The organism is Nocardia salmonicida (assembly GCF_036142455.1).
Classification (GTDB): Bacteria; Actinomycetota; Actinomycetes; order Mycobacteriales; family Mycobacteriaceae; genus Nocardia; species Nocardia salmonicida.
In genome coordinates, this window is record NZ_CP108014.1 from 4075381 (window position 1) to 4536753 (window position 461373).

The 461373-nt window shown below is 67.3% G+C and carries 419 protein-coding genes, 4 tRNA genes, 1 other RNA gene, 4 pseudogenes and 2 riboswitches (1 of these 430 only partly in view); of the genes and pseudogenes, 155 read left to right on the plus strand and 273 right to left on the minus strand.

What is annotated here, in order from left to right; translation table 11 throughout:
- Positions 1–111: 111 nt before the first annotated feature.
- The 7 genes from OHS03_RS19190 to OHS03_RS19220 form a co-directional block, all read right to left on the minus strand.
- Entirely contained in the window at positions 112–1749 is a 1638-nt protein-coding gene (locus OHS03_RS19190; protein WP_328655949.1) for an AMP-binding protein, read from the minus strand.
- Between the two features lie 206 nt (positions 1750–1955).
- On the minus strand, positions 1956–3581 hold the full coding sequence (locus OHS03_RS19195; RefSeq protein ID WP_328655952.1) for a cobyric acid synthase: 1626 nt from the start codon (positions 3579–3581) through the stop codon (positions 1956–1958).
- Positions 3578–4441 carry a type I methionyl aminopeptidase gene (map, locus tag OHS03_RS19200; RefSeq protein WP_056811628.1) on the minus strand — a complete coding sequence of 288 codons (864 nt, stop codon included), beginning with the start codon at positions 4439–4441 and terminating at the stop codon, positions 3578–3580. The genes OHS03_RS19195 and map overlap by 4 nt, the downstream gene beginning before the upstream one ends.
- An 89-nt stretch (positions 4442–4530) precedes the next feature.
- Positions 4531–6807, minus strand: coding sequence for an FdhF/YdeP family oxidoreductase (locus OHS03_RS19205; protein ID WP_328655953.1), 2277 nt, complete (start codon positions 6805–6807; stop codon positions 4531–4533).
- A gap of 142 nt (positions 6808–6949) precedes the next feature.
- On the minus strand, positions 6950–7927 hold the full coding sequence (locus OHS03_RS19210) for an AAA family ATPase (RefSeq protein ID WP_062990057.1): 978 nt from the start codon (positions 7925–7927) through the stop codon (positions 6950–6952).
- A gap of 4 nt (positions 7928–7931) precedes the next feature.
- Positions 7932–8357 (minus strand): ribulose bisphosphate carboxylase small subunit, encoded by a 426-nt coding sequence (locus tag OHS03_RS19215; RefSeq protein WP_063004317.1) that lies wholly within the window; start codon positions 8355–8357, stop codon positions 7932–7934.
- A 13-nt stretch (positions 8358–8370) separates the two neighbouring features.
- Positions 8371–9834 carry a form I ribulose bisphosphate carboxylase large subunit gene (locus tag OHS03_RS19220; RefSeq protein WP_328655955.1) on the minus strand — a complete coding sequence of 488 codons (1464 nt, stop codon included), beginning with the start codon at positions 9832–9834 and terminating at the stop codon, positions 8371–8373.
- Positions 9835–9939: 105 nt separating this feature from the next.
- On the opposite strand from OHS03_RS19220, the gene OHS03_RS19225 reads away from it, so the two are divergent.
- Together OHS03_RS19225 and OHS03_RS19230 are read left to right on the plus strand one after the other, a co-directional pair.
- Positions 9940–10851, plus strand: a complete 912-nt coding sequence (locus OHS03_RS19225; RefSeq protein ID WP_063915455.1) for a LysR family transcriptional regulator — start codon at positions 9940–9942, stop codon at positions 10849–10851.
- A gap of 36 nt (positions 10852–10887) precedes the next feature.
- Entirely contained in the window at positions 10888–11883 is a 996-nt protein-coding gene (locus tag OHS03_RS19230) for a class I fructose-bisphosphate aldolase (protein WP_328655957.1), read from the plus strand.
- An 84-nt stretch (positions 11884–11967) separates the two neighbouring features.
- Here the strand turns inward: OHS03_RS19230 and OHS03_RS19235 are convergent, their stop codons facing one another.
- Together OHS03_RS19235 and OHS03_RS19240 are read right to left on the minus strand one after the other, a co-directional pair.
- On the minus strand, positions 11968–13140 hold the full coding sequence (locus OHS03_RS19235) for a GAF domain-containing sensor histidine kinase (RefSeq protein WP_328655959.1): 1173 nt from the start codon (positions 13138–13140) through the stop codon (positions 11968–11970).
- Entirely contained in the window at positions 13137–13805 is a 669-nt protein-coding gene (locus tag OHS03_RS19240) for a response regulator (RefSeq protein WP_056811641.1), read from the minus strand. Before OHS03_RS19240 ends, OHS03_RS19235 begins: the two co-directional genes overlap by 4 nt.
- 134 nt (positions 13806–13939) lie before the next feature.
- Between OHS03_RS19240 and rpe the strand changes: the two genes are divergently transcribed.
- The 3 genes from rpe to OHS03_RS19255 are packed head-to-tail and all read left to right on the plus strand — an operon-like array spanning position 13940 to position 17300.
- The gene (gene rpe / locus OHS03_RS19245; protein WP_328655961.1) at positions 13940–14638 is read left to right on the plus strand and encodes a ribulose-phosphate 3-epimerase; all 699 of its coding nucleotides are present in this window, start codon (positions 13940–13942) and stop codon (positions 14636–14638) included.
- Complete coding sequence (tkt, locus tag OHS03_RS19250; protein ID WP_328655964.1) at positions 14635–16614, plus strand: transketolase; 1980 nt, start codon at positions 14635–14637, stop codon at positions 16612–16614. The genes rpe and tkt overlap by 4 nt, the downstream gene beginning before the upstream one ends.
- Positions 16611–17300: an HAD-IA family hydrolase gene (locus OHS03_RS19255; RefSeq protein ID WP_328655971.1), complete on the plus strand. Its 690-nt coding sequence runs from the start codon at positions 16611–16613 to the stop codon at positions 17298–17300. The genes tkt and OHS03_RS19255 overlap by 4 nt, the downstream gene beginning before the upstream one ends.
- Before the next feature lie 19 nt (positions 17301–17319).
- Here the strand turns inward: OHS03_RS19255 and OHS03_RS19260 are convergent, their stop codons facing one another.
- From OHS03_RS19260 to OHS03_RS19275, 4 genes are all read right to left on the minus strand, one after another.
- Complete coding sequence (locus OHS03_RS19260) at positions 17320–18195, minus strand: phosphoribulokinase (protein ID WP_328655976.1); 876 nt, start codon at positions 18193–18195, stop codon at positions 17320–17322.
- Between the two features lie 11 nt (positions 18196–18206).
- On the minus strand, positions 18207–19283 hold the full coding sequence (locus OHS03_RS19265; protein ID WP_328655978.1) for a class 1 fructose-bisphosphatase: 1077 nt from the start codon (positions 19281–19283) through the stop codon (positions 18207–18209).
- A gap of 83 nt (positions 19284–19366) precedes the next feature.
- Positions 19367–20797 (minus strand): DHA2 family efflux MFS transporter permease subunit, encoded by a 1431-nt coding sequence (locus tag OHS03_RS19270; protein ID WP_328655981.1) that lies wholly within the window; start codon positions 20795–20797, stop codon positions 19367–19369.
- A gap of 72 nt (positions 20798–20869) precedes the next feature.
- Positions 20870–21346, minus strand: coding sequence for a MarR family winged helix-turn-helix transcriptional regulator (locus OHS03_RS19275; protein WP_328655983.1), 477 nt, complete (start codon positions 21344–21346; stop codon positions 20870–20872).
- Between the two features lie 114 nt (positions 21347–21460).
- Between OHS03_RS19275 and OHS03_RS19280 the strand changes: the two genes are divergently transcribed.
- Positions 21461–22471 (plus strand): LLM class flavin-dependent oxidoreductase, encoded by a 1011-nt coding sequence (locus tag OHS03_RS19280; protein WP_328655984.1) that lies wholly within the window; start codon positions 21461–21463, stop codon positions 22469–22471.
- Between the two features lie 11 nt (positions 22472–22482).
- On the opposite strand, the gene OHS03_RS19285 is transcribed toward OHS03_RS19280, so the two are convergent.
- Together OHS03_RS19285 and OHS03_RS19290 are read right to left on the minus strand one after the other, a co-directional pair.
- Positions 22483–23091, minus strand: coding sequence for a DUF4126 domain-containing protein (locus OHS03_RS19285; protein WP_328655987.1), 609 nt, complete (start codon positions 23089–23091; stop codon positions 22483–22485).
- Positions 23092–23167: 76 nt separating this feature from the next.
- Complete coding sequence (locus OHS03_RS19290) at positions 23168–24097, minus strand: SDR family NAD(P)-dependent oxidoreductase (RefSeq protein WP_328655989.1); 930 nt, start codon at positions 24095–24097, stop codon at positions 23168–23170.
- A gap of 252 nt (positions 24098–24349) precedes the next feature.
- Between OHS03_RS19290 and OHS03_RS19295 the strand changes: the two genes are divergently transcribed.
- Positions 24350–25435 (plus strand): protein kinase family protein, encoded by a 1086-nt coding sequence (locus OHS03_RS19295; RefSeq protein ID WP_328655991.1) that lies wholly within the window; start codon positions 24350–24352, stop codon positions 25433–25435.
- A 132-nt stretch (positions 25436–25567) separates the two neighbouring features.
- On the opposite strand, the gene OHS03_RS19300 is transcribed toward OHS03_RS19295, so the two are convergent.
- The 3 genes from OHS03_RS19300 to OHS03_RS19310 all read right to left on the minus strand — a co-directional run bounded on the left by OHS03_RS19300 (position 25568) and on the right by OHS03_RS19310 (position 28286).
- Positions 25568–26623, minus strand: a complete 1056-nt coding sequence (locus OHS03_RS19300) for a hypothetical protein (RefSeq protein WP_328655993.1) — start codon at positions 26621–26623, stop codon at positions 25568–25570.
- Between the two features lie 364 nt (positions 26624–26987).
- Entirely contained in the window at positions 26988–27668 is a 681-nt protein-coding gene (locus tag OHS03_RS19305) for an AIM24 family protein (RefSeq protein WP_328655995.1), read from the minus strand.
- Positions 27669–27959: 291 nt separating this feature from the next.
- Positions 27960–28286 (minus strand): VOC family protein, encoded by a 327-nt coding sequence (locus OHS03_RS19310; protein WP_328655997.1) that lies wholly within the window; start codon positions 28284–28286, stop codon positions 27960–27962.
- Between the two features lie 150 nt (positions 28287–28436).
- On the opposite strand from OHS03_RS19310, the gene OHS03_RS19315 reads away from it, so the two are divergent.
- Entirely contained in the window at positions 28437–28787 is a 351-nt protein-coding gene (locus tag OHS03_RS19315) for an HNH endonuclease (RefSeq protein ID WP_063055902.1), read from the plus strand.
- Positions 28788–29153: 366 nt separating this feature from the next.
- On the opposite strand, the gene OHS03_RS19320 is transcribed toward OHS03_RS19315, so the two are convergent.
- Positions 29154–29738, minus strand: coding sequence for a pyridoxamine 5'-phosphate oxidase family protein (locus OHS03_RS19320; RefSeq protein ID WP_328655999.1), 585 nt, complete (start codon positions 29736–29738; stop codon positions 29154–29156).
- Between the two features lie 540 nt (positions 29739–30278).
- Here OHS03_RS19320 and OHS03_RS19325 point away from each other — a divergent pair.
- The gene (locus OHS03_RS19325; protein ID WP_328656001.1) at positions 30279–31340 is read left to right on the plus strand and encodes an NAD(P)H-dependent amine dehydrogenase family protein; all 1062 of its coding nucleotides are present in this window, start codon (positions 30279–30281) and stop codon (positions 31338–31340) included.
- Between the two features lie 29 nt (positions 31341–31369).
- Here OHS03_RS19325 and OHS03_RS19330 read toward each other — a convergent pair whose 3' ends face one another.
- Positions 31370–32056 (minus strand): TetR/AcrR family transcriptional regulator, encoded by a 687-nt coding sequence (locus OHS03_RS19330; RefSeq protein WP_328656003.1) that lies wholly within the window; start codon positions 32054–32056, stop codon positions 31370–31372.
- A 104-nt stretch (positions 32057–32160) separates the two neighbouring features.
- On the opposite strand from OHS03_RS19330, the gene OHS03_RS19335 reads away from it, so the two are divergent.
- Positions 32161–33021 (plus strand): helix-turn-helix transcriptional regulator, encoded by an 861-nt coding sequence (locus tag OHS03_RS19335; protein WP_328656005.1) that lies wholly within the window; start codon positions 32161–32163, stop codon positions 33019–33021.
- Between the two features lie 116 nt (positions 33022–33137).
- Entirely contained in the window at positions 33138–33902 is a 765-nt protein-coding gene (locus tag OHS03_RS19340; RefSeq protein ID WP_328656007.1) for a glucose 1-dehydrogenase, read from the plus strand.
- Between the two features lie 44 nt (positions 33903–33946).
- On the opposite strand, the gene OHS03_RS19345 is transcribed toward OHS03_RS19340, so the two are convergent.
- The 6 genes from OHS03_RS19345 to OHS03_RS19370 all read right to left on the minus strand — a co-directional run bounded on the left by OHS03_RS19345 (position 33947) and on the right by OHS03_RS19370 (position 39885).
- On the minus strand, positions 33947–34744 hold the full coding sequence (locus tag OHS03_RS19345) for an ABC transporter permease (protein WP_328656008.1): 798 nt from the start codon (positions 34742–34744) through the stop codon (positions 33947–33949).
- Between the two features lie 2 nt (positions 34745–34746).
- Positions 34747–35643 carry a 2-aminoethylphosphonate ABC transporter permease subunit gene (locus OHS03_RS19350; protein WP_405147716.1) on the minus strand — a complete coding sequence of 299 codons (897 nt, stop codon included), beginning with the start codon at positions 35641–35643 and terminating at the stop codon, positions 34747–34749.
- 52 nt (positions 35644–35695) lie between these two features.
- Positions 35696–36895, minus strand: a complete 1200-nt coding sequence (locus tag OHS03_RS19355; protein ID WP_328656010.1) for an ABC transporter ATP-binding protein — start codon at positions 36893–36895, stop codon at positions 35696–35698.
- 28 nt (positions 36896–36923) lie between these two features.
- Positions 36924–37970, minus strand: coding sequence for a 2-aminoethylphosphonate ABC transporter substrate-binding protein (locus OHS03_RS19360; RefSeq protein ID WP_405147718.1), 1047 nt, complete (start codon positions 37968–37970; stop codon positions 36924–36926).
- Positions 37971–38061: 91 nt separating this feature from the next.
- A complete protein-coding gene (locus tag OHS03_RS19365) occupies positions 38062–38748 on the minus strand; it encodes a phosphonatase-like hydrolase (RefSeq protein ID WP_328656012.1) in 687 nt (228 codons plus the stop codon).
- Between the two features lie 9 nt (positions 38749–38757).
- A complete protein-coding gene (locus tag OHS03_RS19370) occupies positions 38758–39885 on the minus strand; it encodes a TIGR03364 family FAD-dependent oxidoreductase (protein ID WP_328656014.1) in 1128 nt (375 codons plus the stop codon).
- Between the two features lie 96 nt (positions 39886–39981).
- Here OHS03_RS19370 and OHS03_RS19375 point away from each other — a divergent pair, with 96 nt between their 5' ends.
- Complete coding sequence (locus tag OHS03_RS19375; protein ID WP_056811724.1) at positions 39982–40704, plus strand: GntR family transcriptional regulator; 723 nt, start codon at positions 39982–39984, stop codon at positions 40702–40704.
- Positions 40705–40708: 4 nt separating this feature from the next.
- Here OHS03_RS19375 and OHS03_RS19380 read toward each other — a convergent pair whose 3' ends face one another.
- Positions 40709–41068 (minus strand): DUF4254 domain-containing protein, encoded by a 360-nt coding sequence (locus OHS03_RS19380; RefSeq protein WP_056811727.1) that lies wholly within the window; start codon positions 41066–41068, stop codon positions 40709–40711.
- Between the two features lie 398 nt (positions 41069–41466).
- Here OHS03_RS19380 and OHS03_RS19385 point away from each other — a divergent pair, with 398 nt between their 5' ends.
- Positions 41467–42345 carry a helix-turn-helix domain-containing protein gene (locus OHS03_RS19385; protein WP_063004345.1) on the plus strand — a complete coding sequence of 293 codons (879 nt, stop codon included), beginning with the start codon at positions 41467–41469 and terminating at the stop codon, positions 42343–42345.
- Here the strand turns inward: OHS03_RS19385 and OHS03_RS19390 are convergent.
- The 5 genes from OHS03_RS19390 to OHS03_RS19410 form a co-directional block, all read right to left on the minus strand.
- Positions 42339–43148 (minus strand): ABC transporter permease, encoded by an 810-nt coding sequence (locus OHS03_RS19390; protein ID WP_328656016.1) that lies wholly within the window; start codon positions 43146–43148, stop codon positions 42339–42341. The genes OHS03_RS19385 and OHS03_RS19390 overlap by 7 nt on opposite strands.
- The gene (locus tag OHS03_RS19395; protein WP_328656018.1) at positions 43145–44017 is read right to left on the minus strand and encodes an ABC transporter permease; all 873 of its coding nucleotides are present in this window, start codon (positions 44015–44017) and stop codon (positions 43145–43147) included. The genes OHS03_RS19390 and OHS03_RS19395 overlap by 4 nt, the downstream gene beginning before the upstream one ends.
- The gene (locus tag OHS03_RS19400) at positions 44011–44880 is read right to left on the minus strand and encodes a thioesterase domain-containing protein (protein WP_328656020.1); all 870 of its coding nucleotides are present in this window, start codon (positions 44878–44880) and stop codon (positions 44011–44013) included. Before OHS03_RS19400 ends, OHS03_RS19395 begins: the two co-directional genes overlap by 7 nt.
- Before the next feature lie 268 nt (positions 44881–45148).
- Positions 45149–45592: a hypothetical protein gene (locus OHS03_RS19405; protein WP_056811738.1), complete on the minus strand. Its 444-nt coding sequence runs from the start codon at positions 45590–45592 to the stop codon at positions 45149–45151.
- A 281-nt stretch (positions 45593–45873) separates the two neighbouring features.
- Entirely contained in the window at positions 45874–47220 is a 1347-nt protein-coding gene (locus tag OHS03_RS19410; protein ID WP_328656022.1) for a TIGR03118 family protein, read from the minus strand.
- A 116-nt stretch (positions 47221–47336) separates the two neighbouring features.
- On the opposite strand from OHS03_RS19410, the gene OHS03_RS19415 reads away from it, so the two are divergent.
- Positions 47337–47834: a peroxynitrite isomerase gene (locus OHS03_RS19415; RefSeq protein ID WP_328656023.1), complete on the plus strand. Its 498-nt coding sequence runs from the start codon at positions 47337–47339 to the stop codon at positions 47832–47834.
- Positions 47835–48099: 265 nt separating this feature from the next.
- Positions 48100–48294, plus strand: coding sequence for a hypothetical protein (locus OHS03_RS19420; RefSeq protein ID WP_328656025.1), 195 nt, complete (start codon positions 48100–48102; stop codon positions 48292–48294).
- On the opposite strand, the gene OHS03_RS19425 is transcribed toward OHS03_RS19420, so the two are convergent.
- From OHS03_RS19425 to dxr, 5 genes are all read right to left on the minus strand, one after another.
- Positions 48288–50078, minus strand: a complete 1791-nt coding sequence (locus tag OHS03_RS19425; RefSeq protein WP_328656027.1) for a penicillin-binding transpeptidase domain-containing protein — start codon at positions 50076–50078, stop codon at positions 48288–48290. The genes OHS03_RS19420 and OHS03_RS19425 overlap by 7 nt on opposite strands.
- A gap of 56 nt (positions 50079–50134) precedes the next feature.
- Positions 50135–50989: a GNAT family N-acetyltransferase gene (locus tag OHS03_RS19430; RefSeq protein ID WP_371852087.1), complete on the minus strand. Its 855-nt coding sequence runs from the start codon at positions 50987–50989 to the stop codon at positions 50135–50137.
- 87 nt (positions 50990–51076) lie between these two features.
- Entirely contained in the window at positions 51077–52231 is a 1155-nt protein-coding gene (ispG, locus tag OHS03_RS19435) for a flavodoxin-dependent (E)-4-hydroxy-3-methylbut-2-enyl-diphosphate synthase (RefSeq protein ID WP_056811752.1), read from the minus strand.
- A gap of 108 nt (positions 52232–52339) precedes the next feature.
- Entirely contained in the window at positions 52340–53536 is a 1197-nt protein-coding gene (locus OHS03_RS19440; RefSeq protein WP_328656029.1) for a M50 family metallopeptidase, read from the minus strand.
- A gap of 148 nt (positions 53537–53684) precedes the next feature.
- The gene (gene dxr / locus OHS03_RS19445; RefSeq protein WP_328656031.1) at positions 53685–54875 is read right to left on the minus strand and encodes a 1-deoxy-D-xylulose-5-phosphate reductoisomerase; all 1191 of its coding nucleotides are present in this window, start codon (positions 54873–54875) and stop codon (positions 53685–53687) included.
- Between the two features lie 95 nt (positions 54876–54970).
- Here dxr and OHS03_RS19450 point away from each other — a divergent pair, with 95 nt between their 5' ends.
- Positions 54971–55240 carry a DUF2631 domain-containing protein gene (locus tag OHS03_RS19450; protein WP_056811759.1) on the plus strand — a complete coding sequence of 90 codons (270 nt, stop codon included), beginning with the start codon at positions 54971–54973 and terminating at the stop codon, positions 55238–55240.
- A 62-nt stretch (positions 55241–55302) separates the two neighbouring features.
- On the opposite strand, the gene OHS03_RS19455 is transcribed toward OHS03_RS19450, so the two are convergent.
- The 4 genes from OHS03_RS19455 to OHS03_RS19470 form a co-directional block, all read right to left on the minus strand.
- Positions 55303–56265 carry a LysR family transcriptional regulator gene (locus OHS03_RS19455; RefSeq protein ID WP_328656033.1) on the minus strand — a complete coding sequence of 321 codons (963 nt, stop codon included), beginning with the start codon at positions 56263–56265 and terminating at the stop codon, positions 55303–55305.
- 43 nt (positions 56266–56308) lie between these two features.
- A complete protein-coding gene (locus OHS03_RS19460) occupies positions 56309–57448 on the minus strand; it encodes a serine/threonine-protein kinase (RefSeq protein WP_407942396.1) in 1140 nt (379 codons plus the stop codon).
- A gap of 98 nt (positions 57449–57546) precedes the next feature.
- Entirely contained in the window at positions 57547–59163 is a 1617-nt protein-coding gene (locus OHS03_RS19465; protein ID WP_328656035.1) for a serine/threonine-protein kinase, read from the minus strand.
- A gap of 113 nt (positions 59164–59276) precedes the next feature.
- Entirely contained in the window at positions 59277–59699 is a 423-nt protein-coding gene (locus OHS03_RS19470; protein ID WP_056811765.1) for an uL11 family ribosomal protein, read from the minus strand.
- 115 nt (positions 59700–59814) lie between these two features.
- Between OHS03_RS19470 and OHS03_RS19475 the strand changes: the two genes are divergently transcribed.
- Positions 59815–60618 carry a transglutaminase-like domain-containing protein gene (locus OHS03_RS19475; protein ID WP_328656037.1) on the plus strand — a complete coding sequence of 268 codons (804 nt, stop codon included), beginning with the start codon at positions 59815–59817 and terminating at the stop codon, positions 60616–60618.
- A 12-nt stretch (positions 60619–60630) separates the two neighbouring features.
- On the opposite strand, the gene rlmN is transcribed toward OHS03_RS19475, so the two are convergent.
- Entirely contained in the window at positions 60631–61740 is a 1110-nt protein-coding gene (gene rlmN / locus OHS03_RS19480; protein ID WP_062989979.1) for a dual-specificity RNA methyltransferase RlmN, read from the minus strand.
- Between the two features lie 101 nt (positions 61741–61841).
- On the opposite strand from rlmN, the gene OHS03_RS19485 reads away from it, so the two are divergent.
- On the plus strand, positions 61842–62213 hold the full coding sequence (locus OHS03_RS19485) for a LapA family protein (RefSeq protein ID WP_328656039.1): 372 nt from the start codon (positions 61842–61844) through the stop codon (positions 62211–62213).
- Between the two features lie 3 nt (positions 62214–62216).
- Here the strand turns inward: OHS03_RS19485 and OHS03_RS19490 are convergent, their stop codons facing one another.
- The 5 genes from OHS03_RS19490 to rpsB all read right to left on the minus strand — a co-directional run bounded on the left by OHS03_RS19490 (position 62217) and on the right by rpsB (position 66681).
- A complete protein-coding gene (locus OHS03_RS19490) occupies positions 62217–63101 on the minus strand; it encodes a phosphatidate cytidylyltransferase (protein WP_328664317.1) in 885 nt (294 codons plus the stop codon).
- A 111-nt stretch (positions 63102–63212) separates the two neighbouring features.
- Complete coding sequence (gene frr / locus OHS03_RS19495) at positions 63213–63770, minus strand: ribosome recycling factor (protein WP_056815675.1); 558 nt, start codon at positions 63768–63770, stop codon at positions 63213–63215.
- Positions 63771–63819: 49 nt separating this feature from the next.
- Positions 63820–64548 (minus strand): UMP kinase, encoded by a 729-nt coding sequence (gene pyrH / locus OHS03_RS19500; RefSeq protein ID WP_056811778.1) that lies wholly within the window; start codon positions 64546–64548, stop codon positions 63820–63822.
- Positions 64549–64716: 168 nt separating this feature from the next.
- The gene (gene tsf / locus OHS03_RS19505) at positions 64717–65541 is read right to left on the minus strand and encodes a translation elongation factor Ts (protein ID WP_056811781.1); all 825 of its coding nucleotides are present in this window, start codon (positions 65539–65541) and stop codon (positions 64717–64719) included.
- Between the two features lie 249 nt (positions 65542–65790).
- The gene (gene rpsB, locus OHS03_RS19510; RefSeq protein WP_062989975.1) at positions 65791–66681 is read right to left on the minus strand and encodes a 30S ribosomal protein S2; all 891 of its coding nucleotides are present in this window, start codon (positions 66679–66681) and stop codon (positions 65791–65793) included.
- A gap of 832 nt (positions 66682–67513) precedes the next feature.
- Here rpsB and OHS03_RS19515 point away from each other — a divergent pair.
- The 3 genes from OHS03_RS19515 to OHS03_RS19525 all read left to right on the plus strand — a co-directional run bounded on the left by OHS03_RS19515 (position 67514) and on the right by OHS03_RS19525 (position 69066).
- Complete coding sequence (locus OHS03_RS19515) at positions 67514–67714, plus strand: hypothetical protein (protein ID WP_328656042.1); 201 nt, start codon at positions 67514–67516, stop codon at positions 67712–67714.
- 253 nt (positions 67715–67967) lie between these two features.
- Positions 67968–68492, plus strand: a complete 525-nt coding sequence (locus OHS03_RS19520; protein WP_407942517.1) for a M23 family metallopeptidase — start codon at positions 67968–67970, stop codon at positions 68490–68492.
- 61 nt (positions 68493–68553) lie between these two features.
- Positions 68554–69066, plus strand: coding sequence for a DUF1990 domain-containing protein (locus OHS03_RS19525; protein ID WP_328656046.1), 513 nt, complete (start codon positions 68554–68556; stop codon positions 69064–69066).
- 527 nt (positions 69067–69593) lie between these two features.
- Here OHS03_RS19525 and OHS03_RS19530 read toward each other — a convergent pair.
- The 14 genes from OHS03_RS19530 to OHS03_RS19595 form a co-directional block, all read right to left on the minus strand.
- Entirely contained in the window at positions 69594–69893 is a 300-nt protein-coding gene (locus OHS03_RS19530) for a DUF202 domain-containing protein (protein WP_328656048.1), read from the minus strand.
- Entirely contained in the window at positions 69890–70255 is a 366-nt protein-coding gene (locus OHS03_RS19535) for a YidH family protein (RefSeq protein WP_328656050.1), read from the minus strand. Before OHS03_RS19535 ends, OHS03_RS19530 begins: the two co-directional genes overlap by 4 nt.
- Positions 70256–70611: 356 nt before the next feature.
- Positions 70612–71535 (minus strand): tyrosine recombinase XerC, encoded by a 924-nt coding sequence (locus OHS03_RS19540; RefSeq protein ID WP_328656051.1) that lies wholly within the window; start codon positions 71533–71535, stop codon positions 70612–70614.
- A 64-nt stretch (positions 71536–71599) separates the two neighbouring features.
- Positions 71600–72781 carry a DNA-processing protein DprA gene (gene dprA, locus OHS03_RS19545; protein ID WP_082843973.1) on the minus strand — a complete coding sequence of 394 codons (1182 nt, stop codon included), beginning with the start codon at positions 72779–72781 and terminating at the stop codon, positions 71600–71602.
- Complete coding sequence (locus OHS03_RS19550) at positions 72778–74286, minus strand: YifB family Mg chelatase-like AAA ATPase (protein ID WP_328656052.1); 1509 nt, start codon at positions 74284–74286, stop codon at positions 72778–72780. Before OHS03_RS19550 ends, dprA begins: the two co-directional genes overlap by 4 nt.
- Positions 74286–74642, minus strand: a complete 357-nt coding sequence (locus tag OHS03_RS19555) for a YraN family protein (protein WP_062986945.1) — start codon at positions 74640–74642, stop codon at positions 74286–74288. Before OHS03_RS19555 ends, OHS03_RS19550 begins: the two co-directional genes overlap by 1 nt.
- Before the next feature lie 91 nt (positions 74643–74733).
- Positions 74734–75039 carry a DUF2469 domain-containing protein gene (locus tag OHS03_RS19560; protein ID WP_011210678.1) on the minus strand — a complete coding sequence of 102 codons (306 nt, stop codon included), beginning with the start codon at positions 75037–75039 and terminating at the stop codon, positions 74734–74736.
- 46 nt (positions 75040–75085) lie between these two features.
- Positions 75086–75790 carry a ribonuclease HII gene (locus tag OHS03_RS19565; protein WP_084465464.1) on the minus strand — a complete coding sequence of 235 codons (705 nt, stop codon included), beginning with the start codon at positions 75788–75790 and terminating at the stop codon, positions 75086–75088.
- 78 nt (positions 75791–75868) lie between these two features.
- Positions 75869–76633, minus strand: coding sequence for a signal peptidase I (gene lepB / locus OHS03_RS19570; RefSeq protein WP_405147747.1), 765 nt, complete (start codon positions 76631–76633; stop codon positions 75869–75871).
- A gap of 86 nt (positions 76634–76719) precedes the next feature.
- Positions 76720–77061: a 50S ribosomal protein L19 gene (gene rplS / locus OHS03_RS19575; protein ID WP_062986944.1), complete on the minus strand. Its 342-nt coding sequence runs from the start codon at positions 77059–77061 to the stop codon at positions 76720–76722.
- Between the two features lie 157 nt (positions 77062–77218).
- Complete coding sequence (locus OHS03_RS19580; protein WP_328656054.1) at positions 77219–78097, minus strand: hypothetical protein; 879 nt, start codon at positions 78095–78097, stop codon at positions 77219–77221.
- Between the two features lie 28 nt (positions 78098–78125).
- Entirely contained in the window at positions 78126–80507 is a 2382-nt protein-coding gene (locus OHS03_RS19585; protein ID WP_328656056.1) for a Tex family protein, read from the minus strand.
- A gap of 205 nt (positions 80508–80712) precedes the next feature.
- Complete coding sequence (locus OHS03_RS19590; RefSeq protein WP_328656058.1) at positions 80713–82326, minus strand: AMP-binding protein; 1614 nt, start codon at positions 82324–82326, stop codon at positions 80713–80715.
- On the minus strand, positions 82326–83939 hold the full coding sequence (locus OHS03_RS19595; RefSeq protein WP_328656060.1) for an AMP-binding protein: 1614 nt from the start codon (positions 83937–83939) through the stop codon (positions 82326–82328). Before OHS03_RS19595 ends, OHS03_RS19590 begins: the two co-directional genes overlap by 1 nt.
- 97 nt (positions 83940–84036) lie before the next feature.
- Between OHS03_RS19595 and OHS03_RS19600 the strand changes: the two genes are divergently transcribed.
- Positions 84037–84882 carry a helix-turn-helix transcriptional regulator gene (locus tag OHS03_RS19600; protein ID WP_328656062.1) on the plus strand — a complete coding sequence of 282 codons (846 nt, stop codon included), beginning with the start codon at positions 84037–84039 and terminating at the stop codon, positions 84880–84882.
- 402 nt (positions 84883–85284) lie between these two features.
- Entirely contained in the window at positions 85285–85653 is a 369-nt protein-coding gene (locus OHS03_RS19605; RefSeq protein ID WP_056811825.1) for a VOC family protein, read from the plus strand.
- A 1-nt stretch (position 85654) separates the two neighbouring features.
- Here OHS03_RS19605 and trmD read toward each other — a convergent pair whose 3' ends face one another.
- The 6 genes from trmD to OHS03_RS19635 form a co-directional block, all read right to left on the minus strand.
- Complete coding sequence (gene trmD / locus OHS03_RS19610) at positions 85655–86332, minus strand: tRNA (guanosine(37)-N1)-methyltransferase TrmD (protein WP_056811827.1); 678 nt, start codon at positions 86330–86332, stop codon at positions 85655–85657.
- Between the two features lie 3 nt (positions 86333–86335).
- Positions 86336–86860, minus strand: coding sequence for a ribosome maturation factor RimM (gene rimM / locus OHS03_RS19615; protein ID WP_328656064.1), 525 nt, complete (start codon positions 86858–86860; stop codon positions 86336–86338).
- Positions 86861–87103, minus strand: a complete 243-nt coding sequence (locus OHS03_RS19620; protein ID WP_056811833.1) for an RNA-binding protein — start codon at positions 87101–87103, stop codon at positions 86861–86863. It abuts the gene before it with no gap.
- Entirely contained in the window at positions 87103–87540 is a 438-nt protein-coding gene (rpsP, locus tag OHS03_RS19625) for a 30S ribosomal protein S16 (protein ID WP_063004279.1), read from the minus strand. The genes OHS03_RS19620 and rpsP overlap by 1 nt, the downstream gene beginning before the upstream one ends.
- A gap of 207 nt (positions 87541–87747) precedes the next feature.
- Positions 87748–88842, minus strand: a complete 1095-nt coding sequence (locus tag OHS03_RS19630; protein ID WP_328656066.1) for an amidohydrolase family protein — start codon at positions 88840–88842, stop codon at positions 87748–87750.
- Between the two features lie 94 nt (positions 88843–88936).
- Positions 88937–89755: a nuclear transport factor 2 family protein gene (locus OHS03_RS19635; RefSeq protein WP_328656069.1), complete on the minus strand. Its 819-nt coding sequence runs from the start codon at positions 89753–89755 to the stop codon at positions 88937–88939.
- 104 nt (positions 89756–89859) lie between these two features.
- On the opposite strand from OHS03_RS19635, the gene OHS03_RS19640 reads away from it, so the two are divergent.
- A complete protein-coding gene (locus OHS03_RS19640) occupies positions 89860–90651 on the plus strand; it encodes a phosphatidylethanolamine N-methyltransferase family domain-containing protein (protein WP_056815689.1) in 792 nt (263 codons plus the stop codon).
- Between the two features lie 61 nt (positions 90652–90712).
- Here OHS03_RS19640 and ffh read toward each other — a convergent pair whose 3' ends face one another.
- The 6 genes from ffh to ftsY all read right to left on the minus strand — a co-directional run bounded on the left by ffh (position 90713) and on the right by ftsY (position 98804).
- Entirely contained in the window at positions 90713–92278 is a 1566-nt protein-coding gene (gene ffh / locus OHS03_RS19645; RefSeq protein WP_056811842.1) for a signal recognition particle protein, read from the minus strand.
- Positions 92279–92358: 80 nt separating this feature from the next.
- Positions 92359–92673 (minus strand): hypothetical protein, encoded by a 315-nt coding sequence (locus OHS03_RS19650; RefSeq protein WP_328656071.1) that lies wholly within the window; start codon positions 92671–92673, stop codon positions 92359–92361.
- A gap of 132 nt (positions 92674–92805) precedes the next feature.
- Positions 92806–95250, minus strand: a complete 2445-nt coding sequence (locus tag OHS03_RS19655) for a [protein-PII] uridylyltransferase (protein WP_328656073.1) — start codon at positions 95248–95250, stop codon at positions 92806–92808.
- 91 nt (positions 95251–95341) lie between these two features.
- Positions 95342–95680 (minus strand): P-II family nitrogen regulator, encoded by a 339-nt coding sequence (locus tag OHS03_RS19660; protein WP_056815692.1) that lies wholly within the window; start codon positions 95678–95680, stop codon positions 95342–95344.
- 5 nt (positions 95681–95685) lie between these two features.
- Positions 95686–97032, minus strand: coding sequence for an ammonium transporter (locus OHS03_RS19665; protein WP_328656075.1), 1347 nt, complete (start codon positions 97030–97032; stop codon positions 95686–95688).
- Positions 97033–97346: 314 nt separating this feature from the next.
- Entirely contained in the window at positions 97347–98804 is a 1458-nt protein-coding gene (gene ftsY / locus OHS03_RS19670; protein ID WP_328656077.1) for a signal recognition particle-docking protein FtsY, read from the minus strand.
- A gap of 154 nt (positions 98805–98958) precedes the next feature.
- Here ftsY and OHS03_RS19675 point away from each other — a divergent pair, with 154 nt between their 5' ends.
- Positions 98959–99348 carry a DUF2237 family protein gene (locus OHS03_RS19675; RefSeq protein WP_014987060.1) on the plus strand — a complete coding sequence of 130 codons (390 nt, stop codon included), beginning with the start codon at positions 98959–98961 and terminating at the stop codon, positions 99346–99348.
- Here the strand turns inward: OHS03_RS19675 and OHS03_RS19680 are convergent.
- On the minus strand, positions 99332–100120 hold the full coding sequence (locus tag OHS03_RS19680) for a TetR family transcriptional regulator (protein ID WP_328656079.1): 789 nt from the start codon (positions 100118–100120) through the stop codon (positions 99332–99334). The two genes, OHS03_RS19675 and OHS03_RS19680, sit on opposite strands and share 17 nt — an antisense overlap.
- A 123-nt stretch (positions 100121–100243) precedes the next feature.
- On the opposite strand from OHS03_RS19680, the gene OHS03_RS19685 reads away from it, so the two are divergent.
- Positions 100244–101164 (plus strand): NmrA/HSCARG family protein, encoded by a 921-nt coding sequence (locus OHS03_RS19685; RefSeq protein ID WP_328656081.1) that lies wholly within the window; start codon positions 100244–100246, stop codon positions 101162–101164.
- A gap of 22 nt (positions 101165–101186) precedes the next feature.
- Here the strand turns inward: OHS03_RS19685 and smc are convergent, their stop codons facing one another.
- The 10 genes from smc to OHS03_RS19735 form a co-directional block, all read right to left on the minus strand.
- Positions 101187–104813: a chromosome segregation protein SMC gene (gene smc / locus OHS03_RS19690; RefSeq protein ID WP_328656083.1), complete on the minus strand. Its 3627-nt coding sequence runs from the start codon at positions 104811–104813 to the stop codon at positions 101187–101189.
- Positions 104814–104968: 155 nt separating this feature from the next.
- The gene (locus tag OHS03_RS19695) at positions 104969–105445 is read right to left on the minus strand and encodes a DUF1707 SHOCT-like domain-containing protein (RefSeq protein ID WP_328656085.1); all 477 of its coding nucleotides are present in this window, start codon (positions 105443–105445) and stop codon (positions 104969–104971) included.
- A gap of 87 nt (positions 105446–105532) precedes the next feature.
- A complete protein-coding gene (locus OHS03_RS19700; protein ID WP_062986928.1) occupies positions 105533–105988 on the minus strand; it encodes a DUF350 domain-containing protein in 456 nt (151 codons plus the stop codon).
- Positions 105989–106025: 37 nt separating this feature from the next.
- Positions 106026–107189: a glutathionylspermidine synthase family protein gene (locus tag OHS03_RS19705; protein WP_328656087.1), complete on the minus strand. Its 1164-nt coding sequence runs from the start codon at positions 107187–107189 to the stop codon at positions 106026–106028.
- Positions 107190–107933, minus strand: a complete 744-nt coding sequence (locus OHS03_RS19710; protein ID WP_062986926.1) for a hypothetical protein — start codon at positions 107931–107933, stop codon at positions 107190–107192.
- A 31-nt stretch (positions 107934–107964) separates the two neighbouring features.
- Positions 107965–108300 (minus strand): acylphosphatase, encoded by a 336-nt coding sequence (locus OHS03_RS19715; RefSeq protein ID WP_328656089.1) that lies wholly within the window; start codon positions 108298–108300, stop codon positions 107965–107967.
- On the minus strand, positions 108297–108740 hold the full coding sequence (locus OHS03_RS19720) for an OsmC family protein (protein WP_328656091.1): 444 nt from the start codon (positions 108738–108740) through the stop codon (positions 108297–108299). The genes OHS03_RS19715 and OHS03_RS19720 overlap by 4 nt, the downstream gene beginning before the upstream one ends.
- Positions 108741–108830: 90 nt before the next feature.
- Positions 108831–109502: a response regulator gene (locus tag OHS03_RS19725; RefSeq protein WP_328664320.1), complete on the minus strand. Its 672-nt coding sequence runs from the start codon at positions 109500–109502 to the stop codon at positions 108831–108833.
- Positions 109503–109632: 130 nt separating this feature from the next.
- Complete coding sequence (locus tag OHS03_RS19730; protein ID WP_328656093.1) at positions 109633–112155, minus strand: sensor histidine kinase; 2523 nt, start codon at positions 112153–112155, stop codon at positions 109633–109635.
- Positions 112152–112316 carry a hypothetical protein gene (locus tag OHS03_RS19735; protein ID WP_157125321.1) on the minus strand — a complete coding sequence of 55 codons (165 nt, stop codon included), beginning with the start codon at positions 112314–112316 and terminating at the stop codon, positions 112152–112154. Before OHS03_RS19735 ends, OHS03_RS19730 begins: the two co-directional genes overlap by 4 nt.
- 281 nt (positions 112317–112597) lie before the next feature.
- Between OHS03_RS19735 and OHS03_RS19740 the strand changes: the two genes are divergently transcribed.
- The 5 genes from OHS03_RS19740 to OHS03_RS19760 are packed head-to-tail and all read left to right on the plus strand — an operon-like array spanning position 112598 to position 117443.
- A complete protein-coding gene (locus tag OHS03_RS19740) occupies positions 112598–112681 on the plus strand; it encodes a potassium-transporting ATPase (protein WP_067449012.1) in 84 nt (27 codons plus the stop codon).
- A complete protein-coding gene (locus tag OHS03_RS19745) occupies positions 112678–112764 on the plus strand; it encodes a potassium-transporting ATPase subunit F (protein ID WP_218719288.1) in 87 nt (28 codons plus the stop codon). The genes OHS03_RS19740 and OHS03_RS19745 overlap by 4 nt, the downstream gene beginning before the upstream one ends.
- The gene (gene kdpA, locus OHS03_RS19750) at positions 112765–114435 is read left to right on the plus strand and encodes a potassium-transporting ATPase subunit KdpA (protein ID WP_328656095.1); all 1671 of its coding nucleotides are present in this window, start codon (positions 112765–112767) and stop codon (positions 114433–114435) included.
- 1 nt (position 114436) lies between these two features.
- The gene (kdpB, locus tag OHS03_RS19755; protein ID WP_328656097.1) at positions 114437–116572 is read left to right on the plus strand and encodes a potassium-transporting ATPase subunit KdpB; all 2136 of its coding nucleotides are present in this window, start codon (positions 114437–114439) and stop codon (positions 116570–116572) included.
- 1 nt (position 116573) lies between these two features.
- Positions 116574–117443, plus strand: coding sequence for a potassium-transporting ATPase subunit C (locus OHS03_RS19760; protein ID WP_328656099.1), 870 nt, complete (start codon positions 116574–116576; stop codon positions 117441–117443).
- A 54-nt stretch (positions 117444–117497) separates the two neighbouring features.
- On the opposite strand, the gene OHS03_RS19765 is transcribed toward OHS03_RS19760, so the two are convergent.
- The 10 genes from OHS03_RS19765 to OHS03_RS19810 form a co-directional block, all read right to left on the minus strand.
- Positions 117498–119642 carry an amylo-alpha-1,6-glucosidase gene (locus OHS03_RS19765; protein ID WP_056811896.1) on the minus strand — a complete coding sequence of 715 codons (2145 nt, stop codon included), beginning with the start codon at positions 119640–119642 and terminating at the stop codon, positions 117498–117500.
- Positions 119639–120808 carry a glycosyltransferase family 4 protein gene (locus OHS03_RS19770; protein WP_328664322.1) on the minus strand — a complete coding sequence of 390 codons (1170 nt, stop codon included), beginning with the start codon at positions 120806–120808 and terminating at the stop codon, positions 119639–119641. The genes OHS03_RS19765 and OHS03_RS19770 overlap by 4 nt, the downstream gene beginning before the upstream one ends.
- A 286-nt stretch (positions 120809–121094) precedes the next feature.
- Entirely contained in the window at positions 121095–122558 is a 1464-nt protein-coding gene (locus OHS03_RS19775; RefSeq protein WP_328656101.1) for a PstS family phosphate ABC transporter substrate-binding protein, read from the minus strand.
- A gap of 92 nt (positions 122559–122650) precedes the next feature.
- Positions 122651–123688 carry a PHP domain-containing protein gene (locus OHS03_RS19780; RefSeq protein WP_328656103.1) on the minus strand — a complete coding sequence of 346 codons (1038 nt, stop codon included), beginning with the start codon at positions 123686–123688 and terminating at the stop codon, positions 122651–122653.
- Positions 123689–123693: 5 nt separating this feature from the next.
- Positions 123694–124275, minus strand: a complete 582-nt coding sequence (locus OHS03_RS19785) for a dihydrofolate reductase family protein (RefSeq protein ID WP_056811908.1) — start codon at positions 124273–124275, stop codon at positions 123694–123696.
- 64 nt (positions 124276–124339) lie between these two features.
- A complete protein-coding gene (gene mutM / locus OHS03_RS19790; RefSeq protein WP_328656105.1) occupies positions 124340–125200 on the minus strand; it encodes a bifunctional DNA-formamidopyrimidine glycosylase/DNA-(apurinic or apyrimidinic site) lyase in 861 nt (286 codons plus the stop codon).
- 3 nt (positions 125201–125203) lie between these two features.
- Positions 125204–125935 (minus strand): ribonuclease III, encoded by a 732-nt coding sequence (gene rnc, locus OHS03_RS19795; RefSeq protein ID WP_062986917.1) that lies wholly within the window; start codon positions 125933–125935, stop codon positions 125204–125206.
- Between the two features lie 24 nt (positions 125936–125959).
- Positions 125960–126142, minus strand: a complete 183-nt coding sequence (rpmF, locus tag OHS03_RS19800; protein WP_040708879.1) for a 50S ribosomal protein L32 — start codon at positions 126140–126142, stop codon at positions 125960–125962.
- A gap of 80 nt (positions 126143–126222) precedes the next feature.
- Entirely contained in the window at positions 126223–126828 is a 606-nt protein-coding gene (locus tag OHS03_RS19805; RefSeq protein ID WP_328656107.1) for a YceD family protein, read from the minus strand.
- Between the two features lie 87 nt (positions 126829–126915).
- Complete coding sequence (locus OHS03_RS19810; protein ID WP_062986915.1) at positions 126916–127689, minus strand: DivIVA domain-containing protein; 774 nt, start codon at positions 127687–127689, stop codon at positions 126916–126918.
- Positions 127690–127941: 252 nt separating this feature from the next.
- Between OHS03_RS19810 and OHS03_RS19815 the strand changes: the two genes are divergently transcribed.
- The gene (locus OHS03_RS19815) at positions 127942–128490 is read left to right on the plus strand and encodes a GtrA family protein (protein WP_328656109.1); all 549 of its coding nucleotides are present in this window, start codon (positions 127942–127944) and stop codon (positions 128488–128490) included.
- Here the strand turns inward: OHS03_RS19815 and coaD are convergent.
- From coaD to OHS03_RS19830, 3 genes are read right to left on the minus strand one after another with little or no spacing between them, the layout of a single operon-like run.
- Positions 128487–128972, minus strand: a complete 486-nt coding sequence (coaD, locus tag OHS03_RS19820; RefSeq protein WP_063055873.1) for a pantetheine-phosphate adenylyltransferase — start codon at positions 128970–128972, stop codon at positions 128487–128489. The genes OHS03_RS19815 and coaD overlap by 4 nt on opposite strands.
- Positions 128973–128975: 3 nt before the next feature.
- Positions 128976–129539: a 16S rRNA (guanine(966)-N(2))-methyltransferase RsmD gene (gene rsmD / locus OHS03_RS19825; protein WP_328656111.1), complete on the minus strand. Its 564-nt coding sequence runs from the start codon at positions 129537–129539 to the stop codon at positions 128976–128978.
- A complete protein-coding gene (locus OHS03_RS19830) occupies positions 129536–132934 on the minus strand; it encodes a pyruvate carboxylase (RefSeq protein ID WP_328656112.1) in 3399 nt (1132 codons plus the stop codon). The genes rsmD and OHS03_RS19830 overlap by 4 nt, the downstream gene beginning before the upstream one ends.
- Positions 132935–133236: 302 nt before the next feature.
- Positions 133237–133422, plus strand: a riboswitch (cobalamin riboswitch).
- Positions 133423–133564: 142 nt separating this feature from the next.
- Between OHS03_RS19830 and metE the strand changes: the two genes are divergently transcribed.
- Entirely contained in the window at positions 133565–135829 is a 2265-nt protein-coding gene (gene metE / locus OHS03_RS19835) for a 5-methyltetrahydropteroyltriglutamate--homocysteine S-methyltransferase (protein WP_328656114.1), read from the plus strand.
- Between the two features lie 71 nt (positions 135830–135900).
- Here the strand turns inward: metE and OHS03_RS19840 are convergent, their stop codons facing one another.
- The 3 genes from OHS03_RS19840 to OHS03_RS19850 are packed head-to-tail and all read right to left on the minus strand — an operon-like array spanning position 135901 to position 139483.
- Complete coding sequence (locus tag OHS03_RS19840) at positions 135901–137043, minus strand: bifunctional 2-methylcitrate synthase/citrate synthase (protein WP_328656116.1); 1143 nt, start codon at positions 137041–137043, stop codon at positions 135901–135903.
- A 2-nt stretch (positions 137044–137045) separates the two neighbouring features.
- The gene (gene prpB, locus OHS03_RS19845) at positions 137046–137960 is read right to left on the minus strand and encodes a methylisocitrate lyase (protein WP_328656118.1); all 915 of its coding nucleotides are present in this window, start codon (positions 137958–137960) and stop codon (positions 137046–137048) included.
- Positions 137960–139483: an MmgE/PrpD family protein gene (locus OHS03_RS19850; protein ID WP_328656120.1), complete on the minus strand. Its 1524-nt coding sequence runs from the start codon at positions 139481–139483 to the stop codon at positions 137960–137962. The genes prpB and OHS03_RS19850 overlap by 1 nt, the downstream gene beginning before the upstream one ends.
- Positions 139484–139865: 382 nt before the next feature.
- Here OHS03_RS19850 and OHS03_RS19855 point away from each other — a divergent pair, with 382 nt between their 5' ends.
- The gene (locus OHS03_RS19855; protein ID WP_174551967.1) at positions 139866–141290 is read left to right on the plus strand and encodes a short-chain fatty acyl-CoA regulator family protein; all 1425 of its coding nucleotides are present in this window, start codon (positions 139866–139868) and stop codon (positions 141288–141290) included.
- Between the two features lie 6 nt (positions 141291–141296).
- Here OHS03_RS19855 and recG read toward each other — a convergent pair whose 3' ends face one another.
- Positions 141297–143555 (minus strand): ATP-dependent DNA helicase RecG, encoded by a 2259-nt coding sequence (gene recG, locus OHS03_RS19860; protein WP_328656121.1) that lies wholly within the window; start codon positions 143553–143555, stop codon positions 141297–141299.
- Entirely contained in the window at positions 143556–145400 is a 1845-nt protein-coding gene (locus tag OHS03_RS19865; RefSeq protein WP_328656123.1) for a DAK2 domain-containing protein, read from the minus strand. It lies immediately after the preceding gene.
- A gap of 315 nt (positions 145401–145715) precedes the next feature.
- Between OHS03_RS19865 and rpmB the strand changes: the two genes are divergently transcribed.
- The 3 genes from rpmB to OHS03_RS19880 all read left to right on the plus strand — a co-directional run bounded on the left by rpmB (position 145716) and on the right by OHS03_RS19880 (position 147389).
- Positions 145716–145907 (plus strand): 50S ribosomal protein L28, encoded by a 192-nt coding sequence (gene rpmB, locus OHS03_RS19870; RefSeq protein ID WP_039799620.1) that lies wholly within the window; start codon positions 145716–145718, stop codon positions 145905–145907.
- 96 nt (positions 145908–146003) lie between these two features.
- Positions 146004–146507, plus strand: coding sequence for a GNAT family N-acetyltransferase (locus tag OHS03_RS19875; RefSeq protein ID WP_328656125.1), 504 nt, complete (start codon positions 146004–146006; stop codon positions 146505–146507).
- Positions 146508–146600: 93 nt separating this feature from the next.
- On the plus strand, positions 146601–147389 hold the full coding sequence (locus tag OHS03_RS19880) for an enoyl-CoA hydratase/isomerase family protein (protein ID WP_328656127.1): 789 nt from the start codon (positions 146601–146603) through the stop codon (positions 147387–147389).
- A gap of 188 nt (positions 147390–147577) precedes the next feature.
- Here OHS03_RS19880 and OHS03_RS19885 read toward each other — a convergent pair whose 3' ends face one another.
- From OHS03_RS19885 to OHS03_RS19895, 3 genes are read right to left on the minus strand one after another with little or no spacing between them, the layout of a single operon-like run.
- Positions 147578–147829: a hypothetical protein gene (locus OHS03_RS19885; RefSeq protein WP_062986963.1), complete on the minus strand. Its 252-nt coding sequence runs from the start codon at positions 147827–147829 to the stop codon at positions 147578–147580.
- 49 nt (positions 147830–147878) lie between these two features.
- Positions 147879–148562: a uracil-DNA glycosylase gene (locus tag OHS03_RS19890; RefSeq protein WP_056811958.1), complete on the minus strand. Its 684-nt coding sequence runs from the start codon at positions 148560–148562 to the stop codon at positions 147879–147881.
- Between the two features lie 11 nt (positions 148563–148573).
- Positions 148574–149578, minus strand: a complete 1005-nt coding sequence (locus OHS03_RS19895) for a thiamine-phosphate kinase (RefSeq protein ID WP_328664324.1) — start codon at positions 149576–149578, stop codon at positions 148574–148576.
- A 119-nt stretch (positions 149579–149697) separates the two neighbouring features.
- Here OHS03_RS19895 and OHS03_RS19900 point away from each other — a divergent pair, with 119 nt between their 5' ends.
- Positions 149698–150456, plus strand: coding sequence for a DUF3515 domain-containing protein (locus tag OHS03_RS19900; protein ID WP_328656129.1), 759 nt, complete (start codon positions 149698–149700; stop codon positions 150454–150456).
- Between the two features lie 69 nt (positions 150457–150525).
- Here OHS03_RS19900 and OHS03_RS19905 read toward each other — a convergent pair whose 3' ends face one another.
- Both OHS03_RS19905 and OHS03_RS19910 read right to left on the minus strand, forming a co-directional pair.
- Positions 150526–151617 (minus strand): D-alanine--D-alanine ligase family protein, encoded by a 1092-nt coding sequence (locus OHS03_RS19905; RefSeq protein WP_328656131.1) that lies wholly within the window; start codon positions 151615–151617, stop codon positions 150526–150528.
- Positions 151618–151661: 44 nt separating this feature from the next.
- Entirely contained in the window at positions 151662–152657 is a 996-nt protein-coding gene (locus OHS03_RS19910; RefSeq protein ID WP_056811965.1) for an NAD(P)H-dependent glycerol-3-phosphate dehydrogenase, read from the minus strand.
- Positions 152658–152688: 31 nt separating this feature from the next.
- Here OHS03_RS19910 and cofC point away from each other — a divergent pair, with 31 nt between their 5' ends.
- The 3 genes from cofC (at position 152689) to OHS03_RS19925 (ending at position 156545) form a co-directional block, all read left to right on the plus strand.
- On the plus strand, positions 152689–153360 hold the full coding sequence (gene cofC, locus OHS03_RS19915) for a 2-phospho-L-lactate guanylyltransferase (RefSeq protein WP_328656133.1): 672 nt from the start codon (positions 152689–152691) through the stop codon (positions 153358–153360).
- Between the two features lie 72 nt (positions 153361–153432).
- Positions 153433–155601, plus strand: a complete 2169-nt coding sequence (locus tag OHS03_RS19920) for an RNA degradosome polyphosphate kinase (RefSeq protein ID WP_056811970.1) — start codon at positions 153433–153435, stop codon at positions 155599–155601.
- Positions 155598–156545: an NUDIX hydrolase gene (locus OHS03_RS19925; RefSeq protein WP_328656136.1), complete on the plus strand. Its 948-nt coding sequence runs from the start codon at positions 155598–155600 to the stop codon at positions 156543–156545. The genes OHS03_RS19920 and OHS03_RS19925 overlap by 4 nt, the downstream gene beginning before the upstream one ends.
- Positions 156546–156666: 121 nt before the next feature.
- Here OHS03_RS19925 and OHS03_RS19930 read toward each other — a convergent pair whose 3' ends face one another.
- The 3 genes from OHS03_RS19930 to leuC all read right to left on the minus strand — a co-directional run bounded on the left by OHS03_RS19930 (position 156667) and on the right by leuC (position 159538).
- Entirely contained in the window at positions 156667–157314 is a 648-nt protein-coding gene (locus tag OHS03_RS19930) for an HU family DNA-binding protein (RefSeq protein WP_056811975.1), read from the minus strand.
- A 156-nt stretch (positions 157315–157470) separates the two neighbouring features.
- Positions 157471–158079, minus strand: coding sequence for a 3-isopropylmalate dehydratase small subunit (gene leuD, locus OHS03_RS19935; protein WP_056811976.1), 609 nt, complete (start codon positions 158077–158079; stop codon positions 157471–157473).
- Between the two features lie 34 nt (positions 158080–158113).
- A complete protein-coding gene (leuC, locus tag OHS03_RS19940) occupies positions 158114–159538 on the minus strand; it encodes a 3-isopropylmalate dehydratase large subunit (protein WP_056811977.1) in 1425 nt (474 codons plus the stop codon).
- 63 nt (positions 159539–159601) lie between these two features.
- On the opposite strand from leuC, the gene OHS03_RS19945 reads away from it, so the two are divergent.
- Positions 159602–160303, plus strand: coding sequence for an IclR family transcriptional regulator (locus OHS03_RS19945; protein ID WP_056811980.1), 702 nt, complete (start codon positions 159602–159604; stop codon positions 160301–160303).
- Positions 160304–160354: 51 nt separating this feature from the next.
- Here the strand turns inward: OHS03_RS19945 and OHS03_RS19950 are convergent.
- From OHS03_RS19950 to OHS03_RS19965, 4 genes are all read right to left on the minus strand, one after another.
- A tRNA-Glu gene (locus OHS03_RS19950) sits at positions 160355–160427 on the minus strand.
- Between the two features lie 27 nt (positions 160428–160454).
- Positions 160455–160526: transfer RNA gene (locus OHS03_RS19955), tRNA-Gln, on the minus strand.
- Between the two features lie 192 nt (positions 160527–160718).
- The gene (gltX, locus tag OHS03_RS19960; protein ID WP_328656137.1) at positions 160719–162194 is read right to left on the minus strand and encodes a glutamate--tRNA ligase; all 1476 of its coding nucleotides are present in this window, start codon (positions 162192–162194) and stop codon (positions 160719–160721) included.
- 19 nt (positions 162195–162213) lie between these two features.
- A complete protein-coding gene (locus OHS03_RS19965; protein ID WP_056811986.1) occupies positions 162214–162987 on the minus strand; it encodes a fumarylacetoacetate hydrolase family protein in 774 nt (257 codons plus the stop codon).
- Between the two features lie 344 nt (positions 162988–163331).
- On the opposite strand from OHS03_RS19965, the gene OHS03_RS19970 reads away from it, so the two are divergent.
- Positions 163332–164465 (plus strand): MFS transporter, encoded by a 1134-nt coding sequence (locus OHS03_RS19970; protein ID WP_328664326.1) that lies wholly within the window; start codon positions 163332–163334, stop codon positions 164463–164465.
- A 185-nt stretch (positions 164466–164650) separates the two neighbouring features.
- On the opposite strand, the gene OHS03_RS19975 is transcribed toward OHS03_RS19970, so the two are convergent.
- The 3 genes from OHS03_RS19975 to serA all read right to left on the minus strand — a co-directional run bounded on the left by OHS03_RS19975 (position 164651) and on the right by serA (position 168329).
- Positions 164651–165259 (minus strand): Uma2 family endonuclease, encoded by a 609-nt coding sequence (locus OHS03_RS19975; RefSeq protein WP_328656140.1) that lies wholly within the window; start codon positions 165257–165259, stop codon positions 164651–164653.
- A 227-nt stretch (positions 165260–165486) separates the two neighbouring features.
- A complete protein-coding gene (locus tag OHS03_RS19980) occupies positions 165487–166494 on the minus strand; it encodes a 3-isopropylmalate dehydrogenase (RefSeq protein WP_194824112.1) in 1008 nt (335 codons plus the stop codon).
- 236 nt (positions 166495–166730) lie between these two features.
- Positions 166731–168329 carry a phosphoglycerate dehydrogenase gene (gene serA / locus OHS03_RS19985; protein ID WP_301902282.1) on the minus strand — a complete coding sequence of 533 codons (1599 nt, stop codon included), beginning with the start codon at positions 168327–168329 and terminating at the stop codon, positions 166731–166733.
- A 135-nt stretch (positions 168330–168464) separates the two neighbouring features.
- On the opposite strand from serA, the gene OHS03_RS19990 reads away from it, so the two are divergent.
- Positions 168465–169268 (plus strand): nucleotidyltransferase domain-containing protein, encoded by an 804-nt coding sequence (locus OHS03_RS19990; protein ID WP_328656142.1) that lies wholly within the window; start codon positions 168465–168467, stop codon positions 169266–169268.
- Positions 169269–169341: 73 nt separating this feature from the next.
- Here the strand turns inward: OHS03_RS19990 and OHS03_RS19995 are convergent, their stop codons facing one another.
- Positions 169342–169545, minus strand: coding sequence for a cold-shock protein (locus tag OHS03_RS19995; protein ID WP_056812000.1), 204 nt, complete (start codon positions 169543–169545; stop codon positions 169342–169344).
- Between the two features lie 421 nt (positions 169546–169966).
- On the opposite strand from OHS03_RS19995, the gene OHS03_RS20000 reads away from it, so the two are divergent.
- Positions 169967–170749, plus strand: coding sequence for an MHYT domain-containing protein (locus OHS03_RS20000; RefSeq protein ID WP_328656145.1), 783 nt, complete (start codon positions 169967–169969; stop codon positions 170747–170749).
- A gap of 13 nt (positions 170750–170762) precedes the next feature.
- On the opposite strand, the gene OHS03_RS20005 is transcribed toward OHS03_RS20000, so the two are convergent.
- Complete coding sequence (locus OHS03_RS20005) at positions 170763–170966, minus strand: cold-shock protein (RefSeq protein WP_056815711.1); 204 nt, start codon at positions 170964–170966, stop codon at positions 170763–170765.
- A gap of 168 nt (positions 170967–171134) precedes the next feature.
- On the opposite strand from OHS03_RS20005, the gene OHS03_RS20010 reads away from it, so the two are divergent.
- Entirely contained in the window at positions 171135–172427 is a 1293-nt protein-coding gene (locus OHS03_RS20010) for a hypothetical protein (protein WP_328656147.1), read from the plus strand.
- Here OHS03_RS20010 and OHS03_RS20015 read toward each other — a convergent pair.
- Positions 172417–172860 (minus strand): NUDIX hydrolase, encoded by a 444-nt coding sequence (locus OHS03_RS20015; protein ID WP_328656150.1) that lies wholly within the window; start codon positions 172858–172860, stop codon positions 172417–172419. The genes OHS03_RS20010 and OHS03_RS20015 overlap by 11 nt on opposite strands.
- Before the next feature lie 76 nt (positions 172861–172936).
- Between OHS03_RS20015 and OHS03_RS20020 the strand changes: the two genes are divergently transcribed.
- Positions 172937–173584: an ABC transporter permease family protein gene (locus OHS03_RS20020; protein ID WP_328656152.1), complete on the plus strand. Its 648-nt coding sequence runs from the start codon at positions 172937–172939 to the stop codon at positions 173582–173584.
- Between the two features lie 105 nt (positions 173585–173689).
- Here the strand turns inward: OHS03_RS20020 and OHS03_RS20025 are convergent, their stop codons facing one another.
- A complete protein-coding gene (locus OHS03_RS20025) occupies positions 173690–174265 on the minus strand; it encodes a hypothetical protein (protein ID WP_328656154.1) in 576 nt (191 codons plus the stop codon).
- 133 nt (positions 174266–174398) lie between these two features.
- On the opposite strand from OHS03_RS20025, the gene OHS03_RS20030 reads away from it, so the two are divergent.
- The gene (locus OHS03_RS20030) at positions 174399–174917 is read left to right on the plus strand and encodes a hemerythrin domain-containing protein (protein ID WP_328656155.1); all 519 of its coding nucleotides are present in this window, start codon (positions 174399–174401) and stop codon (positions 174915–174917) included.
- 146 nt (positions 174918–175063) lie between these two features.
- On the opposite strand, the gene OHS03_RS20035 is transcribed toward OHS03_RS20030, so the two are convergent.
- Positions 175064–175435: an MFS transporter gene (locus OHS03_RS20035; RefSeq protein ID WP_328656157.1), complete on the minus strand. Its 372-nt coding sequence runs from the start codon at positions 175433–175435 to the stop codon at positions 175064–175066.
- 136 nt (positions 175436–175571) lie between these two features.
- On the opposite strand from OHS03_RS20035, the gene OHS03_RS20040 reads away from it, so the two are divergent.
- Both OHS03_RS20040 and OHS03_RS20045 read left to right on the plus strand, forming a co-directional pair.
- Positions 175572–175796, plus strand: a complete 225-nt coding sequence (locus OHS03_RS20040) for a hypothetical protein (RefSeq protein WP_174551966.1) — start codon at positions 175572–175574, stop codon at positions 175794–175796.
- A 54-nt stretch (positions 175797–175850) separates the two neighbouring features.
- Positions 175851–176828, plus strand: coding sequence for an HNH endonuclease (locus OHS03_RS20045; protein WP_328656159.1), 978 nt, complete (start codon positions 175851–175853; stop codon positions 176826–176828).
- Between the two features lie 39 nt (positions 176829–176867).
- On the opposite strand, the gene OHS03_RS20050 is transcribed toward OHS03_RS20045, so the two are convergent.
- Positions 176868–179834, minus strand: a complete 2967-nt coding sequence (locus OHS03_RS20050) for a Z1 domain-containing protein (RefSeq protein WP_328656161.1) — start codon at positions 179832–179834, stop codon at positions 176868–176870.
- A 36-nt stretch (positions 179835–179870) separates the two neighbouring features.
- Complete coding sequence (locus OHS03_RS20055; protein ID WP_328656163.1) at positions 179871–181328, minus strand: ATP-binding protein; 1458 nt, start codon at positions 181326–181328, stop codon at positions 179871–179873.
- 393 nt (positions 181329–181721) lie between these two features.
- Here OHS03_RS20055 and OHS03_RS20060 point away from each other — a divergent pair, with 393 nt between their 5' ends.
- Positions 181722–181937 (plus strand): hypothetical protein, encoded by a 216-nt coding sequence (locus tag OHS03_RS20060; protein ID WP_056812051.1) that lies wholly within the window; start codon positions 181722–181724, stop codon positions 181935–181937.
- Entirely contained in the window at positions 181934–183205 is a 1272-nt protein-coding gene (locus OHS03_RS20065) for a hypothetical protein (protein WP_328656164.1), read from the plus strand. The genes OHS03_RS20060 and OHS03_RS20065 overlap by 4 nt, the downstream gene beginning before the upstream one ends.
- 6 nt (positions 183206–183211) lie before the next feature.
- Here OHS03_RS20065 and OHS03_RS20070 read toward each other — a convergent pair whose 3' ends face one another.
- Entirely contained in the window at positions 183212–183589 is a 378-nt protein-coding gene (locus OHS03_RS20070) for a hypothetical protein (protein WP_056812055.1), read from the minus strand.
- Between the two features lie 37 nt (positions 183590–183626).
- Positions 183627–184586: a helix-turn-helix transcriptional regulator gene (locus tag OHS03_RS20075; protein ID WP_328656166.1), complete on the minus strand. Its 960-nt coding sequence runs from the start codon at positions 184584–184586 to the stop codon at positions 183627–183629.
- An 89-nt stretch (positions 184587–184675) separates the two neighbouring features.
- On the opposite strand from OHS03_RS20075, the gene OHS03_RS20080 reads away from it, so the two are divergent.
- The gene (locus OHS03_RS20080; protein ID WP_063004239.1) at positions 184676–185203 is read left to right on the plus strand and encodes a DinB family protein; all 528 of its coding nucleotides are present in this window, start codon (positions 184676–184678) and stop codon (positions 185201–185203) included.
- Here OHS03_RS20080 and OHS03_RS20085 read toward each other — a convergent pair.
- Positions 185163–187652, minus strand: coding sequence for a tetratricopeptide repeat protein (locus tag OHS03_RS20085; protein ID WP_328656167.1), 2490 nt, complete (start codon positions 187650–187652; stop codon positions 185163–185165). The genes OHS03_RS20080 and OHS03_RS20085 overlap by 41 nt on opposite strands.
- A gap of 176 nt (positions 187653–187828) precedes the next feature.
- On the opposite strand from OHS03_RS20085, the gene OHS03_RS20090 reads away from it, so the two are divergent.
- Positions 187829–188284 carry a carboxymuconolactone decarboxylase family protein gene (locus tag OHS03_RS20090; protein WP_328656169.1) on the plus strand — a complete coding sequence of 152 codons (456 nt, stop codon included), beginning with the start codon at positions 187829–187831 and terminating at the stop codon, positions 188282–188284.
- Between the two features lie 89 nt (positions 188285–188373).
- Positions 188374–188790, plus strand: a complete 417-nt coding sequence (locus OHS03_RS20095; protein WP_328656171.1) for a nitroreductase family deazaflavin-dependent oxidoreductase — start codon at positions 188374–188376, stop codon at positions 188788–188790.
- A gap of 1 nt (position 188791) precedes the next feature.
- Here the strand turns inward: OHS03_RS20095 and OHS03_RS20100 are convergent, their stop codons facing one another.
- The 5 genes and pseudogenes from OHS03_RS20100 to OHS03_RS20120 all read right to left on the minus strand — a co-directional run.
- Positions 188792–190165 (minus strand): vWA domain-containing protein, encoded by a 1374-nt coding sequence (locus OHS03_RS20100; RefSeq protein WP_328656174.1) that lies wholly within the window; start codon positions 190163–190165, stop codon positions 188792–188794.
- Positions 190165–191049: an AAA family ATPase gene (locus OHS03_RS20105; RefSeq protein WP_062986878.1), complete on the minus strand. Its 885-nt coding sequence runs from the start codon at positions 191047–191049 to the stop codon at positions 190165–190167. Before OHS03_RS20105 ends, OHS03_RS20100 begins: the two co-directional genes overlap by 1 nt.
- Before the next feature lie 238 nt (positions 191050–191287).
- On the minus strand, positions 191288–192646 hold the full coding sequence (locus OHS03_RS20110; protein ID WP_328656176.1) for a DUF2252 domain-containing protein: 1359 nt from the start codon (positions 192644–192646) through the stop codon (positions 191288–191290).
- 109 nt (positions 192647–192755) lie between these two features.
- Positions 192756–193853, minus strand: a complete 1098-nt coding sequence (locus OHS03_RS20115; RefSeq protein WP_328656178.1) for a DUF4185 domain-containing protein — start codon at positions 193851–193853, stop codon at positions 192756–192758.
- A 158-nt stretch (positions 193854–194011) separates the two neighbouring features.
- Positions 194012–194521: pseudogene (locus OHS03_RS20120) on the minus strand (ketol-acid reductoisomerase); the annotation flags it as partial.
- An 84-nt stretch (positions 194522–194605) separates the two neighbouring features.
- Here OHS03_RS20120 and OHS03_RS20125 point away from each other — a divergent pair.
- Both OHS03_RS20125 and OHS03_RS20130 read left to right on the plus strand, forming a co-directional pair.
- The gene (locus OHS03_RS20125; RefSeq protein WP_328656179.1) at positions 194606–196849 is read left to right on the plus strand and encodes an AAA family ATPase; all 2244 of its coding nucleotides are present in this window, start codon (positions 194606–194608) and stop codon (positions 196847–196849) included.
- An 85-nt stretch (positions 196850–196934) separates the two neighbouring features.
- Positions 196935–198079, plus strand: a protein-coding gene (locus OHS03_RS20130; RefSeq protein WP_328656181.1) for an IS3 family transposase whose coding sequence is annotated in 2 segments (ribosomal slippage) — positions 196935–197202 and positions 197202–198079 — 1146 coding nt in all. Because the reading frame shifts where the segments join, the coding sequence is not laid out codon by codon here.
- A 257-nt stretch (positions 198080–198336) separates the two neighbouring features.
- Here OHS03_RS20130 and OHS03_RS20135 read toward each other — a convergent pair.
- The 5 genes from OHS03_RS20135 to OHS03_RS20155 form a co-directional block, all read right to left on the minus strand.
- On the minus strand, positions 198337–198921 hold the full coding sequence (locus OHS03_RS20135) for a nucleotidyl transferase AbiEii/AbiGii toxin family protein (RefSeq protein ID WP_328656183.1): 585 nt from the start codon (positions 198919–198921) through the stop codon (positions 198337–198339).
- Entirely contained in the window at positions 198918–199118 is a 201-nt protein-coding gene (locus OHS03_RS20140; RefSeq protein ID WP_255284618.1) for a hypothetical protein, read from the minus strand. Before OHS03_RS20140 ends, OHS03_RS20135 begins: the two co-directional genes overlap by 4 nt.
- A gap of 75 nt (positions 199119–199193) precedes the next feature.
- Complete coding sequence (ilvC, locus tag OHS03_RS20145) at positions 199194–200195, minus strand: ketol-acid reductoisomerase (protein WP_174551969.1); 1002 nt, start codon at positions 200193–200195, stop codon at positions 199194–199196.
- 74 nt (positions 200196–200269) lie between these two features.
- The gene (gene ilvN, locus OHS03_RS20150) at positions 200270–200773 is read right to left on the minus strand and encodes an acetolactate synthase small subunit (protein ID WP_019048314.1); all 504 of its coding nucleotides are present in this window, start codon (positions 200771–200773) and stop codon (positions 200270–200272) included.
- The gene (locus tag OHS03_RS20155) at positions 200770–202698 is read right to left on the minus strand and encodes an acetolactate synthase large subunit (RefSeq protein ID WP_062986873.1); all 1929 of its coding nucleotides are present in this window, start codon (positions 202696–202698) and stop codon (positions 200770–200772) included. The genes ilvN and OHS03_RS20155 overlap by 4 nt, the downstream gene beginning before the upstream one ends.
- A 315-nt stretch (positions 202699–203013) precedes the next feature.
- Between OHS03_RS20155 and OHS03_RS20160 the strand changes: the two genes are divergently transcribed.
- Positions 203014–203763 (plus strand): PH domain-containing protein, encoded by a 750-nt coding sequence (locus OHS03_RS20160; protein ID WP_328656185.1) that lies wholly within the window; start codon positions 203014–203016, stop codon positions 203761–203763.
- 291 nt (positions 203764–204054) lie between these two features.
- Complete coding sequence (ilvD, locus tag OHS03_RS20165) at positions 204055–205896, plus strand: dihydroxy-acid dehydratase (protein WP_328656187.1); 1842 nt, start codon at positions 204055–204057, stop codon at positions 205894–205896.
- A 482-nt stretch (positions 205897–206378) separates the two neighbouring features.
- On the opposite strand, the gene OHS03_RS20170 is transcribed toward ilvD, so the two are convergent.
- The 3 genes and pseudogenes from OHS03_RS20170 to OHS03_RS20180 all read right to left on the minus strand — a co-directional run bounded on the left by OHS03_RS20170 (position 206379) and on the right by OHS03_RS20180 (position 209135).
- Entirely contained in the window at positions 206379–207689 is a 1311-nt protein-coding gene (locus tag OHS03_RS20170) for an FAD-binding oxidoreductase (RefSeq protein ID WP_328656189.1), read from the minus strand.
- A 147-nt stretch (positions 207690–207836) separates the two neighbouring features.
- Positions 207837–208055, minus strand: a pseudogene (locus tag OHS03_RS20175) (IS1380 family transposase); the annotation flags it as partial.
- A gap of 60 nt (positions 208056–208115) precedes the next feature.
- Positions 208116–209135: an alpha/beta fold hydrolase gene (locus OHS03_RS20180; RefSeq protein WP_328656191.1), complete on the minus strand. Its 1020-nt coding sequence runs from the start codon at positions 209133–209135 to the stop codon at positions 208116–208118.
- A gap of 95 nt (positions 209136–209230) precedes the next feature.
- Between OHS03_RS20180 and OHS03_RS20185 the strand changes: the two genes are divergently transcribed.
- Positions 209231–209965, plus strand: coding sequence for a TetR/AcrR family transcriptional regulator (locus OHS03_RS20185; protein ID WP_328656193.1), 735 nt, complete (start codon positions 209231–209233; stop codon positions 209963–209965).
- A gap of 202 nt (positions 209966–210167) precedes the next feature.
- Here OHS03_RS20185 and OHS03_RS20190 read toward each other — a convergent pair whose 3' ends face one another.
- A complete protein-coding gene (locus tag OHS03_RS20190) occupies positions 210168–211787 on the minus strand; it encodes a DHA2 family efflux MFS transporter permease subunit (protein WP_328656194.1) in 1620 nt (539 codons plus the stop codon).
- Between the two features lie 86 nt (positions 211788–211873).
- Here OHS03_RS20190 and OHS03_RS20195 point away from each other — a divergent pair, with 86 nt between their 5' ends.
- Positions 211874–212365 carry a MarR family winged helix-turn-helix transcriptional regulator gene (locus OHS03_RS20195; RefSeq protein ID WP_328656197.1) on the plus strand — a complete coding sequence of 164 codons (492 nt, stop codon included), beginning with the start codon at positions 211874–211876 and terminating at the stop codon, positions 212363–212365.
- Here the strand turns inward: OHS03_RS20195 and OHS03_RS20200 are convergent.
- Entirely contained in the window at positions 212358–213209 is an 852-nt protein-coding gene (locus tag OHS03_RS20200; protein WP_328656199.1) for a DoxX family protein, read from the minus strand. The two genes, OHS03_RS20195 and OHS03_RS20200, sit on opposite strands and share 8 nt — an antisense overlap.
- Before the next feature lie 141 nt (positions 213210–213350).
- Here OHS03_RS20200 and OHS03_RS20205 point away from each other — a divergent pair, with 141 nt between their 5' ends.
- A complete protein-coding gene (locus OHS03_RS20205) occupies positions 213351–214472 on the plus strand; it encodes a PQQ-dependent sugar dehydrogenase (RefSeq protein ID WP_328656201.1) in 1122 nt (373 codons plus the stop codon).
- Positions 214473–214526: 54 nt separating this feature from the next.
- On the opposite strand, the gene gatB is transcribed toward OHS03_RS20205, so the two are convergent.
- The 6 genes from gatB to OHS03_RS20235 form a co-directional block, all read right to left on the minus strand.
- A complete protein-coding gene (gatB, locus tag OHS03_RS20210; protein ID WP_328656203.1) occupies positions 214527–216032 on the minus strand; it encodes an Asp-tRNA(Asn)/Glu-tRNA(Gln) amidotransferase subunit GatB in 1506 nt (501 codons plus the stop codon).
- Between the two features lie 44 nt (positions 216033–216076).
- Positions 216077–217456, minus strand: coding sequence for an alpha/beta hydrolase family protein (locus tag OHS03_RS20215; protein ID WP_328656205.1), 1380 nt, complete (start codon positions 217454–217456; stop codon positions 216077–216079).
- A gap of 38 nt (positions 217457–217494) precedes the next feature.
- Positions 217495–218529, minus strand: coding sequence for an ATP-dependent 6-phosphofructokinase (locus OHS03_RS20220; RefSeq protein WP_056815734.1), 1035 nt, complete (start codon positions 218527–218529; stop codon positions 217495–217497).
- A gap of 28 nt (positions 218530–218557) precedes the next feature.
- A complete protein-coding gene (locus OHS03_RS20225) occupies positions 218558–219442 on the minus strand; it encodes a hypothetical protein (RefSeq protein ID WP_328656207.1) in 885 nt (294 codons plus the stop codon).
- Between the two features lie 108 nt (positions 219443–219550).
- The gene (gene fdhD / locus OHS03_RS20230) at positions 219551–220360 is read right to left on the minus strand and encodes a formate dehydrogenase accessory sulfurtransferase FdhD (RefSeq protein ID WP_328656208.1); all 810 of its coding nucleotides are present in this window, start codon (positions 220358–220360) and stop codon (positions 219551–219553) included.
- A 25-nt stretch (positions 220361–220385) separates the two neighbouring features.
- A complete protein-coding gene (locus tag OHS03_RS20235) occupies positions 220386–220556 on the minus strand; it encodes a hypothetical protein (protein ID WP_165610217.1) in 171 nt (56 codons plus the stop codon).
- 146 nt (positions 220557–220702) lie between these two features.
- Here OHS03_RS20235 and OHS03_RS20240 point away from each other — a divergent pair, with 146 nt between their 5' ends.
- Together OHS03_RS20240 and OHS03_RS20245 are read left to right on the plus strand one after the other, a co-directional pair.
- Positions 220703–223030 carry an FdhF/YdeP family oxidoreductase gene (locus OHS03_RS20240; protein WP_328656210.1) on the plus strand — a complete coding sequence of 776 codons (2328 nt, stop codon included), beginning with the start codon at positions 220703–220705 and terminating at the stop codon, positions 223028–223030.
- The gene (locus OHS03_RS20245; RefSeq protein WP_328656212.1) at positions 223030–223530 is read left to right on the plus strand and encodes an NADPH-dependent FMN reductase; all 501 of its coding nucleotides are present in this window, start codon (positions 223030–223032) and stop codon (positions 223528–223530) included. Before OHS03_RS20240 ends, OHS03_RS20245 begins: the two co-directional genes overlap by 1 nt.
- 47 nt (positions 223531–223577) lie before the next feature.
- Here OHS03_RS20245 and OHS03_RS34720 read toward each other — a convergent pair whose 3' ends face one another.
- The 3 genes from OHS03_RS34720 to OHS03_RS20260 all read right to left on the minus strand — a co-directional run bounded on the left by OHS03_RS34720 (position 223578) and on the right by OHS03_RS20260 (position 228468).
- On the minus strand, positions 223578–226361 hold the full coding sequence (locus OHS03_RS34720; protein ID WP_407942518.1) for a serine/threonine-protein kinase: 2784 nt from the start codon (positions 226359–226361) through the stop codon (positions 223578–223580).
- Between the two features lie 101 nt (positions 226362–226462).
- Positions 226463–227152, minus strand: a complete 690-nt coding sequence (locus OHS03_RS20255) for a response regulator (protein WP_131816592.1) — start codon at positions 227150–227152, stop codon at positions 226463–226465.
- Positions 227149–228468 carry a sensor histidine kinase gene (locus OHS03_RS20260; protein ID WP_328656213.1) on the minus strand — a complete coding sequence of 440 codons (1320 nt, stop codon included), beginning with the start codon at positions 228466–228468 and terminating at the stop codon, positions 227149–227151. Before OHS03_RS20260 ends, OHS03_RS20255 begins: the two co-directional genes overlap by 4 nt.
- A 157-nt stretch (positions 228469–228625) precedes the next feature.
- On the opposite strand from OHS03_RS20260, the gene OHS03_RS20265 reads away from it, so the two are divergent.
- Genes OHS03_RS20265 through OHS03_RS20275 form a run of 3 tightly spaced genes read left to right on the plus strand, consistent with a single transcriptional unit; the run spans position 228626 to position 232188 of the window.
- Complete coding sequence (locus tag OHS03_RS20265) at positions 228626–228949, plus strand: hypothetical protein (RefSeq protein ID WP_328656215.1); 324 nt, start codon at positions 228626–228628, stop codon at positions 228947–228949.
- A gap of 27 nt (positions 228950–228976) precedes the next feature.
- Positions 228977–229699, plus strand: coding sequence for an ABC transporter ATP-binding protein (locus OHS03_RS20270; RefSeq protein WP_328656217.1), 723 nt, complete (start codon positions 228977–228979; stop codon positions 229697–229699).
- A complete protein-coding gene (locus OHS03_RS20275; RefSeq protein WP_328656219.1) occupies positions 229696–232188 on the plus strand; it encodes an ABC transporter permease in 2493 nt (830 codons plus the stop codon). Before OHS03_RS20270 ends, OHS03_RS20275 begins: the two co-directional genes overlap by 4 nt.
- 59 nt (positions 232189–232247) lie before the next feature.
- Here OHS03_RS20275 and OHS03_RS20280 read toward each other — a convergent pair whose 3' ends face one another.
- Positions 232248–234659: a serine/threonine-protein kinase gene (locus OHS03_RS20280; RefSeq protein WP_328656220.1), complete on the minus strand. Its 2412-nt coding sequence runs from the start codon at positions 234657–234659 to the stop codon at positions 232248–232250.
- 153 nt (positions 234660–234812) lie between these two features.
- Here OHS03_RS20280 and OHS03_RS20285 point away from each other — a divergent pair, with 153 nt between their 5' ends.
- A complete protein-coding gene (locus OHS03_RS20285) occupies positions 234813–235709 on the plus strand; it encodes a serine hydrolase (protein WP_328656222.1) in 897 nt (298 codons plus the stop codon).
- Positions 235710–235719: 10 nt separating this feature from the next.
- On the opposite strand, the gene OHS03_RS20290 is transcribed toward OHS03_RS20285, so the two are convergent.
- A complete protein-coding gene (locus OHS03_RS20290; RefSeq protein ID WP_056812133.1) occupies positions 235720–236385 on the minus strand; it encodes a response regulator in 666 nt (221 codons plus the stop codon).
- A 9-nt stretch (positions 236386–236394) separates the two neighbouring features.
- Entirely contained in the window at positions 236395–237558 is a 1164-nt protein-coding gene (locus tag OHS03_RS20295) for a sensor histidine kinase (protein WP_328656224.1), read from the minus strand.
- A 167-nt stretch (positions 237559–237725) separates the two neighbouring features.
- Between OHS03_RS20295 and OHS03_RS20300 the strand changes: the two genes are divergently transcribed.
- The gene (locus OHS03_RS20300; protein WP_328656225.1) at positions 237726–238484 is read left to right on the plus strand and encodes a hypothetical protein; all 759 of its coding nucleotides are present in this window, start codon (positions 237726–237728) and stop codon (positions 238482–238484) included.
- A 40-nt stretch (positions 238485–238524) separates the two neighbouring features.
- A complete protein-coding gene (locus OHS03_RS20305; protein ID WP_328656227.1) occupies positions 238525–238956 on the plus strand; it encodes an SRPBCC family protein in 432 nt (143 codons plus the stop codon).
- Between the two features lie 85 nt (positions 238957–239041).
- On the opposite strand, the gene gatA is transcribed toward OHS03_RS20305, so the two are convergent.
- Together gatA and gatC are read right to left on the minus strand one after the other, a co-directional pair.
- Positions 239042–240529, minus strand: coding sequence for an Asp-tRNA(Asn)/Glu-tRNA(Gln) amidotransferase subunit GatA (gene gatA, locus OHS03_RS20310; RefSeq protein ID WP_328656229.1), 1488 nt, complete (start codon positions 240527–240529; stop codon positions 239042–239044).
- On the minus strand, positions 240526–240822 hold the full coding sequence (gatC, locus tag OHS03_RS20315) for an Asp-tRNA(Asn)/Glu-tRNA(Gln) amidotransferase subunit GatC (RefSeq protein WP_328656230.1): 297 nt from the start codon (positions 240820–240822) through the stop codon (positions 240526–240528). The genes gatA and gatC overlap by 4 nt, the downstream gene beginning before the upstream one ends.
- Positions 240823–241120: 298 nt before the next feature.
- Here gatC and OHS03_RS20320 point away from each other — a divergent pair, with 298 nt between their 5' ends.
- Positions 241121–241771, plus strand: coding sequence for an ACT domain-containing protein (locus OHS03_RS20320; RefSeq protein WP_056812152.1), 651 nt, complete (start codon positions 241121–241123; stop codon positions 241769–241771).
- Positions 241772–241775: 4 nt separating this feature from the next.
- Here the strand turns inward: OHS03_RS20320 and OHS03_RS20325 are convergent, their stop codons facing one another.
- The 3 genes from OHS03_RS20325 to OHS03_RS20335 form a co-directional block, all read right to left on the minus strand.
- Positions 241776–242291 carry a GNAT family N-acetyltransferase gene (locus OHS03_RS20325; RefSeq protein WP_328656232.1) on the minus strand — a complete coding sequence of 172 codons (516 nt, stop codon included), beginning with the start codon at positions 242289–242291 and terminating at the stop codon, positions 241776–241778.
- Between the two features lie 70 nt (positions 242292–242361).
- Positions 242362–242706 (minus strand): hypothetical protein, encoded by a 345-nt coding sequence (locus OHS03_RS20330; protein WP_056812158.1) that lies wholly within the window; start codon positions 242704–242706, stop codon positions 242362–242364.
- 23 nt (positions 242707–242729) lie between these two features.
- A complete protein-coding gene (locus tag OHS03_RS20335) occupies positions 242730–243908 on the minus strand; it encodes an AAA family ATPase (protein ID WP_328656234.1) in 1179 nt (392 codons plus the stop codon).
- A gap of 211 nt (positions 243909–244119) precedes the next feature.
- Between OHS03_RS20335 and OHS03_RS20340 the strand changes: the two genes are divergently transcribed.
- The gene (locus OHS03_RS20340; RefSeq protein ID WP_062986851.1) at positions 244120–244431 is read left to right on the plus strand and encodes a hypothetical protein; all 312 of its coding nucleotides are present in this window, start codon (positions 244120–244122) and stop codon (positions 244429–244431) included.
- Positions 244432–244454: 23 nt separating this feature from the next.
- Here the strand turns inward: OHS03_RS20340 and ligA are convergent, their stop codons facing one another.
- From ligA to OHS03_RS20360, 4 genes are all read right to left on the minus strand, one after another.
- Positions 244455–246578, minus strand: coding sequence for an NAD-dependent DNA ligase LigA (gene ligA / locus OHS03_RS20345; protein ID WP_407942397.1), 2124 nt, complete (start codon positions 246576–246578; stop codon positions 244455–244457).
- A gap of 100 nt (positions 246579–246678) precedes the next feature.
- Positions 246679–247731: a methionine synthase gene (locus tag OHS03_RS20350; protein WP_328664329.1), complete on the minus strand. Its 1053-nt coding sequence runs from the start codon at positions 247729–247731 to the stop codon at positions 246679–246681.
- A 142-nt stretch (positions 247732–247873) separates the two neighbouring features.
- A complete protein-coding gene (mnmA, locus tag OHS03_RS20355; protein ID WP_328656236.1) occupies positions 247874–248992 on the minus strand; it encodes a tRNA 2-thiouridine(34) synthase MnmA in 1119 nt (372 codons plus the stop codon).
- Positions 248989–250212 carry a cysteine desulfurase family protein gene (locus tag OHS03_RS20360; RefSeq protein ID WP_328656238.1) on the minus strand — a complete coding sequence of 408 codons (1224 nt, stop codon included), beginning with the start codon at positions 250210–250212 and terminating at the stop codon, positions 248989–248991. Before OHS03_RS20360 ends, mnmA begins: the two co-directional genes overlap by 4 nt.
- A gap of 534 nt (positions 250213–250746) precedes the next feature.
- On the opposite strand from OHS03_RS20360, the gene OHS03_RS20365 reads away from it, so the two are divergent.
- Positions 250747–251082: a hypothetical protein gene (locus tag OHS03_RS20365; RefSeq protein ID WP_328656239.1), complete on the plus strand. Its 336-nt coding sequence runs from the start codon at positions 250747–250749 to the stop codon at positions 251080–251082.
- A 569-nt stretch (positions 251083–251651) separates the two neighbouring features.
- Positions 251652–252161 (plus strand): hypothetical protein, encoded by a 510-nt coding sequence (locus OHS03_RS20370; RefSeq protein WP_328656241.1) that lies wholly within the window; start codon positions 251652–251654, stop codon positions 252159–252161.
- A gap of 57 nt (positions 252162–252218) precedes the next feature.
- Here OHS03_RS20370 and OHS03_RS20375 read toward each other — a convergent pair whose 3' ends face one another.
- Both OHS03_RS20375 and OHS03_RS20380 read right to left on the minus strand, forming a co-directional pair.
- Positions 252219–253649: an alpha/beta fold hydrolase gene (locus tag OHS03_RS20375; RefSeq protein ID WP_328656243.1), complete on the minus strand. Its 1431-nt coding sequence runs from the start codon at positions 253647–253649 to the stop codon at positions 252219–252221.
- Between the two features lie 160 nt (positions 253650–253809).
- Positions 253810–254340 (minus strand): hypothetical protein, encoded by a 531-nt coding sequence (locus tag OHS03_RS20380; protein WP_328656245.1) that lies wholly within the window; start codon positions 254338–254340, stop codon positions 253810–253812.
- A 148-nt stretch (positions 254341–254488) separates the two neighbouring features.
- Between OHS03_RS20380 and OHS03_RS20385 the strand changes: the two genes are divergently transcribed.
- Complete coding sequence (locus OHS03_RS20385; RefSeq protein WP_328656247.1) at positions 254489–254815, plus strand: hypothetical protein; 327 nt, start codon at positions 254489–254491, stop codon at positions 254813–254815.
- Between the two features lie 169 nt (positions 254816–254984).
- Here OHS03_RS20385 and OHS03_RS20390 read toward each other — a convergent pair whose 3' ends face one another.
- Complete coding sequence (locus OHS03_RS20390) at positions 254985–255380, minus strand: VOC family protein (protein ID WP_328656249.1); 396 nt, start codon at positions 255378–255380, stop codon at positions 254985–254987.
- A gap of 169 nt (positions 255381–255549) precedes the next feature.
- Entirely contained in the window at positions 255550–256032 is a 483-nt protein-coding gene (locus OHS03_RS20395) for a DUF4279 domain-containing protein (RefSeq protein WP_328664330.1), read from the minus strand.
- A 345-nt stretch (positions 256033–256377) separates the two neighbouring features.
- On the opposite strand from OHS03_RS20395, the gene OHS03_RS20400 reads away from it, so the two are divergent.
- Positions 256378–256824, plus strand: coding sequence for a hypothetical protein (locus OHS03_RS20400; protein ID WP_328656251.1), 447 nt, complete (start codon positions 256378–256380; stop codon positions 256822–256824).
- A gap of 145 nt (positions 256825–256969) precedes the next feature.
- On the opposite strand, the gene OHS03_RS20405 is transcribed toward OHS03_RS20400, so the two are convergent.
- Positions 256970–257266 (minus strand): hypothetical protein, encoded by a 297-nt coding sequence (locus OHS03_RS20405; protein WP_328656253.1) that lies wholly within the window; start codon positions 257264–257266, stop codon positions 256970–256972.
- Between the two features lie 314 nt (positions 257267–257580).
- A riboswitch (guanidine-III (ykkC-III) riboswitch) is annotated at positions 257581–257645 on the plus strand.
- A gap of 10 nt (positions 257646–257655) precedes the next feature.
- On the opposite strand from OHS03_RS20405, the gene OHS03_RS20410 reads away from it, so the two are divergent.
- On the plus strand, positions 257656–257970 hold the full coding sequence (locus tag OHS03_RS20410; protein WP_056812172.1) for a DMT family transporter: 315 nt from the start codon (positions 257656–257658) through the stop codon (positions 257968–257970).
- A gap of 154 nt (positions 257971–258124) precedes the next feature.
- Positions 258125–258883: an alpha/beta fold hydrolase gene (locus OHS03_RS20415; RefSeq protein ID WP_328664331.1), complete on the plus strand. Its 759-nt coding sequence runs from the start codon at positions 258125–258127 to the stop codon at positions 258881–258883.
- A gap of 83 nt (positions 258884–258966) precedes the next feature.
- Here OHS03_RS20415 and OHS03_RS20420 read toward each other — a convergent pair whose 3' ends face one another.
- Together OHS03_RS20420 and OHS03_RS20425 are read right to left on the minus strand one after the other, a co-directional pair.
- On the minus strand, positions 258967–259401 hold the full coding sequence (locus OHS03_RS20420) for an ester cyclase (RefSeq protein WP_062986846.1): 435 nt from the start codon (positions 259399–259401) through the stop codon (positions 258967–258969).
- A 209-nt stretch (positions 259402–259610) separates the two neighbouring features.
- Positions 259611–260594 (minus strand): helix-turn-helix transcriptional regulator, encoded by a 984-nt coding sequence (locus OHS03_RS20425; RefSeq protein WP_328664333.1) that lies wholly within the window; start codon positions 260592–260594, stop codon positions 259611–259613.
- 63 nt (positions 260595–260657) lie between these two features.
- On the opposite strand from OHS03_RS20425, the gene OHS03_RS20430 reads away from it, so the two are divergent.
- A complete protein-coding gene (locus OHS03_RS20430; protein WP_328656255.1) occupies positions 260658–261830 on the plus strand; it encodes an epoxide hydrolase family protein in 1173 nt (390 codons plus the stop codon).
- On the opposite strand, the gene OHS03_RS20435 is transcribed toward OHS03_RS20430, so the two are convergent.
- The 6 genes from OHS03_RS20435 to OHS03_RS20460 form a co-directional block, all read right to left on the minus strand.
- Positions 261813–262004 carry a hypothetical protein gene (locus OHS03_RS20435; RefSeq protein WP_328656257.1) on the minus strand — a complete coding sequence of 64 codons (192 nt, stop codon included), beginning with the start codon at positions 262002–262004 and terminating at the stop codon, positions 261813–261815. The genes OHS03_RS20430 and OHS03_RS20435 overlap by 18 nt on opposite strands.
- 89 nt (positions 262005–262093) lie before the next feature.
- Positions 262094–262420: an oxygenase MpaB family protein gene (locus OHS03_RS20440; RefSeq protein ID WP_328656258.1), complete on the minus strand. Its 327-nt coding sequence runs from the start codon at positions 262418–262420 to the stop codon at positions 262094–262096.
- 14 nt (positions 262421–262434) lie between these two features.
- Positions 262435–263055, minus strand: coding sequence for a TetR/AcrR family transcriptional regulator (locus tag OHS03_RS20445; protein WP_328656261.1), 621 nt, complete (start codon positions 263053–263055; stop codon positions 262435–262437).
- Positions 263056–263090: 35 nt separating this feature from the next.
- Positions 263091–263912: an alpha/beta fold hydrolase gene (locus tag OHS03_RS20450; protein ID WP_328656263.1), complete on the minus strand. Its 822-nt coding sequence runs from the start codon at positions 263910–263912 to the stop codon at positions 263091–263093.
- 65 nt (positions 263913–263977) lie between these two features.
- Positions 263978–265651, minus strand: coding sequence for an FAD-binding dehydrogenase (locus OHS03_RS20455; protein WP_328656266.1), 1674 nt, complete (start codon positions 265649–265651; stop codon positions 263978–263980).
- Positions 265648–266271, minus strand: a complete 624-nt coding sequence (locus OHS03_RS20460; protein ID WP_063004197.1) for a TetR/AcrR family transcriptional regulator — start codon at positions 266269–266271, stop codon at positions 265648–265650. Before OHS03_RS20460 ends, OHS03_RS20455 begins: the two co-directional genes overlap by 4 nt.
- An 82-nt stretch (positions 266272–266353) precedes the next feature.
- Between OHS03_RS20460 and OHS03_RS20465 the strand changes: the two genes are divergently transcribed.
- A complete protein-coding gene (locus OHS03_RS20465) occupies positions 266354–267451 on the plus strand; it encodes an MBL fold metallo-hydrolase (protein WP_328656267.1) in 1098 nt (365 codons plus the stop codon).
- 12 nt (positions 267452–267463) lie between these two features.
- Here OHS03_RS20465 and OHS03_RS20470 read toward each other — a convergent pair whose 3' ends face one another.
- Both OHS03_RS20470 and OHS03_RS20475 read right to left on the minus strand, forming a co-directional pair.
- Positions 267464–269038 (minus strand): GMC family oxidoreductase, encoded by a 1575-nt coding sequence (locus tag OHS03_RS20470; RefSeq protein WP_328656269.1) that lies wholly within the window; start codon positions 269036–269038, stop codon positions 267464–267466.
- A 23-nt stretch (positions 269039–269061) separates the two neighbouring features.
- Entirely contained in the window at positions 269062–270777 is a 1716-nt protein-coding gene (locus OHS03_RS20475) for an aldehyde dehydrogenase family protein (RefSeq protein ID WP_328656272.1), read from the minus strand.
- Between the two features lie 288 nt (positions 270778–271065).
- Between OHS03_RS20475 and OHS03_RS20480 the strand changes: the two genes are divergently transcribed.
- The 6 genes from OHS03_RS20480 (at position 271066) to OHS03_RS20505 (ending at position 279777) form a co-directional block, all read left to right on the plus strand.
- Positions 271066–272256 (plus strand): PucR family transcriptional regulator, encoded by a 1191-nt coding sequence (locus OHS03_RS20480; protein WP_328656274.1) that lies wholly within the window; start codon positions 271066–271068, stop codon positions 272254–272256.
- Positions 272257–272349: 93 nt separating this feature from the next.
- Positions 272350–272931, plus strand: coding sequence for a dihydrofolate reductase family protein (locus OHS03_RS20485; protein WP_328656275.1), 582 nt, complete (start codon positions 272350–272352; stop codon positions 272929–272931).
- Between the two features lie 45 nt (positions 272932–272976).
- The gene (locus OHS03_RS20490) at positions 272977–273462 is read left to right on the plus strand and encodes an Lrp/AsnC family transcriptional regulator (RefSeq protein ID WP_056812198.1); all 486 of its coding nucleotides are present in this window, start codon (positions 272977–272979) and stop codon (positions 273460–273462) included.
- A gap of 156 nt (positions 273463–273618) precedes the next feature.
- Positions 273619–277092: an indolepyruvate ferredoxin oxidoreductase family protein gene (locus OHS03_RS20495; RefSeq protein ID WP_328656277.1), complete on the plus strand. Its 3474-nt coding sequence runs from the start codon at positions 273619–273621 to the stop codon at positions 277090–277092.
- Between the two features lie 112 nt (positions 277093–277204).
- Positions 277205–278284 (plus strand): Glu/Leu/Phe/Val dehydrogenase dimerization domain-containing protein, encoded by a 1080-nt coding sequence (locus OHS03_RS20500; protein ID WP_328656280.1) that lies wholly within the window; start codon positions 277205–277207, stop codon positions 278282–278284.
- On the plus strand, positions 278284–279777 hold the full coding sequence (locus OHS03_RS20505) for an APC family permease (protein ID WP_328656282.1): 1494 nt from the start codon (positions 278284–278286) through the stop codon (positions 279775–279777). Before OHS03_RS20500 ends, OHS03_RS20505 begins: the two co-directional genes overlap by 1 nt.
- A 77-nt stretch (positions 279778–279854) precedes the next feature.
- On the opposite strand, the gene OHS03_RS20510 is transcribed toward OHS03_RS20505, so the two are convergent.
- Positions 279855–280526 carry a TetR/AcrR family transcriptional regulator gene (locus tag OHS03_RS20510; RefSeq protein ID WP_328656284.1) on the minus strand — a complete coding sequence of 224 codons (672 nt, stop codon included), beginning with the start codon at positions 280524–280526 and terminating at the stop codon, positions 279855–279857.
- Between the two features lie 85 nt (positions 280527–280611).
- On the opposite strand from OHS03_RS20510, the gene OHS03_RS20515 reads away from it, so the two are divergent.
- A complete protein-coding gene (locus tag OHS03_RS20515; protein ID WP_328656286.1) occupies positions 280612–281424 on the plus strand; it encodes a thioesterase family protein in 813 nt (270 codons plus the stop codon).
- Positions 281425–281432: 8 nt separating this feature from the next.
- On the opposite strand, the gene OHS03_RS20520 is transcribed toward OHS03_RS20515, so the two are convergent.
- Positions 281433–282173: an IclR family transcriptional regulator gene (locus OHS03_RS20520; RefSeq protein WP_328656288.1), complete on the minus strand. Its 741-nt coding sequence runs from the start codon at positions 282171–282173 to the stop codon at positions 281433–281435.
- Positions 282170–283663, minus strand: a complete 1494-nt coding sequence (locus tag OHS03_RS20525; RefSeq protein ID WP_328656290.1) for an APC family permease — start codon at positions 283661–283663, stop codon at positions 282170–282172. Before OHS03_RS20525 ends, OHS03_RS20520 begins: the two co-directional genes overlap by 4 nt.
- 235 nt (positions 283664–283898) lie before the next feature.
- Between OHS03_RS20525 and OHS03_RS20530 the strand changes: the two genes are divergently transcribed.
- The 3 genes from OHS03_RS20530 (at position 283899) to OHS03_RS20540 (ending at position 287135) form a co-directional block, all read left to right on the plus strand.
- Entirely contained in the window at positions 283899–285464 is a 1566-nt protein-coding gene (locus OHS03_RS20530) for a flavin monoamine oxidase family protein (protein ID WP_328664336.1), read from the plus strand.
- Between the two features lie 29 nt (positions 285465–285493).
- On the plus strand, positions 285494–286138 hold the full coding sequence (locus OHS03_RS20535) for a Rid family hydrolase (RefSeq protein WP_328656293.1): 645 nt from the start codon (positions 285494–285496) through the stop codon (positions 286136–286138).
- A 145-nt stretch (positions 286139–286283) separates the two neighbouring features.
- Positions 286284–287135, plus strand: a complete 852-nt coding sequence (locus tag OHS03_RS20540) for a 3-hydroxybutyryl-CoA dehydrogenase (protein WP_328656295.1) — start codon at positions 286284–286286, stop codon at positions 287133–287135.
- A 63-nt stretch (positions 287136–287198) separates the two neighbouring features.
- Here OHS03_RS20540 and OHS03_RS20545 read toward each other — a convergent pair whose 3' ends face one another.
- The 4 genes from OHS03_RS20545 to OHS03_RS20560 all read right to left on the minus strand — a co-directional run bounded on the left by OHS03_RS20545 (position 287199) and on the right by OHS03_RS20560 (position 297097).
- Positions 287199–293351, minus strand: a complete 6153-nt coding sequence (locus OHS03_RS20545; protein WP_328656297.1) for a non-ribosomal peptide synthetase — start codon at positions 293349–293351, stop codon at positions 287199–287201.
- A 379-nt stretch (positions 293352–293730) separates the two neighbouring features.
- Positions 293731–294645 (minus strand): lysophospholipid acyltransferase family protein, encoded by a 915-nt coding sequence (locus OHS03_RS20550; protein ID WP_328656298.1) that lies wholly within the window; start codon positions 294643–294645, stop codon positions 293731–293733.
- 46 nt (positions 294646–294691) lie between these two features.
- Positions 294692–295510: a GNAT family N-acetyltransferase gene (locus OHS03_RS20555; RefSeq protein ID WP_328656300.1), complete on the minus strand. Its 819-nt coding sequence runs from the start codon at positions 295508–295510 to the stop codon at positions 294692–294694.
- 249 nt (positions 295511–295759) lie between these two features.
- Positions 295760–297097: an NAD(P)/FAD-dependent oxidoreductase gene (locus tag OHS03_RS20560; RefSeq protein ID WP_328656302.1), complete on the minus strand. Its 1338-nt coding sequence runs from the start codon at positions 297095–297097 to the stop codon at positions 295760–295762.
- 145 nt (positions 297098–297242) lie between these two features.
- On the opposite strand from OHS03_RS20560, the gene OHS03_RS20565 reads away from it, so the two are divergent.
- Positions 297243–298097, plus strand: a complete 855-nt coding sequence (locus OHS03_RS20565) for a LysR family transcriptional regulator (protein ID WP_056812236.1) — start codon at positions 297243–297245, stop codon at positions 298095–298097.
- A 156-nt stretch (positions 298098–298253) separates the two neighbouring features.
- Here the strand turns inward: OHS03_RS20565 and OHS03_RS20570 are convergent.
- The 5 genes and pseudogenes from OHS03_RS20570 to OHS03_RS20590 form a co-directional block, all read right to left on the minus strand.
- Positions 298254–299099: pseudogene (locus tag OHS03_RS20570) on the minus strand (aminoglycoside phosphotransferase family protein); the annotation flags it as partial.
- Between the two features lie 38 nt (positions 299100–299137).
- Entirely contained in the window at positions 299138–300712 is a 1575-nt protein-coding gene (locus OHS03_RS20575; RefSeq protein ID WP_328656304.1) for a protein kinase domain-containing protein, read from the minus strand.
- A 113-nt stretch (positions 300713–300825) separates the two neighbouring features.
- Positions 300826–301476: a Uma2 family endonuclease gene (locus OHS03_RS20580; protein WP_328656305.1), complete on the minus strand. Its 651-nt coding sequence runs from the start codon at positions 301474–301476 to the stop codon at positions 300826–300828.
- Between the two features lie 103 nt (positions 301477–301579).
- A complete protein-coding gene (locus OHS03_RS20585) occupies positions 301580–302536 on the minus strand; it encodes an electron transfer flavoprotein subunit alpha/FixB family protein (RefSeq protein WP_328656306.1) in 957 nt (318 codons plus the stop codon).
- A gap of 37 nt (positions 302537–302573) precedes the next feature.
- Positions 302574–303359 (minus strand): electron transfer flavoprotein subunit beta/FixA family protein, encoded by a 786-nt coding sequence (locus OHS03_RS20590; protein ID WP_328656308.1) that lies wholly within the window; start codon positions 303357–303359, stop codon positions 302574–302576.
- Positions 303360–303546: 187 nt separating this feature from the next.
- On the opposite strand from OHS03_RS20590, the gene OHS03_RS20595 reads away from it, so the two are divergent.
- The 4 genes from OHS03_RS20595 (at position 303547) to OHS03_RS20610 (ending at position 309265) form a co-directional block, all read left to right on the plus strand.
- The gene (locus OHS03_RS20595) at positions 303547–304350 is read left to right on the plus strand and encodes a class I SAM-dependent methyltransferase (RefSeq protein WP_328656310.1); all 804 of its coding nucleotides are present in this window, start codon (positions 303547–303549) and stop codon (positions 304348–304350) included.
- Positions 304347–305891 carry a 1,4-alpha-glucan branching protein domain-containing protein gene (locus tag OHS03_RS20600; protein WP_328656312.1) on the plus strand — a complete coding sequence of 515 codons (1545 nt, stop codon included), beginning with the start codon at positions 304347–304349 and terminating at the stop codon, positions 305889–305891. Before OHS03_RS20595 ends, OHS03_RS20600 begins: the two co-directional genes overlap by 4 nt.
- Positions 305888–307141, plus strand: a complete 1254-nt coding sequence (locus OHS03_RS20605; RefSeq protein WP_063055524.1) for a glycosyltransferase family 4 protein — start codon at positions 305888–305890, stop codon at positions 307139–307141. Before OHS03_RS20600 ends, OHS03_RS20605 begins: the two co-directional genes overlap by 4 nt.
- A 174-nt stretch (positions 307142–307315) precedes the next feature.
- Positions 307316–309265: a TerD family protein gene (locus OHS03_RS20610; RefSeq protein WP_328656313.1), complete on the plus strand. Its 1950-nt coding sequence runs from the start codon at positions 307316–307318 to the stop codon at positions 309263–309265.
- Positions 309266–309321: 56 nt separating this feature from the next.
- Here the strand turns inward: OHS03_RS20610 and OHS03_RS20615 are convergent, their stop codons facing one another.
- Positions 309322–310617: a putative glycoside hydrolase gene (locus OHS03_RS20615; RefSeq protein ID WP_328656314.1), complete on the minus strand. Its 1296-nt coding sequence runs from the start codon at positions 310615–310617 to the stop codon at positions 309322–309324.
- Positions 310618–310801: 184 nt separating this feature from the next.
- On the opposite strand from OHS03_RS20615, the gene OHS03_RS20620 reads away from it, so the two are divergent.
- Entirely contained in the window at positions 310802–311794 is a 993-nt protein-coding gene (locus OHS03_RS20620) for a polysaccharide deacetylase family protein (RefSeq protein WP_328656316.1), read from the plus strand.
- Between the two features lie 11 nt (positions 311795–311805).
- Here OHS03_RS20620 and OHS03_RS20625 read toward each other — a convergent pair whose 3' ends face one another.
- Both OHS03_RS20625 and OHS03_RS20630 read right to left on the minus strand, forming a co-directional pair.
- A complete protein-coding gene (locus OHS03_RS20625; RefSeq protein WP_328656319.1) occupies positions 311806–313098 on the minus strand; it encodes an outer membrane protein assembly factor BamB family protein in 1293 nt (430 codons plus the stop codon).
- Between the two features lie 61 nt (positions 313099–313159).
- Positions 313160–314458, minus strand: coding sequence for an RNA-guided endonuclease InsQ/TnpB family protein (locus tag OHS03_RS20630; protein WP_328656321.1), 1299 nt, complete (start codon positions 314456–314458; stop codon positions 313160–313162).
- 87 nt (positions 314459–314545) lie between these two features.
- Between OHS03_RS20630 and OHS03_RS20635 the strand changes: the two genes are divergently transcribed.
- Complete coding sequence (locus OHS03_RS20635) at positions 314546–315292, plus strand: acyltransferase (protein ID WP_328656323.1); 747 nt, start codon at positions 314546–314548, stop codon at positions 315290–315292.
- Positions 315293–315356: 64 nt separating this feature from the next.
- Positions 315357–315896 (plus strand): DUF1697 domain-containing protein, encoded by a 540-nt coding sequence (locus OHS03_RS20640; protein ID WP_328656325.1) that lies wholly within the window; start codon positions 315357–315359, stop codon positions 315894–315896.
- A gap of 8 nt (positions 315897–315904) precedes the next feature.
- Here the strand turns inward: OHS03_RS20640 and OHS03_RS20645 are convergent, their stop codons facing one another.
- The 11 genes from OHS03_RS20645 to ctaD form a co-directional block, all read right to left on the minus strand.
- Positions 315905–316111: a helix-hairpin-helix domain-containing protein gene (locus OHS03_RS20645; RefSeq protein WP_328656327.1), complete on the minus strand. Its 207-nt coding sequence runs from the start codon at positions 316109–316111 to the stop codon at positions 315905–315907.
- 67 nt (positions 316112–316178) lie between these two features.
- Entirely contained in the window at positions 316179–317357 is a 1179-nt protein-coding gene (locus OHS03_RS20650) for a THUMP-like domain-containing protein (protein ID WP_328656329.1), read from the minus strand.
- Entirely contained in the window at positions 317358–318335 is a 978-nt protein-coding gene (locus OHS03_RS20655) for a class I SAM-dependent methyltransferase (RefSeq protein WP_056812277.1), read from the minus strand.
- A gap of 107 nt (positions 318336–318442) precedes the next feature.
- Positions 318443–319219 carry an enoyl-CoA hydratase-related protein gene (locus OHS03_RS20660; RefSeq protein ID WP_056815776.1) on the minus strand — a complete coding sequence of 259 codons (777 nt, stop codon included), beginning with the start codon at positions 319217–319219 and terminating at the stop codon, positions 318443–318445.
- Positions 319220–319229: 10 nt separating this feature from the next.
- The gene (locus OHS03_RS20665) at positions 319230–320036 is read right to left on the minus strand and encodes an NUDIX hydrolase (RefSeq protein ID WP_062983988.1); all 807 of its coding nucleotides are present in this window, start codon (positions 320034–320036) and stop codon (positions 319230–319232) included.
- Between the two features lie 147 nt (positions 320037–320183).
- Complete coding sequence (locus OHS03_RS20670) at positions 320184–321020, minus strand: ABC transporter ATP-binding protein (RefSeq protein WP_056812283.1); 837 nt, start codon at positions 321018–321020, stop codon at positions 320184–320186.
- 18 nt (positions 321021–321038) lie between these two features.
- Positions 321039–321197, minus strand: coding sequence for a hypothetical protein (locus tag OHS03_RS20675; RefSeq protein WP_328656331.1), 159 nt, complete (start codon positions 321195–321197; stop codon positions 321039–321041).
- A 138-nt stretch (positions 321198–321335) separates the two neighbouring features.
- A complete protein-coding gene (locus tag OHS03_RS20680) occupies positions 321336–322118 on the minus strand; it encodes an aminoacyl-tRNA hydrolase (protein WP_328656332.1) in 783 nt (260 codons plus the stop codon).
- A 72-nt stretch (positions 322119–322190) separates the two neighbouring features.
- Entirely contained in the window at positions 322191–322616 is a 426-nt protein-coding gene (locus OHS03_RS20685; protein ID WP_328656335.1) for a hypothetical protein, read from the minus strand.
- Positions 322617–322695: 79 nt separating this feature from the next.
- Complete coding sequence (gene serB / locus OHS03_RS20690) at positions 322696–323925, minus strand: phosphoserine phosphatase SerB (protein ID WP_131816594.1); 1230 nt, start codon at positions 323923–323925, stop codon at positions 322696–322698.
- Positions 323926–324006: 81 nt separating this feature from the next.
- Positions 324007–325749, minus strand: coding sequence for an aa3-type cytochrome oxidase subunit I (gene ctaD / locus OHS03_RS20695; protein ID WP_056812289.1), 1743 nt, complete (start codon positions 325747–325749; stop codon positions 324007–324009).
- A 298-nt stretch (positions 325750–326047) separates the two neighbouring features.
- Here ctaD and OHS03_RS20700 point away from each other — a divergent pair, with 298 nt between their 5' ends.
- The 9 genes from OHS03_RS20700 to OHS03_RS20740 all read left to right on the plus strand — a co-directional run bounded on the left by OHS03_RS20700 (position 326048) and on the right by OHS03_RS20740 (position 347334).
- Positions 326048–326851 carry a VOC family protein gene (locus OHS03_RS20700; protein ID WP_328656337.1) on the plus strand — a complete coding sequence of 268 codons (804 nt, stop codon included), beginning with the start codon at positions 326048–326050 and terminating at the stop codon, positions 326849–326851.
- A 145-nt stretch (positions 326852–326996) separates the two neighbouring features.
- Positions 326997–327407 carry an AMP-binding protein gene (locus OHS03_RS20705; RefSeq protein ID WP_328656339.1) on the plus strand — a complete coding sequence of 137 codons (411 nt, stop codon included), beginning with the start codon at positions 326997–326999 and terminating at the stop codon, positions 327405–327407.
- 143 nt (positions 327408–327550) lie between these two features.
- Positions 327551–340768: a non-ribosomal peptide synthetase gene (locus tag OHS03_RS20710; protein WP_328656341.1), complete on the plus strand. Its 13218-nt coding sequence runs from the start codon at positions 327551–327553 to the stop codon at positions 340766–340768.
- A complete protein-coding gene (locus OHS03_RS20715; RefSeq protein ID WP_328656343.1) occupies positions 340765–341775 on the plus strand; it encodes an ATP-binding cassette domain-containing protein in 1011 nt (336 codons plus the stop codon). The genes OHS03_RS20710 and OHS03_RS20715 overlap by 4 nt, the downstream gene beginning before the upstream one ends.
- The gene (locus OHS03_RS20720; RefSeq protein WP_056812303.1) at positions 341772–342590 is read left to right on the plus strand and encodes an ABC transporter permease; all 819 of its coding nucleotides are present in this window, start codon (positions 341772–341774) and stop codon (positions 342588–342590) included. Before OHS03_RS20715 ends, OHS03_RS20720 begins: the two co-directional genes overlap by 4 nt.
- Positions 342590–343378, plus strand: a complete 789-nt coding sequence (locus OHS03_RS20725) for an ABC transporter permease (RefSeq protein WP_328656345.1) — start codon at positions 342590–342592, stop codon at positions 343376–343378. Before OHS03_RS20720 ends, OHS03_RS20725 begins: the two co-directional genes overlap by 1 nt.
- 56 nt (positions 343379–343434) lie before the next feature.
- Positions 343435–344520 carry an ABC transporter substrate-binding protein gene (locus tag OHS03_RS20730; protein ID WP_328656347.1) on the plus strand — a complete coding sequence of 362 codons (1086 nt, stop codon included), beginning with the start codon at positions 343435–343437 and terminating at the stop codon, positions 344518–344520.
- A gap of 89 nt (positions 344521–344609) precedes the next feature.
- The gene (locus OHS03_RS20735) at positions 344610–345512 is read left to right on the plus strand and encodes a dioxygenase family protein (RefSeq protein ID WP_328656349.1); all 903 of its coding nucleotides are present in this window, start codon (positions 344610–344612) and stop codon (positions 345510–345512) included.
- Between the two features lie 94 nt (positions 345513–345606).
- Positions 345607–347334: an outer membrane protein assembly factor BamB family protein gene (locus OHS03_RS20740; protein WP_328656350.1), complete on the plus strand. Its 1728-nt coding sequence runs from the start codon at positions 345607–345609 to the stop codon at positions 347332–347334.
- Between the two features lie 11 nt (positions 347335–347345).
- Here the strand turns inward: OHS03_RS20740 and OHS03_RS20745 are convergent, their stop codons facing one another.
- Positions 347346–348023 (minus strand): TetR/AcrR family transcriptional regulator, encoded by a 678-nt coding sequence (locus tag OHS03_RS20745; protein WP_328656353.1) that lies wholly within the window; start codon positions 348021–348023, stop codon positions 347346–347348.
- 95 nt (positions 348024–348118) lie between these two features.
- On the opposite strand from OHS03_RS20745, the gene OHS03_RS20750 reads away from it, so the two are divergent.
- Together OHS03_RS20750 and OHS03_RS20755 are read left to right on the plus strand one after the other, a co-directional pair.
- The gene (locus tag OHS03_RS20750) at positions 348119–349411 is read left to right on the plus strand and encodes a lipase family protein (RefSeq protein ID WP_328656354.1); all 1293 of its coding nucleotides are present in this window, start codon (positions 348119–348121) and stop codon (positions 349409–349411) included.
- Complete coding sequence (locus OHS03_RS20755) at positions 349405–350958, plus strand: AMP-binding protein (RefSeq protein WP_328656356.1); 1554 nt, start codon at positions 349405–349407, stop codon at positions 350956–350958. The genes OHS03_RS20750 and OHS03_RS20755 overlap by 7 nt, the downstream gene beginning before the upstream one ends.
- A 92-nt stretch (positions 350959–351050) precedes the next feature.
- Here the strand turns inward: OHS03_RS20755 and OHS03_RS20760 are convergent, their stop codons facing one another.
- A complete protein-coding gene (locus tag OHS03_RS20760) occupies positions 351051–352208 on the minus strand; it encodes an epoxide hydrolase family protein (protein ID WP_328656358.1) in 1158 nt (385 codons plus the stop codon).
- Between the two features lie 63 nt (positions 352209–352271).
- On the opposite strand from OHS03_RS20760, the gene OHS03_RS20765 reads away from it, so the two are divergent.
- Positions 352272–353246 (plus strand): helix-turn-helix transcriptional regulator, encoded by a 975-nt coding sequence (locus OHS03_RS20765; RefSeq protein ID WP_328656359.1) that lies wholly within the window; start codon positions 352272–352274, stop codon positions 353244–353246.
- Positions 353247–353275: 29 nt separating this feature from the next.
- Here the strand turns inward: OHS03_RS20765 and nrdF are convergent, their stop codons facing one another.
- Positions 353276–354238 (minus strand): class 1b ribonucleoside-diphosphate reductase subunit beta, encoded by a 963-nt coding sequence (nrdF, locus tag OHS03_RS20770; protein WP_056812336.1) that lies wholly within the window; start codon positions 354236–354238, stop codon positions 353276–353278.
- A 420-nt stretch (positions 354239–354658) separates the two neighbouring features.
- Here nrdF and OHS03_RS20775 point away from each other — a divergent pair, with 420 nt between their 5' ends.
- Together OHS03_RS20775 and OHS03_RS20780 are read left to right on the plus strand one after the other, a co-directional pair.
- Complete coding sequence (locus tag OHS03_RS20775) at positions 354659–355603, plus strand: hypothetical protein (RefSeq protein ID WP_328656362.1); 945 nt, start codon at positions 354659–354661, stop codon at positions 355601–355603.
- Between the two features lie 114 nt (positions 355604–355717).
- Positions 355718–356698, plus strand: a complete 981-nt coding sequence (locus OHS03_RS20780; RefSeq protein ID WP_328656364.1) for a peptidase — start codon at positions 355718–355720, stop codon at positions 356696–356698.
- On the opposite strand, the gene mgtE is transcribed toward OHS03_RS20780, so the two are convergent.
- The gene (gene mgtE / locus OHS03_RS20785; protein WP_328656366.1) at positions 356695–358143 is read right to left on the minus strand and encodes a magnesium transporter; all 1449 of its coding nucleotides are present in this window, start codon (positions 358141–358143) and stop codon (positions 356695–356697) included. The genes OHS03_RS20780 and mgtE overlap by 4 nt on opposite strands.
- 358 nt (positions 358144–358501) lie before the next feature.
- Positions 358502–359077, minus strand: a complete 576-nt coding sequence (locus OHS03_RS20790; RefSeq protein WP_328656368.1) for a TetR/AcrR family transcriptional regulator — start codon at positions 359075–359077, stop codon at positions 358502–358504.
- Between the two features lie 80 nt (positions 359078–359157).
- Between OHS03_RS20790 and OHS03_RS20795 the strand changes: the two genes are divergently transcribed.
- The gene (locus tag OHS03_RS20795) at positions 359158–359844 is read left to right on the plus strand and encodes a DUF899 family protein (protein WP_328656371.1); all 687 of its coding nucleotides are present in this window, start codon (positions 359158–359160) and stop codon (positions 359842–359844) included.
- On the opposite strand, the gene OHS03_RS20800 is transcribed toward OHS03_RS20795, so the two are convergent.
- Positions 359823–360350: a hypothetical protein gene (locus OHS03_RS20800; protein ID WP_328656372.1), complete on the minus strand. Its 528-nt coding sequence runs from the start codon at positions 360348–360350 to the stop codon at positions 359823–359825. The two genes, OHS03_RS20795 and OHS03_RS20800, sit on opposite strands and share 22 nt — an antisense overlap.
- 183 nt (positions 360351–360533) lie before the next feature.
- Here OHS03_RS20800 and OHS03_RS20805 point away from each other — a divergent pair, with 183 nt between their 5' ends.
- On the plus strand, positions 360534–361526 hold the full coding sequence (locus OHS03_RS20805) for an LLM class F420-dependent oxidoreductase (RefSeq protein ID WP_301902488.1): 993 nt from the start codon (positions 360534–360536) through the stop codon (positions 361524–361526).
- A 32-nt stretch (positions 361527–361558) separates the two neighbouring features.
- Here OHS03_RS20805 and OHS03_RS20810 read toward each other — a convergent pair whose 3' ends face one another.
- The 3 genes from OHS03_RS20810 to pnuC all read right to left on the minus strand — a co-directional run bounded on the left by OHS03_RS20810 (position 361559) and on the right by pnuC (position 363906).
- Positions 361559–362053, minus strand: a complete 495-nt coding sequence (locus OHS03_RS20810; protein WP_328656374.1) for a DUF3558 family protein — start codon at positions 362051–362053, stop codon at positions 361559–361561.
- Positions 362054–362203: 150 nt separating this feature from the next.
- Positions 362204–363268 carry an AAA family ATPase gene (locus OHS03_RS20815; RefSeq protein ID WP_328656375.1) on the minus strand — a complete coding sequence of 355 codons (1065 nt, stop codon included), beginning with the start codon at positions 363266–363268 and terminating at the stop codon, positions 362204–362206.
- Complete coding sequence (gene pnuC, locus OHS03_RS20820; protein WP_328656377.1) at positions 363265–363906, minus strand: nicotinamide riboside transporter PnuC; 642 nt, start codon at positions 363904–363906, stop codon at positions 363265–363267. The genes OHS03_RS20815 and pnuC overlap by 4 nt, the downstream gene beginning before the upstream one ends.
- Before the next feature lie 127 nt (positions 363907–364033).
- On the opposite strand from pnuC, the gene OHS03_RS20825 reads away from it, so the two are divergent.
- Positions 364034–364480 carry an RDD family protein gene (locus OHS03_RS20825; protein WP_328656379.1) on the plus strand — a complete coding sequence of 149 codons (447 nt, stop codon included), beginning with the start codon at positions 364034–364036 and terminating at the stop codon, positions 364478–364480.
- Positions 364481–364495: 15 nt separating this feature from the next.
- Here the strand turns inward: OHS03_RS20825 and OHS03_RS20830 are convergent, their stop codons facing one another.
- The 5 genes from OHS03_RS20830 to OHS03_RS20850 form a co-directional block, all read right to left on the minus strand.
- Positions 364496–365278 (minus strand): NUMOD3 domain-containing DNA-binding protein, encoded by a 783-nt coding sequence (locus OHS03_RS20830; RefSeq protein ID WP_328656380.1) that lies wholly within the window; start codon positions 365276–365278, stop codon positions 364496–364498.
- A 32-nt stretch (positions 365279–365310) separates the two neighbouring features.
- Positions 365311–367440 (minus strand): class 1b ribonucleoside-diphosphate reductase subunit alpha, encoded by a 2130-nt coding sequence (nrdE, locus tag OHS03_RS20835; RefSeq protein ID WP_328664338.1) that lies wholly within the window; start codon positions 367438–367440, stop codon positions 365311–365313.
- An 11-nt stretch (positions 367441–367451) separates the two neighbouring features.
- On the minus strand, positions 367452–367925 hold the full coding sequence (gene nrdI / locus OHS03_RS20840; RefSeq protein WP_082843882.1) for a class Ib ribonucleoside-diphosphate reductase assembly flavoprotein NrdI: 474 nt from the start codon (positions 367923–367925) through the stop codon (positions 367452–367454).
- 30 nt (positions 367926–367955) lie between these two features.
- Positions 367956–368189: a glutaredoxin-like protein NrdH gene (gene nrdH, locus OHS03_RS20845; protein WP_056812365.1), complete on the minus strand. Its 234-nt coding sequence runs from the start codon at positions 368187–368189 to the stop codon at positions 367956–367958.
- 387 nt (positions 368190–368576) lie between these two features.
- Positions 368577–369146: an NAD(P)H-dependent oxidoreductase gene (locus OHS03_RS20850; protein ID WP_056812368.1), complete on the minus strand. Its 570-nt coding sequence runs from the start codon at positions 369144–369146 to the stop codon at positions 368577–368579.
- Between the two features lie 96 nt (positions 369147–369242).
- Here OHS03_RS20850 and OHS03_RS20855 point away from each other — a divergent pair, with 96 nt between their 5' ends.
- Together OHS03_RS20855 and nadE are read left to right on the plus strand one after the other, a co-directional pair.
- Positions 369243–369890 carry a TetR/AcrR family transcriptional regulator gene (locus tag OHS03_RS20855; RefSeq protein WP_371852075.1) on the plus strand — a complete coding sequence of 216 codons (648 nt, stop codon included), beginning with the start codon at positions 369243–369245 and terminating at the stop codon, positions 369888–369890.
- Positions 369891–369896: 6 nt separating this feature from the next.
- Positions 369897–370721 (plus strand): NAD(+) synthase, encoded by an 825-nt coding sequence (nadE, locus tag OHS03_RS20860; RefSeq protein ID WP_328656383.1) that lies wholly within the window; start codon positions 369897–369899, stop codon positions 370719–370721.
- Here nadE and OHS03_RS20865 read toward each other — a convergent pair.
- Complete coding sequence (locus OHS03_RS20865) at positions 370718–370960, minus strand: MoaD/ThiS family protein (RefSeq protein WP_062983935.1); 243 nt, start codon at positions 370958–370960, stop codon at positions 370718–370720. The genes nadE and OHS03_RS20865 overlap by 4 nt on opposite strands.
- Positions 370953–372011 carry a GTP 3',8-cyclase MoaA gene (moaA, locus tag OHS03_RS20870; protein WP_056812380.1) on the minus strand — a complete coding sequence of 353 codons (1059 nt, stop codon included), beginning with the start codon at positions 372009–372011 and terminating at the stop codon, positions 370953–370955. Before moaA ends, OHS03_RS20865 begins: the two co-directional genes overlap by 8 nt.
- A 142-nt stretch (positions 372012–372153) precedes the next feature.
- On the opposite strand from moaA, the gene OHS03_RS20875 reads away from it, so the two are divergent.
- From OHS03_RS20875 to OHS03_RS20885, 3 genes are read left to right on the plus strand one after another with little or no spacing between them, the layout of a single operon-like run.
- Positions 372154–373359 carry a molybdopterin molybdotransferase MoeA gene (locus OHS03_RS20875; RefSeq protein WP_328656386.1) on the plus strand — a complete coding sequence of 402 codons (1206 nt, stop codon included), beginning with the start codon at positions 372154–372156 and terminating at the stop codon, positions 373357–373359.
- Entirely contained in the window at positions 373356–374420 is a 1065-nt protein-coding gene (moaCB, locus tag OHS03_RS20880) for a bifunctional molybdenum cofactor biosynthesis protein MoaC/MoaB (protein WP_328656388.1), read from the plus strand. The genes OHS03_RS20875 and moaCB overlap by 4 nt, the downstream gene beginning before the upstream one ends.
- A complete protein-coding gene (locus OHS03_RS20885; protein WP_062983926.1) occupies positions 374413–374844 on the plus strand; it encodes a molybdenum cofactor biosynthesis protein MoaE in 432 nt (143 codons plus the stop codon). The genes moaCB and OHS03_RS20885 overlap by 8 nt, the downstream gene beginning before the upstream one ends.
- Positions 374845–374847: 3 nt before the next feature.
- On the opposite strand, the gene OHS03_RS20890 is transcribed toward OHS03_RS20885, so the two are convergent.
- From OHS03_RS20890 to OHS03_RS20900, 3 genes are all read right to left on the minus strand, one after another.
- Positions 374848–375879: a CobW family GTP-binding protein gene (locus OHS03_RS20890; RefSeq protein ID WP_328656389.1), complete on the minus strand. Its 1032-nt coding sequence runs from the start codon at positions 375877–375879 to the stop codon at positions 374848–374850.
- Between the two features lie 77 nt (positions 375880–375956).
- A complete protein-coding gene (locus OHS03_RS34725; RefSeq protein ID WP_407942398.1) occupies positions 375957–377534 on the minus strand; it encodes an N-acetylmuramoyl-L-alanine amidase in 1578 nt (525 codons plus the stop codon).
- 187 nt (positions 377535–377721) lie between these two features.
- Positions 377722–378258, minus strand: coding sequence for a sigma-70 family RNA polymerase sigma factor (locus OHS03_RS20900; protein ID WP_056812397.1), 537 nt, complete (start codon positions 378256–378258; stop codon positions 377722–377724).
- Positions 378259–378486: 228 nt separating this feature from the next.
- On the opposite strand from OHS03_RS20900, the gene OHS03_RS20905 reads away from it, so the two are divergent.
- Positions 378487–378822, plus strand: coding sequence for an SUKH-4 family immunity protein (locus OHS03_RS20905; protein WP_328656391.1), 336 nt, complete (start codon positions 378487–378489; stop codon positions 378820–378822).
- 8 nt (positions 378823–378830) lie between these two features.
- On the opposite strand, the gene OHS03_RS20910 is transcribed toward OHS03_RS20905, so the two are convergent.
- From OHS03_RS20910 to OHS03_RS20920, 3 genes are all read right to left on the minus strand, one after another.
- Complete coding sequence (locus OHS03_RS20910; RefSeq protein WP_328656393.1) at positions 378831–380312, minus strand: nitrilase-related carbon-nitrogen hydrolase; 1482 nt, start codon at positions 380310–380312, stop codon at positions 378831–378833.
- Positions 380313–380388: 76 nt separating this feature from the next.
- Entirely contained in the window at positions 380389–381069 is a 681-nt protein-coding gene (locus OHS03_RS20915) for a response regulator (protein ID WP_328656395.1), read from the minus strand.
- Positions 381066–382163: a sensor histidine kinase gene (locus OHS03_RS20920; protein WP_328656397.1), complete on the minus strand. Its 1098-nt coding sequence runs from the start codon at positions 382161–382163 to the stop codon at positions 381066–381068. Before OHS03_RS20920 ends, OHS03_RS20915 begins: the two co-directional genes overlap by 4 nt.
- Before the next feature lie 214 nt (positions 382164–382377).
- On the opposite strand from OHS03_RS20920, the gene OHS03_RS20925 reads away from it, so the two are divergent.
- A complete protein-coding gene (locus tag OHS03_RS20925) occupies positions 382378–383346 on the plus strand; it encodes a cation diffusion facilitator family transporter (protein ID WP_328656399.1) in 969 nt (322 codons plus the stop codon).
- 510 nt (positions 383347–383856) lie between these two features.
- Here the strand turns inward: OHS03_RS20925 and OHS03_RS20930 are convergent.
- Entirely contained in the window at positions 383857–387216 is a 3360-nt protein-coding gene (locus OHS03_RS20930; protein WP_328656401.1) for a WD40 repeat domain-containing protein, read from the minus strand.
- Between the two features lie 98 nt (positions 387217–387314).
- Between OHS03_RS20930 and OHS03_RS20935 the strand changes: the two genes are divergently transcribed.
- From OHS03_RS20935 to OHS03_RS20950, 4 genes are all read left to right on the plus strand, one after another.
- Complete coding sequence (locus tag OHS03_RS20935) at positions 387315–387812, plus strand: MTB12 C-terminal domain-containing protein (protein WP_328656403.1); 498 nt, start codon at positions 387315–387317, stop codon at positions 387810–387812.
- Positions 387813–388031: 219 nt separating this feature from the next.
- The gene (locus OHS03_RS20940; protein WP_328656404.1) at positions 388032–388682 is read left to right on the plus strand and encodes a hypothetical protein; all 651 of its coding nucleotides are present in this window, start codon (positions 388032–388034) and stop codon (positions 388680–388682) included.
- Positions 388682–389347 (plus strand): hypothetical protein, encoded by a 666-nt coding sequence (locus OHS03_RS20945; RefSeq protein ID WP_328656406.1) that lies wholly within the window; start codon positions 388682–388684, stop codon positions 389345–389347. Before OHS03_RS20940 ends, OHS03_RS20945 begins: the two co-directional genes overlap by 1 nt.
- A gap of 314 nt (positions 389348–389661) precedes the next feature.
- Positions 389662–390225, plus strand: coding sequence for a hypothetical protein (locus OHS03_RS20950; RefSeq protein WP_328656408.1), 564 nt, complete (start codon positions 389662–389664; stop codon positions 390223–390225).
- Between the two features lie 83 nt (positions 390226–390308).
- On the opposite strand, the gene OHS03_RS20955 is transcribed toward OHS03_RS20950, so the two are convergent.
- Both OHS03_RS20955 and OHS03_RS20960 read right to left on the minus strand, forming a co-directional pair.
- Positions 390309–391679, minus strand: coding sequence for a lipase family protein (locus OHS03_RS20955; protein WP_328656410.1), 1371 nt, complete (start codon positions 391677–391679; stop codon positions 390309–390311).
- Positions 391676–392824, minus strand: a complete 1149-nt coding sequence (locus OHS03_RS20960) for an esterase/lipase family protein (RefSeq protein ID WP_328656411.1) — start codon at positions 392822–392824, stop codon at positions 391676–391678. Before OHS03_RS20960 ends, OHS03_RS20955 begins: the two co-directional genes overlap by 4 nt.
- Positions 392825–393016: 192 nt before the next feature.
- Here OHS03_RS20960 and OHS03_RS20965 point away from each other — a divergent pair, with 192 nt between their 5' ends.
- Positions 393017–394291 (plus strand): PucR family transcriptional regulator, encoded by a 1275-nt coding sequence (locus tag OHS03_RS20965; protein ID WP_056812433.1) that lies wholly within the window; start codon positions 393017–393019, stop codon positions 394289–394291.
- 43 nt (positions 394292–394334) lie between these two features.
- On the opposite strand, the pseudogene OHS03_RS20970 reads toward OHS03_RS20965, so the two are convergent.
- A pseudogene (locus OHS03_RS20970) lies at positions 394335–394661 on the minus strand (transglycosylase family protein); the annotation flags it as partial.
- A gap of 396 nt (positions 394662–395057) precedes the next feature.
- Here OHS03_RS20970 and OHS03_RS20975 point away from each other — a divergent pair.
- Positions 395058–395552: a DM13 domain-containing protein gene (locus OHS03_RS20975; protein ID WP_328656415.1), complete on the plus strand. Its 495-nt coding sequence runs from the start codon at positions 395058–395060 to the stop codon at positions 395550–395552.
- 14 nt (positions 395553–395566) lie between these two features.
- On the opposite strand, the gene OHS03_RS20980 is transcribed toward OHS03_RS20975, so the two are convergent.
- A complete protein-coding gene (locus OHS03_RS20980) occupies positions 395567–396199 on the minus strand; it encodes a response regulator (RefSeq protein ID WP_328656417.1) in 633 nt (210 codons plus the stop codon).
- Between the two features lie 20 nt (positions 396200–396219).
- Positions 396220–397395, minus strand: coding sequence for a sensor histidine kinase (locus OHS03_RS20985; RefSeq protein WP_328656419.1), 1176 nt, complete (start codon positions 397393–397395; stop codon positions 396220–396222).
- Positions 397396–397711: 316 nt separating this feature from the next.
- On the opposite strand from OHS03_RS20985, the gene OHS03_RS20990 reads away from it, so the two are divergent.
- On the plus strand, positions 397712–398272 hold the full coding sequence (locus OHS03_RS20990; protein WP_328656421.1) for a GlcG/HbpS family heme-binding protein: 561 nt from the start codon (positions 397712–397714) through the stop codon (positions 398270–398272).
- Between the two features lie 17 nt (positions 398273–398289).
- On the opposite strand, the gene OHS03_RS20995 is transcribed toward OHS03_RS20990, so the two are convergent.
- Complete coding sequence (locus OHS03_RS20995; protein WP_062983891.1) at positions 398290–399243, minus strand: DNA polymerase domain-containing protein; 954 nt, start codon at positions 399241–399243, stop codon at positions 398290–398292.
- 120 nt (positions 399244–399363) lie between these two features.
- Between OHS03_RS20995 and OHS03_RS21000 the strand changes: the two genes are divergently transcribed.
- From OHS03_RS21000 to OHS03_RS21010, 3 genes are all read left to right on the plus strand, one after another.
- Positions 399364–399436: transfer RNA gene (locus OHS03_RS21000), tRNA-Glu, on the plus strand.
- 125 nt (positions 399437–399561) lie between these two features.
- Positions 399562–400167 (plus strand): QsdR family transcriptional regulator, encoded by a 606-nt coding sequence (locus OHS03_RS21005; RefSeq protein ID WP_328656423.1) that lies wholly within the window; start codon positions 399562–399564, stop codon positions 400165–400167.
- 17 nt (positions 400168–400184) lie between these two features.
- Positions 400185–401330 (plus strand): acyl-CoA dehydrogenase family protein, encoded by a 1146-nt coding sequence (locus tag OHS03_RS21010; RefSeq protein WP_328656426.1) that lies wholly within the window; start codon positions 400185–400187, stop codon positions 401328–401330.
- Positions 401331–401385: 55 nt separating this feature from the next.
- Here the strand turns inward: OHS03_RS21010 and OHS03_RS21015 are convergent, their stop codons facing one another.
- The 8 genes from OHS03_RS21015 to OHS03_RS21050 form a co-directional block, all read right to left on the minus strand.
- Positions 401386–402606, minus strand: coding sequence for a cytochrome P450 family protein (locus OHS03_RS21015; RefSeq protein ID WP_328656427.1), 1221 nt, complete (start codon positions 402604–402606; stop codon positions 401386–401388).
- Positions 402603–403856: a cytochrome P450 family protein gene (locus tag OHS03_RS21020; RefSeq protein ID WP_056812454.1), complete on the minus strand. Its 1254-nt coding sequence runs from the start codon at positions 403854–403856 to the stop codon at positions 402603–402605. The genes OHS03_RS21015 and OHS03_RS21020 overlap by 4 nt, the downstream gene beginning before the upstream one ends.
- Positions 403853–404404 carry a GTP-binding protein gene (locus OHS03_RS21025; protein WP_056815801.1) on the minus strand — a complete coding sequence of 184 codons (552 nt, stop codon included), beginning with the start codon at positions 404402–404404 and terminating at the stop codon, positions 403853–403855. The genes OHS03_RS21020 and OHS03_RS21025 overlap by 4 nt, the downstream gene beginning before the upstream one ends.
- 43 nt (positions 404405–404447) lie before the next feature.
- Positions 404448–404792, minus strand: a complete 345-nt coding sequence (locus OHS03_RS21030) for a DUF742 domain-containing protein (protein ID WP_056812456.1) — start codon at positions 404790–404792, stop codon at positions 404448–404450.
- Positions 404789–405199: a roadblock/LC7 domain-containing protein gene (locus OHS03_RS21035; RefSeq protein WP_056812459.1), complete on the minus strand. Its 411-nt coding sequence runs from the start codon at positions 405197–405199 to the stop codon at positions 404789–404791. The genes OHS03_RS21030 and OHS03_RS21035 overlap by 4 nt, the downstream gene beginning before the upstream one ends.
- A complete protein-coding gene (locus OHS03_RS21040; RefSeq protein WP_328656429.1) occupies positions 405196–406581 on the minus strand; it encodes a sensor histidine kinase in 1386 nt (461 codons plus the stop codon). Before OHS03_RS21040 ends, OHS03_RS21035 begins: the two co-directional genes overlap by 4 nt.
- Before the next feature lie 198 nt (positions 406582–406779).
- The gene (locus OHS03_RS21045) at positions 406780–407985 is read right to left on the minus strand and encodes an SGNH/GDSL hydrolase family protein (protein ID WP_328664339.1); all 1206 of its coding nucleotides are present in this window, start codon (positions 407983–407985) and stop codon (positions 406780–406782) included.
- Positions 407986–407987: 2 nt separating this feature from the next.
- Positions 407988–408986 carry a saccharopine dehydrogenase NADP-binding domain-containing protein gene (locus tag OHS03_RS21050; RefSeq protein ID WP_328656431.1) on the minus strand — a complete coding sequence of 333 codons (999 nt, stop codon included), beginning with the start codon at positions 408984–408986 and terminating at the stop codon, positions 407988–407990.
- A 118-nt stretch (positions 408987–409104) separates the two neighbouring features.
- Between OHS03_RS21050 and OHS03_RS21055 the strand changes: the two genes are divergently transcribed.
- Positions 409105–410019, plus strand: coding sequence for an AraC family transcriptional regulator (locus OHS03_RS21055; protein WP_328656432.1), 915 nt, complete (start codon positions 409105–409107; stop codon positions 410017–410019).
- Between the two features lie 3 nt (positions 410020–410022).
- Here OHS03_RS21055 and OHS03_RS21060 read toward each other — a convergent pair whose 3' ends face one another.
- Entirely contained in the window at positions 410023–410430 is a 408-nt protein-coding gene (locus tag OHS03_RS21060) for a RidA family protein (RefSeq protein ID WP_056812467.1), read from the minus strand.
- A gap of 78 nt (positions 410431–410508) precedes the next feature.
- On the opposite strand from OHS03_RS21060, the gene OHS03_RS21065 reads away from it, so the two are divergent.
- Both OHS03_RS21065 and OHS03_RS21070 read left to right on the plus strand, forming a co-directional pair.
- On the plus strand, positions 410509–410841 hold the full coding sequence (locus tag OHS03_RS21065) for a type II toxin-antitoxin system RelE/ParE family toxin (protein ID WP_063055550.1): 333 nt from the start codon (positions 410509–410511) through the stop codon (positions 410839–410841).
- Between the two features lie 6 nt (positions 410842–410847).
- Entirely contained in the window at positions 410848–411129 is a 282-nt protein-coding gene (locus OHS03_RS21070; RefSeq protein ID WP_063816115.1) for a helix-turn-helix domain-containing protein, read from the plus strand.
- 25 nt (positions 411130–411154) lie between these two features.
- Here OHS03_RS21070 and bla read toward each other — a convergent pair whose 3' ends face one another.
- A complete protein-coding gene (gene bla, locus OHS03_RS21075; RefSeq protein WP_407942399.1) occupies positions 411155–412072 on the minus strand; it encodes a class A beta-lactamase in 918 nt (305 codons plus the stop codon).
- 168 nt (positions 412073–412240) lie between these two features.
- On the opposite strand from bla, the gene OHS03_RS21080 reads away from it, so the two are divergent.
- The 3 genes from OHS03_RS21080 to OHS03_RS21090 are packed head-to-tail and all read left to right on the plus strand — an operon-like array spanning position 412241 to position 417950.
- Positions 412241–413116, plus strand: a complete 876-nt coding sequence (locus OHS03_RS21080; RefSeq protein ID WP_328656434.1) for a LysR family transcriptional regulator — start codon at positions 412241–412243, stop codon at positions 413114–413116.
- Positions 413113–414084 (plus strand): serine hydrolase, encoded by a 972-nt coding sequence (locus OHS03_RS21085; protein WP_328656436.1) that lies wholly within the window; start codon positions 413113–413115, stop codon positions 414082–414084. Before OHS03_RS21080 ends, OHS03_RS21085 begins: the two co-directional genes overlap by 4 nt.
- 11 nt (positions 414085–414095) lie before the next feature.
- Positions 414096–417950, plus strand: coding sequence for an arabinosyltransferase domain-containing protein (locus tag OHS03_RS21090; RefSeq protein ID WP_328656437.1), 3855 nt, complete (start codon positions 414096–414098; stop codon positions 417948–417950).
- Between the two features lie 88 nt (positions 417951–418038).
- Here the strand turns inward: OHS03_RS21090 and OHS03_RS21095 are convergent, their stop codons facing one another.
- Positions 418039–419127, minus strand: coding sequence for an alpha/beta hydrolase (locus tag OHS03_RS21095; protein WP_328656439.1), 1089 nt, complete (start codon positions 419125–419127; stop codon positions 418039–418041).
- Between the two features lie 319 nt (positions 419128–419446).
- Between OHS03_RS21095 and OHS03_RS21100 the strand changes: the two genes are divergently transcribed.
- Positions 419447–420550 carry a metallophosphoesterase gene (locus OHS03_RS21100; RefSeq protein WP_328664342.1) on the plus strand — a complete coding sequence of 368 codons (1104 nt, stop codon included), beginning with the start codon at positions 419447–419449 and terminating at the stop codon, positions 420548–420550.
- Positions 420551–420589: 39 nt separating this feature from the next.
- Here OHS03_RS21100 and OHS03_RS21105 read toward each other — a convergent pair whose 3' ends face one another.
- Complete coding sequence (locus OHS03_RS21105) at positions 420590–421297, minus strand: LppP/LprE family lipoprotein (RefSeq protein ID WP_328656441.1); 708 nt, start codon at positions 421295–421297, stop codon at positions 420590–420592.
- A gap of 175 nt (positions 421298–421472) precedes the next feature.
- On the opposite strand from OHS03_RS21105, the gene OHS03_RS21110 reads away from it, so the two are divergent.
- The 5 genes from OHS03_RS21110 to OHS03_RS21130 all read left to right on the plus strand — a co-directional run bounded on the left by OHS03_RS21110 (position 421473) and on the right by OHS03_RS21130 (position 428690).
- Positions 421473–421829, plus strand: a complete 357-nt coding sequence (locus OHS03_RS21110) for a PadR family transcriptional regulator (protein WP_194823939.1) — start codon at positions 421473–421475, stop codon at positions 421827–421829.
- Positions 421820–423163 carry a permease prefix domain 1-containing protein gene (locus tag OHS03_RS21115; RefSeq protein WP_328656443.1) on the plus strand — a complete coding sequence of 448 codons (1344 nt, stop codon included), beginning with the start codon at positions 421820–421822 and terminating at the stop codon, positions 423161–423163. The genes OHS03_RS21110 and OHS03_RS21115 overlap by 10 nt, the downstream gene beginning before the upstream one ends.
- 48 nt (positions 423164–423211) lie before the next feature.
- Positions 423212–424609 carry a 3' terminal RNA ribose 2'-O-methyltransferase Hen1 gene (locus OHS03_RS21120; RefSeq protein ID WP_328656445.1) on the plus strand — a complete coding sequence of 466 codons (1398 nt, stop codon included), beginning with the start codon at positions 423212–423214 and terminating at the stop codon, positions 424607–424609.
- Positions 424610–427123: a polynucleotide kinase-phosphatase gene (locus OHS03_RS21125; RefSeq protein WP_328656447.1), complete on the plus strand. Its 2514-nt coding sequence runs from the start codon at positions 424610–424612 to the stop codon at positions 427121–427123.
- A gap of 76 nt (positions 427124–427199) precedes the next feature.
- On the plus strand, positions 427200–428690 hold the full coding sequence (locus tag OHS03_RS21130; protein WP_328656449.1) for a DUF4246 domain-containing protein: 1491 nt from the start codon (positions 427200–427202) through the stop codon (positions 428688–428690).
- A 17-nt stretch (positions 428691–428707) separates the two neighbouring features.
- Here OHS03_RS21130 and OHS03_RS21135 read toward each other — a convergent pair whose 3' ends face one another.
- The gene (locus OHS03_RS21135) at positions 428708–429397 is read right to left on the minus strand and encodes a class I SAM-dependent methyltransferase (RefSeq protein WP_328656451.1); all 690 of its coding nucleotides are present in this window, start codon (positions 429395–429397) and stop codon (positions 428708–428710) included.
- 36 nt (positions 429398–429433) lie between these two features.
- The gene (locus tag OHS03_RS21140; RefSeq protein ID WP_328656453.1) at positions 429434–430078 is read right to left on the minus strand and encodes a dihydrofolate reductase family protein; all 645 of its coding nucleotides are present in this window, start codon (positions 430076–430078) and stop codon (positions 429434–429436) included.
- Positions 430079–430138: 60 nt separating this feature from the next.
- On the opposite strand from OHS03_RS21140, the gene OHS03_RS21145 reads away from it, so the two are divergent.
- A complete protein-coding gene (locus OHS03_RS21145; protein WP_328656455.1) occupies positions 430139–430657 on the plus strand; it encodes a winged helix-turn-helix transcriptional regulator in 519 nt (172 codons plus the stop codon).
- A gap of 3 nt (positions 430658–430660) precedes the next feature.
- Here the strand turns inward: OHS03_RS21145 and OHS03_RS21150 are convergent, their stop codons facing one another.
- On the minus strand, positions 430661–431677 hold the full coding sequence (locus tag OHS03_RS21150) for a fatty acid desaturase family protein (RefSeq protein ID WP_328656457.1): 1017 nt from the start codon (positions 431675–431677) through the stop codon (positions 430661–430663).
- A 482-nt stretch (positions 431678–432159) separates the two neighbouring features.
- Here OHS03_RS21150 and OHS03_RS21155 point away from each other — a divergent pair, with 482 nt between their 5' ends.
- Complete coding sequence (locus tag OHS03_RS21155) at positions 432160–433944, plus strand: lipase family protein (protein WP_328656459.1); 1785 nt, start codon at positions 432160–432162, stop codon at positions 433942–433944.
- A gap of 169 nt (positions 433945–434113) precedes the next feature.
- Complete coding sequence (locus OHS03_RS21160; RefSeq protein WP_328656461.1) at positions 434114–434536, plus strand: hypothetical protein; 423 nt, start codon at positions 434114–434116, stop codon at positions 434534–434536.
- Between the two features lie 49 nt (positions 434537–434585).
- On the opposite strand, the gene OHS03_RS21165 is transcribed toward OHS03_RS21160, so the two are convergent.
- Positions 434586–435290: a winged helix-turn-helix transcriptional regulator gene (locus tag OHS03_RS21165; protein ID WP_328664343.1), complete on the minus strand. Its 705-nt coding sequence runs from the start codon at positions 435288–435290 to the stop codon at positions 434586–434588.
- Between the two features lie 126 nt (positions 435291–435416).
- Between OHS03_RS21165 and OHS03_RS21170 the strand changes: the two genes are divergently transcribed.
- Entirely contained in the window at positions 435417–435899 is a 483-nt protein-coding gene (locus OHS03_RS21170) for a hypothetical protein (protein WP_328656464.1), read from the plus strand.
- A 35-nt stretch (positions 435900–435934) separates the two neighbouring features.
- Here OHS03_RS21170 and OHS03_RS21175 read toward each other — a convergent pair whose 3' ends face one another.
- The 10 genes from OHS03_RS21175 to OHS03_RS21220 form a co-directional block, all read right to left on the minus strand.
- The gene (locus OHS03_RS21175; RefSeq protein ID WP_328656465.1) at positions 435935–436378 is read right to left on the minus strand and encodes a hypothetical protein; all 444 of its coding nucleotides are present in this window, start codon (positions 436376–436378) and stop codon (positions 435935–435937) included.
- Positions 436360–437010, minus strand: coding sequence for a hypothetical protein (locus OHS03_RS21180; protein ID WP_328656466.1), 651 nt, complete (start codon positions 437008–437010; stop codon positions 436360–436362). The genes OHS03_RS21175 and OHS03_RS21180 overlap by 19 nt, the downstream gene beginning before the upstream one ends.
- The gene (locus tag OHS03_RS21185; RefSeq protein WP_328656468.1) at positions 436994–438109 is read right to left on the minus strand and encodes a hypothetical protein; all 1116 of its coding nucleotides are present in this window, start codon (positions 438107–438109) and stop codon (positions 436994–436996) included. Before OHS03_RS21185 ends, OHS03_RS21180 begins: the two co-directional genes overlap by 17 nt.
- 1042 nt (positions 438110–439151) lie before the next feature.
- Positions 439152–439224: transfer RNA gene (locus OHS03_RS21190), tRNA-Ala, on the minus strand.
- Positions 439225–439405: 181 nt separating this feature from the next.
- Complete coding sequence (locus tag OHS03_RS21195) at positions 439406–440146, minus strand: DsbA family protein (RefSeq protein WP_328656470.1); 741 nt, start codon at positions 440144–440146, stop codon at positions 439406–439408.
- A 65-nt stretch (positions 440147–440211) separates the two neighbouring features.
- Positions 440212–441543 (minus strand): MFS transporter, encoded by a 1332-nt coding sequence (locus OHS03_RS21200; protein WP_328656472.1) that lies wholly within the window; start codon positions 441541–441543, stop codon positions 440212–440214.
- Positions 441540–443177 (minus strand): phosphoglucomutase (alpha-D-glucose-1,6-bisphosphate-dependent), encoded by a 1638-nt coding sequence (gene pgm / locus OHS03_RS21205; protein WP_328656475.1) that lies wholly within the window; start codon positions 443175–443177, stop codon positions 441540–441542. The genes OHS03_RS21200 and pgm overlap by 4 nt, the downstream gene beginning before the upstream one ends.
- Before the next feature lie 47 nt (positions 443178–443224).
- Positions 443225–443587: a fluoride efflux transporter CrcB gene (gene crcB / locus OHS03_RS21210; RefSeq protein ID WP_328656478.1), complete on the minus strand. Its 363-nt coding sequence runs from the start codon at positions 443585–443587 to the stop codon at positions 443225–443227.
- A 64-nt stretch (positions 443588–443651) separates the two neighbouring features.
- Complete coding sequence (gene crcB / locus OHS03_RS21215; RefSeq protein ID WP_328656480.1) at positions 443652–444068, minus strand: fluoride efflux transporter CrcB; 417 nt, start codon at positions 444066–444068, stop codon at positions 443652–443654.
- Positions 444069–444242: 174 nt separating this feature from the next.
- Positions 444243–445736 carry an MFS transporter gene (locus tag OHS03_RS21220; protein WP_328656482.1) on the minus strand — a complete coding sequence of 498 codons (1494 nt, stop codon included), beginning with the start codon at positions 445734–445736 and terminating at the stop codon, positions 444243–444245.
- Between the two features lie 129 nt (positions 445737–445865).
- On the opposite strand from OHS03_RS21220, the gene OHS03_RS21225 reads away from it, so the two are divergent.
- The 4 genes from OHS03_RS21225 to OHS03_RS21240 all read left to right on the plus strand — a co-directional run bounded on the left by OHS03_RS21225 (position 445866) and on the right by OHS03_RS21240 (position 448904).
- On the plus strand, positions 445866–446543 hold the full coding sequence (locus OHS03_RS21225; RefSeq protein ID WP_062983846.1) for a TetR/AcrR family transcriptional regulator: 678 nt from the start codon (positions 445866–445868) through the stop codon (positions 446541–446543).
- 57 nt (positions 446544–446600) lie between these two features.
- A complete protein-coding gene (locus tag OHS03_RS21230; protein WP_328656484.1) occupies positions 446601–447902 on the plus strand; it encodes a D-arabinono-1,4-lactone oxidase in 1302 nt (433 codons plus the stop codon).
- A gap of 139 nt (positions 447903–448041) precedes the next feature.
- Positions 448042–448455 carry an arsenate reductase ArsC gene (locus OHS03_RS21235; RefSeq protein WP_062983842.1) on the plus strand — a complete coding sequence of 138 codons (414 nt, stop codon included), beginning with the start codon at positions 448042–448044 and terminating at the stop codon, positions 448453–448455.
- Positions 448456–448505: 50 nt separating this feature from the next.
- Complete coding sequence (locus tag OHS03_RS21240) at positions 448506–448904, plus strand: VOC family protein (RefSeq protein WP_328656485.1); 399 nt, start codon at positions 448506–448508, stop codon at positions 448902–448904.
- Here the strand turns inward: OHS03_RS21240 and OHS03_RS21245 are convergent.
- Positions 448880–449368, minus strand: a complete 489-nt coding sequence (locus tag OHS03_RS21245; RefSeq protein WP_328656487.1) for an NUDIX hydrolase — start codon at positions 449366–449368, stop codon at positions 448880–448882. The genes OHS03_RS21240 and OHS03_RS21245 overlap by 25 nt on opposite strands.
- Before the next feature lie 119 nt (positions 449369–449487).
- A complete protein-coding gene (locus OHS03_RS21250; RefSeq protein WP_328656488.1) occupies positions 449488–450183 on the minus strand; it encodes a DUF6597 domain-containing transcriptional factor in 696 nt (231 codons plus the stop codon).
- A 103-nt stretch (positions 450184–450286) separates the two neighbouring features.
- Here OHS03_RS21250 and OHS03_RS21255 point away from each other — a divergent pair, with 103 nt between their 5' ends.
- The gene (locus OHS03_RS21255; protein WP_063816114.1) at positions 450287–451150 is read left to right on the plus strand and encodes a DUF1266 domain-containing protein; all 864 of its coding nucleotides are present in this window, start codon (positions 450287–450289) and stop codon (positions 451148–451150) included.
- Here the strand turns inward: OHS03_RS21255 and OHS03_RS21260 are convergent.
- Positions 451128–452015, minus strand: coding sequence for a hypothetical protein (locus OHS03_RS21260; protein WP_328656490.1), 888 nt, complete (start codon positions 452013–452015; stop codon positions 451128–451130). The two genes, OHS03_RS21255 and OHS03_RS21260, sit on opposite strands and share 23 nt — an antisense overlap.
- Positions 452016–452126: 111 nt before the next feature.
- On the opposite strand from OHS03_RS21260, the gene OHS03_RS21265 reads away from it, so the two are divergent.
- Positions 452127–452336: a DUF5302 domain-containing protein gene (locus tag OHS03_RS21265; RefSeq protein WP_063816119.1), complete on the plus strand. Its 210-nt coding sequence runs from the start codon at positions 452127–452129 to the stop codon at positions 452334–452336.
- Between the two features lie 89 nt (positions 452337–452425).
- Here OHS03_RS21265 and OHS03_RS21270 read toward each other — a convergent pair whose 3' ends face one another.
- The 5 genes from OHS03_RS21270 to ssrA all read right to left on the minus strand — a co-directional run bounded on the left by OHS03_RS21270 (position 452426) and on the right by ssrA (position 455641).
- Positions 452426–453484: a hypothetical protein gene (locus OHS03_RS21270; RefSeq protein WP_056812575.1), complete on the minus strand. Its 1059-nt coding sequence runs from the start codon at positions 453482–453484 to the stop codon at positions 452426–452428.
- A gap of 53 nt (positions 453485–453537) precedes the next feature.
- Positions 453538–454146, minus strand: a complete 609-nt coding sequence (locus OHS03_RS21275; protein ID WP_328656492.1) for a methyltransferase family protein — start codon at positions 454144–454146, stop codon at positions 453538–453540.
- A complete protein-coding gene (locus OHS03_RS21280) occupies positions 454146–454838 on the minus strand; it encodes a cation efflux transmembrane domain-containing protein (RefSeq protein ID WP_405151772.1) in 693 nt (230 codons plus the stop codon). Before OHS03_RS21280 ends, OHS03_RS21275 begins: the two co-directional genes overlap by 1 nt.
- The gene (locus tag OHS03_RS21285) at positions 454835–455164 is read right to left on the minus strand and encodes an ArsR/SmtB family transcription factor (RefSeq protein ID WP_063005584.1); all 330 of its coding nucleotides are present in this window, start codon (positions 455162–455164) and stop codon (positions 454835–454837) included. Before OHS03_RS21285 ends, OHS03_RS21280 begins: the two co-directional genes overlap by 4 nt.
- 104 nt (positions 455165–455268) lie before the next feature.
- Positions 455269–455641: a transfer-messenger RNA gene (gene ssrA, locus OHS03_RS21290) on the minus strand.
- A gap of 225 nt (positions 455642–455866) precedes the next feature.
- Here ssrA and OHS03_RS21295 point away from each other — a divergent pair.
- Positions 455867–457165 (plus strand): ABC transporter substrate-binding protein, encoded by a 1299-nt coding sequence (locus OHS03_RS21295; protein ID WP_328656496.1) that lies wholly within the window; start codon positions 455867–455869, stop codon positions 457163–457165.
- Positions 457166–457169: 4 nt separating this feature from the next.
- Here OHS03_RS21295 and OHS03_RS21300 read toward each other — a convergent pair whose 3' ends face one another.
- From OHS03_RS21300 to recQ, 6 genes are all read right to left on the minus strand, one after another.
- Positions 457170–458033 carry an EamA family transporter gene (locus OHS03_RS21300; RefSeq protein WP_494516187.1) on the minus strand — a complete coding sequence of 288 codons (864 nt, stop codon included), beginning with the start codon at positions 458031–458033 and terminating at the stop codon, positions 457170–457172.
- Entirely contained in the window at positions 458033–458506 is a 474-nt protein-coding gene (gene smpB / locus OHS03_RS21305; RefSeq protein ID WP_056812582.1) for an SsrA-binding protein SmpB, read from the minus strand. The genes OHS03_RS21300 and smpB overlap by 1 nt, the downstream gene beginning before the upstream one ends.
- A gap of 48 nt (positions 458507–458554) precedes the next feature.
- Positions 458555–459493: an acyl-ACP desaturase gene (locus tag OHS03_RS21310; protein ID WP_328656500.1), complete on the minus strand. Its 939-nt coding sequence runs from the start codon at positions 459491–459493 to the stop codon at positions 458555–458557.
- A 95-nt stretch (positions 459494–459588) separates the two neighbouring features.
- A complete protein-coding gene (locus OHS03_RS21315; protein ID WP_328656501.1) occupies positions 459589–460203 on the minus strand; it encodes a YdcF family protein in 615 nt (204 codons plus the stop codon).
- Between the two features lie 310 nt (positions 460204–460513).
- Positions 460514–460747 (minus strand): WLR motif membrane protein, encoded by a 234-nt coding sequence (locus OHS03_RS21320; RefSeq protein WP_062983787.1) that lies wholly within the window; start codon positions 460745–460747, stop codon positions 460514–460516.
- 100 nt (positions 460748–460847) lie between these two features.
- Positions 460848–461373: the 3' end of a DNA helicase RecQ gene (gene recQ / locus OHS03_RS21325; RefSeq protein ID WP_328656503.1), read on the minus strand. Its footprint extends 1466 nt past the window's final position; 526 of the gene's 1992 nt are visible here — the last part of the coding sequence; its start codon lies beyond the right edge, outside the window; the stop codon is at positions 460848–460850.

Consider the following 461373-nt stretch of genomic DNA (forward strand, 5'->3'; position numbering starts at 1 on the left):
TGTACTGGGCTTTCACTGTCCGCGATGCCGAAATTGCCAAACCTGTCACAACGCCGACCCCACCGCTGTGAGGAGACCGGCCGCACAGCGGGTGATCCGCGCGAGCACGCGTCACCCGGACGCCTCGCTTCCGATGTGCGCCTGACCACGCGCGACCTCGGTGGCCCACCGGTAGTCGGCTTTGCCGGCAGGGGTTCGCTTGATCTCGACGACGGTCTTCATCGCGCGCGGCAGTTTGTATCCCGCCAACGACGTTCGGCAGTGCTGCTGGACGTCGTCCAGCGTCAGTGTCGGCGCGTCCGGGTAGGTGGCGATGACAGCGGCCACCTTCTGCCCCATGCGCTCGTCGGGTACCGGGACGACGAGCGCGTCAGCGATCGACGGGTGGGCGTGTAGCACCGCCTCGACCTCTTCGGCGAATACCTTCTCGCCGCCGGTATTGATGCATTGCGAACCACGCCCGAGGAACACGATGGTGCCGTCGGCTTCGACGCGCCCCATGTCACCGAGGATCGACATCCGCGTGCCGTCGACGCGGGTGCGGAAGGTGCGGGCGGACTTGTCCTCGTCCTTGTAGTAGCCGAGCGGAACGTTGCCGACGCGGGCGATGTACCCGATCTGGTCGCTGCCCGGCGCGATGTCGGCGAGGTCCTCGTCGACGAGCAGCATCGTCGATGACGACGGCATGCGCAGGTTGCCCTGCTCGTCGACGGTGAAGGCGCCGTCGTTGCCGGATTCGGAGGCACCGAAGTTGTCCCGCAGCAGCAGATCCGGCTTGACCGCCAACATCCGTTCGCGCACCCCGACCGACCAGATCGCGCCACCGGAGGTGATCGAGAACAGCGAGCTCAGGTCGATCTGGCCCTGACGGCGTTCCATCTCGTCGACCAGCGGTAGCCCCATGCCATCGCCGACGATGAGGATCACTTGGATCCGCTCCCGCTCGATCGCCTCGACAACGCGTTGCGAGTCGAAGTCGCGCATGAGCACCACGCGGGCGCCGAGAGTGAAGAACGTGAACAGCGAATACAGGGCCGCTCCGTGCATGAGCGGCGCGGCTACCAAGAAGGACAGCTCCGGAAACTCCTTCGCGGCGGCGGCGATCTCGGCGAGGTCGGCGCGCGGGTCGGTGCCGTAGGGATTTCCGCCGGAGAGCGGCTTGCGGAAGAAGTCGTCGTGGCGCCACATCACGCCCTTCGGGTATCCGGTGGTGCCACCGGTGTAGAGCACGTACAGCTCGTCTCCCGTACGAGGCGTGAACTCCACTGCGGCAGAGAGCGTTTCGTGCTCAGCGAAGGAAAACACGGCGACGGATCGAGCGGCCGCCGCGGCGCGCAGCTCGTCGTCGAGCTCACCGATCACGATCACCGTGCGGACCAGCGGGCATGCCGCGAGGAGCTCCGCCAGCGTTCGCTGGTGCTCCGGCAGTTCGACGAGGACGGCGACCGAGTCCGAATTCGTGAAGATGTACTCGAGTTCGGCGGGCGTGTAGCGGTAGTTGACGTTGATCGGCACCGCGCGGATCTTGATCAGGCCGAGGAGGGAATGGACGTGCTCGACGCTGTTCTTGAGGAACAACGAGACATGGTCGCCCTCCCCGATGCCCGCCTGCGACAGCATCGCCGCCACCTTGTTCGCCTCGCCGTCGAGCTGGGCGTAGGTGACGTTCTCACCCTCATAGGTCAGCGCGACACGGTCGGGAACGGCCGCGGCCACCGTTTCGAAGACATCCGCCAGATTGAACTGCACAATCACTCCCGTAGACCATCGGCATCGACTACACCACCGTGAACACGTTCTACTTCCTGGCCGAAGCTGACATAATCAGTCCTGCATGAGCTCGTCCTGGACTCCAGCAATCGGTGCCGCCAATGGTAGAACAGGTTACAAAACAGTGGTGCCGTATCGGCATACCCGGCACGACGGCGCCGCGTCCGCAGCTACCGGCGCCAGGATCACCGGGAGGTTCGGATGACCGGGATGCCGGCCGGGGCGCCGTCGCGGATCAGCCGATCCAGCGCCGCGAGGTCGACGTGTTGCTCGACGAGGTCGGCGAGAAGGTCGAGTTGCGCGGACCTGACGGCCGCCACCGAGGTGTCGGGGGCGACGGTGAAGCCGGTGCGTCCGGCTCGGGCGGCGACTTCGGTGAGCCAGGTGCGACGGAACCCGTCGGATTCGAGGAGTCCGTGGACGTGGGTGCCCCAGATCGCTGCTCGCGCGCTGCCTTCATCGTCGCCCTCGATGGTCAGCCAGGCGGGGTCGGCGGTGTGGGTCACCCTGCCGTGATGGATCTCGTAGCCGTGCACGGGAATCGAGCCCGCCGCGCCGGTCACCTGACGGGCGATCTTGGGGTCCGCGAATTCGATGTCGAGTTCGAGAAGGCCGAGGCCGTCCGCGACCGTTGGCCGCCTGGTCGCCAGGGATTCAATACCGATGTGATCGGGTGTCGCCGTGGGCGCCGGTGATTGCGCGGCCCTGTGCTCGACGCCGTCGACGATGCGTCGGCCGAGCATCTGGTAGCCGCCGCAGATGCCGAGGATGGGACGACCCGCCGCGGCGCGGGACCGGAGGGCTTCACCTATCCCGTTGGCGCGCAACCACTCCAGATCCGAGATGGTCGCCTTCGAACCCGGCACGACGACAAGGTCGGCGGTGGCCAGTTGGTGGGGACTGTCAGCCCAGCGAACAGCTACGCCGGGTTCACAGGCGAGGGCTTCGATGTCGGTGGAGTTGGAGATGCGAGGCAGGCGGATGGCGGCCACGGTGAGCCAATCGGCGCCGTGGGGCGGGCCGGGTCGGCCCACCGGGGCACCGGAGATGGTGCCGAGGGAGTCTTCGGCGTCGAGCCAGAGGTCCTCGGCGAACGGGAGGACGCCGAGGGTGGGGCGGCCGGTCAGGGTGGCGAGCTGGTCCAAGCCGGGTTGCAGCAGGGACACGTCGCCGCGGAACTTGTTGATGATGAAGCCCGAGATCAGTTGCTGGTCTTCGGGTTCCAGGACCGCGACGGTGCCGAACAGGTGAGCGAGGACGCCGCCGCGATCGATATCGCCGACCACCAGGACCGGGATCTCGGCGGCGCGCGCCAATCCCATGTTCGCGAGATCGGTGGCCCGGAGATTGATTTCGGCCGGTGAGCCCGCCCCCTCACAGATCACCACGTCGAATTCGTCACGTAACGAGGCCAATTCGGCCGCGACGACTTCGCGCAACTCCTGCCGTCGAGTGAAGTAGTCACGCGCGCCGACAGTGCCGACAGCCTTGCCGCGAACCACCAACTGCGAACGGCGATCACTACCGGGCTTCAACAGCACCGGATTGAACCGCACGCTCGGCTCCAGCCCACACGCCCGCGCCTGCAACGCCTGCGCACGCCCGATCTCTCCGCCGTCGAGCGTGACGACCGAGTTGTTCGACATGTTCTGCGCCTTGAACGGCGCCACCCGCACCCCACGCCGGGCCAGCATGCGGCAGATACCCGCCACCACAACGCTTTTCCCGGCGTCGGAGGTGGTACCCGCGATGAGCAGCGCCCCGCGCGGCGCTACGCCGGCCTCGTCAGCGCGAGCGCCCGCCGGAGTCACGGCAGGGTCAGGATTTCCGCGCCTGTCTCGGTGACGACCAGTGTGTGCTCGAACTGAGCGGTCCACTTGCGGTCCTGGGTGACCACGGTCCAGCCGTCGTCCCAGATGTCGTAGTCGATGCCGCCGAGGTTGATCATCGGCTCGATCGTGAAGGTCATGCCGGGCTCGATCACCGACTCGATGTTGGGCTGGTCGTAGTGCAGCACCACCAGGCCGCTGTGGAAGGTGGGGCCGACGCCGTGGCCGGTGAAGTCGCGCACCACGCCGTAGCCGAAGCGGTTGGCGTAGGCCTCGATGACGCGGCCGACCACATTCAGGGCGCGACCCGGCTTGACCGCCTTGATCGCCCGGTTGGTGGCCTCTTCGGTGCGCTCCACGAGCAGGCGCACCTCCTCGTCGACATCGCCGGCCAGGAAGGTCTTGTTGGTGTCGCCGTGCACGCCGTGGATGAAGGCGGTGACGTCGATATTGACGATGTCACCGTCTTCGACCACCGTGGAATCGGGGATGCCGTGGCAGATGACCTCGTTGAGCGAGGTGCAGCAGGACTTGGGAAAACCCTTGTAGCCCAGCGTGGAGGGGTAGGCGCCGTGGTCGCACATGTACTCGTGGGCGATCCGGTCGAGCTCGTCGGTGGTGACGCCGGGCACCACGGCCTTGCCCGCCTCTTCGAGCGCCTGCGCCGCGATCTTGCCCGCGATCCGCATCTTCTCGATGGTCTCGGCGGTCTGCACCCAGGGCTCGTTGCCCTCGTTCGCGGTCTTCTTCCAGACGTATTCGGGCCGCTCGATGGAGCGGGGAACTTCCCGGATCGGCGACTGGGTGCCGGGAACTAGTGGCTGGCGGGTACGCACGGACATAAGGGCAGTGTATCTATGCCCGCAGATCTCCGTGCGTCACCGCCCGTGCACTCGGCGGGCATTCCGCGACGCCGGGGATGCGCTGTGCGTCAGGCCACAGGCTCCAACCGGACGATGATGCCCTTCGACGTCGGCGTGTTGCTGACGTCGGCCACGCTGTCGAGCGGAACCAGCACATTGGTCTCCGGGTAGTAGGCGGCCGCCGAACCACGACTGGCCGGATATCCCACGGCGACGAATTTCTCCGCCCGCCGCTCGGTGCCGTCGTGCCAGATGCTCACGATGTCGACCAGCGCACCGTCGGCGATCCCCCGCTCGGCGAGGTCGTCGGGGTTGACCATCACCACCCGTCGGGCGTTGTGGATGCCCCGGTAGCGATCGTTGCCCGCGTACGGAATGGTGTTCCACTGATCGTGGGACCGCAGTGATTGCAGCACAAGGTATCCCGGCGGCGCGTCGATCATGTCGAAGTCGTTGCGGGTGAACTCGGCCTTACCGCTCGCGGTGCGGTAGATGCCCTTGTTGACCGGATTGACCAGCAGCATCCCGCCCGGCGCGGTGACCCGTTCGTCGAAGTTCTCGAAGCCGGGCACGACCCGCGAGATTCGGTCGCGCACGGTGCTGTAGTCGGCGACGAATTCCTCCCACGGAATCGTGGACTCCGCCCCCAGCGTGCTGCGCGCCAGCCGGGAGATGATCGCGACCTCGCTCAGCAGGTCCGGTGCGGCCGGGTCGAGCCGCCCCCGCGACGTGCGCACCTGGCTCATCGAATCCTCGACCGTGCAGAACTGCTCGCCGGTGGCCTGGATATCGCGATCGCTGCGGCCCAGCGTGGGCAGGATCAGTGCGGTCTCGCCGCAGACCGTGTGGGAGCGGTTGAGTTTGGTGGAGATCTGCACGGTCAGCGAGCACTGCCGAAGGGCCGCCTCGGTGACCGTGCTGTCGGGCGTAGCCCGCACGAAATTGCCTGCGACACCGACGAATACCTTCGCTTTGCCGTCGCGCATGGCACGGATGGAACCGACCGCGTCCAGCCCGTGGGCCGTGGTCGGGGTGAAGTCGAACTCCTTGCCGAGCGCGTCCAGGAACGACTGCGGCATCCGCTCCCAGATGCCCATGGTGCGGTCGCCCTGAACATTGCTGTGCCCACGGACCGGACACACCCCCGCCCCCGGACGCCCGAGGTTGCCCCGCAGCAGCTGGAAGTCGACGATCTCGCGGATGGTCGGCACGCCGTGCTTGTGCTGGGTCAGACCCATCGCCCAGCACACGATGATCTTCTTGCTGGCGAGCACCTGCTGGTGGACGGCTTCGATCTCCGCGCGCGCCAGTCCGGTCGCGGTGAGCGCGTGCTCCCAGCTCAGCGTCCTCGCGTGCTCGGCGAAGGCGTCGAAGCCGGTGGTGTGCGCGGCGATGAACTCGTGGTCGAGCACCGTGCCCGGCGCCGCGTCCTCGGCATCGAGGAGCAGTTTGTTCAGCATCTGGAACAGGGCGAGGTCGCCGCCGGGGCGGATCTTGAGGAAGATGTCGGCGATCTCGGTGCCGCGTCCGATCACCCCGCGCGCCTTCTGCGGGTTCTTGAACCGGATAAGCCCGGCCTCGGGCAGCGGGTTCACCGCCACGATCTTGCCGCCGTTGCGCTTGGTCTGTTCCAACGCCGTCAGCATGCGCGGATGGTTCGTGCCGGGGTTCTGGCCGACGACGAAGATCAGGTCGGCTTCGTAGATGTCGTCGAGCGACACAGTGCCCTTGCCGACGCCGATGGTCTGGTTCAGCGCGGAACCGCTCGACTCGTGGCACAGGTTCGAGCAGTCGGGCAGGTTGTTGGTGCCGTAGGAGCGGGCGAACAGTTGCAGCAGGAACGCGGCCTCGTTGTTGAGTCGCCCCGAGGTGTAGAACAGGGCCTCGTCGGGGGTGGTGAGGCCGCGCAGCTCGCGTGCCATCAGGTCGAAGGCGTCGTCCCAGTCGATGGGCTCGTAGTGGGTGGCGCCGGGACGCTTCACCATCGGCTCGGTGAGCCTGCCCTGCTGGTTGAGCCAGTAATCGGACATGGTGTCGAGCTCGGCGACGGGATGCTCGGCGAAGAACTGCCTGGTGACCCGGCGCGTGGTGGCCTCGTCGTTGATGTGCTTGGCACCGTTTTCGCAGTACTCGTTGCGGTGCCGGTGTTTCGGCTCGGGCCACGCACAACCGGGACAGTCGAAGCCGTCGGTCTGATTGATGTTCAGCAAGGTGAGCGCGGTGCGAACCGGGGAGTTCTGCGACAGCGAGTACTCGATCGCGTGCGCCACCGCCGGAACGCCGACCGCCCAGGTCTTGGGCGGGGTCACGCTCAGATCATCTTCCGGGTCCTCGATCGAGGTCATGTGTCAGCTTCTTTTCAGGTCTGCGGCACCGCGCGTTCGGCATATCCGACAAAAGGCTTCTCACATTGTCCACCCTTGTCAAAGCGGAAAGCCCGATCACCTGATAGACCTCGGTGATCGGGCTTTCCGCCGCGCGTGTGACTCAGTCCTGTGCCGGCTCGAAGACGCTGCTGCCGTAGACGTCCTCGGCGGTGAGCGTGATGAGGTCGGACTTGCCCAGTGGCCGGTCGAGCGCGACCAGCCTGCGAGCCTGCCGCAGCCGGCAGCGTTCGATCGCGTTGCGCACGCTGCGCGCGTTGGAGAACCGGGGCTGCTCCATGCGCAGCGTGAGGTACTCGGCGAACGCCTTGTGCGCGTCGTCGTCGAAGGCGAATCCTTCCGACTCCACCATCAGGCCCGCGATCTGGGTCAGCTCCGCGTGGTCGTAGTCGGCGAACGTGAGATGGTGCGGCACCCGGGAACTCAGGCCCGGATTGGCGGCGAAGAACGTCGCCATCCGGTCGGGGTAGCCGGCGAAGATCACCACCAGATCGCCGCGCTCGTTCTCCATCTCGGTGAGCAGGATCTCGATGACCTCCTGCCCGTAGTCGCGCTCGTTCTCCGGCCGGAACAGGTAGTAGGCCTCGTCGATGAACAGCACTCCCCCGGCCGCGCGGGCGATGGCCTCCTTGGTCTTGGGCGCGGTGTGGCCGATGAACTGGCCGACCAGGTCGTCGCGGGTGACGGTGTGCACGCGCGGCGCCCTGATGTAGTCGAGCGCGTGCAGGATCGCCGCCATCCGCAGCGCGACCGTGGTCTTGCCGGTGCCGGGACCGCCGGTGAAGCTCATGTGCAACGTGGGTCGCGTGGTGGTGAGCCCGAACCGGCGGCGCGCCCGGTCGACCTGGAGCAGCGAGGCGATCTCGCGGACCCGGCGCTTGACCGCGGCCAAGCCGACCAGCTCGGCGTCGAGTGCGGCCAGGGTATCGCTCACCCTGGCCGCGGCCTCGTCGGCCGAGAGATCGAGCACCTCGTCGTCGCCCAGAATCGCAGGCTCGTGCGTCTGGTCCTCGACTGCCGTGGTCTGCGCCGAACCGCCTGCCGACGGCCGGTGGAACCCGAATCCCTTTGGTGTGTCCATCAGTTCACTCGCCCGCGTACCGATCGCCGGACGGACGGGCGGTGGCGTAGGACTTCACCGAATACCGCTGGGTGCGGTCGGGGCCCTCGACGCGTTCGAGCAGGAAGCCGGGCTCGTGCGCCGGTCGCTGGACGAGGAACGACATCGCGGTGGACTGCCTGCCCAGGGCCGCGTCGTAGGCCAGCAGCCGGATGTAGTGCTGCGGGAAGGTGGCCCGGCAATCCGCGAGCTGGGCGAGCACGCCGTCGGGTTCGGCCAGGTCGAACATCGGCAGCCCCCACATCTCCCAGTACACATTGCGGGGGTGCGGGTCGTCGGTGTACTCCAGCGAGACCGGCCAGCCGTGATCGAGGGCGTACTTCACCTGGGCCGCGATCTCGTCGTCGGTGAGGTCGGGCAGGTAGGAGAAGGTTCCGTAGCGCAGTTTCATCAGGTGCTCCTTGTCAGATCGAGGGCACCGGAGTCGCCGCCACATCGGGCGCGTCGGTGCTGGTGTAGTCGAAGGTGATGTCGCCCCAGGTATCGAGCGCGGCCTGCAGCGGCGCACAGTGCTTGGCGGCGTTGCGCAGCACGCCGGGCCCCTCGAGCAGCAGATCGCGACCTTCGTTGCGCGCCTTGACCATGGCCTCGAGCGCGACCCGGTTGGCCTCGGCGCCCGCGGCGATGCCGTAGGGGTGTCCGATGGTGCCGCCACCGAACTGCAGGATCACGTCGTCGCCGAACAGGTCGAGGAGCTGGTGCATCTGGCCGGCGTGGATGCCGCCGGAGGCAACCGGCATGACGCCGGGCATCGAGATCCAGTCCTGATCGAAGAAGATCCCGTTGCCGAGATTGCGGGGAACATCGTTGTCGCGCAACGTGTCGTAGAAGCCACGGGTGGTGGCCGGGTCGCCCTCGAGCTTGCCGACGACAGTGCCCGCGTGGACGTGGTCCACGCCCATCAGCCGCGACCACTTCGCGATCACCCGGAAACTCACGCCGTGGGTCTTCTGCCGCGTGTAGGTGGAGTGCCCGGCCCGGTGCAGGTGCAGCAGCAGCCCGTTCTCGCGGGCCCAGTGCGCCATGGACTGGATGGCGGTATAGCCGATGGTGAGGTCGATCATCACCACCACGCTGCCGATCTCTTTGGCGAAGTTGGCCCGCCGGTACATCTCCTCCATGGTTCCGGCGGTGACATTGAGGTAATGGCCCTTGATCTCGCCGGTTTCGGCCATCGCCCGGTTCACCCCCTCCATCGCGTAGAGGAAGCGGTCACGCCAGCGCATGAAGGGCTGGGAGTTGATGTTCTCGTCGTCCTTGGTGAAGTCGAGGCCGCCGCGACAGGCCTCGTAGACCACGCGCCCGTAGTTGCGGGCCGACAGGCCCAGCTTGGGCTTGATGGTGGCGCCGAGCAGCGGACGACCGTACTTGTTGAGCATCTCCCGTTCCATGACGATGCCATGGGCAGGGCCCTGGAAGGTCTTGGTGTAGGCGACAGGGATGCGCATGTCTTCCAGGCGCAGGGCCTTGAGCGGCTTGAATCCGAAGACGTTGCCGATGATCGAGGAGGTCAGGTTCGCGATGGAGCCTTCCTCGAAAAGGTCGATGTCGTAGGCGATGTAGGCGAAGTACTCGCCGGGCCTGCCGGGAACTTCGTCGACCTGGTACGCCTTGGCCTGGTAGTGGCTGTTGGCCGTGAGACGGTCGGTCCACACGACAGTCCAGGTGGCGGTGGACGATTCGCCCGCGACGGCGGCCGCGGCCTCGATGGGGTCGACGCCGTCCTGCGGGGTGACGCGGAAGACGGCGAGAACGTCGGTGTCCTTGGGAACGTAATCGGGGTTCCAGTAACCCATTCCGGCGTAACTCTGTACACCCGGATCCCAACGCTCTTTCGTCGCCGGGCCCTCGTTCTCGATCATCGTCATCGCCGGTCCTCTCGGGTCACGCCTACGAAGCTCTCTCAGTGTGTGGCGAGGACTGTTCAACGACAATGGAATCTTTGCTGACCATTGTTAAGACATAATTGAACGATGTTCGCCAGCCCCGACCTGCCCGCCGCCGCCACCTGGGGTCGGCTGCGCACCTTTCTGGCCGTGTACGAGACCGGCAGCGTGCGCGCCGCGGCCGAGACGTTGCACGTGACGCCACCGGCGGTGTCGGCCGCGATCGCCGCGCTGGAAGACGCGTTGGGCACCAGGCTGTTCGGGAAGTCCGGCCGTGGCATCGTGGCGACGGATTCGGGCGAGATCTTCGCCGGATATGTGCGCAGATTGCTCGGGCTGCTCGCCGAAGCGGCGGGGGCGGTGCACGATGCCGACCGTGGGCGGGTGCGCATCGGTGCCGTCGCGACGGCCAGTGAGTACGTGCTCCCGGTGCTGATGGCCACGTTCGCCCGAGCCCATCCGCATGTCGAGCTGTCGCTGTCGGTGCTCACGCGCGGCGAGCTGTTCGCCCGCGCCGCCGACCACGTCTTCGATATCGCCCTGGCCGGTCGGCCGCCGCGTGGGTCCGGGCTGGTCACCGCCGCCCAGCGTTCGAACCGACTGCTCGTGGTCGGACGGCCCGGCCTGGTCGGCGACCCGCTCACCACGCCCTGGTTGCTCACCGGGATCGGCTCGGGCACCCGCGATACCGCACTGTCGTTGCTGAGCCGGTTGCAGGCCGCGCCGCCGCTGCTCACCCTCGGCACCTCGGGCGCCGCGGTAGCCGCCGCGAGGGAAGGGCTCGGGGTCACGCTGGTGCACGAGGAAGCGGCGCGCGAGCAACTGGCGTCGGGGGAACTGGTCTCCTACGGCGTGGCGGGAACACCTCTCGATCGGCCGTGGCACGTTTGCACGACCCCGGAACCGACCTCGGCGACCCGGTTGTTCGTGGCCCATCTGTGCGATCCGGAGCAGGTGGGCGCGGCCGCATTTCACACCCGGTCTCGCCCGAAGGGGTGAGGACGGCGGGTGCGGGGCGCCCCCATGCTGTTGGTCATGACGACACTCCCCGCCACCGCCCTCGCCGACGTCGCCCAGCAGCTCATCAGCGGCGGCCGTGGCATTCTCGCCGCCGACGAGTCGATCAAAACCATGTCATCGCGCCTGGAACAGGAGGGTGTTCCCGCGAGCGCGACCGCCCGTCGCGACTATCGTGAACTGCTGCTCACCACCGAGGGCCTGTCGGAGTCGATCAGCGGAATCATTTTGTGCGACGAGACATTCGGCCAGGATCTCGCCGACGGGCGCCCGTTCCCGATCGCGGCGCGCGAACTCGGCGTCCTGCCCGGCATCAAAGTCGACACCGGCCCCACCGCACTGCCCGGTCACGGTGGTGCGCTGATCACCGAAGGGCTCGACGGACTCGGCGCGCGGCTGGCCTCCTACGCCGATCGCGGGGCCGCGTTCGCCAAGTGGCGGGCAGTGTTCGACGTGTACACGATCACCCCCTACTCCGCCGGCGCCAACGGGCACGCGCTGGCCCGCTACGCCGCGCTGTGTCAGCAGCACGGCATCGTCCCGATCGTCGAGCCCGAGGTGCTGTGCACCGGTGACCACGACCTCGCAGCCGCGGAGAAGGCGACTCGCCTCGCCCTGAGCGCGGTGTTCACCGAACTCGTCGACGCCGGGGTGGATCTGACCGGCATCGTGCTCAAGCCGAACTTCGTCACCCCCGGCCTGGACGCCGCACCCGTCCCGCCCGCCGAGGTCGCAGCCGCCACCTGCGCGGTGTTGCGCGAGCTGGTGCCCGCCGACGTGGCGGGAATCGCCTTCCTGTCCGGTGGGCATCCGACCGCGCGAGTGTGTGAGTTCCTGAGCGAACTCGCCGCCCTCGACGAACGGGCGTGGCCTGTGACATTCTCCTTCGGACGCGCGCTCGTGAGCGCGGCCCTGCACACTTGGGGTGGATCAGTGACCGAAGTTGGCGCAGCACAACAGGTTCTGCTCGAAAACTGCCGCGACGCCGCCGAGGCCACTGGGCACGCCAGGTAGGTGGGCTTGCCGAGCACTCGGTGCGCGCGGCCGCAACGCGCAGCGGCGGCGCCGCCCCTCGGGCACCGCTGCTGCGTCCGTTGACTACTTCAGCGGTAGTTCCACCAGCAAGGTGGTTCCGCGCCCCTGCATCGACTCCACGCGCAGCGAAGCTTCGATGATGGCGCAGCGCTCGGCGATCGAGGTCAGGCCGAAGTGCTGTTCACCGTCGGTGTCGGCGGCGCGGTTGGCGCGGCGCTGCGCCGGGTCGAAACCCTCACCGTCATCGGAACATCCGAGGATGACAGAGTCGCCCACCCGGCGAAGCGAGAGCACGATCCGCTGCGCCCCGGCATGTTTCACGGCGTTGGCGAGGGATTCCTGCGCGATCCGGTACAGCGTGGCGGCGGCGTAGTCGGGGATGTCGTCGATCGCGGCGGCGTGGTCGACGAGGAACTCGATCGTCGGGGGCCCGTCGCTGCTCGCCGCGCGCACCAGCGATTCGATCGCGGCGACCAAGCCGAGGTCGTCGAGGACGAGGCTGTGCAGGCCCGAGATCGCCGCCCTGGTCTCGTTGTAGGCGAAATCGGCCAGCTCACGAGCGCTGACGAGTTCGGCGCGGGCTCTGGCGAGGTCGCGCAGGCTGGCCTCGTCGGCGACATCGACATGGCCGAGGAGTTCGGAGACGGTGAGGTCGGCGGCCGACAGGTGGAACGACATCGAGGCCAGGGCGGTGGTGACGCCGTCGTGCAGGTCGAAGGCGATACGCCGACGCTCGGCTTCCTGAGCGGTGATCGCCTGCTCGACCAGGCGATCCCGCTCGCTACGTTGCCGATTGACGGTGCGGAAAAGCCGCTGCGCGTGCAACCACAGGCCGAGCACGGCGGCGTACTGTTGCGCGGCGTCGAGGTCTTGCTGCCCGAACGGGTTACGCGGCCCACGGTGCACGGCCAGCACGCCGACCACATCACCTTCCAGACCCGGCAGCGGCAGGCACATCCGCGCCACCGTTTGCTGAGGTTCCAGGCGTAACAGCCTGCGGTGCAGGGCATTACGTGGCGAGTCGCTGTCGAGCAGCACCGGTTTGCGGGTGCGGGCTACCAACCCGGTCACCCCGAATCCCACCTGCAGTCGCAAAGAACTCGCCGAGGGATGAGCGGGCCACATATCGACGATGCTCAGGTCCTGGCCGTCGACGGCGTAGAGCAGCACACCTTCGGCGCCGAGCCGTGGGGCCAGCTCCGCCGCCGTGGGGACCGCGCCGCCCGCATTGCTCACCGGAACAGCCCCTCCCGCAACGCGACCGCGATCGCGCCGCTGCGATCGGACACGCCCAGCTTGCGATACAGACCCCGAATATGGGTCTTCACGGTGTCCTCGCTGACCACCAGCTTGCTCGCTACCGCCCGATTGGAATGACCGGATACCAACAGCCCCAACACTTCTGATTCACGCTGGGTCAGCCCGAGGTGCGCGCCGGACCAGAACTGGCCCGCACTGAGCCTGGCCGCGGCCAGCGCCACCCGCCCGGCCAGTGCGGCGTCGACCACCGTCTCGCCCTCACGGACCCGGCACAACTGGGCGACGAGTTCGCGCCCGTCGACGCGCTTGAGAATGTAACCGGAAGCCCCCACCCGCAGGGCCTGATACAGGTAGTGCTCGTCGTCGTAGACGGTGAGCAGCACGACCTTGGTGTCGGGGTATTGCAGGGTGATCTGGCGGCACAGGTCGAGGCCGCTGGCCTTGCCGATGCGCACATCGCACAGGACGATATCGGGCCGATGCTCGGCCACCATCCCCAAAGCGGCGGTGTCGGTGGTGGTTTGGCCGACGATCACGACCTCGTCGGGAAAGTGGCCGAGCATGGCGTCGAGCCCGTGCAGCACCATCTCGTGATCGTCGACGAGCACAAGCTTCAACGGGGTCGGAGGTAACTCCGGCATTCCCCCACCCTACGGCGACCGACATCGCGGTTACCGGCATTGACGAGATCTCACCCGGGTGCCCACCCCCGAGGGGGAGTGCCCGACCGCGCCGATGCGGTCCGATGAACTGACCCGATCAGAAAGGCCGCGCCATGCCGGAGTCCTCAGTTCGTCGGCCACTCATAGTGCCGTCGGTATTGCCCGCCGATTTCGCCTGTCTCGGCGAGGAAGTGGGTGATCTGTGCGCGGCGGGCGTCGACCGGATCCAGTGGGACGTGATGGACGGGGTGTTCGTCCCCAATCTCACCTTCGGTCCCGATGTCATCGCGTCGGCGCGTTCGCACAGCACCGTCGCCTTCGAAGCGCACCTCATGGTGGTGAATCCCGATGAGCTGCTCACCGAATACATCGACGCGGGGTGCGAGCTGATCATCGTGCACGCCGAAGCCTGTACGCACCTGCATCGGACCCTCGCCCGAATCCGCGATCTCGGGGTGCGCAGCGGTGTCGCACTCAATCCGCACACCCCCGCCGAGGTCGTCGCGCACGTGCTGGCCGAGACCGACCTGATCCTCGCCATGACGGTGAATCCGGGCTTCGGGGGGCAGGCGTACATCCCGGCCGTCGAACCGAAGATCGCGCGGTTGCGGCGGATGATCGAGGAGTCCGGTCGGCCCATCGAGCTCGAAGTGGACGGCGGGATCACGGCCGACACGATCGGGGGCGCTGCCGCGGCGGGCGCCGATGTCTTCATCTCCGGCTCGTGGATGTACGGCTATCCCGAAGGCAAAGCGGCCGCGGTCAAGCGGCTCCGCGAAGCGGCGACCTGCGCGAGCGAGGCAGTTCGATGACCGACATCGCACCACCGACCTTCGCGCCTTCGGTGCGCACCGATCTGCTCGCCGTCGATACCCTGCGATTCCTCGCGGCCGACATGGTGGAGGCCGCCCAGTCGGGCCATCCCGGCATGCCGATGGGGGCGGCGCCGATGGCGTGGACGCTGTGGAGCCGACATCTTCGCCATGACCCGGCCGACCCCGAGTGGGCTGATCGGGACCGGTTCGTACTCTCGGCTGGGCACGGCTCCGCGCTGTTGTACGGGCTGTTGCACCTGTTCGGGTACGACCTGCCCGTCGAGGAACTGCGGCGGTTCCGCCAGTTGGGGTCGCGGACTCCGGGTCATCCCGAGTTCGGTGATACCCCTGGTGTGGAGTGCACCACCGGGCCGTTGGGTCAGGGGCTGGCGATGGCGGTGGGGATGGCCCTCGCCGAGCGGATGACCGCCGCCAGGTATCCGGAGATCACTGGACATCGCACGTACGCGATCGTTGGCGACGGGTGCTTGATGGAGGGTGTCAGTCACGAAGTCTCCTCGTTCGCAGGGCATGTGGGGCTCGGCGGGTTGATCGTGCTCTGGGACGACAACGAGATCACCATCGACGGTGCGGTCGGGCGTTCGTGCAGCGACGATCAGGTGGCACGGTTCACGGCCTACGGGTGGCATACCGAGGTGGTGGCCGATGGGACCGATATCGAGGCGATAGACGCCGCTCTGCACCGCGCGAAGAGCGATCCGCGGCCGAGCTTCCTCGCGGTGCGCACGGTGATCGGCCATGGTGCGCCCGGTGTCGCAGGCACCTCCAAGGCACATGGTTCCCCACTGGGAGCGCGGCGATTGGCACAGGCCAAAGAGCTTGCGGGATGGACTCTTCCGCCGTTCGCGGTGCCGGAGCAAGTGGGCGCGATGTGTGCCGTGCTCGCGGCGATCGGCGGCGAGGAACATGCGACCTGGCTCGAGGAATTCGCGGCGTTCGACGCTGCCGCGCCGGAGCGTGCGGCCGAGTTCCGACGTGCCCTTGCGCGTCTGCTGCCCGCGGGGTTGCCGGCTGCGCTGGAAGCCGTGGCGGCGGACGCGCCGCGCGCCACCAGGCAGTCCTCGCAGGCGTGTTTGCACGCGGCGCTGTCGACGATGCCGGAATTGGTGGGCGGTTCGGCCGACCTGGCCGGGTCGACCGGCACGGAGTGCGGCGACGTGGTCAGTCGCGGCGACTTCACCGCCGGTGCCATCGCTTTCGGCATTCGCGAGTTCGGGATGGCGGCCGTGCTGAACGGGATGAGCCTGCACGGTGGGTTCCGGGTCTTCGGCAGTACCTTCCTGGTGTTCGCCGACTACCTGCGGCCCGCGCTGCGGTTGTCGGCGTTGATGGGCCAGCCGGTGATCTATGTGCTGACCCACGATTCGATCGCGGTCGGTGAGGACGGGCCGACGCACCAGCCCGTCGAGCACATCGAGTCGCTGCGGCTGATTCCCGGGGTGCAGGTGTTGCGGCCTGCGAACGATGCGGAGACCGCTCTAGCCTGGGAACTCGCGCTCTCGCGCGTCGACGGACCTACCGCGCTGATCCTTTCCCGCCAGTCCTTGCCCCAGCTCGACACCGCTGGGGCCGTGCCACGAATTGTCGACGGTGCCGAAGTCATCGGCGAGGCAGCCGAACCGGAGGTCGCCACCGCGCGCGGGATCGAAATCGTCGCTACCGGTTCGGAAGTCGCACTGGCTGCGGCGGTCGCCGATCGGCTACGGACCGACGGACACGACGTGCGGGTGGTGTCTGCGCTGGATCGGTCCCGCTTCACCCCTGATGCCTCAGCGCACACGATCAGTATCGAGGCAGGCAGTACCGCGGGCTGGGCGGGGCTGGTGGACCTGACGATCGGCATCGACGAGTTCGGACACAGCGGACCCGGAGACGAGGTGCTGGCCCACCACGGGTTCACCGTGGAGTCCGTCCTCGACCGAGTCCGCGAATACCTCGACGGCGCACCATGACTCAGCTGCGCGCGGTGATCTTCGATGTCGACGGCACCCTGGTCGACAGCGAACGAGACGGCCACCGGGTGGCCTTCAACACGGCATTCGCCGAGGCGGGGCTTCCCGACCGCTGGGATGTCGAGGAGTACGGGAAGCTGCTGAAGGTCGCCGGTGGCGCGCAGCGGCTGGCGTTCTGGTTCGAACAGCACGCCATGCCGACCGAGCAGGCGCGCGAGCTCGCGCACAAGGTGCACCGCACCAAGACCCGCGTCATGCGGCAGATGGCCTCGGACGGGCAGATTCGGGCCCGGTCGGGAGCGCGGGAGCTGATCGAGCGGCTCCGGTCGCGTGGCGTTCGGTTGCATGTGGCGACCACCGGCACCCGCGCGTGGGTCGAGCCCCTGCTGAAACACGCTTTCGGTGAGCCGTTCGACACCGTGACCACCGGAACCGAAGTGCCCGTGCTGAAACCGAGCCCCGCGGTGTATCTGGATGTGCTGATCCAGACCGGCCTGTCCGCCGAGCACGTAGTGGCCGTGGAAGATTCGGCGAACGGCGTGCGGTCCGCGGTGGCGGCGGGGCTGCGGTGCGTGGCCGCGCAGAACGCGTACACGCGCACCGACGACCTCTCGGCAGCGGTGCTCGTCGCCGATGGGCTCGACGACCCGGAGCTGGTGACCTGGTTCGACGACCACCTCGCGTGAGGTGGTCGTCGACTGCGGCTCAGCGGGTGCGGCCGCGACGTTCCATGAGCCGCAACAGCATCGGTGTGAAGATCAGCTGCATCGCCAGGTCCATCTTCCCGCCCGGACACACGATCGTGTTCGAGCGGGACATGAACGAGTCGTGCAGCATCGAGAGCAGATACGGGAAGTCGATGCCGTGCGGATCGGCGAACCGGATCACCAACATCGATTCATCGGGAGTCGGAATCGTGCGGGCGACAAACGGATTCGAGGTATCCACCACGGGAACCCGCTGGAAGTTCACGTGGGTGCGGGAGAACTGCGGGCACATGAAGTTCACGTAGTCGTGCATGCGGCGCAGGATCGTCTCGGTCACCGCCTCGGTGGAGTAGCCGCGCTTGTCCTTGTCTCGGTGCAACTTCTGAGTCCACTCGAGGTTGATCACGGGTACCACCCCGATGAGCAGGTCGGCGTACTGCGCGACATCGACCTGCTCGTCGGCCACCGCACCGTGCAGGCCCTCGTAGAACAGCAAGTCGGTGTCGGGGCGGATCTCCTCCCACGGGGTGAACGTGCCCGGCTCCTGGTTGTAAGGCGCGGCTTCTTCCTTGTCGTGCAGGTACTTTCGCACCCGACCAGTGCCGGACTCACTGTAGCCACGGAACAACTTCTCCAGTTCTTCGAACAGGTTCGCCTCGGGACCGAAGTGACTGAAGGTGTGGTCGCCGTCGGACAATGCCCGCGCCAGTTCCTCCTTCATGCCTACCCGGTCGAACTTGTGGAAGCTGTCGCCCTCGACGTACGCGGCATCGATGCCCTCCCTGCGGAAGATCTGATCGAATGTGCGCATCACCGACGTTGTTCCGGCTCCGGATGATCCGGTGATGGCGACGACGGGGTGCTTGGCGGACATGAATCTCCTCCTCAGGTGGTGGAACGGTAGAGACCGCGTAGACCGAACAGCGGGCTCCACTGGCCGTCGGGCTCCTCGGCCGCTTCGGCGTGGTAACTCACGATGCGGGCTACCTCGTCGCGGGAACCGAAAATGAACGCGATCCGCTGGTGCAGCTCGGTGGGGACGACCTCGAGGATCCGGTCACGGCCGGTCGAGGCGAGACCGCCGGCCTGCTCGATCAGGAAAGCGATGGGAGCGGCCTCGTAGAGCAGGCGCAACCTGCCCTCCTTGGACGGGTCCTTCGAGTCGCGCGGGTACAGGAACACCCCGCCCCGGGTCAGGATGCGGTGCGTTTCGACCACCAGCGACGCCACCCAGCGCATGTTGAAGTCCTTCTCGCGCGGGCCGGTCGCGCCCGCCAGGCACTCATCGATGTAGCGGCGCACGGCCGGTTCCCAGAAGCGGCGATTGGAACTGTTGACCGCGTACTCCGACGTGGACTCCGACAGGCGCAGATTCTGTCCGGTCAGGAAGAACTCGCCGAGCTCGGGATCGAGGGTGAAGGCATGCACGCCGGTTCCGACGGTGAGCACGAGTTGCGTCGCGGGACCGTAGATCGCATAGCCCGCGGCGACCTGCTCGGTGCCGGGCTGCAGGAAGTCCTGCCTCGTCGCGTCCACGCCGGGGGTCGGTGCGCGCAGAATCGAAAAGATGCTGCCCACCGCGACATTCACGTCGATATTGGACGATCCGTCGAGTGGATCGAAGGCGAGGAGGTATTTGCCGCGCGGATAGTCGGGTGGGATCGGGTACGGGTCGTCGAGTTCCTCCGACACCATGCCGGCCAGGTGGCCGCCCCACTCGCACGCGTGCAGCAAGAGGTCGTTGGCGACCACGTCGAGCTTCTGCTGCTGCTCACCCTGCACGTTCACCACCCCGGCGCCGCCGAGGACACCGGTGAGCGCACCCGAGGCGATGCGCTTGGAGATCGCCTTGCAGGCCAGTGCGACGTCGAGGATCAGGGAATTGAGTTCACCGCTGGAACCGGGATGGCGGCGGCGCTCTTCGATGAGGAATTGGGTCAACGTCGTGCGATCGGTCAGCATCCTTCGAGGACACCACCGATCCCCTCGGGTGGACATCCACCCGGGGGGTGAACCACAGGGGTGGTTCCCGGCGATCCGTCACCTCAGAAGGCAGGAACAGCCTCGGCGACCGGCTTCACTTCGGCGCTGTCCCGCTTGCGCAGGACGGTGGCGCTGATGACGAGCGCGGCGGCGAGCAGACCGGCCGCGACCGTGAACCCCAGCCGGTAACCGCTGGTCAGGGCTGCGGCGTCGGAGGCGCCGGCCACCAGTTCGGTGCCGGTCCGCGCGGCGGCCAGGGTGGACAGCACCGCGACGCCGATCGCCATGCCGACCTGCTGTGTGGTGTTGAACAACCCCGAGGCCAGGCCCGCGTCGTCGGCTTCGGCGCCCGACATCCCCAGCGCGGTGAGTGCGGGCAGCACCAGTCCGCCACCGGCGACGGCCACCATCACCGGCAGCACGTCGGTGAGGTAACCGGCGTCGACGGGCAGCCGTGTCAGCCACGACATCCCGGCCAGCAGCAGCACCAGACCGGCGATGAGCACAGTCCGTTCCCCGAAGCGGGTGATCAGGCGGGCAGAGGCGAACAGCGACACCCCGCCGATGGCGACGGCGGCAGGCAGCATGGCAAGGCCGGTCTGCAATGCGTTGTAGCCCAACACCTTCTGCAGGTAGAGCGCCACGATGATCTGGAAGGCGAACATGGCTGCCAGGGTCAGCATCTGGACAACATTGGCGCCGGAGACCCTGCGGGAACGGAAGATTCGCAGCGGCAGCAGCGGGTTGACCGCGGTGGCCTGACGGACGACGAAAGCGGCGAGCAGTGCGGCGGCCAGCGCGCCGAGGCCGAGGGTGTGGGCCGAGATCCAGCCGTAGCGTTCGACCTCGACGACGGTGTAGATGCCGAGCATCAGACCGGCGGTGACCAGGGCGGCGCCGAGCACATCGGCACCGGCGGACCAGCCGAGACCACGGTCGGCGGGCAGTGCCTTCACTGCCACCAGCACCGTCAGCGCGCCGATCGGCACATTGATCAGGAAGATCCAGTGCCAGTTCAGCGCATCGGTGAGCACGCCGCCCAGCACCTGACCGATCGAGGCGCCCGCCGCGCCGGTGAAGCTGAAAACACCGATGGCCGTTGCCCGTTGGCGCGGCTCGGTGAAAATCGTCACCAGGATGCCGAGCACCACCGACGCGGCGATCGCGCTGCCGACGCCCTGCAGGAATCGGGCCGCGATCAGCACGGCGGGAGTGGTCGCCACGCCCGCCAGCACCGACGCAGCGGTGAAGACGACAGTGCCGGTGACGAACATCGTCTTGCGGCCGATCAGGTCACCGAGGCGCCCGGCCAGCAGGAGCAGACCACCGAAGGCGATCAGGTAGGCGTTCACGGTCCAGCTCAGACCCGCGGGCGAGAAGCCGAGGTCCTCCTGGATCGCCGGCATGGCGACGGTGACGATGCTGCCGTCGAGGATGGTCATCAGCATCGCGGCCGACAGCACCGCGAGGGCGGTGCGCTGGGACTTTGTCATGGGTCATCTCCTGCTGGAAGCCAACAAGAGAGACCGTACTAGATAGTTTCGTAATAGACAATCTATAACGGACTATTGCCTGGCTCGGCGCGCGGGAGCAGCCTCGACCACCGCCGACAAATGCCCCTCCACCAGGTGATTCAGTGCCCGCACCAGGGATTCACGCTCAGCCTTCGGCAGCGAACCGAGCGCGCCCTGGTGGACGCCGTCGACGATTTCGGTGCTGCGCGCGGCGAGCTCCGCACCCGCGGGCGTCACGGAGATGATGCGAGCGCGGCGGTCGGTGCTCGACGGTTTACGTTCGGCCAGACCGGCCTTTTCCAGCGCGTCGACGGTGACCACCATGGTCGTCTTGTCCATGTCGCCGAGCTCGGCCAGCTGAGCCTGCGTGCGTTCGGCCTCCAGCGCGTGGACCAGCACGCAGTGCATGCGGGCCGTGAGCCCGATTTCAGCCAGCGCCGCCGCCATCTGCGTGCGCAGGACGTGACTGGTGCGGTCGAGCAGGAAGGACAGGTCGGGTTCGGTGCGCGCGGTCGCCAGGGCGGTCATACCGCCCACTATAGTTTCGTCATAGATAATCCGCATTCATCCATAATTCGGCGAGGAATGTTATCGGACTACGGTCCGTTTACAAGAGGACCGCATCCCGAAGAGAGGGTTCACATGGAACTGGGGCTCACCACCTTCGCCGAGCTGTACCCCACCGCCGACCGGCCCGCGCCGACCGCCGCCGAGCGGCTGCGTCAGGTGGTCGACGAGGCTGTGGCGACCGAGGCCGCAGGACTCGATGTGTACGGCGTGGGCGAGCATCATCGCCGGGATTTCGCCGCGTCCTCCCCCGCCGTAGTCTTGGCCGCCGCTGCCGCCCGGACCGAGCGCATCCAGTTGACCAGCGCCGTCACCGTGCTCAGCTCCGATGATCCGGTGCGCGTGTACCAGGACTTCGCGACGCTGGACGGACTGTCGAACGGGCGCGCCGAGCTGATGGCGGGGCGCGGATCTTTCACGGAGTCGTTCCCGTTGTTCGGGTACGACCTGGCCGACTACGACGCACTGTTCGAGGAGAAGCTGGCCCTGCTGCTGCGCGTGCGCGAGGAAGGCCCCGTCACCTGGACGGGCCGATTCCGGGCGCCGCTGCACGACGCGACGGTGTATCCGCGCACCGACGATCGTCCCCTGCCGGTATGGATCGCGGTCGGCGGCAGTCCCGAGTCGGTGATTCGCGCCGGACTGCTCGGACTGCCTCTCGCCATCGCGATCATCGGCGGTGAGCCCGCACGGTTCAAGCCGCTGGTCGAGCTGTATCACCGCGCGCTCGCCGAGGGCGGACACGAGAAGCAACCGGTGGCGGTACACGCGCACGGCTATGTCGCCGATACCGACGCGCAGGCCCTTGCGCAGTTCTACGAGCCCTACGCATTGGCCATGTCGACCATCGGCCGCGAGCGCGGCTGGGGTCCGATGACGCGTGCGCAGTTCGACGTCCTGCGCTCGCAGAACGGTTCGCTGTTCGTCGGCACCCCCGACTATGTGGCGAGCAAGATCGCCGAGGTCCGCGACACCCTCGGCCTCGATCGCTTCATGCTGCACACCAGCGTGGGGACCCTGCCGCCCGAGCAGGTGCTGCACAGCATCGACCTGCTCGGCACGAAAGTGGCGCCGCAGGTGCGGTGAGTGTCGCCGCGCTATTCGAGGGCCGAGTCGACGCCGCTGTTCCGCGCGGCTCGGCGTTCTCGTCTGCGTCGGAGATAGCGGCTGATTCGGCTGGCGCACAAGTAGACCACCGATAGGCCGATCACCAGCAGGACAGCCGCGATCACCGCGGCCAGCACCGGGAAGAACACCGCCAGGGTGAGGACACCGCCGACCGTGAAGTCCTCGGCGGTGCTCATCACGACATTGGTCACCGGTTCCGGGGAGGTATTGATCGCCATCCGGGTGCCCGCTTTGACGATATGACTGAGCAAGGCAGTGGTACCACCGACTGCCGCCGCGAACATAGTGGGTAGCGAATCGTCCTGCCCCGCAATCAGGGCCGAGACGACCGCGCCCGAAGCGGGCCGAACCACGGTATGCACCGCGTCCCAGAACGAATCGAGGTACGGAATCTTGTCCGCCACCGCCTCGATCACGAACAGCACAGCGGCGGCAACGAGCACATCGGTGCGCTGCAACCCCGGCGGCACGTCACCGGCCCACCCGATCCGCCCGAACAACCCCAGCAGAAACACCACCGCGTACGCGTTGATCCCGCTGGCCCAGCCCGCGGTGAAGATCAGAGGGAGTACCGACACAAGGCCAGCGTAAGCCCGTCCACCGACACAACCCGTCAACCGCCGCCTCACCGCGGCGGGCAGGACGCAGGGCGGATCAGTGTAGGGACGGACGTACGAGCGGGTCGACGGCTGCGAGTGCGGAACCAGCGGTCCACAGTTCGGCGGCGGTATCGAGGTCGGCCATATGCGCATGCGGCGTTTCCCGATGGGGTCGGCCACGGAGACCGAAGACCCTTGGCCCCCAGAGTTGCCCGCCGGATATCCCGTCGTCCAGAACGGTTCGGACAACGGTCGTGGCGGCCGCGTGTTTGCCGTGCAGCGCGATGCCTGCGGGGAGTCCGCGCAGGCGCTGGGCGGTGGTGCGGACGAACAGCGGTGGCCGCGACGGGGTCAGTGAGTCCAAGGCACCGCCGGGATGGACGACAATGCTGGCGGTGTCGGCACCGTGCGCGCGCAGACGGCGATCCAGTTCGAACCCGAACAGCATCTGGGCCAGCTTCGATCGTCCGTAGCTGCGCTTGGGCCGATAGTCCCGCTCGGATTGCAGATCACTGAGATCGAGTCGCTCCGACCGTGCGGCGAAGCTGCCCACCGTGATCACCCGACTGTTCGATGTCGCGGTCAGTATCGGCATCAGATATGCGACCAGCGCGAAGTGCCCGAGATGGTTTGTGGCGAACATCAATTCGTGCCCCTGAGCGCTGGTGCGGCGTTCGGGACCAGACAGATAGGCCCCGGCATTGAGTACGACCGCGTCCAGGCTGTCGACGTCGAGGGCGTCCACTGTCGCAGGCAGTGCGGACAGATCCGCCAGATCCATACGCACGCAACGCAATCGAGCATCAGGAACCCGTGCACGGATCGCCCGCACTGCGAGCTCGCCCTTGGCGGTGTCACGGCAGCCCAGCACCACGGTGGCACCGGTGGCCGCGAGTTGCTCGGCGGTGAAGTACCCGATGCCCGCGTTGGCGCCGGTAACCAGCATGGTCTTTCTCTCGGCCTGTCGGCCGTTGTGCCACGTCATGTCATCGACTCTTACCGCGGCTTCTTGCACCGCCCTTACACGCCACTGGCGCGCAGCTCGGACACCGACTCGGAGTACCTGCTCAGCCCCACCGCGCCGGATCTACGGATCCCCGAACAGCGGCTTTCCGGACGTTCGACAGGTCGATGATCGCGATAGGCTGACTGTTTATCGCGACTGCGACGGGGAGGGTTGATCGTGGTGATGCGCGGCAGCGAGGTGATATCCCGCGACGCGACGGCGACCCGTGACATGTCGCTCCCGAAGCGCCTGCGCGTCCACGGCGCCGTCTCCACCGCCCTGGCACTGCACAGCGATCATGCGTTGCGCGAACTCGTGGATGCGGCCGAGCCGATCGGTGCCGGTATCGGCGGGAAGTCAGCGCTAGTGGAGATCGCCGGCACTCCGGTTTTCGTGAAGCGAGTTCCCCTCTCCGACCTGGAACGGCAGCCGGAACACGTCCGGTCCACGGCGAACCTGTTCGATGTGCCGCTGTTCTACCACTACGACGTCGGCCTCATCGGCGGAGCGGGCTTCGGAGCCTGGCGTGAGCTCGCCGTGCACACCATGACGACGAATTGGGTGCTCGCCGCCGAACACGAGGGCTTCCCGCTGATGTACCACTGGCGGGTGCTCCCGGATACGACGCCGCTGCCTGCCGAGCTCGCCGACATCGATCGCACCGTCGCCTACTGGGACGACCGACCCCAGATACGCCACCGGATCGAGGCCCTGCGTGACTCTTCGGCGAGCATCGCGCTGTTCCTGGAGTACATCCCGAACACCCTCCACGACTGGCTGAACACCCAGATCGAGGCGGGCGACGAGACCACCGACCGGGCCTGCGCCATGGTAGAGCGGGAACTGACCGCGGGCACCGCGTTCATGAACAGCCGTGGGCTCCTGCACCTGGACGCGCACTTCCAGAACATCCTGACCGACGGTCGACGCCTCTACTTCGCCGACTACGGCCTCGCACTCTCCTCCGGGTTCGACCTCTCGCCGCAGGAAGCTGCGTTCTTCGACCAGCACCAGAGCTATGACCGCGGTTTCACCGCCACCTACCTGTCGAACTGGCTGCTCACCGCCCTGTACGGGCTCCGACGGGAAGACCGGGAGACGCGCGCCGCGATGGTGCGCGCCATCGCCGAGGGCAAGCCTCCCCATGGCATCCCCGAGGGAGCCGCCGCGCTCCTCACTCGGCATGCGCCGGTCGCGACGGCAATGTCCGGATTCATGCGTGCGTTCCAGCAGGCGAGCCGAAGCACCCCGTATCCGGACGAGGAGATCCGCCGCCTGCTGGACGACCAGGCCTCGGTGTTCGTTCAGCCGAGGTGACGAACCCGGAAGCGGGCGGGCTCGGCGAGATACCCGGCCGACGACCTGGACGGGCTGCGGTCTGCGGGCGGCATGGGTGGATATTCGGTGTGACTGCAATGCAGCGATGGGACATTGGCGATGCTGGTGCGGTCAGATCAGCTCTGGCGGAAGTGCCAACGACGGGACGAGTGTTGCCAAGTCGACCAGCTCGATATGTCGGCCGTGCACACGAGCGAAATCCGCGACGGTGAAATCGGTTGCAGGTCCGAAGCGTTGCTCGAACCGGGCTCTGGTGTGCGGAGACGATCGGCCGAGCGCCCATGCGATCGTCGACTTGGATGCCGTAAGAAACCTGACAGGCAGCGCACCGACCACGAAAAGCTGGGCACGCCGACCGCTTTCATCGAGCGCCAAATGAACCAAGTCGGAGACGACACCTCGCTTGCGCATGGTGTCGGCACCCTTCCACTGTGCGACTTTGAACTCGGCGATCCGACGATCTGTTTCCAGATCGAACGGTCGCGACGGATCATTTCCCGCTCCTAGAGAGGGCCGTCGGCTGACAACCTCTCCTTCTTCCAAGATGGCGGGTAGCACACGCGCGATGACGGTCGCATGAATGACGTCGTTGAGGCGCCCGACGCGTGCGCGCACAGCCAGCGCGGCGTCGAGGAGGTCGTCGCTGAATCCGTACCTGGCGATCACCTCACGACTCGCTGCAGATCCAGCATGCTGGAAATCAGCCTCCGCGGCGGCGAGGTGCGCTGTCAGATCGTGCTCGGTGAGAAACCGCGACAACGTCGCGAATGACTCAGCCAATCCATCGACGCCACCGGATCCGCCGGAGGCTTCGGCCCTGTCAGCATCTGCCCGCGGCGGCGTGTAGACGCTGGTGGACAGCCCCAATCGACGCAACTCGGCGAGGGCACGATGCGATGTAAACGCCGAGCGCGGCAATCCGGTGATCAGCTGATACACCTGCTTAGGTGGATAGCGCTTGTTCGCGACAACCACCCAATGCTCGCGGATCGGCTCAGGTTCAACGCTTCTGATCGCTTCGAACACCAAAGGCTCGATCGCTTCTACCATTCCCGAGAGGTTCCACCACCACAGGCGGGCACGGCAACCATTGACGTTGGATTGCTCGCGCCAGACGCACAACCAGAGCCGGGCGTGCGCGCCGAACAGGGTCTCACTCGGTCCCAACTGGGGAAGGTTTCCGCGTGCGCATCGTCCTTCGTTCAACGGACGAGATAACGCACACGCTGTGCTGCGGCTCAGTGTTGTGAACGTAAGGATCAAGAACGTGCCTCCGCCCCCTCGTAGTCGCCGTCTGCCCACGCAGGATCGAGCCGAGGCGACGCGGAACCAGATCTTCGACGCTGCGGCGGACCTGTTCGGAGAGCGCGGGATCACCGAGACCTCGACCGATCGGATCGCTGCGCCTCGGCTCTCGATGTCGACGGCCGCGAGCGCCGTGAACTTATCGCGGCCACCGCTGAGATGGTCGCGATCTGGTTCGGGGAGCACCGGGTCCCCGACCGTGATCTCACCTGGTAGCGCGGTGTGGCTACTTCGAGCTTGTCGGCCCGAAGGTGAATTCCGAGGGTTGGAGAATGACGAACCCCTCGCCGACGAATCGCACCTGCGCTACCTCGCCCGACCCGCCGCGCAGCATCGATCCGAAACTCTGGGTGCGCACGATGGAGGTCTGTAGGCCCGAGGACCAGCCGATCAGGGCATCGGAATCGGCGAACACCGGTTGCTGGTGGCTGACGGGCACGACGATCGGCTGACCGTGGCTCGTGATCGCCAGCCGACCCTGCCCCTGGAACACACAGTTGAACAGACCGCCGCCGACGAAAGCACCGGCGCCGGACACCATCTGGATGTCGTAGCCGAGGGTGGGCTCGTAGACGAGGATGTGTTTGCCGTTGATCGACAGTGAATCCCCGGGATCGAGGTCGATCAGAAAGCAATCCGAGGCATGGTGGGCGAACCAGACCTCGCCCTGCCCACGGCAGCTCATCAACGGCACCCCCTCCCCCGTTGCGAACCGCTTGACCAGGTTGCCCAGACCCTGACTCTTGACCTCGAACGCGAACTGCCCGCGATAGCCGATCATGGCGCCCTGGCGGGCATACACCTCGCCGTTGACACACGCCTTCACACACTTCGAGTGCTGCAGCGTGAGGCCGAGCTGAGTGGCCTGCTGGGCCATATTGTTCGCGTGGAAGATATCGCTACGCATACGGGTCGGTGCTCCTGAAAGATTGCGGGCGAAGCCTGTTCGGACCCGGGACTTGTGCTCAGTCCTCTACTGCCGAGCGCCAACCCACGATACCGACCCTCCGGATCGATGACCACGGGTGGACAATCGGCCTCGCCAACAAGCGATCAAGTCGCGCCGTTGATTTCGGACCTGCCAGATGGCCGGTTCGGCCAGTGCGTTCCCACCGCAGACCGCTCGTCCGGCACACCATGGTGACTGCGAGGTTCGGTAATGCGGCGTCGGATTTGTCGTCTGGCGCCGCAGCTCGACTCAGGGGGCGGCAATTTCGATGACAAAGATCGAATTGCCGTCCGGATCGGTGAACGGTACTTTTCTGCCCGCCGCGCCGCCGGGCCCGACGAGGATGAACGGTCCGGGATCGAGATCTCGCGAGGCGATTTCGGCAACGGCGTCGTTCAGGTCGGACACGGCGATGTTCACCAGAGCCTGACCGGCGTGCTCGGGATCGACCACGATGTAAAGGAAGGCGGTGTCGTTCAGTTGCCACATCGCCTCGGCTCCCGGTACCACCACGAAGTCGGCCGCACGCCCGAACAAGCGGCTGTACCAGCTGTCTGCCGCCGCGAAATCGGTCACGGCCAGACCGAAGAACAAGGAGTTGATATCCATACCAGTATGGACTACTCGATATCGGCACATTCATCGCTGACCTCGGCTCGAGAATCCAGACGTTTCGTTTGCCCAGGGTGATCACGTCGACCATCGCGACGCGTATTGTCTGCTTTCGTGCCGACTGGCGGTAGCAAACAGGTTCGTGCCGCGCGCAAGCGCAAGAAGCGGATGGCGCAGGTCATCCACGACCTCACCGATGCGCAGTGGGACGCACTCAAGGCGTCGTGGGGCGGGTGTGCGTACTGTCGCTCCCCCGCTACCTCGCTACAGAAGGACTGCGTGCAGGCCATCTCGCGTGGCGGTCGCTACACGCTCGGCAACGTCGTGCCCGCGTGTGGGTCGTGCAACGCCAGCAAGTGCAACGCGGAAGTGACCAGCTGGCTGCGACGCAAGAAGCTCGACGAACGCTCGTTCCTCGTGCGCCACTACGAGATCGCGACCGAGCTCACTACGCGGTTCGCCTAGAGGCGTGAGTACGAGTTCGCGGCAGGCGTTTAGACCGCACACCGAGGTGGTCTCGGATCCCAACTCTCGCCATCCGTCGTCCAGACGGACACCTATGACGGACGAGGTCCCGCGGGCGGGGAGTACGCGGAGGGTGACAGTCGCATTGCCCTTACCCAGGCCGATACGTAGCACCGAATCGCCACCTTCTGTTGGCGTCTGGTGCCAGGCCGACAGTTGCGGAATCTGGATTGTGAACGGCACATCAACCCGATCATGATGTCCGCCCAGACCCCGGCCGCCGATCGGGACACGTACCGACCCGATTTCGACACGTTCGTCAACGGGCTGGAAGTTGTGGTGCGAGGCAGGTCCTGAGACGGCGTCTCACGTCGTAGTGATTCGTTTGTAGCGTGTCGGAGGTGGTTGTGTCGCAGACCCTGGTGCGTCGCCGCGATCAGTGAATGACACTGACTCCTCTTGGCACAGGTGCGACATCATCAACGGGTAGCGCACGAGGCGCGCACTGCTGAAGTCGATGTCACGGACGTGGGTGAAGTCCGACCACAGGAGCCTGCCGCCCCTCAGCAGCCGCATCGGGCGAACCCGGCGTCGGACTTGTTCCAGCTCTGCCTCGGACGCGAGACGGCGAGCCCCTGCTGTTCCGTACAGCCGGACCCCAGGCGCGCCGATGAAGCGGCCGCGTAGTAGCGAACGGAACCAGAACAACGATCCGCGATCGACCGATATCAGACACAGGTGCGGGTTGGTATCGAGATTTCGGGCCAGGGCCGACGTGTACTGGTCGAAGTAGAAACCGGTGCAATCATCGCGGAAGAAGACCGTACCCACCGGCGTGATATTCGGAATGCCAGCGCTGTCCACCGAGGCGATCCCGAAGTGCCCGGTTGATTTGCGCCCGCGGTCCAAGATCTCGCGAACGTAGCGCCAGCGCGCATCATTGCCATTCATCGCACACGCCCTGAGCTGCTGAAAGCTACGTTGGCGCACCATAGATAGACACTCCACCCCGTCATGATTTGAGGCTAACAGCCGCCCTGCTGTCGGTGCGGAATCACCGGACGTCGGCTCCCCGGTGCGCTGAGATCGGCAGGCAGTAGCGGACATCCGAGTCGAGACGACCGTGCGGCAATCTGGGATCGTGTACGGCCCAGTTCGGTGTCGCGAGCGTCTTCGAATCGGATAGACCCGGCACACCGGAAGGGAGCGGTAGCCGACACCCCAGTTGTTGCCGTGGGGGCACCGCTTGATCGACAGTTGGCTGCCGCACCGTGCTGTGGGCCCAGGTGTGGCGACCCCACCCGTATTATTCTCTGATCGGGAAAAAAGTTTGTCGAAAGCGTGCGTGACGGGTGCGGGGAGTGCGAGTATGGGCCCCACAAGCAGCGACACATGAAGGGGTAGAACGGCATTCGTCCTACCTCGCGGTTCGGTGCGCGGCAATCGGCCGGGCCCGGACAATGCGCGCGCTGAACACTGAATGAGGTTCCGATGTCATCGACCAAGTATCGGGTTGTCCAGTGGACGACCGGCAACGTCGGGAAGAGTTCCGCCCGGGCGCTTGCCGCGCATCCCGAGTTCGAACTGGTGGGTTGTTTCGCCTGGGCGGGAAGCAAGATCGGCAGCGACGTCGGCGAGCTGCTCGGTGGTGACCCGATCGGCATCCTGGCCACCGATGACGCCGACGCGCTACTGGCGCTGAAACCTGATTGCGTGGTCTACAACCCGATGTGGTTCGACGTCGACGAGGTGGTCCGCATCCTGTCCGCGGGCGTGAACGTCGTGACCACGGCATCGTTCATCACCGGCCACAATCTCGGCGTTGATCGGGCGGAAATCGACGAGGCTTGCCGCCAGGGCGGATCGAGCATCTTCGGTTCCGGGGTGAGCCCCGGCTTCGCCGAGTTGCTCGCCATCGTGGCGGGCAGTGCCTGCGACCGCATCGACAAGGTCACCATCGCCGAGTCCGCCGACACCACCTTCTACGACTCCCCGGCCACCGAGCGACCGGTGGGCTTCGGCACGCCGATCGATGACCCGAAGCTGGCGGGCATGGCCGCGCGGGGCACGGCCATCTTCGCCGAGGCCGTCCGTTTGGTCGCCGATGCCCTCGGGCTCGAACTCGACGACGTCCGGTGCGTGGCCGAATATGCCCAGACCACAGCGGATCTGGACCTCGGGTCATGGACGATCCGGAAGGGCTGCGTCGCCGGTGTGCACGCGAGCTGGCAGGGCCGGATCGGGGACCGGACGGTCATCGACATCAATGTCCGCTGGCGTAAGGGGCAGACCCTGGATCCGGATTGGAAGCTGGACGGGGACGGCTGGAAGATCACGGTCGACGGACGACCCACGGTGAACATGACCGTCGGTTTCCACCCGCCGCCGGACTTCCAGGCCGAAACCATCGCGGACTTCATGGTGCTCGGACACATCATGACCGCCATGCCCCCCGTGCACGCGATCCCGGCGGTGGTCGCTGCCGCACCGGGCATTCTCACCTATACCGATCTGCCGCTGATCGTGCCGCGCGGCGTCGTCCGGCCGGTCTGAAGCCCTCGATCACACTCGGAAGCCGGGGCTCACCGAGTTCGCAGCTGTTCCAGGCCGACCAGGAGCACGGTCAACGCGAACTCGAGCTGATCACCGGCCGGTCCACCCGCGACCACTTCGCGCAGCAGAGGGAGTTCCTCCTCGCCTGCGGCCTGCAAGGCGCTGATCACCCCTGGCACGTCGGGATGCACCGGGTTCTTCGCCGACCGCACGGCGCTCAGACCTGCGGAGAAGGCCGTGTCGGTGATCAGGGTGAGTCCGCGACCCGCATCATCGGTCGAGAAGCCCGCACCGACAAGCGCACGGAGTACACACTCCACTGGCCGTAGCGTGCCGAGTCCGTTGTCGCCCGGCAGCCGGATGGAGGTTGCCAGGGGGCCGAGCCGGACGACCGCGTCACGCAGCGCCATCGCATACGAGCGGACCACCGCTTGCCAGTCGCGGCCGACCGGCAGCGTGACCCGGGCCAATTCGGTCTCGAAGACGTCCAACGCCACCAACTCGCGCAAGCCCTCTCGATCTCCCACGTGGTAGTTCAGGGCTTTGGGATCGACGCCGAGCACATCCGCGACGGCCTGCATCGTCAACGCTTCCGGGGCGAGTTCCCTGGCGGCACACATGATCAGTTCCCTGCTGATCCGGGCCGGACGGCCGCGCCGCCGCCGTTTGCCCGCACCGTCGACCGCCTCGGGCGTCCCGGACGTTTCCCCACTCACCATCCCAGCCTATTGCCCGACAGATGCTCGGCGGTTGCCGGGATCGTGCCGCGAGCGATCGGTACCACCTGGATACCGGGATCGCCATCGGCGACGATGGGGGGATGAGCGAAGTGGTCGACACGCGCTCGGTGCGGACCGAGCGCCGAGCCCAACTCAGTGCGTTCCTGAAATCGCGTCGCGCCAGGATCACCCCGGGCGATGTGGGCCTACTGCCGGGCTTACGTCGGCGCACGCCCGGTCTGCGCCGCGAAGAAGTGGCGCAGCTGTCGGGGGTCGGGGTCTCTTGGTACACGTGGCTCGAGCAGGGGCGGGAGATCACTGTGTCGGGTGAGGTGCTCGACGCGGTGGCGGGGGTGTTGCGGTTGAGTGAGCCGGAGCGGCGGCATCTGTATCTGCTCGCGGGGCTCAATCCGCCGCCTGCGGGCGGGTCGGCGACCGAGGTGAGTGTGGAGATGCGGGCGGTGGTCGACGGGTGGGAGCGGGGGCCTGCCATCGTGCGTGATCGGTACTGGAACATCTTGGCGTTCAACGTGCTCGCGGGGCGCGTGTTCGGCTGTGTGGACGGCGAACCGCACAATTGTCTGGTCACGTTCTTCACCAGTCCCCGGTACCGGGGACTGCCCGAACCGTGGGCCGAAGCCGCTCCCGGCGTGGTCGCCGCCTATCGCGCGGATGCGGCGCTGGTTCCCCACGACAGCGAATTCCAGCGTGTCGCAGACGAACTCGCTGCTGCCGTGCCCGAGTTCGCCGAACTCTGGGAACACCACGAGGTCGGCGCGCCGATCCAAGCGGTGAACGCGCTGCATCACCCCGACGTCGGTGATCTCTACTTCGATGCCACCACGCTCACCGTCGCCGACCACCCGAACTGGTCATTGGTGCTCTACAACCCGAAACCGAATACCGATACGGCAGAACGTTTGGCCGGACTCCCGCGACTGCGCCTCTCCGAATCGGCGTGACCGTCTGCCACGCGCGAGCCTGCGGTTCACTTAGGGGTCGGGGCGGATCCTGGTGGTGATACACCCCTGATAACTGCGCACTGTCTATTCGCTCGACCACCGCCCACGCTGAATCCATGACGCACAACGGTTCTCGATTCGATGGCAAGACCGCGCTGATCACCGGCGGAAGTAGTGGGATGGGGTTGGCTACCGCGCATCGGCTGATCGAGGAGGGGGCCCGCGTCGTGGTTACCGGGCGGGACGAGAAACGCCTCGATGCGGCCGTCGCCGAGCTCGGTGGTCAGGCGCACGGAATCGCCGGTGACGCGACCGATCTCGGCGATCTCGACACTCTCGCGGCGGCGGTGTCCGACCGTTTCGGACACGTGGATCTGCTGTTCGCCAACGCGGGCATCGGCTCGTTCCAGCCGATCGACCAGGTCACCGGCGCGCTCTTCGATGAGGTGATCGGCAGCAACCTCAAAGGGGCCTTCTTCACCATCCAGAAGGTCTTGCCGCTGCTTTCCGACCATGCCGCGATCGTCATCAACGCGTCCTTCGCGCTCCATCGGGGCGTCCCCGGGGCTGCCCTCTACTCGGCGAGCAAGGCCGCTGTCCACAACCTGACCCGCACTCTCGCAGCCGAATTGGCGCCCCGTCGCATCCGAGTGAACTCGGTCAGCCCCGGTTACATCGACACCCCGGCCTTCCGTGCCGAGCTCTCCGAAGCCGCCAAGGCCGGGGTTGCCGCGCTGTCACCTGCGGGCCGAGTGGGCACCTCCGAGGATGTGGCGGCCGCCGTCGCCTTCCTGGCGTCAGCGGATGCCGCGTTCGTCAACGGGCACGATCTCCGAGTCGACGGCGGACTCACCGCGGTCGATGCCGCGGCACTGCTGTGAACGAATCCGAGGCTGGTCCGGACCGGAGGGCCCGCCTGGCCCGATCAGCGCAGGGCCGCGCGACCGCGTACTCGACCGAGGACGACCAGCACTACCAAGGTGACCACGACGAGGACGGTGGTGCCTGCCGCGGCGTCGAACACTTCACCGCGATCGGTCTGGGCGAAGATGCTGACCGGCAACGTCTTCCAGGTGGCGGGGTAGACCATGATCGTGGCGCCGAGTTCGCCCATCGACAGTGCGACGGCCAAGCCCGCAGCGGCGCCGAGCGCGGGCAACAGCAGCGGCAAGGTGATCTGGCACAGAACTCGGACCGGTCCGGCGCCGAGGGATTCGGCGGCCTGGCGGTAAGCCGGATCGAGGCGGTCGAGGGCGGCGGAGACCGCGCTGAAGGCGTAGGCCAGGACCAGCACCGTGTGGGCGACGATGACGATCCACTTGGTGCCCCCGAGCAGGAGCGGGCGTTCGTTGAAAGCGATGAGGACGCCGAGACCGACCGCCACCGAGGGAACAGCGACGGGGAGGTGGAAAACAGCGTCGGTCAGGCGGCGCAACCAGGAGGGCGCTTCGCGCGAAGCGAGCGCTGCCCAGGTGCCGAGGACGAGGGAGATCGCGCCGGCGAGCAGGGCGGTTTGCAGGCTCACAGAGAGGCTGGCCGCCTGCTCGCCGCTGAGCGCGTTGCCGATATTGGTGAAGCCGAGGTCGGAGGGAAGCGGGCCGGTCCAGCTGCCCGCCAACGCCGCGGCGATCACCGTGGCGATCGGGGCGACGAAGACCACCGCCACGACCAGCGCGAAAGCACCTAGTACCAGCGTTTTTCCGCGCGGAGTCCAGACGAGCACGATCAGTCCCCCTTCGGGCGGGCGATGAAACGGGCGAATACGAACCGGTAGACGAGGTAGAGGCTCAGCGAGAGCACCACCTGCACCGCGGCCAGTACCGCCGCACCGGGCAGGTCGAAGGTGACGATGCCGCGGGTGTAGATCAGCGCGGGCAGGGTGATGACGCCCTTCGCACCGGTGAACAACACGATGCCGAACTCGTTGAGCGTGAGCAGCAGCACCAGGCTGCCGCCCGCCGCGAGCGCGGGCCACGCTTCTGGCAGCACCACCTGACGCAGCACCCGCCACGGTGAAGCTCCGAGACTCGCCGCCACATCGAGCTGTTCGCGTGGCATCTGCGCGAACGCGGCCAGAACGGGACGCACCACGAAGGGGGTGAAGTAGGTGATCTCGGCCAGGATCACGCCCAGCGGGGTGGTGAGGAAGTCGATGACCGGTGTGGTGGCGCCGGTCAATTCGGAGATCAGGGCATTCACCGCGCCCGCTGTGCCGTAGAGGAAGGTGAAGGCGAGGGTGATCAGGAACGACGGCAGCGTCAGGATCGTGTCGATCAGTCGGCCGACCAGTCCGGAGCCGGGAAATGGCACGAACGCGAGCACAACCGCCAGGAACGTACCCAGCACCAAGCAGCCCGCGGTGGCACAGACCGCGATGGAGACGGTGCGCCACAACGCTTCCCGGAACGCCTCCGATCCGAGCACCGAAGTCCATACCTCGGTGCCACGCCCGGTCGGGGTCTGCGTCGATTCGGTGAGTACCCGCAGAATCGGATAACCCGCGATTCCGAGCACCACCAGCACGGGCGGCAGCGTCCACAGAATCGGCAACCACAACCTGCGTGGTGTGGAGTCCTTCACTGGCGCAGATACTTCCGGATGATCGAGAAGGGCGGCGCTCACCGCAGCGCTCCCCTGGTGTCGAGCGAGCCGCTGAGGGCTGGAACCCGCGCGTTCACCGTGCGCTCTCCTTGTCCGAACCGATTACCTCAGTGGAACTCTCACCGATCGCGCGCGGAATCAGAACGCCCGCCGGGTCCGGCAACCGCACACCGACAACGGATCCGACTTCGGTGGTGAAGTGGCCCGACACGTCGGCGGCGATGTCGCCGGGAAGTCCGTCGACGGACAGTTCCACGCGGGTCGACGCCCCACGCCAGACCGCGGTGAGCACGGTGGCGCGCAGGGTGTCCCGCTCGCCGGGCTTACCGAGGGTGATCGTGTGCGGGCGGACGCAGAGCAGAGCGTCGTCGCCGGGGGCCCAATCCGTTAGTGCCACAACGGGTTGCGGCGCCTGTGCCCGCAGCGTCCTAGCGCCCGCGGTGACCAGGGCGGCGGTGCCGCTGACGTGGTCGACCGTGCAGGGCACCAGGTTCGCGCCGCCGAGGAAAGCGGCGGTGAAATCGGTGGGTGGGCGCTGCCAGAGGTTTTCGGCGGTGTCGATGTCGACGAGCCGGGAATCGCGCATCACCGCGATCCGGTCCGCCAGCGCCAGCGCCTCGGCTTGATCGTGGGTCACGTAGAGCATCGCGGTGTCGGGCAATGCTTTTCGCAGTGCCTGCAGTTCACCGAGCATCGAATGGCGCAGTTGCGCGTCGAGCGCGGCGAGTGGCTCGTCGAGCAGCAGCACGCTGGGCTTGATGGCCAGCGCGCGGGCGATCGCCACCCGTTGCTGCTGACCGCCGGACAATTCGCGCGGGAGTCGCTGCGCGTAGCCGGCCATGCCGACCATGTCGAGCGCCTCGGCGACGCGTGTGGAGATCTCCGCACGCGGCACCCGATGCGATTTCAAGCCGAACGCCACGTTGCTGTGCACGTTCATATGCGGGAACAGCGCGTAAGACTGCACGACGACACCGATCCCCCGCTTGGCGGGCGAGAGATCGGTGACGTCGCGGCCCGCCAGGCGGACCGCGCCCGAGGTGGGCCGGACGAAACCGGCCAGCGCCTTGAGCGCGGTCGACTTGCCCGACCCACTCGGGCCGAGGAGCGCGACGGTCTCGCCGACGGCGACGCGCAGGGTGAAATCGGCCAGCGCGACGGCGGCCTTGCGGCCCCTGCCATAGCTGACCCCGACCCGGTCGAACACGATCGCGGGTTCGTTGGTTGCCGCCACCGAGATGGCGGATTTCATCTGGAGGTCACCGTCGGACATTGTCAACTCCCTTGGATCACAGCCGCATTCAGCTGCCGGTTGCCTTCTGGTACGCCGCGACATCGGCGTCCAGCTCGGTGAGCACCTTGTTCCAGTCGACCGGAACCACCTCGACACCCTTCAACGCGGCGGCGGGACCACCATCGGCCGGGGCGGGCACATCGGTGCGGGGCGACACGGCGAAAGCCTCGGGACCGAGCTTCGCCTGCGCGGCCGGGGCCATCAGGAAGCTCATCAGCTTGGTGGCATCGTCCTTGTGCGGCGCACCCTTGGCCAGACCCATCATGTACGGGACAGCCACGGTGGACCGCTTGCCGCCTGCGGCCGGGAAGAAGACGTTGAACTTGGAGCCCTTCTCCTTCACAGTGGTCAGGTTCATCTGCACGTCGCCGTTGGCGATGAGCAGCTCACCCTTGTCGACCTTGGCCTGCAGCTTGCCGGTCGAGGACGACGGGCCGACGTTGTTGGCCTGCAGCGCGGCCAGATAGTCGAGGGCGCCCTGCTTGCCGCGCAGCTGCTGCAACAGCACCAGTACCGCGGTGCCGTCACCGGCTTGGCCGGGGGTGGAGTACTGCAGCTTGCCCTTGTACTCCGGCTTCAGCAGGTCTTCCCAGGTGAGCGCCGAGGCGTCGACCGCGGGGTTGGCGATGAAACACAGGAAGTTGTCGGCCAGGGTCACGTAGCTGCCCTCGGCGTCCTTGGCCGCGGCCGGAACAGCGGCGGTGTCGATGCCGCTGGGCTGCAGCAGTCCCGACTGCTTGGCCTTCTGGATGAACGGCGGCAGGGTGACGACGATGTCGGCCTGCGGGTTGGACTGCTCCTTGTCGACCCGGTTCACCACCTCGCCGGAACCCGCCTCCACCAGGTTGACCGCGATGCCGGTCTCCTTGGTGAACGCGTCGAACTGGGACTTGTACCAGCCACCGACACCGTCGGCGGAGTACACAGTGACGGTCTTGCCGTCCGCGGATTCGGTACCGGTGCCACCGCAGGCGCCGGTGAACGCGACGGCGGTGACGCCGACCAGCAGCAGCGCGGCCTTGGACAGGCGGCGCGCGGTGAGTGGAGTACGCACGATTACAGCAACTTTCGTTCAGATGTCGGGGGAATCGCAGGGACGGGTTGATCGGAGGGCGACGCCGCGGCGATTACCGCGACGGCAAGCTTCAGTGGGCGAGCACCAGCGCCGGGAACGCGGCGACGGAGTCGATGACGTAGGTGGCGCCTGCGGCACGCAACTGATCGGCGGTGTGCGCGCCGGTGAGGGTGCCCGCGACGATGCCCGCGCCTGCGGCGAGACCGGTGGCGATATCGCTGGTGGTGTCACCGAGAACGGCGATCCGGTCGACGGCGTCGACACCGAGGCGCAGCGCGGCGGCCAGCACCATGTCGGGGTACGGGCGTCCGCGTCCGGCATCGGACGGCGCGAGGGTGAGGTCGACCAGGTCGGCCCAGCCCAGCGCGGCGAGGAGCTTGTCCTGTGTGCCGCGGCTGAATCCGGTGGTCAGCGCAACCCGGACACCGGCGTCACGCAGCGCGGTGATCGCTTCCACCGCACCGGGTATGGGCGCGATATCGACTTCGTCGACCAGGGCGTCGTAGGCGGCCTCGAACGCACGGTTGGCATGGTGGGCAGCGACCTCGTCGCCGTCGAGCAGCGCACGGAAGACCTCGATCTTGGACTGACCCATGGTGTCGAGCACGTAGCGGCGAGCCTGTTCACGACGCGGGCCCTCGGTCTCGATCCCGGCGGTGGTGGCGGCGCTCTCGAAGGCGCGCAGCACCAGTCCGCCGTCGGCGACGGTAGTACCTGCCATGTCGAGGGCGGCGAGCTGAATCTTGTTGTTCGACATAGGTGTTCCTCACAGTCCGATCTGGTCGGCGGTTTGTTCGCCGATGGCGGGGCCGAGCGTCATACCACGACCACCGGGGCCGGTGACGACCCAGACGTTGGTATCGGCTCGCACCCGGGTGACGACGGCGCCGGGGTCGACGCTCTGGCTGTAGACGCCCGCCCAGCGCCGCACGATCGGCGGCAGCGTGCGGCCGAGCAATTCCTCGGTCACCTCGGTGAGGTGGTCGTAGGGCGCTTCGTCGACGTCGAAGGCGAACGGTTCGGCGTACTCGTGGGTGTCGCCGATGGTCAGGCCGCCGTGCAGGCGCTGCACGCACAGCAGCTGCATCTTGTGCTCGGCGGCGGTGGCGGTCTGGGACTGCTCGGCGGCCAGCGAATCCACTTGCGGGCCCGCGAAACCCGGGTAGTAGCGGAAGCTGTCACCGTCGGCGATCGCGGTGGTGAGGGTTTCGCCCAGCGGGGCGGTCTGCATCATCTGCAGCCGCACGCGGCGAACCGGCAGTTCGCCCGCCAACTCGCGAGTGAGTCCCGAGTGGGCGGCGCCGGGGCAGTGGATGACGAGGTCGGCCTCGTGGCGGCGACCGTGATCGTCGATCACCACCGCGCCGGAACCGGTGTCGAGCACCGAGCGTGCCTCGGTGCCCTCGTAGAAGGTATAGCGACCGGTCGCGGCCATGTGGGCGCGCAGCGCGGGCAGCGCTTGGCGCGACTCCACCGCGGCATCGGTCGAGCAGTGCAGGCCCGCCAGGTATTTACCGCGCACGACCGGGTTGATCGCGCGCACCTGGTCGGGGTCGAGCAGGGCGAACCCGCGGGCATCGGCGGTGTCACCGGCGGCCGCGGCCTCGGCGACGGCGAGTTCGGCGGGAGTGCGCACGAGCGTGATCGAGCCAGCGGGCCGGAAGCCGACGCCGGCGACCCGGCCGCCGATCTCCTCCCACAGCTCGCGCGAACGCAACGTCAGCTCGAGCTCGTTCGCCGACCGGCCCGATACCCAGACCAGGCCGAAGTTGCGGACCGTCGCGCCACGGGCCTCGCGTTCACGTTCGAGGTGGCTGACCTCGTGTCCGCGGGCTGTCGCCGCCCAGGCATGTGCGGTGCCGAGGATCCCTCCACCGATGATGACCAATCGCATGGCACCGATAGTGGCAAATGGTCTAGACCGATAGGTGTGGGCCGTGAGAACGGCAAGTTAATTTTTGGTATAGACCAATCCGGGTAGGCTTGGTGCATGGATTCGCCGCAGACGACCCGAGTTCCGAAGGTGTTCCTGGTTCGCACCGAAATCGATCTGCTCCTGGCCGATCTCACCGAGGGCGACCCGGTGCCCTCCGAACGCGACCTAGCCACCCGCTTCGGCGTCGCCCGCGAGACCGTGCGACAGGCACTGCGAGAGCTGTTGGTGGAGGGCAGGATTCGGCGCCAGGGCCGTGGAACGGTGATCTCCCGGCCCAAGCTCACGCAGCCGCTGTCGCTGCGCTCCTATACCGAGGGCGCGATCAGCCTCGGCCGCACCCCCGGCCGCATCCTGGTCGCATGGGAAGACGTCGCCGCCGACGCGGCGACAGCCACCGACCTCGAGGTGGAGCTGGGCACCGAAGTGATGCACCTGGAGCGGGTACTACTCGCCGACGGTGAACGCGTCGGACTGGAGAGCACCTACCTACCGCTGCACCGCTTCGCCGCCCTGCGCGGCACCTATGACCCCACCACTTCGCTGTACGCCGCGATCCGCGCCACCGGCGTCGAACTCGCCGGTGCGCGCGAACGCATCGAAACCGTACTCGCCGCCCCGCGCGAGGCGGGTCTGCTCGAATGCACCACCGCACTACCCATGTTGCTGCTGCACCGGCGCAGTGTCGACGCCGACGGCGCACCCATCGAACGGGTGCGCTCGCTCTACCGTGGTGACCGCATCGCCTTCGAGGCGAGGTTGTCACCGGAGCCTGCGTAGCCCCTTACTGCTCGGGCAGCCGCCGCCGTCCGCCTGCCACATCGGTGACCAGATCCGTGTAGCCATCCACAAGCTCGGCGAGGTGGTACCAGTGCTTGTGGGTGTTGTCGCTTCGCGCGCCATCGATGTCGATGGCCTGGTTGGCATCCACCCAGCTACGTGCCATCCGGTCGACGACCGCACCGAGACTTTCGGTGTGCAGCGAGGCGCCGTGGCGATGCAACGGGATCTCCTGGACACACCAGTCATTGATGTCGTCGACGAGTTCACTTCGACGGCAATCTATCTCGGCGATCAATGCCGTGTCACGCACCTGCCCCCGCCGTTCGTGCAGTTCGGCGAGCGCGTGCGCTGATCTCAACAATTCGCGATCTTGAAATCGCCGCCCCTGAAATGCACACAACAATTGCGGAGCGGTCGGAAGTATCCCCATCACCGGCGCGCTCATCGCAAGGCCCCGAATTCACCCGACACCCAAGATTTGTCTACCAACATGATTGGCTCTCGATTCGGTTGTCCCGGTCATCTGTTCGGATTGTTCGCAACCAGGCTAACTGGATCATGCTCGTTCAGAAGACGAAACGCAAGATTGCGTTATCACTCCTGCAGTAAAGCCACCCTGACAGAACCGGGGGTCACATCGGCAGTGCGGCACGGGCTTCCGGCGTGCCTCGCGGACTCGCCGAACACTATGACAGTACCTACGTCGCTGTCTTCGCCGAACGCGTGACATCGCGACCGCACAGCGCAATAATGCGATTCATGGCAGGCAAGCGAACGACACTGACCGTCCGGCTTCGCCGACTCGCGGCCATGTTGCGCGAGTTAAGGGAAAGCGCTCAGCTGAGCAAGGAAGACGTCAGCGCGCGAACCGGTATCAACGTCACCACGCTGTACCGGATCGAAATGGCTCAGGCGCGCCCGCAACGCCGCACTCTCGGCGCCATGCTCGACCTGTATCAGGTCGACGACAAAATGCGCGAGGAAGCACTCAGCCTGCTGACCGACGCGTTGAAACCCGGCATGTCGCGCCCTTACGAAGGCGCGGTGTCGGAGGTGTATGCGAATTACATCAACTTCGAGGCGGAAGCATTGTCGGCCAGGCAGTACCAGACTTCGACGGTGCCCGGCCTGCTGCAGACCTTCGAGTACGCGGCCGCGGTCATCGACACCTCCATGCCGCGCCTCGACGCCTCGGTGATGGAGAGCAGGGCGCAGGCGCGCATGGATCGCGCCACCAACCTGACCAAGGACGACCCGCTGGAATTGTGGGTGGTGATGGACGAGGCGGCGATCCGCAGGGTGGTCGGCGGGCCCGCGACCATGGCAGGCCAGCTCGACCGGCTGCTCGACGAGACCAAGCGCAAGAACGTGATCCTGCAGGTCCTTCCGTTCGACGCGGGCGCGCATCCCGGCATGGCAGGCTCGTTCACCCTGCTCGACTTCCGCAATCCGGTCGACCCCGAACTGGTGTACGTGGAGAGCATGTCGGTGCACGACCTGGTCGAGGGACACTCCGAGATCCGCCGGTTCGGCGTGATCTTCGATCAGCTGCGGGCGATGGCGCTGAGCCCTCGCGACTCGGCGAAGCTGATCACCGAAGCGCGCGACGCGATCACCCAGTCCCCGACCGCTCAGTGACGACTGGCCCTGCGGAACCCGATCGCGGCCGGTAGGGCGAAAACCACGATCGCGCCGAGCGACCAGGCCAGGGTTGCCAGCAGTGGGCCGCGCACCGGACCGCCGAGCGAGAGTCCACGCATGGTGTCGATGGCGTGGGTGAGTGGGTTGTGCTCCACGATCGGGCGCGCCCAGCCGGGGTAGGCGGCGAGCGGGACGAACCCGGTACTGAAGAACATCAGCATCGACGAACCCAGCGAGACGACCTCCACCAGCGCGGCTTTCGCGGTGTACACGGCCAGTGCGGTGACCATGGTCGCGAAACCGAGGCCGTACAGCACCGGAATGGTGAACAGCGCGATCGCCGCGAGCGGACCCTGGGTGAAGCGAAATCCGAGTGCGACGCCGACGGCGAAGATCACCACGGTGCACAGCAGGATGCGCACGCTTTCGGCGACGATTCGCGACAGCAGGCCCGAGGCGCGGTGGACCGGCAGGACCCAGAATCGCGACAGCAGTCCGACATCGCGTTCGCGGCCGAGGGTGACGGCTCCGGCCAGGGAGCCCGACATCACCCCGACCAACGAGACCATCGGAACCGAGCCATAGAGGGCGTCGGCACCGGCGAAGGACGAGACCTGCTTGCCCAGCACGGCATTGAGCATCACCAGCAGCAGCGCGGGGAAGAACAGGGCCTGCATCATGGTCAACGGGTCCCTGGCCCAGCGTGTCAGCAGTCGCTTGGTCTGGATCATGCTCTGCGGCAGCAGCATCCGCAGCGACTCGGTGCGACGGGTGACCGTGGGCAGCGCGATGACCGTCATGCCACCCGCCGTGCGGCGTGTCGCCAGGCCAGGCCGCCGCAGACCACCAGGATGCCGATCGCCCACGCCAGGCCGGGGCCGAGCGTCGCGATGTCGACCGCGCCCGCGTTGCCGGTCGAATCACCGGCCAGCGCGCGCAGGCCGTCGACGAACTGGGAGACGGGCTGGTTGCGAACGAAACCCTGGAGCCAGCTGGGAAACTGACTGGCAGGGGCGAATCCGGTGGACACCATGCCGAAGATCAGCTGGGGCAGTACCAGGATCTGGGTGGTGGCCTCGGGGCTGGCGGACATGCTGCCGAGCAGGTCGGCGCCGCAGCACAGGGCGGTCGCGATCAGCAGGGAGAAGGCGATGAACCCCGCGGTGTGCCACCAGCTTCCGTAGAAGCGGAAGCCTATGACGGCGCCGCAGACGAGCGCGGCGCCGACCGCGATCACCGCGCGATGGGCGGCCGCGGTGATCCTGGCGGCGAAGGGGACCCCGCGCGGCATCGGCATGGTGGCGAAACGGATGTCGAGGCCCTCGCGGGCATCGGTGGCGGAACGGAACGCGGCGGCGATGGCGCAGAACGAGACCGCCTGCATGATGATCATCGGCATCAGGAACTGGGCGTAGCTGCTCAGTCCGTGCCCGTAGACGGTCATCACGAGGTTGAGCGGGACGTAGAAGCCGATGGTGAACACCGCGGGAGCGAGCAGGGCGGTGAAGATCTCGCCGGTCCGCCAGGCCGGGCGGATCAACCGTCGCGCGAGCACCCACCACTGGGTGAGCGCCGCCGTCGGCGATCGGTCGGCAACAGGCTCGTCGGTGGTCCGCACGTCCCCATCGTGGTCGATGTGGCCTGTGGTGCCGGGGAACTCGGTCAGCATGTCGTGCGCGCCGAGGTGGGGGTAGTCGCCAGTATCCGGGCGATCTCGGGAAGAAGGTCGGGTGCGGCGAGTTCGTCAGGGGTCGAGTCGAGGACGTAGCCGGTGATCGCGCCCTCCACGTAGGGGCGCCAATGGCGAACCGTGGCACCGGGGTCGAGGCGGTCGGCGCCGTCGGGTCCGCGGCCCGCCACGCATACGGTGAGGTCACCGGGCAGCCACGAGGGTCGGTGGCCGGTCACCATGGCCGTGGCCGCGAGGCTCACGTCGGTGATGTGGTCGAGGTCGGTACCGGTGAGGTCGAGCGTTCCCGCCGTGGCGGCATTGATCGCCGCGGCGGCTGCGTCAGGGGTCGAGGTTCTCGCGCCCGAGGCGGCAGATAGGTCGAAGGCTGGGATGTCGATATCGGCGCCGAACTGTGCCGCGAATCGGTCGGCGGACAGCGGCGCCGGCGCGGGGGCCGCGGGGTCGGTGGCCAGCAGGACTACGCGGACGTGTTCGCCCGCCGCACGGAGTCGGACAGCGACTTCGTGGGCTACGAAACCGCCTGCGGACCAACCGAGAAGCTGGTACGGGCCGTGCGGAGCGAGGCGGCGAATCTCGGCGAGGTAGCGGGTGGCGTAGTCGCGGATGGTGCGCGGTTCGGTGCACGCCTGCAGGCCGTAGATCGGGACGCGGGCGTCGAGGTGGGCGACGAGGTCCACATAGTTCCAGGCCAGGACTGCTTCACCGGCAAGACAGAACAGTGGCGCGCCGTCGACGGAGGCGGTGCGCGGGCGGATCGGCAGTACGAGGGCCGTCGCCGCCGACTCGGCGCGCCCGTCGACGGCGGGTTCCGCCGAACAGGAATCGGGGCGATCGGCCATCGACCGGCAGGGCGTAACAGCCGGATCATCGCGAGGGCTCACAACAAATGATATGTCGTGCGAAAACCCCAGCGGCCCAATACTTTCAGGGGCATTCACACCTGACCGAACGCGCATCCGAACCTCCTTCACCGACCCGACGACAGATGGTGTGCGTTCCACTGTCGCGCAGGATGGCCCCGACCCCAACCAACCCAGGGGCCCGGTCACGCCCACCCAGGTGGCGGTGAAACCACCCAAGGGTGTCGAGCTGCGGAGGCCGCGGGGATCAGTAGGTAGTCACAGGCAGGCTGCGGACACCGGACCACAGGTCCTCGATCAGTCGTTCGTAGCTGTCGGCTAGGTCGTCGAGACGGACCCACTCGTCGTAGAAGACCGATTCGGGGGCACCTGCCAAGGCGACGAAAGTCAGGAAGCAGTGTTTGGCGAGGCGATCGACCAGATAGCCGAGGGTTTCGGGGTGCTCGTCGGCCGCGGCGGGCGGCACGGGAGCGGCCAGGATGACCCAGCGGTCGATCGCCCGCATCAACTGGGCGCGGCGGCGGTCGATGCGCTCGGACTCGCTCAGCGGGGTTCGCTCGCGCAACTGGTGCAGCAGCGCGAGCTCACCCGCGGCGTCGAGGATGGGGTGGTCATCATGTGGCAAACCGCGGAAGGCCGCCAGGAGGACGTCCCGGCCCGGCAGCATCGCCCCTCGTCCCGAATGGCGCATTTCACCGCTCCCCCGCCGAGCCGACGACGTCAACGCGTGAAACATTCATCTGGCACACCTCCGACTCGGGCACGACACCCCGGCGGGGATGCCATAGCGTGCGGGTGGAGCACGGCGAGCCCGCGCGAATCGCGCACACCCGGCAACTATTCCGCCACAACTGTCCCCGACAACGTCGTCGGCGCGAGACGTTTTCCGCCGGACACTCACATTGTCCGGTGCGCCTCCCTTGTCCGTCCGCACTGATCTCGCAGCCACATGGGCGACGCGCCGGGTACCAGCTACTGCAGGCGGAGGCTGCCGAAGAGGCCGTCCTTCTCGTCTCTGGGGCCTGCGGTGAAGTACAGGGCGTTCGCGTCGCCCAGGCTTTCACCGTTGCCGAACTTCAGCGCCCACAGGCCCGCGATCTCCACCGGCTTCGCCTCACCGTCGCGCAGGTAGTCGACGAAGGTGCCGGTGGTGTCGTCGTAGGCGAGGACGCGGCCGAGGCCACCGGAGTTGCCGATCAGCAGCTTGCCCGAGAGTGCCCCGAAGTTCGACGGCGCGATCGCCACGCCCCACGGCGCGTTGAGCCTGCCGCCGTCGTCGATGATGCGCACCAACTTGCCCGTGCTGTCGAACTCGGCGACCTTGCCCTTGTCGGGCTTGCCGTGGGAGTCCTTGTCCTTGTCGGCGTCGAGCGAGGCTTCTTCGGCCTTGTCGAAGACCTTCGGGTCGTCCCCGTCGGGCCGAGTCATGGCGTAGGAGACGAACACTCGACTACCGAGGGTGGTGATGTTGAACGGCGCCGGGTCACCGGGCGCGGCCTTCTTGCCCTTCTCGGGCGAGGAGGCGTCGATCACCTCACCGGTGGCGAACGGGTTGGCGAAACCGGTGGCCGCGACCGGCTGCCAGTTCTTGTCGAAGGTGCGGACCTGCGGGTCGGCGCCGAAATCGGCGGCCAGCAGCTTGTCACCCGAGGGCGAAAGCGCGATACCGAAGAAGGCCATGCCCTGCGTGGAACCGTCGAACACCTGATTCGCGCCGCCGTCACGCCGCACGATCGCGCCGTCGGGGGCCTGCTCGGTCCACGCCGAGATCTTGCCCGAGTCGGTGGCGGAGATGAAGCGCGCGGAACCGCCGAGCGGGATCGGCATACCGTCAACATCGACCCACTGGTCGCGCACCACGAACAGATCCGAGGTGATCGGCGCCGGATTGAACACGACGCCGGTGGCCTTGCCGATGCTCTTGTCGGAGGTGTCGGCATCGGCGCCGGGGATGCCGACGAGCTTGAGCTGGTCCTGGGTCAGCTTCTGCAACTTGGGATCCGAGGAGGACTGCACATCGCCGAGGAACTGGAACGACTTGCCGCCCGCGCCGACCCAGAAATGCCCGCCCGCGCCCTTGGGCCGATCGGCCAGGCCCCAGGCATTGACCATGCCGGGCAGCGTGAACTGGGCGTGATAGGAGTCCTTGTCGGCGGCCAGGTTGGTCTGGCTGTAGCGGTTGCCGTCCACTGCGGCCACGTCGTCGGTCGAGGGCTCGGTGTTCGAGCACGCCGCGGCGAGCAACACTGCCGCACCGAGTACCGCGCCGCGCACCAGCCCGGACCGCACCCCGCGGGCGCCCCTCACATGTCCGTTCACGATCTTTTTCCTTTCGACCTTCCGCCGGACGGCGTTCAGGCGAGGCTGACCTTATCGTGGGTGATCCGGTGGTGTGCCGTGACCGTGGCAGGAAGCGCAGGGCTACGCTGTCGGCCGTGGTCGAACCTTCCCCCAACATCGCCCCGCATCCCGACATCGCCGCCCTGGCACCACTACTCGGTACCTGGCGCGGTCGGGGCAGAGGCGAATACCCGACCATCGAATCCTTCGACTATGTCGAGGAGATCACCTTCGGGCACCAGGGCAAACCGTTCCTCACCTACCAGCAGCGGACCAAGGCCGGCTCCGACGGCAGGCCGCTGCACGCCGAGACCGGCTACCTGCGCAGTCCGGCGCCCGGCCGGGTCGAGCTCATACTCGCCCATCCGACCGGAATCACCGAGATCTGCGAAGGCACGATCACCGAAACGGTTGACGGAATTCGCCTGGAATTGAACTCCACGAATATCGGCCTGAGCGAATCGGCGAAACCGGTTACCGCGGTGGGCCGCTCATTCCATGTCACCGGCGACACCATCGAGTACACGGTGCGGATGGCGGCGGTCGGCGAATCTTTGCAGCATCACTTAGCGGCAACTCTGCAACGCGGCTGAGTCGCGTGCAATTCGGGAAGTCACCCGTACACAACCTCTGAACAGTGCCTTTGCGCAATCGAAACCGATAATTCACCTTTTCATCACGGCTCGGTAGCGGTTGTGTTCGAACACGCCCGCACATAGGGCAACAATTGTGTGTCGCTTGCTGACGTCGCCTGTTGCCGAAGTAACGGCCGTTCTACGGTGGTCTATCAGCTAATCCTCAGACAATCGAACTGCTGCCCCGCGAACACGTCGAAACCCTGAATGTGGGAGACGAATTATGAGGCGTTCTACTCTGATCTTGACCACTGCGGGGATGATCCTCGGCGGCGCGGCCGCCATCGATATCCTCGACAGCGCGGCCATGGGGGCCGCACCCGAGCCCGTTGTCAGCTACAACGTGCTGCACGACACGGCGTTATCGCACGCCGACAGCACGTCGCTCGCAGTAGTGCGGGGCCTGACGACTCAGTAGCCGGCGGGCAGTGCGGCGAACATATCCCGGGTGACGGCGACCGCGTTGTCGGAACTGCCGCCCTTGACCAACAGTGTCGCGAAGGCGATATCCCCGCGATAGCCGATGAACCACGAGTGCGATCCACCGTCGACTTCGGCTTCGCCGGTTTTGCCGTAGACCTCGCCCTGATCCCTGATGCGTTCGGCCGTGCCGCCGGTGACCACCATGCGCATCATCGAACGCAGCCCCTCGACCACCTCCGGCGCGATCGCGGGCCGATCACCGGTGACCTCGGTCGGCCTGCCCGTGATCAGATACGGCACCGGTGCGGCCCCGTGAGCGACAGTCGCGGCCATCACCGCCATCCCGAAGGGGCTCACCACCACTCGCCCCTGCCCGATGCCGTCCTCGGCGCGCTGCACGAGCCCGTCGGCTTTCGGTACCGAACCGGACATGGTCGGCAGTCCTTCGACCCGATAGTCCTGGCCGACGCCGAGGCGTGCCGCCGCCTGCGTGAGCGCGTCGGGTTCGAGTTTGCTGGCCAGCCTGGCGAAAGTCGTGTTGCACGACCGCTCGTAGGCCGTCGCCATCGGCACGTCACCGACGGAGAACATGTTGTAGTTGGGGATGGTGCGTTCGCCGATGATGGTGCTGCTCGGACAGGGCAGCACGGTCTCGGGCGTGGCCAGCCCGGAAGCCATCGCCGCCGAGGCAGTGACCGTCTTGAAGATCGACCCCGGTGGATACTGTCCGCTGGTGGCCACCGGACCGTCACGGTCGGCGGCCTTGTTCTGGGCCACCGCGAGGATCGCCCCCGTCGACGGTCGGAGCACCACCATCATGGTCTGCTCGGTGCGCAGGTCCACGGCGTGCTGGGCGGAGTTCTGCACGAACCGGTCGATGCTCAGCGCGAACGACGGTGCGGGTTCGGCCGCTTCCTCGTGCAGCACATCGAGATCGGCGCCGTCGGCATTGCGGGTGACCACGCTCCAGCCCGCCTTCCCGTCGACCTCGGCGATCACCGTCTTGCGGACCTGGGTGAGCAGGTCGGGCGCGAATTTGCGGTCGGTGGGCACCATGTCCCACTCCTGGGTCAGGGTGACGCCGGGCAGGCCGATCAGTTCGCCGCCGATGGTCTCGGCCTCGTATTCGTTGAGCAGCACCACAGTGTGCGCACCGTCGGTCTTGCGCGCCGAGGTGAGGATGGTCTGCGGGGTGTAGGCGACCGGGTCGATGCGGCTCAGCGCCGCGGCGAGCGCACCGGCGACACGGCTGGGGTCGGGGGCGTCGGCCACGGTGAACTTCACGCGGGAGACCTTGCCGGGAACCAGCACGTCGCTGCCTGCCGCCTCGTTGACCCTGGCACGCGGCGCGGGGCGGGTGCGCAATTCCATGCTCTGGGTGTCACCGAGTTTGGGGTGGATGTCGGCGGAACTCCAGCGGACCAGCCAACGTCCGTCGCTGCGGCCCATCTGTAGTTCGCCGGAATAGGTCCACTGGCGACCTTTGGGCAGAGTCCACTCGTAGGTGTAGTCGACCGTCGCGGTGTCACCGTTGACGCGCGCGTCGCCGGTGCGGATCGACAACTTCTCCGCCTGCAACGCCTGCCATGTCGAAGTCAGTGCCGCCGTGGCCTTCTCGGGCGCGGTGGTGAACGCCGCCGCCGCGGCGAGATCGTGTTCGGCGAACGCCGCGGCGAAGGCGTCGGCAGCGGGCACCGGCCCCTGGGCGCCGGAAGAACAGGCGGTCGCCGCAACGGCGAGGGCGGCCACCGCGCACGTGGTGAGCATCCGTGTCCTCATCGGCACCGATGGTAGCGGCGAAGAGCCCGCTGACCTCGACGCCACGCGCCGAAGTTTCAGTCCACCAATACAGTTGCGAAGGTAGCGATCTGGCGGAAGCCCACTCGGCTGTAGGCGCGGCGGGCGATCCGGTTGTAGTCGTTGACGTAGAGGCTGGCCGTACGGCCTGTCGCCACAACGGCATTGGCGACAGAAGCGGTGCCCGCGGTGCCCACCCCCGCGCCCCGGTAGTCGGGATGTACCCACACGCCCTGGATCTGGCCGGTGCGTCGCGACAGTGCGCCGATCTCGGCCTTGTAGACGACCTCGCCGTCTTCGAAACGTGCCCAGGCCCTGCCGGATTCGATGAGACTCTTGATCCGACGCCGGTAGCCGCGACCGCCGTCACCGGCGCGCGGGTCGATGCCGACCTCCTCGATGAACATCGCGATCGCGGCGGTCAGGTAGCGGTCGATCTCGTCGGGTCGCACGCGGCGCACTCCCCCGTCGGCGCGCGCGGCGGCGGGCCTGGCCATCGCCAACAGGGGTTGATCGGCACGCAACTCCCTCGCCGGCCCCCAGGACGGGAGCAGCATTTCCCACAGCGGCAGGGCGAGCTCCTGCCTGCCGACCACGGAGGAACACACTCGTGGCCAGCGGCCTGCCCGATCGGCGAACGCACGTAGGGCCTGCTGGTCACCGCGCAGCGGAACCAGATTGGCGCCGGAGAAACACAGGGAGTCGGCCGGTCCGCCGCGGCTCCACAGCTCACCGGCGCCGGTTCGAGAGTCGAGACCGAATTCCTGCACGCGGGCGGCGATCATGCACGAGGCCACCGGATCGGTATCGAGGACACGCAGCACTTCAGCCAGGTCTCGCACGGCCACCGGACGCGCGGGAGCGGTTTTGGACCGTCGCGTCGGCTCCAGCAGACTCCGCACGGCACCAGCCTGCCACGAAAGCACGCCGAGCGGTACGGGTCCGCCGAATCCGTCGTAGGACTGTGAGAGGAGCGGGATTCAGCTGACGGAGACAACGGGCTCGGCGCCCGGCTGCTCGCCCATCTCCTCGGCGATGCGCATCGCCTCTTCGATCAGGGTCTCCACGATCAGATGCTCGGGCACGGTCTTGATGACCTCGCCCTTGACGAAGATCTGACCCTTGCCGTTACCGGAGGCCACGCCGAGGTCGGCCTCGCGCGCCTCGCCCGGTCCGTTCACGACACAGCCCATCACCGCGACGCGCAACGGCACTTCCAGGCCGTCCAGACCGGCGGCGACCGCGTCGGCCAGGGTGTACACGTCCACCTGTGCGCGACCGCACGACGGGCAGGACACGATCTCGAGCTTGCGCGGGCGCAGGTTCAGCGACTGAAGGATCTGGCTGCCGACCTTGATCTCCTCGGCGGGCGGCGCCGAGAGCGAGACGCGGATCGTGTCGCCGATGCCCTCGCTGAGCAGCGCGCCGAAGGCCACCGCCGACTTGATCGTGCCTTGGAACGCCGGCCCCGCCTCCGTGACGCCGAGGTGCAGCGGGTAATCGCTCTGCGCGGCGAGCTGGCGGTAGGCCTCCACCATGATCACCGGGTCGTTGTGCTTGACCGAGATCTTGATGTCGCCGAAGCCGTGTTCCTCGAACAGGCTCGCCTCCCACAGCGCCGACTCCACCAGCGCCTCGGGCGTCGCCTTGCCGTACTTCTCCAGCATCCGCTTGTCCAGTGAACCCGCGTTGACGCCGATGCGGATCGGGATGCCCGCGGCGCCCGCGGCTTTGGCGACCTCGCCGACGCGGCCGTCGAATTCCTTGATGTTGCCCGGGTTGACACGGACGGCGGCGCAGCCCGCGTCGATCGCGGCGAAGATGTAGCGCGGCTGGAAGTGGATGTCGGCGATCACCGGGATCTGCGACTTTCTCGCGATCGTGGCGAGCGCGTCGGCGTCTTCCTGACGCGGACAGGCCACCCGCACGATGTCGCAGCCCGAGGCGGTGAGCTCGGCGATCTGCTGCAGGGTGGCGTTGATGTCGTGGGTCTTGGTGGTGGTCATCGACTGCACCGAGATCGGCGAATCGCTACCGACGCCGACATTGCCGACCATCAGCTGGCGGGTCTTGCGCCGGGGTGCGAGAACAGCAGCGGGGGCGGCGGGCATCCCCAATCCGATTGTGCTGGTCACGTTCGGCTGCCTTCTTTCGTACGGATCGACCTGGGTTGTTGTTGCCGAGCTTAGTCGCGCAGGGTAACCGGGCGCCCTGTGAGGGGCACGACACCGGTCATCTCGCTGTTACGGCAGTCGGATCGGGTTGACGATGTCGGCGGCCAGGGTCAGCAGCATGAACGCACCACCGATCACTACCGCCACGTAGGTCACCGGGAGCAGCTTGAGGTAATCGACGGGACCGCCGGGGGCCTTACCGAGCCAGCCACGGATCGTGTTGCGGATCTTCTCGTAGAGCACCACCGCGATATGCCCACCGTCCAGCGGCAGCAAGGGCAGCAGGTTGAACGCGCCGAGGAAGAAGTTCAGGCTGGCCAGGACCAGGATGAACATGCCCCACAGGCCACGCTCCGCGGTCTCGCCACCGATGCGGCTGGCACCGTAGACGCTGACCGGGGTCTCCGGGTCGCGCTCGCCGCCGGTGACCGCTTCCCACAGCGCCGACACCTTCTGCGGCATCTTCGCCAGCGACTTCACCGTCTCGACGAAGAAATCACCGGTGAACGAGACAGTGGCCGGGATCGCGGCGATCGGGCCGTACTGCTTGGGCTCGGCGTAGTCGGGGCCGACACCGACCGCGCTCACCTCTCGGCTCGGGCCGTCCTTGGGCGAGCGCACGACCCGCTCCGGGGTGACCGACACCGTCAGTGTGTTGCCGCCGCGTTCGACCTTGTAGGTGAACGTGCCGGTCTGCTTCTGGGTTTCGGCCTGGAACTGTGCCCACGTGGTCACCTCGACGCCGTTCACGGCCTTCACCACATCACCACGCTGCAATCCGGCGCGCTGAGCGGGTCCGTCGCCGGTGCAGGGGGCCAGGGTCTTCTCCGGGGTCTCCTGCGCGACGCAGCTCATGGTCCCCAGCGCCGTGGCCGGTGGCTGCGCGAGCTGCGGTAGACCCCAGCCGATCGCCAGGACCACCAGCAGGATGAACCCGAGCAGGAAGTTCATGCCGATGCCGCCGAACATCACGACCAGGCGCTTCCAGGTCGACTGGCGATACATCGCCCGGTCGACTTCCTCCGGCTCCAGCTCGTCGAGTGCGGTCATGCCCGCGATATCGCAGAAGCCGCCCAGCGGCAGCGCCTTGAGCCCGTATTCGGTCTCACCGCGACGGAACGAGAACACCTTCGGCCCGAAACCGATGAAGTACCGGCGCACCTTCATGCCGGTGGCCTGCGCGGCCCACATGTGCCCGCACTCGTGCAGCGCGATCGAAATCGTGATGCCGAGAGCGAACAGTGCGAACCCGAGCGCGAAAACCATGTGACTCCTGTGTTCCTGGCGGCTGGCGCCGCGGGTTTTCGGCCTCGTAACCCCGGATCCGAGGGGCGGATCTCCGCCTTCGGCGTTCCGTCTCGCCCCTCGGATCCGGGGCGGCCGAAAACGTGGTGGTGTCGTTGTAGTCGTTAGGTCAGGTCGTTTCGCCGTCGATGGTCTTCGCGGCGTACTCCCTTGCCCAGCGGTCGGCCGCGAGGACGTCGTCCAGGGTATCGGGTTCGGCGTGCCAACGGTCGGCGGCCTCTACCGCGCGAGTGACGGTGCGCACGATAGCGGGGAAGGTGATCTTGCCGTCGAGGAATGCTTGGACGGCGACCTCGTTGGCGGCGTTGTAGACCGCGGTCACGCTGCCGCCCGCTTCACCCGCCTGCCGGGCCAGGCGGACCGCGGGAAAGACCTCGTCGTCGACCGGCTCGAAGGTCCAGGTGGAGGCGGTGCCGAAATCGCAGGCCGCGGCCGCGCCGGGGATGCGGTCGGGCCAGCCGAGCGCCAGGGCGATGGGCAGTTTCATGTCAGGGGGGCTGGCCTGGGCGAGGGTCGAACCGTCGACGAAGGTGACCATCGAGTGGATGATCGACTGGGGGTGGACGGTGACGTCGATGCGGTCGTAGGGCACGCCGAAGAGCAGGTGCGTCTCGATGAGCTCCAGGCCCTTGTTGACCAGTGAGGCGGAGTTCAGGGTGTTCATCGGGCCCATCGACCAGGTCGGGTGGGTTTTCGCCTCGGCGGGGTTCACCGATTCGAGCATCTCGGTGGTCCAGCCACGAAACGGTCCGCCCGATGCGGTGAGAACGAGGCGGTCGACCTCTTCGGCGCGACCGCCGCGCAAGCACTGGGCCAGCGCCGAGTGCTCGGAGTCGACGGGCACGATCTGGCCGGGTGCGGCCGCGCGCGTCACCAGCGAGCCGCCCGCCACCAGGGATTCCTTGTTCGCCAAAGCGAGACGGGTCCCCGCCTGCAGCGTGGCCAGGGTCGGTTCGAGCCCCAGCGAACCGACCAGGGCGTTGAGCACGACGTCGGCGTCGGTGCGGCGGACCAGTTCGGTCACCGCGTCCGGGCCGCCGAGCTCGAGATCGAGCGCCTGAGCGGCGGCGGGATCGGCGACGGCGACATTGCGGGTGCCGGTGGCCGCCATCTGCTCGGCGAGCAGGGCGGGATTACCGCCGCGCGCCGCCAGACCGACCACCTCGAAGCGGTCGGGATTGGCGGCGATCACCTCGAGCGCCTGAGTACCGATCGACCCGGTACTGCCGAGAAGCAGCACCTTCACCCGATCGGTGGACGGGGAACTGTCGTGCGCGGCACGTGTTGTGGGGTGGGACACGGGCCCATTGTGGCAGGGCTGCTGGCTACGACGGACGGTCGTATGCCACGATATGCTCACTCGCCCAACCAGAACTCGAGCCCTTAGGAGCGATCGTGGCAGCCACGGACCTCGATAAAGCCAGCACCGAGCGTGCCGTCGCCACCAGCGTCGACCCCGCCGAGGTGCCCTCGGCAGCATGGGGCTGGAGCGGTGAGTCGCGCAAGACCTTCCGCATCGCGGCGTGGGTGGTCATCGTGGCCCTGCTCGGCATGACCATCGGTAACCACCAGGGCCACGTCGAGGACATCTTCCTCGTCGGCCTGGCCGCGCTGATGGCGCTCATCCTGGTCGCCGACTCGCTCACCCGGCGTATGCCGAGGTAGCTCCTCGCCCGACAACGTCCACGCCTGCGGCAAGCACTCTGCGCCGCAGGCGTTTTCGTGTGTCAGCGGCCGCGGCGGGCAGGCTTGCGACCGCGCGCGACAGGCTTCTTCGGTGCCGGTTTCTTGGCGGCGGGTTTCTTCGCCGCCGGTGTGCGAGCGGGAGCCGCGCCGCGCTGCTCCGGTTCCGCCACGCCGCCGCGCGAGCTGTTGGCCGACCGACCGCGCACGATGCCGACGAACTCCTCGAGCAGATCGCTGTCGGTCCCGGCGGGCCAGGCCAGGGCGATCTCGGTGAACTCGGTGTCGCTGATCGGGCGGTACACGAGGTCGCGACGATTGTGCAGGCGAGCGATCGACTGCGGCATGATCGCCGCGCCACCGACGGCGGCGACCATGGCGAGGGTGTCGACGGCCTGATCGAGATCGGCGCTGTCCTGAATCGTCTCGTCGACCAGATCTGCCGGGCTGATCGACTCGAGCAGCGACAGCGCGTCCTCCTTCCGCACGACCGCGACCGGCGTCTCCTGCCACAGCGGAATCGCGTTCGTGACGGTCCGGTCGATGGGCAACCGGACGAAGCACAGATCGATGCGGCCCTCGCGCAGCGCCGATTCCTGCTCACCCTGCGCGACGCCGACGACCTCGAGCGGATGGTCCGGCAGGCGTTCACCCCAGATCCGCGCCCACTTCGACACCGTCACCCCCGGCACGAACCCCACCCGCAGGCTCACGGGCGCGTCGGGCTTCTGCTCCCGATCGGCCTGCTCCTGCACGCGGATCAGGTCTCTGGCGCGGGCGAGCAGAGCGTTGCCGTCGTCGGTGAGCTGAGTGGGCGAGGCGCCGGGCACGAACACGCGGGTACCGAGTTCTTCCTCCAGCTCGATCACGGTGGCGCTCAGTGCCTGCCGCGGGATCCGCAGGGCTTTGGCCGCACGCGCGAAGTGCAACTCCTCGGCGACGGCGACGAAACGACGCAACCGGTCGAGGTCGATGGAGTCGGCGGCGGTGACGTCGAAGTCGCTCATTCTGACCAGAATATGGCACCCGCCGATCCGCCCGGCGGGCCGATCAGAGGTTTGCCAGCAGCGCGATCACTCCGGCGACCACGATGATCACGACCAGGATGAGCGCATAGGTGCCAAGGGCCGATCCCCAGCCACCTCGTTGCGGCGGCGGATTCGGAATCCGGGCCGGTTGCTGCTGCCAATACTGCGGCGCGGGCGCGTACTGCGGCTGCGGCGCCCGCGCGGGCATCGGCGCGGGGTTGTACTGCGGGATGGGCGTGCCCGTCGAACTCACCGGGCGCATGGGCTGCATGCCGACGAACGGCTGAGCGTGCGAACCCGAGGTCGGGCGGGCGAGCGGGCGGGCACCGGTGGTTCCGGTGCGCACTGCCCGCTGAGCGGCCTCGACGAACTCCTCGCAGGAGGTGAACCGGTCGGCGGGTCGCTTGGCCAGCGCGCGAGCCATCACCGCGTCGAGCACCTGCGGCAGACCCGCGCGACGTGGACTCACCGGGGGTGGAGGCGCTTGCAGGTGACCGGTGATCACCGCGGCCGGACTGGTCGATTCGTAGGGTGCGCTGCCGGTCAGCAGTGTGTACAGCGTGCAGGCGAGGGAGTACTGGTCGGCGCGGTGATCGAGGGCGGCGCCGGTGAGCTGCTCGGGCGCGGCGTAGGCCAGCGTGGCGGTGAACGAGCCGGTCTCGGTCAGGTGACCCGAATCGTCGCGTAGACGCGCGATGCCGAAGTCGGTGAGATACACCCGCTCCTGGCTGCTCGAACGCGCCAGCAGGATATTGGCGGGCTTCACGTCGCGGTGCAGTACACCCGCGCGGTGCGCGTAGTCGAGCGCGGCGGCGGTCTCACCGATGATCTGGAGCGCCCGGTCCGGCGGCAGCGTGTGCGGATCCAGCGAGGAGGCGTCGATCCCGTCGATGTACTGCATGCTGATCCACAGCTGGTCACCCTCGACCCCGCGATCGAACACGGTCACGATATTGGGATGATCGAGCTGGGCGACCAGATCGGCTTCCCGCTCGAACCTGGCCCGGATCTCTTTGTCGGAGAACAACTCCCGATTCAGCAGCTTCAGCGCCGTCCACCGAGGCAGACGCGGATGCCTGGCCAGATAGACCGACCCCATCCCACCCTGACCCAGCTGCCGGTCGATCGTGTAGCCGGCGAACACCGTCCCGTCAGAAACCACTCTGACCCCCGAATCTCGCTCTTCGTCCGACGGCTGGACCCTACCAAAGCGCCGTTCGCGACGTCGCGGGCATCGGTGCGGCGGAAGTGGGCGCGAACTCAGCCCAGCAGAAAGCTCGCGACGTCGGCGACAAGGATCGGCATGTTCGTCTCCACCGTGTGGCCGGGAAACGGCGTGACGCCGGAACCACGGTAGAACAGCAGCACCCAGCGGGCGCGTGCCGGTTCGGAGAATGTCGAGATAATCGCGGAGCCGTTGTACTGGCCATCGGCGGATTGTTCCCTGCGGTCATCGGTGCGAGTACCGGTCGACGTCTGGCCATGGTCCTTCGTTTCCTGACGGAACCGTGCGACAACCGCGGCGGCGGCCTCGGCAGTCGGGTACGTGTAGAACGTGTAGTGGGTATCGACCATCTTCTCGGCGCCGCAGCTACGACTCGCCGCGTAGCCGTCGAACGTCTTCGTCCACGGATAGCCGTAACTCAGCGGCTTTACTGTGGCCGAGCAGTTTCGACCCCCGAAACCGTGCCCGTTGCCGTAGCCCGCGGGCATCATCTGCGGGAAGGAATCGTGTAGGGCGTCCAGGTCCCTGTGCCCCTGTGATCGCTGCAGCAAGTCGGCGAGAGCGGAGTGCTCGTCCTGCCACACCCAATACCCGGCCCCGAGTACCGATGCCATCACCAGCAAGAGGACGATCGGCATCCGACTACGTCGCCGAACCGGCATCGGATGGCCTGGATTCGGCTGCGCGGGCATAGCGAACGGGGACTGCGCATACCCCGAATACGGTTGGGGCACAGCTGCGTGTGACGCCTGAGGATGTCGAGCGAGGTGGCTCTGCTGCGGGACTCGGGGCATCGAGCGCCCGGCGAACACAGTGGGTTGCGAACCGGTGTCGCTGAGCGCACGCCGCGCCGCGGCCGCGAACTCCGCACACGAGTCGAATCGGTCGGTAGCGCGTTTGGCCAGGGCGCGGGCAAGGACGGCGTCCAGTCCCGCGGGTAGATCTGGTCGACGGGCGCGCAGGGACGGCGGCGGGGTCTGGAGGTGTCCCTGGATGACCATGACGGGGTTGGTCGCATCGAACGGGGAGACGCCGGTCAGCAACGAGTACAGGGTGCAGGCGAGTGCGTACTGGTCGGCGCGATGGTCGAGATGGGCGCCGGTGAGCTGTTCGGGGGCCGCGTAGGCGAGGGTGGCGGTGAACGAACCCGTCTGGGTGAGGTGGTGGACGTCGTCGCGCGGGCGGGCGATGCCGAAGTCGGTGAGCAGGACGCGTTCATTGCCGTCGACATCAGCGAGCAGGATGTTGGCGGGTTTCACGTCGCGGTGCAGGACGCCGTTGCGGTGCGCGTGGTCGAGCGCCGCCGCAGTGGCCTCGATGATATGCAGGGCACGCTCGGCAGCGACGGGGTGCTCGACGGTCGCCGCGTCGACGCCGTCGACGAACTGCATGCTGATCCAGAGGCGCCCGTCATCGATGCCACGGTCGTAGACCGTGACGATGTTCGGGTGCTCCAGTTGCGCGGCGAGGTCGGCCTCGCGCTCGAACCTGGCACGAATCTCGGTGTCGGCGTACAACTCCGGGTTCAGTAGTTTCAGCGCGGTCTGCCGTGGGAGGCGCGGATGCCTGGCCAGATACACCGACCCCATCCCGCCGCGCCCCAACTGCCGCTCGATCGCGTACCCGGCGAAGACGTCCCCCGTCGTAAGCATGGTCCCCCGTTTTCCGCTGAATCAGTTCCCCGGCCGCCGACGGGATATCCGCGCAGACGACCGGCACCAACCCTAACGGCGCGAGTACCGAGGACCGCCATCATGGCCTCCGCTCACTCCTCGACCCGCACGCCCATCGACCGCGCGGTGCCTGCGACGATGCGCATCGCCGCCTCCACATCGGTCGTATTCAGGTCGGGCAGTTTGCGGATCGCTATGCGGCGCAATTGGTCCCGGCTGAGCGCGCCGACCGGTTTGTGGCCGGGCCGCGGTGAGCCCGGTTGGCCGAGCGCCTTTCGGATCAAGGATGCCGTCGGTGGGGTTTTCAGGCGCATCGTCCAGCGTTTGCGGGCGTCGATCGTGATGACAGCGGGAATGATCTCGCCGCGCCGGTCCGCTGTCGCGGCGTCGTATCGTCGTTTGACCTCGAAGGGTGGGACGCCGGTCGGACCGAGCATCTTGCCGAGGATCATCAGTGAGGCGTTCCCGGCTTCGAGCTCGAGAGTGACTGTGACAGAGGCTGTTTCGCGCACCATAGTCAACGATCTCGGACGCACGCGTCGATCCGGTCCCGCGACGATAACGCCTGGGCCGCAACCCGCTCGAGCGGTTCGGTTCGCCTGATTCCGATTCGCCTGTCAGTCTGTGGGCGTGAAACGTGATGTTTCCGCTCGCCTCGAGGTCGCGGTCCATGCCGATTCGGTGCTGCAGTGTCAGATCGCTGTCGCCCGCCAGCCCGGGCTCGATCTGATCGAGTCCATGACGTGCTCGCTCAACGGCGAGTTCCTCACGCCGCGCGAAGTGGTGGGCGCGCACGGTTCCCGGATCCACGTCCTCGACGTGCGGGCGGGCACCCTCCGCATCGACTATCAGGCGACCGTCCTCGGCACCGCCGTTCTCGAGCCGCCCTCCGACTACGACCTCGCGCTGTACCGACGACCCAGCCGCTACGCCGAGTCGGACAAGCTACTCGGCTTCGCGGCGGCCGAATTCGGTTACGGCATCGCCGATCCCGAGGTGGCCAACCGCGTCTCGTCGTGGATCGGCCGACGGATCACCTACGTCTCGGGCAGCAGCACGCCCATCGACGGCGCGGTGGAGACGCTGTTGTCCGGCACCGGCGTCTGCCGCGACTTCTCGCACCTGATGGTCGCGCTGCTTCGCGCCGTCGGCGTCCCCGCCAGGGTCGCCGCGGTCTACGCGCCGGGCTGCGTACCGATGGACTTCCACGCCGTCTGCGAGGCCTACATAGACGGCGAGTGGCGCACCTACGACCCGACGGGCCTCGCGCCGCGCTCGAGCCTGGTGCGCATCGCCACCGGCCGCGACGCCTCCGACATCGCCTTCCTGGACAACCACGGCGGCGACATCACCCTGAACTTCATGTCGGTCAACGCCTTCGTCGCGGGCCCACTCCCCTACGACGACTTCGTCGCGCCGACCAGCATCGTCTGATGGGCGCCGCGCCTAGCCCTCGGCGGCGAGCTGACCGCAGGCGGCGGCGATCTCCTGGCCGCGGGTATCGCGCACCGTGCACGACACGCCCTGGGCGATCACGCGACGCACGAACTCCTTCTCGACCGGCTTGGGGCTGGCATCCCACTCGCTGCCCGGTGTCGGGTTGAGCGGGATCAGGTTCACGTGCACGAGCGGGCCGAGCGCCTTGTGCAGCTTCTTGCCGAGCAGGTCCGCCCGCCACGGCTGATCGTTGATATCGCGGATCAACGCGTACTCGATCGACACGCGACGCCCGGACTTGTCGGCGTAATAGCGTGCGGCGTCGAGCACTTCGGCGATGGACCAGCGGTTGTTCACCGGCACCAAGGTGTCACGCAGTTCGTCGTCGGGGGTGTGCAGCGACACCGCGAGGCGCACCGACATGTCCTCGTCGGCCAACTTGCGGATCGCGGGCGCGAGGCCGACGGTCGACACGGTCACCGATCGCTGCGAAATGCCGAGCCCGTCGGGAGCGGGCGAGGTGATCCTGCGCACCGCGTTCACCACCCGCTTGTAGTTGGCCAGCGGCTCGCCCATCCCCATGAACACGATGTTGGACAGCCGGCCCGGACCACCGTGCACCGCACCGTCGCGCAAATCGGCCGCGGCCGCGCGCACCTGGTCGACGATCTCCGCGGTCGACAGGTTACGGGTGAGCCCCGCCTGCCCGGTCGCGCAGAACGGACACGCCATACCGCACCCGGCCTGGCTGGAAATGCACAGCGTATTGCGGTCGGGGTAGCGCATGAGCACGCTCTCCAACAGCGTCCCGTCGTGCGCCTTCCACAGCGTCTTGCGGGTATCGCCCTCGTCGCAGGCGATATTGCGCACCACCGACAGCAGCGGCGGGAACAGCGTCTCGCCGACCTTCGCGCGCACATCGGCGGGCAGGTCGGTCATCAGCGCCGGATCGGACTGCAGGCGACCGTAGTACTGGCGGGCCAGCTGGTCGGCCCGGAACTTCGGCAATCCCAGCTCCTGCACCGCGGCCTTGCGTTCGTCCGAGTCGAGATCGGCGAGGTGGCGCGGCGGCATGCCGCGGCGCGGGGCATCGAACACGAGGGGCAGGGAGATGGCCATAGTTTCACCATTGTCCCAAACGCACCGTCGTGGCCACCACGCCGGGCAACGTTATCGACAAGATGCGTGCACGAGCCATAGCAGTCGGCAATGATCGAACTATGAGTACACACGCAGAATCCGGTGCGTCACCGGCCGAACACGACCCGCCGCCGACCGATCTCACCGGCAAACACAGCAAGCCCGTCGAACCGGCGAAGCCCGCGACCAAACCGGCCCCGCGCGACGCCGTGCACGGATCGCGCACCGGCTACACCTGGATCGCGTTGCTGGCCGCGGCCCTGCTCGGCATCGTCTTGTTGATCTTCATCATCCAGAATCTCGACAAGGTCCGGACCAACCTGCTGTTCTGGCACTTCGACCTGCCGCTCGGCGTCACCGTGTTGCTGTCGGTGATCGCGGGCGCGCTGGTGATGGGCTTGGTCGGCGGGGTCCGCATCCTGCAACTGCGGCACGCCGCCAAGAGGTCGTGACGCTCAGATCAGCGCGCTGAGAACCAGCCAGGAGACGAACGCCGAGGGCAGCATCGAGTCGAGGCGATCCATGATGCCGCCGTGCCCCGGCAGCAGCGTCCCCATGTCCTTGATGCCGAGTTCCCGCTTGATCTGCGATTCGATCAGGTCACCGATGGTCGCCACGGCCACCAGGCCGACACCGAGCACCACACCGATCATCGAGTTGGCCTCGAGCAGCAGGGTGACAGTGAGCAGACCGCCGATCACGCTGAACACCAGCGAACCGCAGAACCCCTCCCACGACTTCTTCGGGCTGATCGCGGGCACCATCGGATGCCTGCCGAACAGCACACCGGCGACATAGCCGCCGACATCGGAGCACACCACCAGGATCATGAACGTGAGGACCCGCAGGTTGCCGTCGGGTTCGAGCAGCAGCAACGTCGAGAACGCGGCCAGCAGGGGGATCCAGGTGAGGGTGAACACGGCGATCGCGGTGTCGCGAAGGAAGTTCTTCGGCGCGGTACTGAGTCCATGATCGAACAGGCGCCACACCATGCACACCAGCGCGGTGGCGGCGAACGCGCCCAGCACCCCGCTCGCCCCCCACGGCCAGCCGAGCCAGAACACCGCCTGACCGCCCACCAGCAGCGGAATCCGCGGCACCAGCACGTCTGCTTCGCGCAGCCGCTTGGTGACCTCCCAGGTCGCGACTCCCACGCCGAGCCCCGCGACCGCGATGAACACCTTCGGGACGAACAGCAGGATCGCGATCAGCGACAGCCCGAGCGTCAGACCGACGGCCAGCGCCGCGGGCAGGTTGCGCCCGGCCCGTGACGTCGGGGCAGGCGGCTGCCCGTCCTGCGGCGTGGCCGCGGTCGCCGTCTCCTCGACCTTGTCCGGCATGGGATCCGGTGCCGCCCCGGTGGCGGCGGCGTCTTCGGCCACGATTGTCCCGTCGCTCAACTCGTCGTTCCGTTCATCCCCCGCACGAGCGGGACTGGCGAGATCTGGCGCTCAGACCTCGAGCAGTTCGGCTTCCTTGTGCTTGACCAGCTCGTCGACCTGGGTCACATACTTGGCGGTGGTCTTGTCGAGCTCCTTCTCGGCGCGCCCGACCTCGTCCTCACCCGCTTCGCCATCCTTCTGGATGCGGCTCAGTTCGTCCATCGCCTTGCGGCGGACGTTGCGAATCGAGACCTTGGCGTCCTCGCCCTTGCTCTTGGCCATCTTCACCATCTCGCGGCGACGTTCCTCGGTGAGCTGCGGCACCGAGATGCGCAGGATGTCACCGTTGTTGGTCGGGTTCACGCCGAGGTCGGAGTTGCGGATGGCGTTCTCGATCAGGCCGAGCGAGCTCTGCTCGTAGGGCTTGATCACGACCATGCGCGGCTCGGGCACGGTGATGCTCGAGACCTGGGTGATCGGCGTCAGCGAGCCGTAGTACTCGATCAGCACGCGGGTGAACATGCCCGGGTTGGCGCGACCGGTGCGAATGCTGCCCAGGTCGTCCTTCGCCACCGTGACGGCCTTGTCCATCTTCTCTTCGGCATCGAAGAGCGCTTCATCAATCACGACCGAATCCTCCACAGCGTCGTCATCGTCATCGTCCGCGGGTGCGGGGTCACGACCGAACCAGGGTGCCGATGGGTTCACCGGCGACCGCGCGGGCAATATTGCCCTTGATCAACAAATTGAACACCAGCATCGGCATCTGGTTGTCCATGCAGAGACTGAACGCGGTGGCATCAGCCACCTTCAGGCCCTTTTCGATCACTTCCTTGTGGGTGATCTCGGTGAACATGCTCGCGTTCGGGTCGACACGCGGATCTGCGTCGAACACGCCGTCGACCGCCTTGGCCATCAGCACCACATCGGCGCCGATCTCCAGCGCGCGCTGGGCGGCGGTGGTGTCGGTGGAGAAGTAGGGCATGCCCATGCCTGCGCCGAAGATCACGACGCGGCCCTTCTCGAGGTGGCGCTTGGCGCGCAGCGGCAGATAGGGCTCGGCGACCTGGCCCATCGTGATGGCGGTCTGCACACGGGTGTCCACACCCTGCTGCTGTAGGAAATCCTGGAGGGCAAGGCTGTTCATCACGGTGCCGAGCATGCCCATATAGTCGGAACGGGCCCGCTCCATGCCGCGTTCCTCCAGCTCGGCGCCGCGGAAGAAGTTGCCGCCGCCGATCACCACGGCCACCTGCACACCGGTCTCGACGATCTCGGCGATCTGCTCGGCCACCGTCTGCACGACGTCGGGGTCAAGGCCCACCCCACCGCCACCGAACATCTCCCCACCCAGCTTGAGCAGCACCCGGTGGTATCCAGGGCGGTCGTTACCCGGGTCGGTCATGGGTGTCGGTCTCCTTCGGCGAGGTCGAGAGCGGGGCGAGCAGGCGGCATCCATCCTGCCCTATCAGGTTGCGGTCACCCAGAAGTGGGGTCGGTCGATCGACGAGGAAAGCCCCTCCAGCGCGGGATCACACCGCGCCGAAGAGGCTTTTCGTGGAATTCAGGCGGATCAGGCCTGGCCGACCTCGAAACGAGCGAAACGCTTCACGTTCACGCCCGCCTCTTCCAGAAGCGCCTTGACGGTCTTCTTGGAGTCGGTGACGGCGGACTGCTCGAGCAGCACGACGTCCTTGAAGAAGCCGTTCACACGGCCTTCGGTGATCTTCGCCAGCGCGGCTTCGGGCTTGCCCTCTTCGCGCGCGGTCTCCTCGGCGATGCGACGCTCGGCGTCGACGACATCGGCGGGCACCTCCTCGCGGGTCAGGTACTTCGCCTTGAGCGCGGCGACCTGCATGCCCGCGGCACGCGCGGCGTCGGCGGCGCCGTCGCCGGTGCCCTCGTACTCCACCAGCACGCCGACGGCGGGCGGCAGGTCCGAAGCACGCTTGTGCAGGTAGGTGGCGACCGGGCCGTCGAAGGACACGACGCGACGCAGTTCCAGCTTCTCGCCGATCTTGGCCGACAGCGCCTGCACGGCGTCGTCAACGGTGCCGTCGGTCAGCTTGAGCGCCTTGAGGGCGTCCAGGTCGGCCGGCTTGCCCGCGGCGGCCGCGGTGACGATCGCGTCGGCCAGCTGCTGGAACTCGGCGTTCTTGGCGACGAAGTCGGTCTCGCAGTTGATCTCGACCATGACGCCGTCCTTGGCGATGACCAGACCCTCGGCGGTCGCACGCTCGGCACGCTTGCCGACGTCCTTGGCGCCCTTGATGCGCAGCACCTCGACAGCCTTGTCGAAATCGCCGTCGGAGTCGGCCAGCGCGTTCTTGCAGTCCATCATGCCGGAGCCGGTGAGCTCCCGGAGCCGCTTCACATCAGCAGCGGTGTAGTTCGCCATCGGGGGCGAGCCTCCTGTAATTTTTGGCGGCTGGCGCCGCGGATTCTCGGCCTGGGAACCTCGATCTTCCCTCCCGCCGGGCACTCCTTCGTCGCACCCTCTGGTCAGTCCGGATCGAGGCGGCCGAGAATCAAGAAAAGGGAACTCTCGGCCATAGGCCATGCAGTTTTCGTTCGGTATTACGCCACCTTGCCGACCGCATCTGAATTCAGACGGGCCGGCAAGGTGAACAGTGTGCTACCGGTCAGCTCAGAAGTCGGCCGGGGTGTGCTGTGCCGGGTCGGCCTTGACCTCGGCCTCGGCCTCGGCCGGGGTCTCGACGGCCGGGGCCTCGGTCGCGGCAGCGACATCGGCTTCGGCAGCCGGGGTCGCCGAGGACAGGAGCTCCTGCTCCCACTCGGCCAGCGGCTCGCCTGCGCCGGCTTCGGGCTTCGCGTCGCCGGAAGCCTGGCCCGCGCGGGCCTGCACGCCCTCGGCCACCGCGGAGGCGACGACCTTGGTGAGCAGTGCGGCGGAACGGATCGCGTCGTCGTTACCCGGGATCGGGTAGTCGACCAGGTCGGGGTCGCAGTTGGTATCCAGGATCGCGATGACCGGGATGTTCAGCTTGCGCGCCTCGCCGACGGCGATGTGCTCCTTGTTGGTATCGACGATCCAGATGGCCGAGGGAACCTTGGCCATGTCACGGATACCACCGAGGGTGCGGTCCAGCTTGGTCATCTCACGCGTGAGCATGAGGATTTCCTTCTTGGTACGACCCTCGAAGCCACCGGTCTGCTCCATCGCCTCGAGTTCTTTGAGGCGCTGCAGGCGCTTGTGCACGGTGGAGAAGTTGGTGAGCATGCCACCCAGCCAACGCTGGTTGACGTAGGGCATTCCGACGCGCAGCGCCTCGGAAGCGATCGACTCCTGGGCCTGCTTCTTGGTACCGACGAAGAGGACGGTGCCGCCGTGGGCGACAGTCTCCTTGACGAACTCGTAGGCCTTGTCGATGAAGGTCAGCGTCTGCTGCAGGTCGATGATGTAGATGCCGTTGCGGTCGGTGAAGATGAACCGCTTCATCTTCGGGTTCCACCGACGAGTCTGGTGGCCGAAGTGCGCGCCGCTGTCGAGCAGCTGCTTCATAGTTACGACAGGCATAGCCTTCGTATCTCTCTTTCGTTGCCGGTTGTCGCGGTCGATCGGCGATCGACTGCCCTGGCGCCACCGAAACCGCCGGACCCGATTCGAAGAATCCGGGACCAGCCGACGATTTCCCTGTTCATCCGATGGAGAACTCGCGCTGACATGCCCTCGCGGACCGTCTGCTTTGCGAGCGACGACCGGATGGACGAGCACGGGTGGCGCGCGAAGTCGGTCCGTGCTGTGCACACGCAATGGCTGCTGAGCACAAACCGCTTGTTCAGTCTACGCGGACCAGGGCCAGCTCCGAAATCGCCCCTGGGCAACGGCCGCCCATTCGTGGATGAAGTGGGCGATATCCACAAGCGGGAAGGTTGTCCACAATCCCGAAATCGTTGTCCCGGCGGGGTTGTCCAGCGCTCAGAGTTGGGGCATGAACACGTTGACACGCACCCTGATCAGTACGTTTCCGCTGCTCTGCGCGGCTGGTGTCGCTGCCGCGCCTGCGGCTGCGCATCCCGATACAGGCGCTCCGCCGGCCGCTCGACCTACGGTCGGTCCCGACCATCCGCGATGCGCCGGAGACAGTCCGAGGGGACCCGTTGTGCTCGCCCGGCCACCCGAGCGGATCGGTCGGCCGATTCTCCCACCGCGGCGTGCGGCAGTGCCCGGCACGGTTCCGGTAGCGCCGCAGCTCCAGAGCGGACCGACCTCGACAAACACCCGACTCGAAGCGGAGGGCCTCCCATCGAACACCGGGGCGGCGGGCCCCTGTGGTCGAGCGACGACCGTGGTGCCCGTGATCGTCGTGCCACGGCGAGAGCTTGTGCCCGCGCCGGTTCCGGTACAGGTGACAGTGCATGATCTCGGCTCCACTCCCGCCCGGGCACAAGGTACCGAACCGAGCGCGGGGGCCCGGTCGGAGATCGAGATCGTGGTACGGGCCGGGGGTGGCAGTGGGTCGGCGGCCGAAGTGCCCACGGTTCTGCGGGAGATGTTGCGGGTGCTGGCGGCGCAGCAACGTGTGCCGACGCCGCGGCCGCATCGCTGAGGTCGTGGCGGCGATGTTCGAGAAGCTCGATGCCCGGCCGAAGGTGCCGACTCACCTTCACCATCTCGATCGAGCGCGGGCCGGCATTTCGGTTCGCCTCGAGGTGACCGACTGCGGCATGAAGCCCGATCGTGGGCGGAATGTACCGACGCGCGTTCACCGGCCCCATCGGTTCCCGCCTTCAGTGCGGTCCAACGTGCCCGACTCCGACGAGTGGCCTCGCAGACCCGGGAAAGTGCGTCGTGCCGCGCGCCTGGTGCGGTCGGTCCTCGGACGGGTCCTTGGCGTCGTCTGTCTGGTGGCGATTGTTCTCAGTGGTGCGGTACCCGCCGATGCCGCCGAATCCGGGCAGTTCGGTTGGCCTTTGCGGCCGCGGCCCACGGTGGAACGCAAGTTCGACAAACCGGAGCGGAATTGGTTGCCGGGGCACCGTGGCGTCGATCTGGCGGGCGCCGTCGGGCAGATCGTGCTGGCGGCGGGCGAGGGCATCGTGGTGTTCGCGGGGGACGTGGCAGGCAAATCGGTGGTGTCCATCGATCATCCGGGCGGGTTGCGCACCACCTATGAACCGGTTCGCGCGCAGGTGAGCGTGGGAAGCCGAGTGAGCAGAGGTGCACCTATCGGCACGCTGGTGGCCGGACACGAGGGGTGTCCGGCCACTGCCTGCCTGCACTGGGGTGCCCGCCGTGAGTCCGGTGCCCACAATCGGCGTGAATACGTCGACCCGCTCGGACTCCTGCACGAGGTGCCGGTCCGCCTGAAACCGTTGGGGCCGTGACGTGACGAACCACTCCACCAGCCGGGCCCTACGCCGACATTCCGGAGACGACAATCGAGACGTGCCCAAGGAACCAGCGCCCTTCACCTACCCCGAGATCGGTGCCACCCGCGCCACCATGCCCGACGGATACCACCGGTTCCGGCATCGGCGCCCGATCGGCCACGGTCGCGACCTGTTCGACCGCGCGGCCACCCACATCCTCGACTTCGGGATACAGAAGGGCGTTGACATCTTTCGCGGCGCCGACACCGAAACCGCGCGGCCCGGAACCGAATTGACGGTCGTCCTCCGAATCTGGCCACTGAGCTTCAGCGCGCCCTGCCGTGTGGTCTACGTCCTCGACGAACCCGACCGCCGAGGCTTCGCCTACGGCACCCTGCCCGGTCATCCGGAGGTCGGCGAGGAATTGTTCGCCGTCGAATACGACGCCACCGACGACACCGTCTACGGCCTGGTCGCCGCCTTCTCCAAGCCCGGCGCCTGGTACGTCCGCCTCGGCGGCCCCGTGGTCCGCCTGATCCAGCGCTGGTTCGCCCACCGCTACGTGAATACCTTGCCCACCAACAACTGACGCGTCACGGGCTCAGCCCTTCCGCTCGATGCCGCAGGCCGAGGTGGTGGCGCTGGACGCCTGACGGGTCTCGAGGTGCAGCCGACTCCGGCACCGTTGATATCGACCGTGCCTAACCCGCCTGATGGCTGATCCGGCGGGCACTGGAAGGCGAGCGGCGCGTGGCCGGTCCGCTACCGGCTATCGGGGCGCCGCCCGCGACCTGCGGCCCGGCCCGCGACCTCGGCGCCGTGTCGGCGCTGCGTTCGGCACCCGGTGCAGCGCTCGCCGACCGAGTTCTGCGTCGGCGGGGTCGCACGCCATGCTCGGAAGCTGCCCGATGACCCCGCGTGTCGCGCGCCGCATTCCCTCGGTGTCCAACCGCAAATCGTTCTGCGCGTCATGTGGTTGCGCTACTCCCTTACGCCAGGTTGCCAAGCTGGCAGACGCCCCGGCGAGTTGCCCCAACGGCTGACGAGTGCGGCGAGTCGGCACGATCCGACCATCGGTTGCGCAGAACACCCAACGTGGGAGCCGAGCCGGTCGCGCTAGCCGTTGAGCAGCACCGCGATCGCGGCGATCAGGGATACCGTCGCGACGGCGAGAGCGGTGGTCCCGACGAATCGGTGACCAGCGCCCACCCGCCCGCGGTCGAGTGCGCGGCCGCGAAACCAACCCACGACCGCCAGGATCAGCGCGACCACGGCGGCCGCGAGTGGGAGCACCCACGTCGGCCGACCGTCGGTAGTTGCTTCGTGGACAAGGAGCAGGGCGCAGGCGGCCGCACCGAGGGACGTGCGCCGCCAGGCCAAGGCCGTGCGCTCCATCGCCAGGGTCGGTGCGGTCACGACAGCGCTACCGCCACGCAGGCGAGTGCGGCGACCACCGCGACGCCGACCGAGAGCACGGGAACCAGGGCCGTTCCCGGCAACGGTCCCCCGGCGCGCATCGCGAGGTTCACCCGGCGCCAGTGCCGGAAGGCGGCGAGCGCGACGGTCAACGCCATGATCAGGCAGATCATCGAGATCACACCGGCGAAACCGGCCAACCGAGTCGGCTGGACCAGGGCGTGCACCGCGACACCGCCGGCAAGCAGACCGAGCGCAGTCCTGATCCACGCCAGGAACGTGCGTTCATTGGCGAGGGTGAACCGGTAGTCGACCTCTTCCTCACCGTCCCCGGATTCGGCCCCGACCTCGGGCAACGTCACTACCACCACCTCCTGTCCCCATCATGCGCTACCGCGATCCCTACGCTCGTGAGCGTTGCGAGCGGAGCGTCCACCATGTCGCCGCCGATCTATTCGCCACTATGCCGCCCACCTTCGGTCGTTCGGCCGCTCGATGATGCCGCGGCTACGCCCCCGTTGCCGTTCTGCTCACAGGCGCGGCACAATCGCACACCGGACTCGTTCGTTCCCAGGGCGCGGTCTCCAAGCGGGCACAGCACAGGGCCTGCCGATGATCCTCGCTCGGCGCGATCGGCTTGGCCCCAGCGCGGTCAGCCACCAACGCCTACGCCCTGCGCGGACTGCTATGTCTCGGCATCGAGCACGTTTCGCGACGGTCAGGCTCGGGGGTGAGCTTGGTCGTGGACTCGTTTGAGGCGTTCGACGGAGACGTGGGTGTAGAGCTGGGTCGTGGCCATGCTGGCGTGGCCGAGGAGTTCCTGAACGACGCGGAGGTCGGCGCCGCCTTCCAGGAGGTGGGTGGCAGCGGTGTGGCGCAGGCCGTGCGGGCCCATGTCGGGGGCGCCCGGGATCGCGGCGATGACCTCGTGGACGACGGAGCGGGCTTGGCGTTGGTCGAGTCGGCGGCCGCGTTGACCGAGCAGCAAGGCGCGGCCGGAGTGGTCGTTGGCCAGGGACGGGCGACCGGCGCGGAGCCAGGCGTCGAGCGAGGTGTCGGCGGGACCACCGAACGGCACCGAGCGTTCCTTGTTGCCCTTGCCGAGCACACGAACCAGGCGGCGCTCCCGATCTATGTCATCGACATCGAGGCCGCACAGCTCGCTGACACGAATTCCGGTGGCGTACAACATCTCCACGATCAGGCGATCCCGCAGCGCCATCGGATCCTGCTGCGCCGCTCCGGATTCCGCCGCACCCATCGCCTGTTCGGCTTGATTGCGGCCGAGAACCGCGGGCAGCACGCGATGGGCTCTCGGGGCCTGCAGGCGCAAGCCCGGATCGACACCGAGCCGACCGGTTTCGGTCAGCCACGCGGTGAACGTTCTAGCCGCCGAAGCACGTCGAGCCAGGGTCGTCCGCGCCACTCCCGCCGCAGCGAGCTCGGCCAGCCACGATCGCAACAACGGCAGATCCAGCTCTCGCACCGCCGAATCCGCCGACCGCGCGTATAGATGCTCGAGCAGCGACCGCACATCTCCCAGGTACGCCCGCACCGTGTGCGCCGACCGATTCCGCCCCAACCGCAGATGCCGCCCGAACTCGGTGAGCAACGCGGTCAGATCATCAGGCAGCACATCCATGACCCCACCGTCACCCTTCCCCGCTCCCCACGCAACCCACCACGCCGCCTGCCGGGTGCCGCCGTCAGCTCGCCCGTCGACTGGATGTCCGAAACCATCCACCGGAGTCGCAGCCGACCAATTCGGCGAGTTCCAGGCTCGGCAGGACCGCCCGGACTGTGGCCAGGTCCAGGCCGCATTGTTGAGCCAGTTCACGGGGAACGCGCGAGCCGATGGCGGGGAGCGCCGCATAGATTTCGGCTTCGGCGCCGCGGAGGTGGGCGACGGGATCCACCGGGTTGCCTTCGGCGACCGGGAGGCGAAGCGGGCCCGCTTCGTCGATGATGTCCTCGGCGCGGGTTACCAGGAGGGCTTCGCCCTCTCTGATCATTCGATGGCAACCTGCCGAGGAGGCCGAGCCGACGGGTCCCGGGACAGCCATGGCCGGTCGGCCCAGCCTGCGGGCCCACTTCACGGTGTTGCGGGCACCGCTGCGAAGGCCTGCTTCGACCACCAGGACACCGTCCCCGAGCGTGGCGATCAACCGGTTCCGGGCGAGGAACTGGTGTTTCTGGGCCGAGATGCCCGGCGGGTATTCGCTGACGACGAGACCGCTCTCGGCGATCGCAGCGAGCAGGCGGTCGTGTTGAGCCGGATATGGCCGATCGACCCCACAGGCGAGCACCGCCACGGTTGTCCCGCCGACAGCCAAGGCCGCGCGATGCGCCGCCGCATCGATGCCGAAGGCCGCGCCGGAAACGATCGTCCACCCCCGACCGGCCAGGTCGCACGCGATCTCACTCGCTACCTGCAATCCGTATCCGCTGCTACACCGCGAACCGACCACCGCGACAGCACGTTCGGACGCGGTATGCAGCGAGAGGGGCCCGCGCGCCCACAGCACCAGCGGGACGGCGGCCTCACGATCACGTTCGGTGTCGAGTTGATCGAGTCCGAGCATCCGCCAGCCGGGCCATTCCTCGTCATCAGGGGTGATGACCCGTCCGCCCAGGCGCGCGATGGTCTCCAAATCTTTTTCCGCCGCGTCGATCTCGCGCCGCATGGCGGTAGGGCCACGCAAAGCCGCGGGCAACTCGTGCTCGCGGACCGCACGGGCGGCCTCGCACACCCCCACCGAGGCGATCAATGCCGACAGCGGTGCGCACGGCCCCTGCACCACCCGCGACAGGTACACCCAGGCGAGCCGGCGTTCGTCCGGATCACCGTCCAGATCCACCACGTCACCGACCGCACGCAACCCACTCATTGCGCACCCCGCTGCCGGAAGTTCAACGACGACATCACATCCTGCACGGTGGGTAGATCACCGTCGCGCAGATCACAGACCGTCCAGGCGACCCGGATCGCCCGGTCGGCGCCACGAGCCGACATTCGCCCCAGACGTAAAGCCGCCTCGATCGGCGCGATCGATTCCCGTGGCAACTTGAATCGCTTGCGCAGGACATGGCCCGGCACTTCGGCATTGGTCGTCCACCCGTCCGCACTCCACCGCTGCGCGGCGCGGGCTCTTGCTCCGGCAACGCGCGCGGCCACCGTGGCGCTGCTCTCGGTCTGCTCGTCGCCGAACGTCGCGCCCGCCTGCCCGTGCATCTGGACCCAGATATCGATGCGATCGAGTAGCGGTCCCGACAGTTTGCCCAGGTAGCGGCGACGAGCCAACGGCGCACAGATGCAGTCGACATCGCGCGCCGGCGCACACGGACAGGGATTGGCCGCGAGTACGAGTTGAAATCGCGCCGGGTACCGGGCGACACCGTCGCGACGGGCGATGCGCACCTCGCCCTCTTCGAGTGGAGTCCGCAGTGCTTCCAGTACTTTCGTGCCGATCTCGGCGCATTCGTCCAGGAACAGCACCCCGCGATGCGCGCGGCTCACCGCACCGGGACGGGCCATGCCCGAACCGCCGCCGATCATCGCGGTCACCGACGTCGAATGATGCGGCGCGACAAAGGGAGCCAGCGTGAGCAGCGGCTGCTCGGCCGAGAGCGATCCCGCCATCGAGTGGATCGCGGTCACCTCCAAGGATTCCGCTTCCGACAACGGCGGCAGAAGTCCCGGAAGACGTTGCGCCAGCATCGTTTTGCCGATACCGGGCGGTCCGGTGAGCAACAGGTGGTGTCCGCCTGCCGCCGCGACCTCCAACGCCCACCGCGCCTCGTCCTGACCGACCACATCACTGAGGTCACCACACGGCGTCTGCGCTCCCGGCACCACACCGTCGGGTTCGAGTAGCTTGCCCTCCCCGCGCAGCCAAGCCACGACCGCCCGCAGGCTCGTCGCCCCGAGTACCTCGATCCCTTCGACCAACCCCGCTTCCGCCACCGCCTCGGCAGGCACGACAACCGTGGGCAGCCCGGCTGCCCGCGCCGCGATCACCGCGGGCAGCACCCCACGCACCCGACGAACCCGCCCGTCCAGCGCCAGCTCCCCCAGCAGCACCGTCTTCACCAGCCGATCACCGGGCACCGCACCGGAGGCATCGAGCACGGAAACGGCCAGTGCGAGGTCGTAAACACTGCCCACCTTCGGCAGCGTCGCGGGCGAGAGCGCCAGGATCACGCGACCGTCCGGCCACTTCTCCCCCGTATTCGCCACCGCCGAACGCACCCGATTGCGTGATTCCTGCAGTGCGGTATCGGGCAGACCGACGAGATTCACCGAGGGCAGACCCTGACCGATATCGGCCTCGATCTCCACCAATTGTCCGTCGACCCCGGTCACCGCCACCGACAACGCCCGCCCGAGTGCCATCAGAAGGCCGCGGTGAGGTGATCGATGACCGGCCCGCGCCCGCGCGCGACCAGCACCGAGACGACGTCGAAGCGAATCCGCCGCCACGGCCCGTCCTGCTCGGCCAGCCACAGCAGCGCCAGCCGCCGAATCCGCTGCTGCTTACTGAAGGTGACCGCCTCGGCGGGAGTACCGAACCCCAGCCCCGACCTCGTCTTCACCTCGACGAATACGGTGACCGACGGGTCCTGGACGATCAGATCCAGCTCACCGTATCGACACCGCCAGTTGCGGGCGACGATCTCCATCCCGGTCTCGCAGAGATAGTTCGCCGCCAGCTTCTCCCCGTATGCGCCGAGCGCCTGTTTGTGTGCCATGAGCGAAAGCATGGCCACAAGCCCTCGCGAGGCTGACCCCCGCGAGCTGGGCAAACAGAAAACCTGTGGACAACCGCGCCCCTGTGGACAACTACTCCGGCAGGCGCAGGTCCGGCTTCTCCAACTCCTCGATGTTCACGTCCTTGAACGTGATCACCCGAACGTGCTTGACGAACCTGGCCGGGCGGTACATATCCCATACCCACGCATCGCTCATCCGCACTTCGAAATACACCTCGCCGTCGGCGTTCTGCGGTCGCAGTTCGACAGAATTGGCCAGGTAGAAGCGCCGTTCGGTCTCCACCACGTACGAGAACTGGCCGACGATGTCCTTGTACTCGCGGTACAACGACAGTTCCATCTCGGTTTCGTACTTCTCGAGGTCCTCAGCACTCATCGGGTGGGACGTCCTCCTGCTAGCAGCGCCGCGTTCATTGCTGACATCATCGCGCATGTGCGGCCCGAGTAGCCACTCGGCTACCTCCGGGCACCTCGAGCTCGCGCACATTCCGCCAGGAACGACGGTGTTCGGTGCTCGGTCCGAGCTGCCGCAGGGCCGCGGTGTGCTCGGGCGTGTTGTAGCCCTTGTGCGCGGCGAAACCGTAGCCGGGCAGCTGTGCGTCGAGCTCGACCATCATTCGGTCCCTGGTCACTTTCGCCAGGATGCTCGCGGCCGCGATGCAGGCCGCGGTGCCGTCACCGCCGATCACCGGCAGCGACGGAGCGGGCAGGCCGGGCACCTTGAATCCGTCGGTCAGGATGTAGCCGGGAGTGCGTTCGAGGCCGACGACGGCTCGGCGCATGCCCTCGATATTGGCCACGTGGATGCCGATCGAGTCGATTTCCCACGCGGGCACCACGACGACGCTCCAGGCCAGCGACAATCTCTGAACCACCGGGAACAGCTCCTCACGAGCCGCCTCCGTGAGTTTCTTCGAGTCGTCGAGCCCGGCCAGCTTGTCATAGGCCTTGGGCGCCAGCAGGCACGCGGCGACCACCAGCGGGCCCGCGCAGGGTCCGCGCCCCGCCTCGTCGACACCGGCCACCGGCGCGAGGCCACCGCGCACGAGCGCCGCCTCGAGCGTGCGTAGTCCGCTCGCCCGGCGCATCACCATTCGCGGCGGCCAACTGGTCCGATCCTGCCCCACAGTTCGATTGTCCCGTCGCGTCAGTTCCGCTGGGCGTCGCGGGTACGCACTCGACCCGCGACGCCCGTCCTCACCGTGTCAGTTCTCTTGTGCGTTCTGGGTCTTGACCGGACCTATACGGTTCGGCGGCCAGATCTTGAACACCGTCTTACCTCGGACGTTGTCCACCGGCACCGTGCCCTGCAGATCGTCGCTGACGTGGGCGCGCGAATCAGCCGACTCGTTGCGGTTGTCACCCATCACCCACAGATTGCCCTCCGGCACCTTCACGGGGCCGAACACCCGACCCGCCGGGTACACGGCGTTGGGACGGTCGGTGTACCAGGGGTAATCCTTTTTGATGTACGGCTCGTCGAGCGGTTTGCCGTCGACCATGACGCGGCCTTGCTGATCGCAGCACTGCACGGTCTGCCCGCCGACCGCGATGACGCGCTTGACCAGATCGTTCTCGTCCGGCGGCACCAGCCCGAAGTAGGACAGGAAGTTCTGCAGTCCGCGCACGACGGAGTTGTCGGAGCGCACCGACTTGTAGTGCCCGTTCCACGACGGCGGTCCGACGAAGACCACCACCTCGCCCGGCTCGGGTTCGGAGCCGTAGTAGCTGATCTTCTGGACGTAGATGCGATCACCGATCAGCAGCGTGTTCTCCATCGACTGCGAGGGGATCACATACGGCCGACCGACGAAAGTCACCATGAGCGCGGCGATCACAGCCGCGATCACGACCAGTATCGGCAGCTCCTGCCAGAACGGGCGCTGCTTCTTGTCGTCGCGCTTTTTTCTGCGCCGTCCACCTTCGTCACCCGAATCGGACACCGACACCGACCCACTTTCGTCTGCCACGCCGAACAGAGTAGCCCGGCACCCTGACGTGAGTCGGGTACCGGGCTACCTGAAGAATTCTGGTACTGCGAAGTGCTACTGCGAGATCAGCGCTTTTCCTTGATCTTGGCAGCCTTACCGCGCAGATCGCGCAGGTAGTACAGCTTGGCGCGACGCACGTCACCGCGGGTCACGACATCGATGTGGTCGATGTTGGGGCTGTGCACGGGGAAGGTGCGCTCGACACCGACGCCGAAGGACACCTTGCGGACCGTGAAGGTCTCGCCGATGCCGCCGCCATGACGCCGGATCACGACGCCCTTGAAGACCTGGATGCGCTCCTTCGAGCCTTCGATGACCTTCACGTGCACGTTCAGGGTGTCGCCCGGACGGAAGTTGGGGACATCGCTACGCAGCGACTTCTCGTCGACGAAATCAAGGGTGTTCATTTTCCACCTTTTCGGATTCTTTGCGTGAACAGAGGAACCTGGCGGCACTCGCGCGCTCGACCGGTTCATGCCCAGAACAGGAGTGCTCTCGGACATGACTCGTCCAAGGCAACCGGTTCATTGTGCCAGACCAGGTAGCCGCGATCGAAATCGGGCCTCACTGCTCGTCGGCTGGGTCGGCTCGGCGGCGTGGCAGCAGGTGCGGGTGCGGCGCCGGGGCCGACGGCGCCGGGACGACGGTACGCGCCAACTCCACCTCGGCGGCCTTGCGGGCGTGCTCGACGTCGGGCTTGCCCGCGATCAGGTCCTGGATGAAGATCTTCGCGCGGATGACCGGGCGGCGATACCGACGTTCCCGCTCGATCGCCCGGTTCATGGTCTTTGGCCGGTGCCCGTAGCGCCAACGCGCCCACGGCGCGCCCGGCCTACTCAACCGCACCGCGCCGATCAGCAGCAGCGGGGTGAAGAACATGCCGAACAGCCCGGTCCAGATCTTGCCCTTGCCGATCACCACCCCGGCGAGCAACAGATTCACCGCGATCGTGATGGCCACGCCGACCCGCACCCCGATACCGCTCGATGCCCGGAAGTCGTCGTAGTCCAGAAACGTCGCCGGTTGCACGCCGAGCAACAGCAGACCGGTCACCGCGAGCGCGACGAATACCGCGTCCACCGAGGTGCGGCCCTGTTCGGACCAGTAGACGTCACGCAGATAGAAGATCAGCGCGAATTCGTCGAGCACCAGCGCGGCACCGATCCCGAACACGGCGGCCAGCACGCTCGAGGTGACCTGGGTGGAGTCCTCGGCGGTGGCGATCAGCCCGATGCCGGACAGCAGCACGGTGATCACGCCGAACACCATGTGATGGATGTGGGTGTCGCCGGCTTTCACATTGCCCGGCCACCAGCGCACCTGCGCCCGGATCATCCGCACGCTGACCCGGATCACCACGAAGCCGAGGATGAACCCCAGCAGGAAACAGAGCAGGGGCAGGCGGCCGTGCGCGATCACCTCGTCCTCGAGCCACCGTCGCATGCCGCCCGCCCTGTCTTCGAGTTCCTACCTACTTGTTGCCGAAGCCTGCCGCGCGCAGCGCGTCGGCCATCGATCCGGTCGGTGCGGCGGCCTGCTTGCGCTGATTGCCACCGCCGTTGCCCTGCCTGGCCTGTCCCTGATTACGGGCAGGAGCAGGACCACGACCGCCTTGCTGTCCACGACCCTGACCACGCGGCGCACCGCCACCACGATTGTCCCCCTGCGCGGGCTTGCCCGGCTCGTCATCGAGACGCAAGGTGAGTCCGATCCGCTGACGCGCGACATCGACCTCGAGGACCTTCACCTTCACCACGTCGCCGGACTTCACCACTTCGCGCGGATCCTTGACGAAGGTGTGCGACAGCGCCGACACGTGCACGAGCCCGTCCTGATGGACGCCGACATCGACGAACGCGCCGAACGCGGCCACATTCGTCACGACGCCTTCGAGCACCATCCCGGGCTTCAGGTCGGCGACCTTCTCGATGCCCGCGGCGAATTCGGCGGTCTTGAATTCCGGACGCGGGTCGAGGCCCGGCTTCTCCAGCTCGGCGATGATGTCGCTGACGGTGGGCACACCGAACTTCTCGTCGGTGAAGTCGCCGGGCTTCAGCGCACGCAGGGTGCTGGTGTTGCCGATGACCTCGGCCATCTCCCTGCCGGTGTGTTCGAGAATGCGGCGCACCACCGGGTAGGCCTCCGGGTGCACGGCGGAGGTGTCCAGCGGGTCGACACCGCCGCGGATGCGCAGGAAGCCCGCGCACTGTTCGAAAGCCTTCGGCCCCAGGCGCGGAACCTCGAGCAGAGCCTTGCGGCTGTTGAAGGGCCCGTTCTGATCACGGTGGGCCACAATGCTTTCCGCCACCGACGAGGAAACGCCCGACACGCGCGAGAGCAGCGGCACCGAGGCCGTGTTCACGTCGACACCGACCGCGTTCACCGCGTCTTCGACGACCGCGCCCAGCGAGCGCGCCAGCAGCGTCTCGGACACGTCGTGCTGGTACTGGCCGACGCCGATCGACTTGGGATCGATCTTCACCAGTTCGGCGAGCGGGTCCTGCAGACGCCGGGCGATGGAGACCGCGCCGCGCAGCGACACGTCCATGTCGGGCAGTTCGGCCGAGGCGTAGGCCGAGGCGGAGTACACCGAGGCGCCCGCCTCCGACACCACGATCTTGGTCGGCTTGTTCTCCGGGATGCGCGAGATCAGTTCCACCGCAAGCGCATCGGTCTCGCGGGAGGCGGTGCCGTTGCCGATCGCGATGAGCTCCACGCCGAAGCGGGCGACGAGCGCGGCCAGCACGGCCAGCGATTTCTCGGTCTGCCCCTGCGGCTTGTGCGGGTAGATGACCTCGGTCGCGACGGCCTTACCGGTGGCGTCGACGACGGCGACCTTCACCCCGGTGCGGTAGCCCGGGTCGAGGCCCATGGTGGTGCGGGTGCCCGCGGGCGCGGCGAGCAGCAGGTCGCGCAGATTCGCGGCGAACACGTCGACCGCGTCCTTCTCCGCCGCCTGACGCAACCGCATCCTGGTGTCGATCCCCAGACTCACCTGCAGTTTGGTGCGCCAGGCCCAGCGAACGGTGTCGAGCAGCCAGGAATCGGCCGGGCGGCCCTTGTCGGCGATGCCGAATGCGACCGCGATGCGGCCCTCGTAGATCGTGCGCTCGCCGGGCGCGGGCTCGTCGATGTCGGCGTCGAGATGCAGCGTGAGCATCTCCTCCTTCTCCCCGCGCAGCAGCGCCAGGATCCGGTGCGAGGGCAGTTTGTGGAAGGGCTCGCTGAACTCGAAGTAGTCGGAGAACTTGGCCCCGGCCTCTTCTTTGCCCGCGCGCACCGTCGAGGTGACCTGGCCGCGATTCCACATCAGCTCGCGTAGCTCACCGACCAGGTCGGCGTCTTCGGCGAAGCGTTCGACCAGGATCGAGCGGGCGCCGTCGAGCTGTTCGGCGGTGTAGGCGGCCGGATCGGTGCTCGGGTCGCCGATCAGCGCGTCGGCCACCGGCTCGTGTCCGGCTTCGCGCGCGATCTGAGCCTTGGTGCGGCGCTTGGGTTTGTAGGGCAGGTAGATGTCTTCCAGACGCGCCTTGGTCTCGGCGAGCATGAGCTGCGAGTGCAGGGCGGGATCGAGTTTGCCCTGGCCGCGAATGGATTCGATGATCGCGCCGCGGCGCTCGTCGAGCTCACGCAGATAGCCGAGTCGTTCCTCGAGCTGGCGCAACTGGGCATCGTCGAGCCCGTCGGTGACCTCCTTGCGGTACCGCGCGATGAACGGAACCGTCGAACCGCCGTCGAGCAGTTCGACGGCGGCGCGGACCTGGGTCTCGCGCACCCCCAGTTCATCGGCGATCCGCCTGCCTACGCTGGCGATGGTGGTCGTGCTGTCGGCGATCTCAGGCGCTGTCGTCACAGCCGCAGAGACTACAGCTCATGACCGACACCCCGCTGGCACCCAGGTCAGCGGATTGTCGTCACTGCCCACTGCCAGAACGCATCGAGTGAGGGGTCGGCATCACCGACTTGCTCGATCTGGCTGCTGGTCAACACCGACGTCGGCCGGTCGACACCCAGCGCGAGCGTGCGTGATGGATCGAATCGTGGTGCGCCGCAGCCACTCAGCCGAGGATCTCCCTGGCGAGTTCGCGCATCTCGGCCTTGCGGACCTTGCCGGTGACCGTCATCGGGAACTCGTCGACCACATGCACGTAGCGCGGGATCTTGTAGTGGGCGAGGCGCCCGGTGCAGAAGGCTCGCACGGCGGCGGCATCGAGGACTTCCGCGCCCTCGCGCAGGCGGATCCAGACCATGAGTTCCTCCCCGTATCTGTCGTCGGGGACGCCGATGACCTGGGCATCGACGATGTCGGGATGGGTATAGAGGAACTCCTCGATCTCGCGGGGGTAGACGTTCTCACCACCGCGGATGACCATGTCCTTGATCCGGCCGGTGACCGAGAGGTAGCCGTCGTCGTCCATGACGCCGATGTCGCCGGTGTGCATCCAGCGGGCGGCGTCGATCGCCTCGGCGGTCTTGTCGGGCTGGTCCCAGTAGCCGAGCATCACCGAGTAGCCGCGGGTGCACAGTTCACCCGGTTCGCCGCGTGGCACGGTGCGCCCGGTCGCCGGGTCGACCACCTTGACCTCGAGGTGTGGGCCGACCCGGCCGACGGTGGCGGTGCGGCAGTCGATGCTGTCGTCGCGACGGGTCTGCGTGGAGACCGGCGAGGTCTCGGTCATGCCGTAGCAGATCGCGACCTCGGCCATGCCGAGCCGGTCGATCACTCGTTTCATCACTTCCACCGGGCACGGCGAGCCCGCCATGATGCCGGTGCGCAGGCTGGACAGCTCCGGTGCGGCGCCGCTGCCGAGTTCGGACAGCATCGCGATGAACATCGTCGGCACACCATAGAGCGAGGTGCAGCGTTCGGCGGCGACGGCGGCCAGCGTCGCGGCCGGGTCGAACGACGGCGCCGGAATCACCACGGCCGCACCGTGCGAGGTGACCGCGAGATTGCCCATCACCATGCCGAAGCAGTGGTAGTACGGAACCGGGATGCAGACCCGGTCGGCTTCGGTGTATCCGCACAGTTCGCCCACGAAGAACCCGTTGTTGAGGATGTTGTGGTGGCTCAAGGTCGCGCCCTTCGGGAAACCCGTTGTTCCCGAGGTGTATTGGATATTGATCGGATCGTCGGCCGACAGCGTCTCGGCGATCGCGGCCAACCGTTCGGCGTCGGGCACCGTCTCGACCACCTGCCGCCACTGCTCGGTGCCCACAATCAGCACCTGCTCCAGGGCGGGACAGTTCGGGCGGACCTGCTCGATCATCGCGACATAGTCCGAGGTCTTGAACTTCGGTGCGGCGATCAGCAGGCACACCCCGGCCTGGTTGAGGACGTAGTCCAGTTCGCTGGTGCGGTAGGCGGGATTGATAGTGACCAGAATCGCGCCGATCTTCGCCGTGGCGTACTGCACGAGCAGCCATTCCGCGCAGTTGGGCGCCCAGATCCCGACCCGGTCGCCAGGGCCGATGCCGTGCGCGATGAGACCGGTCGCGACGGCATCGACAGCGACGCCCAGCTCGCGGTAGGTCCAGCGGCGTCCCGTCGGACAGTCGATGAGCGCCTCGCGCGTGGGGTGGGCCGCGACGGTGCGGTCGAGGTTCGCGCCGATGGTGTCACCGAGCAGCGGGGTGTCGGCCGGACCGCAGGTGTAACTGAGTTCGGACATCAGCGAATCTCCTTGCCGCGCAGCAGGAATCGCTGCACTTTGCCACTCGGCGTCTTGGGCAGACTGTCCACGAAGTGGACTTTCCTCGGATAGGCGTGAGCGGCGAACCCGTCCTTGACGAGTTGCTGCAGTTCGGCGGTCAGCTCGGCGCTGCCCTCGGTGCCGGTGCGGGTCACCACGAAGGCCTCCAGTACCTCGCCGCGCAGTTCGTCGGGCATCCCGACGACGGCGGCCTCGGCGACCTGGTCGTGCAGGACCAGCACGCTCTCGACCTCGAACGGGCCGATCCGGTAGCCGGCCATGATGATCACGTCGTCGTCGCGGGCGCTGAAGTGGAAGCAGCCATCGGCGTCGCGCGCGCCGACGTCACCGGTCAGATACCAGCGTCCGTCGGCGCTGAATCGGGTCGCGGTGCGTTCCGGATCGTCGAGGTAGCCGAGGAACCAGAGCAGCGGGCTGTGGTCGGTATCGATAGCGACCCGGCCGAACTCGCCGGGGGCCGCCTCGACGTCGGCGTCTTCGGCCAGGACCGCACAGGACCACCCGGGCAGCTGTCGGCCCATCGAACCGAGCGGGGCGGCGGCATCGAGGGCGGGGTGCCACGCGTGGCAGATGACCATGCCGTGCTCGGTCTGGCCGTAGTGATCGCGCACCGCCACACCGAGGGCCCGCTGCGACCACGCCACCACGTCCGGGGTCAACGGCTCGCCCGCCGACGACGCTCTGCGCAGGGCGAATCCGTCCGGAGCCGACGCGCTGTCGGCGCGCAATGCTCGGTAGACAGTCGGCGCCGCCGCGAAGTTGGTGACGCCGAAGCGTCGCAGCACGTCCCAGGTGAGCGACGCCGAGAAGCCCGCGTGCAGCAGCAGGCTGCGCGCGCCGGTAGCCAGCGGTCCCAGGATCGCGTAGTAGAGGCCGTATGCCCAGCCCGGGTCGGCCGCGTTCCAGAAGACGTCCTCGGGGCGCACGTCGAGGGCGAATTCCTGGTAGGCGTGAAACGATGCCAGCGCGCGGACCGGGATCGGTACGCCCTTAGGGGTTCCGGTGGTGCCGCTGGTGAACAACTGGACCAGCAGACCGTCGCCGCCGACCGCCACCGGCCTCGCGCGCGGATCGTCGGACCGGTGCCGGGCCAGCAGCTCATCGAACAGCAGCGCGCCGGGGATCTCGGCGTCGCCGACGATGATCGTCCGGTAGTCGGCCGTGGCGAGCTTCGGCGCCTGGTCGGCGTCGGCGACAGCGACCTTCGTGTGGCTAGCGCTCAGCCGGAACTCGATGGCGGGTGTCGCGAAGGCGGTGAACAACGGGACGTGCACCGCGCCACGGCGCCAGATGCCGAGCAGCGCCACCACGAGCTCGGCGGACTTTCCCATCAGCGTCGCGACCCGGTCGCCGGGCTCGACGCCGAGTTCGGCCAGCGCGGCGGCGAACCGAGCCGAGCGTTCCCGCAGCTCGCCGTAGGTCAACTCGTGCGCGCTCAGATCGGCTTCGACCACGGTGAACGCGATCTGCGTGGCCGGATGCCGATCGCAGAGCAGTTCGGCCGCGCAGGCCTCCGGTCCGTCGTAGTGGTCGAGCAGGTCGCGCACCCGCGCGTCCAGGTCGGTAGTCATCGCAGCTTCTCCTCAACGCCCGGGCAACGGCCGCCCGGGTGTGACCTAGAATGTGGCATAGCTCACGCCGACCACTACCCCCGAAAAGGGGTGATCCATGACTTCCCTGTTGCGCCCACGCGACGGTGACGCGCTGCGCGCCGAGATCCGCTGGGTGGCGCGCCGGGCGAGCGTCCCGGTGGTGTTCGGCGGCGCGGTAGACGAGGACACCCTGCTGCTCACCGAGTTCGCGGGCACCGTCACCACGGGCCTGCGCGGGCTGTCGGTGCTACGCACCTCCGGGCTCGGCGGGCAGGCCATGGAGTACCGCAGACCCGCGTCGGTGGCCGACTATCGGGGCGCCTCCACCATCACCCACCACTACGACGCCGCGGTGGTCGGCGAGGGGCTGCGGTCGGTGATGGCCGTGCCGGTCCTGGTCGCCGACCGGCCTCGCGCGGTGCTCTACGCGGCCACCCGTGGCGCGACCCCGCTCGGCGACCGCACCGCCGAGGTGATCCTGCAGGCGGGCAGAAGGCTGGCCGCCGAGATCGCGGTCCGCGACGAAGTGGACCGGAGGGTCCGACTGCTCGACCTCGCGACGCCGCCGTCCGCGTCCACGCCCGCGGTGACCGAGGAGCTGCGCGAGATCCACGCCGAACTTCGCGCCCTCGCGACCGCGACCGGCGATCCCGCACTGCGCGAACAGCTTTCCGGGGTGTGCGACCGATTGACCGGGGTGCTGACCGGCGGGCCCGGCGCCGAGACGCCGCGGCTGTCGCGGCGCGAGCTCGATGTGCTGGCCCAGATCGCCCTCGGCTGCACGAATCAGGAAGCGGCGCTTCGGCTCTCGCTCGGGGCCGAAACCGTCAAGAGCTATCTGCGGCAGGCGATGAGCAAGCTCGATGCCAGCACTCGCCACGAAGCTGTATCGCTGGCACGTCGACACGGCTTGCTGCCCTGAACCGCCGCCGCACCGGCCCCTTCACCCGCTGTCCGGTATGTGCGATATATCACTTTCATTCGGGCGACACAAATGTTTCGACACCCGGCAACGGCCACCCGGGCGGACTCGATCGCCCGCGGCGGCGCGAACCACCGATATCGAACATCGCGCCACACGCGCGTCGGCAACGGCCGATCGTCCACGGATGCAATGCTTGTACTGGGAACATCGCCGCACCGCCCGTTCGGATCCACCGCACCGGACACGATCGCGCCGAAAGACGCAGGGGCCGAACCCATTCCGGATGGAACCAGCAATCCTCACTTTGGACGTTCACACAACGAATGACCTCGATGGATACCCAAATGTCTTTGCGACAAAACAATCTCGGGGCGCATCCGGCCCGGTACCGTCGGTCCGATGACGGAGCCTTTTCAACTGGCCGGCCTCTCACTGGACTGTGACGACCCCGAGTCCCTCGCCCGCTTCTACCTCGGGCTGCTCGGTGGCCGTGTCCTGTGGAACGACGCGCACAGCGTCGGGATCCGCATCCCGTCGGGATTGACCATCGCCGCACAGCACGTAGCGGACTACTACCCGCCGCAGTGGCCGGGCACCGCCGCGGTACACCTCGACCTGGCCGCCGATGCCGATCTGGATCTGTGCGAACAGCACGCTCTCGCGATCGGCGCGAAACCCGCACCGGTGCAACCGGATCCACGCTGGCGGGTGTTGCTGGACCCGGCCGGCCATCCGTTCTGTATCACCACCCGCGTGATCGCGGGATAGGTCAGGGCAGCAGATCGGGCCGACGCCGCGCGGTGCGTTCCAGTGACTGTTCGTGGCGCCACGCGGCTACCTTGGCGTGGTCGCCCGAGAGCAGGATCGGGGGTACGTCGAGGCCGCGCCACGACACCGGCCGCGTGTAGCTGGGACCTTCGAGGAGTCCGTCGGAGAACGAATCCTCTTGGTGGGACTGCTGATTGCCGAGCACGCCGGGAATCAGCCGCACCACGGCCTCGGTCATCACGAGCACCGCGGCCTCGCCGCCGATGAGGACGTAGTCGCCGATGCTCACCTCTTCGACGCGGACGCGGCGGGCGGCGTCGTCGAACACGCGCTGATCGATGCCCTCGTAGCGCCCGCAGGCGAAGACGAGGTGTTTCTCGGTGGCCCAGCGCTGCGCGGTGGCCTGGGTGAACGGCACACCGGCCGGAGTGGGGACGACGAGCAGGGCGTCGTCGGGGCACACCTCGTCCAGGGCGTCGCCCCAGACGGTGGGCTTCATGACCATCCCGGGACCACCGCCGTAGGGCGAGTCGTCGACCGACTTGTGCACGTCATGGGTCCAGTTGCGCAAGTCGTGTACACCGACCGAGATCAGACCTTTGTCGACGGCCTTACCGAGCAGCGCGGTGCGCAGCGGCTCCAGATACTCCGGGAAGATCGTGACGACGTCGAGTTGCACGAATTACTCCGGATCGAGCAGGCCCTCGGGCGGTGTGATGACCACCAGTCCATCGGCGAGCGAAACCGTCGGCACGATGGCGGTGACAAAGGGAATGAGAATTTCGCGACCGTCCTCGGCGGCACGCACCGACAGCAGTTCGCCCGCGGCCGAATGCAGCACCTCGGTGACCGTACCGACGAGGGTGCCGTCGGCGAACTCGACCCGAAGACCTTCGAGTTCGTGGTCGTAGAAGGCGTCGTCATCCTCCGACGGCGGCAGCGAATCGCTGTCGACGACGAACAACGTGCCGCGCAGGGCGTCGGCGGCGGTGCGGTCGTCGATACCGTCGACGTACACCAGAAGTCGGCCCGAGTGCTCTCGGGCCGACTTCACGGTGTAGTCACGGGTCGCCGAGGACTTCGGCATCCTGCCGCGCAACGTGACGCCCGGTGCGAACCGGACGTCCGGCTCGTCGGTGCGCACATCGACGACGAGTTCGCCGCGCACGCCGTGCGACTTGGCGACCCGACCTACGACGAGTTCCATCTAGGCGTCGGTATCGACCACGTCGACCCGGATCCCACGGCCGCCGATGCCGGCGACCAGGGTGCGCAGCGCGGTCGCGGTACGACCACCGCGCCCGATCACCTTGCCCAGGTCTTCAGGATGGACGTGTACCTCGACGGTGCGTCCACGACGGCCGGTGAGCAGCTCGACACGGACGTCGTCAGGGTTGGCGACGATGCCGCGAACCAGATGTTCGACGGCATCGGCAACAACAGCAGTCATTACTCGGCAGCCTCGGTGGCGGCTTCCTCAGCGGCAGCCTCGTCCTTCTTGGCGGCCTTCTTCTTCGGGGTGACGGCCTCGGTGGTGGGCGCGTTGTCGGCGGCGGCGAGCGCGGCGTTGAACAGGTCCAGCTTGGAGGCCTTTTCGGCCTTGACCTTCAGGGTGCCCTCGGTGCCCGGCAGGCCCTTGAACTTCTGCCAGTCGCCGGTGATCTCCAGCAGACGCTGCACCGACTCGGTCGGCTGCGCGCCGACGGACAGCCAGTACGCGACGCGCTCGGCGTCGATCTGGATCAGCGAAGGCTCTTCCTTCGGGTGGTACAGGCCGATGGACTCGATGGCCCGGCCGTCACGACGGGTGCGGGCGTCGGCGATGACGACGCGGTACTGCGGGTTGCGGATCTTGCCCAGGCGGGTGAGCTTGATGCGAACAGCCATGCTGGCTTGCCTCTTTCGATAGTTTGGTCACCACGCGATTCAGCGACCCACATGGTCTGCGGGTCCGGTTTCGCGCATGTGTGCGTGACCGCCGCGCGGTACGTAACCGGAGACGGGCTGACACTGTCCAGGAAGGACGAGGGTTCATTCTGCCAGACGACCCGCGACGGCCGGAAATCGCCTCCGCTAACGCCGCGCAACGCCGATTCAGCGGTGCCCGGTGACCGGATCGGGGGTCTTCACCACCAGGCCACGCAGGACAACCCATTGTGGGTCGGTGAGCGACTGGGGGTTCACGCGGGGGTCGTCGGCGTAGACGACGAAGTCGGCCGGGGCGCCCTCTTCGATGCCGGGGCGGCCGAGCCAGGTGCGGGCGTTCCAGGAGGCGGCGCCGAGGGCCTCGTGGGGTGACAGGCCCGCGCCGGACAGAGCGGTGATCTCGTCGGCGATGCGGCCGTGCCGGATGGAACCGCCCGCGTCGGTGCCCGCGTAGATCGGCACGCCCGCCTCGTGGGCTTTGCCGACGGTGTCGCGGACGCGGCGGTGCAGATCGCGCATGTGGGCGGCGTAGACCGGGAACTTCGTGGCGCTGTCGGCGATGCCGGGGAAGGTGTCGATATTGATCAGGGTGGGGACGAGGGCGGTGCCGTTGGACACCATTAGCTCGATGGTGTCGTCGGTGATGCCGGTGCCGTGTTCGAGGCAGTCGATGCCCGCGTTGATCAGGCCGGGCAGCGCGTCCTCACCGAACACGTGCGCGGTGACCCTGGCTCCGTTCGCGTGGGCCGCGTCGATGGCCTGCTTCAGGATGTCGTCACTCCACAGCGGCCGCAGGTCGCCTACGGTTCGGTCGATCCAGTCCCCCACGATCTTGACCCAGCCGTCACCGAAGCGGGCCTGCTCGGCGACGATCTCGGGCAGGTCGCGTTCGTCGTCGAGCTCGATGCCGAGTTCGCGGATGTAGCGCTTGGGCCGGGCGATGTGGCGGCCCGCGCGGATGATCCGCGGCAGCTCGGCGTGCTCGTCGATGAATCGGGTGTCGATCGGCGAGCCCGCGTCGCGCAGGAGCAGCGCGCCCACGTCACGTTCGGTCTCGGCCTGCTCGATCGCGCCCTCGCGGGTCTCGTCGCCGCCGCCGTAGCGGATCCCGACATGACAGTGGGCGTCGACCAGGCCCGGCACGATCCACCCTGCGTTGCACAGGGTTTCGGCACCGCGCATCGGCTCGAACGTCACTACGCCGTCGACGACCCAGAGGTCGCGCTCCCGGTCGTCGGGGAGCACCACACCACGCAGATGCACACGAACCTCCAGTCATCGGCCTGAGACCGAACCTACCGCGCACGATCAGCACCCGCACACGCTCCGAGGCACCGCGGCAGAACCGGGCGAGTGGTCAGTCGTTCGAAGGATCGCCGTCGAGAAAGACCCGCACTGCGGTGATACGCGGCCGGTCCGGCGCGAAATCGACGAACGCCACGCCTCGCGACGCACCGACTCTCACGCTCACACTGACGGTGCGACCCGCGGCGATCATCTTGTCCCACTCCATGCCTCGCGCGCGGTCGGCGAATTCCGCCACCGAGATCGGGTGCCCGACGGGCAGCTCGATCACCGTCCGCTCATCGAGCAGCGCCCGCACGCCACCCGAGTCGCCGGATGCGGCCGCGGCGAACAGTCTGCGGACCAGGCGCTTGCCCGACCCGCCCACACCGCGCAGCGCTCGCATCATTCCCATCGCACCGCCGATTCCGAGCTCGGCGACGAGTTGCGGTCCGAGCTTCGCGCCCGCGAGCACTCCGGACGGCCCCGTGCGCAGCAGTCGCGCGATCATCACCCCCAGCTCCCAGTGCGCGGCGAGCCGGGCGATCCGCCAGCCGCCGTCGGTGCCGACCAGGTCGTAGCGCAGATGCATCGGCACGGTGACGGTGGCGCCGGTCGACATCGTGGTCTCGATGTGCAGGTCACGCACCACCGTGTACCCGGCGACGAGGTCGCGGTCGATACGGAAGGCGATGGAGTTCGGCGCGATGAAGACATTGTAGAAGCGCGAGATCGCGTCGGGACCGATGTGCTCACGCGAGCCGTACGGGTCGTGCACCGCGGCCTGCTCGGCGAACAGCCCGACCCAGGCGGTCTTGTCGTGCGCGGCCACGGCACGCGGTGATGCCTGCACAGCCGCGAGCAGGTCCTCGGCGGTCCGATCCAACGGCATGTACGTCCTCCATACTCGCGCTTCCCCTGCGCGATCCATGATAGAACGTGTTCTAGTTTTGCGTCGGCGATCGTGCCCGGCGCCTGTTGGACAAGAGGATCTCGATGGACTGGTACACCGGGAACACCACCTACGACACCGTGCTGGCCATCGCCTTCGGCTTCGCCGCGTTCGTGATCGTCGGCGGACTGTTCGCGCAGAGCCCCTACGGCCGCTTCGCCTCGAACAAGGTCGGCTTCAATCTCAACCCCAAGCTGGGCTGGTGGCTGATGGAACTGCCCGCGACCGTCGTGTTCGCGGTGTTCTATCTCAGCGGCCCCGATCGCTTCGAACCCGTTCCGCTGGTGCTGGCCGCCATCTGGTTGCTGCACTACGGCAACCGTGGCTGGTTCTTCCCGCTCTCCATTCGGCAGGTGCCGGGCAAGACGAGCAGTTTCAATGTCTCGGTGGTCGCGGCGGGCGTGTTCGTGACGGCGCTGCACGGCTATCTCAACGGCGCGTTCTTCAGCAACGACTACAACAACCAGTACGGCACCGCCTGGCTCACCGATCCGCGCTTTCTGATCGGGCTGGTCGTGTACCTGTGCGGCTTCGGACTGCTGGTGCGGTCCGAAGCGATCGTGCGCAATCTGCGGGACAAGAACAACCCCGGCGCCGCCGAGTACCAGGTTCCGCACGGCGCGGGCTTCCGCTTCGTCAGCAGCCCGGCCTACCTCGGTGAACTGATCGCCTGGGCCGGATTCGCCCTGCTCACCTGGTCACTGGCCGGCGTCGCGATCTTCTTGATCACCGCGGGGAACCTGGTGCCACGTGCCTTCGCCACCCACCGGTGGTACCGCGAGAAGTTCGCCGACTACCCCACCACCCGCAAAGCGTTGATCCCCGGCGTGATCTGAGCCGATGAGAAAGCCGTGGTAGGTGATCACTCACCTACCACGGCTTTTCAGTACGAACGACTCAATTTTTGGGGAACTTCAGCTGGGACAGATCGATCCCCTCCAGGCCGGGCGGCAGCTGATCGAGACCGGGCGGCATGTTCGACAGGTCCATGCCCGGCGGCAAGCCCGGCATCCCGGCGGGCATTCCGGGGAACCCACCGCGCATCTTCGGCTGAGTGGGCCCACGCCCGCCCTTCTTGCCCTTCTTACCGCCCTTTTTGTTGTTGCCGCGGCGAGCTCCCGGCATCCCCATCTGCCGACCCATCATCGCCATCATCTTCTTGGCTTCGAAGAACCGGTCGACGAGCTGGTTGACCTCGGAGACCTGCACCCCGGAACCGTTGGCGATGCGCAGGCGCCGCGAGGCGTTGATGATCTTCGGGTTGTCCCGCTCGGCGCGGGTCATGCCCCGGATGATCGCCTGCACCCGGTCGAGCTGCTTGTCGTCGACCGCGGCCAGCGCGTCCTTCATCTGACCGGCGCCCGGCAGCATCCCGAGCAGATTGCCGATCGGGCCCATCTTGCGGATGGCCAGCATCTGGTCGAGGAAGTCCTCGAGGGTGAGTTCGCCGCTGCCGATCTTGCGCGCGGTCTCCTCGGCCTGCTCGGCGTCGTAGACCTGTTCGGCCTGCTCGATGAGGGTGAGCACATCGCCCATGCCGAGGATGCGCGAGGCCATCCGGTCGGGATGGAAGACGTCGAAATCCTCGAGCTTCTCGCCGGTGGAGGCGAACATGATCGGCGCACCGGTGACATTGCGCACCGACAGCGCCGCACCACCGCGAGCGTCACCGTCGAGCTTGGTGAGCACGACGCCGGTGAACCCGACCCCGTCGCGGAAGGCTTCGGCGGTGCTGACCGCGTCCTGACCGATCATCGCGTCGAGCACGAACAGGGTCTCGTCCGGCTGCACGGCATCGCGGATGCCAGCGGCCTGGCGCATCAGCTCGGCGTCGATACCGAGGCGACCGGCGGTATCGACGATCACCACGTCGTACTGCTTGGCCTTGGCCTCTTCGATACCGGCCGCGGCGACGGCGACCGGGTCGGCCGCGGTGATCCCGAGCGGGTTCTCACCGCCACCGATGGAGGTGCCGCCGTGCGGGGCGAACACGGGCACGCCCGCCCGCTCACCGACTACCTGCAGCTGGGTGACCGCGCCGGGACGCTGGAGGTCACAGGCCACCAGCAACGGCTGGTGCCCCTGACCCTTGAGCCATTTGGCCAGCTTGCCCGCGAGCGTGGTCTTACCCGCACCCTGCAGACCGGCCAGCATGATGACCGTCGGCGGGTTCTTGGCGAGGTTGAGGCGACGGGTCTCGCCACCGAGGATCGCGACGAGTTCCTCGTTGACGATCTTGACGACCTGCTGCGCGGGATTGAGCGCGCCGGAGACCTCCGCGCCCTTGGCGCGTTCTTTGACGTTGGCGATGAAGCCGCGCACCACGGGCAGCGCGACGTCGGCCTCGAGGAGTGCGAGGCGGATCTCGCGCGCGGTGGCGTCGATGTCGGCCGGTGACAGACGCCCCTTACCGCGCAGATCCTGCAGTGCACCGGTAAGCCGGTCGGACAGGGATTCGAACACCGATCGCGCTCCTGATCTGAAAGGGTCTCAGGTCGTCTGACCGAAGTCGGACGTCTATTGCCCTCCCAGGGTAATGGAGGTTATTCGGTATGTTGCACGTGCGGTGGCGCGGTGCGGCGCAACTCGTGCGATTCGATGTCCACCAGGTACACCGCTTCTCTGCCGGTGAGGCCGAGTTCCCGGGACAGCGCCTCGATCCGAAGCCATTCGGAATCGGCACTGTCGACGTGGTGGGCGCCGGTCGAGGCGATGGTCATCGCGGCCAATGCCTGCGCACCACTGAGGGTGCGACCCGGCAACCACGAAACCACCCACAGGTCACCACCGACGCACCGCGCGATGTGCGCGGTCGCGTCGCTGGTCATCATTGACGCGGAAACGACTTCGATAGCCACGGATCAGCTCCCCTCGTACGAGTGACAGCCGGACCAGGGGAATGCTATAGGTCCCATATCGACTTATCGGGCCGCCAGGACGTCGTGTAGCAACCTGATAGCAATCAGTGAGTAAACCGTGTCCTTGCGGTGTCAGTCGGCCTCGGTTGTCGCGGTCGGCGGCGGGGCGGGAGCAGGCTGCGGAACCACCTCGAGGACTGCCTTCTCGATGCGGTCGCGCAGGGCCGGGCTGTCGGCGTCGCCCAGATCGAGGCAGAAGGCGTCGACCACGGCCGAGCCCATCGTGACCACTTTGGCCCACCTGACGTTGGCTCCCGTCGCGGCGAAAGCACCGGCCAGTCTGCTCAGCAAACCGATCCGGTCGTCGGCTCGCAGCTCGAGGATCACCTGTCCGGGAGTGCTGATCGGTGACCAGATCAGGCGCGGCGCGGCGCGCGCGTACCGGCCGGGCCCGGTCCCGACAGCGTCGGTTTCGCGTTTGGCCAGCACCGCGGGCAGGTCGAGCGCGCCGGTGGTGGCCCGGATCAGTTCCTGACGCAGCAGGCCCGCGTCCGGCGGATCGCCGAATTTCGGCATCACCACGAAGGTGTTGATCGCCGAATCCCCGGCGCTGCCCAGCGAGGCCGAGAGCACCCGCAACGCGTGTAGTGCCAGAACACCGGCGGCGTCGGAGAGCAGGCCCGGCTCGTCGGGGGCGATCACCGTCACCACGAAGGTGTGCTTGCCGTCGCCGGGCGCGAGGGTGACGTGTACGCCGCCTGCCCTGGCCTTGTCCAGCAGCTCCGGGTCGATCGGTTCCGGTTGCGGCAGTGGCTCGCCCGCCATGACGAGTCGGCAGCGACGCACCAGTTCCCCGATCAGCGAGGCCTTCCAGTCGCCCCAGACACCGGGGCCGGTGGCCATCGAGTCGGCCTCGGCCAGCGCGTGCAGCAGTTCGAGTAGGCCGACGTCTCCACCGAGCGCGTCGGCGACGTGCTGCACGGTGGCCGGGTCGTCGAGGTCGCGCCGGGTCGCGGTGTCGGGTAGGAGCAGGTGGTGGCGCACGATCGCGCTGAGGGTGCGCACGTCCGATGGCCACATTCCGAGCCTGCGGCCGATATGCGTGGCGAGTTCGGCGCCGACAATGCTGTGGTCGCCCTGTCGCCCCTTGCCGATGTCGTGCAGCAACGCGCCGAGCGCGAGCAGGTCGGGCCGGGCGACCCTGGTGCTCAGGCTGCTCGCGAAGGCGACGGTCTCCATCAGGTGCCGATCGACGGTCCAGGTGTGCATCGCATCGCGCGGCGGCAGATCGCGGACCGCGCCCCATTCGGGAAAGAGTCTGCCCCACAATCCGGTTCGATCGAGCGCCTCGACCGCGTCGATGCTGCCTCGGCCCGCGCCGAGCAGCACGAGCAGATCGTTGAGCGCGTCCTTGGGCCACGGTTCGCGCAGTTCGGGCGCGTCCTCGGACAGGCGGTTGAGCGTGGTCGCCGACATCGGCAGGCCGGTCTGCGCCGACGCCGCGGCCACCCGCAGGATCAGCCCTGGATCGCGTTGGGGGCGGGCGTCTCTGGCCAGCACCACCTCGCCGGAGTGCTCGACCACCCCCTCATCGAGTGGTCGGCGCACCGGCATGCGGCGCAATCTGGCCAGGCCGCGCCGCGGGAGCGCGTTGGCGGCCGTACGCAGACCGACGTCGCACGAATAGCTCACCGTACGCGCCGAATCGGTCAATGTCCGGGCGAGATCGAAACGGTCACCGATGCGTAGCGCGGCGCCGATCTCGTCGGCGTCCTGGGCGCGCAGCTGATCGCGGGCCCGGCCGGCGACCCGGTGCAGTTCGGTGCGCACGTCGAGCAATCGCCGGTGTGCCTGTTTCAGGCCGCCGCCGGGGACCTCGGGGCCCAAACCCGGCATGGCGTCGGTCAACTGGGCGATCGCGAGCGCGTCGAGCAGCTGGATATCGCGCAGCCCGCCGCGACCGTTCTTGAGATCGGGTTCGGCGCGGTGGGCGATCTCGCCGCTGCGCTGCCAGCGTGCGGTGGCCTGGGCGATGAGATCGTCGAAGCGCGACCTGATGCCGGTGCGCCATTCCCGGCGCACGCCGCCGATGAGCAGATTGCTGAGGTCTTGGTCGCCGACGATGTGACGAGCTTCCAGCAGGCCGAGCCCGGCGATCATGTCGTCGGCGGCCACCCGCAACGCCTGCGGCACGGTGCGCACGCTGTGGTCGAGCTTGATGTGGGCGTCCCACAGGGGATACCAGAGGTGATCGGCGACCTCGGAGACCACCTTCGGGTCGACGTCGTCGTGCAGCAGCACGAGGTCGAGATCGGAGTATGGCAGCATCTCACGGCGGCCGAGTCCGCCGACCGCCACGACCGACAGGCCGCTGTCGGCGGTGATGCCGAGTTCGTTGCCCTTGCTGGTGAGCCACAGTTCGAACAGGTCGACCAGGGCCTCGCGCAACGATTCCGGATCGAGCCGCGGATTGCGGGTGCCCGCTCCGTCGAGCAGCTGCGCCCTGGCCTTGACCAGATCCGCCGCTCCGTTGTTCTGAATACCGCCGTTCCGCTGTGCCACAGCCCACACCACCATTTCATGCGGGCGGCCCCGCCCCGACCGGAGAGTTCTCACCGGTGGGAGCGGGGCCGCCGCTCGATCGATTCCTCGTGCGTGACTGACCGAATTACAGTGCGTCGGTTCCGCGTTCGCCGGTACGGACGCGGATGATGGTGTCCACCGGGGTCACCCACACCTTGCCGTCACCGATCTTGCCGGTCCGCGAGGCCTCCACGATCACCTCGACGACCTTCTCGACCGACGCATCGTCCACGACGACCTCGACCCGGACCTTGGGAACGAAATCCACCGAGTACTCAGCACCGCGGTACACCTCGGTGTGGCCCTTCTGCCGGCCGTATCCCTGGACTTCGCTGACGGTCATGCCGAGCACGCCTGCCTGTTCCAGCCCGGACTTCACATCTTCGAGCGTGAACGGTTTGACGATTGCCGTAACCAGTTTCATGTTCGTCATGCCTCCTTGACGAGCGTGCGTGCCGTGCCACCCACAGCAGCGAAATCGTATGCGGTTTCCGCGTGCTCGGCTTCGTCGAGGCCCGCAGCCTCGGACTCTTCACTGGCGCGCAGGCCGATCGTGAACTTGATCGCGTACGCGATGATGGCCGTGGCGACCAGCGAGTAGGCGAGAACGGCGAAGGCACCGACAGCCTGCAGCTTCAACTGCTCGACTCCACCACCGTAGAACAGTCCATCGACACCCGCGGGAGCTTCGCTGGTAGCGACGAGTCCGACGATCAGCGTGCCGACCAGACCACCGACGAGGTGGACGCCGACGACGTCGAGCGAGTCGTCGAAGCCGAAGCGGAACTTCAGGCCGACGGCCAGGGCGCACAGCGCACCGGAGACGACACCGACAGCCAGGGCGCCGACCACGTTGACCGAGGAACAGGCCGGGGTGATCGCGACGAGACCGGCGACGATGCCCGAGGCAGCGCCGAGCGAGGTCGGGTGACCGTCGCGGACCTTCTCCACGAGCAGCCAGGCCAGCATCGCGGCGGCGGTGGCGATCGTGGTGGTGAGGAAGGTGGCACCCGCGACACCGTTGGCGCTCAGCGCCGAACCCGCGTTGAAGCCGTACCAGCCGAACCACAGCAGACCGGCGCCGAGCATCACGAACGGCAGGTTGTGCGGACGGAACGGCGTCTTCGGCCAGCCCTTGCGCTTGCCGAGGATCAGGCAGAGCACCAGACCGGCGGCGCCGGCGTTGATGTGGACCGCGGTACCACCGGCGAAGTCGATCGCCTTGAGGTTGTTGGCGATCCAGCCGCCGTTCTCACCGGTGTAGCCGCTGAAGGCGAACACCCAGTGCGCGACGGGGAAGTAGACGACCGTGGCCCAGATTCCGGCAAATACGAGCCACGACCCGAACTTCAAGCGGTCGGCGACCGCGCCCGAGATGAGTGCGACCGTGATGATCGCGAACATGAGCTGGAAGGCGACGAACACCGAGAGCGGGATCGTGCCGAACAGCGGGATGGCGGCGGGGGCCGCGGGGTCGGTAGTCGCTAGATAGTCGCCGCCCAGGACGCCCTTGAGGCCGAAGTACTGGAACGGATCACCGACCAGCTTGCCCTTGTCCTCGCCGAACGCCATCGAGAAGCCGTATAGACACCACAGGATGGTGATCAGGCCCATCGCGGAGACGCTCATCATGATCATGTTCAGCACGTTCTTGCCACGGACCATACCGCCGTAGAAGAACGCCAGACCCGGCGTCATCAACAGCACCAGGGCCGCCGACGCCAGCATCCAGGCGGTGTCACCGGCGTCCGGTGCGCCGATCAGTGGAAATGCCACCTTGTGTTCCTCCTCATCTCGGGCCCTGCCGATGACGGCAAAAGGACCTGTACAGAAGGGTCGCCACTCGGTGTTTCATCCGTTGAGCTGTGGTGTTTCACCTGAGTGAACGGATAGCGCTGTTGTGTTGCATCCACGTTTCGTGTGGTCGGCATGAGCCTGTCAGCTCACGGTGAGATCGGTACGGATGTGCGATTCGCCGCGAGTTCGCGCGGCGATTCGCCGCGACGCCGTTGCCCGGAAACCGTGATGTCAGCCCCTGAAAGCAGCGATGCCCGCCCGATCGCTGGATCGGACGGGCATCGACGAAACCGCTACGCGGTGCCCCCGAGCAGGGCGTCGACGAACGCGCCTGGCTCGAACGGCGCCAGGTCGTCGGCGCCCTCGCCGAGGCCGACGAGTTTCACCGGCACACCGAGTTCGTGCTGCACCTGGAACACGATGCCGCCCTTGGCGGTGCCGTCGAGCTTGGTGAGCACCACGCCGGAGATATCGACGACGTCGGCGAACACCCGCGCCTGCATCAGGCCGTTCTGGCCGACGGTCGCGTCGAGGACCAACAGCACCTCGTCGACCTCCCCCTTCTTCTCCACGACCCGCTTGACCTTGCCCAGCTCGTCCATCAGGCCGGTCTTGGTGTGCAGGCGGCCCGCGGTGTCGATGAGGACAGCGTCGACGCCGCGGTCGATGCCCGCGGTGACCGCGTCGAAGGCGACGGCGGCCGGGTCGGCGGCCTCTTTACCGCGCACGGTCTCGGCGCCCACCCGTTCGCCCCAGGTCTGCAGCTGATCGGCGGCGGCGGCGCGGAAGGTGTCGGCGGCGCCGAGCAGCACGCGGCGGCCGTCGGCGACGAGCACGCGGGCCAGCTTGCCGGTGGTGGTGGTCTTACCGGTGCCGTTGACGCCGACCACGAGCAGGATCGCGGGCTTGTCGCCGTGCGGGAGGGCGTGGATGGAACGGTCGAGCTCGGGGCGCAGCGCCTCGACGAGCACGTCACGCAGGGCGACGCGGGCCTGTTCGGGAGTGCGCACGCTGCGTGAGGCCATCTCTTCGCGCAGGCGTTCGACGATCTTCGCGGTACTCGCGGTGCCGATATCGGCCAGCACCAGGGTGTCTTCGATCTCCTCCCACGAATCCTCGTCGAGGTCGCCGCCGCCGAGCAGGCCGAGCAGGCTCTTGCCGACGGCGTTCTGGGAGCGAGACAAACGGCCGCGCAGGCGGACGAGACGGCCCGTGGTGGGGTCGATCTCTTCGATCGCGGTGGTGACCGGGTCGACCTCGGCCGGGGCCGGTGCGGAAGGAGTCTCGGTCGGCGCGGTATCGGTGGGCGCTTCCCGCGTGGGGGCAGCGTCAGAAGGCGCGGTCTCGGCGTCGGGCTCGGCCGGTGCGGCGGTGTCGAGGGCGGACGCGTCGTCGGGGACGACCACGGTCTCGTCGAGGACGACATCGCCCTCGGGCAGCGGAACATCGGTGATGCCGCGGCGCGGGGCGTCACGCGGGATCGCGGCGTCGTCGCCGACGTGCGGTTGACCGTCGGTATCGGTGCGCTCCGGGACGGGTTCGGGCTCGGTCACGGTCGCCGTCGAGCCGCCCTGGCTGAAGTTGAACCCCCCGGACGCGGTGTAACCACCGGAGCGGTCCGTCAACTCCTTGTCCGGCTCGGGCGGGGCCAGCGAAATCTGGCGTCGCTTGTACAGGACGAAACCCGCGACGAGCGCCACCAACAGGACGGCGGCGATCGCGGCGATCAGGATCCACGCTTGCGAACTCACCCGGCGAGTCTATTCGTGCGGGGAGTTGCCGCACGTCGGCGGCGTCTGCGCAGCAGGTCGAGGAGGCGTATCCGGGCGCGTCGCGGTATGGCGGAAACACTACAGATTCGTTGTCCTGCGGAACTTCTGGCGCTTGCCCCATAGGATCGGCGGAGTGACCGATCGAAACGTGCTTGGGGGGCCGCTTGAAGAGTGCGGCGCCGATCCTCTCACGGGCTTCTACCGGGACGGCTGCTGCAGCACCGGTCCGGAGGATCTCGGCAGCCACACCGTGTGCACCGTCGTGACGGCGGAATTCCTGGAGCATCAGGCCTCCATCGGCAACGACCTCAGCACCCCCCGCCCAGAGAACAATTTTCCCGGCCTGCAACCGGGCGACCGCTGGTGCGTGGTGGCGGTCCGCTGGTTGCACGCCCACGAGGACGGCGTAGCCGCACCCGTGGTCCTGGCCGCAACCCACGAGAACGCGCTGGAGGTCATCTCCATGGATATCCTGCGAAAATACGCAGTCGACGTCCCCGACGACGTCAGCGATCTGCTCTAGCTCCCCCGCCGCCCCGGGTGTTTCGCAGATCGCGTCGGCGGTGCGCCTTCTGACGGCAGGCCGGGGAGCAGTAGCGGGCCGGCCTACCGATCCCCGGGCGGCGGACGGGCGCGCCACAGATGGGGCAGGGAGCCGAGGTTTCGTTACTTTCAGCCCTTTCGTTACGGTCGATTTTCGCGAGTTCCGTTACGGGTGCCGGGCGCGTCCGCAGCGCGTCGAGGATGAGGACGACGGCCGGGGCGAGTGGATCCTCGGCCCGTCGATGTCGTTGGATCGCAACGCATCCGGTGAAGATGTCCAAGACATCGGTGATCACCACATCGCGCCGGACCGCGCCCTGACGTTGAGCCGAGGCGAGTAGAGCGCCCAGTGCCCGGTGGAAGCGATTGCCCGCGTCGCGAAGTAGGGCGCGGGGCCAGCCGTCGTCGGATTGCACCAGGTCGCACAGGTCCTTGTTGCCGGGCGTCGTCACGATCACGTGGGTGCACAGGGCGAAGAAGGCCGCACCCGGGTCCGGATCGGTGAGGTGTTCGGCCGCCAACGCCGCCAGTCGATCGACGCGCTGTTGCATAACCGCTTCCAGCAGATCGGTTTTCGTGGGGAAATGCCGATGGACGGTGCCCGCGCCGACACCCGCGCGGCGAGCCACTTCCGCCAGTGAGACCGTGGTGCCGCGTTCGGCGAGCGCCCGCTGGGCGGCGGCCAGGATCAGCGCGCGGTTGCGACGCGCGTCGGATCGGATCGCCGGTTCCGCGCCGTGGTCGACCGTCATTTCGTTACGCCTTCCCTGCACCGGACCTGGCCAACCGGGTGTGCCCACCCGTACCGTCCGGAATACGGGTCGACCGACCCGATTGTAGGCACACGATCGATCACGAAACGGAGCTCCTCCGCAATGACATCAGTACTTCCCGTTCTGGTCACCGGCGCGACGGGCAAGCAGGGCGGCGCGACTGCCTACCGATTGCTCAGCCGGGGACACGAGGTTCGCGCTCTGGTCCGCGACCCCGACTCCCCCGCCGCCCGCGCACTGGCCGTCGCGGGTGCCGAACTGACGGTCGGCGACTTCGACGACTCGGCATCCCTGCATGTCGCGGCAACCGGAACACGAGCCGTATTCCTGGTCCCCCCAGCCGATTACAGGGTGAAAGGGTGGGGCGAGGACACCGAGGGCCGCCGCGGCATCGCCATGATCGACGCGGCCCGCGCCGCCGACGTCGAGCAGATCGTGTTCACCGGCGTCGCCACGATGGGCGACGCGCAATCGTGGGGTCAGCGGGGCAAACAAGAGATCGAGCGAGCCCTGGCGGCGTCCGGCCTGCGCTACACCGTGTTGCGGCCGGTGCGCTTCATGGAGAACTACCTCCTCCATGGCTCGCCCGTCGACGGCATCCGCGAAGGCGGCGAACACGCCCACCTGTTCCCCGCCGATCGCCCGCTCCAGATGATCGCCATCGACGACATCGGCGCCTTCGCCGCCCTGGCCTTCGCCGACCCCGAAACCTGGCACGCCCGCACCCTCGAACTGGCGGGTGACGCCGTCACCCCGGTCGACGCGGCCGCCACCATCAGCGCCGCCATCGGCCACCCCGTCCACTACCGTGAGATCGGCGAGGAGGAAGCCGACGCGACCGGCCCCCAGCTCGGCAACACCTGGCGCCTGATCCGCGAAACCGGCGGCTGGCACGCCGACATCCCCGCCCTACGCGCCCTGTACCCGGAGCTGACCTCCCTGCGCGACTGGCTCGCACGCGGCGGCACCCAACGGATCCTCGACCGGATCGACGCCACGGCCCCGGCGAGCGGGCTCCACTGAGACTCTGCTCGCCGCCCCGGCGTCAGGCGGAGGCCGACACCGGGTCGGGGTCGGTGACCTCGGCCCGGTTCAGGCGTTGCGAGATGACCTGGGTGATGCCGTCGCCCCGCATGCTCACGCCGTAGAGGGCGTCGGCGATCTCCATGGTGGGCTTCTGGTGGGTGATGACGATCAGCTGACTCTTCTCCCGCAGCTGTTCGAACAGGCCGATCAGGCGCCGCAGGTTGGTGTCGTCCAGCGCCGCCTCGACCTCGTCCATCACGTAGAACGGTGAGGGGCGGGCGCGGAAGATCGCCACGAGCAATGCCACTGCGGTGAGCGACTTCTCGCCGCCGGAGAGCAACGACAGGCGCTTGACCTTCTTGCCGGGCGGACGGGCCTCGACCTCGATGCCGGTGGTGAGCATGTCCGACGGATCGGTGAGCACCAGCCTGCCCTCGCCGCCGGGGAACAGTTTCCCGAAGACGCCGACGAATTCGCGTTCCACATCGGCGTAGGCCTCGGTGAACACCTGCAGGATGCGGGCGTCGACCTCGGCGACCACGTCGAGCAGGTCCTTGCGCGCGTTCTTCACGTCTTCGAGCTGGGTGGCGAGGAAGGTGTAGCGCTCCTCGAGGGCCGCGAACTCCTCCAGCGCAAGGGGATTGACCTTGCCGAGCGTGGTGAGGTCCTTCTCGGCCCGTTTGGCGCGGCGCTCCTGCGTCGGCCGGTCGTAGGGCATCGGCTGCGGCGCGCTGACCTGTTCGCCGCGCTCCTTGGCCTGCTCGTACTCGTGCATCTCCAGCGCCGAGGGCGGCAGCACCACGTCGGGTCCGTATTCGGCGACGAGGTCGGCGAGCGCGATGCCGAACTGTTCGGAGATGGTCGTCTCGAGCTGTTCGATGCGCAGTGCCGCTTGGGCTTTGGCGACTTCGTCGCGGTGCACGGCGTCGGTGAGCTGGGCCAGCTGGGTGTTCAGCGCGCGTGCGCGTTCCTTCACCTGTTCCAGCGCCGCGGCGCATTCGCCACGGCGACGGACCAATTCGTCACGTCGGGCCGCGGCGGTGGCCACGACCTGCTCGAGTTCGTGTTTGATCTTGCTACCCGATTCGGCGACCGCCGCGGCTACGGCGGCCGCTTGGCGCCGAGCGGCCTGGGCGCGTTCGGCGCGGGCCCTGGCCTCCCGCTCGCCACGGGCGGCCCTGCGCAGCGAATCCGCTTTGCCGCGCACCGATTCCGCGCGTTCCTCCGAGGTGCGCACGGACAGTCGAGCCTCGACCTCCATGGTCCGGGCCTCGGCGAGCGCGGCGGCGGCTTCTTCCCTGGCGTACCCCGCGGTCTCGGTGCTCGCGGCGCCGAAACTGTCGTCGCTGCCGTCGTGTTCGATCTCGGCGTGACGCAACCGGTCCTCGAGTTCGGCGAGGGACGCGAGTGACTTCTCCCGCGCCGCTTCGGCTTCCGCGCGCTGGGTGGCCAGCCGCTCCCCCTCGGTCTGCGCCGCGCGCGCACTCTGCCCCACCCGGGCCAGTCGGTCGTAGATCGCCAGCAGCGCCTGATCGGATTCGTGCAGCGCCATCAGCGCGTGGTCGGCGGCGTCCTTGCGGTCGGTCTGTTCGGCGAGCGCACCGGCCAGTGCCGCCTCCAACTCCTCGGCCCGCCGTTGCGCCGCCGCCAGTTCCGCGGTGGCGGCGTCGATATCGGCTTGGACCTCGAGCTGGCTCGGCATCCGTTCGGAGCCGCCGACGACCCAGCCCGCACCGGCCAGGTCACCGTCACGGGTCACCACCCGCAGTTCCGGGCGCAGGGCGACGAGCTCGGTGGCGGTCGCCAGATCGTCGACGACCACGACATCGGCGGTGAGCGCGGCCAGCGCGGGTCGCACCTGCTCGTCGCCTTCGAGCACGTCGGCGAGCCACTGCGCGCCGGCGGGCAACGCGGAACGCTCGGCAGGTATCGCCCGGTCGGTGGCGAAGACGAACGCCACCCGACCGCCGTCACCGGTGCGCAGTTCCCGCACCGCCGAGTCGGCGGTGGTCGCGGTATCGGCGGTGATGGCATCGGCCAGCGGACCGAGCAGCGCGGCCACGGCGGCCTCGAAGCCGGACTGCACGCGCAACAGGCCCGACAGCCGCCCGCCGAGCCCGCTCACGCCGTGTTCGAGCAGCCAGGCCGCGCCGTCCTTGCGGGCCAGGTTCATGGCGAGCGCTTCGATGCGGGCGCCGAGCCGGGCGACGAGCTTGCTCGCCTCCCGGTCGAGTTCCCGCAGTTCCCGCACGCGCTCGTCGGCCAGGCCCTGGGCGGCGACGGCATGTTCGTGCTGGGCGTCCAGGCCCTTCTCGCCCGCGTCGAGTTCACCGAGTTCGTCCTGCACCGAGTCGTATTCGACCTGCGCGGTCTCACCGCGGTGCCGGGCGTCGGCGATGGCCACGGACAGGCGCGCGATCTCGGCGTCCACGGACTGGGCGCGGGTGCGCAACGTGTCGACCTGGCCCGACAGCCGGGCCAGCCCTTCGCGGCGATCGGCGATCGCGCGCACTGCGGCCAGGTGCGCCTGCTCGGCGGCCTTGGCGGCGTGCTCCCGCTCGGCGAGGGCTTCGCGCGCGGCCTCGAGGGTCTCGGTGGCCATCTCGACCGCGTATCGCAGTTCGGCCTCTTCGGCTTCGATCCGCTCGGCCTCGGCCTCGAGCTGCTCCGGGTCGCGGCCGGTGCCGACCGGCGCCTCGGTGTGCAGGTGCCTGGCCCGGTCGCTGGCGATGCGGATGGTGGCGTTCACCCGTTCGGCCAGTGCCGAGAGCTGGAACCAGGTCTGCGCGGCGGCCTCGGCGCTGGGGCTGAGCCGCGACAGCTGGAACTCCTGCTGCGCGAGTGCGGCATTGGCGGCGTCGAGTTCGGTCTGCACGTTGATCTGCTGTTCGCGGGCGTAGGCCTCTTTGCTGAGCTGGGACTCCAACTCGCCACGGCGGGTCACCAGGTCGTCGGCGGCCAGTCGCAGCCGCGCGTCGCGCAGGTCGGCCTGCACGGTCTGCGCGCGGCGGGCGACCTCGGCCTGGCGGCTGAGCGGCTTGAGCTGGCGACGCAGTTCGGTGGTGAGGTCGGTGAGCCGGGCGAGGTTGGCCTGCATCGCATCGAGCTTGCGGACCGCCTTCTCCTTGCGCCTGCGGTGTTTGAGCACGCCCGCGGCCTCTTCGACGAACGCGCGCCGATCCTCCGGCCGCGATTCCAGGATCGCCGACAGCCTGCCCTGACCCACGATGACGTGCATCTCGCGCCCGATACCGGAGTCGGACAGCAGTTCCTGCACATCCATCAACCGGCACGTGCTGCCGTTGATCTCGTACTCGCCCGCGCCGTCGCGGAACATGCGCCGGGTGATCGACACCTCGGCGTAGTCGATGGGCAGCGCGCCGTCGGAGTTGTCGATGGTCAGCGTCACCTCGGCACGACCCAGCGGTGCCCGCCCCACGGTCCCGGCGAAGATGACGTCCTGCATCTTCCCGCCCCGCAACGCTTTGGCACCCTGCTCGCCCATCACCCAGGAGAGCGCGTCCACGACATTGGATTTGCCGGACCCGTTCGGCCCGACGACGCAGGTGATGCCCGGTTCGAAGCGCAAAGTGGTCGCAGACGCGAAGGACTTGAAACCCTTCAACGTCAAGCTCTTCAGATGCAAGAGAACTCGTCCGCCTCTCCGCGACTCAGGCCAGACCTAGGTGCGTGCAGGCATCGCACGCGGCCAGCGGTGATGGGGGTGACTCGGGCAGCCGGTTCCCGACGAGTTACCCATGTGCTCGCGAAAGCCTAGCGGACGTAGCGGCAGGTTTGCGGTCAGTGCGGGTTGATGTGCTTCATCTGCTTCTGCAGCTGACGGATATGGGTTGCGGTACCAGGGCTCGCTTCCCAGCCGGTGATCACGCGGAAGACCAGGACCGCGCCCCACGGGCCGATCACCCACATCGGCCAGAAGTAGGTGAGCTCGCCCGCGGTGAGCGAGATCAGACCCCAGATGACCAGCACGATCACGCTGACGCCGAGCCAGCTGCCCGCCTCGATGCGTTGCCAGATCGGGAATCGCGCACCGGGCTTGCGTTCGACCGGCGCGGCCGCTTGCTGCTGTTTCGTCAGCTCGGGCAGATCGGACAGGACGACGGCGAGTTCGTCACGCGTGGCGGTCGCGTAGACCTTGGCCACCCGCAGATCGTATTCGCCCAGGTCGAGCCTGCCGTCGGCCAGATGCGTGCCCAACTGGGCGACGATCGCGTTGCGTTCGGCGTCGGACGCGCGCGTACCCGGGGTGATATCCATGCCGACGTCCTCTCGGTCACATCCACGGTGGAGTGCTGGTTTCCAGCGTCCACCCTCCACAGTGCGATGTCAACCGATCGTTCCGGCTCAGAGAATGGCGAAGGCCACCACGAGACCCAGCGCGAAGTGCGCGGCGGCGACGACGAGGACCTCGGGGGTGTAGGTCTCGGCGTGCAAGGTGCGGCCGATGTCGATGCCGGTGACCTTCTCGATCACCCGCACCGAGATCACCTGCGCGATGATGCCCACCAGGCCGTAGATGATCGCCGCGATCAGACCTTCCGACAGCTTGCCGCTGCCGCCGGTGGCCAGCACCGCGAACACGACGATGAACGCCATGCTGATCATTCCGGCCGCCGAGACGATGATCGCGTTCGGCTTGCCCGCGACCACCAGGTCGCGCAGCTTGCCGGGCGTGGTCAGGTCGATGGCGAAAAAGCCGATCAGCATCAGCGCGAGGCCGATCAGGCAGTACAGGATGATGGCGCCGACGCCTTCACCGAGCGCACTCCAATAACCCGATTCCAGGGCGAGGGCGGTCATCGTGGTCCTTTCGAACAATGTTGTGAGGTCAGTGGTTTCAGTCGACGATGCGGTGCGGGACGAACGCGGCGCCGTCATCGGTGATCAGGCCCGCGGTCTCGCGGATGCCGAGCCCGGCCGCGGTGTCACCCACGACCCAGGCGCCGAGCACCGGCCGCATTCCGTCGAATTCCGGTAGCGGGTCGAGCAATTGGTAGACGAAACCCTCGGCGCCGTAGACGCCGCCGGTCGCGGTCTCCATCCCGGGGCCGACGATGGTCATGTTCGCGCCCTCGCGGCCGAGCTTGGGTTTGCGAATGTATTCGGTGAGCTCGTGCGGGTCGTCGAGATAGGCGGGCAACAGGTTGGGGTGACCGGGATACATCTCCCACAGGATCGCCAGGATCGCCTTGTTGCTCAGCAGCGTGGTCCACAGCGGTTCGATCCACGCGGTCGCGGGCAGGCTGCCGACCACGCGCTTACCGAAGTCGTCGTCGAGGATCCACTCCCACGGATACAGCTTGAAGATCGCCTCGATCGGCGCCTCGGCCAGATCGACGAACCGGTTCAGCTCGGTATCGAAACCGACTTCCTCGATCGGCAGCGCGACGGTGTCGAACCCGGCTTCGGCCGCTGTCTCCTGCATGTAGGCGGTGGTGACGTTGTCCTCGCCGGTCGCGTCGGCGCCCGACCAGGTGAAGTGCAGTTCGGTACCGGGCAGCACGCCGCGCAGTTCGGTCCAGCGCTCCACCAGCTTCTCGTGCAGCGAATTCCATTGGTCGCCACCGGGATACACCTGCTGGAGCCAGTGCCACTGGATGATCGCGGCCTCGAGCAACGAGGTCGGAGTGTCGGCGTTGTACTCGAGCAGCTTGGCCGGGCGACGCGCGTCGTAGCGCAGATCGAAGCGGCCGTACACGTAAGGGTCACTGCGACGCCATGATTGCGCGATCGGGGCCCACGTCCATTCCGGCAGACCGAAATCGGCGAAACGCTCGGTGAGTACCACGTGTTCGACCGCGTGCAGGCACATCGACTGGAGCAGTTCCACATCGGCTTCCAGCGCCAGGATCTCGTCCATCGAGAACTCGTAGTGCACCGACTCGTCCCAGTACGGCCGTGGCTGACCGCTGGCGTCGCGCCCCGGCGCACCGTAGACGAGGCCCTGCTTTTCGACGATCTGCTGCCAGTCCCGGCGTGGGGCGCTCTTGTTGCGCCGCATCTACGACCCACTCCCGCCGGTCGACTTGCTGCCGAGTCCGCCGCGCTGCACCGTGGTGCCGCTCTTGGTCGTGATCTGGGCATTGCGCGGTTTCACCGAGGTGCCGCCCGTCGGCGGCTTGCCGATCGTCGGTGTGCCGCCGTAGTGGTAGCGGTACTGCGGCCAGCCCAGAATCAGCAGCCCGGCGCCGTGACCGCCGGAGCCCTCACTACGGAAATTGGTCTTGCCGTCGCCGCAGTTCTCGTCGGGGACAACGACTTCCTGCCCGTTCTGGTCGATCTGCACGCACGAGGCCGTCACCTGGTCGGGTGCGGTGATCGCCCGGTAGGCGAGGTAGCCGCCGCCGACGAGCGCGGCGACGCCGACGATGGCGACACCGCCGATCATCACGCGTTTGCGGTTGCGCCGCTTCTCCTCCGCCGCCGCGGCCGCCGCGCGCTCGGCCTCTTCGGCTTGCCTACGGGCCTTGTCTCGGGCGCGCGCCTCGCCGACGGTCGGCGGACGCGGCTGGGTGACGCCGGGTTCCTGCCGCGCCATCCGGCCGGGTTGCGGCTGGCCGACGGGATGCCCGCCGGTGCCGAAAGCGGGCGGCGTCGACCCCGCGTCGGGTTCGGACGGCGTCGAACTCCCCTCCGGTGCGGACCATCCCGCGCCGGGATCGGGTGGCGTCCACGGGGACCTGCCCGGCTCGCCGTTCGAGGGTTGTTCCGGTCGATCGGGCGGTCCGGGGTTCTGTGTGCTCACCGCTGCCGCCCCCTAGCCCCCGAAGTCACCACTAGCGCTCCTCGAATCCGGTCATGTCGCCCCGCGCGGGCTCCCAGCTTTCCACAACCAGGTCTACCCGCCCAGGAGCACGCCCGGACAGACCATGTGTCGCGTGCCCGACGGCTCGAGAGCTATCGGGCGCTTCGCCGGACCGTAGCAGTTCCAGCAATTTCTCGCCCGCCGTTCGTGGTCCTTCGGCGACAACGTGGACGCGACCGTCGCGATGGTTGCGCGCGTAGCCGACCAGCCCGAGTTCCAGTGCGCGCGACCGAGTCCACCACCGAAAACCCACGCCCTGCACGTACCCGTGCACCCACGCACTCAGCCGAACCGGCTCCCCGCTCATGCGTCGATGTCGAAGGTCAACGTCACCTTCGTGCCCGCTTTGAGGGTGCGGCCGACGGTGCACACCTTGTCGACGGCACGCTGCACGGTGACCAGTAGTCGTTCGCGGGCGGCCTCGTCGAGTTCGGACAGATCCAGTTCGAGGACCTCGTCGAGCTGCGGGTAGAGCTCGTTCTCACGGTCGGCATCGCCCGAGACGCGGATGGTGGCGTCGAACTCGTCGCCGAGGCGACGCGACAACGGCAGGTCCGAGCTGAGCCCGGTGCACCCGGCCAGCGCGATCTTGAGCAGCTCACCGGGCGTGAAGGCACCGGGGACACCCTGGGAGGCGATCAAGACCTCCGCGCCACGGTTGCTGCGCCCGGTGTAGGCACGGGTTCCGGTGCGCTCGACCCACAGTTCGGTGGGGGCGTTGTTCACGGGTGCGGTCTGCTCAGCCATGCCTAGATCCTGCCATTCGCTCGAGGACGATCCACGCCTGGGAACGTCCATGCCACTCCCGGCATTCCGGGCACGTGACCGGGCGCACGCTCATTCCTGGAAGCGGTATCCCATCCCAGCCTCCGTCAGCAGATGGCGCGGGTTGGCCGGATCGTCCTCGAGTTTGCGCCGCAACTGCGCGAGGTAGACGCGCAGGTAGTGGGTCTCGGTCGCATAGGCCGGCCCCCACACCTCACGCAGTAATTCCTTGCGCCCCACCAGCTTTCCGCGATTGCGCACCAGCATCTCGAGCATGCCCCACTCGGTGGGCGTCAGGTGCACCGGCGCACCCCGCTTGGTGACCTTCTTGGCGACGAGGTCGACGGTGAACGAGTCGGTGACCACCACCGGGTCGACAGCGTCGGTCGCGCTGGCCCCACGCCGAACCGCGGCCCGCAGCCGAGCCAGCAGTTCGTCCATCCCGAACGGCTTGGTGACATAGTCGTCGGCGCCGGCGTCGAGCGCCTCCACCTTGTCGGCCGAATCCGTCCGCGCCGACAGCACGATCACCGGCGCGGAGGTCCACCCGCGCAGCCCTGCCAGCACCTCGATCCCGTCCAGGTCCGGCAGGCCCAGATCGAGAATGACGACGTCGGGATGCTTCTCGGCGGCGGCCCGCAAGGCGGCGGCCCCGTTGCCCGCGGTGATCACCTCGTACCCGCGCACCGACAGATTGATCCGCAGAGCACGCACGATTTGCGGCTCGTCATCGACCACCAGCACTTTGATCGGCGGAGCCTGCCCGCCTCCCCGCGTCGGCGAGCCGGTCTCACTCGCGTCGTCATGCGACGTCGGCGACCGGCGGTCGTGGGCGCCGGCAGGTGCGCCGGTCCCCGGTGGGTTACCCATGTGCTCACTTTCCTCGGGCGTCGACTGGGGGGTCCACCGCGGGTGTTCCCGATGGCAGGTCGACGAGCATGGTCAGGCCGCCGCCCGGGGTCGGCTCGGCGTGGACGGTGCCGCCCATCGCCTCCACGAAACCACGCACGACCGAGAGGCCGAGGCCGACGCCGGTGGTGTTGTCGCGGTCGCCGAGGCGTTGGAAGGGTTCGAACAGTTGCTCCTCGGTGCCCGACGGGACGCCGGGGCCGATGTCGACGACGGCGATCGACACTCGGTCGCCGTCGTGTTCGGCCGTGACCCGCACCGGCGACTCGCGGCCCGAATGCCGCAGGGCGTTGTCGATCAGGTTGGCCAGTACGCGTTCGAGCAGGCCGCTGTCGGCCAGCACGGAAACCTCACCGACCTCGACCTTCACCCGCTCCATCGCCGCCCGGCGCAGCCCACGGGTGCCCATGCCGACGCTCACCAGCGCGCGATGCGCCGCCTCGTCCATGTACACCTGCCGCAACTGCGGCGTCACGACGCCGACCGCCAGCCGCGAGGAGTCGAGCAGATTGCCCACCAGCGCGGTCAACTGGTCGACGGACTCCTCGATCGCTTCCAGCAGTTCACCGGTGTCCTCGGCCGAGAATTCGATGTCGTCGCTGCGCAGGCTGGACACGGCCGCTTTCGCCCCCGCCAACGGCGTGCGCAGGTCGTGGCTGACCGCCGACAGCAGCGCGCGGCGCAGCCGGTCGGCTTCCAAGAGCGCCGCCGCCGCACTGGCTTCCTCCGCCAGCCGAGCCTGACGCACCAGCCCGACCGCCTGGTTGGCGACGGCGTTGAGCACCGGTCGATCCGTGGAGTCGATCGCCCGCCCGGCCAGCAGCAAATGGCTCTGCGCGTCGCCCGCTTCGATGACGGTCTCGGCTTCGGACGGTCGCGTCGGCGGCTCGGCGCCGACCGCGGCGACGATCTGGTCCCCGCACTGCACGCTCACCGCGCGCTGGCCATAGGTTTCGCGAACCTGCTCGAGCAGGTTGGGCAGGTCGGCGCCGTGCAGCACGGATCCGGCGAACATCGTCAGCAGCTCCGCTTCCCGAGATGCCTTGCGCGCCTGCACTGTTCGCTTGGCCGCGACGTCGACCAGCGCCGCCACGGCCACCGCGACGATCAGCAGCACCACCACGGTGACGAAGTTGTCCGGCTCGGCGATGGTGAAGCTGAAGCGCGGGTCGGTGAAGTACCAGTTCAGCAGCAACCCCGACAGCAACGCCGACAAACCGGCGGGGACGACACCGCCGAACAGCGCGACCGCGACCACCCCGACGAAGAACATCGCGCTGAGCCCGCCCAGCTGCAACCACCCATCGAGGAACACCCCGCAGATCACGCTCACCAGGACCGGCACGACCACGGCCGCAAGCCACGCGCTCACCGGCCGCCCGGGACGCAGCCAGTGCCTGCGCACCCCGCGATTGGCCTCCTCGTGGGTCACCATGTGCACATCGATCTTGCCCGAGCGCTGCACCACCGTCGAGCCGATGCCCTCGTCGAGCATCCGCGCCCAGCGCGAGCGTCGCGAGGTGCCGAGCACCAACTGGGTGGCGTTGACCTCGCGCGCGAAGTCGAGCAGCGCGGACGGCACGTCGTCGCCGGTCACCGTGTGCAGCGAGGCGCCGAGACCTGCGGCGAGATCGCGCAGCTTGGTCATCCGCTCGGTCGATATCCCGACCAGCCCGTCACCACGCACCACGTGGAGCACGACCAGATCGGCACTGGACTTGGACGCGATCCGCCCGGCCCGGCGCACCACCGTCTCCGACTCGGGACCACCGGTGACCGCGACGACGACGCGTTCGCGCGCCTCCCACAGCTCGGTGATCTTGTGGTCGGCCCGGTACCGGGCCAGCGCCGCGTCCACCTGGTCGGCCAGCCACAGCAGCGCGAGTTCACGCAGCGCGGTGAGATTGCCGGGCCGGAAGTAGTTGCGCAGCGCCGCGTCGACCTTGTCGGCGGCGTAGACATTGCCGTGGGAAAGCCTGCGCCGCAACGCTTCCGGTGTCAGATCGACCAGTTCCACCTGATCGGCGCCGCGCACAACCGCATCGGGCACGGTCTCGCGCTGCTCGATACCGGTGATCTGGGCGACCACATCGTTGAGGCTCTCGAGGTGCTGCACGTTCACCGTGGAGATCACGTCGATACCCGCGGCCAGGATTTGCTCCACGTCCTGCCAGCGCTTCTCGTGCACGCTGCCCGGTGCGTTCGTGTGCGCCAGTTCGTCGACCAGCACCACCGTGGGCTTGCGCGTGAGCACCGCGTCGACATCGAGTTCGGGCAGCTCGGTCCCTCGATAGGAGATCGTCTTCAGCGGAATCCGCTCGATGCCGTCCAGGAGTTCGGCGGTCTTCTTGCGCCCGTGCGTCTCCACGACGGCCGCGACCACATCCCGGCCGCGTTCCAGGCGCCGATGCGCCTCGCCGAGCATGGCGTAGGTCTTGCCCACGCCCGGCGCGGCACCGAGGTAGATGCGCAGCTGTCCGCGTTTCACCTGTCCATCATCGCGTGCCGACGAGCCGGAGCCGGACGGCGCACCGGCAGGACGCCGACCGTCATCATCGGCGCGTGCGAGGCGTTCAACCGACCGAGTACGCGGATCAGCAGCAGCGACCCGACGAAACCGAAGATCACCGCAAGGGTCACAACAGACACCGCGATCTCACTTTCCATGAACAAGGGACCCGGGCGCCCTTCGCCTCCCGGTGCACCAATTTCTACCGCGCGATATGCGGGTTGATCTCGATCTTTACGGTGTGTTGACGGCTATCGGCCCGGCCTTGACGACATCCTCACATCAGCTGGTCGCCCGCGCGTCAACATTCCGCAAAGGCCGGGCCGCCGGGCGCTAAGGAGTCGTAAGGAAACCACGCCGAGCCGCCATCCGGCGTTTCACTCACTGAGTTGCTCCACCTCGGAGCACAAGGAGGTTGGAAATGTCTGTCGTGGTGTTCACGGTGCTCACCGTGGCGATCTTCGCGCTGCTGGGCTTGATCCAGCGGGGGGTGGAGAAGCTGTGATCGCGAACCTTGTCGGTCTGGTCCTGGCCGTTCTCGTCGCCGTGTACATGGTCGCGGCGTTGCTCTTCCCCGAGAGGTTCTAGGTGAACACGACAACCGCGGGGATCGCCTTCGTGGCGGCCCTGGTGATCACGCTGGCCCTGGTGCACGTACCGCTCGGCGACTACATGTTCCGGGTCTACAACGGCGACAAGCACTCTCGCGTCGAGCGGCTGATCTACCGTGCCATCGGCGCGAAACCCGAGGTCGAGCAGACCTGGCCGATCTACGCCCGCAGTGTGCTGGCGTTCTCGGCCGTCGGCATCCTGTTCCTGTTCTTCTTCCAGCTGGTCCAGGGCGCGTTGCCGCTGCATCTCAACGATCCCGGCACCGAGATGACCCCGGCGCTGGCGTGGAACACCGCGGTCAGCTTCGTCACCAACACCAACTGGCAGAACTACTCCGGCGAGTCCACCCAGGGGCACCTGGTGCAGATGGCCGGTCTGGCGGTGCAGAACTTCGTCTCGGCGGCCGTCGGCATGGCGGTGGCGGTGGCCCTGGTGCGCGGTTTCGCCCGCCGCCACACCGGTGAGCTCGGCAACTTCTGGGTCGACCTGGTGCGCGGCACCCTGCGCATCCTGCTGCCGATCGCGTTCGTCTTCGCGATCGTGCTGGTCGCCGGTGGGGTCATCCAGAACTTCCACCTGCACGATCAGGTCGCGCAGACCGTCGGCGGCGCGCAGCAGACCCTGACCGGTGGTCCGGTCGCGAGCCAGGAGGTCATCAAGGAGCTGGGCACCAACGGTGGCGGCTTCTACAACGCCAACTCCGCGCACCCGTTCGAGAACGCGAGCACATGGACGAACTTCCTGGAGATCTTCCTGCTCCTGGTGATCGCGTTCTCGTTGCCGCGCACGTTCGGGCGGATGGTCGGCAGCACCAAGCAGGGCTACGCGATCGTGGCGGTGATGGGAACGATCGCCCTGACCAGCATCATGCTGACCAACTTCTTCCAGCTGCGAGCCCACGGCACGGTGCCGACCGCGATCGGCGCGTCGATGGAAGGCGTGGAAACCCGTTTCGGCGTGGCCGATTCGGCCACCTTCGCCGGTGCGACCACCCTCACCTCGACCGGTGCGGTGAACTCGTTCCACGATTCCTACACCAGCCTCGGCGGCATGATGACGATGTTCAACATGCAGCTGGGCGAGGTGGCGCCCGGCGGCGTTGGCTCCGGCCTCTACGGCATGCTCATCCTCGCGGTGATCACGGTGTTCGTGGCCGGCCTGATGGTCGGTCGCACGCCCGAGTACCTCGGCAAGAAGATCACCCCGCGCGAGATCAAGCTGGCCGCATCCTATTTCCTGGTGAGCCCGCTGATCGTGCTGATCGGCACGTCCGTCGCGATGGCACTGCCCGGCCAACGGGCGAGCATGCTCAACAGCGGCCCGCACGGACTCTCGGAAGTGCTGTACGCCTTCACCTCCGCGGCCAACAACAACGGTTCGGCCTTCGCCGGTCTCACCGGCAACACCGAGTGGTTCAACACCGCGCTCGGGCTGGCGATGGTGTTCGGGCGGTTCCTGCCGATCATCTTCGTGCTGGCGCTGGCCGGATCACTGGCAAGCCAGGGCACCACTCCCGCGTCGATCGGCACGCTGCCGACGCACCGGCCGCAGTTCGTCGGCATGGTCGTCGGCGTGACGGTGATCCTGGTCGCGCTCACCTTCCTGCCCGCTCTCGCGCTCGGGCCGCTCGCCGAAGGACTTCACTGACATGACAACTCCCACCATTCGATCCACGGTCACGCCGCGGACCAAGGGCGTGCGCCAGGGCGTCCTCGACCCGAAACTGCTGCTCACCTCACTTCCCGACGCGGTCCGCAAGCTCGACCCACGCACCCTGTGGAAGAACCCGGTCATGCTGATCGTGGAGATCGGCGCGGTGTGGTCGACGATCCTGGCGATCGGCGACCCGACCTTCTTCGCCTGGGCCATCGTCGTCTGGCTGTGGCTCACCGTCGTATTCGCCAATCTGGCCGAGGCCGTCGCCGAAGGGCGCGGCAAAGCCCAGGCCGACACGCTACGCAAAGCCAAGACCGACACCGTCGCTCGTCGTCTGGCGGACTGGACCCCCGGCGGACGGATCATCGAAGAGCGCGTCGCCGCAACGGAACTGCGGCGCGGCGACTTCGTGGTCGTGGAGGCCGGTCAGGTCGTCCCCGGCGACGGTGACGTCGTCGAAGGCATCGCGTCCGTGGACGAATCGGCCATCACCGGCGAGTCCGCGCCGGTGATCCGCGAGTCCGGCGGCGACCGCTGCGCGGTCACCGGCGGCACCACGGTGCTCTCGGACCGGATCGTCGTCGAGATCACCCAGGAGCCGGGCGCCAGCTTCATCGACAAGATGATCGCGCTCGTCGAGGGTGCGAGCAGGCAGAAGACACCCAACGAGATCGCGCTCAACATCCTGCTGGCGGCGCTCACGATCATCTTCGTGTTCGCGGTGGCGACCCTGCAACCACTGGCGATCTTCGCCAAGTCGAACAACCCCGGTGTGCCGGATACTTCGGCGCTGGACGCGCACGGCATCACCGGCATCGTGATGGTCTCGTTGCTGGTCTGCCTCATCCCGACCACCATCGGCGCGCTGCTCTCGGCCATCGGCATCGCCGGGATGGACCGACTCGTGCAGCGCAATGTGCTGGCCATGTCCGGTCGCGCGGTCGAAGCGGCGGGCGATGTGAACACCCTGCTGCTCGACAAGACCGGCACCATCACCCTCGGCAACCGGCAAGCCGCCGAATTCATCCCGGTGCCCGGCATTCTCGACGACGAGCTGGCCGACGCGGCACAGCTGTCGAGTCTCGCCGACGAAACACCGGAGGGCCGCTCGATCGTCGTGTTCGCCAAGGAGGTGTTCAACAAGCGCGAACGCAGTGCGGGCGAACTACCGGGCGCTTCCTGGGTGGAGTTCACGGCGCAGACCCGCATGTCCGGTGTCGACCTCGCCGATGGGCACCAGCTGCGCAAGGGCGCGGCCGGCGCTGTCACCGAATGGGTTCGCGCCCAGGGTGGTTCGATTCCGAGCGAGGCGGCCGCGATCGTCGACGGCGTCTCCGCCTCCGGCGGCACCCCGCTGATGGTCGGTGAACTCCGCGACGGCACACCACGACTGCTCGGGGTGATCCACCTCAAAGACGTGGTCAAACAAGGCATGCGGGAACGCTTCGACGAGATGCGCCGCATGGGCATCCGCACCGTGATGATCACCGGCGACAACCCGTTGACCGCCAAGGCGATCGCCGAGGAGGCGGGCGTGGACGACTTCCTCGCCGAAGCCACGCCGGAGGACAAACTCGCCCTGATCAAGTCCGAACAGGACGGCGGACGCCTGGTCGCGATGACCGGCGACGGCACCAACGACGCCCCCGCTCTCGCCCAGGCCGACGTGGGCGTGGCCATGAACACCGGTACCTCGGCCGCCAAAGAGGCGGGCAACATGGTCGATCTGGACTCCGACCCGACCAAGTTGATCGAGATCGTGGAGATAGGCAAGCAGTTGCTGATCACCCGTGGCGCACTCACCACCTTCTCCATCGCCAACGACATCGCCAAGTACTTCGCGATCATTCCCGCGCTGTTCGTGGCGCTGTTCCCCGGCCTGGACGCACTCAACATCATGCGCCTGGCCAGCCCACAGTCGGCGATCCTGTCCGCGGTCATCTTCAACGCGATCGTCATCGTGGCGCTCATCCCGCTGGCGCTGCGCGGTGTGAACTATCGGGCGAGCAATGCCTCGGCGCTGCTGAGCCGCAACCTGACGATCTACGGTCTCGGCGGCATCATCGCGCCGTTCGTCGGGATCAAGCTCATCGACCTCCTCGTCCAACTTCTCCCCGGGATGGCCTGAAATGCGCATGTCGACCTGGATCCGGCAGCACCTGGCCGCGTTGCGCGCCCTGCTCGTGCTGACCGTGATCACCGGAATCGTCTATCCCGTCGCCGTTTTCGCGATCGGCCAACTGCCGGGGCTCAACGAGAACGCCGAAGGCTCGCTCCTCGAGCGGGACGGAAAACTGGTGGGCTCCAGCCTGATCGGACAGTCCTTCACCGATGCCGAGGGCAACGCGATGACGCAGTATTTCCAGAGCCGTCCCTCGGCCGCAGGCGACGGCTACGACCCACTGTCCACCGGCGCGAGCAATCTCGGCCCGGAGGACATCGTCGACACCGCCGACCGCACCAGTCTGCTCACCACCGTGTGCGCGCGCTCGAAGGAGGTCGGCGACCGTGAGGGGGTCGACGGCGCCCGACAGTTCTGCACGAAAGACGGTGTGGGTGCGGTGCTCTCGGTGATCGGTCCGCGCGATGCCGACGGCGATGTGTCTCGGCCGTTGCAGGTGGTCAGCGTCAACGAACTCTGCCCCGCGCAGCCGTTCCTACCCACGTTCCGCGGTGTCGCCGTCGAGTGCGCGAAGGAGGGCGAGGACTACTCCGTCGGCCGGATCATCCCGATCCTCGGTGACGCACCGGCCGAGGCCGCGGTCCCCGCCGACGCGGTCACCGCGAGCGGCAGCGGACTCGACCCGCACATCTCCCCCGCGTACGCGGCCATCCAGGTCGAGCGGGTGGCGAAGGCACGCGGCATCACCACCACCCAGGTGCGCGAACTGCTCGACGCGCACACCGATGGGCGCACGCTCGGATTCCTCGGCGAGCCGCGGGTGAACGTCGTCGAACTCAACCTCGATCTCGACGCCCGCTACCCGTTCCGGGGCTGAACACAGCGATCGGGGCCGGATCTGGACAGATCCGGCCCCGATTCGCTTGTCGCGCTAGTCCTCGTCTGTCACCAATGCCCAACCATCCGGCAGACCGGTCACGGTCACCGCGGACCCACACACTTCGAGATCCACCGTCACCCCCTCGCCCAGCCGGAACTCCGACATCCGCACGCACCCCCAGGCCGGGGGCACCTGCGGCCGCAACGTCAACGTCTTGGCCGGCACATCGGGATCGAGCCCGAGGAACGATCGAACCAGCAGCAACGGCGCCGCACTCGCCCACGCCTGCGGCGAACACGAGGTCGGATACGGCACGGGTGCCGCGAATCTCGACCGAGGGAAACCACAGAACAACTCGGGCAGTCGACCGTCGAACGCGGCGGCGGCATCGAGCAGCCCACCCGACAGCTTCGTGGCCAGTTCCACCGCGCCCGGCACATGCTGGTATCGCATCAACCCGGCGACAGCGATCGCGGTGTCATGCGGCCAGATCGACCCGCTGTGGTAACTCATCGGGTTGTAGGCACCCATATCCGAAGCCAAGGTCCGCAGGCCGAATCCCGAATCCATCTCTGCCCGAGCCAGATTCCGGATCAGGATCTCGGCGTGTTCGTCGGTCGCGATGCCCGACCACAGACAGTGCGCCGCGTTGCTGGTCAGCGCGTCGACCTGACGCTTGCGGCCATCCAAGGCCACCGCGTACCAGCCGTAATGGGGTAGCCAGAACTGTTCGGCGAACTTGGTGCGCAACTCGTCGGCCCGCTCCCGCATCCGCACGGCCAGATCGGGGTCGTCGAATTGGTCGGCCAATTCCGCGCGGGCCAGGAACGCCGCGTACACATACCCCTGCACCTCGGCCAAGGCGATCGGCGCTTCGGCGATATGTCCTGCGGCATCGTTGATTCCGTCGAAGCTGTCCTTCCAGCCCTGATTGATCAGGCCGCGGTCGGTGGCCCGCACGTACTCGACGAAACCGTCGTCGTCGCGGTCGCCGAAATCGGTGATCCAGCTGATCGCGGCGTCGGCCGCGGGCAGCAGAGTGGCGATCGATCCCGGATCCGCGCCCCACCGTAGACATTCGGCGAGCAGCATCACGAACAGCGGTGTGGCGTCGACAGTCCCGTAATAGATCTGCCCGCCGAGCACCTGACCCACCGAGGGGCCGCGCCGCATCTCGTGCATGATCCGGCCCGGCTCCTCCTCCACGAGCGGGTCGATCGTTTGGCCCTGCAACTCGGCCAGCTGCTGCAAAGTACCCAGTGCCAGATCGGTTTCCAGCGGCAACGACATCCATGCTGTGAGCAGCGAGTCGCGGCCGAACAGCGTCATGAACCACGGCGCGCCCGCCGCCACGAAGGGCCGGTTGGTGCCCGAATCGGTGTGGATCTGCAACGCGCCCAGATCGCTTTCACTGCGGCGCAGGATCTGGTTGAGCAGACCCGAATCGGCGGAGATATCGGTGGCGGTGGCCCGCCACGCCTGGATCTTGCGCACCGGCTCGCTCGCCCGGTAGCGCTCGCCCGGCGTGCCGCTGGTCTGCGGGCGCTGCGCGGCGCCCGCCGGTTGCGCGGTGATCTCGGTCTGCCAGCGCCCGCCCGCAGGGACCACCACCCGCCAGATCATGGTGCCGGGCAACACCATCGGCTCGATCGTCGAGGTGAGCGCGAGCCCACGCGACAGATCGGCACGGTCGTGGAGCAGCAGTTCACCGTCGGTGGTCGTCATCTCCGCGCGGCGTCCGTGCGTGCGGCCTTCCTTCACCGCGAACAGATCGACGAAATCGGCGTCGACGTGCAGCTCCAGAACCACCGCCGTCGCCTCGCGGCTCATGTTCTCCAGCGTGATCAGCTCGTGCATGCCCTCGGCGACGAGCCGATCACGCACCACGAGCAGGGTGCTGTCGGCCCGCCCCTGCTGCGGAGGCCTGCGCAGCACGAACCGTGCCGCGAAGGCCTCCGGGCTCAGCACCGACAGCGCCTCGGGCCGTTTCCCGTCGATCATCAGCTCCCAGCGCGAAATCACCCTGGCGTCACGAAAGAACAGGCCCTGCGGCTTACCCGGCTCGATATCGCCGAGTCGGTCGGACAGGCAGAACGTGCCGCCTTCGACAAGGGTGATGTTGCCGCCACCGCCACCGAGCCCCGCGGGTTCCCCCGCGTTGAAGGGGCTCGGCGCCGAGGCGCTGTCCGTGCTCATGCGCGACCGTTGGCCGCCACCCCGATGGGCAACGGCATCGCATACGCGGTGTCGTAACCGATCGTGGTGCGGGCGAGCAGTTCCCGGTACACCTGTTCGTAGCCGCGACCGAGGGTGTCGGCGCTGAAGTTGTCGACCACGTGCTTCCGGCACAGGGCCGGATCGTAGGTCTGGACTTCGGCGATGGCGGCGGGCAGTTCGGAGGGATCGTCACAGATCCGCCCCGTCACCCCGTCGACCACCACTTCGCTCACCGCACCGCCGCGCAACGCGACCACCGGCGTTCCGCAGATCATCGCCTCGATCATCACCATGCCGAACGGCTCCTCCCATCGAATGGGGAACAGCAGACACTTTGCTCCGGACAGGAGTTTACGCTTGGCGGCCGCGTCGGCGAGACCGAACATCTGATCCTGGTCGGTCATCCGCGGGCGCACGAACTCCTCGAAGTAGGCCTTTTCGGGCGACTCACTGCATTTACCCGCCAAGATCAGCGGCATGCCGACGGCGTGGGCGGCGTCGAGCGCCAGATGCGGACCCTTGTCGTCGCTGAAACGGCCGAGGAACAGCGCGTAGTCCTGCTTCTCGGTCTCGAACGGCCACTGATCGGGCCGCAGCGCGTTGTGCACCCGTCCTGCCCACGGCAGATCGGGCGCCAGCGCGCGCTGGCGGTCGCTGATCGCGACGAGCGAACACTCCTGGCCCAGTTCCTTGTAATAGCGGTAGCAGTCGTCCTGCACCGGGCCGTGCACGGTGACCACCGTCGGCAACCCGAGATTGGCGTAGGCGGGCGCGTTCAGCGGGCCCGCGAAAGTGTGGTCGTGGACCAGGTCGATGCCTTCGGTATCGGCCAGCCGCTCGATGGCGCGGCGCACCCGCAGCGCGTGCACGATTTCCGGGAACGGATCGCCCAAACGTTCAGGCTGAATCCGGTCCCACAGCGGAACGAAGTTCGCTTGGGTACCATCTATACCCGCACCGAACAGTGTGACGTGATGGCCGCGCTCACACAGTGAGTCGACCAGATCGGCGACTACGGCCTCGACGCCGCCGTAGGCCTTGGGTGGGACATCGAAATAGGGTGGGACAACCATCGCGATCCGCAGTGGACCACCGTGGTGATCGATCGAATAGAGATCGGACGCGGACAAACCGACCGGCGACATTGCCGACGTGTCTGTACTCATGACCTTCCTTCCAGGGACGCAACCTCGCAACACTTGCGCGAACAAGAGATGGCCGCCTCGGCGGAGGTGGAGACGAGAGCTTCACCGCCGTCCATGGGGCATGGTTGGCCTGGCCAGACGCAATGCGCACCGTTTCGGGTGCCCGCCTGAACAGAGGGGCCGTCAAGGAACGTACCCCGCTACCGCAGAGTAAACCAGCGTGTTGCTGGAAATGTTCGGTCTCGATTCCTACAGCCTGACAGGAGATTACGCGGTCAGATACGGTCTACGACGTACAGACGGCGGGCTCTACGGGATCTACACACGGAATATTTCCGAACTCGATCATGGTGAGCCTGGCCTTACCGTGGGTCAGATAGTCGATGAACTGGGCAACCAGCGAATCACCGGCGACCGGGCCGTGGGTGTAGGCGTACTCGACTCCGCTGAACGGGTAGCGACCCGCACGCACCGCGTCCGGCGAAGCGCTCACCCCGTCGATCGACGTGGCCCCGATCTCCGTGGTGACCGCCGAGGTCTCCAGGTATCCCACCGCTCCAGGGATTTTGGCAACAAACGTTGCCACTTCTTCGGTGAGGTCGACCTCGCACTGTTCGCCACCTGCCGCCATGCCGAAACAGCTGGTGTAGCGGAACACCTTGCGGTTGTCCTCGAGCAGACGCGACTCCAGCGCACGCCGCGTCCCCGAGCCCGCCGTCCGGTCGATGAGCACCACCGGGAGGTCGGGGCCGCCGAGTTGGCTCCAGTTCTTCACATTTCCGCGATACAGGTCGCGGATCTGCTGGGTCGTGAGGTCTCTCAGTCCGACGCCGGGGTGCAGCACCATCGAAAACGAGCCGACTGCCAGCGGGCGACCGACCAACCCCTCGAAGGTGTTGCCCTTGAAGCCGTCACCGATGGCGAGCATGTCCGGGGTCTGTCCGGCGCGAGCCAGCGTGCGAAGGCCGGGATCGGTGCCGGTGAAGTCGAAGGCGAAACTCGCTTCGGTGCAGGTCTTCTCATAGCTCTGCGCGGCCCGACGGATCATCGGCGCCATGGCGGTGGACCCGACAATGGTGAGTCGACCACCGGCACAGTCCTTCGGCGGCGGATCCGGTTGCACGACAGCGTAGATCAGCTGGATGACGAACACGACGGCCAGGAACAGGCTGAAACCCAACAGCAGCGGCTCACGCCGAGACCGCGTGGTGGTCATGTGGATGCTGCCGCCCTTGAGGTTGCCACCGTGGACCACGATCTCGCGGTCGTCGGTGATCGGGTCAGCACCCTGTGCCTGCAGCAAGGCCAGCACCTTGTAGTGCTCGCCGCGCTGCAGGATCTCTTTCGGTAGCACGATCCGGCCCTGCCCCTGGGCAGTGGTGCTGGTCTCGATGGCGCGCAGCTCGCTGCTGAAGTGATCGTGCGCCCGGCGCTCGCCGGACCTGGTGACCCGTTCGGTCACCTCGGTCGCCTGCACGCTGTGCCCCGGGAAGATCAAGCTCGGGCGATCGGCCGGTCGGTAGTCGTCGTCATCGATGACTGTGCCGCCGTCGTTTTCGATCCGGATCAGCACCATCGTCATGTCCGACCCGTTGGGCACCATCAGCGGAATCCGGCTCACCGGCGTGTTCATCTGCACGCGATAGCCCAGATGCTTGCGTCCGACGAAGACGAACTCCCGTAGGAAGGCCGCTACCGCCACCGCGATGCCGATCACCGACAGCACGATGTCGATCGGAATTTCGCTCACCAGTCCCCCCGCTCACCGCCCCGTATCGCGAGTTGATTTATACCAGGCGAGGGCGACGAGTCAGTGGCTCGAATCAGTTGTTGGACAAGACTTCACCCGGCGGACCCACCGCACCAGGCCAGCAGCTCCTCGACCGGCCAGGTGTCGATCACCTTCTCGGCGGTGACCCCGTGGGCCAGTGCCCGCTCACATCCGTAACCCTGCCAAGCCAGTTGGCCCGGTGCGTGGGCGTCGGTGTCGATGCTGAACAGGCAGTCCATCTCGACGGCCAGTTCGATCAAACGCCCAGGTGGATCACGGCGTTCGGGGCGGCTGTTGATTTCGACGGCGGTGCCGTAGCGGCGACAGGCTTCGAAGACGAGTTCGGCGTCGAACGACGACTCGGGCCGGGTGCCTCTGGCCCCTTCCACGAGGCGGCCGGTGCAGTGGCCGAGGATATCGACGTTGGGGTTCGCGACCGCGTAGACCATGCGCTCGGTCATGGTGTCGCTGTCGTCGCGCAGGTGCCAATGCACGCTGGCGACAACGACATCCAGGCGTTCGAGGAGATCGGCCCGCTGGTCGAGGGTGCCGTCGTCGAGGATGTCGACCTCGATGCCGGTGAGGATGCGAAACGGCGCCATCTGCTCGTTGAGTTCGGCGATCACGTCGAGTTGGCGCAGGAGCCGGTCGGCGGACAGGCCGTTGGCGACCTTGAGTCGGGGCGAATGGTCTGTCAGCGCACAGTATTCGTGGCCGAGCGCGGCCGCGACACCCATCATCTCCGCGATCGGACTTCCACCATCGGACCAGTCCGAGTGGGTGTGCAGATCCCCACGGAGCGCGGCGCGCAACTCCTCGCCCGCCGGTGCGATCGGCTTCGCCTCCTTGCGGAGCTCGGCCAGATAGTCGGGAACCTCACCGGCACAGGCTTGTTCGATGATGGCCGCCGTCTTCGGCCCGATTCCGGCGAGCTCGCGCCAGCTGTGTTCGCTCGCGCGAGTGGCGAACTCGGCGTCGGCGAGTCCGGCGACGACATCGGCGGCGCGGCGGTAGGCCTTCACCCGGTGTGTTTCGGCACGACTGCGTTCGAGCCAGAACCCGACCTCACGCAGCGCCGCCACCGGACCCGGACTCGCCGCCGATGTCATCGCGACTACTTGATCCGGCCGTACTTGAGGAACGCGACCCCATCGGCGTACACCCGACTGGTGATCACCCGGAACCGCTCCGGCGCGGGCAGTTTCGCCCCGCCGCCGAACAGCGGCCTTCCGGTGCCGAGCACCACCGGGTGCAGCTTCAGGAACACCTGGTCGATCTCGGGCAGCAGCGTCTGCGCCAGTTCACCGCCACCGCAGAGCCAGATTCCCAGTCCGTCCTCACGTTTGAGTTCGCGCACCGCGGCGGTCGGGTCCTCGGCGATCAGTTCCACGCCCGGCGCCGGCGCTTCGGGCAGCGTCGTGGACACCACATATTGGCGCAGGTGCTCATACGGGCTCGCGGTGCCGGTGCGGACGCCGAAATCGTGGGTCTTGCGGCCCATGATCACGGTGTCGAAGTAGATGTTGCCCGCCGCGATCCCGCGCGCCTCGCGCACCTTGGTCGGCAGGGTTTCCGGATACTGCGAGATGATGGCGGGACCGTGGTCACCGCCTACCGGAAAGAAGTCCAGCGTTCCGTCCTCGGCGGCGATGAAGCCGTCGATTGTCGATGCCACGAAATAGGTCAGCTTGCGCATAACGTCCTCCCTGCACGGACCCGGTCTGTCACGACCTGTCAGGAGAAACGTTAGCGTGCCCGGATCAGCGGCGGCGCGGCTTCCGTTGACACTTGGGACAGGAAAACGACGACCGATTCATGAATTGTTCCCGAACCAGCAGCGTCGCGCACCGATCGCACGGTTCGTCCTCGCGTCCGTAGGCGGCCAGCGACCGAGAAAAATAGCCGGACTCGCCGTTCACATTCACATACAGGGCGTCGAAGGAGGTGCCGCCGACGGCCAGCGCCTCGGTCATGACCGCGGCGACCCCGTCGAGCAGGGTGCGCAGGACCGGGCGGGTGAGATCGGCGGCGACGCGGGTGCCGTGCAGACCGGCCCGCCACAGCGCCTCGTCGGCGTAGATGTTGCCGATGCCCGAGATCACCGTCTGATCGAGCAGCACGCGTTTGATCTCGGTGTTCTTGGCGCGGATGGCCGCGACCACAGCTTCGCGGTCGAAGAGTGGGTCGAGTGGATCGCGCGCGATGTGGGCCACGGAATCGGGCACCACGGTCCCGTTCACCTCGACGAGGTCGGCCAGCGCCCAACCACCGAAGGTGCGCTGGTCGACGAATCGCAATTCGGCGCCGTCACCGAGCACGGCCCGGATGTGCGCGTGTTTTTCGACGGGCGCGTCGGCGGGTTGCACGAGCATCTGACCGCTCATGCCCAGATGCACGACCAGCGCGGTATCGGGCTCGTCGAAGGTGAGCCAGAGATATTTCCCGCGCCGCTGCGCGGAGTCGATCCGCAGTCCGGTGAGCCGTGCCGCCAGATCAGCACCACCCGCGACGTGCCTGCGCACGGCACGCGGGTGGGTGACGGTGACCGTCTCGATCGCCCGGCCGACCGCATGATCGGCGAGTCCGCGCCGAACGACCTCGACCTCGGGCAATTCGGGCACGGATCAGGCTTCGGTCGTGGATACGTCGGTCAGAGCCTTGTAGGCCGTACCGGCTGCCTTCTGCTCGGCTTCCTTCTTGGAACGGCCGATGCCCGAACCGTACGCATGACCGGCGATCACCGTGGTGGCGGTGAACTCCTTGTTGTGGTCGGGTCCGGTGGAGGTGATCTCGTAGGCGGGCACGCCGAGACCGCGTTCGGCGGTGAGCTCCTGCAGGCTGGTCTTCCAGTCGAGGCCGGCGCCCATACGGGGGCCACGCTCGAGCAGGTCGGCGAACAGCCGCAGCACCACACCACGCGCGGTTTCGATGCCGTGCTCGAGGTGCACCGCACCGAGCAGCGACTCCATGCCGTCGGCGAGGATGCTCGGCTTGTCACGGCCGCCGGTGAGCTCTTCGCCCTTACCGAGCAGCAGATACTGGCCGAGTCCGCCGTCGCCGAGGCCACGCGCCACCTCGGCGAGCGCGTGCATGTTCACCACGCTGGCGCGCAGTTTCGCGAGTTCACCCTCGGACTTCTCCGGATGCTCGGTATACAGGCGCTCGGTGATGCTGAGGCCGAGTACCGAGTCGCCGAGGAACTCCAGGCGCTCGTTGGTCGGCAAACCGCCGTTCTCGTACGCGTACGACCGGTGCGTCAGCGCTAGGCGCAGAAGCTCCGGTCGTACGTCGACACCGAGGGCGGTGAGAAGGCTGGCGTGATCCGCCGCGCCTACATTGTCTTTACTGGCTGTCACGTTGCTAGGAATGATCTACAACGATCAGACTGCAGAGGTGACCTGGCGGCCCTTGTAGGTGCCGCAGGACGGGCACGCGATGTGCGGGAGGGTCTTCTCACCACACGCGCGGTTCGGGCAGGTGACCAGGGTCGGCGCGGTGGCCTTCCACTGGCTGCGCCGCGACCGGGTGTTGGAACGCGACATCCGACGCTTGGGAACAGCCACGGCTACTTCTCCTCTTGGTTTTCGCTGACTACACCGGCATCAGATGCCGCGGCAGCGGTTTGGTCTTGGTGGTGGAACCCTCAGGCGGGGTCGCCGGCACCGGGCTCTTCAGTGGCGAAATTCGCCAACTTCGCCCAGCGAGGGTCCAGTATCTCATGCCCATGATCAGGACCCGCAATCGCCATCCGCACACCGCACTCGGGGCACAGGCCCGCGCAGTCCGGCGAGCACAGCGGCTGCAGCGGAAGCTCCAGCCCGATGGCATCGAGAATCACCGGTTCGAGGTCGACGAGGTCGTCTTCCATGCGGTAGACCTCGGCATCCTCGGTCGTCTGCTCGGTGGTGCTGTCCGGATAGGCGAACAACTCCGTCAGACGAATCTCCACCTGGTCGTCGAACGGTTCGAGGCAGCGCGAGCACTCCCCGGCCGTCGGTCCGGATGCCGTGCCGGTGACCAGCACGCCCTCCGAGACGGCCTGCAGTTGCAGGTCGAGTTCCACCTCGGCGTCGGCCGGGATGGCGATCAGGTCGAGACCCAGCCGCTCGTGGTCGGTGACCGTGCGATGCAGCTCCCGCATGGTTCCCGGCCGACGGCCGAGATTGCGGACGTCCAGCACGAAACCCGCCTCCGACACAGGACCATTGGTCTTGCGTGGACGCGCGGACGAACCGGAACCGGCGGACATCACTGACTCACTTACCGTCGAGGGGATAATGGGCAACCACTCCACAGTACGGCAGGACCCCGCCGGAATTCAAAACGCGCACTCGGCTCAGCGGCGGTGCTCAGCAGCGTATTCGGGGTATTCGGCGGCCGGTCCGCCGCGCATCTGCTGACGACCACGAGTGATCGAGCGCCGGGTGGTGTTGAGCGTCTCTTCCATGGCGGCGAGCCTGTTGCCGAAATCGGCCATCTGCTCGTCGACATAGTCGTCGCATTCGGTGCGCACCCGGTCGGACTCGGCCTGCGCCTCGTCGATCAGGCGGGCGGATTCGGCGTGCGCCACCCGCACCACCTCGGTCTGCGCGACCAGGCGAGCCTGTTCGGCCTTGCCGTCGGCGACCGAGCGCTCGTAGGAGGCCTTGCCCGATTCGATGGCCCGGTCGGCGTCGATCTGGGCGCGGCCGGTGAGTTCGTCGTATTCGGCGTTGCCGTCGGCCACGACCTGATCGGCCTCGGCCTGGGCCGAAGTCACCAGGCGGTCGGCGTGGGCGGTGGCCTCGGCGACCATGCGGTCGGCGTGGTCCTTGGCGTCGGCGAGGATGCGATCGGCCTCGGCCCTCGCGGAGTCGATGGTGACGCGCGCCTGCTCGTTGGCCGTGGTGACCGTCGTCTCGGCGCCGCTGCGGGCGTCACCGACGATCTTGTCGCGGTGATCGAGCACGTCCTGGGCGTCGTCGAGTTCACCGGGCAGCGCGTCGCGAACATCGTCGAGAAGTTCGAGGACGTCACCGCGCGGCACGATGCAGCTGCGGGTCGGCGGGATGCCGCGCGCCTCTTCGACGATGGCGACCAGTTCGTCGAGTGCTTCGAATACGCGATACATGCTCACTACCCTCCTGCGGACTCACGGCGAAACCACTACCGCCGACGCCCAGTGTGCCTGCCGAGGGCGGCTGTGCCGAATGTCGACGCGGTGTGTCGCGACAGTGTCCAAGATCGCACAGATATCAAGTGGAGTGCAGCCCTCCACTTCGGCTACCATCAGTGAGCACGACAACGCCGTCCGCCGGGAAGCACCGCAACCTCTTCGCTGTTGTACTCCTCGACGTCTGTTCATGTGGGATCGGAGTCGAACATGACCCTCCTGGAAACTCCTAGGAGTCCGGTGTCGCACGTCGCGGGCATGTTCACTCCCTGGACCGGCCCGTTCCCCGTGGTGACGCCGAGTGAAGTCGCACCCGCGCTGCGCCCGCAGTTCGAGGGCGCGCTCACCTATCTGCGCGGCGACCGGGCGCTGCCCCAGCTCTTCCGATTCGCCCTCGTCGGCGGATCGAGCAATATCGCTTACGTCCTGCTGTTCTTCGCGATGCACAGCATCGGCCCGCTGGTCGCCAATGTGGCCGGATCGGTGGTCAGCACGATCATCGCCAATGAATTCCACCGCCAGCTCACGTTCCACGCCACGGACCGGGTCACCTGGTTCACCGCGCAGTGGGAAGGCGGCGGGATCGCGTTGATCGGCCTCGCGATCACGACCGCGAGCTTGGCCGGGTTGGATTTCTGGGCGCCCAGCCTGGGTGACATCACCCAAGCACTGACGGTCCTGGCCATCACCGCCGCCGTCGGCGGGCTGCGATTCCTGGCCTTGCGAGGGCTCTTCCGTCTCCCCGCGACTGCCGGCTAGCCCCGGCGTTCGGCCAAGCGGTCCAGCAGGCGCTTGTGCACCGCAGGCGGGAGCATGTCACTGACGTCGCCGCCGTAGGCCGCCACTTCTTTCACCAGCGAGCTGGACAGGAAGCTCAGTGACGGGTTGGTGGCGATGAAGAAGGTGTCGACGCCTGCCAGCTTGTGGTTCATCTGGGCCATCTGGAGTTCGTAGCCGAAGTCGCCCGCGTCGCGCAGACCCTTGACGATCGCACTGATGCCTTCCTGCTTGGCGAAATCGACCGTCAGCCCCTGCCAGGACGCGACGCGCACGTTCGGCAGGTGGGCGACCGATTCACGCAGGAGTTCCATGCGCTCTTCGACGGTGAACATGCCCTGTTTCTTGGGATTCACGTTCACCGTGACGATCACTTCGTCGAACTGTGCGGCCGCGCGGGCGAACACGTCGAGGTGACCATTGGTGACCGGGTCGAAGGAGCCGGGGCACAGTGCTGCAGCCATACCTCAGACGCTAGCACCGAACTCGGCGAGCTCGACCCTGGTCTCCCCGTACTTGCGCACCTTCAACGCCACATAGCCTGTGGGCCACGTGATTTCGGGGGAACGGCTGGACCGCTCCACCGCCACCAGCGCGTCGGGCGCGAGCCAGCCGTTGTTCGCAAGGGCGGCGAGGTCGGCGATCACGTCCTCGGTGCTCACGTCGTACGGCGGATCCGAGAACACCACGTCGTAGGCCCTCGGCGCGGTCTGCTTCAGCACCGAGGAGACCGTGCCGAGCCGCAGTTCCGCACCGGGCAGACCGAGCTCGGCGATATTGGCGCGCACCACCTCGGCCGCCTTGCGGTCGGACTCGACCAGCAACGCCTGTTCGGCCCCGCGCGAGAGCGCTTCCAGACCCAGTGCGCCCGAGCCCGCGTACAGGTCGAGGACCAGCGTGCCGTCCAGATCGAGGCGGGCATCGATCGCGCTGAAGAGGGCTTCGCGCACCCGATCGGAAGTGGGTCGGGTGCCCGCGGGCGGCACCTTCAAGCGCCGCCCGCCCGCCACGCCCGCGACGATGCGTGTCATTCCGACTCGCGTGCGACCAGTTCCACCAGCAGGTCGCCGCCCTCGACCTGCTGCACCTTGGCGGTCGCGATCCGGCCGACAACGCCGCCGCGCGGCGCGGTGATGGCGGCTTCCATCTTCATCGCCTCGATGGTGCCGACGGTGTCACCGGCGTGGATCTCGTCGCCTTCGGACACCGCCAGGGTCACCACACCGGCGAACGGCGCCGCGATGTGGCCTGCGTTGTTCTTGTCGGCCTTCTCGGAGGCGGGCACCTCGGAGGCGACGGACCTGTCCCGCACCGCGACCGGGCGCAACTGCCCGTTCATGATGCACATGACCGTGCGCATGCCCTTCTCGTCGGGCTCGGAGATCGCCTCGAGGCCGATGAGCAGGGTGACGCCCTTCTCCAGCTGCACGCGGTGCTCTTCGCCGCGGCGCAGGCCGTAGAAGAACTGGTTCTCCGACAGCCCGGTGGTGTCGCCGTACTTCTCGCGGTGGGTGTTGAACTCGGCGGTCGGGCCGGGGAACAGCAGCCGGTTCAGCGTGGCGCGGCGCTCGTCGGAGGAGCCGTCGAGCGCCTTCTGGTCGGCTGGGCTCAGCGGGGTCTCGGGCTTGGGTTCGTTGCGCCCGGCCAGCGCCTTGCTGCGGAACGGCTCGGGCCAGCCGCCCGCGGGGGTGCCGAGCTCGCCGCGCAGGAAGCCGATCACCGAGTCGGGGATGTCGTAGCGGCCCGGGTCGGCGGCGAAGTCCTCGATATCGACGCCGGTACCGACCAGCGCCAGCGCGAGGTCACCGACCACCTTCGACGACGGGGTCACCTTGATCAGACGACCCAGCAGCCGGTCGGCGGCCGCGTACTTGGCCTCGACCTCTTCGAACCGGTCGCCCAGGCCGAGCGCGATGGCCTGCTGACGCAGGTTCGACAGCTGACCACCCGGGATCTCGTGGGTGTACACGCGCCCGGTCGGCGCGGGCAGGCCCGACTCGAACGGCGCGTAGACCTTGCGCAGCGCCTCCCAGTACGGCTCGAGATCGCACACGTTCTGCAGATTCAGGCCGGTGTCGTGCTCGGTGTGCGCGGTGGCGGCCACGATCGCCGACAGCGCGGGCTGGCTCGTGGTGCCCGCCATCGCCGCGGACGCGCCGTCGACCGCGTCGGCTCCGGCCTGCCACGCCGCCAGGTAGGTGGCCAGCTGTCCACCGGGGGTGTCGTGGGTGTGCACGTGCACCGGCAGATCGAAGTTGCTGCGCAGCGCGGTCACGAGTTTCGCGGCCGCGGGGGCGCGCAGCAGACCGGCCATGTCCTTGATCGCGAGGACGTGCGCGCCCGCGTCGACGATCTGCTCGGCCAGCTTCAGGTAGTAGTCGAGGGTGTAGAGCGACTCGTTCGGGTCGAGCAGGTCGCCGGTGTAGCTCAGCGCGACTTCGGCGACGGCGGTACCGGTTTCGCGGACCGCATCGATCGCCGGACGCATCTGGTCGACGTTGTTGAGCGCGTCGAAGATGCGGAAGATGTCGATACCGGTCGTGGCGGCTTCGGAAACGAACGCGCGCGTGACCTGTTCGGGGTAGGGCGTGTAGCCGACGGTGTTGCGACCGCGCAACAGCATCTGCAGGCAGATGTTGGGCACGGCTTCGCGCAGGGCCGCCAAGCGCTCCCACGGGTCCTCGTGCAGGAACCGCAGTGCCACATCGTAAGTCGCGCCGCCCCACGCCTCGATGGAGAGCAGCTCGGGGGTCAGTCGCGCGACGTGTCCCGCCACACCGAGCAGACCGTTGGTGCGCACGCGGGTGGCCAGCAGGGACTGATGCGCGTCCCGGAAGGTGGTGTCGGTGACGCCGAGCGCCTTCTGCTCGCGCAGGGCGCGGGCGAAACCCTCCGGCCCGAGGGCGATCAGTCGCTGGCGCGAGCCGTCCGGCGGCGGCAGCGTCAGGTCGACGGCGGGCAGCTTGTCGTAGGGGTACACCGTGGTCGGGCGGTCGCCGTTGGGCTTGTTGACGGTGACGTCGGCCAGATAGGTCAGGATCTTGGTGCCACGGTCGGCTGACCCGCGCGAAGTGAGCAGCTCGGGACGCTCGTCGATGAACGAGGTGGTCACCCGGCCCGCCTGGAAATCGGGATCGTCGAGCACCGACAACAGGAACGGGATGTTGGTCGTCACGCCGCGAATACGGAATTCGGCCAGCGCGCGACGAGCGCGTGCCGCGGCGGCGGGCAGGTCACGACCACGGCAGGTGAGCTTGACCAGCATCGAGTCGAAGTAGGCGCCGATCTCGGCGCCCAGGTTCGCGCCACCGTCGAGGCGGATGCCCGCGCCGCCCGGCGTGCGGTAGGCGGTGATGCGGCCGGTGTCGGGGCGGAACCCGTTGGCCGGGTCCTCGGTGGTGATGCGGCACTGCAGCGCGGCGCCGCGGATCTGCACCGTCTCCTGACTCAGGCCCAGGTCTGCGAGGGATTCCCCCGCCGCGATCCGCAGCTGCGACTGCACCAGGTCGACGTCGGTGATCTCCTCGGTGACCGTGTGCTCCACCTGGATGCGCGGGTTCATCTCGATGAACACGTGGTTGCCACGCTCGTCGAGCAGGAACTCCACGGTGCCCGCGTTGATGTAGCCGATCTGGCGGGCGAAGGCCACCGCGTCGGCGCAGATCCGTTCGCGCAGTTCGGGAGACAGGTTCGGAGCGGGCGCGAGCTCGATCACCTTCTGGTGGCGACGCTGCAGCGAACAGTCGCGTTCGAACAGGTGCATCACATTGCCGTGCTGGTCGGCCAGGATCTGTACCTCGATGTGGCGCGGATTCACCACGGCCTGCTCGAGGAACACCGTCGGATCACCGAACGCCGACTCCGCTTCCCGCGACGCCGCTTCGATCGACTCACGCAAGAGCTCGGGCGTGGCGACCCGGCGCATGCCGCGACCACCACCACCGGCGACCGCCTTGACGAAGATCGGGTATTCGAGTTCGGCTGAGGCGGTGAGCAATTCGTCGATATCGGCCGAGGGCGCGCTGGACTTCAGCGTCGGCAGCCCGGCCGCCTTGGCCGCTTCGATGGCCGTGGCCTTGTTGCCCGCCATCTCGAGGATCGCGGCGGTGGGGCCGATGAAGGTGATGCCCTCGGCGGCACAGGCCGCGGCGAGGTCGGGGTTCTCCGACAGGAAGCCGTAGCCGGGGTAGATCGCGTCGGCGCCCGCGCTCTTGGCGGCCTCGATGATCGCCTCGATCGACAGATACGCGCGAACCGGATGGCCCTCTTCGCCGATCTGGTAGGACTCGGCCGCCTTGAGGCGATGCACCGAGTTGCGATCCTCGTACGGGAACACCGCGACCGTTCCGATGCCGAGTTCGTAGGCCGCGCGGAAGGCACGGATAGCGATCTCACCACGATTTGCGACCAAGACTTTCGAGAACATTTGCTTACGGTACCCGGCCGTGAGGCGGCGTCGGACACGCAAGGTGGCTTCGCAGCAATCTTCACACCGCACACCCGCCCACCTGCGAAGTTGCGTTCATCAGGCCGTCACATCTCACCGTGCGGAGCCGCTCGCGGTGCGCGCGGTCGACCTCGGCGCAACCGCAGGTCACGGCCCTGTTGGCCACGGGGCGGTGTCCCGCGCCCCCCAATGTGGGCCTATGCTGAGGGCGCAGCTGGTTCGCCCGCGCGGTGGAAGAGTCGGAGCCCCGACCTCCCGCGTAGGCGTCGAAACCCGGGTGCGGATCATGTTCCGCACCGGGTGAGAGGGAACCCGGTGAGAATCCGGGACTGTCCCGCAGCGGTGAGCAGGAACGACCGCCGTCATCAGCACTGGGCAGCATGCCTGGGAAGCGACGGCCAGTAGGTCGGTCGATCACACGACCGGTGCCCGCGAGTCCGAAGACCTGCCGACTGTGCCGGATACGCCGTATCCGGCGGCCACCGCCTCGTGGATCGGGCGCGCGGACCACCGATGCCGACCTGTCGTACCTGTCGCGACGTGTCCGGTCCTGTGGCGTGCGCCCGCGGAAAGGCGACGGCTCTCCCTGCACGACACTGGAGAATCTCCGTGACTGTTTCGCACACCCCTTTCACCGCAACGGTTCTCGGCCTACCGCGAGTGGGCCCGAACCGGGAACTCAAGCGCGCCACCGAGTCCTACTGGGCGGGCCGCGCCGATGCCGCTCACCTGCACGCGGTCGGTCGGCAGCTCCGTCGAGCCCAGCTCACCGAACTGGCCGCGGCGGGACTCGATTCGGTGCCGGTGGGCACCTTCTCCTACTACGACCAGATGCTCGACACCGCCGAACTGCTCGGCGCGCTACCGCCGCGCGTCGCCGGAATCGCCGATCCGCTCGACCGCTATTTCGCGGCCGCGCGCGGCACCGACACGGTCGCTCCGCTCGAGATGACCAAGTGGTTCGACACCAACTACCACTACCTGGTGCCCGAGATCGACGCGGCCACTACTTTTTCCCTGCATCCCGGCAAGCTGCTGACCGAACTCGACGAGGCGATCGAGCTCGGCGTCCCCGCGCGTCCGGTGGTGATCGGTCCGATCACCTTCCTGAAGCTGGCCAAGGCCGCCGGCGGTGCCGCGCTGGAGCGTCTGCCCGAGCTGGTGCCGCTGTACCTCGACCTGCTGGCCCAGCTGGCGGACGCGGGCGCGCAGTGGGTACAAATCGATGAGCCGGTGCTGGTCACCGACCTGACCGAGGCGGAGATCGCCTTGGTCGGCCAGACCTACAGCGCGCTGTCAGCCGCGCAGAACCGGCCCGCGATCCTGGTCGCCACCTACTTCGGACACCCCGATGCCGCCCTGGCGGTGCTGGCCGAGACCGAGATCGAAGGTGTCGCTCTCGATTTCACCGCGGGCGCCGATCTCTCGACGGTCGCGGCGCTGCCCGCCCTCGCTCGCAAACTGCTGGTGGCAGGCGTGGTCGACGGCCGCAATATCTGGCGCGCTGACCTCGACGCGGTCCTCGGCACCCTGGGCACGCTGCTCGGCAGCGCCGACGCGGTGGCGGTGTCGAGTTCGTGCTCGCTGCTGCACGTGCCGTATTCGCTGGCCCCCGAGACCGGACTGGACGAGCGGCTGCGCTCATGGCTGGCCTTCGGCGCAGAGAAGGTCGACGAGGTGCGCGTCCTGGCCACCGCGCTCACCGCGGGTGTCGACACCGTCGCCGACGAACTGGCCGCGGCCCGCGCCGCCGCCGACTCACGCCGGACCGACCCGCGGCTGCACAACGAGCAGGTCAGGGCCCGGTTGGCCGCGCTCGACGAGAACGACCTGACCCGCTCCCCCGCCGACGATCGTCGCGCCCTGCAGCGTGATCACCTCGACCTGCCGGTGCTGCCGACCACCACCATCGGCTCCTACCCGCAGACCTCCGCCATCCGGCTGGCCCGCGCCGCGCTGCGCAAGGGCGAGATCGACCAGGCCGAGTACGTCCAGCGGATGCGGGCCGAGATCGCCGACGTGATCACCCTGCAGGAAAAGCTCGGTCTCGACGTGCTGGTGCACGGCGAACCCGAACGCAACGACATGGTGCAGTACTTCGCCGAACTGCTCGACGGTTTCGCCGTCACCGACGCGGGCTGGGTGCAGTCCTACGGCACTCGCTGCGTGCGCCCGCCGATCCTGTTCGGCGATGTGACCCGGCCCGAGGCGATGACGCTGTCCTGGATCGGGTATGCCCAGTCGTTGACCACCAAGCCGGTCAAGGGCATGCTCACCGGCCCGGTGACCATCCTGGCGTGGTCGTTCGTCCGCGACGACCAGCCGCTGGGTGAGTCGGCCCGCCAGGTCGCGCTCGCCATCCGGGACGAGACCGTCGACCTGGAAGCCCAGGGCACACGGATCATCCAGGTCGACGAGCCGGCCCTGCGCGAGCTGCTGCCGCTGCGTGCCGCCGAACAGCCCGCGTACCTGCAGTGGTCGGTGGATTCGTTCCGTCTGGCTACCGCCGGGGTCGCCGACACCACCCAGGTACACACCCACCTGTGCTACTCGGAGTTCGGCGAGGTCATCTCGGCGATCGCGGGCCTCGACGCCGATGTCACCTCGATCGAGGCGGCGCGCTCGCACATGGAGGTCCTCGACGATCTGAACGCGGCCGGTTTCGCGCTCGGCGTCGGGCCGGGCGTCTACGACATCCACTCGCCGCGGGTGCCGTCGGTCGAGGAGATCACGGCCTCGCTGTCGGCGGCATTGAAAGCTGTTCCGGCCGAGCGCCTCTGGGTGAACCCGGACTGCGGACTGAAGACTCGCGGACCGGTGGAGGTCGAAGCGTCGCTGCGAAATCTGGTGACGGCAGCCGCGGCACTGCGCTGACCGACCGGATCAGTCCATAGACCACACTGCCCCGGACGAAGATCTCCGTCCGGGGCAGTGTGGTCGGCGACTCAGCTCGCCCGGGCGCCCGGAACCGGGCGCTGCGCCACGCCGCGATACTCCGACAGCGGCCGGATCAGCGCGTTGGCGGCCGACTGCTCGGCGATATGCGCGGTCCAGCCCGTGATCCGGCTCATCACGAAGATGGGCGTGAACATCTCGATATCGAAGCCCATCAGGTAGTAGGCCGGTCCCGCGGGGAAGTCGAGATTCGGCGCGATGCCGGTCTTGTCGTCCATCGCGGCGGCGAGTTCGTCGTACATCCGAACCCACCGCTGGCCACCGGTCACCGCCGCGACTTCGTCGAGGGCGGCCTTCATGGTCGGCACCCTGGAGTCACCGTTGCGATACACGCGATGCCCGAAGCCCATCACTTTGCGCTTGGCGGTGAGTGTTTCGGCGACCCAGACCTTCGCGAGCGCGGGATCAGCGATCTCCAGCATCGTATGCATCACCGCCTCGTTGGCGCCGCCGTGCAGGCGACCCTTCAGAGCGCCGATCGCCGCGGTGATCGCGCTGTACATATCCGAGCCGGTGGAGGTCACCACGCGCGCGGCGAAGGTCGAGGCATTGAACCCGTGCTCGGCGTAGAGGATCAGGGAGATCTCGAACGCGCGCACGATCCGCGGTTCCGGAACCGCGCCGAAGCACATGTACAGGAAGTTCTCGGCGAAGCCGAGCTGGGAGTGCGGTGCGATCGGGTCGAGCCCGCGCCGCCTGCGCATCGCCGTCGCGATCACCGTCGGCAGCAGAGCGGTCAATCGCAGTGCGGCGTCCAGTCTTTCGCGCTCACTCTCACTTTCCGAGGCGGCGTCCTCGGTGCCCAGGTAGCTCACGACCGTGCGGACCGCGTCCATCGGGTGGCAGGTGTCGGGCATCTTCTCCAGCAGCGCGAGCACCGACCGGTCGATCCGGCGCTGGGCGCGTTCTCGCTGGCAGAGCAGTTGCAGCTGGCCGTCGTCAGGGAGTTCGCCGTGCCACAGCAGGTAGGCGACCTCCTCGAAACCGCACCGCGCGGCCAGGTCCTGCACCGGGTAGCCGCGGTAGGTCAGCGAGTTGGTCACGGCGACCACCTTGGAGATGCTCGTCGTGTCGACCACCACCCCGGCCAGGCCCTTGGCGATGACGGAGGGCGTTGCTTGTCCACTGGTCATGCTCACTCACTCACCGTGAAATCGAAAATGCCGGAGTCGAATTCGTTGTAGTGCCGGTAGCCGAGCAGTTCATAGAGCCGCGACCGGTGCTGCATGCGGTCCAGCAGCGCCGATTGCGTTCCAGCCGTCGCTATCTCGCGCAGCCCGTCCTCGATCGCGCCCATCGCCAGTCGCAACGTGGTGACCGGGTAGATCACCGCGTTGTAGCCGAGATCGGTCAGTGTCCGCGCGCTCAGCAGCGGGGTCTTGCCGAATTCGGTCATGTTCGCGAGCAGCGGGATATCTACCGCGGCCCGGAACTTCGCGAACTCGGCTTCTTCGGCCAGCGCCTCGGTGAAGATCAGATCCGCGCCCGCGTCGGCATAGGCCCTGGCCCGCTCGATCGCCGCGTCGAGACCCTCGATCGCGCGCGCGTCGGTACGGGCGCAGATCACGAAATCCGGATCGCGACGCACCGCCACGGCTGCCCGGATGCGGCGCACCATCTCGGCGGTGTCGACGACGGCCTTGCCGTCGAGGTGTCCGCATCGTTTCGGATTGACCTGATCCTCGAGATGACATCCGGCCAGGCCGGCGTCTTCGAGCAGGGTCACCGTGCGGGCCGCGTTCATCGGTTCACCGAAGCCGGTGTCGGCATCGATGAGAACGGGCAGATCGGTGGCGCGCGCGATCTGTCGGCCACGTTCGACGACCTCGGTGAGCGTGGTCAGACCGATATCGGGCAGGGCGAGCTCGGCCGAGATCACCGCGCCCGACACATAGACGCCCTCGAACCCGATCTCCTGGCTCAGCTTGGCCACCAGCGGGTTCACCGCTCCGGGCAGCCGTTGCAGCCGACCGGAAGCCAGCCCGGTACGGAAGGTCGCGCGCTTCTGCGCGGCGGTGGTGTGCGCGGCGAGCAGTCCCGAAACAGTCATCAGAACAGCCCTTCCCGCGCGGCGGGCAGCCGGTCGAACAGCGCGGGGTCGACCGCGAAGCTCAGCCGATCGAGCTCACCGGCGCCGAGTTCCGGTGTGCGCTGGGCGGCATCGAGGAAGCGGTCCTGTTCGGCGGGCGTGACCACACCGTCGGCGAGGACGCGGAACTTCTCGAGGTACTGCTCGCGCGCGAACGGCCGCGCGCCCAGCGGATGCGCGTCGGCGACCGCCAGTTCGTCGACGATCACCTCACCGTCGTCCAGGGTCACCACCGCGCGGGCGCCGAAGGCCTTCTCGGCCGGATCGGTCGCGTGATAGCGGCGCGTCCACTCGGGATCCTCGACCGTGGCGATCTTGCGCCACAGCGCCACGGTGTCGGGCCGCTGGGCACGCTCTGGCGCGTAGGAGCGCTCGTGGTGCCAGGTGCCGTCCTGCAAGGCGACCGCGAAGATATAGGGCAGCGAGTGGTCGAGGGTCTCGCGGCTGGCGTGCGGATCGAACTTCTGCGGGTCGCCGGATCCGGTGCCGATCACGGAGTGCGTGTGATGGCTGGTGTGCAGCACGATCGAGGCGATGCGGGCGGTATCGGTGATCCGGTCGCGCAGTCGACGCGCGAGATCGATCGGGGCCTGGCTCTGGTACTCGGCCGAGTGCTCCTTGGTGTAGCTGTCCAGGATGGCGCGCTTGGCCTCGCCCGGACTCGGCAGCGGCACCTGGTACTCGGCGTCCGTGCCGCCGAGCAGCCATGCGATCACTCCGTCGGCGCCCTCCCAGATGGGCGCGGGCGCACCTTCACCGCGCATCGCCCGGTCGACCGCCTCGACGGCCATCTTCCCGGCGAACGCGGGCGCGTACGCCTTCCAGCTGGAGATCTCACCCTTGCGTGACTGCCGGGTCGCGGTCGTGGTGTGCAGCGCCTGGCCGACGGCGTGATAGATGGTTTCGGGATCGAGCCCGAGCACGGTACCGATGCCCCCGGCGGCCGACGGGCCGAGGTGAGCGACGTGGTCGATCTTGTGTTCGTGCAGGCAGATGGCGCGCACCAGGTCGATCTGGATCTCGTAGCCGGTAGCGAGACCGCGGATCAGCTCGGCGCCGCCGCACCCCGCGTGCTGGGCGACGGCCAGAATCGGCGCGATGTTGTCGCCCGGATGTGAGTACTCCGCCGCGAGAAAGGTGTCGTGGAAGTCGAGCTCGCGCACCGCGACCCCGTTCGCCCATGCCGCCCACTCGGGCGAAACACGCTGCGCGCCGGGCAGTCCGAACACGGTGGCGCCGTGGCGTGACGAGGCGGCGGACAGCGGATGCGCCGAAGCCTGCGCGCGGGCGGTGCGGACCGGACCGCGCAGCACCGACGCCGCGGCCACCGCGGCGTTGTCGATGATTCGGTTCACGATCATCTCGGTGACCTCGCCGGCGACCGCCACCGGATCGGCAGCTACCTCCGCGATCAACATGGCCAGATGCTGCGACCGCGGGAAGTCCTCGGCGGCCCCGACGCTGCGCACGATATGGGTTTTCATTGATCCTCCGATTCCAGCCGGTCGATCCCAGCCATGATTCGCACGCTACGCATCGGAGCAACCACCGGATATAGGCTGAACAAGCGTATTTTTGTGTGCGATGGACGACAGATCAGCAACTATTGCGAAGATTTTCGATCAGCCTCGAATCAGTGATACCGAAGCGCTATGGTGATTTTCTCCCGGCAAACACGCGGGACCGCACAGTCGCCGCAGGCGATGATTCCGTCGTCGCGAGCGAAACTTTCTCATGCCCCCGCCTACTCCTTCGCATGTTACGCACGGGTAGTCACAGGTAAAATCCCTTGCAGCACTGGACTTCTCCCGAGGCATTCGCCACTTTCAGCAAACATTGCGAACAGCTCGCGTTAGGATCTGCGACGTGCGGAAGATGTACGCGGGGGCCAGGCTACGAAGGCTGCGCGAAGAACGGCGGATGACCCAGGCAGCGCTCGCGAAATCGCTGGACCTCTCACCCAGCTATCTCAATCAGCTAGAGCGTGATCAGCGTCCGCTGACCATTCCCGTTCTGCTGAAACTCAACTCGACCTTCGACCTCGACGTGCAGTTCTTCGCCGCCGACTCCGATGCGCGGCTGGTCTCGGACCTGCACGAGGTGCTGGTCGAAGCCGCAGGCGGCGGCGATACCGCACCGATCACCGAGGTCGAGGAACTGGCGACCAGGCTGCCCGAGGTGGCGCGCATCGTGATCGCGATGCACCGGCGCTTGCGCGCGGCCACCGACCAGCTCGACCTGCTGTCCTCGCGCGTCGACACGCCCGCGGGCGCGCCGGGCACCCCCATGCCGTACGAGGACGTGCGCGACTTCTTCTACGACCATCGCAACCACATCTCGACCCTCGACCACGCCGCCGAGCAACTGTTCGAGGAATCCGGGCTGAGCATCGGCTCGCTGGATCGTCAGCTGGCCAGGATCGCCGAGGAACGCGCGGGCGTCACGGTGCTGGTACGTGGCGACGGCGCCGACCCGGCCATCCCGAAACGCCACTACGACCCCGATACCCGCACCCTCACGCTGGCCAGGCGACTGCGCCCGGGGCAGCGTGCCTTCCAGATCGCGACCACTCTCGGTCTGCTGCTCTACGGCCGCGAGATCGACAACGTGCTCGCCGAATCCCGAGCGCTCACCGGCGAATCCCGCACGCTGGCCAGGGTCGGGCTGGCCAACTACTTCGCCGGGGCGTTGATCCTGCCCTACGGGCGGTTCCTGCGCTCGGCCGAGGAACTGCGCTACGACGTGGACCTGCTCGCGCTGCGCTTCGAGGTCGGTTTCGAGACGGTCTGCCATCGGCTCAGCACCCTGCAGCGGCAGGGTCAGCGCGGGGTGCCGTTCTTCCTGGTGCGCACCGATCGGGCGGGCAATATCTCGAAACGGCAGTCCGCCACCGCGTTCCACTTCTCCCGGGTGGGCGGCAGTTGCCCGCTGTGGGTCACCCACGAGGCCTTCGCACACCCCGGCCGCATCCTCACCCAGGTCTCGGAGATGCCCGACGGGCGCCGGTATCTGTGGATCGCGCGCACCACCCCCGCCGCCGCGCAGGGGTTCGGGGCGGCGTCGAAGAACTTCGTCATCGGGCTCGGCTGCGATATCGAATACGCCGACCGGCTGGTGTATTCACAGGGGCTGCAGTTGGACGATCCACACGTGGCGGTGCCGATCGGGGCCGGGTGCAAGGTGTGTGAGCGGCCCGCGTGCCCTCAGCGCGCGTTCCCGCAGATCGGACGTCCGCTGGCCGTGACCGAACACACCAGCACCGACCTGCCGTACCCGCGCGTACCTCGCTGACCTCGCCTAGGACTTGGCGAGGTATTCGATGCGTTCGCCGTCGACGGCGGCGGACATCATGCCCGCCAAGCCCGGGTGGTTCACCAGACCTGGGTCCTCGGCGACGACCTGGCGAGCGAGTTCCTGTGCGGCGGTGATCACCTCGAGGTCGTCGAGCAGCGAGAGCAGGCGCAGCGACCGGGCGGTCCCGGACTGCGCCGAGCCGAGGACATCACCTTCGCGGCGCTGGCGCAGATCGAGCACCGAGAGTTCGAAGCCGTCGGTGGTCGCCGCCACCGCCTCTAGCCGCGCCATCGCCGTCCCGCCGGGCGCGGCATCGGTGACCAGCAGGCACAGGCCGGGATGCTTGCCACGGCCGATGCGACCGCGCAACTGGTGCAGCTGACTCACGCCGAAGCGGTCGGCGTCGACGATCACCATCACGGTCGCGTTCGGCACGTCGACACCGACCTCGACGACGGTGGTGCAGACCAGGACGTCGATCGCGCCGTCGTTGAATTGGCGCATCACGTGGTCTTTTTCGTCGGAGGGCAGCCTGCCGTGCAACAGGCCCACGCGCACACCGGCGAGCGGGCCGGCGCCCAGCGTCTCGTACATCTCCACAGCGGCCGCGGTGGTGGGTCCTTCCTTCTCCGCCTTCTTGCCCTTGGCCGGTGGCGCGTCCGGGTCCTCGCCGATGCGCGAGCACACGACATAGGCCTGTCGGCCCTGGCCGACCTCCTCGACGATGCGTTCCCAGGCGCGATCCACCCACCCCGGATGCAGTTTGCGCGGAACGACTTTCGACACGATCGGCGAGCGACCTTTGGGAAGCTGGGTGAGAGTAGAGGTTTCGAGGTCGCCGAGGGTGGTCATGGCGATGGTGCGTGGGATCGGCGTCGCCGTCATCACCAGCAGATGCGGGCTGATGCCGTCTTTCGCTTTGGCGCGCAACGCATCTCGCTGCTCGACGCCGAAGCGGTGCTGTTCGTCGACCACCACGAGGCCGAGGTCGTAGAACTCGACGGCGTCCTGGATGAGCGCGTGGGTGCCGATGACGATGCCCGCCTCACCGGTCATCGCGTCCAGCAGCGCCGCCTTCTTCGCGGCCGTCGACATCGATCCGGTGAGCAGGACGACCTTGGTCGAGTTCTCGGCGGCGCCGAGTTCGCCCGCGTTGCCGAGGTCACCGAGCATGGCGCGCAGCGACCGATAGTGCTGCGCGGCGAGGACTTCGGTCGGTGCGAGCAGCGCGCACTGGCGGCCCGAGTCCACTACCTGCAGCATGGCGTTCAGCGCCACGATCGTCTTGCCCGAGCCCACCTCGCCCTGGAGCAGCCGGTGCATGGGGCGGGTACGCGACAGGTCTCGCGAGATCTCCGCGAGCACCTGCTGCTGACCTTCGGTGAGCTCGAAGGGCAACCGTTCGTCGAAGGCGGCGGCGATTCCCTCGGTCGACGGCGGACAGGCCGGGGCGGTGCGGCCCTCCACCTCGTGACGGCGCTCGGCCAGCACGAGCTGCAGGGCGAGCGCCTCGTCGAAACGGAGCCGGTCCCTTGCCTTCTCGATGTCCACCTTGTGCTCGGGAAGGTGGATCAGGCGCAGCGCTTCCGACAACGGGAGGAATTGGCGTTCCTCGCGCAGGTCGGCGGGCAGCGGGTCCTCGATGGGGTCGAGCTGGTCGAGCACCTGGCGGATGCAGGCCAACAGGTCCCAGCTCTGGACCTTGGCGGTCGCCGGATACACGGGTACGAATTCGCGTTCGAAGAACGAGGCATCCACTCCCCCCGCGCCTTTCGCGCTCTGCGCGAGGCCGCGCAGCGCACCGCTGCCACGCACGGACGTGAGTTCCTCCACGCCGGCTTCCGGCTTGTCGGGCAGGATCAGGTAGTCGGGGTGCGAGAGGTTCCAGCGGTCGGGGCGCCACCAGTGCACGGTGCCCGACATCATCGCTCGCACACCCTCTTTCACCAGATAGCGCACCTTGTCACCATTGAAGAAGGTGGCCTCGAGCGGACGCTGGGCGCCGGTGTCGAGCTGCACCTTCAACAGCGAGCCACGGCGGTTCTTCATCGGGCGCAGTTCGGTTTTCGCGATGCGGCCGATGACGGTGATGTGCGCGCCCTCTTCGGGTTCCTCCTCGGTGAGGGGCTGGCCCTGGGTCGCGTAGCGCACCGGATAGTGGCGCAACAGATCCTCGACGGTGGTCATGTCGAACGCCTCGGTCAGCCGGTCGGCCGCCTTGACGCCGAGCACGTGGTCGAGCCGGTCACTCAACGTCGCCATCTACTCGACCCCTATCTGCACCAGATCCGCCTGCTGTCCACCGGAATACACGACCACCTCGACACCGGGGAAACCGGCTCGCACGTGATCGGCGAGCACCTGCGCCAACTCGGGCCCCGCGTCGGCACCCATCAGCAATGTCACCAATTCCCCACCGAGACCGAGCATTCGGTCCAGCAGGATGCTTCCCGCGCCGACCACATCGGGGTCGATCACCACCACATCGTGGCCGACCAGACCCAATCCGTCACCCGGAGAACACATTCCGACCATCGTCAGCGCCCGCACCCGCGCCGCGCGCAGCGCACCCCACCGTGTGGTCGCCGCCGCCTCCGACATCGCGAACGCGTCGTCGACCGCGATCCGCCCGCGATCGTGCACGGCCAAGGCCGCGAGGCCCTGCACCATCGACGCGCTCGGCAGCAACAACACATCACGCGACCCGTCACGCGCGGCCGCACCGACCGCGACGAGTTCCTGCGCGGGCAGGGCCCCGTTGGGCAGGACCAGCACCTCACGATTGGGCATACCGCGGATCGCCCGCAGCAGGGTGTTCGTGTCGAGCTGCCGATCCCCTCGCAACACCACCGCGCCCGCGTCCTCGAACAGGCGCGCGGCGGCGGCACCGCCCACCACCGCCAGCACGCCGCGGTCCGCGTCGGGGGTGGCGAGGTCTCGGTCCACGAGACCGGGTGGCCGGTCGCCGTCGTGGTGCGTGCGCGGCTCGATCGTCACTGTGTCGACGTGCGTGTGGTGGGTGAGGCCGAGCGCGTCGGCGCCGTGCCCGTGGTTGCCGCTGTGGGGCGCGGTCACCGCGAAACTCTCGATCCGGATGCCCGTCACGGTGCCCACCGCGAGGCCAGCCTCGATGGCGGCCCCCGCGTCGCGGCAGTGCACATGAGCCGACCAGGTGGTCGCACCGTCGCCGACCACCACCACGGAGTCACCGAGCACCGCGAGTCGATCCCGCAGCCCGCTCGCGGCCGTGTCGTCGGTCCCGGAGATCACGTACATGACCTCGAAGTGCGGATCGGCGTCCTGATCCCGGTGATCGTTGTCGACGCGGGCATCGGCGGTCCGGCGCTCGTGACCGTCCGACATCGCGCGTCGACTGTCCGCTTCGTCGTCGTGACCGATCTCACCGGGGTCGCTCTCGTCGTGTCCGTCGACCGGTCGCCGATGCGGCCCGTGGTCGGGTCGTTCGCCCCGCGTGTACCTGACCCGGTCGGTCGGTTCACCGCAGACTTCAGCCACGAGACAGTCCAGCAGCACGAGCAGTCCCCGCGCCCCGGCGTCGACCACCCCGGCCGCGCGAAGCACACCCAGCTGGGCCGGCGTCTCGCTCAACGCGCGCGCGGCACCGTCGGCGGCGCGGCGGGCGACGGTCACGAGCGACTGATCGGCCGACTCGGCCGCGGCGACCGCGGCACGCTCGAGCACGGTCAGGATGGTCCCCTCGACCGGGGCACTCAGCCCGGTGCGGACGAGCACCGCCGAGCGCCGCAGCGCCACCTGCAGACGTTCACCGGTCAGCGGACCGGCGGTGACGGCCTCGGCGATGCCCCGCAGGACCTGGGACAGGATGATCCCCGAGTTTCCCCGCGCGCCCGTCGTCGCGCCGCGGGCCAAGCCCTGCGCGATCAGATGAGCGGAAGGCGCGTCGTCGGTGATCTGATCGGCCGTCGCGACGGCCGCTCGCATGGTGGCGAGCAGATTGGTACCGGTGTCGGCGTCGGCGATGGGGAACACGTTGAGCGCGTCGATCTCGGCGCGGCGTAGCTCCAGGTCGGTGCGGCAACCGCGAGCCCAGACCAGCAGATCGGGGCCGTCGAGAGACTCCCGCACGTGCGACACCGCCACCTCGCTTCCCCGTTCTGCGTGCTCGCGCGCCGAGCACGCACGCCAGGTTAGCGCCAGCGACCGACAGCGCTATGCTGACCTCGGAAGGGCCCTCATCCGGGCTACGCTCGGCCTGTCGACCGGGATACCCCGGTTTGGAAGTTCGAGGCCCGGCCCGCTAGTCTTGCAGGGTTGCCTCGTGCGGCCCACGTGGGTCTGCGCTGGCCGACATCAGTCGGCAAGGCATTTGACGACATCAGTTTCCGGTTCAGCGGGCATACGTGCGCCGCTGTCCGCTTATGACATGAAGGAGCTCGCGACATGGCTGCCGTTTGCGACGTCTGCGCCAAGGGCCCCGGTTTCGGGAAGTCGGTCTCGCACTCGCACCGGCGCACCAACCGTCGCTGGAACCCGAACATCCAGACCGTGCGTGCGCAGGTTGCCCCTGGCAACACCCGCCGGATGAACGTGTGCACCTCCTGCCTGAAGGCGGGCAAGGTCGCCCGCGGCTGATTTTCAGCCCGTACATTCTGCCGACAGTGCCCCGGCACCCCTCGCGGGTGATCCGGGGCTTTGTCGTACAGCGACCGAGCGTCGAACGGGCCGGCCGTGGCTGACTGGCGTATCGCGCCGCTGACGGCGACCAGGGTCACCGAACTCGCCGCCTGCCACATCGCCAGCTGGCGCGAGGCCTACGGAACGCTCGTCCCCGCTCACATCCTCGACGGCTTCGACCTCGAACGCTCCGCGCTCACCTGGGAACGTCGTCGCGCCGACGGCATCCACCAGTTGCCGGTCGCGCTGGTCGGCGACCAGCTGATCGGCTTCGCCTCCGGGACGAATTCGTCCGTACTCGGTCGACAGCCGGGCCGGTCGGCGTCCGCCGAGGAGGCCGAACTCGAAGCGCTCTACGTACGCAGCGCCTGGCACGGCACCGGTATCGCCGACTCCCTGATCGAAGCCGCCGCCCCCGCGTCACCGTGCACCCTGTGGGTCTTCGCCGACTATCCGCGCGCCCACGCCTTCTACCGCAGGCACGGCTTCACCGACACCGGCATCCGCCGAACCGATCCGTTCACCCTGCTGCCCGAACAATTGTGGCGCCGCGACTGAGAAACGCTGCCGCCGCCGCACCGGGGGCGTACCTCCGGCCGTGCGCAAAGGCTGCGGAACGCCGCGCACGCGGGCCCGATTAAGGTGACGCCCATGAGTACCACCGAACCGGTCCTTGCCGCCGAGGTCATCGACGGCGTCCTGCAGCTGACCATCGCCACCGCCGCCGCAGGCACCTCGATGGATTTCGACCTGATCAACGCGGGCACCGCAGCCCTGCGCGCACTCGACCCGTCGGTCGGCGCCGTGCTGCTCACCGGCGCGGGCGCGAACTTCTGCGCGGGCGGCAATGTCCGCAATTTCGCCGCCTCCGATGACCGCGGCGCCTACCTGCACGAGCTGGCCGACCAACTCCACGATTTCGTCCGCGCGCTCGCGGCCGCCCCCGTCCCCGTGATCGCCGCCGTGCAGGGCTGGGCGGCGGGTGCGGGCATGAGCCTGGTCTGCGCCGCCGACATCGCGATCGGTGGCCCCTCGACGAAACTGCGTCCGGCGTACCCCGGCATCGGCCTGTCCCCCGACGGCGGCATGTCCTGGTCGCTTCCCCGCATCGTCGGCCGGAGCCGGGCGACCGAGATCCTGCTCACCGACGCCGTACTCGACGCCGAAGAGGCCGTGCGCCTCGGCGTCCTGAGCCGCACGGTCGCGGACGAGGACATCCGCGCCGAAGCGTTCCGTGTGGCGCAGACCTTCGTCACCGGCCCCCGCCCCACCTACACGGCCATGAAAAAGCTGCTGGCCCAGTCACCGACGGCAACATTGGACCAGCAGCTGGACGCCGAACGCGACAGCATTTCGGCCGCCGCAAACAGCGACACCGGCCGTGAAGGCGTCGACGCCTTCGTCGGCAAGCGCAAGCCGAACTACGTGGGACTCACTTAGAACTCACCAACTCCCGCGACTGAGCTGACCAACCCCGGCGCGACCAACGCCACGCCGGGACTCAGCCACCACGGGTTTTCGGCCGCCTCGCATCCGAAGGGCGAGACGGAACGCCGAAGGCGCAGTATCGCCCTTCGGATGCGAGGCCCGCAGGGCCGAAAACCCCCGCGGCGCCAGCCGCTAATAACTCAGCACGCAGCGCCGAGGGCGCTGAAGGTGTTCTGCAGCAGGCAGGTCACCTTCGCGTTCACGCCGGACGAGATGGTGGAGGTGCCGGTGGAGGTCCATTCCTCGCCGACCTGGGTGGTGGCCACCGGGGCGGCCTGCTCGTCGTAGGGCTCGAGCTGCAGGCCTGCGGCGGTGGCCGAGCCTGCGCCCGCGGTGATGGCGGCGGCCACGGCGGCGGTCGCGAGGGCAGCGCGAACGGTGGAGATGTGCATCGGGTTGTGCTCCTTCATCATTCTCTTCTGGTGCGGGCGACGCCCCGGGTCAGGGCAGCCGCCAGTCGACAGGATCGGCGCCGAGTTCGTCGAGCAGTTCGTTGACCCGGGAGAAGGGTCGTGAACCGAAGAACCCGCGCGAGGCGGAAAGCGGTGAGGGGTGCGCCGATTCGACGTAGGGCACCTCGGCGGCGACGAGGGTGGGCTTCAGCGAGCGAGCGTCGTTGCCCCACAGCACGGCTACGAGCGGCTCGTCGCGGGCGACCAGTGCCCCGATCGCCTGCTCGGTGACCGCTTCCCAGCCTTTGCCGCGATGGGAGGCGGGCGCGCCGGGGGCGACGGTGAGTACGCGGTTCAGCAGCAGCACACCCTGATCCGACCAGGGGCTCAGGTCACCACAGGTCGGGGTATCGAAGCCGAGGTCTTTGCTGTATTCGGCGAAGATGTTGGACAGGCTGCGCGGCACCGGCGAAACCTGTGGCGTGACAGAGAAACTCAGTCCCATCGCGTGGCCGGGCGTGGGGTACGGGTCCTGGCCGACGATGAGCACGCGCACCGCGTCGAACGGACGCTGGAAGGCGCGCAGTACGTTCTCCCCTTCGGGGAGGTAGCCGCGGCCCGCCGCGTTCTCTTCACGTAAGAATTCGCCCATTTCACTGATGCGGTCGGTGACCGGCTCCAGTGCCCGGGCCCAGCCCGGATCGATGATCTCCGACAGTGGTTTCGCACCCATGACCGCACAACCTATCGTTCGTCGTCGGTGGGCGTGGCGTCCACCCCACGGAACGATTCCCAGCCGGTGCCACCGGTGGGCGCCACGCCGTCGACGGTGACGCCACTGCCTGCGGTTACTACGCCGATCGGCCGCCAGCCCGCGGGAACCGAGACTCCGGCGGGCCAGGTTCCGACGAAGGCGTGGTCTTCGCCGCCGGCCAGAATCCATTGCGCCGCATCGGCATCGAGCAATTTCGCGACAGCGTCCAGGTCGGGGTCGGTCAGTGCCGCGCGGTGGACGTCGATGGCGACGTTCGAGGCGGCGGCGAGGTGGCCGAGGTCGGCGAGCAAGCCGTCGGAGACATCGGTGAGCGCGGTCGGGGTGTGCGTGCCGAAGGCGTCGAGGACCGCGGCATAGGGCGGTTGCGGAACACGATGGGTCGCAAGGGCATAGGTGAAGTCCGGATCGGATGTGTCCGCGCCACCGGTCAATACGGCCAGCCCGGCACCGGACCAGCCGAGTTCGCCTGCCACCGCGACGATATCGCCGACGGCAGCGCCGGATCGAGTGATCGCGTTCTGCCCACCGAGGTCGCCGAACGCGGTCACCGAGACGACCAGTTGTTCGCTGCGCACCAGATCGCCGCCCGCGATGGAACCGCCGGCGCGGCTCGCCTCGATCCACATCCCGTCGGCGATCCCTTCGATCACCGACACGGGGGTGTCGGCGGGGCAGCCGAGCGCGACCACGAACGCCGTCGGCCGCGCGCCCATCGCCACCACGTCGGCGGCGTTCTGCGCGATGGCCTTGCGGCCGATGTCGACGGGCGAGGACCAGTCGAGCCGGAAGTGCCTGCCTTCGACGAGCATGTCGGTGCTCACCACGAACCGACCGTCGGGCGCGGCGACCAGCGCGGCATCGTCACCGGGTCCGATCAGTACGTGCGCGGCCTGCTCCCGACCGGCGTTGATCCGGTCGATCAGGGCGAATTCGCCCAGCTCACGCACCGTCTGCGGACGGCTGTCCTCGCTGATGACCGACCCCTTCCCGCTGTGCTGGTGACCGACGAAATCGCCCCGACGGTACCCTTTCGAAGGCGATCGGGCACCACCGACGACGCAGGCGAACCCGCGAATGGAAGGACCACACAGCTATGGCGGACTCGACACCGGAGGATCGCGACGAGGCGAGCACCCCCGACGACACCGCCACTGCCGACGCGGCATCGTCGGGCGACGAGCCGACGTCCGCCACCACCGCGCGATCAGCCGACACGACCGCCGAGGATTCCGCCCCGGCCGACGACGGCTCGGACGCGGATTCCGACGCCGCGTCCGGCCCCGATGCCGAGCCGGACGCGGACTCCGACGATGACGACTTCGAGTCGCATCACTCCCCCGCGCTCATCGCCACCGCGGTCGCCCTGCCCGTCGTGTTGATCGTCGCTGTGCTGGTCGCCGCCTTCATCGCCCTGCGCGCCCCCGTCGAACGCGAACCCCTCGCCCTCGGACCTGTGCCTGCCCCCGCCGCCGACGGTCCTGCCTGCCAGGCTCTGCTCCCCGCCCTGCCCGCCGAACTCGGCGACTACACCAAGGCCACCCTCGTCGAACCCAGCCCGCCCGCCACCCGCGCCTGGCAGCTCCCCGACGGCGGCGACCCGATCACGCTGCGCTGTGGCCTGGACCGTCCCCTCGAATTCAACCGCGCGTCCCCGCTGACGGTGATCGACGGCGTGAAGTGGTTCCAGGTCCGCGACGAGGTCGGCAAGACCGGCACCTGGTTCGCCGTCGACCGCGAGACCTACATCGCCCTGACCGTCCCCGACGGCTCCGGAACCAGCGCCGTGCAGAACGTGTCCGACATCATCACTGCGAATCTGCCTGCCCGCGAACCGACTCCGGGCGAACTCTGAGCTAACAAGCTGGCGCCGCAGGGCTTTCGAGCACGACCCCGCCGAAAGCCCTGCGGCCGAACAGAACTCCTACCGCAAACCGGTTCCGCGAGCGACCGCCGTCTCGATCAGCGTCGACACCAGCGTCGGGTAGTCGATGCCGGTGGCTTCCCACATCCGCGGGTACTGCGAGATCGGCGTGAAGCCGGGCATCGTGTTGATCTCGTTGATCACCGGACCGTTCTCGGTGACGAAGAAGTCGACGCGCGCCAGCCCCTGGCAGTCCAGCGCGCGGAACGCGCGCACCGACAGCTCACGGATCTCGTCGGCGACATCGTCGTCGAGCTTGGCGGGCACATCGAATTCGCACACGTCATCGAGGTATTTGGTGGCGAAGTCGTAGAACTCGGGCGCGGCGGCGTCGGCATCGGGCATCCGGATCTCGGAGACGACGCTGCCTCGCACCTCGCCGTCGGCGAATTCCAGTACGCCGCACTCGACTTCGCGTCCGACGATGCCCGCTTCGATGATCACCTTGGGGTCGTGCGCACGGGCGACGGCGATGGCCGCATCGAGGTCGGCCCAGTCGGTGATCTTGGTGATGCCGATCGAGGAACCACCGCGCGCGGGCTTCACGAAGGCGGGCAGACCGATCCGGGTCCGGTCGGTCTCGGCCAGCGTTTCGACGCCGGGACGCAGCACAACCTGCACGCCGACGGGCAACGATTCGGCCGCCAGCAACTTTTTGGTGAACTCCTTGTCCATGCCCGCCGCGCTGGCAAGCACGCCCGCGCCGACATAGGGAATCCCGGCAAGTTCGAGCATCCCCTGCAACGTGCCGTCCTCCCCGAAGGGACCGTGCAGGATCGGGAACACGACATCGACGTTGCCGAGCACGGCGCTCGAGTCGAGCGCAACCAGCGCGCCGGAGCGACCAGGGTCAGCGGCCAGCGTGAGGGCGGTTCCCGACGCGTCGACCTGCGGTTGCACACCGTGACTCAGCGCCAAATCGCCGATCCCGTCGGCCAGCACCCAGCCGCCGGTGGGGGTGATGCCGATCGGCACCACCTCGTAGCGCGTCGGATCGAGGTTTCGCAGCACGCTGCTCGCCGACACACACGAGACGGCGTGCTCGCTGCTGCGCCCGCCGAACACCACAGCCACCCTGATCCGTTCCGTCATGAACGTCACCGTAGTAGGTTCTCGCCGCCATGGCGCTATCGCCCTTATTCGGGCTTGATCCGCCTACCGAGCAGGCTGCCGACCGCCTCGCTCACCGATAGCCCCTCATGGCACACCCTGTGCACCGCATCGGTGAGCGGCATCTCCACCCCGTGCTCTGCGGCAAGGGCCCGCACCGATGTGCACGACTTCACACCTTCGGCCACCTGCCCATTGGTCGCTTCCTGCGCGGCGGTCATCGTGCCACCGGCGCCGAGCGCGTACCCGAAGGACCGGTTGCGCGACAACGGCGAAGTACAGGTAGCCACCAGATCGCCGACGCCCGCTAGCCCGGCTAGCGTCACCGGTTGCGCCCCGAGCGCCACACCGAGCCGGATCACCTCGGCTAGCCCGCGCGTGATGAGGCTGGCCACCGTGTTGTCGCCCAGCCCCATTCCCGAAGCGATGCCGCACGCGAGCGCGATGACGTTCTTGCACGCACCGCCGATCTCGCAGCCGATCACATCGGTGTTGGTGTACGGCCGGAAATATCCGGTGGCACACGCCCGCTGCGCGACTCCGGCTCGCTCGGTATCGGTGCAGGCGATCACCGTCGCCGCGGGCTGACGTTCGACGATCTCGTGCGCCAGGTTCGGACCCGACAACACCGCGATGCGCCCCGGCTCGGCCCCGGTGACCTCCGCGATCACCTGACTCATCCGCAGCAGTGTCCCGGTCTCGATCCCCTTGGCCAGACTCAGCAGGGTGGCGTCTGATCCGATATCGCCCTTCCACAGATCCAGATTCGCCCGCAGCGACTGCGACGGAACCGCGAGCACCACCAGGTCGGCCCCGTCGAGAGCGACCCGGTGATCATCGGTTCCCCGCACCGGCGGCAGCTGAACGCCGGGTAGGTAGAACGGATTGCGGTGCTCGGTATCGAGCGCCCGCGCCACCTCGTCGCGCCGGGCCCAGATCGTCACGTCGGTCCCTGCTTCGGCCAACACCTTCGCGAACGCCGTACCCCACGACCCCGCACCCATAACCGCCGCCCTCGTCATCAGCCCAATATGCCATGCAAGGATCGAAGCCATGCACACCGTGCACGCCGTGATGGCGGTCAAACACATCGGCCGGGCCAAGAGCAGGCTGGCGAGCCTGCTGAGCACCGAGCAGCGCGCCCAGCTCGTGCTGGCCATGTTCACCGACACTGTCGTGGCCGCTTCCGCCGTGCCCGAGCTGTCGTCGCTGACCGTGGTCACCCCCGATCCCCTGGTCGCCGACCGTGCCCGTGAGCTCGGCGCGCACGTGATCGACGAACCCGCGGCCGGTGCCGATCCGCTCAATATCGCGCTCGCCGCCGGCGCCGCCGACGTGCGCGATCGCTACGGCCCCACCCACCTGCTCGCCCTGCAGGCCGACCTGCCCGCCCTTCGCCCGTCCGAGCTGGCCGACGTGCTCAGCGTCGCCGTCGCCGCTCGATCGGTGGTGATAGATCACACGGGCACCGGCACCGCCGCATTGCTGGTCCGCGATACCGCCGCGTTGCTGTCGCCCCGCTTCGGCGCCGATTCCGCCCGCGCACACCGCGACGGCGGCGCCGTGCCGCTGTCCGGGCACTGGCCAGGCCTGCGCTGCGATGTCGACACCCCCGAGGATCTGGAGATCGTCCGCGCGCTCGGCGTCGGTGAATTCACCACCTCGACGCTGCGCGAGATCGGATTCTCGCCGCACAGAAGTGATCCCGTTCGCAGTGTGTGCTAGCTGATCGCCACGTTCGGACCGAGCGGAACGATCCGTGCGATGTCGTGATGCGCGGCGGCCCTTCCTCGAGGGATGATTGATCTCGTGAGCGATACGGAAACCATCAAGCAGCTGCCCCCGATTTCCCCGCCACCTGCGGCCGCCCTCGCCTCGGGCGGTGACGCGAGCACGCAGCGGTTGCCGCGAGATCGCTACCTCAACCGCGAGCTGAGCTGGCTCGACTTCAATGCCCGCGTCCTGGCGCTGGCCGAGGACGCCTCGCTGCCGTTGCTGGAGCGGGCCAAGTTCCTCGCGATCTTCGCGTCCAACCTCGACGAGTTCTACATGGTGCGCGTCGCCGGTTTGAAACGCCGGGCCGAAACCGGCCTGTCGGTGCGCTCGGCCGACGGTCGCTCACCGTCGGAGCAACTGGAGATGATCACCGCCCGCGCCCAAGAGCTCGCCGAGCGGCACGCCAACGTCTTCATCCACGAGGTGAACCCGGCACTCGCCGCCGAGGGCATCGACATCATCGGCTGGAGCGATCTCGACGACGATGAGCGCCAACGCCTTTCCAACTACTTCACCGACCAGGTGTTCCCGGTACTCACACCGCTCGCCGTCGACCCGGCGCACCCGTTCCCCTACATCTCCGGCCTGAGCCTCAATCTCGCCGTGACCGTGCGCGACACCGGCACCGGCGGCGAGCACTTCGCCCGCGTGAAGGTGCCCGACAACGTCGACCGCTTCGTGCGTGTGCGCCGCACCGGCGCGCCGTCGGCGATCGCGGCGTTCCTGCCGATGGAAGACCTCATCGCCGCCCACCTCGACCTGTTGTTCCCCGGTCTGACCGTGGTGGAGACGCATTCGTTCCGGATCACCCGCAACGCCGATTTCGAGGTCGACGAGGATCGCGACGAAGACCTGCTGCAGGCGATGGAGCGCGAACTCGCCCGCCGCCGCTTCGGCAAGCCGGTGCGCCTCGAGGTCTCCGACGACATGACCGAGCACATGCTGGAGCTTCTATTACGTGAGCTCGAGGTCGACCCCGCCGATGTCATCCAGGTGCCCGGACTGCTCGACCTGTCCTGCCTGTGGCAGGTCTACGGCGTCGACCGACCCGAGCTCAAGGACGCGCCGTATGTGCCCGCCACCCCGGCGGCCTTCGGCGAGCGCGAGACCCCGCGCAATGTCTTCGCCGCACTGCGCGAGGGCGACGTACTGGTGCACCACCCCTACGACTCCTTCTCCACCAGCGTGCAGCGCTTCATCGAACAGGCCGCCGCCGACCCGCAGGTGCTCGCGATCAAGCAGACGCTCTACCGCACCTCCGGCGACTCCCCCATCATCAATTCGCTGATCGAGGCCGCCGAGGCGGGCAAGCAGGTCGTCGCGCTGGTCGAGATCAAGGCCCGCTTCGACGAGCAGGCCAACATCAAATGGGCGCGCGAACTGGAACAGGCCGGCGTGCACGTGGTCTACGGCCTGGTCGGCCTCAAGACCCACTGCAAGACCTGCCTGGTGGTGCGTCGCGAGGGTTCGACGATCCGGCGCTACTGCCACATCGGCACCGGCAACTACAACCCCAAGACCGCACGCCTCTACGAAGACGTCGGTCTGTTCACCGCCGCACCGGAGATCGGCGCCGATCTCACCGACCTGTTCAATTCGCTGACCGGATACTCCCGCAAGGAGGACTACCGCAACCTGATGGTGGCGCCGCTCGGCGTGCGCGCGGGCATCATCGAGCGGATCGATCGCGAAATCGAGCTGGCCGGTCAAGGTTCGGCCGCCCGGATCCGGATCAAGGCCAACGCGATCGTCGACGAGCAGATCATCGACGCGCTCTACCGCGCCTCGCTGGCGGGGGTGCCGGTGCAGATCGTGGTGCGCGGCATCTGCGGCCTGCGCGCCGGTGTGCCCGGCCTGAGCGAGAACATCGAGGTGCGCTCGATCCTCGGCCGGTTCCTCGAACATTCCCGGGTGATGGAATTCGGCGCGCAGGAACAGACGTGGATCGGCAGCGCCGACATGATGCACCGCAATCTCGACCGCCGGGTCGAAGTGATGGTGCAGGTGAAAGATCCCAAGCTGGTCGACCAACTCGGGAAGGTGTTCGATTCCGCGCTCGATCCGGCCACTCGCTGCTGGATCCTGCTCCCGGACGGGACCTGGCAGGCCAGTCCGACCGATGTCGAAGCCGACCAGGTACGTGACCACCAAGCCTTCCTCATGCGTTTGCGTCGCCCCGACCAGCCATGAGCGCGCAGAGCAAGGACGCGTCGTTGCGAGACCCGCGGGTAAGGCCCAATATTCACGCGGCAGGAGCGGTCCTGTGGCGTGCGGGCGCTGACGGCCCGGAGATCGGCGTCATCCACCGGCCGAAGTACGGTGACTGGTCGCTGCCGAAGGGCAAGCTCGATCCCGGCGAGACCCCGGTGGTCGCGGCCGTGCGCGAGGTAGGCGAGGAAACCGGTCTACCGGCCACGCTGGGGCGCTATCTCGGCCATGTCACCTATCCGATCCCGGGCCACCGTCAGCTCAAGCGGGTCGACTACTGGGCCGCCGAGGCCGCCGACGGCGACTTCGCCGTCAACAACGAAGTCGACCAGATGCGGTGGTTCCCCCTCGCCGAGGTGATGGACCAGTTGTCGTATCCGATGGATCGCCAGATCGTCCGGATCTTCGCTCGGCTGCCCGCCCGCACCAACACGGTGCTGCTGGTGCGCCACGCGAAGGCGGGCAAGCGCAACCGCTTCGACGGACCCGACGAGTTGCGTCCGCTCGAAGCCTCCGGGGAACAGCAGGCGAAGGGATTGACGCCGAATCTGTTGGCGTTCGGCGCATCCGAGATCTATTCCGCCGATCCACTGCGCTGCGTCCAAACCGTGACCCCGTTGGCGGAACAGCTCGATGCCGAAATCAATTGCGAGCCAATGTTTTCCGAGCAAGGTTACGATTCAGCGAAAAGCGCCGCGCGGCAACGATTTCTGTCGTTGGTAACCGATCGAGGCGTGCCGGTGGTATGTAGTCAGGGCGGGGTGATTCCCGATCTGACACAGTGGCTGGCCGAGCAGGGCGGGCTCACGCTGCCCTCGGCACGCAATCGCAAGGGCAGCGTCTGGGCATTGTCGTTCGTCGGGGACCGATTGGTCGCCGCGAACCATATGGACCGTTCGCTGTCGACGGCAATCGTCACCACCTGAGTCCATCGGACGGGCTCGAAACAGCCGAAACGGCCCCGGGATTCCCGGGGCCGTTCTCGGTCCAGTGGTGGGTGATGCGGCCTACGTGCACATTCCCCGACCTGATCCCGCTGCGGCAGGATCAACGAGCACGACGGGCGGCAGTCTTCTTAGCAGCAGTCTTCTTAGCGGGAGCCTTCTTCGCAGCAGTGGTCTTCTTGACCGCCGTGGTCTTGGCGGCTGTGACCTTCTTGGCGGGCGCCTTCTTGGCCGCCGTCACCTTCTTGGCGGGCGCCTTCTTGGCCGCCGTCACTTTCTTTGCCGCCGTGGTCTTCTTGGCGGCAGGTGCCTTGGTGGCGGCTTTGCGGGCCGTGGTCTTCGCGGGACCCTTCGACGGCGTCGCCTTCTTGGCCGCGGTCTTCTTCGCCGCGGTCTTCTTGGCTGCCGCCTTCTTCGCCGCCACCGGGGCATTCACGCCTCGCTTGACGGCAGGCCCGGACGAGGCCAGCTTCTGCTTACCCGCGATGACCGCCTTGAACTGTGCGCCCGGTCGGAAGGCAGGCACCGAAGTGGCCTTCACCTTCACGGTTTCACCGGTACGGGGGTTACGGGCAACCCGGGGAGCACGCTTGCGCTGTTCGAACACACCGAATCCGGTGATGGTGACGCTTTGACCCTTGTGCACGGCACGGACGATGGTGTCGACAACATTCTCGACAGCCGCAGTAGCCGTCCGCCTGTCCGTACCCAACTTTTCGGTCAGAACGTCGATCAGTTCCGCCTTGTTCATTGAATCCTCCGCAGACTAATGGCCCGTCGTCGGACCGACTAGGTACCACGGTAAACCCAGTTTGAGCAAGAGTCTATGTGCCACGCCAAAATTCATGTGGTTTAGCACACGTCCAGCTACCGCCGCCCGGGAAGCCCGCCTAAGCGCCCCAGCTGATTACGCCCGTGAAATAGGCTCCGGCAGCGTCACGGGTTTCCATGACGGCCTTCCCTTTTCGAACTCGCCGATGACGTCGGCCTGTCGCAGCGTGAGGCCGATGTCGTCCAAACCCTCCAGCAGACGCCAGCGGGTGTAGTCGTCAATATCGAACGGCAACACGACGGTTCCCGCTGTGACGGTGCGAGCGGACAGGTCGACAACCAATTCGATGCCGGGCTGTTCCTCGATCAGCTTCCAGAGCATTTCGACATCGTTCTGTGACATCTGTGCGGCCAACAACCCGCCCTTACCCGCATTTCCACGGAAGATGTCTGCGAAACGAGACGAGATGACCACCCGAAAGCCGTAGTCCGACAGCGCCCACACAGCGTGCTCTCGCGAAGAGCCGGTGCCGAAATCCGGGCCCGCCACCAGCACGCTGCCGCGGTTGAACGGCTCGTTGTTGAGAATGAACTCCGGATCGGTACGCCAACCGGCGAACAAGCCGTCCTCGAAACCCGTACGGGTCACGCGCTTCAGGTAAACGGCGGGGATGATCTGATCGGTGTCGACATTGGACCTGCGCAGCGGCACACCGATGCCTTTGTGAACGGTGAAGGCTTCCATAACGATTCCCTTTCGATCTGTGGTGATCGGTGGCTCAGGCCAGATCAGCAGGCGAGGACAGGGTTCCACGGACCGCCGTGGCGGCCGCGACCAGCGGTGAGACCAGGTGCGTGCGACCGCCCTTGCCCTGCCTGCCCTCGAAATTGCGGTTCGAGGTCGAGGCGCAGCGCTGGCCCGGTTCGAGCTGATCGGGATTCATCCCCAGGCACATCGAGCAGCCCGCCTGACGCCATTCCGCGCCCGCGGCGGTGAAAATCTCGCCGAGTCCTTCTTTTTCCGCCTGCGCGCGCACCCGCATCGAGCCCGGCACAACCAGCATTCGCACGCCGTCGGCGACCTGGCGGCCCTTCAAAACATCGGCGACGGCGCGCAGGTCCTCGATCCGGCCGTTGGTGCAGGAGCCGACGAATACGGTGTCCACGCTCACCTCACGCAGCGGCATTCCCGGCGTCAGGTCCATGTAGCGCAACGCCTTCTCGGCGGATTCACGCTCGTTCTCGTCGGTGATCTGGGCCGGGTCGGGCACATTCGCGCCCAGCGGCAGGCCCTGGCCGGGATTGGTGCCCCACGTGACGAACGGGGTCAGCGTGTTCGCGTCGATGTGGACCTCGGCGTCGAACTCCGCGCCCTCCTCGGTGACCAGTGCGTCCCAGGAGGCCACTGCGGCATCCCAGTCGGCTCCCTGCGGAGCGTGCGGGCGGCCCTTCAGGAATTCGTAGGTCACCTCGTCGGGGCCGATCATGCCGGCGCGAGCACCCGCTTCGATGGACATGTTGCAGATCGTCATCCGCGCCTCCATCGACAGCTTGCGAATCGCCTCGCCGCGGTACTCCAGCACATAGCCCTGACCGCCGCCGGTGCCGATCTCGGCGATCACGGCCAGGATCAGGTCCTTGCTCGTGACGCCGGGCGCCAATTCGCCGTCGACGGTGATGGCCATCGTCTTGAACGGGCGCAGCGACAACGTCTGGGTGGCGAGCACGTGCTCGACCTCACTGGTGCCGATGCCCATCGCCAGTGCGCCGAACGCGCCGTGGGTGGAGGTATGGCTGTCGCCACAGACGACGGTCATGCCGGGCTGGGTGAGGCCCAGCTGCGGGCCGACGACGTGCACGATGCCCTGCTCCACATCGCCCATCGAGTGCAGGCGCACGCCGAATTCGGCACAGTTGCGGCGCAGCGTGTCCACCTGGGTGCGCGAGATCGGGTCGGCGATCGGCTTGTCGATATCGGCGGTGGGGACGTTGTGGTCCTCGGTGGCGATGGTGAGATCGGTTCGGCGCACCGGACGGCCTGCCGCGCGTAGCCCGTCGAAGGCCTGCGGGCTGGTCACCTCGTGCACGAGGTGCAGATCGATGTAGATCAGGTCCGGTTCACGGGAGGAACCATCGCCTTCGCCTTTGGCGACGACGTGCTGTTCCCACACCTTCTCGGCCAGTGTGCGAGCGCGCTCGGCCATTGCTTGATCACCTTTCGACGGGCATACTTGGTATCTCAGCATTTGAGACGTTAGTATCGTTCTATGAGACAGCATAGCGGTATCGGTGTTCTCGACAAAGCCGTGGCGGTGCTCTACGCCGTCGCCGACGAGCCCTGCGGTCTCAATGACCTGTGCACCCGCACCGGCCTGCCCCGTGCCACCGCGCACCGGCTGGCGGTCGGGCTGGAAACGCATCGGCTGCTGGCGCGCGACGGCAACGGATTGTGGCGGCCGGGGCCCGCGCTCACCGAGTTGTCGGCGGGGGCGGCCGATCCACTGGTGGAGGCCGCCGCTGCCATTCTGCCCCGTCTGCGCGAGATCACCGGCGAAAGCGTCCAGCTGTACTGCCGCGACGGACACGCACGCGTCTGCGTCGCGGCGCTGGAGCCGCCGGTCGGCCTGCGCGACACCGTGCCGATCGGTTCGCGGCTACCGCTCACCGCGGGTTCGGCGGCGAAGGTGTTGCTGGCGTGGGCCGATCCCGAGTTGCAGCGCACGGTCCTCGCCGACGCGGTGTTCGGCGACCGGGCACTGGCCGAGGTACGTAAGCGGGGCTGGGCGCAGAGCGCCGCCGAGCGCGCGCAGGGCGTGGCGAGTGTGTCGGCGCCGGTGCGCGATGCCGGCGGGGTGATCGTGGCCGCCGTGTCGGTATCGGGACCGATCGATCGAATGGGCCGCAGGCCGGGCGCGCGCTGGGCCGCCGATCTGGTCGCGGCCGCCGAGGCATTGCACAAGCGATTGTAGAAACGAAGAAGGCCCCCGGTCGGATTCGACCGGGAGCCTTACTTTGCTTTGTAGCCCCGACGGGATTCGAACCCGCGCTACCGCCTTGAGAGGGCGGCGTCCTAGGCCGCTAGACGACGGGGCCAGGACGATCTCACAGTGTGAAACCTTGCTGGGGTACCAGGACTCGAACCTAGAATGGCTGTACCAGAAACAGCTGTGTTGCCAATTACACCATACCCCAAAGACCGAAACGCCCGACCTTGCAATCTCCACCGAGTGGTTGTCGGTGTTGCGAGGCCGTGTTCCGCGGCGATGAGAAGATTACCAAACACTAGGGGGTAAACTACAAATCGCCTGGTCAGAACCCACTTTTCGGCTGTTTTCGCACCCTCGGGAGCGGATGCGGCGCAGTGGCCGCACCCGCTCCGCACAGCTACTGCGCGGCAGGAGCCCAACCACGCGCGGCACGCAGCCGGTCGAGCGAGGCCTCGCGGCCGAGCAATTCCATCGACTCGTACAGCGGCGGACTGATGTGCGAGCCCGTCACCGCGACCCGCACCGGCGCGAATGCTTTGCGCGGCTTGAGCCCCAGATCGTCGATCAGCGCCTTTTTCAGCGCCTCCTCCAGTGCCTGGGTGGTCCACTCGCCCAGTGGCTCCACAGCGGCGATCGCGGCGTCGAGCACCGGGTCGGCCTCGGCGCCGAGGTTCTTGGTGCCCGCCGCCTGGTCGATCGCGAACTCCTCGGGCGCGACGAACAGGAATTTCAGCAGGTCCCACGCGTCACCGAGCACCACGATGCGGGTCTGCACGAGTTCGGCGGCGACCAGGAAGGTCTTCTCGTCGATTTCGGCGCCGATGTGGCCCTGCGCGGTGAGGAACTCGCGCAAACGGTGACCGAAATCGCCGGGCTCGAGAAGTCGAATCTGCTCGGCGTTGATCGCGTCGGCCTTCTTCTGATCGAAGCGGGCCGGATTCGAATTCACCGAGGAAATATCGAAAGCCGCGACCATTTCCAGCATGGAGAACACATCGCGGTCCTCGCCGATGCTCCAGCCGAGCAGGGCGAGGTAATTCAGCAAACCCTCGGGGATGAATCCGCGGTCGCGGTGCAGAAACAGATTCGATTCCGGGTCGCGCTTGGACAGTTTCTTGTTGCCCTGGCCCATCACGAACGGCAGATGCCCGAACTCGGGCGTGAACTCGGCAACCCCGATACGCTGCAGCGCGGCATACAGCGCGAGCTGACGCGGCGTCGAGGAGAGCAGATCCTCGCCCCGCAACACATGGGTGATCCGCATCATCGCGTCGTCGACCGGATTAACCAATGTGTAGAGCGGGTCGCCGTTGCCACGGGTGAGAGCGAAATCGGGAACGGTACCGGCTTTGAAGGTGGTTTCCCCGCGAACGAGATCGTTCCATCCGAGATCTTCGTCGGGCATCCGCAGTCGGACCACGGCGGGGCGACCCTCGGCTTTGTACGCCGCGATCTGCTCGGCGCTGAGATCGCGATCGAAATTGTCGTAACCAAGTTTCGGATCGCGACCGACCGCCCGGTGCCGGGCCTCGACCTCCTCCGGCGTCGAGAACGCTTCATACGCCTCGCCCGCCTCGAGCAGCTTGCGCACCACGTCGAGGTGCTGATCGCGGCGCAGCGACTGCCGGTAGGGCTCGTAGGGTCCGCCGACCTCGGGGCCCTCGTCCCAGATGAGCCCGAGCCAGCGCAGCGCGTCGAGCAGCGCGCGGTAGGAATCCTCGGAATCGCGTGCGGCGTCGGTGTCTTCGATGCGGAACACGAACTTGCCGCCGTGGTGGCGCGCGTACGCCCAGTTGAACAGCGCCGTGCGCACCAGGCCGACGTGCGGCGTGCCGGTCGGCGACGGGCAGAAACGAACCCGGACTTCAGTCATGACTCTCTTCTCCGCTGTATCAGCGCTTGGTGGCAACAGGATTGGTGAGGGTGCCGATGCCCTCGACGGTGACCGACACGTTCTGCCCGGCCTGCAGCGGACCGACGCCTTCCGGTGTGCCGGTGAGGATCACGTCACCGGGCAGCAGGGTCATCACCGAGCTGATCCATTCGATGATCTTCGGAATATCGTGCAGGAACAGCGAAGTGCGGCTGCGCTGGCGGACCTCACCGTCGACTTCGGTGGTGATCTCCAGATCGCTTGGATCCAGCGCGGTTTCGATCCACGGGCCGAGCGGGCAGAACGTGTCGTAGCCCTTGGCCCTGGTCCACTGGCCGTCGTGGCGCTGCTGATCACGAGCGGTGACATCGTTGGCGACGGTGTAGCCGAGGATTACCTCGGATGCCTTCGCCGCCGAGACGTCCTTGCACGGACGGCCGATCACCACGGCCAGCTCGCCCTCGAAATCGACCTGGGAAGAGCTGGGCGGCAGGATGATCGATGCGTTCGGGCCGATGATCGAGGTGTTCGGCTTGATGAAGATCACCGGGTCGACCGGCGCCTCGCCGCCCATCTCGGCCGCGTGGGCAGCGTAGTTCTTGCCGATGCAGATCACTTTGCTCGCCAGGATCGGCGCCAGCAGGCGGATATCGGCCAGCGGCCAGCTCCGCCCGGTGAACGTCGGCGAGCCGAACGGATGTTCGGCGATCTCCTTGGCGACGGCATCGCTTCCGTCGCCCTCGATGCTCACGAAAGCAACTCCATCGGGACTGGCAACTCGACCTAAGCGCATGCCCGGAGTCTATCGAGACGGGGCTACCTGCCCGAACGCGCCCGTGATGCGACCGGAGCCGTTCGATAGCGGTTCGGGAAAAGTGTGGACAAGCTCACACCGATGTGATTCGAAGCCGCTGCCCGCGTGCGGGATTCGCGCATGCCGTGATGTGACCCGTCAGACACCTCTTCGGTGGGCAACATCCACGGGTCACAGGTGTAGCGTGATCATCAATGTTCAAGCAATGAGACATCAATCTCAGATAGTGAGATGCAATCGTGCAATCCGGCGAGGTGAAAATCGTGACAGACGCGCGGCCGACGTCCGAAGTAACGCAGATCGGTGACGGCCGACGCTGGTTGATGCTTGCCCTCGGCGTCTTCGCGCAGACCTCGAGTTCGATCTTCATCCACGGCACCCCGTTCCTGCTGCCCGCGCTCACCGCTCGTGGCGATTCGCTCGCGTCCGCCGGCGCGCTGGTGGCACTACCGACCGTAGGTCTGGTCTGCACCCTGATCGCGTGGGGGTACGTGGTCGACCGGATCGGCGAACGCATCGTGCTGGTAGCGGGAACGCTACTGATGTTCGCGGCAGGCGTCGGCGCGGCCGTGGTGGACAACCCGGTCGCGTTCGGCGTGCTGCTGTTCGTGGGCGGTATCGGCGCCGCCAGCTCCAACGGCGCCAGTGGCCGGGTGATCGTCGGCTGGTTCCCGCCGGATCGGCGTGGTCTGGCCATGGGTATCCGCCAGACCGCGCAACCGCTGGGTGTCGGCATCGGTGCGCTCACCATCCCGTGGGTGGCCGCGCACCACGGCATCCCCGCGGCCCTGTTGGTGCCCGCGCTGATGGCCGGTGTCGCCGCGATCGGCTGCCTGGTCGGCATCGTCGACCCACCGCGACCGGCGGCGAAGGCAGCCGACCGCGCCAACCCCTATCGCGGGGACTCCACCCTGTGGCGCATCCACGGCGTCTCGATCCTGCTGGTCGTCCCCCAGGCCACCCTGTGGACCTTCGGCCTGCTGTGGCTGCACGTCGACCTGGGCTGGTCACTGGCCGCCGCGGGCGCGCTGATGACCGCCACCCAGTTCCTGGGCGCCGCGGGAAGAATCGGCGCGGGAGCCTGGTCGGACCGCGTCGGCTCCCGCCTCGGCCCCCTGCGCCAGGTGGCCGTCGCCGCCGCGGTCGCCATGGCCGCCCTGACGATCACGGCCTGGACCGACTGGTGGTGGGCCGCCGTCCCGTTGATGGTCGCGGCTTCGGTGGTCTCGGTGTCCGACAACGGCTTGGCCTTCACCGCCGTGGCCGAAATCGCGGGCCCGTTCTGGAGCGGCCGAGGTCTCGGCGTCCAGAACACCGGCCAGAACCTCGCAATAGCGGCCGTCCCACCACTTTTCGGCGCCGTCATCACAGCAACCGGCTTCCCCGTGGTGTACGCCTTGGCGGCGATCGCCGCTCTGGCAGCGGTGCCCTTGGTACCCCGAGGATCCCGAAAGTAACGGCACAACAGTCTGGTTCATCGCGCCACGGCACCAGCGGCCCTGCTCGCAATGTCCGCGCGAATCGCGTGCCGGGACAGTCGAGTAGCCGTATCACCCACCCATCGGCCACAATTCGATCCGCGTCACCTACGACAAAGGCTCGCTCCGGGTTTCAGTCGGAGCGAGCCTTTGCCGCCGAGCAGTCAGAACTCGATCAGCTGTTCGGGATCGAAGGACACTCGAACATCGCTGTCCCCCTGCAACACTACGTCGAACACCGAGCCGGATCCGACCGCCGGATCGGCACGATAGGTGCCTGCGCTCGCATCGAGCAACAGCCGGATGACTCGAATGCCGGGACGATGCTCCACAATCCAATATTCGGGAATCCCGAGCGCCGCATACTCACCGACCTTTCGCACCCGATCGGTCCGTTCACTTCCGCTGCCCGGCGAGACCACCTCGGCAACAAGCAAGACGTCGAGTCCTGGAAGCATTTTCGGCACCTCGTCCACGATCACCGATCGCGCGACGTCACGAGGAACGATGAGAACGTCAGGCTTCCGTACACCTGAAGGGGTGCTGATCTCCCACTCACCCCCGTCGAAAACCACCAGTGAGTCGTTAGGCAGTGCGCCTCGCACCATGTGAGCCAGCCGGTGCGCGATCCAGTTGTGCCGAGCCCCCGCAGCCACCTCGACCAACCACCCGTCCTCGAGTTCGAACCCTTTGCCGTCCTCCGACAGATCGTGCAGATCGAGCACAGTGTAAGGGCCGAAGCCGCTGTCACCGACAGCACGGTCAACCGTCATCTCGCCTCCCGATCTGGGGTCTTCCACCCTCCATCTGCCTGTCCGCCCGACTGGACACGCCACGATGTGATCAGTCTAATCACCACGGTCCGGGATAGACACCACCGTCTGAGCCGCGTACCCATTCAGCGAACCAGCGCACACATTTCCACCGATACTGCCTACCCGAAATCCAGGAAGGGCCTGCACCATCGAGCACCGGCGCAGGCCCTCCCCGTCGAGTTGTCCTAGACGATGGCCGCGATGCGGTCGCCGACCTCCACGGTGGAGGCGGTACCGGTACGCGAGGCAAGGTCCTTGGCCACAGCGGATTCGATACGGGCCGCGCCCTCGGTGTTGCCGAGGTGGTTGAGCAGCAGCGACACCGAGAGGATGGCGGCGGTCGGGTCGGCCTTGGACTGGCCCGCGATGTCGGGGGCACTGCCGTGGACCGGCTCGAACATCGACGGGTTGACGCCCGAGGCGTCGATGTTGCCCGAGGCGGCCAGGCCGATGCCACCGCTGACGGCGGCGGCGAGGTCGGTGATGATGTCGCCGAACAGGTTGTCGGTGACGATCACGTCGAAACGGCCCGGGTCGGTCACCATGTGGATGGTGGCAGCGTCGATGTGCTGGTAAGCCGTGGTCACCTCGGGGAATTCGACGGCGACCTCGTCGACGGTGCGCTGCCACAGCGAGCCGGCGAAGGTGAGCACATTGTTCTTGTGCACCAGGGTGAGGTGCTTGCGGCGGGCCTGCGCGGTGGCGAAGGCGTAGCGCACCACCCGCTCGATGCCGAAGCGGGTGTTGTTGGAGACCTCGGTCGCCACCTCGTGCGGCGTGCCGACGCGGATCGCGCCGCCGGTGCCGGTGTACGGACCCTCGGTGCCCTCCCGCACGACCACGAAGTCGATATCCGGGTTGCCCGACAGCGGGCTGGTGACACCGACGTGCAGCTTCGACGGACGCAGGTTCACGTGGTGATCCAGGGCGAAACGAGTCTTGAGCAGCAGCCCACGCTCGAGCACACCGCTGGGCACCGATGGATCGCCGATCGCGCCGAGCAGGATCGCGTCGTGCTGCTTGAGCTCGGGCAGCACCGACTCCGGCAGGATCTCCCCGGTGCGGTGGTAGCGCGCGGCGCCCAGGTCGTATTCGGTCTTCTCGACCCCTGGCACCACCACGTCGAGCACCTTGAGCGCCTCGGCGATGACCTCGGGACCGATGCCGTCACCGGCGATAACTGCGAGTTTCATGAAGTCCAGCTCCCGTTCAGAGAATCGGCGGTCGCCACGACCAACCGTAAGCGGTGCCGTTACGCACCGACCCAGCCCCGTCGAGGCCGACCCCGAGGAGGCTTGCCCGCGCAGCGGGCGTCGCGGCCGTCTCGACGAAATGCGGGGCGAGACAATGCGCCGAAGGCGCGAGTATCGCCCCGCATTTCGTCGGGACCGGCGGGGCCGCGACTCGAGCGCGCCAGCGCTCCGATAAATCAGACCAGGTCTACGAGGACGACCTTCGAGGCGCCGACGGCCTCGGCGATCGCGGTCTGCACCTCGGCGGGAACCTCGGCGTTGACGCGCAGCACCACGGTGGCGCCTTCGGCATCCACGTCCTGGCTCAGCTGCGCGGCCAGGATGTCGATCTCGGCCTCGCCGAGCAGGGTGCCGATCTTGCCCAGCGCGCCCGGCTTGTCGCTGTAGTTCAGCACGGCCAGGTTCAGGCCCTCGGCGCGCATGTCGTAGTTGCGGCCGTTGATGTTGACGATCTTCTCGACCAGGTTCGGCTCGGTCAGCGTGCCTGCCACGTTCAGCGTCGAACCGTCGCCGAACACGGCGCGCAGGTCGACGACGCTGCGGTGGGTCGGGCTCTCCGAAGCGGTGGTGACGGTGGCGGTGATGCCACGCTCCTTGGCCAGCGCCGGGGCGTTGACGAAGGTGACCTGGTCCTCGACCAGCGCCGAGAACACCCCGCGCAGCGCGGACAGTTCCAGCACGGCGACGTCCTGCGCGGACAGCTCGCCACGGACCTGCACCTCGACGCTGACGGGCAGCTCGCTGGCGATGGCGCCCAGCAGCGCGCCCTGCTTGCGGACGACGTCGAGCCAGGGGGCGACCTCGTCGTTCACGGCGCCACCGGTGACATTCACCGCGCCCGGCACGAACTCACCGGCCAGCGACAGCAGCACCGACTTGGCGACATCGGTACCCGCGCGGTCCTGGGCTTCCGAGGTGGAAGCGCCGAGGTGCGGCGTCACGACGACCTGCGGGAGGTCGAACAGCGGCGAGTCGGTGCACGGCTCGGTCTCGAACACATCCAGACCGGCGGCCCGCACGTGGCCGGACTTGATGGCGTCGGCGAGCGCCTGCTCGTCGATCAGCCCACCACGGGCGGCGTTGACGATGATGACGCCCGGCTTGGTCTTGGCCAGCGTCTCGGCGTTGAGCATGCCCTTGGTCTCGGGCGTCTTGGGCAGGTGGATGGAGATGAAGTCGGCGCGCTCGAGCACCTCCTCCAGGCTCAGCAGCTCGATGCCGAGCTGGGCGGCGCGAGCGGGCGAGGTGTAGGGGTCGTAGGCGACGATCTTGGTCTCGAAAGCGGCCAGACGCTGTGCGAACAGCTGACCGATGCGGCCGAGGCCGATCACGCCGACGGTCTTGCCGAAGATCTCGACGCCGTTGAACTTGCTGCGCGCCCAGGTCTTCTCCCGCAGGGTCGCGTCGGCGGCCGGGATCTGGCGCGCGGCCGAGAGCAGCAGCGTGACGGCGTGCTCGGCGGCGGTGTGGATGTTGGAGGTCGGCGCGTTGACGACCATCACGCCACGCTCGGTGGCGGCGGGCACGTCGACATTGTCGAGGCCGACACCGGCCCGGGCGACGATCTGGAGCTTCTTGCCCGCGTCGAGCACCTCGGCGTCGACAGTGGTGGCCGAGCGCACGAGCAGCGCGTCTGCCTCGGGGACCGCGGCGAGCAGCGCCGGGCGGTCGGGTCCGTCGACCCAGCGAACCTCGACACCGTCACCGAGTGCGTCGACGGTCGACTGGGCGAGCTTGTCGGCGATCAGAACTACAGGACGGCCTGCTTGGCTCACTGTGGGGTACTCCTGGGGAAGAATGGGGGTCGGCAGTTACCGCCGCCCAGAATAGTCGCCCGAACTTCGGCTGCCCTTACCCCCCTGCCCGAAAACCGGGTGAACCCTGGGCGCCGCCCCCTCTACCATCACCGCATGTCCTTGCGCACCGTCCCCGAATCGATGGACCCGGCGGTGGTGGCCGCCGTCGACACCGAGCTCGATCGGGTGGCGGCCGAGCACAATGTGTCCATCCGGCTCGCCATCGAAAGCGGCAGCCGTGCTTGGGGTTTCCCCTCGCCGGACTCCGACTACGACTGCCGTTTCGTGTATGTGGCCGGCCTGGACACCTACCTGTCCCCGTGGCGCACCCGCGATGTGATCGAAACACCGCTGGTCGGCCTGCTCGACGTGAACGGCTGGGATCTGGCGAAGGCGCTTCGCCTGTTGGTGGCGGGCAACGCGGTGCTCGTCGAATGGTTGATGTCGCCGATCGTCTACCGCGGCGACGAGGCGTTTCGCACCCGACTGCGCGAGGTGGCCACGGAGGTCGCCGATCGCGACCGGATCGCCCGGCACTACCTGCACCTGGGCGCGCGCCAGTGGGCGCTGTTCGAGCGTAACGGCGGCTTGAAGAAGGTGTTCTACGCGCTGCGGCCCGCGATGGCGCTGCGGTGGTTGCGCGAGCACCCCGGTGCCGCGGTGGCGCCGATGCACCTGCCGACGCTGATCGCCGAGTGCGCGCTGCCGACCGACCTCGTGTCGGCGATCACCGAGCTGACAGATCTCAAGTCGAAGACGCGAGAGATGGGTTCGGCGGCCCCGCCCGCGCTGATCACGGCGTTCATCGACGCCGAATTCGAGACAGCCAGAGTGGAATTCGCCGCGCGCGGACCACGCGATCTCACCACGTCGATGGCCGTCACCGGTGAGTTCTTCCGCGCCGAAGCGCTGCGGTGACTACCCCCTGAATAGCAGAAACTCCGCACCATCCGGTGCGGAGCTTCACATTCGTACGCTGGTCAGCGCAGAATCAGATGGCGCGAACGTCCTGCGCCTGCGGGCCCTTCTGACCCTGACCAACTTCGAACTCCACGCGCTGGCCCTCTTCGAGGGACTTGAAGCCGGAGCCGCCGATCGCGGAGTAATGAACGAAGACGTCCGGGCCGCCTCCGTCTTGGGCGATGAAGCCGAAGCCCTTTTCGCCGTTGAACCACTTAACAACACCCTGTGCCATTTCAAAAACCTTCTGTAGATGAGCTAGGTCCTAATAGTCCGGCCCTGGTCTCGGTGTCCACCATGCCATGATCCGACGAATTCGGCCACATCGCACAGTGCGAAGTGTGCGAACTGTGAGGAACGCAACCCTCGGATGCCGCCGGCCGGCGCTGTCACGGACGTGACGCAGCCCGCTTTTTCGGGCGGATGCTCAGCGTATGCCGAGGTAGTTGCTCCACGGATGCCGGATCCGCTGTGGACACACGTACCGAACCGACTGGAACGCTTCACCATCGAGCACCCTACGCATTTGTGACGAGACACCGTCAGCAACCCTTTACATTTTCGATAAACCCAGTACGGCAAATTCTCTACCAGCGTATTTTCCGAGTCCGTGAGGGCTCGCACGCCTCGCCGAGAAATCACGCAAGGAGTAGACGGTGCTGGATATCAACCATTTCACTTACGGCTGGGTGACCCCCCTGCTGGCCTATGTCATGTCGGTCGTCGGGTCGATGCTGGCGCTGCGTTGCATGGTTCGCTCGCGCGCATCAGGCATGCACGGCGGCTGGCTCACCGCAGCCGCGATCGCACTCGGTGGTACCGGTATCTGGGTCATGCATTTCATCGCGATGCTCGGTTTTTCGGTGCACGGCGTGACCATCCGCTACAACGTCCCCATCACCTTGTTCAGCGCCGCCGTGGCCATGGGTGTGGTGTGGCTCGGATTGTCGATCGTGGTGCGCCGCAGCTGGGACAGCGTCGCGTTACCGGTCGGCGGCACGATCACCGGACTCGGCGTCGGGGCCATGCACTACGCGGGCATGTACGCGATGAAGACCGACGCCGAGATCATCTACGACCCCGTCGTGGTCGCCGCGTCGCTCGCCATCGCGGTGATCGCCTCGATCGCGGCGCTGTGGTTCGCCCTGCACATCCACGGCTTCCTCGCCACCATCGGCGCCGCCCTGCTGATGGGCGTGGCCGTCACCGGCATGCACTACACCGGCATGTTCTCGATGAGCGCGCACACCAGCGCCCACGTCGCCCACGCCGCGGGCGCCAGCGCCGCTCAGCTGCTCACGCCGCTGATCATCGGTATCAGCATGGTGACCATGATCCTGCTGATGCAGGTCGGCATCACCGAGGCCGAGGATCCCAACCTCACCCGCCCGGTCCACGGTCAGCGCGCGAGCCGCTTCTGGCCGAGCGGCCAGAACTGACACTCTCGTCTGATCACCCGGCCCGCACATCGTGCGCTTCGGGTCCGCGCCGAGTCTCGGTGACGGTGTATTCCACCCGCTGACCGTCGCGCAGCGTGCGCCATCCCCCGCCGGCCAGCTCGGTGTACTCGACGAACACGTCTGGTCCACCGGCGTCGGGAGTGATGAACCCGAAACCCTTGCCGCTGTCGAACCAGGTCACAACCCCGCTTGGCATCATCGGCCTCCGACTCCTGTGCCTGCCAACCTGATTCGTCAATCGTCGCATGCCGGCGCCCGCGACACGAACGGCATTCGATTCGAGGAGCCGATCGCCCGGTGACGAAATGGCTATGCTCCGGACACGGTCCGCCCGGATCGGGTCAGCCGCGAGAACGGGGATTCGGTGCAGCCTTCAACCGTTCGCCGCGCGGCCGAAACCGTCACGATCTTCGTCGCCACCTCGGTCGCGGCGCTCGCGATCATGCTGCCGATCAGTTTCTCGTCGTTGGCGGCATCACTGCATGTCGACCTGCTGGTGTTCAACGTTCCGCGGGCGATGACCGGAGCGGCGTTCATCGCGGTGATCACCGCCGCCGTCACGGTGGCCATCGGCAGCCCGCGAACGGCCCGCTGGACCGCGCTGACCGCGCTGGTCGGCATCTTGGTGAACCATCTCGCGTTGATTCCGGACAGCGCCGACGGTCACCTCGACGTCCTGTCGCTGCCCACCTTGAAGTTCATCGACGCGCTGCTCGCGGGTGTTGTCATCGGCGCGCTCGCGATCGCGGTCTGGAACGAACCACTGCTGCGAACCGTCTACCTGTTCGGCACGCTCGGCGGCACCATCCTCGGCGACCTGACCCAGTCGCCCACCGACCCGAACTCCGACGGTTTCAGCAGCGCGCTCGGCGGCACACTGCCCCTGTGGTTCATCGCGGCCAGCGTGCTCGCCCTCGCCTACTTCGCGCTCACCACCGCGGCCTCGCCCCGCTGGAGCACCGAAACCGCCATCCCCCTGGCTCCCGTGTTCGCCGCCGTAGTCGCCTACACGGCGACCATCATCACCTCGCTCGCCGTGGCATCCCACAAGACCAGCGCCCCCTATCTGATCATCGCCTCGATCGCCGCCATCGCGACCGCGGTCGCCGCCGCGCTGATCCTGCCGGGACGCGACGGCCTTCTGGTCCTGCTGATGAGCAGTTTCTCCGTCGCGGGCAGCCTCGTCATCACGCTGCCCCGCTCCGGCTGGATCGACCTCGCCACGCTGGCAGCCACCGCCGCCGGCCTCCTCATCGGCATGCGCACACCACGTCCGCTGGTAGCCGCCGTGAGCGTGCTCGCCCTGGCCTGCTTCGTCCTCGCCGCCGACGTCTTCGCCCCACCCGCCACTCTCACCGCCGCTTTCGGCTGCCTCGCCCTCGGCTCGGTCGCCGGATACTGCCTCGGCACGTCGGTTCCGCAGAGCCCCCCGTCCGCGACCGTCGGCCTGGCAATCCTGTTCGTGCCCTCGGTCGGAGTCGCCCTGAGCGATAGCAATTTCGGCCACCTCGCCTATTCGTCATCCTGGTACCGCACTGCGGACGTCGACCGAGGTGCCGGTCCCGGCGTGGTCGCGATCGTCGTGGCCCTCGGCTGCGCGATCGCGGTCCTGGCCCTGATGCGCCGCCGCGCCGCGACCCCGACCGTCAGCCCGTAGTCGATTCCCACCCGTATTCCGAAAACGCCTGCCCCGCCACCACCTTGCCGATGCCCACCCGGCAGTAGTCGACGATCTCGCCGGGCAAGCCCGCGGGATCGAACCATGCGAGTTCCGAACACTTCTCGGGCTCGCGATTGGTGACCGGACCCGTCCAGCGCCGCACGGTGAAGAACATCTGCACCCGCTCGTCACTGAGCAACACATGCGCGAATTCCACATCGCGAGCATCGATGTCGATGCCCACCTCCTCGCGCGCCTCCCTGATCAGCCCGGCCACCGCCGACTCCCCCGCCTCCAGATGCCCCGCGGGCACATGGAACAACCCGTCCCCGAACCCTGTATTCGCCCTGCGCCCCAACAACACCCGCCCCGCCACATCGACCAACACCAGATGAACCCCCACCAGCACCCGATACTTGTCCACCGTCACCCCTCCTTGATCGAATTCCCCACCCGAGAACTTCGAGACCGCGACTGCCACAGTAGTTTCGGGGTATACCCACATCATGAGTTTCCCGGTGTCCTTCGGGTTGGCGCAGGTCGGTCTCCTGGCCATGATCGCCCTCGCCGTCGTCCTGCTGATCACGGCCGCACTGGCCGCCACCCGCCGTCGCGGACCCAGAGCCGTTCTCGGCCGCGCGGTCCCCGGCGCCGCCATCCTCGTGGTCGCGGTCCTCCTACTCTGGATCGCCACTCTCCTACAGACCTACCTCGGCCTCACCGGCGAAATCAAAGCCGCCCACGTAGTCGCCAAACCCGTTGCCGGCCAAGAACACCAACTCGACCTCGTCCTCACCCAGTTCGACGAAGACGGAAACCCGGGTGAGCCGACAACCCATCGCATCGAGGGCGACATGTTCGCCCTACAGTCCAACATCGTCGAACTCGAACCATGGGTCAACGCCCTCGGCTTCCACTCCGGCTACAAGCTCAGCCGCCTGTACGGCCAACGCCTAGACGGCAAATCCCCCGCCCAAGACCAGACTTTCCTCAACGGCGGCGACCGCGACTTCTTCGAAGACATGAACGAAAACCGCTGGTACACAAACCCCTTCGTCCGCTCTGCCTACGGCAACGCCACCATAGCCACCCCCGGCGAATACGACGTCTACATCTCCCGAGACGCCATCAAGGTCCGCCAGACGGACGGCTAGAGCGCCCCGAGGTACTGGATCCATCGTGACCCGGCGCACCGAATCCCGCCCCGGCAACCGCAACGCCCCTAGACCCGCCGAAGGCGTCACCCACGCGGCCAAGTATCAAGCACCCGTCTGCGGGTCTCCGCCAGTTCCCAACAGCACGTTCTGCGGCAACCATGCCCCGTCTCCTGCCGGAAGTTCCCCGCTGTTGACTCCAAGATCCCTGCGAGCGCACTCATAGAAGTCATTCCGCCTGAGACCCGCCGCTTCGAATGCGCAAACATAGTCCTCGTGGCTCATATCCCTCCCCAACGCAACAAGGCTGAGCTCCCACACAGCCTTGTTCCACAGCCGCCCCGCTGCAACAGCTTCCACTGAACCGAGCAACAGCACCATCTCCCACTTCAGAGTCTTCTCAGAAGCAGCTTCAGCCAGCATCTGCTCACCGTCCCCGGCTGAAATCGGCTGCCCAGTATTCGGGTACCCCCGCCCCGCCGCCATCCGCATCGACACCTCCGCGAAGCGCTTGAGCGCGTTCGCGAACTCGCTGTACGCGACGAGCCGCCGATCATCCCACCGACTGCGCTGCGTCCGCCGCCACTTCGCCCGCTCGGTCAACGCCGCCCCCGCAAACGTCGCCCCCGCCCCGAGGAGGACTCCGACAACGGTAATCATTTGCTGTACAACAGCATTCATAGGTCCAGTGTGTAGGCGATACCGTCAGTACACCAGCAATCCGGTAACGCGCTCGAGGGTCTGGAGACGCTCACGTATGGATTTGGGCGAATGAACGATGTTCTGCCTCGTCTCGCGCCGATGTAATTGGTCTATGACTGAACGCGATGTGGCCATGATGTACGCAGCACACGATGCGTTCCGGCGCGATCTCCGAGCGCTTGCCGCCACCCCGGATCGTGAGCGCTGGAGGCAGTTTCGTACCCAACTGTCCGTCCACCACACTGCGGAGGACGTCGTGCTCTGGCCGAGCCTGCGCCGCCGCGGCGTGGACGCGCAGTTGGTCGAGCAGATGGCCGCTGAACACGACCGGATCGATCCCCTACTGGCGCAAGTGAATCGGGCATTCGATACTGCGGGGCCGGACGCCGCGCGACCGACGCTTGTGGCACTGTCCGAGCTGTTGCACAACCACTTGCGACACGAAGAGCAAGAAACTCTGCCTTTGATCAACGACCGAGAATGGTCGCAGCTCGACCGAGAGATGCGCCGCCGCATCGGACTCCGCGGTATTCGGTCCTACTACTCGTGGCTGCTGCGGGACATTGAGGGTGAACGCCGCCGCAAGGTGCTGACCACGATTCCCCGCCCACTACGCCTGGTGATCTCGTAGACGAATAGTTGCGTCGCCCAGAAGTTGCGCACCCCAACGGTTCATGGTTGATACCTCGGTATCGGTGATGTCGCCGATGGGCTCGGATGCTTCACTGCCGAAACGGATTTCGGCGCAGCAGGTTCGGGCAGTGTGCGCAACAGCAGTCAGCTCAGGGCGGGCATCAGAATTAGTGGGGTCAGCGCGGTTCGGAGGGACGTTGCGTCGGCGATGCTGCCGATAACGGGCGTGGCCAAGCCGCCGATACTGACGGTCAGCCCGAGGGTGATGCCGCTGGCGGTGCCCACGCGTGTAGGCAGGTAGTCCTGGGCGAGGGTCACTTGCAGGGAGAACGGGATATATAGGCCGACAGAGGTCAGCGCGACGAAAAGGTACATCGCCGGTCCGGAAACGAACACGATCCCGGCGATGGCGGCGACGGTCAGCAGATAGGACCAGCGGGCGACGGTGACCCGTTCCCATCGGTCGGCCAGCGCGCCGCCCAGCACCGAGCCCACCGCGCCACCGAGGTAGGGCACAAACAGCGCCCGGTACCCGCCGCCACGTCCCCGCCCATACGTTGCTGGGCGTGGTCGCCGATCTCGACTCGATGGCCGAAATCCTCGTCACCATCGGACTGAGGGAGGTCCGCTACCAGGAAAACTATCGCGCAGAGTGGCGCGCTGGCGACGTCATCTTCGACCTGGATACCTGGTCTACCTGCCCACCCTTCTCGAAATCGAGGGACCCGACGAGTCTGCGGTCCGCCAGACGGCAGCAGACCTCGGACTCGACTACAGCCAGGCGAAGTTCGGCAGCGTCGACACCAGCTACCGAACCGAGACCGACCGCGACATCCTTGCTGAGCCGACCCTGCTGTTCAACGACTTCGCCGAGTAGCACGTCCCGCTCATTTACCCGATTCCGGTCGTATGGCCGTGACACACTTCAGTTGTGGACCTTGGGGATGAGCACACGTTTCGTTCGAAGATTTTTCAAGCGCTGAGGCAGTTGGTAGATGAGCGAGGTGGCTTCGTAACCCGGGCCGATCTGTGGGACTTCAAGGTCGGGGACGAACCGATTCAGCTTGTCGATCGCAATCGCGGGATCCGGAACCCCCAAGGCTTCGCGTCGACTCTGTCGATCATGTCCAAGCCTGGCAGTCCCTATGAGGATGAGGTCGTCGGGGATTCTCTGTTCACCTACGACTATCGCGAGGGTCCCATCGATGTCGGCGACAACATCAAGCTCAGGAAGTCGGCGGAGACCGAACTGCCGCTCATTCTGCTTCGTTGGATGAAAGTCGGTGCCGACATTCGGTACCTGCCCATCTTTCCGGTTTATGTCGTCGCCGACGATCCGACCAATCGCCGGGTGCTGCTCGCGATCGATGAATCATTGCGCGGCGTCAGCGATCCGCAGCACTTGTCCGCCACCGAACGTCGCTACGTCCAACGGATGACCAATCAGCGTCTACACCAGCCACAGTTCCGCAGCCGGGTATTGATGGCCTATGGAAACCGATGCGCGGTATGCAGGCTCGCCCGTCCGCAGCTGCTCGAAGCTGCGCACATCATCTCCGACGGCAAAGAGCACGGTATTGCCGACATCCCGAATGGCCTGAGCCTCTGTAAGATTCACCATTCTGCGTATGACCGGAATCTGATGGGAATCTCCAGCGACTACCGGGTTCACATCGGGTCGGTGCTGGCGAAGGCCGACGATGAAGGTCCGATTCTAAAATTCGGGCTCCAAGACATGGACGACGTCCAACTGACGCTGCCCACCAAGAAGGTGTTCTATCCCGCGCCTGAACGGCTTGCTGAGCGCTTCAGCGAGTTCATGAACGGGGACAAGGCGTTCCGAGTCGGCAGGGTCGACTTCCAGCGAATCGAACCGGTAATCGCCGGATCAGGTCTCGGGACAGTATGAATCGGATCGGTGGACTCACCGTCCACCGATCCGCTCGGGCTATTCCCCGGTACCGCAATCGATAATCGGTGCGGCAGTGCCCGAATCTCTTGTCGTGAAGCGAACGACCCGGTCTTCTCTTCCATACGCGGAGGCCGGCGCGACAAAACCGAACGTCAGGACCAACTTGCCAGGATCAATCATGCCATCAGGGTCCACACTCGCGACATGATGCGGTTCGACGACCGCGTGGATCAGGATGGCACCAGTACGTTCGCCGACAAACCTTTCCGTATTTGGATCCTTCGAATCACCGATAGCCCCTGCGATTCGAAGCGCGATGCTGCGGTGACGGCTCGTGCTGATCGAACCGAAGAGGGGATCACGTCGTCGCACACGGTCCCATCGCGTGATCAGCCTGCCACCCACCCGAACTTGCTGATTGCCCTTCTCACGCTGCGGTGCGAGAACAACCCACTCGTCCACCGCGCGGCGGGCTCCATGTGTGATCGAGCGCAGGTACTCGAGGTGTGGCCCGAATTCACCGGGTGCCCGCCATTTCGTTTGTTCGGCGAGATCCAGAAATTCTTCGGGTGACAGTCGGCCGCTCAAAGCTGTCAGGTAGTGAACCGTCGGTGCGGAGTCCTTGGCGTGCCTACCATTCTGAGCGGGAAAATGATACGCGAAACGTGTTGTCTCCGTGGATAATCCGCCGAATGTCGGCGTCCAAAGACCAGTATTGTGCCGGAGCTGCGGAGCGGAGGTCGGATACGCAGTCGGCTCCAACCACTGGCCCGGTGAGCGCACCTCGACCAACTGCGCGTTGTACATCTTGTTCGGGCTGGTCGGCTTCAACTGGGGCAGATGCTGCGAAACCAACGGCGGCACTTGGGCTGGGGTCACCTGGGGCACTCCGTCGACGAGGACCGAGTACTGCTGCAACTCGCGACGGAACGCGTCCTCGTCGCGGCACACTGCCTCGAACGCACGCAGCAGGTCGACACCCTTCACCCCCGTTCCAGGCTGCTCCCGCCCGATGTAGAGGCGCACCAGATCGCGGTAACCGGGTCGGAACCCGAACCAGCGGCCCATCTGCATCAACGCCGACATGTTCGATGCTCGCCGCAAGAAGTACGAGACCGTAAGTCCCTCAACAGTGAAGCCGCGGGAGAGCTTCTGCCCACCGATCAGAATCTTCCAGATCTGCCGCTTGTCGAAGTCCGCTTCGCCGGTCTCGAGGTCCTTGTCGCTGTTGACGACGATAATGGGCTTCTGGTCGCCACCGATCCGGAATACAGCAGCTCCGACATACGGCTGCAGCTCCGCAAAACTTGCCGGCACGGCATGTCCATCCGCGCGTACGGCCGAAACCTCTGCCAGATCGTCGTCGAATAGAGCCCGCAACCGGTCATGCCCGCCCGGCCCCGAGTAGTCGGCGTCCCACCACAATTTCGTGATGCGCCCCAGCAGTTCTCGGTGGTCGATGGTCCAGCCCGACTCGTGGATCAGCATCGTGTGGTGTTGGAAGTAGCCGTCACCGAGCGCGCCCCGTTCCTCGCGATACAGTTTCATCGCGGCGGTGAGGACGAACATGTCGATCGCTTGCCGCAGCGTCGCGGTGTCAGCTTCATCGAGCCCCTCGACCTGAACACTGCGCACATGAGCCTTCTCGTTCGAGTTGGCAAATGTCCGTTCGTCTTCGGGGATGTCGTCGTCGAGGTCGTGAAAATCTCGTGCACCCATATAGGTGTGGGGCCGCTCGAGTGAGACGATGAAGTCCTTCGGGAAGATGTCGGCGGCATCACTAGGATCAATAAAGACGTTGGCGTACGGCGTAGCCGTGTATCCGACGTACTGTGCCCGCGGCAGCATGGTCAGCAACTCGGAAATCTTCTTGTTAATGGCAGTTCGCTCGGCGTCGGGCTTCTGCCGTGCAGTGTTGACCGACGCCTCGTCGGACTCGTCGTCGATGATCAAAACAGGAATCTCGGCGAGCGGAGTCTTGATCTTGTTCAGATCCTGAACAAGTTTGCCGAGGACGGTCTTGTTCTTTTTGACCACCATCAGGCGCGCTGACGAGCGATGCAGGTTGACCGGGTCGTACAGCGGCAAGGCTGGCTGTTGCTTTTCGAACTCGAGCGCGACGATCCCCTGCCGAAGGCTCTTGTAGTCGTCATCGCGGGTCGTCATCCGAACGATGTCGAATGCGCCCAATGCTGCAGGCTGACTACCGAATTCGATGAACCTGCCCTGTATCCACGCCGGGTCGTCGGCATAGTCCGACTCGAACTCACTGGCACCGCGGAGAATATTCTCCCTGCCCACCAATTCCATGTCGAGCCGCCGCTGTGTCTGCGCGCGAAGCAGATTCAATGTGCCGCCGAGCACGATGACCAGCCGGTATCCCGCGTCCACCGCCTTAGCGATAACGCCGGTAAAGTTTGCCGTTTTGCCCGACTGGACGTAGCCGACGACAAGACCTTTCGACTGGAACGCCTCGAGGCGAGACGGGTCCGACAGTCGCTCCACCACACTGTCCGTCGCCATGTCCAATCCGGCCACCGCGTCGTCCGACCAGCCTTTGGAGGACAACAGACTCCGGTAGGCAGGCCAGTACCACTCGCGGCCGTACTTCGTGGTGGTGCGGTACCAGGGCTCGAATTGCTCGCTGATCACCACTGGTGGCAGGGTCTTCATGACCGGCGCACAAGCTTCCAACAGCTTTCGCGTACCCGACTCCAGGTCGAGAAGGTCATAGATATCGCTGCGCCGCTGGTCAGTTCGTGGACCAGCCGCGGACCAGACCGGTCGCTCTGCGAAATCCCACTGTGTCAGCTGTTTCCGCCACATGTCGACCAGTTGATCGCTCGGGCCGGCGGAGAGTAGAGCGGTCCGAAAGTCCTCTTCATCTGCCGACGACTGCGCACCGGGCAGGTCGTAGGCCTGGTATTTCATCGCACGAGCCAGGCTTTTCGGTTTGCTGCCCGCCAGGTCGGCAAGCACCGCGCGGTGCAGATCGAGTCGCATCGAATCATGTTGGGGCATAGGCGCTTGTATCACCGTTTACAGTCCTGCCTGGTCTCGCTCGACGCGGGCAGCCGAGATGAGCACCGACTGCCACAGTGCAAGGTTGTCCTTGATTCGCGGCCCATTGTGTTCCTTACCGAACACTTCGTGGAGCAGAAAGAACATGAGCGCCTTGAGCATCGGCGCATCGTTGAGGCTACCGTTGCGCCCACCCAGCACGGCGGACCGAAAACGCTTGTTGAGCAGAATCGTTCGTGTATCGCGGTCGATATCGAAGAACGCGTCGTCGGGCAGTTGCCGCCACTCGATTCCGATAGGATCCTCTCCCGGAATATTCGGCAGTTCATCGTTGATTGTCTCTTTGACCGCGGGAGCGAATCCACGCCCCGGCGGGATCACCGCCTTGCGCGTCGCGCCAGACCGTTGCCGTGCCTCCCGATAGACCGTCTGAGCGTCGTTGATGTAATCAACGAACGTACGGCCGGAATCGTCGGTAGCGGTCTCGATTGCCGAGACGAACTCGGGTGAGACCTCGACTCCTTCTTTCTTGACGGTCAGCCGGAACACGTCGCCGAAGACGGCCGGGAGGTCGACGTCGACCCGTGCCAGCGACAGGTGCTGTTCGGGTTGCCGATAGTTGTTCCATCCACCTGCCTGAACGACGCGCCCATGGCGGTAGAAGTAGAAGCCCTGGCGATCGAGCACGCTCCCGACCGCTTTGTACTCGCTCACTGAGGAACGGGGGGTCCAGATATGTGCGGTGAGCTGGACCTTCCCGATCGAATCGAGGTCAGCGACGAAGGCCCGCGGGTAGTCGCGGTGACCCGTGACCGGATACCCGAACGGATTCAGGCCGACGACGCCGAGGTTGGTGTAGACCGTGCCGGTACGCACGTCCTCCACCGCGATCGTGATGTTGAAGTCGTCCCGCGCGAGGAAGCGGTGCAACTGCAACCCGAGATGCGCCCCGAGCCGGTTGATCATTCGATCGAGATAGCGGCCGGTCTGTGCGCTACCGACGCTGCGGGGGAAGTCCTTCACACCGTCCCACCGCACGACAGTGCCGTGCCATTCGATCGGGCACTGGTGGTAGCGGTCGATCAGCGACTGGGCATAGCGAGTTTCGACGATGTCGCATTGGAACCCGTCGCGTGCCCGCTCCATGACCCACTGCAATCCAGCAGGCCGGGTCTTCTTGGTCCGGCTGACCACCGTGACAGCCGAGGCCTGACTCAACGACGCGGACTTGAGGCCGGTGCCGAACATACCGAGGGAATCCTCGGCGTAGTTGCGCCGACCACCCACCGTCATCGCCACTTCGAGTTCGTCCTCGGTCATACCGACGCCGTCATCGATGATGAGCAGGCTCAACAAGTCGTCACCGTCCCGAAGGAAGTGGATGACCACGTCCTTCGCGCCGGCATCGATCGAATTGTCCACAAGGTCGGCAACAGCGGCTTCGAACCCGTAGCCCTGACTGGTTAGCGCCTCCATGTACCGAGCATCCGGCGGTAGGTACTTCCGCCCCGCCGTAGGCACATCGAACTGCCAGTCTGCCGTCATCGCCACCCCAAGTCACCAGCACCGTTGTTGTCGAAAGCTCTCCGGATTGATCAGTAGCGGAGTGTGCTCTGTTACATGCGGATCCGAGGACGGCGCGGGGAGGACGGCGGCTACTCCGCATGCGGCGTCGAGACCCGGAAGGGGCGCCCGCTGGTTCCGCGTTCGCCCAGGTGCCTCAGTCCGTGCGCCAACAAGGTGGTACGTCGGTTTACATGTACCTGGGCTGGGGTTTTCGTTGTGATGCACAGTGATTCGGCGAAGTTGTAGCGCGCGACAGCGGAAGAGGGGACCCTCGGAGTAGAGATCGCGTTACCCAGGAGCCGCATGACTGTCAGAAGTGACCGTGAAGGTGGCTTGCCGGAGACACTGCCCGCGTTGGAGCAGCTGCCGGCGGATGAGGCTCGGGATCTGTTCGAGTTGATGAGGGCCGCGAGTACGTTCGAGGCGGCCGCGTTGGACAAGTCCATCGATTCGATGGTCTCCGCGTTGCCTCGGCCGTTGCGCCGGGTGACGAAGAAGATCATGTTCGGCGGCAGATGACCGACCTGATCACTCGGGCGCAGTTGATTCTGTTGGCTCGCACGTTGCATGTCCATCCTCAGCGGTTGGATCACCTGCGGTATCTCGGGGCCGATCGGTTGCATGCGCTGAATCAGCAGATTTCGGGGGTGTTGTTCGATCAGCACACGGAGACGTTTCGGCGGATCAGCGCGTTGGTGCCGTTCATTCCGTTGACGATCTCGATTCCGTTGGTGCAGAAGCTGGTTCCGCCGATGATGACGGGGCGGGCAGCGGGGTCGGTGGGGCTGGATCATCCGGGCAAGGCCGCTGAGACGTTGATGCTGCTCGATGCGGGGTATGCGGCCGATTGTGCGCCCTATCTCGATCCACGGGCCATCGAGCAGTTGGTCGATCGGATGGCGCCGGGGCCGATCGTCGGGATCCTCAACGAGTTGCTGCGGCGACGCGATTACGTCACGGTCGGTCCGTTCTTGGCCTGTGCCACACCGGAAGTGCTCGCCGCTGTCGAGGTGGGGGTGCGCGATGATGCCGGGCTGATCTTCTCGGCGGCGTTTTCCTATGACGTGGACGTACTGAGTGCGGTTATTCGTCAGCTGCTCGATGGGCCACATAAGCGGGTTCCGCGGATGGCGCAGACGGTGTTGTCGGGTTCTTCCGACCTGCAACACGCTGCGCTGTCGGTGTTTTCGCGGTGCGCGCCCGATGTGATCCGCCGGGTGGGCGACATCCTGTTCGGGAATGCGCAGCCCGGCGATGTCGCCCGGCTGGTGCGCAACGCGCTCGCCCTCGGCGCGGTGCCCGAATTCCTCACGCTGGCCGGGTATCTCACGCCGCTGGGGCTGTGGACGTTGGTCGGCAATCCGGTGTTCAACGATCCGGATGTGGGGGTCGATCTGGTCGCGCCGATGGACGGGCGTGAGGATGCGGAGAGTTGGCGTGGGCTGTTCACGCTGATGTCTCGGATGGACGACGATGTCAGGAGCGCTGTGGGGTACGCGCTGGCTTTGCTCTCGGAGTCGGCGGTGGCGGAGTTGCCCGCGCGCGCGACCGAAACCGGTTGCTGGCCTGCGTTACTCGATCTCGTCGCGGTTTCCGGGGAGCGGGGGCAGGCGCGGTTCGGGGCGATCTGGGCGCAGTTGGGGCCGGAGCGGCGGGCTTATCTGCATCGGTGCATCACCGAGCTCCGGTACGACACCAGGTTGGCCGAGATCACGGCTTTGGTCGAGCCGGTGGAGGTGGATCTGCTGTTCTATCAGCGGCGGCAGAAGGGGCGGTATCGCGGCTGACCCGGGTCAGCCCTGCCACCGGCCCCAATCCCGTTGAGCGTGCAGCACAGCGGGGTCGACGACACCCCAGATGCGGATCTCGAACCGATATTCACCGGGCTGAGGCTCGAGGAGACCTTCCACCGCGTGCACCCCGGGGGTCGGAGAGAACACCCGGCGTAGTCCGAGGACGTTGGCCCATTGATCGACCACCCGGCCCGGGTGTTGCGAAAGATGGCTACCGGCTTGACCTTCGACGGACAGGACGGCCTCCATGCTGTCGTCGCTGGTCACCGATGGCGCGACGAACCAGGTCAAGGGCAGCAATCCGACGGCTTTGCCGAGTTCGTTGAGATGTTGGGCGACAGCCGCCTCGATCGCCGAGCTCAGCTGGGACAGATTCATGGGTTAGGTATAGCGCGCCGAGGCAGACAGGGCGAACTCATGGCTGAGTGCGGGTGAAGCGGTTCCCCCACTCCCGCAGCTGCGTAACCAGTTCCGGTGGGCCGAGGACGCGGAAATCCGCTTCTACCTTGCCCAGCAACAGAATCGGCCAGTCGAGGCTGTCTACGGTCAATTCTATGTGGGTGCGGTCGTCGGGGAGGGCGGTGATGGTGCACCAGCGGCCTACCCGGGTGTGGACGTCGGTGGCGGGGGCTTCTATTTCGGCGGTGACGGTGTAGCCGGAGCGGCGGGCGCCGACGGCGTTTCGGACGAAGGTGGCGGCGTCGGGGGCCGGGAGGGTGCGGGGGCGGAAGCGGGCGCCGGTGGTCGCGGAGGCGGTGAGGCGGTCGACGCGGAAAGTGCGCCAGTCGTGGCGGGTGAGGTCGTAGGCGACGAGGTACCAGCGGCGGCCGAGGGAGACGAGGCGGTGGGGTTCCACTTCTCGGGTGCTGGTTCGGCCGTCCGCGGCGGTGTAGGTGAAGGTGAGGCGTTCTTCGCGGCGGCAGGTGAGGGCCAGGTCGGTGAGGACGGCGGGGTCGACGTCGGAGAGGGGCACGGCGGTCCAGGCCGAGGATTCGGTCATGGCGCGCAGGGCGTCGACGCGGCTCCGTAGGCGGGTGGGTAGGACGGTGACCAATTTGCCGAGTGCGCGGATGGAGGGTTCCGCCAAGCCGTCGCCCGCACCCTGGGAGCCTGCTTGTAGGCAGACGGTGATGGCTACGGCCTCGTCGTCGTCGAGGACCAGCGGTGGCAGGGCGGCGCCCGCGGCCAGTTGATAGCCGCCGTCGACACCGGGGCGGGCGTCGACCGGGTAGCCGAGTTCACGAAGGCGGTCGATGTCGCGGCGCAGGGTGCGGGCCGAAACACGAAGGCGCTCAGTGAGTTCCGTGCCGGACCAATAGCGATGGGTCTGCAGCAGCGACAGCAGTCGAAGGGTGCGTGCGCTCGTATCGGCCATATTCCGATTATCTCGCAATTGCGGTCATAAACTGGCCGCAATGGGTCCTACCTTGGGTTTCACAACACCGACAAGCAAAGGATCCGGACATGACCACGAGCACCCAGATCGATACCGAGCGCACCGACATCCTCGAGATGCTCGCCAAGCACCGGCACTTCCTGCGCTACACCGTCCGCGACCTCACCGACGAGCAGGCGGGTCTGCGCACGACGGCCAGCGAGCTGTGCCTGGGTGGACTGATCAAGCATGTGGCCGCGGTGGAAGCGAATTGGGCGGGTTTCATACTCGACGGGCCCGCGAAAGCCCCCGACTTCGACTCGATGACCGAGGAGCAGATCGCGCAGTGGAGCGATATCTTCCGGATGCTGCCCGGCGACACGCTCGAGGGTGTGTTGGCCGAATACGAGCAGGTGGCCGCACGCACCGATGAGCTCGTGCGCACCCTCCCGGATCTGAACGTGAGTCAGCCCCTGCCGGAGGCGCCGTGGTTCGAGCCCGGGGGACGCTGGACCGCGCGCCGCACGCTGATGCACATCATGACCGAGACCGCCCAGCACTCCGGCCACGCCGACATCATCCGGGAGTCGCTGGATGGAGCGAAGTCGATGGGGTGATGTCGGCGAAGAGGGACTCGGCCGCCGCGCGGTGTTCGGTGGCGGCGGCCGGGTCGGTGGCGTCGAGGACGTCGGCGATGCCCTGGTGGGCTGTCGCCTCCTCGAAGCGGTAGCCCAGTTCCGGTGCCAGGGTGAGGGTTTGGCGATAGAGGTCGAGAGCCTCGTCGGGTAGTCCTGCGAGACGGCAGGTTTCGGCGTAGCTGTTGAGGAAGTGGATCTTCCAGTGGTCTTCGAAGAGGGCGTCCAACAGGGCGAAGGCTTCTCGGTGGCCGGCGAGTGCTTCTTCGTAGCGACCCATTTCACGGAGGGCGACACCTCGGCAGTTCAGGCACCAGGCTTCGTTGTGTTTGTGGCCGTCTTCGCGGGCGAGGGCGAGGGCGCGGTCCAGGTGGCCGAGGGCCTCTTCGGGTTCGTCGGCCGCGATCGCCACGCCGAGGGTGATCTGGGCCTGGAGCGAGGGGTTGACGGTAGGGACGGCGAGGGCTTCGCGAGCCAGGTGGGCGGCCCGGTCGCGCTGCCCCAGTTGGAGCATGGCCCAAGCTTCGCCGGCGATGGCTTCGGCGGCGCTGGTCGGGCAACCGCCGGTGGTGTAGAGGTCGCGGGCTTGCCGGAACAGTTCCAGCGGTTCTTCGATACTGCCTTCGTCCCAGCGTAATTGGGCGCAGCGCATCGTCAGTTCGGCGCGGGGCAGCGGGTCACCCACGTCGACGACCAGGGGCGCGGCGGCGGCGTAGGCGGCGGCCGCTTCGGTCATGCGGCCCGCGTTGTAGCGGGCGAAACCCAGATCGCTGTGCGCTTCGGCGAGTTGCCGTGGATCACCGAGATTCTGTGCGGCGGTGAGGGATTGCTCGAACAGCGCGTTGAGATGCGTGGTCCCACAACGGCGGGCGAAGAAGGCGCGCATGAAGCGGGGCAGTTCGCACACGTGGGTGTCGGCGCCGGCTTCGACGGCGGCGTAGAACACAGCCATCAGGTTGGTGTACTCGGAGACGAACCAGAAGAACGCGGCGTCACGACCGGGGAAATGCGGGAGTTCGGCGGGCGGCGAACCGGCGGAGACGGGGCGGGTCGGCGACAGGAACGGCATGGCGGCGTCGGCGGCGGCCGCGGTGTGTACGTAGTAGTCGAGGACGCGGTGCAGGGCTCGTTCGCGGTCGGCGGGGGTGTCGTGCTCGAAGGTCGCGGTGCGGGCGTGTTGGCGGACCAGGTCGTGGAGGCGGTAGCGGCCGTCGGCGGGTTGCTGGACGAGATGCGCGTCGAGGAGGTCCTCGAGCATGGCGCGGGCGCTGCGCAGCGAGACGTCGGCCACCGCGGCGGCGACGTAATCGGTGAACGTGGAGCCGGGGATCAGGCCGAGCAGCTGGAACAGGCGGCGCTGGTCGCGGTTGAGTTGACGCACCGACATGCCGAAAGCGGTGTCGAATTCGCTGGCGCCCTCGGCCATTCGCTCCACGAGGATGCCGACCGACCAGCCCGGGCGATGCCGGAGACGAGCGGCCGCCAAGCGCAGCGCCAGGGGTAGGTTGCCGCACAGGCGCAGCACCTCGGCGGCTTGCTCGGGCTCCTTGGCCAGCCGTCCGACGCGAGCGTCGCCGCTGGCCCGCACCAGCAGTTCGGCGCTCTCCTCCGGCGTGAGCACGTCGAGGGTCACCGGTGGGACCTCGTCGAGTTCGAGCAACCGGTTGCGACTGGTGATGATGGCCACCGACTCGCCCGCGCCCGGCAACAGGTGGCTGACCTGCGCGGCATCGGCGACATTGTCGAGCACGACGACAGCGCGCAAGCGAGCGAGCTCCGAACGCCAACAGGCCGCTCGCAGTTCGACTTCCCCGTCCTGGGGCACCTTCTCCGAGGGCACCTGCAAGGCGGCCAGCAGCGCACGAAGGGCGGCGTCGGGGTCGAGCGGCTGTCGTCCGTCGGTGAAGCCGTGCAGGTCCAGATACAGCTGGGCGTCAGGATATTCGGCGGTGAGTCGATGCGCGGCGTGCACGGCGAGGGAGGTTTTCCCGACGCCTGCCATGCCGTCGATGGCGACCACGCGGTCGGCACGGACGGCGGCGAGCACGTCGGCGAGTGCCTGCTCGCGGCCGGTGAAGTCGGGCACGTCGCGGGGCAGGTCGTTGCGTGGCGGGGGTGGGGCGTCGGCCGGTGGGCTCGGCGGGGCGGGCTGACGGCTGGTCTTCGGTGGGGCGGGCAGGGGGTTGTTGGCACGCTCCCACAGCGGGCGCAGCGGGCGCGGGTCGCGTTTGACCAGGCGGCACAGCTCGAGGACCGCGGGCCACGGCGGGACCGTCTGGCCGCTGAGGTAGCGCGAGAGCGAGGACGAGCTCAGGCCGGTGTCGCGGGCCAGGGCGCGCACCCCGCGACCGGAGAGTTCCTGGATCAGTCGCAGGCGCGAAGCGAGCTCGTCCTGCGGGTATGCCCGTGCCGTCTGCTGTTGCGCAACCACCGTGTTCCACTCCTGTTGTCCCGGCCGGGACCAGAAATCTCGAGACCGACAAGCCGGTGGTCAGGGCCGTTTTTCGCTGTCCCACAGTGTCCCACAGCCATTCTGTTCCAGCGTCGCACGGGCTGTTATCGAGACACACCGCAAGCAGCGGACAAGCAACCAGCAAGGAGAACGACATGCAGTCTCGGATGAAGAACCCGGCCATGGTCCTCACCGACGCGATGGGCCCGATCCAGCAGGTGCTCAAGGCCGTGGAGACCGGTGGCGTGGACAGCGAGATCCTGGAGCTGGTGCACCTGCGGGTGAGCCAGATCAACGGCTGCAGCGCCTGCGTTCTCGGTGGCACCACCACCGCGCGCAAAGCGGGCGTCAGCGAAGACCGCCTCGCCACCGTGGTGGCCTGGCGCGAGACCCCGTTCTTCTCCGAGGAGGAGCGCGCCGCCCTCGAACTCGCCGAGGCCGCCACCCGGATGGCCGACCGTGCCGACGCGGTCACCGACGAGATCTGGGACAGCGCCGCCAGCTACTTCGACGAGAAGCAGCTCGCTTCGATCGTGCTGATGATCGGCGTCACCAACATGTTCAACCGGCTCAATGCCAGCACCCGTCAGATCGCCGGCGCCTGGGGCTGAGCCTCCCCCTCCCTGTGAAAGGAACTGTCACCATGTCTTCGAATCAGCAAGCGAGCACGAGCAACTCACACAGCGGATTCTCTCGCTGGATGCAGCACAGGATGAACGCGCGGATGAACCGCAAGATCCGTCGCGGCAAAGGCACCTTCATGGGGATGGATGTGCTGATCCTGCACACGGTCGGCCGCCGCAGCGGTCAGCCGCGCGACACCCCGATCTCCTGGTTCCCCGGCGAGGACGAATCGTGGCTGCTCGTCGCCTCCGGCGGCAAGGACGGCCACCCCGACTGGTTCCTCAACCTGATGGGTCACCCCGATCAGGCGACCGTCCAGCTACCGGACAGCGACACGGTCGCCGTCACGCCCCGGGTACTCGAAGGAGCCGAGCGGGCGGCGGCATGGGAGCACATCACCGCCGCGCAGCCCCGCTACGACACGTACCAGGCCAAGGCGGGCCGGGAGTATGCGGTCGTCCAGTTGGCGGCCACTGCTACGAAGCACCGCTGAATCAGGCGGGCAGTAGTCTGCCGATCACCTCGGCGAGCTGGGCGACGTTGCGGCATTCGTGCATGGTGACGATCTCGGTGTAGCCTTCGGCGGCCGAGTCACCGGTCGACCAGGAGCGCGACGGCTCCGGGTTGAGCCAGTAGACCGCCTTCGCGCGCTCGGTGATCGCTTGCAGCGCGGCGAGATTCGGGTCGGTGCGGTTGGTGCGGGCATCGCCGAGGATCAGCACGCAGGTACGTGGGCCGACCGCGTCGAGGTAATGGTCGACGAAACCCTGGAGGACCTCGCCGTAATTGCTGGATCCGAACCGGGCGACGCCGCCTTCGCGCACGATGTTCTGCGCGAAGCCCGGCGGTGGCGGTTCGCCGGGGGTGAAGTACTGGGTGATCTCGGCGCAGGTGTCGACGAAGCCGAAGCTGCGGACCTTGCTGAACTGGTCCTGCAGGGCCTGCACCAGTTGCAGGGTGAATTCGGCGAAACCACTGACCGAGCCCGAAACATCGGCCAGCACAACGAGATCGGGGCGACCGCGTTTGCGCGCGCGCAGTACCGGATCGACCGGGACACCACCGGTGGCCATGGAATGACGCAGGGTGCGGCGCAGATCGATCTGGCCGCGGACCGCCTTCTTGCGGCGCACTGCCAGTCGGGTGGCGAGCTTGCGGGCCAGTGGGTGCACGAGGCGGCGCATCTCGGCGAGGTCCTGCTCGCGGGCACCGAGGAAATCCGTGCGGTCCGCGGAGTTCTCGACGCCGCGGCGGGCGATGTAGTCGGTGCCGCGCAATTCGGCCGAGCGCAGGCGCGCCTCGGTTTGCACATCGGTACGGAACCGGTCGACGCGGCGACGGGCCTCGATGGTGCGCACCGCCGTGTCGAACTGCCCTGTGCCACCCATGGTTTGAGCAAGCTCCTCGGAGATCTCATCCGGGCGTAGCGATTTCATGGTCAGGTACGAGGACCAACCCGCACCGGAGGCCTGAGTGACTCGGCCCGCGCTCTCCCCCGCACCGCCGTAGGCGCCGAAGGTGTTGAGTGCTTCGCGGGCCAGTTCGGCGGTGTCCTCACCCTGGACGAGGGTGGCGATCAGACGTTCGCGCAGGTCTTCGGCGTTCCCGCTCGGGCGCGCGGACGGCAGCGAGACGCCGAGGAAGTACAGGTCGAAGAGTTGGTCGAAGACTTTGCGTTGGCCGTTGCGGCGGAGCAGGCAGGCGGCCAGACCCGCGCGCAGGACGCGGGGGTCGGCGTCACCGAGGGCTACGATCGCGGCTGCCGCGTCGATGGTTTCGCTGGGACCCGCGTGAATGTTGTGCTCGCGCAGCAGGGTGACGAAATCGACGAGCCGAGCGCTCGTGGGAACGACGCGCGAAGGGCTCATCACCGCACGCTGCCGTCTGCCTGGTCGTCGAGACCGAGCCGATCGATGGCGATGCGATGGTCAGACTGGTACTTCAGCAGCACCCCGAGCGTCGAGCGGACCACACCGCCGGTCAGTGTCCGCGTTCCCAACGCAACCAAAGTCCTAGCCCAGTCCACGGTTTCGGCGATCGAGGGCGCCTTGCGCAGGGAGAGCTGCCGGAGCGCGCTCACCGTCGCCACCACCGGTTCGGCCAGCGCGGCGTCGAGCTCGGGAACTTTGAGCGCGACGATCGCCTTCTCCAATTCCGCTGTCGGATAGTCGATATGGAGATACAGACAGCGACGCTTCAGCGCTTCGGACAGGTCGCGGTGGGCGTTGGAGGTGAGGATGACGAACGGCTTGCGGACGGCGGTGACGGTGCCGAGTTCGGGAATGCTCACCTGGAAGTCGCCGAGGACTTCCAGCAGCAGACCCTCGAGTTCCACGTCGGCCTTGTCGAGTTCGTCGATGAGCAGGACCGTGGGGTCGGGGTTGCGGATGGCTGCCAGCAGCGGGCGCGCGAGCAGGAACTCCTCGGTGAAGACATGGTCGCGGGTGCTGTCCCAGTCCTCGCCGGAGGTGGCGGTGATCCGGAGCAGCTGCTTGGCGTGGTTCCACTCGTACAGGGCACGGGCCTCGTCCACGCCCTCGTAGCACTGCAGACGGATGAGCTCGGCGCGCACCGCGGCGGCGACAGCCTTGGCGAGCTCGGTCTTACCGACGCCCGCCGGCCCCTCGATCAGCAAGGGTTTGCCGAGGCGGTCGGCGAGGAAGACCGCGGTCGCGATATCGAGGGACGGCAGGTAACCGGCGGCTGTCAGCCGGTCGGTTACCTGGTCCACCGAGGAAAAGAAGTTACTCATCGGTAATGAGTGTATCCACTGCAGCCGACGCGGTGGCGACGCGAGTCCCGGTGACTACGACCGCGGCTTTTCGGCCGTGGCGACCGCGGCGGCGACGCCGTCCAGGATGAGGTCGAGACCGAAGGCGAAATCGCCCGCTGAGCGTCGCTGTGCTCACGGCGACCGTCGACGGGCTCACCATGCTGTGGTTGTTCGCGATCGGGATCGCGCTGTTTCGGTCGAGCCCGAACCGGGCCGATCAGTACGGGTTGTCGGCCACTTCCACCTGACCGTCCTTGATAGCGGCCAGCAGCAGGCGGTAGTCGGCCAAGCTCTGATCCGAATACGACATCGCGAAATCGCTCAGAGCCGTGTCGAACTTCTCGCTGCCGCCGATATAGGTGTCGATCGCCAGCGGATCGCCGGAGCGGCAGTGGGCGCGAGCCAGCACGCCGCCGCAGGCGGCGCCGTAGTTGGCCAGTTGCCCGTGGGTGAGATTGTCGATCTCGACGGAGCCCTTCATGTCGCGGAACTGACGCCAGTAGTAGTGCACGCCCGCGGGCCCGGTGGCCCAGCCGAGGAAGATATCGCTCGACGCCTGCATCAAGCGCTGACCGGCGACGACGCGATGGCCCTGGTGCTTGTATCGGCTCGCCTTCTGATATGGCGCCAGCACCGAGATGTCGGCCTCCTTCAACTGCAGGAACAGCGGAGTGCCGGACTCCTTGTCCATCAGCAGCGCGATGAAGCATCGGGTACCGACGCTGCCGACGCCGACGACCTTCACGGCGGCCTCGACGAAGGCGTAGCGGTTGAGCAGCACGCGCATGTGGTCGGGCAGCGTGCGCCGGTATTCGGCGAACAGCGACTTCACGGTCGCCGCGTCGGGGGAGGTGATGGGTACCAGCAGCGGCGGCTGATTCTTGATCCGCGGAATGCCGTCGGCATCGGGTTCGGTGAGTTTGTCCAGTGCTTGCAGACTGGTGCGCTTCTTGGCCGAGGCGATCGTCTTCTCGGCCAGCTTGCGGCCCTTCTTCTTCTGGACCAGCTCGAGAACCTTGTCGGAGTCGACCCGGTCATACCAGATCTCCAGGCTGTCCTGCTCTGTCATCGTCTCGATGCCCTCGCGATAGCCGCGGGCGGTCGCCTCCGCCGCCGATGCCGCGTCCTCATCGGAACAGCCGTTGTTGAGCGCCGCGACCGCGACACTGGCGACCAGGCGTTTGACGTCCCACTCGAACGGGCCGGGCAGCGTCTCATCGAAGTCGTTCACATCGAATACGAGATTGCGTTCAGGAGTGCCGAAGAGCCCGAAGTTCGACAGATGCGCGTCGCCGCACAGTTGCGTGATGAGCCCCGTATCCGGACCGCTCCCCAGGTCACTGGCCAGGACCGCCGCGGCACCGCGCAGAAAGGTGAACGGCGACAACGCCATTCGCGCCATCCGGATCGGCACCAGCGACGGCACCCGGCTCTCGTTCTGTTTCAACAGAATCGCCACCGGGTCCTCCCGCCCCGGACCCGGCTTCCACTCCCCCAACGCGGTACGAGAAACCCGCTTCCGCGCCGCTTTGCCGATCTCCGCCGCCTGCCGATCGAAATCCTCAACCGTCGTCATCGAGCAAGTCTCGCGCTACCGGGCCGTTACGGCAAGGACCAGCGGATAACCATGCGGTGACAGAGTGCGCCACCACCCAGCTATCGACTGCCGACAGCAAGGGGTGGCGCTACGAACCGAGCCGCCTGCGCCACTCGTCGACTCGGCGAACGAGCTCCTGCCACCAGGTCCGTTGCGGGTCCGGTGGTGGTGTCGGCCGAGGATCGGGCGTCGGCTGGGGCTCCGGGGTCGGTTCGGGGTCGGGTACCGGGACCAACACCTTCCGGCGAATCCCGGTGCAGGTGAATTGGGTCGCCCGATAGGGATTCCCGTTCTGCGCCCACTCGGAGACGATGAGGGTGAACTTGCCGTCCTCGAGCCTGCTGTAGGGGTGTATGTAGCCGCCGTACAGGCGCGGGACCGTGTCGACACCGCGCGGCATCCCGGTGATCGGCCGGTGGGTGTGGGTCGTGATCCAGTTCGTGTTGTCGATCCGGTCGCCGACCTTGACGAAGATCGAGTAGTCCCCCGCGTCGAATCCGGAGATCACGGCCCTGTTCTCGACATAGCGCAGGCAGATCTCGCCGAACTGCCAACCGGGCAGGATCGGCGTCGGCTCACGGTTCCAGGCCCAGTTGTCGCCGTCCCAGCCCCAGCCCTGCCAGGCGTGCGGATCGGACAGGCCGTCGGCCGTCGCGCGCCACAGCAGCATGTCCTTGTTCCTGGCCAGGCCGCCGGTGGAGATGATGTGCACCCAGTCGCTGTGCGGGTCCTTGGCCCAGGAGATCATGACCCGCTTGCCGGCGAAGGCGCCGCACCAGAACTTCGAACCGCTACGGGCCCAGGTGATGCCGCTGTCGTCGGATGTCCAGACCTCGCACCACTTCTCGTTGCCCAGGCCCTTGGTGTACATGACCCACAGGTAGATCCGGCCGTCGACGGTCATCGCGTCGCACGGCAGGACGGTGGAGTATTCGGCGTTGTCGTGCTGGTAGTCCCACAGCTGGCGGCCGTCGGTGCTCGGCGAGGTGGCCATGACGATCGGCTCGGCGGGGTCGCGCTGAGATGTGCGCGTGATGATGGGGGAACGCCAGTTCCCGATGCCGTCCATCGGTGGGCCGTACGGGCCGTCCCCGGAGAACGAGTCGCCCCAGATGAAGCCGACATCGCCGTTGGGCAGCTCGAACGGAATCGCGAGATCGCCACCGCCGAGGTCAGCCGAAGGCACAGGGTTCAGATCCGTGACGCGGATGACACACCCACCCTGGTCGGCTCGAGCCGAAGTCGTTGGGCCGGTGTTGGTTCCGTCACGCCACCAGGTTACGTCAGCATGCCGAAAGGCCCGCTCGCACGTGGCGAACGGGCCTTTCCAGACGCGGTGAAACCTTACGCGGTTTCGGTGATCGGGCGGTCGACCCAGCTCATCAGGCCGCGCAGCTTGGCACCGGTGACCTCGATGGGGTGCTCGGCGTTCTCCTTGCGCAGACCCTCGAGCTCCTTGTTGCCGCCTTCGACGTTGGCGACGAGGCGCTTGACGAAGGTGCCGTCCTGGATGTCGGTCAGGATCGCCTTCATGCGCTCCTTGGTGCCGGCGTCGATGACGCGCGGGCCCGACAGGTAGCCACCGAACTCGGCGGTGTCGGAGACCGAGTAGTTCATGCGGGCGATGCCGCCCTCGTACATCAGGTCGACGATCAGCTTGAGCTCGTGCAGGACCTCGAAGTAGGCCATCTCGGGGGCGTAGCCCGCCTCGACCATGACCTCGAAACCGATCTTGACCAGTTCCTCGGTGCCACCGCAGAGCACGGCCTGCTCACCGAAGAGGTCGGTCTCGGTCTCTTCCTTGAAGGTGGTCTTGATGACGCCCGCGCGGGTGCCGCCGATCGTCTGCACCCATACCTGCCCCGTGATAATCTTCACAATTCCTGATTACCGCATCCAAGCAATTGAGCGATTAATCACAGACTAGGGGAGACTTAAATGCGAATTACCAGCTTGAACGTGAATCATTTTCGGAGCATTAATAATCTCGCAATAGAAAACTTCAGCGAGTTCAACGTCCTAATAGGAAAGAATAACTCAGGCAAGTCTAACATATTGACTTCGATTGATCTGCTGTTCAAATTTCTCAATCGACAGGAGCTTGCCAGCAAACAGACAACAATTCGGAGCAGCGTAGATTCGCATAACAGGACAGATTCGTCGCCGATTCAGATTTCGTGCACGCTTGATATCGGGGAGTCATCCATAGAATCAATACTTACCAAACTTTCACAGGAATACCCACAAATTCAGAATACACTGCCACAAGAATACTCCAACCTCAATCTCAACATACAGGTCGACATCCGCCGTATAGGGGATCAGGATGTCCAATACATATCGTCTGTCAGTCTTGTTGACAAGAAGTCCATCGACGTAAGCCGCACAGTCGATGCGGTTCGAGTTTCCCTACTTACCATTTGCGAAACCTCAGCAAACGAGATCGCTGAGTACTCTATGATCGAAAGTCGCCTGCGCCTTAAAAGTAAGGCACTAGACAAACTGGACGAGAATTGGGATCAACTCTGGGAAACCGACACCCCGGATAGACGGCCGAGAATGCGCCCGATCAGCATCACAAGATATGTTGGGCGCACTGACGCTGCGGAGGAGGTCGCGTCCTACTTCTCGATGCTAACGAAAGAGACGAGCAGCATTTCAGATCTGAGGACGAAATTCGATGCCTACCGTCTATCGATTTTAGAAGAACTAGACTCAGTGATGGACAGAACACTGACCTCGCCTATAACGGGATACGCTGGCGATTCCGAAAGTATCCCCTACTATGTCAAACACATCCTGGAAATAGTATCGTCAACGAACGTACTATATCTTGAAGATCGCCGTGAACCAATTGGTGAAAGCGAAGCTGAGCGCCTTCTCGAATTGAAGATGACACGTGGAATGGATTCGACCCTAAAGAGTATTCAACAGACGGTCCGAACGCTCCTTGGAGTTGAAATTGATGCTTTTCAGAGCCAGCTGGTATCCAGCCCGCGAGACCGCTTGGGGTCTCGTGTGACGACACGTAGATTGGCCGAACTCGATGTCGATAATTTTCTAGTTCAGGCAAATGGATCCGGCGTCCGAGAAGCCCTACGTGTTGTGCTGGATGTGGCGTTCGAAACCCCCGATATTCTACTTGTCGAAGAACCAGAGGTGCATCTTCACCCTGCGTTCGAGACAGCAATGCTGCAGCATCTAAAGACACTAAGTAGCAATTCTCAAGTTTTTCTCACTACACACTCGACAAGCTTCGTAGACTCCGGAGAGTTGAGCAGTATATATATTACGAGAAATGAGAAGTCTACATCCGTGCAGCATGTAGATATCTCGACAGCCGGAGATGAACTCCCGAAAGAGTTGGGGATTAGACTCAGCTCAATATTCATGTTCGACAGACTGGTTTTCGTTGAGGGTCAGACCGACGAAGCAATTCTTAGAAAGTTTGCTGCAAAGCTTGATATAAACTTAAGCAACGCGAATGTTGGCTTCGTCACGATGGGCGGTTCTCGAAATTTCGCCCATTACGCCGCTAGCTCAACCCTGTCACTCCTTACAAGACGGCGAGTACGCTCACTTTTCGTAATCGATCGCGACGAACAAGACGAGAATAGAATCGAAAAACTGACTAAACAACTTGGAGACCTTGGCACCCTACATGTTTTGAGCAGACGCGAAATTGAAAACTATCTAATCGACCCGGAGGCACTCGCTCAGTATTTGTCGGGCCGATGCCATGGCGAAGAAGTCACGGCGCATCAAATCCAAACTGAACTGCACAGCCTTGCTGATGAACTCAAAGATCTAACTATTGCGAAACGCGTTGCAGCACTGTCAATTTCAACCCATCGTCCCGATCGCACGACAATCCTACGAGGTTGGGAGTCGAAGGGGCTTGCCAATGCAGTCGAAGAGGCTCTTTCTGACACCGAGAAGTCATTGACAGAAGTCCGAAATAGTCTATCAACCACAATCGCCGATACATCCAGCCAGATCGCCGATCAATGGGAATCGAACAAGCTCGTACGCGTCCCCGGAGAAGAATTGCTCGCGAATCTATTTCGAAAGCATGGCCTACGATACAAGAAGGACCGAGATGGGATCGGGATTGTGCAGCAAATGAATAAGTCAAGAATCCCAGAGGAAATCGTCGAACTCCTTCGAAAAATTTGCTCATAAGTGCTGGCCTGACCCCCGTGGATGAGACCACCCGGTTTTAGAGTCTTGTTGGCCTCGACACGGGCTGGAAGGGACACTGAGAGTCATGGCTGGTCGGAAGCGGCATTCCGCGGAGGACATCGTGCGCAAACTGCGCCGTGCGGACGAGTTGACCGCGGAAGGCAAAACGGGCGAGCAGATCGCCGCTGAGCTGGGTGTATACGCGGCGACCCTCTACAACTGGCGCCGCCAGTACTCGGGCATGGACACCGACGCCGCCAAAGAGCTCAAAGAGCTGCGCGAGCAGAACGCCCGGCTCAAGCGACTACTCGCCGATGCCGAGCTGGAGAAAGACGCGTTGCGTGAGGTCGCGAAGGGAAAATTCTGAGCCCAGCCGCTAAACGCCGCGCCGTGGACATGCTCAAACGCACGTTGAGCATGTCGGAATGGTTGGCGTGCAAGGCTGTTGGGCTTGCTCGTTCCACGTATCGACGCGTGCCGCTGGCGCAGACTCCCGCCGATCCGGATGCCGATCTGCGGGCCTGGTTACGCGTCTACGCCATCAAACATCCAGGCCACGGGTTCCGGCGCGCATGGGTAGCTCTGCGCCATGACGAGGGGCGGGAGGTGAACAAGAAGAAGGTCCACCGGCTTTGGCGTGAGGAAGGCCTGCAGATCCGCGCGCATTCGCCACGCAAACGAGCCGGGTCCTCGTCGGTACCCCAGGTCGATGCTGACGCCCCGAAAGTGGTGTGGGCGTTGGATTTCCAGTTCGATTCCACCGTCGATGGCAAGGCGGTGAAGATCGCGTCGATGATCGACGAACACACCAGAGAATCGCTGCTGCACCTGGTCGAGCGGTCGATCACCGCCGACAGGTTGGTCACCGAGCTGGGCAAAATCTTCGACGCGACCGGCGGCCCGCCGAAGGTGTTGCGGATGGACAACGGGCCGGAGTTCATTTCTATTGCGTTGCAACAGTTCTGCGCGGGCAGGGTCGGGTTGTCTTATATTCCGCCGGGCACGCTGTGGAACAACGGTCATATCGAATCGTTCAACCGCCGGTTGCGGGTGGAATGTCTCAACCGCAACCACTGGACGAGCTTGCTCGAAGCACGGGTGGTGATCGGCGACTTCAAAACCGAGCACAACTTACGGCACCGCCACTCGGCGCTGGGTTATCTGACCCCGGCCGAGTACGCTGCCCGCTGCAGCCACCGTCACCATCCGGTGGCGTGCGGCATCAACTGATACGGATCGAACACAACCCGGGCTCTACTACCGGGTGGACTCGACATCGGGGGCCCGCCAGTTCCCGCTCGCCATTTTTAACACGTCGCCCGCCGTCGAGCAGTCTCCCCCGCTACCTGACCACACAGCAAGAACCAGCACATCACCATGCGGTGACAGCACGCGTCGACTACCTGCCAAGCACGAAAGGCCCCGTCCTGAACGGAAGGTGCCTTTCGACACAACTTGGCGCTGATGACCTCGTTGGGGTGGCCTCTTCAGAATGCGAGAAGGGCATTGAGACTCGACACCAGGTCGCGGTCTCGATTGAAGCCGCGGTCGGCTATCAAACACACAGCCGAACGAGCTATCGAGATGTCGCCCTCGGTGGCGACGCTCAGCAACTCACGCAGATCGGCGAGATCTTGCGGACGCGTCGCGTCATCACGAGAGAGCAGTTTGAGAGCGATCAAGTGCCCGGTCGTCGCCACCGGCAGACTGAGGTCGGGGACGATCTCGATCTCGTCGGCAGCGGCGGCTATCTCGTGCTCGATTCCTGAACTCGCGAAGAGCAGATCGACCAGAACGGGGACACCGTCGACGTTTCTTCGCAGGCGTATCGTGGCGAGTCGTCCGTTGTCGTGTTCGACGGACGCGTACATGATGTAGCCCGCATCGAACATGCTGCGCACCAGTGCTTCCGCGTCGCCATCATCGGCTACGGCGACCGCGAGGTCGATGTCATGGGTGAATCGGGGAATCGAGCGGGCCGAGACCGCGAAGCCACCGACGAGGGCCCAGCGGTAGCCCAGCTTGTCGATGTCGGCTCGCGCACGCCGCAGCGCTGATTCGAGGGCGTTCACGCAAACCTGGCGGACGGCCGACCAGCTGCGTCTTCAACGCCTGACCGGGACAGGAGCCAGGATGCGACTTTGTCCGCGATCTCGGTCGAGGACGCATTCGGGTACATCCGGCGCATCCGTGTGCGGTACATCTGCACGCCGAATTCCGACATCTCCAGAGCGAGCCGAAGTCGCTGAGCTGGCGTTGCTTCCGTCACGCCACCAGGTTACGTCAGCATGCCGAAAGGCCCGCTCGCACGTGGCGAACGGGCCTTTCCAGACGCGGTGAAACCTTAGGCGGTTTCGGTGATCGGGCGGTCGACCCAGCTCATCAGGCCGCGCAGCTTGGCGCCGGTGACCTCGATGGGGTGCTCGGCGTTCTCCTTGCGCAGACCCTCGAGCTCCTTGTTGCCGCCTTCGACGTTGGCGACGAGGCGCTTGACGAAGGTGCCGTCCTGGATGTCGGTCAGGATCGCCTTCATGCGCTCCTTGGTGCCGGCGTCGATGACGCGCGGGCCCGACAGGTAGCCACCGAACTCGGCGGTGTCGGAGACCGAGTAGTTCATGCGGGCGATGCCGCCCTCGTACATCAGGTCGACGATCAGCTTGAGCTCGTGCAGGACCTCGAAGTAGGCCATCTCGGGGGCGTAGCCCGCCTCGACCATGACCTCGAAACCGATCTTGACCAGTTCCTCGGTGCCACCGCAGAGCACGGCCTGCTCACCGAAGAGGTCGGTCTCGGTCTCTTCCTTGAAGGTGGTCTTGATGACGCCCGCGCGGGTGCCGCCGATGCCCTTGGCGTAGGACAGCGCCAGGGCCTGACCCTCGCCGGTCGGGTCCTGATCGACGGCGATCAGAGCCGGAACGCCCTTGCCGTCGACGAACTGACGACGCACCAGGTGGCCGGGGCCCTTGGGGGCGACCATCGCGACGGTGACGCCGGCCGGAGCCTTGACGAGACCGAAGTGGATGTTGAGGCCGTGGCCGAAGAACAGCGCGTCGCCGTCCTTCAGGTTGGGCTCGATGTCGTTGGTGAAGATCGACGCCTGAGCGGTGTCGGGCGCCAGCACCATGATCACGTCGGCCCACGCGGAGACCTCGGCGGGGGTGCCGACGGTCAGACCGGCCTCTTCGGCCTTCGGGCGAGACTTCGAACCCTCGGCCAGGCCGACGCGGACGTCGACGCCGGAGTCGCGCAGGCTCAGCGAGTGCGCGTGGCCCTGGCTGCCGTAACCGATCACGGCGACCTTGCGGCCCTGGATGATCGACAGGTCAGCGTCGTCGTCGTAGAACATCTCGACTGCCACTTTGGTTGGTCCCTTCTCGAATGCGGTTAGGAAAAGTTATCGCGGAGGTTGCTGAGGGAGATTCAGCGGGTCGCGGTGATCGACTTGGGGCCACGGCCGACGGCCACGACACCGGACTGCACGATCTCGCGGATGCCATAGGGCTCGACCATGCGCAGCAGCGCGTCGAGCTTGGAACGGGTGCCGGTGGCCTCGATGGTCAGCGCGTCGGGCGAGACGTCGATCACCTTGGCGCGGAACAACTGCACGGCCTCGATCACCTGCGTGCGCACCGACGCGTCGGCCCGCACCTTCACCAGGATCAGTTCGCGGGCCACCGAGGCGTCGGCGTCCTGCTCCACGATCTTGATGACGTTGATCAGCTTGTTGAGCTGCTTGGTGACCTGCTCGAGCGGCAGATCATCGACGGTGACGACGATCGTCATGCGCGAGATCTCGGGGATCTCGGTGCCACCGACGGCGAGGGATTCGATGTTGAAGCCACGGCGCGAGAACAGGCTCGCGACTCGCGCCAGCACGCCCGGCTTGTCCTCGACAAGGACGCTCAGGGTGTGGGTGGTGCTCATTCGTCGTCGCCCTTCTCGAATGTGGCCTGCTCGCGTTCCATCGCCTCGTGGATAACGGCCGGTTCGGACACCGACTCGTCCTCGTCGAAGAGCGGACGGATACCGCGGGCGAACATGATCTCGTCGTTGCTGGTGCCCGAAGCGACCATCGGCCAGACCTGGGCGTCCTTGCCGACGATGAAGTCGATCACGACCGGGCGGTCGGTGATGGCCTGGGCCTGCCGGATCGCGTCCTCGACCTCGGACTCCTTCTCCACCCGGATGCCGACGCAGCCCAGCGCCTCGGCCAGCTTCACGAAGTCGGGGATGCGCAGCGAGTGCGTGCCGAGATCGGTGTTGGAGTAGCGCTTTTCGTAGAACAGGGTCTGCCACTGGCGGACCATGCCCAGGTTGCCGTTGTTGATCAGGGCGACCTTGATCGGCACGCCCTCGATCGCACAGGTGGCCAGTTCCTGGTTGGTCATCTGGAAGCAGCCGTCACCGTCGACTGCCCAGACCTCTTTCTCCGGCGCGCCCATCTTGGCGCCCATGGCCGCGGGAACCGCGTATCCCATGGTGCCGAGGCCGCCCGAGTTGAGCCAGGTGCGCGGGTTCTCGTACTTGATGAACTGCGCGGCCCACATCTGGTGCTGGCCGACGCCTGCGCAGTAGACGGCCTCGGGGCCCGCGAGGCGACCGAGGGTCTCGATGACGTACTCCGGCGAGACCGAGCCGTCGCTGGGGGTCTTCCAGCCGAGCGGGTAGTTCTCGCGGATGCCGCTGAGGTAGGCCCACCATTCGGTGAGGGTCAGCAGCGGTGCGGCACCGGACTGCGGATCGGCCTTGAGGGTCTCGATCAGCTCGACGATGACCTCACGCGCGTCGCCCACGATCGGGACGTCGGCGTGGCGGTTCTTGCCGATCTCGGCCGGGTCGATGTCGGCGTGGATGACCTTCGCGTCGGGGGCGAAGGAGTCCAGCTGACCGGTGACGCGGTCGTCGAAACGAGCACCGAGGGTGATCAGCAGATCGGACTTCTGCAGCGCGGCCACCGCGCCGACGGTGCCGTGCATGCCGGGCATGCCCATGTTGAGGGTGTGGCTGTCGGGGAACGCGCCCCGCGCCATCAGGGTGGTGACCACCGGGATGCCGGTGAGTTCGGCCAGCTCGAGCAGTTCGGCCGAGGCGTCGGACTTGATGACGCCGCCACCGACGTAGAGCACCGGCTGCTTGGACTCCAGGATCATCCTGGCGGCCTCGCGCACCTGCTTGCCGTGCGGCTTGGTGACCGGGCGGTAGCCGGGCAGACGCATCTCCGGCGGCCACGAGAACGTGGTCTGGGCCTGCAGGGCGTCCTTGGTGATGTCGACCAGGACGGCGCCGGGGCGACCGGAGGCGGCGAGGTAGAACGCCTCGGCCAGGGTGCGCGGGATGTCGGCGGCGTCCTTGACGAGGAAGTTGTGCTTGGTGATCGGCATGGTGATGCCGGAGATGTCGGCTTCCTGGAACGCGTCGGTGCCGACCAGGCTCGACGGCACCTGACCGGTGATCGCCACGATCGGGACCGAGTCCATCTGGGCATCCGCCAGCGGGGTCACCAGGTTGGTGGCGCCGGGGCCGGATGTGGCCATACACACACCGACCTTGCCCGAGGCCTGCGCGTAACCGGTCGCCGCGTGACCGGCGCCCTGCTCGTGGCGCACCAGGACGTGGCGGACCTTCTTCGAGTCGAACAGCGGGTCGTAGACAGGAAGGACCGCGCCGCCGGGAATGCCGAATACCGTGTCGACGTCGAGCTCTTCGAGGGACCGAACCACCGACTGGGCGCCGGTCACGCGCTCGGGCGCGACCTGACGACGGGCGGGGTCGGTAGCCGGACTACCGGGGGTAGCTGAAGGCGCTGACCTGCGGGCCGATGGCCCGGGTCGTGCGGTTGGTGCACTCACCGTCTTGGTTCCTCACTGTCTCGTTCTGACTCGGACTGGCCCGGAAGGGCCGCTGGCATTCGCCCGAACACAAAAAAGCCCCCGCCCAGCACATGGCTGTTCGAGGGTGGCGCGTCGCAAACGCGAGCTGACGTATTGACTAGACAGTCAGGCTCGACGCTGGACGCGCCGGCCGATTACGAGCTCGTTTCGAATCACACGTACGACGTTAGGCGCGCGTACTGCGTCGAGTCAAACAGGCTTTCCGCTCCGGTCCCATTCTGTGGGACTCGAGTGGTTGCGTGGGTCCGTGTACCAAGATGCGAGGATAGGTGGGTGTCATCACCGCATCAGTCCGTGCCACCGGCTAAATCGTCCCACACCACCGACGAGGGAACCGATACGGGTCGCCCGTCGCGACCCGGCGGCCTGCGCGCGGCCGGCCCGGGGCGGCTCGCGGCGATCGGAGCAGTGGTACTCGCGTACCTGATCTTCGTCGTCGTCGGGACCTTGCAGGACTGGTCGCTGGGGGTGCGGGTCGGGTTGATCGTGCCCGTCGCCGTGATCGTCTGGCTGCTGGTTCCGCGCACGACGAACACGCCGACCCCCGGTGTGCACGTGATCGGCGTTCCCCGGTTGGCCTATATCGGCGTGCTGGTGCTGGCGTTCTGCGTGTTCTTCCCGTTCGTCGGGTGGCCGGTGGCGCTGTGGCCGCTGCTGTTGGCCCCGGTCATCGCGGTGTGGTGGGTCGTGCGCACGCATACTACCGTGTCCGAGGCCGGGCTGGATCTGAGTTCGATGATCGGCAAGGAGAAGCACCTCGACTGGGCGCGGGTCAAGGGGATCAGCATTCCCAAGCGCGGATATGTGCGAGCCCGGCTCGACGACGACTCCGAGGTGAAGTTGCCCGCGGTCGGGTACGACCGGCTGCGTGAGCTGATCGAGGCGTCCGGGGGTCGGCTGCCCGATGTGTTCGCCGCCGCCGAGGCGGCCGAGGCCGAACGCCTTGCCGCCGAGCGGGCTACGGCGAAGGCGGAATCCGACGCGAAGGCCGAACCGGACGCGGAGCCGAAGTCCGAGCAGTGACCGTGGGCACTGCGGGAATCAGCTCGACGGCGTCGGCCGTTGTAGCGGTAAGCTGACGGCGACCGGGCAACCCCGCGCCGACGGCACCACCGCGGCGACACCTCACGGAGCGACACTCCCGCCTCGAGCCCCGGTTCCATCATCCGCGGACCTACCACCGGCGCGACGCGACCATCGCTCGCCGGAGTAACGTTGCGGCTTGCCGGACGCACCGCGTACACGCACGTGCCACGCAGGTCAGCCCCCTGCTCGCACGCCTGCCACGCACCCAGCGACACTACGAGGACTTCAATGCCACCGCTTCGTTCACGCACCACCACCATCGGCCGCAATGCCGCGGGCGCGCGCTCGCTCTGGCGCGCGACCGGCATGACCGATTCCGACTTCGGCAAGCCGATCATCGCGATCGCGAACTCGTACACGCAGTTCGTTCCGGGTCACGTGCACCTCAAGAACATGGGCGAGATCGTCGCCGAGGCGGTAGCCGCCGCCGGTGGCATCGCGCGCGAGTTCCACACCATCGCCGTCGACGACGGCATCGCCATGGGTCACGGCGGCATGCTCTACTCGCTGCCCTCGCGCGAGATCATCGCCGACTCCGTGGAGTACATGGCCAACGCCCACACCGCCGACGCGCTGGTGTGTATCTCCAACTGCGACAAGATCACTCCCGGCATGCTCAACGCCGCGATGCGCCTCAACATCCCCGCCGTGTTCGTCTCCGGTGGACCGATGGAGGCGGGCAAGGCCGTGATCGTCGACGGTGTCGCCCAGGCGCCGACCGACCTGATCACCGCGATCTCCGCGAGCGCGAGTCAGGCCGTGTCCGACGAAGGACTGGACGAGGTCGAACGGTCCGCGTGCCCGACCTGTGGTTCGTGTTCGGGCATGTTCACCGCGAACTCGATGAACTGCCTGACCGAGGCGCTCGGACTCGCGCTGCCCGGCAACGGTTCCACCCTGGCCACCCACTCCGCGCGGCGTGCGCTGTTCGAGCGGGCGGGCACGGTGATCGTCGATATCGCCAAGCGCTGGTACCAGGACGACGACGCCTCGGTGCTGCCGCGAAACGTGGCCAACGCCAAGGCTTTCCGCAACGCGATGGCGCTCGACGTCGCCATGGGCGGCTCGACCAACACCGTGCTGCACACCCTCGCCGCCGCGCAGGAGGGCGAGATCGACTTCGATCTGCAGAGCATCGACGAGATCAGCCGCCGGGTGCCGTGCCTGGCGAAGGTGTCGCCGAACTCCGATTACCACATGGAAGATGTGCACCGCGCCGGTGGCATCCCCGCCATCCTCGGTGAGCTGCGTCGTGGCGGGCTGCTGGAGACCGACGTCACCACCGTGCACACCACCTCGTTCGAGGAGTACCTCGACACCTGGGATGTGCGCTCGGGCAAGGCCTCCGAGGAGGCCGTCGAGCTCTTCCACGCGGCCCCCGGTGGCGTGCGCACGGTGGAGCCCTTCTCCACCAGCAACCGCTGGTCCTCGCTCGACACCGATGCCGCGGGCGGCTGCATCCGTGACATCGAGAACGCCTACACCGTCGAGGGCGGGCTGTGCGTGCTGCGCGGCAATATCGCCCCCGACGGCGCGATCCTCAAGACCGCAGGCATCGACGAAGACCTGTTCACCTTCGAAGGCCCGGCCGTGGTGGTCGAGTCGCAGGAGGAGGCGGTGTCGATGATCCTTGGCAAGAAGATCCAGCCCGGTGACGTGGTCGTCGTCCGCTACGAGGGCCCCGCGGGCGGTCCGGGTATGCAGGAGATGCTGCACCCGACGTCGTTCCTCAAGGGCCTCGGCCTCGGCAAGGTCTGCGCGCTGATCACCGACGGACGCTTCTCCGGTGGCACCTCGGGTCTGTCGATCGGGCACGTCTCGCCCGAGGCCGCGTCCGGTGGCGTGATCGGCCTGGTCGAGAACGGTGACCGCATCCGCATCGATGTGCACACCCGCGCACTGGAAGTCCTTGTCTCCGAAGAGGTCCTGGCCGAACGCCGCGCGAAGATGGAAGCCTCGGAGCGCCCGTGGCAGCCGCTCAACCGCGAGCGCACGGTCACCACCGCCCTGCGCGCCTACGCGGCGCTCGCCACCTCCGCCGACAAGGGCGCGGTCCGGCACGTGCCTTAGCCGCCTCTCCGCGTATTCAAGCCAGACCCAGGTGCGCCGCCGGTCGTCGATGCGACCGGCGGCGCGCTGGTTGTCGGGTCAGCTCGTTCCCGGTGAGTTACCAATGTGCTCACCAAAACTGTCGCCGCTGGTCACGGTGCCGTGACTACTGTGTGGGCGGTGGCCACTTGCCATCCAATTGTCATAAATCCGCCCGACGTGCATTGATGGTGCCTGATGGGTGGCGTCGCCCATGGGCCCCGCTGTGGTGAGCAGCGGGTGTCGCAGCGTCGTCAGCGGTTTGGGTTGGTGTCGCGTCCAACCTCTATGTACTGCACCACTTGATCCGATCCGTCAATCGCCTGTTCATGGTCGCCAGCCGAGCTCCGGCATGGCGGTCCGTCTGGCTCCGAGGTCACCGGGTCGGTTGAATCACCGGCGGCTCCCACGAATTCGTGAACTACTACACCGCCCGCCGCCTGCAGATTCCCAAGGCTGGGGTTTCAGCTGTGGAGTGGGAAGTTGGCTCGGATGGTGTTGTGCGGATCGCGGGCGGTTTTGACCTGTCGTAGCCGCGCCAGGGTTTCCGGGTCGAAGGCTACCGACGCTGCCTCGCCGGGGGCGAGGAAGGTGTAGGGCTTGGAGCCGGTGATGTGGGGGCCGAGGGCGTCGAGGACATCGGCGAACCTGGTCTGGATGTCGTCGAGCAGGTGCGGAAGGCCGAGACCCAGCATGTAGAGCGCATACGGCTCGGTGACGGGCCCGCGGGCGCCACCCTCGGGGTGGGGCTCGGCGAGGGCACCGCCGAGGCCGCGGATCTGGATATTGAGCAGCGGTGCGACCGGGGCCTCGATCAGGGTCTTCACCACTGCGTCATCGAGGTCGGTGAGCAGTTCACCGCGCGACAGCGAGGGGCTGGGGTCGGTCGGTTCGGCGGTGATCCGGCCGATCTGAGCGGGGGACAAGGCGCCTCGGGTGTCGGCCAGGATTCCCTCGATGCTGTCGAGTCGGCTGGTCAGCGCGCGGCCTTCGTCCGGCTCACCGAGGTAGGCGAAGTCGATGGCGACGGTCGGTGCGGCGCCGGGGATCTGGTAGCGCTGCAACCAGACCGACAGTTCGGGTGGTGCGTTCCTGGTGAGTTCGGTGAAGAGGTCGAAGACGGCTCGGGTGCGGTCGGCAGGCCACATCACGCGGCCGCCGTACAGACGTGGCAGCGGGAACAGGTCGAACTCGATCTCGGTGACGATCGCGAAATCACCGCCGCCGCCGCGCAGTGCCCAGAACAGTTCCGGATCGGAATCGGCGGTGATCCGACCCCACCGGCCGTCGGCGTCGACGATCTCGAAGGCGCGCACTGCGTCCGCGGCCCAGCCGTATTTGCGTGCGAACCAACCGAATCCGCCGCCGAGGGTGTAGCCGGTGACGCCGACAACGGGATTGCTACCGGCTAGCCCGGTCAGCCCGTGCGTGGCTGCGGCGGCTTGGACGGCACCCCATTGCACGCCAGTACCGACCCGCACCGTCCGGCGCTCGGCGTCGATCTCGAGACGGTCCAGGGCGCCGGTGCGGAGGAGGATCGCGTCCTCGATACCGCCGGTCGCGCCGTGACCGGTTGTCTGCGTGACCACTTGCCTGTTCGTGTTGCGCGCGAATTTCACCACGTCGGCGGCGTCCTGGGCGTCGGCGACCGCGACGACGACCGAAACCGGTTGCGCCACTGCCAGATTCCACGGCTGCACCGCCTGGTCGAATCCCGCGTCACCGGGCAGCAGCACACGTCCACGGACCGCGCTACGCAATTCCTCGATACCCATTGCTATTTCCTCGCTCGCTGTTATTGCTGTGTTTGAGGTTGCTGCCTGGTTGACGATGTAAGGCAGAAGAGTGTGACATGCGGTGAAATCGGACTTCGTCCTTGGGTTTCAGCCTGCGGAAGTCTCGATGACAGCAGGTCATCGGCGCAGGCGGTGTTGGTGGTGTGCGGGATAGTCGCCGAGGCCGATGGTTTGCAGCCACACGGTCAGGTCCAACGCAAGTTCGACCACCGACAACCAGATCTGTTTCGCGGCAGAGGATTTGAAGGGCAAGTTCCGAGCACCGGTGTCTTTCGCCGACCGGATTCCGTCTTCGCATCGAGCTCGACGCCGGTGCCGTAACTCCAGGTCGGGGAGCCGACCTCGACCGCGGGCGACCTGAACACCGCTACTCGGAACGACCGAAGGTCGCCTCGGGATGTCGGCCTAACGGTGCCGGGTGCTATTCGACTCGGGGGCGAGGGTAGGGCGGACGTGAGCGAGGAGGAGTGCGAGGAAGCGGTCTGGCCGACGGAAGGCAGCGAAATGGCTCGCGTTCTCGATGAGCGCGAATTCCTTGATCGGGGCCGTGACGTCGTCGAAGAATCGTTTGGCCGATTCCGGCGGGGTGATGACGTCGCTGTCGCCTTGGAAGAGGAAGAACGGGAGTGTGAAGGTGGTGCCTTCGTCCCATTCGTCGATCGTGACAGATTGGGGTGCGAGGACTTCGGAGAAGCTCATGGCCTGCATGTAGGTGCGAACCTCACGCAGCGAGTGCAGCGGTGAGGTCAGCAGCGAGCCCATGACAACCTTTTTGACGGTGTCGAAGGTGAGCGGATCGGAGCTGACCGTGTGTTTGTTGAACTGCGACCAGTCATCCTGGGTCCAGGCCGAGCGGTCTGCGGTCATCGCGGTGACGGCGGCGAGATCCTTGCTCTTGCCTGCCTTTTCGAGCCGGGCCAGCAGTCCGGTGTAGGCGGTGCGGTCGCGACCGCCTGCGTTGATGTTCTGGTCGGTGCCGACGTAGGCGGAAAACAACTCCGGGTGGCTGCGGACGATGCGGAGTGCGACGAACGAGCCGAAGGAGCAGCCCAGAAGAACGACCTTGTCGACGCCGAGCCGGGTCCGCAGATGCTCGGTAACCTCCAGAGCGTCGTGCTCGAGCTGGCGCAGGCTCATCTCGCCCTGTCCGTCCGCACCGGTGTGGCCGAAGGTTTTGCCCGCACCGCGCATATCCCAGCGCACCACGGTGAAGTGACGTTCCCAGTCCCGGGTGCGGGAAGCGTAGATGAGGCTGGAAGCTCCGGGACCGCCGTGGATTTCGAACAGCACCGGGTTGTCGAGATCCTCGCCGCGGATCGAGATCCACTGGTCGATACCACCGATGCGGACGAATCCGGCTTCATCGATGCCGTTAGCGGTGGTGATGCGCAGCCGCTGAGCGTGCTTCGAACCGGGGATCCGCATGATGACTCCTCAAACTGTTTGTACCGTAAACAACGATGTTTAAGGTATAAACATGAAGAGCGTTCTGTCAACCCCCGACCCTGGAGGGCATCCCCGTGGCCCGCAAAACCGACGCCAAGCCCCGCGATCTACACACGGGCGCCGCACTGCTGTGGAGCGCATATGAAGAGCCGACGCACAGCCCCAAATCCGGCCTGACCATCACCGGTATCACCACGGCGGCGGTCGCTCGCGCCGATGCTGACGGGCTGGAAGCCGTGTCGATGAACAAGGTCGCCGCCGAATTCGGCGTCTCCGGGATGGCCCTCTACCGCCACATCCCCGGCAAGACAGAGCTCATCGAATTGATGGTCGAAGCCGTCCTCACCGTGAAGCCCGAGTTACCCGAATCCGAGGCGGGGTGGCGTGCACAACTACTGGTCTGGGCACGCCAACTGCTCGCTATCTACCGAGCGCACCCGTGGCTGCTGGCCGCCACCGCCATGCGCCGTCAGCTCATGGGCCCGCATCAACTCCACTGGATGGACGCGGCACTGGCGGCGCTGGAATCGACCGGGCTGCAGGCCGCCGAGCGCCACCAGATCTTCCTGCTCATCGCCGGACACGTGCGCAACCTCGCCCAACAGCACGCCGACTTCGACGCCGACCACGAGCGCGAATGGCAGCAGCTCACCGTCGAACTCGTCGACCGCCACGCCGAACACTTTCCCGCACTGGCGAAAACACTCACCGACACCACCACGCCGATCGACCCCCTCACCTTCGGCCTTGACCGCATCTTCGACGGAGTCCAAACCCTCATCGACCATGCTGACGCAGCCCTGACCTGAGGACCGCACCCTACGCGGCTGGTCCGGCGTGTTCGAGGCTGCGTGGGCCGGAGATCGTGAACGGCATGCCCTGCCAGTCGGCGACCCCGTCACGCTGGGCAACATGGAGTTACCCATGTTCTTGCGAGATCAGTGGTTCTTTTCGCCAATCACAGTGGGTCTGGCCCCGTCCATATGTGCGACGGGGCCAGATCTCTTGGTGTCAGACGAGGGCGGGTTGTGTTGTCGACGTGGACGACTCGTCGTCGCGGCCGGTTCGGGAGGGAATCAGGGCAGTGGCGACGAGGCCGATCAGGACGAAACCCGCGGCCAGGTAGGCGCCGAGGTTGACGCCGGCGGTCATAGCGGATCGGCCGGCGGTGGCTACCTCTTGCGTATCCGGTTGGGCGGCGAAACCTTCGATCGCCGCGCCCGCGCTGCCGGTGATGGCGTGGGCGTATTGCTGGGCCTGGGCCGGTGGCGTGCCCGCGGCGGTGAGGTCGTCATCGACATTCGAGCTCAGCGTGGTGAAGAAGATGGTGGTGAGCAGGGCGATGCCGAGGGCGGAACCCAGTTGGCGGAACGCGCTCTGGATGCCGGACGCCTGGCCGTTGTCGGCTTCGGGGATGTCGGCCAGGACGACATTGGTCACCTGGGCCGTGGCGAAACCGACGCCGATGCCGTACACGCACAGGACCAGCGCGATCGACCACCACGAGCTGTCGGTGGCGGCGAAGAAGCCGAGCGCCGCCAGACCGACCACCTCGAGTCCGAGGCCGAGGCGGACCATGTTCAGCGGCGACGCCTTGCCCGCCATGCCGAAGCTGGCGCCGCTGGCGATGAAGCTGCCGATAGCGATCGGCACCAGGGCGAGACCGGCCTGCAGGGCGCTGTAACCGAGGGTGAACTGCAACCACAGCGGCAGCACCGCGACGATGCCGAACTCGCCGAGACCGATGATCAGCGTGGCGATATTGCCGTTGCGGAACGAGGCGAGCGAGAACAGGCTCAGGTCCATCAGGGCCTTGTCGGCATTGCCGCCGCGACGCAGCAGCACCTGCCGGACGACGAAACCGCCCAACGCGAGCACGCTCAGTACGAGCGCGACCAAGACCGGCGAAGGCCCACTCCCCCAGGTGAATCCGGCGATCCCCAACGGATGAATGGTGGTGATCCAGCCGTAGGTACGTCCCTCGACCAGCCCGAAGGCGAGCAGCCCGAGACCGAGCACCGACAGGATCGACCCGAGCACATCGAGTCGGCCCGCGACCTTCGGCGACGGCGCGATGCAGGCCAGCACACCGACCACGATCAACACGGCCAGCGGCACATTAATACCGAACGCCCAGCGCCACGACACGTGTTCGGCCAGCCACCCACCGAGCAGCGGACCGAGCGCGGCGGCCGCGCCGATCGTGGAACCCCACACCGCGAAGGCTTGACCACGGGCTTTGCCGGTGAAATTGGCATTGAGCAGGGCCAGGGAGGTCGGCAGGATCATCGCCGCGCCCGCTCCCTGCAGGAATCGGGCGATGACGAGCAGTCCCCCGTCCGGGGCGAGCCCGGCCAGGATGCTGGTCGCGCCGAACACCACGACACCGGTGACGAACACCCGGCGCGCCCCGACCATGTCGGCGATCCGGCCGACCACCAACAGCAGGGCCGCGAAGACGATCGCGTAGGACTCCTGAATCCATTGCGCCTCGGTGGAACCCGTCTCCAGGTCACTGATGATCGACGGGATGATCACGTTCACGATCGTGGTGTCGACCACGATCAGCGCCACGCCGAGGGCGATGGCGATCAAGCCGAGCCATCGGCGGATGGACGACTCTTGACTCATCGCACACTCCTAGTTCCATGGTGGAATATTTCCATGGTCAAAGTATCTTCGGAGCAATAGGATGTCAAACGATGCGAAAGGAACCTATGAGCCAGTCGGACGCTCGGGCCCAGCACGAACGGCTCGACGAAGGCCTGCGTGCCTACGGCGCGAACTACCGGGAGTACACCCGCCGGTTCGCGACCTGGCTCGGGTTGCACTCCACCGACGCCGAGGCGCTGATCGAGATTCTCACCGCGGAAGAACGCGGGAGCACGCTCTCACCGGCACGTCTCAGTGAACGGATCGCGTTGTCCAACAGCGCGACCACCGCGCTGCTGAACCGGCTCGAACAAGCCGGTCACATCGTGCGCAGCAGAGAGCACGACGACCGTCGCGTCATCACACTGCGCAGCACACCACGCATCCACACCCTCGCCGACGAATTCTTCGGTCCGCTCGGCACGAAAGTCGACACGGTCATGGGCAACTACTCCCCCGAGGAACTGCGGCGGTTCGAGGCATTCGTGACCGAGCTACAAGCCACGATGACCGCCCACCTGACCGAACCGGCCCCGCCGCAGCCACAGCTCAGTTGAACGGGCCGATACCCTTCAGGGGGTTGCCGCCGTGGAGGAACCAGAAGGTGAGGATGGCGGCGGCGACGGCGAGTAGGACCACCACGAAGGAACCGTAGGACGGGCGGGTGGCCCAGCCTCGGGTGCGGTCGAAGGACCAGCGGCCGGGGCCGGTGAGGATGATCGCCAGGGCGGAACCGGCCAGGACGGAGTCGAGTTCGACGCCGGTGGGGGTGCCCGCGTTGTACTGGAAGCCCGGGACCATCCCTTGCTTCCACATCCACGCGTTCAAGATCGTGGCCAGAACGGCGCCCGCGGCGAGCGGGGTGGCCAGGCCGATCACCAGCAGGATGCCGCCGCCGAGTTCACCGGCGATCACCAGCGCGGTCGACAGTGACGGGTAGTCCCAGCCGCCGCTTTCCATCATGGCTTCGGTGCCGTCGAGGCCGGGGCCGTGGAACCAGCCGGTCAGCTTCTGCAGGCCGTGGTAGATGAAGGTGTAGCCGACCACCAGGCGCAGCACGAACAGGCCGAGATCCAGGGTGCCGCGGCGGGCCTCACGGTTGCGGCGCTGCAAACGGACGGTGGCCGCCGAGGCCGCGGACGCGGGCGGAATCGTCGCGTACCCGTTTGCGTCGTCGCCGCCACCAGGACCGGTTTTGGCGGTGCTCGCGCCGGGAACCTCGTCACCGGGGTCGAGACCGAGGTCCTCGTCGGTGCGTGGAACGTCCTTCGGATCCGGCTTGCGCATCTGCGTCGTCGGCGAATCGAACGGGCTGGTCACCGGGCGACCCGCCGCCGACGCGCCCTGCCCGGCCGGTGCCGAACCTTCGGCCTTCGGAGTGTCATTCGACTTGTCGGTCACCGACTCACCTTATGACGTGTGATCGCGGTGTGCCGCCCTTCCTGGCAACGGGCGTGTCAGCCCCGCTCGACTACCGGTGACAGATGCATCCGGACGCTACGGGCGCGTCAGGCCCGCACCGGTGCCGGTAACGTCTGACCTATGAGTTCGGGAATCGCGGGCCGCGTGGCAGTCGGGGTGGCACTCAGCACCGTTTTGCTAGCCGGGTGCGCCCGTTTCGACGAGTCGGCCTCGAGTCCGTTCACCACCGAACCGCAGCTGGGCGGGTCCGGTGCGGAGCCGAAGAAGCCGCAGGACGAGCCGTCACAGCCGCCGCGTCCGACCGGGCCGTGTATCGATCCCGATCCCAACGTCATCGCGACCTGCATGGAATCGGGCGCCGGGCTGATCACGGTGGGCGAGGGCGCCTTCGTCGCGGAGCGCAAGACCGGGCGGATCCTGCAGGTGAAGCCGGTCGACGCGAGCACACCACAGGAGACGCCGGTGGAGATCGCCAGCGTGCCCGTCGACGGGTCGACCGACGGCGGCATCTCCGATATCGCGCTCTCCCCCACCTTCGGTGAGGACGGGCTGATGTACGCCTACATCACCACCGGTAGTGACAATCGGGTCGTCCGACTGTCCAAGGGCGGGGCTGCCAAGCCGATCCTCACCGGAATTCCCAAGGGTGCCGGCGGAAATCGCGGCGCGCTAGAATGGGCGACGCCGACACAGCTGATGATCCTCACCGGCGACGCCGGAAACCCCGGCGCCGCAGCCGATCCCGGATCGCTCGGCGGCAAACTGCTTCGCTTGGAATCGCCGTCGTCGGGCGCGAACAAACCGCAGGTGGTGGCGTCGGGCATCGGCTCGGCCGGTGATATCTGCCGCGACGGCAAAGACGGCATGTGGGTCACCGACCGCACCGCCGCCGAGGACCGCCTCCAACACCTGGGCGCCGACGGCACTCTCAGCGTCTCCTGGACCTGGCCCGACCACCCCGGCGTCGGCGGCTGCACGGCCACCGGCGACGGGGTCGGCATCGCCCTGAACGAAGGTAAGGCGCTGGCCGCCGTCGCCGCCGACCCCACCACCTTCGCCGTCACCACCGCCCCCACCCTGATCGCCCAGGACAAGTACGGCAAGCTCCTCGGCGCCACCGCCAGCGCCGACGGCAGCATCTGGGTCACCACCACCAACAAAACCGACGGCGAGCCAGGCGAATTCGACGACCGCGTCGTCCGCATCCCACCGCCGCAGGGCGGAGCAGGCGGCCCCGACTAGGAAACGAAGCGGCCGCCCGTCCTGCGAACGCAGGGCGGGCGGCCGTTTACATTCTCAGCCGCAGGCCGCGATGACCAGGTCGCGGACGCGGGCGGCGTCGGCCTGGCCGCGGGTGGCCTTCATGACGTCGCCGACGATCTTGCCCGCGGCGGCGACCTTGCCCGAGCGGATCTTCTCGGCGATGTCGGGGTTCGCGGCGAGGGCCTTCTCGACTTCGGCCTGGAGGGCCGAGTCGTCGCTGACCATGCCGAGGCCCTTGGCTTCGACGATGGCGGCGGGTTCGCCTTCACCGGCGAGGACGAAGTCGACGACCTGCTTGGCGACCTTGTTGTTGACGGTCTTGGCCTCCACCAGCGCGATCACCGCGGCGACCTGGGCGGGGGTGATGGGCAGGTCGGCGAGCGCGATGTCGCGTTCCTTGGCCTTCTCGGTCAGGTAGGCGACCCACCAGGAGCGCGCCTCGTTGGCGGGCGCGCCCGCCTCGACGGTGGCGATGATGAGGTCGAGGGCGCCTGCGTTGACGAGGTCGCGCATGACCTCGTCGGACAGGCCCCAGTCGGCCTGGATGCGAGCGCGCACCAGCCACGGGTACTCGGGGATGGTGGAGCGCAGTTCCTCGACCCACTCGGCCGCCGGGGCGACGGGCTCGAGGTCGGGCTCGGGGAAGTAGCGGTAGTCCTCGGCGGTCTCCTTGCGGCGACCGGCCGCGGTGGAACCGTCGGCCTCCTGGAAGTGGCGGGTCTCCTGGATGATCTCGCCGCCCGCGGTGAGCACGGCGGCCTGGCGGCGCATCTCGTAGCGCACCGCGACCTCGACGCTCTTGAGCGAGTTCACGTTCTTGGTTTCGGTACGGGTGCCGAATTCCTTGGCGCCGATCGGCATCAGCGACACGTTGGCGTCGCAGCGCAGCGAACCCTGTTCCATCTTCACATCGGAGACGTCGAGCGAACGCAGCACCTCGCGCAGCGCGGTGACATAGGCGCGAGCGACCTCGGGGGCGCGCTCACCGGCACCGGTGATCGTCTTGGTGACGATCTCGATCAGCGGCACACCCGCGCGGTTGAAGTCGAGCAGCGAGTGGCTGGCGCCGTGGATACGACCGGTCGCGCCGCCGACGTGCAGGGACTTGCCGGTGTCTTCCTCCATGTGCGCGCGCTCGATCTCGACGCGGAAGATGGACCCGTCGTCGAGGGTCACGTCGAGGTAGCCCTCGGTGGCGATCGGCTCGTCGTACTGGCTGATCTGGTAGTTCTTCGGCTGGTCGGGGTAGAAGTAGTTCTTGCGCGCGAACCGGCCCCACGGGGTGATCGAACAGTTCAGCGCGAGCCCGATGCGGATAGCCGATTCGATGGCCTTCTCGTTCACCACGGGCAGCGAGCCGGGCAGACCGAGGCACACCGGGCACACCTGGGTATTGGGTTCGGCGCCGAACTCGGTGGGGCAACCGCAGAACATCTTGGTCGCCGTGGACAACTCGACGTGGACCTCCATGCCGAGCACCGGCTCGTACCGGGAGATGACATCGGCGTAATCCATCAACTCGACCGTGGGTGCGCTCATACGAGCAGTCTAGGTAAGCCCGCCGACGCACTCGGCCGGTGGTCCTAGCGAGGCGGAACGCGCTGGGTGAGCCAGCCGGTGACGTAGGTGAGCACGGCGGGGTCGACGGTCGTCTCGATGGTGGAGTATTCGCTGGGTTTGCCGGTCGCGGTGGGCTGCATCAGGTGGTTGAGGCCGGGGAAGGTGTGCACGGTCGCGTCGGGGGCGCCGGCGAGGTTCTCCCGCATCGGGCCCTCGTTCTGGGTGGCGAGGACCTGCTGGTCCTTGTCGCCGAAGAACGCCAGCACCGGCACGCGCAACGCCTGCAACGTCGGCTTCGGGTCGTGGGTGATGAACGAGGTCATGTACGGAGTGTTGAACCCGTCGACGACTTGCTGTGGCGCGCGTTCGGCCTCCGGCAGGGAGTCGTTGTGCCGCTGGGTGAAGGCCTTCGCGCCCTCGATGTCGCCCGCGCGCAGCAGCGTCGACCAGGTGGTGACGTAGGCGACCTGCTGGTCGATCTGGTCCTGCGGTGCGCCCGACGAGGCCATGATCGCTTTGTTCTGCTCGATCAGCACGTCGGCGCCCGGCACCGACGGGCCCGCCATCAGGACCGCGAACGCGATATCGGTGCCGGGCAGCGCGGCGACCATCGGCGCGAGGTAGCCGCCTTCACTGTGCCCGAACAGACCGACCCGAGCCGGATCGATCTCGGCGCGGGTGCGCAGGAACGCGACGCCCGCGGCCGCGTCGGCGGCGAGTTCGGGGTAGGTGGCGTCGTCGAGGGTGCCGCCGGTGCCGCCGACGCCACGGTCGTCGGCGCGCAACACGGCGTAGCCCGCGCGGGTGAAGGTGTCGGCCAGCAGTTGGAACGGGCGGTGGCCCATCAGCTCTTCGTTGCGGTCCTGCGGGCCGCTGCCGGTGACGAGCAGCATCGCCGGGAACGGGCCGGCGCCTTCGGGTTCGGTGAGGGTGCCCGCGATGGTGATGTCGCCGTTGCGATAGGTGACGTCCTCGCTGCGGTACGGGTACGGCGGTGTCGGGTCCTGGGGGCGGGCGGGGCCCTCGATCTTGCCGCGCTGCAGCGTGACCGGCGCTTTCTCCTCGAACTGGATCCAGTCGCCGGTGAGCCGGTCACCGTCGAGCGTGCCGCGGAAACCCGGCTCGCCCGGCACGTCGGGCAAATCGAACTCCACCCGGTCTGGTTCGGTGCGAACGTCTTTCAACGGCGCCTCGCGCACACCCTGGACCGGGATGTCGATGGTGGCCGACCCGTCCTCGGCGAAATTCACCCCGATCGCGATCGGCTGCCCCGGCACCTCGATGTCACCGTGCCAGCTGCCGTACACCGTGGGGGCCGCCGCGTCGTCCGAGGACTGCGAGCACCCCGCGACCAGTGCGGCGACGACGAACAGGACCGAAACGACCACTCGACCGGTGCGCATACACCCACCGTACCGACTGTGCGAGAACCGAGCCGCGCTCAGCCGAAGAAGGCCGATGCCTCCCTGAGCCGTTCCGGCGGAACGCGTTTGAGCTGCTTGGTCGCCTCCGACAGCGGAACCAGCCCGATATTGGTGCCGTGCAGCGCCACCATCTGACCGAAATGCCCCGCGTGTACCGCCTCGGCCGCATGCACTCCGAACCGCGTGGCCAGGATCCGGTCGTAGGGCGTCGGGCTGCCGCCGCGCTGGATGTGGCCCAGCACCGTCGTGCGGACCTCCTTGCCGATGCGGCGCTCGATCTCCGAGCCCAGCTGCTGGGCGACCCCGGTGAACCGCTCGTGCCCGAACTCGTCGATCCCGCCCTCGCGCAACGCGAATCCGGAATCCGGCGCGGGATGCGCGCCCTCGGCGACCACGCAGATGAAGCTCTTGTCACCGCGCTGGAAGCGGGCCTTGATCATCGCGCACACCTGGGACACGTCGAACGGTTCCTCGGGCACCAGGGTGAGATGGGCGCCGGCGGCGATACCGGAATTCAGCGCGATCCAGCCGGCGTGGCGGCCCATCACCTCGACCAGCATCACCCGCTGGTGGGATTCGGCGGTGGTGTGCAGGCGGTCGATCGCCTCGGTGGCGATCGAGAGCGCGGTGTCGTGGCCGAATGTGACGTCGGTGCAGTCGATGTCGTTGTCGATGGTCTTGGGCACGCCGACCACCGGCACGCCCTCGTCGGCGAGCCAACTCGCGGCGGTGAGGGTGCCTTCGCCCCCGATGGGGATCAGCGCTTCGATGCCGTTGTCGTCGAGGGTCTGCTGGATCCGAGGCAGGCCCGCGCGCAGCATGTCGGGGTTGGTCCGTGCGGTGCCGAGCATGGTGCCGCCCTTGGTGAGCAGGCGGTCGGTGCGATCGTCGTTGTGGATGCGGATCTTTCGATCCTCGAGTAGGCCGCGCCAGCCGTCCTCGAAACCGACGACGGCATCGCCGTAGCGTCCGTTCGCGGTGCGGACCACAGCCCGGATCACCGCGTTCAGACCTGGACAGTCCCCGCCTCCGGTCAAGACTCCGATGCGCATGCTGTTCATCTTGCCGCACCGGCGCCGATCAGGAGCAGTGACCTCCGGCGAGCTCGCTCAGGTGCCCCGAGATGAGCGTCGCCATCTTGTCGAGCATGGCCGTTCCGTCGCTGAAACCACCCGAATCCGGTTGCGCGGCGAAGGCGATCGCGATCCGGCCGGTGGGCGAATCGATCAGGCCGAACTGGCGGACCAGGTACTTGCCCGCCGGGTCGGGACCCCACCCGCCCTTGAACTCGGCGCTGCCGAACGCGCCGAGACCCCAGTGGTGGCTCGCGATGATCTGCTGCATCAGCCCGACCACGCGCTCGCTCTGCGGTATGCACGGCAGTTGCGAGGCGAAGCGCACCTGATCGGCCAGGGTCCATTCGGCCTGGCCGTAGATCGACGCGTCGGCACGGGTGCGGGTCGGCGGCACGGTGGTACGGACGTCGCCGCCTTCGCGCAGCACATTCTGCACCGCCTGGGCCGCGGCGCCGCCGCCGCCGAGTGAGTCCCAGAGGGTGTCGGCGGCGCCGTTGTCCGACGCGGTGATGGCAGCGGAGGCATAGGTGGCGTAGGAGGCGCTGTTGCGCAGGGCCGCGATGGCGAGCGGCACCTTGATCGTCGACCAGGCCGGACCGGAGGACCAGTTGCCGAAGGTCACCATTTTCTTGCCGCCCACCGGCATGATCGCCAACCCCGCGCTACCGCGGAATCCTTGCTGGAGTTCGGTGAAATCGGCGGCCAGGCTGCCCGGCACCGCGACGGAAATAGCTCCGCTGTCGACGCCGGGATCGGGTACGGCGACAGTCGTCGTCACGCTCGGTCGAGCGGCTTTCGGCTCACTACCGCAACCCGCGGTAACGAGCGCGACCGCGCCCAGCAACGCGGACAGCGCCACCCGGACGCGGTGGCGTCGTTCATTGTTCATTATCTGAAGCATTTTCTTTTGTAAACTCCCCCGGGGCGTTCGGTGCTGGCGACCCGTACCGTTACCGTACTGCGACATATGCCGATCGCCCACTTCGAGCACCGAACCTCAGGTCAGACGGTGTTCGCCCGTATAGATATTCATCGTTTCGCCGCGAAGGAAGCCGACCAGTGTGAGGTCGGACTCGGCTGCCAGGTCGACGGCGAGCGAGCTGGGCGCCGACACCGCGGCCAGGATCGGGATCCCGGCCATCACTGCCTTCTGCGCCAGTTCGAACGACGCCCGACTGCTCACGACCAGCACCAGATCGTGCGCGGGCACGCGGTTCTCGCGCACCGCCCAGCCGATCACCTTGTCGACGGCGTTATGTCTGCCGATGTCCTCGCGCAGGGCGAGCAGAGTGCCGTCGGCGGTGAACAGACCCGCCGCGTGCAGTCCACCGGTAGCGTCGAACAACTTCTGCCCGGCGCGCAGCTGTTTCGGCAGCTCGCCGAGGGTGCCGGTGCCGATCGACACGGACTCGTGCGGGATCGGGAAGCGGCTGTGGGTGCGCACTTCGTCCAGGGCGCTCTTGCCACAGAGCCCGCACGCGCCGGTGGTGAGGAATTTGCGCGGGTGGATCGGCACCGGGTTACGGAGGCGCAGGTCGAGGACGTTGTAAGTGTTGCGGCCTTCGCTGTCGGTGCCCGCGCAATATCGGGCAGTGACGATGTCGTCGGCCGAACCGATGATGTCCTCACCGAACAGGAAGCCGTGAACGAGGTCGATGTCGTTGCCGGGGGTGCGCATCGTGACGGTGAGCGATCGCCCGTCGACCCGGATTTCGAGTGGTTCCTCGACGGCGAGCGTGTCGGGTCGCTCGATCCGCCCGGCCGGGGAAAGGCGGGTCGTCTTGCGCCGTGCGGTGACTCTGCTCATCCCATGACTCTGCTCACTGTGTGGGTCAGTCGTCCTGGTCGTCGGCCGCTTTGTTGCGCGCCTTCGCGATCTCGAGCGCCTTCTCCGCGGTGGCCTGGTCCGGGTAGGGGCCCATGCGGTCGCCGTACCAGCAGGCCTTGCCCTGTTCGGCCTTGTGGTGCTTGAGGCAGTAGTACCACTCGTTGTCGTCAGCCATGCCGACAGTATGCAACGTTTCGCATACCGACGTCTCGAAGGTGGGTACCTGAGCCTTTTCGTGATCTCGGCGGTAGAGAATCCAAGCGAGGCACTGGACAGAGCTCATCTTTCTCGACCCGCATACACGCGAAGGGAAGATTTGTCATGGCTGACGGTCCGTACACCACCTGGGATCCTGATCGAGGTCCGAGCGGAGAAGCCGACCGGGCGGCCGTGCCGAAAGCCAAGCCCTACCGTCATCCCGCTGCTGGCTGGGGCGCGGCGATCGCGGTCGGGAAATTCATGGTCGGCAAGGAGCACGAGCCGTTCATCGGCACCAAGGCCATCCTGAAGATGAACCATCAGGAGCGCGGCTTCGACTGCCCCGGCTGCGCGTGGCCCGACGCGACCGACGGTCTGGTCCTCGATGTGTGCGAGAACGGCATCAAGCACGTCACCTGGGAGATGACGCACAAGCGCTGCTCTGCCGAGTTCTTCGCCCAGCACACCGTGACCGAGCTGGCCACCTGGAGTTCCTTCGATCTCGAAGACCAGGGCAGGCTCACCGAGCCGATGGTCTACGACCCCGAGACCGACCATTATGTGCCGATCAGCTGGGCCGACGCGTTCGAGATGACGGGCAAGGCGCTGCGCGAGCTCGCGGACCCGAACGAGGCCGCGTTCTACACCTCCGGCCGACTCGCGAACGAGGCCACCTTCCTCTACCAGTTGATGGTGCGCGAGTACGGCACCAACAATCTGCCCGACTGTTCCAACATGTGCCACGAAGCCAGTGGCCGCGCGCTACAGGCCGCGCTCGGCACCGGCAAGGGCACCTGCGACCTCGAGGACTGGGCCAAGGCCGACGCCCTGTTCGTCATGGGCCTCAATGTCGCCTCGAACGCGCCACGCATGCTGACCTCGCTCGCCGAGGCCTATCAGCGCGGCGCCCAGGTGGTGCACGTCAATCCGCTGATCGAAGCGGGCTCGCGCAACACGATCATCCCGCACGACTTCCTCGCGATGGCCACCTTCCACCCCACCAAGACCGGCACGCTCAACCTGCAGGTGCGCATCGGCGGCGACTTCGCGCTGATCCGCGGCATGGCCAAAGCCGTCCTCGAAGAGTCCGCGACCGACCACAAGGCCCTCGATCACGAGTTCATCGAGCGCTACACCGTGGGCTTCGACGAGTACGTGCGCGAGGTGGAGGCGACCACCTGGGCCGATATCCAGACCGAGTCGGGACTCGGTGAAGCCGAGGTCCGCAAGGCCGCCCGCATCTACTGCGACTCCGACCGCAGCATCATCAGCTGGTGTCTCGGCGTCACCCAGCACGAGCACGGTGTGGAGACGATCCGCGAGATCGTCAATCTGCTTCTCCTGCGCGGCAACCTCGGTCGCGAGGGCGCGGGCCCGTCGCCGGTGCGCGGACACAGCAATGTGCAGGGCAACCGCACCTGCGGCATCGACAACAATCCGCCCGCCGAATTCCTCGACCGGCTGGCCGCGGTGTGCGGGATCGACGTGCCGCGCGCCAACGGCTACGACGTGGTCGGCGCCATCGAGGCGATGCACAGGGGCAAGCTCAAGTTCTTCATGAGCATGGGCGGCAACCTCGTCCAGGCCGCACCCGACAGCGCCTACACCTTCGAGGCGTTCCAGAAGGCCGACTTCACCGTCATGGTCTCCACCAAGCTCAACCGCAGCCACGTCGTGCACGGCAAGCGGGCGCTGATTCTGCCCTGCCTCGCGCGCACCGAATACGACGAGCAACGCAGTGGCCCGCAGGTGGTCTCGATGGAGAACGGCATGGCCGTGGTGCACCTGTCCAAGGGCATGAAGAAGCCCGCGTCGCCCCATCTGTTGTCGGAGCCCGCGATTCTGGCCGGTATCGCCAAAGCCGCACTGCCGCGGACGACGACGCCGTGGGAGTACTACGTCGAGGACTACGACCGCATCCGCGACACCATGTCGAAGGTCCTCGACGGTTTCGAGGACTACAACCGGCGGGTGCGGCTCGGGCTCGGATTCCGGATCCGCCAGCCCGCGCGTGAGCTGATCTTCCTCACCCCGTCGAGCAAGGCGGAGTTCTCCGCGGCGAGGCTGCCCGACACGACCAACCCGGCCGGGGTGCTCACCCTGGCGACGCAGCGTTCGCACGACCAGTGGAACACCACCATCTACTCCACCAACGATCGCTATCGCGGAGTGAAGAACCTGCGCACGCTGGTCTTCATGAACTCTCGCGACATGCACGACCGCGGCTTGACCGAGTTCGACGAGGTCGACATCACCAGCACCGCCCGTGACGGATCGACGCGGTCGCTCTACAAGTACAAGGTCGTCACCTACGACATTCCGCCGGGATGCGCCGCCGGGTATATGCCGGAGATGAACGTGCTGTGTGCGATCGGCGATTACAGCACCGAGAGCGATCAGCCGATGATGAAAAGCGTGAAAGTGACTGTCACACCGTCGAAGGACAACTGATGGCATATCTGCTCGCACTAGTCGCCGAACCCGGCGAGAACTCCACCGTGCACCAGTTGGCGAGCGAGACCCAGCGGGTCGCGATCCGCAACAACGTCGACGTGGTGAGCCTGGCCGAGCTCGACACCCTGCCGACCTACCGTCCCGCGATCGATACCGAGGACGAGCGACCGCCGATCGCGAACCAGCTGCGCCGCTCCGCCCTGGAAGCCGACGGTGTGCTGCTGTTCGCGGCCGAGGGCGCGAGCGTGCCGCCGCTGGCCGCGAATGTGATCGCCTGGCTGGCCAATCCCCAGTCAGCGTCGACTGTCGCGGGCAAACCGGTCGCGGTGATCACGGTGGGACCCGGCGAGGCGGTCAATCAGGACCTGGCAGACGAGTTGCGCGAGGCAGGCGCCGAGGTGGTGGCCGACGGTGTGTCGATCACCGGGTCGTGGAGTGATCCGGACACGGTGAGTCTGCTCGGGGACACGGTGGTCGCGGTCGCTTCGGCGAGCTGAGATCGTTGTCGGCCGCGGCCCCGATTCGGGGCCGCGGCCGTTGGGTGTCAGTAGACGTAGACCACGGCGTTCTCGCCACCGGTGCAGGTGACGAGCTTGCCCTCCGGGGCGCACGTCATCGTGTAGGTGCGTCCGGTCACCGGGCTCGTCGCCACCACGGACCGCGCTCCCGAGCCGCCACCGGCGTAGGCCTCCCGGACCGCCTCGGCGAAACCGCAACTGGTGACCCCGCTGCCGACCGCGACCTTGCTGTAAGAGCCTGTGCCGGAACCTGATTCACAGAGCTGCGCGCCCGCAGGCAGGGTGACCGGTCCCGCCGAGGTGGTGGGAGCGGCGGTGGTTGCGCGGGGGGTGGTGCCCGCGGGTTGGCCGGAACCACCCGGCGCCTGCGAAGTCGCTGCCGCGGTAGAGGTCTGGTCGGGCTCGACGGCCGACATCATGCGCCAGCCGATCGCACCGGCGACCGCCAGTACCACCACGCCGAGGACGCCGGCCAGTACCGGCAGCAGGACCGATCGTCGGCGACCCGAATCCTCGTGCGCCCAGGCCGGATCGGGACCATACGCCGGGTCGGGGCCATAGGCGGGATCGGGACCGTATCCGGGATCGTAGGCCTGGTCGCGGTAGGCGTGATCACCGTAGGCGCTGGGCGGTTCGTCGTAGTTGGAGTACGCGTTCTCCTGACCCACGTACTGCCGGGTCGCGGCCGAGCGCGCCGGATCGTCGAACTCCGGCGGGCCCTGATGCGCGGCGAAAGGTGCCGCGCCGCCACGGTATCGGTGCGTCGGCTGCGAGCGCTGCGGATCCGGTTCGTCGACGCCGTAATGCTGGGTCGGCGCCGATCGTTGCATCTCAGCGGGGTCGTACTGTTCGGTCGGCGGACTGAACTGCCCGGGCTGGCCGCCGAACCGGTCCTCGGAGTAATCGTCGAAATGCTCGGCGGGACCGCCGAATCGGTCGTGTGGATCGTCGAGGTCGGCACCGAATTTCTGCGTCGGCGGCACGAAGCCCGCCGGCGGATTCGGCGCGGGGGCGGTGAATTGCTCGGTCGGCGGGCCGAACGGCGCCGGGGCGGGGAACCGAGGGTCGGGGTTCGAGGCCGGGGCGTTGTATTGCTCGGTCGGCGGGGTGTACGCGGCGGGGAGGGGCTGTTCGGCGGAGTAGCGCTGAGTAGGGGCTGCCCGGTGGGGCTCCTGGCCGACATGCTGAGGCGGGAGGCGGTGCGGGCCGGTGGGCGCCGGGTAGGGGGTGGCCCCGGTGGGCCGCGGTGGTTGCAGGAGGGGGGCCGACGTTTCGCCCGGCTGCGCACCGTCGTAGAGGTGCGCGTCCGGGAACGGGCGCATCCGTGGGAGGCCCTGGTCGGGTGTGTAGGCCGGGGGCGGCTCGGGAGCTTCCGGCTCATCGGCCGACGGGAGGGGGGTGAAGTGGGTGTCGGCGGGCCGGATTTCGGCGGGGCCCGTCGGCTGGATCACCGCGGGAATCGAGATCTCGCCCGTGCCCTCGGCGGGAATGCGGCGGAAACCGGTGGTGTCGTGTGCCCCGGGACGTGTCTCGGCGGGTGGGCGGATGATCAACGTCGGCTGAGCGCCGGTCGCGGCCGACTGACTGCGCGAGGTCTCCACGCCACCGGTCGCGGTCACCGCGCCGATCACCCGGAACTCCCCCGTCGGCGTCGGCACCTGTTCGACGTTGTGCGGCTCGTCCGAGTCGGGCGTTGCTTTGCGGGCGCCACTCGCGGAACCGATGGGCACAGCACGCGCCGGACCGGTCGCGGAGGGGACGCCACGCTCGGCGCCAGGGACACCGGGCGGCGATCCGGCGGCACCACGTCCCACACCGGCGGCGAACCCGGCCGCGGCGGCGAACCCGCGTCCGGCCCCGGGCGCGGAGCCTGAACCAGCGGGCGCTCGGCCCGGAGCACCAGCGGGCCCACGGAGTGTGGGCCCTTGCGCAGAATCCGGAGTCACATCATGCCCACCGGGGACTCGGCGGGCCCCGGCGTACGACGCGAAAGCACCCGACGGCGCGGGCGCGGACGCGCCACCGTCGCGCACGGCCGAAGCCAGCGCTCGGCGAGCGGCGACAGCCAGCTCACCGGCCGACGCATACCGATCGGCCGGGTCCTTGGCCATGCCGGTCGCGATGACGTCGTCGAGTGCGCTGGGTATACCGTGGAGCAACTCACTCGGCCGCGGCGGCGCCTCGGACAGGTGCGCGCGAACCAGCACGCTCATGCTCGCGGCGGGGAAAGGCGAAGCGCCGGTGAGGCATTCGTGCAGCACGCAGGCCAGCGAGTACACGTCGGCGCGATGCGAGATCGGGCCGACGTCGAAGCGTTCGGGCGCCATGTAGATATAGGAGCCGACCGCCATCCCAGCCTGGGTCACCGCGCTGTCACCCTCGGTGTGCGCGATGCCGAAGTCGGCGAGGTAGGCGAAATCGGCGGGCGTCACCAGGATGTTGGCGGGCTTCACATCGCGATGCACCAGGCCGCCGGCGTGGGCGGCGTCCAGCGCCGCGGCGATCTGCTCGACGACAGCGACCGCGCGGTCCGGGCTCATCGGCCCGCCCCCGCGCAGCACGGTCCGCAGGTCGTTGCCGGGCACCAAGCGCATGTCGATGAAGAGGACCCCGTCGATCACACCCCAGTCGTGGATCGGGATGACATGCGGTTCGGCCAGCTTGGCCGCGGCTTGGGATTCGCGGCGGAACCGGACCTGATAGGCCGGGTCCTGCGCGAGCTCCTGCGACAGCAACTTCAGAGCGACCACTCGATCTTTGCCGGTGTCGTAGGCCTCGTAGACCTCGCCCATCCCGCCCTTGCCCAGCATCGACCGCAACTCGTACGGACCGAATCTGGTCCCCGCCCGTGACCCAGGTGCTTGCACCAGCGTCCGCCTCCCACTTCTGGCAGGTCCGCCGGGCCTGCTTCTCAGTAGGAAGATTCTCCCGGTGTCACTACGCCGTGGTCAAACGCGAACACGATCGCGGCGGCCCGGTCGCGTAGGTCCAACTTGCCGAATATGTGTCCGACGTGGCTTTTCACGGTGACTTCCGAGATCCCGAGTTCGGCGGCGATCTCGCTGTTGACCCGGCCCGAGGCGATCAATTCGAGCACTTCGTACTCGCGGGCGGTGAGTTCGCCGAGTCGGCGGTCGGTTCGGGTACCGACCGGTTTCACTGTTCTGTAGGCCGTGAGCACCCGTCCGGTCACCGAGGGATCGAGCCACGCGCCCCCGCCTGCCACGGTGCGGACCGCGCGGATCAGATCCTCCGCGGGCGAGTCCTTGAGCAGGAATCCCGCGGCGCCCGCGCGCAAGGCACCCGAGAGCAGCTGATCGTCGTCGAAGGTGGTGAGCACGAGGACCGGCGGAGCGTCGGGACGGGCGCGCAGCAACCGGGTCGCATCGATGCCGCCGACCCGCTTCATGCGCAGATCCATCAGCACCACATCGGGCCGCTGGGTGGCGACGGCGGCAGCGACCTCGTCGCCGTCGGCGCACTCGTTGATGGTGAAACCGTCGCGGCGGCGCAGGATGCGGCGCAATCCACCGCGCACGAGTTCCTGATCGTCGACCACGAGCACTGTCACCAACTGCTCGATCGGCGAAGCGGTCGTCACGTGTCCTCCTGGGGTTTGTTCCAGAGCTTGCCCGGCAGCATGGTCGAGATGGCGGTGCACGCGCCCGATCGCAGCGGGAAGCCGACTCGCACCGTCCAGCGGTCGTCGCCGTTTCCCGCGGTGATCTTCCCACCGAGCAGTTCGGTGCGTTTGCGCATGCCGCGCAGTCCCATCCCGGTGTCGCGGCGCGGCGCTGGCCCGAGCGGAAGCGGATTCGACACGACCAGCACCGCCGCGTCGGCGGTGACATCGAGGCGGACCGTGGCGGCGGTGCCCGGCGCGTGTTTGGTGACGTTGGCCAGCGATTCCTGGCCGATCCGGTAGAGCGCGTGGCCGATGGCGCCGGTGACGGTGGCCAGCTCACCGGTGCGCGCGTAGTCGACGGTGAGCCCGGCGCGGCGGAAGTCGCCGACGAGTTCGTCGATATCGGCGGCGCCCGGCTCGGGGGCCATCTGCGCCGGGCCCGCGTCGAGCATGCCGACGGTGCGCCGGATGTCGGCCATCGCCTGGCGGCCGAGGCGTTCGGCCTCGACGAGCGCTTCCACGGCCTCGGTGGGGTCGTCGTCGGTCTGTAGTGCGCGCCGGGCGGCGGTCAGGTGCAGCAGGGTGATCGAGAGCGAATGCGCGATCACATCGTGGACTTCGCGAGCGATCCGGCGCCGTTCCTCGTCGGCGGCCTTGCCGGAGCGAATGGCTTGATTCTCCCGTTCCTGGTACAGAAATCGCCGCTGATACTGCAGCAGCACCCCGACGAACATGCCGAGCAGGATGCCGATGACGTACATCGGCAGCCCTTGTAGCCGCTGCCCCGACTCACCCCATTGCACATGTCCGACGAGGTCGAAGGCGACCAGTTCGAGGATCGCGAGCAGGGTGAATCCCACCGTCATCCCTCGTGAGGCGACCGCGGCCACCTCACCGGCGACGATCATCAGCACGAACGGCGCGAAGTCGGCGTTGACCGGCTGCAAGAGGAACAAGCCGCACGACAGCAGCGCGCTCGACTTCAACAGGAAGGGATGCGGGTTCACGCCGAAGATCGCGAACAGGGGGATCGGCAGGAACGCGGCGGCCATCGCCAGCAACGGCAGCGGGCTCGGGAAGTAGGAATGTCGCTGGATCACGGCCGCGCCGGTGACCACCAGCAGTGCGAGGTCGGCGCCGACGATCACCGCGGGCGGATAGTCGTAGGGCAACGATTCGATGCGTTCGCGGACGGTGGTGAACAGACGTGACGCCTCGGCCTTGGCCACGAACCGCTGCCGCAGGCTCGCACGGCCCGGCGCCTTTGCGGGGATGGCGTGGCTCACATCCATGATCTCAGGCTAGTCGCCACCGACCGGGCGTAGCATCGTCCCGCGAACGGTACCGATCTCCTACCGCAGTAGGAGAAGAAGTCGGGTCCCCGGCACGACGATTCGACCTCGCACCGCCCGTAGCGTTCGGTTCACCCGCTCACGGAAGGTGAAGCCCATGACCTGGACCGATCTGCACCACCGCACCGAGATCGTGCACACCGTGCTCGCCAGGGCCACGATCGACCCGAACGACCCGGCGCTGTTCGCCGACATCGCCGAACTGGACACACTCTTCGGCGGCGTCGACGGACTACTGCAAGCCCTGGCCAACCGCTGGGACAACCATCTGCGCGTCAAGCTCGAACTGGCCGAGATCGACGGCCGCACCCCGATGGAGGCCTATCTCGAGCTGGCCGCCGAACAACCGGCGCTGCGTGCGCTTCTCGACGCACGCACGGCGATCGGGCAGACTACCCGCGACCGCGCACTCGCACGCTGAAATCCGAAACTCCCTGGGGGACAAGATATGCCCGACATCGAATCGCCGCAGCAGCCGATGCTGGAGTTGACCCGGGTGGTCAAGCAGTACCGGGTCGGCGATCAGGAGGTGCGCGCGCTCGACGAGGTGAGCATGCGCATCGAAGCAGGCCAGTTCACCTCGATCATCGGGCCTTCGGGTTCCGGTAAGAGCACCCTGCTGCACCTGCTCGGCGCGCTCGACCGCCCCGACGAGGGCTCGATCCGCTTCCGCGGCGCCGAGATCGGCGATCTCGACGAGGACAAGCAGGCCGCGTTCCGGCTCGAACAGGTCGGCTTCGTCTTCCAGTTCTTCAACCTGCTGCCGACCCTGTCGGCGTGGGAGAACGTGGCCGTCCCGAAGTTGTTGGACGGCACCGGATTACGCAAGGCCAAGCCGCGCGCACTAGAGCTCCTCGACCTCGTCGGCCTCGGCGATCGGGCACAGCATCGGCCGGGGGAACTGTCCGGTGGGCAGATGCAGCGGGTGGCGGTGGCCCGGGCGTTGATCATGGATCCGCCGCTGATTCTGGCCGACGAGCCGACCGGCAACCTCGACTCCAAGACCGGCGCCGCGATCCTCGCCCTGCTCGGTGACATCACGGCGCAAGGCAATTCGGTGGTGATGGTGACCCACGACATGAGTTCGATCGACTATTGCGACCGGGTGATCACGTTGCGCGACGGCCGGATCGGCGCCGACGAGCTGTCCACCGCGCGGGTCGACGCATGATCGGCGCAGCATGGGATCGGCTGCGGCTGTTCAACTTCGGTGAACTGATCCGCCATCCCGGCCGCACCCTCATGTCCGGGGCGGTGATGGGGGTATCGGCGGCGTTGATCGTGGCGGTGCTGAGTATTTCCGGCTCGGTCACCGGATCGGTCGACAAACTCACCAAAGGTCTGGCAGGCACCGCCGAGCTCGAGGTCACCGGTATCACCGACGCGGGATTCGAACAGTCACTGCTCCCCCGGATCGCGGCGACGCCCGGGGTGGCGACAGCGGTGCCGATGCTGCGCGGGACGCTGGGCGCCGGCCCCGATCGAGCACTGCTGATCGGGGCCGATCAGACGATGGGCGCGCTCGGCAGCGATCTGGCCGGGCCGATGTCGCAGTACACCACCAAGCTGCTCAGCACAGAGCGCGGCGTGTTGGTGGGCGCGGCCATGGGCCTGCGCGAGGGTGACCCGGTGCGGATCGGGGCAGGCACGGCCAAGGTGGCCGCCGTCCTCGACTCCGAGGCGACCGACCGGCTCAACAGCGGCCACGTGGTGGCCGGGCCGCTGCCGCTGATCCAGATCCTCACCGACCGGGTCGGCAAGCTCGATTCGGTGCAGATCGTCGTGCGGCCCGGCACCGACGTGGAGGCCCTGCGTACCGCGCTCACCGAAGCGGTGGACGGGCGTGCCGTGGTGGCCGAGCCGAGTCTGCGCACCGCGCAGGCCGGTGGCGCGATCCAGATCATGCGGTATTCCACGCTGATGTCCTCGGCGGCGGCACTGATCGTGTCGGCCTTCCTGATCTACAACGCGATGAGTATGGCGGTGGCGCAACGCAGGCCGACGCTGTCGCTGCTGCGCGCGATCGGCGGCAAGCGTGCGCCGATGGTGCGCGATCTGCTCGTCGAAGCGGCGCTGCTCGGGCTGATCGGTGGGGCGATCGGCGCCGGGATCGGTGCGCTGATGGGCCGGTTCGCGATCGGCAGGCTGCCCGCCGCGATCGTCCAATCGGTCGAGGCGCGCACCGAATTCCAGGTGCCGAATTACGCGATACCCGTGGCGATCGCGGCGTGTGTGGTGGCGACGGTACTGGCGGCGTCGATCGCGGCCAGGCAGGTGTACAAGGTGGCGCCGGTCGAGGCACTGGCCCCCGTCGAGGCCAGCGATGCCGCCGCCACCGGTGCGACGCTGCGCTGGGTAGGGCTGGCCACCGGGCTGCTCCTCGGCGCCGGGGCGATTGTCGTCGCGTTCCTCGATCTCGGGCGGCTCTCACTGGCCGCGATCACGATGTCGTTCACCGCGACGGTGTTTCTGTGTTTCGCCGCGACGGGGCCGATCGTGCGTGGGTCCGCGGCGATCGCCCGCTGGTTCGGTGCGCCGGGCGCGCTCGGGGCGACAACGCTGGAACGCGCGCCCCGCCGCGTGTGGGCGACCGCGATGACGGTGATGATCGGGGTCGCGGCGGTGGTCGCGCTCGGTGGAGCGTCGGGCAACATGGTGAAGTCGGCGACCGATTCGTTCCAGAGTCTCGGCGACACCGACCTCTACGTGAGCCCGAGCCCCGTCGAACAGTTTCCGACCGGTCCCGTGCTGCCCGACGGTTTGGCCGACCGGGTGGCGGCCGTGCCCGGTGTCGAGCGGGTGAGCCCCGCCCAGATGGCCTTCGCGACCATCGGCAGCGGTCGGGTGATGCTGCAGGGTTATCCGCCGAGCACGGCCGACACTCGCCTCGGCGCGGTGGACCGGGCGGTGATCGATCGGATGGAGCGGCGCGAAGGCGTTGTCATCACCCGCGACGTGGCACGCTCGCTCTCACTCGCCGTCGGCGACGAGATCACCATGCCCACTCCTTCCGGCGAGCGTAAAACGTCGGTGCTGCAGGTGATTCCGTATTTCACCGCGGTCTCCGGCGTGGTGATGATGAACCTCGACCAGATGCGGGAGTGGTACCAGCGCCCCGGCGAGACGATCCTGTCGATCCACTACGCGCCCGGCGCCGACCCCGATACGGTGCACGCCGCGGTCCGCGCGATGGTGCCCCAGGAAATCCATGTCGACACCGGCGCGGACATGGTCGACGCGATCTCGTCGAGCGTCCAGCAGGGTGCGGCGATGAGCAACATGATCCTGTGGATCGTCGTGCTGGTGGCGACGGTGGCGTTGCTGAACACCCTGATGCTGTCGGTGCTGGAGCGACGTCGAGAGTTGGGGGTGCTGCGGGCCATGGGCACCAACCGCAAGTTCCTGCTGCGCTCGGTGCTGGCCGAAGCCGCCGGCATCGGATTCATCGGCGCGGCAATCGGTCTCGTCGTCGGCGTCGCGGTGCAGTATCTGGCCACCGTGGCGATCGGCCACGCGATGACCATCGACATCGTCTACCGCCCGAGCCCGCTGATCGCGGTCTACGGTGCGGTCGCGCTGGTGCTGGCACTGCTGGGATCGATCCCGCCTGCCTTGCGCGCGGCCAGGATGCCGATCGTTGCCGCCTTGGCCGTCGACTGAGGTCGGTCGCTGCGGCGTCGGGCAGGTCTGCCCGGCGCCGCAGCGACCGGTGCGGTAGATCAGAGGGGCACTTCGTCCCACCACGCGACGACTTCGTCCTGTGCGGAGGGGCGCGGGGCTCCGCCGGTGCCGCTGCTGCCCCGGCGACTCACCACGACAAGATAATTCGTGCGGACCGAGTCGTCGGGGAAGCTCAGCACCTGGTGCGCGGTCTGCGTGCGGGTGCTCGCCGGATCCTGAACCACCCACCGCTGCAACGAGAACGGCACGCCGTCCTTGTCCCCCGCGTACCGGACCGTCGAGGGCAGCGCCTCCAACACCGACCGTGCCTGGCTCGTGTTCGCGTACTCCAGCACCAGGTAGCTCACCGCACCCACCTGATTGTCGGGGCGCTCGCACTGCCACCCGGTCGTGATCGGAGTCCATTGCAGCCCAGGCTCTTTCCACGCCAACTCACTGACGGTGCGCACCCCCACGCACCGCGCCCCCCGATACCCCACACCGTCGCTCATCTCCCCCTGCGGAACCAAGGTCGGAAAGACCCGCCGACTCTCCGCGAACGAATCCGCGACCTCCGCCACCGAATTCGACGGCCCGTTCGCGCCACCCTCCGCGTCGAGATCGTCGCCGTCGCCCCCCGGTAAGACCACCACAACCAGCGCGACGACCAACGCCACCAGCACCAGTACCAGCGCCACCAACAACACCCACCCAAACCGCTGTATCCCCGACACCCGCCGAGGCACCGGCCAATACCCCCGATGCGGCACCATCCAAGGCCCTCGCTGACCGGGTCGCGCCACACCCGGCTGCGGACCCGGGCCCCCCGGCACAACCGCCCCACCGGGCTGCCCCGCCGCAACCAGCCGGCCGCCCTCACCATGTGAGCCCGCACCGCCCGGCTGACCCGCACCGCTTGGCTGCCCCGCGCCACCCTGCTGACCCGCGCCACCTGACTGAGCTGGACCACCCAGCTGAGCGGCACTGCCTGGCTGCCCCGCACCGCCCGGCTGGCCCGGATGGGCCTGTGGTGCACTGCCCGGCTGGTTTGCCTGGCTGGACTGCCCTGCCGCTGCGTCCGGCGCCGCGGGCCCCGCCGAGGCCGCGTTGGATGCCCCGACGATCGACGTCACCTCGGTCATGGCCGCCGCGTTCGCCGCGTCCAACTCGCCCGCATCGCGCATGGACACCACATCGGTTGCCGCGGTGGCTGAGACCTCGTCGGCGGACGCCTCCCCGCTGTCCGATCGAGCCACTTCGACAGGCCGCTTGTCGAGAGACACTGGGCTGGAGGGTATTCCGGAATCTTCCCCCGGCACCGGAGTCGCTTCGGCGGCCACCGGGGCAGACTGTGCGGCAACGGGACCCGCCACCGCACGCTGGACCACCGGAGGCACCTCTCCAGGCGGCACCGCGGGGCCGGGCGCGGCCGGGCGCTGGACGACCGGCGGGACGGCCCCGAACGGCCGGGAGGGCGGTTGCCAATGAGGTTGTGGCGCAGGCGGCATCGGCGGAGCTTGGTAGCCGGGCTGCGCCATGCCTGGCTGAGCGAAAGGCGCGACAGGCGCCTGCTGTGGAACCGGCGGGTAATAGCCGGGCGCAGGGTTGGCGGGCGGGCGCGGCAGGACCGGTGGCGTCGTGGAAGTCAGCGCTTGGCGGGCCGCCTTGGCGAACGACGCGCAGGAATCGAATCGGGCCGCAGGATGTTTCGCCATCGCGGCGGCGAGAACAGCGTCCATGATCGGCGGTAGACCCGCACGGCGCAGCGCGAGGGGCGGCGGCGCGGCATAGAGGGTTCCGCGGATGATCTCGTTCGGGTCGGCGGAGTCGAAGGGCGCCGACCCGGTGAACAACCAGTACAGCGAACACGCGAGCGAGTACTGGTCGGAGCGGTGGTCGAGGTCGGCGCCGGTCATCTGTTCCGGCGACGCGTACGCCAGTGTCGCGGTGAACATTCCCTGCTGCGTGAGGTGAGTGGAGTCGGCGCGCAGGCGGGCGATGCCGAAATCGGTGAGGAAGACGCGTTCGCCCTGGCCACTGGTGGAGCGGGCCAGCAAGATGTTGGCGGGCTTCACATCGCGGTGCAGCACTCCCCTGCCGTGCGCGTAATCCAGCGCGTCGGCGACCCCCTCGATGATCTGCACAGCCCGTTCGGGCGGCAACGCCATCGGGTCGACGGTCGCGGCGTCGATCCCGTCGACGTACTGCATGCTGATCCAGAGTTGTTCGCCCTCGGTCCCCCGGTCGTAGACGGTGACGATGCCGGGATGGTCGAGCTGGGCGGCGAGGTCGGCCTCCCGTTCGAACCGCGCGCGAACTCGTTCGTCGGCGAACAGATCCCGGTTGAGCAGCTTGAGCGCGGTCAGCCGATCCAGGCGCGGATGCCGGGCCAGATACACCGTGCCCATGCCGCCCTGGCCCAACATCGCCTCGATGGTGAACCCGGCGAACACCTCACCGATGTCGTGCATGTGACCCCCTTCCGACCGTGTGACCACGCTCATTCGAATTCTCGCCGAAAATCGGTGAAACTTGCTAACAGTCGTCCGGTAGCGTCCGGACGCGCTCGACGAGAAGTTTGCACCGCCGAAGCACGCGCACTGGGTGGTGGGGAGGATTCGGTGGTGAAGTCGACCGGAAAGGCGGCTGCCTGTCGCAGGCTGCTGCTCTGTGGGGCGCTGGCAACGGCCGCGCTGGCCACCTCGTGTGCCACGCCCGGCACCCCGACGGCAGTGAGCGCGCCCACGGTCACCGTCAACAGCGAGGACGCCTGGAATCCGGGACTGTCCATCGTGCTGCCCGATTCGCTGGCCGCCGAGTTCACCCAGCTGCAATCGACGCTCCCCGGACAGGTGGGCATGGCCTTGATGCCGGTCGGTGGCGGCCGGATGACGATCTACGGCGACTGGACCACCGGCATCGCCTGGTCCACCATCAAGATCCCGCTCGCGGTCGCCGCGTTGCGCCACGATCAGGACCAGTCGATCTTCGAGATGGCGCAGGCCGCGATCACGGTGTCGGACAACGACGCGGCCGAGGGTCTGTGGGAATCCCTGGGTGACGCACCGGAGGCCGCCGACGCCGTGCAGCAGATCCTCGACGAAGCGGGCGACGCGGCCACCGGGAAGACGGGCACCCGCACCGAACTCGACGGCACCTCCTTCGGTGGCACCGAGTGGTCGCTGGCCAACCAGGTGCGGTTCGCGTCGCGACTGCCGTGCCTGCCGCACGCCGAGGTCGTCACCACGATGATGGGCGAGATCACCGAAGAACAGGGCTGGGGTCTCGGTCTGCTCGACGACACCGAGTTCAAAGGCGGCTGGGGCCCCGACGACATCACCGGAATCTACACCGTGCGCCAGTTCGGACTGGTGCCCGTCGGCAGCGGTCAGCTCGCGGTAGCCCTTGCCGCGCAAGCTGATTCGGGATCGTTCGACGACACCACCGCGCTGCTCGACCGGCTGGCGCTGCTGCTGGCCCGGCACCTGCCGGAACTGCGCGGCGGGGTCTGCCCGCGCTGAGCGCGCCGGCTCAGCCGGGAACGACCAGGCCGGATTCATAGGCCAGGACCACGGCCTGGGCGCGGTCGCGCAGCCCGAGCTTCGAGAACACCTTGGAGACATGGGTTTTCACGGTCTGCTCGGCCACGAACAGCGCCGCGGCGATCTCGGTGTTCGACAACCCCTTGGCCACCAGTTCGAGCACCTCGCGTTCGCGCGGGGTCAGCGTGCCGAGCGCGGGCGCCGGGGCGGCGCGTACCGAATTGCGCCTGCGGGTGACGTCGGCGATGAGCCTGCGGGTGATGGTGGGCGCGAGCAGCGCCTCACCGTCGGCGACCACCCGCACCGCGCGCACCAATTCCTCGGCGGGCGCGTCCTTGAGCAGGAATCCGCTCGCGCCGATGCTGAGCGCCTCGTAGACGTAGTCGTCGATGTCGAAGGTGGTGAGCATGAGCACCCGCACCGGCGGATCGAAATTCGCGGTCAGGATCGCACGGGCGGCGTCGAGACCGTTCATCTGCGGCATCCGCACATCCATCAGCACCACATCGGGACGCAGCCGCTTTGCCTCGGCCACCGCCACTTTGCCGTCGGGTGCGTCGCCGACGACGCTGATATCGGTCTGCGCGCCCAGCAGGGCGCCGAAACCCTGGCGAACCATCGCCTGGTCGTCGGCGATCAACACGGTAATAGCCACCCAACCACCTTAGTGGGTGGGCAGTTTCACGGAGACCTCGAATCCGCCGGTGAGGGTGGGCGCCGCGTGGAGTTCACCGCCGACCGCGACAACGCGGGTGCGCATGCCGTCGATGCCGTGACCACCGCCCGCGCCGGGCTGCGGCACCGTGGCGGTGGCGGCGTTGTGCACGGTCACGCTCACCACGCCGGGCTCGACCGCCACCGCGACCTGCACCGCCGCGCCCGGTGCGTGCCGCGCGCAGTTGGCCATCGACTCCTGCACCACGCGATAGACGACCAGCCCGGTCGTCTCCGGCACCGAATCCAGATCCCCGGTCACCGTCCAGTCGACCGGCAGACCTGCGCGCAGCGCCGACGCGCACAGGGCGAGCACGTCGGAGGCACGCGGCTGCGGCGCGTGTTCGGGCAACTGGCCATCGCTGCGCAACACCCCGAGCAGGCCACGGATCTCGTTGAGCGCGGTGCGGGCGGTCGCGCCGATGGATTCGAATTCGGCCCGCGAGGCCTGGTCGAGGTCGGTGATCCGGTACGGCGCTGTTTGCGCCTGCACCACCACCATGGACATGTGGTGGGCGACCACATCGTGCAGGTCGCGAGCGATGCGCGCCTTCTCCTCGAGGATCGCCCGACGCGCGCGCTCGAGTTCGGTGACCTCTTCCTGCCGCTCCAGCTTGCGCCGCGAGGCCAGCAGGATCCGCACGAGATAGCCGAACAGCGCCAGCGCGCCGAACCCCATCGCCCAGCCCCAGAGCGGACCGCTCTGCGACCCGGGCATGGTCGTGGCGAACAGCATCGAGGTGGCCGCCCAGGCGACGACCACGATCGGCACCGAGGCTCGCAACGCCACCGCGAACAGCAGCACGAACAGCACGATGACGTGGACGACCTGGAAGGGCAGGTCGTTGTCCGCGCTCGGCTGCATGCCGATCGAGAACAGCAGCGCGGCCCCCGCGGAGATCGCCCAGCCCATCGCCGGGTTGACCCGCACGAACAGGATCGGCAAGGCCGCCAGTGCCGACAGCAGTGGCGCCACAACCGGCGAGACCTCGTGGGTCACGAACAGCGTCGGCCACGCGATGCTGTACAAAATCAGCGCTACCAGCACCGTTGCGAAGTCGAACCAGGTGCGCGCGGGTATTCCTCGCGCGGCGGAGCGTGGTGGTGCGGACATGACAGTCAGCCTACGAACAGTCCGGTCACCGGACCTCATACCCACGAACCGAATACGACCCCCTACCCTGGTGTGACCCCGGCGCCGGGCATGCCACCCGCGCGCCCCGATAAACCGGTCCGCAGCGGGATACCCGCGGCGAGACCCGCTCCTTACTGTCGGAGGCCATGAACACCCCGCTTCGCCCGGTACCCGCCGCCGCTCGGGCCCGTACCGCAGATTCCGCCGCCTCCGCGCCGTCCCCCGCTCCCTCGCAGCACCGCCGTCGTAGCGGTGTCGCGCTGTGCACGGCCGGGCTGGCCATGGCCGCCGCCGTGGTCATGTCGGCGCCGGGCGCCATGGGCACCACCCCGGGCGGCACCGAGAACGTCGCGGCCGCCGCGGCGGTACGCGCGCTCATCGACGACAGCCCGGACGCCACCTCGCTCATCCCCCGCGATTTCGGCTACAAGTTCGGCTACGACCCCGCGCCGCTGGACGGTCTGCTGGTGAACCCGAACGGCGGCTGTTCCTCGCCGGTGACGCTGCCCGCCGAGTTCGAGTCGGCGTGCAAGGCTCACGACCTGGGCTACGACGTGCTGCGCTACGCCGAGCGGGTCGACCAACCCCTCGGTGGATGGGCGCGCCGCTCGGTGGACGCGGCGCTGAACCGGCGCATCCACGCCTCCTGCCAGCAGCGCGACGACGAGTTCTCCCGGGCCCGCTGCGGCGTGATGGCCGACATCGCGTTCACCGCCGTGGACGTGAACTCACGACGCCAGGAGTACGGCGCACCGGTGGTGGAGAACGTCTTCGCCCAGACCGACCCGGCCGACCGGCCCAACCTCTGGCCGCTTGCCCGCACGGTCCTCGGTTTGTTCGCGGTGACGGCGGCCTCGGCCGTGATCATCGACGGGATGCGCAAACTGCGCCGTCGGTTCGCGTGATGCAGTTGCCGAAAACTAGAACATGTCCTAGTTTTCACGCATGTCTCTAGTCATCGACGAAACGATCGAGATCGACGCCCCCGCCGCGAAGGTGTGGGAGGTGCTCACGGATTTCGAGCGCTACGGCGAATGGAACACCTTCTGCTACGAGGCGTCGAGCACGCTGGAACCGGGCTCGGCCATCGACATGCAGGTCAAGCTGGGCAACAACCGCCGGCCACAGCGGGAATGGATTCGCACCCATACCCCGGGCGTCGAGTTCAGCTACACGATGAAGCCGGTGCCGCTGGGCGCACTGCACAGCCTGCGCTCGCACACCGTTGTGCCGCTCGGCCCCGACCGGTGCCGCTACGAGTCCCGATTCACCCTCGCGGGCTGGTTGAGCCCCGTCGTCACGTTGGCGCTCGGCAAGGATCTGCGGGCCGGTTTCACCGCGATGACGGCGGGCGTGGGCAAGCGCGCGGTGGCGTAGGCGCCCATCACCGACAGGCAACCGACAAACAAGCGGGGCGCGCCGGATTCTCTCGAATCGGCGCGCCCCGCTTGTGCGACTTCTCTCAGACAGCGCTCGGGATCGGCAGCGCGCCGCGCGCCACCTCGTAGGCCGCGCCCACCCGGTACAGTCGGTCATCGGCCAGCGCGGGCGCCATGATCTGCAGACCCACCGGCAGGTTGTCGTCGGCCGACAGACCCGACGGCACCGACATGCCGGGGTGGCCCGCCAGGTTGGTCGGCAGGGTGCACAGGTCCGACAGGTACATGGCCAGCGGGTCGTCGACCTTCTCGCCCAGCTTCCACGGCGTGAACGGGCTGGTCGGCGAGACGAGCACGTCGACCTGCTCGTAGGCGGCGTCGAAGTCGCGCGCGATCATCGTGCGGACCTTGAGGGCCTGGCCGTAGTAGGCGTCGTAGTAGCCCGCCGACAGCGCGTAGGTGCCGATCATGATGCGGCGCTTGACCTCCGGGCCGAAACCGGCCTCACGGGTCAGCGACATCACCTGGTCGGCGCTGTGGCTGCCGTCGTCACCGACGCGCAGGCCGTAGCGCATGGCATCGAAGCGCGCCAGGTTCGACGACACCTCCGATGGCATCACCAGGTAGTACGAGGACAGCGCGTACTCGAAGCTCGGGCACGACACCTCGATCACCTCGGCGCCCAATTCCTTCAGCACCGCGACCGCGGCGTCGAAGGAGGCGAGCACGCCGGATTGGTAACTGTCGGAGTGCAATTCGCGCACCACACCGATGCGCACGCCGGTCAGGTCACCGTTGGCGCCCTGTTTGGCGGCCTCGACGACGGGCGCCACCGCGACGTTGCGCGAGGTGGAGTCACGCGGGTCGTACCCGGCGATCACCTCGTGCAGCAGCGCGGTGTCGAGCACGGTGCGACCACACGGGCCACCCTGATCCAGCGACGAGGCGCAGGCGACCAGGCCGTATCGGGAGACGGTGCCGTAGGTCGGCTTCACGCCGACCGTCGCGGTGACCGCGGCGGGCTGACGAATCGAGCCACCGGTATCGGTGCCGATGGCCAACGGCGCCTGGAACGAGGCCAGGGCCGCCGCCGAACCGCCGCCGGAACCGCCGGGGATGCGGGTGGTGTCCCAGGGGTTGCGGGTGGGGCCGTAGGCGGAGTTCTCGGTGGAGGAGCCCATCGCGAACTCGTCCATGTTGGTCTTGCCGAGAATCGGGATGCCCGCGGCGCGCAGCCGGGAGGTGACCGTCGCGTCGTACGGCGACATCCAGCCCTCGAGGATCTTCGAGGCACAGGTGGTCGGCATGTCGGTGGTGGTGAAAACGTCCTTGAGCGCCAACGGAACTCCCGCCAGCGACGAGGCAGGAGAATCGCCCGCGGCGAGCGCGGCGTCGACCACAGCGGCCGCGGCCAGTGCCTCCTCACCCGCGACGTGCAGGAAGGCGTTGAGCTCACCGTCGACCTTGCCGATGCGATCCAGATGCGCCTGGGTGACCTCGGTGGAGGACACCTCGCCGCCGTGGATCTTGCTCGCCAGCTCCGCAGCCGACAGCTGGGTCAACTCCGTCATTCGCCCTCTCCCAGGATCTGCGGGACCAGGAAACGCTGTTCTTCCACCGCGGGCGCCTGGTCCAGCGCCTGGTCGGGGGTGAGGCCGGTGACGACCACATCGGGCCTGGTCACATTGGTCGTCGGGTTCGGCGACGCGGTGGCGGGGACATCGGCGGCGACCTCGGTGATGGTCTGCACGTGGCTGAGGATCGAATCCAGCTGACCGGCGAACTGGTCGAGTTCGGCGTCGGTCAACGCCAGCCGGGACAGCCGGGCGAGGTGAGCGACCTCGTCGCGGGAGATTGCGGGCACCGCGGGACCCCTTTCGGCTTCGGTGGGCAGTATCGGTACAGCCTAATTCACACGGTTGCGGAGCAATCCACAGCCTGCGCGTGGCCGGAGCGCAGGCGGAGGTACGCCTCATCGGCGGGTCCTCGAGGTTTTTACGCGCCCGTCCCCGCACGTCGGACGCACCCGCTCACACGAAAGTTCGCGCATGTCGCGCCGATGGGGTCATACTTCGGGTCGAGAACCCGCGTTCAGGGGTGTAAGTATTGCTTCACCGGGTATTCGTCTCGAACAACCCCGGCCGTTATGGAAAGGAACGCACGTGTCATACCTGCTCCGCGTGCAACTTCCGGATCGACCGGGAAGCCTCGGCTCCCTCGCACTCGCCCTCGGCGGGGTCGGCGCGGATATCCTCTCGCTCGATGTCGTGGAACGCGGCGCCGGCTTCGCGATCGACGATCTCGTCGTCGAAGTGCCCACCGGCGCACTGCCCGACACCCTCATCACCGCCGCGGAATCGGTGCGCGATGTGAGCGTCGACTCCATTCGCCCGTACTCCGGCGTCCTCGACACCCACCGCGAACTCGAGCTGATCGACCAGGTCGCCAGCGCCCGTGACGACCGCCTCCAGGTTCTCGTCGACGGCTGCCCCCGCGTGCTGCGCGTCGGTTGGTCCACGATCATCGGCTTGGGCCCCGCGGGCGCCTACCGCATCGTCGGCAGCCCGAGTGCCCCTGAGACACAAGCGGGTTCGGCCCCGTGGATGCCCATCGAGAAGCCGATGTGGCTCGACGGCGAGGCCGACTGGGTGCCGGAGATCTGGCGCGACATGGACACCAAACTCGCCGCCGCTCCGCTGGGCAACACCGGCAGATCGCTGTTGCTCGGCCGCCCCGGCGGACCCGACTTCCGGCCGTCGGAAGTGGCTCGGCTCGGCTACCTCGCCGGCATCGTCGCCACCGTGCTGAACTGATCGCTCAGCGCAGCGCGAGCCGCATCACGAACAGCTGCAGTCCGTCGTGGGTGGCCCAATCGCGTTCGGGGACACCGACAAAGCCGAGCCGCTCGTAGATTCGGTGGGCGTCGACCATCGAGAACATGGTGGTGAGCGCGACCGCTTCGAAGCCGCTCGATTTCGCCTCGTCGATGACGGCGCGAACCAGCGCGGTGCCGACACCGAGCCCGCGCGCCTGCTTCGACACCGCGAGCATGCGGAACTCGAGTTCACCGGGCTGGGCGATCTCCGCGTACCGCGAGCCGGGCTTCGCGACAGTGAGCGAGCCGACGACCAGGCCCTCGTGCACGGCGACGAGTACCTCGGACTCGGTCGCCCGGCGCGCGACGTCCGCGAGTTCACGCACGTAGTCGTCGCGCTCGGTGACATAGCCGTCCCCCACGTACACATCGACGGTCAGCGCGGCGACCGCGTCGTACTCGTCGGGGTGAGCGGGGCGGATCAGGAGTCCGGTGGTCTGGTCGTCGGTACCGTGCATCCCGAAATGATCCCACCTGGACGTTTGTGAGCTCCAACTCACCCACATCGGGAGAGGCCGGTGAGGTCGCTCAGGAGCCGAGGTAGGGGCGAAGACCGGGGTGCTCAGCGTGCCAGTCGTCGGGGTTGTGGGGCGGGTAGGCGATGGCGAGGTGGTCGCCGGGGGCGGGCCAGTGGGCGGCGTCCCAGGCGAAGCGGCGGTAGACGACCTTGCCGGTGATCGACGGGCCGGTGACGGTGCCGGTGATCGTCACGTAGTGCTCGCCGGTCATCGCGGGCAGCGGGCTGACACCGGTCACATACAGCGACCCGTGTTCGAGGTTCGCCCTCCCCCGGCCGGTCCGTCCGGCGACGACGGCGCCGATTGTCACCACCAGCATCGTCACCAGCGCTGCCGCCATCACCACTTCGAGCATGCGCCCATGCTAGGCCCCCCCTCCTACAGGGGTGTGAGCTCGCTGACCCCCTGCTCGCGACGCACCTGCCACACGGCGGTGCGGGTGCGCTGGGAGCGTCCGTTGCCGCGGTCGATCAGCGCGCGATCGGCGGTGGTGTAGATCAGTTGTGCGCCACGGGCATTGGTCTCCGCGTTCTGGAACAACTGGACGAGCCTGTCGGTCTCCTCGACCGGCAGGCCAACGCCCAGATCATCGACCGCGAGCACCTGACCGGCGTCGAGGGCTTCCAACATGGCGGGCAGCACACGCAGCAGCGAACGCGTCGCGGTGGATTCGTCGGCCAGCTCGAACGGGACGTCGATGCCTTCGTGCACCAGGCTCAGTCCCGCGCCGCGACGGTCGACCATCCGCCGGTACAGCGCGTCGCGCGCCGCACGGAGGGTGCTCAGTTCGCGGTCGACCAGAATCTGCTCGGGGTGGTCGAGATGACCTGCCAGCGCGCCGATTTCGGCATCCAGATCCCGCAGGTAGTCCGCGTACATCGGATCGTGTTCGGCGACGAGCAGATCTTCGATCCCGAGATCGGCCGTGCGCAGCAGCATCAACAGACGCGCCGCGTTGTCGGGCGAGCGGGAGATGTGGCTGCCGAGGTCGTGCGCGAGCGCGTCGGTGTCGACATCACCCTGCTGCACAGCCAGATTCGCCGCGAACCACCGATACGCGGGCACCAGCGCCTCGGCGTACAGCTGCCCCGCCAGACTCAACAGCAGGGCGTTCGGCCGCAACAACGGCACCAGCGCCGCCACACCGTAGCGAGCCGCCTCGAACATCGGCCCGATCTTCACCTCGTCGCCGATGCGTTCGAACACGATCCGCTTGCGCGACCGAGGATGGGTATACAACCACTCCGCGACCACATCGGCGTTGTCGAGCCGGAACCCATAGGTATAAGGCACACCTTCGGCAACGAACCCCGCGACGAATTCCGTTGGGCTATCGGCGAACCCGAGATGCGGTCGGCGCACCGGGCCCGCGTACGGGTCCCACCCGCTCACCGAGTTCAGCACCGCATCCCGCATCTGCCCGAGCGCGTCGATCAAGCTCGTCTTCCCCGCGGCGGCCACTCCGTGCACCGCAGTCACCGGCACCGCCAACGGGCCACCCGCGCCTTTGGTCAGCCGCAATTGCTGAGCTCGAGCCAGCGATCCGTGGTTCGTCACCTGAAAACTGCGCAGCAAGGGTCCGCCTCTCCGAGATTCTTGGAAAGACTAGGCGACGCGGGGTCTCGCCGACGCGGCCGAGTCAGCATGTCTGTGCACTACTTGCCGCGCCACGAAGTCGCCCGGTCCCGTAGGCTGACCAAAATTCGCGGAGAGGCAGGGCAGTGTGATGGCCGTTCGAGTTGTGGTTCGCGGGGTTGTCGTTGCGGCAGTGACGGCGGGAGCGCTGGTTCCGGCCGCGCTGCTCAGCGCGCCGAGTGCGATGGCCGATCCGTGCCCGACCGGAACCGCACGGGTGTTCCTGGGTAACTCGACCAACTCCTGTCAGGGTGCGGGGACGGTGTCCTACACCGAGGCGCCGGTGTCGAAGGTGTGCTCGATGACCAGCACCGACGTGACGGTCGAGATCCAGACCAACATCAAGAAGCGCCCCCTGCGCACCCAGGAGCTCAGCAACGGGCAGTGCGCGTCGTTCGATATGAAGACCCAGATCGGCAACACCGTCACGGTGACGCCGAACTGAGCTGTTCGCGGCGGCGTGACCGGCTAGTCCTCGACGCCCGAATCCTCGACCGGGTCGATCCTGACCGCGTCGGGACCGCCGTCGAGCAGCAGTCGGAAGCCGTCTTCGTCCAGGATCCGGACGCCGAGTTCCTCGGCCTTGGCCGCTTTCGAACCGGGCGCCTCGCCGATCACGACGAACGCGGTCTTCTTCGAGACCGAGCCTGCCGCCTTGCCGCCGCGGACGAGGATCGCTTCCTTCGCGCCGTCGCGGGTAAAGGTCTGTAGGGAACCGGTGACGACGATCGACAGGCCGTCGAGGTTGCGTTCGATGGATTGATCGCGCTCGTCCTCCATCCGCACCCCGGCCGCGCGCCACTTGTCCACGATCGCGCGATGCCAGTCGACGGTGAACCATTCCAGCACCGCCGCGGCGATGGTGGGGCCGACGCCGTCGGTGGCTGACAGTTCTTCTCCTGTCGCGGATTCGATGCGCTCGAGGCTGGCGAACTCGGCGGCCAACGCGCGGGCCGCGGTCGGACCGACGTGGCGAATGGACAGCGCGACGAGCACCCGCCACAGCGGAGTGTCCTTGGCGGCGTTCAGGTTGTCGAGCAGGCGGGCGCCGTTGGCCGAGAGGGTGCCGTCCTGTTTGGTGAACAGCGGCACGCCGAGCAGATCCTGCGCGTCGAGGGCGAACAGGTCGCCTTCGTCGGTGATCGCGCCCGAGGTGAGCAGGGCGTTGGCGGCTTCGTAGCCGAGGGCTTCGATATCGAAGGCGCCGCGACCGGCCAGGTGGAAGACGCGTTCACGCAGCTGGGCGGGGCAGTGCCGCTGGTTGGGGCAGCGGATGTCGGCGTCGCCCTCCTTGGCGGGGGCGAGTTCGGTGGCGCACTCGGGGCAGTGCGTCGGCATGACGAATTCGCGTTCGGCGCCGGTTCGCGCGTCGACGACGGGCCCGAGGACCTCGGGAATCACATCACCGGCCTTGCGGATGGTGACAGTGTCGCCGATCAGCACGCCTTTGCGCTTCACCTCGGAGGCGTTGTGCAAGGTGGCCATCGAGACGGTCGAACCGGCGATCGAGACCGGCGCCATCACCGCGAACGGGGTGACCCGACCGGTGCGGCCGACGTTCACCGCGATGTCGAGCAGCGTGGTGGTGGCCTCTTCCGGCGGGTACTTGTAGGCGATGGCCCAGCGTGGGGCGCGTGAGGTGGAGCCGAGGCGGCGTTGCAGGGCCGTCTCGTCGACCTTGATCACCTGACCGTCGATCTCGTGCTCGATGTCGTGGCGGTGTTCGCCCCAGTAGGCGACCCGCTCGACCACCGCGTCGATGCCCTCGACCAGGCGGGTGTGCGCCGAGACCGGCAGGCCCCACGCGGCGAGCGCCTGGTACGCCTCGTGCTGGGAAAACGGGCGGTAGCCCTCGATGCGGCCGAAGCCGTGGCAGATCATCCGCAGCCTGCGCTGCGCGGTGATCGCGGGGTTCTTCTGACGCAGCGAACCGGCGGCGGTATTGCGCGGATTCGCGTACGGCGGTTTGCCTTCGGCGACGATCTGGGCGTTCAACGTCTCGAAATCCTCGAGCCGGAAATACACCTCGCCGCGTACTTCGAGCAGCTGCGGGATCGGGAATTCCTCGGTCGGCGTGAGCTCGGCGGGGATGTCTTCGATGGTGCGCGCGTTGAGGGTGACGTCCTCCCCCGTTCGCCCGTCGCCGCGCGTCGCGCCGCGCACCAACTTGCCGTTCTCGTACACGAGGTTCAACGCGACGCCATCGATCTTGACTTCGCACAGATAGTGCGGCGCGGACCCGGTCTCGGCTTCCACCCTGCTCGCCCAGGCGCGCAGCTCGTCGTAGTCGAACACATTGTCCAGCGACAGCATCCGCTCGAGATGATCGACCGCGGTGAACTCGGTCGCGAAGCCGCCGCCGACCAGCTGGGTGGGCGAATCGGGAGTCCGCAGATCCGGCTGCGCGTCCTCGAGGGCCTGCAACTCACGCAGGAGGGCATCGAATTCACCGTCGGTGATGATCGGCGCGTCCCGCAGGTAGTAGCGGAACTGATGCCCACGCACCTCGTCGGCCAACTGCTGCCACCGCACCCGCTGCTCGGGCGTAGCCGCTTCGGCACTCACAGAAACCACGCTGTCGCTGTCACTCACCTACTAGAGGTTAGTCGAGCCCACCGACACATCCGCCGAACGTTCCCGCACGTCGCAGCCGTGCGGGAACGGATTTTCGTCCCCAGCGGCCGCGCACGCGTCACCGATGATTACGACCCGACCGCGACTGTTCCGCGCGCTCGACGGTGAGCGACTCCGGGTCTTCGGCGAACGCGCGGGCAACGTCGGCGGCCAGCGCGAGGGCCTTGCGAGACCAGGCGAGCGGGGCGCCCGCCAGGCCGCAGGTGGGGGTAACGAGAACCTGGGTGAGAGCCGAACGTGGGAAGCCGAGGTCGTCCACGAGTCGGACCGCGGGTTCGGCGACAGCGCGCCAGGTGAGCGGGCTCGTGGGCGGTTCGGTGGGGACGAGGCCGAGAGCCAGCTTCTTGCCCGAGTCCACGGCCTCGCCGATGTCGTCGAAATCGGCGGTGGTGATGGTGGCCGCGTCGAAGGACAGGGCGGTGGCCGCGGTGCGGCGCAGGGTGGCCAAGGCGGGGCGGGAGGCGCAGGTGTGCAGGATGACCGGGCCAGGCAGGGCGTCGATCACGACGTCGAGGAAGTGGATCGCCTCGGGGCCGGGCAGCGCGCGGACGGTGTTGAGGACGCTCGGGCCGGTCAGGGACCCATCGAGCACCGTCGTCAGCTGCGGTTCATCCAGTTGCACAACCACTTTCGCTCCGAGTCGTTTACCGATCTCGGCAGCGTGCAGGGCCAAGCCCTCGGCCAGCGAGTCCACGAGGTCGCGCAGCGCACCGCGATCGGTGAGGATGCGATGACCGCCGGGCAGTTCGACTTCGGCGGCGAGGGTGAGCGGTCCGACCGACTGGATCTTGATCGCTCGACCGGAGCCGACGAGACCCGCTGTCTCCCAGGCTTCCTCGATCGCATCGAGATCCACCCGCACGAAGTCACGGGCCTTGCGAGAGATCGAACCCGGTCGGTCGGCGAGCCGGTAGCCGCGGGTGGTCGCGTCGAAACGCAGGTCGACCAGGAGCGCGGAGGCGCGGCCGATCATGTCGGCGCCGATCCCGCGTTCGGGAAGTTCGACGAGGTGGGGCAGTTCCGGCAGTTCACCGATGATGGTGGTCGCCGCTTCGAGTGGGTCGGTGCCCGGCCAGGAACCGATGCCGGTGGCGAACGCCCCGGCGAGCAGGTCGACCGGCTCCGCTGCGGCCGGGTCGTCGGACTGCTCGCTGCCACGCCACAACGTCACGCGCTCAACACCTTTCGTGTCGTATGGGTCGGTGGTCATCCTGCCGTGTGCCCCGCAGTTCGGCGCACCCGCCACGACGCGATCAGGCCGAGGCCGCCGACGAATCGGACGCGATGCCCGCGGTGCGGTCGGTGCCGTTGATGGTGCCGCTGCCGATCACGGTGTCGCCGCCCTCGTCATCGGGCAGGTACAGCACGATGGCCTGGCCCTTCGCGACGCCGGTGAGCGGCTCGCCCAGCCTGGCTACGAAGCCGTCACCCTCGGGTTCGACGACGGCGGGCGCGGTCCCACCGTGCGCGCGAACCTGCACGACGCATTCGACCGACGCGGTGGGGCGAACGCCGGAGGTCCAGATCGCGCGGTCGGCGGTGATGACGTCGACCTGCAGATCCTCGACCGAACCGACCTTGACGGTGCCCGAATCTGGGTCGATCCCGGTGACGTAGCGGGGCTTGCCGTCGGCGGCGGTGTGGCTCAGGCCGAGGCCCTTGCGCTGGCCGACGGTGAATCCGTGCACACCCTCGTGATTGCCGAGCACCGTGCCGTCGGAATCGACCAGAGCGCCGGGCCGGATGCCGATCTTGGCGCCGAGGAACGCGCGGGTATCGCCGGAGGGGATGAAGCAGATGTCGTGGCTGTCGGGCTTGTTGGCCACTGCCAGCCCGCGCTCGGCGGCTTCCTCGCGGATCCGCGGCTTCGGGGTGTCACCGACCGGGAACATCGCCCGCGCGAGCTGCTCGGCGGTGAGCACCGCCAGCACGTAGGACTGATCCTTGTCGGCGTCGACGGCGCGACGCAGCACGCCCTCGTCGAGCCGGGCGTAGTGGCCGGTGACCACCGCATCGAAGCCGAGGGCCTGCGCGCGGTCGGCCAGCGCGGAGAACTTGATCTTCTCGTTGCAGCGCAGGCACGGGTTCGGGGTCTCCCCCGCGGCGTAGGCGGCGACGAAATCGTCGATCACGTCTTCCTTGAAGCGGTCGGCGAAATCCCAGACGTAGAACGGGATTCCGAGCACGTCGGCGGCGCGTCGCGCGTCACCGGCGTCCTCCTTGGAGCAACAACCGCGCGACCCGGTACGCAGCGTGCCCGGGTTCGCCGACAGCGCCAGATGCACCCCGACCACCTCGTGGCCCGCGTCCACGGCCCGCGCCGCGGCCACCGCCGAATCGACACCACCACTCATCGCGGCGAGAACTCTCATCTGACACCTCCTCTAGCGCCGGCCAGGCCCGCGGCCCTGGCTCGATCGATGACCTGCGGCAGCACGGTCAACAGTGTTTCGACATCGGCCTCGGTCGACGTGTGACCGAGGGTGAAGCGCAGCGAACTGCGCGCCTGCCACGGTTGCACACCCATCGCGATCAGCACGTGACTGGGCGAGGCGACCCCCGCGTTGCAGGCCGAACCGGTCGAGCACTCGATACCGGCGGCGTCGAGCAGCATCAGCAGCGAGTCACCCTCGCAACCGGGGAACGTGAAGTGGGCGTTACCGGGCAGTCGTTCGGCCGGACCGTTGAGCACGGCGTCGGCCACAGCCTCCTGGACACCGGTGATCAACTTGTCGCGCAGCACCCGCAACCGCTCGGTGCGCGCGGGCAGCTCACCGACGGCATCGCGCAGCGCGGCGGCCATCCCGATCGCCGCGGCCACATCGGAGGTACCCGAGCGCAGGTCGCGTTCGTGTCCGCCGCCGTGGACCAGCGGCACACACGGCACACTGCGGCCCAGCAGCAGCACACCGATTCCGTGCGGACCGCCGACCTTGTGCCCGGCCACGCTGAGCGCGGCCAACCCGCCGGCGGCGAAGTCGACCGGGATCTGGGTCACCGCCTGAATGGCGTCGCTGTGCATCGGGATATCGAATTCCTGTGCGACAGCGGCCAATTCGGTTATCGGCTCGATGGTGCCGACTTCGTTGTTGGCCCACATCACACTGACCAGCGCCACCTCGTCGGCATGCGCGGCGAGCACCTCGCGCAGCACCTGCGGCGAGACGACCCCCTCGGCGTCGACCGGCAGCCAGCTGACCTGCGCGCCCTCGTGCTTCTCCAGCCACTCGACGGCATCGAGCACCGCGTGATGCTCGACCGAGCTGGTGACGATCCTGGTGCGCCGAGGATCAGCCGCCCGACGCCCCCAGAAGATCCCCTTGACGGCAAGATTGTCGCTCTCGGTGCCCCCGGAAGTGAAGATCACTTCGGACGGTCGAGCACCCAGATCAGCAGCGATGGACTCGCGCGCCTCTTCCAACGACCGCCGAGCCGCCCGCCCCGACCCGTGCAGCGACGACGCGTTGCCGACCGCCCCGAGGGCAGCCGTCATCGCCTCGACGGCGGCGGGCAACATCGGAGTGGTCGCCGCGTGATCGAGGTAGACCGTCTTGGGCGCACCGTTGACCGGACCCGAATAAGCCGACTTCATGACCGACAAAGCCTATACCACCGCTGACCTGGTCATCTTCGGGGTCCACCCTCGCTTTCTACGATTTTTCTACGATTTACCCTCGATCCACAACACGAGTGACGGTGTCGAATATTCCCCCGATGCGGTCCACCAGGGGCTACGACCAGGCAAGAACAGGCACGGAGTTCCTGCATCGGAACCGCCATTCCACCTCGGCGTGACCCGTGCGAGCTGTCACCTCAGACCGGATGATCCGCACGGAATCGACGACAGCAACCTGCCACCACATCTGACTCCACTCGCTGCGCTACGGGGTGATCCGTCCGGATCCGACACCGGGGGGCCGCCTGGAGATCTCAGCGCATTGCAGCGCCAGCCAGGGCTGATTTTTCGGGTATCAGATGGCGGCATCATCCACGGATTCAGCGGTTCTTGCTGCAGTCGGAACTCTTCGTCGAGATCGGTGCCCGCCGCGCTGTCTGTGGAGAGGTTGGTTGTATCGCGACCGGTGGTCGCGGGGGCCATGGCGGTGGCGTGACCTAGGCTTTTGCGGTGCCTAAGCTCATGTTGTCCAACCCTCACTCAGACAAGACACTCGTGGTTTGGCTCGAACCGCAGGGCGAGGACTACTGGATGAACCCGGGCGATGAACTCACCTTTGATTTCGCAGATGCCGACTACTCCGAAAGCGTGATCGGCAAGGACAACGGGCACTTCCTTGTGTCGTGGCTGGACGAGGGCTTCGTCGTATGGCCAGCAGCCCGCTACGGCAGCACTGTCCGCGATCGATCACGCACCGAGCTCGATTGCGGTCACCAACGCCCACCACACGTCGATCTTGCTTGGAGAGAAGCCCGAAGCCTCAGGACACGCAACCATGGCCAGTAGCCCGTCATCTATGCAATGTGTTCAAGCGAGAAGCCCCAGGTGAATTGCTGAACGGAATCGCAATGAAGAGGCCGACGTGCAGCTGTGGCTCTGTTGTCGGTGGGTCAGGGAAGGATCCGGTGGGTGAGCTATGACACGAGGACCGGGGAAGGCGAACGGCCGAGTGATGCCGCGCATCTCGATGAGGTACTTCTCCGCACGGGCGATCTCGTGGACGGGCGATACCTCCGTGGCGAAGATCCCGACCGCCGAGGCCCAAGATCGCTGAGTTCATCCCCGCGCTTCGACGTCGTTGGCCGGACGTCGAAGAGGAGGGCAGTCCTTGGTCGAGTTCCAGCACTGGGTACGCGGACGGCCCGACTCTGACAATTCATATCCAATGGGGACGCGAGGGGAGGTGTCGGAGTTCGTGGCCGGACTGGCAATGGTGTACGGCCTGGTGTGTTACGACTGCCAGCCGGGACGGGGCTTACGGCCCTGATGTGAAGCGGCAGCAGGACCCAGCAACGCGATCTACCGCGAGATACGCTCACCCGGCACGGGAGACTACCGGGGAGGGTGAAAGTTCCATGATTCCAGCAACATTGGCTGCCATTGCAGGCGTCCTAGGCATCGTGATCGGTCGTTTCTGGGATTCCCACGCCGAGTCCACAAGGTGGCGTCGAGATCAGAAGACCGCCAGCTATCAACGATACGCGGAAGAGTTCCAGTCCTCATACGGGCTGATCCGTGCCATCGCTCTCGCCGACCGCGCGAGTGAAACCTTCACGGAGACTCTCGCCCGAGCGAAGGCCGATGGATTTCAAGCGTCTGACGCTGCCTTCATCACTGTGTGGATGCATGGGTCGGCATCGGTTGTCGAAGCTGCGACGAGAGTCGAGCACGCGATGACGGACCTATACGAACGAGCACAAGAACACACCGTGTCCGTCGACGGTTGGCGACAAATGGCCGACCCCACCCGCCGCGCGTTCGAGGGGTTTCTCCACACGATGCGAAACGAACTGGCCCTGCCAGCTGTTACTTCGGCCTTCTTCCGGGATCGGAGTCAACCAGCCGGGGCCTCCCCTCCCGAATAAAGTCGATCATGGTGCGCCCGAACCGAGCGGGGCCTGCGGCCGATCGCTGTCGGGCGCTCACGCACACGTCTTGTCCCGCACGGAGTCCGGATCATCTAGGTAGCGGATGACTTCGGCGTCGATGCAGTCGTTCTCGTCGCCGAAGACGACGACGTGACCGTCGCCCTCACGAACGAGCAGGGGGCTGGTCATGTACTCGGCCATCCGTTCGGCATTCCCGAGCGGGGTTGTCGGGTCGTGGCGGGTCCCGACGAACAGCAGCCGTGCCGCGGAGTCCGCCCTCGCCGGCACCACAGGGAGGAGCTCGCCAGGAATGACTTTGCCTTCGAACGGCCATAAGTCGCAGTCTTCCAACGGAAACTCGGTCGGACGAGGTTCGTAGTTGTCATAGGTCGCCGCGTCGTATCTTGCTGCCGCGTCGTGCTGTCTGGCCGCGCGATCGGTGGTCGGGTCCGCAGTGTCGGTGCATGTGATGGCGGTGATCGCGTTGGTGCCTTCGCTGTCCTGAAAATCAGCCAAGCGGCGCACCGCAGTGCCGTCACCGAGCCGAAACGCCTGCAGCGCAGCCAGATACGGCTTCCATGCTGACGGCCACAGCAACCCGGTATAGCTTGCGTCGAGAACGTCGATGGCCGTCACCGGCGAGCCCCCGCGCACGTGTGCGGGGCGCGCGTCGGCGTCGCGCAGCAGCTGCTGGAAGGTCGCCTCGGCGGTTGCCGGATCGATACCCAGCGGGCACTCGGCGCCGCCCCGCCGATATTCGCCGGCGCAGAACGCGGCCAGTCGGGTGAACGTGGCCTGATAGCCGCGTTCCTGCCCCAGGCGCATATCGTTCGGCCGTTCTGCGATGTCGACAACGCCGTCCAGGATCGCGGTGCGATAGTTGCCAGGAAAGCGCAGCGCGTACATCGCCGCGATCTGGGTGCCGTAGGAGTAGGCGAGCAAGTTGATTCGCTCCTCCCCCAGCACTGCACGCAGGAGATCGACATCGTTGGTCGCCTCGTCGGAACCGGTGTGGCGCAGCACATCGAGGCCTGTGTCGGCCATGCAGGCCTCGACCTCGGTGCGCTCGGCTGCCTCGACCGCCTCGGTGTCCGCTGCGCTGAGGTCGAGGTCGGGGTCCAATCCGCCGGCGCACTGAATCAGTGGCGTTGACCGGCCTACTCCTCGCGGGTCATAGGCGACGACGTCGAAGTGGGCGAGCACTTCTGGCGGGTAGGCGGCCTCGATCAAATCCAATCCGGTCCCGCCGGGGCCGCCGCTGATCACGAGCAGCGTGCCGGTCTTGTCCTGGGTGGCGGGGCGGCGGGCCACCGCGAGACGTACGGTTTGGTCACCGGAAGACCAATGTTGCTGCACGTTTCGGTAGTCCAGTGGTGCACTCACCTGCCCACATTCCACGCCGGCCCAAGTGTCGGCGAACCACTCGCCGGTTCTTCCGTCCCCGCAGGGGACCCAATCAACGGATTGCCCGTAGTACGCGTCCAAGCCCAACACAGTGCCTGCAGCACGGGACGCCGACTGAAAAGCAGCACAACCACTGACACACAACACGACGGCCACGCTCACGGCCACCGCGCACGCCACCTTCCACGCCGCCAAACCGACCGAACGGTACATTTCACCCACCGAGAGACGGTAGCAGCGCTCAACACAATCGGGTCACCACCCGGCAGTTCCTCCGCCCCCTCATCCGGCGCGAACCCTCATAGCTGCGCGGATCTCCGGAGATGCGGACGTTCACGACCGCGCGATATGCGGCATCGAGTGCGTTTGCTTGTTGGTGGCCGACAGCCGCAATACTGGTCGGATGAGGTGGATTCGCGACTTCTACGCAGATGAGGGCATCTGGCTCCTGATCGAACTCGATGACGATGGCTGGCCGAACCGGCACGTCGATCTGCGAGGCGCTGACGGTGAGCCGGTCACGGCCGCGTCGCTCGCGGAGGTGACATATGCACGAGACCACGGCGGACTCGCTGCGGTTCAGGTGTACGAACGCAAATACGGTGTGCTCGCGGAGGGTAGCGCCGACGATTGGGATATCGAGGCCAGTGCCCTCGAACAAATAACGGCCGAGGAATTCGAAAAGGCCTGGACGACGGCTCGTCACGCGATCGAGCACCGGTTTCCTGCAGATAGCTGAGCGGATCGCCTGGGCGACAACCCGCTCGGTCATCGGCAGATGCGAACGTTCGTGACCGCGCGTCCAGCGGCAATTGAGTATGTTCGCCAGAGTTAGTATCGTGGCATCATGTTCGACATGATCTCCAGACGAAAGGCCAATGCCGCGTAACCGCCCATGCGAGGTCCGGGCCGCCGCTGCGTTGAAGCCCCGACCTCAGGGTGCCGCCTCCGCTATCGACGGACTGTCGTCGTCAGCGAGTTACGAGATCGCTCGCCTCGAGCGCACCCGGAACTACCTGCGGACAGGGGATGTCGGCAAGGCAGTTCGTTTGTGGAAGAACCACGTTCGCCGTCCGACCCGCGAGCTGCGGCATTACTACGAGTTCGGGGATGTGCACGACTTCTGTTGTGGCAGTCCGGTGGAGGCCCGCGACCTGCTCGACATCGTGATCTCAGCGATGTCACCCCGCAGCGCGCGCGAGCTTCGCGCGATCATCGCTCGACTCGATGCCCAGTTGGAATTCTGACCGCCCACGGGCTCATGCCATTCGGCGGTTGCAGGCGTCGGCCGGTCGTCGGCCCGGCTGCTTGCCCTTCCGTGGCTCCGCGCTGGCCGGGTCGGTCAGCACCGTATGCGGCAGATGCGGATGTTCTTCTCAGAGTCCTCGGTCCAATTCCGACCTTTCTGATGCTGCTCTACCCGGCCCTGGTCTGCTTGCCGAACACCTGCGGCATCAGGACCACGAGCCAACCGTCCGGATCGGCGAACAGCACCGCGCCGCCTCGTGCCCAATATGGATTTGCGGGTGCGACCGGTTGGTGACCGCGTCCGGCTAGCCGATCTACCACAGCCCGTAGTGCCTGCTCCCCTGGCAAATACAGCACCAGTTGGTTCTCCGGATGAGGCGGTGGAATCACTGGCGGTGCCCCATGTTGGGTAATCTCCAGTTGCACCCCCGCCCCTGGCAGTCCGAACACAACCCCGTCGTACCCGTCGTGGTCATACCACTGCACCAGCACCGCCAATCCCAGATCCTCGCGGTAGAACGCGATCACATCATCGAGCCGTGCCGTGGGCCGCGCAAACCGCACCGCCCCTACGCTCAAATGTTCCGCCCACACCTCTACCTCAACACCACAATTCAACTAATCCATACCGATCATGGATCGGCTCCGGCGACACCATGATGCGCGGTAGTCGGCAGAAGCGGACGTTCCCGACCGCGCGATATGCGGCATTTCAGGATGTTGGGTCCCGTGCTCATCGCTGGCTTGAATCGGTGTCTTCCTCGTCCGGGCTAAGGTCGAACTCGTCGACGTCGAAACTGGTTGCGGTCAAGGATAAAAACTCCAGGGTCGGTACCGACAAATGCCATCCCAGTGGGCGGGGCCATTCGCTTACCTGATCGCTCGGTGTGCCAGCGGGGGCGTAGTGCACCCCGTCGGGATCGTGGTAGTACCGCACCACCTGCATGCGTGACCAGATATCGGCATCGCTTGCCAGTGCTATCAATTGGGTGCGGCCGGGCTCGAGCCTGTCGATCAGCCGCTCAAGCTGCTCGTCGACCGCACCCTCGCGATCGTCGCTGATTCGCCAGGTATGAAGCCTACGAACCCGACCTGGTGCGTTCGTAGTTCCCTTGACCTCGAGATGATCCGGCTCGACTCCCAAGCAGATTGTCAGTTCGGCTGCCGACACGATAGTGCTGGCCAACTCGAAGTAGGAGTACTGCCAGATCTTCATCACCCTGGGATTGCATCATGCCAGAAGACCGGGATGTACATCGGCTACACCGATCTGCGCGGAGAAGTCACCTACATCGAGGGCTACGACACGGCGTCGCGCCGGTGCGGGCACAGATCAACCACATCGCCTTCCCGGACTGGGACTTGCGGGGACTCCTACCACCGAACAGCAGACACACGTCCTCACCGTGCTGTTCGATCTACTCGGTACCTTCCTCGCCGAACGCAAATCCGCGCGGACGTAGAGCCGACCCCGACTGTCCATTACCTCCTGGTCGACACTCCTTTTCCGAGGAGTAGACCTGACTGACGTCGAGCATCGCCGGGCGGTCAGAATCAACAGGTGCAACTGATGATCGACCCCGAACGTAATATCGACAGCGCTGTCTGCGAATGCTGCGACACTCCCTACGACCGCGTGAACGGGTTCATCAACACCGAAAACGGCGCCTACGCGATCTATTACGCCTCGTGCCTGCACCACCATGGCACCCACGAGGCCTACATCGACGTCATCTTCGACAACTGCTGGGACCCGGACGATCCGGTGAACAATCCCAGCTCGGACCGGGTGACGTTCGGTTGCCGCGTCGGCCCCGCCGAAGGCCATACCAGCAATACCTGCTCGTTGGTCCCCGCAGCGTCCGTCGCGCCGAACACCGCGTTCTACGGCCAGAAGCTCGAACCCGACCAAGCCCGCCAGCACCCATGGCTTTCGCTGTACTGGGACACCATCGACCACATCCTCGAACACGACGCCACAGTCTCGGCGCACCTACACAGGTCCTGACAACTCATCCAAAACCTCGCCCAACCGAACCGAGGCCACGACGACTGCGGCTGGACATCGCCGGTGAGCAAACAGTTCCTTGAGCACGTGCCGATGGCGGGTGTTCGGAAAACGACCGTTTGTCAACACCTGCGGCCTCCTGTGGTCAGTCGTGTGGCTGTGCGGACTCGCGTTCGGCGAGGAAGGCGTCAAGCAGTTCGAACAGGACCGCGAGGACGTGTTCCTCCTGATCCGTACCGAGTGGCGTCGTGAAGTCCCAGTCGGGCAGCGCGATCTGCTTGATCTGCGCCCACCAGACCAGGTTCGAACCGACCCTGTGGTGGTGATCCATCAGCCATTCGCGCCACCCGTCGAGGCACCGTCCGCCATTTCGGCGGGACGCCATGTCGTAGCCCTCGATGTAGGTAACGACTCCACGCAGATCGGTGTAACCGATGTACATCCCCGGCCTCTTGGCGAACAACGCAAAGAACTCACGATCGGTTTGGTCGATCAGGTCCTTCACTGGCGAGTTGCGTGCAGCTCCGTAGGCTTTCTCCACTCGTCGATCTTGCCGTAGTCCGGCCATCGACCGCTTAGTGGAGCGGTTGCTCAGTGTGCTCGGCGTCGGTTGAGGGATCGGGACCTTCTGAACCGGAACGATCGTGTCCTGCGCCCCTCAGACGCAGAACGCCCGTGCCTGGCTGAGCTGTCGCGGCCGGTGGTGACTTCACCCACCACCCGCTTGCCAAGAGATTGCCGGTGTGACAGCTTGGCAATGAGCCCGAACAGAGCTCCCGGACGAGGGTAGCCGTACCCGGAACGCGACAAGACGGCCACAGGAGGCTCGTCATGTCATGGATTCTGCTCGTCATCTCCGGTGTGCTGGAAGCAGTGTGGGCCACCGCGCTGGGTCGGACCGAAGGGTTCACCCGAATCGTCCCGACCGTGGTGTTCGGTGTTGCCCTGGCAGCCAGCATGGCCGGGCTGGCGCTGGCCATGCGCGATCTCCCCCTCGGCACCGCGTACGCGGTCTGGGTGGGGATCGGCGCGGTCCTGACCGTCACCTATGCCATGGTCACCGGTGCGGAGGCGTTCTCGGTAGTGAAGGCCGTGTTCCTGGTGATGATCGTTGCCGGTGTGGTCGGGCTCAAAATGGCGCACTGACGCGAGCCCCGCGCAGTTGTGCGACGATCGCTTGTCAGTCTTGAAGGTCGCCCGCCTCTGATCAGTTTGCGGGACAACGAGATTGCGAATCCACGAGGATTACGTCAGGGGAGATGCCGTGCCGGAAGTACATCGGATCACAGCGGCGTCGGGCGTGGAACTATGGGCCGAAGTCACCGGGGAAGGCCCACCGCATGTCCTAGTACCCGGAGCGGGGGGAGATCATTCGACTTGGGACCCGCTGTGGCCACAGCTCACGGCGACACACCACTGCGTGCGGTATGACCTCCGCGGCTGTGGCGCATCAGAGGACCGAACTACCGCAGAGTTTCGTCATGCCGACGACTTGGCCGCACTGCTCGACGGACTGGGCATCGAGCGGACCTCGCTGACCGGTGCCTCCATGGGGGGCAGGATCGCTGTCGACTTCGCACTCACCTATCCGGATCGGGTCGATCGCCTGGTGCTGATCAGTCCAGGACTTGCCGACTGGGACTGGTCGGACAGGTGGCGGGCGCACTGGCTCGAGTTGAGCCGGGCTGCCCGCACTGGAGACCTCGAACGTGTCAGGGACATGTGGTTCCACCACCCGTTGTTCACCACTACCCGCCGCGATCCGGGGATGGCCGCCCAACTGCGGGCCACCATCGCCACGGATGCCTGCCGCGTCTGGGTGGACGCCGATCGAGAGATACCACTGGCGCGACCCCACATCGAGTGCTTGCCAGATCTGGCCATGCCGGTGCTACTGATCACCGGCGCCGACGATGTGGAGGACTTTCGCGTCATCGCCGAGATCGTCGCGGCGATGGTTCCCGACGTTCGCCGCGTAGACCTACCCGATACCGGGCATCTGGTACACCTCGAACGTCCGGCAGAGACAGCAGCGGAAATCAGCGCCTTCCTCGCCTAGGGAACACCCGCGAGTCCAGCGCACCGGGCTATGGAGACGGTTGCGGACTATCCTCCGACTGCGGCTCAGCGCCCTGTCACGGGTCAGGTTGTCGCAGAGTGTGCCGACGGGACGACTCCGAGTTGCTGCATCATCCCGAGCGTGTCCCAGGTCGCCCAACTCTCGACGATCTTGCCGTCGCGGAAACGATTGATCGTAATTCCTTGAACGACTGCCGATTTGCCGGTGGCGGGCATACCCATCATTTCGCCGTCATTGGTTCCTGTTCCCGTCCAGCGGGTAGTGACGAAGTCGCCTTCGGCGATTTGTTCGTTGACAAGGAATCGTTGATCCGAGAAAGCGGCGAGGTACATCTGCACGAGCCGTTTGATGCCGTCGGGACCATGGACCTCGGCGAACGGATTCTGCGGATCGTGGTCGATGGCGTCGGCGGACATCAGCTCGTCGAATACATCGAGGTCTCGCTCGTTCCACGCGTCGAAAATGCGCTTGGCTGTAGCTTTGTTCTCCTCTGACATGGCGTTTCCCAACTAGTAGTCACGCCGAGCCGGCGGAGGGGGCTCGCATTCGCTACAGGCAGCCTTCGCCGCGCCCGGCGTTCAGCATGGTGTGACGCTCGGGGGGCGATGCAGTAGAACACTGCCATCACGGAGGATGCACGCCCCGATGGTGCCCGGCAGGCATTCAGTGCCCACCGGTCGCAAACCTTGAAGCCGGTATACGCACATCATTCTGCGCCTTTTTCGCCGACAAGGTAAGGGCCGGCGCCGGCCGCGCGACGCAATCTCGTCGCGAGGCGATCGAAGGCAATGGCGAGTTCGTCTCCGTCGATCACCTCGATGTCGACGTCGAGCTGTGTCAGCCACAGCGCGAGCCGGTCCGGGTCGTCGGAACCCAGCTCGACACGGCACGTGGACTCGTCGACCGCCTCGATATCGACCGGGATGGTGATCGTCGCGGCGACCTCGGCGGCGGGAGCGTGCACGAGTACCCGGGCGCGGTACTTCCAGCCCGCTTTGCTGACGCGTCCGACGACGTAGGCGACGACATCGTCGGCCGGGATCACCCGCGGCGGGAACCGCGCACCCGTCGGTGCGCGCGGAACCATGCGGTCGACACGGAAGACCCGCCAGTCGTCCCGGTCGATATCCCACGCGAGCAGGTACCAGAACGGCCCCCAGCTCACCAGCCGTTGCGGTTCGGTGTGGCGGGCGCCTTCGCCGCCCCCGTACTTGGTATATCCGAACCGGAGCCGTTCGTGGCCGCGGATCGCGGCGGCGACCGCGCCGAGAACCGAGAGATCGAGCGGCGGCTCAGCCCCTGGCACGACGCTCGTCGCCTCGCGGACCGCCTCGACGCGCCGACGCAGGCGCGAGGGCAGCACTTGTTCCAGCTTCGCGAGCGCGGTGAGCGAGGTCTCCTCGACTCCGAGCCGCTGGGTCGCGACCGCACCAAGTCCGACCGCCACGGCAACCGCCTCGTCGTCGTCGAGAAGGAGCGGGGGCATCGCCGTGCCGGCGGCCAGCCGGTATCCGCCGGCGACGCCGGGGCGCGCGTTCACGGGATAGCCGAGCGAGCGCAATTTGCCGATATCGGCGCGCACGGTCCTGGTGCTCACATCGAGCCGACCGGCGAGCTCGGAGCTCGTCCAGTCGCGTTTGAGCTGGAGCAACGACAGCAGTTCGAGCAGGCGGGCCGAGGTCTCCAACATGTTCTCGATCATTTCAGCAATTGCGGAAGCTAACCTGCCGCATTACCCGGGAACGTGGATGTCATGACCGAGAACAACGCACTCACACCGTTCCGCATCGACATCCCGCAGGCCGACGTCGACGACCTGCGCGACCGGCTGGCACGCACGCGCTGGCCGATCCCCGTGCCGGGCCGTGACGATCGCACCGACTTCAGCAGGGGCATTCCGCTGGGGTATCTGCAGGAGCTCGCCGAGTACTGGCGCGACGGGTTCGACTGGCGTGCGCAGGAAGCGAAGCTCAACGAGTACGAACAGTTCACGACAGTCGTCGACGGCCAGACGTTCCACGTCGTCCACGCGCGATCGGCAAACCCGCAGGCCACCCCGCTGATCCTGAACCACGGCTGGCCGGGCTCGTTCGTCGAGTACCAGCGACTCGTCCCGCTGCTGACCGACGAGTTCCACGTGGTAATCCCGGCGCTGCCCGGCTTCGGGTTCTCCACTCCGCTGTCCGGGACCGGCTGGGAGCTGGCGCGGACGACGGAGGCCTATGCCGAGATCATGACGCGTCTGGGCTACGAGAGGTTCGCGGCCCACGGCACCGATATCGGTTCGGGCACCACCGGTCGCCTCGCGGCGCTCTACCCGGAGCGCGTCATCGGCACGCACATCGGGGCCGACCCCCGATGGCTCGGGTTGGTCGGCGACAAGTTCCCTTACCCCGAGGATCTGTCCGAGGACGAGATCGCCCAGATCGAGGCAGTGCGCACCGAGGACGCGGCCGAGCGCGGATACCTCGAGATGCAGAACCACCGGCCCGACACGATCGGCGCGGCGCTGACCGACTCGCCGGTCGGTCAGCTCGCGTGGATCGCCGAGAAGTTCAAGACCGGGACCGGCGGCGCCTTCCGGACGCCGGACGAGTCGGTCGACCGCGACCAGCTCCTCACCAACATCAGCCTGTACTGGTTCACCCGCAGCGGTGCGTCGAGCGCGCAGTTCTACTACGAGGGCGAGCACTCCGGACTCGACTGGGTCATGGCCTCCGGCGTGCCGTCCGGATGGGCCGTGTTCGACACCCACCCGCTCATGCGCCGTGCGTTGGACCCATGGAAGGCGGTCGACCACTGGAGCGAGTTCACCGAGGGCGGTCACTTCCCCGCGATGGAGGAGGCAGAACTGCTCGCCGACGACATCCGCACATTCTTCCGCGGCATTTCCCGACCCCGTCGGCGGTCAGTGGAAGCTGAGTAGAGGTTCGGCGCCGTCCCGGTCTGCGTGGTCGGGCAGCTCGGCAGCACCGCGGGCGGCGCGGATGGCCGCGTACTGCTCGGCCGGGGTCGGCACACCGAATTCGGCGCGCGCCTGCTCCGGGGTCCGCACGACCGGGTTCTTCGGCGCCACATCACACAGGATCGGGTTCACCACCGGTGCGGTGTGCGGGCTGTTGGTCGCGACGATGAATCGTTGCGCGGAGACGCTGCGGTCGAGTGCACCGAAACAGCACCCGGTTGACCTCAGCGAGCGGGCACATTCCCCGACGCCGCGGCACCATCAGCCTGGCCCCGTCGAGGAGATGGTCCACATGCTCCTGGGTCACGACCCGCGCGGCCAGAACCGGCTTCATGCGTGCGTAGTAGGCGCGCATCTATATCGGGGCGGTTCAAGACCGCGCCGGTATCGGCGACCGAGGCCATCAGGAACGGTTCGAACATCTCTGTCACCGCGGTGCGCTGGAACGCCACCGACAGTGTGGTCGGGTACCGGAACACTCTCCAGGCCACCGAATCCGGGCCGAAGAATCCGTAGTCCTGGTGGGGTACCACGTCGTTGTGGTTGCTCATCGGGATCGTTCCTCTCACTGCCGAGCCGCTGCGTCGGGCCCGAAGATCATGGGGATCAGGGTGCGGCGCGCGTACGCGCGCACCGATTCGTCGGTGCGCAGATCGACACCGTGCTTGGTCGGCAGCACCACGCACGCGGCGAACAGCATCGCGACGGTGCGCCCGGCCTCGTCGGGATCCAGATGTGTTGCCAGCCCGTCGGATCGGGCCGCGCGTAACTGTTCGGCGACGACCGCACCGCCCAGCGACAGCAACGCCGCGTCGTCGGCCAGCCCCGCCTCGATCAGCGCCTGCGGCTCGAGTGCGGCGACCCGCGCGATCACCGGATGCTCCCGCGCCATCCGCAGACACGCCACGAACGCCTCCACCGCACGCTCACGGTGATCGGTGCGACCGGCCACGGCCTCGGCCACCGTCGCGGCCATGCGGCGACCTTCACGCATGGTCACCGCCTCGATCAAGCCGTCGAGGTCACCGAAACGGCGATAGATCGTCGCCCGGTTCACCCCCGCTCGACGGGCGACCGGGTCGATCTTGAGCTTGCCCATCCCCGACGCGGCGATCTCCGAGACCGCGGCGTCGAGAACCCGCTGTGCGGTCCGGTCGTCGTGTTCGTCGGCACCAAAGCAACGCAAGCAACAGTATGTGTTCCCAGTGTTGCATTCACAGGTCAGTGGTCAGCGTCGGCGAACTCTCCGATCAATCGCGCGACTTGGCCGGGCGTCTCCAGCTGGGGTGAGTGGCCGGCTCGGTCGATGACCTCGACCCGCGCACCGGAGACCGCGCGGTAGCGGCGGACGGACGTCTCCGAATTCCACATGCGATCGCGCGCCCCGAAGATCACCAGCGTCGTCAACCCGAGCATCCGAAGGCGCTGGTCCAGGGGGCAGGTCGCGGTGTACGACTCCTTTCCGAGCTGGCAGTGGCGAAACGCGGCGAACTCCACGGCTCGGTCGTCGTGGAGAATTTGATCGGGGTCCGCGAAGGCGGTGCGCTGACCGAATCCTGGGGCGAACGCGCGGGAATATCCGAGCCGGACCGCGGACGCGGGTGGGTGTCGGCGTAGTGCGTGGCCGAGCACCGGAACACGTAGCAGTCTCGTCGCCCTCCCCGGCAAGAACGTGCTGTAGTCGGGGCCCTCGCCGATGACGACCACGCGGCGGACCAGCGCGGAGCTTTCCGCCAGAGCGATGGCGACATCGGCGCCCATGGAGTGCCCGACAACCGTAATGTCCTCGCCGATTCCGAGCCGGTCGATGACCTGGGCCACCGCGCGCGCATGGTCGCTGGGATGGTAGCCAGCAGCCGGCTTCGCCGACCTGCCGTGGCCGAGCAAGTCCATGCTGACGACGCGGAATCGGTCGGCGAGCAGCGGGGTTATCGCGTCCCACCAGCGTAGCGACGACCCGAATCCGTGCAGCAGCACCAGAGTTGACGCGTGTTCAGACCCGGCGATTCCGACGTGGAGGGGACCCGAGTCGGTGTCGAGCAAAAAGGCGCCATGCAACGGTTCCGTGGAGGAGTGGGACGGAAGCCGCGGAGCGGGTCGGCGCACGCTCAGACCGATTTTCGGGCGAGTGCGCGACCGGCCGCGCGGCCGGAGAAGATGCATCCGCCCAGGAACGTGCCTTCGAGTGCGTTGTAACCGTGGACACCGCCCCCGCCGAAGCCCGCTACCTCGCCGGCGGCGTAGAGCCCTGTCAGTGGCGTGCCGTCGGGGCGGAGCACCTGGCTGTCGAGGTCGGTTTCGATACCGCCCAGGGTCTTTCGGGTCAGGATATTGAGGCGGACAGCGATGAGCGGGCCGTGCGCCGGGTCCAGAATCCGATGCGGTGCGGCGACCCGTGCCAGTCGGTCGCTGCGTGATCGGCGGGCGTTCTCGATCGCCATCAGTTGAAGGTCTTTGCTGAAGGGATTGTCCAGTTCGCGATCGCGGGCCACGATCTGACGTTCTATGTCGGCAGCGTCCAGTTGCGGCCCTCGGGCCAACTTGTTCATGCCTTCGACGAGTTCGGCGAGGGTATCGGCCACCACGAAGTCCTGCCCGTTCTGCTTGAACTTCTCCACCGGTCCCGGCGCGCCCTTGGCGAGACGATTGCTGAGGACTTGGCGAATGCTCTTGCCGGTGATGTCGGGGTTCTGTTCGGATCCCGACAGCGCGAACTCTTTTTCGATGATGGTTTGGGTGAGCACGAACCAGGAGTAGTCGTGCCCCGTCGCCAGGATCTGCTTCATCGTGGCGAGGCTGTCGAAACCGGGGAAATGTGGTGCGGGCATGCGCTGTCCGGTCGCGTCGAACCACAACGACGACGGACCGGGGATGATCCGGATCGCGTGGTCGGGCCAGACCGGATCCCAGTTGTGGATGCCTTCGGTGTAGGCCCACAGACGGTCGCGATTGACGATGCTTGCCCCGGCCTGCTCACTGATCGCGAGCATCCGTCCGTCCACATGCGCGGGGACCCCCGAGATCAGGTGCTTCGGCGCGGCGCCGAGCCGATCGGTCGGCCAGTTCTTCCGAATCAGGTCGTGGTTGTGGCCGATACCCCCGGAGGTGACGATGACGGCCGGTGCGCGGTATTCGAAAGATCCGGCCTCGGATCGCGACGATGCGACGCCGCGTGCCGTGGCGCTGCTTTCCAGGATGGCGCCACGGACGCCGACGCAGGCTTCACCCTCGACGAGGAGCTCGTCGACCTGATGCCGAAAGGCGAAACGAACGAGCCCGGCCTGCTCGGCGCGTTCGACGGGTTCGCGAAACACCCGAACGACCTCCGGACCGGTCCCCCAGGTGAGGTGGAACCGAGGCACCGAGTTGCCGTGACCGGTGGCCGACCCGGAGCCTCGCTCCGCCCACCCCACCAACGGCACCAACCGCAGCCCGAGGTCGTGCAGGTATCGACGCTTCTCGGTCGCCGCGAAACGGACATACGCCTCCGCCCACCGGCGCGGCCAGATGTCCTCGCCGTCGAGCCGGTCGAAGGCCGCCGAACCCAGCCAATCCTGTAGTGCGAGTTCGTAGGAATCCTTGATGCCCATGCGGCGTTGCTCGGGGCTGTCGACCAGGAACAGTCCACCGAGAGACCAGAACGCCTGCCCGCCCAAGTTGTCGCGGTTCTCCTGGTCGAGGACCAGCACCCGGCGCCCCGCGGCGGCCAGCTCGTGGGTGGCGACCAGGCCGGCCAGGCCGGCGCCGACCACGATGACATCGGGTTCGAAGGTGTCGGTCATGAACGGATCTCCCTGGTGTGGTGCTCGACGAGCAGGACGAACAGATCGGTCCGACGGGCTCGCGCGGCGTCGGTATCGGAATCGATGAGGCATTGCACGGTCGTGCCGTCGTGCACGGCGACCAAGGCGGAACCGAACGCCGCGGCGTCGGTGATTTCGCGCCCCAACTGCGCGACGAGCAGCTCGAGCAGGGGCATCAGCGTCGCGAGGATGGTCTCCTCACGTGCGGCCACCACCCGCTTGAGCGACGGGTTGCGCAGGGCGTGAGCGGTGAATTCGGCCGTGAGGCGATACCACTTGTCGTCGACGGGAATCGTTTCGAGCACCTGCTCGACGACGTCGCGCGTCGATGAGACCCGTGCGCACACCCGATCGGCGACCAACGCCTCGACAGCGGCCAGCATCTGCGCCGAGCGCTGTTCCCACGCGGCGAGGAACAGTTCGTCCAACGCCGCGAAGTTGGAGTAGAAGGCGCCCTTGGTGAACTGGGCTCGTTCGCACACCTGATCCACCGTGCTGCTGCCGAAGCCGCGTTCAGCGAAGACGTCGAGCGCGGCGTCGATCAGTCGCCGACGGGTCTCTTGGCGACGGCGGCTGATCGGAGGGGACTTCTCTACCATGTGGATACTATAAGGTATCGAATACTATTTAGTATCCGACCGAAGGCCGGTGCCCGTTTCCGACAGCTGTCAGGATGACCACGTGTCAGAGTTCTCACACAGTCCGCGCCCCCTCGCCCGGCGCACTCTCCTCGGCGGCGCGATCGCCGCCGGGCTGGTCGCGACAGCGGGCCGGGCCCTCGCGGATCCGGGCGAGCGCATGATCGCCGCGCGCACCCGCTTCTTCGGCGCTGACAACGTCGATCCGGCGACCGGCGCGGTCCGCGGCGATCGAGTGATCCTGTCCTGGTTCGGATGCACGAGTTTCGCCGCGGCACTGGGCGGGACCGTGGTCCTGCTCGACGCGTGGGTTCCCCGTGGCGCCCACAGCGGATACGTCCCGACCACCGTGGCGCAGGTGGCCGAGCTTCGCCCTGAGGCGATCTTCCTCGGACACGGGCACTTCGACCACGCCGGTGACGCGGCAGCTCTGGCGCAGGCCTCCGGCGCGGTGCTGTTCGGCACGGCCGAGCACTGTGCCCAGGTCCAGCGCCAGGTCGGGGCGACGGCCCTGCGCACCGTAGTGCTCGGTGACGCTACGTCGGCGCTCGGCCAGACCTATCACCATTCGGTCGGACCGGTCGAGGTGACAGCGGTCCGGCATGTGCACTCGGGACCGAAACCTCCCGACCGCAGCGGCGAGGGTTCCGCGCCGTTCTTTCCGGTCCCCGACATTCGTGATTCGATCGCGAACCCGCCGCAACTGTGCGATCTCGTCGCACTCGGGTCCTCGCTGTCCGATCAGGAAGGCGGCAGTCTGCTCTACCAGTTCCGGGTGGGTGGCTTCACCCTCACCTGGCACGACTCCGCCGGGCCGCTCACAGAGGCCGCACCCGAGGTGTTCGACGTTCTGAGAGCACTGCCCGGCAGTGACGTGCAACTGGGCGCCATCCAGGGTTTCAACCAGCCGCTCAACGGTTTACGGGATGTGCGCCAGTACATCGAGGCGATCAGACCGGCGATGTTCGTGCCCAGCCATCACGACAACTGGCTTCCCGGCTTCACCGCGCGTGGCGACACCTATGAGCACACGTTGCGCGGCGAGCTGGAACGCATTCCCGCGCAGGGGCGCCCGACCTTGCGTTTCCTCTCCGATCCCGGCGACTACCTTCGACCGGACACCCTGACGTTCGCCCTCTGAGCGACGGCGGTTTCAGCGGAGGAGATCGGCTGCCCTCTCACCGATTACCACCGACGGCGCGTGGGTGTGGCCGCGGATGATGGTCGGCATCACCGAGGCGTCGGCCACGCGCAGACCATCGAGGCCGCGGATCTTCAGGTCAGGGGTGACGACACTGGCTGCGTCGGTACCCATCCGACAAGTGCTGGCGGGGTGGTAAAGAGTGTGAGATTGCCAAGTCAGGGCCTCCTCGAGGGTTTCCGCGAGCGTCGACTGCTCGCGTCTGGGCCGGAGGAATCCGCCGATTCGGGAGCCCAGTGGCTCGGCGGTCGCGATGCGGTGGGAGATCCGCAGGCCGGCGAGCAGCGCGGCGCGGTCGGCGCCGTCGGGGTCGGACAGGTACCTGGGGTCGATGAGCGCCTTGGCCGTCGGGTCGGCAGAGGCCAGGGTCACCGTGCCGCGGCTGCGCGGCTGGAGCAGGATCGGGCCCACCGCGATCCCGTGGCCGGGCGCGACGCCGATCCCCTCGTCGTAGAACGGTGCGGGCCCGAAGATGATCTCGAGATCCGGCAGTTCGAGTTCGGGGCTGCTGCGCACGAAGCCGTACGCCTCACCGACATTGGACGTGAGCATGCCCTTGCGGCGGGCGAGGTAGTTGAGCAACTCCCACGGCTTCTCCGCGTCGAACAGCGTGTCGGAGTCGACGGCGAAGCCGAGCAGCGAGATGAGGTGATCGGTGAGGTTGCGGCCGACCTCGGGCAGGTGGTGCACCACCGGAATGCCGTGGCGGCCGAGCTCTTCCCGGTCACCGACACCGGAGAGCTGCAGCAGCTGCGGGCTGTTGATCGCCCCACCACACAGCACCACTTCCTTACTCGCGCGCACGATCTGGGTGATGCCGTCCTTGCGGTATTCGACGCCGACAGCCCGGGTGCCCTCGAACAGGATCCGCGTCGCCTGCGCGCCGGTGAGCACGGTCAGATTCGAACGCTTGCGCGCCGGCTTCAGATAGGCATCCGCGGTGCTCCACCGGGCGCCGCGTTTCTGACTCACCATGGTTTGCGTGAAACCTTCGGGCTGGGGCAGATTCGCGCGCTCCCGCTTGAAACCGGCGTGCTCGGCCGCGGCGAGGAAGTCGTCGGTCCACCGGCGCGCGCTGCGCTGGTGCGAGATCCGCAGCGGTCCGGAGCGACCCTCGTCGGGTTCGGTGGCGTCCTCGACGGACTCGATGCGCCGGAAGTACTCGACCACGTTCGCGAACGACCAGTCCGGCCCGGCGGCGCGCGCCCACTCGTCGTAGTCGGCCGCGAAACCGCGGACCCACATCATCGCGTTCATCGACGAGGACCCACCGAGCATCTTGCCGCGCGGCCAGAAGATCTGGCGCTCACCGAGTTCGGACTGCGGGGTGGTCAGGTAGTTCCAGTCGAGGTCGGTCTGGAACAGCTTGGAGAACGCCGCCGGAATGTGGACGGCCTGATTCTTGTCCTCGGGACCGGCTTCCAGGGCGATGACGCTGGTGGCCGAGCGCTCGCTGAGCCGTGCGGCGAGCACCGCGCCCGAGGAACCGGTGCCGACGACGACGTAGTCGGCGATGCTGTTGTTCATCTGATTCTCCAAGGAAGTCGGGCTCAGCCGCGCAGGGCGGAAGCGAAGATCTGGGGCAGGCGCAGCCAGCCGGGGTCGGCGCCGAACCCGGCGAGCAATCTGCCCGTACTCGCGGCGGTCTTGTTGCCCACGAACCACGGCGGCTTCGGCGAGATCGCGAGTTCGCCGCGCAGCAGCGACCGCGGCGCGGGACGGAACGGGCCGCGCACGACGGTGCGTTCCACCCGGTCGATCAACCACGCGTTGTGGACGACGCCGATGCCGCTCTGCACGTCGTCGACGGTGTGGCCGGGGAAGGCGCCCCACGACGCGGTCGGCGTCAGGTAGCCGACGCCGGTCCACGCGTTGATCGCCACCGTGCCGTAGCGCAGATCCTCGATCATTTCGTCGAAGGCCGTACCGAGCTCGGAGATCGTGGCGGGCGCGGCGATCACGTTGACGCCGAGCGTGCCGACGAACGCCTCGTTCGCGGCGCGAGCCGCCGCGTAGGTGAATTCCGCGCCGGTTCCGGGCAATTCGACCACGCCGAGTACCGGCGCGAAGTATTCCTCGGCCAGCAGCGGCTCGACCGGCGACGGCGCGACCCCGGTGACCAGCAGCCGCTCACCGCTCGGTCCGAGCCGCTCGGCCCCGGGATAGGACTCGAAGGCCCGCGCCACGCGATCGTCGCTGCCCGGGTAGTACGCGCGACGGGCGGGCGCCTTCGCGAGCGCGTCGCGCAGCGCGGCGAGGAACTGGTCCTTCTGCGCCCAATCGGCGGAGATGATCAGAGCCTGGGCGGCGACGCAGTTGTAGCCGCCGTTGTGCAGGCGCTGGGTGGCGACGTGCTCGGCCTGGTAGCCGATATCGGCCGCGCTCCAGTCGCCCGGCAGCACGATCGTCGGCGACACGCCGCCGAGCTCGCTGGTGACCGGCTTGTCGAGCTTCGGTCTGCCCGCCAGCCTCCGCTCGGCCGCCTCGGCATCGGCGCCCCAGACGATCGCGTCGTGGGTGCGCGCGCTGCCGGTCATGTGCACGTGGTCGACGAGATCGTTGTCGACCAGATAGCCGCCCACCTCGGCGCCACCGGTGAGCAGCCGCACCGCGCCGAGCTCGATCAGCGGGGCCAGGATCTTGGTGAACACCGGCAGCATCGGATCGGTGATCGGATTGAGCTTGAGCGCGACCACCCGGTTGTGCGCGATGAGTTCGTAGAGGACGTCCAACGGCGCGATCGAGGTGATGTTGCCCGCGCCGAGCACCGCGCCGATCCCCTGCGTTCGGCTCGGGTCCAATTGGGCCAGACCGGCATTCGCCTTCGCGGCGGCACTGCTGACGCCGCGCTGCAACCACACCTCGGCGCTGAATCCGTTGAGCAGCAGCGCGTCGAACGGGCTCGCGGGCAGCACATCGACGGTGGTCCGGTCGCCCGCGCTACCGAAAGAGGCGTTGTGGAGCGGGCTTTCGCCGCGAGCGAGGACATCGAGCGTCTTCGCCAGCGCGCCGAGTGCGGCGGCCATCACATACGGTCCCGAGATCCACTCCTCACCGACCAACGGCGAGGAGGCGTCGAGACCCTTGATGCCGACGGCGGCGTCGACCCACTCCTGACCGTGCCGCCCGGTGAGCTCACGCACCCGATCCAGCAGTGCGCGCCTGCCGGGCAGCGAGGTGGCCGCCCACTTCTTCTCGCCTTCGGCGAGTTCGGACAACGCGATATCCACCGCGGCACGGGCGGACTCTGCCTTCTTGGTGACCACTGACGATCCTCCACAACTGTTCGGTACGGTCCACGGCGCAGCGGACGAGATGGATCGATTCTCTCGCCGCCGACCCGGCGCGCACCATGTGCGCTCGTTGCGGATCGACCCCCGCCTCGGTTGTGCGCGGGCACAACGACGACGTGATGCGACTCATGTCGAGGTCCGCGCGCTCTGGCCATCGATCCCGAGTACGGCCGCTGTCGACTCCGCTGGTCGATTCACTTGATGTGCCCGTGCACAAATCTATGGTGGCGTGGATCATGTCGTGTCACCTAACATCGAGGGGTGACCGCACCACCGCCGACCACCGCCACGTCGACCTTCGAGCCGGCCGCACAGCTGCTCGACTCGGTCGAGCAGCTGGCCGAGGAGTTGGTGGGTCGCATCGCCGCCGCGGACCGTTCCTACGCCGATCCGGGGCTGCTCACGGCCGAGGAACTCCAGCAGGCGTGCCTGGACAACCTCACGGCGATCATCACCGCCCTGTCCGGAGACCAGCCGACGCGGCTGCACACCGCGCGCGCGGTCGGGCGACTCAAGGCCGAGCGCGGGGTCCCGATCGCCGCGCTGCTGCACGCCTTCCGGCTCGGCGGTCGATTGCTCTGGGAGGAACTCACGGCCCGGTCCACCGGTCCGGGCGATCCGCGCCTGCACGACCTCGCCACCGCACTGTGGGAACTGATCGACTCGTTCTCCGACGCGGCGGTCGAGGCCTACCGCGAGACCGAGATCATGCTCGCGCATGTCGACGCGCAATCCCAGAACCGTTTGGTCCGCACGCTTTTCGACGACCACTCCGACAATCCCGCGCACACCCTGACCGCGCTGCGCACCTTGGGCCTGTCCGAGAGCGGCACGTTCGCTGTCGTGTCGATCGAGACCACCGACCCCGGCGCCACCCTCCCCGGCAGCCTGGTCGGTGCGTTGCGAGATCTCGGCGCCAGATCCGTGTGGGATTCGCAGATCGACTCACACACCGGGCTGCTGTCCTCGGCGATGCCGGTGGCCGTCGAACGGGCCGCCATCGCGCTGGCCCAGCTCGTCGACGGGCGGATCGGCCTCAGCGCGGCCTTCACCAGCCCGACCGCCATTCCCGGCGCACTGACCGAGGCGCGCCTCGCCGCCCGCAGCGCGCGACCCGGCGCGCACACCGTCGTCCGGTTCGGCAGCGAGCCCGTGGCCCACCTGCTCGTCACGGTGCCCGAGGCGAGTCGGCGTGCCACGACCCAGATCCTCGGACCGGTACTTCGACTGCCCGCAGCCGAACGCGACGATCTGATCGGGGCGCTCGACGCCTGGTATCACTGCCGCGGATCGACCGCCGCCGCCGCCGAACAGCTGCACTGTCACCGCAATACGGTGCGCTACCGCCTGCGCAAGATTCGCGACCTCACCGGCCGCGACACCGCCGACCCGGTGCAGTCGGCGGAGCTGCATCTGGCGCTGCAAGCGGTCGCCCTCCTCGGGCCGTCGTGACCCGATCGGCCGGGGAACGCGGCATCCGGCGATGAGTTTGCCCGGGTGAGCTCGTCTGCATCGATACAACCCGCAGACGATCAGGAGAACCCGATGGCGACCACTTACACCTTCGATGTCTTTTCCAGCCTCGACGGCTTCGGCAGCTACAACGGTCATGGTGACTGGGGTGGGTACTGGGGCAAGCAAGGCCCCGAATTGCTCGACCACCGCCTCGCCCAGTTCGAGGTGGAGCAACGAATGATCTTCGGGCCCAACACCTATCGGGCGTTCGCGGACATGCTGGCCGCCGGCGACGTGGACGAGGTGCGCGACCCCTGGGTCACCCGGATGCGCGATCTCCCGGCGACGGTGGTGTCGAACACCCTCGAGGGGCCACTCGACTGGCCGGACGGAACCCTCGTGCGCGGCGACGCGGTCGACGTCGTCGCCCGGCTGAAGGAGGAGTCCGCGGTGCCGTTGCGCTCCCACGGCAGTTTGTCGATGAACCGGGCGCTGATGGCCGCGGGGCTCGTCGACCGAGTCCAGGTGACGCTGTTCCCGGTGATCACCGGACAGACCGGTGACGACCCGATCTTCCGGGGCGCGGCCGACTTCGACCTCGAACTGCTCGAGCACCGCACGCTCGACGGCGACATCCAGGAACTCGTCTACCGACCGACCCTGCACGGCTGACTCCGGTGTGAAGTCAGCCGGTTCGCGGCGTGTCAGAATGCGCCCATGACCATCAAGTTCGACGCACTCGATGCCGCGTTGCTGGCCGAACTGGCCCGTGATCCGCGGGCGCCGATCCTCGAGCTGGCGCAACGGCTCGGGGTCGCCCGCAATACCGTGCAGGCGCGGATGCGCAGGCTCGAAGCCTCGGGCGCCGTGCGGGGGTATCCGCCCGATATCGATGTGCAGGCGATCGGGTTCGCGGTGCACGCGTTCCTCGGCATCGAACTCGACCAGAACAAGATGGATCCGATCATCGAGACGCTGCGCGGGTTCCCGCACGTGCTCGAGGTGCACGCCACCACGGGCCGCGCCGATCTGCTGGTCCGCATCGCCGCGCGATCCCAGCAGGACCTGCTGGAGATCATCCAGCGGGTCCACGCCATCGAGGGCGTGAAACACACGGAGACGATGCTCGCGCTGGCCACCCCGATCGGGTACCGGAGCCTGCCCCTGGTCGAGCATCTGACGAACACCCGCGATGTGACCTAGGTCTCGCGGCTCGAGCAGATTGACGCATTCGAGTCAGTGGCGCAGATCACTTTTGAGCAGTCTGATCAACTTCTTGACCGACTGTTGACACAGATCACCCATCACCGGCACATTTCGCTGCACCGATAGCAAGTTCCTTCGCGCAGTGAGGTGATCATGACCAGCGTCGTCTGTTCCACCGCCCGACCGCTGGCCGACCCGGCCGCACCCTACGACCTCGCCGATCGCTACCGCTCCGGCGCGGGCCCGGTGCTGCTGACCGGGGTCCAGGCCATCGCCCGACTGATGGTGGAACAGCACGTGCGCGATATCCGCGCCGGTCGTCGCGTCGCCACCTTCGTCTCCGGCTACCAGGGCAGCCCGCTGGGCGGGGTGGACAAGATGCTGCTCGGCATGCCGGAGGTGCTCACCGAGCACGACATCACCTTCGTGCCCGGATTCAACGAGGAACTGGCGGCCACCTCGGTCTGGGGTAGCCAGGCCGAGCTGCCCGCCGGACGGCCGACCCACGACGGCGTGGTCGGCGTCTGGTACGGCAAGGGCCCCGGCGTCGACCGCGCGACCGACGCCATCCGGCACGCCAACATGTACGGGGTGAACCCGCGCGGCGGCGTGCTGCTGCTGGTGGGCGACGATCCGGCCTCGAAGTCGTCGACCGTGCCCGCGGTGAGCGAACGCTCGCTGGCCGCCATGGGCGTTCCGGTGCTGTTCCCGCGCAATGCCGAGGAGATCATCACCCTGGGCATGCAGGGCATCGCGCTGTCGCGGGCGTCGGGCTGCGTGGTGGCGCTGAAGATCGTCGCCGATGTCGCCGACGGCGCCTGGACAGTCGACGCGGGCGTCGCCGATCTGGCCGTGACGGTGCCCGAAGTGCAGTGGGAGGGAAGGCCTTTCGTGTACCGGCAGCGGCCGATGGCGGCGCCGACCGACAGCGTGCTCGCCGAGGCGGACCTGTACGGACCGCGCTGGGCGACGGTGCACGCCTACGGCGCGGCCAACGCCCTCGACGTGATCGAGGTGGACCCGGCCGAGGCAGCGGTGGGGATCGCGGCCACCGGCACCACCTTCGACGCCGTCCGCCAGGCCCTGCTGGATCTGGGTGTCGACGACGCGACCATGCACCGGGCCGGAATCCGGTTGCTGCGCATCGGCATGCCGTATCCGCTCGGCTCGGCCGCGCTCACCGAGTTCGCCCGCGGGCTCGAGCAACTGATCGTCGTCGAGGACAAGACCGCGTTCATCGAAACCCAGGTCCGCGAGATCCTCTACGGCGCCCCGGGCGCGCCGCGGGTGCTCGGCAAGCAGGACGAGCGCGGCGCGCGCCTGATGCCGGTCGACGGCGAACTCACCGCGGGACGTCTACTGGCCCCGCTGCGCCGGGTGCTGCGCGGGCGGGTCGAGCTGAAAAGAGCGGCGCCGCCGGCACTTCCGCTCGAAGTCCTCTCCGCCAAGCGCACCCCCTACTTCTGCAGCGGGTGCCCGCACAACCGCTCCACCGCGCTGCCCGACGGCTCGATCGGCGGCGGCGGCATCGGCTGCCACACGCTGGTCACCATGTCCGGGCGCACCGACAGCGCGGTCACCGGGCTGACCCAGATGGGCGGTGAGGGCAGCCAGTGGATCGGGCAGGCGCCGTTCACCGACGTCCCGCATCTGTTCCAGAACATCGGCGACGGCACCTTCTTCCATTCCGGCCAGCTGGCCGTGCAGGCGTGCGTGGCGGCCAAGGTGAACATCACCTACAAGCTGCTCTGGAACGAGGTCGTCGCGATGACCGGCGCCCAGGACGTGGAGGGCGGGATCACCATCGCCCAGCTCACCCACAAGCTCACCACCGAGGGTGTCGGCCAGATCATCATCTGCGCCGATGATCCCAAGCGTCACCGCAAGCGGGCACTGGCCAAGGGCACGCTGCTGTGGCATCGCGACCGGCTCGACGACGCGCAGCGGATGCTGCGCGAGATCGAGGGCGTCACCGTGCTGATCTACGACCAGCACTGCGCCGCCGACGCCCGCAGGCAGCGCAAACGCGGAACGCTGCCGGTTCGCAACACCAGGGTGGTGATCAACGAGGCCGTCTGTGAGGGCTGCGGCGACTGCGGCGCCAAGTCGAACTGCCTGTCCGTGCAGCCGGTCGAGACGGAATTCGGGCGCAAGACCCGCATCGACCAGACCTCGTGCAACACCGATTACAGCTGCCTGGACGGCGATTGCCCGTCGTTCGTGACGGTGGAAGTGGTTCCGGACAAGCGCAAGGCGCAGCGCCGCGAGATCGCGGAGCCGCCGGTGGTGGCCGATCCAGGCACGGGCGCGCCGACCCGCACGCAGAACGTGCTGATCGCCGGCATCGGCGGCACCGGCATCGTGACGGTGAACCAGGTGCTGGCCACCGCCGCCCTGCGCGCCGGATACGAGGTGGAGAGCCTGGACCAGATCGGCCTGAGCCAGAAGGCCGGTCCGGTGCTCTCCCACCTGCGTTTCTCCACAACGGAATTGGAGCCGGCCAACCGGCTCACCCCCGGCAGCGCCGACTGCCTGCTCGCCGTCGACCTGCTGACCGCCACCGACCCCCGCTACCTCCAGTACGGCGATGCGGCGAGCACCGTGGCGGTCGCGTCGACGAGCCAGACCCCGACCGGTGAGATGGTCTTCGACAAGTCGGTGGCCTACCCCGCGACGGACACGCTGCTGGATCGGCTTGCCACGGCAACGAATTCGATCAGTCACTTCGATGCGCTCGCGGCGGCACTGACCCTGTTCGGGAACACGGCGGCGGCGAACTTCCTGATCGTGGGCGCGGCCGTCCAGAGCGGCGGACTGCGCCTGCCGGTCGCGGCGATCGAGGAGGCCATCGGGATCAACGGTGTCGCGGTGAACGCCACCATCGCGGCGTTCCGGTGGGGGCGAGTCGCCGTCGCCGATCCGGCGGCGTTCGCGGCGGCGGTCGAAACAGGTCGGCCGCGGCACACCCAGCCGGTGGCGCCCGCGGAGTTGCTGGCACACACCAGCTTCGAGGGCGAGGTGCGCCGGCTCGTGGAACTGCGAGCAGCGCAGCTGATCGGCTACCAGAACGCGAAGGTGGCGCGCCGATACCTCGAGGCGGTCGAATCAGTTTGGGCGGCAGAACGTTCCGTCACCGAGCGCACCGAGTTCACTGAGGCGGTCGCGCGCGGGCTGTTCAAGTTCACGGCGTACAAGGACGAGTACGAGGTGGCCCGACTGCTCGTGGACCCGGACTTCCTCGCCGACGTGCAAGCCCAGGTGCCAGGTGGCGAGAAGCTCACCTACAAGCTGCACCCGCCGATGTTGCGCGCACTGGGTCGGGACAAGAAGATCGGACTCACGCCGAAGTCGCATGTGGCGCTGAAGGTTCTGGCCAAGGGGAAGTTCCTGCGCGGCACCAAGCTCGACCCCTTCGGCTACGCCCACGTCCGCAAGGTCGAACGCGAACTGCTGGCCCACTACACCGACATGGTGCGACGACTGGCTGATGGCCTGACCACCGAGAACTACGACACGGCCGTCGCGGCCGCCGCACTGCCCGATGTGGTGCGCGGCTACGAGGACATCAAGCTCGGCAATGTCGAGCTGTACCGCGCCGGACTGCGCGATCTCGGCATCGAGGACTGAAACCCCCGGACACCCTGTGGTGCAACCACACCGCCGCACACCCGCGGCACCACAACACCGTCGCACGCCGGGCACGATCCGCGGTGCGCGGTAACAAGAAAGGAAATCGACAGTGACCGTTGCGCACACCGAAGCAGGAGTCTTCGGCCGATCGCACGAGCTCAGCGCCCGCGCCCACGAGCAGGTCGTGTTCTGCGAGGACGACAGGTCCGGGCTGAAGGCGATCATCGCCATCCACTCGACCGCGCTCGGCCCCGCCCTCGGCGGTACCCGCTTCTACCCCTACGCCGACGAATCCGCCGCGTTGCAGGACGTCCTGCGACTGTCGTGGGGCATGACCTACAAGGCCGCTGCGGCGGGCGTCGACCTCGGTGGCGGCAAAGCGGTGATCATCGGCGATCCGGCCACGCTGAAGAGTGCGGACCTGCTCGCCGCCTACGCGCGTTTCGTCGAAACCCTCGGCGGGCGCTACATCACCGCCGGTGACGTGGGCACCAACACCGACGATCTCGATGTCATCGGTCGGCACACCCGCCACGTCACCGGCCGCAGCGTCGGCGCGGGCGGCAGCGGCGACAGTGCCAGGCTGACCGCGCTCGGCGTCTTCCACTCGATGCGCGCCGGAGCCGAATTCGTCTGGGGTGCACCGACACTGGCCGGTCGTACGGTCGGCGTCGAGGGCGTCGGCAAGGTCGGGCGCGAACTCACCGCCCTGCTGCTCGCCGACGGCGCCGAGGTCTGCGTGACCGATGTGAACGAGGCGGCGCTGCGGCGCATCACCGACGAACTGCCCGCCGTCCGGTTGCTGTCGACAGTGTCCACCGCGCCGGTCGACGTGTACGCCCCCTGCGCGATGGGCGCCACCCTCACCGCGGCGAGCGCCGCGACGATCGAGGCGAAGCTCATCTGCGGCGCGGCGAACAACCAACTCGCGACACCCGAGGTCGAGCAGGCGCTCACCGACCGCGGCATCACCTGGGTACCCGATTTCGTGGCCAATGCCGGTGGCCTCATCCAGGTGGCCGGTGAACTGCGCGCCGCCGCACCGGCCGAGGTCGAAGCCGAGGTCGCCGACATCTACCCGCGCTGCCGCGAGATCATCGCCGCCGCCATCACCGAGGGGATCGGGACCGGCGCCGCCGCCAACCGATTCGCCGAGCGCCGCCTCGATGCCATTCCGAGGTCGCTCTGATGATGAACAAGAGCAGCCTGTTCCGCACCAAGTCGGTCGAGCAGTCGATCCGTGACACCGACGATCCGGATGCCAAGCTCCGCAAGGATCTGACGGCGAAGGACCTGACGGTCTTCGGCGTCGCGGTGGTGATCGGCGCGGGCATCTTCACCCTCACCGCGCGCACCGCGGGCACGGTGGCGGGACCGGCGGTGTCGCTGGCCTTCGTCTTCGCCGCGATCGCGTGCGGGCTCACCGCCCTGTGCTACGCGGAGTTCGCCTCCACCGTGCCGGTGGCGGGCAGTGCGTACACCTTCGCCTACGCCACCTTCGGCGAGGTGATCGCCTGGATCATCGGCTGGGACCTGATCCTGGAGTTCGCGCTCGCGGTGTCGGTGGTCGCCAAGGGCTGGTCGCAATACCTCGGCGAAGTGCTCGGGTCGTCGGCGCCGGTGGTCCACCTCGGATCGGTGACCTTCGATTGGGGCGCGGTGCTGATCATCGCGGTGGTCGGCGTGCTGCTGGCGACCGGGACCAAGTTGTCGTCGCGGGTCTCGGCCGTCGCCGTCGCGATCAAACTGGGTGTGATCGCGCTGGTGCTGGTCGTCGGCGCGACCTACTTCAAGCCGTCGAACCTGACGCCCTACATCCCGCCCGCGCAACCGTCGCAGAAGGCCGAGGGTATGCACCAGTCGCTGTTCGCCTTCCTCACCGGATCCGGTGGCACCAGCTACGGCTGGTACGGATTGCTCGCCGCGGCCAGCCTGGTGTTCTTCGCCTTCATCGGCTTCGACGTGGTGGCCACCACCGCCGAGGAGACGCGCAACCCACAGCGCGACATCCCGCGCGGCATCCTGGCGTCGCTGGCGATCGTGACGGTGCTCTACATCGCGGTCTCGGTGGTCCTCACCGGCATGGTGTCCTACACCGAACTCGCCGACGGCAACGCCACGCTCGCCACCGCCTTCGCCATCCAGGGCGCGACCTGGGTGAAGAACATCATCGCCATCGGCGCGCTGGCCGGGCTGTCGACCGTGGTGATGGTGATGTTCCTCGGGCAGACCCGGGTGTTGTTCGCCATGGCCCGTGACGGTCTGCTCCCCCGAGGTCTGGCCAAGACCGGGAAGAAGGGCACGCCGGTTCGGCTGACCGTGCTCGTCGGTGTGGTGTGCGCGCTGCTGGCCGGCTTCGTCGAGTTCGGCACGCTGGAGGAAATGGTCAATATCGGCACGCTGGTCGCCTTCGTGCTGGTGTCGATCGGGGTGCTGGTGCTGCGCCGGACCCGTCCGGATCTGCCGCGCGGATTCCGCGTCCCGTTCGTACCGGTGGTTCCCATCCTGGGCGCCCTGGCCTGCCTGTGGCTGATGGTCAACCTCTCGATCGAGACCTGGCTGCGCTTCGTGATCTGGATGGCACTCGGTGTCATCGTCTACTTCGCGTACGGTCGCAGGCACTCGATCCTCGGACGCGGACAACCAGAATCCGCGGAGCCGGAGTTGACGCCGGTCAGATAACCGAAACCGCTGCACGCTCATCGGGGTCGGCGCTCCCACCGGATCGCCGACCCCCGAACGTTCCGGAAACCGTTCGGTCAGAACGCGTTCCGGGCATCGCTGTCGAACCGAGGGCTGAAGGATTCGCGCCCCGCGATCGACGCGACATCACCGACGGTTGTCGCGACCGTGGTGCACCGCACCAGCATCTCGGGGATGCTCACCTCATCGATATGGCGTTGGTACCAGCTCACCAGTGCCGACAGGATGCCCAGCCACACGTCGGCGAGGATCTCGCGGTCGGTCGGATCCACCGGGCCCCGAGGACCGAGCAACGCGAAGGTTCCGTCCATCGCGAGCGCGCGGATCGACGCGCGGTAGGTCAGCGCTGCCCGCCCGCCGGCCGTGGTCTCCAGCACCGTCGTGTCGTGGAGCAGTTCCCAGTCGTATCGCCGGTCACGCAGTGATTCGAAGATGCACCGGAGGGTGTCGGAAGCCATGTATTCGGCCGGACTGGTGGCGAGCACTCCGGTGATCGCGGTGACCAGCACCTCACCAGCCTCCTGCACGCACCGCAGATGCAGGGCGTCCTTGCTGCCGAACAAGCTCAAGATCAGCGCCTTGGAGATGTCGGTCTCCGCGGCGACAGCCTCCAACGAGGTTCGCCGATATCCGTCGGTGCCGAAACGGAGCGTGGCAGCGGCCAGTATTCGTCGCTCCCGTTCCTGACGCGGCACCCCTTTGGTCCCCGAGCCGGTTGCCTGACGCACCGTCCCAGCTTACAGTCGAGCCATTGATATGACCGCGTGGTCACATCGGTGGCGAGAACAAGAATTGATCGAAAGGCGCAACCCGGTGACGTATACGGCGCAACCGCGACCCAGTTATTTCGAACGGGTCGGTGCGCACAGCTTCGTGCCGACGGTTCACGCGAGAGGGGCCTGGGCTGTCGATGAGCAGCACTTCAGCCCGCTCGGCGGGCTGCTGGTCCACGAGATCGAACGAGTGCGAGCCGACGAAGGACGAACCGAGCTACTGATCAGCCGGTTGGGCTTCGATATCCTCGGCCGAAACACGTTCGAGCAGTTCGATATTCATGTCGAAACCATCCGTCCGGGTCGGACGATCGAACTCGTCGAGGCGACGGTCACCATCGCGGGTCGTGCCACGGTGTCGGCGCGCGCCTGGCTGATGACGGCCGAGGACACCTGCGCCGTCGCGGGCGGCGAGCCGGACCGACTCCCCGCGCCGGAATCGCTGTCGCCGTGGCCGCTCGGTTCCGTGTGGCCCGGCGGGTATGTCGCTTCACTGGAGACTCGGCCGGTCGGTATCCCCCAGCCCGGACGCACCACGGCGTGGCTGTCCACGCCTCTCGATCTGGTCGCGGGCGAAAAGGCGAGCGCCCTGGCGTCGTATGTAGCCCTGGTCGACACGGCCAACGGCATCGCGGTCCGCCAAGAACCCACCAAATGGATGTTCCCCAACCTGGATCTGACCATTCACCTGTACCGGCAACCCGAGGCGGGGTGGACGGGCCTCGACACCACTGTCACCTTCGGCCACACCGGCCAAGGCATCACGAGCACCGTCTTGCACGACATCCGCGGTCCCGTCGGGCGCGCCGAGCAGATCCTCACCGTTCGACCACAGCCGGACAGCGAGAAATAGCGCCGCTGTCACAGCGTCAGCCGGTCGGCGGAGGACGTGAGCAGGTCGATGAGGTCGCGGTCGTGCACGGGCAGACGGCCGGTCTTGCCGATCGCCGCCAGGGCGCCGGTGATGGTGCCGTCGGCGGTGCGGATCGGAACGGCGACGGCGCTGCGGCCGAGGCGGCATTCGTTCACCTCGACAGCAACGGCGTTCGCGGCGACTCGGCGAAGTTCGGCGGCGAGGTAGGCAGCTTCGGTGATGGTGAAGGTGGTGACCTTGCGCAGGGTTGCCTCGGCAGCGAATTCGGGGTGCCGCACCATCAGTATCTTGCCGATCGCGGAGGCGTGCGGATAGTTGACCAGCACCTTCTCCCCACTCAGCTCGTGGTCGGGGTCCTTGTCGATCATCCTGATCCGGCCGTCGGCGAAGGAGGCGAGATGGATGCCGAAGCGCAGCTGGGCGCGTAGTTCGCCGAGGATGCGGGAATTGCCAGAGGCAGGCTCCGGCGCGGCCGCCCCGGCGAGTTCACGGGTACGGCGGCCGAGGGCGAAGCCGGACAGGTCCTCGATTCGCACCAGATAGCCGTCGGCGACAAGGAGATTCAGCAGGCGGTACGCGGTCGCGGGGGCGATGCCGGTCTGCGCGGCGATGTCTTTCGCGGTGGCGCCCGAGCCGAGTTGCGCCACCGCTTCGAGCAGGGCCAGTGCCTTCTGGACAGCCCTCGGCTCGTGCCCGGTCGGGCCGTCGCGGCGGGTCGTCGTTGTCACTGTTGGCCGCGGTCCGCCCCCACCAGGGCCATCGCGCCGCGGGCGTTGACGGCGAACGCCCCGGCACCGGGCAGCACGTCAGCGGATTCGGGACTGTCGAAAACACCGATGGCCGTGAGCGTTCGGGGACGGGCGTCGCGCAGATACCGGTACCAGGCGGCACCGACCACCAGCACCGCGAGCACGGTCGCGGGCGCGACCACCACACCGTCGCTCGCATCCGACACCGTCAGACAGGCCAGCACCGCGGCGAGTACGCCACTGCCGATCCACCCGGCGAAACGGTCGACCCGGCTCAGCTCGCGAATACGGCCGAGGAACAGCACAGCGCCCACCGCGACGAGGATGTAGGACAGCGCCAGCGCCGTGCGCATGACGGTCTTGGCTACGGCGGGCACACCGTCGAGCGCGACGAAGCCCGAACCGACCGTCGCTACGATTCCGATGATCACCACCAGCGCCACGTGCGGGGTCCGCAATCGTGTCCCTACCCGGCTGAAAAGCCGTGGCAACACGCCCTCCACGCTCATCGAATACACCAGTCGCGACGCCGCGTTGGACGAGGCCATCGACGATCCGAGCCACGAGCACGTCAGCCCCGCGTCGAGCAGGATCACCACGAGCAGACTCGACCCACTCGCCGTCCCGTGCAGATACGCGTTGACCACCGCTCCCGCATGCCCGGACCAGGCCGCCCACGACGCGAAGATGAACAGTGCCCCGCACAGGACCGGGGTGAGCAGCACGGTACGGGTGACGGTGACCAGCGGACGCCGCGTCTCCGGTGCGAAGAAGGTGGCGCTCTCGAAGCCCGCGAGCGCGAACAGCGCCGACATCGCGATGGCCAGCACCGCGGGAACATTCGGTGCGGTCGGCGTGATCGCGACGGCGGGCCCCGATACCAGCATGAGGCCGATGATGAAGGCCAGCGAACACGCCTCGACCGCCAGAATCGCGATCGCGGCGAACCGCACGCCGCGCACGAGCACCGCCCCGACCAGCACCGCGATGCCGAGGTAGACCGCCCCGATCTGCCAGCCGCGCAGCGTGATTCCCAGTTGTGCCGCCAACGCGAGCGCGGTCTGCGACCCGTGATACATCGTCAAAGACGCACTGCCCAGATACTTCACGAGCATGCCGACACCACACGTCAGCGCCGCACGCGGTCCCGCACCATGGCTGACGAAGGTGTACAGGCCGCCCGCCGCGGACAGACGCCGGGTGAACTGTGCGACGCAGAACGCGATCAGGGTGACGACCAGAGTGGCCACGATGATCGTCACCGCCCCGGGCAGCAGCGTGTCGTGGGTGAGCATGGTGACCGGCAACAGCACCATCGACGCGGCGGGCGCGGTGGTGGCCACCGACTGACCGAGCAGCGCCACCCCGGACAGTTGCCTGCGCCCGAGCGCGCGCAACGGCGACACCGCAGGTCGCTCGGGTTCTCCCGCCGCGAACGACCGCGCGACCGCGTCGGCCAGTGCCGTCACCACACACCTCCCAGTTGTCGGTGCGGGCGAGATTAGCCAGAGCTGGTTTCAGGGGTATTGCGGGCGCGAGTCAACCGATGGACACCGAGCGAGAAAGTGCCGACGCCGATCTCACTCACCGATCGGTGAACGTTTTCCACGGCGTAGCGGCACCGACCCACCCTCGACGGACGCTGTCGCAGAACGGATATCGCGGCGGACGGAGCTTCCCATGGCAGTCACCAGAAGATCATTCATGCAGAGTCTCGGCCTCACCGGTGGTGCCGGTCTCGCCTACGGCGCGATGTCGACCCTCGGCCTCGCACCCGCGACGGCGCAGGTGTCGTTCCGCTCGCCCGCCATGGGCGACCTCATCGGCAAGGCCGACGGTGGCGCGAAGGTGGCGATCCTCGGCGGCGGGCCCTCGGGGTTGTGCGCGGCCTACGAACTGGGCAAAGCCGGCTACGACGTGACCGTGCTCGAAGCCAGGAAGCGAGCGGGCGGGCGGGTGTGGTCGGTGCGCAACGGCACCACCGAAACCGATCTCAACGGCGAGACCCAGAGTTGCACCTTCGCCGAAGGGCACTACTTCAACCTGGGCGCCACGCGAATCCCACAGAGCCACATCACCCTCGATTACTGTCGCGAACTCGGTGTCGAGATCCAGCCGTTCGGCAATCAGAACGCCAACACCCTGGTGAACTATCAGAGCGGCACCTCGATCTCCGGGCAGTCGGTGCAGTACCGCGCGGCCAAGGCCGATATGTACGGCTACATGTCCGAGCTGCTGCAAAAGGCCGCGTCGCGGGGCGCACTCGACGACGTGCTCTCCGGCGCCGACAAGGAGGCGCTGTCTTCGTTCCTGCGCGATTTCGGCGACCTCTCCAGTGACGGCCGCTACCTCGGCTCGACCCGGCGCGGCTACACCGCCGAGCCCGGTGGCGGTCTGAACTTCGGCGAACACCCGGGACCGTTCCCGATGTCGGACACGATCCGCAGCGGTCTCGGCCGCAATTTCAGCTTCGAATTCGGCTACGACCAGGCCATGATGATGATGACCCCGGTCGGCGGCATGGACCGTATCTACGCCGCCTTCCAGCGCGAGATCGGCACGCAGCGAATCCATTTCGGCGCCGAGGTGTCGGCGATGAACAACACCCCCGACGGTGTGCGGATCGAATACACCCAGGACGGCGCGCGGAAGTCCCTCGACGCCGACTACTGCATCTGCACGCTGCCGCCATATCTCGTCGGTCGCCTGGCCAACAACCTGCCCGCCGACGTGCTCACCGCGCTGAAGGCGGCGATCCCGGTGTCGTCCGGCAAGCTCGGCATCGAGTACTCGCGCCGCTGGTGGGAGCTCGACGACCGGATCTACGGCGGCGCGAGCAATACCGACAAAGACATTTCCCAGATCATGTTCCCGTACGACCACTACAACGGCGACCGCGGCGTGGTGGTCGGCTACTACAACACCGGCAAACGCCATCAAGCCTTCGAATCACTCACGCACCGGCAGCGTCTGGCGAAAGCCGTCGACGAGGGCGCGGCGATGCACGGCGACAAGTATCGACGCGACATCGCCTCGTCGTTCTCCGGCAGCTGGCGGCGAACCAAGTACTCCGAGGGCGCGTGGGTCGGTTGGTCGGGCAGCAATTCCCACGGCGGTGAGGCCACCCCCGAATACACGAAACTCCTTGCCCCCGTGGAGCGCATCTACTTCGCCGGCGACCACCTGTCCAACGCGATCGCCTGGCAGCACGGCGCCTTCACCTCCGCCCGCGACGTGGTGACCGCCCTGCACGCCCGCGTTGCCGCCTGAATCTCTCACCCCGACAAGGAGTATCAACCATGAAGACGACGATCACCCTGGCCGTGACGACCCTCGCGGCGCTCGCCCTCACCTCCTGTTCCGCCGACCCGGTCGAGTCGAAGCCGACCGGTGCGCCGAGTACGTCGGTTCTCGAAGCGGGACAGGCGAATCCGATGATCGCCCAGGGCGTGACGATCGCCGCCGACGCCGCCGTCTACAAGACCAGCGGCCTAGGCCCCACTGCCACCAACAAAGCCGCCCCCACCGGCAGCCCCGAATCCTTCATCGACACCCAGCAGTTCGCCGACGCGAAGCTGCCCGCCGGTGTCACCGTCACCGAAGCACAGGGCATGTCGGTGCTGGCCAGAATCCGGGAGAACCTCGAAGCCCAGGGCCTGACCCTGGACAACGTGATCACCATGCGCGTGTTCCTCGACAACGCCCCCGGCACCGACCGCGCCGACTACGCCGGCTGGAACCGCGCCTACCGGCAGTTCTTCGCCAATACGAATCTCACCACCGGCGACACCGAGCTGGTCCCCCTCGGCACCGCGGCACCGGCCGCGCCCCTGGTCCGCAACGCGGCACGGCCGAGCCGCTTCGCCCTGGAAGTAGCGAGCCTGCCGGTGGCGGGATGGCTGGTCGAAGTCGAAGTCGACGCGGTGTACCCAGCGGGTAAGTGAAGCGGCCCGCCCGACGAATTCCCTGTTCAGGGGCATGTGCGGCCCGTGCGATAGCTCACGTTCCGACAGCCTGTGGCACTGAGTGCCAGCCCGGGTGAAATAATCCCCGGGACAACCAGGGCAATGCGATGTTGGGAGTTCGGCAATGGAGTTGATCGGTGTAATCGGCGGCGGCACGATGGGTGCGGGTATCGCGGAGGTGTGCGCCAAGGCGGGCAGCTCGGTGCTCGTGCTCGAGACGAAGCAGGAGTTCGCCGAGGCGGCGCAGAACCGGATCGCCACCTCGATCGCCCGCGGCGTCGCCAAGGGCAAGATCACCCAGGACGAGGCCGACGCTGTGCTCGCGCGGGTGCGCGTGACCCTGGACATGAACGAGTTCGCCGATCGCGACCTGGTGATCGAGGCGGCGCCGGAGATCGAGGCGCTCAAGTACGAGATCTTCGGCAAGCTGGACAAGATCGTCAAGCCCGAGGGCATCCTGGCCACCAACACCTCCTCGATCCCCGTGATCAAGGTGGCGGGCGCGACCGAGCGCCCCGAGCGGGTCGTCGGCGTGCACTTCTTCAACCCCGTGCCGGTGATGCCGCTGGTCGAGATCATCTCGACCCTGGTGACCGCTCCGGAAGCGGCCGCGGCCGTCACCGACTACGTGAAGAACACCCTCGGCAAGATGGCCGTGCAGGCCGGTGACCGCTCCGGGTTCATCGTCAACGCGCTGCTCATCCCCTACCTCTGTTCCGCGATTCGGATGCTCGAGTCGGGCTACGCCACCGCCGAGGACATCGACGCGGCGATGAAGGGCGGCTGTGGCTACCCGATGGGCCCGCTGACGCTGCTCGACACCGTCGGCCTCGACATCGCCCTCGCGGCGTCGGAGTCGCTGTACGCGGAGTTCGCCGAGCCGCACCTCGCGCCGCCCGCACTGCTGCGCCGGATGGTGGACGCGGGCCGACTGGGCCGCAAGACCGGGCGTGGGTTCTACGACTACGCGAAGTGATCCGCTGTCCCGCAGGAGCTCGTGCTCCTGCGGGACGCCTCCGCCACAGCAGTGGTCCTGGATTCAGGCCCGCGCCAGGTTCTCGGCATCGGGCGCGGGGAAGAAGCCGATGTCGATGTAGTGGTCGAAGTAGCGGGCGATGACCTCGGCGTCGACCGCGGGGAACTCGATCGGCAGGCCGCGGAAGGGCTCGACCGGGGCCGATTCCACCTCACTCAGCACCGCCACCGGGTTTGCCTTGGCGAGAGCGGCCGCGTAGTTGCCGCTCAGCGCGGAGGCCCGAGCCAGGATGGGGTCCGCGTCGGGGCGTTCGGCGGCAGTGGAGAGCTGCAGGCCGAATTCCATCGGGTCGATGAAGTCGAAACGGTAACCACGGCTGCGGATTTCCTCGTAGACGACCTGCAGCGGCACCTGCGCGCCAGCGGCCCGGAAGATATTGCCGATGGCCGCCGCCTGGCGGGATCGGCTGACGATCCCCGCCGCGACATGGTCGACCGGGGCCATCTCGATGGCGATCGCCCGCACATCGACAGCCACCCCGAGCACCAGCATGGACCGCAACATCGTCCACCAGGCGTCTTCGGCAGGGGCCACGCCCGTGCGGGAGTCGCCGGTGATCAAGCCGGGGCGGTAGACGGCGATGGGAACGCCACGCTCGATCGCGGTGTGCACGAGCTGCTCGGCGACCCACTTGGTCATCGCGTAACCGGGCAGACCGGCGGGAACGCCGTTGTCCTGCGGGACCCCCGCCAGCACCGACAGGGTCGACACATAGTGGATCGGCTTGACCCGGGTGGTGGTGGCCAGGCGCAACACCTCGGTGGTGCCGCCGACGTTGGCCGCCCGCATCCGCGCATACGGTTCGAGGTGGTTCACCAGTGCGCCGTTGTGATAGATCGCGTCGGCCCTCGCGGCGAGTTCGGCGAAGCGCAGCGGGTCCATGCCGAGGTTCGGTTGCGCGAGATCGCCGGGTACGCCGACGATTCGGTCGACGTAGGGCGTCAGGTCGATGCGGTACTTCGCGGCGGTCGAGACGATGCGATCCACCGCGCCCGCGTCATCGGTGGCGCGGACCAGACAGTGGATGGTCGCGGAGGTCTGCTCCAGGAGTTCGCGCAGGAGAAAGCTGCCGAGGAATCCGGTGGCGCCGGTGAGCAGCAGCGTGGCCGGTGCGCCGATGCGCTGTGGTGCGCAGCCGGTGAGGTCGATCGACGGGTCGAGGATCGCGTCGACGGCCGGGTCGGGCCCGGCGGCCGAGGCCGAGGACTCGTCGCGCAGGGCCAGTGCCAGGTCGCTGACCAGCGGATAGCTGAACAGCAGGCGCAGCGGCACCTCGATGCCCAGTTGCTCGGCGAGGGTGGCGCGCACCCGGATCGCCGCGAGGGAGGTGCCGCCGAGCACGAAGAAGTCGTCGTCGCGGCCGACCCGTTCGAGGTCGAGAACCTCGGCGATCGCCGTCGCGACGATCTGCTCGTCGGCGGTGGCAGGCGCCTGGTATTCGCGGATCTCCACGGCGGGCGCGGGCAGCGCCTTGCGGTCGAGCTTGCCGGTGGCACCGAGCGGGAACTCGTCGAGCACCAGCAGGCGGTGCGGAATCATGTACGGGGGCAACAGGGTTCGGATGGTGGCCAGCACCTCGGCGGTGTCCACCGCGGCATCGAGGGGCGTCACGTAGCCGACCAGCTGCTCGTGGTGCACCGCGACCGCCGCACCCGCGACCGCCGGATGCGTGCGCAGCGCCGCCTCGATCTCACCGGGTTCGATGCGCAGGCCGTGCAGTTTGAGCTGAACGTCGGTGCGGCCCAGGTAGGTCAGGTCACCGGACGGCAGCCTGCGCACCAGGTCGCCGGTGCGGTACATGCGTTCGCCGACCGGACCGTACGGGTCGGCGACGAATCGTTCCATCGTCTTGTCGGGGCTGCCGAGGTAGCCGCGGGCCAGTTGCGCACCGGCCAGATACAGCTCGCCGGGCGTGCCGACGGGCACCGGCCGCAGCCGCGCGTCGAGTACGTAGGCGCGGGAGTTCCAGTGCGGCACGCCGATCGGAACGATGCCGTCACCCACCTCGGTCACGTCGGCGCCGGTGATCGACACGGTGGCCTCGGTGGGACCGTACAGGTTGTGCAGACGCCCCGCGGTGACGGTGGTGAAGCGTTCGATGGTGGCATTCGGCAGTGCTTCACCGCCGACCCATACCGCGCGCACCGATCGCAGGGTGCCGGTCGGTGCGGAATCCAGGAGCATCTGGAGCACCGAGGGCACGATGGTGGTGCCGGTGACACGGTGGCGGGCAATGAGTTCGGCGAGATAGGCCGGATCGGTGAGCCCCTGCGAGGCGGCCACGATCATGTGCGCGCCCGCGCGCAACGGGGTGGCGAAACCGATCATCGAGGCGTCGAAGGTGAACGGAATCGACTGCAGGACAGTGTCGGACTCCCCCACGCCGTACTCGCCGACCATGAACGCGGCCTGGTTGACGATCGCCGAATGCGGTACGCCGACGCCCTTGGGCTTGCCCGTCGAGCCGGACGTGAAGATCACATACGCCAGGTCGAGGGTGCGCAGCGGGCGCAGGCGATCGGCATCGGTCAGCCAGGTGTCGGAGAAGGCAGACAGCGCCACCCGATCCACCGACACGACCGGCAGGCCGTCGGCTTCGATCGCGTCGGCCGTCGTGGTCAGCAGGCACACCGGCTGCGCGGCGGCGAGGATATCGGCGCGCCGTTCGGCGGGTGAATCGGGATCGAGCGGCACGTAGGCGCCACCGGCCGCGAAGACCGCGTACATGGCCACGACGAGATCGATCGACGGCCGAATCGCCACGCCCACAGTGCTTCCGGGGCCGACGCCGTCGGCGACGAGCAGCCGGGCCAGTTGGTTGACGCGACGGGCCAGCTCGCCGTAGCTGAGCGTGACCTCGCCGAAGGTGACCGCGGGTGCGTCCGGACGATGCTGGGCACGGGCCCGGAATTCGTCGAGCAACGTCGAGTCCGCGACGGGGCGGAGTTCGCCCGAGGGCTCGGTCAGCTCGTCCGCCGTCAGCAACGGCAGGTCGCCGACGGGCCGGTGCGGAGCGGCGACGGCCGCGGCGAGCAGCCCGGCCAGGCGGGTGCCGAGCGTCTCCATGGTCGAGGCGTCGAACAGGTCGGTGGCGTAGCGCCAGGAGCAGCGCAGACCGGCGGGTCCGTCGCTGTCCTCGAGCGGAACGACGGTGAGCTGCAGGTCCACCGGCGCGGCGTCCTCGCCCAGATCGACTGCCGACACCGTCAACTCGGGCAGCTCGAGGCGGGTGGCGCCGAAGTTCTGGAACGACAGCGCCACCTGGTACAGCGGGTGGTGGGCCTGGGTGCGCGGCGGATCCAGTTCGGCGACAAGCCGTTCGAAGGGCACATCGGCATGGGCGAAGGCGGCCAGGTCGATATCGCGGACCCGATCGAGCAGGGCCGCGAAGGATTCGGCGGCGTCGATGCGGGTGCGCAGGACGACGGTGTTGACGAACATGCCGACGAGATCGTCGAGCTCGGGTTCACCACGGCCCGCGACGGGAGCGCCGACGGTGACGTCATCCGTACCGGCGACCCGCGCCAGCAGCACCGACAGCGCGGCACGTACCACCATGAACAGCGAGGCGTTGTGTTCGCGCGCAAGGGTTTCCAGTGCGATATGCACCTGCGCGGGAACAGCGAAGTCCTGTGCGGCACCGCGGGTGCCCGCGACCGGTGGACGCGGGCGGTCGGTGGGCAGCTCGAGCAGAGCGGGGGCACCGGCGAGCGCGGTGCGCCAGAACCCTAGCTGCGCGGCCAGCAGTGAGCTGGAATCGTCTGCCGCGCCGAGCATTTCCTGCTGCCACAGCGTGTAGTCGGCGTACTGCACGGGCAACGGCTCCCAGCCCGGCGCGACGCCGCCGGCACGGGCGGCGTAGGCGGTCATCAGGTCGCGCGTCAGCGGGCCGAGCGAGAAGCCGTCGGTGGCGATGTGGTGCACGACGACGGCCAGCACGTGGTCGGTCGCGGAGAGCTGGAACACGGCCGCGCGCACGGGAACTCGACGGCACACATCGAACCCGCCGAAGGTCAGCCGGGCCAGTTCGCTCGGCAGGTCGGATTCCGCGATCGGGTCGACCAGCACGTCGAGACCGGCCTGGGCCAGGGGCAGCACCTGCTGGAAGCCCGCGCCCTCGTGCTCGGGGTACACCGTGCGCAGCACCTCGTGCCGTTCGAGCACGTCGTCGAGCGCGGCGGTGAGCGCGGCGGTGTCGAGTCGGCCGGACAGGCGAAGCGCGACCGGGATGTTGTAGGCGCTGGATTCGGGATCCAATCGCGCCAGGAACCACATGCGCTGCTGGGCGAGCGACAGCGGGACGTGCGCTCCGCGGTCACGCCGGGTCAGCGGCACGCGTACCGACGCGTCACCGACCAGCGCGTCGAGTGCGGTCGCCAGCTCGGCCACCGTGCCGTGTTCGAAAACGGTGCGGGCCGGTACTCGCACACCGACGGCGGCACCGAGGCGACCAGCCAGCTGGGTGGCGAGCAGTGAATTGCCACCGAGGGCGAAGAAATCGTCGCCGCTCCCGATCGGGTCCGTGCCGAGCAACTCGGCGAAGACCGCCGCCACGGTGCGTTCGGTGGCGCCACGCGGCTCCACGAACTCGCGCGCGACGAGTTCCGGTGCGGGCAGCGCCCGGTGATCGAGTTTGCCGACCGGCGTCAGCGGAACCTCGTCGAGCACCACGATCGCGGCGGGCACCGCGTGCTGGGGCAGGTGCTGCTCGGCCAACCTGGTCAGCGCCACCGTGTCGATGGTGGCGCCCGCGGCCGCGACGAGATAGGAGACGAGAGCGCTCTCCCCGCTGGGCAGCGTTCGGATGAGGGTGGCGCAGAAGCGCACCGTGTCGTCGGCGGCGAACAACGCGTCGATCTCGCCGAGTTCGATGCGGAAGCCTCGCAGTTTCACCTGCGCGTCGGTGCGACCGAGGAATTTCAGGCCGACCCCACCGGGCACCGGAACCCATTGCACCAGGTCGCCGGTGCGATAGAGCCTGCCGCGACCGAGCGGGTCTGCCACGAACCGGCTCGCGGTGAGCCCGGCCCGGTCGTGATAGCCGCGGGCCAGACCTTCGCCCGCGAGGTAGAGCTCACCGGGCACACGGTCTGGAACCGGACGCAAGCGGCCGTCGAGGACCAGTGCCGTCATTCCCGGGATCGTGTCGCCCATGGTGATCACGTCGTCGGCGGTCAGTCGATCGCTCATCGCGCAGACGATGGTGGTCTCGGTCGGGCCGTACACATTGAAGAACGCGCGGCCCGGTGCCCACTGTGCGATCAACTCGGGCGGATACGCCTCGCCGCCGACGGCGAGCGCGGTCAGTTCCGGCAGCGCCGCCGCGTCGAGCCCGGCCAGGGCCGCGGGGGTGATGAAGGCATGGGTCACGCGTTCGGCGCGCAGTAGTTCGGTCAGTTCGTCGCCGCCGTAGACATCGGGCGGTGCGATCACCATCGTCGCGCTCGCCCCGATCGCCAGGAGCATCTCCAACATGCTGGCGTCGAAGCTGGGCGAGGCGAAGTGCAGGGTGCGCGAGTCGCCGGTGATACCGAAGCGCCGGACCTGCTCGGCGCACAGCCCCGCCAGACCGGTGTGGGTGACCGCGACGCCCTTGGGGACGCCGGTCGAGCCGGAGGTGTAGATGATGTAGGCGAGATCGTCCGGGGAGAGCCTGCGCAGGCGTTCGCCCGCGCTCACCGGTTGGTCCGACATCGCGGCCGACTCGGCGTGGAACTCGTCGGAATCGATGGAGAGCCACTGGATTCCCGCGTCGAGACGTGCCGCGTCCGCCGCCTTCGCCAGCCCGAACCCGGCACCGGAATCAGTGAGCATGTGGGCGACTCGTTCGGCCGGGTACCGCGGATCGACCGGCACGAAGGTGGCCCCGGTCTTGGCCGCCGCCCACACCGCGACCACGGACTCGATCGAGCGGGTCAGCGCGAGGACGAAGCGGTCGCCGGGCCCGAGGCCGCGCGCGATCAGCACCCTGGCCAGGCGCGAGGACCACTGGTCGAGTTCGGTGTAGGTGAGGGTCTGCCCGTCGAACCGCAGCGCGGGCGCTTCCGGGGCTCGCTCGACGGCGGCCAGCAGCAGCCGCGGCAGCGTGGACGACACCGGCGCACGGCGAACCCGGCGCGTGGCTCGTCGGCGGACGCCAGGAGCTTGCTCAGTCACCGGAAACGCTTCCCTTCACCATGGATCGAGCATGCGATCGCACATCTCTCACGTCGCCTGGATTTTCGGCTACACGGGGGTATCGGAAAAATCCTGCGTGACGGTACCGCAAATATCTCATCAATTTTGATGTCGTGGCAATTTGGTCGTTTCAACTCACAAATCGCTGGGTATAGCCGACTGAACAGTTTGTTACACAGCTCATACGCAGGTCATACGCAGGGCGAAGGACATTCGAGCGGACGCGAGATTTTCACATTCCGCCGAGGCGGCGCCTCACCATGGACCTGGCTATCTGTGACGATTCGCCCGCCACAAACGACAAAACCGGAGACCGCGCACACGGCCTCCGGCAGTCGATGAATGCGACCGGAAATGGTTACCAGGCAGTAGCCCTTACCGGTCGGCGAATCTGCTCCTGCTCCGCCATCGAGGGGTCCTGCACGCGGGTGTTGCCCGCTTCGATCCACTGGGTATCGGCTACGCCGTGGCGGGAACGGTCGGTGCCGCGCACCGCCGTCTCGCAACGCCGGGCCAGGTCCCGGCGGTCGACTCCGGGATGTTCGAGCGGCTCGAGCACGATCTCGACGACCATGCCCTTGCTGCGCAGTACTCGCTTCGCGGAATCGGCGAAGGTATCGCTGCCCACGAACCCCGGTACGGTGCAGGGCATTCCGTCGCTGTCCAGGTAGCGCAGACGCACCGGCTGGACCGGGGTGGTGGTGTCGACGGCGGCCTGGAACATGGCCGGCCGCATCGAGCCGTAGGCCCGGCCACACCACGTAGTGCCCTCGGGGAACACCACGATCCGGTTACCGGAGGCCAGCCGATCCGCTACCTGCGCGACCACACCGGGCAGCTCACGCAGACGTGCCCGCTCGATCGGGATGACGCGGGTGAGCTCGGCCAGCTTGCCCAGCAGCGGCCATTCGACCATGTCGGCACGGGCGACGAAGCTGACCGGCTGGACCGCGGCCAGCGCCACCACATCCGCCCAGCCGATGTGCCCGGCCACGATCATCACCGCGGTGCCGGTATCGGCGAAGCCCTCCGCTGACGCGCCCTGCTCGGGCGCACGGTTGTCGATGATGCGCAGCCGCATCCCGAGGCAACCCAGCGCCGCCCTGGCGTAGCGACGCTGCACCTGTTCGCGGCGCGACTTCGGGGTGGCCAGGGTCAACACCGGGAAGCTGAGCACCAGCCCGGCGATTCCGGCCAGGCGGGCGAACATCCTGGCGGTGCCGACCTCGTCGATCGGCTCGATGCAGCCGGAACCACAGGGGCTCGACGGCATCCACGAATGAGAGTGCGTTGCGGGCGGCGCGTCGAACACCATGGTTTTACTTCCCGTCGAAATTGGCGGCCGCGCTCTGCAGCCGCTCCAGATACCGGGTGTTGATGGTTTCCATGCCGAGCAGCGCGACGAAGTCGGCGACGGCGAAATCGGGATCGTGTGCCGGTTCGCCGCAGATCTCGGCGCCGAGGCGTAAGTAGCCGCGCAACAGCGGCGGCACTTTGGGCCGACTCGGCGGGATCATCTGGTCGAGCGAGAGTCCGTCGACGATCACCGGGTTGTACGGGTGCACGCGACGCTCGGGGTCGCAGGCGTGGCGGCCGAGCAGCTGGTCGCGCACGCCGCGCACGTTCGCCCCGGCCGGATCGGTGGGCGAATCCTGCATCGGCACCGACACGCAGCCCATCACCCAGTCGTAGCCGGTGAGCTGGATGTAGTGCAGGATGCCCGCCCACATGAGGGTGAGCACCGAGCCGTTGCGGTGATCGGGCACCACACAGGCCCGGCCCATCTCCACGATCCGGTTGCCCGTGGGATCGAGCTGGGTCAGATCGAACTCGGTGGCGGTGTAGTACCCGCCCGCCGCGTCGACCTTGTCCGGCGGCAGCATGCGGTAGCAGCCGACGAACTGTTCGGAGAACTCGTCCCGAACCAGCAGGTGGTCACAGTGCTCGTCGAACCTGTCGGCATCGAGGCCGGTGCTGTTCTCCGGCATCTGGAAACCTGGTTCGGAGGCGAACACCTGGTAGCGCAGTCGCTGCGCGGCTTCCCGGTGCTCGGCATCAGACGCGACGACCAAGGAGTACCGAGATTTCCCCACCCCGGAGTCCGGCGCCGGGGCGGTCAACACGGACGAAATTGTCATACTGCTGATGAAGCCAGCCCGAGCTGGCATCGGAGCGACACCTCAGTGTCGTGCCGATGCCCGTTCGGTGAACGAGATGGGGGTCACACCGGGCGTTTACCGACCCGCTGCCCATCGTTCGCCCACCTGCGGGTTTCTAGCCGAACACGACCGATTTCGGCGCTGGACCCGGTGCGCGATCGGGTATTTCGAGGGTCGCGCGACGACAACAGCCCGCCGATTCCTCGGCGGGCTGTTTCGTGGGCCGGGTCAGACGTGCACCCGCTCCTTGTCGGTCACCTCGGCGGCGTCATCCGTGCGATCGGCCTTCGTCGGCGCAGCCTTCACGGGCTCGACCTTCGTACGATCGACCTCCGCGCGCTCGATCTCGTCGAAGCCCGGGCGCGCTGTTCCGATGAACGCGACCAGCCAGCCCGCCACCGCCGCGAAGCGGTTGCGGAAGCCGACCAGGTACATCAGATGCACGGCCAGCCACATCGCCCAGGCGATGGTGCCCTTGAACGTGACGCGCTCGTTGAGCTTCACCACCGCGCTGAAGCGGCTGATCACGGCCATGCTGCCCTTGTCCCAGTAGACGAACGGCGTGCCCGCGTCCTTCTTGCGACGGATGATGTCGGCGGCGTGGCGACCTTCCTGCATGGCGACCGGCGACTGGCCGGGGTAGCCGTTGAGCGAGGTCATGTCGCCGATGGCGTAGATGTCGGCGTGGCCGCCGACGGTCAGGTCGGGGTTGATCAGGATGCGGCCCGCGCGGTCGGTCTCGGCGCCGGTGGCCTCGGCCAGCAGGGTCGCGAAGCCGCCGACCTGCACGCCCGCCGACCACACCACGGTCTCGGCGGCGATCCGGCGCTCCATGCCCTCCTTGTCCTTGACCGTCACCTTGCCCTCGTCGATATCGGTGACGAAGGTGCCGAGCAGCACCTCCACGCCGCTGTCGGTGAGCGAGCGCTTCGCGTATTCCGAGAGCCCTCCGCCGAAGGGCGGCAGCACCGCGTCGGCGCCCTCGACCAGCGTTACCGAAACCTGCTGGTGGAAGTGCCTTTTCGCGAGTTCCTTGATCTGGCCCGCCACCTCGACGCCGGTCGCGCCCGCGCCGACCACCACGAAGCTGAGCAGCCGGTGCCTGGTCACCTCGTCGGCGTTCTCGGCCAGGGCGAACACGTGGGCGATCTGGTCACGCAGGCGCTGAGCGTCGTCGATGGTCTTGAGCGAGTAGGTCTTCTCGGCGAAGTCGTCGCGGCCGAAGTAGCTCTGGCTGGCGCCGGTGGCGGCGATCATCGAGGCGTAGGCGATCTGCCGGGGGCCGTCGGCGGTCTCGTAGGTGAGGACCGCGTTGTCGGCGTCGATGCCGGTGACCTTGCCGAGGCGGACGTCGATCTCGGGGTGGCGGCGCAGTACGTTCTTGATCGGCGGCGCGATCTCCTCGGGTGCGAGCACACCGGTCGCCACCTGATAGAGCAGCGGCTGGAACAGGTGCTCGGGCGTGCTCGAGATCAGCACGACACCGACTCGTGACTTGGCCAGTTGCTTGGCTGCGGCCAGGCCTCCGAAGCCCGAGCCGACGATGACGACATCTGTGTGTTCCATGATCACTCGCTCCAAGATCGCGTTCCAGATCGGTAATAAATCCTTTCCTATGAGTAAACGCGATGCGGAACGAAGATGTTTCCACTGCCTGGGCGCATAATAGAGATGACTCTTATCTGCATAACTAATCAATGGGAGGTACCTGGTGGAACTTCGACAGTTGGCCTACTTCGTGGCCGTCTGCGAGGAGCTCAGTTTCAGCCGCGCGGCCAACCGGTGCTTCATCTCCCAGTCCGCGATCAGCCATCAGATCGCGAGACTGGAACGTGACCTCGGCGCGCAACTGTTCGAGCGCACCACCCGCGCCGTGGTCCCCACCGACGCGACCCTGCGGCTGCTGCCGCTGGCCAAGCAGATGCTGAGTCTGGAATCGGCGATCCGGGCCGCCGTGCGCACCACGGGACCGCGCATTCGCCTGGCCGCGAACATGTCTTTCGCCGCGCCGTCGCTGTCGGCGATCGCCACCGCGCGGGCCGCGCACCCCGACGCCGAGATCGAGTACGTGATCAAACCGTTCCGTCAGCGGATCACGGCGGTGTCCGACGGTGACTGCGATCTGGCGCTGATCCGCGGCAGCGTCGACCAGCCCGGTCTCGCGGTGGAGCAGCTGTGGGTCGAGGACCTGGTGATCGCCATCTCGAGCAGTCATCCGCTGGCCGAGCGCGGCGCGGTCACCCTCGCCGATCTGAGCCCCTATCCCCTGCTGCTCCCGCCCGAGCAGGAACAGGTGTTGTTGCACACACTGATCCGCTCGGCGTTCGCCGACCTGCCGACCGGCCCCACCTTCGGCCCGCCGATCCCGCCCGACCACACCGCCACGATGGAACTGCTCAACCGTCCCGAATCCTGGACGATCCTCTACGAGGGCCCGACGAAGGGTTTGCTCACCCTCGACCTCACCGACCACCGCCTGCGCATCCCGGTGTCGGCTGTCCTGCGCGAGGAGGCCAGGGAGAATCCGATCGTGCAGACCCTGCTGGACGCTCTGCACCGACCGTGAGCGACCTCGAGTGTGGTCCGGCCGTTCAGGTCGGGTCGCCGGATCGTCGGCCAGCGCCGTCGCGACCGCCAGGTGCAGTGGCAGAGTTTCGTCGTCGCCGTCCTCGACCGACCAGACGATCTCCTCGATCGTACGCAGGAAGGCCCAGCCGCCCGCGCGGTCGACCGGGACACCGAGGTGCCGCGCGGTCGTGGCGACAACGGCGCCCGCGTGCTCAGCGGTCGGTGTGGACTGCACCTGGATCATGATCAGGAAGCCCGCGTCGAAGGCGGCTTCGCCGAGACAGGGTTTCGGATCGATGAGCAGCCACGGTTCCCGTTCGGCGGCAACGATATTGCCGAGATGGGTGTCGCGGTTGACGATCAGCAGGTCGCCGGTCGGCTCACTCAATTCGGCACACCAGTGCGCTACCCGCTCTCTGAGCAGCGGTGAGATGTGTTCGGCCAGTGCGGGTTCCGGATCGGCCAGGCGTGCGCGGAGACCTGCCACGATGTCGGTGACCTCTGGTAGTTCCGGGAAGCCGACAGGAGTCGCGGTCGGGGGTCGCCGCAGTCGGCGATACAGCCCACAGGCGAACGCCACCTTGTCGGCGTTCTCCGGTCGACCCTCCAGGCTGGGGAACCCCGGCTGCGTGAGCAATTCCGTTCCCGGCCGCGCCCATTCGAGCAGCAGCGCACCACTGTCCGGATCGAAATCGAGCAGCCGGACCGCACCGTCGCCGTCATAGCTGTGCAGGGCGGTGGCCTCGGCGAGGTTCTCCTCGTCGACCATCGGCACCTTCAACACCACCCACGCGCCGTCCTCGCGCCGCGCGGACGCGACATAGGCATGCGTTCCGCCACCGAACGGCGCGGAGAACTCCGTCAGCCCCCACCGAGCCGCCAACCCCGCCACGACACCGGGCAACTCATCGATCCATCGTGCCCCGGCAGCCCCGAACACCGCGCGAACCGTGTCCTCGACCGAGGACGGCAACACCACCGGCAGACGCCCCAACGACATCAACCCACCCTACTGACCACCGCGCACGCCGCTTCCCCTCATCGCCACCGACTTTCGCGCACCGCCTTGCGGTACCGGATCCAGCGCCCGGTCGACGATGACGCAGCGAAACCGACCAACGCCGCCGCGAGCACGAACACCGCGGCGGCGGCTGCGGTCGCGGCATAGACCTCGCCGATTGCGGACCCGATGACCCCGAAGAGGGCGAAGAGCCCGACGAGCACCGCCGAGATGATCGACATGACACGACCGGCGGTGCGCGCGCAGAGCAGCAGGACGGCGCCACTGCCGGTGAACGCGACGACGACCGTGAGAATCGCGATCGCCATGAAGGATCCGCTCGGATCCTTGCCCTCGTCGATCTCCTCGAGTGTCTCGGTGATGCCGTAGACCAGGAAGGCGGCGATCGCCAGACTGAACAGCAGTGTCACGATGCCGACGAAGAACGCGGTGGCCTTCGACGGCTCCGGGCCACCGACCGGCGTCGGGTACCACTGAGGGCCCGCCGCCATCTGGTACATCCGCGGATCACCCACCGGTGCACCGTATTCCGCAGGCCCCCAGCCCGGTTGCAGGTGCCCACCGGAGCCCTGCGCCTGTGGACTGTGTTGCCGTACATCGTGACCATGCGCCGGGAGGGCTGACTGCCGCGGATGTCCGCCGGAGCCGTGCCACTGTTGGGCGGGATCGGTCCACGGTCGCTGCGCGTGTTCACCGGATCCGGGGACCTGGTGCGCGGGGGCGGTCCACGGCTGACGCAGGGTCGGCGCGGCGACATGTTTGCCCTCGAGAGCATCCCGGATGGCATCGGTGAATTCCGTTGCGCTACTGAACCGCTCGTCACGCCGCTTGGCCATCGCGCGGGCGATGACATCATCGACCGCGGGCGGCAGATCGGTTCGGACCGTGGTGAGTCGCGGCACCGGGTGCGACAGGTGTCCCGCTACCACCTGGCCGGGGTTGGTCGCGGTGTAGGGCGGATGCCCGGCATACATCGCGAACAGGGTGCAGGCCAGCGAGTACTGGTCGCTGCGGTGGTCGACGAGCTCGCCGGAGAGTTGTTCGGGTGAGGCGTAGGCGAGGGTGGCGGTGAAGGTTCCGGTGGCGGTGAGTTGGGTGTTGGCGGTGGCAACCCGAGCGATCCCGAAATCGGTGAGTACCGCACGGATTTCGCGGCCGTGCTCGGCCTCGGCGATCAGGATATTGCCCGGCTTGACGTCGCGGTGCAGCACTCCGTGCTGGTTGGCGTAGTCGAGCGCCGACGCCGTCTCGCCGATCAGGCGTGCGGTGACCCCGGGCTCGTGCGCACGCGAATCCCACGTGGCGGCATCGGTTCCGCGAATGAACTGCATCGCGATCCACAGATACCCGTCGTCGCGGCCGCGGTCGTACACCCCCACGATGCTCGGATGATCCAGCTGCGCGACAACATCGGCCTCCCGCTCGAACCGCCGCTGCAATTCCTGATCGGCCGAGAACTCCCGATTCAACAATTTCAGCGCGACACTGCGCGGCAACCGAGGATGCTCGGCCAGATAGACCGTCCCCATCCCCCCTCGCCCGAGCACCCGCTCCAAGCGATATCCAGCGAAGCCCGCCCCCGATTCCAACACGACTCGCACGCTACCCGCCGACGGCGAGGTCCACCGAAGTACCTGCGCCACACGCATTCGCGACAGTGGCGGACTTCGGCACAGTCACCGCTCGATGTTCCGAAGTCGACCACTCAGAAGGCCAGTGCGGTCCAAGGGATCTCGAGCGAGAAGGGGTACGGGAAGGAAATGCCCGCGCAGGAATCGGGGGTCCATTGGCCTGCCAATAGATAGTTCGCGTTGCGGAGCGGGCGTACGCCGGGTGGGAGTTCGGCGTGACCGACCTCGAGGACGTACACGCGAAGGGCTCCGATACCGGTCAGATCCGGCGTCAGGTCGACTTCCCAATACGACGGGATTCCGGCACCCGCATATCGAGCCTTCTTCGCTTCCATTTCGGCAGGGGTGTTCGACGGCGACAGCACCTCGCCGACCAGAACCGTGTCGGCGGCACGAATGTCGGCGCCGACCGGAAGGGACCGGTGCACGACGAAGTCCGGGGTGACGAAGTCGGATTTCCCGGTACTGCCGAAGAAGACGTTTGTCTCGAGGTTTGCCCGCCAACACCATTGCGGATGCGCAGACATCTCATCACGAGCGCATCGTTCGATCTCATTGGTCAGGCGACGCATCGCGGTCTGATGCTCACCTGGCCCCCGGCGCACCCAGACAACTCGCCCTTCCCACAGTTCGATCTGATCGGCGAGTTCCTCGGGAAGCCGCTCCAGCTCCTCCCAAGTCATGTATTCCGGCAGGTCAGCACGCTCGACATCGGGCGGGGACATACGCATATGCTAGTCCACCGCACACGACAACGGCCCGCGAAACCGGGCTGCGCTGGCGCAGCAACAGGTTTCGCGGGCCGAGGTCAACTCAACCGGACGGTGGTCAGCCCTTGTGGGACTTGACCGCTTCGGTCAGCTGCGGGGAGACGTTGAACAGGTCGCCCACGATGCCGTAGTCGGCGATCTCGAAGATGGGTGCTTCCTCGTCCTTGTTGACAGCGACGATGGTCTTCGAGGTCTGCATGCCGGCGCGGTGCTGGATGGCGCCGGAGATGCCGAGTGCGATGTAGAGCTGGGGGGAGACCGTCTTGCCGGTCTGACCCACCTGGAACTGGCCCGGGTAGTAGCCCGAGTCGACGGCGGCACGCGAGGCGCCGACAGCGGCACCCAGCGAGTCGGCCAGCGCCTCGACGACCGAGAAGTTCTCGGCGGAACCGACACCGCGGCCACCGGAGACCACGATGCTCGCCTCGGCGAGATCGGGGCGGTCGCCACCGACGATCGGGTCACGCGAGATGACCTTCACGACGCCGTCTTCCTGCGCCGGAACCTCGACGACGACCTGCTCGCCCGCGCCGGCCTGCGGAGCGGACTCGATGGCGCCCGGACGGATCGAGATCACCGGCACGTCGCCGGTGGCCTTGGCCTCCACGGTGAACGCGCCACCGAAGATGGAGTGCACGGCAGTGCCGTCGGCGTTGACGCCGATGACGTCGACGAGCAGACCGGAGCCGATGCGCGCGGCAAGGCGGCCCGACACCTCCTTGCCCTCGGCGGAAGCGGCGACCAGCACGGCGGCGGGCGCGGCGGAATCGACCAGGCCGGCCAGGACGTCGACCTTCGGGGTGACCAGGAAGCCCTCGATGTCGTCGGACTCGGCGACATAGATCTTCTCGGCGCCACCGGCGGCCAGCGCGGCGGCCAGCTTGTCGGCGGTACCGGCGGGGCCGGTCACGACGGCGCTGGGCTCGCCCAGCGCACGGGCGGCGGTGAGCAGTTCGGTGCTGACCTTCTTCACGGCACCGTCGGCGTGCTCGATGAGCACAAGTACTTCAGCCATTAGTTCTTTCTCCTTAGAAGTCTCGGACGGCGCCGGATCAGATGATCTTCTGACCGATGAGGTAGGACGCGATCTGGTTGCCGCCCTCGCCCTCGTCCGCGATCTTCTCGCCCGCGGTGCGAGCCGGCTTCGGGGTGGCACCGGTGACCTTGGTGCCCGCGTTGGCGACACCGACGGTCTCCGGGTCGACGCCCAGGTCGGCCAGGGTGAAGACCAGAACTTCCTTCTTCTTCGCGGCCATGATGCCCTTGAAGGAGGGGAAGCGGGGCTCGTTGATCTTCTCGGTGACCGAGACGATCGCGGGCAGGGACGCCTCGAGCTTGAAGACACCCTCGTCGGTCTCCCGCTCGCCGGTGATCTTGTCGCCGTCGACGGTGAGCTTGCGCAGGTGCGTCAGCTGCGGGATGCCGATGTACTCCGCGATGATCGCGGGCACGGCACCTGCGCGGCCGTCGGTGGCCTCGTTACCGGCGATGACCAGCTCGACACCCTCGACCTGGCCGAGCGCGGCGGCCAGCACGTAGGCGGTCTGCACGGCGTCGGAGCCGTGGATCGCCGGGTCGTTGATGTGGATGGCCTTGTCGGCGCCCATGGACAGCGCCTTGCGGATGGCCTCGTTGGCGCGGTCGGGACCGGCGGCCAGCACGGTGACCTCACCGCCCTGAGCCTCCTTGATCAGCAGCGCTTCCTCGACGGCGCGCTCGTTGATCTCGTCGAGCACCGCGTCGGCGGCCTCGCGATCGAGGGTGTAGTCACCATCGGTCAGCTTGCGCTCGGACCAGGTGTCGGGGACCTGCTTGATGAGTACGACGATGTTCGGCATCGGTCTTCGTCGACCTCCTTCTGGGGACACGTGTGTGGTGGGGCCGCACGAGCTCAGCCGTACGTCCGTGTGAGATATCTAGCTCAGATCGGAACACTACCCTACGCTAAGTTACTCATGGGTAACCTACCTGCGCAAGAGGTCCCTGACTCCTGCGTGAACCGGCGGTACCAGTAACCTCGGACCAATGAGCGAGGCTGTGATCCCTGCCGCACCCGTGGCCGCAACACATGAACCACTGCCGTTGACCGGCGAGCGGACGGTGCCCGGCATCGCCGAGGAGAACTACTGGTTCCGTCGGCACGAGATCGCCTATGCCCGGCTGCTCGACCGCTGCACCGACAAGATCGTGCTCGAGGCGGGCTCGGGCGAGGGCTACGGCGCCGACATGATCGCGGGCGTGGCCCAGCGCGTCACGGGTCTGGACTACGACGAGAGCGCCGTCGCGCACGTCCGCGCGCGCTACCCGCGCGTGGAGATGATCCAGGGCAACCTGGCCGCGCTGCCCCTCGACGACGAATCCGTCGACGTCGTGGTGAATTTCCAAGTCATCGAACACCTCTGGGACCAGGGACAGTTCCTGCGCGAATGCCTGCGCGTGCTCCGCCCCGGCGGCGTGCTGCTGATCAGCACCCCGAATCGGATCACCTTCTCCCCCGGTCGCGACACCCCGCTCAACCCGTTCCACACCCGCGAACTCAGTGCCGCCGAGCTGACCGAACTGCTCGTCGAGACCGGGTTCACCGTCTCCGACATGCTGGGCGTGCACCACGGCGCGAGCCTGAAAGCCTTGGACGCCAAGCACGGTGGGTCGTTCATCGACGCCCAGATCGAGCGTGCGCTGGCCGGTGAGCCGTGGCCCGCCGACCTCACCGCCGACGTCGCCGCCGTCACCATCGACGATTTCGACCTGCGCGAAGGCGACATCGACGCGAGCCTGGATCTGGTCGCGATCGCCGCAAAGGCAGAGGTCGGGCAGGCAAGAAATTGACCGATTCCCGCTCCGCCGTGCCGGGTCAGTTCACGCTGGTCCTGCACTCCCACTTGCCCTGGCTCGCCCATCACGGGCGCTGGCCGGTCGGCGAGGAATGGCTCTACCAGTCCTGGGCCGCGTCGTATCTGCCGCTGGTTCGGGCGCTGAAAACTCTTGCCGCCGAAGGGCGTTCGCATCTGCTCAGCCTCGGCATCACGCCGGTGCTCGCCGCGCAGCTCGACGATCCGCACTGCCTCGCGGGCATGCACCATTGGCTGGGTAACTGGCAGTTGCGCGCCGACGAGGCGTCGATGTCGGGCAACGTGGCGCTGGGTCGTCACGAACATCGGCTCGCCGCGACAGCGCTGGCCGATTTCGAACAGAACTGGAAGCACGGCGGTTCGCCGGTATGGCGTTCGCTGATCGACGCCGACGCGATCGAGCTGCTCGGCGGGCCCCTCGCGCACCCGTTCCAGCCGCTGCTCGACCCGCGCCTGCGCCAGTTCCAGCTCACCGAGGGCCTGGCCGACGCGCGACTGCGCTGGGGCACCACGCCGACGGGCATCTGGGCGCCGGAATGCGGCTACACCCCCGGCATGGAACGCGGTTACGACGCCGCGGGCATCACCCACTTCATGGTCGACGGTCCGTCGCTGCGCGGTGACACCTCGCTCGGCAGGCCGGTCCGCGATTCCGAGGTCCTCGCCTTCGGGCGCGACCTGGCCGTGAGTTACCGGGTCTGGTCGCCGAAACAGGGCTACCCCGGTCAGAGCGCCTACCGCGATTTCCATCACTACGACCACGCGACCGGGCTCAAACCCTCCCGCGTCACCGGCAAGACCGTCGACGGTCCTGACAAGGCCCCTTACGATCCCGAACTGGCGGCCGAAGCGGTCACCCGCGACGTCGCCGACTTCGTCGAGACCGTCCGCGCGCGGCTGATCGAGGAGTCCGCGCGGATCGGCAGGCCCGCCCTCGTGGTGGCCGCTTTCGACACCGAACTGTTCGGGCACTGGTGGCACGAGGGGCCGCAATGGCTCGAGCAGGTGCTGCGCGCGCTGCCCGAAGCGGGCGTGCGGGTCGGCACCCTCGCCGATGCCCGCGAGAACGGCTTCGTCGGCGAACCCGTGCAGCTCAACGACTCCTCGTGGGGTTCAGGCAAGGACTGGCGGGTGTGGGCGGGCGACCAGGTGGCCGACCTCGTCGAGCTCAACGCCGACATCGTTCGCCTGGCGCTGGACACCCTCGACAAGGTGCGTCGCGACGGCTCCCTGCGCGACCCGGTCGCCGATCAGTTGCTGCGTGAGGCGATTCTCACCGTGTCCAGCGACTGGGCGTTCATGGTCAGCAAGGACTCCGCCGCCGGGTACGCCCGCGACCGGGCGCATGAACACGCGCACGCCGTCCGCGAGCTCGCCGAGGCGATCGGCGCCGGACAGTTCGCCAAAGCGACCCGTCTCGCGGCAGGATGGGCGATGGCCGACGGATTCTTCCCTGGTCTGGACGCGCGGCGGTTGCCGACCGCTGTCCCGTCGGCCGCCGTTGAAGGATCCGCATGAAGATTTTGATGGTGTCGTGGGAGTACCCGCCGGTCGTGGTCGGCGGGCTCGGTCGGCATGTGCATCACCTGGCCGTCGAGCTGGCCGCGGCCGGTCACGAGGTCGTCGTCCTGGCCCGCCGGCCGACGGGCACCGACTCGGTCACCCATCCCACGCACTCCTACATCGCCGACGGCGTGCTCGTCGTCGCGGTGGCCGAGGACCCGCCGTGCTTCGACTTCGGCGAGGACATGCTCGCCTGGACGCTGGCGATGGGGCACGCGATGGTGCGTGCCGGAGTGGCACTGGGCAAGCCCGGTGTGGGCGAGGGCTGGACGCCCGATGTGGTGCACGCGCACGACTGGCTCGTCGCGCACCCCTCGATCGCGCTCGCCGAGTACTACGACGTGCCGCTCGTCTCGACGATCCATGCCACCGAGGCCGGGCGGCACAGCGGCTGGGTCTCGGGCCGGGTCAACAAGCAGGTCCACTCGGTCGAGTGGTGGCTGACCAACGAATCCGATCAGCTCATCACCTGCTCGACCTCCATGCAGGACGAGGTCGACCGCCTCTACGGACCCGAACTTCCCCCGATCACGGTGATCCGCAACGGTATCGACGTCGGCTCGTGGACCTTTCGTCCTCGCGCGCCACGCTCCGGTCCGCCGCGTCTGCTCTACGTCGGCCGCCTCGAGTACGAGAAGGGCGTGCAGGACGCGATCGCCGCGCTCCCCCGCATCCGCCGCGCCCACCCCGGCACCACGCTCACCATCGCCGGCATCGGCACCCAGTTCGAGTGGCTGCGTGAACGCGCCCGCGTGCACCGCGTCGCCCGCGCCGTCCACTTCGTCGGCAGCCTCGGCCACGAAGAACTGCTCGGCTGGCTGCACGGCGCCGACGCCATCGTCCTGCCGAGCCGCTACGAACCCTTCGGCATCGTCGCCCTGGAAGCCGCCGCCGCGGGCGTGCCGCTGATCGCCTCCACCGCGGGCGGCCTCGGCGAAGCCGTGATCGACGGCGTCACCGGCGCCTCCTTCGCCCCCGCCGACATCGACGGCCTGGTAGACGCCACCCGCGCCGTCCTCGACGACCCGGCCACCGCCCAGGCCCGCGCCCGCACGGCCCGAGCACGCCTCACCGCCGACTTCGCCTGGGACGTAGTAGCCGCCGAAACCGCCCAGGTCTACTCCGCCGCCAAACGCCGAGTCCGCACCTCCCTCGGCCGCCCCGACATCGTGGAACGCCCACTCCCGGAACGAGATCCGAAGTAAGCCTGATTACCATTCGCCGGATACTTCAAACGTGATCCGTGTAACACAGTAGGTTTCACCGCCGACAACCCTCGGCACCGCCCGGAATCGCGGTGTGCGGCAAGGGGGTCAGCGAGCGGGTCGGCTGCATCAGCCTTGCGCTGACTGCCGACCATCGAAGGGTGAACCGCCGCTGTGACGTCTCCGCTGCTGTCCAAGGGCCAGAACATTCCGCTTCCCGGGGATGTCGACCGCATCGACATCGTGATCGGCTGGCCGGAACCCGAGCTCGAGGTCGACGCCTCCGCGCTGCTACTCGGCGCCGATCGGCGCGTCGGATCCGACGCTGATTTCGTCTTCTACAACCAGACCGAATCATCCGACGGCTCAGTGCGTTTCCTCGGGACGAGCGCGACCGAGGAAGGAAAACAGGCCAGGATCTCGATCGAGCTGTCAGCGGTTCCCGCACACGTGCACACCATCGCGCTGGCGGGCAGCGTCGGCGAGGGCACTTTCGGGGCGCTGGGCAAACTCGCGTTCCACGTCATGGATCCCGCCGGGCACTCGCTGGCCGAATATCTCACCGCCGACGCGGATACAGAGTCGGCGTTCGTATTCGGCGAGATATATCGACGGGACGGCAACTGGAAGGTGCGCGCCGTCGGGCAGGGATGGGACTCGGGATTGTGCGGGCTCGCCACCGATTTCGGTGTCGCGGTCGAGAACCCCGAACCTGCGGCCGTCGAGACAGCGGAGCCGGAAGTCGTTGCTCCCGAGCCACGGGCGGTTCAGGCACCGGCTCGTGGCGTGGTCACCACCAGGCGCGTGGTGCGCAAAACCAAACCGATCGAATTCCGGCAGGCCGAATCCGACGCCTGGCAACCCGCTCGTTTGTTCTCGGTCATCGGGGTGGGAGCGGGTGAGGAACAGGAGCGGCGCACAACCTCCGCGCTCATCGCCACCATGCAGGCCGTCCGGCCTTTCGCCCGCGCCATCTGCGCCCGGATGGGCGCGCCCGCAGGGGCTTTCGAGGGCTACTTCGAAGTGCAGTACGAAACGGGCGACACCAAGGTCATCCCGGATGCGGTACTGAAGGTGAGTCGCGGCGCCAAGCAGTGGACCGGTCTGCTGGAAGTGAAGACAGGCAACGGCAAGCTCCGGCGGGACCAGTTGGAGAGTTACCTCGATGTCGCGCGGCGAAAGAAGTACGACGCCGTCGTCAGCCTGTCCAACGACATCCCCGCCGGGCCGGGCGAACTGCCTGTCCAAGTGGACCGCCGCAAGCTGACGAAGGTCGCACTGCGCCATCTGTCGTGGGCCGAAGTGGCCCACGAGGCGCGCATGCTCGCCACGCACGGTGGCATCGACGACGCGCTGCAAGCGTGGATTCTCGCCGAGTTCCTGCGATTCCTCGACCATCCCCGTTCGGGCGCAGCCGAGTTCGTCGACATGGGCAGGCACTGGGTCACCGTCCGCGACTCCGTCACCCAGGGCACCCTGCGGGCGGGGGATGCGAAAGCTCTGACGGTCGCCGACACCTGGGTATCGCTGTGCAGGCACCTCGCGTTGCGACTCACGGCCGAGCTCGGCGTCGAGGTCAAGCATGTTCTCGCCCGCAAGTTCCAGTCCGATCCGACCGCGCGCGCCGCCGCCGTGGCCGACCGGTTGGCCACCGACGGTTCGTTCGAAGCCGTCCTCCGCATCCCCGAAACCGCCGGCGACCTCACCGTCATCGCTGATGTACGTACCAACAAGGTCCGCTGCCGCACCACCATCGCCGCACCTGACGAAGGCACCCAGGCTCGGCGGGTGTCCTGGCTGACCAAGCAACTCACCGACGCATCGGGCCGCGTCCAGGTCGAAGCCGTCTTCGCCGAACGTGGCAACGAAACCTGCGAATTCCTCGACACCGTCCGCACCACCCCCAAGTCACTCATCGACGGCCGCACCAGCCCGATCGTCTCGTTCACCCTCGAACAGACCTTCCCGATGGGCAGCAAACGTTCCGGCACCGCGGCCAGCTTCATCGCCAGCGTCACGACCGCCACCGACGCCTTCTACGGATCGGTGGTGCAACCTCTGCGCGAGTGGGTTCCCGCGGCCCCCAAACAGGCCGAGGTCACTGCGACGGAGCCGGTCGAGTAGTTCTACGACCGCTCAGCGGATGTGCGAGATCCTGGGCCGTTCACCTGCGGGGCGGCTCAGGAAGGGGTGGAGGCAAGGCCGCCGCCGTGGTAGCGGGTGGCGGCGTTCCAGAGGAAGAAGCTGTCTATGCCCGCGTCTCGGGTGGCGTCGATCTGGGCGCGGAGTTCGGCGTCGCCGTAGGTGACGCCGAGGCTGAAGTCTTGGAGCCAGGGGGCTACTTTCGCGCTGGTGCCCGCGGTGGCCGCTCGGAAGTCTTGTAGCGAGCGGAAGACGATGTCGTAGGGCTGGGCGTTGGGGTTCGCGACGCCGTATTCGCCGGGGCCCCAATGCGATGGGTAGATCATGGGCGCCACGAAGTCGACGCTGCGCGACATCAGGGGGATATCCTGGGCGATCTCGTCGGGGCGGGTGGAGGCGATTCCGTAGACCGCGGCGCCCAGGTGCGCGCCCGCCAGGTGCACAGGGTAGCGGCTCTCGGCGAGGAAGCCCGCGACCGCAGTGGCGGGTGTGGTGGCGAGTCCGGCGAAATTCATGCTGGTCAGGCTGCCGTCCGGGCGGCGGACGTAGTCGTACATGATGCCGTCGAAGCCGAGCTGTGCGGCTTCCACCGCGAGAGCGATGTTGTATTGCCGCACTTCAGGATTGGCGAAATTGGTGAACGCGACCGGGCCGTAGTGGCTGGAATAGGGTTGCCCGGACGGATTCTGGACAACCCAGTCGGGCCGTCCGTTGTGCCAGGCCCAGCTCGCGAGAGTCGGATCGCGGAACGCGACGATGCGGCCGACCACCTGCAGGCCCATGTCGTGCAATTGCCGCAGAGCGGCCGGGGCATCGTAAATTGCTGCGGTGGCGCCGGATTCGACGGCCAGTGGTACCTGGGAGGCGTAGCCGACCACGCCGTCCTCGTCTTTGATATCGAGCTGCACGGTATCGATACGGCCTTCGCGTGCGAGGTCGAGGACAGCTTCGCGCAGGCCCTCGTGCGACCAAGCGTGGGCGGTGACGTGCACCGCGCGTATCCTCGGCAGCGTGCTCTGCGTGACCAGGGTGCTGCCGGCCTGATTGCCCTGGGCGTCCACCGCGACGACCTCGAAAGCCGGGGCCCATCGCACCGAGAGCTCGAATGTCCCGTCGGCGGCGGGGACCACCGAATCCGGTCCGATGGATACGCGCACCGCGTCGACGGCGGTGCCGCGCACCACGACCGGCGCACGATAGGAGCTCACGGGCTCGGGCGGCGTCACCCGGAGCGTCGGCGGCACGGTGTCCGCGGACGGCAACTCGGCCGATCTACTCAGTGCGAATCCGGCCACCAGGGAGACGACCAGCGCCGCGAGACCGACACCGATCACCGGGGCCATCCATCGCCGTCGATCGGCCCATCGGAGCTGCAATCCCAACGTCAACACCGCCTTCCAAAAACATTGACGCGCCAACTATTTCGCAGTTCCGACAGGGTGTACTCGGTATCGATAGATCGACTGTAATCCGTCGCCGCGGCGTAATATCGCATTGATGATGGGCGGTTCGAACACAATGTCGTGGCTCGCGTCGGCGGTCACGCTGGCCGCCGCACTCACGGCCTGCGCCGGGGTGGACAACGAAGCGGTGTCGACGGGTCAACCGGCCGCGCCCGTGACGACAGCGAAACCCGCACCACCGAATCCGGCCGAGATCGCCGCCAACGAACTGGGATTCGTTCCGGTGCTGATGTATCACCAGATCGCACCGAACCCGGCAGGCGAATACGACCAGACCCCGGCGGAGTTCCGCGACGAACTGGAACGGCTGTACCGCGAGAACTATCGCCCGGTGACCGCGGCGCACTACATCGCGGGCGACCTCGACCTGCCCGCCGGCACCCACCCGGTGGTGCTGACCTTCGACGATTCCACCAGCAGCCAAGTCAGTTTCACCGATTCCGGCGCGGTGGCCCCGGACAGTGCCGCGGGCATCCTCGCCGAATTCGGCGCCCGATACCCGGACTTCCGGCCGGTGGCCACCTTCTACGTCAACAACGACTCCTTCGGCGACGACCCGCGCGCGCTGCCATGGCTGATCGCCAACGGCCACGAAATAGGCGCGCACACCGCCGATCACGCCAACCTCGCGAGCCTGGACGCCGACCATGTGCAACGCGAACTCGTGCAGAATGTGCGCGCGGTGACCACGGCCGCGCCGGGCGTCACCGTACGCACCATGGCGCTACCGCTCGGCGTCTTTCCCCGCGATCACGCGCTGGCCACGGCGGGCGCCTGGGACGGCACCCCCTACCGCTTCGACGCCGTGATGCTGGTGGGCTCCAACCCCGCCCCGGCCCCGTACGGCGCGGTCGACCCCGGCGCGGTGCCGCGCATCCGATCGGGCCGGGGTGCCGTCCCGTTCGATTCGGTCTATTGGCTGGACTGGCTCGCCGCGAACCCGGACCAGCGCTACACCGCCGACGGCGACCCCACGCGCATCTCCTTCACCCGGCAGCGCGCGACAGAACTCGACGCGCGCTGGCAGGACCGAGCCAACCCGTACTGAGGTGAGCCCGGTCAGGCGTCCGGTGTGAAGGCGAAGATCTCGCCGAGGCGGGTGGCGACGACGACTTCGCCTTCGGGGCCGATGGAGGTGCCCGTGGTGGTGCCGGTGGCCGCCGGAAGCGGGTCGGAGTCGACGGTGTTGCCGGTGCCGGTGTCGAAGGTGATGAGATTGAGGCCCGCGCCGATGGCGGCGACGGTGTAGCCGATGTCGCCCGCGGTTTGCGCCGGCGTGCCGCGGAGGGTGAGATCCTTGCGCTCCCAGACGATCTCGGCCTTGTCACCGTTGTCGCGCAGTGCGGTCAGGTAGCCGTCGTCGCCCGCCGGGATGATCAGATCGCCCGCGACGGAGATGCCACCGCGAGGGGCCCACGGCAGGGGCTGAACCCAGCGGGTGGCGCCGTCGGCGGTGTCGAGGGCGATCAGGCGCTTGCTGTTGTCGCCGATGTAGACGGTGTCACCGTCGGCGGACAGGGTCGGGCTGGTCGCGCTGCCACCGGTGAGGATCTCGGCGCTCCACTCCTGGGTCACGGTGCCGTTGCCGTAGCGCATCGCGCGCAGGGCGGCGGCCTGCTTGCCCGGCTCCCAGACGGTGACGAAGAAACGGCCGGTCGACGGGTCGACGGCGGTGGTATTCGCGACGGCGCAGCGGGGGCCGCCGACCTGGCAGTCGTCGAGGCCGTCGCCGGAGGCGGGGCGGGTGAGGCCCGGGTATTTCAGGAAGTCGGGTTCGCCGAGCAGCTGCACCGTGGGCACCTCACGACCGCCGGTCTGACGGCTGAGGACGTCGACCTGGCCGGACTGGGTCACCGTCAGCAGCTTGCCGTCGCCGGTGAACTGGATGGCCACCGGGACGCCCGCGACGGGGGTGCGCCAGCGCGGCTGGCCGAGGTAGTTGAACGAATTCACCGCACCGTCGTCACCGACGTAGACATTGCTGACCCCGTCGAGCACGGTCGGCGCTTCGATCGTCGACGGCCCGAGCGGGTTGCAGAAGCGTTTGCGGCCGGTGAGCATCTGGAAGGAGAAGATCGCGCAGTTGCCGGTGCTCGTGGTGACGAACATCTGACCGTCGGCGCCGATCGTCAACGGCTGGGCGATCGGGCCACCCACCGGACGTGACCAGCTCAGCGACACCGACTCCGCACCCGACACCGGACTGCTGCTCGCATTGCCGCCGTCGTGATGCGTTGCGGGCCAACCCTTTCCGGCACCGACGGTGATGTCGTCCACATCCGTACCGCACCCGGCCAGCGCCACCACACCGGCGGCAGCGAGCGAGGCAACGACGCGAGTCCGAGTTCGCACTGCTGATCTCCCTGTGTATTGACGTCCTCCCGCGGATGGCACCGGGGGATTCCAACCGCTTTCAAGCGGCAGTTGGAGCGGTAGTCCCTCGCGGGATGTCCGCCTTGGATTCCTGCTTCATAGACCGACTAGCGCTGAGGTCTCCACAAGCTGTGACCGCACGCCCTGCGGCCAGAATATTTCGTGCGGCATTCACATCCGCGTTCAGGGTGTGACCGCAATGGGCACACCGGAACAGCGCTTGGCTCTTGCGCGATTCCGGATCCACTACTCCACATGCCGAACACATCTGCGACGTGAAAGCTGCAGGTACCACCACGATCCATGTACCCGTGTATCGAGCTTGGCTGGCCAGCGCAAGCTGCAACCTACGCCACCCCTTCGCAAGGATCGCCCTGTTCAGACCAGCCTTCTGGCGCACATTCACACCCGGAACCAACGCCGTGCCTCGCGCACTGCGGGTCATGTTCGTGATTTTCAAGTCCTCCACTGCCACCAGCGAATTCGCTGTCGCGAGTCGATGCGCAGTCTGTTCACAGAAGTCGGTGCGGCGATCCCGCTCCCGCGCACGGACAATACGCATCCGTGACAGGGTCTTGCCCCGGTTGGCGGAGCCCTTCTTTTGCCGCGCCAACTGCTGCTGTAACCGCCTGTAGCGTTTCGTTTCCCCAGCTGTGGCGAATACCCGGTCGAACATGACGCCGTCAGAACACGCCACGGCGACCTTCACGCCGCGATCCACGCCCACTGCGGAATCAGGTGCAGAATGCTGCTGCGGGGTCACCAGTCCATCCTCAACGATGAACGACACCATCCATCTGCCACCATCCCGCGACACCGTCGCGTTACGGACCTTTCCACCAACTGCCCGTGACATGCGGAACCGCACCCATCCGAGTTTGGGCAGCTTCACCCGACCCCACCGTTTGTTCAGCCTTTCGACGACCATCTTGCCGCCCTCCGGGAACCGGAACGATGGAACCCACCGTCGCGCCGAACGAAACCGCACTTTCCATGTCCCGTGCTCGCGACACGCCTTATCCAGATCCATCAGGGTCTGCTGCAAACAATGCCCCGGCGCGGCTTTCAACCACGTGTGGTCGACCTTCGCCGACGCGAGCTCGCCCGCTTGCCGGTGGTAGTCGATCCAACCATTGCGACGCCGGTAATCGCGCCGCTGCTCCAAACCGGTATTCCACACAGCCCGGCACACCGCAGCGAACCGCTCAGCGCAAACTTGCTGCTCAGCAGTGAGTTCGAGGCGGTACCGTCGACCGGTCAACATGCCGTCGATACACCGTTGCTGCAGCTCGACATCCGAACGCCCTATCTGCTCGCGTCGTTGATCGGGGTATGGCACGGTAAGTGTGCCCTGCGAAAGTACTCTGTGTACCCGACGACCGAATCCCCGGGGCAGGCCCGGCGGATCATGACGGGAGAGTAGTTCGTGACGAGCATGTGGGGCGCGCCGCTGAGCGCGCGCTGGCGTGGATCACGCCGCCGCGATCCGCAGCAGGCCCGATTTCTGACCAGGGATTCGCTGCGCTGGGTGCTCGCCAACCGCGCCTACACCCCCTGGTACCTGGTGCGTTATTACCGCCTCGCCAAGTTCCGCCTGGCCAACCCGCATATCGTGCTGCGCGGAATGGTCTTCCTCGGCCGCAATGTGGAGATCCACGCGACCCCGGAATTCGCGCGCATGGAGATCGGCCGCTGGGTGCACATCGGTGACGGCAACGCTCTGCGCTGCCACGAGGGTTCGCTGCGCATCGGCGACAAGGTGGTGTTCGGCAAGGACAACGTCGTCAACACCTACCTCGACATCGAGATCGGTGAGTCGACCCTGGTCGCCGACTGGTGCTACATCTGCGACTTCGACCATCGCATGGACGACATCAACATGCCCATCAAGGACCAGGGCATCGTGAAGAGCCCCGTGCGCATCGGTCCCGACACCTGGATCGCGGCCAAGGTGACCGTTCTGCGCGATACCAGGGTGGGGCGTGGGTGTGTGCTCGGCGCGCACGCGGTGGTGCGTGGGGACGTCCCCGACTTCAGCATCGCCGTCGGCGCTCCCGCCAAGGTCGTGAAGAACCGCAAGGTCGCCTGGGATGCGAGCGCCGAGGAGCGCGAGGCCTTCATGGCGGCGCTGGCCGATATCGAGCGCAAGAAGAACGCCGCGGCCAAGACCTAGCATTTCGCGGACACGGGAATCGGAAGCGAAGTGTCTGTCGGTGGGGGTCGGTACGGTCAGCACCGTGGAGAGTTATGCGGCGTTGCTGCGGGGGATCATGCCGACCAACCCGAATATGCGCAACGAGAAATTGCGCGGGGTGTTCGAGGGGCTGGGCTTCGAGAAGGTCGCCTCGGTGCTCACGAGCGGCAATGTCGTCTTCCGCACCGCTGACGACCCCGCCGACCTGGAAGACCGCATTCAGCAGGCACTCAACGCCGAACTCGGCATCCCCGGCGGCACCATCATCCGCAGTCATTCCGAACTGCGCGCGCTCCTCGACCGCGACCCCTTCGAAGGCCTCCCCCACGAACGCGGCTCCTATCTCACCGTCACCTTCTTCAAGGCGAAGATGCGCGAAGCCGATACCAAAGCCTTCGACGACGACCCCCTCACCCGCGTCATCGGCTACGACCGCAAGGCCCGCGCCTTCCTCACCGTCCTCGACAACAGCACCGGCGCAACCCCCGACTTCATGGCCCGGCTGGAGAAGACCTACGGCAAGGACATCACCACCCGCACCTGGCTCACGGTGCAGCGCGTGGTGAAGAAGATGGAAGCCTGACCAGCACCTCAGTCGGCGAAGGCGAGCCCACGGGCCGCCAGTTCCTCGCCGAGGATGCGGATGGACTTGGGTCCGACGCCGTGGATGGCGAGCAGTTCTTTCGCACTGATCTGGGTGAGCTGTGCGTAGCTGGTATAGCCGTGCGCGGCCAACTCTCGCGTCGCTACCTTGCCGATCCCCCGGGGGAATTCTGTCTCGGCCACCGCATCCGCCATCGTGCGCACCTTTCGTGTCCGGCTGTCTCTGACGACAGACTAGGTGCGGGCACCGACACGTGAGCTGTCAGTGGGTGGGCGCGACTGCTCGGCAGAGGAACACGACGCCGGCTCGGCCGATACGGGTGATCACCAGGGTGTACGGCGTCGAGCCCCGCTGCTTGAGCTTCTTGCGCAGGGCATCGGGATCGACGTCCACGCCGCGGATGAGGATTTCCAGAGAGCCGCAGTCGCGGCGGGCGAGCTCCTGGCGCAGGGTCTTCTCGCGGAGTTCGAAGCGGCCTTCGATGCGAAAGCCGCGCATGCCCGTGGGGACCGTGTCGCCGGTGAGGTAGGCGATCTGTGGGTCCAGTTGCCAGAGGCCGTGTTTCGCGGCGTAGTGGCGAACGAGACCGGCGCGGACGACAGCGCCGTCGGGGTCGATGATCCACTCGCCGGGAGCCCGATCGGGGATGTCGTCGGGGGCGGCATCGGTGAGAGTTGTCGCGCCGCCACGGGAGTCCAGGACGGTGGCGCGGCGGGTGACGCCGGACTCGGTGAGGCCGGGTGACCAGAGGCAGGCTTCGCGCACGGCGCCGTCGAGGGAGACGACCTCCACTTCGCCATCCCAGCCGAGGCGATCGAAATCCAGGCCGGGAGCCGACTTCACGGCGATATCGCGGCCCGCGTAGGCGGCGAGCAGATCCGGCAGCGGGGGTTGGAGCTTCGCGGGATCGTAGGTCCGGCGACCGTCGGCTCGACGAGCCGGATCGGCGATGATCACGGTGTCGCGAGTGGTCGGGACGAGGGCATCGGCCTTGGCCAACACAATGTTTCGACCGACGGCTGCGAGATTGTGGGCGGCCATGGCCAAGCGGACATCGTCGAGATCGCTGCCGACCACCGCCGGACAGGCCGCCGCCAGCTCGGACAGTTCCGCACCGATCGAGCAGGTCACGTCGTGGACCGCGCGACCGGCCAATCGAGCGGCCCGACGCCGGGCCACCAGCGCGGGTGTCGCCTGTTGCAGCGAGTCGTCGGTGAACAACCACTCGCCCGCCGCGGGCAGCTTCACCACGGCCTTGCGACGCAATCGCACGGTCTCGATCAGCGCGGGCGCCGAGTCGCCGTGCGAACGACGCACCTGCTCGATATCGCGCAGGTGCGTCGCGGGGGTCAGCTCCAGCCGGTCGACCTCGGCGAGCGCGGCACGGCCTGCCGCACTGCCGAGATAGGCGACATCGTCGCGGCCGAAGCGGTAGCCCACCTACTTCTGCGCCGCGCCCGGCTTCACGCCGGTGATCATCGCGTTGTAGAAGAACTCGCGCGGCACGACCTTGCGCAGCACGTTCTCGTCCAGCCAGCTCAGGCCCAGCCACGCGCGGTACTGCGCCAGGCGGTACGGCATGGTCAGCTTCTCGTCGGGGACGGCGGCCTCGAAGGTGCGCACCGGCCAGCCCCACAGGGCGGCGGCGAGTTCCTCGGTGGTGGCCTTCACATCGACGGCACCCGCGGACTTCGCCTTCTTCTCGAGATCGCTCGGGTCGAAGGTGTGCAGGTCGACGACGGCCTCGAGCGCGGCGGCGCGAGAGGACTCGTCCAGCTCGGTCTGCGGACGACGCCAGCCGGACAGGAACGGCAGCTTGGTGATCTCGGTGGTCACCTTCCAGGTGGCCTGGCCGAGGCGACGGGCGTAGATGTTGCCGATGGTGGTCGGCTCACCGGCGAACACGAAGCGTCCGCCCGGCTTGAGCACGCGCAGGCACTCCTTGAGCGCCAGCTCCACGTCGGGGATGTGGTGCAGCACGGCGTGGCCGCAGACCAGATCGAAGGTGTCGTCGTCGTACGGGATGGTCTCGGCGTCGGCGACGCGACCGTCGACATCCAGACCGAGGTGTTCGGCGTTGCGCAGCGCGACCTTCACCATGCCGGGCGAGAGGTCGGTGACCGAACCGGACTTGGCGACGCCGCCCTGCATCAGGTTGAGGAGGAAGAATCCGGTGCCACAGCCCAGCTCGAGCGCGCGCTCGTACGGCAGCGGAGCCGGGCCGACGGCGAGGTCGAACCGGCCGCGCGCATACGCGATACAGCGTTCGTCATAGGAGATCGACCACTTGTCGTCGTAGGTCTCCGCTTCCCAGTCGTGGTACAGGACCTGGGCGAGTTTGGTGTCTTTGCGCGCTGCTTCGACCTGGGCCGCGGTGGCGTGGGGGTTCGGCGCCGGGTCGTCGGGATGGACCGTCATAGAGGCCAGCCTAATATGTGTGTCTCGGCACGCCGCTGCTGGGACGAGGGACGGCCCTTTCACTCGACCGGTCGGCCCGGAACGGGTATTAACTTATCGGTAAGTTGCTACTTTCCGGTGAAGGTAGCGCTGTTCGGACCGTCGGCCGCGAACGTGCGCGTGCCGAGGCGGGCGTCGTCGGTGTCGAACAGGGCAGACCATTCGGTGACGGCGGTGGAGTGGCCGTGCGGCCCGGATTCGAAGACCGCCTTGGCAGCGGCGAGGGCGCGCGGGGCGGCGGTGACGAACTGGGCAGCCCAGGCGCGGGCGGCGGTGAGAACGTCGTCGGGGGCCACGACCTCGTCGACCAGCCCGATCTTCGCGGCTTCCTCGGCATCCACGAAACGGCCGGTATAGACGATGTCCTTGGCGCGGCTGGCGCCGATGAGAAGTGAGAGCCTGCGGATGCCGGAGAGCGGGATCAGGCCTGCTTTGATCTGCGGAAGACCCAGTTTCACGTTGTCGCCGATGATCCGATGGTCGGCGCCGAGCGCGAGTTCGAGACCGGCGCCGAGGCAGTAGCCGGTGATCGCGGCGACCGTCGGCTGCGGAACCCGCGAGAGACAACCGAGCGCGGCCTGGAGATCGGCGGCCATGGCGGCGGCCTGACCGGCGTCGAGCGCGGCCAGCTCCGACATCTCGTCGCCCGCGCTGAACACCCGCTCGTCGCCGTAGACGATCAGGGCAGAGACCCCGGGATGCTGGGCCACCGTGGCCGCCGCGGCCGCCACCTCACGGGCCAGCTGGGCGTCGACGAGGTTCAGCGGCGGACGATCGATGCGCAACAGCGCGACGCCACGGGTGGTCGGCTCGGCGGGCAGCTCGAGGGTCACGAATTCGGCCATGGGCCACAACCTACCGGCCGCCGAATGCACCCAACTGCGGCAGCTCGTCGAAATACCGTTCACTGTCGGGGAAGTCCGACAGCGGACGACCGCCCGCTCCCGGCGAGTACTTCGGCATGATCGACTCGATGACGCGTTCGGCGGCCAGCACGGCCGCGGTGTCGGCGAACCCGCACAGCGCGTCGAGCTGCGACCACGTCGGTGGCATCAGCACGTGTTCGCCCTCACGCCAGCTCGCCAGGGCGTCCTGCGGGGTCCGCCAGATCACCTGGGAGGCCTCGGAGGTGGCGCCGTCGGCGATCTGGCCCTGCGGGAGCACCGCGACGAAGAAGCGCGTGTCGTAGCGGCGGGGTTCGGCCTCGGGAGTGATCCAGTTCGACCACGGCCGCAGCAGATCGGCGCGCAACACCAGGCCCTCGCTCGCGAGGAAATCGGCGAGCGACAGTTCGCGGCGCTCGAGCTTGCCGCGCGCCTCGCGATAGCGCGCCGAGTCGTCGACGACAGTGTCCGCGGTCGGACCGGCGAGCAGCACTCCGCATTCCTCGAACGTTTCCCGCACGGCAGCGGCGACGAGCGCCTGCGCGGTCTGTTCGTCGGTGGCGAAACGCTTCGCCCACCACGCGGGTTCGGGGCCCGTCCAGGCGATATCGGCTGTTCCGTCGGCAGCGTCGACACCACCGCCGGGGAACACTGTCACCCCCGCGGCGAACGCCATCGCCTTGACTCGACGCTGCAGGAACACCTCGATCCCGGCCTCGCCGTCACGCACCAGCATCACGGTCGACGCGTCCCGCGCGGGGACCCCGGACTCACTCATACCGTTCCTCTCCACCACCGAACCGACTGCTCGGCGACCGACACCGCGGCCTCCCGGCCGCACTCGGCTGACTCCTGCGAGCGCAGCCGACCTCTCAGCACCCTAACGCCCGCTTGGTCGGCGGTGCGGAGAGATTCCCCTCAGCGGTCAGTTCCGGCGCCGATGCCCGCCCGAACGGCGCGCCCGCCGCGCGAACCAGCGACCGTCGATCCGGTCGAGGGCGATCGACTGGCTGAAGGCTCTGCTCAGATTCTCGGCGGTGACCACGTCGCCCAGGAGCCCCTGGCCGACCACCTCACCCTCCTTGAGGAGCAGCGCATGGGTGAAGCCGGGCGGGATCTCCTCGACGTGATGGGTCACCAACACCATCGCGGGCGCGTCGGGGTCGGCGGCGAGATCGCCGAGACGCTCGACGAGTTCCTCGCGCCCACCCAGGTCGAGGCCAGCGGCCGGTTCGTCGAGCAGCAGCAGTTCCGGATCGGTCATCAGTGCGCGCGCGATCAGCACCCGCTTGCGTTCGCCTTCGGACAGGGTGCCGTAGGTGCGGTCGGAAAGATGTTCGGCGCCCAGGGTTTCCAGCATGTCGACGGCGCGTTCGGTATCGATGTCCTCGTAGCGCTCGCGCCAGCGGCCGAGCACCGCGTAGCCGGCCGAGACCACGAGGTCGCTGACCTTCTCGTCCACCGGGATCCGGCTGGCCACCGCCGCCGAGGACAAGCCGATGCGTGGTCGCAGTTCGCTGACGTCGACGCGACCGAGCGTCTCCCCCAACAGATTCGCGTTACCAGAGGTCGGGTGGAGTTCGGCGGCGGCCATTCTCAACAGCGAGGTCTTGCCCGCGCCGTTCGGGCCGAGCACCACCCAGCGTTCGTCGAGCTCTACTTGCCAAGAGACAGGGCCGACCAGGGTTCGGCCCGAGCGGCGGATGGTCACGTCGGAGAAGTCGATGAGCAAATCGGGATCGGGTTGCGACACGCGCTCCATCTTGGCCCACGCGGGCTCTCAGCGCAGCGACCGCCCCGTACGAGATTCGTCCATCCTGGTCGTCAACGGGTCATTCGCAGTGCGAACTTCGCTACGCAACATCCGCGCGGCGACAAAAGAGACAGGCACCGACAGCGCGACCCAGACGATCAGGATCACCACAATTGTCGTCATCATCGCGGAACCTCCCTGTACCTCGACGTGCCAAGCTGTCCGTTACGTATACCCCCGGGGCACCCACGCCACACCGCGTTGTCGCGGCGAGTCGCGAAAACCGCAACGTAGCTGTCGGATTCGTCTGGTGTTCCTGTGCGATCACTCCCGTGAGGGCACCCCGATCACCGTCATCGAGCCCGGCGCCACCTCGGTGAAACCGGCGTCGCGCACAGCCACCGCACGACCCGCCGCCACCTCGGCCACCAAGCCCACCCACTGCTGTTCGTCCGCGTCGCGCACAGCGCACCGGAACCCGCGCCCTGCCCACGCGGCCGCCTCGTCCAGCGGCAACGCACCCGCCAGCAACATGCTCGCATGCCCGACCTGCGCGGCCGCCTTGCCCACCGACATCGTCAACCCCGCGTTCACCCACAGCACCGGCAACGTCGGATCCACCGGGCCGGGCTCGTCGTGTTCGAGATCGGTTCCGCCGATCTGGAGTTTGCGGACACGCTGATCGATCTCCCCGACCGGACCGGGGACGAACGCACGGGCCTGCGCGCCGTCGACATCGACAGTCACCCCGTCGACGTCACCCGCGGCCACCCACTGGGCGCCACGCGCACGCCGGGCGACCTTCCTGATCCGCGACCGCTTCCACGCGAGATACCGCGGCTCCCACTCCCCACCCGGCCCCGAACGTGGGTCGAGGCACACCGCGACGGCCGCGGCGGCGGCGGCTTCCAGCAGTGCGCTGCGGGCGGGCGGATCGATCTTGGGAATGTGCAACACCATCTGCATCGCCTGCACCATCGCCGGGTCGTCGGGGTCGCCGATGCCACCGTAGCCCTGTGCCAATTCCGCATGCGCAGCGGCGAATTCGGCCGCCTCGTCGCGAACCGTCGCCTCGGCCTGCTCCTCGGTTTCCAACCCACTACTCATGCCACAACACCCGTTCGATCGACACCGGTCCGCCCGCCAGCCTAATCGCGCGGGCGCGTGGCCTTACCGCGTTCAGCTCACCCGGACATCCACCATGAAGGTCGGCTCGGGGCCGATCGACGGTTCGTTGGACGGCCCGTAGGTGAACTGCAGCGCGGTCACGCCCCGCTCGATCGCCCGGAACGGCCACACCGTGGCGTTGCCCTCACTGGTCGGCCCACCGTCGGCGATCAGGATGCCCTTCTCGGCGTTGACCAGGCCCCATTCGCCGGTCGACGCGGGATCTCGCGGCAGACGCACCAGCAGGCGCTGGCCCACCGTGGCCACGACCGTGCTGCCGTTGGCGGCCAGCTCGATCGTCAGCGGTTCGGCCGCGGACTGCGGAACGGCGGTCGGCTGGAGGGTGACGTCATAGGGTTCGGTCTCGTCGCCACCGCATCCGGCCGTCAATCCGCCGAGACCCGCCAGGGCGACCAGGACGAGAAATGACCTGCGCACAACAACCTCCCGATGACGAGCGGTGACGACGTGCCTGTGCGGTCACTCTACGTCGATGAGGTCGCGATTCCGCGTGACGCTACCGGCCGAGCAGCGGAACCCGGCGTACGCCACCGTCACGCGCGTCGGCCGCTTCCACCTCGTCGCGGGTGACGCCGAGGATGAACAGCACCGCGTCCAGGTACGGATGCGACAGCGCCGTGTCGGCCACCTCGCGCAGCGCGGGCTTGGCGTTGAACGCCACGCCCAGCCCGGCCGCGTTGAGCATGTCGATGTCGTTGGCGCCGTCACCGACCGCGACGGTCTGCTCCATCGGCACCCCCGCCTCGGCGGCGAACTTGCGTAGCGCGGTCGCCTTGAACGCCCGGTCGACGATCTCGCCGACGACCCGCCCGGTGAGCTTGCCGTCGATGATCTCCAGGGTGTTGGCCTGCACGAAATCGAGTTCCAGCTCGTGCGCGAGCGGCTCGATCACCTGCCGGAACCCACCGGAGACCACGCCGCAGCGGAAGCCGAGCCTGCGCAGGGTGCGAATCGTGGTGCGCGCGCCCGGGGTGAGCTCGATCCGGTCGGCGACCTCCTCGATCACCGACTCGTCGAGACCTTCGAGGGTGGCCACTCGCTGACGCAGCGATTCGGCGAAGTCGAGCTCGCCGCGCATCGCGGCTTCGGTGACCTCGCGGACCTGGTCCTCCACACCGGCGTGCGCGGCCAGCATCTCGATCACTTCGCCCGTGATCAGGGTGGAGTCGACGTCGAACACGATGAGGCGCTTGGCCCGGCGGGCCAGCCCCGCCCGTTCCACCGCGATGTCGACCCGCTCGGCGACCGCGACCTCGGCCAGGGCCGTGCGCAGCCGCGCGTCGCCTTCGTCGCTGGTGTCGGTCGCGGTGACCATGAGTTCCATACCGGTCACCGGGTAGTCGGCGATGCCACGGATGGAGTCGATATTGGCGCCGCCGGTGGCCAGTTCCCGCGAGATCGCGCTGAAGGCCTTCGCGGTGACCGGGGCGCCGAGCACCACGACCGCGTGGGTCGACATCGGCGGCTTGCCGATCTGCGCGTCCACGGACACGTCGACCTGCATGCCGACGGTGTTCATCGCCTCTTCGAGCTCGTCCTGCAACGCCTCGGGGTCGTTGGGGCACGACACCAGCACCCCGAGGGTGAGCCGTCCCCTGATGACCACCTGCTCCACGTCCAGCAAGCTCACCTGGTGCCGGGACAACGTCGCCAGCAGCACCGACGTGACGCCCGGTCGGTCGGGGCCGGTGACGGTCACGAGAACTGTGGTGTCGGCCAAGTCGATCTGCTCCGTTCGATTACCCACAAAAAGAGTGTGCACCCGCTGGTCACCCAGCAGGTGCACACCCTGTCGTTCGGTGGTGTCCTACTTCTTCGCGAGCGCGCCTTCGGACACGTGCGTGCTGTGCTTACCCGAGCCCCAGCCGACGTGCGCCTCGGCCTTCATACGCTCGACCATGTGCGGGTAGTGCAGCTCGAACGCGGGACGCTCGGACCGGATACGCGGCAGCTCGTAGAAGTTGTGGCGCGGCGGCGGGCAGGTGGTTGCCCACTCGAGGGAGTTGCCGTAGCCCCACGGATCGTCGACCGTGACGACCTCGCCGTAGCGGAAGCTCTTGAAGACGTTCCAGATGAACGGCAGCATCGACGAGCCCAGGATGAACGCACCGATCGTGGAGATCGTGTTCAGCGTGGTGAAACCGTCGGACGGCAGGTAGTCGGCGTAGCGACGCGGCATGCCCTCAGCGCCCAGCCAGTGCTGGACCAGGAAGGTGGTGTGGAAGCCGACGAAGGTGGTCCAGAAGTGCCACTTGCCCAGACGCTCGTCCATCATGCGGCCGGTGATCTTCGGGAACCAGAAGTAGATACCCGCGAAGGTCGCGAACACGATGGTGCCGAAGAGCACGTAGTGGAAGTGCGCGACGACGAAGTACGAGTCGGTGACCTGGAAGTCCAGCGGCGGCGAGGCCAGGATGACGCCCGACAGACCACCGAAGAGGAAGGTCACCAGGAAGCCGATCGACCACAGCATCGGTGTCTCGAACGTCAACTGACCGCGCCACATGGTGCCGATCCAGTTGAAGAACTTCACACCGGTCGGGACCGCGATGAGGAAGGTCATGAAGGAGAAGTACGGCAGCAGCACCGCGCCGGTGGCGTACATGTGGTGCGCCCACACCGCGATCGACAGCGCCGCGATACCCAGCGTCGCGTAGACCAGCGTGGTGTAACCGAAGATCGGCTTACGGCTGAACACCGGGAAGATCTCCGACACGATGCCGAAGAACGGCAGCGCGATGATGTAGACCTCGGGGTGGCCGAAGAACCAGAACAGGTGCTGGTAGAGCAGGATGCCGCCGGTGGCCGGGTCGTAGATGTGACCACCCAGGTGGCGGTCGTAGGCCAGACCGAACAGCGCCGCGGTGAGCAGCGGGAACGCGAGCAGCACCAGCACGGAGGTGACCGCGATGTTCCAGGTGAAGATCGGCATGCGGAACATGGTCATACCGGGTGCGCGCAGGCAGACCACGGTGGTGAGCATGTTGACGCCACCGAGGATGGTGCCCAGACCCGACACGGCCAGACCCAGGATCCACAGGTCGGTGCCGACACCGGGCGAGTGCAGGATGTCGGTGAGCGGCACGTAGGCCGTCCAGCCGAAGTCCGCCGCACCGCCGGGGGTCACGAAGCCCGCGGTCGCCATGGAGGCGCCGAACAGGTACAGCCAGTAGCTGAACGCGTTCAGTCGCGGGAAGGCGACGTCGGGAGCGCCGATCTGCAGCGGCAGGACGATGTTGGCGAAGCCGAACACGATCGCCGTCGCGTAGAACAGCAGCATGATCGTGCCGTGCATGGTGAACAGCTGGTTGAACTGTTCGGGCGAGAGGAACTGCAGACCCGGACGTGCGAGCTCACCACGCATGAGCAGCGCCATGAGGCCGCCGATCATGAAGAAGCTGATCGCCGTCACCAGGTACATGGTGCCGAGCACCTTGGGGTCGGTGGTGGTGACCGCCTTGTAGAGGAACGAGCCCTTCGGCCCGGTCCGGGCCGGATACGGTCGAGTCGCTTCCAACTGAGGGACTGGCCTGGGCTCTACCGCAGTCACTGATCCTCCTGAAGATGCCTGTACGTCACTCGCAGCGTCGGCCGCGCCGGAAAGGACGGACAGCAGCAGACATGCGTTGGAGTGAATCGTAAACCGTGCTGCCGCAGCATTCCGCGCGGGTCCTACTCTGTGTCGTATTCGGCGCGCCGTAGTTCGCGATCCCGATCTTCCTCCGCAGGTCGCGTGGGTGCAATGGTTGTCGGCGATGACTTTTCGGCGGTCGGCGCGTCATGATCGATGCCGACACACGAACGTGCCAGCGTCTCGATCGAGCTCCCCCTTCAGCCGAGGAGAAGTCATGTCGTTGACCCCGAAACCCGGTGATCCCACCTGGGTCGATCTCTACACCACCGATCTCGACCGGGCGATCGCCTTCTACGGCGAACTGTTCGGTTGGACCGCCGATCGCGGCGGCGAGGAATTCGGCGGCTACACCACCCTGCGCAAGGACGGTCGGGCGGTGGCGGGCGCGATGGGCCGCCACGACGATCCCGGCGACCCCTACCCCGACCGCTGGACCGTCTATCTGAACTCCCCCGATGCGCTGGCGACGACGGCGAAGACGAGCGCGGCGGGCGGCAACGTGATCGTCGAGCCGATGGCGGTCGCCGATCTCGGATCGATGGCGGTGCTCGCCGATGTCGGCGGCATCGGTGTCGGGGTCTGGCAGGCCGACACCTTCGCCGGCTTCGAAGCGGTCGGCATCGTCGCCGACGGCACCTGGACCGACCATGTCGGCGTCCCGTCCTGGTTCGAGCTGATGACCCGCGCCTACGACGAGTCCCTGGTCTTCTACCGCGACGTCTTCGGCTGGGCCGACACCCTGACGATCGCCGACACCGCGGACTTCCGCTACACCACCATTCACGCCGTCCCGCCCATGGGCGGCGGCGTCCTCGACGCGGGCGGCCACCTCGCCGAGGGCATCCCCGGCTCGTGGACGGTCTATTTCGGCGCCGACGACGTCGACAAGTCCGCCGAGCACGCGGTGGCCCTCGGCGGCACCGTCGCCTTCGAACCCATGAACACCCCCTACGGCCGCCTCGCCGGCCTGATCGACCCCACGGGCGCGCATTTCAGCATCGGCGGAAACGCCCACTGACCGAGGTTCGACCCCCTAGGGGTGGTAATCGATCCCCCTGGGAGTCGGCCCACCAACGCTGGGGTTGCTGTCGGGTTCCCCTCTCGAAGACGAGATTAGAGGTGTAGCAAAAAACACCCGCCGACAAGCCTTCAAGGGGAATCCGATGAGCACCGTGGTCACCGCACCCGCCGACAACGTCATCCAGATGCGTCGCCGTTCCGACGCGCCGATCGTCGCGGGGCAGCTCGCCGACGCCGATCTGGATCGTTGGGCGAACCGCCTGGCCCGCGTGCTGCTCGGTCGCGGCGCCGAGGCGGGCGACCGGATCGCCGTCGCGGTCGATCCCCGGATCGAGGCGGTCGTCGCCGAGGCCGCGGTGCGCAAGATCGGTGCGATCCCGGTGTCGCCTGCCCAGGGCGCCGCGACCGGTTTCGGAATCACCACCAAGGCCGATCGGGCCCAGTTCGCCGACAGCGGCAACTGGCTGGTGCTCGACGATCGCTCGACCCTGCAGCGCTATCTGGTCAGTTCCGACGCGCCGCTGGCGGCCACCGAACTGGCCGCAGTCTCCTGAACCCATTCCGATGTGGTCCGCGCTGGTTCAGAATGAACATAGAGCGCAGTACGCAACGGCGAGTACTACCACCCAGGTAGCTACGCGACGGTCGGGACACATCGTGAACACCGAGCTCGAGACATGAGAACGCAGGTTCGCTCATGATCGCACCAGAAGGCCCCTTTCCGCTGTCCGCCGCCCAGCGCGGCATCTGGTTCGCCCAGCACATCGCGGGCGATACGCCCATCTCCATCGCCCAATACGTCGAACTGTCCGGCGAGATCGACCACACGCTGCTCACCGAGGCGGTCCGGCAGACCGGCCGTGAGTTCGGCACCGGCTACCTGCGGCTGGTCGACGTCGACGGTCGGCCGCATCAGGTCGTCGATCTGTCCCTCGACGACGAGATCGCCCGAGTGGATCTGCGTGACCGCCCCGACCCGGAAGCCGCCGCGCACGCCTGGATGCGGGCCGAGTACACCGCACCACTGGACGTGATGCGCGACCGATTGGTCCGCCTCGCCATGCTGCGGGTCGCCGAGGACCGCTGGTTCTGGTACGCGCGCATGCATCACATCGTGTTGGACGGGATGGGCGCGCTCGCCCTCGTCCAGCGCACCGGCGAGCTCTACAACGCCGCCTTCGACGGCCGCGAGCCGCCGCCGACCAAGGCCGAGCCGTTGCAGAAGATCGTCGAGGCCGATCTGGCCTACCGGACCTCGACCCGCTTCGAGACCGACCGCGAGTACTGGCGCGATCACCTGGCCGAGCTCGCCGATCCGGTCACCCTCGCCGGCCGTGACGCCGAGGTCGACGGCCACCCCAACCGGGTCTCCGGCGCCCTGCCCGCGGAGACGACAGCCCTGCTGGATTCCGTTGCCGCCGCCGTGAACTCGGGCGTCGCGCCCACGGTGGTCGCCGCGTTCGGCGCCTATCTCGCCGCGATGACCGGCGCACCGGAGGTGGTCTTGAGCCTGCCGGTGTCCGCGCGGACCTCGGCGACCCTGCGCCGTTCGGGCGGCATGCTCGCCAATGTCGTGCCGCTGCGGGTCACCCTCGATCCCACGACGACCGTCGGCGCGGCGATCCTGGCTGTGCAGGCCGAGCTGACCGGCGCGTTGCGACGTCAGCGCTATCGCCAGGAGGACATCGTCCGCGATCTCGGCTGGGCGATGGACGAGGCGGCGTCGTTCGGTCCTGCCGTGAATCTGATGATGGTGGACACCAGGATCGCGCTCGGTCCGGTGGTCGGACGGCTCAATGTGCTCACCTCGGGCCTGATCGACGACCTGTTCGTCAACCTGTACCCCGGCGTGGGCGGCGAGAGCACCCACATCGATCTGCAGGGCAACGGCAACCTCTACAGCGACGCCGAGCTGGCGGCCCACCACGCTCGCTTCCTGATGTTCCTGCACCGATTCCTCGTCGCCGGACCCGATGCCCCACTGTCGACGGTGCCGGTCCTCTCGGCCGCCGAACAGGCGGCCTCGGTGCCCGCGCGTGGTCCGGCCGGAGTCGAGCCGAAGACCCTGCCCGAGATCCTCGCCACGGGCGCCGCAATCGATCCGGACGCGGCGGCCCTGCGCTGGGGTACCGACGACACCCTGAGCTACCGCGAAGTCGACGACTACACGAATCGGCTGGCCCGCCTGCTGATCGCCGCGGGAGCCGGACCCGAACACGGTGTGGCGCTGTCTATTCCACGCTCCGCGGAATCGGTGCTCGCCACGATCGCGGTGGCCAAGACAGGCGCGCCGTTCGTCCCGATCGATCCGACCTATCCCGATGACCGGATCGAGCACATGATCGACGACAGCGGCGTCGTCACCGGCTTGACCGTCACCCAGGTCCGTAAGTCCTTGCCCGACAAGGTCGATTGGCTCGCCCTCGACACCGAATCCACGGTCGCGCACCTCGCCGCGCAGGACGCCGCCCCGATCACCGATGCCGAGCGAATTGCCGCGACGGGGCTCGATCAGGTCGCCTACATCATCTACACCTCCGGGTCGACCGGACTACCCAAGGGCGTTCTGGTCTCCCACCGCGGCCTGGCGAATCTCGCCGCGAGTTCGGGGGCCGGATTCGGCGTCGACGCCGGCTCTGTCGTCGCCCACGCGGTGTCGCCGAGCTTCGATATCTCCGTCGAGGAGATCCTGGTGACCCTGGCGGCCGGCGCCACCCTCGCGGTGGTCCCGCCGTCGGCGTACGCGGGCGAGGACATGGCGCAGGTGTTGCGCACGCATCGCGTCACCCATCTCAATGTCACCCCGGCCGTGGTCGGGTCCCTCGACCCGGCGACCCTGCCCGACCTGCGCACGATCGTTGTCGGCGGCGACGCCTGTCCGCCGGAGCTGGTGTCGAAGTGGGCCGGGCGCGCGCTGATCAACGGCTACGGGCCCACAGAAACCACCGTCACCACGACCCTGACCGAACCGCTGGTTCCGGGCGCCCCGGTGACGATCGGCAGCCTCGTGGGCGGCGTGTCGGGCCTGGTGCTCGACTCCTGGCTGCGACCGGTCCCCGCGGGCACCGTGGGCGAGCTGTATCTCGCCGGACCGGGCGTCGCGCGTGGCTACCACCGGCGCAGCGGCTTGACCGCGAGCCGGTTCGTCGCGAATCCGCACGCACCCGGCGAGCGGATGTATCGCACCGGCGATCTGGTGCGCTGGACCGACCGCGACAAACGATTCACCCTGGAATACCAGGGACGCAGTGACTTCCAGGTGAAGGTGCGCGGCTACCGGATCGAGCTGGGCGAGATCGATGCCGCGTTGCAGCGGCTTCCCGAGATCGATTTCGCGATCACCCTCGGCGTCGAGACCGCCGCCGGCGCGACCGCGCTCGTGTCCTACGTCACGACCGAGCCGGGTGCCGAGGTCCATCCTGAGGCGGTGAAAGCCGCTGTCGGTGAACGTCTTCCGGCCTACATGGTGCCCGCCGTGGTGATGGTGCTCGATGAGGTTCCGCTCACCCCACTCGGCAAGGTGGACCGAAAGGCTTTGCCCGCACCGGATTTCACCGCCCGCACCGTCACGAGCCGCGCACCGTCCACGCCGCGCGAGCAGACCCTGGCCGCCCTGTTCGGCGAAGTACTCGGACTCGACACCGTCGGGGTCGACGAGAGCTTCTTCGCTCTCGGTGGCGACAGCATCGTTTCCATCCAGCTGGTCTCGCGCGCGAAGGCCGCCGGTATCTCGTTCAGCGCCCGCGATGTCTTCGAACGCAAGACGGTCGCCGCGCTGGCCGCGGTCGCGGACGAGACCGAGGTCGTGGTGGTGGACGAACTGCCCGGTGGCGGCGTCGGCGCGGTGGAGCTCACCCCGATCGTGCACGCGATGGTCGAGCACGGCGACACCTGGGGTCGCTACGGGCAGGCCGTGCTCATCGGGCTGCCCGCCGACTTCGACCGCCCGAGGCTCGCCGCGGCGCTACAGGTCCTGCTCGAACACCACGATCTGCTCCGTTCGTCGCTGCGCCGAACCCAGGACGGCTGGGAATGGATTGTCGCCGAACGTGGTTCGGTCGACGCCACGACGCTGATCGACGTGGTCCGAGCCGACACCGACGACGCGGTCGACCGGGCCCTACAGGATGCCGCGGATCGCCTGGATCCCACCGTGGGCGCTGTTGCCCGGTTCGTCATGATCGAACGCGCCGACACCGACCCACTGTGCTGGCTGGTCCTGCACCACCTGGTCACCGATGGCGTCTCGTGGCGAATCCTGCTGCCGGACTTGGCCACCGCGGCCTTCGGCGGCGCACTCGACCCCGTCGGCACTTCCTTCCGCCGCTGGGCGCACGGTCAGGTCGAGAACGCCGCCTCGCGCATCGACGAACTGCCGATCTGGCAGCGAATCCTGGCCACACCCGATCCGTCCTTCGCCCTCGCCTCACAGCCCGCCACCTTCGATCCGGCCGTCGACGTGGTCACCACCATGGCGCAATGGCAGACGACGGTGCCCGCCGACCTCGCGCACACCGTGCTGCACGCGGTGCCCGAGCAATTCCATTGCGGAGCGGACGAAGTACTACTCGCGGCGCTCGCCATGGCCGTGTGCCGGTGGCGCGAACGCACCGGCGCCCTGCTGACGCTGGAGGGCCACGGCCGCAGTGAATCCCTGCTGCCCGGCGCCGATGTCGCGCGCACCGTCGGCTGGTTCACCAGCGTGTATCCGGTCGCGCTCGACCTGACCGAGATCGATCTCGGCGACGCTTTCGCCGGTGGACGCGCGGCGGGTTCGGCGATCAAGGCGACCAAGGAGCAGTTGCGGTCGGTCCCCGATCGCGGTGTCGGCTTCGGCCTGCTGCGCTATCTGGACGACGAGACCGCCGCGGCGCTGGCGGACGCGCCGACACCCCAGCTGAGCTTCAACTATCTCGGTAGGGCGGTGACCGGCTGCGATCCCTGGGTTCCGCAACGCTTCGCCGCGACCAACGACGACCGCGCGCCACTGGCCGCTGTCGTCGATATCAACGCGGTGCTCACCGATGCCGGATTGGAGGTCACCTGGGCCTACGCGAGCAGGTTGCTCGATGAGGCCGAGGTGCGCGAGTTGGCCGAGCTGTGGTCGCAGGCTTTGCGCGCGCTGGTCACTCACGCCGAATCCGGCAACGCGGGTGGCCGGACACCCTCGGACTTCGAGCTCGTCACAGTCGATCAGCTTCAGATCGAACGCTGGGAGCACGCCTACCCGAAGCTCACCGATGTCTGGCCGCTCTCGCCGCTGCAGTACGGCCTGCTCTTCCACGCGCTCTACGACTCCGACACCGCCGACGGTTACACGGTCCAATCGCTGCTCACCCTGGCGGGCACGGTCGACGCCACCCGGCTGCGCGGCGCGGCACAGGCGCTGATCGATCGGCACGAGAATCTGCGCGTGGCCTTCGTCGAGACCGACGACGGACCCCGCCAACTGGTCCTGTCGTCGGCCGAGATCCGCTGGCACGACATCGATCTCACCGAGATCGCCGACGACGAGCAGCGAGCGCGCGAACTCGACCGGGTGATCGAACTCGACGCGCTGACCCGCTTCGACCTGACCAATCCCCCGCTGCTGCGCTTCACGCTGATCAGGACCGCCCCGGAGCACTTCCGGCTCGTGATGACCAATCACCATCTGGTGCTCGACGGTTGGTCGACACCGCTGCTGGTTCGGGAACTGCTCACGCTGTACGTCACCGCGGGCGACGCGTCGATGTTGCCGCCCGCCCGGTCCTACCGCGAATTCCTGTCCTGGCTCGGAGACCAGGACGCCCAAGCCTCGCTGGACGCGTGGAAACTGGCCCTGTCCGGGATCGACACGCCGAGCCGAGCCGTCCCCACGCTCGCGGGGATCGAGTCGACCGAGACCGGGATGCTCTCGCACGATCTGTCCGCCGACACGGTCGCGGTACTCGAGTCGGCCGCCAGGGCAGCGGGTGCGACCGTGAACACCCTGGTCCAGGCCGGGTGGTCGATGCTGCTGGCCATGCTCACCGGCCGCACCGATGTGGTGTTCGGCGCCACGGTGTCCGGTCGGCCGCCGGAACTGCCCGGGGTCGAGGAGATGGTCGGGCTGTTCATCAACACCGTGCCGGTGCGGGTGACGCTGGATCCGTCGGAGCGGGTTTCCGACCTGCTCGCCCGCGTGCAGGCCGAACAGGCTCGGCTCATGGATCATCAGCACGTCGGCCTCGCCGCCATCCACCGCGCCGTCGGTCTGGCCGAATTGTTCGACACCCTCACTGTTTTCGAGTCCTACCCCATCGATCGCGAGGCGCTGTCCCAGGCCCTGGATATCGCGGGCATGCGGGTGCTCGACATCGAGGGCACCGACGCGACGCCGTACCCGTTGAACCTCATGGTGATTCCGCTGCGCGGCGAGGCCGGGGCCGGCGATGCCCTGCGCATCACGGTGAAGTTCATGGCCGATCAGCTGGAACACACAGCGGCGCAGTCACTCCTCGACCGCTTCATCCGACTCCTCGCCCAACTCGGCGAGAACCCACATGCGATGGTGTCGCAGCTGCGGTACTGCAGCGATGCCGAAATGGCCGCGCTCGCACCGGTTCACGGCCCACCGCCGCTGCCGATGCGCACGCTGGCCGACGTTCTCACGGCGGGCGCGCGCATCGATCCCGACGCGATCGCGGTCAGCGCCGGCGAGCTGCGGATGAGTTACGGCGAACTCGACGCCTGGTCCAATCGGTTCGCCCGGGTCCTGCTCCGTCGCGGGATCGGCCCCGAGGTGTTCGTGGTGCTCGCGCTGACCCGGTCGCTGGAATCGGTAGTCGCCGTGTGGGCGCTGGCCAAGACCGGTGCGGCTTTCGTTCCGCTGGATCCGAGCTATCCGGTGGAACGGATCGAGCACATGCTCACCGATTCGAAGGCCCCGATCGGCGTCACAGTGACGGCCACCGGCGACGACCTGCCCGGGTCCATCGACTGGCTGCTGCTCGACGACCTGAACACTATGCGCCGCGCCATGCTGGTCTCCGACGCGCCGATCACCGATGACGAACGCGGCGGCGCAATCGATATCGATCACACCGCCTACCTGATCTACACCTCCGGTTCCACCGGCAAACCCAAGGCGGTGTTGCTCAGCCACCGTGGCATCGCGAATCTCGTCACCGCCCAGCGCGAGACCTTGGCACTCGACCCGTCGGCCAGTGCGTTGCAGGTCGCCTCCCCCAGTTTCGACGCCTCCGTCTTCGAAATGCTGACCGCGCACGCGGCGGGTGGACGCCTGGTCGTGTCGCCGCCGGAGGTCTACGGCGGCGCCGAACTCGAGACGCTGCTGCGCGCCGAGCGGGTCACCCACGCGGTGATCACCCCGTCGGCGCTGGCAACGATGGAACCCACCGATCTCACCGATCTGCGGGTGCTGTCGGTGGCCGGCGAGGCGGCCACCCCCGAGCTCATCGAGAAGTGGGCCGCGGGCAGGCGGATGGTGAACCTGTACGGCCCCACCGAGTTCAGCATCTGGGCGACCGGCCCCGCCGAGCTGGTCGCGGGCGAGCCGGTGACCATCGGCGGACCGATTCGCGGCGCGGCGCTGGCGGTCCTGGACAGCTGGCTGCGGCCGGTGCCGATCGGCATCGCGGGCGAGCTGTATCTGGCCGGTCCCGCGCTGGCGCGTGGCTACTTCAACCGGTTCGAGATGACCGCGAGCCGGTTCGTCGCCAACCCCTTCGGCATCGCCGGGGAACGCATGTACCGGACCGGTGACATGGTGCGCTGGGTCGCGGGCGAGAACGCCGCGCTCACCTTGGAATACCTGGGCCGCAGCGACTTCCAGGTCAAGATTCGCGGCCTGCGCATCGAACTCGGCGAGATCGACGCGGTGCTCTCGCGCGTCGCCGAGGTGGACTACGCGGTGACGATCGGGCGCGAAGGACCGGCGGGCGCCACCGTGCTCGTGTCCTACGTGCTTCCCGTGCCGACTGTCGAACTCGACACCGAGCGACTGCGCGCGCAGGTGGCGGCGGAACTGCCCGGGTACATGGTGCCCGCCTATGTCGTGGTCCTGGACGACATCCCGCTCACCCCCGTCGGCAAGCTGGACCGCAAAGCCCTTCCGATACCGGACTTCTCGGTGACCCAGCAGTCCTATCTCGCGCCGCGCACGCCGATCGAACAGGCCGTCGCCGAGGTGTTCGCCGAGGTACTCGGCAGCGAGCGGGTGAGCGTCGACCAGTCCTTCTTCGAGCTCGGCGGCAACTCGCTGAGTGCGACAAAGGTGGTGGCCCGGGTCAATTCGGCACTCGGGTCCGGCATCGCCCTGCGTGATCTGTTCGACGCACCGACCGTTGCCCAGCTGTCCTCGCGGGTCGTCCCCGCCGCCGAAGGCAGTGCGGGTCGCCCTGCCCTCGCCCCGCGCCATCGCCCCGACCGCGTCCCGCTGTCCCCCGCCCAGCAGCGCATGTGGGTGCTCAACCAGCTCGACCCGGAGTCGTCGGCCTACAACATCGCGATCGCCCTTCGCCTCACCGGATCACTGGACGTGGAGGCCATGCGCCGCGCACTCGCCGACGTGGTCGAACGCCAGGAAAGCCTGCGCACGCGCTATCCCGCCGACGCCGAAGGCCCACGCCAGGTCGTCGTCGGCATCGACGGCTCCGCCCCCGCGATGCCACTGGTCAATACCGAAGACGGTGCGCCACTGCGGGATCGGATCAACGAACTGGCGGGAACCGGATTCGATCTCACCCGTGAGCCCCCGTTGCGGGTCGGCCTGTACCGCCTCGCCGGTGCGGAGTCCGCCGGCTCCACCAACGGATCCCATGCCGCCCAGCAGCATGTTGTCGTCCTCGTGGTGCACCACATCAGCGCCGACGGCGCGTCGATGGCGCCGTTGGCCACCGACCTGGTGGCCGCGTACTCGGCGCGGGTGTCGGGCGCGGCACCCAGCCGACCTGCGCTCGCCGTGCAGTACGCCGACTTCGCCCTGTGGCATCGCGAACTGCTCGGCGCGGGCACGGAGGCAGACTCCGTCGCCGCACAGCAGATCCAGTATTGGCGCGAGAATCTCGCCGACGCCCCGGATGCCCTGGAACTGCCCAGCGATCGCCCCCGCCCCGCGGTGCAGTCGATGCGCAGCGACGACGTCGACTTCACCGTCGACGCACAGACCCATCGCGTGTTGATCGACTTCGCCGCCACGAACAACGTCAGCGTGTTCATGGTGGTCCACGCCGCACTCGCGGTCCTGCTGGCACGACTCGGCGGCACCGGCGATGTCATCATCGGCACCCCGATCGCGGGTCGCGGCGAAGCCGCCCTCGACGACCTCGTCGGCATGTTCGTGAACACTCTGGCCCTGCGCACGCCGGTCGATCCCGGCACCGGCTTCCGGCAGCTGCTCGCGACGGTCCGCTCCACCGATCTCGACGCCTTCGCCCACGCCGACGTGCCGTTCGAGCAGCTCGTCGGGGCACTCGACCCCACCCGGTCGACCGCCCACCACCCGCTGTTCCAGGTATCGCTGTCGCTGCAGAACTTCATCGAGCCGGTGCTCGAACTGCCCGGACTCCGCTTCGAAGTCGAGGACTTCGACCGCCGCTCCTCGGCCTTCGACCTCACCCTCGACCTGCGCGAACGGTTCGGCGAAACAGGACCCGAAGGCATCGACGGCGTCCTGACCTACGCGACGGACCTGTTCGACGCGAGCACGGTCACCGCGTTCGCGACCCGATGGCGGCAGGTCCTGTCCACCGTCCTTGCCGACATCGACATCCGCCTCGCCGATATCGACATCCTCGACGAAGCCGAACGCGCGGAGCTGATTCCGGTCCGCGGTCCCGCCACCGCGGGAACGACCACCCTGGCCGAGCTGCTCACCGCCACCGCCACCGCCTTCCCCGACCGGCCCGCGCTGGTCACCGACACCACCGCGCGGATACCCGGCACCACCACCTACCGCGCGCTGCACGCCCGGTCGAACCAGCTGGCCAGGCTGCTGATCGAGGCGGGGGCCCATACCGAAACCGTGGTGGCGCTTGGCCTGCCCCGCTGCGCCGAGCTGCACACCGGCATCTGGGCGGCGGCGAAGGTGGGCGCGGCCTTCCTGCCGGTCGACCCGAAGCATCCGGCGGACCGCATCGACCACATGCTCACCGATTCCGGCGCCCAGGTCGGGATCACCCTCGCCGAATACCGACCACAACTTTCCGACACCACCCGCTGGTTGATCCTCGACGACGCCGAGTTCGCCGCGCGCCTGGACGCCACCGATGACGCCGACCTCACCGCCGAGGAACTGCCGGTCCCGATCAGAGTCGAGAACCCGGCCTGGATGATCTACACCTCCGGCTCCACCGGCACCCCCAAGGGCGTCACCGTCACCCATCGCGGCCTGGCCGACCTGATCGCCGCCCAGCGTGCCGACCTCACCCTCGACGAACACGCCCGGGTATTGCAGGTCGCCTCACCGAGTTTCGACGCGTCGATCTTCGAGGCGCTCATGGCATTCGGCGGCGGTGGTGCCTCGGTGATCGCCCCACCGGAGGTCTTCGGCGGCGCACCGCTCGCGGAACTGATCGCCGCCGAGTCGGTCACCCACATGGTGATCACGCCGTCGGCACTGGCCACCATCGATCCCGCCGAGGTGTCGAGCCTTCGGGTCCTCGCGGTCGCGGGTGAGGCGGTCGGCCCCGATCTGGTCGCCCGCTGGTGCGACGCAGGCGGTCGCACGATGGTCAACCTGTACGGCCCGACCGAATACACCATCTGGGCAACAGGATCCGAGCCGCTCTCGGCCACCGCACCGGTCACCATCGGCACTCCCGTTCGCGGTGCGGCGGTGCTGGTCCTCGACGACCGACTGCGCCCCGTACCGGTCGGCGTCGCGGGCGAGCTGTACCTCGCGGGCACCGCCCTCGCGCGGTGCTACCACGCCCGGCCGAGCCTGACGGCAGCGCGATTCGTCGCCGATCCGTTCGGCGGCTCCGGTGAACTCCTCTATCGCACAGGCGATCTGGTGCGGTGGACGCGTACGCCCGCCGGATTGGCGCTCGAATACCTCGGTCGCACCGACTTCCAGGTGAAGGTACGTGGACAGCGCATCGAACTCGGCGAGATCGACGCGGTGCTCGGCGCCATCGATGGTGTCGATCTCGCTGTGACACTGGGTGTTCCGGGTCCGACCGGTGCCACCGCCCTCGCCGCCTACCTGGTGCGGATGCCCGGCGCCGAGCTCGATATCGCGCACATCCGTGCCACGGCGGCCGACGCCCTGCCCGCCTATATGCTCCCCGCCGCCTTTGTCGTCCTGGACGAGATCCCCATCAACGCGGTCGGCAAGCTCGATCGAAAAGCACTGCCGGAACCGGTGTTCGTCACCGACGACACCCCGTACCGCGCCCCGGAGACGCCGACCGAACTGGTGCTCGCCGAGGTCTTCGCCGAACTGCTCGGCCGCGCGCAGGTCGGCATCGACGACTCCTTCTTCGCCCTCGGCGGCGACAGCATCCTCGCCATCCAGCTGGTCACCCAGGCGAAGTTGCGCGGGGTGCACTGCACACCGCTGCAGGTGTTCGAACACCGCACGGTCGCGGCGCTGGGCGCGGTTGTCGATGCCGCCGAGACGTTCGAGGCACTCGAGGAACTGCCCGGCGGCGGCACCGGCGACCTGCCACTCACCCCGATCGTCCGGTACATGATCGAACGCGGCGGCGATTTCGACCGGTTCGCCCAAACAGCGGTCTTGGAGCTGCCGGTCGGCATCGACCGCGCGCAACTCGTCACCACCCTCACCGCCGCGATCGACCGACACGACATGCTGCGAGCGCGACTGTGGGCAGACGACGACGGCTGGCGGCTGCGAGTGGCCGACCCCGGCGCGGTGGACGTCGACGCACTGGTGCACCGCACGGCCTTCGACGCCACCGACTCGATCGACCTGCGCGAATACGCGCAGACCGAACTCGACTCCGCGATGAACCGCCTGCATCCCGCCGACGGCGTCGTACTCCAATTCGTCTGGCTCGATCCCGTCGGCGATGCCGGTTCGCACACTCGACCGGGACGCCTGATCGTCGTCGCACACCACCTCGCGATCGACAGCGTGTCCTGGCGCATTCTGGTGCAGGACTTGATCACCGCCTGGGCGCAGGTAGCAGCGGGCGCCACCCCGGCGCTGCCCGAGATCGGCACCTCGATGCGGCGCTGGTCGCATGCGCTGACCGAGCAGGCCCGGTCCGAGGGGCGCCTGGCCGAACTCCCGTACTGGCAACAGGTGGTGAACGGCCCCGACCCGCTGCTCGGCGCCCGCCACCTCGATCCGGCCATCGACCAGGGGCGGACGGTCCGCCGCCTCGACATCGAGGTCGACGAGAACACCACCACAGCTCTGCTCACCACCCTGCCCCGTTTGTTCCACGGCAGCGTCACCGACGCGCTGTTCGCCACCCTGGCCCTGGCGCTGGTGCGATGGCGTGCCCGCCGAGGCGTGGACGAGCCCTCGGCGCTGCTGCGCCTGGAAGGCCATGGCAGGCAGGAGGAAGTGGTGCCCGGCGCCGATCTGTCACGAACCATCGGCTGGTTCACGAATCTGTACCCGGTACGGCTCGACCTCGCCGACATCGACGTCGAGGACGCCCTGTCCGGCGGACCCGCCATGGGCACGGCCATCCGCCGAGCCAAGCACGACCTCGCCGCGGTCCCGGACAAAGGCATCGGTTTCGGTCTGCTGCGCTATCTGAATCCCGAAGCAGCCGAACAACTCCCGGCGCGGCTCCCCGGTCAGATCTGCGTGAACTATCTCGGCAGACACACCTCGGTCGACACACCCGCCGGCCTGGAAGGCTTGGGTTGGCTACCCACCGACGCGCTCGGCGATCTCGAGGCGGCCGAGCATCCAGAGGTACCGATCATGTCGGCGATCGATATCAACGCGATGGTGGTCGGCGACCGCCTCCAGGCCGACTTCGGTTACGCGGCTCGGCTTTTGGCCCGCGAAGATGTCGCCGAACTCGCGAATCTGTGGGTCGAGGCGCTCGACGCGGCAGCACGATTCGCCGAAACCCCCGCTGCCCAGGCCGCTTCAGCCGACGAAGCCGCCGCCATGACCGCGCAGACGGCGGCGATCGCGGAGCCGGGGCCGAGCGGCCTCGGCCTCGATGTGCTGCTTCCGATCCGCCCCGGCGGGGATCGACCCGCACTGTTCTGCGTCCACTCCTCCTCCGGAATGTCGTGGAGCTACCTGGGATTGGCCGAACAGCTACGGCCGGGGCGACCGATCTACGGACTCCAGGCCCCCGACCTCAGCGGTCGCGAGCCGTCGGCACGCTCGATCGAGGAATTCGCCGAACGCTACGTGCGCGAGATCCGCGCGGTGCAGCCGAGGGGCCCCTATCACCTGCTCGGTTGGTCGTTCGGTGGTCTCATCGCCCAGGCGATGGCGGTGGAACTGTCCGCCGCGGGCGAGCAGGTGGGGGTCGTCGCGCTCCTGGACACCGACACCGCCGATATCGACGGCGACACCATCGAGCGGTTGTCGGCGGGCGCGTTCATCAACACCTTCGGCGCCGTCTTCGGCATCGACGACGTGCCCGCCGAATCGAGCGCCGAGGAGGCGGCCGAGCTCATCACCGCCCGGCTCGGCGGGGTCGAGCTCGTCGACGCGGCGACGATCGAGCGAATGGCGGGCTCCTACAACGCCTCCGCGGGCACGCGGACCGGATATCAGCGACCGGTCTACCACGGTGACGTCGTCTATTTCAGCGCCACGGTGGACCCGGCCGAATGGATGGGGCCCGACGGTTGGCGGGCCTACGTCACCGGCGACATCACCAACCACGACGTCGATGTGACCCACGACGAACTGACCAATCCCTATGCACTGTCGGTGATCTCGCCATTGCTCGACGACCACTTGGAAGCAGGAGACCGGATATGAGCGTCGAAAACACTCTCGTGCAGAGCAACCCGCGCACCGGTGGTGTCGTGGTCGAAGGGATCGAGAAGTCCTTCGGCGACGTCCACGCCCTACGCGGTATCGATTTCGAGGCCGCCCCCGGTGAGGTGCTCGGCATCCTCGGTCCCAACGGCGCGGGCAAGACGACCATGGTGAACATCCTGTCCACCCTCGTCACTCCCGATCGCGGGCGGGCGGTGGTGGCCGGCCACGATGTCGTCGACGACCCGGCCGCGGTCCGCAAACGCATCATGCTGACCGGGCAGTACGCCGCGCTCGACGACATGCTCAGCGGCTACGAGAACCTGGTCATGTTCGGCAGGCTGATGGGGCTGCGCAAACCGGCGGCGCAGGCCAGGGCCAGAGAACTGCTCGGCGAATTCGATCTGGAGAAGGCGGCGAACCGGCGCGTCGGCACCTATTCGGGCGGCATGCGCCGCCGCATCGACATCGCTTGCGGGCTGGTGGTGCGACCCGATGTCGTCTTCCTCGACGAGCCGACCACCGGACTCGACCCCCGCAGCAGGCAGGGCGTCTGGGACCTGGTGCGCGGCTTCAAGACCGCGGGCATCACCACCCTGCTCACCACCCAGTACCTGGAGGAAGCCGATGCGCTCAGCGATCAGATCATCGTGATCGATCACGGCGTGGTGATCGCCTCCGGCACCGCGGACGAGCTGAAACATCGCACCGGCGGCAGCTACTGCGAGATCGTGCCGCTGGATCTGGAAGGGTTGCCGACCATCGTCGCCGCGCTGGGCTCGCTGCTTCCCGCGGAGAACCTGGCCGCGCTCACTCCCGAATCGGACCGCATCACCATCCCCGCGCCCGACGGCGCCAAAACACTCGCCGAGGCACTGCGCCGACTCGACAACGCCTCGGTCGAACTCGTCGACATCGCCCTGCGCAGGCCCTCGCTCGACGATGTGTTCCTGCAGCTCACCGGTCACCTGGCCTCGAACGAGGACGAATCGAAGGCCACGGCATGACCGCCGCCACCTGGAACACCTCCGCGCGCGCGACACCGGAGACAGTGCAGCAGTGGTGGGTCCTGAGCACCCGGCTGATCGTGCCCTCGATCAAATCCGGCGAGTTCCTCGCCTCGGTACTCGCACCCGCGGCCTTCACGGCCAGCTTCTACATCCCGCTGAAAACCGTGATGACGTTCTCCGGCAACGGTTTCAGCAGCTACGCCCAGTACATGATGCCGCTGGTGATCCTGCAGGCCGCCGCGTTCACCGCCATCTCGGCGGCGTTCCGTTCGGCCACCGATTCCGTGGCCGGCCTCAACCGCCGCTTCGGCGCGATGCCGCTGCGCCCGCTGGTCCCGGTCGCGGCGCGGATGTCGGCCAACCTGTTCCGGCTGCTCATCTCGTTGGCCGCGGGGATCGCCGCGGGCTATGTGATCGGTTTCCGGTTCCGGCTCGACGCCATGCACACTCTCGGGTATCTGGCGTTCTCGGTCCTCATCGGACTCGCGTTCACCCTCGGCGCGGATGTGATCGGCACGCTGTCCAAGAGCCCTGAAGCCACCTCGCAGGCACTGCTGCTACCCCCGCTGATCTTCGGCATGCTCTCGACCGGTCTCGCCCCCGCCAGCCAGTTCCCGGAGTGGATCCAGTGGTTCGTCCGCAATCAACCGGTCTCCCAGTTCGCGATCGTGTTGCGCGCGCTGGCCGGTGACACCCTGGGCAATGCCGGGACGGTGACCTGGTCGCTGGTGACCCCGTCGCTGCTCTGGCTTGCCGGGATGCTGGCGATCTGCACGCCGGTGGCCATCCGGCTGAGTTCGAGGAGGGCCTGATGGCAGAACAACTCGAGACCTCGGCGGCGTCGCTGCTGCGGCACACGCTGATCCAGACCGAACGGCTGCTGGTGCGCTGGGCACGCAACCCGGTCACGCTACTGGAGACCCTGTTCATCCCGTGTCTGCTGCTGATGATGCTCAACATCGTGGTGGGCGGTCAGATCGAGAAGTTCACCGGCGACGATGCCCTCTACGGCTCGGTGCCGATGGTCGCCCTCGTCGGCGCGCTGTCCGGCGCCGTGGCCAGTGGCGTGTTGCTCGGCCGGGAACGCGACGCCGGCCTGCTGGCCAAATTCTGGGTGCTGCCCGTGCATCGTGCCTCCGGCCTGATCTCGCGCATCCTCGCCGAGGGCTGCCGCATTCTGCTCGGCACCGTGACGGTGCTGATCGTCGGCTACCTGCTCGGCTTCCGCTTCCACCACGGTCCACTGGCCGCCTTGGCATTCCTGGCGATCCCCGTGGTGTTCGGACTCGCCTTCGCCACCATGGTCACCGCCGTCGCCGTCTACAGCGCGAAGGCCTCACTGGTCGAGGGCATCACGATCCTCGCCTCGCTGATGATGTTCTTCAGCACCGGATTCGTGCCGCTCGTCGCCTTCCCGACCTGGATTCAGCCGGTGGTCGCCAACCAGCCGATGTCGGTTGCCGTCGACGCGATGCGCGGCCTGGCCGATGAGGGTCCCATCGCCCGGCCCCTGCTGCTCACCCTCGCCTGGTCCGGCGCCGCCCTGCTGTTGTTCGCCGTGCCCGCGGCCATCGGCTTCCGGCGCGCGAGCCGCCGGTAGTCCGGCCCGCGAACCCGCGGCACTCGCACCTGGAGCAACGCAGTACCCTCGTGCGCATGCCGGTGAGCGCCCGAGACCGCACCCGATTGAGTCGCACCGCCGAGGCTGTCCGCTCGCGCGGTGTCGTCGCGGCTGCCGCGTTGCTGTGTGCCGCACTGCTCGCCACGGGGTGCGCGGACAAGCACGACGACGCGAGCACGATCATCCGCACCACCACGAATATCGCGGGTGCGGGGGTGGTCGGCACCGATCGCGACACCGCGACCGCGTGCCCGCTGCCCAGCGCGCCCGATGCGGGCTCCGGCGCGACCCGCACGGTCACCCACACCGCCGGTGTCTCGCATGTTCCCGCCGACCCGAAGCGCATCGTCGTCCTCACCACCTCGGCACTCGACGCGGCCTGCGCGCTTGGCCTGTGGGAGCGGGTCGCGGGCGCGGTCACCCTCGACGGCGATCGTTCGCAGCCGATGTACCTGGGGTACGGCGTGGTGAAGGTGCCGAGCGTCGGCCCGATCGGTCAGCCCGATCCGGCACGGATCGCCGAACTGAAGCCCGACCTGATCCTCGGCGACGTCGCCCCGGCCGCCGGCGGTTACGAGGCGCTGAGCAAGATCGCCCCCACCGTTCTGATCGGCGCGGGCGGTAGCTGGCAGTCCGATTTCGCCGCCTACTCCGCGGGCATGAACCGCGACGACGCCGCCGACACCGCCCTGCGGAACTACCTCACCGAGGCCCACGACCTCGGCCCCGCCCTCAACGCGACCCAGTCGCAGGCCTCGGTGCTGCGCTTCACCGCCGACGCCACCCAGGTCCAGGGTTCGGAAACCTTTGCCGCCCAGGTCCTTTCCGATGTCGGGGTGCAACGCCCGACCGCTCAGCGCGGCCGGTCCTTCGACATCACCGAAGCCGACCTCGCCACCAAAGCCGAAGGCGATGTCATCTACGTGATGTTCGACGGCCCCGACGGCGAGGAGCACGGCAAACAGGTCCTGCGCTCGACTCCCTTCGAGGAACTCAGCGCTTCCACCGACAAGCGTGTCTTCGCGGTGGACAACAACGTCTGGCACACGACAGGCCTCACCGCGGCCCGCGCGGTCCTCACCGACCTCCGCAACAGCCTCAACGGCTACGTCACCGATTGACTCGCAGCTAACTCCCAGCGTATTCGCAGTCGCGGCGCAGTCCACGTACTTAGCGTGGTCGGCAACACGACAGCGGCGAAGGAGCAGCGATGGGTGAGCACGATCTGGGACTCGGGCACGATCTCCGAGTGATGTCACGTCGGCGGGCGCTGAGTTTTCTCGGCGTCGCCGGGGTCGCGGCAGCGGCGGCGGGCTGCGCGACCTCAACGGACAGCAAGGACTCGAGCTCGGCCGAGGCCACCACCTCCGCGTCAGCGGAAGCCCCCGCGGCGGCGCCGCAGGAAACGGCAGGCCCCTATCCCGGTGACGGTTCCAACGGACCCAATATCCTGATCGAATCCGGCGTGGTGCGCTCCGACATCACCACCAGCTTCGGCACGTATTCCGGTACCGCCCAGGGTGTTCCGATAACGCTCACCCTGAACCTGCGCGACCTCGTGAAGAACGCGGCAGGCGCCGGAATGGCGGTCTACGTGTGGCATTGCGACCGTGAGGGCCGCTATTCCCTCTACACCGAGGGCGCCACCGAACAGAACTACCTGCGCGGCGTCCAAGTGGCCGACGACAACGGCACCGTACGTTTCACCTCGATCTTCCCCGCCTGCTACGCCGGCCGCTGGCCTCACATCCACTTCGAGGTCTACGACTCCCTTTCCACCGCGGTCGCCGGCGACAACGCCCGCCTCACCTCCCAGATCGCCCTCCCCCAGGACGCGTGCACCGCGGTCTTCGACGCCGACCCCGGCTACGTGAACAGCACCCGCAACCTGTCCGGCGTCACCCTGTCCTCCGACGGCGTCTTCGGCGACGGCTGGGACGCCGAACTGGCCGCGGTCACCGGCACACCCACCACCACCATGTCCGTCTCGCTCACCGTCGGCGTAGCAGCGAAATCCCAGAACACCCAGTCCGACAACGGTTTCCCGGGCTCGCCGCCCTCCGGCAACGGCGCACCGGCCGGCCCACCCCCCGGCGGACCAGCACCCCGCTGAAGAGTCCGCGGGTACCGACTCCCGAACGAGTCGGTAGCCGTGCTCCCGCTATCCTCAGGACGCGACTCTGTCGCGCCATCGCTGGGGAGGGTCGATGAACAACAGCCGGACTACGTCTTTGCCACGGCTACCGGACTATTCGCGGCTGGCAACGATTACCGCAGCCCTCGGTACCGCGGTACTGGTGGGTGGTGTCGCTCTCGGCCTCTACAGTCGGTTCCTCGCCGCCGCGAACCCGGTCACGCCAGGAGACGATGCTCGAGCCGAGCTACCCGATGCCCTGGGAATGTCCGCCATCGTGGTCGGCGTCATGGCACTGCTCATCATTGCTGCCGTTCTGCTGTCGGCGCGACGACTGCGCGCAGCGGGTTTCGGCAACCCCGGCATGACGATATATCTGGTCCTGGCCGCCGCCATCGTGCGCACGATCCAACTACACGTCCCGTCCGTCGCTGAGCAGATATTCGAGCACTACGCGGCCTTTCCCCAGCTGCCCACCGCGCTCGCCGCCTGGGTTCTCGTGTGCCTCGGCATCCTTGTCGTCAGCTATCCCCTCACCGCCGCACCACGTTTCACACCGACGGCACGCACGATCGCGGTGCCTGCCACGACCGGCCTGCTGCTGTGCACGCTTACCACCGGTGGAGCACTGTGGGTCGGTGACGACGACCGGTTCATCGACCATCGCACCGCCGCTTCGGTAGTCGCGCCGCCGATCCCGAATCGACTCGGGCAGGAGCGATTTCGCATCGCTCTACCAAAAGAGAGCACGGTGGTCGTCGGTGGACCCGGCTTCATCATCGGCACGCCGACCGGCATCACCGCCTACGACGGAGCAACCGGCAGCGCCCGCTGGCACTACCTACGACCGGACGCAGCCGAAGACGGCGTGCACCACGAGGGAAGCAACTTGCTCTCCATCCCCTCCGAGAACGCCGTCCTCACCAGCTGGAACCACCTCGGGTGGATCGCATTCGACGCCACCACTGGCGAAAAGCTCTGGACCGAATCCGAATTCGCCGACGACAGCAGATCTGCGATGCGAGTCGCAAGCGGCTTCGGCGCCTCGAGCGAACCGATGCTGGCCTTGGTCGACGACGAACTCTTCGGCGGTTCGTACGGCAACTTCGCCCGGTATGACGCGCGCACCGGGCGACACATGTGGTCCGAGCCCGCCACACCGGATGGCTGCGACAACATGAAGTCGCGGATCGCCATCACCTCGCTTGCGGTTTACCAGGTGCGGGTATGCCGAAATGAGCTGTCCGCGTGGACTACCGTCCTCGCGCTCGATCCAGCCACGGGCGTGGAGACGGCGAAGCGTGATCTCCCTAATCCCGACCCCGATCGCGCACCGAAGGTTTCTGTACAGGAGGACGCGCTGTCGGTTGACTGGGCCTACCGGAACGCACCACTCGACCACCTGGTCGTCTCGGCTCCGGGACTGCTCGGTACTGCCCCCGTCGCAGCCGACTATGTCGAGGTGATCGCCAACGATCCGGCGACCGGCACCCTCGTCACCAACTCCTGGAGTACTGGGATCACGCTGTCGCAGGGCGCAGCGCCAGACCGGTCGCTCACCGACCCCGATGCCGGGCTGGGCGGTGTCTCACCGTTCGACTCGATACTGCTCACCGACGAACTGATCGCTGTCGGTGATGCGCAATTGCGTACGTGGCGACGCGCCGACCTCGTCGAGAACACGCCCCCGGTACCCCTCGGATCCGGACAGGCCTCCCAGATCATCGCCGCTCCCGGCATCATCCTGATCCCTTTCGACGACAAATCCGCAGGCCCACAGCTCATCGGATTCGCACCCTGATCGAACGCCAGCTAGCCCGCTGAGCGAGCTCCCGCGGCGGCCAATCCCAGGTGCACGATTTCGATGAAAGCAGTGAGGTCTCTGATCAGCACGTCGATGTCGCCTGTCGCACCGGCGTCGGTGTGGAGCCAGTCGGCGACGGTTTCGAACAGGCCGCCGATCGCGGAGACGGCCAGCGCGTGCAGGTCGACGCCGATGCCCTCGGGGGGAACGAATCCGTATTCGCGCCACAGGGTTTCGAGGAACTGGGCGGCCCAGCGGCGGTTGGCTCGGCGCTGCTGTTCGACTTTGGCCGAAATGCCGCTGGCTTCGCCGAAAGTCACCTTCGCCACGCGGGGGTCGTCGACCATCGAGTGGGCGAAGGCGCCGATGACGGCGGCGACCACGTCGTCGCGGGCGCCCGAGGAAGCCGACAGCGCGGCGGCGACCCTGTCCTTGGAGAGTTCGCTCTGCTGCTGCAGCAGCGCCAGGTAGCAGTCTTCTTTGCTCTCGAAGAGTTCGTAGAAGGCCTTGTTGCCGACGAAGGCGGTCTGGCAGATCTGCTCGATCGCGGTGTTGACATAACCGTCGGCGGCGATCAGGTCGAAGGCGGCGGCCAGGATCTGTTCACGCCTGCGCGCACGGCGCTGCTCGGCGTCCAGTCCCTGGATGCGCCGGGAGCGGACTTGGCTCTTGTCGGTCGACGTCACGCAGCTCAGCCTACAGATTGCCAAATAAAAACAAGGACTCTTGTTCTTAACAAGGCATCATGCTGTAATCAGGATCACCTATCGAAGGAGATGCCATGCAGCGCAGCACGGCCACCTGCCGGTCGCCCCGGCTCACACGGCTCGGCGCCCGAGCCCTGCCTCTGCTGGCGATAACAGCGCTGGTGGCAGCGGGGCCCGCGGGTGCCGAGGATTTCGAACTGCCCCCACTGCCGAACGAGGCGCAGGTGTATCCGGCGGTCGTGCCGATCCCCACCCCGCAGCACGACCCCTGGTACGCCGATCCGGCCGATCTGACCGGTTATGCCAACGGCGAGGTGATTCGCAGCCGGGTCGTGCAGACCCACGTGCTCGGCATTCCCGCCCCGATGCACACCACGCAATTGCTGCTGCGCACCTCCGACGTGCACGACAACCCGATCGCGACCGCGACCACCGTGCTGATACCGGGCATCCCGTGGCTGGGCCCCGGTGCGCGCCCGCTGATTTCGTATCAGGAGGCGATCGACAGCCTCGGCCAGCAGTGCAATCCGTCCTACACCCTGCGCGCGGGAATCCAGAAGGAGGTGGCCATCATGGGCCAGTTCCTTTCCGCGGGCGCCGCGGTGGTGATCACCGATTTCGACGGTAAAGAGAACACGATCATGTCGCCCAGCGAGGGCCGGATGGTGCTCGACGGCATCCGCGCGGCCAAGCGCGGCGGACTCGGGCTCGAGGCCGCACCGGTGGGATTGTGGGGCTATTCCGGTGGCGGCAATGCGTCGGCGTCGGCTGCCGAGCAACGTCGCCACTACGCTCCCGAACTCGAGATCAAGGGCAGTGTGCAGGGCGGCATCCCGGGCGACAAGGTCGCCATCGCACCGTTCGCGATCTCGGGCCAGCAGCCGCAAGCCAACTTCACCGGCTGGCTGGCTGTGCTCGGACTGGCCCGCGAATACCCCGAGTTCGAGCGACAACTGCAGCAGTATCTGACTCCGGAAGGCCGCCGAGTAGCCGATGACCTGCGGGAACGCTGTCTCTACACCTCCGTGGCAACCACCCTGCTCCGCCCGATGGCGGAATACCTGACCGACCCCGACGCCGCACTGGCCGCCGCGCTACCCGCCCTGTCCGCCGCGAGTTTCGGCGCACCGGAGAACACCCCCGATATGCCGCTGCTGATGTGGCATTCGACCACCGACCAGCTGTTGCCCGCCGAACTGGCGATCGACAAGATCTCCGCCGACTACTGCGCGCGCGGCGTGAACATGCGGATGGTCCGAGTGCCGTTCTCGGAGCACATCAGCGCCGAGATCGTCCCCGAACTGGGCACTGTCGCCTGGTTGCTCGCGGTCGCCGCGGGCGCCGACCCGGGGCCGCGAGTATGTTGAGCGCCGCCACGACCTCCCTGCGCCAGATCCGCGCCTTGGCGAGGGCCGGGATCATCGATCCGCGAAACCCCGCACAGATCGTGCGCACCGCCCGCACCATGCGCGCGTTCGGCCCGATCGCCGGTGGGATCCGATCCTCGGCACAGCGCACACCCGACCGCATCGCGCTGATCTGCGGCGACGAGCGGATCACCTACCGCGAGCTGGACCAACGCACCGACGCGCTCGCCGCCACCTGGCACGCCGACGGCCTCGGCGCGGACGACACGATCGGCGTGCTCTGCCCCGATGGGGCGCGACTCGTCGAATCCATGGCTGCCACAGCGAAACTCGGTGCTCGGCTGGTGTTGCTCAATACCGGGTTCGGTGCGGCACAGCTACGTGACGTGCTGGAACGCGAGGGCGTCAGGGCTCTCGTGCTCGACCCGGCCTCGGCCGTGGTCGCCGAGGATCTGCCCGAACGGATCAAGCTGCTGGACAACACGATTCGACCCGGCGCCGCACCGCTACGTCCGCCCGTACAGCAGGGTGGCTTCGTCCTGCTCACCGGCGGAACGACGGGCACACCCAAGGGCGCACCGCGACGAGTGGAATCTCCCTTGGCCGCTGCGCAATTCGTGGACCGGGTGCCCTTGCGACGCGGGCAGACAGCGCTGCTGTGCGCGCCACTGTTCCACGGCACCGCGCTGTCCCAGTTCATCCTCTCGCTGAACCTGGGATCGACGATCGTGCTGCACGGCCGGTTCGACGCCGCCCGCGCGCTCGCCCAGGTCGCCGAGCATCGCGCCGACATGGTGGTGCTGGTGCCCACCATGCTGCGTCGCATCCTCGATCTGGACCCGACGTTGTTGTCCGCCAATGACACCAGCTCCCTGCGGATCGTGTTCACCGCCGGGGCGGCGTTGCCCTCGTCGTTGGGCACCAAGGCGATCGAGACCTTCGGCCCGGTCGTCTACAACTTCTACGGCTGCACCGAAACCGGCACAGCCACCATCGCCACCCCACAGGACTGGATCGCCGCCCCCGGCACCGTGGGTAAGGCGCCGGTCGGGATCACCGTCGCGCTCTACGACACCGACGGCGCCCGGATCAGCGAGCCCGGCGCGGTCGGCACCGTCTATGTGGGCAACACCATCGCCTTCGACGGCTACTCCGGCGGCGGGTCGAAGCAGATCCGTGGTGGCCTGATGAGCACCGGCGACCTCGGTCACTTCGATTCCGGTGGAAGGCTTTTCATCGACGGACGCGATGACGACATGATCGTCTCCGGTGGGGAGAACGTCTTCCCCGGCGAGATCGAGGACCTGCTCTACCAGCACCCGTCGATCACCGAAGCGGCCGTGATCGGTGTGCCCGACGAGGAATTCGGCCAGCGGCTCGCCGCGTTCGTCGTCGCCGCGGGCGACATGGACGCGGACACTGTCCGCACCTACGTGAAAACCCACCTCGCCCGTTTCAAAGCCCCACGCGATGTGTTGTTCGTCGACGAACTACCGCGCACCCCGACCGGCAAGATCGACCGCCGCGGCCTGGCCGCGCTCGGCTGACCGAACTCGGCGGCGCCGACGAGGGGTCGGCGCCGCCCGCTCCGCCGAGAAACCGCGCCGACCCGTCGCCGCGGGCGCCCTGGGATCTCTGACTAGCGCAGTCCGCGGAAGAACGCGCGGATGTCGTCGACCAGCAGGTCCGGCACTTCCATCGCCGCGAAGTGGCCACCCCGGTCGAACTCCGACCAGTGCACGATGTCGGTGTCCGCGGAGGCGTAGCGCCGGATCGCGATGTCCTCGGCGAAGACCGCGACGCCGGTGGGCGTGGTGAGCGGCGTGGTCTCCCAGGAGCGGACGTGGGTGGCCTCGTAGTACAGCGCGGCCGACGAACCCGCGGTGCCGGTGAGCCAGTAGAGCATTACGTTGGTCAGGAGCCGATCCCGATCCACAGCGTCCTCCGGCAGGCCGGCGGCAGGGAACGTCCACTCCTTGAACTTCTCCACGATCCACGCGAGCTGGCCGATCGGGGAATCGTGCAGGCCGTAGGCCACGGTCTGCGGGCGGGACGCCTGGATCCGGAAGTAGCCGTTGCCCTCGCTCTTGAACTGCGCGAGGCGATCGAGCCGGGCCAGTTCGGGCGCGGTCATCGTCGCCTTCTCCTCGTCGGAGACCGGGCCGAACGGGATGTACCCGAAGGTCGCGGCGTTGATGTGCACGCCGATCACTTTGTCGCCGCCCGCGCGTCCCACTTCGGGCGTGACGAACGCACCCCAGTCACCGCCCTGCGCACCGTAGCTGTCGTAGCCGAGCCTGCTCATCAACTCGACCCAGGCCTTGCCGATGCGGGCCGGATCCCAGCCCTCCTCGGTGACCGGTCCGGAGAAGCCGAAGCCGGGCAGCGACGGAATCACCAGGTGGAAGGCGTCGGCCGGATCACCGCCGTAGGCCGCGGGGTCGGTGAGCGGGCCGATCACATCGAGGAACTCGACGACCGAACCCGGCCAGCCGTGCGTCAGGATCAGCGGCGTGGCATCGGGATTCGCCGATCGGACGTGCAGGAAGTGGATGCGCTGGCCGTCGATCTCGGTGGTGAACTGCGCGAACTTGTTCAGCTCCGCCTCTGCGACGCGCCAGTCGTAGGAGGTCCGCCAGTATTCGGCCAACTCGCGCAGATACGCGACCGGCACCCCGCGACTCCACTCGGCGCCCGGCTGCTCGGCGGGCCAGCGGGCGTCGGTCAGCCGGGCCTGGAGGTAGTCCAGCTCGGACTGCGGGATCTCGATCTGGAACGGGGTGATCTCGTTGCTCATAAGAACAACACTATGAGCACAAGCGGACACCTTCTGTCCTATAGAACTGGCAGAGTCGAATTCGTGAAAGAAACTTCGGCGCGGCTACTTCGGCTGCTCGCACTGCTGCAAACCCGGCGCGAATGGTCCGGCGACGAGCTCGCCGAGCGCCTGGAGGTCAGCACCCGCACGGTGCGCCGCGATGTCGACAAACTGCGCGCGCTGGACTACCCGGTGCGCGCGGTGAAGGGCATCGACGGCGGCTACCACCTCGAGGCGGGCGCGCAGCTGCCGCCGTTGCAACTCGACGACGAGGAAGCCGTCGCGATGGCGATCGCCCTGCGCACGGCCTCGATCAGCGGGGTGAGCGGTATCGGCGAGACCGCGCTCAGCGCCCTGGTCAAACTCGAGCAGGTGCTGCCTGCCCGGTTGCGGCATCGCGTGCACGCCATGCAGGTCTCGACCGTCCAGACCCCCGGCCGGGCCCGCGTCGATGTCGATCCGGCGGTGTTGTCCGCCATCGCGGCCGCGTGCCGCGACCGTCAACGCCTGCGATTCGACTATCGCAGCGGTGGGCGCGAATCCCGTCGCGAGACCGAACCGCACGAACTCGTCACCTGGGGCCCGCGCTGGTATCTCGTCGCCTGGGATATCGACCGCGACGACTGGCGCACATTCCGCGTGGACCGGATGCAGCCCAGAATTCCCGTGGGCCCACGCTTTTCGCCGCGCGAGATCCCGGGTGGCGACGCCGCGGCGCACGTGGCGAACGGTGTCGCCCAGCTGTGGCCCTACCGCGCCGTTGTGCGACTACACGTGCCCGCCGACTCCGAACCGGCCCGCTCCGCGGCCACCTACGGCACCGTCGAACCGATCGACGCCGACGCCTGCCGCCTGGAGATCGGCGCCGACAACCCGCGCGGCCTGACCTTCCTGCTCGGCGCCCTCGACACCGATTTCGAGATCGAACACGGCCCCGAACTGGTCGAGCACCTGCGCCTGCTCGCCGCGCGATTCACCCGCGCGACCACCCCGGAACAGCAGAACGGCGGCGGATAACGCTCCGCCGCCGTTCCAGTCGAGTTCGCTCAGAACTCCCAGTCCTCGTCCTCGGTGTTGATCGCCTTGCCGATGACGTAGCTCGAGCCCGAGCCGGAGAAGAAGTCGTGGTTCTCGTCGGCGTTGGGCGACAGCGCCGACAGGATGGCCGGGTTCACCTCGCACTCGTCCTTCGGGAACAGGCCCTCGTAGCCGAGGTTCATCAGCGCCTTGTTGGCGTTGTAGCGCAGGAACTTCTTGACGTCCTCGGTGAGGCCGACCTCGTCGTAGAGGTCCTGGGTGTAGTCGACCTCGTTGTCGTAGAGCTCGAAGAGCAGCTCGAAGGTGTAGTTCTTCAGCTCGTCGCGCTCGGCCTGGGAGACCAGCTCCAGGCCCTTCTGGTACTTGTATCCGATGTAGTACCCGTGCACGGCCTCGTCGCGAATGATCAGGCGGATCATGTCGGCGGTGTTGGTGAGCTTGGCCCGCGAGGACCAGTGCATCGGCAGGTAGAAGCCGGAGTAGAACAGGAAGCTCTCCAGCAGCGTGGAGGCGACCTTGCGCTTGAGCGGGTCGTCACCGTTGTAGTAGCCCAGGACGATCTCGGCCTTGCGCTGCAGGTTGCGGTTCTCCTCCGACCAGCGGAACGCCTCGTCGATCTCCTTGGTGGAGCACAGGGTGGAGAAGATCGAGCTGTAGCTCTTGGCGTGCACCGACTCCATGAACGCGATGTTGGTGTACACCGCCTGCTCGTGCGGGGTGATCGCGTCGGGGATCAGCGAGACCGCGCCGACGGTGCCCTGGATGGTGTCGAGCAGCGTCAGGCCGGTGAAGACCCGCATGGTGAGCTGCTTCTCGTCCGGGGTGAGGGTGTTCCAGGACGGGATATCGTTGGACACCGGGACCTTCTCGGGCAACCAGAAGTTGCCGGTCAGCCGATCCCAGACCTCGGCATCCTTCTCATCGGGCACCCGATTCCAATTGATGGCCGACGCCCGATCGATGAGCTTCATTCCGCCTCCACACCTTTCCGCCAGACCTGTTGACCCGCACCCGCCGCCGTGCGCGAAGCCCTTCACCCACGAACACTACTCGTAGTGGGTGACAACCTCGGGGAGCACTACAGCTTGTGTTGCGGCGCGGAGAACTCGACCCGACCGGCCGAACACCCACACCACACACGCGGCCCCCATTGTGCGGCACGATCGCGATCTCACCACCATCGCATCGCCAGTGATTCGCCACATGTGTGCCGACTCCCACTTCGCCGGTGAGCGTCGCCACTGCCCGGCACGCCCGGGCCCGGTGCGGGTGCGGGGCGCCAATTCCGGCACACTGGCATTCGAAGCGGGTCTGTAGGAGCGGGAACTGTCTCGCGCGAGCGCGAGGGGGATTTCCGATGCGATTGCGTGGACTGGACAAGGAGAACCCCTGTGCGACACCTCATCCTGCTCTCCGCCGCAGTGCTGACGATGGTCGCCTGCGGGAGCGAACCCGCACCGGACACCATGCCCAAGGGTGGTTTCTGGTCCACCGCAGCGGTTTCCGATCAGGAGAGGCTCGCGACACTGCGCAAGGTCAGGGCGATCGATGTGTGCGCCCTGCTCCCCCGCGCGGCGCTGGGCGCCCTCGGCACCGTGCGCGATATCGAGAACGTGCATCCGAATCAGTGCCGACTCAGCATCTCCGTACCGGGTCACCTCACCGGCATCGACGCGACCTGGAGTACCGGGGTGATGTTCGAGGGTGAGCCGAGCATGGACGGGCCGGTCGACGAGGAGTCCATGGGGGACGTGCGGGTGCAGTTCAACGACGAGCCGGCGGCGTCGGCTGATCCACAGGTGCGCGGGGCTTGCCAGGCGTGGGCGCGGTTCGTGGCGGGGGCCGATCTGTCGTTCAGCGTGCGGGCGCCGCAGGACGCTTGCACGTCGGCGAGGACGCTGGTGCGGATCGCGTTGACCGAGTGGCGCAAGGAGCCCGCGCAGGGTACCTCGCCGGATTCGGACCGGGCGGTGGTCACCGGGGCCGATCCGTGCGCGGTCGCGCCGCTGCTCGGTGTCCGGGTGCCGGTGGCCGATCAGGGTGTCACCACCTGCAAATTGACTGTCGACGGGCGCGATGCGATCGTCACCTACGACTACAACGAGGAACGCTCGATCATCGACGACACCCCGGCCTTCACCGTGGGTTCCCGCCAGGTGTACCGATTCGACACGGCCCAGGCCGACATGGCGTCGCTGTCGGCCGTCGTCGGCCCCGGCCTCGCGCCAGGGCCGACCGACGCGCTGCTCGGTCGGCGCGTGCCGACGGTTTCGGTCACGGCCCATTCGGCGATCGCGGAGAAGGTCATGCGCGAAACCCTGCCGCTGGTGCGCTGACGACAACGTTCTGAGAACGACCCGGCACGATGTTTGCACGAATGTTGCCGTCGCGGGCAGACTCGGTGGTCGGGCGCGAGTCCGGGCCCGGATCTGTCGAGGACAGGGGTGCCGATGTATCGCAGGATGGCGCTGGCCGCTGCCGCGTTGCTCGTGTGCGCCGCATGTGGGAGTGACGACGCGGGCAAACCCCCCGACTACGGGGAACTGCCGCCGCTGCCCGCACCGGTGATTCCCGCCCAGCCCCCCGAGTTCTGGTCGAAGGTTCCTCAGGATCCGAACCAGCGCGCCGAGGTAGCCCAGGCGACCCGCCAGGTCGACGTCTGCGCGCTGCTACCGCGTGACGTCCTGGCGAAGCTCGGCGAGGTCAAGAGCGTGACCGTCGGATTGGATTCGTGCCGGGCCCTTCTCGGCAGCGACAAAGCCGGTGAGGGCTCGACCCTGACCTGGCACGCCACCCTGCTGAGCAGTGTGTCCACGAGCGGCCGAGGCATCATGAGGCAGATAGGCGGGGCGACCGTCCGCACGGTTCCCGACCGCGAGACCGGCGAACCACGCGCCTGCGGCGCGACCGCCCAGTTCCCGTCCAGCGCGGCCTTCTACCTCGGCCTTTCCACCCCGGGCAAGAACCCCTGCATCGTCGCCGACGAACTGATGCCAGGCATGGTCGACCGCTGGCGGCAATCACCGCCGCAGGGCACCTCCCCCGACACCGCACCGACCGTGCTGCTCGGCGCCGATCCGTGCACGGTCCGGGGCAAACTGGCCGGCGCCGTCCCGGACGACGAACTGCGACTCACCCAGTGCCTGTTCAATTATCGCGGCGAGAAGATCACCGTGAGCTACGAGTACCGCGTGCCCGAATATCTGGCCGCCAACAGCACCGAGGACCGAATCGACGGCCGCACGGTGCACCGCTCGGTCTCGGTGTACGACAGCTCGATCCCGATCTACACCGCGGCTGTCGGCCCGGAACTGCCCGCCGAATCCACCGCGTTCGGCAGGCGTATTCCGGTTGTCGAGGTGGTCGCCGCCACCGACGACGTCGCCAAGGACGTCATGGCGCAGACGCTCACGCTCTTCCCGCAGCGCTAGATTCCCAGCACCAGCTTCGCGGTGGTGAAGTAGATGATCAGCCCGGTCGCATCGACCAGCGTGGTCACCATCGGCGCGGACACCACCGCGGGGTCGATCCGGAACTTCTTGGCCAGCAACGGCATCGTGCCGCCGATGGTCGCCGCCCAGCCGCAGATCACCACCAGGGTGATGGCCACGACGATGGCGATCTTCGGCCCGACGAACACCGTGCCGATCAGCAGGCCCGCCGCGGCCAGCATGGTGCCGAGCACCAGCCCGACCCGGCATTCGCGCCAGATCACCTTGAACAGATCCGAGACGCGCACCTCGCCGACCGCCAGCGCGCGCACGCACGCCGTCGCCGCTTGCGCACCGGCATTGCCGCCCGCCCCGATCAACAACGGGATGAACAGCGCCAGACTCGCGGCCTGTTCGAGGGTCGAGGCGAACATGTCGGTGACGCTCACGGTCAGCGTGGCCGCGAACAGCAGCAGCGTCAGCCACAGCGCCCGGTAGCGCGCCAGCTGGAACACCTTGGCGGCCATGTAATGGCCTTCCCACGGCGCCGAACCGGCCTGCTTGGCGACGTCCTCGCTGTCGGCGGCCTCGAGCACCTCCATCGCGTCGTCGATGGTGAGCAGCCCGACCACTCGATCCTCGCTGTCGACGACCACCAGGTTGATGAGGTTGGTGGAACTCATCAGCCGGGCGGCCTTCTCCGCGGCATCGGTGGCCCGCACGAACGGCGGCTCGGTGACGACGAGTTCGGACACCATCGCGTCCGGGGAGTGCAGCACCAGCTCGCGCAGTTCGACGATGCCGGTGAGACGACGGCCGCGATCGACCACGGGCAGCGTGTACACCGTCTCGGCGTTGCCGCCCTTGGCACGCACACAACCCAGCGCCTGCGCGACGGTCAGATTATCCGGCAGCGCAACGACTTCCGGCGTCATGTACAGCCCGACCGAGCCCTCGGGATAGCCGAGCAGCGTGGCCGTCATCCGGCGCTCGCGCGGACTCAGTCCGGCGAGGACCTTCTTGGCGACCTTGGCGGGCGCTTCGTGCAGCATGCGGGCGCGGTCGTCGGGGTCCATCGCCTCGACGAGATCGCGAAAGCTCTTCTCGCGCAGTCCCTGCAGGATCTGCTGCTGGTCGACCGGCTCGAGCTCCTCGAACACACTGAGCGCGCGCTCCTTGTCGAGCAACCGGAACACGACACCGGCCTGCACGGCGTCCATGCGCGCCAGCGCGTCGGCGATGACGTGCGGCGGACGGTTGTCGAGCCAGTCGAGGCCGTGACAGACCCGGTGGGTCGCGACGATGTCGCGCACCGACTCGGACAGGATTTCGAGCGCCTCGGTGACCGCATGGTCTTCGACGGCCCTGCGGCGCGGCGAAATCACTTCGGGCACAACGGTTTCGGCGGGTACATGACGGGCGGTAACGAGATCGACGTTCGACATGATCGAGTCCTCTGGCGTGACAGCGCACACGCCTGCGGCACAGCTACAGGATGTGCGAGAAGTGGAACGAGTGACGGTGGTGCACACCGCGGGGCGTCCACCGCCGAGGCCGACACGCACAGACCGGACCGAACAGGTCAGGATGTGTGGTGCAAGGACGAAGGGGCGACGCCGCGCGGCCTTCGACTGGGAGGTTCGTTGCGCATAGCAACCCCACCTCCTCGCAGTCGCCGCGGGTGATCTCTCCGCGAATCGCCTTGGAGTACCCACACGGGCACACCCTTCCACCCACGAGACTACATGCGGGCCCCACTTGTTTCACCTTCAGCTTGCGTACCACTGGTCACAGTGACACCGATCACATTGCCCGCGGCAGTCCCGCGATGACGGTGTCGACGGCCTGTTCGGCGAGCGGCCACAGCTCGGCGCGGTCCAGGTGTCGCAACGGCCCGCGCAACGCCAGTTCCGCGAATCCGTGCACGGTGGACCAGCAACTCCAGGTCGCGCCGGGGCGCGCCACGGGAGCGAGGTCGCCGACGTGCACCATCATGTCGAGCGCGTCGGCGAGGGCGAGGTAGGCGGGCGAGTCGACCACCGACTCCGGCGAGATGTCACCGGCGCCGAAGAACGCGACCGTGAACCAGCCCGGTTCGAGCAGCGCGAAGCCGATATAGCGGAGCCCGACCGCGCGCAGACTCGCACGCGGCGCCGCCGGACTGCGCTCCATACCCTCGGCCATCCTGGACTCGATCGCGGCCGAGACGGCGCGCAGCAGCGCTTGCCGGTCGGGAAAATGCCGGTAGGCGGCATTCGGCGTGACGCCGACCCGGCGGGTGACTTCGCGGATCGTCAGCGCGTCGGGACCGCCGGACCGGGTGAGCTCCAGCCCGGCCTCGACCAATGCCGCCGCGAGGTCACCGTGGTGATAGGCCAACCCTTGAACTCCCTTTCGATGAAGTATACGGTGTGAACATATCAAATGTGCACGCCGTACACATCGAAGGGTGGCCCATCATGACAGCATTGCCCACCATCGTCGATCACGACGCCTGGCAGGCCGAACTCGACCAGCTCAGGATTCGGGAGAAGGCGGCGACGCGCGAACTCGACGCCGTCGCCGCCCAGCGCCGCCGCATGCCCGCCGTCCGGCTGCCCGACTACACACTGACAGCCGAAGACGGCAGCGATGTCTCACTCGCCGAGGTCTTCGACGGACACTCGCAGCTGATCACCTATCACCACATGTGGACGCCGGGGAACACCTGGCAGTGCCCCGGCTGCACCGGCCTCACCGCGCAGTACGCACGACTGGATTTCCTCGACGGCTACGACGCGCGCTTCGTCATCGTGACCCAGGGGCCGATGGACGAGGTGCTCACCTACAAGAAGCGCGTCGGCAACGCGATGACCTGGTATTCGACCGCCGACAGTCCGTTCGGCGCCGACATGGGCGCCGGCCCCGACGCGGGCTTCGCCGTGAACACCTTCCTGCGCGACGGCGACACCGTCTACCGCAGCTGGCACACCGACGGCCGTGGCACCGAACAACTCGCCTACAGCTTCGGACTCATCGACGCACTCCCCTACGGCCGCCAGGAGGAATGGCAGGACAGCCCCGAAGGCTGGCCGCAGTCGCCCACCTACAGCCGCTGGCCGAGCAGCAAGGACATCGCCGCCTCCTACGGTGACCCGAGCGCCTGACCCGCGAGATCCGCACCGATCGCACGTTCGACCGCGGGCCAGTCGGGCGTGTGGGTCACCCAGTCCGGGACCGGCCCGGCCTGCGCGCCGAACAGGTACCGCCGGGGCACCAGATCGCGCAGGATCGTGTGCACATCGAGCCGGTCGTCGATCATGTGCGTGATGCCGAGTTCGGCGCAATGCGGGGCCTTGTCGGCGCGAGTTCTACAGAAGCGCAAGTGTTCTCGGGGTATTCCGGTGCGAGCGGCGAAGTCGTGATGGTCGAGCCATTGCCGGGTACGTTGCTCGATCCGCGGACCACACTTCGAGATCACCCAGACATTGCCGTCGAAGCGGGTGACCAGCCGATCGAGTACTTCGAACGCGTCACGACTCGGCGGAGTACGCATCGCTTCGTCGAAGCCGCCCGAGAGGAATACGGTGTCCGCGGCGCCCGGTGTGAGCGCGGCCCCTTGGATCACTCGGCCGAAGTCGACGCCGAGGCGGGGTGGGGAAATATTGTTCATACAGCTGCCAGCATGCCCGGGTCAGCGCCGCGTGCCAAATGATTTTCGGTGCATAACGGCCGGTCCAGGGTTCAGCGCGGTGCGCGCACAATAGTTGCCTGAGCGCGCAGAAGTGGAACAGTGGTTCTCGACACCCGCGGCGTGTGGCGCCGCTCGAGTTCTACTCAATCCAGGAGAAAACCTGTGCGCTTCGGCATCTTCGTTCCCCAGGGCTGGCGGCTGGATCTGGTCGGTATAGAACCGGCCGACCAGTGGTCGGTGATGCGCGAGTTGGCCCAGCGGTTCGACACCGGCACCGACTGGGAGTCGATCTGGGTCTACGACCACTTCCACACCACGCCCGTTCCCACCGACGAGGCCACCCATGAGGCGTGGTCGTTGATGGCGGCGTTCGCGGCCACCACCTCGCGCGTGCGGCTGGGGCAGATGTGTACTGCCATGAGCTACCGCAACCCCGCCTACCTCGCCAAGGTAGCCGCGACCGTCGACCTCATCTCGGGCGGCCGGGTGGAAATGGGCATCGGCGGCGGCTGGTACGAACACGAGTGGCGCGCTTACGGTTACGGCTTCCCCTCTGCCGGTGAGCGACTAGGCCGCCTCGACGAAGGCGTGCAGATCTTCCGCCAGGCGTGGCAGACCGGCCGGGCAACGTTGAACGGCAAGTACTACGAGGTCGATGACGCCATCGTGCACCCACGACCGTTGCAGGAGAACGGCATCCCGATCTGGATCGCCGGTGGCGGCGAGAAGAAGACCCTGCGCATCGCCGCGAAATACGCCGACTACACCAACTTCAGCGGCGACCCCGACGAATTCGCCCGCAAGTCCGACATCCTGCGCCAGCACTGCGAAGAGGTCGGCACCGATTTCTCCGCCATCACCCGCAGCTCGAACTTCAACGCCATCGTCGGTACCACCGAAACCGAAGTGCAGGAACGCCTCTCGACGATCGTCGATCGCTTCACTCCCTTCCTCGGCGCCGATGTGGCCAAAGCCCGTGTGCACGAACAGTTCGCCACCAGCGCGGCCGTCGGCACCCCGGAGCAGATCGTCGAACGCCTCACGAAGGTCAAGGATCTGGGCCTCGCCTACACCATCGTCAACTTCCCCGAAGCCGCCTACGACACCTCCGGCATCGAACTCTTCGAACGCGAGGTGATCCCGGCATTGGCGTGATGAGCGACCCGGTGACCCGACTTCCCGCTGGTTCAGGCGGGAAAGTTCGGGACGATCGACTCACCCATCTGGCGCAGAGTCGCGCAGGCGTCGTCGCCCTGGTGGGCGGGGTTGTTCACTACGACCATGCGGATTACGCCCTGATCAGCGGAGAAGAGGACGTCGCAGGAGCCGGAAGTGGGAGCGCCACCGAGGCGACGGCCCGTGCGGCCTGCGACGGTGTAGTCGGCGAAAGCTGTTTCGCCCGATTCGGATTCGAATTCCCCGAGGGTTCGCGAGGTGGAGAACACTCGCAGGTAGGCGGTGCTGCCGGTCCACTCGCAGGTCTGCCAGCCTGCAGCCACCGCGCCGGCAGCGACTTTCGTCGCGGGGTCGACGCCGGCCTTGTGTAGAGCGTCCGCGGTTACTCCGGCGCACGGTTCGAACAACGCTGTCGTTGCCGATGACTCCTGCCCGTCGCTGGAACATCCGACGAGCGCCGCCAACGCCAATCCCCCGGTCGCCACCGCCATGAGCGCGCGCTTCATCCGTGTTCCCTCTCACCGTGCATCGCAAAACGCGGCCACGGTAACAAGGTTCGCGGCCGCCCCGAGCCGTCGTTCGCCAAGCCTGGGCCGATCACCACAACCCCGCCCCCGATGCTGTGACGAACTCGCACGGTGCGCTCGGTCTGCGTCCTAGGTGCACGCCCGTTCGTTTGTGGCGCGCTCCGGCAGCGGGTCCGCGATGTCCCAGCCTTCGGCCAGCAGCGCGTCGACAGCGGCCACGGCGGTGGCGAGGCGCTGTTCGGGTGGACCGGTCAGCATCGTGAATCGTCGGCCGGTGCGGGTGAGTTCGGTGCGGAAACGCTCGGTCATCCACGGCCGCAGGTGCTCGCCGTCGCGCACACCGTCGTCTTCGAACGCGACGCCGACATGGTCGGTGAGCAGCCACAGGTGCTGGCGGCGCTCGGCGACCATGCTGGGATGGGCGTAGCCGAGATAGCGCTCGTGCCAGATGGTCGTGGCGAAGGCATCGGTATCGCAGACGAGTACCGGGCCGGTGTCGCGGGCCGCGCGATCCTCGCCCGCCTGCTGGTGCGCGGCGATCAGCGGGAATTCCGGCGAGGTGAAGTCGATATCGGACCAGTGCCCGCCGGGACCGAGTGCGGCCAGCTTTCGTTCGCTGTATTCGCGGCCGTACTCGGGGACGTAGCGGGCGCCGTAGTGCGCGGCGAGCGCGTGCGAGACGGTCGTGGTTCCGGTCGATTCCGCACCGAGCACCACCACCCGCTTGGTCATCGCGGCGCGAACCGGCGGGGACAGGAAGTCCCAGTGCGCGAGGGGATTTCGGCGGATCTCGGTCGCCGAGATCGGGTGGCGCAGTCGCCTCGGGTCGACGCAGATCGCGTCGGCGCCGAAGCGACGGCCCAGCTCGTCGCCGTAAGCCTCCGAGGTGAAGACCGCGTCGACGGGGTCTGCGACAGCGGCGAAGAACACCGCCATGTGGGCGTCCCAGATGGCGGAGTCGGTGATGTCCATCGGCACGTCGTCAACGGCGCCGACGACGGAAATTGCTGGATCAGAATGCATTTCGCGCATCCAGGCCACGCGGTCGGCGAGCGGCATCGACTCCACCGACGACGCGCAGACCAGCACGGTCAGCCGCTCACAGCGGGCGGCGGCGGTACGAACCAGGTGGTGATGACCCGCGTGCGGCGGATAGAACTTGCCGAGAACCAGCCCGTGCCCATACCGCGTCATGCCGCGACCGCCACCGGGGCCTCGACCACATCACGACGCCAAGCGATCAACCCACGAACGCACAGCGCGAGGAATCCGAGGTACAACAGCGCCGTCAGGTACAGCCCCTTGTAGGCATACAGCGGGATGTAGACGAGGTCGGCCGCGATCCACAACCACCACGACTCCAGCCGTTTACGGCACTGCCCGTAGGTCGCCATCAGCGACAGCGCGGTGGTGAGCGCGTCCCAGAACGGCACGGTGGACTCGGTGGCCGTGTCGAGCAGCACGGTGATCGCGGCGGTACCGAGTACTCCGAACGCCGCGAGCCACAGCCATTCGACCCGCGTCGTCCGACGCACCGGCAGCGGCTCGGTGCGCGAGGACCCGTGCACCCACGTCCACCACCCGTACCCGGCCAGCGCGATGAACACCACCTGCAACCCCGCGTCGGCGAAAAGCCCCGCCTGGGTGAACAACAGAATGAAGAACACATTGTTGGCGATGCCGATCGGCCAGTTCGCGATGTGCTGGCGAGCGACCAACCACACACACAGCGCCCCACTGCCGAACCCGAGCACCTCGGTCCAACTCACGGCCGTCCCGAGCACCGTGAACAACGGCTGCTGCAGTGCGGCAACCAGATCCAGCAGGTCCATCTCCCACCCTCACTATTAGTCATATCGACCATAATTCATGCGAGGCCCCGCCGCAAGAGACCCGGTGAACAGGTCGACAAGGTCGGCAGCGGGTACTTGTTAAGCGGTGTCGACCACGCTGAGCCCCATGAGCAACGCAGCACCGCCCCGGCACGCGGCGAGGAACAGCGGATACGCCCGTGGCGCCGACGCGCAGCCGTCGCGCATCGCTCCCGAGACACGTCGGCGCCCGACGGACGAATTCCCGCTCACCGGAAGCACTTCCAGCGGCGACGAGACCGGCGTGATACCCGCGTTCCTCATCGATATGGCATTGCACGCCGCGATCGGCGCCACCGCCTGGTACATCGCATCCGGCACGACGGCCGTTCTGTACGGCATCCTCGCCTGGCTCGGCGCGTCCTTCCTGCACCGCACGATCGTCCAACGGCTCACCCGGACGACGATCGGCAAGTGCTCATACGGACTCCGACTGCGTCACCCCGACGGCACCTACCCGTCGACCTGGCAGCTGATCGGCCAGTGGTTCCGCGGCGGCTGGTCCTGCTTCGACCTCTTCGACAGTGCCCCATAACTCGAAAGGGCAGGTTCAGCTATCGGCTCCAGGTATGGGATCGTTCCGTTTCGTCAGGTCCTCGACGCAGTACGCGCAAGACTGTTTGACCATGCCCTTGTTCGTGTGGTAGCGCGTGTGCGCATTACGCGTGCTTGATGGCATGGGCCACCCCTTGCGCACAGCGGACATTTTTGCCCGAGTCTCCGCGCTGGCCGTCCGTCCGTAGTTCGGGTTTCCCGCGCCGGTCCTCATCTCCGAAAGACGCCGACGCGATTCCTCCGACATCAAATGGCCGAATCCGGGGTGCTCTGGCCCGAACTTTCCAAATTTGGGATTGGCTTCCCCTTGGTATGAGCCTTTGCGTTCGGCCGACCATTTCATTCGCTGTGCAGGCGAGTGCGTACGCCCGTGAAACGGATTCTCTTCGCCGAACCGGCTCGAACCCGGACGGCCGGTCGACCGGATCCGCGCAGCCTCCCGCATTTCCGCAGTCCAGTCCACACCAACAGGTCCGAGTCCGCCATCAGCGAGGTTGAGTAATGGCTGGCCTTCCTTCCGAAGATACGCGATCCAATCGATCTCGGCCCGGCCGAGCTTCTTGAGGCCGTATACCCAATCCAGGACATCCGCGATCACATCATCGCAATCCTGCTTGCGCAGCCAGTCATAGAACGGGGTCTTTCGACCTGCGCTGGCAGCCTTGAAATGCTGACGGAGCCGCACATGCTCCGACTTTGTCGTCAGCCCTATATAGCGATAATCAAACTCAGCGCGGAGACGAATCCCGTAGATCACACCACAAGCCGCCTTGCCCATCGGACCTCCGCGCCGAGTTTGCTACTGAAGAACTACAACATGCACGAGACGCAATTCTCTATTTCAGTCCCTTGCAAGGCCATTTGGCGCAAACGGATATAGTACAGAGTCTTGATTCCCTTGCGCCAGGCGTAGATCTGGGCCTTGTTGATGTCGCGGGTAGTCGCGGTGTCTTTGAAGAACAGGGTCAAAGACAGGCCCTGATCCACGTGCTGGGTGGCAGCAGCGTAGGTGTCGATGATCTTCTCGTAACCGATTGCGTAGGCGTCGTCGTAGTACTCGAGATTGTCGTTGTCCAGGTAAGGGGCCGGGTAGTAGACGCGGCCGATCTTGCCTTCCTTGCGGATCTCGATCTTCGACGCCACCGGGTGGATCGAGCTGGTGGAGTGGTTGATGTAGGAGATCGAACCCGTCGGCGGCACGGCCTGCAGGTTCTGGTTGTAGATGCCGTATTCCTGCACCGAGGCCTTCAGCAGACGCCAGTCGTCCTGGGTGGGGATGCGCACGCCGGCCTCGGCGAACATCTGCGCCACCTTGTCGGTCTTGGGCACCCACGCCTGCTCGGTGTACTTGTCGAAGTACTCGCCGCTGGCGTACTTGGATTCGGCGAACCCACCGAACGAGGAGCCGCGCTCCTTGGCGATCAGGTTCGAGGACCGAATCGCGTGGTAGACCACGGTATAGAAGTAGATGTTGGTGAAATCCACACCTTCTTCGGAGCCGTAGTGGACCCGCTCACGCGCCAGGTATCCGTGCAGGTTCATCTGCCCGAGGCCGATGGCGTGGGACTCGTTGTTGCCCTGCTCGATCGAGGGCACCGAGAAGATGTGGGTCTGATCCGAGACAGCGGTGAGCGCGCGGATCGAGGTCTCGATGGTCTGACCGAAGTCGGGCGAGTCCATCGCCTTGGCGATGTTGAGCGAACCGAGGTTGCACGAAATGTCCTTGCCCACCTTGGAATAGGACAGATCGTCGTTGAATTCCGAGGGGGTGGAGACCTGGAGGATCTCCGAGCACAGGTTCGAGTGGGTGATCTTGCCCTTGATCGGGTTGGCCCGGTTCACCGTGTCCTCGAACATGATGTAGGGGTAGCCCGACTCGAACTGCAGCTCGGCGATGGTCTGGAAGAACTCGCGCGCCTTGATCTTCGACTTACGGATGCGCTTGTCGTCGACCATCTCGTAGTACTTCTCGGTGACGTTCACATCGGCGAACGGCACACCGTAGATGCGCTCGACGTCGTACGGCGAGAACAGGTACATGTCCTCGTTCTTCTTCGCCAGCTCGAAGGTGATGTCGGGGATCACCACACCCAGCGACAGCGTCTTGATGCGGATCTTCTCGTCGGCGTTCTCGCGCTTGGTGTCGAGGAAGCGGTAGATGTCGGGGTGGTGCGCGTGCAGGTACACCGCGCCCGCGCCCTGACGCGCACCCAACTGGTTGGCGTAGGAGAACGAGTCCTCGAGCAGCTTCATGATCGGGATGACACCCGAGCTCTGGTTCTCGATCTTCTTGATCGGGGCGCCGTGCTCACGAATGTTGCTCAGCAGCAGGGCGACGCCGCCGCCGCGCTTGGACAGCTGCAGCGCGGAGTTGATGGAGCGCCCGATGGACTCCATGTTGTCCTCGATGCGCAGCAGGAAGCAGGACACGGGCTCGCCGCGCTGCTTCTTGCCGGAGTTGAGGAAGGTGGGGGTGGCGGGCTGGAAGCGGCCGTCGATGATCTCGTCGACCAGGTTGCTCGCGAGCACCTCGTCACCGGCGGCCAGCGTCAGCGCGACCATGCAGACGCGATCTTCGAACCGCTCCAGGTAGCGCTTACCGTCGAAGGTCTTGAGCGTGTACGAGGTGTAGTACTTGAACGCGCCGAGGAAGGTCGGGAACCGGAACTTCTTGGCATAGGCCTGCTGGAACAGCTGCTTGACGAAGGGGCGACCGTACTGGTCGAGCACCTCGGTCTCGTAGTAGTTCTCCTTGACCAGGTAATCCAGCTTCTCGTCCAGGTTGTGGAAGAAGACCGTGTTCTGGTTCACGTGCTGGAGGAAGTACTGGTTCGCGGCCTCTCGATCCTTGTCGAACTGGATCTCACCGTTGGGGCCGTACAGGTTCAACATCGCGTTGAGGGCGTGGTAGTCGAGCACCTCGCCCGCCTCGCCGCGCACCGCCGACTTCTCTAGGCGTGCTGACTTGCCTGCCGGTGCTGTGGTTGCTGTTGCCAAAACAATCCCAATCCCTCTCGGACGCGCGCGACGTCCTCAGCGGTTCCCATGAGTTCGAAGCGATACAGATACGGCACCCCGCATTTTTGCGAGATGATGTCTCCTGCAACGCAATAGGTATCGCCGAAGTTCGTGTTGCCGGCCGCGATCACCCCGCGCAGCAGCGCGCGGTTGTGTGGGTCGTTGAGGAACTTGGCGACTTGCCGCGGAACGAGGTCCTTGTCGGGACGCTGTCCACCCATGACGTGCCGACCACCGCCATAGGTGGGGGTGATCAGCACGTAGGGTTCGTCGATCCGCGGCGGATCAGATGATGTGTGCAGTGGAAGTCGAGTAGCCGGGAGACCGAGCTTCTCGACGAAACGATGGGTGTTCTCCGAGGCGCTGGAGAAGTAGACCAGCCCGCCCGGAGACATCTGCTCGGGCATGGCGCCTCCTTACCGGCGAACCGGCGCGAACTAGGCAGCCGCGACGGCGAGCGACTTGATGCGGTCGGGACGGAAGCCCGACCAGTGATCCTCACCCGCGACGACGACCGGCGCCTGCAGGTAGCCCAGTGCCATGACGAAATCACGCGCCTCGTCGTTCTCCGAGATGTCGATGACGTCGTAGTCCACCCCGACCTTGTCGAGCGCCTTGTAGGTGGCGTTGCACTGCACGCAAGCGGGCTTGGTGTACACGGTGATGGTCATGATGGAAGTCCCTCTCTCCTATGCCTGATCCACAGCCTGTGATCCGTATGCAATGCACGAACGGGTGATGCTGCGCAAACTCCTGGATCTAGCGAAGAAAGCCCTGCTCGCAACCCCTTCCCTTGGGCCCGATCAGTGGTGGCTTCACACCGTCTTCCAGTACGACAGACACTACACCTAGTGTCCGACAGATGGGAACAACACAAGGTGTTGCGAGTCGCACGGATGTAATTCCCACGCGGTAAGTCCCAGGACGGGCTACCGGCCAGCAGGGAAAACAGTGGTTCAGATCACGATTTCATCTACCGGCGAGTCTTCAGCAAACCCCGTGGACAGCCGAAGGGCGTCGCATCCGTGACGGATGCGACGCCCTGCCGAACGCTCAGCTTACGCCGAGACCAAAGTGCCGTTCACCGCGGCGACCAACTCGTGGACGGTCGCGCCGAGCTGGGTCAGCGCCTCGGCGTCCTCGGTCGGATGAGTCTGCGCGAAACGCTCGCCGATGGTCGCGAACTGCGCGTGCGCCGACTCGACGACGACGCCGCCCGCCACGCCCACGGACTTGACGGTGTCGCCGTGCGCCCACGCCGCGGCGTTCGGGCTGATCGACGCGCTCACCACGGCGACCGGCTTACCCTTGATCGAGCCGGCGCCGTACGGACGCGAGGCCCAGTCGATGGCGTTCTTCAGCACGGCGGGCAGGGTGCCGTTGTATTCGGGAGTGACCAGCAGGACGGCATCGGCCGCGGCGACGGCGGCACGCAGCGCGGCGGCCTGCGCGGGCACGGCGTCGGGCACATCGAGGTCTTCGTTGTAGAACGGGATCTCGCCGAGACCCTCGTAGATGGTGATGTCGACGTCGGCGGGCGCGGTCTGCACGGCAGCCTCGGCCAGGCGGCGATTGATGGAGCCCGCGCGCAGGCTTCCGACGAGAGTAAGGATGCGGGTCTCGCTCATTGCGACTCCTGGTGTACTCAGTGGAATGATCCAAGTTTCATCCGACAATAACCGGACCTCGGTCCGATTACTTCCCGCGGAGGACGTGTGAGCGGCGTGAGCTACGGCACACCCAGATCCGACGAGCCGCCCCTGCTGGGGATCGGACAGCCGCTGCCCGGCAGCGCGGAACCCGTCGAACGTGCCGATGCCGCGCGCAATCGCGCGCTACTGCTCGACGCGGCCCAGCAGTTGGTGCGTGAGCACGGCGTCGACGGTCTGACGATGGACGCGCTGGCCAAGCGCGCGGGAGTGGGCAAGGGCACGGTCTTTCGCCGATTCGGCAATCGCACCGGGCTGATGCTGGCGCTGCTGGATCATTCCGAGCAGAAGTTCCAGGCCGCGTTCATGTTCGGCCCGGCACCGCTCGGCCCCGAGGCGAACCCGGTCGAGCGGCTGATCGCGTTCGGGCGGACTCGGCTGCTCGATGTCGAGGTCGAGGGCGATCTGCATCGGGCCGCCGAGGAGAACGGGCGTTTCGGCGGCGGGCCGTACGCCCTGCACAAGGCGCACGTCACGCTGCTGCTGCGCGCGGCCGGGGTCGACGGTGAAGTCGCGCTGATCGCCGACTCGCTGCTGTCCACGCTGTCGGCGGCGCTGATCATCCACCAGGTCGAGGTGCTGGGCTACTCGCGCGAGCAGATCGGCGACAACTGGGAATGGCTGGTTCGCCGGGTCATTTCCCCTGCCCCACAAGTAGAGTGAGACGGCATGGGGACACTGCGTGAACAGATCATTGCCGAATTGGGTGTACAGCCCGAGATCGAGCCGAAGCAGGAGGTCCGGCAGCGCGTCGACTTCCTGAAGGACTACCTGGCCACCACCCCGGCCAAAGGGTTCGCCCTAGGGATCAGTGGCGGACAGGACAGCGCGCTGGCCGGTCGGCTGTGCCAGCTCGCCGTCGAGGAGCTGCGGGCCGAGGGCGTCGAGGCGAAATTCCTGGCGGTGCGGCTGCCCTACGGCATGCAGGCCGACGAGCACGACGCGCAGATCGCGTTGAACTTCGTCGACCCCGATCGCACGGTCGTGGTGAACATCCGCCCCAGCGCCGACGCCGTTGGCATCGAGGTCGCGGGCGCGCTGGATCACGAGCGGTTGCGCGACTTCGTGCGCGGCAACATCAAGGCGCGCGAGCGGATGGTCGCCCAGTACGCCCTCGCGGGCCAGGAAAGCCTGCTGGTGGTCGGCACCGATCACGCGGCCGAAGCGGTCACCGGATTCTTCACCAAGTTCGGCGACGGCGGTGTCGACCTGACCCCCCTCACCGGTCTCACCAAGCGTCAGGGCGCGGCCCTGCTGCAAGAACTGGGCGCCCCGTCGAGCATCTGGTCAAAGGTCCCCACCGCCGACCTCGAGGACGACCGTCCCGCCCTCGCCGACGAAGACGCACTCGGCCTGCGCTACACCGAGATCGACGACTATCTCGAAGGCAAGGACGTCACCCCCGAGGTGGCCACGCGCGTGGAGTCGATCTTCACCAACACCCGCCACAAGCGCACCGTCCCGGTCACCCCGCTCGACACCTGGTGGCGCTAGCCCCCGGCGAACGGGGGCAGTACGTCGACGCGGTCGCGGAGCATGGCCGACGGGTCACGCGTGAGTTCGTCACCGATGAGGAAGGCGCAGACGCCGACCAGGCCGTCGACGTCGGAACCGTAGGTGGCGGCGAGGGTCGCCCGTAGGTCGGCGACGGTGGCGCCGTCGGGTAGGTCGAGGGATTCGGTGTTCTTGCCGACCGCGTCGGCGATGGCGGCGAAATAGCGGACCTCAACCACCGATGGCTCCCATCGTGCGTTCCGGGGGGACGAAACCGGCGGCGTCGATACCGTGACCGGCCCATTTCTGCCACATCGCGCCACGCCACAGCTCGGCGACCTCGTCGTCGTCGGCGCCTGCCCGCAGCGCGGACCGCACGTCGAACTCCTGGTCGCTGAACAGGCACGAGCGCAACATGCCATCGGCGGTGAGCCGGGTCCGGTCGCAGCTGTCGCAGAACTTGCGGGTGACCGTAGCGATGATGCCGACGGTCGCCGGTCCGCCGTCGACCAGCCATTTCTCGGCCGGAGCCGAGGGGTCGGCGCGGGTGGTGGGAGTCAGGGTGAAGCGCTCGCCGAGGACATCGAGGAGGTCGGCGGCGGTCACCATGTGATCGCGGGCCCACTCGTGGTCGGCGTCGAGGGGCATTTCCTCGATGAAGCGCAGCTCGCACTGTTCGGCCAGGCACCACGCGAGCAGGTCGGCCGCGCCCGCCAGATTCTGGCGCATCAGCACGGCGTTGACCTTCACCGGCGCCATGCCCGCGTCGCGCGCGGCACGGATGCCGTTGAGCACCGATTCCAGGCGGTCGCGGCGGGTGAGACGGGTGAAATCCTCCCGGTCGACGGTGTCGAGGGAGACATTGACTCTGGTCAAGCCTGCCGCGGCGAGCTTGTGGATGCGGTGTTCGAGGCCGACGCCGTTGGTGGTCATGGCCAGCGGGGTGCCGGGCACCGCCGCGTGACAGCCCGCGATGATCTGTTCCAGCTCACGACGCATCAGCGGTTCGCCGCCGGTGAACCGCACCTCCCGCACACCCAGCTCGCGCACGGCCAGCGACACCAGCCGCACGATCTCGTCGGCGGTGAGCAGTTCCTGGCGCGGAATCGGCGGCAGGCCCTCCTCCGGCATGCAATAGGTGCAGCGCAGCGAGCATTTCTCGGTGATGGACACGCGTAGGTCACGAGCGATCCGGCCGAAACGGTCGACGAGGAACGGCGTCTCGGGCCTGCCGTCCAGGGACGGCCGCTCCGATCGCACGGCGGGTATCCCCATCTCGACCAGCGTCATCTCTACAGTATGACCCGTAAGGCCCGTCACATTCCCTGCGCCGGGCCGATTCTTCGCGAACTCGTCAGCTCACCACAGGCAAGCCCCCACCGTGAGCAATGCGACCCCGACCGGCCCGGACGGCGGAGATTAAGCTGGCAGCATGACTCCCCGGCCCGCTACCGCGTCGGCACGCAGCGTCGACGAGTACCGCGACACCGTCGCCGCGCTGCTGGCCCCGCTCGCCGACCGCCACGACGAACAGGTGGCGGTGCCCGACGCGCTCGGCCGCACGCTGTCGGCCGATGTGGTGTCACCGATCGACCTGCCGGTGTTCCGCAACTCGGCGATGGACGGATACGCGGTGCGCGCGGCCGATGTGGCCGTCACGCCGGTCACGCTGCCCGTTGTCGGCGTGGTGGCGGCGGGTAAGCCGGGCACCGATGCGCTGCCCGTCGGCTCGGCGGTGAAGGTGATGACCGGTGCGCCGATGCCGCCCGGGGCCGATTGTGTGGTGCCGGTCGAGGATGTGCAGGCCGGCGACGGTCGGATCGTGGTCGAACGTGGACGTGGGCGCGGCGAATTCGTGCGCGAAGCAGGAACCGATGTGCGGACCGGTGAGCTCGTCGCGCGGGCGGGCACGGTGCTCGCCCCCCGCCATATCGCGGCGCTGGCCGCTGTCGGCCTGCCTGCCGTGTCGGTGCTGAGTCGATTACGCGCGGTCTGCATCACGACCGGTGACGAACTCCAGCCCGCGGGCAGCGTGTTGGCGCCGGGACAGATCTACAACTCGAACGGCATCGCCCTGGCCGCGGCACTGCGGGCCGACGGTGTCGAGGTGGTCGAGGTCGCGCACAGCACCGACGACCCCGCGGTGTTCACCTCGGTGCTGAACGCCGCGATCGCCGCCGCCGACGTGGTCTTCACCTCCGGTGGCGTGTCCAAGGGCGACTTCGAGGTCGTCAAGGATGTGCTGGGTCCGCTCGGCGGGACGTTCGGCTCGGTCGCGGTGCAACCCGGCGGACCACAGGGCTACACGGTGGTCGACGAGGTCCCCGTGCTCAGCTTCCCCGGCAATCCGGTGAGCACGATGGTGTCGTACGCGGTGTTCGCGCGCCCCGCCGTGCGCGCGCTGGCCGGACTGCCGGAACTCGTGAGCGGCGAAACGACCCTGCGCACGCCGCTGCGCTCCCCGGCCGGTCGTCGCCAATACCTGCGCGGCCTGTTGACCGAGGACGGGGTCGAAGTGATCTCGGGGCCCGGCTCACATCTCATCGCGGCGATGGCCTGGGCCGATGTGCTCGTCGATGTTCCCGCCGAGGTCACCTCGCTGGCCGCCGGTGTCCCTGTGCGAATCTTGTCGCTATGAGCGAGTTGTCCCACGTCGACCGCGAGGGTCGCGCGCGCATGGTCGATGTCAGCGCGAAAGCCGACACCACCCGAATCGCCGTCGCCGCAGGCGAATTGCAGACCACCGCCGAGGTGATCGCGTTGGTGCGGGCCGAGGGCATGCCGAAGGCCGACGTGTTGTCTACTGCGCGGTTGGCCGGAATCGCCGGTGCGAAAAAGACTTCCGAGCTGATCCCGCTGTGTCATCAGCTGGCGCTGTCGTCGGTGAAGGTGGAGTTCGGATTCACCGAGACGACCATCACCGTCGAGGCGACCGCCAAGACGAAGGGTCCGACCGGCGTCGAGATGGAAGCGCTGACGGCGGTGGCCGTCGCTGGGCTCACCTTGCACGACATGGTGAAAGCGGTAGACCCCGCCGCGGTGATGAACGGGGTCCGGCTGGTCACCAAAGAGGGTGGAAAGCACGGGCATTGGGTGCGACCGGAGAGTCGGCCCGACACCGGCGCACCGGCGCTCGACCGGTTGGCGCAGGTGAACGCGGGTGCCGGTGTCGAGACCCCGATGTCGACGCCCAGGGCGACGGAATCAGCTGACGCCCAGACCTTTTCACGGACAGCAGTCGTGGTCGTCGCGTCCACCGGCACCGCGGCGGGAACCCGCACCGACACGACCGGTCCCGTACTCGTCGATTGGCTGACCACACAAGGGTTTTCGGTCCGTGGGCCGCTGGTCTACGCCGATGCGGAGATCGCCGCCGGGCTGGCCGACGCACTGAGCGCGGCGCCCGCGCTGGTGGTGACCACCGGTGGCACCGGCGCCTCCCCCACCGATGCGACGCCCGAGGCCACCCGCGCCGTGCTCGATCGTGAGCTGCCGGGTGTCGCCGATGCGATCCGGCAGCGTGGGACCGCGAAGTTCCCCCTGGCCGCACTGAGTCGCGGCGTCGCCGGGCTGGCCGGTCGCACCGTTGTCGTGAACCTGCCCGGTTCGCCCGGCGGGGTGAAAGACGGGATCGCGGTGCTGGAACCGCTGTTGGATCATCTGCTCGCGCAAGTAGCCGGAGGCGGCAACCATGAGTGACTTCGGTGCTGTTCGGCTGGCGACCATCAGCGATCAGGACCTCGACCCTCTCACCGTCGAAAACGCTGTCGACGGACCGGAATTCGGCGCGGTGGTGGTGTTCACCGGGAAGGTGCGCAACCACGACGGTGGGCAGGCGGTGACGTCGCTGGAGTACTCCGCACACCCCCAGGCCGAGCGCTTCCTCCACGCGATCTGCGCGGAAGTGGCGCAGGCGAGCGGACTTCCGGTCGCGGCGACACATCGGATCGGGTCGCTCACGATCGGCGGGTTGGCGATCGTCGTCGCGGTGGCCGCGCCGCATCGGGCCGAGGCGTTCACGGTGTGCGCCGAGCTCGTCGATCGGATCAAGCACGAGGTGCCGATCTGGAAGCGGCAGTTGTTCGCCGACGGGCTTTCGGAGTGGGTCAACGCCTGCGGCTGACGGTCACTGCACGGTGTAACGCCACACGCCGAGCATCTCCTGCTCGTCCAAGAGTGTCTCACCGTCGAACACGGTGTCGTGCAATCGTTTCAGCGCCCCGTCCGCGTCGAGCCCCGCGCCGATCAGTACCAGGTTCGAGACGCGCTGCTCGCCACGCGCCCAGCTGCCGGGGGTGAAGACCACGTGTCTGCCGACCAGGTGGACTTCGAACTTGCGTCGCTCGCCCGCCACCGCGAACGTCACATACCCCTTGGCACGGAACAGACCTGGCGGCGGATCCTCCAGAAAGCCCACCAGCGCACGGGGATTCAAGGCGCGGTCGGTCGTGAACGACACCGAGACGTAGTCATCGTGGAGGTGGCGGTGCTCGGGATCATCGTGGTCGTGCTCGTCGAGCAGTGTGTCGAAACTCAGCTGCTCTGCCACCCTCAGCTGATCGGGCGCCCGATCGTCGAACAGCAGGCCCGGATCGATACGGCCGTGCGTCGTCGCATAGACCGGCACCTGCCCGACCCAGTCGGCCAACTGCGCCCGCAGACCGGCCAGCGCCTCGGCTCCGACGCGGTCCGCCTTGTTCACCAGCACCAGATCCGCCATCCGCAGATGGGTCACCAGCTCCGGATGCTGCGTGCTGGTGGCGGTGAACTGCTCGGCATCGACCACTTCGACCAATCCGCCGTAGGCGATACGCGGGTTCGGGTTGGCGATCACCATGCGGATCAGGTTGCGCGGCTCGGCCAGCCCGCTCGCCTCCACCACGATCACATCCACCGCACTGCGCGGTTGCGCCAGCTGCGCGAACAGATCGTCGAGTTCGGACACGTCCACCGCGCAGCACACGCACCCGTTGCCGAGCGACACCATCGCGTCGACCTGCCCCGCCACCAGCATCGCGTCGATGTTCACGGCCCCGAAGTCGTTGACCACCACCCCGATCCGGGTTCCCCGATTGTTGCGCAGCAGGTAGTTGAGCAGGGTCGTCTTCCCCGAACCGAGAAACCCAGCAACGATCACGACAGGAATCACCGCACCCATGGTGCCACCTACCCCCGGCCACACAGCACGCCGCCCACCCCTGGATCAGGAGTGGGCAGCGTGGGTGCGATGAACTGTCAGGATGGACCGAAAACCATGCCCACCAGGGTGTACACCAGATTTATCAGCTGGCCGGGAATGGTTGATTCGTCCATGCCGAGGGCCTGGGCCAAAGGCATGAGCAGCGTCATGACGGTGGTGATCGGGCCGCCGAGGGTGCTCAGATCGAGCTCGGGCTCTTCGGGCGCCGCCTCGGTTTTGGGCGTGGTGCCGCGCTTCTTCGGAGCGGGTGCGGCGGGCGCCTGGGGTGACGTCGTGCGGGGCGGGTCGCCGGGGGCCGCGGTGCGGACGGGGGCCACCGGAACCGGATCGGCGATCGGGGCTCGAGCGGGGATCGGTGCGCCGGTCGCGGGACCGTTGGCGTCGGCGGGGGCCGGATCCTCGGTCGGCGCCGTCTGGTCGCTCGCGCCACCGGGCAGCGCGGGCGGATCAGCCGGTGCCTGCTCGGGTGCGGGAACCTGCGCCGGAGCGACCGCGCGGGGTGCCGCTGTCGTCGAGGTCGGAGCCGGCGTCTGGGACTCCGGGCTCGACGCGGTGGTCCCTCCGGGCTTCTTCGAGGGCTGTGAGGAGTCAGCCGGGGCGGTGGTGGGCGCCGAAGCCCCATTCGTGCCCTCGGCGGGCGTTCCGGCACCGCTGGGGTCCTCGGCCGGTACGGAAGCGCCGTTCCGGTTCGCGGCCGGCGGCGACGCGGGCGCGTCAGCGGTCGGCGCGGGGGTCCCTGTCGGATCGGCAGCGGGTGCGCGCTTGGGAGTCTGTGTGGTAGTCGCGACCGGCACCCGACCCGGTGCGGCGGCGTAGGCGGGGATCGGCTTGTTCAGCAGGAACCCCACGACGCCGGTCGCGATGGCGACCGCGTGCTCGAGCTGACCTTCGCGCGATTCCAGCCGAGCGGCGTCGCCGGCATGGGCGCCGTTGCCCATCTCGACGAACACCAGCGGCACCTGTGTCAGCGCCGGGCCTGCCACATCCTCGCGGGTCTGCAGACCCCCTTTGACGCCCGCGTAGTTCGCGGGCGAGAAGCCGGCTGCCAGGTAGGCGTCACGGACCGCGCTCGACACGAGCCGCCCGCCGCCGGACTGCGCCTTGTCGGCGATCGAGTCGGGGATGGGGAGCTGCGGCACGATGATGTGGAATCCGTGCTGGTCGGGGCCCGCGCTGTCGGCGTGAATGCTCACCGCCACGTCGGCGCCGGACTGGTTGGCGGCGCGGGCGCGATCGTCGACGCAGCCGCCCCACCCGGTGTCGTCGGCACGACTCAGCACCACGTCGGCGCCCAGCGCCTCCAGGGACGCCCGCACGAGCTGGGCGACATCCCAGTTGATGGTGTGCTCGGGGATGCCGTTGAGTGAGGTCATGCCGGTGGTCTGGCAGTCTTTGGTGCCGCCGCGGCCGTTGTCGACCTGGCGGCTCAGGTCCTCCGAATGCGCCGACCCCTGGTGACCGGGGTCGAGGAAGATCGTCTTACCGGCGAGCTGCGCGCTGGTCGCCGGTTCAGGAGCGGCGTGGGCGGTCACGGGGATCAATCCCGACAGCGACACCACCACCGCGGCGGAGACGGTAGAGCAGATTCCGGCCTTGATGATGTTTGGTTGCATGTTCGGTCGGTGCTCCGGGACCGGAGCACCCCTCCCTTCCCATTGGTAACACCTGGTAACACCAAACCCAGTGGTTCACTCTTGCAACGTTGGCAACCACAGGGCAAGCACAGTTACCGAAATGTAACTGGATGGAAGTATGAAAAAGCGCTGTTCGGATGCCCAGATGAGCCCTCAGAGACGCCTCTCAGGCAACTTCTGGCAATTGCCGCAGGGACCGCAACGCGTAGTGCACCCGGGTCTTCACAGTGCCGACCGGAACACCGAAATCCGCGGCGACCTCCCGGTACCCGCGGTCGTGCAGAATCACCTCGGTCACCGCCGCGCGCTGCGGCTCCGGGAGCCTGGCCAGCAGGTCGTCGACGAGCAGCCCGTCGACCAGTCCGTCGGCGAAATCCGGTCTGCCACAGACCGATACCTCGGTGATGTCGTCCCAGCCCACATCACCGGGCCGAATGGCTCGGGCCCGCAGGATGTCGATGACGACGTTGCGTTCGATCGCCAGCAGCCAGGTTCGCACGCTGCCTTTGCGATCGTCGAAGTCCTGACAGGAACGCCAGCCGCGCAGCAGGGTCTCCTGCACCGCGTGCTCGGCCAGGCCCGCATCGCCGAGACTGCGCACAGCCCGCCAGTGCAGCAGACCGCGATCGGTGGCAAGCACCTCGGCCAGCCCGTCCCTGGTACACAGGCGCGCACAGTGCGCACCGCAGGAGTTGTCCTTCATATGGGGATATCGCGGTGGACCGCGTCGATGACAACGCCGCGCGTTAAGCGACTCTTCAGGATCCTGCTGGGCCGGTACCGGAGAGTAGTTCTTGCGAGCCCGGCAGGGCCTGCTCCAGGAGGGGGGAGCAGGGACGCCGGGCTCGTTCTATGTCCGGGCTCGCGCATTCGAGCGAAGTCGAGCACGATCGCACCAGGGCGACGACAATCGCCACGAGGAGCGAACAACGTGGACATCCATGCATATCCGACCGACGCGCAGACGCCGGTCGACCGAGCCGAGGCCAGCCGCCTCGCGGCCGAACACCTCCCCGCCGAGCAACCGGGGCACGATCGGCAGATCGTCGAATTCGCGGACGGATTCACCGTTTTCGCGATCGCGCCGTTGCACGCGCCCTCGGATCGGCCGATCCCGATCGGCGGCTCGGTGTATGTCATCGACAAGGCGACCGGGGCGGTGTCGTTCTGGCCGACTTATCCGTCCGGAGTGGTCGCCGAGTACTACGCGCTGATCCTGGCGGCGGGCAAGTTGGTCGTCGCCGATACCTGGCCCGATCAGGACTGATCGACCGATTAATGAGGCCTCGGTTGAGCGACCGGACGACGGAGGGCAGCGAGTCCACCGGCCACGGCGAGCATGATCGACAATCCTGCGAACCAGTCGCCCCAGCGAACGTAAGGCGTGCGATCCCCGGCGGTGCGGATGTCGGCGAGCGCCATGCGGGTTTCGGTGAGGTCGGTGCGGACCGACGCCTGCACGGTGCCCTGTGCGTCGACGGCGACCAGTTCGCCGAGCTGGGCGGGGCGCGCGATGGCGATGCCTGATTCGGCGGCTCGTAGCACTGCCATTCGGCTGTGTAACCAGTGGTCGACGGTGAAATCCAGTGCGGGAGCGAGGATCAGCGTCGCGCCCTCGGTGCGGTTCTGGCGGACGAGGGCAGGGCGATCGAGGTCGAAGCAGATCGCCAGCGCCCAGGAACGACCAGGAATCCGGACCGAGGTCGTTCCTGGCTGGAGCGAGGATTCGAGGCCGGGGACGAGAAAGCGCTTCGCATAGACAGTTTCGCCTGGATAGGCGATGGCGGCGTTGACAGTGCCGTTGGGTTGTTCGAGTTCCAGACCTACGACCACATCGACGCCACGGCGAACAGCAACGGCGCTGAGTGGGTCGCGCAACAACCAGAGCTCGGATTGTCTCGCATGCCAAGCCTTCTCGGTGAAGACGATGACTTCGGCGCCCTGGTCGGCGAGCTGGTCGACGGCGGCGACCGCTTCGGTGATCATCCGCGCACCATCGGGCGTGGCGACCGGAACGTACATCGGCGGCTGCGCGAGGGCGACCAACCCCACCCTCGTCACCGGGCCGCCGCTTGCCGCCTCGGAACACCACTGACCTGCACCGATGGCGACGATCACCGCTCCCGCCGCCGCACCGACCACCGTCAACCCGCGTGCCGTCCGGATTCCGGGGGCCATCAGCGCGGCAACGGCGCTGGGCACCGCAAGGAGCAGGAAGCTGATCCCCCACACGCCGGTGATCGATGCGACGCGCACGATCGCCGCCACCTCGGCCTGGGAGTACGCGATGCTCCACCACGCGCCGATCCCGCCGACCATGCTGACCAGGAACTCCACCGAGGTCCACAGGGCGGGCAGGGCGAGCACGGCCCATCCAAACCTGCCCTGCATCAGCAGCTTTCGAAAGAGGACGATGCACGCCCCGAAGGTCAGTGCACCGCCGACAAGCAGAATTACAGGGATCGTCGCGGGTTGGTCCAGGGTATCGATGAAGTAGGACCAGTACCTCGCGTTACCGCCGAACCACGACAGCGCCGCTGCCGCGTACACCGCCGGCGCGGATTGCCGCGGGGCCAGCCACAACACCGGAAGTGGGGCGAGCAGGGCGATTCCGGGACTCGGATGCAGGCCGGTGCCGATACTCCACAACACCGCTGAGCCGATGGTGGCGATCAACCAGATCGTCGACGGCCCGAGCCATCGACGATCGATTCGCCCGGAGAACCTTTCGCGCACAGCCTCTTCAGTAGATGTCACCCCTTGATCGTCGCGGTGGGGGCGGCTTCAGCACATCGCCCATACGAGCGGACCCACCTCCCTCACGCGAGTGAGATCACCTCGCGCCGCCCGGCAATTGGTTGTCCCCCCGAGCCACCATCCCGGATTCATAGGCGAAGACCACCGCTTGGGCCCGATCGCGGAGACCCAGCTTCGAAAGAACAGAACTGACATGGGTTTTCACGGTGTGTTCGGTGACGACCAGCCGGGCCGCGAGTTCGGTATTCGAGCGGCCCGCGGCGAGTTCTCGCAGGATGTCGCGTTCCCGCGGGGTCAGCATGGCCAACTGCGCGGATGCTTCCGGATGCGGACACGCGCGCGCGGCGACCTCGGCGATCAGCCGCCGCGTCACCGAGGGGGCAAGCAGCGCGTCACCGGCGGCGACAACCCTGACCCCGCCGATCAATTCGGCCCTGCGCGCGTCCTTGAGCAGGAATCCGCTCGCACCCGCCCGCAGTGCGGCGTACACGTACTCATCGACGTCGAACATGGTGAGTACCAGCACCTTTGCCGCCGTCTCCGCGCAGATCCTCGCGGTGGCCCCCACTCCGTCCAGCCGCGGCATCCGCACGTCCATCACCACCACATCGGGGGTGAGCCGCCGGGCCGCCGTCACCGCTTCCACACCATCGCAAGCCTCCCCCACCACCTCGATGTCGGGTTCGGATTCCAGGATGAGCCGAAACCCGGTGCGGAACAGTTCCTGGTCGTCGACGACGAGCACTCGCATCGTCAACTCCCCTGTGTCAGCGGCAGATCGGCGGATACCACGAACCCCGAATGCGTGGGCTCCACCCGCAACACGCCACCGCACGCGTGCACCCGTTCTCGCATCCCGACCAAACCGAAGCCCGTCGGGTCGCCGTCACCCACCCGACCGCCTTCCACCGCGGTGCCGTCGTCGGCGATTCGTACCCCGAGCCGACCCGATGACCAGCTCAGCGCCACGTCGACCCGCGTCGCCTTCGCATGCTTGCCCGTATTGGTCAGCGCCTCCTGCACGATCCGATACGCGGCGGCGTCGGCTTGCGGTGAGATCGGCACGCGGGCTCCGTGTTCGGTGAAACGGGCGGCCAGACCCCGATGTTCGGCGAGCGCGACAAGATCGGCGATGGCGGCCACCCCTGGTTGATGCGGCGGATCGTCCTCGCGCAGCGCACCGATACTGTGGCGCAGTTCCCGCAGGGCAGCACGCCCACCGTCGGCGATCGCCGCGAACGCCGCGTCGGCATCGGCCCGATCGAGCAGCGGACCGGTCTCGGCGCGCACGATCATCGCACCGACCGTGTGGGCGAGCCCGTCGTGCATATCCCGGGCGATCCGCAACCGCTCGCGAACCACGGCGGCCTCGCGTTCGTCGTCGAGGCGTCGCGTCCGTTCGGCGAGTGCGTCGATCTGCGCCTGCTTGGCACGGACCCCCGACCCGAGTGCCCATGCCGTCATGAACGACATCGCGGCATAGGCGTACGAGTCGGCGGTCTCGCGTGGCACCAGTAGCGACACCAGAATTCCCACCACGACCAGCACAAAGGTCGTACGTCGTTGCCGCGCGGAACAGTACGCCGCGATCGTGTACACACAGACGACCGTGCCGAACGGCAGGATCGGCAACGCGTGCACACAGCCGAGCGCGGTGATCGCCGGACCGACCACGAACAGCACACCCACCGGAGCCCGACGCCGCCACAACACCGGCACCGACGCGAGGACCGACAGCCCGACGATCCACCACGAGGCTGCGCCAGCGAGCGCGGGCACCACCGTCGCGGCCGTCACCATGGCGGCGATCAACGCGTCGAGCGGTGATGGATGTTCCCGAGGTAGTCCCACGACATGCCAGTCTGTCCGGAAACAGTCCGTCGCACCTCACTCTCGAGAGTGATTCGGCGCGCGTTACCGCGCCCGTACGCTCAGGCATAGGCTGGAATCGGACGCGGCGACATCCGGTGACCAGCGACGATCACCCCCGACCAAGAACGAATTGCATACATAGCGATGTGTGCATATGATTGCGACCGATCGAACCGCAGAAGAGGGGAACGTGATGGGCGCAGGGCACGGGCACGACCACGGGGTATCGGCCGACAGCGATCGACGCTGGCTGGCGGGCGCCCTGGCGGTGATCGTCACCTTCTTGATCGGCGAGGTGATCGTCGGCATCATCGCCGATTCGCTCGCACTGCTCTCCGACGCGGCGCATATGACCACCGATGCCGCCTCGATCGCGCTGGCGCTGTGGGCCATTCGGCTCGCGGCGCGACCGGCGAGCGGGCGGATGACCTTCGGCTGGAAGCGGGCCGAGATCCTGTCGGCCCAGGCCAACGGTCTGACGCTGCTGCTGCTGGCACTCTGGCTCGGCTACGAGGCGATCCGCCGACTGTTCGAGCCGCCGGAGGTGCAGGGCTGGCTGGTGCTGATCACCGCACTGGTCGGCATCGTCGTGAACGTGCTCGCCACCTGGATGATCAGCCGCGCCGATCGCACCAGCCTCAATGTCGAAGGCGCCTACCAGCACATCCTCAACGACCTGTTCGCGTTCATCGCCACCGCCGTGGCCGGTCTGATCATCGTCCTCACCGGCTGGGTCCAGGCCGACGTGGTCGCCACGCTGATCGTGGTCGTGCTGATGATCAAGGCCGGAATCGGCCTGATCAAGGCGTCGAGCCGGATCTTCCTCGAGGCCGCGCCCGAAAACCTCGACCCCGCGCAGATCGGCCGCGACATGGCCGCGCGCGAGGGCGTCACCGAGGTTCACGACCTGCACATCTGGGAAATCACCTCCGGCTCCCCCGCCCTGTCGGCCCATGTTCTCGTGCAGCCCGGTCGCGATTGCCACGCGGTCCGCGAGGACATCGCGCACATGCTCGACCACGACCACCACATCGAGCACGTCACCCTGCAGGTCGACCACGCCAGCCCGGAACTCCTCGACATCGGCAACCGCGACTCCCACCCGTGCGCCGACTCGCACGGCCCGAAGCATGTGCCCGAACGGGCCCCCCACACCCACTGACGAGGGAAGGCCCCACACCGTCAGGTGCGAGGCCTTCTCGTCGGTCACGCGCTAGCGAGGACCAGGTCGTTTCATCGACCTATGGGGCTGTATCAGCCGCCGAAGGAACCGGTCCACAGGGTGTCGACCAGCCCCTGCAGTGCTGCGCCGAAGGTATTGAAGAGGCCGCCGAGGGCAGCGCTACCGGTGTCGATGATAACGGGGATCATAGTAATTCCTCTGTTTCTCGCATAGGCCCAGCCGGAGCTGGCTTACAAATGGCATATCGACGCCCGAACATCGCGGGTTACGGATTTCTCGATTTAGTGACACTGGTAACAGTTCGGCCACAACGCCGCCCCCAACTGGCATTTTCGCGCGATACCCACCGTTTCTTAATTAATTCTGAGAACTCGATGAGAATTGTATTGCGGCATCCGATAAGGCCACATTTCCGTTGCCCCAAGAAATAGGGGCACCGCTACATACTGTCACAGACAAATGCGAAACCGCCGGTAGAGCTGTTATGGATCAGCGTGCGGGGCAGGTGTTCACATAGGCGTGGCCGGGAAGGGCGTCTGCCCATTCCTCGCGGGTGATCGGGGTGGTGCCGCTGGCACAGATCCGGTCGGCCTCGACGGCGGCGTCGGTGCGCCATCGACGCAGGGTGCCGTCGACGGCGGATTCGGTGAGGACGGCCCCGTTCGCGGCGAATGCCAGCATCGTGGGTTGGCGGTGGCGTTGACCGCGAGTGACGGTGGCGTAAGCGGTGGGGTTCGCGGGGTCGCTGTAGTCCCAGAGCAGAATGGTGCCGCTGAGGATGTCGTCGACGGCGAGCCGGGTTCCGTCCGGATCGAAGGCCACCGAACCCGCCGAGCCGTTGGCGCCGACGGGGACGGTGAGAGCGCGCGGCGGACGACCCGGCTTGCCGATCTCGTAGACGAACGCGCCGGTAAGAGTGCCCACAGCGAGGGTGTTGCGCGCGCTCAGGGCCAGCGACATGGTCTGGCCCGGGGTTCGCAGATCGGACAGCTCCGCGATCGGCGGCACATCGGATGTGGTCGCGAAGACGCTGACGTTGCCGGTGCGGTGGCTGCCGACGGCGAGCATGCTGCCGTCCGGACTGAAGGCGAGCGAGGTCGGGTAGCCGCGGCCGAATCGGATACTCGACAGCACTCGGGGTTCGCCGGAGACATCGAGGACCTCGACGGTCTGAGTCATGCTGCGACCGATGGCCAGGGCACCGTCAGGGCTGAACGTGATGGCGCGGATGTCGACGCCTGCCGCGCTGAGCGGCGCGCCGACGCGGCGCGGATTCACCGGGTCGGCGATGTCCCAGACCTGGATCGTGGATTCGGTTCTGGTCACCGCCCTTGTCCCGTCCGGGGCGATCGCGACGACGTCGATCAGCCCGGCGGGGTCGCCGTCGAGCAACGTTCGATCGGTGGCGAAGGGCGTTCTGGCCAGCATTCGCAGGTGCGGGAACAGTTCCTGCGGCAGGACGGGCTGGTCGAGCGGAAACCGGAACAGCGTGAGCGGGCTGGTCGGCACGACCGGACCCGGCAGTGCGAAAACGTGCACGGCATGGTCGAAACTCGTTGTCACCAGCGATTTTCCACCGCGCAGGAAGCGAGCGTGCGCGACCATATCGATCGGGAGCGTGACCAGCTCCACGCCCGTGTCCAGGTCGCGGATGCGGGCCCGGGAGTCCCCGCCGACGATCACGGCCGACCGACCGTCTTCGGTCAGCGACACGTCGAGGTATTCGTTGGCGCCCCGCATCACGGCGGGCATCGGCTCGAAGGTGCTCGCGCCGACGCGCCAGCGCGCGACCTCACCCGGATTGAGAGCGACGGCCAGCACGGCGCCGTCGCCGGTGAACTCGACCGACCTCGCCTCCGCGCCGCCGGGCCGTTCGAGGCGACGGTCGAACACCGGTGTCTGATCGTGGTCGAGGGTCTCGGTGTTCCAGCCGCGCACCGTGGTCGTCCAGACGCCGCCGAACAACGACGGCACCGCCGCGACCAGCGTGCGATCGCTCAGGGCGACCTCGGCACGCTGGCCCGAGACCGACTGCGTCGGTAGGGCGACCGGGTGCGCGGGATCGTCGCCGAGTCGCCAGGTCGACACCGTCGCACTGTGGGTGCCGATGGCGACGAACGCGAGGTCGGGACTCAGCGCGACCGACGAGGGCAACCGACCGGCGAGGGGGAACTGGGTCACCAGACGCGGTGCGCCGGGGTCGGCGATATTCCACAACGCCGATCGCAGATCGCCCGCGACCACCAGCCATTCGTGGTCCGCGCTGATCGCGACGCCGCGGATGTGGCCGCTGTCGGTGGCGAACCGTGGCCAGCGGTCGACGCCGGACTCGGTCACCCGCACCAATTCCACCGAACCGTCGCCTTCACCGATCGCGATCACGTCGCCCTGCGGGGTGGTCGCGATGCGCGGCGCGTCGGGATCGAAGACCACGCCGCGGCCGAGCACGACACCCGGGCTGATTCGGATGGGCGCGTCCGTGGCGGAGTTCTCCAACAGTGCCGATCGCGCTTCCTCGGTCGGAGCGGTTCGATAGGCGGCCAGCGCGATCTGTTGGGACAGTGCGGGATTGAGGTTTCCTCCGCCGCGCGCGACACCGGCGAACAGGCGCGAATTCGATTCCGCTCGCGCGGCCGCGTTCTCGATGCGCAGCTGGGCCAGCTCGGTCACCGACCCCACCGCCAGCAGCACAGCCAGCCCGGCCGCGACAGAAACCATCCACAGCGCGAGGTTCGCCCGGGTGCGGGTCCTCGCGATCGCTTCGGACACCGTGCGGGCGGCCGAGATGCGGTCGGCGTAGTTCTGTGGCGCCTCGTCGGCGGCTGCCTGGTAGGCCTCCGACGCGACCACCACGCGAAGCGACGAGCGTTGCGCGGCAGTCAGTTTGCCCGCGTAGCCGCCGACGGCCGTCAGGTTCGCGCCGGACAGCCCCGCGGTGACCGCGCACTCGGGGTCGAGCCGGCGGGGCCGCAGGCGACGCAGCAGCGCGTGCCGCGGGGCAAGGTCGTCGAGGGCGACCGCGAACGCCGCGCCCATCGACGCGCCGTTCATGTCGTTGGCCGGCGAGCTGCCGTGCGTCGAGACCGACCACCGCACACACGCGTCGGTGCCGGCCAATCTGCTGATTCGCCACGCTCTTTCGAGGCTGTCGGTGAATTCGCGATCGGCCTGCAGGAAGCCCATCCGCGCCGGGTCGGGATGCAGGCCGCTCGGTCCGCCACGAACCTCGTCGAGGCGCAGCACGCCCACCTCGCCACCACCGCCGAAGCTCGAGAACAGCACGCTGATCCGGCTGCTGCGCACGACCGCGAGGGTGTGCCCGGCCAGCTCGAGCGCGGCCATGATGGCGTATCCGCGCCCCGCCCGACCGCCCTGCCCGAGCAGATGGCGCACGATCTCGCCTAGCGGGGCATTCGCGGTGGTGATCGGAATACCCGCGGGCAGTAATTGGGTACCGACCGAGACCAACCCGGCGCGTTCGGCGTGATCGAGGAAGGTCTCACACGCGTCGTCGGTGTCGATCGAACCGGTCAGCGCCTGCGCCAGCACCGCCATCGCGCGGGCCGCCGACAGATCCGCGGTGATCCGGCGGTCTTGCGCGTCGGGATCCTCGGACTCCTCCTCCAGCAGATCCTCGTCCGCCGCGAGATCCTTCCACCGGGCCAGCGACTGCCGGGCCAGCACACCGGTCTCCCGCCGGTGCTCCAGTAGCCGGCGCGCGGCATCCGGCCCGGCGGCAACGGCATCGCGACACAGGGCCAGCCACCGTTGCGGCGCACCGGTCAGCTCGATCAGCACCGCGTCATCGGTCGACAGCGCGCCCGACTGATCCGTCGATTCGACCGCCATGTCTCCCCCGTCTCCCCGCCGGACGTCACCCGACCCTCCCGAGAACGCCCCGATACGATTGAATTCCAGCACACCATCGATCGACCCGAGGGACCACGTTGCCGAGACGACACAGCGCCGGACGCACCACGACCGTCGCGGCCCTGCTCGCCGTGATCGCGGTATCGGCGGGCTGTTCGGCCGCCGAGGACGCCACCACCGAGCCGGCGAAAGTCGTAGCGCGCGAGATCTCCGCACCACCGCCGCTACCGAGTGCCGACGAGGTCGGGGCACTGATGCAGCGACTGCTCGACCCGGCGGTGTCCAACGCCGAGAAGATCGAACTCATCCAGGGCATCGAGAGCGACCCCGAACTGCCGAACCGAGTCGCCGACGCTCCCCGACAGGGCGGCGCCACCATCGCGATCACCATCGCGGGCACCAGAACCGCACCACCCGGCATGCTCGCCGACGGCGCCGCGTCGATCAACGGCAGTCCGCCGTACCCGCTCATCGTCAACTTCGTCGCCGAGGACGGGAAGTGGAAGGTCGAAAAGGCCTGGTACTGCCAGATCGCGTTCTCGTTCATGGTCGCCTCCCCGGCCTGCCCGGCCTGATCGCGCGGGTCTGGGCGTCGGTGACGCGAACCGCTCGGGGCGGCAACCGCATCTGTGTAGGAGCCGATCGACCCGACAGGAGGCTCCGCGATGGGACATGTTCGATCCCACACCGCGCTCCGCTGTCTCCGGTCGGCCCGGCCTGCGGCGCAGGTAGCATCGACGGCGACGAGAAAACGAGCCGTGGTGTGCCCGTCGCCGGCCGAGTGGGGGTATCAGTTGAGTTCTGAGCCCTTGGATCAGTGGCTCGGCGCCGCGTGGAGCGAGGTCCCCGAACGCCTGCGTCCCGCTGTCGTCGACCACATCTTCGGCGCCGATCTGGTCACCATGTCGAGCTATGCGGCGACCAAGGCGCGCTACGTCCTGGATCGGCTCGACCCGGATATGCGCAGCGACTTCGAAGATGTCGCCCAGGACACGATGGTCGAGCTCACCGCGACGCTGCCCACCGAGCGGATTCGGCACTGGAAAGCGTTGGTGCTCAAGAAGCTTCAGTGGCAGGTGCTGCAGGACCGGCGCAGTCGCACGGCCGAGAAACGTCACCCGGGTCACCGGGTCGACTACGAGTCGACCGTGCTGGTACTCGAGGATCATCGATGCGGCGATGCCGAGAACCGGCTCGCCGACCGCGCGATCCTGCGGGACGCGCTGGACTCGATCGCGCACGCGGAGACCGCGGCCGTGCTCCGGGCGACCTTCGTGATCGCCACGGACGGCAGCTATTCCGATGTGCAGACCACCGGTGAGGTGGCCCGAGACCTGCAGTTCAGCCAGGAGAAGGTCAAGCGTTTACGCGCGGCGGGCGCCAAGATGCTGCGTGCGGCAGTGCGCGCGCAACTCGACGCCAGGGACAACGAGGAGACATCCTGATGGCGCCCGATCATGACGCGGACCGCCTGAGTCTGCCTGTCGATATCGATGTGCTGATCGCCTTCGCCGAGGCCGACAGCCCGGAGGTCGACGCGGAGTCGGCCGCCGCGGGGGCACGGATCGCGGCGCGACTGTTACGCGGCGGTTCGGCCGCCGTCGGCGACCTCGACGCGCGCCGCGCCGCGATGGCGGTGCCGGGCTGGACCGTGCACCCGCTCGCCGCGTCGTCCGAGGGTGAGACGACGGCGACCCGCGCGGTGCAGAAACAACTCGACCGGGAGTTGGGTATCGAGTTCACCCGCTCGCCCGCGGGCGCGGAGCAGACGCGAATCTCGGTGCACTCGTTCGGCGCTCGGGCCGCGGCGGGCGACATCGTGCGAGTGGCGGTGAGCCTCGGCGCCGAGCGCACCGAACTGCTCGTCGTCCTCTACGCCGATGCCGACGGCACGCTCACCGGTCAGGTTGTCACCAGGGCGCTCACCATGTCCGAGGATCTCGAGATCTCGCTGCTGCCGGGTGCCGCGCTCGGCAGCACGCATACATCGGCGGTCACCGACGCGGTGCGCTGCTCGCTCACGGCTGGACGCAACGCGTGGCGCAGGGTGGCCAAGGGGCTGCCCGCCGGCGATCCGGTGCGGGCGGCGATCGTCGCCGGCTTGAGCTGATCGTCACTGTCGCGGCACGGAATACGAACCCGATTACCGGAAACGTTCGTCCGGCAATCGGGTTCGGATGCGCCCTGGGAGGGCGCACCACCGACCCCCGTGGAACCCCCCTGCGGCTCCACTCGGCGAGCGGCGGCGCGGCCGTCACCCCCAGCGGCAGCAGTACTTCACCGACGCCGCCGCGGTGAGGCGACGACGTCGGTGAAACCCCTCATCGACACTGATGCCGTACGAGGGACGAACGGTTCGCGGCGAACCATTCTCGGGTCGTGGCGCATCTATGTTCTCGACGACCGGTAGTGAGGAACGCGGGGATGACACCTTCGAGAAGCGACGCATCGCGCAGGCTCACTGTCGCCGCGGCGATGGTGTTCCAGGTGAGCGCGCATGCCAGGACGGGGCTGCGGACTACGGCCGAGTCTTTCGAAGCCCAGGCGCGACTGCTGCTCGCCGATGGTGAGGCGAAGCATCACGACAGCGTGCGAGACGCCTGCGCCCGGGCCGAGGAGCTCGCCGCGACAGCCGAGGCCGAAACGGCTCGGCGACAACGCGACAGCGAGGTCGACGGGGCGGATCGGCGACGACACTCCCTGATCGCCGCCATCGCCCGTCATCGACTCGACGAGGACGCCCGCAACCGCCGCCGCGCCACAGCGATCGACAAGCAGGAGCGGGCCGCGGAACGCATGCTGATCGAGGCGAACCGCGGCAACCTGTGCGCCTACCGGCCGACCGTGACGTCGCCCGCCGGTGTGACGATCGACGAACTGGTGGCCGCACAGGAATTGGCCGTGCACGAGCTGCGACGCCGCCTCGACGTCTACCTCGCCGCGGTCGAAGCGCACCCCGAAGACGACAGATACGTGGCAGACCTGTGAGCTCGACCGATGAGTTCACCGCCGACACCACCGCTGCCGTGGCACCACGACCGATCACCCACCTCCGCGAGAGCACGGACTCATCACCGGACGGCGATCGAGGCATCATCGACAACGTGCGAATGTTCGGAGTCGCCGCCACCCAAGCGGGGTCGTTCAGGTGACGCCCCCGCCTCGGCCCCGCCGATCGGCATTCCGCCGAGCATGCGCAGCACCGTCCGCACGAACGCGAGATGTGTACGTAGGGCTCGCGGCGAACGCGCGACGGAGGCGACGGTGCACGTCCCGGTCGGCGCGGGATCGCCGGCGAATCTGTCGGTGAGCCAGTCGAGAATCGCGGGCACGATGAGGAATTCGAGTGACAGGTGCGAGCCGCGGCGCACGCGCAGATAGCGCACCGTCGCCCCGGCCCGCTGATAACGGCGCACGTGCGCGTCGATATCGGCGACCGCGATCACCTCGTCGTTCACCCCCTGGACGATGAGCAACGGTGCCGCGGGCGCGCGAGTGCCGGGTTCGATGTCGGCGAGAATGCGGCGCAGGACGGGTTCGGCGAGCAACTCCGCCATCCCGCCGCGCAGATGCCCGGTGACATCGCGACGCGCGAACCGCAGCAACAGCGCGAAGGTGCTGCGTTCCTCGGCTTCACCGAGCAGACCGCGGTATCGCGCGTCGAGATGATCGTGCAGCACCGCACCGAGTTCAGGATAGGCCTGCCGCAATCCCGCGATGAACGCCGCGGGGAACCCGGCGAACCACCCGCCGTTGAGCCGCTCGAAGGCGGCGGCCGGGTCGCCCACCGGTGAACCCGCCGCCGCACCAACGATATTCAGCTCCGGCGCGTACTCGGCGGCCAATTCCGCGGCCCACGCCGTGGCCAGCCCGCCGCCCGAATAGCCCCACAGGGCAACAGAAGTGGTCGGCGTCAATGCCATCGGGGCGAAGTCGAGGGCGGCCCGAATCCCGTCCAGCGCACGGTATCCGGGCTCACGCGCCGCCCCGAAACGACCACCCAGGCCCTCGTGATCGGGCACCGACACCGCCCAACCCCGCTCCAATGCCATCGCGATGATCGGCAGTTCGAGCGGCGCGATCGAACCGATGGTCCACGCGCCGCGCCGTAACACATACGACGGAAAGCATTGCGGGGCAACGGCATCGATCGCGCATTGGAACGACACCAGCGGTCGGGGCCGCGCCGAGGCACCCCACGGCAGCAGCACCGTCGTCACCGAGACTTCCGGCGCACCGTCGAGATCGCAGGTGCGATACAGCAATTGCCACGCGGTGATCCGCTGCCGGATCACCCCGAACAGCGCGAGATCCACCGGCCGCGACCGCACCACCGTCCCCGGCGCGAGCGCGGCGATGCCGAGCGGGGTGTCATAGAACGGGTCGTCGGGCGGCAGCACAGGCGCGTCGTGCCGGGTCGCTGCCGGAGCGTCGACGGTCATAGGCTGCCGCCGCCACCGAAGAACCAGGGGTTGAACGTACAGGCCAAGGTGGGACTGCCTTCCGGATCGAGAGCACGCAGCGCGATCGAGGTGGCACGCGGCGAATACATCATGGTGAGGTGGTCGGAGACGTCCTGCTCACAGCCGTTCTGCAGGGTGATGTTGTCGACGGTCGCGTCCGGCCCGGCCCGCAGGAAGACGAGGTCGAGGGGGTTCATCACCTCGTCGTAGCGGGAACCGACGGCGGTGTAGGCGACGCCGGGCACCGTGTCACCGGTGGCGTTGAGGGTGGTGTAGAACGGTGAGCCGATGGCCTGTTCGACATTGGCCGCGCCGATGATCGGCCGGTAGAAGCCCAGGATGTCGATGCCCGCGTTGTTGATCATGCGACCGAGCGTGGCGATCCCGAGCAGCGAGGTGCCGTGGTGGGTGGCGCCGAAACTGACCAGTTTGCCGACCTTGCCCTGACCGCCCTCGAACTTCAGATAGTGATTGGCGATGGTGCCGCCCTGGGAGTGGCCGACGATGTCGACCTGGTCCGAGCCGGTCGCCGCGCGTACCCGCTCGATGAAGGCGGCGACCTGGCGCGAGGAGTCGACCATCGGGCCGACCCCGTAGCGGCCAGGCAGCACGGCGCCGAGTCCACCGGCCTCGAGCAGCCCGGATTTGCCGAAGTTCAGGGCGAATACGCAGTATCCGGCCTTCGCCAGCTGCGGCGAGAGGTAGGAGAAGGTGTCGTAGGCGTTGAGCCAGGTGCCGTGCAGCAGTACCACCGGGCGCGGGTGCTGGGCGGAGGGCTTGCAGTCCCAGCGGTTGGCGCCGGGCGGCGCCGCGTCGGGGTGGAGCAGGCCGTAGGCGAAGGCGGGCAGGTACGCCGACATCTCGGGACCCTCGCCGACGGCGTCGGAGGCGCGGCTGCCCGCCGAACCCGAACTGCTACCGGAGGCGCTGCCGGTGTCGGCGATGGCGGTGGGGGTGCGGCCGTCGGCGGCGGGCACCGTGCCCGCGTTCACGTACTCGGCCAATGAGGCGATCGTCGGCTCCAGCACGGGCTCCGCGGTGGCCGGGCCGGATGCCGCGGTCAACACCGCGGCGATGCCGATTCCGCACAGCGCGCGGCGAAGGGAATGCGTCGTTGCAATCATGGTTTCACTTCCGTAGATCCGCGTCGACGAACAGGTAGCTCGGACGCGCTCTGCGAATCTATGACCCAGGACACAGTGATGTCACTGCACCGGGCAACGAGAAACTCTGGACGTGATTGGCGCGGGAGCCAAGTTCTGTTCGTTCTCGACCGGATCGTCCTGCACCGGCCTGTCGTCGGACACAATCGAGTCATGCTCGCTGAACACCCCATCTCCGAACTTCCCGCCCTGCCCGCGCTGACCGCACGTCTGTTGACGCGATGGCCACAGATTTCCGAGCGCATGCTCGCCGCCGGTCTCGGCGCCAACGCGCCCGCCGAACTTCCCGACGGCCACTTCACCGCGGAGGTGCTGCCGACCATCTACGCGTGCGGGCGGGCCGTGCTCGAGGCGATCGGCGCCGACCGGGAGTTCACCTACGCCGAGGTCGCGGCGTTCGTCGCCCCGGTCGCCGAGCGCCACGCGGAGGACCGGCTGCCGTTGCCGATGCTGATCGGCGCGATCCACGGGTCGGCGCAGTCGGTGTTCGCGGAGGCGTTGTCGCTGGCTCTGCCCACCGAGACCGCGGAGATGGCACGGGTCGGCAACCGCCTGCTCGATCTGCTGCGCCACATCAATATGACGGTCGTGGAGACCTACACCGAGGTCGAGCAGTCGATCTACCACGCCGAACGCGAGGCGCGCCGGGAGCTGTGTTCGGCGCTGGTCCGCGGCCTGCCCGCCGAGGAACTCGCGGCCCGCGCCGACACGATCCTCGCCGACCAGTACACGGTGCTGGCGGTTCACCTGAGCGAGCCGCCCCGCGTCGGCACCGCGGCCAACCTGGTGACCAGGCGACGGATCCGCGTGCTGCAACGCGCGTTGGACGAACTCACCGGCACCACCACCCCCGCCACCTTCGACGGCACCCACGGCATCGCGCTGCTGAGTCACAGTTCCGAAACCGACATCCTGGAAGCGGCGAAGTTCGACCAACTCGCCGACCGACTGCGCACTCAGTTCGGCGTCCCGGTGTATCTGGCCGAATTCTCCGGCATCAGCCGCGACGCGATTCCGGCCGCGGCCGAAGACGCGACCGAACTGACCGAACTGGCGCGACTACGCGGCAAGCCCGGTGGCTGCTACCGACTCGACGATCTGCTGCTCGAATACCAACTCACCCGGCCGGGTCCGGCCCGAGAACGCCTGGCGCAGCGGGTGATTCCGCTCCTGAGCAGTCCGCATCTGATCGACGCGCTGGAAGCGCATCTCGTCCACGGCGGCGACCGCAAAACAGCGTCACGTTTGATTCACGTACACCCGAATACATTTACCTATCGGCTGCGCAGAATTGCCGAGCTCACCGGCCTCGACCCATCCGATCCGTCGGATTCACGCATGCTCGCGGCATCGCTCACGGTATATCGATTGGATTCTCCGGACAACGAAAAAACCCGCTATTCGACGTGTGCTTCGAATAGCGGGTAATTCGTTTCCCGACAAGGAAAGTCTTACTTGTCAGCGCTCTTTACAGGTAGGCGCTGCACACGGGCCAGGCGCCGGGGCCCTGCGCGGCCAGCACGTTCTCGGCCACGCGGATCTGCTCTTCACGGCTGGCGTTGCTGGCGCTGCCCGCGCCACCGTAGGCTTCCCAGGTGCTCTGCGAGAACTGCAGGCCGCCGTAGTAGCCGTTACCGGTGTTGATGTTCCAGTTGCCCGTGCTCTCGCACTGCGCCACGGCGTCCCAGTTGTTCGCCGAGGCGGTTGCGGTGGTCAGACCGGCCGGAACGGCGATCATCGCGCCGGCAACAGCGGCAAGACCAAGGGCACGGGTGGTGAACTTGCGATTCAAAGACATAAAGTATTTCCTGCCTGCGTCCACCGACTCGGTGATGGAAACTACCGCGTCCCTGCCCCTCAGTCATGTCGGGGATCCTCGAATCACGGGGCAGGCTTTCCGGCGTTCTGCGATTCGATTCGGCTCGGGTTGTTGTTCAAGCCGTGACCGAATGTAGCCGGAATGCGCGCAGAGATCACGTACCGATCACGGACGTGTTTGTAGCGGATATTGTCCAAAGGAACACTGTTCACCGCTGGTCGGCCGTAATAAATCCGTAATCACATTACTGTCGTTATAGTGCCGTAATGTGACTGGGCTCATAGGGATTCCGAGACCCCGGTCACGTTTTCTTTCCGGCAATTCGGGCAGTCAGCCCGGGTCTGGACGGGGGAAGATGGGTGAAAAGGAGGCGCAATGAGCACTCGCCGGACCCTGTTCACCGTCATCGCCGTCGGCTTGGTCGCGGCCGTGACCGTGGGCCTCTACCTGTTCCAGCCGTGGCGACTGTTCACCACGGTGACCGTCGACGAGGCGCCGATCGCCGCGGTGGACGGCGCGCCACCGCCGGTGATCGCCGAAGGCGCCTTCCTCTCCCATGAGCACGACACCTCCGGCACCGCGCAGCTCCAGCGCACGTCAGAGGGCACCATCGTGCTGCGGATCGTCGACCTGAACACCTCCGACGGGCCTGCCCTGCACGTCTGGCTCACCGATCAGCCGGTGATCGTCGACGATTGGCACAACTTCGACGACGGCAGCTATATCGACCTCGGCTCACTGAAGGGAAACGAGGGCAGCCAGAACTATGAGCTGCCCGCGGGCACCGATCTGTCGACGGTGAAGTCGGTCAGCATCTGGTGCGAGCGCTTCCGTGTATCCTTCGGCGCCGCCACCCTGGCGCCCGCTTAGGACCGCCAGACGGCTCAGGCGAGCAAGCGCCGCTCGGTTGCCACCGCGACCGCCGCCGCGCGGGTGTCGACGTCGAGTTTGTCGTAGATGCGGCCCAGGTGGGTTTTCACCGTCGCCTCGCTGATGTGCAAAGCGCGGGCGATCTCCCGGTTGCCGAGGCCGTGGGCGAGTTGGCCGAGGATGTCACGCTCGCGGGCGGTGAGCGTGGGGCCGGGATTGCGCATCTTGGCCATCACCTTGGCGGCGACCGGCGCGGACAAGGCGGTCTGCCCGCTCGCTGCGGCGTGGATCGCGGAGAACAGTTCCTCCGGCCGTTCGGCCTTGAGGAGATAACCGGTGGCGCCCGCCTCGATCGCGCGGGTGATGTCGGCGTCGGTGTCGTAGGTGGTCAGCACCAGGACATGCGGGGTCGGCGCGGGTTGGGCGGTGATCCGGCGGGTCGCTTCGACACCGTCCATGTCCTTGCCGAGCTGCAGATCCATCAGCACCACGTCGGGGCGCAGACTCGCGGCCAGCGTCACCGCGGTCGGTCCGTCGGCGGCCTCCCCGATGACCTCGATATCGGGCGCGCTCGACAGCAGCGCGTGCAGTCCGGCGCGGACGACAGCGTGATCGTCGCAGATCAACAGGCGCACGGTGGTGGTCACAGGTGCCGATGGTAGTGCGGCTATGTCGGGCCGGTGGCGAGCGGAACGGCGGCGGAGAGCACGGTGCCGTCGCCGGGCGCGGACTCCACGGTGCAGGTGCCGCCGAGTTGGCGAACCCGCGCCCGGATCGCGGGCAGACCGTGGCCGCGATGTCGCGCGGGGTCGGCCCGTGCGTCGGGGTCGAAGCCGCGGCCGTCGTCGGCGACGTCGAGCACGATCTGGTCGTCGAGGCTGGTCAGAGTGATCGTCGCGGTGGTGGCCGCCGCGTGTTCGCGCACATTGGCCAGCGCGCCCTGGGCGATGCGCAGCAGGGTGGCCTCCACCCGCTGGGGCAACCGGCCCGGCGTTCCTTCTATATGGAGACGCACGGTCAGGGAGTCGCTCGTCTCCCGTTCGGCGAGTGCGGCCAGCGCGGCGGGCAGCGATCCGCCCTCGGCGAGGTCGGCCGGAGCCAGGTCGTGGACGAACCGGCGCGCCTCGGTCAGGTCGTGTTCGGCGATGGCGGCCGCCGAGCGCAGATGCGTGTGCGCGAGATCCGGGTCGCTGTCCCACACCAGGTCGGCGGCTTGGAGCAGCATGCGCTGGCTCGACAGCCCTTGGGCCAGGGTGTCGTGGATTTCCATGGCCAGCCGTTGCCGTTCGGCCAGGGTGCCCGCCCTGCGTTCGGTGGCCGCCAGTTCCTGTCTGGTCCGCACCAGGTCGTCGATGAGCGCGGCCTGACGTTCCGCCTGACGGCGCATACCGACGAACAGTGCCGTGGTCACCGCGGCCACCGCGGGCGGGGCCAGCACCAGATTCGGATCCAGCCATCCGGCGATGCGCACCTGACTCGACACCACCAACACGGTGAGCGCCACGACCAGAATCACCGCCACGCGCTCCGACAGAATCCGCAGTCCCGTGTACACCAGCGGCACCGCGCACCAGGCGAAGCTCGGTGCGAGCACCACCAGCACCGACCAGGTCACCACCAGCAGCGCGAACCATTCCAGCCGATGCGACTGTCGCAGTTCACTCAGCGCGTACAGCACCGCGAGGAGCAGGGCGAGCACGACGATCAACGGTGTCGAGCGGGTCTCGCTGTGCCGGATCAGCCATCGCATCAACGAAGCGGCCAGCAGGACATAGAAGGCACTGTGGACGATGACAGCAAGCAGTCGCGTGTCGTCTCGCTGCTGCCCGAGTAGCTGAGTCACAGGAACCACCTCTGTTCTGCGGACGGTGGCGTCGCTGCGCCAACGAAGATCAGTTCTCGGCCGCCTCGATCTGGACTGACCGGAGGGTGCGACGAAGGAGTGCCCGGAGGGAGGGAAGATCGAGGTTAATAGGCCGAGGACACGCGGCGCCAGCCGCCAAGAATACGGGTCATCCGATCGGTTGACCCGGGTGTCGGCCGATCCGTCCCCGGAGTGCAGCCGGTACGCCGATCCGCGCGAGCCACTGCGCGAACAGGATGGATATCACCAGGCCACGGCAGACCGCCGGACGGCCGAGATCCACGCAGGAGCAGTCATGACCGCCAAGTCCACCACCCGCAATCGCCTCATCATCGCCGGCGCCACCGCCGGTGTCGTCGCCGCCGGTGTGGTCGGCGTCGTGACCGTCCAGGCGCAGGATCAGGACCCGGCGGCCCGTACCCCCGTGGTCGTCGACGCCGCCGATGCCAACCTGGCCCAGTCCACCCACCTGTCGATCGCCGCCGCCACCAAGGCCGCGCAGACCGCCCTCGACGCTGCCGCAAAGGAGAACCAGCGTGTGAGCGTCGCGGTAGTCGACCGCAACGGCAATGTCATCGTCACCCTGCGCGGTGACGGCGCGGGCCCGCAGTCCTACGACGCCGCCCAGCAGAAGGCCTTCACCGCCGTCTCCTGGAACGCCCCCACCACCGAACTGGCCAAGCGCCTCGAGTCGGCCCCGCACCTGGCCGACATCGACGGCACCCTCTTCCTCGGTGGCGGCGCCCCGGTGAAGGCGAACAACGCCCCGATCGCGGGCATCGGCGTGGCAGGCGCTCCGAGCGGCGACCTCGACGAGAAGTTCGCCCAGGCGGGCGTCGCGTCGCTCGGCGGCTGATCAACCTCTGGCAGTGCTCATTCGGCGCGGCGGGCGCGGGCCCGGCGTTTGCCCTCGTGCATGGCCTGGACTCGGGCGATCGGGATGGTGTGGCCTTCGGCGATCAGGTCAGCCGGGAGTGCTTGCGGTGCGGGCATTTCCGTGGCCCACGGGTCGGTATCGCCGAGCAGATCCGGGGCGGTGCGCAGGGTGAAGTCGGCGGGGGTCACCGACTCGATGTCGTTCCAGCGCAAGGGAAAAGACACCGGGACTCCCGGTCGGATCCGCGGGCTGTATGCCGCGATCACCGTCGCGCCGCCCGCTCGGGTGGAGTCGAGGAAAACCTTTCCCGCTCGGTCCTCGCGAATGAACGCGGTGGTTCCGACGGTGGGATCGATGCGCTCGGCTCTGGCCGCGACGGCCCGGGTCGCCGCCGCGGCGTCCTCGATCGCGACGCCGGGCTCGATCGGCACGTAGACGTGTAATCCCTTGGCGCCGCTGGTCTTCACCGCACCGGCGAGCCCGTCGGCTTCCAGCGCGGCCCGGATCAGCTGCGCGCCCGCCGCCGCATCGCGAAACGTCTGCCCCGGTGAGGGATCCAGATCGAGCACCAGGTGCGTCGGCCCCGCACTGTGGTCGACCGGCAACAGCAGCGGGTGGTACTCCACCGCGCGCTGGTTGCCGAACCACAGCAGCGTGCGCACGTCGTCACCGAGCGCGTAGGTGACCTCGCGATGTGAGCTCTCCGCCCACACCGTCGCGCGCGGCACCCATTCCGGGGTGTATTTCGGCAGATTCTTCTGCATGAACGGCGGCTGTCCCGGCCGGACCCGCACCACCGACAGCACTCGCCCCCGCAACACCCGAACGAGCCGCTCCCCCACGAACTCGAGGTAGTCGACCAGATCCCGCTTGGTCGCCTCGGCCCCGTCGAACAGCGGCTGATCGAGATTGCTCATCTCCACCCCGCCGCGCAGCTCTTTGCTGGTCATGGCCCCACTGTGCCCCGCCGCCAAGGGGCGGTCAACCGGGGCGACCACCCGTTTTGGTCGATCACCAGGTCGTCGGCTATCGTATGTTCCGCGCGGCTCACCCCGGTGAGCTGTTGTTCTGGCCCCGTCGTCTAGCGGCCTAGGACGCCGCCCTCTCAAGGCGGTAGCGCGGGTTCGAATCCCGTCGGGGCTACAACGAGAACTCCTCGGTCATGGTGACCGGGGAGTTTTTTCGTGCCCGTTCTTGTGCCCGGAGTGCAACATATTGACAGACGTTGCACAGTTCATACACTGTAGGAAACGGTGCATGGAGGTGACGTGATCGAGCAGACGGCCCTGGAGAAAAGACGCCAGGACGCGGCGGCGCGCCCCGATGCCGTGAGCGCGTTCCGCGCCGCCAGGGCCGTATTCCTGGCCGGGCACCGACTGGAGATGAAGGAACTCGCCGTCGCGCTCGGGGTGAACCGGGCAACGCTGTTCCGATGGGTCGGCGGGCGCGACGAACTGCTCGCCGAGGTCATCTGGTCGGTCGCCGAGCCCACCTTGCGTCGCGCGGCCGCCGCGGCTCCCGGTCACGGCGCGTACCGCATCGCGACCATCCTCGGCGATTTCGCCCAGGCCACCAACACCTCCCACGCCTTCCGCCAATTCCTGTTGCGCGAACCCGAACGGTCGCTGCGACTGCTCACCACCCGCGCGGGAACGGTGCAGCATCGCATCGTCGCGATCGTGGAAGAACTACTCGCCGAAGAGATTTCGGCCGATGCTCTCGATCCGCTGCTGCCGGTGCCCGAGTTGGCGCTGCTGCTGGTGCGGATCACCGAGACCTTCATCTACACCGATGTGATCAGCGGTGAGGAACCCGACGCGGCCAGAGTTGTCCGGGCGTCTTTGGTTCTGCTGGGCGAACGGCCCGAACAGTAAGTCAGCGAAAGGACACCATGAAGCGCTCCATCTTTACCGAGGACCACGATGCCTTCCGCGCGTCGGTCGCCGAGTTCGTCAAGCGCTCGATCGCGCCGAATGCCGAACGCTTCGTCGAAGAACGGGCGATCGACCGCGAAACCTGGCTCGCGGCAGGTGAACTGGGTTACCTCGGCCTCGGCGTGCCCGAGGAGTTCGGTGGCAGCGACGCGGGCGACTACCGGTTCAACGCGGTGTTCGGCGAGGAACTGTCGAAGGCGAGCGCCGCGATCGCGTCGTCGTTCGGCATCCACTACGACGTGTGCGCGCCCTACATGGTCGAGCTCACCAACGATGAGCAGAAGCAGCGCTGGCTCCCGAAGTTCTGCACCGGTGAGATCATCACGGCCATCGGCATGACCGAGCCGTCGGGCGGTTCCGACCTGGCCGCGCTGAAGACCACCGCCGTGCGTGACGGCGACGACTGGATCATCAACGGCTCGAAGACGTTCATCACCAACGGTTTCAACGCCGACCTCGTGATCGTCGCCGCCCGCACCAGCCCGGAGAAGAAGGCCAAGGGCATCACGCTGTTCGTCATCGAGACCGGGATGGACGGCTTCACACGCGGGCGCAAGCTCGACAAGGTCGGTCAGCCCGAATCCGATACCGCCGAACTGTTCTTCGACACTGTGCGTGTCCCCGACGCCAACCGGCTCGGCGAGGTCGACCGTGGCTTCATCGCCATGATGGAGCGGCTGCCGCAGGAACGCATCGGCGCGGCGATCTCCAACCTCGCCCATGCCTCGGCGATCCTGGACGAGACGCTGCAGTATGCCAAGGAGCGCAAGGCATTCGGGCAGCAGATCGGCAGCTTCCAGTACAACAAGTTCCTGTTCGCCGAGCTGGTCACCAAAATCGAAGTGACACAGGCGTTCGTCGATCAGGGCATCGTCGCCCATGCTGCCGGTGAGCTGTCCGCGGTCGACGCGGCGAAGGCCAAGTGGTGGTCGGCGCAGGTGCAGAACGATGTGCTCGACGCGTGTGTGCAGTTGCACGGCGGCTACGGCTACATGCGTGAATACCGGGTCGCGCGGGCGTGGATGGACGCCAGGGTCACCAAGATCTGGGCGGGCTCCAACGAGATCATGAAGGAACTGATCGGCCGCGATCTGGGTCTGTAGCGCACGGATAGCGTCGCGCCCGGCGTAGGAACCACCGGGCGCGACGCGTCGCCGGTCAGCTCAGGATGATCGGCAGCGCGGCCAGATCGTTCTGCGTGAGCACCGGCAGGTTGCCGATCTCACTGTCGGGCACGGCAAGGCGCAGCTTCGGGAAGCGGGCGAACAGCGCGGGCAGCGCGATCGCGGCTTCCAGACGCGACAGCGCGGCGCCGGGGCAGATGTGCGGGCCGTAGCCGAAGGCCAAGTGGCGGTTGGCGGTCGAGCGCGTCACGTCGAACTCGTCGGCGGTCTCGCCGTGTACCGCGGTGTCGCGGCCGACGGCACGGTAGGACATCACCACGCCCTCGCCCTTGGCGATCACGGTGTCGCCGACAACGATGTCCTCGGTGGCGAAGCGCATCAGCAGGTGCGAGACCGGGCCGTCCCAGCGCAGCGATTCCTCGATGACCTGCTTCCACTCCACATCCCCGGCAAGGACTTTCGCCAGCTGCTCGGGTTCGGCGAGCAGCGCGCGCACGGTGTTGATGATCAGGCTGACGGTGGTCTCGTGGCCTGCGGCGACGAGGGCCTTGATGTTGCCGATCGCCTCTTCCTCGGTGAGCGGCTCGCCGCCCTCGTCGGCGGTGACGAACGCCGAGGTCAGATCATCAGCCGGGTCCGCGATCTTCTGCCGGACCAGGTCGGTGAAGTACACATCGAGGCCGCTCATCACCTCGAGGCGCTCGTCCTGCGGGGTCATCACCGAGAAGAACTTCTTGTACCAGTCGAGCAGCTGCGCGTGGTCTTCGCGCGCGACGCCCATCAGGTCGCCGACCACGCGCATCGGCAGCGGATAGGCGAAAACCTCCTTGAGGTCCACCGCAGCGCCATCGGCGCCGGCGGCCTCGAGGTCGTCGAGCAGGTCGGCGGTCAGCTGTTCGATCACCGGGCGCAGCTCCTCCAGCCGCCGCGGGGCCAGTGCCTGGGCTGTCTTGAGCCGCAACCGGCGGTGTTCGGCGCCGTCGACGCTGAACATCGAACGGTCGACGAGGACCATCCCGATCAGCGGCCACTGAGTGGTCACCACACCGTCGGCATACAGCGACCACGCGTTGATGTCCTTGACCAGCCGGGTGTCGGTGGTCAGTTGACGTGCGACGGCGTGATCGGTGACGGTCCAGGCGGGCACACCGAGCAGGTCGATCCGGGTGATCGGACCGAGTGCTCGAAGGCGGGCGGTTTCCCCGTTGAGGTCACCGACCATGGGGTCGATGGCGAAAGGGCATGGCGAGCTCACGAAAAACCTCCGACGGGTCGAACTGGTGTGAAACGAACGGGCAGTGCGGTCATGCCCCGAAGGAAAGCCGAAGGTCGCCGGGTGAGCTGGTCGGCGGGCACCCCGAGATCGACATCGGGAAGCCGGTCGAGCAGCACCTCGATCCCGGTCCTGGCGATGATCTCCGCGATCTGCTGCGCCGGGAAAGGGCAGCGGTATTCGCCGTAGCTGAACGCGAAATGGGCGCTGTTGCCGGTGGGTACGGAGCCACCGTCGGTAAACGATTGGCGCACATGCGGATCGAGATTGGCGGCCGCGAGACCGAGCAGCAGGAGGTCACCCGCCCGAATCGTCTTGTCGGCGAGACGGGTGTCGCGCGCTGCCCACCGGCCCGCCAGAATCGAGGTGGGCCCCTCTTCCCAGAGCACCTCGTTCATGGCCTCGCCGACACTGCGCCTGCCGCCGCCGAGCGCGTTCGCGAATCGGTCGTCGGTGAGCATCAGCCGCATCGAACTGCCGAGCCAGTCCGCGGTGGTGAGGTGACCCGCGGCGGCGATCGCCATCAGGTCGTTCATGTATTCCTCGTCGGTGAACGGCTCGGGGTCGGCCAGCATCATCGATGCCAGATCCCCAGCGGGACGAGCCCTCTTCACCGCGACCAGCCGCGCCATGTGTTCGGCGAAGCGGGCGTGCCCGGACTGGGCGTCGGCGCCACCGTCGGCGAGCTGCTTCATCGTCAGGGCGAGGTCTGCCGCATCGTTGTCGGGCAGACCGAGGATGCGCGCCAGGGCGAGAGCGGGCAGCGGCACCGCGAACTCGGCGATCAGGTCGGCGCTGCCGCGACCGCAGAACCCGTCGACGAGGCGGTCGGCGAGTTCCTCACAGGCCCTGCGCAATTCGAAGTGGTCGACCGCGTCCAGGGCCGGTTCCACCATCGCCAGGTGCCTGCGATGTTCGGCGCCCGCGGTGAAGTAGATCGAGGGCATCGGTTGCCCGATCATCGGCAGCAGCGGCCAGTCCTCCGGCACCCGTCCCCACTGATTCCACAGCGACACGTCACGCGGGAAGAGCAGCGGATCACTGGTCACCTGGTGCAGTTCGCGGTAACCGATGATCAGCCACGCCGGGAACCCGCCGGGCAACTCGACCTGCACGACGGGACCGTGATCGCGGCGCATCCGCCGATAGACCTCGTGCGGTTCGATGTGGAACTCGGGACCGCTCAACGGCACCGCGCCGGTGATCGGGCACGCGCCGGTCGGTGTGCTCATGAAACGGTTTCTCCCTGTGGGACAGCGGAATACAGGTGTTCGACCAGTGCGATCAGCACCTGCTTGCTCGATTCGCGCGAGCGCGCGTCACACATCACCAGCGGCACAGCCGGATCGAGATCGAGTGCGTCACGCACCGCGCCCGCCGAATGGGAGTCACCGAAGTCGTTGCAGGCCACCACGAACGGGGTGCCCTGGTGTTCGAGGCGGTCGATCGCGTACCAGGAGTCACTGATCCGACGCTGGTCGACCAGCACGATCGCGCCGAGCGCACCCGTGAACAGCCGGTCCCACAGGAACCAGAACCGTTGCTGCCCAGGAGCTCCGAACAGGTAGAGCACGTGTTCGTCGTCGAGCGTGATACGGCCGAAGTCGAAGGCGACGGTGGTGGTCGACTTGCCGGGCACACCGGTGGTGTCGTCGACGCCTGTCCCGACATCGGTCATGGTGGCCTCGGTGTCGAGTGGCCGGATCTCGCTCACCGACCGCACCAATGTCGTTTTGCCGACACCGAATCCGCCGATGACCACGATCTTCAACCCGTGCATTGCCGTGCTGTGCAGCGGCGCTTTCGCCCGCTCGGGCACGTTCTCAGAGCTTGCGAAGTCCAACGAGCACCTTCTCGAGGGTGGAAGCATCCAGCGACATCGCCGCCGACAGCGGTGGGCGCACCGTGATCTTGCCCGCGGCCAGCAGATCCGACAGGACAACCGTGGTGACACCGACGGGCAGCCGCAGCTCGGCCGCGATCTCCACCACCGCGGTGGGCGCCCGGCAGATGTCGAGGACCGCGACCTGTTCCGAGGACATCCCCGGGGTGGCCGCCGACTCGCTGACCACCAGGGTGACCAGGTCGAAGTCCTCGGTGACGGGAGCTCGGCCGCCGGTCAGGGTATAGAAGCGGTCGGGATCGTCGTCGCGACCGGCCCTGGTCAATCGATCGCTCCGCGTCTGGGCTGGGCTGCCATATGCTCGCCGAGCTGTTCGACCAACTCGTGCATCGTGTGCCCGACCAGACCGGCATCGGCGTCCTCGGCGGCGACCACCGCCAGGTGCGCGCCGCGCCCCGCCTCGACCACGAACAGGATGCCGCCGTAGAACTCGGTCATCGACTGGCGAACTCCGCCACGCCCGTCACCGAACTCGACGGAAGCCCCGTGCGACAGGCTCTGGAACCCCGCGGCGATGGCGGCCAATTGATCAGCGCGGTCGACGTCGAGTTCTGGTGTATGGCAGATCTTCAACCCGTCACCAGACAGGAGCAGGGCGTGCCTGGCACGCGGGGTGCGGGCGAGCAGCTTCTCGAGCAGCCAGCCGAGGTTCGCGGGGGCGGTGGTGGTCATCGGTCCTCCAGTGGGTCGGGAGCCGCAGCGGCGCTGCCCGGATCGTGGCTTGCAATGGTGCGGCCCGGCGCGGAACGCTGGAAGGCACCGAGGGCGGTGGGTTTGGCCGGTGGCGCCTTGGCGGCGGGCGTGGCGGCGAGGCCTTCGGGGTGGACCTGCGCCAGCGTGTCGCCCCTGCGACGTTTCGGCAGCATGGGCGAGGAGGACGCGGTCTCTGGTTGCGCGTGTTCGCCGGCAGGCTCGCTGAAATCCATGGTGCCGGTGTCGGTTCTGCGCGGAATCGGGCTGTCGAACTGGCTCAGTGTGGCCGGCTCGGCGAAGCGCGGCGGGGCCACCACATTGCGACTGCGACGTTCGGCGCGCGCGGTGAGCTCTCGCGGAACGACGACGACGACCGCGGTGCCGCCGATCGCCGACGGCCGATACGAGACGGTGAGTTCGTGTTTGCGCGCCAGGTACCCGACCACGGCGAGCCCGAGCCTGGTCCCCGACAACGAGGCCAGGTCGGCGCCCTTGCCCTTGTGATCGCGTCCGGACACGGCGGCTTCGGCGCGGCGCAGCGCGGAATCGCTCATGATCAGGCCGCTGTCCTCGATCGTGATCACCACGCCCGCGGGCACTTCCGCGGCGTAGACGTGCACCTCGGTGGTGGGCGGCGAGAAGTTGCAGGCATTGTCGAGGAGTTCGGCGAGCGTGTGCATCACGCCTTCGGCGGCATGCCCGGCGACACCGACCTCGGCGATCGCCCGCAGTCGCACGCGCTGATACCCGGCGACGCGACCCATCGCGCCGCGCAGAATCGATTCCATCGCAATGGGTTTCGCCCATCGACGGCCCGTGCGCGCGCCGGACAGCACCGCGATGCTGTCGGCGAGGCGCCCCGCCTGGGCAGTGCGGTGGTCGATGTGGAGCAGGTCGGTGAGCACCCGGGGGTCGGCGTGGCGGTGTTCCATCTCCCGCAGCTCGGCCAGCATCGAGGTGGTCATCGCCTGGATGCGGCCCGCGGCGCCGGCGAACGCGGCCAGTGCCGCCGCGCCCCGCCGCGAATTCTCCTGGGCTTCCCAAGCGTAGGCGGCGGTGTGCTCGTCGGCCTGGGTCAGGCGTGCGCTCGCCTCGGCCACGGTGGCGGCCAGTTGCTGTTCGGCCCGCTGGGCGGCGGCCAGACTCGCGCGCGCCTGCGCGCGCTGACGCAGCGCGAACCACACCGCGGGGCAGCCGATCAATGCCGCGGCGACAGCGGCGGTGAGCACCGGGATACCGACGGCCTGCGGCGCGAACACCGCGGTCACGGCGGCGATCGCCACCACCGCCACGCCGGCGCCGAGCACCACAGATCCAGCGCTGTCACCGGACGCCTTCGGCGCAGCTACTGTCTGTGCCATCGGCAGTACGTCCGCAGTACTCACAGGCCCCCTGCCATCAGTGGTCGATCAAACACGCAGCAAGGCAGCCTGTTTCGAAGTCGGAGTCGAGCATATCGAGCCCCCGCCCTACCTGCCAGTCGACGGATCAGGGTTCACCGACCGTTGGGCTACGGGTCAGCATCCGGCCTGGTCACGACGGGTGGGGCGAGACGGCGATCACGCGGCGAGAGCGGGCGCGATGACCGTGGCCATGGCCCGATAGCCGGAATCATTGGGATGCAGGTGATCACCGCTGTCGAAGCCGTCGGCGAGACGGGTGCGATCACCGGGAGTGGCCAACGCCTGTTCGAGATCGACCACCTTGTCGAAGGCACCCGAATCCCGAATCCAAGTGTTCACCTCGGTGCGCAACCGCTCCCGCTCGGGCGAGTAGTACGCCGACCCGGCGAACGGCAGAATGGTCGCGCCGACGATGCGCACACCCGCCGCGCGCGCCTGCGCGATCAACGCGCGATATCCGGTGATGAGCTGGTCGGCCGAAACCGGTGGGAAGACAGCCCCGTCCGGGCCCACGCTGTCCGACAGACCGATGTCGTTGATCCCGATCAGTACGACGGCGGTGCCGACGCCCGGTTGGTCGAGAACATCGCGACGGAACCGGGCCAGCGCGCTGTCGCCCAGCACGGTCGAGTCGGTGAGCAGCCGGTTGCCGCTGATTCCGGCATTGACCACCGGACCGTGGTGGCCAACCGCCGCGAGCTGGTCGGGATAGCGCAGGTCGGCGTCGGGGGTGGAGCGGTAGCCATCGGTGATCGAATCGCCGAAGGCCACGGTGACGTCGCCGCTGCTCGACCGCAGCGTCTCGATGCCTGCCACGTAGTACCAGGACTGCGAGGTGTCGGTGAACGGTGCCGCCGACGGGTCGTCCGCGTGATCGCCCTGTGCTCGGTAGCTGGTGGCCAGCGACTGCCCGTGCTGGGTCGCGGGGCCGGTGGGTCGGTCGAAATAGAGAGTGACCGCGATCGATGCCCCCACGGTGCGCACCGCGTCGCTGATCACCTCGGCCCCCGGCGCGATCACGAAGGTGGACTGCCCACCGACGCTCAACCCCCGCACCGATTCCGGGGCTATCGCCGCGCCCCCCGCACTGGCGGCCACCGTCGCCGCCGACACCGGCAGGGGGTACTCGCCAAAGCGATTCGATAACCGAATCCTGACCTCCGGCCCTTCCTGCGACAAGCGAAACACCTGTCGCACAGTCTGATCAGCGAAACCCATGGCGGACCAGTTCTGGTAGACCGGGTACTGCACCGCGGCCGTCCAGGCACTCGACCATGTGGTTTCGGTGTCGCGGACACCGAACGCCACCAGGACCAGCGCGGCCACGGCAGCGACGGGGGCGGCGATCCACCGTAGGCGCACCGTCAACGCAGCGACCATGTCATGCCGAACGGCGCGAGAGCGTCGAGGAATTCGACCGGATCGAACAGCTCCGCGGGTGACTGCGCACCCGGCTTGCCCGCACCCGTCGCGATGCGCGTCGCGACCTCGACCGCCAGTTGGGCGCTGTTGCGGTAGGCGTCGGGACCGCTGCCGATGCCACGCAAGGTCCGGCCGTCGCGGTGGATGTCCACGACCATCGAGTACGCCGCCGGGACCGACGGCGTTTCGGGCGCGGCGTCCAGATCGGCCTCGGTGACCGTGCCGACGATCTCGAAGATCGACTTCGCGAGTACGCCCTCCACCGAGCTCACCGTGGTATGGCGCGGAATCGTCACCACGGAGGGTTGCGGAAACTTCATCACGGCAATGGGTTCCGTCTCGTCAGGAAGTAGGAAGGTGGTCCGGCGGGGCTGGGGACCGGTGTGGAATTCGCCGTCGGACCACGACAGGCCGCCGCTGGTGAAGACATCTAGATTCTGGAAGACGGTGCGCATACTTCCGCGCGAGCCCTCGCCGCCGGGCGTGGCGACATGGCTCAGGACGATCTCGTCGGCGCCGCCGAGTCGCTCGGCGCCGAGGTGGGCGAGCAGGTCACCGAAGATCCCCGCTTCGGTGGTCGCGGTCGAGAGCGTCACCCCGGCTTCGGCCGCACGCGGGCCGAATTCGGCGAAGACCCTCTCGACGAAGAGCTGTTCGCCCGCGACGTCGACGTAATGGACGCCGGCGGCGATGGCGGCGCGCAGCACCCCCTCGCCACGACCGGTGTAGTCCGGCAGCGTACTGATCACGGCGTCGACGTCGGCGAACGCGGCGACGAGCGCGGAGTGATCGTCGGCCTCGGCAACGCGGACCTCGGCGTCGAATCCGGCGAGCCGCGCGGCGTTGCGGCCGACGACCACGGTCTCGATACCGCGCTCGCGCAGTTCCCGCACCGCGAATGTTCCGACGTGGCCACTGGCTCCGTAGACGGCGATCTTCATGTCGTGCTCCTTGTTCTCATCGGGCTGATGAACACAGCGTATGAGCCATCCATGAGACAAGAAATCATCCACAATCTTGTCTAGATATCTGATCGTCTCTGCAAGTATCGTTTCGAACATGGATCTGCTGAGCGATGTCCTGGCCACCGCGAAGACCGGCAGCCCGGCCTCCGGGATGTTCGTGCGGCACGCGCCGTGGGGTCGGTCGTATCCGCGCATCGAGAGCGCGGGCTTCCATGTGGTTCTGCAGGGTTCGTGCTGGCTGACGCGACCCGATGCGGAGCCGCTGGCATTGGGCGCCGGTGACGCGGTCTTCATGCCGCGCGGGATCGCCCACGATCTGCTCGACCAGCTCGAGAGCTCGGTGACCGAAACCGCGGGCCCCGACGATGTCCGGATCGTGGCGGGACCGGGCGCTCCCGCGACCCTGCTGTGCGGTTCCTACCAGCTCGCCGCCGACCGAACCCATCCGCTGCTGGCGGAACTGCCCGAGGTGGTGCACGTTCCGGCCCGGCTCGGCACGCACCCGTCGCTGCGCGCCGCGGTCGACCTGCTGGCCGACGAGCTCACCGACACCCACCCCGGCGCCGACGCGGCGATACCCCCACTGCTGGACCTGCTGCTGCTCTATCTCCTGCGCGCACGGCTCGCGGACTCCGCCGAGACGACCGGCTGGGCCGCCGCGGTCGCCGACCCGGACATCTCCCGCTCCCTGCGCGCCGTCCACGACGACCCCGCCCACGGCTGGACGGTCGAATCACTGGGCGCCCGAGCAGGTCTCAGCCGCGCCGCCTTCGCCAAACGCTTCACGACACTGGTCGGCGAACCCCCACTGACCTACCTCACCCGCTGGCGCATGCTCACCGCCGCCCGCCTGCTCCGCGACACCGACCACCCACTCTCGACTGTCGCGCGACACACGGGATACGGCTCCGAGTACGCCTTCAGCAAGGCCTTCAAACGCGAATTCGGCACGGCCCCGGGCCGCTACCGCTCGACGCCGACCGAGGTCCTGATGGTGGGCGCGCGGTAGTCCTCAGTCGAGCACGGCCGTAGCCTCCACCTCGACGAGCAGATCCGGCTCACCGAGCGCGGCCACCCCGATCAATGTGATCGGCTTGACCGGATCCACACCGAGCTTCGCCGCCGCCCTGGCGACACCTTCACCGAGCAGCGGATACTTCTCCGCACTCCAGTCGACGACATAGATCGTCAGCTTCGCGACATCGTCGAACGAGCCACCGATCGCCGCCAGCGCGGTACCGATATTGAGGTACGCCTGCTCCACCTGCGCCGCGAAGTCCCCGGCGCCGACCGGATTCCCCGCACCGTCCCGAGCGACCTGCCCCGCCAGAAAGACCAGCCGCGACCCGGTCGCGATCGAGAGTTGCCGATACACCTCGGGCTTGGGCAGCCCGTCCGGATTCACCAGTTCCACCGTCATGCCAACCCCATCGTTCGAATGCCCGTTCGAACTACTGTAGGCGATCAAATGTATACATGCCATCTGTATACTCAGGGCATGAAAGAGCTCCGGTGGGTCGGCGACGCGCTGGACCGGCTGCGCGAGTTGCCACAGCCGGTCCAGCGTGGCCTCGGCTACGGCCTACACCGGGTACAGACCGGCCAAACGCCATTGGATTTCAAACCGATGCCGACTGTCGGGTCCGGCGCATTCGAACTTCGATTCCGCGACCGGACCGGCGCTTACCGCATGTTCTACGTCGCGAGATTCGGCGATGTCGTTTACGTGCTCCACACCTTTACCAAGAAGACACAGAAGACCGCGCCCGGCGACTTGTCCGTCGGCCGCGACCGCTATCGCGCGGCGGAAGCGGATGCACGGAAAGGATAGGAAGCCATGAGAATTCAGCGAACGTCCGATGTATGGGAAGCGATCACGGACTCCCCTGAAGAGGCGGAACGGCTTCGGGTTTGGGCCGACGCGCTGGACGCCGTGCTCGCACGGATCGATGAGTTGGAACTCACGCCTGCCCAGGCTGCTGAGCGACTCGGTGTTTCCAGGTCGCGGATCTATGAGATGCGCGCCGGCAAGCAGGGGGTGTACAGCCTGGAGCGATTGATCGGGTTCGGCGCGCGCCTCGGCTTGCATACGCACCTCAGCATGCGAAAGACCGCGTGACAGGTCCGCTCCTCGACACGCGCGATCAGTTGAGCTGGGCTACCGCGGTTTTCGTTGCCTCCGCGACGAGGTCGTTGGAAGGTTCAGCGTTCTGATCCGGCTTGGTGGTGAGGACGGCGAGGACGAGCGGGGCCCGGTTGGGGGGCCAGGCGATCGCTACGTCGAGGGCGGAGCCGTAGGCGGGGCTGCCGGTTTTGTCGCCGACGATCCAGTCCGTGGGCAGACCTGCCTTGATGCGTTTGGCGCCGGTCTTGCTCGCCTTCAGCCACGTGGCGAGTTGGTCGCGTTCGGGTTCGGGGAGGGCGGTGCCGACGACTAGGGCGCGGTAGTTCGCCACCAGAGCGGCGGCGGTGGTGGTGTCGCGTTCGTCGCCGGGGATCGCGGTGTTGAGCTCGGGCTCCCAGCGATCGAGACGGGACACGGTGTCGCCCAGGGTGCGCAGGAAGGCGGTGAAACCTTCTGGGCCGCCGAGCAATCGGAGCAGCATGTTGCCCGCGGTGTTGTCGGACTGGGTGATCGCCGCGTCGCAGAGCGCGGTGACGGTCATGCCGGTGTCGACGTGTTTCTCCGTCTCCGGCGAGTTCACGACGATGTCGGCCGCGGTGTACCGGATCACCTGGTCGAAATAGCCGGTGGGCAGCGGATGCGCTTGCAGGAGAGCGCCGCAGGCCAGACCCTTGAAAGTCGAGGCCATCGGGAAGCGCTCGCCTTCCCGGTAGTCGACGGTCGCTCCGCTTGCGGTGTCGACCACCGAGAGTCCGAGCCGGGCACCGTATTTCGTCTCCATATCGGCGAACGTCGCGGTGGCCGGCACGGTGGCCGATGTACTCGATGCCGGTTCGGCGTCGTTGCTCGAGCAGGCGGTGAACGTCACGGCCGAGATCGCCAGCGCTACGGCGGCGATCCGGGTGCGGAGGCGGGGCGTCAGTGTGGAGGAAGTCACCGGTGCACGCAATCATCGCGGACCGGTTCGAAGCCAATATCGGACAGCGGGCTGGACGAGTCGCACCCGATATCACCGCAGGTGGACAGCGGTAAGGCGACAGGGAAGACCGATACCGACCAGCTCGTCACCGCAGATCGCCCGAGTCGCGGCAAGAGCGCTGGTTCAATGGCCGATATGGATCTGATCCGCCACCTCCGGTTCTTCGTCTCTGTCGCGGACGAGGGCCACTTCGGGCGGGCAGCAGCGGCACTCGACATGACCCAACCTCCCCTGTCGCAGGGGTTGCGGCGCCTCGAACAGCATCTCGACGTCGAGCTCATCCGCCGCACCACCCAGGGTGCGCTGCTCACCACCGCGGGCAGGCACCTGCTGCCGAGGGCCCGGCTGCTCGTCGACGACGCCGACCGGTTGCTCGCCGAATCACAGCGGATCGCCCAGCTCAGCGGGACCGTGCGGTTCGCGGCGACCAGTGCGCTGCCCGACCGGCTGGTCACCGCGTGTGTCACTGGTCTGCGCGCAGCGGGCGGCAGCGTGGCGACGACCCTGGGCACGACCGTCGATCTCGTCGGCGAGGTGCGGGCGGGTGTGTGCGATGTGGCGGTGATCGAACATCCGGCGCTGGTCGACGGTGTCAAGGCCGGACCGGTGGTGAAGTTGCCGCGCTGGTTGGTGGTGCCCCTCGATCACCGCACCACCACCGCCGAGCGGCCGACCTTCCCGATGCTCGCCGGGCTGAACTTCGCGTATCCGCCCCGCGCCGCGAACCCGCCCGCCTTCGACAGCATCGTGGATCTGCTGCGGGAACGTGGGCTGGACGCGGCGCCGCTCGCCGCGCCCGACGATCGCGCGGTGCTGGCCGCCGTCGCCGCGGGCACCAGTTTCGGCGTCACCGCCACACCGCCGACACCGACGCCGGGGGTGGCCTGGCTGACGTTGGCGCCGCAGTCGATTGCCGTACGAGTCAGGATTATCCGCCGGGCCGACGCCGACGCCCATGCCGAGGCGTTGGATCGGGTGCTCTACCGGGAGCGACTGCGATGAGCGGGTTCGAGATCGGCCTGCCCGAGGCGAGCCGGGATGGTCACGTCGAGGGCGGTTCCGGCGTGCCGGGCGTCGCGGAATCGGCGACCGCCAGGATTCGCGCCGTGTTCGCCGATGCGGGCTGTGCCGGTTGGTTGCACGCCCGGCGTTGCGACGGCTCCCCCGGCGAGGTCTCTGTCGGTGGGGGCGACCGCGTGGTGATCGCGTCGGTCTACAAACTGCTGCTGTTGGCCGCGTTCTTGCGACAGGTCGATCACGGGCTGATCGACCCCGCCGGGCTACTCACCATCGATCCCGCCGACTGCACTCCAGGGCCTACCGGCCTTGCGGCACTGCATGATCCGGTTACGCTGAGCCGCCGCGATCTGGCGACCTCGATGATGACGGTGTCCGACAATGCCGCCGCCGACGTGTTGCTCGGCGAGGTCGGCCTCGCCGCGGTGGGCGAGCTCCTGCGAGAACTCGACCTCACGGATACCCGCATCGTCGGCGGTACGGCCGACCAGCACCGCAGCCTGGTCCGCGACACCGATACCCACAGCACCGCAGAGGCTTTCGCGGCGCTGGCCGACAACGACGAGGCATGGACTGTCTCTGCCTACGACCCCTCCTACGCCAGCGCGACCACGCCCGAGGAGATGACCCGGTTCCTGTGGAAGCTGTGGTCGGGCGACATATTGTCCACGGCCAGTACAGCATTCGCGCGTACGGTGATGGGCAAGCAGATCTGGCCACACCGCATCGCCGCCGGGTTCCCCCATCGCGGAGTCCTGGTCGCGGGGAAGACCGGCACCATCGGGGTGATCCGCAACGAGGTCGCCGTCATCGAGTTCCCGGGTGAAACACCGGTAGCGGTTGCGGTTTTCACCCGTGCCGCCCGCGCGGATCCGACGCTGCCGGTGGTCGACGCCGCGATCGGTGAGGCGGCTCGGATCGCCGTCACTGAACTGCGCCGCCCACGGGGCTAGCATCGTCGTTTGTGGGTGGAGATTCTTCCGGCTTCGGCCGAGTACAGAAAATCGGGATCGCGGCGGGGGCGCTGGGTGTGGTGCTGGCGGTGGCGACTCCGCTACTGCCGGTTCAGCAGCAGCGCGCGAGTCTGGATTGGCCGCAGCCGCAGTCGATGCAACTCAGCGCGCCGCTCGTGGACTATGTGCCGCTGTCGCTCGATGTGAGCATTCCGTGCACGGCCTTGCGCGACATGACCGGCGGGACAGTCCTGTCCACGGTTCCCGCCCAGGCGCCGCGAGCAGGGTCGAAAGGCTTGGTCGCGCGAATCGAGGACCGGCCGGGATCGGGGCGCACGTTGTCGGTGGTGCTGCGCGACAAGCTGCTGTTGAGCGCGCCGATCGCGGATATCGCTCCCGCGAAAGAGGGCTCGGTCGCCGACGATCGCAATGGCGCCCAACCTCCGCCTACCGACGCGAACCGGCCACCTGTCCCCGCTGGCGCACAATCTCCCGACAGCACTCCCCCCAACGGCGCACCGTCCCCCGGAGGCGCTCCCCCTTCGGGCGCGGTTCCGCCGAACGGGCCGAGCGGCGCACCACCACCGGCCGCGAAGCCACCGACCGGTGCGAATGGCGGGCCCGGCGGGCCGGGAGCAGCCGCTCCCGAGAGTGCACCGAATGTTCGATGCGGTGCGTTGACGGTGGTGTCCACGGCGACGAGCACGACCGCCGAGCTCACCGGCATGACCCGGGCCGACGGGTCGGCGATGAAGACGACCGTCGACACTGATGTGCGCCCGCAAGTGGTCGGGGTCTTCACCGAATTGGATCGCGGACGGATGGGAGACGCGCGGCTGCATGCCGAGATCGATGCACGGTTCTCGTCGAGTCCGACCGGCTGGAAGCTGGCCGCGATCATCGGGGCGGTGTTGTGTGCGCTGCTCGCGTTGATCTGCTTGCACCGCAGCGACACTCGTGACGGCCGCCGTACGCGTCGCATCCTGCCCGCGCGCTGGTGGCGGTTCACCGGTCTCGACGCGGTGGTCGCGGGCACGTTGGTCGTGTGGCATGTGATCGGCGCCAACAGCTCTGACGACGGCTACATCCTCACGATGGCGCGTGCGTCGAAGGAAGCCGGCTACACCGCCAACTACTACCGGTGGTTCCAGGTCGCCGAGGCCCCGTTCGGGTGGCCCTACGAGGTACTCGCCCAGATGACCCGGGTCAGCGAGACCGGGCTGTGGATGCGATTGCCCGCCTTGCTCGCCGGGTTCGTGTGCTGGCTGGTACTCAGCCGGGAAGTGTTGCCGCGCCTGGGTTCCGGCGTCAGTTCGAGTCGAACGGCGCGCTGGACAGCGGCGCTGATGTTCCTGTCGATCTGGCTGCCCTTCAACAACGGCCTGCGACCCGAACCCCTGATCGCGGTCGGCGCGCTGCTCACCTGGTGCTCGATGGAACGGGCGATCGCCACCCGCCGCCTGCTGCCCGCCGCCGTCGCGGTATTGATCGCCGCGTTCTCCCTCGCGGCCGGCCCCACCGGACTGATCTGCGTGGCAGCACTATTGGCCGGTTCGCGACCGGTGATCCAGACACTCATCGCGCGCGCCACACCGGATCCGGGCGCCAGTCGAGGAGCCGTCTTCCTCCGATACACCGCGCTCGTGGCCCCGATCCTTGCCGCGGGCACTCTCGTGCTGGTCGTCGTGTTCGCCGACCAGACCTTCTCGACCGTCCTCGAAGCCACCCGCGTGCGCCAACTGGTCGGTCCCGACATGTCCTGGTTCGAGGAGCGCACCCGCTGGGATTCCCTGCTGTCGGTCAACCCCGACGGCTCCCTGGCCCGTCGCTTCGGCGTCCTCGCCATGCTCCTGTGTCTCGCGGTCGGCATCGTCGCGACCTTGCGCCGCAGTCGCATCCCGGCGACCGCCCGTGGTCCGGTGACCCGAATCCTCGCCGTCGTCTTCATGGCCCTGCTGCTGATGATGTTCACCCCCACCAAGTGGACCCACCACTTCGGTGTCTACGCGGGCTTGGCCGCCGCACTCGCCGCGATCACGGCGGTGGCTCTGGTCCGCCTCGGCCAGAACTATCTCCGAACCCTGTTCGCGGCCGCAGTGCTGTTCCTGCTCGCCGTGAGCTTCACCGGCTCCAACGGTTGGTGGTACGTCTCCGGCTACGGAGTCCCCTGGCCCGACCGCGCACCCACCCTCGGCGGCATCGAGGTGTCGACACTCTTCCTCGCCGCAACGGCCGCAACCCTGCTCGCGGCGCTGTTCCAGTACTACCGCGCAGGCATCGAAGCCCCGGCGGTAAACGACGGTGCCGATGACCTCCGAGACCCGAGCGCTGACGACGGTGGAATCGGCGATGACGGAACCGATAACGATGCCGCAGGTCCAGCCGGTTCCGACACGAGTCACGTACTCGAACGCGCCAGCGGCGGACAGCTGAAGTCCGGTGGCTATCGCGCTCGGCGCAGCCGGCCCGATCGCACATTCCCGGCTGTCGCGCCGCTGACCGTTGCCGCAGCGGCCATGGTCCTGTTCGAGGTGGGATCGCTTGCCGTGGCGGCTGTTTCGCAGTACCCGGGGTACTCGGTCGGGCTGTCGAATCTGCGGGCGCTGACGGGTGACCAGTGCGCGATGGCCGATGACGTTCTCGTCGAGACGAATACCGCGGACTCCTTGCTCACCCCCTACAGCGGCACCGTCGCCGACGGGCTGGCCGCCGAGAACACCGGCTTCACCCCGAACGGTGTCGGCAGCCTCGCACCCGATCCCGGACCCGGCCAATCCTCGGCCCCACCGTCAGGTTCGGGACCTGGCCCCGGCGGACCAGGCCCCGGTGGAGGTGCCCCCGGGGGCTCGGGTCCCGGTGGAGGCGCACCCGGCGGCTCCGGCCCCGGTGGTGCAGGGCCCGGCGGCGCGGCACCAACTGGGGGCGCTACTCCTGGTGGCACGACCGGCTCCGCACCAGGTGGTTCTACCGGGGCACCGCCGAGCGGTCCGAACGCGGGACCGCCGGGAGCGCCTGGTGCGTCCGGCCCCGCCGTGGCCGGTGTGAACGGGAGCACGGCGGCATTGCCGTTCGGGCTTGCCCCGGAACGGACGCCGGTGCTCGGCAGCTATTCGACTGGCGAGCCCCAGCGCACGCAGCTGACCACGCAGTGGTATCGGATGGATCTCGCTGCCGCACAGCAGAACCCGGCGTACAGAGTGCTGATCCTGACAGTGGCCGGACGAATCGAGTCGACCGCGCCCGATGGTTCGCGCATGCCGGGTCAGCGGTTGCGGGTGGAGTTCGCGCGTCGCGACGGCGACGGAACCATCACTGCCCTGGGCGATTCGACCCCGCCATCAGTCGGCGGCGCTCCGGGCTGGCGCAGCATCCCGGTCGACTTGAACCGAATTCCCACAGGCACCAACGCCATTCGACTGGTCGTCGACGCAGCCGAGCCCGACCCCATGCAGTGGCTCGCGATCACCCCACCCCGCCTGCCGAAACTGTCGAGCCTGAACACCGTGGTCGGCAGCACCGACCCGGTACTCGCGGATTGGCATGTAGGACTGGCCTTCCCGTGCCAGCGCCCGTTCGACCACCACAACGGCGTCGCGGAGATGCCGATCTGGCGAATCCAACCCGACAAACTCAACGCCCAGGTCTCCGAAACCTGGCAGGGCGACACCGGCGGCGGCCCCCTCGGCTGGACCGGCATGCTCATGCAGTCACGCACCATCCCCGCCTACCTGGCCGACGACTGGACCCGCGATTGGGGCGAACTCCAACGCCTCACCCGCATCGTCGCCGCACCACCCGCCGAGATCGGCCACCGTTCGAGCACCGCATGGGGCTGGTCGAACGAGAGTCCGATCAGAACGAACTGATCATCGCAACACCGACTGACCGAGCTAAGAGAGCGCGAAACCGCCGCTATCCGAATGTGGGTAGCGGCGGTTTCGTTGGTGTCAGAGGCTACTTCGGCGGCTCGCCGCCCGCGGGCGGACCACCGGCCGGGGGTCCGCCGGCGGGCGGTGCACCACCGGCGGGCGGCGTGGCGCCCGCGGGCAAGGGCTTGCCGATATTGCGTGCCATGTCCGGCATCAGGCGGATGGCGACCTGTTCCCAGGTGCCCCAGTTGTGGATGCCGATGTCAGGGAAGTCGTAGCTGACATTCTCGTAACCCAGTGCGGTCACGCGCTTTTCGAACGAGCGGGTGTTGGCCAGGGCGATCGCTTCCAATGGCATGCCCTGGGTGATCGCGTCGACCGAGGACAGGTCCTGATCGGCGGGCTTGGCGCTACCGGCGGAGACATAGAGGCGGGTGTTGTTGGCGATCAGCTTCTCGACGAACCCGTACGGGTCCATCCGCTTCCACTTCTCGCTGCCAGCGGGCGCCATCGCCTCGATGTTGTATCCACCGCTGGCGATCATCGCCCCGCCGAGCGCCTCACGCATGCCTGGCATCGACATGTGCAGGTAGCCCGACAGCGAGCCCGCGTAGGTGAACTGCTCCGGGTAGTAGGCCGCCATCAACAGCGCCGCGCTACCACCACTGGACAGGCCGACCACACCGTTGCGGGTCGTGCTGAAGCCGAGCCGGGACTTCATGGCGTCCGGCAGGGTCTTGGTGATGAAGGTTTCCCACTGATAGGTATTGGTTTTGCCCCGGGTGTCCTCCCAGCCGCCGATCGCCGAACCGGAGTCCGCGCTCGGCAGCAGCGACCCGTCGGGGTTGGCGCCGAAGAAGTTGCTCGGCTGCTCCCAGTCGGCGTAGAAGCTGGACTGCCCGCCGACCGGCATCACGACATTGATGTTGAACTTCGCGATCTGCGCCGGGATGGTGGTGTGCTTTTCCCAGCCGTTCAGGTCGTCCTCGGCGCGTTCGCCGTCGAGCAGGTAGACCACCCGATCGGTGTTGCCGTCGGCCGCGCGGATGATCCTGGTGTTGATCTCCCCCATCGACGTCTCCACCCGGAAGTCGATCGCGGACGGGTCGGCATCGGCGGCCGCGGGCGCGACCGACGCGCCGAACGGCAGCACCGCCACCACGGCGCCTGCCATGACCCCCCGAAAAAGCTTGTTTACCCCACGCATGATCGGTGTACTGACCTTCCCGTTGTGCGGCCACGCCGCTTCCCCACTCGACCCGCCGCGGTGCGAAACCTGCGCGCGGGGCCCTGCCGGGCAGCATAGCGCGCCCTCGATCCCCGGGGAACATCGAATTATGAAGTGGGGCAGCCCGCTTCGCACGTATGCCCGGAACTGCGGATTCTCGGCGAAGGGGGCGCCCGGCCGGAGGGCTACCCTGGGAGGTCGACTCGTGGCCGCGCCGGCCGCCCCCTGCCGAGAACGGACCGCTGTGAAGATCGCTGTACGCCTGATGATGTTGTCGCTGGTCCTCGCCTTGCTGTTCGGGGTGCCCTGGTGGACGTTGGTCTCGTCGCCGACCGGCGGCAGCGGGACGCTGTTCTGGATCGGGACGGCCGTCTGTGTGGCCGCCCTCGTGTGCCTGCCCCTCACGATGTTCCTCGGGCACGGGCCAGCGCAGTCCGATCCGGCGGTGATCGTCGGCGACACCCTGCTCGGGGTCCTGTGGGTGGTCTTCTCCTGGTCGGTGATCGGGTTGTTCGTGCGTGGCGCGCTGGCCGTCGGTGGGGTCGACAGTGCGCGCATCGTGGCGGCGGGGGTACTGGTCACCTCGGCCGTGCTGGTCGGCTGGGGTGTGTACGAGGCGCGTCGGGTGCCGCGGGTGCGCACGGTCGATGTCGCGATCCGTGGGCTGGCGCAGGGGCTCGACGGGCTGCGCGTCGTGGTCGTCACCGACACCCACTACGCGGCGCTGAATCGGCTGCGCTGGTCGGAGCGTGTGGTCGAGGTGGTCAATGCCCAGCGGCCCGATATCGCTTGTCACGCCGGTGATCTCGCCGACGGTTCGGTCGCGAAACGCCAGGCGCAGGTCGATCCGCTCGGCAAGGTCGAGGCGCCGCTGGGCCGGTTCTACATCACCGGCAATCACGAGTACTTCGGGGACGCCCAGGGCTGGATCGACTACATGGCCTCGCTCGGCTGGCAGCCGCTGCACAACCAGCACAGCGTGCTCACCCGCGACGGCGACCGGCTCGTCATCGCAGGCATCGACGACCCGACCGGCGTCGGCCTGCCAGGTCACGGCCCCGATCTGCCCGCCGCGCTCGCGGGCGCCGACCCCTCGCTGCCGGTCGTTCTGCTGGCCCACCAGCCCAAACAGATCGCCGACAGCGCCGCGGCGGGCGTCGCGCTACAAATCTCGGGCCACACCCACGGCGGCCAGATCTGGCCGTTCCACTACCTCGTCCGGCTCGACCAGCCCGTGGTCGCGGGCCTGAGCAGGCACGCGAACAACACCCAGCTCTACACCAGCCGTGGCACCGGCTTCTGGGGTCCGCAACTTCGGGTCTTCGCACCCAGCGAGATCACCGTGTTGGTGCTACACCCACACAACTGAACCCCCAGCTGCCCGGCGCACAGGGCATCCGAGATCGGATCAGCGGTGTGGCTGGGTGACTTCGGTCGGCAGCGTGCCGCCCATCACCACCTTCGAACCGTTCCACGAATAGGTGATCGTCGCGGGGCCGCCCTGGGGTGCGGCAAAGGGTTCGTCACCGGCGAGCCAACGGTAGTCGACGGTGACCGCGTTGTTGCTCGACCCGACGACGGTGGTGAAGGCATACGGCTCGGAAGTGCCTGTGCCCAGGTACTTTCCATTGCGGAAGAACAGGATGTGGATCGGCGCGCCCGCGGAGTTGCCGCCGATAGCGCGCACATACAACAGCTGACCACAGCTACCCGGTTGATCAGTGGAAGCCTGTCCGGCGACCCAGTTTCCCTCGAGGCTCGCGAGGGCGTTCTGCACACCGGTCGAGGCCGGGTCTACGCACCGACCGGGTCCACTGATGTTGTCAGCGGGGGCGGGAGCGGTGGTGTCGGGCGCCGGGATCAGCGTGGGAGCTTGTGTGACCGGCGGTGTTTCAGGCTCCGGCTCGGTGGTGGCGCCGGGCTGGGGTGCGGCCGTCTGCTCGGGCGCGGTCGCCCCTGGAGCCTGGGTGCCTGGCGCGGGCGCGCGCGTCGTCGACGAGGCGGCCGTCGCGCGGGAAGTGGAAGTGGTCGTCCCTGAACCACTCTCGTCAGTGCAGCCTGCGACCAACGCCGCGGCGACGGCGATCAGCGCACCCATCCGAACTGCGTTCTTCATGGTTCCTCGATTCTGTGTCCCCTACGCGCTGTAGCGCGTATCTGCAGACTTCATCGGGGCCCTCCACACGGTCGTTAGGCGATTCAACGAAATCCTCACCCCAGGGTGCGACATTCACCCCCATATACCTAGATCTGCTAGGTTATGACATAGATCTTCTAGGTATAGGAGTGCCATGCGGATAGACAAAGACCTGGTGGCAGCCTCGGCGACGCCGCTGGTGCTCGGAATTCTGGCCGAGGGCGAGTCGTACGGATACGCCATCCTCGAGCAGGTCAACCAGCTCTCACGCGGACGGATGCAGTGGACCGACGGGATGCTGTATCCGCTGCTGCACCGACTGGAACGGCTCGGGCACGTGTCGTCGACATGGCGGGTGTCCGAAGGCGGACGTCGGCGCAAGCACTACTTGATCACCGATTCCGGCCGAGCCGCGCTCGCCGAACGACAAGCCCAATGGAGCGTGGTCGCCGAGGCACTCGACCAGGTCTGGCGCAGCGCCACCGGACCGGTCGAGAAGGGATGGGCGTGATGGAGACCGAGCTGCAAGCCCATATCGATCAGTGGCGCGGGTACGTCCAGCGCCATCGTGCGATTTCGGTCGCCGATGTCGACGAGATGGAAGACCATCTGCGCGAACAGATCTCCACCCTGCGGGCCGGTGGTCTGTCCGGCGACGAGGCCTTTCTCGTCGCGGTGAAACGGATGGGCAGCATGGACGCTATCTCGCGCGAGTTCGCGCTCGAGCATTCCGAAAGACTCTGGAAGCAGCTCGTTCTGGTCCCGGAGGAGTCCGAGGGTGGTGCGGGTAATCGTGAGCTGATGGTGGTTCTCGCCCTCGCCGTAGGAGCGGCGCTCACGGTGAAGGCCGGCCTCACCTGGCTGGACGGCCCCGCGCTCGGCCGCAACCTCAGCCTGCTCGTATTACCCTTCCTCGCCGCATATTTCGCGTGGAAGCGCCAGGTTTCCGCACGGGTGGCCGCCGTGCTGCTCGTGCCGTTCGCACTCACCGCGCTGGTCCTGAACCTCTCTCCGTTCGAGCCCGAAGGGGCGACCGAGATCATCGCCGCCATCCACGCGCCGATCCTGCTGTGGTTGGCGGTCGGCCTCGCCTACGCCGGCGGTGACTGGCGATCCGGGCGGCGGCGGATGGATTTCATCCGGTTCACCGGGGAATGGTTCGTCTACCTGACATTGCTGGCGCTCGGCGGCGGCGTGCTGATCGGACTGACGGTCGGCGCGTTCGGAACCCTCGACTTCGATATCGAGCCGGTGATCGAGGACTGGGTGCTGCCCTTCGGCATCGCGGGCGCGGTGATCGTCGCCGCCTGGCTGGTCGAGGCCAAGCAGAACGTCGTGGAGAACATCGCGCCGGTGCTCACGAGGGTCTTCACCCCGCTCACCATCATCATGCTCTTCGCGCTGCTCGCCGCCCTCGCGACCACCCACAGCCTGACCGCGATCGACCGTGACCTGCTCATCCTGATGGACCTGATCCTCGTGCTGGTCCTGGGCCTGCTCCTCTACACGATCTCCGCCCGCGATCCGCTGACCCCACCCGCCTTCTTCGACCGCCTGCAACTACTCCTCGTCGTGACCGCACTGGTCGTCGACGTCGTGATGCTGGCCGCCATGCTCACCCGGATCGCCGAATTCGGTTCCACTCCGAACAAGGTGGTCGCGCTCGGACTGAACGTGGTGCTGCTGGTGAACCTCATCTGGTCGGGCCACCTCGGTTTCGGGTTCGTGCGCGGCACGAAGACCTTCGCCGCTCTCGAACGCTGGCAGACCGACTACCTGCCCGTGTACGGCGTGTGGGCGGCTGCCACGATCGTCGCCATCCCCCCGTCGTTCGATTTCCGATGATCTGACAACACAGCGAAAACCGCTGGCGGGGCGTGACAGGATCATCAAGTGCTCTTGACGATCTCCACGACTCACACGCCGGCGACCGACCTCGGATACCTCGTGGTCAAACATCCCGACCGCGTGCAGTCGTTCACGACCACCGGCGGCACGGCACACGTCTTCTATCCACAGGCCGATGTGGACCGCTGCACCGTGGCGTTGCTGCTGGAGGTCGACCCGGTGGAGCTGGCGCGCCCGGCCAAGGGGCACAACGGGTCCGCACTCGGGCGCTATGTGAACGATCGGCCGTACGTGGCGTCGAGTCTGCTGTCGGTGGCGCTGGGCAAGGTGTTCCGGTCGGCGCTGAACGGCACGAGCCGGGACCGTAAAGAGTTGGCGGAGCAGGCGATTCCGTTGGAGATCGAGGTGCCGGCCGTGCCGTGCCGGGGCGGGACCGAGATCGTCGAGAGGCTGTTCGCGCCGCTGGGCTGGACGGTGTCGACCACATCGGTGCCGCTCGATCCGGAATTCCCGGAATGGGGCCCTTCGCCCTACACCCACCTCCGCTTGACCGGGACCCTGCGGCTGGCAGAGGCACTGAACCACCTCTATGTGCTGTTGCCGGTGCTCGACGACGCCAAGCATTACTGGGTCGACGCCGACGAGGTCGACAAGCTGTTGCGCGCGGGCGAGTGCTGGCTCGGTGGCCACCCCGACCGCGAGCTGATCGCCCGACGCTATCTGGCCGGGCGACGGACACTGATGCTGTCGGCGTTGGAACGTCTGCGCTCGGTGGACGAGGTGGTCGACGATGCCGAAATCCCCGAGGACGCGGTCGAACGCGTCGAAGCCACCGAACGCCGCACGCCGCTGGTGAGGCTCCGCAAGGAAGCGGTGCTCGCCGCACTGGCCGAGACCGGAGCATCGCGGGTCCTCGATCTCGGTTGTGGCCCGGGCGCTCTGCTGCTCGAGTTGCAAGCCGAGGCGCGGTTCACCGAAATCGTCGGGGCCGATGTCTCCAGCGCGGCGCTGACGATGGCGGAGCGGCGCTTGAAGTTCGATCGGATGTCGGATCGGCAGCGGGCCAGGATCACGCTGATCCAGTCGGCCCTGACCTATCACGACAACCGGCTGCGAGGTTTCGACGCGGCGGTGCTCATGGAGGTGATCGAACACGTCGACGAGTCCCGGTTGCCCGCACTCGAACGCGCCGTCTTCGGACACGCCGCACCCGGCGCGGTGATCGTGACGACGCCGAACGTGGAATACAACGTGCACTACGAAACCCTCGACGGCCACCGCCACGACGATCACCGATTCGAGTGGACCCGTGCGGAATTCGCCGCCTGGAGCGCCCGCGTCGCCGAGAAGTTCGGCTACATCGTCGACATCCGCCCGGTCGGCGACCTCGACCCGCAGACCGGCTCGCCCACCCAGCTCGCGCTTTTCCGGAAGGCCGCGTAAATGAACATCGACCTCCCCGAACTGTCGCTCATCGCCCTCGTCGGCATCTCCGGTTCCGGCAAATCCACCTTCGCCCGTGAGCACTTCAAGCCCACCGAGGTGCTGTCGTCGGACTTCTTCCGCGGTCTGGTCGCCGATGACGAGAACGACCAGTCCGCGACGAAGGACGCCTTCGACGCGCTCGGCCACATCGCCGGACTCCGGCTGCGCGCCGGTCGGCGGGTCGTCATCGACGCGACCAATGTGCAGAAGCACGCGCGGGCCGAATTGGTCGCTTTGGCCAGGTCTTTCGATGTGCTGCCGGTCGCGATCGTGATCGATACACCCGAAGCTGTCGCGTGGGAGCGTACTCAGGGCCGCTCCGATCGCGACTTCGGGCGCACTGTGCTCAAGCGGCAGAGTCAGGACCTGCGGCGTTCGCTGCGCGAGCTCGGCCGCGAGGGTTTTCGCAAGGTGCACGTCGTCAGTGATCCGTCCGAGGTGACGATCACCTACGAGAAGGCGTGGAACGACCGGCGCGAACTCACCGGGCCGTTCGACATCATCGGCGATGTGCACGGTTGCCGGGCCGAATTGGAAACGCTGCTGGGCGAACTCGGGTGGACGCTGGTTCGCGACGAGGCGGGCCGTCCGGTCGATGCCACCCATTCGCAGGGGCGTCAGGCGGTGTTCGTCGGTGACCTCGTCGACCGTGGCCCCGATTCGCCGGGCGTGCTGCGATTGGTGATGGGGATGACCGCGAGCGGCAATGCGCTGTGCGTACCGGGCAATCACGAGCAGAAGCTGCTCAAGAAGTTGCGTGGCAAGAACGTCACGGTGTCGCACGGCCTCGCGGAGACGCTCGAGCAATTGGAACGCGAGACACCGGCATTCATCGATTCCGCGGCGCAGTGGATCCATGACCTCGTGAGCCACCTGCGACTGGACGGTGGGCGGCTCGTCGTCGCACACGCCGGACTCAAAGAGGCGTACCACGGTCGCGCGTCCGGGCGGGTTCGCGACTTCTGCCTGTACGGCGAATCCACGCGGGAGACAGACGAATACGGCTTGCCGGTGCGCTATCCGTGGGCGCGAGACTATCGCGGTGCGGCGACGGTCGTCTACGGGCACGTGCCGACGCCGAAGGTGGAGTGGATCAACAACACCGTCTGCCTCGACACCGGCGCGGTGTTCGGCGGCGAGCTGACGGCGATGCGCTATCCCGAGAAGACGTTCGTCGCGGTGCAGGCCGAGCGGATGTACTACGAGCCGATCCGCCCGCTCGCCGACGCGGAATCCGCGTGCGACAATGAGACTCTCGACCTCGCCGACGTCACCGGGCGCAGGCACATCCGCACCGATTACGGCACGGTGATCGTCGATGCCGAGAACTCGGCGGCCGCGCTCGAGGTGATGAGCCGGTTCGCGATCGACCCTCGGCTGTTGCTGTGGTTGCCGCCGACCATGTCCCCGCCGTCGACCTCGACTGTCGGGGGCTATCTCGAATACCCGACGGAGGCATTCGCCGACTACCGCGCGGCGGGTGTGGAGAAGGTGGTGTGCGAGGAGAAGCACATGGGGTCGCGGGCCGTGGTGCTCGTGTGCCGTGACGGGGCAGCGGCTCGGTTCGGGGTCGAGGGCTCCGGTGCGATCTACACCCGCACCGGGCGGTCGTTCTTCAACGATTCTGTCCTGACCGAAACGCTCCTCGAACGCGTACGAGCTGCCGCTGCACCACTTTTCGACGAACTGGATTCGGACTGGCTGCTCCTGGACTGCGAACTGCTGCCCTGGTCGGCCAAGGCTGCCGGACTGATTCGCACCCAGTACGCAGCTGCCGGTGCGGCCGCGCGGTCCGCACTTCCGTCCGCCGTCGCGGCACTCGACGCCGGTCTGTCCCGTGGGCTCGACCTCGGCACACTGCGTGAGCGCACGGTTGCCCGCGCCGAGAACGCAGACAAGTTCACCACGGCCTACCGTCAATACTGCTGGCCGACAACCGGACTCGACGGCGTACAGATCGCCCCGTTCGCCCTCCTCGCCTCCGAAGGCGCCACCTACGCCGACCGCGACCACGGCTGGCACCTCGACATCAGCGACCGACTGGTGGCGGCCGACCCCGTGACCTTCCGTCCCACCGGCCGCCGAATCGTCGACCTGTCCGACCCCACCGCCGAAGCCGAAGCCACCGCCTGGTGGCTCGAGATGACCGCGGCGGGCGGCGAAGGAATGGTCATCAAGCCCTTTGCCGGTCTCGCTCACCGCGCCAAAGGCAAACTCGCCCAACCGGGTATCAAATGCCGAGGCCGCGAATACCTGCGCATCATCTACGGCCCCGACTACACCACCCCGGATCACCTCGCCCGCCTTCGCGACCGCACCCTGAGCCGCAAACGCACCCTCGCCATCCGCGAACACACCCTCGGCCTGGCTGCCCTGGATGCCGTCGCTACCGGCGAGCCGCTGTGGCGAGTCCACGAATTGGTTTTCGCGATCCTCGCCATGGAATCGGTGCCTACGGACCCACGCCTGTGAGGATCTCCGCGTCAACTAGTGTCGTGTCCGGCATGCGCCTCGTCTTGCTCGCCAGAACTGTTGAGAGAATAGAGAATTGACCCAGCTCGTCCCATTTCCCTTGCCCTTTCGTGTCGCTTATCTGGTGGCTGTCGCGCCGGTCCGGACGGTGCGCGAGCTGGAGATGATGCGATTGAGTGCCGCGATCCGGGCGAAGTTCCAGTGGCATCAGAAGATCAACGACGCCGACATCGTCGCCCGGTGGACTCGGGAAGCCGCCGAGCTCGGACTGACGGAGGCCCAGATCCGCTATGTGCTCGATGAACTCGCGTACTACGCCGGGCTGCGCGACGAGACGGCCGGGATCGAGGTATCCGCTGTCGATGGGGTGTGGCAGTCGGACACGCTGATCGACGAGGCGTTGCGTGCTCGACTGGGCGAGGCGGCGCGGGTACTGGAAGATGTCCCCGCGGCCGAACAGGATTGGCATCCCGGTTCGAACGGTCAGGTGCGCAATCTCGTCCACCCGTCGTTGTATTGCCTGGTCCGCGGCGTCAGCCGTCCCGCCGACGCACCGTGGCCCAGCCCGGCGACCAACGATGCCAAGTACGCGTACTCGAAGAAGTTCCAATGGCTGCCCACCGACGTCGACGTCACAGACGGTGGCGACGTTGCCTTCCGTTCCTACGTCAACAACGTCGACCCGGCTCGCCATCACGCACTCGAATCCGTACTGCCGGAACTCTTCGCGCGCATGCTCCCCCTGCTGGCGAATGTACTCACCGACCTTCGGCAACCACGGCCTGTTCGCATCGACGTGAACCCGTTCACCTGGTACGACGACAGCGAACCCACCCAGCCGACCGAGGAGAGCGACGAAGCCGAGGAAGCTTACGAAGAGGCCTGGAACCACTGGTGGGAGAACCGCCGACCGGCCATCCCCGACGCCCCCGTCTTCGAGCCGCCGACGCCCGCCGACGACACCGTCCGAGTCGACCTCAACGGCCGCCGGTTGCAGGTCATCGTCAAACTCGCCAACATTCACCTCACACCCGAGAAGCCGGAATACCCCGGCGGTTCGTGGCACGTCGAAGCAATGCTCAACGAGCGCATCGTCGCCACCGGAATCTACTACTGGGACAACGAGAACATCACCGACAGCGTGCTCGGTTTCCGCGCCGCCGTCGACGACCCGGAGTACCAGCAGAACGACGAGACCGGGATGCGCGAGGTCTTCGGTCTCGCCGACGAGGACATCCTCAACCAGGACTTGGGATCAGTCCAGGCCACCGCAGGTCGCTGCGTGGCCTTCCCGAACATCCTCCAACATCGCGTCGCCCCGTTCCGACTCCAGGACCCGACCCGAAACGGCCACCGCAAAATCCTGGCCTTCTTCCTGGTAGACCCGTCGATCACCATCGTCTCGACCTCCGACATCCCGCCCCAACAACCGTGGTCACCCACGTCGACGATGACGCCAGCCCAGGCCGAGGAATTCCGCGAAGAACTGATGCGAGAGCGGAAGTTCTTCATCGACGAACACAACGACGAGCTGTACGAACGAGAGTTCTCCCTCTGCGAGCATTGACAGATTCTTGGACGGAATCACCAGTCGTAGTAGGAGATCACCGAGGGTTGGCCGGTATAGCCAGGTCCTGCCGTCGGGTCGGCGCCGAGGTAGGTGGCGGTGAACTCAGGGCGGCCGTGGCCGTGGATCCGGTGGCGGTTGTAGGTCAGGCCTGCCGCTCGCAGGGTTTCGATGACGGCCTCGGCGGCCGGTGAGCCGTTGGGGTGGCGGATTTCGGCGGGGTCGAAGTCGGCGGCGAAGAGGCCGGTGGGGGCGAGCCAGTTCGTCATCGCCTCGATGAGGGCCAGCTTGTCGCCGATGTAGTGCAAGCCGTGTACGCAGGTCGCGAGGTCGGCCTTGCTGGGTGGGGTCCAGGTTGTTGCCGAGGTGGCGATCAGGTGCAGACGGCGGGTGCGGGGTTTGTTCAGGAAGAAGTCGACGAGGTCTAGGCCGATGATGGTCACGTCGGCGGTCGGGAATTCTCGGTCGAATCGCTCCTCTGCCTCGAGCAGCGCGCGCCCCGAACCGCAGCAGACGTCGACCCACGTGACCCGAGCCGTGGGGTCGGCGCGCAGGCATTCGGCGAGTATCTCGTAGGGGTCGAAACCGAGTTCTCGGGTGTAGCTGTTGACGCCGGACAGTCCTCGGCCGCGATTCATCGCGTTGTTCGCGACTACCGAGGACTGTTCCAGCGTCAGGTTGTCGAGCAGCACGGGATCTGTTGGCACCACGCTATTATCGCTGCCGCGCAGGTCAGACGGTACTTATCGGCGCCAGAAGAAGTGGTGTACCACTCCGCTGGGGCTGGGGATCTGCTCGTGGTGGAAGCGGTCGTCGTATTCGTTCGAGCTTTCCCACAGTCGTTCGCCCGCACCGATTTTCACCGGTGCGACGGCGATGTGCATCGCGTCGATGAGATCGGCGGCGAGGAACTCGCGGACCGTGGCGACGCCGCCGCCGATGCGAACGTCCTTGCCGTCGGCGGCGTCGAGAGCCTGGGCCAGTGCGTCCTTCGGGGTGGCGTCGATGAAGTGGAAAGTGGTGTCGGCCAGGGTGAATGACGGACGCTCGTGGTGGGTGAGAACGAAGACCGGTGTGTGGAACGGCGGGGTGTCGCCCCACCAGCCCTGCCAGTCGTAGTTCTCCCATGGGCCACGGAACGGCCCGAACTTGTTGCGGCCCATGATTTCCGCGCCGATGTTGAAGGCGAAGTCGCGCGTGATGTAGTCGTCGAGGCCATAGGTGCCGCCGGGATCGGTGCGGTTGGGCCAGTGCGCGGTGGCGCCCGCCCAGGACATGAAGTCAGCGGGGTCGGCGTGCCCGAAGGGACGGTCGAGACTCTGCCCCTCCCCCGCGCCGTACCCATCGCTGGAAATGCTGAAGTTCTGAACGCGAACCATCTGAGCCATCGAGGTGCCCTTTCTGATTGCACTGTGCAAGCAGTGACGAACGTATCCTAGACTGATCCTATGCCGCAACCAGTTGCCCAAGAAAAGTTGCCCGTACCGCCGGGCAAGTCGGGCTGCCCGATCAATCTGACGGTCGAGCTGCTCGGCGACCGCTGGAGCCTGATCATCGTGCGCGACATCATGTTCGGTGGGCAGACGCACTTCCGGGAATTGCTCACCGGGTCCGTCGAGGGCATCGCCTCGAACATCCTGGCCGCGCGCCTGACCAAACTCGTCGCCGCGGGTCTGCTCACTCGCGACGACGACCCGAGCCATCGACAGAAGGTCGAATATCACCTCACCGAGGCCGCGATTCAGCTCGTTCCGGTGCTGGCCGCACTGGGTGCGTGGGGTGCGCGGTGGTTGCACACGACCCCGGAGCTGACCGTTCGCGCGGAGTTGCTCGCCGCGGGCGGGGCCCCGATGTGGGACCGATTCATGGATGAACTGCGCGCCACCCACCTGCGTGGCGCGCCGCTTCCCGACGACGGGGTGCTCGCCGAACTCACCGCCGCCTACAACGAGGCGGTCGGCCAGTAGGCGTTACCGCACAGTCTGGCGGCCGACCTCGTTCAGGTGGGCCATCGCCTGGCGGTAGGACTCGAACAGGCCGGTCTCGCAGTAGGGGACGTCGATCTCCGCGCAGAACTGGGCAACCATCGGCTGGGCGAGGCGCAGGTTGGCACGGGGCATCGACGGGAACAGGTGGTGCTCGATCTGGTAGTTCAGGCCGCCCATCGCGGTGTCGACGAGGAAGCTGCCGCGCACATTGCGTGAGGTGAGCACCTGCCTGCGCAGGAAGTCGGTGTTGTCGCCTTCGGGCAGAACTTCCATGCCCTTGTGGTTCGGGGCGAAGGTGGAGCCCATGTACAGACCGAACAGGCCCTGCTGAACCGCGATGAACACCAACGCTTTACCCGGCGACAGCACCAGGAACGCCGCCGAGAGCACGCCGATGAAGTGGGCAGCGAGCAGCACGCCCTCCCAGATGCGGTTCGGGATCGGCCAGCGGAACACCGCGACGATGCTCTTCCAGTGCAGGCTGCCGCCTTCGAGCAGCAGCAGCGGGAAGAACAGCCACGCCTGGTAGCGGAAAATGAATCGGCGCCAGCCAGTTCCGGCCCGCGCGCGGTCACCGGAGAACGCGAGCACGCCCATCGCATCCGGGTCCATGCCCTCGGTATTGGGGTGGGCGTGATGGCGGTTGTGGTTGCTGGTCCACCACCCGATGCTCAGCCCGATGGCGAGATTGCCCGCGATGAGCCCGTACAGGTAGTTGGCCCGACGCCCGGCGAAGATCTGCTTGTGCCCGGCATCGTGGCCGAGGAACGCGATCTGCGAGAACACCGCCGCCAGGAACACCCCGACCACCAGCGTCCACCACGAGTCACCGATAGCGAAAAATGCCGCCCAACCAGCAACGAAGGCGGTCGCGGTCAGCGCGCTCTTCCACCCGTAGTACCCCACTTGCCGGTCGAGCAGGTCCGCCTCCCGGACACGGCGCAACAGGACCGAGTACTCACTGCCACGCACGGGGACGACATCAGACGCGATAACCACAGGACAAGCATGGCGCATGCAGGCCACGGGTGGGTGAACGGGTTGCAGATCCGCGATATCCACCTCTGGGTGGTCGTGGAGCGTAGCGGGAGTTCGCTACCGTCGAGCCGACGATCCCCTCCCGGTGCTCCCCATCGTGCTGAAGCATCCGTCGTGGTGGCGGCGCTGGTTGGTATCGGGCGCGGCGCGCCCTTGGCGGACCGGCCATCGGATCGACGATTACCGAACTCTGACCGAGGGCCTATGACGACCTGACTGCGGTATATGCCGTGGTCGGGATGGGCTCGGCAACTCCGATCTGACCGAGCCGGGCGATATTCTTCGTTCTCCACCGAGTGCTACTCCTCTCGGTCGCGGCGAACGATCAGGCGATGAGAGTAGTGGCAGAACCGGCAGCGAAAGGGTCCGAGTTGAACGGCGATTCGTTGAACGAGGCAATGCCGGGTTCCGAGCGCGGCGCGACGTCCTCCATAGGCCGCCGCGTGTCGAGGCTGTCGACACCGCTTCGCGTTGCGATCGGAACCGCGGCCGTCGCGGTGGGTGCGCTGCTGGTCCTCGTCCCGATGCGGGTGCAGACCGTCGCCCTAGTCACCGGTATCGGCTTCGCACTCGTGGGAATTGCTGCCGCATTGATCCCCCACGTCGCAGAAGGTGGGGAGTCGAGGCCGGGCGCCGTTCCGCTCCATGCGCGGGCGCTCGGTGGCGTTCTCGTCGTCTTGGGCGTGGCGATGGCGGTCTGGCCGAGCGTCGGCGCACCGGGACTCGCCTTCCTGATCGGTGCGGCGCTCATCGTGCACGGGCTGCTCGCCGTGTGGCAGGTGGTGCGCGGTGACGAAGCGGGCGAAGCGGCTCGTCCCGGCGGTATCGATCGGCGGATCACCGCGGGCCTCACCGCGCTCGCGAGTATCACCGTCGGCGTGGTCGCGTTCTCCTGGCCTGTCCTCACCGTCGTGCTGTTCCGGTTCGGGCTCGCGGCGTGGTTCGTATTCCTCGGGTTGCAGCTGCTCTTCACCGCACTTCTCGGGTTCCGAGCACACTCCGACGCGCATCGACACCGGCGCGGCTGGACCCGCACTGTCGCCGCCGTTTCGGCACTCGCGATCGCGTTGCTGCTCGCCTACGGCAGCGTTCGTCTTCTCTCAGGCGTGCCACTGCCCGAACCCGGCCCCTTCTATACGGCGCCGACGAATACGCCTGCCCAACCGGGCCGACTACTACGCACCGAGCCCCTCGACGAGGGCGTTCCCGATGGTGCGCGTGGGTGGCGAATCCTTTATACGACAACGCATCCCGATGGCACGGCTGCCGTGTCCAGTGGCACGATCCTCGCCCCTGAGAAACCGTCGGCCGATCCGTATCCGCTGCTGACCGTCGCCCACGGCACGACCGGTATCGAGCCGAAATGCGCGCCGTCGCTCGCCGCCGCGCCGTTCGACGACGGCGCCGGAACCGCACTCAGGGAGATGGTGACCCAGCACGGCTGGGTCGCGGTGACCTCGGATTACATCGGGCTCGGGACGCAGGGCAGCCACCCGTACCTGGTCGGGGAGGCCGAGGCGCGCAACGTGCTCGACGCCTCGCGGGCGGCGCGGGAATTCGACGAGATCTCGACGACCACCGACACGGTGGTATGGGGGCACTCGCAGGGTGGCCAAGCAGCTCTGTGGACCGGGCAGATCGCGCGCAGTTACGCCCCCGAGTTGGACGTGAAAGGCGTCGCAGCCTTCGCCCCGGCCGCAGACCTCTTCGGCCTCGCGGAGTCCGACAAGACCGAGGTCGGCGGCAAGACCATCTCGGCATATATCGCGAATACCTGGAATCGCCTCTACCCCGAACTGCGGCTCAGCGAGCACCTGACCCCGGGTTCGGAGCGCGGGGTCGAGAAGATCCGAAACCTGTGCTTCAACGGCAGAGACGCCCTTTCTGCGCTCCTGCGCGGCTCACAGATACCGATTCAGGTCTTCCCGGATAGCCTGCTCGAGGGCGAATTCGGTACGAAGCTGAAGCGCCAGACTCCCGTCGGCCCCTTCCCCTCCCCGGTGCTGGTAGCGCAGGGACTCGCCGACCCACTCGTCAAGCCCGCGCTGCAACAGAATTGGATCGATGCGCGCTGTACAGCGGGCGAACCGATCGACTACCGCACCTTCCCCGGCCTCAGCCACATGAGCCTCGTGGCGGCCGACTCACCGCTGACCCCACAGATCATCCAGTGGACGCTCGACCGCTGGAGCAACGTCGCCCCGACCCCGACCTGCAACGCCGGATAATTTTCAGCGCGAGAGTAATGAATACGCGGAGTACGCCGCTGCGGGAACCCAGGGTCAAGCCCTGGGTTTTCGGGGTACCGGCCCCGCGGAAACTGTGGAACGCTACCGCTTCACGCGGTTCCCGGTCGAGCGCCGGGGCTGACCACACCGATGCAAGGACCACCGAACCATGCGAATCGCAGGACTGACCGCTCTCGCGGCGGGCGCACTGATCCTCCCGGCCACCCTGGCTCCCGCGGCCTCGGCGGAGGTGGAGGACATCACCATCTCCGCCTGGGGAAATAGCGGAATGCCCGTCGCCTGCGATTATGTAGGCGCGAACTGCAGTGTCATGGCCCGGATGTTCGGCTCCGACTACGCATTGCCCGCCACCGTGACAATCAACGGCCGCGAGCTCAGTTCGCCCGAGCGCCTGGACTATCCGGACCGGCAGCGCAGCGCGATCCGCGGCACCTGGCACCCACCGGCCAAGGGTACATACACGATCGTGGCCACCCAGGGCTCCTCCACCAAGACCCTCGTCGTCGAGATCACCGGAGACGCCCAGCTCGGCAGCGGCTCGGCGGGACTGCTGCCCAGCGGTTCCAGCTAGGAGTCACGGCGGCGCAGCGCCATCCGGGGTTCCTCACGCCTCCGGCCGGTCAGCGAGAGAAGTGCCCGGGCATCGTCGTCGGCGAATCTGTTTCGGCGCCTGCCCACCTGTCGGGCGCGGTGATTTCGCTGGCGCTGCTGGGAACTTCTGACGCATCGGATATCGCTGTGCGCCAATCGAACCAGCTGGAGAATCCCGCAACGAGACCGGGCTCGCCGTGTATGCGGAAACTGCCCGCGCGGAAAGCGTCATCGAGGCTGGAGGTCCCGGCCACCAAGCAGTGCAACTCACGGAGTTCGGTGGTAACCCACAGATCGGTGTCGTACCCAGGGTGGCGCAAGCAGGCGCTGACATCGTGCTGAGCGAGTACCAGCCAGCCGTGTTCCTCGGCCCCACTGGGACTGTCGAGGATGAACTCGATCGAAACACGCTGGGCAGGAATGTATTCGGTGCGGACGAACTGCCGCAGTCGCCACAGTGCCCACCCGGGGTCGAGTTGCTCGGGCCGAGGGTCCCCGAAATGCCATCGGCGCGCCCAATCACCGAGCTGCCATATCAAGGGTTCGAGCGCGGCTCCGGCCTGGGTGAGCCGATACTCGGGTCGCCCGTCGGCATCGGCCATCCGGGATGCCAGCCCGATGCCCTGCAACCGACGCAGCCGCGCAGACAGCAGGGTGCGGCTGATGCCATGCAGCCCGCGATGAATGTCGTTGAACCGATGCGACCCGAGCAACAGCTCGCGCACCAGCGGCAGGGTCCATCGAGCTCAGACCACATCGACCCCTGCCGATACCGGGCAATATTCGGGTCCGCGTCCCATACACACCTCGGTCCATTTCTTGTACCGGCCATGAGGTTACCGCCACGGCAGGGTGATGCCATGACTACCGCTGCCGACCACTACGACCAGCTACTCGCCGAGCATTACACCTGGATGTCGGGTGGTGATATCGACGCGACCGCGGCGGCGCAGGCCGATCTCCTGCGTCGGCTGGGGTTGCAGGTCGCCGGCGACAGTCCGTCGGTAGCAGTGGACCTGGGCTGCGGCATTTGTGATTCGCTCGATCAGTGCGACAAGTTGATTGCGCTGGTCGAGCACCATGCGGAATTCTTCGACCGGGGTGGGGCCCCGGTCTGGGGCGTGCCAGGCGAGATGAACACCGTCGTGCCGGGATCGACGAGGCGGGGCAGGGCATCGCGGAAGTCGGCGTGGACGGTGCGGATGGCGTGGCCCTCGCCGTGGCGGCTGGCGTGGTCTCGCAGCTCGTTCAGGAGTGCGGCGCTGGTATCCGATGGCGGTCACCGACGTGTAGCCGAGTCGGAGCAGGCCCAGAGTCTGCGGTCCGGGGAGAGTCGAACCTGATCAGGCCAGAACACCACCCGCGAAGCCGATCGAGGTCAACACACTGCCCGGACAAAGATAATCTCGGTCGCGCCTCCGCTCGAATGTGCGACCCATCGAGTCTGAGATACACCGCCTTCATCGGCGTATTCAGCGTGCCCCGATTCAAGGGCTGGGAAATTCTTTGTGTTACGCCAGTAATCCTTCGAATACTCCGGTACACCGGGGGTGAATCGGTCGATACTCGATCCTGCCTTGAATTCATTGAATTCATTGGCAGGAACTTTGACGACCGCGACCATGGTCTCGTCCCCGAAGGATGTTCGAACTTCATACTCAGCCAGTTCAGCTCCCGCTGGGAACCGAAAGGAACCGCACGACTCAAGTGCGCGCAGATCTGAACGTTGACTCGCACAGCCCACCATCACGAATGCCGCCGAAACGACCGACACAGCCAGAGCAACCCCACCGAACTTTCGCTTCACAGCTTCTGAACCCATGTTTGGATGGTGTCGGACTCCCCGCGCGCCACATAACTTCGCGCCCATCCGATCTCTTCGAGATCACGCATGTGAGCACCGATTTCATTTGCGGTATTTCTCTTCACGTTGCCGAATGGGATCCAGTTCTTCGCTTCAAAATTATAGTAGTCCCAAACATACACCTTGTAGCGCACTTCAGCCTGAAGACCATCATCCGCAGAGCGGACAACCGTGTCGCTTCCAACAGCGACGTCGAAATGGCCGATCCCGAATTCGACATCCTGGTTCTCCGTCGGACCGGCACCTATCCAGTTGGATGTGAGCTCACGAACAACCCCGACCTGCGGATCCGCCCTTGCCTGTTCAATGATGCTGTCGAGGCACCGCGCTACGACGCCTTTGACATCCGCGGTATCCACCGTCTTCTGAAAGAACTCCGGCTTGATCGTGAAATCCGAGTTCGGACCAGGGTTGGACAGGTAGAACTTGAGGAGGTCCGCCGAAAATGGGTATCCGCCATTCACGAAGAACTGCATCGCAATAAAGGAGTCAATAGTCTTATAGGTTCTGGCCTCGATCTTGTCGGCGATGCCCGTACGTGAACCCCAGGCGGCCTGGTTCTTCTTCGGCGGATCAGGCGGCGGATGCAAGGCTGTTCTCCCACCATATGTTGTTGCTGTATCCGTAGCGCCGCGTTCCCATGTCCGCGACGGCGCGGGCTGGTGCGATGAAATCGCTGGACGAAAATACAGGAGTTACGCGACCTGGCGAGTATTCCAATGCCTGGGAGACCTGCCCGATCGCTGTCCGGATTTGGTCCTGGCGAGACTTGGCGGCCGAGAGGAGGGTATTTAGTTCGGATGAGATCTTCGATCGCAGCGACTCCTCGATCGGCTCAGCCAGTGCTTGAGCCCAAATCCCCAAGGGAAACGTGAAATCGAGCAGGGTGATCGACGTAGCCAGACCCCCGCTGAGTTCTGCGGCTTGATTGCATACGAGACGCTCCAGCAGGGCAGCAGCTGCTTCGATTATCTGGCCGACGGCCTCCATGTCGTTGCTGCGCTCGGACAACGACTTCGAGGAGGCACTCGCACTCGTCTCGAACGCCTGGGCAGCATCGCCAGACCAGTCAGTCCGGAGCCACCTCGTACCGCCGGATAGGTTCTCGGATGCGACATAGTCGTTAATCCCGAGGAGTCGCACTTGCTTGCCCACAGCCTTCAACGACTCCCAGTCGGCTTCGAGCGGAGTCAGGTAGTCAGCTGCGGGCTTGACGCCGACTGCAGCCATGATCGCATCGTCATAGCACGAGATCGAATCAATGGCCGCAGTTACCGCTTGACGGACCGAGTACTGAACAGGTTCGGTGTTGGTGAGCACCGGCAGCTGCAGTGAGGTATACCGAACGGGTTCGACGTCGGCAGACTGACCAACGGGGCGGGCTTGCCCTCCGACGTCAGCCAGATCGTTGGCGTTTTCCCGGTCTGTCGTTTGATATCCAGATGCCGCTGTCGACAGCCCATCAGCGAGAGCTTGGATCGCAGTAAGGTCTGCACGCTGCCCCGCCTCGACCGAGGAATGAAATCTTGCCAGTGGTGGCGCGAGCTCAGCGAGAAGTCCCGATGTTCCGTCTGGCAATCTGATCTCGGGCATCAGACGCGAGGCATTGGAGGACAGGTTCGCTCCGACATCCAGTAGATCCAACCTGAACCCGGACAGCCGAGCCGCCTCGACCGAGAGTTCGGTCACGACCGGTCCCGCTCAGTGATTGCTTGGAAAGTCTTACGCCGCCCCAGAAGTCGCAATATTCCCATTCGAAGTCAAATCCCCTTGGTAGAGCAACTGCCCGCTGGGCGGTACATCAGCCAGGCAGCGAGCGTGATGAGCTGTCGCTGTGCGGCTCGCGGTCGTAGCGGATGCGGATCGCTCGTCCGATCGCCGAGATTACGATCAGACAGTACCGGATCGACCGAGAATCCACCACGTCCCGAGCAGACTTCTTGCTGGCTTGACTGCCGTAAACAGCAGCACACCAACATGTTTCGGTACACGCAGCGGTGGACACGGCACCTTGCGGGTGTCCAGAAGATCACAGGGTCCGGCAGATGCTGCTCTCGGGATCCCCTGTGTGTTAATGACAGTTCAGCGTTCACGAACGACAGTCGCTGCCAGCGAGTAGGTGACGCTGTCACCGGATCGTGCAGCAGTCCCAGTAACTCCTCAAATACCACGAGCGCACGCTCAACTTGTCGCCAGACCTCAATCTTTCATCGGACGATCAGCAGAAGGTGGCTGACCAGATCGCGTGGGTGAAGACCCGGCAAGCCATCCTCGCCACTACTCGGACCTCCTCGTTGAAGGTGGTGATGGCTGACGTACTGCGAGATGTCGGCCCAGAGATATCCCTAGCGACGCTCCGCGCAGGGCTACGACTGGCATGGAACGATTCCACGCAGTAGTTCGGGCTTCGCCGCTCAGCCGACCGGACGAACCGTCGGACGTTCCTTCCCGTCTTCGATATGCCTCGCCGTGATCACATCGAAGACGGGTGCACGAACCAGTCAGTATTTGCGGGTCCAGGATCGTATAGGAAGCCGCGATGACCAGGTGTTCTCCAGTTGCCCATGTTTTGCGTACCCTGCCGGGGCACGAACCTGCGACAACGGCCACCACAACAGGTGCGACCGCACCGGTCAATCGGAATTCAGGATCAAAACGGGGGTAAACGCGGGGCCAGACACAAATAACAGGTCAGGCCCGGTCTGAGACCGGGCCTGACCTGTTATTTCTGTGGAGCTAAGGGGACTCGAACCCCTGACCCCCACACTGCCAGTGTGGTGCGCTACCAGCTGCGCCATAGCCCCGTGTTCAGTTGTTTCAGCGGCTCTCGCTGCTGCCTGAATGAAGTTACACCATGCGTCTGAGAGAGAACAAATCGGCTGGTAGACGGCGAAAATGTGGGGTTACGGGCGGGGGTGCAGTGGCCCGTGGGGCGGGAAGGATCGGCTGGTCAGGGGTGGGATGTGCCGAACCTCACGCGGGGGCTCATGGGGCCGTGTTCACTACCCAGTTCTCGTCTTGCCAGTCGATCTTGGTGGTGCCGTCGTAGATCGCGGGGGTGGCGGCCTTGTTGTCGGTGCGGGCGTCGAGATCGGCGAGGTTCTTCGCGGCGGCGGACTTGGCGGCTTCGGACTGGGTGCCGTTGTTGATGCAGGCGGCCACGGATTCGGGGGCGCCGGATTCTGTGGCGATGGTGGCCAGCGCCGGGTTGCTCAGATCGGAGCCGCCTTCGTCGGGCTGCTTCTTGGTGAACAGGGTCTCGTGGAATTTGCTGTAGGTGGGGCCCGAACCCGCTTGGGCGACACAGAGATTCGCGGCTGTCGCGCGGGTGGAGTAGTCCTTGCTCTTGGACTGGGGGTCGAGGAAGGTGACGAGGTGGTAGTTCACCGCGAGCTTGCCTTCGTCGATCTTCTGGGCCAGTTCCTGGCCGTAGGCGGTTTCCATCGCGCCGCAGGCGGGGCAGATGGGGTCTTCGAAGATGTCGACGGTCTTGGGTGCGTCGGGGCGGCCGAGGCGGATGACACCTTCGGGGGTGGTGGTGACCTGCACGGCGGCCTCGCGGACCGGGCCGTAGCCGTCGTTGCGTACGGCGGGCGGCGGTTCCGCGCTCCACTTGTAGGCGGCGAACACGATCAACCCGATGAGGACGACCGCCACCGCGGCCAGCGCGTAGGTGGTGTTGCTGGAAACGGGGCGCGGATTGTGCGAAGAACCGGCTGTGCTCACCCGTCCACTCTGCCTCGAGTCGCGGGCGGCTCGCCGCCCGGGCACGCCGAAATGACGCTGACCTGCTACGGGGGCCTGTGGTAGTCGCTGGGTCGACCAGCGGGAACCATGCCGTCACGCACCACCGGCTTTCCGTCGGGGCTGCCATCGCAGGCGCATTGCGGGTCGATGCCGTCACCCGCGTGATCGGGGCGCTCCGGATCGTCGGGGTGCTCGATCTGCGAGGGATCGGGCGTGAACACCCACACTGCCGCCGACACGGCCAGCACCGCACCGGTCACGGCCATAGCCACCCCGAACGACGTGCGTTCGGCCAACCAGCCGATGACGATCGGGCCGAGCACGGTGCCCAGATCAGCCGACATCTGGAACGCGGCCAGTACCGGACCGCCGCGGGCGCGCGACCCGATCACATCCGCCAATGCCGCCTGCTGCACGGGACTGAACATTCCCGATCCGAGGCCCGCGACGAACGAAGCGACCAGGAACCACTGGATGGTCGGTGCGAAGCCGAGCGCGCCGGTGCCGAGCGCGCAGATGGCAGACCCGGCGATCAGGAACGGTTTGCGACCGAACCGGTCCGAGAGCCGCCCCGACAGGAACAGCACTGCCGCATTGCCCGCGGCGAACACCGTGAGCGCCACGCCCGCCATGCCGATTTCCTGATGCAGGGTCTCGACCACCAGCAGGGGCACGAACGCCATGCGCACACCGAATACCGCGATGCCACCCGCGAAACTCGACAGCAGCACCGCCCGATAAGCGGGTTCGGCCCACCCTTGCCGGAAGGTGAATTCGATCGGCTTCGCCCCGCTCTCGGGCGCGAGCACCGGCGATTCACGCAACCCGGCGAACACGATCACACACACCACCAGCAGCGCGGCCATATAGATCAGGAACGGCGCGCGCAGCCCGAACCCGGCCAAACTACTTCCGACCAGGGGACCGAGCAGCGAACCGATCAGAAAACTCGTCGAGTAGACGCCGGAGATTCGACCACGCGCGGCAGGCGGCGATACCCGGATGATCAGCGCCATCGAAGACACTGTGAACATCGTGGACCCGATGCCGCCCAGTGAACGCAGCACCAGCAGTTGCCAATACGTCTGCGCCAGCGCGCACGCCCCGGTCGACACCGCCACGATCACGATGCCGGCCAGATACACCCGCCGCTCGCCCAACTTCTGCACGAGCCGCCCACTGGCGGGCGCGAACAACAACCGCATCAACGCGAACGCGCTCACGATCGCCGACGCGGCGGCGATGCCGACCCCGAATTCGCGCGCGTACTGCGGCAGCACGGGTGCGACGAGGCCGAACCCGAGAGCGATCACGAAAGCGGCCGCGATCAGTACCCAGATCTCGGCGGGTAGCCGGACTTTGGCCGGAGCGCTCACTCGCCCAGCGCCTGGTTGACCATCTCCTCGGCCGCAGCCTGCACCTGGGTGAGATGTTCAGGGCCGAGGAACGACTCGGCGTAGATCTTGTATTTGTCCTCGGTGCCCGAGGGACGTGCGGCGAACCAGGCGTTCTCCGTGGTCACCTTCAACCCGCCCAGCGGCGCTCCGTTGCCGCGCGCGGTGGTGAGGATGCCGGTGATCTCCTCGCCCGCGATCTCGGTGCCGGTGACAGCCTCGGGAGTCAGGCGCGCGAGCTTGGCCTTCTGGTCACTGGTGGCGGCGGCGTCGATCCGCGCGTAGGCGGGGCTACCGTACTGGCGTTCCAGTTCGCCGTACCTGGCCGAGGGGGTCTGGCCGGTGACGGCGGCGATCTCGGCGGCGAGCAGGGCGAGCAGGATGCCGTCCTTGTCGGTGGTCCACACGGTGCCGTCCATCCGCAGGAACGACGCGCCCGCGCTCTCCTCGCCGCCGAAAGCCAAACTGCCACTGAACAATCCGGGCACGAACCACTTGAACCCGACCGGCACCTCGTACACGTCGCGCCCGAGCACGCCGACCACACGGTCGACCATCGACGAGGTGACAACGGTCTTGCCGATCTTGGTGAGCGCGTCCCACCACATCCGGTTCGCGACGAGGTATTCGATCGCGACGGCCAGGAAGTGATTGGGGTTCATCAGGCCACCGTCGGGAGTGACGATGCCGTGCCGGTCGGCGTCGGCGTCGTTGCCGGTGGAGATGTCGTAGTCGTCCTTGATGCCGACCAGGGCCGCCATGGCGTGGCGCGAGGACGGATCCATCCGGATCTGGCCGTCGCTGTCGAGGGTCATGAAACGCCAGGTGGGGTCGACGAACGGGTTGACCACCTCGAGCTCGAGATCGAAGCGTTGCCCGATCTCCTCCCAGTAGTCCACGCTCGCGCCACCCATCGGGTCGGCGCCCATCCGGATGCCCGCGCCGCGAATCGCGTCCAGGTTCAACGCGTTCGGCAGGTCGGAGACGTACTGGTCGAGATAGTCGTAGCGCTGCACGTGGGTGCTCATCGCCTGATCGAGCGAGACCCGTTTGACCTCGGCCAGGCCGCCGCGCAGCAGTTCGTTGGCGCGGGCGGCGATGGCGTCGGTGGCCTTGGTGTCGGCGGGGCCGCCGTGCGGTGGGTTGTATTTGAAGCCGCCGTCGCGCGGTGGATTGTGCGAGGGGGTGACCACGATGCCGTCGGCCTGGTGCTTGGTGCCGCCGCGATTGTGGTTCAGCACGGCATGACTCAGCGCGGGCGTGGGGGTGTAGCGGCCACGCGCGTCGATCACAGCCGTGACGTCGTTGCCGGCCAGGACCTCGAGCGCGGTGGTCCAGGCAGGTTCGGACAGGGCATGGGTGTCGCGCGCGAGGTAGACCGGGCCGGTGATGTCACGGGTGGCGCGGTATTCGACGATCGCCTGCGTGATCGCCATGATGTGGGCCTCGTTGAACGCGCCGTCCTCGCTGGACCCACGGTGACCCGAGGTGCCGAACACCACCTGCTGGCTCGGCTCCTCCGGATCGGGGACGAGGCTGTAGTACGCGGTGACCAGGTGAGCGATGTCCACCAGGTCGGTCGGGCGGGCGGGCCGTCCGGCGCGATCGTGGGCCATGGTGGGTGTTCCCTTCCGTGTCGGCTGCGCGCGGCTGGTCATGAGAATCATGCGCACAACCACTGGGTCAGGGACGCAGCGGCGTATACCGCGGCCAGGCTCGCCGAGACGCTGATCACGACGTTGCCCACGGCATACACGTAGGCGCCCTCGGTTACCAGACGGATCGTCTCGTACCCGAACGTGCTGAACGTGGTCAGCGCACCACAGAAGCCGGTTGCCGCGAATGCCAGCAGCGCACTGCCCGCACTCGCGCCGATCAAACCCCCGAGCAACGCCGAACCGACAATGTTAACGGTTAGCGTCCCCCACGGCAGCCCAGTCGGAAACCGCGCCGACATCCGCCGGTCGATCAGGTACCGGGCGGGCGCGCCGAGCATGCCACCGGCCAGCACCAGCGCCACCGTCATGGCGCGCCTCCCGCTGTGGGAGCCCACATCTCGACCATCGGATGGCCCCCTTCCGTTGTCGAATTCATGTGAACCCCCGCCGCGCGACCCACCGGGTCGCGATCATGGCAATTGCCACGGCACCGAGTGCCGCGAGCACCGACAGGCCGAGATAGGCGACCGCCGTACCCGTCTCACCGATGCCGATGAGTCTACGAATCTCGAGGCTATAGGTGGAGAAAGTCGTGAAGCCCCCCAGCACACCGATTCCCAGGAACGGTCGCACGAGTTTCGGTGCATCCCACAGTTCGGTGACCACGACCATCAGCACCCCGATCGCGAAGCACCCGAGCACATTCACCGTGAACGTCGACCACGGGAATCGGCCGGGGAGCACCGGCCACCAGTGTCCGACGCCGAAACGAGCAGTGGCGCCGAGCCCGCCGCCCACCGAGATCGCCGCGAGGACGGCCGGATCGAGCGCCGGAGGCCGCGATGTCATGCGTTCGCCTCCCGTTGGCCGATCCGTGTGGTGGTCGTTGCTCATGGTATCGAGACCCACCGACACTCGGGCGAGCGGTGCGCACCGTGGCAAACTTTCAGCAGCCGACACGGACGAACGACGATGGCCCGAACCGATTGTCGGTTCGGGCCATCGTCGGGCGATTGTTCCGGATCAGTGCGCCAGCACCGGCTCGCCTTCGGCCGGGGCGGGCACGGTGTTCGGCATGAGCACCGCGATCACGATCGCGCCGAGCACGAAAGTGGCCGTCGCCCACCAGAAGCTGGTGGTGTAACTCTCGATCGCGCCCTGCGCCACGGTGAGCGGGCCCGGCTGATGCGTCGACACGTAGTCGGTCATCGCCGAGGCCGCGATGGTGCTGAGCAGCGCGGTACCGATGGAACCACCGACCTGCTGGCTGGTGTTGACCATCGCCGAGGCGACGCCCGCGTCCTCGTGCTGCACACCCGCCGTCGAACCCTGGAACGCGACCGACATCGCACCACCGAGGCCGAGGCCCAGCAGTACCAGCGCGGGCAGGATATGGGTGACGTAGCTCGAATCCAGACCGATCTGGGTGAGCCACAGCATGCCCGCCGCGGCGATCAGGAATCCGCCACTGATGACGACCTTGGGTCCGACCTTCGGCAGCAACAGCGACGGCGCGGTGGTCGAGGAGGCCACCATGCCCGCCACCATCGGCAGGAACGCCAGACCGGTCACGATCGGCGTGTACGCCAGGGTCAGCTGCATGTAGTAGGTGAGGAACAAGAAGATCGCGAACATGCCGATGCCCATGACGAACACGGTCAGGTACGACGCGCCACGGGTGCGGTCGGCGACGATGCGCAACGGCAGCAAGGGGTGGGCGACCTTGGTCTCGATCCACACGAAGACCGCGAGCAGCACGGCGCCACCGAGCAGGAAGACCAGCGTGGTCGGGTCGCTCCAGCCGTTGGACTCGGCGTGGGAGAAGCCGTAGACGATGCTGAACAGCGCGACGGTGACGGCGACGGTGCCGGTCCAATCGAGCTTGGGGCGCGAGGTCGCGACATGCTTGGCGAGCAGCAGCACGGCGCCGACGAGCGCGACGGCGGCGAAGATCAGGTTCACATACATCGCCCAGCGCCACGACGCCCATTCGGTGAGCACACCACCGAGAAGTAGACCGATCGCGCCGCCGGTACCGGCCACGGCGCCGAAGATGCCGAATGCCTTGGCCCGTTCCTTGGGTTCGGTGAAGGTGACCGTGAGCAGAGAGAGGGCGGCCGGCGCGAGCAGCGCACCGAACACACCCTGGCCGACACGGGCCGCGACCAGCATCTCGAAGGTGGTGGCCGCGCCGCCGATGGCCGAGGTCACCGCGAAGCCGACCAAGCCGATGATGAAGGTGTTGCGACGACCGAACAGGTCGCTGAGCCTGCCGCCGAGCAGCAACAGGCTGCCGAAGGCGAGTGCGTAACCGGTGATGACCCACTGGCGGTCACCGTCGCCGAAACCGAGGTCGGCCTGGGCCGCGGGCAGAGCGATATTGACGATCGTCGCATCGAGCACGACCATCAGTTGGGCGATGCCGAGTACGGCAAGCACCCACCAGCGCAGGGCGTGCGAGCCGCGGCGACCGGTATCCGCGGGGCTCTTGGGCCCGGTGTCGAGTGTGGTGGTCATAACTCCCCTAGTAGGTCTGCGGATGGTTTCTGGTGGCATAATCGGAGATACCGCCTCCGCTTCATTCGAAGCTACCAGAGTAACGGAGAAACGACCTCCACTTAATCCCCGGATTGATAGGATGTACTTGTGAATCACGCCACGACGACTGCCACACCACCCCGCAGGCTGCGCGCCGACGCCGCGCGCAACCAGCAACGCATCGTCGCGGCCGCCCGTGAGCTATTCGCCGATCACGGCCTCGAGATCACCCTCGACGACGTCGCCGAGCGCGCGGGCGTCGGCGTCGGCACCGTGTACCGACGCTTCGCCAACAAGAAGGAACTCATCGCCGAGGTCTTCGACCAGCACGTCAAAGACTTCGCCGACGCGGCCGAGGCGGCCCTCGGCAACACGGACGCCTGGCTCGGGCTCGTCGAATTCTTCGAGAGCGCGTGCAAACACCTGGCGACCAACCGCGGTTTCGGCGAGGTGATGCTCGAACTCGAGGAAGATCCGGCCCGTTTCGCCGAACTGCGCAACCGGATCCATCCGTCGGTCACGGCGATCATCGACCGCGCGCGCAACGCCGGGGCGATCGATCCCGACGTCACCACCACGGACTTCTTCGCCCTGATCCATATGGTCAACGCACTCGCCGAGTTCGCCGGTCCGGTGAATTCCGAAGTGTGGCAACGGTATATGGCCATCACGCTCAACGGCGTCCGCACCGACGCGGTGCCGCGCAGGCCACTGCTGGTCTCGCCGATGACCGACGAAGAGGTCGAGCGGGCCAAGGCCGCCGGCTGCCTCGGCCGTCGTCGCTGAGCCGAAACCTGTCCGACCAGTAGCGCGCGTCACAACGCATCCTCTACTGTTGGACACATGACCAAGAACACCTGGGTGAACTGGGCAGGCCAGCAACGCTGCACACCCGCCGTCGTCGCCGCGCCGCGTGACGTCGAGGAGCTGGCCGCGACCGTGACCGATGCGGCCGCCGCGGGCCGGACCGTGCGCGTGGCCGGGTCGGGGCACTCGTTCACCGACGCCGTACTCACCGACGGCACGCTGGTCGATCTCAGTGGTCTGAACAAGGTCCTCGATGTCGACGTCGACGCCGGCCAGGTGCGCGTGGAGGCCGGAATCTCGCTGCACGCGGCGAGCCCACTGCTGCACGCGCACGGACTGGCCTTTCCCAATCTCGGCGACATCGACACCCAGAGCCTCGCGGGCGCGACCGCGACCGCCACCCACGGCACCGGCGCCCGGCTGCGCAATATCTCCGCGGCCCTGCACTCGGTGGAGGTGCTGCGGGCCGACGGCACCCTGGTGGAGCTCAACGAGCAGACCGATCCCGACGGCTGGAAGGCGGCGCGGGTCAGTGTCGGCGCGCTCGGCGTCGTCACCGCGGCCACCTTGCAGCTCGAACCGTCGTTCGTGCTGGAGTGCGTCGAGCGGCCGGTACCACTGAACGAGGTGCTCGCCGATATCGACGAATTCGCCGACGGCAGTGATCATTTCGAGTTCTTCGCCTTCCCGCACAGCGACACGGCGATGACCAAGGCCATCGACCGAACCGAAGCGCCGGAACAACCGCGCGGCACGGTGAGCGAGTGGCTCAACGACATCCTGATCGCCAATCATGTCTACGACGGCCTGTGCAGACTGGGTCGGCGCATTCCGGCCGCCATCCCCATGATTCACCGCGCGGCCACCCTGGCAGGCAGCAACAACCGGCAGGTCGACCGCTCCTACCGGGTGTTCTCCACGCCGCGGTTGGTGAAGTTCAACGAGATGGAATACGCGATCCCGCGCGCGCACGCCGCCGAGGCGATTCGCGAAATCCTGGCACTGGGACGGCGGTTCGGCACACCGATGCCGATCGAGGTGCGCTGGGTCGCCCCCGACGACGCCTTCCTGTCCCCCGCAGGCGGACGCGAGACCTGCTACATCGCGGTGCACCAGTATCAGGGCATGGTGTGGGAACCGTACTTCCGCGCGTGCGAGGCGGTGTTCGATGCCTACGACGGCAGGCCGCACTGGGGCAAACGCCACTTCCAGACCGCCGAGACACTGCGCCCGCGCTACCCCGAATGGGACCGCTTCACCGCGGTTCGACGGCGTTTCGACCCCACCGGGGTGTTCGCCAACGATTACGTGCACCGGGTGCTCGGCTCACTGGACTGAGCGTCACGGCGCGGACACTGCTCGGACAACAGTATCGCCGGATAGCCCGCACCCTGCCCCGCCGCCGCGCCCTGGTGGAATGATGACGGTGATACCCGAAGCGCCACAAGCACTTCGCCCCTGCGCCGAAAGGGCGACCATGGCCCACACTCCCAGCGTGTTGTTCGTCTGTGTGCACAATGCGGGCCGATCACAGATGGCGGCGGGTCTGCTGCGCGCCAAGGCCGGTGACCGGATCGAGGTGCGCACCGCAGGCAGCGAACCGGCGGCAGTGCTCGACCCCGCCGCGGTGGCGGTCATGGCCGAGATCGGGATCGACATCTCCGGCGAACGGCCGACACCGCTCACCGATGATGTCGTCGGGATCTCGGATGTAGTGGTCACGGTGGGAGGCGGCGAGGTGTGTCCGTACTTTCCCGGAATCAGCTACCGCGACTGGGTGCTGCCGGATCCGGCCGGGCAGCCCATCGAGGTGGTGCGCGGCATCCGCGACCACCTGCAGATCCTGATCGGGAATCTGCTCGGCGAACTGGTGCCGGTACCCGCGCGCTGACGTCCGATTCGTTCAAGACCGCACCCCACTCGGGTGCCTAAGCTGCGAATATGACTCCACAGCTCGATGTAGTGTCCGTTGTTGTTTCCGATATGGCCGCTTCGGTGGCCTTCTACCGCAGGCTGGGCCTGGTTTTCCCGGACGGCGCCGAATCCGAGGGCCATGCCGAGGCCGTGATCGGCGGTGGTCTGCGGCTGGCGCTGGACACCGAGGCCACGATCGCCTCCTTCACGCCCGGCTGGCAGCCGCCGACCGGTCCCGGCCGCAGCAGTCTGGCGTTCCGATGCGCCGATCCGGCCGAGGTCGACAAGCTCTACGCCGAACTCGTCGACGCCGGCCATCACGGCGAACTCGCACCGTGGGATGCCTTCTGGGGCCAGCGTTACGCCTCGCTCACCGACCCCGACGGGCACGGAATCGACCTCTACGCGCCGTTGCCCGCCGAATAGGCCGACCAGTCGTGGGGGTCGCGCTGACGCCGCTGGTAGCGGCCGAGCATCTCGCGGACCTCATCGCTCACCGGGGGTTCTCCGGTGAGCCTCGTCCACAGGTGCGCGTCGTGGTCGGTGAGCGTCACCGGTCCCGACGCGGCCACGTCGACGACGAAGGTGAACTGCCTGGTGCGGGCGCCTTCGCCGGTCAGGTAGTCGAACTCGCCGAGATAGTCGCTGACGCCGGTGACCTGCAGCCCGGTTTCCTCCGCGACTTCGCGGGCCAGCGCTTCGTCGAGTGCCTCACCCGGCTCGACGACGCCGCTGGGCAACTCCCACCGTCCACCGAGGAAATCCGATCGTCGACGGCGCAGGATGAGCACTCGATGATGACGGTCGACGACCGCGCCGACGACAAGCCGACGGATTTCGTCTCGTTCTGCCTCGATACGGAGCGTGGAGTACACGGATTCATCGATCATCAGGTCACATCCTCTCGTCGGTGTTCGGACTGAGCACTTGCGACGGGGCGTGCACTATTGAGCCTAAACCTTCCGTCACGCTGTGCCGAATGAGACTTTCCGGGCGGCTGGACGCCCGGTCAGCGGGTTTGCAAGGTGCGCACCGAGCATCCCGCCAGGTCACGGACCTCCCGAGACAGGTGTGCCTGGTCGGCGAAACCGGTCACCGCGGCGATGTGCGCGGCGGAAGTTCCGGTGCGAAGCCCCGCCAACGCACGTTGAAAACGCAGAATACGGGCCAACATCTTGGGTCCGTAGCCGAAGGCGAACAGGGAACGCCGGTGCAACATCCGGGCCGACATCCCCGTCTGAGCGGCGGTTTCGGCAACCGTCGCGCCGACCGACAGCGAATCGACGACGGCGGTGAGCGCCGGATCGGCCGCACCGTTATCGGCAGCGAATCGTAATGCGACCGCCTCCAAGGCAGCTACGCGGTCGGGCGCGTTGTCGATGCGGTCGACGAGTTCCCTTGCGGTGCGCGAGGGTGCTATCTCGGCCAGGTCGACCCGCTGATTCAGCAGCTCCACCGCGGGAATCCCGAGCAACGTGGGCGCGGTGCCCGGCGCGAACCTGATGCCGACGAACTCGCTCGCCCGCGCGCTCGGCGCGAGGAACGCGCGACTGTCCGGGCCCGCCACCATCAGCGTGCCCTCGGTCCAGATCAGATCCATGCAGCCGTCGGGGAACACCGTGACGGGACCGGTGTGGGCGGGCATGGTTCGCGACCAGACCACCGCTCGGTCCAGCCTCGATTCGCGTTCCCGGTATTCCGCCACACTTCCGACGGTAGCCCTCCCCACCGACAGGCAGTTGCCGCACCGCACACACCAGGTACGTAAGATTCGACGCCACGACGTTCGGCTCGGCAGAGGGGTGCCAATGCAACCGACAGCATCAGTGCAGGGTGGACGGCCACGGGTCGCGGGGTTTCCCGGAGCGGATATAGATATCGAGCCGGACGTGTGGTCCGGGGCGAGGATCGACGACGACCGGATCAGGGCTTTGGCCGTCGGTGCGTATTACGGGCGCAGTTGGGGCGCGCAGTGCGACGGCGTCGCGTTCCTGCCGGAGGAGCCCGACAGCACCTCGACGCGTCGGGAGACCGCGATCGAAGGACTGCACGAGTCGTGGGGTGTCGACAACGCCGAGGACGCGCACGACACCGTGCGGCGGTTGCTGGCCGGAATGCACGCGCCGCTGTTCGAACTCGTCCATCCGCTCGCCGTCATGGCCGCGAGCGATACCGGCCGGGTGGACCGGTCCGGGTTGGCCGACGAACACCGCGAATTCCTGCACACGCTGTCGAGTTTCCGCGGCTATCGCGGGCCCGCCGGCATCGATCGCGACTACGACGCGTGGCTGCAAGCCATCAAGCTCGGCATCACCGACAGCCTGCCGACGCCGCTGCAGATCGACGCCACCGCATGGGATCTGGCGCGGCTGGTGTTCATCGCCCGCGCCGCCTGCACGGCGGGGTATCTGACCGAGGACGAGGCGTGGGAGCACATGCTGACCGGGCTGGATCGGGCGCGTCAGCACTATCGCAACTGGCGGCAGTTCGGCGACGGGTTCCTCACGGGAGCGATCTTCTGGGCGGCCACGCAGGACCTGTCGGCCGCGAAAAGCCAAGTGGCCGAACGTAGGCGGATGATCGCGGGGCTGCACCTGCGGCCGTCGAGTCCGTGGCGGCGGGTGGCCCTGCATCCGGGTGCGCCGGTGTTCAGCCCGGCATCGTCAGCATGATGCCCACGGCTTGACGGCGGAACGGGTCGTCGTCGACCATTCCCAGTTTGCGGCGTTCCACCAGCAGTTGCCATTCACCGAAGAGGTCGGCCGAGCAGGGCATGGACTGGGTGATGGATCCGTCGACATGCTCGATTTCGCAGGCCAAGCGGACGGCCTCGGTGATGCGGGTGAAGTCGGCGGGTTCCCAGTCGACGAAGTCCAGCTCGGTGCCCGCGCCCGAAATCCGCAGGGTGGCAACCTGCCCGGGGGTCGTGCGCACTTCGGCATCGGTGAGGACCGATACCGGGAATTCGTAGACCGCCCACGCGGAGACGAAGAGCAGGCGCAGGGTTGTGATCGCGACCAGACCCGGCGCACCTTCGTGCCCGGCTTGGGCTAGCTCGAGGACGTACTCGTCGGTGCGGGCGCAGCTGTGCAGGATGTCTATCTCGCGTAAGGAGTTGCCCGCGTGGCGCATTCGGTGTGCTGCCGCGGTGACATCGGGACGTCTTCGACCGTTCGAACCCTGAACGGATTGCGGTGGAACGAGATTGGGTCGGGGCGGAAACACCCTGCGTAGGCTGACCAAGTCGCGTTCGACGGCTCTGATCAGGGCCTGCGCCTGCGCACGTAGGTCGGTTTCGAGGAACACCGGCACCGGGTGCCGATCCGTCGGCGCACCGTTGACCACGAACTGCGCCGACCGGAAGAACAGCAGCAGCGCCATCTGCCCGTCCTCGGTGTTCGCGAGCGCGATCCTGGCCAGTTCGGCCACACCGACGTCGAGCGCGATCTCGTTGTCGGCGCGCAGCGGCGTCGTCACCAGTCGCCCGTCCGCATACCGGACCGCGACTCGCGCACCCCATACTTCGATCAAAGCCACGTCCCTCCTGGCCTGCCCCGCATCGGTGGATCCTACCGAGGGGCCGTCGCGGGCAGGTCGATGGTCCTGCCGATGGTGTGCGAACGTGCGCTGAGGTGGCAGGCTGTAGGGATGCCCGATGAACAGGAAGTCTCCGCCGAACAGTCCGCGGACGCGATCGAAACTCCGGAGGAGGCGACGAAGCGGAGGTTCCGCGAGGCGCTCGAGCGGAAGAACGGCCACTCCTCCGCGGGTGGGGCCGCCCAGAATTCCGCCAAAGTGCGTGGGACGCATGCGCAGGCGGGTGGGAAGCGCACCTTCCGCCGTCGCGCGGGCGGATAGTTCCGCGCCGGGCGGCTTCTCCCTTCTGTGAGCAGCCCTGCGCCGTCGGTGCTCACCTTGCGGCGCAGGGCTTTTCGGTGAATCGGGAGCTACTGCAAGCGGGAGGTATCGGCGTCCGCTTCGGTTCGAACGGCGTTCTCGAAGGTGGTGCCGCTGTCCGCTTCGCTGAAGACCAGCCAACATCCCCGGATGGCGCCGAGCAGGTCTTCGAGGAGATCGATCGCGGGGCGGGTGGGGTCGAGGCGGCAGATACGGTAGCCGTCGGTCCAGTCGTCGGGATCGTCGTCGTCGTCGCGTTCCTCGATTTCCTGCGCGGCCTCGATGATGCCGTCCAGGTCGCGAACCTTGCCTTCGGAAACGGCGATGGCATCGGCGATCAGGTCGACCACCACCTGGGTCGGCGTCTCCCCCGCGCCGAGCCGTTCCAAGACCACGGTCGGCGTTTCCACCTGGAGTGCTTCGATGTCGTCCGCCTCGGCGACCACGTCCACCGGCTCGAGGCCCGTGACCTCCCCGGCCACCGTCGCCGCGGCCCGCAGCCAGTGTGCGGCGGCGACCGATGCGGCGGCGGGGTCCAATTCGGTGAACAGGTCGATCGTGCCCAACGGGTTGGCCCGCAGCAGGCTGTCCGCCGCGTGCACCTGCACCGGGGAGATCTCCGGGCGGGTGAGTTCGACGGCCTGCCTGGCCCGGCCCGCCAGATCGCCCAGTTCCGCGGCGATGATCGCCGCCTGCTCGGTGAGCACCTCGTTCACCACACGGTCCACCAGGCTCGCGTCACCGATCGCGTGGAGCACGCGACCCACGTGATGCGCGGATTCCTCGATGGGGCTGTAGAAAACCAGCATGCACCCGTCCTCGTCGGGCAGATTCGGGGTGCGCAGCGCGGCTTCGACCTTCTCGAAGCGATTGCGCTCCTCCGCCCGCCGCCACGCCTCCCCGTTCTCGATATCGGGATCCCCGGCAGCGGTGGCCGGATGGGTGTAGGTCCGCCACTGGAACCGCGCCAGACTCGCCAGCGCCGCCGCCAGCTCCACCCCGTGCTCCGTCCCCGGCACCTCGGCGATCGTCTCGGCGAGATCACCCCGACCGGTCCCCCAGGTAGCGACCAGCGTTCCCGCCCCCGAGTCGTATGCATACCGCGTCATTCGCTCAGTTCTACGTGGCCCACCCACACCGCCCTCCACCAGGGTCTACCGGATCAGAGCGGCGCCCGTCCGAGGCCGGGGACGAACCGTCCCGTCGTCGCGAGGTAGGCGCGGTAGTTCGCGCCGTGAACCCGTGTCAGATAGGGCTCTTCGACGGCCCGCACCTGGAGCTCGACGGTCACCAGCAACAGTGCGAACGCGATGATCGCGACAGCGTTCGGAATGATCAGCGTGACACCGCCCGCGAAGACGAGCATCGCGGTGAAGATCGGGTTGCGAACCAGATCGAACACACCGGTATCGACCAAAGCCGTCGTCTCAGTGGGATCTACTCCGATACGCCACGATTCGCCCATCTCGATCTGCGCGTACAGCGTGGCCGCGATACCCGCGACGGCGAGGACGAATCCGGCGGTCTGAATCGGTATCGCGGACAGCGCCCCGATCGGGGCTACGACACCGGCCAGCTGAAGCAACGATGACGCCGTTCCGACCACGATCGCGGCGACGAAACCGACGCCGGCGAGCCATTCGAGCGAGCCGGGTCGCCCGCTGATGCCGTGGAAACCGGTCGACCCCGTCGCCTGATACTGGCGCCAACTGCGCCAGCCGAAGCCCAGCAGGCCGAACACCAGATACAGAACGAGCGCGCAGATCGCCATCACGTGTTTCCTCGATCGTCGTTGTCACAGCAGCCGCGAGGGGCGACATCGGTAGATGTCGTCGCACAGCAGGTTTCGCCCTGCCAGGCGTTGATTCCTTCTTTGACCGCGATCACCGCGATCACCAGCGCCGTGAGCGGATCGGCCCACGACCAACCGAACAGGCTGTTGAGCAGCAGGCCGACCAGCAGCACGGCCGAGAGATAGGTGCACAACAGGGTTTGCTTGGAATCGGCCACGACGGAGGCGGACCCGAGTTCGCGCCCGGCCCTGCGTTGCGCGGCGGACAACACCGGCATGATCACCAGACTCGCGGCCGCCAGCCCGATCCCGACCATCGAATGCCGCGCCTCACCGACCCCGAGCAACGAACGGACGGCATCCACAGCGATATAGGCGGCCAGCGCGAAGAACGAGAACGCGATCACCCGCAGCGCCACCTTCTCCCGCGCCGCCGGATCGCGCCCGGCGAACTGCCACGCCACCGCTGCCGCCGAGGACACCTCGATCACCGAGTCCAGCCCGAACCCGATCAACGCCGACGAGGACACCCGCGCGCCTTCGGTCAGCGCGACGACCGCCTCGACCACGTTGTAGCTGATCGTCCCCGCGACCAACCACCGAATCCGGCTCGCCAAGACCGCCTTGCGCACCGAACTCGGCGCCACCGGCATCCCGATCGCATTCATCAGCAGCAACCATCCGATTCCGCCGCCGGGCAGCAGGCCGGATCAACAGCAAGCACCAGTCCGACCAGATCGTCCAACGCCCGCCCGATCCGCGGATCGGCCAGCTCATAGCGGCTGCGCCGTCCCTCGGGAACAGCGACGACCAGGCCACATCCACGCAGGCAGGCCAGATGATTGGACAGAATCTGACGCGAGACACCGATCGCCTCGGCAAGCTCCGACGGATAGCCCGGTTTCTTGCGCAGACTGAGCAGGATCTTGGTTCTGGTCGAGTCCGAGAGGGCGTACCCGAACCGGGAGAGCGCGTCGGTCTGCACCGTGGATTCCATGGTCTGATAGTACATCTAAATCTGTATTCAGAATATTATGTACTAATTGCGTCGCTGAGTGAACATGAAAAAGCCCCTCACCTGCGTGTCAGGTGAGGGGCTCTGAGTGGAGCTGCCGGGAATCGAACCCGGGTCCTCCGCCGCGTCTTCAGGGCTTCTCCGTGTGCAGTTCGCTATGTCTCTGCTTGGATCTCCAAGTCTCGCGAACAAGCCTGGATGACGATCCCAGTCGCTGTTCGATGTCCCCTTCGACTCCGCGACCGAGCCGAACGGTAATTCCCTCTAGCTGATGCCAGTACCCGGGTCGAGGGACGAACCCGGACTGACAGAGACGACCTGGCTACTTAGGCAGCGAGGGCGTACTCGCGCTGATTGGAATCGGCGCTTAATTGGTTGCAGCGACGCTTACGGTGGTCTCTTGCCTGCACCGACACGCTTCCCCTGAATCAACGTACGCAGTCGAAACCGTTCAGCCCCGTACGTGCCCGCACCGTGCGGGCTAGTCATATTAACACCGGCGCGGCATCGGTTCTTCCCATTATTTCTGCCAGCTCGCGGTGTCGTCGAAGTGATCTTGTAGCGAACCCTGCCAGATAGCCTCGGCGAATCCGGGTGGGACCGCCGGTACAGGCGGGTACTGTTCTCGATCGGCCGCCCCGGAACTGTGAAATGTACTGGGCGACTGGAGCAAGGAGTTATCTCATGGCATTCACCAGTCAGCGTGGACTGCGCCGATTCGCGGCGATCCCGGCTGTTGCGAGTCTCGTGCTGGCCGCGGCCTGCTCGTCGGGCGAGTCCACCGCGGCGCCGGGCGTCACCAGCACGCCTTGCCCCGGTTCGGTGAACACCGATCGCGGTTGCATCTACCTCGGGGTGCTCGCGGATCTGGAGAACGGGCCGTTCACCCCGCTCGGTGCCTCGATGAACGACGGTCAGGTGGCGTTCTGGAAGCAGGTGAACGCGGCGGGCGGCATCGGCGGCTACGACATCGACATCAGCACCTATACCCGCAACACCTCCTACGATCCGCGCACCCATCGCAGCGCGTACGAGGAGATCGAGCCGAACGTGCTCGCGTTGTCGATGAGTTTCGGGACCGCGCAGACCGTGGCGATGCTGAATCAGATGGACGCCGACGACATGGTGAGCACCGCGGCCACCCAATGGTCGGGCTGGAACTATCGCAGCGCCGACCGCAATCTGGTGCTCAGCGCGGGCTACTCCTACTGCACAGAAGCGGTCACCGGGCTCGACTGGTTCGCCGAAACCCATTACACGCCACGCAACATCGCCGTCGTCGCCTATCGCGGCAACTACGGCGGCGACTACGCCAGTGGTGCGCTGAAGTGGGCGCTGGCCAACGACGCGACCATCGCCGATCGCATCGATACCGGGCCCAATGCCGAGGTCGGCAATCAGGACGGGCCGGTGGCGGAGATCCTCGAGGCGGCACCGGATCTGGTGATGCTGGCCACCGGGCCCGCCGAGACCGCGGAGATCGTGGGCAAGCTCGTGAAGTCGGGTTTCACCGGCCGGTTCCTCGGCTCGCTGCCCACCTGGAACGCGGCCCTGCTGCAATCGGCGGCCGCGCCCGCGTTGACCGCGCTCTACAACTACACGACCCCGGTCGACAGCTGGTCCGGCAACAGCGTAGGCGCCAAGCACGCCCGCGAGGCGATCACCGGTGAACCCGCCAACTTCGGTTACTCGCTGGGCTGGGCGATCACCTATCCGCTCAAAGCCCTGCTCACGACCGCGGCGGCCAACGGCGAACTCACCAGGGCCGGCCTGCGGCGCAGCGTGGGATCGATGAAACCCGATGGTGAGGGCATGGTCGTGATCCATCCGGCCGGTGCGGCCGAACCCGATCTGGAAACGGAATGGTCGGCGGTGTTCGAACCGGACAAGACGGAACCGATGGGAGCCAGGGCCGTGAGCGTCGGCTATCAAGGCAAGACGCTGGCCCGACTGGGCCTGCACGAGCCATGCACCCGGCTGTAGGGAGTCAGTTCACGGCGATCATGGCGACCGCCGTGAGCGCGAGCACCATGCCGACTTTCTGGGTGGCGCTGATGCGCTCGCCGAGCAGAACCATCGCCAGCAGCACCGTCGCCGCCGGATACAGCGAGCCGATCACACTGACCACCGAGAGCATCGCACCGTGGAATGCGTAGAGCAGTGCGGCGTTGGCGATCACATCGAGCACGCCGACCGCCAGCGCCAAGCGCAACGGTTCGCCGTGTAGGCCACGGAATTCGCCTGCTGCCAGGGCCGAGGTCCACACGACCGCTGTCGCCGCGGCGCGCTGGGCGAGCAGGGGCCACAGACCCGCACTCGCGTCGGTTTCGTGCAGAAAGTAGAACGCGAAACCGAAGGCCGCGCCCGAACCGACGGTGAGAAGCGCGACTCGGCGGGTGAACCGCAGTGGCCTTCCGCCGGTGATCTCCTCGGTGGTTTCGTCGGGTGCCTCGCGGCTGACGAGCACCACCGCGACCAGAGCTACGGCGATGCCCGCGATCGCGACCGACCCGGGCCGCTCACCGAGAAAGAATCCGGCGAGGACCGGGATGCCCGCGACCAGCACCGCGGTGAGCGGCGAGACCACCGACATGGGTCCGTCGGCGAGCGCGGCGTAGAACCACCACACCGCCAAACCGCTGGCCACGCCCGCGGCCAGGCCCCACAGCATCGACGCGGTGTCGGCGTGCCCGCCGACCAGCGGCGCGATCAACAAGACCAACAGCACCGAGAACGGGTACGACACCACGACCACCCGCAATGCGGTGACCCTGCGCGCCGCGATCCCGCCGAAGAAATCGCTGACTCCGTAACCCGCCGCCGCGACTAGGGCGAGCACGACGGACAGCACTAACGCATGCCCTTGACCCGCCGACCTACTTCGCGGGTGACCTCGCGCTCGGCCTGCTTGCGAGCCAGATCTTGACGCTTGTCGTAGTCCTGCTTGCCCTTGGCGAGCGCGAGCTCCACCTTCACCTTGCCGTCGGAGAAGTACATCGACAGCGGCACCAGCGTCTGGTTGCCCTCGCGGGACTTGCCGACCAGGTGCTCGATCTCCCGCTTGTGCAGCAGCAGCTTGCGGGTGCGGCGCGGCGAGTGGTTGGTCCAGGTGCCGTGGCTGAACTCCGGGATGTGCAGCCCGCGCAGCCAGACCTCACCGTGGTCGACGGTCGCGAAGGCATCGACCAGGGAGGCCTTGCCTTCGCGCAGGCTCTTCACCTCGGTGCCGACCAGCGCGATCCCCGCCTCATAGACGTCGAGGATCGTGTAGTTGTGCCGCGCCCGGCGGTTGGTCGCGATGACCTTGCGCCCCTTTTCCCTCATAACGGTCAACTGTAAGTGACGGCGCCAGCGCTTTATTCCATGGCTGACTCAGACCCGCGCGGCCGCCCTGGCCAGTGCGCGGTCGCGCTGCTCCTCGAAACGGGCCGCCTTGACCTCGAGGTCGAGCAGGTAGGTGTGCAGCTCTTCGCGCGCGAGCTCGCCTTCTGGGCCGAAATCGGTGCGCTCGAAGACTCGCCAGGTGCGCAGGGTCGGACGCAGGACGACGTCGAGGTGCTGGCGCAGGTCGTAGACGCCGTGTTTGGCCAGCATGACCGCGTTGCGGCGGAAGTTGGGCTGGTTGAGACCGGGCATCTGGAAACGCAGGATCACGTCGGTGATCGCCTGCATGGCCGCGTCGGGGGTGAGGTCGAGGGCCGCGGCACAGAGCTTGCGGTAGAAGACCATGTGCAGGTTCTCGTCGGCGGCGATGCGGGCAAGCATGCGGTCGGCGACCGCGTCGTTGCACAGCGCGCCGGTGTTGCGGTGGCTGATTCTGGTCGCGAGTTCCTGCAGGGTGACGTAGGCGACGCCTTTGAGGAATTGCGAGCCCTTCTCGGGCTTGGCGATCCCCGCGGTCATGTGCGCCATCCTGGCCTCTTCGAGCGCGACCGGGTCGACGGCGCGCGTCACCACGAGATAGTCACGCAAGACGATGCCGTGACGGTTCTCCTCGGCGGTCCACCGGCCGACCCAGGTGCCCCAGGCGTTGTCGAAGCCGAAGGTGTCGGCGAGTTCGCGGTGGTAGGAGGGCAGGTTGTCCTCGGTGAGCAGGTTGGTGATCATCGCCGCCTTGGCGACCTCGCTCAGTCGCGACTGCTCGGGGTCCCAGTCGTCGCCGCCCATAGCCGCGAAGTTGCGACCCTCGTCCCACGGCACGTAGTCGTGGGGGTGCCACATCTTGGCCTTGGACAGGTGGTCGTTGAGGTTGGCTTCGGCCGTCGGCTCGAGCTCGGCGAGGATGTCGCTGTCGGACAGGTGGAGCGTCATGGGTCGACGTTACGAGGCCGGAGGTCGGTTCTCTGCGTGATTGCCGAGATTTCCGCGACTACTCATCATGCGGTCGACACCGCGGCGATGATCGGTCACAGCTTCCCCTGATGGGGGCCGAAGCCACCGACGTGCAGCGGCACCGATTCCCACTGGGCGCGGTCGGGGGTGAGGTCGCCGACGACGAGCACGCCCGCGTCGAAGAAGGCGCCTCTGGCTCGGGCGATGTGGTCCTCCGACGTGACAAGGACGACCGAGCGCAAACCCCTTTCGGCCAGCATCGATGCCGTGTTGCGGGCATTGGCCACCGTCGACTCGGCCTCGGATTCGCGCAGGATCCGGCTCTGGTCGATGCCTGCGGCCACCAGCCAGTCGGCCATGGCGTCGGCTTCGGACAGACCAGCTTGTGGATTACCACCGGTGACGATGATCGGCGACCAGGGTGCGAAGACGGCCTGGGCCAAGCCGGCGCGCAGTCGTCGGACCAGTTCCTCGCGCATCGTGCCCTCCGGTGTCAGGCCGTAGCCGAGCACCACCACCGCGGTATCGGGGCCGTAGATGCCGGGCAGGACGGGCGTGCCCAAAACCCGCGCCAAGTCGAGACCGGGCGGGGCCGGTAGGTCGGCACCGGCGGGGACCGGCACGAAGGCCAGTCCGGTTACCGCTATCGCGGCGCACACCACACGCTTACTCCAAGTCCACCGCACCATTGCCGTCGCCTCCTCGAGCTCGGGCCGATCTACAGTGATCGGTCCCGCTCGGCAACGGTGCACCGGGGAGGCATCAGCAGGTATCCCTTTGACCTGCGGCTACGACAACTCACATGCGCATGTCGGCCGATTCTGGTGCAGGGCATCGCAAAATTTCCGGAATCGGATGCCGGGTCGAGGTAGCGCACGATCGAACGGCAGGCACCGCTGCGATCAGCGGAGTACGACCATCAGTGAGGCAGCACTGAATCCGACAGCGGCGCATGGGAAATTGTCTGAACGCGGGCGATCGGTCGGTTGGCCGCGGACATCAGCCCGGGCTCAGCACGAGGTAGAGGACCAAGGCGGTGGTGAAGATCGCGATCAGCGCGATGGTCGACCAGCGTGGCCTGCCGCGGTGGATCACGCCGTGGTGGGCGCCGAGCAGGCTGGGCGCGACGACCGGGTCGATGTGGCGGTGCGGCATGGGAGGTGTCGGGGCATCGGCGCCCGGACTCGGGCTGCTGCCCGACGTATCGTCGTCCGAGCCTTCACCATTCGCCATGACTCGACAGTAACTCGGGGTCGTCCGATTCGCTGCGGGTTCCTTTCCGCCGCGCGTGTACACCCTTGTGGGCGGCGCGGGGCGACAGCGGAGGTGCGCCCTACTCCTCGCCCAGCGTCGTCAGCACCCCCTCCCCGTAGCGGGCCAATTTGTTCTCGCCGACGCCGGCGACGGTGCCGAGTGCGGCGAGGTCGGCGGGCTTGCGCGCGGCGATCTCGCGCAGGGTGGCGTCGTGGAAGACCACGTAGGCGGGCACGCCCTGTTCCTTGGCGGTGGCGGCACGCCAGGCCCGCAGCCGCTCGAACAGTCCGACGTCCGCAGCGGGCAGGTCGACGGTCGCCTTGGCCGATCGCGAGCTGCGTGCGGGCCGGGCGGCGCGTTCGGGCTCACGCCGCATCAGCACCTTCCTGCCCTCGAACAGCACCTCGTTGCTCTCGTCGGTGAGTGCGAGGACTCCGTATTCGCCCTGTACCGCGAGCAGGCCGCCCGCGAGCAGCTGCCGGACCACACCGCGCCATTCGGTATCGCGCAGATCGGTGCCGATGCCGAACACCGAGAGCTCGTTGTGGCGATGCTGGGTGATCTTCTGGTTGGTCTTGCCGAGCAGGATGTCGACGAGGTGGCCC

Bases quoted from the DNA above. Each gene is read 5' to 3' on its own strand.
- OHS03_RS19770 (WP_328664322.1), bottom strand. From the start codon at position 120,808: ATGTCGCCGGTCGGTTTGTCCGCGTCCGATCTCTATTCGATCGATCAC.
- OHS03_RS20110 (WP_328656176.1), bottom strand. From the start codon at position 192,646: ATGACGACGGTTGAGGATTTCGATCGGCAGGCGGCGGAGATCGGCAAA.
- OHS03_RS20470 (WP_328656269.1), bottom strand. From the start codon at position 269,038: ATGAACAACAGCATCGCCGACTACGTCGTCGTCGGCACCGGTTCCTCG.
- OHS03_RS19440 (WP_328656029.1), bottom strand. From the start codon at position 53,536: ATGGTTTTCGCGCTCGGGTTCGCACTGTTCGCTCTCGGCATCACGATT.
- OHS03_RS20645 (WP_328656327.1), bottom strand. From the start codon at position 316,111: ATGGCGGATGCGGTGGCCGAGACAGAATTCCCCCGGGGGATCGGCAAG.
- OHS03_RS20750 (WP_328656354.1), top strand. From the start codon at position 348,119: ATGCAGCGCAGCACGGCCACCTGCCGGTCGCCCCGGCTCACACGGCTC.
- OHS03_RS19785 (WP_056811908.1), bottom strand. From the start codon at position 124,275: ATGCGCAAGCTGACCTATTTCGTGGCATCGACAATCGACGGCTTCATC.
- OHS03_RS19465 (WP_328656035.1), bottom strand. From the start codon at position 59,163: ATGCTTACGACGGGGGACGTCTTCGCCGGGTACGCGATCGAGCGGCAG.
- OHS03_RS20295 (WP_328656224.1), bottom strand. From the start codon at position 237,558: ATGTCCGCACCACCACGCTCCGCCGCGCGAGGAATACCCGCGCGCACC.
- OHS03_RS20960 (WP_328656411.1), bottom strand. From the start codon at position 392,824: ATGATTGCAACGACGCATTCCCTTCGCCGCGCGCTGTGCGGAATCGGC.
- OHS03_RS21285 (WP_063005584.1), bottom strand. From the start codon at position 455,164: ATGGAATCCACGGTGCAGACCGACGCGCTCTCCCGGTTCGGGTACGCC.
- leuC (WP_056811977.1), bottom strand. From the start codon at position 159,538: ATGGCCGAGCGCGCTCGCACACTGGCCGAGAAGGTGTGGGAACAGCAC.
- OHS03_RS19490 (WP_328664317.1), bottom strand. From the start codon at position 63,101: ATGCCGGACAAGGTCGAGGAGACGGCGACCGCGGCCACGCCGCAGGAC.
- OHS03_RS20655 (WP_056812277.1), bottom strand. From the start codon at position 318,335: ATGACGGTCCATCCCGACGACCCGGCGCCGAACCCCCACGCCACCGCG.
- OHS03_RS20550 (WP_328656298.1), bottom strand. From the start codon at position 294,645: ATGCCGTCGAGCCCCTGTGGTTCCGGCTGCATCGAGCCGATCGACGAG.
- OHS03_RS21320 (WP_062983787.1), bottom strand. From the start codon at position 460,747: ATGGCGAATGGTGAAGGCTCGGACGACGATACGTCGGGCAGCAGCCCG.
- OHS03_RS19225 (WP_063915455.1), top strand. From the start codon at position 9,940: ATGTTCGCCAGCCCCGACCTGCCCGCCGCCGCCACCTGGGGTCGGCTG.
- OHS03_RS19205 (WP_328655953.1), bottom strand. From the start codon at position 6,807: ATGACCTCGATCGAGGACCCGGAAGATGATCTGAGCGTGACCCCGCCC.
- rsmD (WP_328656111.1), bottom strand. From the start codon at position 129,539: ATGACACGCATCGTCGCGGGCGTGGCGGGCGGGCGGCGCTTGAAGGTG.
- OHS03_RS20430 (WP_328656255.1), top strand. From the start codon at position 260,658: ATGACCGAGAACAACGCACTCACACCGTTCCGCATCGACATCCCGCAG.
- map (WP_056811628.1), bottom strand. From the start codon at position 4,441: ATGTCCGTGCGTACCCGCCAGCCACTAGTTCCCGGCACCCAGTCGCCG.
- mgtE (WP_328656366.1), bottom strand. From the start codon at position 358,143: ATGTCGAACGTCGATCTCGTTACCGCCCGTCATGTACCCGCCGAAACC.
- OHS03_RS19655 (WP_328656073.1), bottom strand. From the start codon at position 95,250: ATGGTGGTGTGGGCTGTGGCACAGCGGAACGGCGGTATTCAGAACAAC.
- smpB (WP_056812582.1), bottom strand. From the start codon at position 458,506: ATGAGGGAAAAGGGGCGCAAGGTCATCGCGACCAACCGCCGGGCGCGG.
- OHS03_RS19590 (WP_328656058.1), bottom strand. From the start codon at position 82,326: ATGTCCGAACTCAGTTACACCTGCGGTCCGGCCGACACCCCGCTGCTC.
- OHS03_RS20965 (WP_056812433.1), top strand. From the start codon at position 393,017: ATGCTCGCTGAACACCCCATCTCCGAACTTCCCGCCCTGCCCGCGCTG.
- OHS03_RS20665 (WP_062983988.1), bottom strand. From the start codon at position 320,036: ATGAGTGAGTCCGGGGTCCCCGCGCGGGACGCGTCGACCGTGATGCTG.
- OHS03_RS19425 (WP_328656027.1), bottom strand. From the start codon at position 50,078: ATGAGGACACGGATGCTCACCACGTGCGCGGTGGCCGCCCTCGCCGTT.
- OHS03_RS20590 (WP_328656308.1), bottom strand. From the start codon at position 303,359: ATGCCGAACATCGTCGTACTCATCAAGCAGGTCCCCGACACCTGGTCC.
- OHS03_RS19910 (WP_056811965.1), bottom strand. From the start codon at position 152,657: ATGACGAGGGCGGCGGTTATGGGTGCGGGGTCGTGGGGTACGGCGTTC.
- ilvN (WP_019048314.1), bottom strand. From the start codon at position 200,773: ATGAGCACCACCCACACCCTGAGCGTCCTTGTCGAGGACAAGCCGGGC.
- OHS03_RS20925 (WP_328656399.1), top strand. From the start codon at position 382,378: ATGGGCGCAGGGCACGGGCACGACCACGGGGTATCGGCCGACAGCGAT.
- OHS03_RS20885 (WP_062983926.1), top strand. From the start codon at position 374,413: ATGAGTGACTTCGGTGCTGTTCGGCTGGCGACCATCAGCGATCAGGAC.
- pgm (WP_328656475.1), bottom strand. From the start codon at position 443,177: ATGGCCCACGATCGCGCCGGACGGCCCGCCCGCCCGACCGACCTGGTG.
- OHS03_RS20225 (WP_328656207.1), bottom strand. From the start codon at position 219,442: ATGAACAATGAACGACGCCACCGCGTCCGGGTGGCGCTGTCCGCGTTG.
- OHS03_RS21170 (WP_328656464.1), top strand. From the start codon at position 435,417: ATGACTACCGCTGCCGACCACTACGACCAGCTACTCGCCGAGCATTAC.
- OHS03_RS20170 (WP_328656189.1), bottom strand. From the start codon at position 207,689: ATGGGTATCGAGGAATTGCGTAGCGCGGTCCGTGGACGTGTGCTGCTG.
- OHS03_RS19890 (WP_056811958.1), bottom strand. From the start codon at position 148,562: ATGGGTGCGAAACCACTGTCGGAGATCATCGATCCGGGCTGGGCCCGG.
- OHS03_RS21025 (WP_056815801.1), bottom strand. From the start codon at position 404,404: ATGCACGGGTTGAAGATCGTGGTCATCGGCGGATTCGGTGTCGGCAAA.
- ilvD (WP_328656187.1), top strand. From the start codon at position 204,055: ATGCCACCGCTTCGTTCACGCACCACCACCATCGGCCGCAATGCCGCG.
- OHS03_RS19385 (WP_063004345.1), top strand. From the start codon at position 41,467: ATGGCAGGCAAGCGAACGACACTGACCGTCCGGCTTCGCCGACTCGCG.
- OHS03_RS19705 (WP_328656087.1), bottom strand. From the start codon at position 107,189: ATGCGGCGCAACAAGAGCGCCCCACGCCGGGACTGGCAGCAGATCGTC.
- OHS03_RS20425 (WP_328664333.1), bottom strand. From the start codon at position 260,594: ATGTTGGAGACCTCGGCCCGCCTGCTCGAACTGCTGTCGTTGCTCCAG.
- OHS03_RS21105 (WP_328656441.1), bottom strand. From the start codon at position 421,297: ATGAAGAACGCAGTTCGGATGGGTGCGCTGATCGCCGTCGCCGCGGCG.
- OHS03_RS19805 (WP_328656107.1), bottom strand. From the start codon at position 126,828: ATGTCCGCCGGTTCCGGTTCGTCCGCGCGTCCACGCAAGACCAATGGT.
- OHS03_RS20265 (WP_328656215.1), top strand. From the start codon at position 228,626: ATGACCTGGACCGATCTGCACCACCGCACCGAGATCGTGCACACCGTG.
- rpsP (WP_063004279.1), bottom strand. From the start codon at position 87,540: ATGGCTGTTCGCATCAAGCTCACCCGCCTGGGCAAGATCCGCAACCCG.
- OHS03_RS20025 (WP_328656154.1), bottom strand. From the start codon at position 174,265: ATGAATGCTGTTGTACAGCAAATGATTACCGTTGTCGGAGTCCTCCTC.
- OHS03_RS20760 (WP_328656358.1), bottom strand. From the start codon at position 352,208: ATGAGCAACGAGATCACCCCGTTCCAGATCGAGATCCCGCAGTCCGAG.
- OHS03_RS20050 (WP_328656161.1), bottom strand. From the start codon at position 179,834: ATGCGACTCGATCTGCACCGCGCGGTGCTTGCCGACCTGGCGGGCAGC.
- OHS03_RS19365 (WP_328656012.1), bottom strand. From the start codon at position 38,748: ATGTCGAACAACAAGATTCAGCTCGCCGCCCTCGACATGGCAGGTACT.
- OHS03_RS20075 (WP_328656166.1), bottom strand. From the start codon at position 184,586: ATGGCCGATACGAGCGCACGCACCCTTCGACTGCTGTCGCTGCTGCAG.
- OHS03_RS20360 (WP_328656238.1), bottom strand. From the start codon at position 250,212: ATGAAGTCGGCTTATTCGGGTCCGGTCAACGGTGCGCCCAAGACGGTC.
- OHS03_RS20460 (WP_063004197.1), bottom strand. From the start codon at position 266,271: ATGGTAGAGAAGTCCCCTCCGATCAGCCGCCGTCGCCAAGAGACCCGT.
- OHS03_RS19605 (WP_056811825.1), top strand. From the start codon at position 85,285: ATGACGGAGCCTTTTCAACTGGCCGGCCTCTCACTGGACTGTGACGAC.
- OHS03_RS19680 (WP_328656079.1), bottom strand. From the start codon at position 100,120: ATGACGGTCGACCACGGCGCGGAACCGGCGATCCGATCCGACGCGCGT.
- OHS03_RS19880 (WP_328656127.1), top strand. From the start codon at position 146,601: ATGAGTACCACCGAACCGGTCCTTGCCGCCGAGGTCATCGACGGCGTC.
- OHS03_RS20300 (WP_328656225.1), top strand. From the start codon at position 237,726: ATGAACACCCCGCTTCGCCCGGTACCCGCCGCCGCTCGGGCCCGTACC.
- rpsB (WP_062989975.1), bottom strand. From the start codon at position 66,681: ATGCCTGTCGTAACTATGAAGCAGCTGCTCGACAGCGGCGCGCACTTC.
- OHS03_RS19815 (WP_328656109.1), top strand. From the start codon at position 127,942: ATGACCCTCCTGGAAACTCCTAGGAGTCCGGTGTCGCACGTCGCGGGC.
- OHS03_RS21145 (WP_328656455.1), top strand. From the start codon at position 430,139: ATGCCGCAACCAGTTGCCCAAGAAAAGTTGCCCGTACCGCCGGGCAAG.
- OHS03_RS19840 (WP_328656116.1), bottom strand. From the start codon at position 137,043: ATGACCAGTGGACAAGCAACGCCCTCCGTCATCGCCAAGGGCCTGGCC.
- OHS03_RS19420 (WP_328656025.1), top strand. From the start codon at position 48,100: ATGAGGCGTTCTACTCTGATCTTGACCACTGCGGGGATGATCCTCGGC.
- OHS03_RS21110 (WP_194823939.1), top strand. From the start codon at position 421,473: ATGCGGATAGACAAAGACCTGGTGGCAGCCTCGGCGACGCCGCTGGTG.
- OHS03_RS19760 (WP_328656099.1), top strand. From the start codon at position 116,574: ATGCGCATGTCGACCTGGATCCGGCAGCACCTGGCCGCGTTGCGCGCC.
- OHS03_RS20080 (WP_063004239.1), top strand. From the start codon at position 184,676: ATGACCACGAGCACCCAGATCGATACCGAGCGCACCGACATCCTCGAG.
- OHS03_RS21140 (WP_328656453.1), bottom strand. From the start codon at position 430,078: ATGGCTCAGATGGTTCGCGTTCAGAACTTCAGCATTTCCAGCGATGGG.
- OHS03_RS20330 (WP_056812158.1), bottom strand. From the start codon at position 242,706: ATGCTCGAAGTGGTGATGGCGGCAGCGCTGGTGACGATGCTGGTGGTG.
- OHS03_RS19280 (WP_328655984.1), top strand. From the start codon at position 21,461: ATGGAACTGGGGCTCACCACCTTCGCCGAGCTGTACCCCACCGCCGAC.
- OHS03_RS20955 (WP_328656410.1), bottom strand. From the start codon at position 391,679: ATGACCGTCGACGCTCCGGCAGCGACCCGGCACGACGCGCCTGTGCTG.
- moaA (WP_056812380.1), bottom strand. From the start codon at position 372,011: ATGACGCTGGTCGAGATGGGGATACCCGCCGTGCGATCGGAGCGGCCG.
- OHS03_RS21235 (WP_062983842.1), top strand. From the start codon at position 448,042: ATGGCCCACACTCCCAGCGTGTTGTTCGTCTGTGTGCACAATGCGGGC.
- OHS03_RS21255 (WP_063816114.1), top strand. From the start codon at position 450,287: ATGCAACCGACAGCATCAGTGCAGGGTGGACGGCCACGGGTCGCGGGG.
- crcB (WP_328656480.1), bottom strand. From the start codon at position 444,068: ATGACATCGCGGCCTCCGGCGCTCGATCCGGCCGTCCTCGCGGCGATC.
- OHS03_RS21270 (WP_056812575.1), bottom strand. From the start codon at position 453,484: ATGACGCGGTATGCATACGACTCGGGGGCGGGAACGCTGGTCGCTACC.
- tkt (WP_328655964.1), top strand. From the start codon at position 14,635: ATGACCGACATCGCACCACCGACCTTCGCGCCTTCGGTGCGCACCGAT.
- OHS03_RS19405 (WP_056811738.1), bottom strand. From the start codon at position 45,592: ATGCGCCATTCGGGACGAGGGGCGATGCTGCCGGGCCGGGACGTCCTC.
- OHS03_RS19970 (WP_328664326.1), top strand. From the start codon at position 163,332: ATGCTTGCCCTCGGCGTCTTCGCGCAGACCTCGAGTTCGATCTTCATC.
- OHS03_RS34720 (WP_407942518.1), bottom strand. From the start codon at position 226,361: ATGCTGGGCAAGGGCGGGATGGGCGAGGTCTACGAGGCCTACGACACC.
- OHS03_RS21050 (WP_328656431.1), bottom strand. From the start codon at position 408,986: ATGAAGATCGCCGTCTACGGAGCCAGTGGCCACGTCGGAACATTCGCG.
- OHS03_RS20780 (WP_328656364.1), top strand. From the start codon at position 355,718: ATGTATCGCAGGATGGCGCTGGCCGCTGCCGCGTTGCTCGTGTGCGCC.
- OHS03_RS19780 (WP_328656103.1), bottom strand. From the start codon at position 123,688: ATGACATCGGCGGCGAGTCCGGGTCCGGTGGCGGCGCTGCGTGAGGTC.
- OHS03_RS19945 (WP_056811980.1), top strand. From the start codon at position 159,602: ATGAGACAGCATAGCGGTATCGGTGTTCTCGACAAAGCCGTGGCGGTG.
- nrdI (WP_082843882.1), bottom strand. From the start codon at position 367,925: ATGCCCGAGCAGATGTCTCCGGGCGGGCTGGTCTACTTCTCCAGCGCC.
- OHS03_RS21160 (WP_328656461.1), top strand. From the start codon at position 434,114: ATGCGAATCGCAGGACTGACCGCTCTCGCGGCGGGCGCACTGATCCTC.
- nrdF (WP_056812336.1), bottom strand. From the start codon at position 354,238: ATGAAGCTCATCGATCGGGCGTCGGCCATCAATTGGAATCGGGTGCCC.
- OHS03_RS19270 (WP_328655981.1), bottom strand. From the start codon at position 20,797: ATGACAAAGTCCCAGCGCACCGCCCTCGCGGTGCTGTCGGCCGCGATG.
- OHS03_RS20815 (WP_328656375.1), bottom strand. From the start codon at position 363,268: ATGACGCGGTATGGGCACGGGCTGGTTCTCGGCAAGTTCTATCCGCCG.
- OHS03_RS20595 (WP_328656310.1), top strand. From the start codon at position 303,547: ATGAGCGAGGCTGTGATCCCTGCCGCACCCGTGGCCGCAACACATGAA.
- OHS03_RS20800 (WP_328656372.1), bottom strand. From the start codon at position 360,350: ATGAACAATATTTCCCCACCCCGCCTCGGCGTCGACTTCGGCCGAGTG.
- OHS03_RS19925 (WP_328656136.1), top strand. From the start codon at position 155,598: ATGAGCGCGCAGAGCAAGGACGCGTCGTTGCGAGACCCGCGGGTAAGG.
- OHS03_RS21230 (WP_328656484.1), top strand. From the start codon at position 446,601: ATGACCAAGAACACCTGGGTGAACTGGGCAGGCCAGCAACGCTGCACA.
- OHS03_RS20205 (WP_328656201.1), top strand. From the start codon at position 213,351: ATGAGTTCGGGAATCGCGGGCCGCGTGGCAGTCGGGGTGGCACTCAGC.
- OHS03_RS19230 (WP_328655957.1), top strand. From the start codon at position 10,888: ATGACGACACTCCCCGCCACCGCCCTCGCCGACGTCGCCCAGCAGCTC.
- OHS03_RS20830 (WP_328656380.1), bottom strand. From the start codon at position 365,278: ATGGGCAAGGCGGCTTGTGGTGTGATCTACGGGATTCGTCTCCGCGCT.
- OHS03_RS19540 (WP_328656051.1), bottom strand. From the start codon at position 71,535: ATGGATGTGCTGCCTGATGATCTGACCGCGTTGCTCACCGAGTTCGGG.
- rpmB (WP_039799620.1), top strand. From the start codon at position 145,716: ATGGCTGCCGTTTGCGACGTCTGCGCCAAGGGCCCCGGTTTCGGGAAG.
- OHS03_RS21100 (WP_328664342.1), top strand. From the start codon at position 419,447: ATGATGTTGTCGCTGGTCCTCGCCTTGCTGTTCGGGGTGCCCTGGTGG.
- OHS03_RS19395 (WP_328656018.1), bottom strand. From the start codon at position 44,017: ATGCTGACCGAGTTCCCCGGCACCACAGGCCACATCGACCACGATGGG.
- OHS03_RS20215 (WP_328656205.1), bottom strand. From the start codon at position 217,456: ATGCGCACCGGTCGAGTGGTCGTTTCGGTCCTGTTCGTCGTCGCCGCA.
- OHS03_RS20725 (WP_328656345.1), top strand. From the start codon at position 342,590: ATGGCAGAACAACTCGAGACCTCGGCGGCGTCGCTGCTGCGGCACACG.
- OHS03_RS20370 (WP_328656241.1), top strand. From the start codon at position 251,652: ATGATTCCAGCAACATTGGCTGCCATTGCAGGCGTCCTAGGCATCGTG.
- OHS03_RS20020 (WP_328656152.1), top strand. From the start codon at position 172,937: ATGAGTTTCCCGGTGTCCTTCGGGTTGGCGCAGGTCGGTCTCCTGGCC.
- OHS03_RS19305 (WP_328655995.1), bottom strand. From the start codon at position 27,668: ATGCGTAGCGATATCTTCCACGCGAACAATATGGCCCAGCAGGCCACT.
- OHS03_RS20975 (WP_328656415.1), top strand. From the start codon at position 395,058: ATGAGCACTCGCCGGACCCTGTTCACCGTCATCGCCGTCGGCTTGGTC.
- OHS03_RS20055 (WP_328656163.1), bottom strand. From the start codon at position 181,328: ATGGAGGCGCTAACCAGTCAGGGCTACGGGTTCGAAGCCGCTGTTGCC.
- OHS03_RS20495 (WP_328656277.1), top strand. From the start codon at position 273,619: ATGACCAGCGTCGTCTGTTCCACCGCCCGACCGCTGGCCGACCCGGCC.
- OHS03_RS19470 (WP_056811765.1), bottom strand. From the start codon at position 59,699: ATGGTGCGCGAAACAGCCTCTGTCACAGTCACTCTCGAGCTCGAAGCC.
- OHS03_RS19215 (WP_063004317.1), bottom strand. From the start codon at position 8,357: ATGAAACTGCGCTACGGAACCTTCTCCTACCTGCCCGACCTCACCGAC.
- OHS03_RS20125 (WP_328656179.1), top strand. From the start codon at position 194,606: ATGCGAATTACCAGCTTGAACGTGAATCATTTTCGGAGCATTAATAAT.
- OHS03_RS20740 (WP_328656350.1), top strand. From the start codon at position 345,607: ATGAACAACAGCCGGACTACGTCTTTGCCACGGCTACCGGACTATTCG.
- dprA (WP_082843973.1), bottom strand. From the start codon at position 72,781: ATGAGTGGGTTGCGTGCGGTCGGTGACGTGGTGGATCTGGACGGTGAT.
- OHS03_RS19965 (WP_056811986.1), bottom strand. From the start codon at position 162,987: ATGCGCTTAGGTCGAGTTGCCAGTCCCGATGGAGTTGCTTTCGTGAGC.
- OHS03_RS19275 (WP_328655983.1), bottom strand. From the start codon at position 21,346: ATGACCGCCCTGGCGACCGCGCGCACCGAACCCGACCTGTCCTTCCTG.
- OHS03_RS20700 (WP_328656337.1), top strand. From the start codon at position 326,048: ATGTCGTTGACCCCGAAACCCGGTGATCCCACCTGGGTCGATCTCTAC.
- OHS03_RS20795 (WP_328656371.1), top strand. From the start codon at position 359,158: ATGACAGCATTGCCCACCATCGTCGATCACGACGCCTGGCAGGCCGAA.
- OHS03_RS20440 (WP_328656258.1), bottom strand. From the start codon at position 262,420: ATGAGCAACCACAACGACGTGGTACCCCACCAGGACTACGGATTCTTC.
- OHS03_RS19390 (WP_328656016.1), bottom strand. From the start codon at position 43,148: ATGACGGTCATCGCGCTGCCCACGGTCACCCGTCGCACCGAGTCGCTG.
- OHS03_RS19210 (WP_062990057.1), bottom strand. From the start codon at position 7,927: ATGGACACACCAAAGGGATTCGGGTTCCACCGGCCGTCGGCAGGCGGT.
- OHS03_RS21275 (WP_328656492.1), bottom strand. From the start codon at position 454,146: ATGGCGATCTGCGCGCTCGTTCTGTATCTGGTGTTCGGCCTGCTGGGC.
- OHS03_RS19975 (WP_328656140.1), bottom strand. From the start codon at position 165,259: ATGACGGTTGACCGTGCTGTCGGTGACAGCGGCTTCGGCCCTTACACT.
- OHS03_RS20240 (WP_328656210.1), top strand. From the start codon at position 220,703: ATGGCTGACGGTCCGTACACCACCTGGGATCCTGATCGAGGTCCGAGC.
- OHS03_RS20095 (WP_328656171.1), top strand. From the start codon at position 188,374: ATGCAGCACAGGATGAACGCGCGGATGAACCGCAAGATCCGTCGCGGC.
- crcB (WP_328656478.1), bottom strand. From the start codon at position 443,587: ATGACGGTGGCGCTGGTGCTGGCCGGTGGCATGCTCGGCGCGCCCGCC.
- OHS03_RS19595 (WP_328656060.1), bottom strand. From the start codon at position 83,939: ATGACTACCGACCTGGACGCGCGGGTGCGCGACCTGCTCGACCACTAC.
- OHS03_RS19555 (WP_062986945.1), bottom strand. From the start codon at position 74,642: ATGGCACACAAACAGGCGCTCGGCGCATACGGGGAGAAGCTGGCGGCG.
- OHS03_RS19455 (WP_328656033.1), bottom strand. From the start codon at position 56,265: ATGAGCGACTTCGACGTCACCGCCGCCGACTCCATCGACCTCGACCGG.
- OHS03_RS20585 (WP_328656306.1), bottom strand. From the start codon at position 302,536: ATGGCTGAAGTACTTGTGCTCATCGAGCACGCCGACGGTGCCGTGAAG.
- rplS (WP_062986944.1), bottom strand. From the start codon at position 77,061: ATGAACACCCTTGATTTCGTCGACGAGAAGTCGCTGCGTAGCGATGTC.
- OHS03_RS20735 (WP_328656349.1), top strand. From the start codon at position 344,610: ATGGGTGAGCACGATCTGGGACTCGGGCACGATCTCCGAGTGATGTCA.
- OHS03_RS19990 (WP_328656142.1), top strand. From the start codon at position 168,465: ATGTCCTTGCGCACCGTCCCCGAATCGATGGACCCGGCGGTGGTGGCC.
- OHS03_RS20850 (WP_056812368.1), bottom strand. From the start codon at position 369,146: ATGAGCGAGACCCGCATCCTTACTCTCGTCGGAAGCCTGCGCGCGGGC.
- OHS03_RS20900 (WP_056812397.1), bottom strand. From the start codon at position 378,258: ATGAAGGACAACTCCTGCGGTGCGCACTGTGCGCGCCTGTGTACCAGG.
- OHS03_RS20060 (WP_056812051.1), top strand. From the start codon at position 181,722: ATGACTGTCAGAAGTGACCGTGAAGGTGGCTTGCCGGAGACACTGCCC.
- OHS03_RS19295 (WP_328655991.1), top strand. From the start codon at position 24,350: ATGTCGCTCCCGAAGCGCCTGCGCGTCCACGGCGCCGTCTCCACCGCC.
- pyrH (WP_056811778.1), bottom strand. From the start codon at position 64,548: ATGACCGACCCGGGTAACGACCGCCCTGGATACCACCGGGTGCTGCTC.
- OHS03_RS20580 (WP_328656305.1), bottom strand. From the start codon at position 301,476: ATGTCCCCGCCCGATGTCGAGCGTGCTGACCTGCCGGAATACATGACT.
- OHS03_RS20890 (WP_328656389.1), bottom strand. From the start codon at position 375,879: ATGGGTGCGGTGATTCCTGTCGTGATCGTTGCTGGGTTTCTCGGTTCG.
- OHS03_RS21295 (WP_328656496.1), top strand. From the start codon at position 455,867: ATGGCATTCACCAGTCAGCGTGGACTGCGCCGATTCGCGGCGATCCCG.
- OHS03_RS21315 (WP_328656501.1), bottom strand. From the start codon at position 460,203: ATGGTGCGGTGGACTTGGAGTAAGCGTGTGGTGTGCGCCGCGATAGCG.
- OHS03_RS20810 (WP_328656374.1), bottom strand. From the start codon at position 362,053: ATGAAGCGCGCGCTCATGGCGGTGGCGACCGGGGGATTGGCGTTGGCG.
- OHS03_RS19920 (WP_056811970.1), top strand. From the start codon at position 153,433: ATGATTGATCTCGTGAGCGATACGGAAACCATCAAGCAGCTGCCCCCG.
- OHS03_RS19640 (WP_056815689.1), top strand. From the start codon at position 89,860: ATGGACTGGTACACCGGGAACACCACCTACGACACCGTGCTGGCCATC.
- nrdH (WP_056812365.1), bottom strand. From the start codon at position 368,189: ATGACCATCACCGTGTACACCAAGCCCGCTTGCGTGCAGTGCAACGCC.
- OHS03_RS20950 (WP_328656408.1), top strand. From the start codon at position 389,662: ATGACACCTTCGAGAAGCGACGCATCGCGCAGGCTCACTGTCGCCGCG.
- OHS03_RS20270 (WP_328656217.1), top strand. From the start codon at position 228,977: ATGCCCGACATCGAATCGCCGCAGCAGCCGATGCTGGAGTTGACCCGG.
- OHS03_RS19265 (WP_328655978.1), bottom strand. From the start codon at position 19,283: ATGCTGACCGATCGCACGACGTTGACCCAATTCCTCATCGAAGAGCGC.
- OHS03_RS20410 (WP_056812172.1), top strand. From the start codon at position 257,656: ATGTCATGGATTCTGCTCGTCATCTCCGGTGTGCTGGAAGCAGTGTGG.
- OHS03_RS19765 (WP_056811896.1), bottom strand. From the start codon at position 119,642: ATGAGCACGGACAGCGCCTCGGCGCCGAGCCCCTTCAACGCGGGGGAA.
- OHS03_RS19720 (WP_328656091.1), bottom strand. From the start codon at position 108,740: ATGGCTGAGCAGACCGCACCCGTGAACAACGCCCCCACCGAACTGTGG.
- OHS03_RS21085 (WP_328656436.1), top strand. From the start codon at position 413,113: ATGAGCGGGTTCGAGATCGGCCTGCCCGAGGCGAGCCGGGATGGTCAC.
- OHS03_RS19930 (WP_056811975.1), bottom strand. From the start codon at position 157,314: ATGAACAAGGCGGAACTGATCGACGTTCTGACCGAAAAGTTGGGTACG.
- cofC (WP_328656133.1), top strand. From the start codon at position 152,689: ATGCACACCGTGCACGCCGTGATGGCGGTCAAACACATCGGCCGGGCC.
- OHS03_RS19355 (WP_328656010.1), bottom strand. From the start codon at position 36,895: ATGTCCGACGGTGACCTCCAGATGAAATCCGCCATCTCGGTGGCGGCA.
- OHS03_RS19995 (WP_056812000.1), bottom strand. From the start codon at position 169,545: ATGGCACAGGGTGTTGTTAAGTGGTTCAACGGCGAAAAGGGCTTCGGC.
- OHS03_RS20420 (WP_062986846.1), bottom strand. From the start codon at position 259,401: ATGTCAGAGGAGAACAAAGCTACAGCCAAGCGCATTTTCGACGCGTGG.
- kdpB (WP_328656097.1), top strand. From the start codon at position 114,437: ATGACAACTCCCACCATTCGATCCACGGTCACGCCGCGGACCAAGGGC.
- pnuC (WP_328656377.1), bottom strand. From the start codon at position 363,906: ATGGACCTGCTGGATCTGGTTGCCGCACTGCAGCAGCCGTTGTTCACG.
- OHS03_RS20945 (WP_328656406.1), top strand. From the start codon at position 388,682: ATGGCGCCCGATCATGACGCGGACCGCCTGAGTCTGCCTGTCGATATC.
- OHS03_RS21310 (WP_328656500.1), bottom strand. From the start codon at position 459,493: ATGACGCTCCACCTGTCCGACAGCGACATCCTCGCCGAGCTCGAGCCG.
- OHS03_RS20065 (WP_328656164.1), top strand. From the start codon at position 181,934: ATGACCGACCTGATCACTCGGGCGCAGTTGATTCTGTTGGCTCGCACG.
- OHS03_RS20670 (WP_056812283.1), bottom strand. From the start codon at position 321,020: ATGGAGCGCGTGTCGCAACCCGATCCCGATTTGCTCATCGACTTCTCC.
- OHS03_RS20680 (WP_328656332.1), bottom strand. From the start codon at position 322,118: ATGAGTAGTGGGTTGGAAACCGAGGAGCAGGCCGAGGCGACGGTTCGC.
- OHS03_RS19340 (WP_328656007.1), top strand. From the start codon at position 33,138: ATGACGCACAACGGTTCTCGATTCGATGGCAAGACCGCGCTGATCACC.
- OHS03_RS19905 (WP_328656131.1), bottom strand. From the start codon at position 151,617: ATGACGGAACGGATCAGGGTGGCTGTGGTGTTCGGCGGGCGCAGCAGC.
- OHS03_RS19260 (WP_328655976.1), bottom strand. From the start codon at position 18,195: ATGTCCGCCAAGCACCCCGTCGTCGCCATCACCGGATCATCCGGAGCC.
- OHS03_RS21055 (WP_328656432.1), top strand. From the start codon at position 409,105: ATGGATCTGCTGAGCGATGTCCTGGCCACCGCGAAGACCGGCAGCCCG.
- OHS03_RS21065 (WP_063055550.1), top strand. From the start codon at position 410,509: ATGAAAGAGCTCCGGTGGGTCGGCGACGCGCTGGACCGGCTGCGCGAG.
- OHS03_RS20260 (WP_328656213.1), bottom strand. From the start codon at position 228,468: ATGGATGTGAGCCACGCCATCCCCGCAAAGGCGCCGGGCCGTGCGAGC.
- tsf (WP_056811781.1), bottom strand. From the start codon at position 65,541: ATGGCGAACTACACCGCTGCTGATGTGAAGCGGCTCCGGGAGCTCACC.
- OHS03_RS20190 (WP_328656194.1), bottom strand. From the start codon at position 211,787: ATGAGTCAAGAGTCGTCCATCCGCCGATGGCTCGGCTTGATCGCCATC.
- OHS03_RS21095 (WP_328656439.1), bottom strand. From the start codon at position 419,127: ATGGCAGGCGCCGTGGTGGCGGTGCTGCCGTTCGGCGCGTCGGTCGCG.
- coaD (WP_063055873.1), bottom strand. From the start codon at position 128,972: ATGGCTGCAGCACTGTGCCCCGGCTCCTTCGACCCGGTCACCAATGGT.
- OHS03_RS20995 (WP_062983891.1), bottom strand. From the start codon at position 399,243: ATGACCAGCAAAGAGCTGCGCGGCGGGGTGGAGATGAGCAATCTCGAT.
- OHS03_RS20305 (WP_328656227.1), top strand. From the start codon at position 238,525: ATGTCTCTAGTCATCGACGAAACGATCGAGATCGACGCCCCCGCCGCG.
- OHS03_RS20705 (WP_328656339.1), top strand. From the start codon at position 326,997: ATGAGCACCGTGGTCACCGCACCCGCCGACAACGTCATCCAGATGCGT.
- OHS03_RS20235 (WP_165610217.1), bottom strand. From the start codon at position 220,556: ATGGCTGACGACAACGAGTGGTACTACTGCCTCAAGCACCACAAGGCC.
- OHS03_RS20245 (WP_328656212.1), top strand. From the start codon at position 223,030: ATGGCATATCTGCTCGCACTAGTCGCCGAACCCGGCGAGAACTCCACC.
- OHS03_RS19220 (WP_328655955.1), bottom strand. From the start codon at position 9,834: ATGACGATGATCGAGAACGAGGGCCCGGCGACGAAAGAGCGTTGGGAT.
- OHS03_RS21220 (WP_328656482.1), bottom strand. From the start codon at position 445,736: ATGACCACCACACTCGACACCGGGCCCAAGAGCCCCGCGGATACCGGT.
- OHS03_RS20275 (WP_328656219.1), top strand. From the start codon at position 229,696: ATGATCGGCGCAGCATGGGATCGGCTGCGGCTGTTCAACTTCGGTGAA.
- OHS03_RS21265 (WP_063816119.1), top strand. From the start codon at position 452,127: ATGCCCGATGAACAGGAAGTCTCCGCCGAACAGTCCGCGGACGCGATC.
- gatB (WP_328656203.1), bottom strand. From the start codon at position 216,032: ATGAGCGCACCCACGGTCGAGTTGATGGATTACGCCGATGTCATCTCC.
- OHS03_RS20540 (WP_328656295.1), top strand. From the start codon at position 286,284: ATGGAGTTGATCGGTGTAATCGGCGGCGGCACGATGGGTGCGGGTATC.
- OHS03_RS21070 (WP_063816115.1), top strand. From the start codon at position 410,848: ATGAGAATTCAGCGAACGTCCGATGTATGGGAAGCGATCACGGACTCC.
- OHS03_RS19255 (WP_328655971.1), top strand. From the start codon at position 16,611: ATGACTCAGCTGCGCGCGGTGATCTTCGATGTCGACGGCACCCTGGTC.
- OHS03_RS19320 (WP_328655999.1), bottom strand. From the start codon at position 29,738: ATGAATGGCAATGATGCGCGCTGGCGCTACGTTCGCGAGATCTTGGAC.
- OHS03_RS19810 (WP_062986915.1), bottom strand. From the start codon at position 127,689: ATGTATCGCGTATTCGAAGCACTCGACGAACTGGTCGCCATCGTCGAA.
- OHS03_RS21125 (WP_328656447.1), top strand. From the start codon at position 424,610: ATGAACATCGACCTCCCCGAACTGTCGCTCATCGCCCTCGTCGGCATC.
- OHS03_RS20930 (WP_328656401.1), bottom strand. From the start codon at position 387,216: ATGGCGGTCGAATCGACGGATCAGTCGGGCGCGCTGTCGACCGATGAC.
- rimM (WP_328656064.1), bottom strand. From the start codon at position 86,860: ATGGAACTCGTCGTAGGTCGGGTCGCCAAGTCGCACGGCGTGCGCGGC.
- moaCB (WP_328656388.1), top strand. From the start codon at position 373,356: ATGAGCGAGTTGTCCCACGTCGACCGCGAGGGTCGCGCGCGCATGGTC.
- rpe (WP_328655961.1), top strand. From the start codon at position 13,940: ATGCCGGAGTCCTCAGTTCGTCGGCCACTCATAGTGCCGTCGGTATTG.
- OHS03_RS19830 (WP_328656112.1), bottom strand. From the start codon at position 132,934: ATGTTCTCGAAAGTCTTGGTCGCAAATCGTGGTGAGATCGCTATCCGT.
- OHS03_RS34725 (WP_407942398.1), bottom strand. From the start codon at position 377,534: ATGCAACCAAACATCATCAAGGCCGGAATCTGCTCTACCGTCTCCGCC.
- OHS03_RS19560 (WP_011210678.1), bottom strand. From the start codon at position 75,039: ATGAGTGCTGAGGACCTCGAGAAGTACGAAACCGAGATGGAACTGTCG.
- rlmN (WP_062989979.1), bottom strand. From the start codon at position 61,740: ATGGCCATCTCCCTGCCCCTCGTGTTCGATGCCCCGCGCCGCGGCATG.
- OHS03_RS20490 (WP_056812198.1), top strand. From the start codon at position 272,977: ATGACCATCAAGTTCGACGCACTCGATGCCGCGTTGCTGGCCGAACTG.
- prpB (WP_328656118.1), bottom strand. From the start codon at position 137,960: ATGACTGTTTCGGGACTGCTCGCCGCGCACACCACCGCCGCGCAGAAG.
- OHS03_RS20485 (WP_328656275.1), top strand. From the start codon at position 272,350: ATGGCGACCACTTACACCTTCGATGTCTTTTCCAGCCTCGACGGCTTC.
- OHS03_RS19325 (WP_328656001.1), top strand. From the start codon at position 30,279: ATGTCATCGACCAAGTATCGGGTTGTCCAGTGGACGACCGGCAACGTC.
- leuD (WP_056811976.1), bottom strand. From the start codon at position 158,079: ATGGAAGCCTTCACCGTTCACAAAGGCATCGGTGTGCCGCTGCGCAGG.
- OHS03_RS19370 (WP_328656014.1), bottom strand. From the start codon at position 39,885: ATGCGATTGGTCATCATCGGTGGAGGGATCCTCGGCACCGCACATGCC.
- OHS03_RS20555 (WP_328656300.1), bottom strand. From the start codon at position 295,510: ATGACAATTTCGTCCGTGTTGACCGCCCCGGCGCCGGACTCCGGGGTG.
- OHS03_RS20715 (WP_328656343.1), top strand. From the start codon at position 340,765: ATGAGCGTCGAAAACACTCTCGTGCAGAGCAACCCGCGCACCGGTGGT.
- OHS03_RS19685 (WP_328656081.1), top strand. From the start codon at position 100,244: ATGACATCAGTACTTCCCGTTCTGGTCACCGGCGCGACGGGCAAGCAG.
- OHS03_RS20990 (WP_328656421.1), top strand. From the start codon at position 397,712: ATGACCGCCAAGTCCACCACCCGCAATCGCCTCATCATCGCCGGCGCC.
- OHS03_RS20755 (WP_328656356.1), top strand. From the start codon at position 349,405: ATGTTGAGCGCCGCCACGACCTCCCTGCGCCAGATCCGCGCCTTGGCG.
- OHS03_RS19635 (WP_328656069.1), bottom strand. From the start codon at position 89,755: ATGCCGTTGGATCGGACCGCCGAGGACCTGCTCGCGGCTGTGCAGGCA.
- OHS03_RS21060 (WP_056812467.1), bottom strand. From the start codon at position 410,430: ATGACGGTGGAACTGGTGAATCCGGACGGGCTGCCCAAGCCCGAGGTG.
- OHS03_RS20660 (WP_056815776.1), bottom strand. From the start codon at position 319,219: ATGGCCGAATTCGTGACCCTCGAGCTGCCCGCCGAGCCGACCACCCGT.
- OHS03_RS19485 (WP_328656039.1), top strand. From the start codon at position 61,842: ATGAGTACACACGCAGAATCCGGTGCGTCACCGGCCGAACACGACCCG.
- OHS03_RS19980 (WP_194824112.1), bottom strand. From the start codon at position 166,494: ATGAAACTCGCAGTTATCGCCGGTGACGGCATCGGTCCCGAGGTCATC.
- OHS03_RS20325 (WP_328656232.1), bottom strand. From the start codon at position 242,291: ATGCACGGTACCGACGACCAGACCACCGGACTCCTGATCCGCCCCGCT.
- OHS03_RS20070 (WP_056812055.1), bottom strand. From the start codon at position 183,589: ATGAATCTGTCCCAGCTGAGCTCGGCGATCGAGGCGGCTGTCGCCCAA.
- OHS03_RS21020 (WP_056812454.1), bottom strand. From the start codon at position 403,856: ATGAGCACACCGACCGGCGCGTGCCCGATCACCGGCGCGGTGCCGTTG.
- OHS03_RS20875 (WP_328656386.1), top strand. From the start codon at position 372,154: ATGACTCCCCGGCCCGCTACCGCGTCGGCACGCAGCGTCGACGAGTAC.
- OHS03_RS20455 (WP_328656266.1), bottom strand. From the start codon at position 265,651: ATGACCGACACCTTCGAACCCGATGTCATCGTGGTCGGCGCCGGCCTG.
- gatA (WP_328656229.1), bottom strand. From the start codon at position 240,529: ATGACGGAGTTGACCCAGCTGTCGGCTGCGGAGCTGGCGAGCAAGATC.
- OHS03_RS20825 (WP_328656379.1), top strand. From the start codon at position 364,034: ATGAGCAACGCAGCACCGCCCCGGCACGCGGCGAGGAACAGCGGATAC.
- OHS03_RS19900 (WP_328656129.1), top strand. From the start codon at position 149,698: ATGGCGGACTCGACACCGGAGGATCGCGACGAGGCGAGCACCCCCGAC.
- OHS03_RS19715 (WP_328656089.1), bottom strand. From the start codon at position 108,300: ATGAGCGGGGAGCCGGTTCGGCTGAGTGCGTGGGTGCACGGGTACGTG.
- OHS03_RS20720 (WP_056812303.1), top strand. From the start codon at position 341,772: ATGACCGCCGCCACCTGGAACACCTCCGCGCGCGCGACACCGGAGACA.
- OHS03_RS21080 (WP_328656434.1), top strand. From the start codon at position 412,241: ATGGCCGATATGGATCTGATCCGCCACCTCCGGTTCTTCGTCTCTGTC.
- OHS03_RS20280 (WP_328656220.1), bottom strand. From the start codon at position 234,659: ATGCACGACATCGGTGAGGTGTTCGCCGGGTTCACCATCGAGGCGATG.
- OHS03_RS20005 (WP_056815711.1), bottom strand. From the start codon at position 170,966: ATGCCAAGCGGGGTTGTGACCTGGTTCGACAGCGGCAAGGGTTTCGGG.
- OHS03_RS20105 (WP_062986878.1), bottom strand. From the start codon at position 191,049: ATGAGTAACTTCTTTTCCTCGGTGGACCAGGTAACCGACCGGCTGACA.
- OHS03_RS20380 (WP_328656245.1), bottom strand. From the start codon at position 254,340: ATGACCGAGCGGGTTGTCGCCCAGGCGATCCGCTCAGCTATCTGCAGG.
- OHS03_RS19740 (WP_067449012.1), top strand. From the start codon at position 112,598: ATGTCTGTCGTGGTGTTCACGGTGCTCACCGTGGCGATCTTCGCGCTG.
- OHS03_RS20100 (WP_328656174.1), bottom strand. From the start codon at position 190,165: ATGAGCCCTTCGCGCGTCGTTCCCACGAGCGCTCGGCTCGTCGATTTC.
- OHS03_RS21115 (WP_328656443.1), top strand. From the start codon at position 421,820: ATGGGCGTGATGGAGACCGAGCTGCAAGCCCATATCGATCAGTGGCGC.
- OHS03_RS19400 (WP_328656020.1), bottom strand. From the start codon at position 44,880: ATGGCCGATCGCCCCGATTCCTGTTCGGCGGAACCCGCCGTCGACGGG.
- OHS03_RS19850 (WP_328656120.1), bottom strand. From the start codon at position 139,483: ATGAAAACCCATATCGTGCGCAGCGTCGGGGCCGCCGAGGACTTCCCG.
- OHS03_RS20560 (WP_328656302.1), bottom strand. From the start codon at position 297,097: ATGGAACACACAGATGTCGTCATCGTCGGCTCGGGCTTCGGAGGCCTG.
- OHS03_RS20220 (WP_056815734.1), bottom strand. From the start codon at position 218,529: ATGCGCATCGGAGTCTTGACCGGAGGCGGGGACTGTCCAGGTCTGAAC.
- OHS03_RS19695 (WP_328656085.1), bottom strand. From the start codon at position 105,445: ATGGATATCACCCCGGGTACGCGCGCGTCCGACGCCGAACGCAACGCG.
- OHS03_RS20180 (WP_328656191.1), bottom strand. From the start codon at position 209,135: ATGCGGATCCCCGGTTCGAAGCACGCTCAGCGGCTGCGCATCACCACC.
- OHS03_RS19885 (WP_062986963.1), bottom strand. From the start codon at position 147,829: ATGCACATCTCCACCGTTCGCGCTGCCCTCGCGACCGCCGCCGTGGCC.
- OHS03_RS20730 (WP_328656347.1), top strand. From the start codon at position 343,435: ATGCCGGTGAGCGCCCGAGACCGCACCCGATTGAGTCGCACCGCCGAG.
- OHS03_RS20535 (WP_328656293.1), top strand. From the start codon at position 285,494: ATGAAGACGACGATCACCCTGGCCGTGACGACCCTCGCGGCGCTCGCC.
- ilvC (WP_174551969.1), bottom strand. From the start codon at position 200,195: ATGTTCTACGACGACGACGCTGACCTGTCGATCATCCAGGGCCGCAAG.
- OHS03_RS21010 (WP_328656426.1), top strand. From the start codon at position 400,185: ATGAAGCGCTCCATCTTTACCGAGGACCACGATGCCTTCCGCGCGTCG.
- OHS03_RS20030 (WP_328656155.1), top strand. From the start codon at position 174,399: ATGACTGAACGCGATGTGGCCATGATGTACGCAGCACACGATGCGTTC.
- OHS03_RS20530 (WP_328664336.1), top strand. From the start codon at position 283,899: ATGCAGAGTCTCGGCCTCACCGGTGGTGCCGGTCTCGCCTACGGCGCG.
- OHS03_RS19660 (WP_056815692.1), bottom strand. From the start codon at position 95,680: ATGAAACTGGTTACGGCAATCGTCAAACCGTTCACGCTCGAAGATGTG.
- OHS03_RS20605 (WP_063055524.1), top strand. From the start codon at position 305,888: ATGAAGATTTTGATGGTGTCGTGGGAGTACCCGCCGGTCGTGGTCGGC.
- fdhD (WP_328656208.1), bottom strand. From the start codon at position 220,360: ATGAGCAGAGTCACCGCACGGCGCAAGACGACCCGCCTTTCCCCGGCC.
- OHS03_RS20195 (WP_328656197.1), top strand. From the start codon at position 211,874: ATGAGCCAGTCGGACGCTCGGGCCCAGCACGAACGGCTCGACGAAGGC.
- gltX (WP_328656137.1), bottom strand. From the start codon at position 162,194: ATGACTGAAGTCCGGGTTCGTTTCTGCCCGTCGCCGACCGGCACGCCG.
- OHS03_RS19620 (WP_056811833.1), bottom strand. From the start codon at position 87,103: ATGACTGCTGTTGTTGCCGATGCCGTCGAACATCTGGTTCGCGGCATC.
- OHS03_RS21240 (WP_328656485.1), top strand. From the start codon at position 448,506: ATGACTCCACAGCTCGATGTAGTGTCCGTTGTTGTTTCCGATATGGCC.
- OHS03_RS20090 (WP_328656169.1), top strand. From the start codon at position 187,829: ATGCAGTCTCGGATGAAGAACCCGGCCATGGTCCTCACCGACGCGATG.
- OHS03_RS19580 (WP_328656054.1), bottom strand. From the start codon at position 78,097: ATGCGACGGTGGCTCGAGGACGAGGTGATCGCGCACGGCCGCCTGCCC.
- OHS03_RS19700 (WP_062986928.1), bottom strand. From the start codon at position 105,988: ATGACCGCCCTCGCCCTGGAATCGGGTTATTGGAGTGCGCTCGGTGAA.
- OHS03_RS20620 (WP_328656316.1), top strand. From the start codon at position 310,802: ATGTCGTGGCTCGCGTCGGCGGTCACGCTGGCCGCCGCACTCACGGCC.
- OHS03_RS21040 (WP_328656429.1), bottom strand. From the start codon at position 406,581: ATGGCACAGACAGTAGCTGCGCCGAAGGCGTCCGGTGACAGCGCTGGA.
- OHS03_RS21035 (WP_056812459.1), bottom strand. From the start codon at position 405,199: ATGACCACCACCGCCCCCGCGAACCTCGGCTGGCTGCTCGAGAAGCTG.
- OHS03_RS21245 (WP_328656487.1), bottom strand. From the start codon at position 449,368: ATGATCGATGAATCCGTGTACTCCACGCTCCGTATCGAGGCAGAACGA.
- OHS03_RS19240 (WP_056811641.1), bottom strand. From the start codon at position 13,805: ATGCCGGAGTTACCTCCGACCCCGTTGAAGCTTGTGCTCGTCGACGAT.
- OHS03_RS20675 (WP_328656331.1), bottom strand. From the start codon at position 321,197: ATGATGACGACAATTGTGGTGATCCTGATCGTCTGGGTCGCGCTGTCG.
- OHS03_RS20395 (WP_328664330.1), bottom strand. From the start codon at position 256,032: ATGAAGATCTGGCAGTACTCCTACTTCGAGTTGGCCAGCACTATCGTG.
- OHS03_RS19335 (WP_328656005.1), top strand. From the start codon at position 32,161: ATGAGCGAAGTGGTCGACACGCGCTCGGTGCGGACCGAGCGCCGAGCC.
- OHS03_RS21175 (WP_328656465.1), bottom strand. From the start codon at position 436,378: ATGGGTTCAGAAGCTGTGAAGCGAAAGTTCGGTGGGGTTGCTCTGGCT.
- OHS03_RS19550 (WP_328656052.1), bottom strand. From the start codon at position 74,286: ATGGCACTCGGGCGGGCGTTGTCGGTGGCGGTGACCGGGGTCGACGGA.
- OHS03_RS19290 (WP_328655989.1), bottom strand. From the start codon at position 24,097: ATGACGTGGCACAACGGCCGACAGGCCGAGAGAAAGACCATGCTGGTT.
- OHS03_RS19600 (WP_328656062.1), top strand. From the start codon at position 84,037: ATGACTTCCCTGTTGCGCCCACGCGACGGTGACGCGCTGCGCGCCGAG.
- OHS03_RS20505 (WP_328656282.1), top strand. From the start codon at position 278,284: ATGATGAACAAGAGCAGCCTGTTCCGCACCAAGTCGGTCGAGCAGTCG.
- OHS03_RS19375 (WP_056811724.1), top strand. From the start codon at position 39,982: ATGGATTCGCCGCAGACGACCCGAGTTCCGAAGGTGTTCCTGGTTCGC.
- OHS03_RS20405 (WP_328656253.1), bottom strand. From the start codon at position 257,266: ATGTACATCGGTTACACCGATCTGCGTGGAGTCGTTACCTACATCGAG.
- mnmA (WP_328656236.1), bottom strand. From the start codon at position 248,992: ATGAGAGTTCTCGCCGCGATGAGTGGTGGTGTCGATTCGGCGGTGGCC.
- OHS03_RS20710 (WP_328656341.1), top strand. From the start codon at position 327,551: ATGATCGCACCAGAAGGCCCCTTTCCGCTGTCCGCCGCCCAGCGCGGC.
- nadE (WP_328656383.1), top strand. From the start codon at position 369,897: ATGGGGACACTGCGTGAACAGATCATTGCCGAATTGGGTGTACAGCCC.
- recG (WP_328656121.1), bottom strand. From the start codon at position 143,555: ATGGCGACGTTGAGTGACCGGCTCGACCACGTGCTCGGCGTCAAGGCG.